The sequence below is a fragment of the Ruegeria sp. B10 genome, from assembly GCF_056539825.1.
The window spans coordinates 1-394097 of sequence record NZ_JBQFVP010000003.1 but is presented as its reverse complement, the minus strand read 5'-3'; the positions used below and the strand labels follow the sequence as shown (position 1 = coordinate 394097).

Annotated in this window: 384 protein-coding genes, 2 tRNA genes, 3 pseudogenes and 2 riboswitches; of the genes and pseudogenes, 226 read left to right on the top strand and 163 right to left on the bottom strand. The window is 58.4% G+C overall.

Features of this window, described 5'->3' with window-relative positions; translation table 11 throughout:
• The first annotated feature begins 261 nt into the window (after positions 1–261).
• Entirely contained in the window at positions 262–1203 is a 942-nt protein-coding gene (locus ACR0J4_RS06380; protein WP_170640670.1) for a lipid A-modifier LpxR family protein, read from the top strand.
• Between the two features lie 36 nt (positions 1204–1239).
• On the opposite strand, the gene rpe is transcribed toward ACR0J4_RS06380, so the two are convergent.
• Positions 1240–1929, bottom strand: coding sequence for a ribulose-phosphate 3-epimerase (gene rpe, locus ACR0J4_RS06375; RefSeq protein ID WP_170640668.1), 690 nt, complete (start codon positions 1927–1929; stop codon positions 1240–1242).
• 168 nt (positions 1930–2097) lie between these two features.
• On the opposite strand from rpe, the gene phnC reads away from it, so the two are divergent.
• From phnC to ACR0J4_RS06350, 5 genes are all read left to right on the top strand, one after another.
• On the top strand, positions 2098–2919 hold the full coding sequence (gene phnC / locus ACR0J4_RS06370) for a phosphonate ABC transporter ATP-binding protein (protein WP_170377510.1): 822 nt from the start codon (positions 2098–2100) through the stop codon (positions 2917–2919).
• A 69-nt stretch (positions 2920–2988) separates the two neighbouring features.
• On the top strand, positions 2989–3891 hold the full coding sequence (gene phnD / locus ACR0J4_RS06365) for a phosphonate ABC transporter substrate-binding protein (protein ID WP_170377512.1): 903 nt from the start codon (positions 2989–2991) through the stop codon (positions 3889–3891).
• 66 nt (positions 3892–3957) lie between these two features.
• Positions 3958–4839, top strand: coding sequence for a phosphonate ABC transporter, permease protein PhnE (phnE, locus tag ACR0J4_RS06360; RefSeq protein ID WP_170640666.1), 882 nt, complete (start codon positions 3958–3960; stop codon positions 4837–4839).
• Positions 4836–6194, top strand: coding sequence for a phosphonate ABC transporter, permease protein PhnE (gene phnE / locus ACR0J4_RS06355; protein ID WP_170640664.1), 1359 nt, complete (start codon positions 4836–4838; stop codon positions 6192–6194). Before phnE (ACR0J4_RS06360) ends, phnE (ACR0J4_RS06355) begins: the two co-directional genes overlap by 4 nt.
• 16 nt (positions 6195–6210) lie before the next feature.
• A complete protein-coding gene (locus ACR0J4_RS06350) occupies positions 6211–6825 on the top strand; it encodes an LbetaH domain-containing protein (protein WP_170640662.1) in 615 nt (204 codons plus the stop codon).
• A gap of 70 nt (positions 6826–6895) precedes the next feature.
• On the opposite strand, the gene phnF is transcribed toward ACR0J4_RS06350, so the two are convergent.
• Positions 6896–7606 (bottom strand): phosphonate metabolism transcriptional regulator PhnF, encoded by a 711-nt coding sequence (phnF, locus tag ACR0J4_RS06345; protein ID WP_170640660.1) that lies wholly within the window; start codon positions 7604–7606, stop codon positions 6896–6898.
• Positions 7607–7709: 103 nt separating this feature from the next.
• Between phnF and phnG the strand changes: the two genes are divergently transcribed.
• The 8 genes from phnG to phnN are packed head-to-tail and all read left to right on the top strand — an operon-like array spanning position 7710 to position 13306.
• Complete coding sequence (gene phnG, locus ACR0J4_RS06340; protein WP_480668333.1) at positions 7710–8168, top strand: phosphonate C-P lyase system protein PhnG; 459 nt, start codon at positions 7710–7712, stop codon at positions 8166–8168.
• Positions 8168–8743 carry a phosphonate C-P lyase system protein PhnH gene (gene phnH / locus ACR0J4_RS06335; RefSeq protein ID WP_170555784.1) on the top strand — a complete coding sequence of 192 codons (576 nt, stop codon included), beginning with the start codon at positions 8168–8170 and terminating at the stop codon, positions 8741–8743. Before phnG ends, phnH begins: the two co-directional genes overlap by 1 nt.
• 3 nt (positions 8744–8746) lie before the next feature.
• Positions 8747–9838: a carbon-phosphorus lyase complex subunit PhnI gene (locus tag ACR0J4_RS06330; RefSeq protein ID WP_170640658.1), complete on the top strand. Its 1092-nt coding sequence runs from the start codon at positions 8747–8749 to the stop codon at positions 9836–9838.
• Positions 9835–10431 carry an HAD family hydrolase gene (locus ACR0J4_RS06325; RefSeq protein ID WP_170640656.1) on the top strand — a complete coding sequence of 199 codons (597 nt, stop codon included), beginning with the start codon at positions 9835–9837 and terminating at the stop codon, positions 10429–10431. Before ACR0J4_RS06330 ends, ACR0J4_RS06325 begins: the two co-directional genes overlap by 4 nt.
• The gene (locus ACR0J4_RS06320; protein ID WP_170640654.1) at positions 10428–11288 is read left to right on the top strand and encodes an alpha-D-ribose 1-methylphosphonate 5-phosphate C-P-lyase PhnJ; all 861 of its coding nucleotides are present in this window, start codon (positions 10428–10430) and stop codon (positions 11286–11288) included. Before ACR0J4_RS06325 ends, ACR0J4_RS06320 begins: the two co-directional genes overlap by 4 nt.
• Positions 11285–12055, top strand: a complete 771-nt coding sequence (phnK, locus tag ACR0J4_RS06315; protein ID WP_170377532.1) for a phosphonate C-P lyase system protein PhnK — start codon at positions 11285–11287, stop codon at positions 12053–12055. Before ACR0J4_RS06320 ends, phnK begins: the two co-directional genes overlap by 4 nt.
• Positions 12056–12077: 22 nt before the next feature.
• Positions 12078–12761 carry a phosphonate C-P lyase system protein PhnL gene (gene phnL / locus ACR0J4_RS06310; RefSeq protein ID WP_170555779.1) on the top strand — a complete coding sequence of 228 codons (684 nt, stop codon included), beginning with the start codon at positions 12078–12080 and terminating at the stop codon, positions 12759–12761.
• A complete protein-coding gene (phnN, locus tag ACR0J4_RS06305; RefSeq protein ID WP_170555778.1) occupies positions 12758–13306 on the top strand; it encodes a phosphonate metabolism protein/1,5-bisphosphokinase (PRPP-forming) PhnN in 549 nt (182 codons plus the stop codon). Before phnL ends, phnN begins: the two co-directional genes overlap by 4 nt.
• Here phnN and ACR0J4_RS06300 read toward each other — a convergent pair.
• A complete protein-coding gene (locus ACR0J4_RS06300) occupies positions 13288–13971 on the bottom strand; it encodes a DUF1045 domain-containing protein (protein WP_170640651.1) in 684 nt (227 codons plus the stop codon). The genes phnN and ACR0J4_RS06300 overlap by 19 nt on opposite strands.
• 53 nt (positions 13972–14024) lie before the next feature.
• On the opposite strand from ACR0J4_RS06300, the gene ACR0J4_RS06295 reads away from it, so the two are divergent.
• Positions 14025–15167 carry an alpha-D-ribose 1-methylphosphonate 5-triphosphate diphosphatase gene (locus ACR0J4_RS06295; protein ID WP_170640649.1) on the top strand — a complete coding sequence of 381 codons (1143 nt, stop codon included), beginning with the start codon at positions 14025–14027 and terminating at the stop codon, positions 15165–15167.
• On the opposite strand, the gene ACR0J4_RS06290 is transcribed toward ACR0J4_RS06295, so the two are convergent.
• The 7 genes from ACR0J4_RS06290 to ACR0J4_RS06260 are packed head-to-tail and all read right to left on the bottom strand — an operon-like array spanning position 15168 to position 21662.
• Positions 15168–15644: a class I SAM-dependent methyltransferase gene (locus ACR0J4_RS06290; protein ID WP_170377542.1), complete on the bottom strand. Its 477-nt coding sequence runs from the start codon at positions 15642–15644 to the stop codon at positions 15168–15170.
• Positions 15641–16411, bottom strand: a complete 771-nt coding sequence (locus ACR0J4_RS06285) for a polysaccharide deacetylase family protein (protein WP_170640647.1) — start codon at positions 16409–16411, stop codon at positions 15641–15643. The genes ACR0J4_RS06290 and ACR0J4_RS06285 overlap by 4 nt, the downstream gene beginning before the upstream one ends.
• Positions 16408–17550 carry a glycosyltransferase gene (locus ACR0J4_RS06280; protein WP_170640645.1) on the bottom strand — a complete coding sequence of 381 codons (1143 nt, stop codon included), beginning with the start codon at positions 17548–17550 and terminating at the stop codon, positions 16408–16410. The genes ACR0J4_RS06285 and ACR0J4_RS06280 overlap by 4 nt, the downstream gene beginning before the upstream one ends.
• Positions 17547–18131 carry a histidine phosphatase family protein gene (locus ACR0J4_RS06275; protein WP_170640643.1) on the bottom strand — a complete coding sequence of 195 codons (585 nt, stop codon included), beginning with the start codon at positions 18129–18131 and terminating at the stop codon, positions 17547–17549. The genes ACR0J4_RS06280 and ACR0J4_RS06275 overlap by 4 nt, the downstream gene beginning before the upstream one ends.
• On the bottom strand, positions 18128–19204 hold the full coding sequence (locus tag ACR0J4_RS06270) for a glycosyltransferase family 4 protein (protein WP_170555772.1): 1077 nt from the start codon (positions 19202–19204) through the stop codon (positions 18128–18130). Before ACR0J4_RS06270 ends, ACR0J4_RS06275 begins: the two co-directional genes overlap by 4 nt.
• On the bottom strand, positions 19204–20451 hold the full coding sequence (locus ACR0J4_RS06265) for a glycosyltransferase (RefSeq protein WP_170640641.1): 1248 nt from the start codon (positions 20449–20451) through the stop codon (positions 19204–19206). The genes ACR0J4_RS06270 and ACR0J4_RS06265 overlap by 1 nt, the downstream gene beginning before the upstream one ends.
• Complete coding sequence (locus ACR0J4_RS06260) at positions 20448–21662, bottom strand: glycosyltransferase (protein WP_170555770.1); 1215 nt, start codon at positions 21660–21662, stop codon at positions 20448–20450. Before ACR0J4_RS06260 ends, ACR0J4_RS06265 begins: the two co-directional genes overlap by 4 nt.
• 273 nt (positions 21663–21935) lie before the next feature.
• Between ACR0J4_RS06260 and ACR0J4_RS06255 the strand changes: the two genes are divergently transcribed.
• Positions 21936–24293 carry a mechanosensitive ion channel family protein gene (locus ACR0J4_RS06255; RefSeq protein ID WP_170747298.1) on the top strand — a complete coding sequence of 786 codons (2358 nt, stop codon included), beginning with the start codon at positions 21936–21938 and terminating at the stop codon, positions 24291–24293.
• Positions 24294–24385: 92 nt separating this feature from the next.
• Here ACR0J4_RS06255 and ACR0J4_RS06250 read toward each other — a convergent pair whose 3' ends face one another.
• Genes ACR0J4_RS06250 through ACR0J4_RS06230 form a run of 5 tightly spaced genes read right to left on the bottom strand, consistent with a single transcriptional unit; the run spans position 24386 to position 31595 of the window.
• Positions 24386–25729: a CoA transferase gene (locus ACR0J4_RS06250; RefSeq protein WP_170640637.1), complete on the bottom strand. Its 1344-nt coding sequence runs from the start codon at positions 25727–25729 to the stop codon at positions 24386–24388.
• Positions 25726–26880: an ABC transporter permease gene (locus ACR0J4_RS06245; protein WP_170640635.1), complete on the bottom strand. Its 1155-nt coding sequence runs from the start codon at positions 26878–26880 to the stop codon at positions 25726–25728. The genes ACR0J4_RS06250 and ACR0J4_RS06245 overlap by 4 nt, the downstream gene beginning before the upstream one ends.
• Complete coding sequence (locus ACR0J4_RS06240) at positions 26877–27905, bottom strand: ABC transporter permease (protein WP_170377562.1); 1029 nt, start codon at positions 27903–27905, stop codon at positions 26877–26879. The genes ACR0J4_RS06245 and ACR0J4_RS06240 overlap by 4 nt, the downstream gene beginning before the upstream one ends.
• 14 nt (positions 27906–27919) lie before the next feature.
• A complete protein-coding gene (locus ACR0J4_RS06235; protein ID WP_170640633.1) occupies positions 27920–29830 on the bottom strand; it encodes an ABC transporter substrate-binding protein in 1911 nt (636 codons plus the stop codon).
• The gene (locus tag ACR0J4_RS06230) at positions 29823–31595 is read right to left on the bottom strand and encodes an ABC transporter ATP-binding protein (RefSeq protein WP_170640631.1); all 1773 of its coding nucleotides are present in this window, start codon (positions 31593–31595) and stop codon (positions 29823–29825) included. Before ACR0J4_RS06230 ends, ACR0J4_RS06235 begins: the two co-directional genes overlap by 8 nt.
• Before the next feature lie 231 nt (positions 31596–31826).
• On the opposite strand from ACR0J4_RS06230, the gene ACR0J4_RS06225 reads away from it, so the two are divergent.
• The 8 genes from ACR0J4_RS06225 to ACR0J4_RS06190 all read left to right on the top strand — a co-directional run bounded on the left by ACR0J4_RS06225 (position 31827) and on the right by ACR0J4_RS06190 (position 41007).
• Positions 31827–32324 carry a class I SAM-dependent methyltransferase gene (locus ACR0J4_RS06225; RefSeq protein WP_170640629.1) on the top strand — a complete coding sequence of 166 codons (498 nt, stop codon included), beginning with the start codon at positions 31827–31829 and terminating at the stop codon, positions 32322–32324.
• 53 nt (positions 32325–32377) lie between these two features.
• Positions 32378–33526, top strand: coding sequence for an acetate/propionate family kinase (locus ACR0J4_RS06220; RefSeq protein ID WP_170640627.1), 1149 nt, complete (start codon positions 32378–32380; stop codon positions 33524–33526).
• A 20-nt stretch (positions 33527–33546) separates the two neighbouring features.
• On the top strand, positions 33547–34176 hold the full coding sequence (locus ACR0J4_RS06215) for a glutathione S-transferase (RefSeq protein WP_170640625.1): 630 nt from the start codon (positions 33547–33549) through the stop codon (positions 34174–34176).
• A gap of 112 nt (positions 34177–34288) precedes the next feature.
• Positions 34289–36691: a GcvT family protein gene (locus ACR0J4_RS06210; protein WP_170640623.1), complete on the top strand. Its 2403-nt coding sequence runs from the start codon at positions 34289–34291 to the stop codon at positions 36689–36691.
• On the top strand, positions 36691–38244 hold the full coding sequence (locus tag ACR0J4_RS06205) for a trimethylamine methyltransferase family protein (RefSeq protein WP_170640621.1): 1554 nt from the start codon (positions 36691–36693) through the stop codon (positions 38242–38244). The genes ACR0J4_RS06210 and ACR0J4_RS06205 overlap by 1 nt, the downstream gene beginning before the upstream one ends.
• Positions 38245–38919: a TetR/AcrR family transcriptional regulator gene (locus tag ACR0J4_RS06200; protein WP_170640619.1), complete on the top strand. Its 675-nt coding sequence runs from the start codon at positions 38245–38247 to the stop codon at positions 38917–38919.
• A complete protein-coding gene (locus tag ACR0J4_RS06195) occupies positions 38916–40220 on the top strand; it encodes an FAD-dependent oxidoreductase (RefSeq protein WP_170555760.1) in 1305 nt (434 codons plus the stop codon). The genes ACR0J4_RS06200 and ACR0J4_RS06195 overlap by 4 nt, the downstream gene beginning before the upstream one ends.
• Positions 40221–40275: 55 nt before the next feature.
• Positions 40276–41007: a hypothetical protein gene (locus ACR0J4_RS06190; protein WP_170640617.1), complete on the top strand. Its 732-nt coding sequence runs from the start codon at positions 40276–40278 to the stop codon at positions 41005–41007.
• A gap of 4 nt (positions 41008–41011) precedes the next feature.
• On the opposite strand, the gene ACR0J4_RS06185 is transcribed toward ACR0J4_RS06190, so the two are convergent.
• Complete coding sequence (locus tag ACR0J4_RS06185; protein WP_170377584.1) at positions 41012–41401, bottom strand: DUF3307 domain-containing protein; 390 nt, start codon at positions 41399–41401, stop codon at positions 41012–41014.
• A gap of 216 nt (positions 41402–41617) precedes the next feature.
• Here ACR0J4_RS06185 and ACR0J4_RS06180 point away from each other — a divergent pair, with 216 nt between their 5' ends.
• Positions 41618–44614: an ABC transporter transmembrane domain-containing protein gene (locus ACR0J4_RS06180; protein ID WP_480668335.1), complete on the top strand. Its 2997-nt coding sequence runs from the start codon at positions 41618–41620 to the stop codon at positions 44612–44614.
• 34 nt (positions 44615–44648) lie between these two features.
• Here ACR0J4_RS06180 and ACR0J4_RS06175 read toward each other — a convergent pair whose 3' ends face one another.
• The 10 genes from ACR0J4_RS06175 to ACR0J4_RS06130 form a co-directional block, all read right to left on the bottom strand.
• Positions 44649–44936 (bottom strand): metalloregulator ArsR/SmtB family transcription factor, encoded by a 288-nt coding sequence (locus tag ACR0J4_RS06175; RefSeq protein WP_170472293.1) that lies wholly within the window; start codon positions 44934–44936, stop codon positions 44649–44651.
• A gap of 112 nt (positions 44937–45048) precedes the next feature.
• Positions 45049–46281: a mandelate racemase/muconate lactonizing enzyme family protein gene (locus ACR0J4_RS06170; RefSeq protein WP_170640613.1), complete on the bottom strand. Its 1233-nt coding sequence runs from the start codon at positions 46279–46281 to the stop codon at positions 45049–45051.
• 1 nt (position 46282) lies between these two features.
• Entirely contained in the window at positions 46283–46651 is a 369-nt protein-coding gene (locus ACR0J4_RS06165) for a hypothetical protein (RefSeq protein ID WP_170640611.1), read from the bottom strand.
• A gap of 4 nt (positions 46652–46655) precedes the next feature.
• The gene (locus ACR0J4_RS06160; RefSeq protein WP_170640609.1) at positions 46656–47747 is read right to left on the bottom strand and encodes a Zn-dependent alcohol dehydrogenase; all 1092 of its coding nucleotides are present in this window, start codon (positions 47745–47747) and stop codon (positions 46656–46658) included.
• A gap of 81 nt (positions 47748–47828) precedes the next feature.
• Positions 47829–49028 (bottom strand): TCR/Tet family MFS transporter, encoded by a 1200-nt coding sequence (locus ACR0J4_RS06155; protein ID WP_170747297.1) that lies wholly within the window; start codon positions 49026–49028, stop codon positions 47829–47831.
• 97 nt (positions 49029–49125) lie between these two features.
• Positions 49126–49839, bottom strand: coding sequence for an alpha/beta fold hydrolase (locus ACR0J4_RS06150; protein ID WP_170555753.1), 714 nt, complete (start codon positions 49837–49839; stop codon positions 49126–49128).
• Between the two features lie 11 nt (positions 49840–49850).
• The gene (gene pcaD / locus ACR0J4_RS06145; RefSeq protein ID WP_170640607.1) at positions 49851–50639 is read right to left on the bottom strand and encodes a 3-oxoadipate enol-lactonase; all 789 of its coding nucleotides are present in this window, start codon (positions 50637–50639) and stop codon (positions 49851–49853) included.
• Between the two features lie 55 nt (positions 50640–50694).
• Positions 50695–51669: a threonine/serine dehydratase family protein gene (locus ACR0J4_RS06140; RefSeq protein ID WP_170640605.1), complete on the bottom strand. Its 975-nt coding sequence runs from the start codon at positions 51667–51669 to the stop codon at positions 50695–50697.
• Positions 51666–52493 (bottom strand): alpha/beta fold hydrolase, encoded by an 828-nt coding sequence (locus tag ACR0J4_RS06135; protein ID WP_170640603.1) that lies wholly within the window; start codon positions 52491–52493, stop codon positions 51666–51668. Before ACR0J4_RS06135 ends, ACR0J4_RS06140 begins: the two co-directional genes overlap by 4 nt.
• Positions 52493–53179, bottom strand: a complete 687-nt coding sequence (locus tag ACR0J4_RS06130; RefSeq protein ID WP_170640601.1) for a haloacid dehalogenase type II — start codon at positions 53177–53179, stop codon at positions 52493–52495. Before ACR0J4_RS06130 ends, ACR0J4_RS06135 begins: the two co-directional genes overlap by 1 nt.
• Positions 53180–53785: 606 nt before the next feature.
• On the opposite strand from ACR0J4_RS06130, the gene ACR0J4_RS06125 reads away from it, so the two are divergent.
• From ACR0J4_RS06125 to ACR0J4_RS06115, 3 genes are read left to right on the top strand one after another with little or no spacing between them, the layout of a single operon-like run.
• Positions 53786–54124, top strand: a complete 339-nt coding sequence (locus ACR0J4_RS06125) for a hypothetical protein (protein ID WP_170640599.1) — start codon at positions 53786–53788, stop codon at positions 54122–54124.
• Positions 54117–55343, top strand: a complete 1227-nt coding sequence (locus ACR0J4_RS06120) for an HlyD family secretion protein (protein WP_170640597.1) — start codon at positions 54117–54119, stop codon at positions 55341–55343. Before ACR0J4_RS06125 ends, ACR0J4_RS06120 begins: the two co-directional genes overlap by 8 nt.
• 32 nt (positions 55344–55375) lie before the next feature.
• Entirely contained in the window at positions 55376–55702 is a 327-nt protein-coding gene (locus ACR0J4_RS06115; RefSeq protein ID WP_170639200.1) for a potassium channel family protein, read from the top strand.
• Between the two features lie 611 nt (positions 55703–56313).
• Here ACR0J4_RS06115 and ACR0J4_RS06110 read toward each other — a convergent pair.
• The 3 genes from ACR0J4_RS06110 to ACR0J4_RS06100 all read right to left on the bottom strand — a co-directional run bounded on the left by ACR0J4_RS06110 (position 56314) and on the right by ACR0J4_RS06100 (position 60023).
• The gene (locus tag ACR0J4_RS06110) at positions 56314–57798 is read right to left on the bottom strand and encodes a BCCT family transporter (RefSeq protein WP_170640595.1); all 1485 of its coding nucleotides are present in this window, start codon (positions 57796–57798) and stop codon (positions 56314–56316) included.
• A 192-nt stretch (positions 57799–57990) separates the two neighbouring features.
• Positions 57991–59358 (bottom strand): sensor histidine kinase, encoded by a 1368-nt coding sequence (locus ACR0J4_RS06105; protein WP_480668332.1) that lies wholly within the window; start codon positions 59356–59358, stop codon positions 57991–57993.
• Positions 59355–60023, bottom strand: coding sequence for a response regulator transcription factor (locus ACR0J4_RS06100; RefSeq protein ID WP_170640593.1), 669 nt, complete (start codon positions 60021–60023; stop codon positions 59355–59357). Before ACR0J4_RS06100 ends, ACR0J4_RS06105 begins: the two co-directional genes overlap by 4 nt.
• A gap of 139 nt (positions 60024–60162) precedes the next feature.
• Between ACR0J4_RS06100 and ACR0J4_RS06095 the strand changes: the two genes are divergently transcribed.
• The 5 genes from ACR0J4_RS06095 to ACR0J4_RS06075 all read left to right on the top strand — a co-directional run bounded on the left by ACR0J4_RS06095 (position 60163) and on the right by ACR0J4_RS06075 (position 65802).
• On the top strand, positions 60163–61251 hold the full coding sequence (locus ACR0J4_RS06095; RefSeq protein WP_170377047.1) for a tricarboxylate transporter: 1089 nt from the start codon (positions 60163–60165) through the stop codon (positions 61249–61251).
• A gap of 79 nt (positions 61252–61330) precedes the next feature.
• Entirely contained in the window at positions 61331–63361 is a 2031-nt protein-coding gene (locus ACR0J4_RS06090; RefSeq protein WP_170555742.1) for a tripartite tricarboxylate transporter permease, read from the top strand.
• 87 nt (positions 63362–63448) lie between these two features.
• Entirely contained in the window at positions 63449–64537 is a 1089-nt protein-coding gene (locus tag ACR0J4_RS06085) for a 4-oxalomesaconate tautomerase (RefSeq protein WP_170640591.1), read from the top strand.
• 51 nt (positions 64538–64588) lie between these two features.
• Complete coding sequence (locus ACR0J4_RS06080; protein WP_170560189.1) at positions 64589–64807, top strand: hypothetical protein; 219 nt, start codon at positions 64589–64591, stop codon at positions 64805–64807.
• A 14-nt stretch (positions 64808–64821) separates the two neighbouring features.
• Positions 64822–65802, top strand: a complete 981-nt coding sequence (locus tag ACR0J4_RS06075; protein WP_170640589.1) for a D-2-hydroxyacid dehydrogenase family protein — start codon at positions 64822–64824, stop codon at positions 65800–65802.
• On the opposite strand, the gene ACR0J4_RS06070 is transcribed toward ACR0J4_RS06075, so the two are convergent.
• A complete protein-coding gene (locus tag ACR0J4_RS06070) occupies positions 65771–66835 on the bottom strand; it encodes an AbrB family transcriptional regulator (RefSeq protein WP_170640587.1) in 1065 nt (354 codons plus the stop codon). The two genes, ACR0J4_RS06075 and ACR0J4_RS06070, sit on opposite strands and share 32 nt — an antisense overlap.
• A 78-nt stretch (positions 66836–66913) precedes the next feature.
• On the opposite strand from ACR0J4_RS06070, the gene ACR0J4_RS06065 reads away from it, so the two are divergent.
• Genes ACR0J4_RS06065 through tcuB form a run of 3 tightly spaced genes read left to right on the top strand, consistent with a single transcriptional unit; the run spans position 66914 to position 70069 of the window.
• The gene (locus ACR0J4_RS06065) at positions 66914–67594 is read left to right on the top strand and encodes a GntR family transcriptional regulator (protein WP_170640585.1); all 681 of its coding nucleotides are present in this window, start codon (positions 66914–66916) and stop codon (positions 67592–67594) included.
• Positions 67595–67605: 11 nt separating this feature from the next.
• Positions 67606–69000, top strand: coding sequence for an FAD-dependent tricarballylate dehydrogenase TcuA (tcuA, locus tag ACR0J4_RS06060; protein WP_170640583.1), 1395 nt, complete (start codon positions 67606–67608; stop codon positions 68998–69000).
• Entirely contained in the window at positions 68990–70069 is a 1080-nt protein-coding gene (gene tcuB / locus ACR0J4_RS06055; protein WP_170640581.1) for a tricarballylate utilization 4Fe-4S protein TcuB, read from the top strand. Before tcuA ends, tcuB begins: the two co-directional genes overlap by 11 nt.
• Positions 70070–70156: 87 nt before the next feature.
• Here tcuB and ACR0J4_RS06050 read toward each other — a convergent pair whose 3' ends face one another.
• The gene (locus tag ACR0J4_RS06050) at positions 70157–70390 is read right to left on the bottom strand and encodes a DUF6538 domain-containing protein (protein ID WP_170640579.1); all 234 of its coding nucleotides are present in this window, start codon (positions 70388–70390) and stop codon (positions 70157–70159) included.
• Positions 70391–70995: 605 nt separating this feature from the next.
• Between ACR0J4_RS06050 and ACR0J4_RS06045 the strand changes: the two genes are divergently transcribed.
• From ACR0J4_RS06045 to arcC, 6 genes are all read left to right on the top strand, one after another.
• Positions 70996–71394, top strand: coding sequence for a hypothetical protein (locus tag ACR0J4_RS06045; protein ID WP_170640577.1), 399 nt, complete (start codon positions 70996–70998; stop codon positions 71392–71394).
• A gap of 622 nt (positions 71395–72016) precedes the next feature.
• Positions 72017–73504, top strand: a complete 1488-nt coding sequence (locus ACR0J4_RS06040) for a YfcC family protein (RefSeq protein WP_170640575.1) — start codon at positions 72017–72019, stop codon at positions 73502–73504.
• 9 nt (positions 73505–73513) lie between these two features.
• Positions 73514–74893, top strand: a complete 1380-nt coding sequence (locus ACR0J4_RS06035; RefSeq protein ID WP_170555731.1) for an amino acid permease — start codon at positions 73514–73516, stop codon at positions 74891–74893.
• Positions 74890–76116: an arginine deiminase gene (locus ACR0J4_RS06030; protein ID WP_170640573.1), complete on the top strand. Its 1227-nt coding sequence runs from the start codon at positions 74890–74892 to the stop codon at positions 76114–76116. Before ACR0J4_RS06035 ends, ACR0J4_RS06030 begins: the two co-directional genes overlap by 4 nt.
• 55 nt (positions 76117–76171) lie before the next feature.
• Positions 76172–77170, top strand: coding sequence for an ornithine carbamoyltransferase (gene argF, locus ACR0J4_RS06025; protein WP_170640571.1), 999 nt, complete (start codon positions 76172–76174; stop codon positions 77168–77170).
• A 3-nt stretch (positions 77171–77173) separates the two neighbouring features.
• Positions 77174–78112 (top strand): carbamate kinase, encoded by a 939-nt coding sequence (arcC, locus tag ACR0J4_RS06020; protein WP_170640569.1) that lies wholly within the window; start codon positions 77174–77176, stop codon positions 78110–78112.
• Positions 78113–78358: 246 nt separating this feature from the next.
• On the opposite strand, the gene ACR0J4_RS06015 is transcribed toward arcC, so the two are convergent.
• Positions 78359–81130, bottom strand: coding sequence for a cation-translocating P-type ATPase (locus tag ACR0J4_RS06015; RefSeq protein ID WP_480668331.1), 2772 nt, complete (start codon positions 81128–81130; stop codon positions 78359–78361).
• A 67-nt stretch (positions 81131–81197) separates the two neighbouring features.
• On the opposite strand from ACR0J4_RS06015, the gene ACR0J4_RS06010 reads away from it, so the two are divergent.
• The 3 genes from ACR0J4_RS06010 to ACR0J4_RS06000 all read left to right on the top strand — a co-directional run bounded on the left by ACR0J4_RS06010 (position 81198) and on the right by ACR0J4_RS06000 (position 82574).
• Complete coding sequence (locus ACR0J4_RS06010; protein WP_170555727.1) at positions 81198–81458, top strand: hypothetical protein; 261 nt, start codon at positions 81198–81200, stop codon at positions 81456–81458.
• A 39-nt stretch (positions 81459–81497) separates the two neighbouring features.
• Positions 81498–81938 carry a hypothetical protein gene (locus tag ACR0J4_RS06005; RefSeq protein ID WP_170555726.1) on the top strand — a complete coding sequence of 147 codons (441 nt, stop codon included), beginning with the start codon at positions 81498–81500 and terminating at the stop codon, positions 81936–81938.
• A 228-nt stretch (positions 81939–82166) separates the two neighbouring features.
• Entirely contained in the window at positions 82167–82574 is a 408-nt protein-coding gene (locus ACR0J4_RS06000; RefSeq protein WP_170640567.1) for a (R)-mandelonitrile lyase, read from the top strand.
• Positions 82575–82766: 192 nt separating this feature from the next.
• Here the strand turns inward: ACR0J4_RS06000 and ACR0J4_RS05995 are convergent, their stop codons facing one another.
• Positions 82767–82979 (bottom strand): eukaryotic translation initiation factor eIF-2-beta/eIF-5 family protein, encoded by a 213-nt coding sequence (locus tag ACR0J4_RS05995; protein ID WP_170640565.1) that lies wholly within the window; start codon positions 82977–82979, stop codon positions 82767–82769.
• Positions 82980–83589: 610 nt separating this feature from the next.
• Between ACR0J4_RS05995 and ACR0J4_RS05990 the strand changes: the two genes are divergently transcribed.
• Positions 83590–85293 carry a SulP family inorganic anion transporter gene (locus ACR0J4_RS05990; protein ID WP_170640563.1) on the top strand — a complete coding sequence of 568 codons (1704 nt, stop codon included), beginning with the start codon at positions 83590–83592 and terminating at the stop codon, positions 85291–85293.
• Positions 85294–85523: 230 nt separating this feature from the next.
• Complete coding sequence (locus ACR0J4_RS05985; RefSeq protein ID WP_170640561.1) at positions 85524–86423, top strand: histone deacetylase family protein; 900 nt, start codon at positions 85524–85526, stop codon at positions 86421–86423.
• A gap of 122 nt (positions 86424–86545) precedes the next feature.
• Here ACR0J4_RS05985 and ACR0J4_RS05980 read toward each other — a convergent pair whose 3' ends face one another.
• Positions 86546–86938 (bottom strand): ectoine synthase, encoded by a 393-nt coding sequence (locus tag ACR0J4_RS05980; RefSeq protein ID WP_170555721.1) that lies wholly within the window; start codon positions 86936–86938, stop codon positions 86546–86548.
• A 15-nt stretch (positions 86939–86953) separates the two neighbouring features.
• Positions 86954–87703, bottom strand: coding sequence for an SDR family oxidoreductase (locus ACR0J4_RS05975; RefSeq protein WP_170555720.1), 750 nt, complete (start codon positions 87701–87703; stop codon positions 86954–86956).
• A gap of 121 nt (positions 87704–87824) precedes the next feature.
• Between ACR0J4_RS05975 and ACR0J4_RS05970 the strand changes: the two genes are divergently transcribed.
• The gene (locus tag ACR0J4_RS05970) at positions 87825–88700 is read left to right on the top strand and encodes a LysR substrate-binding domain-containing protein (RefSeq protein WP_480668330.1); all 876 of its coding nucleotides are present in this window, start codon (positions 87825–87827) and stop codon (positions 88698–88700) included.
• A gap of 405 nt (positions 88701–89105) precedes the next feature.
• On the opposite strand, the gene ACR0J4_RS05965 is transcribed toward ACR0J4_RS05970, so the two are convergent.
• The 7 genes and pseudogenes from ACR0J4_RS05965 to ACR0J4_RS05935 all read right to left on the bottom strand — a co-directional run bounded on the left by ACR0J4_RS05965 (position 89106) and on the right by ACR0J4_RS05935 (position 94894).
• Positions 89106–90155: an ATP-binding cassette domain-containing protein gene (locus ACR0J4_RS05965; protein WP_170640559.1), complete on the bottom strand. Its 1050-nt coding sequence runs from the start codon at positions 90153–90155 to the stop codon at positions 89106–89108.
• A 13-nt stretch (positions 90156–90168) separates the two neighbouring features.
• Positions 90169–91196, bottom strand: a pseudogene (locus ACR0J4_RS05960) (ABC transporter permease).
• A 66-nt stretch (positions 91197–91262) separates the two neighbouring features.
• Complete coding sequence (locus ACR0J4_RS05955; protein ID WP_170747295.1) at positions 91263–92228, bottom strand: ABC transporter substrate-binding protein; 966 nt, start codon at positions 92226–92228, stop codon at positions 91263–91265.
• 66 nt (positions 92229–92294) lie between these two features.
• Positions 92295–92891, bottom strand: a complete 597-nt coding sequence (locus tag ACR0J4_RS05950) for a Coenzyme F420 hydrogenase/dehydrogenase, beta subunit C-terminal domain (RefSeq protein WP_170640555.1) — start codon at positions 92889–92891, stop codon at positions 92295–92297.
• 277 nt (positions 92892–93168) lie between these two features.
• Positions 93169–93291: pseudogene (locus tag ACR0J4_RS05945) on the bottom strand (3'(2'),5'-bisphosphate nucleotidase CysQ); the annotation flags it as partial.
• Between the two features lie 126 nt (positions 93292–93417).
• Positions 93418–94173 carry a sulfotransferase-like domain-containing protein gene (locus ACR0J4_RS05940; protein ID WP_170640551.1) on the bottom strand — a complete coding sequence of 252 codons (756 nt, stop codon included), beginning with the start codon at positions 94171–94173 and terminating at the stop codon, positions 93418–93420.
• A 4-nt stretch (positions 94174–94177) separates the two neighbouring features.
• Positions 94178–94894 (bottom strand): hypothetical protein, encoded by a 717-nt coding sequence (locus tag ACR0J4_RS05935; RefSeq protein ID WP_480668329.1) that lies wholly within the window; start codon positions 94892–94894, stop codon positions 94178–94180.
• Positions 94895–95071: 177 nt separating this feature from the next.
• On the opposite strand from ACR0J4_RS05935, the gene ACR0J4_RS05930 reads away from it, so the two are divergent.
• Positions 95072–96013, top strand: coding sequence for a LysR family transcriptional regulator (locus tag ACR0J4_RS05930; RefSeq protein WP_170640547.1), 942 nt, complete (start codon positions 95072–95074; stop codon positions 96011–96013).
• A 294-nt stretch (positions 96014–96307) separates the two neighbouring features.
• Here the strand turns inward: ACR0J4_RS05930 and ACR0J4_RS05925 are convergent, their stop codons facing one another.
• From ACR0J4_RS05925 to ACR0J4_RS05910, 4 genes are all read right to left on the bottom strand, one after another.
• Positions 96308–97255 carry an ion transporter gene (locus ACR0J4_RS05925; RefSeq protein WP_170640545.1) on the bottom strand — a complete coding sequence of 316 codons (948 nt, stop codon included), beginning with the start codon at positions 97253–97255 and terminating at the stop codon, positions 96308–96310.
• Positions 97248–98438, bottom strand: coding sequence for a low temperature requirement protein A (locus tag ACR0J4_RS05920; protein WP_170555711.1), 1191 nt, complete (start codon positions 98436–98438; stop codon positions 97248–97250). Before ACR0J4_RS05920 ends, ACR0J4_RS05925 begins: the two co-directional genes overlap by 8 nt.
• 197 nt (positions 98439–98635) lie before the next feature.
• On the bottom strand, positions 98636–99355 hold the full coding sequence (locus ACR0J4_RS05915) for a glutathione S-transferase N-terminal domain-containing protein (RefSeq protein WP_170640543.1): 720 nt from the start codon (positions 99353–99355) through the stop codon (positions 98636–98638).
• The gene (locus tag ACR0J4_RS05910; protein WP_170640541.1) at positions 99342–99950 is read right to left on the bottom strand and encodes an NAD(P)H-dependent oxidoreductase; all 609 of its coding nucleotides are present in this window, start codon (positions 99948–99950) and stop codon (positions 99342–99344) included. The genes ACR0J4_RS05915 and ACR0J4_RS05910 overlap by 14 nt, the downstream gene beginning before the upstream one ends.
• 127 nt (positions 99951–100077) lie before the next feature.
• Between ACR0J4_RS05910 and ACR0J4_RS05905 the strand changes: the two genes are divergently transcribed.
• Both ACR0J4_RS05905 and ACR0J4_RS05900 read left to right on the top strand, forming a co-directional pair.
• A complete protein-coding gene (locus ACR0J4_RS05905; RefSeq protein WP_480668328.1) occupies positions 100078–100446 on the top strand; it encodes a winged helix-turn-helix transcriptional regulator in 369 nt (122 codons plus the stop codon).
• A 515-nt stretch (positions 100447–100961) separates the two neighbouring features.
• Positions 100962–101114, top strand: a pseudogene (locus ACR0J4_RS05900) (IS6 family transposase); the annotation flags it as partial.
• A gap of 83 nt (positions 101115–101197) precedes the next feature.
• On the opposite strand, the gene ACR0J4_RS05895 reads toward ACR0J4_RS05900, so the two are convergent.
• Genes ACR0J4_RS05895 through ACR0J4_RS05880 form a run of 4 tightly spaced genes read right to left on the bottom strand, consistent with a single transcriptional unit; the run spans position 101198 to position 105154 of the window.
• Entirely contained in the window at positions 101198–101968 is a 771-nt protein-coding gene (locus ACR0J4_RS05895; protein WP_480668327.1) for an SDR family NAD(P)-dependent oxidoreductase, read from the bottom strand.
• Positions 101965–102963 (bottom strand): SDR family oxidoreductase, encoded by a 999-nt coding sequence (locus tag ACR0J4_RS05890; protein ID WP_480668326.1) that lies wholly within the window; start codon positions 102961–102963, stop codon positions 101965–101967. Before ACR0J4_RS05890 ends, ACR0J4_RS05895 begins: the two co-directional genes overlap by 4 nt.
• A complete protein-coding gene (locus ACR0J4_RS05885; protein ID WP_170555706.1) occupies positions 102900–103802 on the bottom strand; it encodes a bile acid:sodium symporter family protein in 903 nt (300 codons plus the stop codon). The genes ACR0J4_RS05890 and ACR0J4_RS05885 overlap by 64 nt, the downstream gene beginning before the upstream one ends.
• Positions 103799–105154 (bottom strand): NAD(P)-binding domain-containing protein, encoded by a 1356-nt coding sequence (locus ACR0J4_RS05880; RefSeq protein ID WP_170640539.1) that lies wholly within the window; start codon positions 105152–105154, stop codon positions 103799–103801. Before ACR0J4_RS05880 ends, ACR0J4_RS05885 begins: the two co-directional genes overlap by 4 nt.
• 68 nt (positions 105155–105222) lie before the next feature.
• On the opposite strand from ACR0J4_RS05880, the gene ACR0J4_RS05875 reads away from it, so the two are divergent.
• Entirely contained in the window at positions 105223–105891 is a 669-nt protein-coding gene (locus ACR0J4_RS05875) for a TetR/AcrR family transcriptional regulator (RefSeq protein WP_170640537.1), read from the top strand.
• A gap of 314 nt (positions 105892–106205) precedes the next feature.
• Here the strand turns inward: ACR0J4_RS05875 and ACR0J4_RS05870 are convergent, their stop codons facing one another.
• Together ACR0J4_RS05870 and ACR0J4_RS05865 are read right to left on the bottom strand one after the other, a co-directional pair.
• A complete protein-coding gene (locus ACR0J4_RS05870) occupies positions 106206–107165 on the bottom strand; it encodes a glutaminase (protein ID WP_170640535.1) in 960 nt (319 codons plus the stop codon).
• Positions 107143–108582 carry an alanine/glycine:cation symporter family protein gene (locus ACR0J4_RS05865; protein ID WP_170640533.1) on the bottom strand — a complete coding sequence of 480 codons (1440 nt, stop codon included), beginning with the start codon at positions 108580–108582 and terminating at the stop codon, positions 107143–107145. The genes ACR0J4_RS05870 and ACR0J4_RS05865 overlap by 23 nt, the downstream gene beginning before the upstream one ends.
• A gap of 539 nt (positions 108583–109121) precedes the next feature.
• Here ACR0J4_RS05865 and ACR0J4_RS05860 point away from each other — a divergent pair.
• Together ACR0J4_RS05860 and ACR0J4_RS05855 are read left to right on the top strand one after the other, a co-directional pair.
• Complete coding sequence (locus ACR0J4_RS05860) at positions 109122–109415, top strand: hypothetical protein (RefSeq protein WP_170555701.1); 294 nt, start codon at positions 109122–109124, stop codon at positions 109413–109415.
• Between the two features lie 5 nt (positions 109416–109420).
• Positions 109421–109915: a GFA family protein gene (locus ACR0J4_RS05855; protein WP_480668325.1), complete on the top strand. Its 495-nt coding sequence runs from the start codon at positions 109421–109423 to the stop codon at positions 109913–109915.
• Positions 109916–110327: 412 nt separating this feature from the next.
• Here the strand turns inward: ACR0J4_RS05855 and ACR0J4_RS05850 are convergent, their stop codons facing one another.
• On the bottom strand, positions 110328–110789 hold the full coding sequence (locus ACR0J4_RS05850) for a hypothetical protein (protein ID WP_480668324.1): 462 nt from the start codon (positions 110787–110789) through the stop codon (positions 110328–110330).
• Here ACR0J4_RS05850 and ACR0J4_RS05845 point away from each other — a divergent pair.
• The gene (locus ACR0J4_RS05845; protein WP_480668336.1) at positions 110733–111122 is read left to right on the top strand and encodes a hypothetical protein; all 390 of its coding nucleotides are present in this window, start codon (positions 110733–110735) and stop codon (positions 111120–111122) included. The two genes, ACR0J4_RS05850 and ACR0J4_RS05845, sit on opposite strands and share 57 nt — an antisense overlap.
• On the opposite strand, the gene ACR0J4_RS05840 is transcribed toward ACR0J4_RS05845, so the two are convergent.
• The 4 genes from ACR0J4_RS05840 to ACR0J4_RS05825 form a co-directional block, all read right to left on the bottom strand.
• On the bottom strand, positions 111065–111610 hold the full coding sequence (locus tag ACR0J4_RS05840; RefSeq protein WP_480668323.1) for an adenylate/guanylate cyclase domain-containing protein: 546 nt from the start codon (positions 111608–111610) through the stop codon (positions 111065–111067). The two genes, ACR0J4_RS05845 and ACR0J4_RS05840, sit on opposite strands and share 58 nt — an antisense overlap.
• Positions 111611–111729: 119 nt before the next feature.
• Positions 111730–112023, bottom strand: a complete 294-nt coding sequence (locus ACR0J4_RS05835) for an Arm DNA-binding domain-containing protein (RefSeq protein WP_170555699.1) — start codon at positions 112021–112023, stop codon at positions 111730–111732.
• 155 nt (positions 112024–112178) lie between these two features.
• Positions 112179–112254: transfer RNA gene (locus ACR0J4_RS05830), tRNA-Ala, on the bottom strand.
• A gap of 139 nt (positions 112255–112393) precedes the next feature.
• Positions 112394–112720 (bottom strand): TIGR02300 family protein, encoded by a 327-nt coding sequence (locus ACR0J4_RS05825; protein ID WP_170640531.1) that lies wholly within the window; start codon positions 112718–112720, stop codon positions 112394–112396.
• 100 nt (positions 112721–112820) lie between these two features.
• On the opposite strand from ACR0J4_RS05825, the gene ACR0J4_RS05820 reads away from it, so the two are divergent.
• The 3 genes from ACR0J4_RS05820 to ACR0J4_RS05810 all read left to right on the top strand — a co-directional run bounded on the left by ACR0J4_RS05820 (position 112821) and on the right by ACR0J4_RS05810 (position 115536).
• Entirely contained in the window at positions 112821–113516 is a 696-nt protein-coding gene (locus ACR0J4_RS05820) for a YgjP family zinc-dependent metalloprotease (protein ID WP_170640529.1), read from the top strand.
• Positions 113517–113546: 30 nt separating this feature from the next.
• Entirely contained in the window at positions 113547–114194 is a 648-nt protein-coding gene (locus tag ACR0J4_RS05815) for a GntR family transcriptional regulator (protein ID WP_170377611.1), read from the top strand.
• 211 nt (positions 114195–114405) lie between these two features.
• A complete protein-coding gene (locus tag ACR0J4_RS05810; protein ID WP_170640527.1) occupies positions 114406–115536 on the top strand; it encodes a lytic murein transglycosylase in 1131 nt (376 codons plus the stop codon).
• 4 nt (positions 115537–115540) lie between these two features.
• Here the strand turns inward: ACR0J4_RS05810 and ACR0J4_RS05805 are convergent, their stop codons facing one another.
• Complete coding sequence (locus ACR0J4_RS05805) at positions 115541–116503, bottom strand: acetyl-CoA carboxylase carboxyltransferase subunit alpha (RefSeq protein WP_170639227.1); 963 nt, start codon at positions 116501–116503, stop codon at positions 115541–115543.
• 123 nt (positions 116504–116626) lie between these two features.
• Between ACR0J4_RS05805 and ACR0J4_RS05800 the strand changes: the two genes are divergently transcribed.
• A complete protein-coding gene (locus tag ACR0J4_RS05800) occupies positions 116627–117460 on the top strand; it encodes an AraC family transcriptional regulator (RefSeq protein ID WP_170640525.1) in 834 nt (277 codons plus the stop codon).
• On the opposite strand, the gene ACR0J4_RS05795 is transcribed toward ACR0J4_RS05800, so the two are convergent.
• On the bottom strand, positions 117461–118057 hold the full coding sequence (locus tag ACR0J4_RS05795; RefSeq protein WP_170640523.1) for a LysE family translocator: 597 nt from the start codon (positions 118055–118057) through the stop codon (positions 117461–117463).
• A 73-nt stretch (positions 118058–118130) separates the two neighbouring features.
• Between ACR0J4_RS05795 and ACR0J4_RS05790 the strand changes: the two genes are divergently transcribed.
• Positions 118131–118583, top strand: coding sequence for an Lrp/AsnC family transcriptional regulator (locus ACR0J4_RS05790; RefSeq protein ID WP_170640521.1), 453 nt, complete (start codon positions 118131–118133; stop codon positions 118581–118583).
• Between the two features lie 92 nt (positions 118584–118675).
• Entirely contained in the window at positions 118676–119245 is a 570-nt protein-coding gene (locus tag ACR0J4_RS05785) for a PA14 domain-containing protein (RefSeq protein WP_170555685.1), read from the top strand.
• Between the two features lie 42 nt (positions 119246–119287).
• Here ACR0J4_RS05785 and ACR0J4_RS05780 read toward each other — a convergent pair whose 3' ends face one another.
• A complete protein-coding gene (locus ACR0J4_RS05780; protein WP_170555683.1) occupies positions 119288–120250 on the bottom strand; it encodes an L-malyl-CoA/beta-methylmalyl-CoA lyase in 963 nt (320 codons plus the stop codon).
• Between the two features lie 296 nt (positions 120251–120546).
• Here ACR0J4_RS05780 and dgcN point away from each other — a divergent pair, with 296 nt between their 5' ends.
• The 3 genes from dgcN to ACR0J4_RS05765 all read left to right on the top strand — a co-directional run bounded on the left by dgcN (position 120547) and on the right by ACR0J4_RS05765 (position 123451).
• Positions 120547–121548 carry an N-acetyltransferase DgcN gene (gene dgcN, locus ACR0J4_RS05775; protein ID WP_170640517.1) on the top strand — a complete coding sequence of 334 codons (1002 nt, stop codon included), beginning with the start codon at positions 120547–120549 and terminating at the stop codon, positions 121546–121548.
• A gap of 66 nt (positions 121549–121614) precedes the next feature.
• Positions 121615–122580, top strand: a complete 966-nt coding sequence (dgcA, locus tag ACR0J4_RS05770; RefSeq protein ID WP_170640515.1) for an N-acetyl-D-Glu racemase DgcA — start codon at positions 121615–121617, stop codon at positions 122578–122580.
• Between the two features lie 10 nt (positions 122581–122590).
• A complete protein-coding gene (locus ACR0J4_RS05765) occupies positions 122591–123451 on the top strand; it encodes a D-amino-acid transaminase (protein WP_170555676.1) in 861 nt (286 codons plus the stop codon).
• A gap of 95 nt (positions 123452–123546) precedes the next feature.
• On the opposite strand, the gene ACR0J4_RS05760 is transcribed toward ACR0J4_RS05765, so the two are convergent.
• Both ACR0J4_RS05760 and ACR0J4_RS05755 read right to left on the bottom strand, forming a co-directional pair.
• Positions 123547–124845: a hypothetical protein gene (locus tag ACR0J4_RS05760; RefSeq protein WP_170639236.1), complete on the bottom strand. Its 1299-nt coding sequence runs from the start codon at positions 124843–124845 to the stop codon at positions 123547–123549.
• A 14-nt stretch (positions 124846–124859) separates the two neighbouring features.
• Entirely contained in the window at positions 124860–125342 is a 483-nt protein-coding gene (locus ACR0J4_RS05755) for a hypothetical protein (RefSeq protein ID WP_170555672.1), read from the bottom strand.
• A 438-nt stretch (positions 125343–125780) separates the two neighbouring features.
• Here ACR0J4_RS05755 and ACR0J4_RS05750 point away from each other — a divergent pair, with 438 nt between their 5' ends.
• From ACR0J4_RS05750 to rplQ, 9 genes are all read left to right on the top strand, one after another.
• Complete coding sequence (locus ACR0J4_RS05750; RefSeq protein WP_170472137.1) at positions 125781–125996, top strand: DUF1127 domain-containing protein; 216 nt, start codon at positions 125781–125783, stop codon at positions 125994–125996.
• A gap of 205 nt (positions 125997–126201) precedes the next feature.
• Positions 126202–126675: a 50S ribosomal protein L15 gene (rplO, locus tag ACR0J4_RS05745; protein ID WP_170377635.1), complete on the top strand. Its 474-nt coding sequence runs from the start codon at positions 126202–126204 to the stop codon at positions 126673–126675.
• A 109-nt stretch (positions 126676–126784) separates the two neighbouring features.
• A complete protein-coding gene (gene secY, locus ACR0J4_RS05740; RefSeq protein ID WP_170555668.1) occupies positions 126785–128149 on the top strand; it encodes a preprotein translocase subunit SecY in 1365 nt (454 codons plus the stop codon).
• Positions 128146–128790 carry an adenylate kinase gene (locus ACR0J4_RS05735; RefSeq protein ID WP_170377639.1) on the top strand — a complete coding sequence of 215 codons (645 nt, stop codon included), beginning with the start codon at positions 128146–128148 and terminating at the stop codon, positions 128788–128790. Before secY ends, ACR0J4_RS05735 begins: the two co-directional genes overlap by 4 nt.
• A gap of 79 nt (positions 128791–128869) precedes the next feature.
• Positions 128870–129886 (top strand): DUF1254 domain-containing protein, encoded by a 1017-nt coding sequence (locus ACR0J4_RS05730; RefSeq protein WP_480668322.1) that lies wholly within the window; start codon positions 128870–128872, stop codon positions 129884–129886.
• Between the two features lie 208 nt (positions 129887–130094).
• On the top strand, positions 130095–130463 hold the full coding sequence (rpsM, locus tag ACR0J4_RS05725; RefSeq protein WP_170377641.1) for a 30S ribosomal protein S13: 369 nt from the start codon (positions 130095–130097) through the stop codon (positions 130461–130463).
• Positions 130464–130478: 15 nt separating this feature from the next.
• A complete protein-coding gene (gene rpsK, locus ACR0J4_RS05720; protein WP_008757289.1) occupies positions 130479–130868 on the top strand; it encodes a 30S ribosomal protein S11 in 390 nt (129 codons plus the stop codon).
• A gap of 114 nt (positions 130869–130982) precedes the next feature.
• Positions 130983–131999 (top strand): DNA-directed RNA polymerase subunit alpha, encoded by a 1017-nt coding sequence (locus ACR0J4_RS05715; RefSeq protein WP_170377644.1) that lies wholly within the window; start codon positions 130983–130985, stop codon positions 131997–131999.
• A gap of 117 nt (positions 132000–132116) precedes the next feature.
• On the top strand, positions 132117–132536 hold the full coding sequence (rplQ, locus tag ACR0J4_RS05710) for a 50S ribosomal protein L17 (protein ID WP_170334079.1): 420 nt from the start codon (positions 132117–132119) through the stop codon (positions 132534–132536).
• Between the two features lie 103 nt (positions 132537–132639).
• Here the strand turns inward: rplQ and ACR0J4_RS05705 are convergent, their stop codons facing one another.
• Genes ACR0J4_RS05705 through ACR0J4_RS05685 form a run of 5 tightly spaced genes read right to left on the bottom strand, consistent with a single transcriptional unit; the run spans position 132640 to position 136047 of the window.
• A complete protein-coding gene (locus tag ACR0J4_RS05705; protein WP_170640513.1) occupies positions 132640–133290 on the bottom strand; it encodes an ABC transporter ATP-binding protein in 651 nt (216 codons plus the stop codon).
• On the bottom strand, positions 133287–134069 hold the full coding sequence (gene cbiQ, locus ACR0J4_RS05700) for a cobalt ECF transporter T component CbiQ (RefSeq protein ID WP_170640510.1): 783 nt from the start codon (positions 134067–134069) through the stop codon (positions 133287–133289). The genes ACR0J4_RS05705 and cbiQ overlap by 4 nt, the downstream gene beginning before the upstream one ends.
• On the bottom strand, positions 134069–134647 hold the full coding sequence (locus ACR0J4_RS05695) for a cobalt ABC transporter permease (RefSeq protein WP_170640509.1): 579 nt from the start codon (positions 134645–134647) through the stop codon (positions 134069–134071). Before ACR0J4_RS05695 ends, cbiQ begins: the two co-directional genes overlap by 1 nt.
• Entirely contained in the window at positions 134644–135255 is a 612-nt protein-coding gene (cbiM, locus tag ACR0J4_RS05690) for a cobalt transporter CbiM (RefSeq protein ID WP_170640507.1), read from the bottom strand. Before cbiM ends, ACR0J4_RS05695 begins: the two co-directional genes overlap by 4 nt.
• Before the next feature lie 6 nt (positions 135256–135261).
• Entirely contained in the window at positions 135262–136047 is a 786-nt protein-coding gene (locus ACR0J4_RS05685) for a DUF4198 domain-containing protein (RefSeq protein ID WP_480668320.1), read from the bottom strand.
• A 129-nt stretch (positions 136048–136176) separates the two neighbouring features.
• A riboswitch (cobalamin riboswitch) is annotated at positions 136177–136378 on the bottom strand.
• A 249-nt stretch (positions 136379–136627) separates the two neighbouring features.
• Here ACR0J4_RS05685 and ACR0J4_RS05680 point away from each other — a divergent pair.
• Positions 136628–137056 carry an FKBP-type peptidyl-prolyl cis-trans isomerase gene (locus ACR0J4_RS05680; protein WP_170377657.1) on the top strand — a complete coding sequence of 143 codons (429 nt, stop codon included), beginning with the start codon at positions 136628–136630 and terminating at the stop codon, positions 137054–137056.
• A 12-nt stretch (positions 137057–137068) separates the two neighbouring features.
• Here ACR0J4_RS05680 and ACR0J4_RS05675 read toward each other — a convergent pair whose 3' ends face one another.
• Genes ACR0J4_RS05675 through fabA form a run of 4 tightly spaced genes read right to left on the bottom strand, consistent with a single transcriptional unit; the run spans position 137069 to position 139891 of the window.
• A complete protein-coding gene (locus ACR0J4_RS05675; protein ID WP_170640503.1) occupies positions 137069–137248 on the bottom strand; it encodes a hypothetical protein in 180 nt (59 codons plus the stop codon).
• A 59-nt stretch (positions 137249–137307) separates the two neighbouring features.
• Positions 137308–138099, bottom strand: a complete 792-nt coding sequence (locus tag ACR0J4_RS05670) for an enoyl-ACP reductase FabI (RefSeq protein ID WP_170377661.1) — start codon at positions 138097–138099, stop codon at positions 137308–137310.
• A gap of 5 nt (positions 138100–138104) precedes the next feature.
• Positions 138105–139334 (bottom strand): beta-ketoacyl-ACP synthase I, encoded by a 1230-nt coding sequence (gene fabB / locus ACR0J4_RS05665; RefSeq protein ID WP_170640501.1) that lies wholly within the window; start codon positions 139332–139334, stop codon positions 138105–138107.
• Positions 139335–139381: 47 nt separating this feature from the next.
• Positions 139382–139891 carry a bifunctional 3-hydroxydecanoyl-ACP dehydratase/trans-2-decenoyl-ACP isomerase gene (gene fabA / locus ACR0J4_RS05660; RefSeq protein WP_170378117.1) on the bottom strand — a complete coding sequence of 170 codons (510 nt, stop codon included), beginning with the start codon at positions 139889–139891 and terminating at the stop codon, positions 139382–139384.
• 187 nt (positions 139892–140078) lie between these two features.
• Here fabA and irrA point away from each other — a divergent pair, with 187 nt between their 5' ends.
• Complete coding sequence (gene irrA / locus ACR0J4_RS05655; protein WP_170378119.1) at positions 140079–140504, top strand: iron response transcriptional regulator IrrA; 426 nt, start codon at positions 140079–140081, stop codon at positions 140502–140504.
• Here the strand turns inward: irrA and ACR0J4_RS05650 are convergent.
• Complete coding sequence (locus ACR0J4_RS05650) at positions 140473–141396, bottom strand: LysR family transcriptional regulator (protein WP_170640499.1); 924 nt, start codon at positions 141394–141396, stop codon at positions 140473–140475. The genes irrA and ACR0J4_RS05650 overlap by 32 nt on opposite strands.
• A gap of 84 nt (positions 141397–141480) precedes the next feature.
• Here ACR0J4_RS05650 and ACR0J4_RS05645 point away from each other — a divergent pair, with 84 nt between their 5' ends.
• On the top strand, positions 141481–142278 hold the full coding sequence (locus ACR0J4_RS05645; protein ID WP_170640497.1) for a phytanoyl-CoA dioxygenase family protein: 798 nt from the start codon (positions 141481–141483) through the stop codon (positions 142276–142278).
• A gap of 64 nt (positions 142279–142342) precedes the next feature.
• Here ACR0J4_RS05645 and ACR0J4_RS05640 read toward each other — a convergent pair whose 3' ends face one another.
• Positions 142343–143206, bottom strand: coding sequence for a hypothetical protein (locus ACR0J4_RS05640; protein WP_170640495.1), 864 nt, complete (start codon positions 143204–143206; stop codon positions 142343–142345).
• Between the two features lie 122 nt (positions 143207–143328).
• Between ACR0J4_RS05640 and miaB the strand changes: the two genes are divergently transcribed.
• From miaB to cmk, 11 genes are all read left to right on the top strand, one after another.
• The gene (miaB, locus tag ACR0J4_RS05635; RefSeq protein WP_170640493.1) at positions 143329–144651 is read left to right on the top strand and encodes a tRNA (N6-isopentenyl adenosine(37)-C2)-methylthiotransferase MiaB; all 1323 of its coding nucleotides are present in this window, start codon (positions 143329–143331) and stop codon (positions 144649–144651) included.
• 170 nt (positions 144652–144821) lie between these two features.
• Positions 144822–145574, top strand: a complete 753-nt coding sequence (locus ACR0J4_RS05630) for an outer membrane beta-barrel protein (protein ID WP_170640491.1) — start codon at positions 144822–144824, stop codon at positions 145572–145574.
• Between the two features lie 122 nt (positions 145575–145696).
• Positions 145697–146719 (top strand): PhoH family protein, encoded by a 1023-nt coding sequence (locus ACR0J4_RS05625; RefSeq protein ID WP_170555647.1) that lies wholly within the window; start codon positions 145697–145699, stop codon positions 146717–146719.
• A gap of 34 nt (positions 146720–146753) precedes the next feature.
• Positions 146754–147248 carry an rRNA maturation RNase YbeY gene (ybeY, locus tag ACR0J4_RS05620; protein WP_170555645.1) on the top strand — a complete coding sequence of 165 codons (495 nt, stop codon included), beginning with the start codon at positions 146754–146756 and terminating at the stop codon, positions 147246–147248.
• 36 nt (positions 147249–147284) lie between these two features.
• Positions 147285–148166, top strand: a complete 882-nt coding sequence (locus tag ACR0J4_RS05615; protein ID WP_170640489.1) for a hemolysin family protein — start codon at positions 147285–147287, stop codon at positions 148164–148166.
• Positions 148163–149668 (top strand): apolipoprotein N-acyltransferase, encoded by a 1506-nt coding sequence (gene lnt / locus ACR0J4_RS05610; protein ID WP_170640486.1) that lies wholly within the window; start codon positions 148163–148165, stop codon positions 149666–149668. The genes ACR0J4_RS05615 and lnt overlap by 4 nt, the downstream gene beginning before the upstream one ends.
• Before the next feature lie 41 nt (positions 149669–149709).
• Positions 149710–149758, top strand: a riboswitch (SAM-SAH riboswitch).
• 5 nt (positions 149759–149763) lie between these two features.
• Positions 149764–150945: a methionine adenosyltransferase gene (gene metK / locus ACR0J4_RS05605; protein ID WP_170555632.1), complete on the top strand. Its 1182-nt coding sequence runs from the start codon at positions 149764–149766 to the stop codon at positions 150943–150945.
• Between the two features lie 108 nt (positions 150946–151053).
• Positions 151054–151767 (top strand): tRNA (guanosine(46)-N7)-methyltransferase TrmB, encoded by a 714-nt coding sequence (gene trmB, locus ACR0J4_RS05600; protein WP_170640484.1) that lies wholly within the window; start codon positions 151054–151056, stop codon positions 151765–151767.
• A gap of 85 nt (positions 151768–151852) precedes the next feature.
• On the top strand, positions 151853–152926 hold the full coding sequence (locus ACR0J4_RS05595; RefSeq protein WP_170640481.1) for an amidohydrolase family protein: 1074 nt from the start codon (positions 151853–151855) through the stop codon (positions 152924–152926).
• Between the two features lie 85 nt (positions 152927–153011).
• Positions 153012–154358, top strand: a complete 1347-nt coding sequence (aroA, locus tag ACR0J4_RS05590; RefSeq protein WP_170555626.1) for a 3-phosphoshikimate 1-carboxyvinyltransferase — start codon at positions 153012–153014, stop codon at positions 154356–154358.
• Positions 154355–154969 (top strand): (d)CMP kinase, encoded by a 615-nt coding sequence (cmk, locus tag ACR0J4_RS05585; RefSeq protein ID WP_170555623.1) that lies wholly within the window; start codon positions 154355–154357, stop codon positions 154967–154969. The genes aroA and cmk overlap by 4 nt, the downstream gene beginning before the upstream one ends.
• A 23-nt stretch (positions 154970–154992) precedes the next feature.
• Here the strand turns inward: cmk and ACR0J4_RS05580 are convergent, their stop codons facing one another.
• On the bottom strand, positions 154993–155469 hold the full coding sequence (locus tag ACR0J4_RS05580; protein ID WP_170640479.1) for a YHS domain-containing (seleno)protein: 477 nt from the start codon (positions 155467–155469) through the stop codon (positions 154993–154995).
• 218 nt (positions 155470–155687) lie between these two features.
• Here ACR0J4_RS05580 and ACR0J4_RS05575 point away from each other — a divergent pair, with 218 nt between their 5' ends.
• The 8 genes from ACR0J4_RS05575 to trpB all read left to right on the top strand — a co-directional run bounded on the left by ACR0J4_RS05575 (position 155688) and on the right by trpB (position 163391).
• Complete coding sequence (locus tag ACR0J4_RS05575) at positions 155688–156224, top strand: hypothetical protein (RefSeq protein ID WP_170555619.1); 537 nt, start codon at positions 155688–155690, stop codon at positions 156222–156224.
• Positions 156225–156488: 264 nt separating this feature from the next.
• Positions 156489–158174 carry a tryptophan halogenase family protein gene (locus ACR0J4_RS05570; RefSeq protein ID WP_170640477.1) on the top strand — a complete coding sequence of 562 codons (1686 nt, stop codon included), beginning with the start codon at positions 156489–156491 and terminating at the stop codon, positions 158172–158174.
• Positions 158175–158452: 278 nt separating this feature from the next.
• Positions 158453–160129, top strand: coding sequence for a 30S ribosomal protein S1 (gene rpsA, locus ACR0J4_RS05565; protein WP_170377709.1), 1677 nt, complete (start codon positions 158453–158455; stop codon positions 160127–160129).
• Between the two features lie 269 nt (positions 160130–160398).
• The gene (gene ihfB, locus ACR0J4_RS05560) at positions 160399–160683 is read left to right on the top strand and encodes an integration host factor subunit beta (protein ID WP_008758048.1); all 285 of its coding nucleotides are present in this window, start codon (positions 160399–160401) and stop codon (positions 160681–160683) included.
• A gap of 7 nt (positions 160684–160690) precedes the next feature.
• A complete protein-coding gene (locus ACR0J4_RS05555) occupies positions 160691–161041 on the top strand; it encodes a lipopolysaccharide assembly protein LapA domain-containing protein (RefSeq protein WP_170378121.1) in 351 nt (116 codons plus the stop codon).
• Between the two features lie 9 nt (positions 161042–161050).
• Positions 161051–161692 (top strand): phosphoribosylanthranilate isomerase, encoded by a 642-nt coding sequence (locus ACR0J4_RS05550; RefSeq protein WP_170377711.1) that lies wholly within the window; start codon positions 161051–161053, stop codon positions 161690–161692.
• A gap of 47 nt (positions 161693–161739) precedes the next feature.
• Positions 161740–162075 carry a DUF3291 domain-containing protein gene (locus ACR0J4_RS05545; protein WP_170640475.1) on the top strand — a complete coding sequence of 112 codons (336 nt, stop codon included), beginning with the start codon at positions 161740–161742 and terminating at the stop codon, positions 162073–162075.
• 68 nt (positions 162076–162143) lie between these two features.
• Positions 162144–163391 (top strand): tryptophan synthase subunit beta, encoded by a 1248-nt coding sequence (trpB, locus tag ACR0J4_RS05540; protein WP_170640473.1) that lies wholly within the window; start codon positions 162144–162146, stop codon positions 163389–163391.
• Between the two features lie 49 nt (positions 163392–163440).
• Here trpB and hmuQ read toward each other — a convergent pair whose 3' ends face one another.
• The 8 genes from hmuQ to ACR0J4_RS05500 all read right to left on the bottom strand — a co-directional run bounded on the left by hmuQ (position 163441) and on the right by ACR0J4_RS05500 (position 169848).
• Positions 163441–163761 carry a heme-degrading protein HmuQ gene (gene hmuQ / locus ACR0J4_RS05535; RefSeq protein WP_170640471.1) on the bottom strand — a complete coding sequence of 107 codons (321 nt, stop codon included), beginning with the start codon at positions 163759–163761 and terminating at the stop codon, positions 163441–163443.
• A gap of 84 nt (positions 163762–163845) precedes the next feature.
• Complete coding sequence (locus ACR0J4_RS05530) at positions 163846–164223, bottom strand: DUF2237 domain-containing protein (RefSeq protein ID WP_170640469.1); 378 nt, start codon at positions 164221–164223, stop codon at positions 163846–163848.
• Between the two features lie 10 nt (positions 164224–164233).
• A complete protein-coding gene (locus ACR0J4_RS05525) occupies positions 164234–165397 on the bottom strand; it encodes a serine hydrolase domain-containing protein (RefSeq protein ID WP_170640467.1) in 1164 nt (387 codons plus the stop codon).
• 81 nt (positions 165398–165478) lie between these two features.
• Positions 165479–166162 (bottom strand): aminoacyl-tRNA hydrolase, encoded by a 684-nt coding sequence (pth, locus tag ACR0J4_RS05520; protein WP_170640465.1) that lies wholly within the window; start codon positions 166160–166162, stop codon positions 165479–165481.
• A gap of 137 nt (positions 166163–166299) precedes the next feature.
• Entirely contained in the window at positions 166300–166953 is a 654-nt protein-coding gene (locus ACR0J4_RS05515; protein WP_170377725.1) for a 50S ribosomal protein L25/general stress protein Ctc, read from the bottom strand.
• A gap of 235 nt (positions 166954–167188) precedes the next feature.
• Positions 167189–168355, bottom strand: a complete 1167-nt coding sequence (locus tag ACR0J4_RS05510) for an alpha-hydroxy acid oxidase (RefSeq protein ID WP_170640463.1) — start codon at positions 168353–168355, stop codon at positions 167189–167191.
• A gap of 133 nt (positions 168356–168488) precedes the next feature.
• Entirely contained in the window at positions 168489–169280 is a 792-nt protein-coding gene (trpA, locus tag ACR0J4_RS05505; protein WP_170640461.1) for a tryptophan synthase subunit alpha, read from the bottom strand.
• A 79-nt stretch (positions 169281–169359) separates the two neighbouring features.
• Entirely contained in the window at positions 169360–169848 is a 489-nt protein-coding gene (locus tag ACR0J4_RS05500) for an acyloxyacyl hydrolase (protein WP_170640459.1), read from the bottom strand.
• A gap of 199 nt (positions 169849–170047) precedes the next feature.
• Between ACR0J4_RS05500 and ychF the strand changes: the two genes are divergently transcribed.
• Complete coding sequence (gene ychF / locus ACR0J4_RS05495) at positions 170048–171145, top strand: redox-regulated ATPase YchF (RefSeq protein ID WP_170640457.1); 1098 nt, start codon at positions 170048–170050, stop codon at positions 171143–171145.
• A gap of 188 nt (positions 171146–171333) precedes the next feature.
• Here the strand turns inward: ychF and ACR0J4_RS05490 are convergent, their stop codons facing one another.
• Positions 171334–172275 carry a hypothetical protein gene (locus ACR0J4_RS05490; RefSeq protein ID WP_170640455.1) on the bottom strand — a complete coding sequence of 314 codons (942 nt, stop codon included), beginning with the start codon at positions 172273–172275 and terminating at the stop codon, positions 171334–171336.
• 495 nt (positions 172276–172770) lie between these two features.
• Positions 172771–174366, bottom strand: a complete 1596-nt coding sequence (locus ACR0J4_RS05485) for a GMC family oxidoreductase N-terminal domain-containing protein (protein WP_170747294.1) — start codon at positions 174364–174366, stop codon at positions 172771–172773.
• 108 nt (positions 174367–174474) lie between these two features.
• Between ACR0J4_RS05485 and ACR0J4_RS05480 the strand changes: the two genes are divergently transcribed.
• The 9 genes from ACR0J4_RS05480 (at position 174475) to ACR0J4_RS05440 (ending at position 186034) form a co-directional block, all read left to right on the top strand.
• The gene (locus ACR0J4_RS05480; protein ID WP_170380876.1) at positions 174475–175713 is read left to right on the top strand and encodes a TRAP transporter substrate-binding protein; all 1239 of its coding nucleotides are present in this window, start codon (positions 174475–174477) and stop codon (positions 175711–175713) included.
• A 69-nt stretch (positions 175714–175782) separates the two neighbouring features.
• Entirely contained in the window at positions 175783–176448 is a 666-nt protein-coding gene (locus ACR0J4_RS05475) for a TRAP transporter small permease subunit (RefSeq protein WP_170380874.1), read from the top strand.
• Entirely contained in the window at positions 176448–177806 is a 1359-nt protein-coding gene (locus tag ACR0J4_RS05470; RefSeq protein WP_170380872.1) for a TRAP transporter large permease, read from the top strand. Before ACR0J4_RS05475 ends, ACR0J4_RS05470 begins: the two co-directional genes overlap by 1 nt.
• A gap of 11 nt (positions 177807–177817) precedes the next feature.
• Positions 177818–178597, top strand: coding sequence for an IclR family transcriptional regulator (locus tag ACR0J4_RS05465; protein WP_170640451.1), 780 nt, complete (start codon positions 177818–177820; stop codon positions 178595–178597).
• A 535-nt stretch (positions 178598–179132) separates the two neighbouring features.
• Entirely contained in the window at positions 179133–180014 is an 882-nt protein-coding gene (locus ACR0J4_RS05460) for a LysR family transcriptional regulator (protein ID WP_170555585.1), read from the top strand.
• Positions 180015–180099: 85 nt separating this feature from the next.
• Positions 180100–181803, top strand: a complete 1704-nt coding sequence (locus ACR0J4_RS05455; protein ID WP_170640449.1) for an NAD(P)H-dependent oxidoreductase subunit E — start codon at positions 180100–180102, stop codon at positions 181801–181803.
• Positions 181804–181817: 14 nt separating this feature from the next.
• Positions 181818–184604 carry a formate dehydrogenase subunit alpha gene (gene fdhF, locus ACR0J4_RS05450; protein WP_170640447.1) on the top strand — a complete coding sequence of 929 codons (2787 nt, stop codon included), beginning with the start codon at positions 181818–181820 and terminating at the stop codon, positions 184602–184604.
• A 111-nt stretch (positions 184605–184715) separates the two neighbouring features.
• Positions 184716–185501 carry a cyclase family protein gene (locus ACR0J4_RS05445; protein WP_170640445.1) on the top strand — a complete coding sequence of 262 codons (786 nt, stop codon included), beginning with the start codon at positions 184716–184718 and terminating at the stop codon, positions 185499–185501.
• Entirely contained in the window at positions 185498–186034 is a 537-nt protein-coding gene (locus tag ACR0J4_RS05440; protein ID WP_480668319.1) for a thioesterase family protein, read from the top strand. Before ACR0J4_RS05445 ends, ACR0J4_RS05440 begins: the two co-directional genes overlap by 4 nt.
• A 5-nt stretch (positions 186035–186039) precedes the next feature.
• Here ACR0J4_RS05440 and ACR0J4_RS05435 read toward each other — a convergent pair whose 3' ends face one another.
• From ACR0J4_RS05435 to ACR0J4_RS05420, 4 genes are all read right to left on the bottom strand, one after another.
• Positions 186040–190119: a translocation/assembly module TamB domain-containing protein gene (locus tag ACR0J4_RS05435; protein ID WP_480668318.1), complete on the bottom strand. Its 4080-nt coding sequence runs from the start codon at positions 190117–190119 to the stop codon at positions 186040–186042.
• Positions 190116–191921, bottom strand: coding sequence for a BamA/TamA family outer membrane protein (locus ACR0J4_RS05430; protein ID WP_170640444.1), 1806 nt, complete (start codon positions 191919–191921; stop codon positions 190116–190118). The genes ACR0J4_RS05435 and ACR0J4_RS05430 overlap by 4 nt, the downstream gene beginning before the upstream one ends.
• Positions 191922–192174: 253 nt before the next feature.
• Complete coding sequence (locus ACR0J4_RS05425; protein WP_170640443.1) at positions 192175–193161, bottom strand: glyceraldehyde 3-phosphate dehydrogenase NAD-binding domain-containing protein; 987 nt, start codon at positions 193159–193161, stop codon at positions 192175–192177.
• 54 nt (positions 193162–193215) lie between these two features.
• Positions 193216–193539 carry a hypothetical protein gene (locus ACR0J4_RS05420; RefSeq protein WP_170554748.1) on the bottom strand — a complete coding sequence of 108 codons (324 nt, stop codon included), beginning with the start codon at positions 193537–193539 and terminating at the stop codon, positions 193216–193218.
• A 210-nt stretch (positions 193540–193749) separates the two neighbouring features.
• Here ACR0J4_RS05420 and ACR0J4_RS05415 point away from each other — a divergent pair, with 210 nt between their 5' ends.
• Complete coding sequence (locus ACR0J4_RS05415; RefSeq protein ID WP_170554746.1) at positions 193750–194100, top strand: hypothetical protein; 351 nt, start codon at positions 193750–193752, stop codon at positions 194098–194100.
• A gap of 6 nt (positions 194101–194106) precedes the next feature.
• Here ACR0J4_RS05415 and ACR0J4_RS05410 read toward each other — a convergent pair whose 3' ends face one another.
• Entirely contained in the window at positions 194107–195042 is a 936-nt protein-coding gene (locus ACR0J4_RS05410; RefSeq protein ID WP_170640442.1) for a 2-hydroxyacid dehydrogenase, read from the bottom strand.
• 126 nt (positions 195043–195168) lie between these two features.
• On the opposite strand from ACR0J4_RS05410, the gene ACR0J4_RS05405 reads away from it, so the two are divergent.
• From ACR0J4_RS05405 to ACR0J4_RS05390, 4 genes are all read left to right on the top strand, one after another.
• Positions 195169–196404, top strand: coding sequence for an acyl-CoA dehydrogenase family protein (locus ACR0J4_RS05405; protein ID WP_170640441.1), 1236 nt, complete (start codon positions 195169–195171; stop codon positions 196402–196404).
• A gap of 8 nt (positions 196405–196412) precedes the next feature.
• Positions 196413–197216, top strand: a complete 804-nt coding sequence (locus ACR0J4_RS05400) for a thioesterase family protein (protein WP_170640440.1) — start codon at positions 196413–196415, stop codon at positions 197214–197216.
• Positions 197217–197289: 73 nt separating this feature from the next.
• Positions 197290–197937, top strand: a complete 648-nt coding sequence (locus tag ACR0J4_RS05395; RefSeq protein ID WP_170640439.1) for a DUF1007 family protein — start codon at positions 197290–197292, stop codon at positions 197935–197937.
• Complete coding sequence (locus ACR0J4_RS05390; protein WP_170640438.1) at positions 197922–198884, top strand: HoxN/HupN/NixA family nickel/cobalt transporter; 963 nt, start codon at positions 197922–197924, stop codon at positions 198882–198884. The genes ACR0J4_RS05395 and ACR0J4_RS05390 overlap by 16 nt, the downstream gene beginning before the upstream one ends.
• Before the next feature lie 6 nt (positions 198885–198890).
• On the opposite strand, the gene truA is transcribed toward ACR0J4_RS05390, so the two are convergent.
• The gene (truA, locus tag ACR0J4_RS05385; RefSeq protein ID WP_170640436.1) at positions 198891–199655 is read right to left on the bottom strand and encodes a tRNA pseudouridine(38-40) synthase TruA; all 765 of its coding nucleotides are present in this window, start codon (positions 199653–199655) and stop codon (positions 198891–198893) included.
• A gap of 107 nt (positions 199656–199762) precedes the next feature.
• On the opposite strand from truA, the gene ACR0J4_RS05380 reads away from it, so the two are divergent.
• From ACR0J4_RS05380 to ACR0J4_RS05350, 7 genes are all read left to right on the top strand, one after another.
• The gene (locus tag ACR0J4_RS05380) at positions 199763–201178 is read left to right on the top strand and encodes a YcjX family GTP-binding protein (protein WP_170640434.1); all 1416 of its coding nucleotides are present in this window, start codon (positions 199763–199765) and stop codon (positions 201176–201178) included.
• Entirely contained in the window at positions 201175–201630 is a 456-nt protein-coding gene (locus ACR0J4_RS05375) for a GNAT family N-acetyltransferase (protein WP_170640432.1), read from the top strand. Before ACR0J4_RS05380 ends, ACR0J4_RS05375 begins: the two co-directional genes overlap by 4 nt.
• Positions 201623–202612 carry a YcjF family protein gene (locus tag ACR0J4_RS05370; protein WP_170640430.1) on the top strand — a complete coding sequence of 330 codons (990 nt, stop codon included), beginning with the start codon at positions 201623–201625 and terminating at the stop codon, positions 202610–202612. Before ACR0J4_RS05375 ends, ACR0J4_RS05370 begins: the two co-directional genes overlap by 8 nt.
• Before the next feature lie 59 nt (positions 202613–202671).
• Positions 202672–203382 (top strand): VIT1/CCC1 transporter family protein, encoded by a 711-nt coding sequence (locus ACR0J4_RS05365; RefSeq protein WP_170639288.1) that lies wholly within the window; start codon positions 202672–202674, stop codon positions 203380–203382.
• A gap of 216 nt (positions 203383–203598) precedes the next feature.
• The gene (gene ileS / locus ACR0J4_RS05360) at positions 203599–206583 is read left to right on the top strand and encodes an isoleucine--tRNA ligase (protein ID WP_170640428.1); all 2985 of its coding nucleotides are present in this window, start codon (positions 203599–203601) and stop codon (positions 206581–206583) included.
• A gap of 137 nt (positions 206584–206720) precedes the next feature.
• Positions 206721–207176 (top strand): methylated-DNA--[protein]-cysteine S-methyltransferase, encoded by a 456-nt coding sequence (locus ACR0J4_RS05355; protein WP_170554793.1) that lies wholly within the window; start codon positions 206721–206723, stop codon positions 207174–207176.
• A gap of 76 nt (positions 207177–207252) precedes the next feature.
• On the top strand, positions 207253–207720 hold the full coding sequence (locus ACR0J4_RS05350) for a hypothetical protein (protein ID WP_170640426.1): 468 nt from the start codon (positions 207253–207255) through the stop codon (positions 207718–207720).
• Here the strand turns inward: ACR0J4_RS05350 and ACR0J4_RS05345 are convergent.
• From ACR0J4_RS05345 to fsa, 4 genes are all read right to left on the bottom strand, one after another.
• Complete coding sequence (locus tag ACR0J4_RS05345) at positions 207705–208418, bottom strand: CDP-alcohol phosphatidyltransferase family protein (RefSeq protein ID WP_170462290.1); 714 nt, start codon at positions 208416–208418, stop codon at positions 207705–207707. The genes ACR0J4_RS05350 and ACR0J4_RS05345 overlap by 16 nt on opposite strands.
• A gap of 88 nt (positions 208419–208506) precedes the next feature.
• Positions 208507–209427 carry a tyrosine recombinase XerC gene (locus tag ACR0J4_RS05340; protein WP_170640424.1) on the bottom strand — a complete coding sequence of 307 codons (921 nt, stop codon included), beginning with the start codon at positions 209425–209427 and terminating at the stop codon, positions 208507–208509.
• Complete coding sequence (locus tag ACR0J4_RS05335; RefSeq protein WP_170640422.1) at positions 209424–210131, bottom strand: DUF484 family protein; 708 nt, start codon at positions 210129–210131, stop codon at positions 209424–209426. Before ACR0J4_RS05335 ends, ACR0J4_RS05340 begins: the two co-directional genes overlap by 4 nt.
• 198 nt (positions 210132–210329) lie before the next feature.
• Positions 210330–210983 (bottom strand): fructose-6-phosphate aldolase, encoded by a 654-nt coding sequence (gene fsa, locus ACR0J4_RS05330; protein WP_170354905.1) that lies wholly within the window; start codon positions 210981–210983, stop codon positions 210330–210332.
• Positions 210984–211071: 88 nt separating this feature from the next.
• On the opposite strand from fsa, the gene ACR0J4_RS05325 reads away from it, so the two are divergent.
• The 4 genes from ACR0J4_RS05325 to ACR0J4_RS05310 all read left to right on the top strand — a co-directional run bounded on the left by ACR0J4_RS05325 (position 211072) and on the right by ACR0J4_RS05310 (position 215972).
• Positions 211072–213267: a primosomal protein N' gene (locus ACR0J4_RS05325; RefSeq protein WP_170640420.1), complete on the top strand. Its 2196-nt coding sequence runs from the start codon at positions 211072–211074 to the stop codon at positions 213265–213267.
• An 80-nt stretch (positions 213268–213347) separates the two neighbouring features.
• On the top strand, positions 213348–214580 hold the full coding sequence (locus ACR0J4_RS05320) for an MFS transporter (RefSeq protein ID WP_170554719.1): 1233 nt from the start codon (positions 213348–213350) through the stop codon (positions 214578–214580).
• Between the two features lie 66 nt (positions 214581–214646).
• Entirely contained in the window at positions 214647–215519 is an 873-nt protein-coding gene (locus tag ACR0J4_RS05315; protein ID WP_170640418.1) for a 50S ribosomal protein L11 methyltransferase, read from the top strand.
• Between the two features lie 81 nt (positions 215520–215600).
• On the top strand, positions 215601–215972 hold the full coding sequence (locus ACR0J4_RS05310) for a hypothetical protein (RefSeq protein ID WP_480668317.1): 372 nt from the start codon (positions 215601–215603) through the stop codon (positions 215970–215972).
• A gap of 98 nt (positions 215973–216070) precedes the next feature.
• Here ACR0J4_RS05310 and ACR0J4_RS05305 read toward each other — a convergent pair whose 3' ends face one another.
• On the bottom strand, positions 216071–216286 hold the full coding sequence (locus tag ACR0J4_RS05305; RefSeq protein WP_170640416.1) for a DUF1127 domain-containing protein: 216 nt from the start codon (positions 216284–216286) through the stop codon (positions 216071–216073).
• A 332-nt stretch (positions 216287–216618) separates the two neighbouring features.
• Between ACR0J4_RS05305 and ruvC the strand changes: the two genes are divergently transcribed.
• The 18 genes from ruvC to ACR0J4_RS05215 all read left to right on the top strand — a co-directional run bounded on the left by ruvC (position 216619) and on the right by ACR0J4_RS05215 (position 233031).
• The gene (gene ruvC / locus ACR0J4_RS05300; protein ID WP_170640414.1) at positions 216619–217116 is read left to right on the top strand and encodes a crossover junction endodeoxyribonuclease RuvC; all 498 of its coding nucleotides are present in this window, start codon (positions 216619–216621) and stop codon (positions 217114–217116) included.
• Positions 217113–217790, top strand: a complete 678-nt coding sequence (gene ruvA / locus ACR0J4_RS05295) for a Holliday junction branch migration protein RuvA (RefSeq protein WP_170640412.1) — start codon at positions 217113–217115, stop codon at positions 217788–217790. Before ruvC ends, ruvA begins: the two co-directional genes overlap by 4 nt.
• Positions 217791–217794: 4 nt before the next feature.
• Positions 217795–218814 (top strand): Holliday junction branch migration DNA helicase RuvB, encoded by a 1020-nt coding sequence (gene ruvB / locus ACR0J4_RS05290; protein WP_170462271.1) that lies wholly within the window; start codon positions 217795–217797, stop codon positions 218812–218814.
• 63 nt (positions 218815–218877) lie between these two features.
• A complete protein-coding gene (locus tag ACR0J4_RS05285; RefSeq protein ID WP_170640410.1) occupies positions 218878–219501 on the top strand; it encodes a hypothetical protein in 624 nt (207 codons plus the stop codon).
• A complete protein-coding gene (gene ybgC, locus ACR0J4_RS05280) occupies positions 219498–219881 on the top strand; it encodes a tol-pal system-associated acyl-CoA thioesterase (RefSeq protein ID WP_170554706.1) in 384 nt (127 codons plus the stop codon). The genes ACR0J4_RS05285 and ybgC overlap by 4 nt, the downstream gene beginning before the upstream one ends.
• A gap of 107 nt (positions 219882–219988) precedes the next feature.
• Positions 219989–220684 (top strand): protein TolQ, encoded by a 696-nt coding sequence (gene tolQ / locus ACR0J4_RS05275; protein ID WP_170554704.1) that lies wholly within the window; start codon positions 219989–219991, stop codon positions 220682–220684.
• 2 nt (positions 220685–220686) lie between these two features.
• Positions 220687–221157, top strand: coding sequence for a protein TolR (gene tolR, locus ACR0J4_RS05270; RefSeq protein ID WP_170462265.1), 471 nt, complete (start codon positions 220687–220689; stop codon positions 221155–221157).
• Between the two features lie 15 nt (positions 221158–221172).
• On the top strand, positions 221173–222276 hold the full coding sequence (locus ACR0J4_RS05265) for an energy transducer TonB (protein WP_170640408.1): 1104 nt from the start codon (positions 221173–221175) through the stop codon (positions 222274–222276).
• The gene (gene tolB, locus ACR0J4_RS05260) at positions 222273–223592 is read left to right on the top strand and encodes a Tol-Pal system beta propeller repeat protein TolB (RefSeq protein WP_170640406.1); all 1320 of its coding nucleotides are present in this window, start codon (positions 222273–222275) and stop codon (positions 223590–223592) included. The genes ACR0J4_RS05265 and tolB overlap by 4 nt, the downstream gene beginning before the upstream one ends.
• A gap of 84 nt (positions 223593–223676) precedes the next feature.
• Positions 223677–224183, top strand: a complete 507-nt coding sequence (pal, locus tag ACR0J4_RS05255) for a peptidoglycan-associated lipoprotein Pal (RefSeq protein WP_170462258.1) — start codon at positions 223677–223679, stop codon at positions 224181–224183.
• 4 nt (positions 224184–224187) lie between these two features.
• Positions 224188–225012, top strand: a complete 825-nt coding sequence (gene ybgF / locus ACR0J4_RS05250; RefSeq protein WP_170640404.1) for a tol-pal system protein YbgF — start codon at positions 224188–224190, stop codon at positions 225010–225012.
• The gene (gene tilS / locus ACR0J4_RS05245; protein ID WP_480668316.1) at positions 225003–226262 is read left to right on the top strand and encodes a tRNA lysidine(34) synthetase TilS; all 1260 of its coding nucleotides are present in this window, start codon (positions 225003–225005) and stop codon (positions 226260–226262) included. The genes ybgF and tilS overlap by 10 nt, the downstream gene beginning before the upstream one ends.
• Before the next feature lie 76 nt (positions 226263–226338).
• The gene (ftsH, locus tag ACR0J4_RS05240; RefSeq protein WP_170377815.1) at positions 226339–228255 is read left to right on the top strand and encodes an ATP-dependent zinc metalloprotease FtsH; all 1917 of its coding nucleotides are present in this window, start codon (positions 226339–226341) and stop codon (positions 228253–228255) included.
• Positions 228256–228349: 94 nt separating this feature from the next.
• A complete protein-coding gene (locus ACR0J4_RS05235; protein WP_170640690.1) occupies positions 228350–228925 on the top strand; it encodes an MOSC domain-containing protein in 576 nt (191 codons plus the stop codon).
• Between the two features lie 165 nt (positions 228926–229090).
• Positions 229091–230767 (top strand): formate--tetrahydrofolate ligase, encoded by a 1677-nt coding sequence (locus ACR0J4_RS05230; protein ID WP_170471992.1) that lies wholly within the window; start codon positions 229091–229093, stop codon positions 230765–230767.
• Between the two features lie 60 nt (positions 230768–230827).
• Positions 230828–231133 carry a chorismate mutase gene (locus ACR0J4_RS05225; protein WP_170640400.1) on the top strand — a complete coding sequence of 102 codons (306 nt, stop codon included), beginning with the start codon at positions 230828–230830 and terminating at the stop codon, positions 231131–231133.
• A gap of 51 nt (positions 231134–231184) precedes the next feature.
• Positions 231185–232075 carry a bifunctional methylenetetrahydrofolate dehydrogenase/methenyltetrahydrofolate cyclohydrolase FolD gene (gene folD / locus ACR0J4_RS05220; RefSeq protein ID WP_170640398.1) on the top strand — a complete coding sequence of 297 codons (891 nt, stop codon included), beginning with the start codon at positions 231185–231187 and terminating at the stop codon, positions 232073–232075.
• A 203-nt stretch (positions 232076–232278) separates the two neighbouring features.
• The gene (locus tag ACR0J4_RS05215; RefSeq protein WP_170554686.1) at positions 232279–233031 is read left to right on the top strand and encodes a LytTR family DNA-binding domain-containing protein; all 753 of its coding nucleotides are present in this window, start codon (positions 232279–232281) and stop codon (positions 233029–233031) included.
• 24 nt (positions 233032–233055) lie between these two features.
• Here the strand turns inward: ACR0J4_RS05215 and pdeM are convergent, their stop codons facing one another.
• The 15 genes from pdeM to ACR0J4_RS05140 form a co-directional block, all read right to left on the bottom strand.
• Positions 233056–233718, bottom strand: coding sequence for a ligase-associated DNA damage response endonuclease PdeM (gene pdeM / locus ACR0J4_RS05210; RefSeq protein ID WP_170640395.1), 663 nt, complete (start codon positions 233716–233718; stop codon positions 233056–233058).
• Positions 233719–233759: 41 nt separating this feature from the next.
• Positions 233760–236171, bottom strand: a complete 2412-nt coding sequence (locus tag ACR0J4_RS05205) for a ligase-associated DNA damage response DEXH box helicase (protein WP_170640393.1) — start codon at positions 236169–236171, stop codon at positions 233760–233762.
• Positions 236172–236211: 40 nt separating this feature from the next.
• Complete coding sequence (locus ACR0J4_RS05200) at positions 236212–237519, bottom strand: ATPase (RefSeq protein WP_170640391.1); 1308 nt, start codon at positions 237517–237519, stop codon at positions 236212–236214.
• Positions 237520–237636: 117 nt separating this feature from the next.
• Positions 237637–238182: a prepilin peptidase gene (locus ACR0J4_RS05195; protein WP_170554680.1), complete on the bottom strand. Its 546-nt coding sequence runs from the start codon at positions 238180–238182 to the stop codon at positions 237637–237639.
• A 3-nt stretch (positions 238183–238185) separates the two neighbouring features.
• Positions 238186–239037 (bottom strand): tetratricopeptide repeat protein, encoded by an 852-nt coding sequence (locus tag ACR0J4_RS05190; RefSeq protein ID WP_170471977.1) that lies wholly within the window; start codon positions 239035–239037, stop codon positions 238186–238188.
• A 30-nt stretch (positions 239038–239067) separates the two neighbouring features.
• Positions 239068–239592 (bottom strand): tetratricopeptide repeat protein, encoded by a 525-nt coding sequence (locus tag ACR0J4_RS05185; RefSeq protein ID WP_170472275.1) that lies wholly within the window; start codon positions 239590–239592, stop codon positions 239068–239070.
• 67 nt (positions 239593–239659) lie between these two features.
• Complete coding sequence (locus ACR0J4_RS05180) at positions 239660–240634, bottom strand: type II secretion system F family protein (protein ID WP_170554677.1); 975 nt, start codon at positions 240632–240634, stop codon at positions 239660–239662.
• A gap of 10 nt (positions 240635–240644) precedes the next feature.
• Positions 240645–241613 carry a type II secretion system F family protein gene (locus tag ACR0J4_RS05175; RefSeq protein WP_170471973.1) on the bottom strand — a complete coding sequence of 323 codons (969 nt, stop codon included), beginning with the start codon at positions 241611–241613 and terminating at the stop codon, positions 240645–240647.
• 11 nt (positions 241614–241624) lie between these two features.
• Positions 241625–243055 (bottom strand): TadA family conjugal transfer-associated ATPase, encoded by a 1431-nt coding sequence (locus ACR0J4_RS05170; RefSeq protein ID WP_170471971.1) that lies wholly within the window; start codon positions 243053–243055, stop codon positions 241625–241627.
• A 24-nt stretch (positions 243056–243079) separates the two neighbouring features.
• On the bottom strand, positions 243080–244315 hold the full coding sequence (locus ACR0J4_RS05165; RefSeq protein ID WP_170471969.1) for a CpaE/TadZ family protein: 1236 nt from the start codon (positions 244313–244315) through the stop codon (positions 243080–243082).
• Positions 244316–244514: 199 nt separating this feature from the next.
• Positions 244515–245141, bottom strand: a complete 627-nt coding sequence (locus tag ACR0J4_RS05160) for an OmpA family protein (RefSeq protein WP_170471968.1) — start codon at positions 245139–245141, stop codon at positions 244515–244517.
• Positions 245142–245158: 17 nt separating this feature from the next.
• Positions 245159–246565 carry a type II and III secretion system protein family protein gene (locus ACR0J4_RS05155; protein WP_170471966.1) on the bottom strand — a complete coding sequence of 469 codons (1407 nt, stop codon included), beginning with the start codon at positions 246563–246565 and terminating at the stop codon, positions 245159–245161.
• Between the two features lie 193 nt (positions 246566–246758).
• Positions 246759–247667, bottom strand: a complete 909-nt coding sequence (gene cpaB / locus ACR0J4_RS05150) for a Flp pilus assembly protein CpaB (protein WP_170554675.1) — start codon at positions 247665–247667, stop codon at positions 246759–246761.
• Positions 247668–247903: 236 nt separating this feature from the next.
• A complete protein-coding gene (locus tag ACR0J4_RS05145) occupies positions 247904–248140 on the bottom strand; it encodes a hypothetical protein (protein ID WP_170554673.1) in 237 nt (78 codons plus the stop codon).
• 287 nt (positions 248141–248427) lie between these two features.
• On the bottom strand, positions 248428–248670 hold the full coding sequence (locus ACR0J4_RS05140) for a hypothetical protein (RefSeq protein ID WP_170471960.1): 243 nt from the start codon (positions 248668–248670) through the stop codon (positions 248428–248430).
• Between the two features lie 353 nt (positions 248671–249023).
• On the opposite strand from ACR0J4_RS05140, the gene ACR0J4_RS05135 reads away from it, so the two are divergent.
• Positions 249024–249893: a lytic transglycosylase domain-containing protein gene (locus ACR0J4_RS05135; protein WP_170554671.1), complete on the top strand. Its 870-nt coding sequence runs from the start codon at positions 249024–249026 to the stop codon at positions 249891–249893.
• A gap of 33 nt (positions 249894–249926) precedes the next feature.
• Here the strand turns inward: ACR0J4_RS05135 and ACR0J4_RS05130 are convergent, their stop codons facing one another.
• From ACR0J4_RS05130 to tldD, 5 genes are all read right to left on the bottom strand, one after another.
• On the bottom strand, positions 249927–250553 hold the full coding sequence (locus tag ACR0J4_RS05130) for a CoA transferase subunit B (protein WP_170554670.1): 627 nt from the start codon (positions 250551–250553) through the stop codon (positions 249927–249929).
• On the bottom strand, positions 250553–251257 hold the full coding sequence (locus ACR0J4_RS05125) for a CoA transferase subunit A (protein ID WP_170640390.1): 705 nt from the start codon (positions 251255–251257) through the stop codon (positions 250553–250555). The genes ACR0J4_RS05130 and ACR0J4_RS05125 overlap by 1 nt, the downstream gene beginning before the upstream one ends.
• A 101-nt stretch (positions 251258–251358) precedes the next feature.
• Positions 251359–254010: a type I DNA topoisomerase gene (gene topA / locus ACR0J4_RS05120; RefSeq protein ID WP_170554666.1), complete on the bottom strand. Its 2652-nt coding sequence runs from the start codon at positions 254008–254010 to the stop codon at positions 251359–251361.
• 180 nt (positions 254011–254190) lie between these two features.
• The gene (gene dprA, locus ACR0J4_RS05115) at positions 254191–255315 is read right to left on the bottom strand and encodes a DNA-processing protein DprA (protein ID WP_170640387.1); all 1125 of its coding nucleotides are present in this window, start codon (positions 255313–255315) and stop codon (positions 254191–254193) included.
• 239 nt (positions 255316–255554) lie between these two features.
• On the bottom strand, positions 255555–256976 hold the full coding sequence (gene tldD, locus ACR0J4_RS05110) for a metalloprotease TldD (protein WP_170640385.1): 1422 nt from the start codon (positions 256974–256976) through the stop codon (positions 255555–255557).
• Between the two features lie 176 nt (positions 256977–257152).
• Between tldD and coxB the strand changes: the two genes are divergently transcribed.
• From coxB to ACR0J4_RS05055, 11 genes are all read left to right on the top strand, one after another.
• On the top strand, positions 257153–258064 hold the full coding sequence (coxB, locus tag ACR0J4_RS05105; protein WP_170471948.1) for a cytochrome c oxidase subunit II: 912 nt from the start codon (positions 257153–257155) through the stop codon (positions 258062–258064).
• 81 nt (positions 258065–258145) lie between these two features.
• Positions 258146–259099 (top strand): heme o synthase, encoded by a 954-nt coding sequence (gene cyoE, locus ACR0J4_RS05100; RefSeq protein WP_170462199.1) that lies wholly within the window; start codon positions 258146–258148, stop codon positions 259097–259099.
• Entirely contained in the window at positions 259099–259260 is a 162-nt protein-coding gene (locus tag ACR0J4_RS05095; protein ID WP_170462197.1) for a hypothetical protein, read from the top strand. The genes cyoE and ACR0J4_RS05095 overlap by 1 nt, the downstream gene beginning before the upstream one ends.
• A complete protein-coding gene (locus ACR0J4_RS05090) occupies positions 259260–259835 on the top strand; it encodes a cytochrome c oxidase assembly protein (RefSeq protein ID WP_170640383.1) in 576 nt (191 codons plus the stop codon). Before ACR0J4_RS05095 ends, ACR0J4_RS05090 begins: the two co-directional genes overlap by 1 nt.
• A gap of 22 nt (positions 259836–259857) precedes the next feature.
• A complete protein-coding gene (locus tag ACR0J4_RS05085) occupies positions 259858–260673 on the top strand; it encodes a cytochrome c oxidase subunit 3 (protein WP_170377876.1) in 816 nt (271 codons plus the stop codon).
• Positions 260674–260827: 154 nt separating this feature from the next.
• Positions 260828–261505, top strand: coding sequence for an SURF1 family protein (locus ACR0J4_RS05080; RefSeq protein ID WP_170554656.1), 678 nt, complete (start codon positions 260828–260830; stop codon positions 261503–261505).
• The gene (thrC, locus tag ACR0J4_RS05075; protein WP_170640381.1) at positions 261502–262890 is read left to right on the top strand and encodes a threonine synthase; all 1389 of its coding nucleotides are present in this window, start codon (positions 261502–261504) and stop codon (positions 262888–262890) included. The genes ACR0J4_RS05080 and thrC overlap by 4 nt, the downstream gene beginning before the upstream one ends.
• Positions 262887–264149, top strand: a complete 1263-nt coding sequence (locus tag ACR0J4_RS05070; protein WP_170640378.1) for a M16 family metallopeptidase — start codon at positions 262887–262889, stop codon at positions 264147–264149. The genes thrC and ACR0J4_RS05070 overlap by 4 nt, the downstream gene beginning before the upstream one ends.
• Positions 264149–264733 carry a GNAT family N-acetyltransferase gene (locus tag ACR0J4_RS05065; protein WP_170640376.1) on the top strand — a complete coding sequence of 195 codons (585 nt, stop codon included), beginning with the start codon at positions 264149–264151 and terminating at the stop codon, positions 264731–264733. The genes ACR0J4_RS05070 and ACR0J4_RS05065 overlap by 1 nt, the downstream gene beginning before the upstream one ends.
• 102 nt (positions 264734–264835) lie before the next feature.
• Entirely contained in the window at positions 264836–265654 is an 819-nt protein-coding gene (locus ACR0J4_RS05060; protein WP_170554789.1) for an MBL fold metallo-hydrolase, read from the top strand.
• Positions 265655–265692: 38 nt separating this feature from the next.
• Positions 265693–267108 (top strand): FAD-binding oxidoreductase, encoded by a 1416-nt coding sequence (locus ACR0J4_RS05055; protein ID WP_170640374.1) that lies wholly within the window; start codon positions 265693–265695, stop codon positions 267106–267108.
• A 55-nt stretch (positions 267109–267163) separates the two neighbouring features.
• Here ACR0J4_RS05055 and ACR0J4_RS05050 read toward each other — a convergent pair whose 3' ends face one another.
• Complete coding sequence (locus tag ACR0J4_RS05050; protein WP_170640372.1) at positions 267164–267646, bottom strand: fasciclin domain-containing protein; 483 nt, start codon at positions 267644–267646, stop codon at positions 267164–267166.
• Positions 267647–267815: 169 nt separating this feature from the next.
• Positions 267816–268355: an adenine phosphoribosyltransferase gene (locus tag ACR0J4_RS05045; RefSeq protein WP_170477435.1), complete on the bottom strand. Its 540-nt coding sequence runs from the start codon at positions 268353–268355 to the stop codon at positions 267816–267818.
• 324 nt (positions 268356–268679) lie between these two features.
• On the opposite strand from ACR0J4_RS05045, the gene ACR0J4_RS05040 reads away from it, so the two are divergent.
• A complete protein-coding gene (locus tag ACR0J4_RS05040) occupies positions 268680–268853 on the top strand; it encodes a hypothetical protein (RefSeq protein ID WP_170640370.1) in 174 nt (57 codons plus the stop codon).
• On the opposite strand, the gene ACR0J4_RS05035 is transcribed toward ACR0J4_RS05040, so the two are convergent.
• Positions 268850–269479: a LysE family translocator gene (locus ACR0J4_RS05035; protein WP_170554643.1), complete on the bottom strand. Its 630-nt coding sequence runs from the start codon at positions 269477–269479 to the stop codon at positions 268850–268852. The genes ACR0J4_RS05040 and ACR0J4_RS05035 overlap by 4 nt on opposite strands.
• A 167-nt stretch (positions 269480–269646) precedes the next feature.
• Here ACR0J4_RS05035 and ACR0J4_RS05030 point away from each other — a divergent pair, with 167 nt between their 5' ends.
• On the top strand, positions 269647–270483 hold the full coding sequence (locus ACR0J4_RS05030; RefSeq protein WP_170554641.1) for an alpha/beta fold hydrolase: 837 nt from the start codon (positions 269647–269649) through the stop codon (positions 270481–270483).
• A gap of 2 nt (positions 270484–270485) precedes the next feature.
• On the opposite strand, the gene ACR0J4_RS05025 is transcribed toward ACR0J4_RS05030, so the two are convergent.
• Positions 270486–271358, bottom strand: a complete 873-nt coding sequence (locus tag ACR0J4_RS05025) for an S-methyl-5'-thioadenosine phosphorylase (RefSeq protein WP_170747292.1) — start codon at positions 271356–271358, stop codon at positions 270486–270488.
• 218 nt (positions 271359–271576) lie between these two features.
• Between ACR0J4_RS05025 and ACR0J4_RS05020 the strand changes: the two genes are divergently transcribed.
• Positions 271577–273211: a SulP family inorganic anion transporter gene (locus tag ACR0J4_RS05020; protein ID WP_170471921.1), complete on the top strand. Its 1635-nt coding sequence runs from the start codon at positions 271577–271579 to the stop codon at positions 273209–273211.
• A gap of 138 nt (positions 273212–273349) precedes the next feature.
• Here ACR0J4_RS05020 and ACR0J4_RS05015 read toward each other — a convergent pair whose 3' ends face one another.
• A complete protein-coding gene (locus tag ACR0J4_RS05015; RefSeq protein ID WP_170640366.1) occupies positions 273350–273955 on the bottom strand; it encodes a flavin reductase family protein in 606 nt (201 codons plus the stop codon).
• Between the two features lie 72 nt (positions 273956–274027).
• Here ACR0J4_RS05015 and ACR0J4_RS05010 point away from each other — a divergent pair, with 72 nt between their 5' ends.
• The 5 genes from ACR0J4_RS05010 (at position 274028) to ACR0J4_RS04990 (ending at position 277072) form a co-directional block, all read left to right on the top strand.
• On the top strand, positions 274028–274522 hold the full coding sequence (locus ACR0J4_RS05010) for a GNAT family N-acetyltransferase (RefSeq protein WP_170554635.1): 495 nt from the start codon (positions 274028–274030) through the stop codon (positions 274520–274522).
• A gap of 53 nt (positions 274523–274575) precedes the next feature.
• Complete coding sequence (locus ACR0J4_RS05005; protein ID WP_170554633.1) at positions 274576–275319, top strand: EcsC family protein; 744 nt, start codon at positions 274576–274578, stop codon at positions 275317–275319.
• Between the two features lie 121 nt (positions 275320–275440).
• Positions 275441–275902: an NUDIX hydrolase gene (locus ACR0J4_RS05000; RefSeq protein ID WP_170554631.1), complete on the top strand. Its 462-nt coding sequence runs from the start codon at positions 275441–275443 to the stop codon at positions 275900–275902.
• Positions 275903–275974: 72 nt separating this feature from the next.
• Positions 275975–276430 (top strand): DUF1178 family protein, encoded by a 456-nt coding sequence (locus ACR0J4_RS04995; RefSeq protein ID WP_170471911.1) that lies wholly within the window; start codon positions 275975–275977, stop codon positions 276428–276430.
• A 3-nt stretch (positions 276431–276433) separates the two neighbouring features.
• Positions 276434–277072, top strand: a complete 639-nt coding sequence (locus tag ACR0J4_RS04990; RefSeq protein ID WP_170640363.1) for an SDR family NAD(P)-dependent oxidoreductase — start codon at positions 276434–276436, stop codon at positions 277070–277072.
• On the opposite strand, the gene ACR0J4_RS04985 is transcribed toward ACR0J4_RS04990, so the two are convergent.
• Entirely contained in the window at positions 277066–277422 is a 357-nt protein-coding gene (locus tag ACR0J4_RS04985) for a hypothetical protein (protein WP_170640361.1), read from the bottom strand. The two genes, ACR0J4_RS04990 and ACR0J4_RS04985, sit on opposite strands and share 7 nt — an antisense overlap.
• A 165-nt stretch (positions 277423–277587) precedes the next feature.
• Between ACR0J4_RS04985 and ACR0J4_RS04980 the strand changes: the two genes are divergently transcribed.
• The 6 genes from ACR0J4_RS04980 (at position 277588) to ACR0J4_RS04955 (ending at position 286409) form a co-directional block, all read left to right on the top strand.
• On the top strand, positions 277588–278826 hold the full coding sequence (locus ACR0J4_RS04980) for an aspartate kinase (RefSeq protein WP_170377908.1): 1239 nt from the start codon (positions 277588–277590) through the stop codon (positions 278824–278826).
• Positions 278827–278872: 46 nt separating this feature from the next.
• Complete coding sequence (gene ptsP / locus ACR0J4_RS04975; RefSeq protein WP_170640359.1) at positions 278873–281116, top strand: phosphoenolpyruvate--protein phosphotransferase; 2244 nt, start codon at positions 278873–278875, stop codon at positions 281114–281116.
• Positions 281117–281277: 161 nt separating this feature from the next.
• Positions 281278–282723 (top strand): glucose-6-phosphate dehydrogenase, encoded by a 1446-nt coding sequence (zwf, locus tag ACR0J4_RS04970; RefSeq protein ID WP_170640357.1) that lies wholly within the window; start codon positions 281278–281280, stop codon positions 282721–282723.
• Positions 282724–282725: 2 nt separating this feature from the next.
• Positions 282726–284531: a phosphogluconate dehydratase gene (gene edd, locus ACR0J4_RS04965; protein WP_480668314.1), complete on the top strand. Its 1806-nt coding sequence runs from the start codon at positions 282726–282728 to the stop codon at positions 284529–284531.
• A gap of 3 nt (positions 284532–284534) precedes the next feature.
• Positions 284535–285167, top strand: coding sequence for a bifunctional 4-hydroxy-2-oxoglutarate aldolase/2-dehydro-3-deoxy-phosphogluconate aldolase (locus ACR0J4_RS04960; protein WP_170640355.1), 633 nt, complete (start codon positions 284535–284537; stop codon positions 285165–285167).
• A gap of 51 nt (positions 285168–285218) precedes the next feature.
• Entirely contained in the window at positions 285219–286409 is a 1191-nt protein-coding gene (locus ACR0J4_RS04955; protein WP_170640353.1) for an aminotransferase class V-fold PLP-dependent enzyme, read from the top strand.
• 81 nt (positions 286410–286490) lie between these two features.
• Here the strand turns inward: ACR0J4_RS04955 and ACR0J4_RS04950 are convergent, their stop codons facing one another.
• Positions 286491–287600, bottom strand: coding sequence for a pyridoxal phosphate-dependent aminotransferase (locus tag ACR0J4_RS04950; RefSeq protein ID WP_170640351.1), 1110 nt, complete (start codon positions 287598–287600; stop codon positions 286491–286493).
• A 125-nt stretch (positions 287601–287725) separates the two neighbouring features.
• On the opposite strand from ACR0J4_RS04950, the gene ACR0J4_RS04945 reads away from it, so the two are divergent.
• Complete coding sequence (locus ACR0J4_RS04945; RefSeq protein ID WP_170640350.1) at positions 287726–288508, top strand: crotonase/enoyl-CoA hydratase family protein; 783 nt, start codon at positions 287726–287728, stop codon at positions 288506–288508.
• On the opposite strand, the gene ACR0J4_RS04940 is transcribed toward ACR0J4_RS04945, so the two are convergent.
• The 3 genes from ACR0J4_RS04940 to ACR0J4_RS04930 all read right to left on the bottom strand — a co-directional run bounded on the left by ACR0J4_RS04940 (position 288509) and on the right by ACR0J4_RS04930 (position 293349).
• Entirely contained in the window at positions 288509–288841 is a 333-nt protein-coding gene (locus tag ACR0J4_RS04940) for a DnaJ family domain-containing protein (protein ID WP_170640347.1), read from the bottom strand. It lies immediately after the preceding gene.
• A gap of 39 nt (positions 288842–288880) precedes the next feature.
• The gene (locus ACR0J4_RS04935) at positions 288881–290044 is read right to left on the bottom strand and encodes a benzoate/H(+) symporter BenE family transporter (protein WP_480668313.1); all 1164 of its coding nucleotides are present in this window, start codon (positions 290042–290044) and stop codon (positions 288881–288883) included.
• A 143-nt stretch (positions 290045–290187) separates the two neighbouring features.
• Positions 290188–293349 carry a valine--tRNA ligase gene (locus ACR0J4_RS04930; protein ID WP_170640345.1) on the bottom strand — a complete coding sequence of 1054 codons (3162 nt, stop codon included), beginning with the start codon at positions 293347–293349 and terminating at the stop codon, positions 290188–290190.
• A gap of 589 nt (positions 293350–293938) precedes the next feature.
• On the opposite strand from ACR0J4_RS04930, the gene ACR0J4_RS04925 reads away from it, so the two are divergent.
• Positions 293939–295015, top strand: coding sequence for a T6SS phospholipase effector Tle1-like catalytic domain-containing protein (locus ACR0J4_RS04925; RefSeq protein ID WP_170554602.1), 1077 nt, complete (start codon positions 293939–293941; stop codon positions 295013–295015).
• A 1095-nt stretch (positions 295016–296110) separates the two neighbouring features.
• Here the strand turns inward: ACR0J4_RS04925 and ACR0J4_RS04920 are convergent.
• Positions 296111–296686: a GcrA family cell cycle regulator gene (locus tag ACR0J4_RS04920; protein WP_170640343.1), complete on the bottom strand. Its 576-nt coding sequence runs from the start codon at positions 296684–296686 to the stop codon at positions 296111–296113.
• 125 nt (positions 296687–296811) lie between these two features.
• On the opposite strand from ACR0J4_RS04920, the gene ACR0J4_RS04915 reads away from it, so the two are divergent.
• Entirely contained in the window at positions 296812–297615 is an 804-nt protein-coding gene (locus ACR0J4_RS04915; RefSeq protein ID WP_170640341.1) for an ABC transporter permease, read from the top strand.
• Here the strand turns inward: ACR0J4_RS04915 and ACR0J4_RS04910 are convergent.
• Entirely contained in the window at positions 297597–298487 is an 891-nt protein-coding gene (locus tag ACR0J4_RS04910; RefSeq protein WP_170640339.1) for a DMT family transporter, read from the bottom strand. The genes ACR0J4_RS04915 and ACR0J4_RS04910 overlap by 19 nt on opposite strands.
• Positions 298488–298789: 302 nt before the next feature.
• Between ACR0J4_RS04910 and ACR0J4_RS04905 the strand changes: the two genes are divergently transcribed.
• The gene (locus ACR0J4_RS04905; protein ID WP_170640337.1) at positions 298790–299977 is read left to right on the top strand and encodes an aspartate aminotransferase family protein; all 1188 of its coding nucleotides are present in this window, start codon (positions 298790–298792) and stop codon (positions 299975–299977) included.
• A gap of 68 nt (positions 299978–300045) precedes the next feature.
• A complete protein-coding gene (argF, locus tag ACR0J4_RS04900) occupies positions 300046–300972 on the top strand; it encodes an ornithine carbamoyltransferase (RefSeq protein ID WP_170640335.1) in 927 nt (308 codons plus the stop codon).
• Here argF (ACR0J4_RS04900) and ACR0J4_RS04895 read toward each other — a convergent pair.
• On the bottom strand, positions 300969–301565 hold the full coding sequence (locus tag ACR0J4_RS04895) for a ferric reductase-like transmembrane domain-containing protein (protein ID WP_480668334.1): 597 nt from the start codon (positions 301563–301565) through the stop codon (positions 300969–300971). The genes argF (ACR0J4_RS04900) and ACR0J4_RS04895 overlap by 4 nt on opposite strands.
• A gap of 8 nt (positions 301566–301573) precedes the next feature.
• On the bottom strand, positions 301574–302053 hold the full coding sequence (locus ACR0J4_RS04890; protein ID WP_170640331.1) for a peptidase associated/transthyretin-like domain-containing protein: 480 nt from the start codon (positions 302051–302053) through the stop codon (positions 301574–301576).
• 283 nt (positions 302054–302336) lie between these two features.
• Between ACR0J4_RS04890 and ACR0J4_RS04885 the strand changes: the two genes are divergently transcribed.
• Both ACR0J4_RS04885 and ACR0J4_RS04880 read left to right on the top strand, forming a co-directional pair.
• Complete coding sequence (locus ACR0J4_RS04885; protein ID WP_170640329.1) at positions 302337–303299, top strand: pirin family protein; 963 nt, start codon at positions 302337–302339, stop codon at positions 303297–303299.
• 74 nt (positions 303300–303373) lie between these two features.
• Positions 303374–304348 carry a 2-dehydropantoate 2-reductase gene (locus ACR0J4_RS04880; RefSeq protein WP_170640326.1) on the top strand — a complete coding sequence of 325 codons (975 nt, stop codon included), beginning with the start codon at positions 303374–303376 and terminating at the stop codon, positions 304346–304348.
• 62 nt (positions 304349–304410) lie between these two features.
• On the opposite strand, the gene ACR0J4_RS04875 is transcribed toward ACR0J4_RS04880, so the two are convergent.
• The 3 genes from ACR0J4_RS04875 to hrpB all read right to left on the bottom strand — a co-directional run bounded on the left by ACR0J4_RS04875 (position 304411) and on the right by hrpB (position 309042).
• Positions 304411–305889, bottom strand: a complete 1479-nt coding sequence (locus ACR0J4_RS04875) for an inorganic phosphate transporter (RefSeq protein WP_170640325.1) — start codon at positions 305887–305889, stop codon at positions 304411–304413.
• 81 nt (positions 305890–305970) lie between these two features.
• Positions 305971–306429: an NUDIX hydrolase gene (locus ACR0J4_RS04870; protein WP_170640323.1), complete on the bottom strand. Its 459-nt coding sequence runs from the start codon at positions 306427–306429 to the stop codon at positions 305971–305973.
• A gap of 162 nt (positions 306430–306591) precedes the next feature.
• Positions 306592–309042, bottom strand: coding sequence for an ATP-dependent helicase HrpB (hrpB, locus tag ACR0J4_RS04865; protein WP_170640321.1), 2451 nt, complete (start codon positions 309040–309042; stop codon positions 306592–306594).
• A 120-nt stretch (positions 309043–309162) separates the two neighbouring features.
• Between hrpB and meaB the strand changes: the two genes are divergently transcribed.
• From meaB to ACR0J4_RS04845, 4 genes are all read left to right on the top strand, one after another.
• Positions 309163–310134 carry a methylmalonyl Co-A mutase-associated GTPase MeaB gene (meaB, locus tag ACR0J4_RS04860; RefSeq protein ID WP_170640319.1) on the top strand — a complete coding sequence of 324 codons (972 nt, stop codon included), beginning with the start codon at positions 309163–309165 and terminating at the stop codon, positions 310132–310134.
• A gap of 221 nt (positions 310135–310355) precedes the next feature.
• On the top strand, positions 310356–310643 hold the full coding sequence (rpmB, locus tag ACR0J4_RS04855; protein ID WP_085794823.1) for a 50S ribosomal protein L28: 288 nt from the start codon (positions 310356–310358) through the stop codon (positions 310641–310643).
• A 397-nt stretch (positions 310644–311040) separates the two neighbouring features.
• Positions 311041–311391: a hypothetical protein gene (locus ACR0J4_RS04850; protein ID WP_170640317.1), complete on the top strand. Its 351-nt coding sequence runs from the start codon at positions 311041–311043 to the stop codon at positions 311389–311391.
• 45 nt (positions 311392–311436) lie between these two features.
• Positions 311437–311919 carry a copper chaperone PCu(A)C gene (locus ACR0J4_RS04845; protein WP_170640315.1) on the top strand — a complete coding sequence of 161 codons (483 nt, stop codon included), beginning with the start codon at positions 311437–311439 and terminating at the stop codon, positions 311917–311919.
• A gap of 97 nt (positions 311920–312016) precedes the next feature.
• On the opposite strand, the gene ACR0J4_RS04840 is transcribed toward ACR0J4_RS04845, so the two are convergent.
• Together ACR0J4_RS04840 and ACR0J4_RS04835 are read right to left on the bottom strand one after the other, a co-directional pair.
• Positions 312017–312625, bottom strand: coding sequence for a DUF308 domain-containing protein (locus ACR0J4_RS04840; protein ID WP_170554574.1), 609 nt, complete (start codon positions 312623–312625; stop codon positions 312017–312019).
• Between the two features lie 63 nt (positions 312626–312688).
• Positions 312689–313381 carry an NAD-dependent deacylase gene (locus ACR0J4_RS04835; RefSeq protein WP_170640686.1) on the bottom strand — a complete coding sequence of 231 codons (693 nt, stop codon included), beginning with the start codon at positions 313379–313381 and terminating at the stop codon, positions 312689–312691.
• A 28-nt stretch (positions 313382–313409) separates the two neighbouring features.
• Between ACR0J4_RS04835 and ACR0J4_RS04830 the strand changes: the two genes are divergently transcribed.
• Complete coding sequence (locus ACR0J4_RS04830) at positions 313410–313853, top strand: low molecular weight protein-tyrosine-phosphatase (RefSeq protein ID WP_170640313.1); 444 nt, start codon at positions 313410–313412, stop codon at positions 313851–313853.
• On the opposite strand, the gene ACR0J4_RS04825 is transcribed toward ACR0J4_RS04830, so the two are convergent.
• The 3 genes from ACR0J4_RS04825 to ACR0J4_RS04815 form a co-directional block, all read right to left on the bottom strand.
• Positions 313850–314803, bottom strand: coding sequence for a LysR family transcriptional regulator (locus tag ACR0J4_RS04825; RefSeq protein ID WP_170640311.1), 954 nt, complete (start codon positions 314801–314803; stop codon positions 313850–313852). The genes ACR0J4_RS04830 and ACR0J4_RS04825 overlap by 4 nt on opposite strands.
• Before the next feature lie 66 nt (positions 314804–314869).
• Positions 314870–315178 carry a hypothetical protein gene (locus ACR0J4_RS04820; protein ID WP_170554568.1) on the bottom strand — a complete coding sequence of 103 codons (309 nt, stop codon included), beginning with the start codon at positions 315176–315178 and terminating at the stop codon, positions 314870–314872.
• Positions 315179–315180: 2 nt separating this feature from the next.
• Positions 315181–316281 carry a Hint domain-containing protein gene (locus ACR0J4_RS04815; RefSeq protein ID WP_170640309.1) on the bottom strand — a complete coding sequence of 367 codons (1101 nt, stop codon included), beginning with the start codon at positions 316279–316281 and terminating at the stop codon, positions 315181–315183.
• Between the two features lie 162 nt (positions 316282–316443).
• Here ACR0J4_RS04815 and lepA point away from each other — a divergent pair, with 162 nt between their 5' ends.
• From lepA to ACR0J4_RS04795, 4 genes are all read left to right on the top strand, one after another.
• A complete protein-coding gene (lepA, locus tag ACR0J4_RS04810; protein ID WP_170640307.1) occupies positions 316444–318243 on the top strand; it encodes a translation elongation factor 4 in 1800 nt (599 codons plus the stop codon).
• Positions 318244–318283: 40 nt separating this feature from the next.
• Entirely contained in the window at positions 318284–319120 is an 837-nt protein-coding gene (locus tag ACR0J4_RS04805) for a DUF4747 family protein (RefSeq protein ID WP_170640305.1), read from the top strand.
• Positions 319104–319541 carry a hypothetical protein gene (locus ACR0J4_RS04800; protein ID WP_170640303.1) on the top strand — a complete coding sequence of 146 codons (438 nt, stop codon included), beginning with the start codon at positions 319104–319106 and terminating at the stop codon, positions 319539–319541. Before ACR0J4_RS04805 ends, ACR0J4_RS04800 begins: the two co-directional genes overlap by 17 nt.
• A gap of 484 nt (positions 319542–320025) precedes the next feature.
• The gene (locus ACR0J4_RS04795; protein ID WP_170377967.1) at positions 320026–320205 is read left to right on the top strand and encodes a CTP synthetase; all 180 of its coding nucleotides are present in this window, start codon (positions 320026–320028) and stop codon (positions 320203–320205) included.
• Between the two features lie 115 nt (positions 320206–320320).
• Here the strand turns inward: ACR0J4_RS04795 and ACR0J4_RS04790 are convergent, their stop codons facing one another.
• Positions 320321–321097 carry a Bax inhibitor-1/YccA family protein gene (locus tag ACR0J4_RS04790; protein ID WP_170377970.1) on the bottom strand — a complete coding sequence of 259 codons (777 nt, stop codon included), beginning with the start codon at positions 321095–321097 and terminating at the stop codon, positions 320321–320323.
• Positions 321098–321275: 178 nt separating this feature from the next.
• Positions 321276–321491 carry a YjiS-like domain-containing protein gene (locus ACR0J4_RS04785; RefSeq protein ID WP_170640300.1) on the bottom strand — a complete coding sequence of 72 codons (216 nt, stop codon included), beginning with the start codon at positions 321489–321491 and terminating at the stop codon, positions 321276–321278.
• A 123-nt stretch (positions 321492–321614) separates the two neighbouring features.
• Between ACR0J4_RS04785 and ACR0J4_RS04780 the strand changes: the two genes are divergently transcribed.
• Positions 321615–322496 (top strand): LysR family transcriptional regulator, encoded by an 882-nt coding sequence (locus tag ACR0J4_RS04780; RefSeq protein ID WP_170640298.1) that lies wholly within the window; start codon positions 321615–321617, stop codon positions 322494–322496.
• Here ACR0J4_RS04780 and ACR0J4_RS04775 read toward each other — a convergent pair.
• Positions 322493–323449: an NADPH:quinone oxidoreductase family protein gene (locus ACR0J4_RS04775; protein ID WP_170640296.1), complete on the bottom strand. Its 957-nt coding sequence runs from the start codon at positions 323447–323449 to the stop codon at positions 322493–322495. The genes ACR0J4_RS04780 and ACR0J4_RS04775 overlap by 4 nt on opposite strands.
• A gap of 326 nt (positions 323450–323775) precedes the next feature.
• On the opposite strand from ACR0J4_RS04775, the gene ACR0J4_RS04770 reads away from it, so the two are divergent.
• The 3 genes from ACR0J4_RS04770 (at position 323776) to ACR0J4_RS04760 (ending at position 326436) form a co-directional block, all read left to right on the top strand.
• Positions 323776–324147, top strand: coding sequence for a helix-turn-helix domain-containing protein (locus tag ACR0J4_RS04770; RefSeq protein ID WP_170377978.1), 372 nt, complete (start codon positions 323776–323778; stop codon positions 324145–324147).
• A 45-nt stretch (positions 324148–324192) separates the two neighbouring features.
• Positions 324193–324984 carry a histidinol-phosphatase gene (hisN, locus tag ACR0J4_RS04765; RefSeq protein WP_170554554.1) on the top strand — a complete coding sequence of 264 codons (792 nt, stop codon included), beginning with the start codon at positions 324193–324195 and terminating at the stop codon, positions 324982–324984.
• 114 nt (positions 324985–325098) lie between these two features.
• Complete coding sequence (locus ACR0J4_RS04760) at positions 325099–326436, top strand: 8-oxoguanine deaminase (RefSeq protein WP_170640294.1); 1338 nt, start codon at positions 325099–325101, stop codon at positions 326434–326436.
• Between the two features lie 61 nt (positions 326437–326497).
• Here the strand turns inward: ACR0J4_RS04760 and guaD are convergent, their stop codons facing one another.
• A complete protein-coding gene (guaD, locus tag ACR0J4_RS04755) occupies positions 326498–327787 on the bottom strand; it encodes a guanine deaminase (protein ID WP_170640292.1) in 1290 nt (429 codons plus the stop codon).
• Positions 327788–327930: 143 nt separating this feature from the next.
• On the opposite strand from guaD, the gene mgtE reads away from it, so the two are divergent.
• Together mgtE and ACR0J4_RS04745 are read left to right on the top strand one after the other, a co-directional pair.
• A complete protein-coding gene (mgtE, locus tag ACR0J4_RS04750) occupies positions 327931–329322 on the top strand; it encodes a magnesium transporter (RefSeq protein ID WP_170640290.1) in 1392 nt (463 codons plus the stop codon).
• Positions 329319–329876 (top strand): 5-formyltetrahydrofolate cyclo-ligase, encoded by a 558-nt coding sequence (locus ACR0J4_RS04745; protein WP_170640288.1) that lies wholly within the window; start codon positions 329319–329321, stop codon positions 329874–329876. The genes mgtE and ACR0J4_RS04745 overlap by 4 nt, the downstream gene beginning before the upstream one ends.
• 10 nt (positions 329877–329886) lie before the next feature.
• Here the strand turns inward: ACR0J4_RS04745 and ACR0J4_RS04740 are convergent, their stop codons facing one another.
• Complete coding sequence (locus ACR0J4_RS04740) at positions 329887–330120, bottom strand: putative hemolysin (RefSeq protein ID WP_170377990.1); 234 nt, start codon at positions 330118–330120, stop codon at positions 329887–329889.
• Positions 330121–330209: 89 nt separating this feature from the next.
• Here ACR0J4_RS04740 and ACR0J4_RS04735 point away from each other — a divergent pair, with 89 nt between their 5' ends.
• The 3 genes from ACR0J4_RS04735 to ACR0J4_RS04725 all read left to right on the top strand — a co-directional run bounded on the left by ACR0J4_RS04735 (position 330210) and on the right by ACR0J4_RS04725 (position 333711).
• On the top strand, positions 330210–331022 hold the full coding sequence (locus tag ACR0J4_RS04735) for a TIGR00282 family metallophosphoesterase (protein ID WP_170554544.1): 813 nt from the start codon (positions 330210–330212) through the stop codon (positions 331020–331022).
• A 77-nt stretch (positions 331023–331099) separates the two neighbouring features.
• On the top strand, positions 331100–332878 hold the full coding sequence (locus ACR0J4_RS04730) for an SLC13 family permease (RefSeq protein WP_170640286.1): 1779 nt from the start codon (positions 331100–331102) through the stop codon (positions 332876–332878).
• Positions 332879–332976: 98 nt separating this feature from the next.
• Complete coding sequence (locus ACR0J4_RS04725; RefSeq protein ID WP_170640284.1) at positions 332977–333711, top strand: YbaY family lipoprotein; 735 nt, start codon at positions 332977–332979, stop codon at positions 333709–333711.
• A gap of 4 nt (positions 333712–333715) precedes the next feature.
• On the opposite strand, the gene ACR0J4_RS04720 is transcribed toward ACR0J4_RS04725, so the two are convergent.
• The 4 genes from ACR0J4_RS04720 to ACR0J4_RS04705 all read right to left on the bottom strand — a co-directional run bounded on the left by ACR0J4_RS04720 (position 333716) and on the right by ACR0J4_RS04705 (position 338843).
• On the bottom strand, positions 333716–335377 hold the full coding sequence (locus ACR0J4_RS04720; RefSeq protein ID WP_170640282.1) for an FAD-binding dehydrogenase: 1662 nt from the start codon (positions 335375–335377) through the stop codon (positions 333716–333718).
• Between the two features lie 11 nt (positions 335378–335388).
• Positions 335389–336246 carry a bile acid:sodium symporter family protein gene (locus tag ACR0J4_RS04715; protein WP_170640280.1) on the bottom strand — a complete coding sequence of 286 codons (858 nt, stop codon included), beginning with the start codon at positions 336244–336246 and terminating at the stop codon, positions 335389–335391.
• 73 nt (positions 336247–336319) lie between these two features.
• A complete protein-coding gene (locus tag ACR0J4_RS04710) occupies positions 336320–337054 on the bottom strand; it encodes a glutamine amidotransferase (protein ID WP_170554534.1) in 735 nt (244 codons plus the stop codon).
• 16 nt (positions 337055–337070) lie between these two features.
• Positions 337071–338843, bottom strand: coding sequence for an SLC13 family permease (locus ACR0J4_RS04705; protein WP_170640279.1), 1773 nt, complete (start codon positions 338841–338843; stop codon positions 337071–337073).
• A gap of 110 nt (positions 338844–338953) precedes the next feature.
• Between ACR0J4_RS04705 and ACR0J4_RS04700 the strand changes: the two genes are divergently transcribed.
• Entirely contained in the window at positions 338954–339694 is a 741-nt protein-coding gene (locus tag ACR0J4_RS04700; RefSeq protein WP_170352472.1) for a YebC/PmpR family DNA-binding transcriptional regulator, read from the top strand.
• Positions 339695–339851: 157 nt separating this feature from the next.
• Entirely contained in the window at positions 339852–341132 is a 1281-nt protein-coding gene (locus tag ACR0J4_RS04695) for an MFS transporter (RefSeq protein WP_170640277.1), read from the top strand.
• Between the two features lie 17 nt (positions 341133–341149).
• Here the strand turns inward: ACR0J4_RS04695 and ACR0J4_RS04690 are convergent, their stop codons facing one another.
• Positions 341150–341839, bottom strand: a complete 690-nt coding sequence (locus ACR0J4_RS04690) for a nitroreductase family protein (RefSeq protein WP_170747291.1) — start codon at positions 341837–341839, stop codon at positions 341150–341152.
• 4 nt (positions 341840–341843) lie between these two features.
• Positions 341844–342761, bottom strand: coding sequence for a LysR family transcriptional regulator ArgP (locus ACR0J4_RS04685; protein WP_170640273.1), 918 nt, complete (start codon positions 342759–342761; stop codon positions 341844–341846).
• Positions 342762–342847: 86 nt separating this feature from the next.
• On the opposite strand from ACR0J4_RS04685, the gene ACR0J4_RS04680 reads away from it, so the two are divergent.
• The 6 genes from ACR0J4_RS04680 (at position 342848) to ACR0J4_RS04655 (ending at position 348621) form a co-directional block, all read left to right on the top strand.
• Positions 342848–343447, top strand: a complete 600-nt coding sequence (locus tag ACR0J4_RS04680; protein ID WP_170747290.1) for a LysE/ArgO family amino acid transporter — start codon at positions 342848–342850, stop codon at positions 343445–343447.
• Positions 343448–343487: 40 nt separating this feature from the next.
• Positions 343488–344396 (top strand): DMT family transporter, encoded by a 909-nt coding sequence (locus tag ACR0J4_RS04675; RefSeq protein ID WP_170640269.1) that lies wholly within the window; start codon positions 343488–343490, stop codon positions 344394–344396.
• Positions 344397–344483: 87 nt separating this feature from the next.
• Positions 344484–345056 (top strand): choline-binding transcriptional repressor BetI, encoded by a 573-nt coding sequence (gene betI / locus ACR0J4_RS04670; RefSeq protein ID WP_170462042.1) that lies wholly within the window; start codon positions 344484–344486, stop codon positions 345054–345056.
• A complete protein-coding gene (betC, locus tag ACR0J4_RS04665) occupies positions 345053–346561 on the top strand; it encodes a choline-sulfatase (RefSeq protein WP_170640267.1) in 1509 nt (502 codons plus the stop codon). The genes betI and betC overlap by 4 nt, the downstream gene beginning before the upstream one ends.
• Positions 346562–346643: 82 nt before the next feature.
• Positions 346644–348302, top strand: coding sequence for a choline dehydrogenase (gene betA / locus ACR0J4_RS04660; protein WP_170554519.1), 1659 nt, complete (start codon positions 346644–346646; stop codon positions 348300–348302).
• Positions 348303–348381: 79 nt separating this feature from the next.
• Entirely contained in the window at positions 348382–348621 is a 240-nt protein-coding gene (locus ACR0J4_RS04655; protein WP_170471799.1) for an HP1242/YdcH family protein, read from the top strand.
• Positions 348622–348678: 57 nt separating this feature from the next.
• Here the strand turns inward: ACR0J4_RS04655 and ACR0J4_RS04650 are convergent, their stop codons facing one another.
• Positions 348679–350079 carry a helix-turn-helix domain-containing protein gene (locus ACR0J4_RS04650; RefSeq protein WP_170378023.1) on the bottom strand — a complete coding sequence of 467 codons (1401 nt, stop codon included), beginning with the start codon at positions 350077–350079 and terminating at the stop codon, positions 348679–348681.
• 66 nt (positions 350080–350145) lie between these two features.
• On the bottom strand, positions 350146–351351 hold the full coding sequence (locus tag ACR0J4_RS04645; RefSeq protein ID WP_170554509.1) for a multidrug effflux MFS transporter: 1206 nt from the start codon (positions 351349–351351) through the stop codon (positions 350146–350148).
• Positions 351352–351532: 181 nt separating this feature from the next.
• On the opposite strand from ACR0J4_RS04645, the gene ACR0J4_RS04640 reads away from it, so the two are divergent.
• The 3 genes from ACR0J4_RS04640 to ACR0J4_RS04630 all read left to right on the top strand — a co-directional run bounded on the left by ACR0J4_RS04640 (position 351533) and on the right by ACR0J4_RS04630 (position 354137).
• Entirely contained in the window at positions 351533–353065 is a 1533-nt protein-coding gene (locus tag ACR0J4_RS04640; RefSeq protein WP_170471793.1) for an acyl-CoA carboxylase subunit beta, read from the top strand.
• Between the two features lie 213 nt (positions 353066–353278).
• Positions 353279–353656 (top strand): DUF6497 family protein, encoded by a 378-nt coding sequence (locus ACR0J4_RS04635; RefSeq protein WP_480668312.1) that lies wholly within the window; start codon positions 353279–353281, stop codon positions 353654–353656.
• 130 nt (positions 353657–353786) lie between these two features.
• Positions 353787–354137, top strand: a complete 351-nt coding sequence (locus ACR0J4_RS04630; protein WP_170640263.1) for a hypothetical protein — start codon at positions 353787–353789, stop codon at positions 354135–354137.
• Between the two features lie 81 nt (positions 354138–354218).
• On the opposite strand, the gene ACR0J4_RS04625 is transcribed toward ACR0J4_RS04630, so the two are convergent.
• Positions 354219–355391 (bottom strand): DcaP family trimeric outer membrane transporter, encoded by a 1173-nt coding sequence (locus ACR0J4_RS04625; RefSeq protein ID WP_170640261.1) that lies wholly within the window; start codon positions 355389–355391, stop codon positions 354219–354221.
• Positions 355392–356041: 650 nt separating this feature from the next.
• Here ACR0J4_RS04625 and ACR0J4_RS04620 point away from each other — a divergent pair.
• Complete coding sequence (locus tag ACR0J4_RS04620; RefSeq protein ID WP_170640259.1) at positions 356042–356245, top strand: hypothetical protein; 204 nt, start codon at positions 356042–356044, stop codon at positions 356243–356245.
• A 116-nt stretch (positions 356246–356361) separates the two neighbouring features.
• A complete protein-coding gene (locus ACR0J4_RS04615; protein ID WP_170640257.1) occupies positions 356362–358407 on the top strand; it encodes an acetyl-CoA carboxylase biotin carboxylase subunit in 2046 nt (681 codons plus the stop codon).
• 76 nt (positions 358408–358483) lie between these two features.
• Here ACR0J4_RS04615 and ACR0J4_RS04610 read toward each other — a convergent pair whose 3' ends face one another.
• Positions 358484–358930 carry a DUF4174 domain-containing protein gene (locus ACR0J4_RS04610; protein ID WP_170378042.1) on the bottom strand — a complete coding sequence of 149 codons (447 nt, stop codon included), beginning with the start codon at positions 358928–358930 and terminating at the stop codon, positions 358484–358486.
• A gap of 165 nt (positions 358931–359095) precedes the next feature.
• Here ACR0J4_RS04610 and scpA point away from each other — a divergent pair, with 165 nt between their 5' ends.
• The 6 genes from scpA (at position 359096) to ACR0J4_RS04580 (ending at position 364581) form a co-directional block, all read left to right on the top strand.
• A complete protein-coding gene (scpA, locus tag ACR0J4_RS04605; protein ID WP_170640255.1) occupies positions 359096–361222 on the top strand; it encodes a methylmalonyl-CoA mutase in 2127 nt (708 codons plus the stop codon).
• A 137-nt stretch (positions 361223–361359) separates the two neighbouring features.
• Entirely contained in the window at positions 361360–361962 is a 603-nt protein-coding gene (locus ACR0J4_RS04600) for a VOC family protein (protein WP_170640253.1), read from the top strand.
• On the top strand, positions 361959–362447 hold the full coding sequence (locus ACR0J4_RS04595) for a GNAT family N-acetyltransferase (protein WP_170640251.1): 489 nt from the start codon (positions 361959–361961) through the stop codon (positions 362445–362447). The genes ACR0J4_RS04600 and ACR0J4_RS04595 overlap by 4 nt, the downstream gene beginning before the upstream one ends.
• Positions 362448–362492: 45 nt before the next feature.
• Positions 362493–363173, top strand: coding sequence for a TerB family tellurite resistance protein (locus tag ACR0J4_RS04590; RefSeq protein WP_170640249.1), 681 nt, complete (start codon positions 362493–362495; stop codon positions 363171–363173).
• Between the two features lie 3 nt (positions 363174–363176).
• A complete protein-coding gene (locus ACR0J4_RS04585; protein WP_170640247.1) occupies positions 363177–364169 on the top strand; it encodes an endonuclease/exonuclease/phosphatase family protein in 993 nt (330 codons plus the stop codon).
• Between the two features lie 37 nt (positions 364170–364206).
• Entirely contained in the window at positions 364207–364581 is a 375-nt protein-coding gene (locus ACR0J4_RS04580; RefSeq protein ID WP_170554493.1) for a hypothetical protein, read from the top strand.
• A gap of 7 nt (positions 364582–364588) precedes the next feature.
• Here the strand turns inward: ACR0J4_RS04580 and ACR0J4_RS04575 are convergent, their stop codons facing one another.
• The 5 genes from ACR0J4_RS04575 to ACR0J4_RS04555 form a co-directional block, all read right to left on the bottom strand.
• On the bottom strand, positions 364589–366133 hold the full coding sequence (locus tag ACR0J4_RS04575; protein ID WP_170640245.1) for a Ppx/GppA family phosphatase: 1545 nt from the start codon (positions 366131–366133) through the stop codon (positions 364589–364591).
• Positions 366134–366182: 49 nt separating this feature from the next.
• Positions 366183–366872, bottom strand: coding sequence for a GTPase domain-containing protein (locus ACR0J4_RS04570; RefSeq protein ID WP_170640243.1), 690 nt, complete (start codon positions 366870–366872; stop codon positions 366183–366185).
• Positions 366873–367946 carry an AI-2E family transporter gene (locus ACR0J4_RS04565; protein ID WP_170378059.1) on the bottom strand — a complete coding sequence of 358 codons (1074 nt, stop codon included), beginning with the start codon at positions 367944–367946 and terminating at the stop codon, positions 366873–366875.
• An 89-nt stretch (positions 367947–368035) separates the two neighbouring features.
• Entirely contained in the window at positions 368036–369010 is a 975-nt protein-coding gene (locus ACR0J4_RS04560) for a 2OG-Fe(II) oxygenase family protein (RefSeq protein ID WP_170640241.1), read from the bottom strand.
• The gene (locus ACR0J4_RS04555) at positions 369010–370374 is read right to left on the bottom strand and encodes an FAD-dependent oxidoreductase (protein WP_170640239.1); all 1365 of its coding nucleotides are present in this window, start codon (positions 370372–370374) and stop codon (positions 369010–369012) included. The genes ACR0J4_RS04560 and ACR0J4_RS04555 overlap by 1 nt, the downstream gene beginning before the upstream one ends.
• Before the next feature lie 168 nt (positions 370375–370542).
• Between ACR0J4_RS04555 and proS the strand changes: the two genes are divergently transcribed.
• Together proS and ACR0J4_RS04545 are read left to right on the top strand one after the other, a co-directional pair.
• Positions 370543–371883, top strand: a complete 1341-nt coding sequence (gene proS / locus ACR0J4_RS04550; protein WP_170640237.1) for a proline--tRNA ligase — start codon at positions 370543–370545, stop codon at positions 371881–371883.
• On the top strand, positions 371867–372748 hold the full coding sequence (locus ACR0J4_RS04545) for a glycosyltransferase family 2 protein (protein WP_170640235.1): 882 nt from the start codon (positions 371867–371869) through the stop codon (positions 372746–372748). Before proS ends, ACR0J4_RS04545 begins: the two co-directional genes overlap by 17 nt.
• On the opposite strand, the gene ACR0J4_RS04540 is transcribed toward ACR0J4_RS04545, so the two are convergent.
• A complete protein-coding gene (locus ACR0J4_RS04540) occupies positions 372745–373101 on the bottom strand; it encodes a hypothetical protein (RefSeq protein WP_170378069.1) in 357 nt (118 codons plus the stop codon). The two genes, ACR0J4_RS04545 and ACR0J4_RS04540, sit on opposite strands and share 4 nt — an antisense overlap.
• 397 nt (positions 373102–373498) lie before the next feature.
• Here ACR0J4_RS04540 and ACR0J4_RS04535 point away from each other — a divergent pair, with 397 nt between their 5' ends.
• The 3 genes from ACR0J4_RS04535 to ACR0J4_RS04525 all read left to right on the top strand — a co-directional run bounded on the left by ACR0J4_RS04535 (position 373499) and on the right by ACR0J4_RS04525 (position 376472).
• The gene (locus ACR0J4_RS04535; RefSeq protein ID WP_170640233.1) at positions 373499–374419 is read left to right on the top strand and encodes a DUF6492 family protein; all 921 of its coding nucleotides are present in this window, start codon (positions 373499–373501) and stop codon (positions 374417–374419) included.
• A 78-nt stretch (positions 374420–374497) separates the two neighbouring features.
• On the top strand, positions 374498–375793 hold the full coding sequence (locus ACR0J4_RS04530) for a lipoprotein-releasing ABC transporter permease subunit (protein ID WP_170554475.1): 1296 nt from the start codon (positions 374498–374500) through the stop codon (positions 375791–375793).
• Positions 375786–376472 carry an ABC transporter ATP-binding protein gene (locus ACR0J4_RS04525; RefSeq protein ID WP_170554473.1) on the top strand — a complete coding sequence of 229 codons (687 nt, stop codon included), beginning with the start codon at positions 375786–375788 and terminating at the stop codon, positions 376470–376472. The genes ACR0J4_RS04530 and ACR0J4_RS04525 overlap by 8 nt, the downstream gene beginning before the upstream one ends.
• Here ACR0J4_RS04525 and ACR0J4_RS04520 read toward each other — a convergent pair.
• Positions 376456–376893 (bottom strand): DMT family transporter, encoded by a 438-nt coding sequence (locus tag ACR0J4_RS04520; protein WP_170461979.1) that lies wholly within the window; start codon positions 376891–376893, stop codon positions 376456–376458. The two genes, ACR0J4_RS04525 and ACR0J4_RS04520, sit on opposite strands and share 17 nt — an antisense overlap.
• Positions 376894–377036: 143 nt before the next feature.
• On the opposite strand from ACR0J4_RS04520, the gene ACR0J4_RS04515 reads away from it, so the two are divergent.
• Positions 377037–377396, top strand: coding sequence for a c-type cytochrome (locus ACR0J4_RS04515; protein ID WP_480668311.1), 360 nt, complete (start codon positions 377037–377039; stop codon positions 377394–377396).
• Positions 377397–377400: 4 nt separating this feature from the next.
• On the opposite strand, the gene ACR0J4_RS04510 is transcribed toward ACR0J4_RS04515, so the two are convergent.
• Positions 377401–378087: a hypothetical protein gene (locus ACR0J4_RS04510; RefSeq protein WP_170477161.1), complete on the bottom strand. Its 687-nt coding sequence runs from the start codon at positions 378085–378087 to the stop codon at positions 377401–377403.
• A 141-nt stretch (positions 378088–378228) separates the two neighbouring features.
• On the opposite strand from ACR0J4_RS04510, the gene ACR0J4_RS04505 reads away from it, so the two are divergent.
• From ACR0J4_RS04505 to ACR0J4_RS04485, 5 genes are all read left to right on the top strand, one after another.
• Complete coding sequence (locus tag ACR0J4_RS04505) at positions 378229–378894, top strand: NnrU family protein (protein ID WP_170640229.1); 666 nt, start codon at positions 378229–378231, stop codon at positions 378892–378894.
• Between the two features lie 70 nt (positions 378895–378964).
• Positions 378965–379486 (top strand): DUF2478 domain-containing protein, encoded by a 522-nt coding sequence (locus ACR0J4_RS04500; protein WP_170554465.1) that lies wholly within the window; start codon positions 378965–378967, stop codon positions 379484–379486.
• Between the two features lie 88 nt (positions 379487–379574).
• Entirely contained in the window at positions 379575–380822 is a 1248-nt protein-coding gene (locus ACR0J4_RS04495) for a D-arabinono-1,4-lactone oxidase (protein ID WP_170640227.1), read from the top strand.
• A complete protein-coding gene (locus ACR0J4_RS04490; RefSeq protein WP_170640225.1) occupies positions 380819–381937 on the top strand; it encodes an alanine racemase in 1119 nt (372 codons plus the stop codon). Before ACR0J4_RS04495 ends, ACR0J4_RS04490 begins: the two co-directional genes overlap by 4 nt.
• Positions 381938–382057: 120 nt before the next feature.
• Positions 382058–382143 (top strand) — tRNA-Leu (locus ACR0J4_RS04485).
• Positions 382144–382154: 11 nt separating this feature from the next.
• Here ACR0J4_RS04485 and ACR0J4_RS04480 read toward each other — a convergent pair.
• Together ACR0J4_RS04480 and ACR0J4_RS04475 are read right to left on the bottom strand one after the other, a co-directional pair.
• Entirely contained in the window at positions 382155–382670 is a 516-nt protein-coding gene (locus ACR0J4_RS04480) for a hypothetical protein (protein WP_170554459.1), read from the bottom strand.
• Entirely contained in the window at positions 382645–383397 is a 753-nt protein-coding gene (locus ACR0J4_RS04475; protein WP_170554457.1) for a response regulator transcription factor, read from the bottom strand. The genes ACR0J4_RS04480 and ACR0J4_RS04475 overlap by 26 nt, the downstream gene beginning before the upstream one ends.
• Positions 383398–383997: 600 nt before the next feature.
• Here ACR0J4_RS04475 and ACR0J4_RS04470 point away from each other — a divergent pair.
• The 5 genes from ACR0J4_RS04470 to ACR0J4_RS04450 all read left to right on the top strand — a co-directional run bounded on the left by ACR0J4_RS04470 (position 383998) and on the right by ACR0J4_RS04450 (position 392704).
• On the top strand, positions 383998–386580 hold the full coding sequence (locus tag ACR0J4_RS04470) for a hypothetical protein (protein ID WP_170640223.1): 2583 nt from the start codon (positions 383998–384000) through the stop codon (positions 386578–386580).
• A gap of 132 nt (positions 386581–386712) precedes the next feature.
• On the top strand, positions 386713–388644 hold the full coding sequence (locus tag ACR0J4_RS04465) for a type I secretion protein (protein WP_170554453.1): 1932 nt from the start codon (positions 386713–386715) through the stop codon (positions 388642–388644).
• 38 nt (positions 388645–388682) lie between these two features.
• Complete coding sequence (locus ACR0J4_RS04460) at positions 388683–390890, top strand: type I secretion system permease/ATPase (protein WP_170640221.1); 2208 nt, start codon at positions 388683–388685, stop codon at positions 390888–390890.
• Between the two features lie 11 nt (positions 390891–390901).
• On the top strand, positions 390902–392254 hold the full coding sequence (locus ACR0J4_RS04455; RefSeq protein ID WP_170378100.1) for an HlyD family type I secretion periplasmic adaptor subunit: 1353 nt from the start codon (positions 390902–390904) through the stop codon (positions 392252–392254).
• Positions 392255–392326: 72 nt separating this feature from the next.
• A complete protein-coding gene (locus ACR0J4_RS04450; protein WP_170640219.1) occupies positions 392327–392704 on the top strand; it encodes a rhodanese-like domain-containing protein in 378 nt (125 codons plus the stop codon).
• A gap of 9 nt (positions 392705–392713) precedes the next feature.
• Here ACR0J4_RS04450 and ACR0J4_RS04445 read toward each other — a convergent pair whose 3' ends face one another.
• Positions 392714–393472, bottom strand: a complete 759-nt coding sequence (locus ACR0J4_RS04445; protein ID WP_170639428.1) for an alpha/beta fold hydrolase — start codon at positions 393470–393472, stop codon at positions 392714–392716.
• Positions 393473–393561: 89 nt separating this feature from the next.
• Here ACR0J4_RS04445 and ACR0J4_RS04440 point away from each other — a divergent pair, with 89 nt between their 5' ends.
• Positions 393562–393936 carry a hypothetical protein gene (locus tag ACR0J4_RS04440; RefSeq protein ID WP_170640217.1) on the top strand — a complete coding sequence of 125 codons (375 nt, stop codon included), beginning with the start codon at positions 393562–393564 and terminating at the stop codon, positions 393934–393936.
• The last annotated feature ends 161 nt before the right edge of the window (positions 393937–394097 follow it).

Here is a 394097-nt window from a genome sequence, read left to right as displayed (position 1 = left end):
CGGCGCCGGCGTTGTGTCGAAAATCACTGAATAAGTCGCGCAAGCGAATGATCAGACGGAAAGGGCGTCCCTCGGGACGCCCTTTTTTTGTCGCAGCCTATGATCTGGAGGTTCTCAAGGCGTTTCTGATGTTGCTTTTTGGTCGCGGCTGATTGCGTTTGCGCACGAAAATATTGTTGAAATTTAAACCTTTGCTTACGGTTCTTGAAAAACGTATCGCGCCTGATGACCAGCAGGGCGTGAAGATGAAAGGGGACGGCAATGAAGATATTCTGGGCACTTGTCTTCATTTGTGTTCCGCAGTTTCTGCTCGCACAATCCTTGTCCCCCACGCCCCAACCATCAGAGCCATCAAAGCGAGAGTTGATCGGCTTCGGCTGGATGTTCACGGATGATCTGATTGGTGATGATCATGACCGTTGGCAGACATCGTCTCTGAACTTGTCGTGGATTCTGGCGCGGGGCTGGAGCGGGGAACTGCCAGAAACCTTTGGGGACGTGATCGAGATTCGGGCGTACACGCAGATGATATCTCCCGAGGACCTGGTTACGCCAAACCCGCAGGACAGACAGTATGCCGGGATCCTGTCGCTTGGTGCGTATACGCATTTTCAAAGACGTAGTGCGCAGTTCACTGTTGGCGCTGAATTGGTGGCCGTAGGGCCGCAAACGGGCGTGGACAGCCTGCAGACCGAATTTCACAAGCTGATCGGAAGCACGCCACCGTCGCGGGCGGTCCTGGATGAGCAGATTTCCAATGATTTTTATCCCACCGTTGTCGCGGAATTCGGGCGAGAGTGGGATTGGGGCCGAAACACGCGCCTCCGCCCATTTGCCTCTGTGCGGGCCGGAGACGAGACTCTCGCTCGCGTTGGAGTGGATGTGACCTTTGGACAAGTGGGACGGTCAGAGCTACTGATCCGCGACAAGATCACCGGGCAGCGCTATCGCTCCATGCGGACAGGGCCAAAGGGTGTCAGCGGTGTGTTCGGGTTTGATGCAGCCTATGTGGCCGACAGTGCATATATCCCGAATTCCGGGATAGTCAGCCTCAAGCACGAACGGTATCGCGCGCGGCTTGGTCTGAACTGGGAGGCCAAATACGGAACTCTGTTTTACGGCGCAACGTATCTTAGCGAAGAATTCAACCAACAACCTGAAGGGCAGGTTGTTGGATCATTGAGTTTCAAGATCTCGTTCTGACCTTTTGCGGCTGAGATACAGCGGCGGCCAATAGCATTACTTCAATGCAGATTCCGCAGCCGCCCGAACCGAAGCGATATTCGCACCATAGACGTCAGGTTGGTCAACTGACCCGCCCTTGAACACGGCCGATCCCGCGACCAGCACATCCGCGCCTGCTGCTGCGACCAGCGGGGCTGTGTTTGGGTCAACACCGCCGTCAATCTCGATATGCACTGGGCGGTCTCCGATCATCTCGCGGAGCTTGCGGACTTTGGTGGTCATGTCGATGAACTTTTGGCCTCCGAAGCCCGGGTTCACTGTCATGACGCAGACCAGATCGGTGAGGTCCAGCAGATGTTCGACCGCCTCGGCAGGGGTGCTAGGGTTCAAGGCAACACCGGCCTTCATGCCCGCGGCGCGGATGGCTTGCAGGGTGCGATGTGTATGCGGGCCTGCCTCGACATGGGCAGTCAGTATGTCGGCACCCGCATCGGCATAGGCCTGGATGTAGGGATCGACCGGCGTGATCATCAGATGCACATCCATCACTGTTTTCACATGGGGACGAAACGCTTTGACCGCCGGAGGACCGAAGGTCAGGTTTGGCACGAAATGGCCATCCATGACATCGACATGGACCCAATCGGCACCCTGGGCCTCGATGGCCTGAATTTCAGCTCCGAAATTGGCGAAATCGGCGGACAGGATCGACGGAGCGATCTTGATGGAACGGTCAAAGCTCATGGCGGGCCTCATGCAGGAAACTGGGTTGCGGGCGCGTATAGCCGGGAATGAGCCTGAAGGGTAGGCCCTATGGTACGGGCTGCGGTGTTTACAAAACTTTCACTGAACCGACACATATCCTTTGATTGCAATCCGTAGCTACCCGCCAACACGAATTGGGGGTGGCACGTGCTGCACATCAAAAAATTGACCAAACGCTTCGGCGAGAATGTCGCAGTGGATACCGCAACGCTGGACGTGGACAAGCCATGCATGATCGGCATCATCGGTCGATCGGGTGCGGGTAAATCGACGCTGTTGCGCATGATCAACCGTCTGACGGATGCCAGCGATGGCGAGATCCTGTTTCAAGGCCGCGACGTGACTCAGTTGAAGGGTCGTGAAAAGCGCGCCTGGCAGGCCGATTGTGCGATGATCTTCCAGCAGTTCAACCTCGTGCCCCGTCTGGACGTGGTGTCGAACGTGTTGCACGGGACGCTGAACCGCCACTCGACCCTGGCTACGATGTTCAATCTGTTCCCGATGGATGAGGTCCACCGCGCTATCGACATCCTCGATCGTCTGGGCATCGCGGAACATGCGCCCAAGAGGGCCGAGGCGCTTTCGGGTGGTCAGCAGCAGCGCGTGGCCATTGCCCGCGCCCTGATGCAGGACCCCAAGATCATTCTGGCCGATGAACCGATTGCCTCGCTGGACCCGATGAATGCTCAGGTGGTGATGCAGACCCTGCGCCGCATCCACGAAGAGGACGGCCGCACCGTCATTGCCAACCTGCACACGCTGGATACTGCGCGCCGCTATTGCGACCGCGTGGTGGGTATGCGCGACGGGCGTATCGTCTTTGACGGTCTGCCCGAACAACTGACCACAGGTGTCGCCCGCGAGATCTATGGCGCCGATGCCAGCTTCTCGGAAGAGGCAACCTCAACCGAGATCGAAACCCTCGACGCCACACAAAAGGCCCTGATGGAAGCCGAAGCGACCGTCTGAGCCACCCCTACCCCTTTCATCGCCCGGCCCGATGAGAGGTCGGGAACATCAAACTGGAGAGAGAGACAGATGAAAAAACTAGTTGCTGCCCTTGTTGCGACCACTGCCATGGCCGCGCCTGTAATGGCTCAGGAGATTTCCGAGCTGCGTATCGGTATTCTGGGCGGTGAGAACGCTCAGGACCGTCTGAACAACAACGAATGCCTGCGCGTCTACACCGAAGAGGCTCTGGGCGTTCCGGCCAAGCTGTTTGCCCCTGCCGACTATAACGGTGTGATCCAGGGTCTGCTGGGCGGCACCATTGACGTAGCCTGGCTGGGCGCGTCGGGTTACGCGAAAACCTACCTTTCCGACCCCGAAGCGGTTGAGCCGGTTCTGGTCAAGGTCAACACCGATGGCGGCTACGGCTATCACTCGATCGGTTTTGCCCGCAAAGACAGCGGCATCACCTCGTTGGAAGACATGAAAGGCAAGACCTTTGGCTTCGGCGATCCCAATTCGACCTCGGGCTACCTGATCCCGTCGATTGAAATCCCTGCCGCAACGGGCGCGACCATGGATTCGGGCGACTATTTCGGTGAAGTGAAGTTCACCGGCGGTCACGAGCAGACCATCGTTGCCGTGAACAACGGCGACGTTGATGGCGGTGTGACCTGGGCCGACGGTCTGGGCGAATGGGAAGACGGCTACCAGTCGGGTGCTCTGCGCCGCGCGGTGGACGCCGGTCTGATCGACATGAACGATCTGGTGCAGATCTGGAAATCCGAGCCGATCCCGGAAGGTCCGGTTGTTGTCCGCAAGGCGCTGCCTGCCGACGTCAAAGCCAAAGTGACCGAGCTTTGGGACACGCTTTCGGAAAAAGACCGCGATTGCTTCTACGGTGTGGCTGCGGGCGAAGCCAAAAGCTTTGATCCGATCACCCACGACGCCTACGAAATCATCATCGAAGCGCGCAAGCTGAAGTCCAACTAAACCTGTCTCTTCTATTCGCGGGGTCCGGTTAAATGCCGGACCCCGTTTTCCACTCAGGAGCATTCCATGACTGACCTTTCGGCAGGGTCCTATAGCGTCGATCAGATCCGCGACGACTATACCGCGATGACGCGGCGCAAACGGGTCTATGGTGGTATTCTCCTGATCCTGTTCGTCGCCCTGATGGCGGCGGGCTTCCGCACGGCTGATGAGCGCAATGCAGGCAGTTTCACAGATGGCTGGCATCGGATTCTGGACTACCCGTCCGAGGTTCTGTCCGAGGCGTGGGAAAAGATCGCCGAGATGCCGGCCAATCTGGTCGAATTCTTCCCGGCCCTGATCGAGACGATCAACATTGCCGCCGCCTCGACCCTGATCGGGACGATTGCGGGCACGTTTCTGGCCCTGATGGCGACGCGGGGCATGGCGCTTTGGCCCTCGTTGATACCGCTGTTCCGTCGGATCTCAGACATCTGCCGCGCGATCCCGGAAATCGTGATTGCTCTGGTTTTGATCTTCATTCTCGGTGGAGGGCCAGTGCCCGCGATGATCGCCATTGCCATCCACACGGCTGGCGCTTTGGGCAAGCTGTTCTCTGAGGTGAATGAAAACGCCTCTCTGAAACCGGTTGAGGGGTTGCAGTCCGTCGGGGCCAACTGGTCACAGCGCATGTATCTGGGCGTGATTCCTCAGGTTGGCCCGAACTATGTCAGCTACGCTTTGCTGCGGTTCGAAATCAACATCCGCGCCTCGGCCATCCTTGGTTTTGTCGGTGCCGGTGGCCTGGGCTACGAGCTGCGCAACGCCATGTCCTGGGGGCAAGGCCGCTACGATGAGGCTGCGGCCATCTTCATCCTTCTCTTCGTTACTATTGTGGTCGTTGATCAGATCTCGGGCTATCTGCGCGACCGCCTGACCCACGGGTCGGAAAAAGGAGCCTCGGTATGAGTACCTTTGCCACCGATTTGTCGATTGACGACCTGAAGGCCGAAGCGGACCGCCTGTTCAGCCGCAAGCGCATCGTGAATTTTGGGCTGCCGGGGCTGGTTGCCCTTTATCTGATCTACGTATTCTTCGCCTTCGACGTTCCGGGCCTGACCGAGCGGGCCAACTGGGAAAACGGCAAGACACTGGTGGCGGACAGCTACAGCTACAAGACCCATATCGAACGCGATAACCGCACTGGTGAGGTCTCTGCCGCGATTGAGGGTGAGCGCAAGGGAAGCTATCCCGACGGCACCGCGCCCGATTGGGTCGCGCTGGGTGAGACCACGGTGATTGATCTGGAAGACGGTCATGTGGTGCGTTTCGGCCCCGAGACGGTCGAATACGACATCCCCGGCTATGGCACCGTGCGCGCAACCCCCAGCCGGTCGACCGGTGTGCAGGCCGAACTTCCTGCCGGAGAGGTTCCGGACTGGATCAATGTCTCCAAGAACCGTCTGGCCATCAAAACCGATGCAGGCCGTCTTACTGTCACCCGCAACCGGTCCGAGGTGTTCCGCTACTTCACCGGGTGGGAGCTGTTCTGGTTCACGCTCGACAGCCCCTACTACGGCAAGTCCTTCCCCGAGCTTGTGAGCCTCGCAGCATCTGGTGAGGCAGGCGCGATCCTGAATGACTTCTGGACCAACAAGATGTGGCGGCACCAGGACGTGGCTTGGGCGATTTTCGAGACGATCCTGATGGCGTTCCTCGGCACGCTGGGCGCGGGTATGATTGCTCTGCCCTTGGCCTTCTTCGCGACGCGGAACTTCAACCCGCTGCGCTCGGTCCGCTTTGCAACGCGGCGCGTGTTTGACTTTGTACGAGGCGTGGATGCGTTGATCTGGACCGTGGTTCTGGCGCGTGCTTTTGGCCCGGGACCGCTGACAGGGGCCCTGGCCATTCTGGTGACCGATACCGGAACCTTCGGCAAGATCTTCTCCGAGGCGCTGGAGAATGTCGACAACAAGCAGATCGAAGGCGTCCAGTCGACCGGGGCCAATGCGCCGCAACGCTACCGCTTTGGGGTGATCCCGCAGATCACTCCGGTTCTGCTCAGCCAGCTTTTGTACTTCCTTGAATCCAACACACGAAGCGCGACGGTGATCGGGGCGATCACCGGAGGCGGGATTGGTCTGTTGCTGACGCAGGCGATCATCACACAGAAAGACTGGGAAGAGGTCGCCTACTACATCGTTCTTATTATTCTGATGGTGATGCTGATGGATTGGTTCTCGGGCTGGTTGCGCAAGCGGCTAATTCAGGGTGAAGCCGGCAAAAAGCGCAAGCCGCGCGGCGCGGCCAAGCTGCAGTCCTGAGCGGATGGGGAATACGATGACGCGCCTGCGCTCTGATCAGCCTTTCATCCATCCAGACTGTCAGATCTCGAACAGCAGCTTTGGCGCCTATGTCGAGATCGGCGCCGGGACGCGGGTCGCCAATTCGCGGTTCGGTGACTACTCCTATTGCGACCGAACCTGTGACATTGCCAATGCCGAGATCGGCAAATTCGCCAATATCGCCAGCTTCACCCGGATCGGCGCGACGGATCACCCGATGGAGAAAGCCTCGCTGCATCATTTCCTGTATCGCTCAGCGGATTATTGGGAGGATGCCGAGGACGATGCAGAGTGGTTTGCCCATCGCGCTGGGCGACAGGCGTCGATTGGCCATGACACTTGGATCGGCCATGCGGCGATCATCAAACCTGAGGTGACGATCGGGCACGGGGCGGTTGTAGCGTCCGGTGCGATCGTGACCAAGGATGTCGCCCCCTACACGATCGTTGCAGGGGTGACGGCGCAACAGATCCGACGGCGTTTTTCCGAGCAGGTGTCGGAGAGACTACTGGCTCTGGCCTGGTGGGATTGGAGCCATGACAGATTGCGCGACGTGCTGCCGGATTTCCGCGCATTGCACATTGAGGCGTTTCTGGAGAAATACGAGTAACCTTCCCGCGCCCGCATGTGCATCGGCTACGCCGATACTCATTGGCGGGCTTGGGCCCAGCGCCCCCTTGTCAGGTCTCGTCCAGCGTTAGGGTTACGCGCTCACCGGCGAAAACGGTTTTTCCATACTCGACCGGTTGCCCTTCTGTGGTCGCGTTGATCCCCAGAGAGTGCAGGATCGGTGCGCCTTCATTAAGGTTCAGGTGCAGCGCCTGCGTCGCTGTGGCAGCGCGGGCCGTTAGCCGTGTGGATGTCCGTATGAAATCCTCGATACCGCAGAGTTGAAGCGCCTTGGTGACGGATTGGGTTTCGGTCAGGTGGGTGAGAATGTCGGGCAGTCTGAGCGCCGGAAAGACGCTTTGAAACAGCGCAATGGGCTGACCATCCGCCAGAGACAAGCCGTCATAAACATGAACTGGATCGCCGGGCTGCAAAGCCAGTGCTTCGGCTTCGGCCTCATCCGCAGCGCGGGTGGTCAGAGACAGGATGCGCTTGCCCGGTATCTTGCCGCTGGCGGAAATGCTCTTGTGATATCGAACTCGTTTGCCAATCGGATAATCCGTTGGCCGCGCGGTGACAAAGACACCGGCCCCGCGGCGAGGCTGAACCAACCCTTGCTCTACCAGCTCGGCTAGCGCGCGCCGGACCGTATGGCGATTGACTCCGTGGGTTGCCGCCAGCTGCGCCTCGGTCGGCAGCCGGTCACCCGTGCCAAAGCGTCCCTCGGCGATATCTGAGGTCAAGCTGAGTGCGATGCTCTTCCAAATCGGTGTTTTGCTCATGTCATCAAAACTTCACGGTCTCATGGATTGCCTAACAGGCGGATGCAGGCTAATATTTGTCTAGTTGTATAGTTCTGATAGACAACCGCGACAAGGGCTTTCGATGACAGAACAGATGAAAAGCAACGGGATTACGCGTCAGGAGTGGATGGGCCTGCTGGCCCGAGCCCCCGAGGATGCGATGATGCTGCTTTGGGATAGGGTGGCGGATCGTCCATCGTTCAAATGGCTGCGCAGCCCCGAGATTGGCGGTGTGATGGTGCGCGGTCGTGCAGGCGCTATCGGCGCCCCATTCAACCTGGGTGAGATGACGGTCACGCGCTGCTCACTGGCGTTGGAGGACGGCACCGTGGGGCATGGTTACGTTCAGGGCCGCTCCAAGCCCAAGGCCGAGGCTGCCGCACTGATCGACGCGCTAATGCAGACCGACGCGGCAGATCATCTGACCGAACTGGTGATCACGCCGCTCAAGACCCAGATGCAGGATACACGCAAGGCGCGGGCGGCAAAAGCGGCGGCCACCAAGGTCGAGTTCTTCACGCTGGTCCGGGGAGAGGACTGATGAACGCACAATCGCACTTCTCAGGTGGGTTTCAGGACGCCCCGCGCGATGCCGCGCACGCGTTTCGCGCTGCGATGACCGTGATGGCGCGCCCGGGTGAGATCAGAACGCTGGTCGGGGCAGAACCTCCGGCACCGCTATCGGTCGCGGCAGGCACCCTGCTGCTGACGCTATGTGATGCGGATACAGGGGTTTACCTGGCGGGCGCGGCAGATACGCCAGACATGCGCCAATGGCTCGGGTTTCATACAGGTGCGCCGATAGTCGAGGCGTCGAAAGCGGATTTCGCCGTGGGCCGCTGGTCTGACCTGATGCCTCTGAGCGACTACCGGATCGGCACGTCCGAATATCCTGACCGCTCGGCCACTTTGATTGTTGAGAGTGATGCGCTCGCGCCGAACGGCGCGGTTCTGGGTGGGCCGGGAATCAAGACCACGACACGTCTGTCGCTACCGGATATCGCGGCACTGCAGGGCAACGCGATGCTCTACCCGTTGGGCTGTGACTTCTTCTTCACCTGCGGGGATCAGGTCGCAGCCTTGCCGCGCAGCACGCAGATCAAGGCCGAGGGGTAACCAATGTATGTAGCCGTCAAAGGTGGTGAAAAGGCCATCGAAAACGCCCATGCCTGGCTGGCCGAAGAGCGCCGGGGCGATACCGACATCGCCGATCTGGGCATCGCGCAAATCCGCGAACAGCTAAGTCTTGCCGTCAATCGGGTCATGGCCGAGGGGTCCCTGTACGACCCGGACCTCGCGGCGCTGGCGATCAAGCAGGCGCGCGGGGATCTGATCGAGGCGATCTTTCTGATCCGCGCCTATCGCACCACGCTGCCTCGGTTTGGCTATTCAAACCCGGTCAAGACTGGCGACATGGTCTGTGACCGTCGCGTCTCGGCCACGTTCAAGGACGCGCCGGGCGGGCAGGTTCTGGGGCCGACTTTCGACTACACCCATCGCCTGCTGGATTTCAAACTGGCCGCCGATGGTGAAATTGCCCCCGCGCCCGAAGGCGACGCCCGACAGGAACCGACACCGCATATCATCAGCTTCCTCAAGGGTGAGGACGTTATTCAGGACGAACCACTCAGCGAGGACGCACCGGGCGACCTGACGCGGGAGCCGATGGAGTTTCCCTCGAACCGCCCTCTGCGCTTGCAGGCTCTGACCCGCGGGGATGAGGGGTTCGTTCTCGGCATGGCCTATTCAACCCAACGCGGTTACGCCCGCAATCACGCTTTTGTCGGCGAATTGCGGATCGGCAAAGTAGCGGTCGAGATGGACATCCCCGAGCTAGGTTTCGCCATTGAGATCGGCGAGGTTGAGCTGACCGAATGTGAAACCGTTAACCAGTTCCAAGGCTCCAAGACCGAACCGCCTCAGTTCACCCGTGGCTATGGTCTGGTCTTTGGGCAGTCCGAGCGCAAAGCGATCTCGATGGCTCTGGTCGACCGGGCATTGCGTTGGAAAGAACTGGGTGAAGACAACCTGGGGGCCCCCGCGCAGGATGAGGAATTCGTCCTCAGCCATGCGGACAACATTCAGGCCACCGGGTTCCTCGAACACATCAAGCTGCCGCATTACGTGGATTTCCAATCGGAACTGGAACTCGTGCGCAAGCTGCGCCGCGAGGCGGAAGAACGCATAGCACCCAAGGAGGCTGCAGAATGAAAGCGGTGGTTTTTGATATCGGTGGCGTCCTTGTCGATTGGCAGCCGCATCTGGCCTGGGTCGAGGCGCTGGGGTCGGAAGACGCCGCCCATGCCTTCATCGAAAGGACAGATTTCCTGGCACGCAACGCGCGCGGCGACAATGGTGAGCGTTTCGCCGATATGGCGCAGGAGCTTTCTGACCCGCGCGATCAGGAGCTGTTCGCAGCCTATGTCGACCTCTACGCCCGCACGGTCGAAACACCGATCCACGGCACGTGGGACGTTCTGGACCGCCTGAAGACGCAAGGCACGCCGGTCCACGCCATCACCAATTGGTCGGCGGAAACATGGCCCGAGGGGCTGAAGGTTCAACCACGGCTGGGCGAGGTCTTTGGCACGCTGGTCGTGTCGGGCCAGGAGGGCGTGATGAAACCCGACGCGCGGATTTTCGAAATCCTCTGCGAACGTTCCGGCCACGCGCCCGAAGACTGCGTGTTCATCGACGACGGCCTGCACAATGTCAAAGGTGCACAGGCAGTGGGCATGGACGCCATTCACTTCACTTCGCCACAGGCTTTGGATGCCGCTTTGACTGAAAGAGGTTTGCTATGACCGAGTACAACTTCGCCTATCTGGATGAGCAGACCAAGCGGATGATCCGCCGGGCGATCCTCAAAGGGTTGGCGGTTCCGGGGTATCAGGTGCCCTTTGCCAGCCGCGAGATGCCGATGCCCTATGGCTGGGGGACCGGCGGTGTTCAGGTCTCGGCAGCAACGCTGACGCCTGACGATACGTTCAAGGTGATTGATCAGGGCGCAGATGACACGACCAACGCGGTGTCAATCCGCAAGTTTTTTGAAAACACGGCCGGTGTTGCGACCACGGAAGAGACTGAGAAAGCCACCGTCATCCAGACCCGCCACCGCATCCCCGAGGCAAAGCTGACGGAGGATCAGATCCTCGTCTATCAGGTTCCGATCCCTGAGCCTCTTCGTTTTCTCGAACCGCGCGAGACGGAAACGCGAAAGATGCACAGCCTGGAGGAATACGGGCTGATGCATGTGAAGCTTTACGAAGATATCAGCCAACACGGTGCGATTTCGACCTCATACGCTTATCCGGTCAAAGTGTCGGATCGCTATGTGATGGACCCGTCGCCGATTCCGAAATTCGACAACCCGAAGCTGGAGATGGACGCGATCCAACTATTCGGCGCGGGGCGAGAACAGCGAATCTACGCGGTGCCACCCCATACCAAGGTCGTCAGTCTCGATTTTGAGGACTACCCGTTTGAGGCCTCCAAAGCTGATCACCCCTGCGACCTGTGCGGGGCCGAGGACAGCTATCTGGACGAAGTCATCATGGATGATGCGGGCAATCGGATGTTCGTCTGCTCGGACACGGACTACTGCCGGTCGCGCCGTGAGGCGGGCCACCAAGGCCCTATGACCAGAGAGGACGCGGCATGACTCCGCTGTTGCAAGTTAAGGACATCGAAAAAAGCTACGGTGCCCGGATCGGATGTACGGATGTCAGTTTTGATCTCTATCCGGGTGAGGTGATGGGGATCGTTGGCGAAAGCGGGTCGGGCAAATCGACGTTGCTGAATTGTCTGGCAGGTCACCTAGAACCCGATGCGGGGCAGGTGATCTTTGACACCCGCGCAGACGGTCCGGTCGATACGGTCACCATGTCCGAGCCCGAGCGGCGGATGCTGAGCCGCACGGATTGGGCCTTTGTTCATCAGCACGCCCGCGATGGGCTGCGCATGTCGGTCAGTGCGGGCGGCAATATCGGCGAGCGCCTGATGGCCGTCGGCGATCGTCACTATGGCGACATCCGCGACAAGGCGATCGACTGGCTCGGTCGGGTCGAGATCAGCGAGGCTCGGGTCGATGATCGCCCCACTGCGTTCTCGGGCGGGATGCAGCAGCGCCTGCAGATCGCGCGCAATCTGGTGACGGGGCCTCGACTGGTGTTCATGGATGAACCGACCGGAGGGCTGGATGTTTCGGTTCAAGCGCGGCTTCTGGACCTGTTGCGCGGATTGGTGCGCGAGATGGGTTTGAGCGCGATTATCGTCACCCACGATCTGGCCGTTGTGCGCCTGTTGGCCGACCGGCTGATGGTGATGAAAGACGGCCATGTTGTGGAAACCGGCCTGACCGATCAGGTGCTGGACGATCCGCAGCACGCCTATACACAGCTGCTTGTGTCCAGCGTTCTGCAGGTTTGAATATTTGGGAAAAGATGAAGCGATGATTGAGCTTACAGACGTCAGCAAGAGCTTTACCCTGCACAATCAGGGCAGCGCGGTCATTCCGGTGATGGAGGGTGCCTCGCTGAAGGTGTCCCCCGGTGAATGCGTTGCCCTGACCGGCGCGTCGGGCGCGGGCAAATCCACCTTGATGCGGGTGATCTACGGAAACTACCTCGCGGCCTCAGGCGCGGTGCTGGTCGGCGGGTTGGACGTGGCCAAAGCCCAACCGCGTGAGATTCTGGCGCTGCGGCGTGAGACGCTGGGCTATGTCAGCCAGTTCCTGCGGGTCGTGCCTCGTGTCCCCACGCTTGAGGTCGTGGCCGAGCCGCTTTTGGCGCTGGGCTGTGACCGGCAAGCCGCTTTGGACAAGGCGGCGGGTCTGCTGGCGCGGTTGAACATTCCCGAACGGCTCTGGTCGCTTAGCCCGACCACGTTTTCGGGCGGTGAGCAGCAGCGCGTGAACATCGCGCGCGGTTTTGCGCATGACTACCCGGCGATGCTGCTGGACGAGCCGACGGCCAGCCTGGACGCGCAGAACCGGGAAACGGTTTTGTCGCTAATCGAAGAGGCCAAGGCCCGCGGCGCCGCAATTGTCGGGATTTTCCACGACGTCGAAGCGCGCGAGCGTGTGTGCGACCGCTCGGTCAATGTCTCGGAATTCACGCCCGGACAGGCGGCATGAGCCTTGCACCAGTCATAGCGGTTGTTGGCCCGTCAGGTGTGGGCAAGGACAGCGTCATGGCTGCGCTAGAGGCCCGCGCGTCAGGGGTTCAGCGCCTGCGTCGCGTGATCACGCGGCCCGAGGGGGAAGAGGGCGAGGATTTCGACCGGGTCTCGGTCGAAGTGTTTGAGCAGATGGTGCTGGATGGTGCCTTCTCGATGCACTGGCGGGCACATGGGCTGCACTACGGTGTGCCGGTGCAGATTGCGGAGCAGCGCACGCAGTGTCAGGCTGTTCTGGTCAATTTCTCCCGTGCGGTTCTGTTGCAAGCGCAGGAGGTGTTCGGGGACCTTATAGTGATTTCCTTGACCGCCGATGCGAAGGTTCTGGAACAACGCCTTGCGGCACGGGGGCGCGAAACCACAGAAGAACAGGCCAAGCGCCTTGGTCGGGCCAAAGCGCCGCTGCCCGATGGGTTGCGCCGGGTGATCGAGATCGACAACTCGGGCGCGTTGGACGATACGGTCAGCGCGATCCTTGCGCGGCTTCAGCCGGAAAGGGCGTAGCGATGGATCAGGTGAAAACGTCCATCCTCGGCTTCGCCCATCAGGGCCAGATCTTCGATCCGGAAGGGTGCGGGCAACTTCGGGGCCAGATGCGCGCCCAAAGCCGCTTCAACCTCCGCCAGCACGGGTTTTGCCAGTTTTCCGCTCAGCGTGATGTGGAACCGGAAGGCCTCCAGCACGTAAGGATAGCCCCACTGCACCAGATTGACGTCCTGCTCCAGGGTCAGTTTTGCCGCGCGGCGGCGGGCCAGTTCGGCCTCGGACGCAGGCGCGCGGAACCCGTCAAGCTCTTGCACACAGGCCGCGGCGAGGGCGTTCAGGGCATGGGTGTCTCCGACCGGGCGCAAGGCCAAAAACCGGCCCAGTCGCGCGACCTCCAACCCGTCCAGCGAGACCGGCGCATGGCGCACGGCCAGCGTAGCGCAGACGTCGTAGAGCGCCTCAACCGTCTGCCCATCCCGCAGCCGGAACGGAGGTTTCATCGTCGCGTGCAACCCGTATTTGCGAGGCACTTCGGTGACCGAGGCAACGTCGATGTCATCTACGGCGGGATGCGCCACCGGTGCCCCGGTCTCCATGTCCCAGCCCAGCCAGCTGGTTGCAAATTGCGTCCACTCTGCATCGGCAGGGGGGGCATAGTAGATCGCGTATCGCGTGAATGTCACATTGGCCTCCTATTGCGTGGCCCGTTCAATAGCTCAAACTGTGTGAAGCTCAGATGACAGAAGAAATGATCCTTGCCAATGCCACGCTCGTGTTGCCGGGCGAAACCGTCACAGGGAGTGTTCGGGTCGTGGGCGAAAGCATTGCGGATATCGACACAGGCGCTTCGGTCCCTGCGGGTGCGGTTGATTGTGAAGGCGACTATATCAGCCCGGGTCTGGTCGAGCTGCACACGGACAACCTCGAGCGTCACATCCAGCCGCGTCCCAAGGTCGACTGGCCCCACGCCGCCGCTATCCTTGCCCATGATGCGGAGCTCGCAAGCACCGGGATCACAACCGTGTTTGACGCGATGCGGATCGGATCCATCCCCTCAGGCTCGGCCCGGTATCTGAAATACGCGCGAGGCCTGTCGCAGGAACTTTGGGATCTGCGTGAACAGGATGCGTTGAAGATCAGTCACTTTCTGCATCTCCGGGCCGAGGTGTGTTCCGAAACTCTGGTCGAGGAGCTGGACGAGTTCGGCCCCGAGGACCGTGTTGGCCTTGTCTCGATCATGGATCACACGCCGGGTCAAAGACAGTTTCGCGATCTCTCGAAACTTGAGGCCTATATGAAGGGCAAATACGCCATGGACGATGATACGTTCATGCAACACGTGGCCCATCTGAAAGGGCTGCGCGACCGCAATGGTGAAAAGCATGAGGTCGAGACCGTCAAGGCCGCCAACCGCTTTGGTGCGGTTTTGGCCAGCCACGATGATACGACGGAAGAGCAGGTACAGGTGTCCGCAGGTCACGGCATTCGTCTGGCCGAGTTCCCGACTACGGTCGAAGCTGCTCGAGCCTGCCACACGCACGATATCAAAGTCATGATGGGGGCTCCGAACATCATCCGGGGTGGATCTCATTCGGGCAATGTCGCAGCGCAGGAGTTGGCCGAGCTGGGCCATCTGGACATCATCTCGTCTGACTACGTGCCCTCGGCGCTGCTGCTGTCGGCTGTGCGGCTCGGGCAGATGTGGGACGACATGGCGCGTGGGCTGAGGACTGTGACCCAGACCCCGGCACAGGCCGTGGGGCTAGACGACCGAGGCGTGTTGCGCACCGGCGCCCGCGCGGACCTGATCCGGTTCCGCATGCGGGCAGGTGTTCCCGCCCTGAATGCGGTCTGGTCGCGCGGGCGACGCGTCGCCTGATCAGGCCATGTAGAACAGGTAGCGGTCCGGAGCGATGGTTTCGGGCCCCTCGATCTGATCGAAACCGACCAGCGGCTGGCCCGAGATCAGCAACCCTCCGGGCTGCATCACCTGCGCGATCAGAGGGCTAAGCCGCGCCGCCTCGGCCACGTCATCCGCCTTGATCCCGCGGCCGAAATCGTAGTGCGCCATCGCCATCTTGTGCCCTGCGCTGGCAAGTTTTTGCAGCATAGGTTCGGCCTCGCCCTGCAGGAAATCCTGTTCCGGCGGAGTGCTGTCGGGGTGGCATTGCAGAACGCGATCCATCACCCAGATGCGGCGCTCGGGCAGGATTTCACGCAGGTGGTCATAGGTGCGCCCATTGCCGAGCCCCATGTCCAGCACATCGCCTTTCTGATCAGCGATCTTCGCAGCGGCCCAGTTCAGCCCGTCGCGTTGCGCGGTCAGGCGGCGCAGCATGGAATCCAGTCGGCTCATTCGGGGTCTCCGTTTCCGTGTCTGGGGGCGGTCCAGAGGGTCGCCGGCCCGTGCAGCAGGTGTTTCAGCAAAGCTTCGGTAAAGGCCCAGATGTCTTGATCATGAACCAGATGATGGGTCAATATGCCGAGCGGTTCACTGTTGTCGGCGCGCCCCTCCCGGCGGTCACGCAGCAACGCGGTGGTTTTCTGGATCAGCGATTCAGGATCCACTAAGCTCCGGCTGCCGCGCCAGTCGATCGGGTCGATATGGGTGTTCACCTGCTCCAACCGCGGCGCGGGCTGTGCCGATGTCCGAGGGGTCGCGGTCGAGAGGATTTCATACCCGAGATCGGGCAGATGTGCGGCAACCTCTGGCGCAATCCGGTTCCACGGGGGAACGAACATGGGCCGCAAACTATCCGGAAACAGAGACCGCAGGCGCGTCATACCGGCCTCGGCGTCCTGCAAGATCGCCTCCATGGGACGGTGCAGCCGGAATTCGGATTTCTTTTCTTCTGGCGGAGCGTGGTTTTCATGCGCCCAGCCGTGGACAACCGGTATCAGGTTCGGCCGTTGCGCCATGTAAGACGCCAGTTCGCTCGTTGCTTCACGCGGGATGATCGCCAGGTGAACCGAAATCCCAAGCCGTTCCGACAAGGCGGAGAGTTGGTTCAGCTGAGGGGTTGGGGCAATCGCATCGTCGTCCCGCCACCACAGCGGAAAAGACAGCCCTTGTTCGCGCCAAATGGCCAGTTCTTCGTCCAATATGTGCCAGTCTACCATCATCTGCGCGCGTCCCAGAGCCTCTGAGCGATCTCAACGCTGCGCTGCGCTCCGTCGAAGCCAAAGCCCTGCGTCGAACGGGGTACGTCAGAAATGACCCGCTCCAGGGCCTCGCAAAGGTGGGCCGCTTCAAGGTCTTTGCTAGGCAGAACCTCCATCGCCGAAAGCGCAGACAGGCTTTGCCCGCGCAGACTTTGTTCCACTTCATTCCCGTCATCAAACGGCACCATCACCGCCGGAGTCCCCGATTGTAACAGGTCCATCGCGGTGTTGTAGCCGCACATACTCACCGACGCTGCCGCATGGGGGAGCATTTGTCGAAAATCGGGGCGCACGGGTTCGATGACAACAGGTGCGCCTTCGGCCAGTTGGGACAGTTCAGAAATGCGCGCCTTGGCATCACGCCCACCCACCAACAGGCGCCAGCGCCTGTTGGGCATCTTTCGGGCGGCCTCGATGGCCGCGTGAAAGATCGGTTGGCCCACCGATCCACCGCCCGCGCTGACCAGAATCTCTCCCTCACCAACACCGTCCGTATGGGGCTGCGGTGCAACCGGCGCGACAAAGCCGGTATAGTGCAAACACCCGGCCAGCCGCTCCGAGACGGGCCAGCTGACACTCAGCGGTGTGATACGCTCATCCGCGTGAACCAGAACACCTTGATAAAACGCGTCAATAATCTCATCGGCCCGTTCGGCCTTGGAGGGTTTGGACGGCGGTGCCAGAATATCGCGGATTGAGCTGAGGATGACGGGGCTGTGCGGCAGTGCCCGCGCGGCAGTCAGAGCAGCCTCGAATTCACCAGCCAATACGCGGCGGCCAAAGGGGAAAAGTTCGGTGATCAGCACGTCCGGCTGGAACGCGCGGACGGCCTCAACCAACGCCACGGTCCGCTCGTTGCGATAGGTTTCATCAGCTTCTTTGCCGTCCTCACTCAACAGTCGGGTAAAGTTGGTCCCGTCCGAGCGCAGCGGCGGCAGGCCAAACAGCGTCAGGCCCGTGCTGTCAAGCTGAGGCGCTGGCATGCCACCAGACACCACCATCACTTCATGGCCTGCACCCAAAAAAGCGCGCCCCAGCGTCAAGGCTCGGCTTAGGTGCCCGGTTCCCAACAGGTGGGTGACGACAAGCATCACTTTCATGTCGTGGCCTCGCGCTTGATCAGGCGGGTCGGTTCCGCTTCAGGCGTCATTGTCTCCATGTCGATGACATAGAGCCTGTTGCGCTTGATTTTGAAAGAGGCGGGGCCTTCAAAATCCCATCCCCAGGCCCGCGCCAGAATGACCCGCATGATGCCGATGTGGCACACAGCAAGCGCGTCTTGCCGGAGTTCTGCCAGCCAAGGCGCGAGACGATCTGCAACCTCAGCCGGGCTTTCGCCATTTGGCGGGCGATAGTCCCAACCCCAATCCTCGATATGCCTGTAGCCGCTGGAAGAGTCTGCAATCAGGTCTACACCGCGCAAGCCTTCCCAATCGCCCCAATTCATCTCGATCAGCGCATCGCTGGTCATCGGGACGCGGCCCGAAACGATCTGCGCTGTCTCAAACGCGCGCTGCAACGGGCTGGCCCAGATCTGAGCATGCTCCCAAGAGGCGGGCAAGGCGTATCCAGACAGTTCAGCACGTGCCTCAGGGTCGAGCGCGATGTCGCTTCGCCCCTGAATGCGTCCGGCGCGGTTCCACGGCGTATGACCGTGTCGCAGCAAGGCCAATCTGGTCATGCGGAAACCTCCAGCATGGGGCGGATGGTCTGCCAGAACCGTCGCGTTGCACCGGGCATCATGTGGCGTTCGGCGACGTATCGGCGGGCCTCGATCCCCAAGCGTTGCCGCTCTTCGCCCATCTGCAACAGGGTCTGCATGCGTTGGGCCAGGCCTTGCGCCGCTTGTTCGACACTGGGGTAGTCCGAAGGCGAAAGCACGTCACGCACACCTGGGCGGTCTTGCGCGACCACAGGCAGGCCTGCGGCCTGAGCCTCAAGATAGATCATGCCGTAGGCTTCGTTGACGCCGGGCCAGACAAGAAACCCCGACCTCTGATAGAGGTGGCCCAGGCTCTCTTGGTCCAGTTGGCCAAGTAACGTGACCTTTTCACCGAACGGGGCCATGAGTGCTTCAACTTCGCCTCGGGCCGGTCCGTCGCCTGCGATCTGCAACTGCCAATCGCCAGTGAGATATGTCAGAGCTTCGGCCAGCAGCTGATACGAGGCCAGCTTGTCCCCGTGCCGCATCATGCCCACGGCCAGCATAGGACCCACGGCCGCAGCCTGAGGGGGCAAATCCGTGATCGGCACAAACGGCGGCAACTCGACCAGAGCCTGAGTGCCAAAACGGTCACGCTCCAACGTGATCAGGTCATTTGCGGTGTGGTAGAAAACCACCTTGGCCGCATCGCAGGCTTCATGGGCGGATTGCGCGAACCCGGCCCAAGGCCCCTTCAGGCGGCTGCTGGCCCGTGTACTTTCCATTTGAACATAGGGGATCCGTCGTGCCGCGCAGACCTGCGGGCCAATCAGGTCCGGGGCTTTGTAGTAGTTGTGGTAGGTCACCCAAAGCTGAGTGTCTTGCGGCAACTCGGCGATCAGGCGTTGCGTTTCTGCCTCGGCCGCCGCGCGCAAGGCGTGTTGTTTGGCGGTATCTCCGTGCTTGTCATAGATCCGCAGCTCGGAGACAAGGTCGACGTGATCCCCCTCGGCGGCAAGGGCGGTGATCAGGTTCCGCGCCATCTCGCGGTCGCCCGAAGGGGTCGGGCTATGTGGGGACTTCATGGGGGCGTAAAACGCCACGCGAGCCATTAGACCGTTTCCAGGCACAAAGCGTTCAGCCGCTCCGAAAGCCGCGCGATGCCGGGGTCCATCCGGAACTCGGCCAGCAAACGGTCATAGGCAGCCCGGGCCATTTTGGCGGTGGCTTCGGGATCGCTCGCCAGTGCCAGCATCGCTTTGGCTAGCGCAATTGGATCGTCTTCCGATAAGATGCCGTGTGTGCCTGAGGTGATGAACTCAGGAATCGCGGACACCGGCGTCGATAGGATCGGCAGGAGTTGCGAGGCGGCCTCCATCAACACATTCGGCAACCCGTCCCGATCGCCATCCTCGGCAATGCGGCTGGGGAGGACGAAGAGATCGGCAGCGCGCATGGCCTCGATCACTTCAGGCTGATCGCAGGCGCCTTTCCAACTGATCCGGTCGGCAATGCCGGCTGCCGTGACGCGATCGCGCAGTACGTCCCCCAAAGCGCCGCCGCCGATATGAGTCCAATGCCAGTCCAGCGTCTCGGGCAGCAAGGCCAATGCATCAATCAGCCGATCGAAGCCCTTTTTCTCGACCAGGCGCCCGACCGAGATCATGTGAAACGGCCCGTCCGCTGTTCGTAGTTTCCTGTCCGGCGGGCTTGGGAAACGTGCTAGGTCCAACCCGTGGTAAATCAGGTCAACGCGTGCGGGGTCATCCGCCAGCTCCCGCAAATGGGCGGCCCCTATAGCGGTGCAGGTGGCGCCAAAGGCAGCGCCATGGGTCGCCGCTTGCAGCTTTTCGCGCTTTTCCCACTCGGGCGAAGTCCAGATATCCTTGGCGTGGGCCGAAAAGCTCCACGGTACACCGCGCATGATGGCGGCATAGCGCGCCACCGATGAGGGCGTGTGCATGAAATGGGCATAGAGCGCCTGCGTCGAGCCCGGTAGCTCGGCAGCCAAAACGCAGGCCTGTCCGAAGCGGCGAATGCGATTATGGGTCGGGTCGCGGCGCAGATCCTGCCGCCACACGCGGTATGCCTCGACATAGCCCGGCAGGCGCTTGGCGATGGCCCGTGCGGCCCAGACGCGCTGCGGTTCCTGATAGAGGTATTCAGGCAGATAGTGCACCTGCCCCTTGAACCGGTCATGCAGGGGGTGGCGTTTGGTGTCGGTCGGGTGACGTAGGGACCAGATGTCAAACTGATGCCCGGTCTCCTGCAAGGCGACCAGTTCTTGCGCAATAAACGTCTCGGACAGGCGCGGCCATCCTTTGACCAGCACCGCGAGTTTCGGGTTTTGGGATGTCATCCGGTCGCTCGTTCCTGTTCCCGGTGCAGCAGCGCATCGACGCGGCCCGTTACATAGTCCAGCCCGTCCAGCAAGCCGTCGCTGATCGCCTGCGAGGGCAGGGGCTGGCGCGGCAATTCGCGGATGGCTCGGATCATGGCGTCGGTGGTCAAACCGTCGCGCTGTTCGTCCAGCATCCGGACAAGGCCAAGACTTTCAGCGCGCGAGGCGCGTATCCATTGTTCCAACCGAGGTGTCGTGCGCGGCACGATGACGGCGCGTTTGTCGAAAGATAGCACCTCACAAAACGTGTTGTAGCCACCCATGCAAACAACGCCCGCCGCTCCGGCAAAAAGCGTTTCGATCTGGGATTCGAACCCGACCGCCGTCACGCGCCCGTTCAGCGCGGCCACGCGGGTTTCAAACTCATCACGCGACTCACCGGACAGGAAGGGTCCATAGACCAGCACCGCGCGGGGCGACAGGGTCGGGTCCTGTTCATAGGCCGAGAGGACCAGATTGACCATCGCCTTGCCATCGCCGCCGCCACCGGGCGTGATCAGGATATAGGGTTGTTCCGGTGGCTCTCCGACCGGGCCGAGGTCGCGGCGCAGATAGCCGGTCCAATGCAGACGCGACCGGGCCGAGGCGCTGAGTGGCAGGCCCTCGGTCGGGTCGTAGATCGAATGCAACCCATAGACCCAGATTTCATGATAGAACCGCTCGGTCGCGGCGATTGCGTCCTTGCGGTCCCATTCAGCGGCCAGAACCTCAGGCTCGTCCAGAACATCGCGCAGGCCTAGAACTAGCTTGGTGTCGCAGGACTGTTCGAGGAATTCCAGCGTTGGCAGCAACTCCCCACGAAAACCGGTGGGCTCCTTGTCGACGATCAGGACGTCAGGATCGAATTGCTGAACGGCTGTCTTAATCAGGCTCGAGCGCAGCTCGGTCACCTCTTCAATGCCCATGCCAATCGTGCGGGCCGCGTAAGACCCGTCCGAGCGTTTGGTTACCCCCGGCAAGCGCACATGGTCGACGCGGCGGGGAAAGGTGAAACGCCCGGCCACAGGCGATCCGGTCAGGATCAGCGCGGATGCGCTTGGGTCGGCTTCGGTCATCGCTGCCGCCAGCGCACGCGAACGGCGCAAGTGGCCTAAACCAAAGGTATCGTGGCTGTAAAATAGCAGGCGCGGCGCGCGGTCCGGATTGTCTTGTTTTTTGCCTAGGCTCATAGGGTCGCCCGTCTTATTGGTCTGGGTACTACATCCGCGCGTATGCAAGCGATACCGTATATCCTTATGCTGCGCTTGCCAAAGGGGAAATCGCCCGCCTGCAAATGTGCCAAACATGGCGATTTGGCAACAGGATATTGACGATATGGGTTCAATTTGCACCAGTCATTGCAGTTTCGGTCAAAGGGCGAGAGCAGGCGGGCGGGAGGATTTGAACACGTCCAACAGGTTCTGTACGGTGTGCGCCAGTGAAGAAATTGGATGCAAGACCCTATGAAACCGAACTTTCTGGCCGTGACGCTTTTTGCATTTTGGGCTCTGTTGTTGGCGTTTCCAGTCAGTGTAGCGGCGCAGACCGCGCTGATACCGAGCTATGGCTCGGGCTCCGCAACTGAAGAGACTGCAACCAACGACAGTGATCTCGCCGACGCGATCCGCACCGCCAACGAGGCTGGTGCCAGCGTGATCGTAATAGACAGTTCTGGCAATCTGGTCTCAGCCGCAGGCGAGCAGCCCGAAGCGGAACCGGCTGAGGCTGACCCCATGGCTGAGGCCTCGCAACTGATGCGCACGCAGGCGCGGTTCACCAAGTTCCGTGAATCAGTTCAGTCACGCCTTGAGGCCCTGCCCTATTCGGTGTTCGAAGTGGAGTATATCCTGCGTCAGACCAGCCCGGATGGCCGTATTCAGACTTATGTCGAGGTTCTGGGCTGGAACATCCTTTTCCTGCTGCTAGGGCGGTGGCTCTCAACCGAGATCTACGGCAAACGGATCGCCAAGCGCTGGGTCGTGGCGCGGATCAAGGAGAACCCGCAGGGCTATCGCGAGAAGATGCCGTTTCTCGTGTACCGCTTCGTGATGGGGATCGGCGGCACGATCTTTGCCATGTTGATGGCATTGATCGTGGGCTATCTGTTCTTTGGCGAGGCCGAAGATATCTCGATCCAGTTTACCGTGACCGCGATCTTCACGGCCTTTTTCCTGTCCCGCACGATCTCGGACCTGTGGCGAATGGTGCTGTCACCTTACCTGAGCCAGTATCGCCTGCCGCCCTTCTCGGACCGCCACGCCAAGCGGCTGTATATCTGGGCATCGGCGGTGGCGACCTATGACGTTTCGGTCGTTCTGTTTTCGACCTGGGTGGCGGATTTCGGTCTGAACTACAACGTCTACGCCTTGGTCTACGGGTGCTTGACCCTGTTCGGGGCCTTCTTGAATATTCTGATGATCCTGTTCAATGCCGGGGCCATTTCAAATGCGATCCGGGGCGGGCGGGCACCGTCTCAAGTCTCGTGGATTCTGCGCTTCATCTCATTTGCTTGGGCTCCGGTGCTGATCCTGTACATCGTGTTCAGCTGGTCGAAGCTGGCCGTGGATCTGGTGCTTGAGAATGAAAACTCGGTCCCGATTGTTGCCAGCAGCTATGCGATCTTCATGTCGGTTGTCGTGGCATATGGCGCGATGAACTATCTGCTGGAGCGCTATTTCGATCGCAACCGCAAGATTGAACAGATCAACGCCGAGGCAGAGATCGAGGCAGAGGCACCCTCGCCCGAGGCGGTACAACGCAAACACGCCATTCTGACCTATGAGGATCTGGCCCGCCGGGTTGCTGGCATACTGGCCTTTGTCGTGGGCAGCTACGCGCTGGTGGTGATCTGGAACCCGGATGCCAGCTGGAGCGAGGATCTGCCGATCGGGCGCGCGCTGGACGTGATGGTTATCCTGTTCATCGGTTACATCCTGTTCAATTTTTTCCGCATCTGGATCGACAGCAAAATCGCCGAAGAGTCTGATGATGGCTCCGAGGCCGAGTTGGGCGATGAAGGCGGCGAAGGCGGTCAGAGCCGCTTGGCCACCTTGCTGCCTTTGTTCCGCGGGGCGATCCTGGCGGTCGTTGTCGTGACGATTGTGCTGATCGTACTGATGGAGCTGGGCATCAACGTCAGCCCTCTGTTCGCAGGTGCCGGTGTGGTTGGTCTGGCTGTCGGGTTCGGGTCGCAGACCTTGGTGCGCGACATCTTCTCGGGCGCCTTCTTCCTGTTGGATGATGCGTTCCGCAAAGGGGAATACATCGACATTGGGGATGTGAAGGGAACGGTCGAGAAAATCTCGGTCCGCTCGTTCCAACTGCGCCACCATCTGGGGGCGCTGAACACTATCCCTTTTGGGGAGATCAAGGTTCTGACCAACTATTCGCGTGACTGGGTGATCATGAAGCTGCCTCTGCGTGTGACTTATGACACGGATGTCGAGAAGGTACGGAAACTGATCAAGAAACTAGGTCAGGAGTTGCTGAGCGATCCGGTAATCGGCGACAACTTCATCCAGCCCTTGAAGTCGCAGGGCGTGATCGAGATGCAGGATTCGGCGATGATCATCCGGGTCAAATTCATGACCAAGCCGGGCGATCAGTGGTTGGTGCGCAAGAAGGTGTATCAAGATATTCGAGAGCTGTTCGCCCGCGAAGGCATCAAGTTTGCCCATCGTGAAGTGACCGTTCGTCTTGCCGATGGCAAAGAGGCCGAAGATCTGACCCCGAAACAGCGCGAGGCAGTGACTGGCGCGGTACAAGCGGCGATTGATGAGGACTATCTGGACGATATCGGACCGGGCGGTGACGACCGCTAAGACGGTTCTCCCGCCCCTTTGGGCTGCGTCTCTGACGAGACGCCTTCCAAAGCGTTGGGCCGGGCCGCGCGTGCCGCGCGGCGGTTGGAGCGTCAGGACCAGGTTGGCTCGGATGTGCCCAGTTGTGGGGCGGGCAGGTCCCACCTCATCACCGTCTGACCAATGGTCAGTGCGGGTTTTAGCCGGTGGCCAGGGCCCCATCCGGACTGTTCGGTTTCTTCGCCATAGTCGGATTGGTTGGCCGTGATCGCGTCTTGCCCTGTATCGGTTTTGCCAAGAATGGCTAACAACTCGGCGGTGCGCGCCAAAGACAGATGGGCGTGCATGATTGAATTTCCCGAGGCTGCCTCGGCCAGTGCAGAAAGAACTGCGGCTGCCATCAGGTATCCGGTCGCATGGTCCAGAGCCTGAACTGGCAGCGGGGTGGGTTTGTCGGCGTTGGCCCATTCCATCCCGGCATGGGCAATACCTGCGCTCATCTGAACCAGACTGTCGAACCCTCTGCGTGTGGCCCAAGGGCCTTGCCAGCCATAGGCGTCCAGAGTGACCTCGACCCGGTTGGGGGCCAGTTCGTCACGCTTTGTTTTGCTAAGCCCCAGAGCCTCAAGCGCGCCGGGGCGGTAGCCGTGGATGAATACCTCTGCCTGTGACAGCAGGTCTTGCAGGTGGGTCAGGCCCTCGGGCGACTTCAGGTCCAGATAGGCGCAGCGTTTGCCCAGCGAGATGTCGGGAATAACGCCCGGCTCATCCCAGCCCGGAGGGTCGATGCGCAGCACATCCGCGCCGAATCCGGCCAATGTGCGGGTTGAGACAGGACCCGCAAGAACGCGGGTCAGGTCTAGGACGCGCAAGCCAGCAAGCGGGCGTTCGGCTGTTGCAGCCGGACGGTCCCGTAGAGTGATCCGACGTGGATTCTGCCAACTGATCAGTGGATCACGGCTGATGGCGCGGCCTTGGGGATGGTCCAACCATTCGGCGCGGCTGCGCATGGCGGCTGCGACGCCGCCCTCGGCCACAACAGCGCTTTCAAGGTCAGCGATAGCCCAGCTACGCAGGGCCTGTGAAACCGCTTCCCGGTCGGCTTGTGTGCCCAGAATTTTCAAGGCGGCAGCGCGGTGGTGAGGCAAGTTGGTGTGCAGCCTGATCCAGCCGTCAGACGCGCGGTAGTCGCCTGCGATGGCGTCCCACAGGCTGGGCATCTCCCAGCCATCGGGCTTGAAGGAATAGCGATACCAGAGCGAAGCGAGGCGGTGATCCACCATGATCTCTGGAGCAGTCTGCGACAGGTTTGCGGCGGCCATGCATCTGGCCAGCTCCTGACCGACCGCTGCGAAGCTGGCGGTTGCGAGCTCGGAGACGGCGAAGGCGCTGGGCAAGGTTCCTTCGCCGGTGGTGCGATAGCTGTCAGCCGCCGGAAGAGCGGACAGCAGGCTCATTGCTGATAGGGGTCCAGACTGTCGCGCAACCCGTCTCCAAGGAAGTTGAAGGCCAGAACGACCACGATGATGGGCAGCATCGGAATGGCCGTCCAAGGGTAGATCTCGATCGAGGCGAGGTTCTGCGCGTCGTTCAGCATCACGCCCCAACTGACCGCAGGCGCACGCAGGCCGAGGCCGAGGAAGGAAAGCGCGGTTTCACCGAGGATCATCGCCGGGATCGACAGGGTGGCCGACGCGATCAGGTGTGACATGAAGTTCGGTAGCAGGTGCTTTCGGATCACCCGGCCCGAGCTTGCACCCATCATCTCAGCCGCGCGGACGTATTCTTCTTCCCTCAGGGAGAGGAATTTGGCGCGGACGGAGCGGGCGAGGCCGGGCCAGTCGAGAATGCCGAGGATGATCGAGATGATGAAGAAGACCGCGACGGGGCTCCAGTTCGAAGGCACGGCGGCGGACAAGGCGAGCCAGAGCGGCAGTTCGGGTAGAGACCGCAGGACTTCGATCACGCGGTTAATGGTCCAGTCGATACGACCGCCAAAATACCCGGCCATTGAGCCAAAGAGGATACCAAGGAAGAACGACACCGTGATGCCAATCAGGCCCACAGTCAGCGATAGCTGCGCGCCATAGAGAATGCGGCTGAAGATATCGCGGCCCAGTCGGTCCGAGCCCCATAGGAACAGCGTCGCGCCATCAGGGGCACAGAACAGATGCGTGTCAGAGGGGATGAACCCGGCCAAGCGATACTCGGACCCTTCACAGAAGAACTTGATTGGACGAGGATCCTCGGTGTCTGGAATGAACTTCCACTGGAAAGTCTCTAGATCTGCCTCTGCGGTGATGGGGTAGACATAAGGCCCGATGAACTCGCCCTCGTGGAACCAGTTGATCGACTGGGGCGGGGCATAGAGGTGCTCTCCGTTCCGGTCATTGGGGCCGTAGGGGGCGATGAAGCCTGCAAAGGGCAGCATCAGGTAGCACAACAGCAGGAAAACGCCCGAAATCAAGCCCAGCTTGTGCGTGCGGAACTTGCGCCAGACCAAAACCCAGTTCGGGGCGTCCAGATCGGCGCGCTCGAGCTGTTGGACCGAGGCCTGCGGGTCGAACGGTGCGTCGTCAACATAGCGATCATCGGGGCGTTGGGTCATGCGTCTCGCCCCTCATACCGAATGCGCGGGTCGAGCATGACCAGCAGGATGTCCGAGATCATGGTGCCGATCAGGGTCAGCAGGGCCACGAACATCAGGATGAATGCCGACAGGAACTGGTCCTGCGTTTTCAGCGCCGTCAGCAAGGTCGGGCCAATGGTTTGCAGGCCCAAAACGACCGATACCAGAACCGAGCCAGACACCATCGAGGGCAGCAGGTTCCCGATGTCGGCGACGAACGGGTTGAAGGCCACACGCAACGGATATTTCGTTAGCATCCGTGACGGGGCCATGCCTTTGGCCACGGCTGTCTCAACATATGGTTTGCCCAGCTCGTCCAGCATGTTCGCGCGCAGGCGCTGCATCATGGCCGACGCGCCCGAGGTGCCGATGACAAAGGTCGGCACGATCAGGTGGACAAGGATGGATTTCAACTTGTCCCAGCTCATCGGTTCGCCTTCGAATTTGGGGTCCATCAGGCCGCCGATGGGCAGGTTGAAATACTGATGCCCGTAGTAGAACAGGATCAGCGCCAGCAAAAAATTCGGCGTGGCCAAGCCAAGATAGCCGACAAACGCCGAGGTATAATCGATCCACGTGCGCGATCGCGCGGCGGCGATCACACCCAAGGGCAGGGCGACGGCGTAGACGAACAAGATCGCGGCAAGATTGACAACAACCGTCAGCCAAAGCGTATCGCCCACGATGTCAGAGACGGGTCGGTCGAACTCAAAGGACCAGCCGTAATTGCCTTGCAGGAGGCCTTCGAAACCGTGGGGGCCGGGCCAGAAGCCCATCCAGATCAGGTATTGCTCCCACATGGGGCGATCCAAGGCATACTCGGCCCGCAGAAACTCGGCCTTGGCAACACCGGCGGACTGGCCGGAGGCCTGAAGCTCGGCGATCTGATTGCTCAGATAGTCGCCGGGCGGCAGGTTGATGATGACGAATATCAGAACCGAGACCACCAACAGTGTCAGCAGCATCGTGAAGAAGCGATAGACCGCATAGCGCAGCATGATCATTTAGCTGCTCCTGCTCAGTCGACCAAAAAGAACTCATCAGGGCGATGGACGCCGAAATGCGCGCCGGGTTCCCATGCCCACATGGCCTGCTTGGGGACGTTGCGCAAACGGTTCGAGACGACAATGGGCTGCGGTGCGCCGTTCAGAATGCCGATGGCGTATAGCTGGTCGGCGTGGATATCCAGCATTTCGGTCCAGACGGCCGCGCGCTGTTCATCTGTGGCGGCGATTTCCCAGTCATGGGCTAAAGTCATCAGACGCTCAGCCTCGGGCATGTCGGGGGCCTCACCGACTTCGCCGCCGGTCTGATAATACTGCCCCCATTTTGGCCAGGCGAGAAACACTTGATCCGTTGGGGCCAGATAGGCGGGTGAGGTGTGGATTTGGGGCAGCCCGTCGTCCCAGCCGAACCATACCGAGGCCATGGTGTTGCCAGCAAAAACACGGTTGCGCAGGATGTCGCGATCCAGCGGGCGCATCACCAGATCGACGCCAATCTCGCGCCATGTGTCGGTGACGATCTGCAGGGCGTTCTCGACCTCCTGCCGCTCACCAGCGGTTTCGATGATTAACTCCATCGGGCGCCCATCGGGCAGCAGGCGAATGCCATATTTGTTGCGCTCAGTCAGCCCGGCCTCGTCCAGCAGGGCGTTCGCCAGATCGGGATCATACTGGGCCCAAGCTTGGGCGTTTTCCTCGCTGTAGAAGGGCGAGGCAGGCAGAACCGCCATCGCGCCCGGTTTTGCCAGTTTGAAATAGAGCGCCTGGTTGATCGTCTTGCGATCAATCCCCAAAGACAGGGCGCGGCGTACGCGCGCGTCTCGCATCACATCCCGCCAAACCTCATCCGCGTAGTTCAGGTTCGGATAGATCGCGATCTGTGAGGCCACACCGGTTTTCCAGAGCAATGTCTTGTAGTTGCCAACCGCTTCACCCTTTTTCAGGATCGAGGCATCTCGGAACGCCAGACCACGACCCTGCAGGTCGGTCTCACCCGCATTGGTCTTTGCGGCTACCAGCCCGGGGGCCACAATCTCCATCTCGACCACGTCGATATAGGGCAGTTGCACCCCTTTGGAGTCGATACGGTGGTAGTACGGATTGCGGACGAAGTTGTGGCGGATTTTCTTGCCCGAGCTTGCGTTCAGCCAAGGCTGAAGCGTGGGCAGCTTGTGGTTGTCGAACTTGTAGAGGTTGTCGAGTTTGTTGTGCAGGGCCGCCCAGCTTTTGACGCGGGCATCATCGACCTGCGCGGCCAGATCCTCAGGATCAACATAGTTTTCGTGATACTGTTTCAGAAAAGCCGACGGGCGGTAAATGAAGGGCGGGCGGGCCTGTGCCAGCGTTTGCAGGAAGTCCGGGTTCGGATCATCCCATTCGTAGATCACTGTCGTCTCATCCGGGAAAGAGACGGTCGGGGCCTTTCCCTCGACGATCAGAAAATCAGGTGGCCCAGAGGGGCTGAGCAATTCGTTGTTGGCGACATCTTCCCACCAGTACCGGAAATCTTCGGAGGTAAACGGCGAGCCGTCCGACCACTTATGCCCTTCGCGCAAATGCAGAGTGAACTTGCGGTTCCCGTCATTTTCGAACGAGGCCAAAATGTCGGGCACGATATTGTAGTTTCCGTCAAACCCAACCAACCGGGCGTAACCGTAGACGACCATCTGGCGGATATCCTTGGACCGGGTCACCATGGTCCGCATTGTGCCGCCGGGGGTGCCGAATTCACGCCCCTTCGCGGCCAGATCCACCACCAGAGGGTCTTTGGGTAGGCGTTCCGAAACCGGGGGCAGATCGCCCGCATTCACCTCAGCCGACCAAAAGCTACTCTCTTGCGGAACCGGCACATCGGCCAGTGCAGGCAGCGTCCAGCCAAAGGCCAGAGTGGCGGCCAGGATCAGAGGGCGAGTGGTCTTAAACATGGCAACGTACCTTATGGCCCGGTTCCAATTCCACCAGCGAAGGTATCACGGTGTCCGAGAAACGAAAGGCCTCATCCCAACTGTCCGGCGCGCCGGCACCCATAGAGACCATTTGCAGGTCAATCGGGCGGTTAATGTCGGGTTCTGGTTGAGCGGCAATCAACGCCTTTGTGTAAGGATGGCGCGGATTGTAGAAGAGTGTTTCGGGCGGGGCTTGTTCGACAATCAGCCCCCGACGCATAACGGCAACTTCGTCAGCGATACGGGCCACGACCGCAAGGTCGTGAGAGATGAAGAAATAGGACAGGTTCAGGCTGTCCTGTAGGTTTTCCAAGAGTGTCAGGATTTGTTCCTGAACCGACACATCCAGCGCCGAGGTCGGCTCGTCACAGACGATCAACTGCGGGTCCAGCATCATGGCGCGGGCGATGGACAGGCGCTGTCTCTGCCCACCGGAAAACGCATGCGGATAGCGTTTCAGCATATCCGAGTTCAGCCCCACGCGTTGCAGCATCTCGGCCGCTTTGTCGCGTTGTTCCGAGACGGAACCGATACGGTGTATTTCCAGCGGCTCGGTCATTGCATCCTGAATACGCATCCGTGGACTGAGTGAGCTGTAGGGGTCTTGAAACACCATCTGCGCCTTGCGTTGAAACGCGGTGCGTTGGGCGCGGGTCATATGGTGGACCGGGATGGGGTCTTCGCCTTGGGCGGTGCAGAACAGAACCTCTCCGCCAGGATCGGGCAGTTCGGCGCCAAGAGCAATCCGGGCGGCGGTGGTCTTGCCAGAGCCGCTTTCGCCGACAATCGCCAGTGTCTTGCCACGTGCAAGTTTCAGGTCGACGCTGCGACAGGCATGGATCTGTTTGTCTGCCTGCCAGCCCTTGCTGGAGCGCATCGTATAGGTCTTGGAGACCCCTTTCATATGCAGGATCAGGTCCTCGTCCGGCATCGGAATGCCTACGGCGTCCTGATCCGGAATGGCTGGGGCCGCATCGAACAACTGCTTAGTATAGGGATGCGCCGGCGCGGTCAGGATGGGGGCGGCGGGGCCTGCCTCCATCACGCGACCTTTGTGCATGACGACGACCTGCTCGGCCATATTCGCAACTACGCCCAGATCGTGCGTGACAAGGATCAGCGCCATCCCGGTTTCGCGCTGAAGTTCCTTGATCAGGCCCAAAACCTGAGCCTGCGTTGTCACATCCAGCGCAGTAGTAGGCTCGTCTGCAATCAGCAGCTCTGGCTTAGAGACCATCGCCATGGCGATCATAGCGCGCTGGCGCATACCACCCGACAGCTCGAACGGATAAGAGTCATAAGCCCGCTGAGGGTCTGGAAAGCCCACGCGTTCAAACTGGGTCAGGACTTCTTTACGGGCTTGCGCCTCGGACGCGCCGCGATGCAGCCAGAGGACCTCGCTGACCTGATTGCCGATCTTGTGCAGTGGCGACAAAGATCGCATCGGCTCCTGAAAGATCATCGAGACGCGGTTGCCGCGAATGCTGCGCATCTCCCGCTCGTTGATTTGCGTCAGGTCGGCCTGGCCCTTGGAATCATTCAGAATAATCGAGCCGCTGCGAATCTGCGCCACGCGGGGCAGGATGCGCAACACGGCCCGGCAGGAGATTGTTTTGCCCGAACCCGACTCACCCACCAATGCTAGTGTCTGTCCGGCCTCCACGTCGAAATTCACGTCTCGCACGACTGAATCCGACGTGCCGAAACCGATGCTGAGATCTCTGACAGACAACAACGCAGTCATTCGGGTTTTCCACCCGTTTGGCCGTAGATGAGCATCGGCTTTTTATTCTCCCCGTTTTTTGACTTACTGTCGCGCGGTTTCACCCGACTCGTCAAACCCGTTCTTAGGCTGAAATGTCGCGGGAATGTGAAACTTTCGCCTCTACAACTACACAAACAGTTGAGTTTTTGCCATCAAGTTCGTGACCAGCACCATTTAAGCTGGCGTTGAGTATCAAAGAGAGAATCCCCTGTGCCCGAAAACCAAAGCCGACTGGATCTGTTTATTGACCGTATGGTGTCGCAACGCGCCTGCCTCGATTTTGCAATCGAGCAGACAAAAGGCATGTCCGGGCCGGTGTTCGAACTGGGCCTGGGCAATGGTCGAACCTACCACCACATGATCCAGTACATCCAGAACCGCCCGGTTTTTGTGTTCGAACGCGCGGTGGCCTCACACCCCGACTCCACCCCGCCAGAGGATCGGGTGATTTTGGGCGATGTGCGGGACACTCTGCCAGCCTCGGTGGATCGGTTCGGCGCGACGGCCAGCCTGATCCATGCGGATTTGGGTGGGCACAATCGCGAAAAGAACGACGCCTTCGCGCGGTTTGTTTCGCCTTTGATTGAACCGCTTCTGGCACCGGGTGGCCTGATGGTTTCCAGTGATCGAATGTATTTCGATGCGTTGTCCGAGCTGCCCTTACCAGCGGGCGCAGTCGAGGGGCGCTGTTTTATCTACCGGCGGTGACGCGTTAGGCGCGTCCGGGTCCACGAAAAGGCTAAGAAAGCTGGAGGAACGCAATGCAGGCCATACTGACGCTGAACGCGGGAAGTTCGACCATCAAATTCGGAGTTTACCGCGCCGACGCTGAACCCGAATTGCTGTGGCACGGGCAGGTGGACAATCTGGGGCCGGTCGCCCAATTGCAAATCAACGGCGACGGGCTTCATGAGACACGCGAGATCGGGCCTGCTGACCACGTGGCCGGGGTCGCGGCGATCTTGCAGAACATCGAGCCTCTGCTTCAATCGGATCTGATTGTCGGTGTGGGCCACCGCATTGTCCACGGCGGACAGACCTTCGAAGGGCCCACGGTTCTGGATGATCACGTGCTGGCCCAACTTGAAACGCTCTCGTCACTGGCCCCGCTGCATCAGCCCCACAATCTGGCGGCCGTCCGCGCTGCGCGAACGGCCTTCCCGGGTGCTTTACAGATTGGGTGTTTTGACACCTCCTTTCATGTCGGCCATCCGTTTGTGAACGATGCCTTCGCCATCCCGCGCCGCTTTTATGAGAAAGGCGTTCGGCGCTATGGGTTCCACGGACTGTCCTACGACTACATTACCGGCAAGATGGCTGAGGAATTCCCGGATCTGGCCGCAGGCCGGGTGGTGATCGCGCATCTGGGCAACGGGGCCTCGATGTGCGCTGTGGCCAATGGAAGGAGTATCGGCTCAACCATGGGTTTTTCTGCTCTTGATGGGCTGCCTATGGGGACCCGTTGCGGTCAGCTTGATCCCGGCGTGTTGCTCTATCTGATGGAGCAAGGTCACTCTGCCGAGGCGATCACGCATATCCTCTACAAGAAAAGTGGCCTGCTAGGCCTCAGCGAGATCAGCCACGATATGCGCACATTGCTGGAAAGCGATGATCCCCGCGCGCGTGAGGCGATAGACTATTATGTCTTCCGGATCAGGCGGGAGCTGGGTGCGATGGCGGCTGTTTTGGGTGGCGTGGATGCGGTGGTGTTCTGCGGCGGCATTGGTGAGAACGCTGCGCCTATTCGCCAGAGCGTGCTGGATGGGATGGGATTTCTCAACATCCATCTGGACGCCGAGGCCAACGCCCAAAATGCGACGGTGATATCAGATGGCGGTATACCCGTGCTCGTGATCCCGACCGACGAAGAACGGGTGATCGCGCGGGCGGTCGCCAAGGCTTTGAGCTAAACACGACAGAGGGAAAACGGATGATCTTTTACGACTGTGCCACCGCTCCGAACCCGCGCCGCGCGCGTATGTTCATTGCCGAAAAAGGCTTGGAGATCGAAACCCGGCAGATATCGATCGCGGAGGGAGAGCAGTTGAGCGATGCGTTTCGCGCCGTTAACCCTCGGGCCACGATCCCTGTGCTGGTGACCGATGAAGGCACGGTTCTGACCGAGAACCTTGGGATTGCTGCGTATCTTGAGGCGCAGAGCCCGGAACCCCCATTGATGGGCAAGACGCCGGATGAAAAAGGCCGTGTTTTGATGTGGAACGCAATCGCCGAGCAGCAAGGCGGTATGCCTATCGCCGAAGCACTACGCAACGGCCATCCTGCTTTCAAGGATCGTCCTATTCCGGGACCAGAGAACTATCCGCAGATCCCCGAGCTTGCGCAACGGGGTCGCGACAGGGTGGGGGCGTTCTTCGATTTGCTCGAGGACCATTTGCAGGACAGCCCGTTTTTGGCGGGCGAGGACTTCACCCTCGCCGATATCAGCGGATTCGTCTTTGTCGATTTCGCTCGTGTGATCAAAATGCGTATCCCGGAAGCAAATACCGCGACCCAAGCCTGGTTTGACACGATCAAACCCCGAACAAGCGCCAGCCTCTAAAACGCGCCTGATCTGGCCGGAACCAGCTTGTGTTCGACACTGTACAGAAATGTCTAGACAGAAGTGAACAGTGCCTCTAGCGTTTCACCCGAGTCGTGCAGCGGAGGGCAGGATGAAATCTCAGTATCGCGTTGTGGTCATCGGGGGCGGTGTCGTTGGGGCCTCGGTCCTGTATCATCTGGCCAAGTTCGGCTGGTCGGATGTCGTCATGTTGGAGCGGCGGAGGCTGGCCTCTGGGTCATCCTGGCACGCGGCGGGCGGTATTCACGCCTTGAACGCGGATCCGAATATGGCGTCCTTGCAGGCCTATACTATCGACCTGCTCAGTGAGATCGAAAAGGAATCGGGCCAGAATATCGGCCTGCACATGACCGGTGGTCTCACGCTTGCTGGCACACCGGAACGCTGGGAATGGCTGCAGGCAAACTACCGCATCTTCCAATCCATCGGCATTGATGATTGCGAACTTCTGACCCCGGAAGAGGCGCAGAGGCGCTGCCCGATCATGTCCACTGATGGCGTGTTGGGCGCGATGTGGGCGGATCGCGAGGGCTATATTGACACGACCGGCACGGTGCAGGCCTACGCGACGGCGGCAAGGAAGCGTGGCGCGGAATACTATGAGGAAACCAAGGTTGAGAGCCTGACGCAGACTGCCGATGGGTGGCAGGTCGTGACCGACAAGGGCACAATCACTTGCGAGCATGTTGTGAACGCGGCGGGCCTTTGGGCGAAGCAAGTGGGACGGATGGCCGGAGTGGAGCTGCCGGTCTCACCGCTTAAACACCATTACCTGATCACTGACACAGTCCCCGAGGTTGCCGAGGCCGAGTTCGAGATGCCGATGACCGTCGACCTCGAAGGTTTCACCTACATGCGGCAGGATCAGAAGGGCGTTCTGGTCGGGATCTACGAGGTCGACCACGAGCACTGGGCCATGGACGGGGCGCCTTGGAACTATGGCGAGGAACTGTTTCAAGAGCAGCTTGACCGCATCGAGAACGAGCTGACGCTGGGTTTTGAGCGCTATCCTTCGATCCAGAATGTGGGCATCAAGACATGGGTCAATGGCGCGTTTACCTTCTCGCCCGACGGCAACCCTCTGGTCGGGCCAGTGCCGGGCAAGCGTGGCTATTGGTCGGCCTGTGCTGTGATGGCGGGCTTCCTGCAAGGTGGCGGTGTTGGCAAAACGCTGGCAGAATGGATGATCCATGGCGAGCCCGAGGCAGACGCATGGCCAATGGATGTCGCGCGCTACGGCGATTTTGCTCAGAACAAACGCTACATCCGCGAAACCACCGGTCAGTTTTATTCCCGCCGGTTTGTGATGACCTATCCAAACGAGCAACTGCCTGCTGGCCGCCCGCTGAAAATGGCCCCGGCGCATGACGCAATGACCGAAGCAGGTTGCAAATGGGGGGTCAGCTGGGACCTGGAAGTGCCACTCTATTTTGCGCCGAAAGGGTTCGAGGAAACACCAACTCTCAAACGGTCGAACGCCCATGACATCGTGGCGGAGGAATGCAAGACGCTCCGTGAAGGGGTTGGCCTGTTGGACATCTCGGGCTTTTCGCGGTTCGAGGTGACGGGTCCGAATGCGCAGGCCTGGCTGGACAAGGTCATGGCCTCGAAACTGCCGGGACCGGGGCGCGCCAAGCTGGCGCCAATGCTGGGTGAGACGGGGCGGCTCAAAGGCGACCTGACCGTGCTGAACTGGGGTGACGGAACATGGTGGATCATGGGCAGTTACTACCTTCGTGCGTGGCACATGCGCTGGTTCGACGACCACATGATGGAAGGCGTGACTGTCCGTGATCTGGGCGAGGAATACTGCGGCTTTGCCGTGGTCGGCCCGAAATCGCAGGCGGTGGTTGAGAAGCTGGCGGAACAGGATATCTCGGGCCTGAAATTCATGGGTTGTGGAGATTTCGATATCGGTCTGGTCCGCGCCCGCGTCGCCCGCATGTCGGTGACCGGTGAAAAGGGGTATGAGATCAACTGCCGTTACGGCGATCACATCAAACTGCGCCGGATGCTGTTGGACGCCGGGGCTGACGAAGGCATCCGCGAATGCGGGTTCAACGCCATGCTCTCAACCCGGTTGGAGAAGAGTTTCGGCATTTGGTCCGCTGAATTCACCCAAGCCTACACGCCGGGCATGACCGGAATGGATCGTTGGATCGACTGGGACAAGGATTTCGTCGGGAAAGACGCCGCCTTGGCCGAGCGTGATGGCAATGGCCCGGCGCAGCTTCAGGTGACGCTTGAGGTCGATGCCGTGGATGCCGACGCCAGCGGGTATGAGCCGATCTGGTCCAATGGCGAACGCGTCGGCTTTGTCACCTCGGGCGGCTACGGCCACTACACGGGCAAGTCTCTGGCGATGGCACTGATCAATCGTGACAAGGCCGAGCCGGGGACGGAACTGACCGTGCATGTGGTTGGTGTGGAACGGCCTGCGCGCGTGGTTCCGCCCTCTCCCTACGATCCGCAGGGCAAGGCGATGAGGGGCTGATGGTGATCTCGCAGACATCCGAGCGTGGTCGGCGACGGCGCGGGCGGGGTGCAGATGCCGCCCCACCGCCTTCGCGCGATGTGAACTACCGCCAGCTGCGTAACCCGTTCCCGCAGATGGAGGTTTTCCCCAAAGATCAGATCGCGGACATGCACGAAACGGCGCTGCGTGTGTTGCAGGAACTTGGGGTGAAAGTCCTGCTGCCCGAAGCCCGCCGCATCTTTGCCAAGGCAGGTGCGCGTGTGGATGAGGACACTCAAATGGTCTTTATCGGGCGTGATTTGGTTGAGGCCGCCGTGGCCTCGGCCCCCAAATCCATCGCGTGTCATGCCGGGGCGCGGGACCGCGATTTTACGCTGGAACTGGGTTCGCTTGTATTTCAACCGGGTGCAGGTGCGCCGAACGCAACCGATCTGGAACGGGGCAGGCGACCGGCGTCGGGTCAGGACTACATCGAGTTTCTGAAGCTGACGCATCACTTCAATGTCTTCCAGATGATTTCGCCTCAGGTCGAGCCACAGGATGTGCCGACCCATCTGCGCCACTATTTCACAACGCAGGCGCAGATGGAGTTGACGGACAAGTTCCCCTTCTTCTTCTCGCGCGGCACCCCTCAGGTGTTGGACAGCTTTGAGATGCTTTCTATCGCACGAGGGCTTTCAGATGATGAATTCCGAGGTGACGCGCATTGCTATACGATCATCAACACCAACAGCCCGCGCACGCTGGATATCCCGATGGCGCAAGGGCTAATCGACTTTGCGCGCCATGGTCAGATGTCGATCGTTACGCCGTTCACCCTAATGGGAGCGATGGCTCCGATCACGGTCGCGGGTGCCATCACGCTGTCCCATGCCGAGGCTCTGGCGGCTGTGACCCTAACGCAACTGACTAACCCTGGCGCGCCGGTCTGCTACGGAACCTTCACCAGCAACGTCGACATGAAATCCGGCGCTCCAGCCTTTGGGACGCCATCGCATTTCCAGGCGTCTTTGGCAGCGGGACAATTGGCGCGGTTCCTGGGCCTGCCATGGCGGTCGGCGGCCGGGTCGGCCTCGAACATCAACGACGTGCAGGCCGCAAATGAAAACCAGTTTGGCCTTTGGGGCTGTTTGATGGCCGGGGCGACGGTGATCATCCACTCGGCAGGCTGGCTCGAAGGCGGGCTGAGCGTGTCGTTTGAGAAAATGATCTGCGACGCCGAAGTGTTGAACATGGTAGCTGAACTGTGTGCCGGCGCGCAGGCCGGACAGGCCGAAATCGGCTTTGATACCGCCCTGAGTGAGGTTGACCCCAGCGGGCATTTCTTTGCCTCGTCCCAGACGATGGAGCGCTACAATACCGAATTCTACCAGCCTCATGTTCACGACTACGCCAATTTCGGCACCTGGACCGAGCGTGGATCTGTCGATGCCAATCAACGTGCAACAGGTGTTTGGAAAGGTATCCTGAATGATTTCAAACCGCCCGCTGGCGATAGCGATCGGCTCGGGGCCTTGCACGATTTCATCGCGAAGCGAACTGCCGAAGGCGGCGCTCCGCCGGAGAGTTGAATGAGCACCAAACCGATCCTGCACCGCGATGACCCCAAGGCCGAGCCTTTGGTCGGAAATATCAAAGTCACGCGGGATGACTGGCTGAATGTGGCGATGGACGTGCTGATCTCGGACGGGGTGGATCAGATCAAGGTCATGAACCTGGCCGAGCGCATGGCCGTGTCCCGCTCGTCTTTCTACTGGTACTTCAAATCGCGGCAGGAGCTTCTGGATGCGTTGCTGGCGCGGTGGCAGGCGACCAATACGGCGGCGTTGATCGCGCAGGCTGAGGCCGCGGCCGAGACAATTACCAGCGCGGTCTGCAACGTGCAGCGGTGCGTGGTGAACACGGATTTGTTCGACACGGCACTTGATTTTGCCATTCGGGACTGGGCTCGCAAATCGGGCAAGGTGCGCAATGCCCTGGATCAATCCGATGCACGACGCCTCAAGGCGCTGCACGCGATGTTTGCGCGTTTTGGCTATTCGGACATAGAGGCCGAAACCCGGGCGCGCGTCTTATACTACATGCAGATCGGGTATGATTTGGCGCAGCTGAATGAGCCAATGGAAACGCGCCTATCGCTTGTGCCTCACTACCTGCATGCTTTCACAGGGGTTCAGCCTCGGGCCGAGGAAATTGAAGAATTTCGCGCTTATTCCAAGCGCTTTTGGGAAGGAAAGACAGAATGAGCCAACCAGATGCAATCATAATCGGGACAGGCGTCATTGGCGCGGCCATCGCGTTCGAGATGGCCAAGGCCGGATGGAAAACCCTTTCGCTGGACCGCAATACGCAGGTCGGCCATGGCTCGACCGCGGGGTCCTGCGCGATCATCCGCATGCACTATTCGACGTTTGACGGCACGGCTTTCGCGTGGGAGGGCTACCATTATTGGCGCGATTGGGCCGCGTATCTGGGCCTGCCCGCAGATGCCAATCTGGCGCAGTTCCGCGAGACCGGTTGCCTGGTCATGAAAACAGACTCCAATGGGATGCTGGAAAAGCATATGCAAAACAGCGCGGATCTGGATTGCCCCTTCGAGGAATGGTCGCCAGAGACTGTCACGGAACGCTTGCCGGTCTATTCTCTGGACAGCTTCGCCCCTGCGCGCCGAATGGACGACCCGGAGTTCGGACAACCGAACGGGCGCAAGATGCAGGGCGGCGTGTTCTGGCCTCAGGCAGGCTATGTTACCGACCCGGCGCTTTCGGCGCAGAACCTGATGGATGCGGCAATCCAGAACGGGGCTGAGCTGCGCACTGGGGCCGAGGTTGTTGAAATCCTGATCGAGGATGGGCGCGTAGCTGGTGTCAAACTAGCCTCGGGCGAAGAAATTCGAGCCAAGGTTGTGGTAAACGTGGCCGGGCCGGGATCGGCCATTGTCAACGGTATGGCGGGCGTTCTAGACGACATGACCATCGAAACGCGCCCGCTGCGGCAGGAAGTGGTCCATGTCCCGGCGCCTGAGGGGTTCGATTTCGAAAACAACGGAACCATCGTCTCGGATAGTGACATCGCCTGTTACTGCCGCCCCGAGCATGGCAACCATATCCTTGTGGGGTCCGAGGATCCCGAATGCGATCCGCATCAATGGTGCGAGGATGACAAGACATATAACCGCGATTTCACCGACCAGTGGACGACGCAGGCGATGCGCTATGCGCAGCGGGTGCCGAGCCTTGGTATTCCGTCCAAAACACGGGGCGTGGTTGATCTTTATGATGCGTCGACCGATTGGATTCCGATATACGATAAATCCAGCTTGCCAGGGTTCTACATGGCCTGCGGCACCAGCGGGAACCAATACAAAAACGCGCCGATTGCGGGTAAGATGATGACGGCTCTGATCGACTATTGCGAGGGCGGCGCAGACCACGATGCTGAACCACTTCAATTCGAACTGCCTTACATCGAGCGCGTGATTGATGTCGGATTCTATTCGCGCAACCGCGCGATCAACGAAGAAAGCAGTTTTTCCGTTCTGGGGTAGTCAGCCCGACAATTGGCCCTAACATCACGTAGACGCGAAAAGGAGCGGATATGTGATGCCTCAGACGCCAAACAAAGTCCTGATCCTTGGCAGTGCGCCGTCAGCGGTAGCCGCCCGGGATTGGGACCGGAAACCGTTCACGCAAATCGTGGCCATCAACAACGCATGGCGCATTCGTCCAGATTGGGACATCCTGATCCACCCCGAAGATTTTCCGCCGGAAAACCGACCAACAGAGCTAACAAAAGACCAAAGGATCGTGACAGCCGAAGACTACGTGCCTCGGCAGAACGCCTATGGCGGTTTTGTCTATGCGGGAGGCACCATGGCGTTTACCGCAGGCTATTGGGCGCTGTCCGCCCTTGCTCCGTCGGTGATTGCCTATTTCGGCTGCGATATGGTCTATCCCGGGTCGGGGAAGACGCATTTCTACGGCAACGGAACCGCTGATCCGCTGCGTGCCGACATCTCATTGCGGTCGCTTGAGGCAAAGTCGGCCAGATTGGGCGTGTTCGCCGCGGCTCAGGGTTGTCGTATGGTGCGCTTGTCGGAGGGTGAAAGCAGGCTGCTCTATCCATCGCTTCGCGCGTCACGGATGGAAGACGTACCGATGCCGTCGACCGGTGGCGCGCATGACGCTTTGGTGGCCGAAGCGCGCCTTGGCTACTATGTGCCATCTGGGCGGTATTGGGAGTCCGAGCAGCAGTTTGATCCGGACGAACTGGATGCAGTGGACCGTCTTTGGATGTCCGCCTACCAGATCGCGCAAATGGACCGCGTTGCCTAAGACCTCAGACGGCGAAAGCGATCCAGGCCCAAACCATCGCAATATAGGTCAGACTGTGCATCAACTGGTCCAGCCCGGTTGCCCGCCAAAACGCGGCTTGATTGGGCTGTAGCTTTTTCTTGTCGGAATAGCTGGCCTTTGCGAAATCAATGTTGAAATGGATGATCCATTCCAGGGCCGATATGATCAGGATAAAGCTGATCGGTGCACCAAACAGCAAAAAAATAAGGGCCGAGCCCACAACATGCACCCCTGCATGTTGCGCGCGTCCCAAATGAAAATATTCTCCACGCCCGGTCAGCATCTTGGGCGTCTGTAGATAGAAGTCCGCGAACATATGTTTGATCTGCAACAAGCAGAGCAACAGCAACACGGCACCATAGCTTTCGGGCAAACGTATCCTCCCGATATCGTCCTAAAGGGAACTCTAGGCGCTAAAATGCGTGTAGGCAAATGAACTAGTTCACACATGCGCAAAGATTGGCACTTTGTCGGAAACTATTTGCCTAGCAAAGCAAGATTACTGTAAATTCAGACTGTTAATTTTCCGTGCATCGTTTCGAAACCGGATCATTGATCAAAAGCAGGGACAGGTTCCATAGAACGCACGATTTTCCGCTTCATCTGGAAATACTCCAAGCGCGACCAGTTGATCCTGCTGGCCGTGACCTCGACGTTGTTTCCGCTGCTCTATCTCACGCTTGAGCTGCCCAAGCGCATTATTAATGACGCGATTGGTGCCTCGAGCAGCGTGGTTCAGGTTTGGGGCTACAGCCTGCCGCAGACGAATTTCCTGATCATTCTGTGCTTTGCCTTTTTGGCGGCGGTGCTGGCGCATGGTCTGATGAAAATGCGCATCAACACCATGAAAGGTGTCCTGAGCGAGCGTATGCTGCGCCGCTTTCGCTATCAGTTGATCAGCCGCGCCCTGCGTTTTCCCCAGCCCTATTTCGAGCGGGTCAGCCAGGGTGAGATGGTCTCGATGATCACCGCCGAAAGCGAGCCGATGGGCGGGTTGATGGGGGATGCGATCAGCCAGCCAGTTCTGCAGGCGGGGCAGATGATCACCATCCTGTCGTTTCTGTTCCTGCAAAGCGTCTGGTTTGGTCTGGCTGCGGTGGCGCTGATCCCCGTTCAGGCCTGGTTGATTCCCAAGTTGCAGCGCCAGATCAACCTTCTCAACAAAAAGCGCATCCAGGAGGTGCGTATCCTTGCCGCTCAGATCGGCGAGAACGCGGCCGGGGCCTCGACCCTGCGCGCAAATGGGGGCTGGCGGTATCGTAGGGCCATGATCTCGGATCAGCTGGGGCGGCTCTTCGGTATCCGGTTCGAGATTTACCAGAAGAAGTTCTTTATGAAGTTCATAAACAACTTCATCTCACAGTTGACGCCGTTCATGTTTTATCTGGTGGGCGGTCTGCTGGTCCTGCAGGGCTCAGTCTCGCTGGGCGCGCTGGTGGCGGCGTTGGCGGCGTATAAGGACCTCAGCTCTCCCTGGAAGGAACTGCTGACCTACTACAACCAGACGCAGGACATGTCGTTGCGTTGGGATGTGGTGATCGAACGGTTTGCGCCGGCCGGAATGCAGGAAGAAGCGCTGTTTGAGGGTGAGCCAAAGACCCGTCCGCATCTTGATGGCGATATCGCACTGGATCGGGTGTCGGTGCGCGATATGGACGGCAACCAGATCCTGGACGATCTGAACCTGACCTTCCCGCATGGCAAAACGATCGGGATCGCCGCGCCTAGTGAAGAAGACCGCCGCGCTATTGCCGAGTTGCTGACCCGCGAAATCCTGCCAAGCGCTGGGCGTGTCCGTATTGGCGAGCAGAATCTGGCCGAGCTTCATCAGGGCGTCGTTGCCGCGCGGATCGGCTATGCGTCATCGAGACCGGTGATGTTTCAGGGATCGCTGGGCGACAATGTGATGATGCCGATGCGCTACAAGCCCCTGTCGGAGGGTGGCGACGATCCCGGATTTACTGAGACCTTGCGGGCAGGAAACAGCACCGACCCCTTCAAGGCCGAGTGGCTGGACCCGTCTCTGGCCGGGCTGGAAACGGCGGATGCCCTGCGGGATTGGTGGCTGCAATTGATTGACGGGATGGGGTCGGGCGCGGCCTTGTTTCAGCGCGGGGCCGAGCAGGTTTTCGACGCGGAACTTCATCCGGAACTGGCGCAGAAACTGGTCAAGCTGCGCCCGTCGGTGCAGCAGGCGGTGAAGCAGGCAGGGCTGGAACAGCAGGCGCTGATCTTCGACAAGTCCACCTATAACCCGGCCTTGCCCGTGGCCGAGAACTTGCTGTTTGCCACGCCCCGTGTGCCGGTCACGCAAGCTCTGTTGGCACAGCAGAGGGTCTTTCTGGGTCAATTGCGCGAGCTGGGGTTGGACGAGACTCTGATCGCGCTGACCCGTGATGTGATCGACATGCTGCGCCAGATCTTCGGTCTGGATGGAACGGATCACCCGCTGTTCCGCAAGCTAGGCCTTGAGGCGCAGACCTACGAGACGGCAGTCGAACTTGTCGAGCGCACCCGCAAGGAAGGCGCTGAGGGGCTGGACGACGAGCAGCTGGCCACCTTGTTGGCAGTGCCTCTGGTCGTCTCGGCTGAACAGATCGGCCCGGCCTTTTCGGATGAGTTAAAGGATCGTATTCTGGAGCTGCGCCACAGCCACTCGGATAAGCTCATGCGGCCGTTGATGGATGTGTTCGTGCCACTGAACCCCGAAGCCGTCGCGCCCGGCCTGACCGTGATGGAGAACGCGCTGTTCGGCAAGGTCAGTGAGATCGGCGGCGCGCGTTCAGACGAGGTGCGCAAGCTGATCGTTGATGTTCTGGCCGAACACGGCGCGCGTCCGTTGGTAGTCGAGCTGATCTATGACGTGCCGGTCGCGCTGGGCGGTCAGAACCTGCCCGCAGTCTTTGCCGAACCCCTGGCGTTCACCCGTGCGACGATCAAGAAGCCGGACATTCTGATTTTGGAAAACGCGCTGGCCAGCTATGACATGCAGACGCAGGTCGCGGTCTACAAAAACCTGCGCGCGCTGTTGCCCGAGACCACGGTCATCTATCTGAACGATCAATTCCAAAACCCCGATGTCTTCGACATGTATGTCGAGATACGGCAAGGTCGGGTTGTCACAGATGAAGGACCGGGGGACGTGGAAGAGGATAGTGCCGCCTCGGCCGACTTGGCCCGCAAGCTGCGCGCCCTAGAGCAGACGCCGCTGTTTTCCGGCCTTGATCGGCGACAGTTGCGCCTGCTGGCTTTTGGTGCGCGGTGGTTTGATGCCTCTGCCGGGCAGGTGATCTTCCTCAAAGATGACCAACCCACGGATGGTGCATACGTCGTCCTCGAAGGCGAAGCGGGGTTGTATCTGCCTAAAACGGGCACGCCGGATGAGCTGATCCTACGCGTCGGCCCCGGGGCATTGGTAGGAGAGCTGGGCCTGATCCGTAAGGAGCCCCGCGCGTTGAGCATGGTGGCCGAAACCGATCTTTCCTGCTTGCGCATCGGGGAAGAGGAATTCCTGGCCGTGGTCGAAAACGACGCGGCGACGGCGTTCAAGTTGCTGCAGGTGGTTGCGGGATATGTCTCGAACTAGAGCCGTTTCGGGATAAGCCTGAAACGCTCTACTGTCAGTCTTTCGGCTGGCAGAACAGTTGATAGAGCAACTCGATTACCTGTTTCGTGTTGCCATCCTCAAGCGAATAAAACACCGTTTTGCCCGCGCGCCGGGTCGAGACCAAACCATCCTCGCGCAGGCGGGCCAGCATCTGGCTGACGGCGGCCTGCCGGATTTGTAAAAGCGCCTCCAGCTCTCCCACCGACTTCTCACCGTCTCCGAGGTGGCACAGGATCATCAGGCGGCCCTCATGCGCCAGCGTTTTCAGAAACGCGGCGGCACGGGCTGCGTTGTCTTTCATTTCCGCCAATCCGTCTGATGCCGGGGCTTGAGTGGTGCTGTCTTTCAGTGTCACCGGTCAACCGTTCTTCAACTAGGTCTTCTGACATTATGCCCTAAGAAACGTTATAATGTCACCCCTCAGATGCGGGAGCCCCACCCTGAAAGGCGTTGCCATTGGCATAATCGCACGGTTCTTCCTGCATCTGAAGGTGAAGCCCGTCGCCTTTGTAAGGATGCGCGCGAGCCAGATTTTCGTCCACCTCAATCCCAAGTCCGGCGGTGGTTGGAGAGGTCACGAACCCTTCCTCAACCCGGATTGAGCCCTTGATCAACTGGTCATGGAATGGCGTTTCAATGGTTTCCAGTAGCAAAAGGTTCGGGATAGAGGCCGCCAGATGGATATTCGCAGCCCACTCTACCGGCCCGGCATAAAGATGCGGGGCCATCTGCGCGTTGAACACTTCGGCCATTGCGGCGACTTTCTTCATTTCCCAGATGCCACCTGCACGCCCCAAAGCCGGTTGCAAGATCTCGGCCGCGCCCGCGCGTAGAACCGCGCCAAATTCGGCTTTGGTGGTCATGCGCTCTCCGGTCGCAACTGGGATACGGACTTTGCGGGCGACGCGGGCCATGTCCTCGATATTGTCGGGCGGAGTGGGTTCTTCGAACCAAAGCGGCGAATATGGTTCTATCGCCTGACCCAGCCGAATGGCGCCGGCGGTGTTGAACTGGCCATGGGTGCCGAACAGCAAATCAGCCTTGTCGCCCACCGCCTCGCGGATCGCTTTGCAAAACGCAACGGACATAGAGATATCGGACATCGCAGGCATGTGCCCGCCCATGATCGTGTAGGGCCCGGCGGGGTCGAACTTGACGGCGGTATAGCCCCGACGGACCGCATCTGCCGCAGCCTCAGCCGCCTGTTCGGGCGAGGTCCAAAAGTCGGTCAGGTTGTGCTGGGGCAGGGGGTAGAGGTAGGTATAGGCGCGAATACGGTCATTCACTTTACCGCCCAGCAGCGCATAGACCGGGCGGTCGCGGTCTTTGCCCAGAATGTCCCAGCACGCGATCTCGAGCCCCGAGAACGCGCCCATGACAGTCAGGTCTGGGCGTTGCGTAAAGCCCGAGGAATAGGCGCGGCGGAACATCAACTCGATGTTTTCCGGAGTCTCGCCCTGCATGTGGCGGTCAAACACGTCGCGGATTATGTGGCTCATAGCGTCTGGTCCAACCGAGGAGGCGTAGCACTCGCCCCAGCCGGTGATGCCGGTATCCGTAGTCAGCTTGACCAAAATCCAATAGCGACCGCCCCATCCTGGGGCTGGCGGGGCCGTGACGATGATATCGAGGTCTTGCAGTTTCATCTTAGCCCTCTCGTGCTTGGTCAAAGGCAATGAGTTCGCGATCAATCTCGGCCACCACATCGGCGCTGCCAAAGAACGCCATGTCCGGGGCGTCGACGTCGTCCATGAAAGCCTGAATTTCGATCAGCGCTGGTTTGCCGTCGAAACTGCCCTCAATCTGCCAGCGGCTGCTTTGGTCCACGGGCAAATCCGACAGGTTCTCCGCGATCTGGGTGACCAGAGCTTCGGGCAGCCCAAAACGGGGATTGTTGGCGAGGCCTGTCAGGAAAGGCGGTACCTCAGCCAAATCGAAATTCATCGACGTTTCCGAAGTGGAAGGCGCAGGTTTCGCCGCCTCGGGTTTGAAGAGATCGGTCAGGAAACGCAGCATCGGCCTACCTGTCGAACAGGATCACGTTGCGCTTGGCGGATCCGGTCTTGGTATCGGCAATCGCCTCATTGATCTGATCCAGAGACCAGCGGCCCGAGACCAGTTCATCCAGCTTCAGCCGCCCCTGCTCATAGAGGTCGATCATCCAGGGGATGTCTCGCTGGATAACCACGTCGCCCATCTTTGACCCCACCAGACCCTGACCAAGCGCGGCGAGGATCACCGGCTCATAGCTGGCTTCGTCCCCGGAATGGGGCATGCCGATCATCACGGCTTTGCCGCCCAAACCCAGATAGCGTGGGGCCTGATCATAGGCGGGGATCGCACCTACAGTAATCAAAACCGCATCAGCGCCGCGCCCGCCCAGCGCTTTGTAGGCTGCTTTCCATGGTTCCTTCAGGCTGGCGAGGACGCCGTGGGTGGCACCGAACTCCTTCGCGATCTCAAGCTTTTCTTCGGTCATGTCGACAGCAACGATGCGGCGCGCGCCGGCAATCCGAGCGCCTTGGATGGCGTTAAGGCCCACTCCGCCCGCGCCGATCACCACCACATCCTGACCGGGGCGCAAACCTGCGGCGTTGACCGCTGCGCCGACCCCGGTGATCACACCACAGGACAACAGGCTTGCGAGGTCTTTGGGCAGGCTTTCTGGAATCCGAACGATCTGTCGGTGGCTGACGACGACTTTCTCGGCGAAGGCACCGCAGGCCATCGCCTGTTCCAAAGGTCCGCCGTCACCTGTGCGCAAAGGCCCTTTGACCGTGTCATAGGGGGTTTCGCAGATCGTAGGTTTGCCACCTGCACATGAAGGGCAGGAGCCGCAGGCCCGGATCAGTGTCACGACCACTGGATCTCCCAGTTTGAAATCCCCTGCGGCTTCGCCCACTGCGCTGACCACCCCGGCGGCCTCATGCCCATAGACCGCAGGCAGAAATCCGCCCCATGCACCATCGGCAAATGAGATGTCCGAATGGCAGATGGCCACCGCGTCCAGTGTAACCTCGACTTCGCCGGTGCCGGGGGCGGCCAGTTGCACCTCTTCTATGGTCAAAGGTTCCCCGAACGCCCGGCATACGGCGGCTTTGATGGTTTGCATGTCGTCCCTCGCTTCGTTTGGTTTACGGTGGCGCGGGAATTGGCATCTCGCAAGACGGAAACCGTCACGGGTATGTCGGTATTACGCCACGGCAGGCCTGGCGCGCAGAAACAGGACAAACCCGGCGGCCATGAGGATCAATGCCAAGAGGAACGGTGCTCCGGGCAGGTAGAGCGACGTGTCGGGCCGGATGAACCACGCAAACACGCTGGTCATCAACAGGGGCGAGATCACCATTGACAAGGCGTGCAGAGATGTCAGGACGCCCTGAAGTTCGCCCTGTTGCGAGTCCGGCGTCGCGCGCGAGGTCAGTGCCTGTAGGGCGGGCGTGATCACGGCGCCCAAGGCGGTGATCGGGATCAGCATCAGGGCGATGGTGCCATTGGTCAGGAAGGCCAATAGGGCGAAGCTGATGACCTCAAAACCCATGCCGCAGATGATGGTCATGCGTTCCCCAAGATGTCGCGTTGCGGGTCTGATAAATCCGCCCTGAACGGCGGCCATGCCAATGCCATAGACGCCGAGAGACAGCCCGATCATCTGCGGCGACCACCCGAAGCGCTCGGTCGTGAAATAGGACCAGATCGCGGGGTAGACGTATATTGACACCGAATAGAGGAAATAGACCCACAGTAGGGGGCGAACTCCGGGAAGGGCGGCGATGGCCTTTAGCGCGTTGATGGGGTTGGCGCGTCGCAAATTGAAGGCACGGCGAGTTTTGTCTGTGACCGTTTCGGGCATGACCATCAGCCCGAGGCCGAACGAGAGAGCGGACAGTGCTGCGGCCGCCCAGAAAGGCGCGCGCGTTCCGTATTCGGCAAGCAGGCCGCCCATTACGGGACCCAGAACAAATCCCATGCCAAAAGCCGCGCCGAGCAGGCCAAAATTGGCTGCTTTGTCTTCGGGTTTCGAGACATCTGCCATGAAGGCAGCCGCGGTCGCGTGGGTTGCGGCTGTGATCCCTCCTACAATACGACCGAGCAAAAGCAACCAGATGCTGCCTGCAATGGCCATGACCACATAGTCCAAAGCCATCACAAACAACGAGACCAGCAAGACACGCCGACGGCCATAGGCGTCTGACAGATTGCCAAGAATAGGCCCGAACACGAATTGCATGGCGGCAAAGGCGGTGCTGAGGACACCTCCCCAAAGGGCGGCGTCGGCAAGCGTTCCGCCCTGCACCTCGACGATCAGTTGCGGCATGATCGGCATCACAAGGCCGATACCCATCGCGTCAATCATGACGGTCAGAAGAACAAAGACAAATGGAAGGCGCATGAAACCCGGCTATATGACCCGGCGCTTACCCTAGAGGGGCCAGCAGGATGTGGGAAGGGCGCAAAGACACCAACCCGGATGACGCCTCGTCAGGCGGCTAAAGTTTATCCGACAGCTCATCCAGTATTTGGGCAAGTTGCCGCGGGTGCGAGAAGAACGGAGAGTGTGAGCTGTCGATATCCCGCCGAAGATGTGCTGGAATTCGCTCGCTCATATCTTTCTGATAGGCCGGAGGGATAGTGTGGTCTTCGGTGGTGCGGATATAGGCCTTTGGGACCTGGTCAAAGTGATCCCCTATTGAAAGCGGTGTGTCTTGCGGCTTGATGGCCTGCGGGCAGAGCCGGGCGAATGCATAGGGCAGGATCTCGGGCGTGCAATCATGATAGAACAGGTCCTGAACGCGGTCGGGATGCACGGTATAAGATAGCCCATCGGTGGATTTGTCGACCGCATCGCCAATGGTTTGCACCGGACCACGTCTTCGCATGTCGACCAGAGACAATCCGCCCTGCGGGACATAGGCGCAAAGATAGATCAACGCGCGCATGGCGTGCGGGTCGGCCTCGGCTGCGGCGCTGATCGGGTAGCCGCCCCAAGAATGCCCGACAAGGATCGCGTCTGGTGTTGAGGCCGCGAGCACGGCGTCTCGGCAGCTCTCCAGCGTGACATCGCAGATCGGCGTCGGGTCCGAGCCGTGGCTGGGCATGTCGATGGCACGAGCGATGTGGCCGAACGCTTCAAGCTCGGGTATCAGGTCGCGCCAGCACCAGGCGCCGTGACAGGATCCATGGACCAATAGAAATTCGGCCAAGGGACGCTCCTTCAGATGTGACCGATCTCGGTCAGGAATTGCCGCAACAGGGCAGCGTATTCAGCGGGTTTTTCGACGCAGGGCAGGTGGCCCACCCGGCGCATCAATTCGAACCGCGAGCCGGGGATCAGGTCCACCGTTTCGCGTACCAGATCAGGCGGTGTCGAGCCGTCTTCATTGCCTGCGATCCCAAGTGTGGGCAGGCGCAGGCCGCTGGTCGGCGTGTAGAAATCGGTGCCCGCAATGGCGGCACAACAGCCCAGATACCCTTCGGTCGGCTGGCCGACCATCATCTCGCGCCATGCGAGGTGTTGGTTGGCGGCCCGGAAATCACGCGAGAACCACCGCTCCATCGTCGCATCGGCCAGCGCCTCGATTCCGTCGTTGCGGACGGCCTCCATCCGCTCCTGCCAGATTTTCGGCATCCCGATCTTGGCAGCGGTGTTCGACAGTACCAGCGCGCGGACCTGATCCATCCGTTTCACCGCCAGCCCTTGGCCAATCATACCACCAATCGACAAGCCAACGAAGACACAATCCCGGATTTCGAGATGATCCAGCAGCGCCTCGGCATCTCGGATCAGCGCGCCCATGGCGTAAGGCGCAGGCGGGACCGAGGATTGGCCGTGCCCTCGCTTGTCATAGCGAATGATCCGCAGTCCGTCGGGCAGGTGTGTCAGCACATCGTCCCACAGGTGTAGATTGGTGCCCAGCGAGTTTGCAAACACGATGGGCGCACCGTCTGGCGCGCCATCAATCCGGTAGTTTAGCTGAACGCCACCCAGATCAACGATCGTCATGCTTTGGTTCCTTGCTCGGCCTTTGCGTGCAGATTGCACAAACCCGATATGGGTGTCAGGTCAGGAATTCCAACGCACGCGTAAAGACGCCGGGATCAACATTTCCGCCCGAAGCGACAACGATCACGTCATCCCCTTCGATCTGGTCTTTGCGGAAGAGGGCCGAGGCCAGGGACACCGCGCCGCCCGGCTCCAACACGATCTTGAGGCGCAAAAAGGCCAGCGCCATGGCGTGCAGCGCCTCGTCCTCGGTCACGGATAGGCCGGGGCCGCAGAGGCGGTTGAGGATTGGAAAGGTGATGTCACCCGGTTGCGGGGTAAGGATTGCGTCACAGATATTGCCTGCAGTTGCAGGATTGCCTTGGATCTGCCCCGCCTCCAGCGAGCGCTTGACGTCGTCGAACCCGTCTGGCTCGCACGGACGTGCGCACAGGCCAGGGGCGTGCGCCTCAAGCGCGAGCGCGATGCCCGACGTTAGACCGCCGCCGCCGCAACAGACCAGAACGTCGGCATTGCTCACGCCTGCGGCTTTGGCTTGGCGCGCGATCTCGAGCCCGGCAGTGCCTTGCCCTGCGATGACTTGGGGTTCGTCGTAGGGGCGGATCAGGGTCAGTCCGCGTTCTGAGGCAAGTGCATTGCCAATCTCTTCACGGCATTCCGTGGCTCGGTCGTACAGAACAACTTCACCGCCCAAGGCACGCGTGTTGTCGATCTTCAGCTGCGGCGCGTCCGAAGGCATGATGATGACCGAGGAGATTCCGTGCTTCGCCGCCGCCAAGGCCACCCCCTGCGCGTGATTGCCCGAGGAATAGGCGATCACACCGCGCTGTCTTTCCGCCTCGCTCAGCGCCGAGATGGCCGACCATGCGCCGCGGAATTTGAAGCTGCCGGTGTGTTGCAGGCATTCCGGTTTGACCCATACCCGGCGCCCGGCGATCTCGTCCAGAAAGGGTGAGGTCAGAAGGGGCGTCTCGCGGACATGCCCCTGCAGTCGATGGGCGGCGGCTTCGATCAGGTCTATTGTACTCATTCTTGGTCCAGAATCTTGCGGATAACGGTGAGGGATTGCGGCTCGTCCAGAAAGGGTACATGGCCGCGATCCGGGACTTCAGCCGTGATCAGGCCCGGGTGGCGGGTCTGCATCTGTTTCAGTGTTGCTTGGCTCAGGATGTCCGAGTTTGCGCCGCGCAGAACGCCCGTCGGAATGCCCTGTAGCGCCTCGAAGAAGGGCCATAAGTCTGGCACGTTGGCAGCTGCGGCCTGCTCCAATAAGGCCGTGCGCAGGGCCGGATCATAGCGCAAGGCCAGCCCCTCCGGCGTTTCCTGATACTGGTTCTCGGCCTGTACGCGCCAAATTTCCAACGGAACGCCGGGGAAATGCGGCTCCATCACTGCTTTCAGGACGGCGGCGGCCTCGTCAAAAGTCTTAGAGTTGGGTGCTACGCCCACGTAGTCCATGATCCGGACGATACCTGAGGGTTCAATCACCGGACCCACGTCATTGAGGATCACGCCCGCCAGCCGGTTGGGCTGCAGGGTCGCGAGCGTCATCGCAACCATACCGCCGCGCGACGTGCCCAAAACCACCACTCGGTCAAGGTCCAGATGGTCCAGCAGCTCGACGACATCCTGAGTTTCGCGCAGGACGTTGTAGTTCGCGTGGTTCGGATCATGATCCGACTGCCCGCGCCCCCGCGCATCCAATGTGATCAGGCGGGTATCGTCCATATGCGGTACGAGAAGCGAGAAATCACGCCCGTTGCGCGTCAACCCTGCCAAGCACAGAAGCGGAATTCCTGCGTCACTCTCCTCATAATGCAGCCGAATCCCGTCAGACGTCTTGAATTCAGCCATTATAGCCCGGCCAATTCGGGGATTGAGGTCAGGTCGGACAAAACATGCGCCGGTTTCCACGACAGCCGATCCATCGGTTCGCCCGCGCGATTGACCCATGCGGTGACAAAGCCGTAACCGCTGGCTCCGGCAGCGTCCCAACCGTTGGAACTGACGAACAGAACCTCATCGCGGGAACATCCGAACCGGCCCTGCACAAGATCGTAGACCTTGGCGTGGGGTTTGAAGATACCGACGCTTTCGACCGAAAGCACGTCGTCCAGCACATCACCAATACCGGCCGATTGCACCGCGCCATCCAACATGGGAGGCGACCCGTTCGACAGAATCGCGGTTTGCAGCCCGCCTTGTTTCAGCGTCTGCAGCATCTGGGGCACCTCGGGATAGGCGCGCAGCTCCCAGTAAAGATCCAGCAGCCGTTGGCGCAGCTTGGCGTCCCCGTGCAGCCCCGTCGCCTCGAGCGCCCAGTCCAGCCCGTCTTGCGTGACATCCCAGAAATCGCAATGAGCGTCTGCGACGGCGCGCAGCCATGTGTATTGCAATTGCTTCAGCCGCCAGTGATTGGCCAGATCCGGCCACGTATCGCGGAGCGCCTCAAAGCCCGGCTCGGCAGCGGCCTGACGTGCCGCAGCCGCCACATCGAACAATGTGCCATAGGCGTCAAAAACACAGGTCGTGATTGCCATCTGCTCTCTCCCCTTTTTCTGGCGCAAGGTGGCACAAGAGGGCGGTGCAGGAAAGAGCCAAGGTCCAACAACATTTTGTCAGGCGCGGGCTAGTTAGGCGTAGTGCCAGTAGCGGTTTGCGCTTTTGCTGAAGCGAGAGACCAGGCATTTCTTCTGGCCGTATCAATGCAAAAACACTTTTCACCTCCTGCTGCTCAAGAGAGTAAAGTTAATCCGACAATGATCTGAGATTTGGCGGAGCCTAGGGGAAACGCCGCCGAACGCCTAATTGACAGATAATAAACACTATTGAAGTGTGTCAGTTTGCGGTGTGTTTCACCTTAGTGTCACACGTCAATGTGCACGACCTCTTCCTCCAAGTTTTGCATATCAAAGAATGCAAACCTCCTTAATGCCTTGCTTGTTCTACTGATCCTACCGACTGCTTTTCTGTTCCGGAGTGTTGCGAACGATGAAAAGTTGTTGTGTGCGGGTCTGCTTTGCAACTACCTTTCCCACGCTGTATTGAGCCGATTTAAAGCCACTTCGCTACCTGCAGCGAGATTCGTCTTTTTGATTTCAATCAGTTATATTTGAATGTGATCACTTGAAGGCGGGGTGATACATATGAACAATTCTATTTCTGACGAGGCGATGGCAAGACTCCCATTTTGGGTAACACCTCCGGAGGAGACAGACGGTTTTCTGATCGTTGTTGGGTTGGTTCTAGTCATAGTGCTGCTAGGGTTTGGTGCACTGTACTTCACGGTGCAAGCCATTCCAGACCGCATGGCAGCAGGTGCTCATAAGGTGCAAATGCAGTTGGTCGGTGTGCTTGGGTTGATCTCTCTCTTCACCCTGAACAACGCTTTCTGGATCGCGGCTATTTTGATCGCTGCCGTGCCGTTGCATGAAATCTTTCCACTCAAGACCGAAGTAGACGTCTCGGAGAGCGACGATGCTTGAGTTGGTCTTCTCTGCACTGATCACAATCGTACCGGACTACCTTTATCGCCGCTACAAGCAGGGCAAGCGGTGGGGTCACGAAATAACCCTCTTCAATGTCTGGTATGAATTGCGGTGGGGTTTGACCGCCTGTGCAATATTGGCTGTGACGCTGATCACGGTGATCTTCTATTTCCACCCTTCAACGCGGAATGTCTCAGCTGCATTTCGCACAGTTACCATTCTGTCGGATCGCGTGGGGCGGGTCGCGGAAGTCTACGTTGCCAATAATGAGGACGTTATGGCTGGCGAGCCGATTTTCCGACTGGACACCACACGGCAGGAGGCAGCAGCAGAAACGGCTCAGCGACGTATCGAGGAGATTGAGGCGGCTTTAGGCCTGACCGCAACGGAAGTTGTGAGTGCCACCGCCAGGGTTGAGGCGACAGAAGCTGACCTTGCTCAGGCGACGAGTGATTTGGAGCGACGCCTGGAGCTTGCGGAGCGAAACAACACCGTTGTTAGTAAGCAGGAACTGGAACGGTTGCAAACCGCAGTGACCGGCGCAGAAAGTCAGCGCGCAGCCGCTATTGCCTCGTTAGACGGTTCCAAATTGCGCCAAACCACCCTTCTCCCTGCACAGCTTGAAACTGCGCGTGCGGTTTTGAGAGAGGCTGAGAACGAGATATCAAAATCCACCGTATTTGCCGAGGTGGATGGGACGGTAACGCAATTTCTCCTCAAGCCAGGTGATATCGTTAATCCAATACTACGCCCTGCAGGGATTTTGGTGCCTGAGGTTACGGGACAGGGGCGCTTTATCGCGGCTTTTGGTCAGATTTCTGCCAGCGTACTAAGGCCGGGTATGCTGGTGGAAATCACCTGCGCGTCTAAACCGTTGACCATAGTCCCGATGGTTGTGGATGACGTGCAAGGGGCGATTGCTGCGGGGCAGTTCCGACCGGGTGATGCGCTTCTGGATCAGCAGGATCGAGCGCGACCCGGTACAGTTACAGCGTTCCTAGCACCTATTTTTCCAGAGCATCTTGATAGCATCCCGCCCGGAAGTGCGTGCGTGGGCGTTGCGTATACGAGCCGAGCAAAGGAAATAGACGCTGGTGAGATCACGGGCCTGCCGGCCTTCGTTGCAAAAATTGTGGATGGTATGGGTATAGCAAATGCAATTGTCTTGCGTGCACAGGCCATTCTGCTTCCTGTTAAGACATTGGTATTCAACTAGGCCCCCAAATGGCAGTGAGGTAGAGGTTCGCTATGGGTTGCGACGCCAGCTACATTTGCACGTTTCTATCAGTTTTCCTTTGGGACCTGATCTACCTGTCACCGATACTCGTATTCTTGTTGGTTTTGGTGTGCGTGCTTGGGGTATCAATTGGCCGGATCGAAGGCTGGTCGACCGGGGTGAGCCTTTACCATGCCTTCATAAACGCAACTACGGTTGGCTACGGAGACATTAGGCCTGAGAAACCCACGAGCCGGGCTTTATCGGTTGTCAACGCATTTGTTGGGCTTATCTTTGCAGGCATTATCGTCGGTATAGGTGTACATGCCGTCGAGACTGCGATGGTCGCCGATTTATAGTTAGCTATCTCACTCTTTGGTGGCTGTGCTGTAGGTCTACTAGATGAGGGTTTGTTTTGTATTCAGTATGCGTCACAGCGGTGTTTCGAGCGGTCTAGACGCGACAGCAACGCCTGTGCTTGCTAACAAAATGAAATAGCCCTTTTGTGAACCTGTGCGCGTAGTTAGTGTATCGCACTTGCTGCATGAAGATGTTTAGTTTTTTAGCCGCTGCGAACGGCTGTCACTTTTCGGAAAAAAAACCTCTCTGTCATCCCAGTACCAATCATAGCGTGCAGTGTGCATTTATTGAGACAACAACACCGAACTAGAGCGGCAATAACTTATAGTGACTCGCTCTATGGTACAACTCTCTCTATCCAATACGACAGATACTGGCTCGGAGAGATTTGCCAAAATTTTGCGGTAAATTCGGCCAGCACGGCGGACATTGACGCGATATATAGCGAGTGAGCGTCCTAAGTCCAAAACACTCAGTTCCTCAGAGCACCGGCTCCAGACGAGAGTCGCTTCAAACACAAATTTCTAAACGCGATTAAGCGCGAGCCAGATCAAAAAACCAACGTACAAGAAAACAGATACGTTCAAAACCGTATCGACGATAGAACCTGTCATTCGGAGACCTCTTTTGAAAGCGACTTGAGGAGACAGATTACAAGTATTGGCACGATGAATACAAACGCAATTGCCGAGAGTGCGATAATAGATCTGACAAGTGAAACATCATTTACGAGGATCATGGCTAGACCCAAGGCGCCTAGAACTATCCCCCAGATGGTTCGAACGCTCGGCGAGGGGTTTTCGTCTCCGCCTGTTCCAATCATTGCAAGTGTGAAGCCTGCGCTCACGACGCTCGTTACAACAAAGAGGAAAGCGGCAGTTATCGTCGCTATCTGCGTGATAAACTTCAATGGAAACTGTTGCAGGAGAGCGAATGTCGTCGCATCAAGGCTCTTTTCGTTGACCTCAAGAAGATGACCACTTCCATCCAAAACATCAAAAAAACCTACACCGCCGAGCACTCCAAACCAGAAAATCGAAAAAAGAGTGGGCGCAATTATGACCCCGGCCAGAAACTCGCGTATTGTGCGCCCCCGCGAAATGCGTGCAATGAAAATGCCGACAAATGGAGACCATGCAAGCCACCAGATCATGTAATTAAGCGTCCAGTCTTGAAACCAGGTGGAAATGCTCTGATCGAAAAATTCTGTTGTCGAAAAACCGGCAGGTATGACGTTGTAAACATAACGTCCAAAACCCGAGACGATCGAATTCATCACAAAAGACGTGGGACCGGCGACAAGCAAAAAAACCAAAAGACTGATCGCAATCGCCATGGCCAAATTTGACAGTTTTGACATTCCTTCTCCTAGATCACGTCTCAGTGGAATAAGGAAAGCAACGCACATGGCGGCAAAAATAATTGCTGTCAGATAAGGAGAATTTGGAATTCCAAGAACTCCTGCCAGTCCTGTTTGAATTTGAAACACACCCATGGCCAACGAACCCGCTAGGCCAACGGCTATGGCGACGACAGATAAGAAATCGAACAACCAAGCCAATCCGCGGGTCCATGTTTTCTCGCCGTACACGTCCAGCAAAGGAGCGCTTAGCAGTAAAGAGCGCTCACGTCGAAACGCAAAATAGGCAACTATGAGTGCAACGACGCCATAGATGGCCCAGGCGTGGAACCCCCAGTTCAAATAGGTGACGAACATGGCGAGCCTTGCGGCTTCTGGATCGGAAGAAAAATCGCGTATTACCGAAAAGTGAGTAAGTGGCTCTGATACGCCAAAAAACAACAGGCCCACTCCCATACCAGCCGCGAAAAGCATTGCAATCCAAGCTGTAGTCGAAAACTCGGGCTCTGAACCTTCCGGTCCAATTCGGATAGAGCCGTACTTGGAAACTGCGAGATAAATTGCCAATAACAAAAGTGCGCTGGCTTCCAGCATAATGAACCAGCCTCGGCTTTCGAACTGGATTGTGACAATTCTTGAGGAGACAGAACCCAAGCCGTGCGGGTCGACAACACCCCATAATGCAATACAGCTGCTGACGAAGAGAGCCGAAATCAAAAGCGCATTAACTTTCATAAACTACCCAATCGAAGAAGAATGGCTTCGCTCAATCGTATCAGCGATTATCCAGCTCTAATAGCAGGAAACTTTTCTTTCCGGATTGGAACAGATAGCCGTTTTATCCCGCCTTACAGTCGTTCGATTCGTATAGACCAGCCAATTCCACTAGATGCCTGTTTTTGGGTTCCGAGCAGAACTAGAAACAGCTTACAGGGCTATGGGGAGCTTAAGCGTAATGCTTGCTCCTCTATCGACTTGGTTGATTTCGACTATTCCTCCATGCCTCTGCGCCACTGCCGAGACGATGGATAACCCTAGTCCGCTGCCCTCGGAATGTTCTAACTGAGAAAATCGATTGAATGCTGCTTCGCTTTGGTTTGGCGAAAGGCCAGCCCCGTCATCGGCCACCGTTAGCTCAACGTGTTTGCCTTCACACCGCAGCACAACTGAGATTTGGCTCAACTTTGTGCCACCGTGTTTGATTGCGTTGTCCAACAGGTTCTTTAGAGCTTCAATCAGAAAGATACGGTCGCCGAATACCGTGACCTTTGTCTCAGGCATTGTGACATCAAACTCGATACCTTTTGCGAGGATGTGAACGCCCATTTCCGCGCAGGCCTCTTCCACTACCGTACGGAAGTCAAGTTTATCCATTTGGTCTTGGTGCGTCGGCTGCCTGAGCCTCTCAAGTGACAACAGTTGCTCTGCCACCGTTGCTGAGTTTTTAGCCGCCGCAACAAGTTCTGAGATGCGTTTTTCTCGGTCGTCAGCTGTTTTCGCATCCTGCAGCGCTTCGGCCATTGACTGCACGGCCGCCGCCGGGTTTCTCAGCTGATGTGCTGCTTCGGATATAAACACTTGGTGGGCGTTGATACTATTTTCCACCTGTCCAAAAAGTCGGTTCAGGGTTCTGACAACACCTTGCACTTCGATTGGGACGGGGCGCTTGATCTCACTGAGGTCATCTGGTGAACGCAAGTCAATTGCGTCCTGCAAATCCAACAAGGGTCTAAGGCCACGCGCGACGCCAAACCATACCACAATGGCGAGGGTGGCCAGGAGAATTCCCATGAGAATTCCTGCGCGGATTGACAGTTCATTCGCGAAAGCGTTTCGATCCGCCATACGCTGCCAGACTGTAACTGTCGCATCTCCGACTAGATTTTCTATGGTCACTCGTTCCGTCATCTTGAGAACGCGAACTGGTTCTTGGCGGTAGAGCGCTTCGAAAAACTGCGGCTTGTACACCTCTTGATCAGAAGGGTTGGTGGCTGCCGGTGGGTAGGCATAGCCTGTCACATAGATGCCACCGGGTCCCGTTACGTGGTAAAAGATCTCTCCGCCCGACGCGTCACGGATCATGCTGCGTGTCGTTAGTGACAGCGCGTCACCCCCCGAAATCGCAACATCTCGCGAAATTGCGAGGCCAGCAGACAAGAGGCTGTCGTCGAACAATTCCTGAGCCGTTTTCTGCGCAATCATAAAACGCCAAAGACCAAGCAGAGCGGCAATCAGCACCAAGGGGGTTAGGATAAGAATGAAAAGCCTTAACCTGAGCGAGCCGTGATTGATCACTTCTGCACCTCAAGCAGATATCCCAGACCACGGGCTGTTTTAATTCTAATGCCCAGATCTTGAAGGCGTTTTCTCAGCCGAGATACATGGGGCTCAACGGCCGAGGCCTCGACATCGGCACCTACGCCGTAGACGTAATCTGTAAGTTGGCTTTTGGGAACAATCCTGCCCCTGCGCTCTAACAGGCATTCAAGCACCGCGATTTCCCGCCGCGGAATATCCATAACTTCGCCTTGCACGCTAACCTGACGGGCAGCGCGATCGAATTCCAGACCACCAACGCTCTCCTTTGCGCCGTAGTCGAGATCTTTGCGTCGAGAAAGCGCTCGGATGCGTGCTTCCAACTCGTCCATTTCGAACGGCTTAACCAGGTAATCATCGGCGCCCATATCCAACCCCGAAACCCGGTCGCTTGTTTCGGCACGTGCCGTCAGCAAGATCACTGGTACGCCGTCACCACGATTGCGAAGGGATTTTAGGATCTCCAATCCCGACTGTCCGGGCAAATTGATATCCAGCACAACCAAGTCGGCACCCTCTTGCGCAAGATACAAGTCAGCCTCGTCGCCATCCGTAAGCACTTCTGCCGCATGACCGCGGTCACGCAGACGATAAGCAATAGCGTTGGCGAGGGTCTCGTTGTCTTCGACGATGACGATCCGCATCGGTTCTCCTGCAAGTTTCGCGCAAGGTTGGCGCTCCATGATTGCCAGATGGGAGGGGGAATCAACCCCACAGTTCTATTTGCGATCACGGTGGCGCAGAGGGCGCTAGCGTGGTTGTCTGGTCAACAGGGAGGAACCAATGACCATTTCCAATTTCACCCGTCGCGCCGTCGTGGGGCTGATCGCCGCCGCCGGTATCGCCGCACCTGCCGCTGCCGAGGTCGATTTCTCGGGCAAGACCGTTGAATGGGTCATCCCGTTCTCGGAAACGGGCGGGTCTGCCAAATGGGCCAATTTCTTTGCGCCGCTTCTGTCCGAAGCACTCCCGGGTCAACCGACTGTTGTTGTGAAATTTATGCCGGGCGCCGGATCGACCAAGGGCGCAAACTGGTTTCAGGAGCAGAGCCATGATGATGGAACGCTGCTATTTGGCACCTCCGGGTCAACTCAATTCCCGTATCTGCTGAGCGATCCGCGCGTGCGATATGAATACAACGACTGGATTCCGGTTATGGCGTCGGGCACTGGTGGTGTTGCCTATCTGAACGCCGAGGATGGGGCAAAGTTTGATGGCTCTGCGAACGCGCTGAAAGATACCAACTTCATCTATGGTTCGCAGGGCGCGACACGTCTTGACCTCGTGCCGCTGCTGGCTTGGCAAATGCTGGGCATGAATGTCGAGCCTGTCTTTGGCATCAAAGGCCGTGGCGATGGTCGCCTGATGTTCGAGCGCGGCGAAGCCAACATCGATTATCAAACCTCGTCCGGCTACCTCGGTGGTTCGGCCCCGCTGGTCGAATCCGGTCAGGCTGTGCCGATGATGACCTGGGGTGCTCTGGATGCAGATGGCAATATCGTCCGTGACCCGACCTTCCCGGACATCCCGACATTCAAGGAAGTCTGTGAAGCCACTGATGGCTGTGAAACCAGCGGTGAGGCATGGGATGCTTGGAAAGCATTCTTTGTAGCCGGTTTCCCGGTTCAAAAGCTAGCCTTCCTTCCGGGTGATACACCTCAGGAAGTGGTCGACGCATACACCGCCGCATTCCAGGCTGTAACCGAGCGCGGCGACTTTGCCGAAATCTCGTCAAAGCGCGTCGGCAAGTACCCGGTGTTCGTAGGCGACGGCTCTAAGGCGGCGCTGCAAACCGCGACAAATGTCGACGACAACGCCAAAGCTTACGTTTTGAACTGGCTCAAAGAAGCCTATGGTGTCGAGTTGAACTAAACCCAGACACCACCGCGCGTGCCCCAATGTCGGGTGCGCGCTTTTCCAAACACAAGGCAATTTATGAAAGGCGGCCGCTATGGAGGTTTTCGCCACCGCTCTTCCTGCGCTCAATGACGCGTGGGGTTTGATCCTGCAACCTATAGTTCTGGGATATCTTATTCTCGGTGTCGTTATGGGACTGGCCGTAGGTGTTTTCCCCGGACTTGGCGGTATCGCTGGTCTGTCTTTGTTGCTGCCTTTCATGTTCGGCATGGACCCTATTCTTGGTTTGGCGCTGATGATCGGGATGGTTGCTGTTGTTCCGACCTCTGACACCTTTGCGTCGGTTCTTATGGGCATCCCCGGCAGCTCCGCCTCACAGGCGACGGTGCTGGATGGCTTCCCGATGGCGAAGAAGGGCGAGGCCGCGCGGGCATTGTCAGCAGCCTTTGCTTCATCACTGTTTGGCGGTTTGGTCGGCGCGACTTTTCTAACCATGTTCATCCTGATCGCGCGGCCGATCGTTCTGGCATTCGGCTTGCCCGAGATGCTGATGATCACCATTCTTGGCTTGTCGATGGTCGCCATTCTCGCCGGACGTATCCCGCTAAAAGGCGTTGCCGCCGCTGGGCTGGGCCTGATGGTCGGTACGATTGGTGAGGCGGACGCAGGTGGCTCACTCCGTATGGCCACTTATGACATTCCTTACCTGACCGATGGTCTGAAATTGGTCATCGTTGGCTTAGGTATCTTTGCAGTGCCGGAAATCGTCTCGCTGCTGCGTCAAGACCGATCCATTGCCAAGGGCGCTTCGCTAGGAGCTGGTTGGTTTGATGGCGTCAAGGACTGGGCCGCGAACATCTGGTTGTCGGTCCGCTGTTCGATCATTGGTGTAGTTGTCGGTGTCATTCCCGGCCTTGGTGGCTCGGTTGTAGACTGGATCGCTTATGGCCACTCGGTTCAATCGACCAAAGACAAAAGCAACTTCGGCAAGGGCGAAGTGCGTGGCGTCATCGGGCCTGAAAGCTCGAACAACGCCAAAGAGGGCGGGGGGCTGGTCCCGACGCTGCTGTTTGGCATCCCCGGTTCGGGTTCGATGGCGATCTTTATCGGCGCAGTTGCACTGTTGGGATCCGGCGATATCGAGGTTGGTCCGAGCATGCTCAAGGATAATCTCGACATCACCTATTCGATTGTCTGGTTGCTGGCTCTTGCCAACGTGGTGGGCACGATCCTGTGTATCGCTGCCTCGGGTGGCATCGCCAAACTAACGACGATCCGCTTCACCTATCTGGCGCCGTTTCTGTTCATGCTCATCAGCTTTGCGGCATTCCAATCCGGTCAGAATTTCGAAGACCTTCTGGCCCTGTTTGTCATCGGTCTGATCGGCATCTTCCTGCGCCGTTTCGACTGGTCACGCCCGGCCTTCCTGATTGGATTCGTGTTGTCCAACCCGGTTGAGAAGTTCACCAACCAGGCGTTCCAGATCGCCTCTTTCCGCTTCCGCAAAAGCTTTGGCGAAGGCATGGAGTACGTCTTCAGCCCGATCGTCATCGTCCTGATCGTGGTCACTGTGGTTTCTGTCATTCTAGGCATTCGTCAAGCCAAGATGATCATGGCCGAAGGTGAGGTTAAATCCGGCAGCAAGCGCGCGCCGCTAATCTTCCTGCTGGTGATCATGGCTTACCTGATCGTGGCGTTGATCAATGCCAACATGATCCCTGACTACAACATGACCGACAAGATCATCCCGCTGGTGATCGGCAGCGTGTCGCTGTTCTGCTGCATCATTCTTTTGATCCAGATGATGCGGCGACCCGAAGGGGATGCGATCTTTGCTGACAAGGAACTCGCTGGTGAGGATGCAAGCGCGCCGCATGGGCTTTGGTCAACGCTCGCGTGGTTTGCAGGTCTGATCGCGGCCACTTGGGTTGTGGGGTTCATCCTCGCCCTGATCGGGTTCCTGATCGCATTCTTCCGCATTCGCGCCGGGTCCAGTTGGCAGATGACGCTACTCCTGACGGCCTGCGGCATCGGTTTCATGTGCTTCATGGCTGGCGCTTTGAACCGGGATTTCCCGCCGGGCCTGCTGCAAGACATGGTGAACCTGCCATGGCCGCTCAAGTAGGCGCTCCATGTTTGTCTGGTCTGCCAATCTGGCGGCTGGGTAGCACAGAAATCAGAAATTTCAACGGTTTGTAAAGGAGGGTTCGCAATGACACAGACAGCAATCCCATATGTTTTCATGCGCGGCGGCACTTCCCGAGGGCCTTATTTTCGACGCTCTGATCTGCCTGAAGATAGGGATAAGTTGGCTGATGTTCTGGTCGCTGCCCTCGGGGCTGGGCAAGCGCTCAATATCGACGGGATCGGTGGTGGTAACGCAGTGACGACCAAGGTTGCGATGCTGTCTGCCAGCGAGGACGACTGGGCCGATATCGACTATTTCTTCGCGCAAGTTTCTGTGGATGAGAAGCTGGTCGATTTCAAACCCACCTGCGGAAACATCCTCTCAGGAGTTGGTCCAGCTGCGATCGAAATGGGATTGTTTCAGCCCAACGGCGATGAGACCGAAATCCGTATTCGCGCCGTCAATACAGGCGCCCGCGTCATTGCCAAAGTGCAGACCCCGGGCGGCGATTTGGTCTATGAGGGTGACGCGGAAATAGCCGGAGTTCCCGGCCATTCTGCACCGGTGCAACTGAGTTTTATGGGCGTTGTGGGCTCGGCAACAGGTGCATTTCTGCCCACGGGAAATTTGCGCGATACAGTGCAGGGGATCGAGCTGACTTGCATGGATGTCGCTATGCCGATGGCGATAGCCCGAGCAGAGGATTTCGGACTGACAGGATATGAAAGCGCCGAAGAGCTGGATGCCAACCGTTCTTTCTTTGATCAGATGGAGGCCGTGCGGATCGAAGCCGGGGAACGGATGGGTATGGGGGACGTATCGAAATCGGTGACTCCCAAATTCGGCCTGATGGCCCCCGCCGGAGAGGGTGGAACCCTTACGGTTCGGTATTTCATGCCATGGAAAACCCACCCAACTATGGCCGTTACGGGTGCGCAATGCATGGCGTCTTGCGCTTTGACGCCTGGAACCGTCGCTGACGGGTTGCTTGATCGCCCGGATTCAAGCCCGGCTGAAGTTGTGTTGGAACATGCTTCAGGCAAGATCGACGTGCTGGTGGACTTCTCAAACGACCAGGAGTTCAACGTCAATGCCGCCGGTCTGATGAGAACAGCGCGCAAATTGGCGGATGGGCATGTTTATGTACCGGAATCTGTGTGGAACGACAGTTGAAAAGGCGGCCTTTAAAAGGTATACTATGGTATACATTATGAGGGTGCCTCGATGGATGACTATTCTGAATGCCTCGATATCGCGCGTCAGGAACTCAGGCTTGCGCAGTCGGTTCTGCGGAGGGACATCGCGGACTACCCGACGCCGATTGCCGGATGTGATGAGCAATTCAACCATTTGCTGGATCAACGCGAACGCGTTCGCAACGCGTTAGAAGCGCTCGACACACGTCATTTTGTGCCGACGCCAAGAAAACTGAGCACCGAATAGGGTATTGAAAACCGATGAAAGTTCACATTCTGGATGATTGGTTTGATACACTGCAGGGCCTGCCCTGTTTTGAAAAGCTATCTCGCCATGACGTAAAGGTCTGGACAGACCATGTCGAAGATACCAGCGAATTGGCCGCACGCTTGCAGGAGGCTGAGGCACTGGTTTTGTTTCGCGAACGCACCAAGATCACCCGCGATTTGGTTGAAAAACTCCCAAACCTGAAATTGGTTAGTCAACGCAGCGTATACCCGCATGTCGATGTGTCGGCATGTTCGGATAGCGGAGTGCTGCTGTGTTCGAACATGCACGGCGGCACACCCTCCTATGCCGCAGCTGAACTGACATGGGCGCTGATCATGGCCGGGATGCGCGATTTGCCTGCGCAGATGGCCTCGGTCAAAGCTGGGCGTTGGCAGGCCGGAGTTGGCAAGACCCTGAGGGGGCGGCAGCTAGGGCTGTATGGATATGGCCGCATCGCCCGCGCCGTTGCTGGTTACGCCGAGGCATTCGGGATGAATGTGGTCTGGTGGTCTTCGGACGAAGGCCGGGCAAAGGCGCAGGCAGACGGCGTGCGGGTTGCCGCAAGCCGCGAAGCGTTCTTTGGTAACAGCGATGTTGTCTCGGTCCATGTTCGCCTGAAGCCAAACACACGCGGCATCATCACAGCGTCAGATTTCTCGCAGATGCAACCGCGAGCGTTGTTTGTGAACACCTCCCGGGCCGGGCTGATCGCTCCGGGTGCTTTGTTGGACGCCCTGAACGCCGGTCGCCCGGGCAAGGCCGCCATTGATGTCTTCGATACAGAGCCGCTCACCGACCCGAATGACCCTTTGCTATCGCACCCAAACCTGATTGCGACGCCGCATATCGGCTTTGTGACCGAGGACGAATTTGATCTGCAATTCGCAGATATTTTCGATCAGGTGAACGCCTATGCTGAAGGCGCTCCCATTCACATGATCAACCCCGAGGTTTGGACCAGCGCAGGATAAGATTGGCCGCTATCGGCGCGCCGATGATCACCAGCACGATCCTTGTCAGATGGTGCGTAATCACAAAGCCCAGATCCGCGCCCGAGACGATCGCCAATACTGTCATCTCTGCCTGTCCGCCGGGGGCAAAGGCCAAGAAAGCCTCGACCGGTTGGCCAAAGCCCAACGTGGTGACAACGGCGGTGAAAGCGGCGGCAAGGACGGCAAGGACGATGACATAGGCGAAGCCTGCTGCAACCACCCGGCGGAGTTCGACCCAAGTGACGCCCACGAACTTCACGCCTATCCCGCAACCGATAAAGAACTGCGCTGCAAGGATGGCCTCACGCGGTGGTCGGGTATGAATGAAATCCCCCAGAGATAGGGCTGCTGTCAGGATCATTGGGCCGAGAATAGATGCCCCGAACAGGCCGATCCGCTCACCGCCTTTCCAGCCTATAAGGGCGGCCAGCACCATCAACGCCAGTTCATGTATCGGGAGGTCACGTGCAGGCTCTCCGATCGGATTGGTGAGTTGGGCATCGTAAAAAACCGTTAGAAACAGCGGGGCCAGAGTAACGATAATCAGTACGCGCGTACCGTGGATCAGGGAAAGTGTACGCGGGTTGGCGCCTGCTTCGGCTCCAAAGATGATCATGTCCTGCAATCCGCCTGGCATGGCGGCGTAAAATGCGGTCGTGGTGTCAAACCCCCAGATCTTGCGAAAGAAGGGCACGCCCACCAGTGCGATCAGCAGGATGAAGAACGGGACCAGTGCAATAGACGCGGCCATTTTCGGCAGCTCGGCGAAAAGGGCAGGGGTAATCGAAGCCCCAACTGCAACGCCGAGTATGGTGCGCGCTGCAACCGAGACCTGACCAAAACCTTCCATAGGGGCATGCGCCAGGGCAGCGATCAGACACGCGCTCATCGGGCCGAAAAGAAAGGGCAGCGGCAGGTTCAACGACCAAAATACTCCGGTGCCCAGTAGTGCAATGACCAGTGTTACGGCCCGCTTTGTCAGGAGAGAAGGTGTTTTGTTTTGGGCGGGCAAGGCGCGGCTTCCGACAATATTGACTCGAGATGTATCCAAATGTATACAACTGGACGCAAGAAGACAAGAGAGCGTTCGATGACCATTCAAGACGACCCCTTACAGCCTGGTCCACAAGGCAATTCAGCGTATCAACGCCTGCTGGATGAGATTCGGGATGGCACACTTCTGCCCGGCGAACGCCTGCGGGAGATTGAGCTGTCGGAACGACTAGGCGTCAGCCGTACTCCCGTGCGCGAGGCTATCCGGCAGTTAGAGGCCGACGGGCTAGTCACTCATGTGCCCCGGCAGGGCGCAACCGTCCGCAGCCTTGGTTACACCGAAGTAATGGAACTTTATGAAATGCGCGCGGTTCTCGAGGGAACTGCCGCCCGTTTAGCTGCTCGTGCTGCGTCGGATGTCGAGTTAGACGAGCTGAGCGTTTTGAATGATCGCTTGGCTGAGGCTGGCACCGGTTCGGAAGCGGCTCGGATCAACCGGATTTTCCACGCCACACTTTTGGACGCAGCAAAGAACCGGTTTCTTGCCAAGTCTATGCTGTCTTTGCAAAAAGCGCTGTTGATCCTTGGGCCGTCGCAATTGCTGGACGGTGATCGGGCCGAGACAGCAGTGGCAGAGCATAAGCGCGTCATGGCTGTCTTAAAGGCCCGCGATGGCGCAGCGGCTGAAACAGAAATGCGTGCGCATATTCAGGCCGCACAACGGATGCGTATTCGGGCGTTGCAGGAACGCGACCGGACAACCGACGAAAATCAATAGGTAGACAGGTTATGGCCACCCAAAAGGAAGCTTATGATATCGCTGTGATCGGCGGGGGGAATGCTGCCCTCTGCGCCGCGATGACCGCTGCCGAGGCAGGCGCCCGTGTTCTGATCCTCGAGACGGCGCCAAAACCCTATCGTGGTGGAAACTCACGCCATACGCGCAATTTTCGTTGTATGCATGGCGCTCCTCTCGGCCCGCTGATCGAAGAATACACTGAAGATGAGTATCTTGAAGATCTGCTCAAGGTCACCGGCGGCAAAACCGACGAACATCTTGCTCGCCTCGCGATCCGAACCTCCGAGGAATGCCTGCCGTGGATGGAAGAACACGGGGTGCGGTTCCAACCCTCTCTGTCCGGGACATTGTCGCTGGCGCGGACCAACGCCTTCTTCATGGGGGGCGGGAAGTCTCTGGTAAACGCATATTACCGAACTGCTACTGGTTTGGGTGTCGATGTTCTGTACGAAGCTGCTGTCACGCATCTGGAGCTGAATGGTGATCGGATCGAGTGGGTCGACTACACCTATGAGGGCCAGTCTCATCGCATCACGCCCAAGGCGGTCATCGTTGCCTCGGGTGGGTTTCAGGCCGACACGGATTGGCTGACCCGTGCATGGGGTGAACCTGCCAAGAATTTCTTGATCCGGGGCACACCCTATAACCGTGGCGTGGTTCTGTCTGATTTGCTGGATCAGGGTGTGGACAGCGTCGGCGATCCGACCCAGTGCCACGCCGTCGCAATTGACGGGCGCGCGCCGAAGTTCGACGGCGGTATCGTCACCCGCCTGGACTGCGTGCCGTTTTCAATTGTCGTGAACAAGAATGCCGAGCGGTTTTATGACGAAGGCGAAGACGTATGGCCCAAGCGCTATGCGATCTGGGGGCGTCTTGTTGCGGCCCAGCCGGATCAAGTTGGCTATGTGATCATCGATGCGAAGTCGCTGAACCTGTTTATGCCCTCGGTCTTTCCACCGCTAAAGGCGGACACCTTGGAAGAACTGGCCGGAATGATGGATCTGCCTGCCGACAAGTTGAAAGCGACCGTTGCTGAATTCAACGAAGCATGCGGTGATACCAGTGGGTTTCATCCGACTGAGTTGGACGGGGTCACGACCTCCGGTCTGACGCCGCCCAAGACGAACTGGGCGCGTCCGATCACCGAGCCGCCCTTCTATGGCTACTCGCTGCGCACCGGCGTGACCTTCACCTATCTGGGTCTGAAGGTCGACGACACAGCGCAGTGCTCGACGTCCAGCGGCAAGATCAAAAACCTTTGGGCCGCTGGCGAAACCATGGCCGGGTCGATCTTGGGGCAAGGTTACTTGGCCGGGTTCGGCATGACTATCGGAACCGTTTTTGGACGCATCGCAGGACGTGAGGCCGCCGCTTATGCAAACTGAACTAATTCAAGAAGCCCGCCGTCAGGCCGAGATTTGCAATGCCTGCCGGTATTGCGAGGGCTACTGCTCAGTCTTTCCATCCCTGCATGCAGAACGCGCGTTTTCCGATGGAGACATCACGCAACTCGCCAACCTCTGCCACAACTGCAGAGGCTGCTACTATGCCTGTCAGTACACAGCTCCGCACGAGTTTGACCTGAACCTGCCGAAAGCTCTGGCCGAAGTGCGGCGGGACAGCTGGGAAAGCTTCGCCTGGCCGCAACCTCTGGCGCGCCGGTTTCACACTCACGGCGGGGCTATTGCCTTGGCTCTGGTGATTGGATTTGCCCTGTTGTTCTGGGCCATTCGCGCCATTGGATCAAGCGGAGGAGAGGGGTTCTATGCCGTCCTGTCCCACAACGCGATGGTCGCAATCTTTGCGCCGGCATTCTTGTTGCCGCTCTTTAGCGTGGCTATCAGCCTAAGGCGCTATTGGGCGGAAGTCGGTGGCAAACCCATCCAAATGTCTGATTTGATGGCCGCTTTCCAGCGCGCCGGCAAGATGCAGGATCTGGCTGCCGGGCATGGTGAGGGATGTAACTTTGAAGATGAAGATCGGTTCAGCCAGGGGCGCCGTCACATTCACCACGCTATCATGTACGGCTTCCTGCTGTGTTTTGCGTCGACCTCGGTGGCGACGGTTATGCACTACGGGTTCGGGTTGCACGCGCCCTACGGGTTCTGGTCCCTGCCAAAACTCTTCGGGGTTTCCGGAGGTATCCTGCTGACAGTGGGATGCGGAGCTATGGTTCTGCTCAAACAAAAATCTGATCGAGAGCTTGGCGACCGGTCTGCTTGGGGTGGTGACATCGGTTTCATACTGTTGCTCGGATTTGTCGGCCTGAGCGGGCTAGTCCTTTATGCCCTTGGTTCAACGTCTCTGATGCTTGCGTTGCTTGCCATCCACCTTGGATCGGTTCTGACGTTCTTCCTGCTAATGCCCTACACCAAGATGGCTCATGGCTTCTACCGGCTCGCGGCTTTGATCAGAGACGCGCAGCGGAAGAGAGAAATGTCAGTTGCTTCCTAGTAAACACCCAAGGCTAGGCGCGTTTCTTTATCTCCCTTCAGCTGGAAGTTGTAGTATACGGCCTTGATTTGTTGATCTGATCTGAGGTCAGTTCAACTCAAGCTTCCTGTCCTTGGGCTTTGAGCAAACATAGGTGGCGTCAAATTGTTGGTCGACCTCAATGGCAGCGAAACGGACCTTCCGAATAGCATAGGCGCGGTTCTTCGTCATCAAAGAGAACTTTTCTTCGGTTTTCGGGTAGGTCGCTGCGACGTCCGCAGTGACGGCTGCGCGGAGATAGTAGACGTCGCCATGGCGATAGAGTCGGGAGTGTCCAGGCATCTTCTCAAGCGTCCTCATTGTGACACCTCAACGTAACAGAATCGTTTTTAAACTCTTGTAAATTAAGGGGATAAACTCAAACCAACAGCATATGAAGATTTGGTGGAGCCTAGGGCCATCATACCCTCATTGAAAACGCTGCGTTTTCCGCCAGTTGGGACATCTCGCCCCCATAAAGAAACTCACGTATTACTGAATTCTTCTGATTTCAACTGCTGTCAATTGGGCCAATGAAACCAATTTGGCAATCCAAAACCTTGCTGTCGCGCGGTGCTATCACCTTCATCCAGACAACTTGGCCAACGTGCGTTCAACATTGAGGAATGGAAATTGAGAATTGAGTGGGGCATCCTAGTTGTATTGCATTTCTTGTAACTAAAGAATTGAGCGTTGAGCATCTGATGCCAGATGGCCTGGGAGGCATCCTCACTTCTTGATTTCTTTGTGGGATTGCAACAGCCGATTTGGTTTTTCACTCGAAGGAGCGGAACACCTCGCACTCGAACTCCGTAAACCACGGGTCAATCCCAAGACAGCGACAAGAACGCAAAGTTAAGCTATTATGTCAGTATTTTTGATGTAAATATGACGAGATTGCCGGTTCTATGACCCATGACGAGAAACAAGCTAAACGCGGCCCGGATGGCAAATTCCTGCCCGGGCACAAGCCGCGAAAGTCAACCGGTCGACCGCGGGCCGCAAATGGCATTAAAGTACGCGCAGCACAGCTTGCGGGCGAACGGCTTGAAGATATGCTCGGGCGCGCCACTGACGAAATTTCCGACGAGCTTGATATCGGCAATCCAACCGTAGCCCAATGGCTCGTTGATCGGGTTCGGCCTCCTACACGCTCTGACTTCGCTCAATTGGCTGACAGGAACAAATTGAGTTCAATTGAAGATATCCGCGTCGCTTCAGAGCGAACCACAACTGCAGCATCTTGGAGCGAAATCAGCTTGCAACAGGCAAGGCTTCTTCGGGATGCCCTGGGTCGTCACGCCTAGCTCAAAGGTCTTGAAGAACTGTCCGCACTCCGTGCGGAGGTCGAGGAAATGCGACGTGCGGATAGAACGACCGCCGCAATTGATAAGTCATTGCTACCAAAATGGGGCCGCCTGAGCGAGGAATAAAAATGAAGAGAGGGTCATGGACAGACATCGGAGGAATGGCTGAAACTCGCTCCCCCATTTCCGATAGGACCGCCATCAAGGCTGCACTTAAAGCCACAATCGAAGCGGCTGATAGGTTAGAGATATCAATCCAGCATTCTGAAAAGATAGGTGCGCGGCCTCCAAACCTGATGTCTGGTCGGCGTGAACTCTACGAGGCGAGACGACTACTGGCTTCGGGTATCGCGCACCTAGGAGAAATGCGTTCTTAGCAACACTTGTACGGGCTGAAGCAAAAAGACGCATTTCCCGCTTTGGTAAAATTATCCGCAAAATCTGTCGTTCAAGCAAGTCGCAGCGAATGACTGCACTGAGCCCATGGCAGACATTGTTCAATGTGTTCGACAACCCCACGTTTTACGAAAGTGACAAGTCGCCGCGTTAGTACTAAGTTGAGACATAAATATTCAAATATTTGACTGCCCAGTTTCTCAGCTTCACCCAGCGCGAGTTTCACATGTCTAAGTTTAAATTTCCTACCGCTTTTACCATTCTGTTCATACTGATTGCCGTCGTGGCCGCCCTTACATGGGTTATTCCGGCCGGTGAGTACGACCGTCAGATGAACGAAGCTCTGGGCAGCGAAGCGCCAGTCCCAGGCACCTATCACGAAGTCGAGCCGAACCCTCAGGGGCTTGCAGCGGTTATCCTTGCCCCGATTGCCGGAATGTACGATCCTGGTCTCCTTGGAAGTTCATCCAGCGCCGCAATTGATGTCGCTTTGTTTGTCCTGGTCATTGGTGGTTTCCTGATGGTTGTAACCAAGACAGGAGCTATCGACGCCGGTATCGGTTGGCTGCTGCACAGGTTGGCCGGGCGGGAAATCCTGATGATCCCAATCCTGATGATCGCCTTTGCCTTTGGCGGGACAAGCTATGGCATGGCCGAAGAATCCTTGGCGTTCTACGCTCTGATCATTCCGGTTTTTATTCGGGCAGGATACGACTCCTTGACCGGGGTCGCGGTGATCATGCTGGGCGCAGGCATTGGGACCCTGGGCTCAACCTTCAACGCATTTGCGACAGTTGTTGCCTCGCAAGGTGCGGGTATTCCGTTCACGAATGGGATCGTTCTAAGGTTCATTATTCTTGTCCTTTGTCTTGCTGCAGGCATCGCATTCGTCATGCGATACGCATCACGCGTGAAAGCCGACCCGTCATTGTCCGTGGTGGCAGATCAGGCCGAGGAAAACCGGGCGCATTTTCTAAAGGGTTCGGAAGGCTATGATACGTTCCCCGAAATGACCAAGACCCGTTCGATCATTCTGATTCTTTTCGGGATTACCTTCGCCATTATGATCTATGGTGTTGTCGCGCTGGGGTGGTGGATGGCGGAAATGTCCGGTCTCTTCCTGGTGATGTCCATCATCGTCTGGTGGGTCGGGAAAACGGATGAAGGGTCCAGAATGGACGAAGGGACCTTTGTGGAAACCTTCGTTGATGGCGCGCGCGATTTGCTGGGCGTTGCCCTGATCATTGGCGTCGCACGCGGTGTTGTCGTCATTATGGACGCGGGCAAGATCACCGACACTATCCTTGCAGGGGCAGAGGGGGTTGTCTCAGGACTGAGCGAGTTCGCCTTTATCAACGCGATGTTTGGCATTCAGATCTTGATGTCATTCCTGGTGCCGTCCTCGTCAGGGCTGGCCACGCTTTCGATGCCGATCATGGCGCCACTGGCAGACTTTGCAGGCGTCGGCCGTGACCTTGTGGTTACTGCGTATCAGTCTGCAAACGGATGGGTGAACCTGTTCAACCCGACATTTGCCGTCGTCATGGGAGGGCTAGCCATTGGTCGCGTGTCATATGACAGGTGGCTACGCTTTGTTTTCCCGCTGCTCGTAATTCTGGCGGTGATCATCTGCGCGGCACTTACCGTTGGGGCCATCACTGATCCGGGGATCGACAGGCCCACAACCGAGACTCCAGACACAACATCGAACTGAGCCGTCGCAATGACCGATCGCGCCGCCACAGACACAACATCGACATCCGGTGCCCTTGGGCTGACGGCCTGTATTGCCTTGGTCGTCGGAAACATGATCGGGTCGGGAGTGTTCCTTCTACCAGCGTCACTTGCACCGTTTGGGCCAATCGCAATCGGCGGGTGGATTCTGACTTCGGCAGGGGCGCTTGTTCTCGCGATCATATTCGGAAGGCTGTCACGCGTCGTTTCTAAACCCGGTGGTCCTTATGCCTATTCGCAGGAAGCATTCGGAGACTTTGCAGGTTTCATTATCGCCTGGGGGTACTGGATCGCACTTTGGACCGGGAACGCCGCAGTCGCTGTCGCGTTGGTGGGGTATCTAGGATTCCTGTTCCCTATTATCATCGAAGTGCCGATGTACGGCCTCTCGACTGCGTTGGTTGCAATCTGGACGCTCACCTTGGTTAACATCCGAGGGGTCGAAGGGGCTGGTTTGGTTCAGATCGTGACCACCGTGCTCAAGCTCGCTCCGCTGATATTGATTGGCACATTGGGTATCTTCTGGATCAACACCGAGAACTATGTTCCGGTCAATCAAAGCGGCACCACTGCGTTTACGGCGATTTCTGCCGCGGCTGCTCTGACGCTTTGGGCCTACCTGGGTCTTGAATCTGCGACGGTTCCCTCTGGCGATGTTATCGAGCCGGAAAAGACCATCCCGCGCGCTACCGTGATCGGCGTGATTATCGCCGCAAGCGTCTATATCTCGGTAACCGCCGTTTCGATGGGCGTCATTCCTGCCGAGCTGCTTGCTGTTTCCGCCGCACCTCTTGCAGCCGTCGGTGAGGTGATGTTTGGTCCCGTTGGTGGTGTCCTTGTTGCTGTGGGCGCGGTGATTTCGACCTTTGGTACTTTGAACGGCTTTACGCTGCTCAGTGGCCAGGTCCCTTACGGTGCCGCCTTGGATCGCGTCTTTCCTGCAGCCTTGGGCCAAAAATCCAAATTTGGAACGCCTGCTAATGCGTTAATCCTGTCGAACGCGTTGGCCTCGGTTTTGATTATCATGAACTATGCGCAAGGGCTGGTCGCCGCATTCAACTTTGTCATTTTGCTCGCCGTTGTAGCCAGCCTGTTGCCCTATGCCATCTGCTCAGTGGCCGAGATTATGATCCGGCTGAAAGGCGGGCAGGTCCTGCATGGCCCGGAACTGGCGAAGGTCATCGTACTGGGCGCGCTTGGGTTCATTTATTCGGTCTGGGCCTTCATCGGCTCAGGCGCTGAAACTGTTTTGGTTGGCTCGGTCCTGCTGCTTATGGGCGTGCCTATCCATGTCTGGGTCCGCTGGAGCCAGGCCAATGACGTTGAAGACATTCAAAAAACAGATAGTTCGAAAGGAGAGTTACAATGAAGCTCGGCGTTCATTCCGAGATCGGAAAGCTCAATAAGGTGATCGTCTCACGCCCCTCGCTGGCGCATGATCGACTGACACCGCGAAATTGCGAAGAGCTTCTTTTCGATGATGTCATCTGGGTCGAACAGGCTCGTAAGGATCACGCTGAATTCTGCTCGCTCATGCGGGAACGCGGGGTCGAGGTTTACGACATTCAGGACCTTCTGGCAGACGCTATCAGATCAGACCCCTCGGCGCGCGCTTTTCTTCTGGACCGCCTGATCACACCCAACATGGTCGGTCTGGGCTTTTCCGTAGAAATGCGAGCCTGGCTGGACGAGATGGATGCTAAGCTGCTTGCTCGGCATATGCTCGGCGGCATCGTCTTCGCAGACCTTCCCAAAGGCATGATTGATGAGCAGTTCGGCGATCTTGTTTCGCTGGGTGACTTCATTCTTCCGGCCATCCCTAACGCCCAGTTTCAACGAGACCCCTCCTGCTGGATTTTCGATGGTGTGACCACGAATCCAATGTTCTGGCCTGCTCGTAAGCCGGAAACCTTGATCATGCGAACTGTGTACCGGCACCACAAGATGTTCAAAGACGCCGAGTTTGAGTTCTGGTGGGGCGACAGCGACGACGATTTCGGTCTCGCATCGGTTGAGGGCGGAGATGTTCAGCCAGTTGGTAATGGAACGGTTTTCATCGGGATGGGTGAGCGTACGACCCGGCAGGCTGTCGCACAGGTCGCAGAAGCGCTGTTCAGCAAGGGCGGCGCCGAGCGTGTTGTCGCCTGTGCAATGCCCAAGAGCCGCGCGGCCATGCATCTGGATACGGTTTTTACATGCCTCGACCATGACAAGGTCACCGCATTTTCTGAAGTGGCGGATCAGATCACATGTATCTCGATCCGTCGGGGTGACCGGGGAGATTTGGATATCCACGTGGAAAAAGGGCACCTGTTCGACGTCTACAAGGAAGCCTTGGGGCTGAATTCACTCGAGGTGATTTCTACAGGTGGCAACGAATTCCAGGCCGAGCGCGAACAATGGGACGACGGTAATAACGTCGTCGCCCTCTCGCCAGGTGTTGTTGTCGGCTATGCGCGCAACACGTTCACGAACGGAAAGATGCGCGCAGCCGGTGTCGAGGTGATCGAAATCTCGGGTCAGGAACTTGGGCGCGGCCGTGGTGGCGGCCACTGTATGACCTGCCCGATCGACCGCGACCCCGCCTATTGAATTTACCATGGGCGCAGCCCCCTGCGCCCTCTGATTTTTGTTAGGGAGAGATAAAATGGCATTCAATCTCAAAGGCCGTAGCTATCTGAAAATTGCCGATTTCAGCCAGCGTGAAATGCTGTATCTGCTGGATCTGGCCCGCGACCTGAAGCGCGCGAAATACGCCCGCGCCGAGCAGCCGTCGCTGACCGGCAAGAACATCTGCCTGATCTTCGAAAAAACTTCGACACGCACCCGCTGCGCCTTTGAAGTGGCAGCATACGATCAGGGCGCGAACATCACCTATCTCGATCCGTCGGGCTCACAGATCGGGCACAAGGAGTCGATGAAAGACACCGCCCGAGTTCTGGGACGTATGTTCGACGGGATTGAATTCCGCGGTGCGGGTCAGGACATGGTCGAGACACTGTCAGACTATGCCGGCGTCCCGGTCTATAATGGCCTGACGGACGATTGGCATCCAACACAGATGCTGGCCGATATGCAGACCATGATTGAGCATGCCGATAAGCCCCGCAAGGACATTGTCTACGCCTATTCGGGTGATTGCCGATCAAACATGGGCAATTCGCTTTTGATGCTGGGCGCGATCATGGGCTGCGACGTTCGGATGATTTCTCCGAAGGAAACCCAGCCCCATGACGATGTGCGAGAATTGGCGATGGAGCGGGCCGAAAAAACGGGCGCACGTGTGACCATCACGGACGATACGTCTGCTGTCGAAGGCGCGGATTTCATTCATACCGACGTCTGGGTATCGATGGGTGAGCCAAAAGAGGTTTGGGCAGAGCGCATCAAACTGCTGAGCCCATATCAGGTAAACATGGATCTGATGAAGAAAACGGGCAACCCGAGCGTCAAGTTCATGCACTGTCTGCCAGCCTTCCACAATCTGGAGACTAAAGTTGGTCAGGACATTCACGAACAGTTCGGCATCACCGAAATGGAAGTGACCGAAGAAGTCTTCGAAAGCGATATGAACATTGCGTTCGAACAAGCAGAAAACCGGATGCACACCATCAAGGCGATCCTCGTCGCCACTCTGGGGAGCTGATCCATGGGACGCGTTGTTGTAGCACTCGGCGGCAACGCGCTTCTTAAACGGGGCGAGGAAATGACGGCGGACAATCAGCGCAAGAACGCGAAGATTGCCGCCGAAGCCCTCGCTCCGCTGTGCGAAGCGCATGAAACCGTCATCACCCACGGGAACGGTCCGCAGGTCGGAATGCTGGCCCTGCAAGAGATCATGTACACCGATGTCGAGGAATACCCACTGGACGTGCTCGTGGGCGAGACGATGGGGATGATCGGCTACATGATCGAGCAGGAGCTTGGCAACATCCTGCCCTTCGAGCATCACATCGCCACCCTGCTGACCATGATCGAGGTAGACCCGAGCGACCCGGCCTTTGACAATCCGACCAAGTTCATCGGGCAGGTTTATTCCGAAGCGGACGCCAAGAAAGAGGCGGCTGACAAGGGGTGGACGGTGAAACCGGATGGCGAGTACTGGCGGCGCGTGGTGCCCTCGCCACGCCCGAAACGTATCTTTCAGGTCGAACCGATCCGTTGGGTCCTGGAAAAGGGCGCGACTGTGATCGCTGCTGGCGGAGGTGGCATCCCGACGATGTACGAGGCAGGAGCTGAACGGAAACTGGTCGGGGTCGAAGCCGTCATCGACAAGGATTTCGCCTCGTGCCTTCTGGCGCAGAACCTTGGCGCAGATTTCTTTGTCATCGCTACAGATGCAGAAGCTGTGTTCCTGAACTGGGGAACGCCTGACCGAAAAGGCATTCGGTGCATCACGCCCGACGCGTTGGATGAATACGACTTCCCCGCTGGATCAATGGGTCCCAAGGTGCAGGCCGCTCAGGACTTTGTGCGATCCTCGGGCGGGCGCGCGATTATTTGCGCGCTCGCCGATGTTCCCGCCGCCGTTCTTGGCGAAAAAGGTACGACCGTATCGCTGGAGGCGGGGGAAACACAGTTTCACTAGGCTCGAAGAATAGGCCTTGTTCATTATGATGCTCTCTATGGGAAGCGCGGGAAGACGCTGCACGCTGCGCGTCAATAGATCGTGCGTATGGGCTATCAGGCCATAAAATTTAACTTCCTCTGAAATTCTTGTGGGCGGAATGCTGGCCAGGCACGATGCAGATCCACTGCCAACAAGTTGACACCGAATGGGTGCTTCAGGATGTCCATTCTAGCACCTTCAGTGCCTTTCTAAGCAAAGGTAGTGTCAGAGCCATTTCAGTCCGAACCTTTCCTTCAGCGCAGACAACAGAAGCGTGGGCAGTGCGGCGATGAAGAACACTCCGAGCAAATGCGACAGAGGCAGTGAAACTGTTCCAAGCACGAAATGTCCAGCGCCGGTATAAATGGCGAGAAGAGACAGCAATATGGAAATGCTCACCGCTCCAAGCAAGGTGCGGTTGCCGAGCGGCGACTTGCGGTAGAGCGTAGAGGTCGTTCGGGCGTCGAAAATATGCCAGATCTGGGCAAAGATCAGTGTCATGAACGCTGCTGTCTGGGCGTGTTCCAAGGAGGCGCCTCGTTCGAGAAACTCCTGGAAGACATAAAAGGTCAGCAGGCCGAGCAGCGTTCCCCGGATCAGGATCCGCTCTTTCATTCCGCCACCGAACAGATTATCGTCGCGCGGGCGCGGGCGCGGGCGCGGGCGCGGGCGCGGCGGGCGCGGTGGGCGCTGCATCAGGTCGGGTTCCGCTTTCTCGAAGCCGAGTGTCAGAGCCGGTAGCCCATCCGATACAAGATTCACCCAGAGGATCATCAGCGGTGTGATCGGCAGGAGCGGGTCTGCCCCCATCAGTAGGAAGGCGAATAGGATCGTTGAGACCTCGGCCACGTTGGCGGTGAGCGCCTGCCGAATGAATTTCAACAGATTGTCGAAGATGCGCCGGCCTTCGCGGACTGCCGTCACGATGGTGGAGAAATTGTCATCGAACAGCACGAGGGCAGCGCTGTCCTTGGCGACCTGCGTGCCGGTGATGCCCATGGCGACACCAATGTCCGCCGCTCGCAGAGCGGGCGCGTCGTTGACGCCATCCCCGGTCATTGCCGCCACCTCGCCATTCTCCTGCATGGCATTGACGATGCGCAGCTTGTGCTCCGGGGTCACCCGAGCAAAGACGGCCGCGTGCTGCACCATCTCTTTCAAATCCTGATCGCTCATCTGGTCGAGCTCGACCCCGGTATGAACCGTCTGCGCGTCGCTGGTGCGAATGCCGATCTGTTCCGCAATCGCTTGGGCGGTCACGGCGTGGTCGCCGGTGATCATCACCGTTCGGATGCCGGCCCCAGTTGCCTCCGAAACGGCGATGGGTACTTCGCTGCGCGGCGGATCCATGATGCCGTGAATGCCAAGCAATACGATCCGCTGTTCGGGATCGGCATGGTCCAGATCCTCTTCTGCCACCTCCCGATAAGCCACGGCGAGGGTCCGGAGCGCCTTCTCGCCGAAACTGTCGATCACCGCCTCGATCTCTTCCCGCAAGGCCGTGGAGATCTCAAGCGTTTCCTCGGCCATGCGGACATGGCTCGCCCTTGACAGGATCACATCAGGCGCCCCCTTGGCGCCGAGCACAGTGCGCCCATCCGGCAATCGAGCGAAGACAGACATCATCTTGCGCGTTGAATCGAAGGGGAATTGCCGAAGCGCCTCGACCCGCGCTTCTGTCAACTTCTCGCGGGAAATCCCGACCTTGGCCGCGGCCACGACCAGAGCGCCCTCAGTCGGGTTGCCCTGGATCGCCGGGCGCCCGTCAGCCTCGACCATACGCGCATCGTTGCAATAGGCGGAGGCGGCCAGCATCTGCCGAAGATCCGTTTCGGCCTCGATCTCGGCCACGCTACCGTCTTCGGAACGGAACTCGCCATGCGGATCGAACCCCTCGCCGGTCACTTCCCAGTCCTTGCCACCGGCCCAGTATTGCATCACCTGCATTTGGTTCTGCGTGAGCGTGCCGGTCTTGTCTGAACAGATCACCGAGGTCGCGCCGAGCGTTTCTACAGAGGAAAGCCGTCGCGCCAAGGCGTTGCTGGCAGCCATGTTTTGCGATCCCAGCGTCAGAACGATGGTGACTACTGTCGGCAGGCCCTCCGGGATCGCCGCGACCGACAGCGAGATTGCCGTGTTCAGCATCTCAGCCGCATCCATTCCATTGACCACGCCAATGCCGATCACAATGGCGACCACGATCAGGGCCGCCATGATCAGCACCTTGGAAAGGCCCTCGATCTTGAGTTGCAGCGGGGTCTTTGGCTCTTTCGCAGAGGACATGAGGGCAGCGATGTGACCGACCTCGGTCTCCATTCCGGTGCCCACGACAATGCCTTCACCAGCGCCGCCAGCGACCTGCGTGCTCATGAAGCCCATATTCAGACGATCGGCCAGAACGACGTCTTCGTCCTCGATCGGATCGGCATGTTTGTCGACCGGTTCGGATTCTCCCGTCAACGCGGCCTCGTCGACCTGCATCCGGCTGGCGGTGACAAAGCGAATGTCGGCGGCCAGAATGTCACCGGCTTTTACTCGCAGAATATCGCCCGGCACGAGATCCGCCGCCGGTACTTCGACGATCTCGCCGCCGCGGCGCACGAAGGCCTGCGGTGCAGACATCTCCCGCAGGGCTGCCAAAGACTGCTCGGCCTTGTATTCCTGCCAGAAGGAGATGAAGGCGTTGAAGACGGCGATCGCGAATATCGCAATCGCATCAACCCAATGCCCCGTATAGGCCGAAACAAGAGCACCTGCTATCAGGATGATCAGCAGCGGGCTTGCGAATTGCCGCAGGAGCATCTTCCAGGGCGGCACTGTTGCAGTCTCTTCCAAGCGGTTTGGACCGTGTGTTGAAAGCCGCTTGGCCACCTCGTCCGAATTCAATCCCGTCTCAGGGTTCACGCCGAGGTTATCAGCGACCGCTCTACCGTCCAACACCCAAGGTGCGTTCGCGTTACCAAGAACCGATGGGGTTGTCTGCGCGAAACCTGACATTCTCAACTCCGAATGAGCAAATGCGTGACCGGATAAGTCTTGGGGTGCCAGTGCCCATTCTCAGCCAATGAGCAAACTTGCGCAGTTCATTGACGGTTCTCCAATTTGTGATGCGCACGCCTTTATCCAGACACCAGCAGCGACGGAGCTTTGTCATCCGCAAAATCGAGAAAGGTCAGAAAAGCAGATATCCGCCATTGAATGGAATACGCCCAGCCTAGAGAAGCCTCAGTTAGCCGACATTCGGGCTCTTCCTGTCAAGGGCAGCAATGTCCCGTCAGCCGTCCAGCCCTGTTTTTTTGATGTTGGCTTTACCCACCACCGCTAAACTACGATAATGCTAAGGTCAGCCGCCTTCAAAACCATCATGCTTGCGCTTGTCATCGCGCTCGTCCTCATTGGACTTTGGATCACGGTTCAAAGACAAAGCCTTCCCTGGAACTGGGCAGAGCTTCAAAACTTCCGTGAGAAGGATATACCCATGCCGTTGGCGGCCGCTTTCCGGAATGATGTCCGGTTTGTGTGCATAAACACACCCTACTCTGACCCAACACAGCTACCGAAAGATAGCCCTTCGTCGCTGGTTGATCAGCTCGACCTCGCTTGGGTGGGGGAGAACGCCATTCGGTTCTCACTTTTCAATCCCGAAATGAGGCTTCTTCATGAATACGCCCAGCCTTTTGTTGCCGACAAATTTGTTTTTTCCAATACAGGATTACGCGGCTATTGTGGGCCAGCTGGTACCCTCAGGCTAAGAGTTCATGGCACGCCTGAGTGGTTATTAGTCGAACTGTTGTACCCTGAGTAACGGGCATCTGCTTCCGCGATTGGAAAAGCAGACTTTGGCAAAAGCCCAGCGAACGGCAGAAAAGTCCGCAACTCAGACGCAGGTCTTGTGCAATCCGCTGACCGGTTACAGTCGCAATCTGGGCATTCGACAATGGTGCCCAGATGGCCGCGCCGACCCGGCGTGCATCTGGGTTTGAAATTGGAACTCTGCTATGTCCCCAGGAGCAGCGCAACGAAGGAGCACATCATGAAAATTCACCGTGCGGGGGACCGGCCCTCTCAATTTCCCGGCAATAAGTATTTCACCGGTACAGTCCGCTTTGATCCCGTTGTTACAGGGAATGATCCCTCGCCGGTCAAGATCCTTACTGTGACTTTTGAGCCCGGAGCACGGACGGCGTGGCACACGCACCCCGCCGGTCAAACGCTGCATGTCTTGTCGGGCTCGGGCCTAGCTGGAGCTGAGGGGCAGTCAGTGCAGGTGTTGCGCCCTGGCGATACGGTGTGGTTTGCGCCAGGAGAGCGGCATTGGCACGGCGCGGCGCCAGACTGTGCGATGACCCATCTGGCTGTGCAGACGTCTGTCGAGGGCAAGACTGCTGATTGGATGGAGCATGTGTCAGACGAGGATTACAGCGCAGCGCGCGCAGAATAAAGCGCGTGGGCCCTGCCGAGCAAGTCGCTGCAGAGAAACCTAATCAGAACCCTTCCGGATTCTCTCTACGCCTATTTAAAGGGGGGTAACGGTTTTCTCGCCTTCGGACAAACGTGGCCCATGTTGCGACTCTGAGAGGCCCGCGCAGCAAGCTTTCAATTTTCCGAATATCTGGCCTCTTCAGCCACCCACCTACCCAGCGAAATCCCGTCGCTGCAGAACGTCTCTCGCCCGTGCCATTTTCTGCGCGTTGATCACGACCTCTTCCGCTCCGTTGCGCACCTCCTCACCGAGCAGAAATGGCTCCTCGTACCCACATGCATTGCAGGCAGCTTTCTCACCCGTAATCAACGTATCCGGCGATCCGCATTCAGGGCATCGTGCCTGGACATCATCGTTGAACATATACCGGCCTCTCCTTCATTTACCGATTGCCAGAACCGGGTCCGCCCGCCAGAATCGCTGATTGGCGCATCCGCTTGAACTCGTCTGGGGTGACGGTTCAGCTGCTGGCATCGATACCTTTTGGGATGCGCGCTCTCTTGTGTCCAATCGCGCGAACGCTGCCTCTTGTGATCTCTTAACAGGTCGACTCGTAGCCTGTCAGCCCGCTTGTGTTGATTTGGATGGCAGTCTGACCGTTCGCGTTAGTGACCAATGGAGCCTTGGGAGGTGGGTTGCACGCTGAAACCAGCAACGCGAACCCAATGTAAATCCATCTGTGCATACGAAATTCCCTTTTTTCTCTAAAATAGGCTGGCAGCCGTTCAGTCAAATCTGTCTGTTACCAGCTCCGAGCGCATAGGAGACACTTACAAAATATCATCGCATGACCGAATCGAGCCCACTTTCCCCAATGCTGCGCGATGCCCCAATTGCAGCAATGCGCATAAACCGGACGTTGCAAATTCGATGAAATCTGCAAAAAGTTCCATGCATTCGAAAAACGCCAGTGCTATCACGAGAAATAGCTTCTGCCGCCACGTGGGGGCTAACCCGAAAGTGCAACATTTGAATGTCTGACAAAACGTCCCATTCTTACGGATCTTCCCTTCCGGTTCTGCAGGGAGTTCTGCCTATTGTTCCGGCCAAGCTTCCGGCCGAAATCCTTGCCGGAGTGACCTTCGCGTGCCTCGCGATACCCGAGGTCATGGGCTATACGAAAATTGCAGGAACACCGGTCATTACCGGGCTCTATACGATTATGATTCCAATGACGCTTTTCGCGATATTCGGATCTTCACGCCACCTTGTTGTTGGCGCAGACTCGGCGACTGCTGCCATCACTGCATCAGCCTTGGCTGGCATGGCTGTAAGTGGTTCTTCTGAATACATGGCGCTTGCTTCGCTTTTGGCGCTGATGGCAGGTATTCTCTTGATCGCGGCCAGAGTCGTCGGTCTGGGGTTTCTGGCCGATTTCCTGTCAAGAACGGTTCTGGTCGGTTTTCTGACCGGAGTTGGTATTCAGGTCGCCTTGGGCGAGTTACCTGGGATTTTAGGCATTGAAACGAGCGGTCATGGCACGGTCCAGAAACTCTCAAGCGCTTATCAGAAAATCAGTCAGATCAGTTGGGCGACATTTTTGATTGCAACCGCAGTTTTGGTCATTGTGATCGGAGCAAAACGCCTGTCCCAAAAGGTGCCTGGGCCATTGATTGCTGTCATCGGGATCATCGGACTAAGTTGGTTTTTTGACTTCGAAAGAAACGGGATTGCCTTGCTTGGCCCCGTGCCGAGCGGTTTGCCTTCACTCTCTATCCCGCAGGTTGACTGGAACTGGACGACATTCAAGCAGCTGCTCCCTACAGCGCTGGCGATACTCGTCGTCATCCTGGCGCAGAGTGCTGCAACGTCTCGCGCCTATGCAGCGCGTTACGGGGAAAAGTTCAACGAAGATACCGATCTTGTCGGGCTTGGTATTGCCAATATTGGCGCGGCATTCAGCGCGACTTTTGTTGTCAATGGAAGCCCTACCAAGACCGAGATGGTTGCCGGTGCCGGAGGCCGAAGCCAGATAGCCCAATTGACTACGGCGCTAGTCGTGTTGTTTGTTCTCTTGTTCCTTACGCGGCCTCTTGCGTTCTTGCCTGAGGCTGTGCTGTCCGCCGTCGTATTCCTGATTGGTTTGAAGCTGATAGACTTGCGCGGATTGCGGGAAATCTTCGTCCAAGCGCCCACTGAGTTCGGGATCGCAATGGGCACGGCCGCCGTGGTTGTAGCCACCGGAGTCGAACAAGGCATCATTTTTGCGATGGTTTTTTCGCTGATCGATCATACGCGTAAAGGATACCGGCCCAAGAATTCCATCATCACTAAAATGCCAGACGGGGAATGGCTGGCACGACCACTCGACAAACCCGAGCAATTCGAACCTGGGCTCATTGTTTACCGCTTTTCACACGGGATGTACTATGCGAACGCGCAGCGATTTGCGAATGAGGTTGTCGATGTCATCGCCGCGATCGAAGAAAAGACCCACTGGTTCTGTATCGACGCTTCTGCAATTGACGACATCGATTACACTGCCGGGAGCGTTTTGAAATCAACCATTCAAACACTCCACGATCGTGACATTAAGGTCGTGTTTCTCTTTGCCGAACCATCGATAGAGGCAGAACTCGAACGCTATGGAATAGCCAACTTTGTCTCGAAGAAGTTCTTTTTTCGAACAGGCCACGAGATGATCGAGGCCTACGAAGTCGAAACATCGCATAGTTGAATGCATTCCAACTAACGCGAACTCTCCCCATCTAGCGACAACAAAACGTAGGATTGCGCGTCCACTACGAGTGAACCACAAAGCAGACATTCGCATTAGATATCAACTGTGGCTTTCCCTTACATTCACGCACCACTTGAAACGCAATGCTATCAGCGGCCGAAGTTGCAGACCAGTTAGGAGGTCGGCTATGCTTTGGCGAATTGCCTGAGTTTTTCTTCACCTAAGCCATGAGATTTTACTCTCCTCACAGATTTTCCCCTAGTCTGCCTTCCGGACATCGGTTTCCGAAGGGCAAGTACAAAATGCTTCACACGCTACTGCTGAAAGACGGTATTCTTCAGGAGGCACAGATCGCAAAATCTTTGCCAGCTAGCGATGAAGCGGTATTGCGTGCGCACGCCGCCGGTTTTGTCGCGCAGTTTGAAAACGGGGAACTGGAGGAAAAGGCCATGAAACGGATTGGCTTCCCGTGGAGCCGGGAACTTGTGAGGCGGGTTCGCGCCACGGCCGGTGGCGCAATTGCTGCTGCTGAGACCGCTCAGGAGTACGGTATCTCGGGACAGTTTGCTGGCGGCACTCACCATGCTCATCCTACGTTTGGATCTGGCTATTGCGTCTACAACGATCAGGCTGTCGCGGCGCTCCACCTGCTTGCGGCTGGCATGGTCGAAAGGGTCGCAATCATCGATCTTGATGTCCACCAGGGTGACGGTAGCGCCGCCATTTTCGCCGACAACCCATCGGTCTTCGTCTTTTCGATGCACGGGGAAAAGAATTTTCCGTTCCGCAAGTTTCCAGCGGATCTCGATGTTGCCCTGCCGGATGGCACCGGCGACAAGGACTACCTTCGCGCCTTAGCCGATCACTTGCCGGCTGTGTTTGAATTTCGTCCCGACCTCATTCTATACCAGGCAGGCGTTGATCCGCTGGCAGAAGACAAGCTAGGGCGGCTTGCGCTGACCCATGATGGCCTTATCCAACGCGATCAGGCGGTATTGAACGCCTGCAAAGGCCGGGGCATCCCGGTCTCGATGGCAATCGGCGGCGGCTATGCCGACCCCATTGAGGCGTCCGTCACGGCTTACGCCAATACCTACCAGGTCGCAAAGAAGCTTCACCGATTTTGATGACAGATCTGATCTCAGTGATTTGTCATTCTCACCGTGTTTAGATGGTCCTCAGAGAGCCTAAATTTCCAGAGGCTGCGCTCTTCTCGAACGGCCGGTTTGCGCAACATATATCACCGTGCTCATACAGATACAGTTGGAGCATAACTTCCGTCTTCGCGGTGTACTTCGCGCCCGCTGAGCGGTGGATTGAATACGCAGACAAGCCGAAGGTCAAACTCTGTTGCACGCACTAAATGTCGGTCGTGTTGATCCAAGGCATAGAGGGAAAATGGTTCAAGGAAATGCCAGGTTTCATCTTCAAACGCTCTGATCTGCCCCTTGCCCTCGATGCAGTAACACGCTTCCAAATGATGGGTATATTTCAGCTCCAGCACTGCGCCTTTTTTAATGATCGTATCAGTCAGCGAGAACCCCATCCCATCCGACGCGAGAAGCAGTCTTCTGCTATTCCAACCGGGCCCGGAAACGTCCCGATCTGTGCCAAGTATATCTTTGAGTTCCGTAACAATCATTTTAGCACCTCTTTGCTATCGTACCGCGCGGTTCATCCCGCCATCGGATAGAATGCTCTGACCGTTAATGTACCGGGCTCCATCGCTGGCAAGAAATACGCAGGCTTGCCCGATTTCTTCGAATGTTGCCGGCCGCTGAGCTGGGATTTCCCGACGGGCCTGTTCTGAAAGATTTACGTTTTCGCAGAACCCGGGCAGCAGGTTGTTCATGCGTATATTATGCCGTGCGTAGCGATCTCCATAAAGCTTTGAGAAACTGTGCAGAGCGCCACGCAGCATGCTCATGGGATAGGGCGCACGCGGCTCGATTGTGTTCATGGACGAAATGTTTACGAATGCGCCCCCGCCCTGTTCGATCAATATGGGCGTGACAATGCGGGCGATCTTGACGACGTTCAGTACGTACATATCCAGACTTTCGTGCCACAACGCGTCGCTGAGTTCCAAAAGCGGCCCGTCAAAGTCGGGATCAAACCCTACCGTCTTTATCGCTTCTGGCACCGCACCGCCGTGGCCCATATTGCTGACGATTGCATCGATCCTTCCATATTTGCTCATGGTGTCGTCGATCATCTTTCGGAGATCGTCGACATCTAAAACAGAGCCACGACGACCAATGCCCCCAAGCTCTTCCGCCAGTTCAACAGACCGGTTTGACGGGGACATCAGCGAAACTTTGTAGCCCGCGTTTGCCATTTCAATGGCGCAACCCCGGCCAATACCTTGTCCTGTGCCTGTCATCAGCGCGACTTTGGTATCGGGCATGGTATCCCCTTTCTTCAGATGTATAGTATGTGAGAATTATTGCTTTGATAGCAGTGTACCCTCTTGGAATTAGGTAATCCTATCGAGTTAATTGAACATTTCTGTTAGGTTTCCTCACATCATGGAGAACCTCAGACACCTTCGCGCCCTTCAGGCATTTGACGAGACCGCTACCCACTCCAGCCTGAGCAGAGCAGCGGATGTTTTGAACGTCACCCACGGGGCGATCAGTCGACAAATCAAGTTGCTGGAACTGCATCTTGGTGTGACGCTCTTTCACCGCCGACCAAATGGTGTTGAACTGACCGAGGCCGGGGAACGCCTGCATCAATCAACTCGCGGGGCGTTTTCGACATTGCAGCTGGGCGTGATGGAGGTGAAACGACTTCATCACCGCCAGTCGATTACAGTGTCTTTGTCCACATCGCTTGCGCTCAAGTGGTTTGTGCCGCTACTCAACTCGTTTCAACAAGAACATCCTGGTATTTCATTGTTGCTGGACACGAATGATGTATTTGCGGATTTCGATGTATCCGAAGTTGATGTCGCTTTGCGCTTTGGCGAACCCGGCTGGGACGGGCTATATCATGAGCAAGTCCGGCAAGAGGAACTGATTGTCGTGGCTGCGCCGTCTCTTGTTGATCAAACCCGGCTGCCAATGCGCGCCGAGGACGTGGCCAGTCTTCCACTTTTGCACGACGCCTTTAACGTCGGATGGGAAAGTTGGGCAACACAAGTTGGTTTGAGCCCTGATCGTATCAACGCGCAGAGCATCAAGTACGTCGACAGTGCTGTTTTGTTGGAGGCCGCGATTGACGGGCAAGGCGTGGCGTTGGCGAGACGTCTTTTGGCAGCTAGGGACTTGAAACTTGGTCGGTTGATCCGTCTGGATGAAACCCGTGTTCCATTGGATCGCGCACTCTACTTCGTCTGTCGTCCGGGTGATCAAGAACGAGTCACAGTAAGGATTTTCAAGAAATGGCTCATGTCGATTTAAGCTGTGTGCCTCAATCGAAGCTTCGAAAGAGCGGTCACTAGACCACGTTCTTCAGAAGTCGGCTTTGTCCGCGTCGCGGTCGTTTGCGCAGATTGCAGCGAACGGCGGCTACGAGTCCGATGCAGAAGTGACACAGCCCTGACCTTCGCAGCTGCGGCAACACCACGGTTGAAGCCGATAGCCGCAACGCAGCAGCAAAAGCTGCCGTTCGTCCCAACCGCAGCGAGTTTTTCGACACCGCCGCCCGACTTGCGGGCAAAGCGAGTTTCTACTGCGGCTGCATAAGTGGCTGTTCTTAGTTATTCGCGAAGCACTTATGACCTAACTTCCAGTACAAAGAGCGGTAGTAAACGCCCTAGAATTGGCGGTCTTTTAGAATGCCAATGGCTTTGTAGTAGACCGCGACTACATGACGGTCCTTTGTTCGACATGAGCTGGTACGAGGGCCTTGACGAGGTCTTTCATGTTGAGAACGCCGACCTGTTCACTGCCGCTCATGACCCGGTAGGTCTTGTAGGTGTCGCCGCCCGAGATCGAGATCAGGTGTTCGAGATTGTCATTTACATCCACATCCCCATCAAACTCGCCCTCATGGGTACCGTCCTTGTCCATAACTGAACGCACGCGCAGCACGCGGGCGCGGTTGATGTCGCTGACAAAGTCCTCGATGTAAGGGTCGTTCGGGTTCAGTAAGATATTTTGCGGCTCACCCTGTTGCACCACGTAGCCATCCTTGAGGATCACTAGGTGGTCGGCCAGTTTGAGCGCCTCGTCCAGGTCGTGGGTGATGAATATGATCGTCTTGTGTAGATCCTTTTGCAACTCAAGCAGCAAGTCTTGCATGTCGGTGCGGATCAGCGGATCGAGCGCAGAGAACGCCTCGTCCATCAGCATGATCTCGGAATCCGAGGCCAGCGCTCGGGCGATGCCCACCCGCTGCTGCATGCCACCGGACAACTGGTGCGGAAAATGATCCTCGTAGCCCGCAAGACCCACTCGGGCAAGCCATTTCCTGCCCGCTGCGACGATCTCGTCTTTACTGTTGCCACGAACCGCCAGAGCCATGCCCGCGTTCTCGGCCACGGTCTTGTGTGGCAGCAGTGCAAATTTCTGGAACACCATCGACATCGTGTTCAGCCGCATGTCGCGCAGCTTCAGAGTGTCATACTCCAACACGTTCTTGCCATTGACCCACACCTCTCCTGCCGTGGGTTCGATCAACCGGTTCAGGTGCCGGATCAGCGTCGATTTACCAGACCCCGAAAGACCCATTATCACCGTGATCTCACCCGCCTGCATGTTGACATTGATGTCTTGCAGGCCCAGCACATGGGCCTCTTTCTCAAGCAAGTCAGTCTTGCCCATGCCGTGCCGCACATGTTCCATCGCGCGATCGGGATGAGCGCCAAAGATTTTGTAGAGGTTGCGGATCGAGATTTTTGGTTCAGCGTTCATATCTCACCGCTTCTTAGTGTTTCTGCGCGGCAGAGACGCGCGCCAAAGCGGCTTTGGATACGCGGTCAAGCACAATGGCAAGCAGCACAATGCCCAGACCGGCGATCAAACCAACGCCCAATTCCAGATTTCGGATGCCGCGCAGCACCAGAACACCCAATCCGGGTGCAGAAACCAGCGAAGCGATCACAACCATTGCAAGGCTCATCATGATGGTCTGGTTGACACCTGCCATGATGTTGGGCAGCGCCAGCGGCAGCTCGACTCCCCACAGTTTCTGTCTCGGCGACATGCCAAAAGCATCGGCCGCTTCGACCACATCCTTGTCAACCAGCCGGATGCCCAGATCGGTCAGTCGGATCACCGGCACGATGGCATAAACGATGATGGCGATGCCATATAGCTTCGGCTCGGTGACGCTGAACAAGAAGATCAGCGGGATCAGATAAACGAAAGTCGGCAGCGTCTGCAAAAGGTCTAGCACCGGCAGGATCATGCGTTGGAAACTGTCGGATTTCGCCATGGCGATACCTATGGGCACACCTAAAAGGATACAGAGCCCGGTACAGACCAGAACAATGGAGAGCGTCTGCATTGCGGGCTCCAGATGGTCGATCAGGCCCAGGAAACAGAAGACAAAGATCACGAACCCGGTCACGATGGCAGAGCGCGACACATACCAAGTTAACACGAACAGCGCTGGCAGCATGATCCACCACGGCACCGCATCCACTGCAATCAGCGCCCACTCTAGCATCCAGGATAGCGGCTGCGTCAGCGGGTCCAGCACGAATTTCAGCGCGTCTTTGATCGCTAGGACCCGTCCTCGACCGCCGAGACAAAATCCCGCGATTGCGGGATGCTCGGGCAGGCCTCGTTCAGTGCATTCAGCGAGGGGAAAGGAAAGGCCGGGCCATTCTCGCCGTTTGTTGCGTTGGTCTGTGCCAACAGGTCCGCCATTGATAGATTGGCGCCGCTGCCTGATGCGTCACACCATTCCCGAAGTCCCAACGCATCGAACATGCGGTCATAAAAAGCCATGTAATCCCTTTCCCTGCCAACCCGGGCGACGAATTGGGACGCCCGGGCCTTTTTGCGAATTTTTTGTTATTTCAGTAGCGCCGACAGTTTCCCGCGAGCGTCATCGTTCAGCCATTCACTCCAAGTGTCCTGGAAGTTGGTCAGGAAATACACCGCAGCCACTTCGCCCGAGGCGTTGTTCTCTTCCTGCCAAGCCAACAGACCGTTCATGAATTCGTTTGTGAATTGGACGTTTTCCATAAGCGCCGTCTCGTCAGGATGCGACTCCGCAAAAGTGTTGGTCACAACCGTGGTCACGTCGCTCGAAGGGAAGGCCCCCAGCACTGGTTCGGCGCATTCTTCCTGGCTGTTACACTCGTGCGCTTCCGGCACGTGCGGGCCTACATCAACCTGCACCATCGGGTAGCGGCCCAGGATTGAGGTCGGCGCCCAGTAATAGCCGAACCACGGCTCTTTGGCGTCATAGGCCGAGGAGATAGAGGCCGCCAGCGTCTCGCCCGAGCCGTGGATGAAATCCTCGATCCCCGCATCCGCAAGACCAGCCGCCTTTGCCATGTTCGAGCTGACCCGCTGACAGGTCCAGCCTACCGGGCAATTATGGAACCGACCGCCCACCAAATCGGGATTGGCCAAAATGCCTTCGATCGTCGTCAATTCTGGATGCGCCTCGGCAAGATAAGTGGGAATCCACCGGGCCTCGATCCCGCCATCCGACAGCACCTTAGCCCGTTCGATGATGGCGCCGCTTTCGATCAAGCCAGGATAGGCAGGGGCACCGTTGGTCCACAGCTCGGTTAGAATGTCCGGCTCACCGGTTTCCGCAACCGATGCCAGCGCGGGCGTCGTCGCCGATGGGACAATCGTCGCGGAACAGCCGTAACCCTGTTCCAGCAGGAACTTGCTGACCTGCGTTACAATGATCGCAGAGCCCCAGTCCATCTCGGTAATTGAAATTTCGCCGCAATCTGCTTGCGCCGAACCGGCAACACCAAGCGCGACCGCAGCGCTGGCCGCGAGTAGTTTCATTTTCATTGTAGTCTCCCTAGTTGGTTATGCCTTGGGCACTTGCCGGCCCTTCAGGCGTAGTGTTCGTTGTTCTTAAGCGCGTGCAAATGCTCCCTGTTCTTGTTCCCGGTTCCGAATAGCCGAGTTCTCACGATTAAGCGCCTCCAGACGAAGTCCAAAAGTTTCTGGAACCAAGCGCCCGGCACAATGCAATCCATCAAAGCGGACGCGCATATTCCACTTTTTGACAACCTGGTGGGGTTGGGTGTTGTTCATGAATTCAAAATCGACCGGCTCGCCATCCTCAAGAAACCCGGCAGCAGTCGCAGCCTCCAGCAACTCGGCCCTACGCCGCCTATGTGTCGTGATCGAATTGGTGCCCGGGTCTGTGGCAGAGGCCTCTCGGTCTGGCGCAGAGTCCAGCCAAGTGTCTGCCGCCGCGATGTCGGCAACTTCACCGATGCCATCCGGACAGATCTTGCAGCGAGGTGGCAGCGACCAGCAACTTTTGTCTTCTCCCCAAATATCGAGATAGTGAAAATCCCGCCGCGTCCCATCCATCGTTTCAATCGTGGTGGGTCCCGGGCAACCGCGCCCGCGGTAGCGCAGAGAGGAAACTTGGTTCCGGTCAATCCCGTTGTCGAACAGGAAATGCGACATTGCTTGATCGGGCACAAACGAGATCAACATCAGCCTTGTCTGACATAGACTGAATGTTGGGCCTTAGCTCACGGTATTCATCCTTGATTATGCTCACCTTTTCAGTACCAAGGAGCGAAGCACAATGCCCGCACCCGATGCATAGCCCATCAGTTACAATCCATTCGAAGCACGCGTTGGTACCCGTTGCGGTAATATGTTCGAATTTTACCTACTGGTTAAGAATGGTCCAATTGCACCAAGTGATGAAGGCGCTATTTCGTTGGAAATCCTCCCGAAAAGCGATGCGGCCTTTACACGGATTGGTGACGCGGCCACCTACTGAAGCCAAGACCACGTGGCTTGCAATGGTGTCCCGTTCCAAGGTCGGATTATACTGGGGATTAACATCTGCCTCGCCAGCCGCCACCAGGCAAAATTTCAGCGAACTCAACCTGTAGCTGTTTCCGTCGAGGCATACCGTACATTGTGTTCAGGAAGCGGGCCACAGTGCGCTCCCCTAGCGGGGCGTCGAGCCACCGCTGTTTCGACCTGTTTGTTCTATTTTGCATTTTTCTCAGACAGTATTCGACACGCGGATGCGGTGTTTGTACAGATGATCATAGTGAGGCTTCATCCTGCGGTGCACTCGGCGCACGCGTTCTGGCGCGTCGGCGACTTCGATATACCTTCGTTTCTGGGGTTGCAGACCGGTAGACTGGGCTAGGTTCGCATGGAAAGACCCACCGTCCCACCAGCTATGCTCGGATGGGTCTCCCCCAGCTTTCCAGGTCAACGCGTCTTCGATGAAGGGGATACCGACAGAAGCACAGAACGCTGCGGTGACGTGTTTGGGGTCTTCAAGAAGGTCATCACTGTCGATAACCGGGGGTGACTTGCCGCCATTTAACGCAGTCAATAAGTCAAACAGCGCACGCTGCTCGGGAAAACCGACCTCAAGCTCATCAAAGTCCGGCCACTTGTTATACATTGAGGAAATCGTCTTGGCGGGGTCGCGGATCAGGAACGCATGGGTGAAATGCGACAGGAATTCTGGATCCCACATGTGGTTGATGTAGTGCGGGAAATCCTTGATGAAGACCGGACCTTTTTCGGCACGAACTTTGATGTCTTCCCACACGCTTTCCAAGGTCAGGCCGGGGGTCGTGACTTCACCCTCTTTGAAACGCGGCCACATCGGGTCTTCACCTTGGTACCAGGCCTCACCAAAAGGTTCATGAAGGCAATCCAGATCACCGCGCTGGCGCATCATCCATTCAAACGCGGTTGAGGTGGAGCGAGGAATCGCCCAAACAGCTAAAATCTTGTGCATCACTTCAGTCTTTCAGGGAGGAGAGTAGGCTGCCTTGCCGGGTTTCGGGGGCCAGGCCCAAGGTTTTGAAAATGCGCCAGTAGAGCGCGGTGTCATGGCCGATGACTGGCTTACCGAGGCGTTTTTCAAGTTCGACTTCGTAGTGAACCGGGCGACGGGCGATTCCGTCGGACGGGCGGCGGTAATTGCTCATCCCGTTGATCAGATAGGCATCGACATTGGGCGCTTTGTCAGCGGTATAGTCGAAGGACTTGTAAATTAGCTCTTCGTCAAAGCACCAAATGCAATCGTCAACTTCTTCCTGACTGTCGAACCACCCTTGGTCAAAAAAGTTTCCAGCCCAGACCACATCAAACCCGGCTTCTTTCAGAAAACCTACGGTGCCCTGATACCAGGTGTCTCTGTGGTAGCAGGCGTTGAGCGCAACCTTCTCGACATTCTGATCGCGCAGTGCCTCGACCATGGCATAGCCTGCCATATGGAACGGGGTCTCGTACTTGTCGCTCAGCATTTCGCAATGGTGACGGATGCCTTCGACACCCAGCCCGCTGGCATGTACCCAGTTCGAGCCAACTTGTCCACAGACGTCAGCGCCGTTATTGGCCATACATTCCATGTACTCTTCCAGCAGGCCAAAGTTCTTTTTACGCTGATCCAGGCGGTGGGCATAGTCCGGCACGTGCAGCATTCGGCCATGCACGCCAACGCTGCGCGGGGCCATGCGTAGGAAATCGGACGGGGCCGCATCAAAATCATGCGGAGGGCAGGTAAACCCCACTTGGTGGGGGAAAAGTTTCACTTTGGAGTCGGCCCATTTCCTGGGCTTAGAATAGTCTGTCACGGCTTGCCCAATCAGATTTAGATCACGAGTTCTGCTGGCGAGGATGGCTGTGAACGCATGCGTTTTCCATTGCTTTTATGTGCTCATAACCATATCAAGAATGATATAGTGGATCGTAGATACAATATCCCTTCTTTAAGCTCTCTTGTTGCATTCGAAGCGGTTGCTCGTCTAAGGGGTTTTGCACGCGCTGCCGAAGAGCTGAATACATCGCAGCCGGCAATCAGCCGCCATATCCGCAATCTGGAAATCCGGTATGGTGTCGCGCTCTTTCATCGCGATAAGAGCCCTGTGGCCCTTACCTCCAAGGGCAGCCAGTTCTACGCCGGTGTTGTTCAGGGCTTTAATGCTTTAGAAAATGCGATTGAAGATTTGAAACAGGTGGACAATCGGGTCACGCTGGTTTGTTCGCACTCAGTCTCGCACCTGTTGTTAATGCCCCGATACGGAAATCTTCGCAACGCCTTAGGAAATGAGGCCGAACTGCGGATCATGACAGCCGAATACAATCTGATTGAAGCGGCAGTGGATACTGGTGGCGATATTGTCTTCGAGTATTCTGAAACAGAGCCCGATACGGAACATGTCCTGGTATGTGAGGAACAGATAAAACCGGTTGGTACGCCTGAAATGGTCAGGAGTGCGTTAGACGCTTTGTCGGGAAAGTGTGAAGCACCGCCTCTTCTGCGGTTACAGAAAGAAAACTTCGGCTGGGTGGATTGGATAGATTGGTGGAGGGCACACCCAGAATACGCTGATTGGCCGATTTCAGAAGAATTCGACAGTTATGTCTATCTTTTGGAAGCCGCGGTTTTGGGTCAAGGTTTGGGTTTGGGCTGGCGAAGCTTTGTTGATCCGTATCTGGCGCGTGGCGATTTGGTAGAGATGCCAGTCGATTGGCATTCGACATCCACAAAGGTCTATGCCCGGCTAACACATTTTGGGCAAAAAAATCCTGCGGCAAGAAAATGTTTGTCTTTGCTGGCCAATCTTCAATGAGTGTGACCGCGAAACACGGCTTTTCTCCAGTGTAGACCATGTTTCCGACCCCGCTGACAATAGTATTCGTTTTCTTGGTTGCTGCTCTATCTGGCCGAGAAGACGGACAATAACGAGAATCTCGCTTTCTGGATTGCGGTGATCCCGAAAAACGCTCACGCGACGGTAGTTCAAGCCCGATGCAGCGTCCGTGGCTAGGAGCTCATCACGGACCTCGGAGGCAGCGCAGCATGCAGTGATAGAATTTTCCCGTCAACGCCGGGTTGTCGTTGTGACCGATCAGGGATCGTCACTTTATTTCGTTGGCTGACCGCAAGTGGGACAGTGATCAACCTGTGAAATCGTTTCGGCATGCACGCGGTTGCGGATATGATCCGCAGCGCGGCGCGAGAGACCCAATTGCTTTCGAACTGCGTCAATTTCTTTCTCATCGGCCTCGCAGATATCGCCGTCGACCAACGCCTTTCGAAATTCACGTTCCAGGCTGGCCCGTCGGCGGTGCAACTGGTCGTTTAGACCGCTTGCTATGATCCCTGCTGGCAATGCAGCCATTCCAATGCCAATCACTGTGATCGCAGCGCCGAAGATCTTACCGGCAACTGTCGCGGGCGTTACGTCGCCATAGCCGACGGTTGTCAATGTCGCCATCGCCCACCACATCGCCGCCGGGATTGAGCCAAAGGCTTCTGGTTGCGCCTCGTGCTCTGCTAGCCAAGCGCCACTTGCAGCAAAGATCAGCATCACCATCAGGATGAAGAAACCCGCAAAAAAGGCGCCCGCTTCTTCCTCGAACACCGCAAGCAGCATGCCGAGCGCGGGTGAGTACCTTGTGAGCTTGAGCAAGCGCAACATACGGAAGGTTCTTAGCAGCCGCAGGTCAACTGGAAAGAGTAGGTAAAGCAGCGCTGGGAGTATGGCCAATAGGTCGATTATAGCGATTGGAGAAACGGCCCAGGATGCGCGCGTTTTGTAGTTTGGGTTTTCTGTCGCAACCCACAGCCTCGCCGCGTACTCCACCACGAAAACGAACAATGAAAGGCTTTCGAACAGATTGAGTGCGACCCACCAGCGGTCATAGATTGAATCGACCGTTTCAAGGATAACAGCGGCCACGTTCAGAGTGATCAGAGCGATTAGAGCGAGTTCAAGTACCCAAGGGCCGGTCGCAGCACGGTCTGGGCGCTCGAGCCACCAGTACACTCTTTTTCTCAGGTAGTTTGCACCTGTCACAGCTTCAGTCATGGCGAAGCTTCGCTCTTGCGCGCATCAAGGGAATCGCGATTTGAGACAGCAAGGCCGTGCCCCAAATCAGATTGCCAACCAAGGAGGGGACATGCGGGACAATATAGAAACAGGCGATTGCCAAAACGATCCCAAACACCCGCACATCCCAACGCCCGAAATCTGAGGCCACACGGTGTTCAATGACGTTCTGAAGTACCCAAAGCATGGCGATGTAGCCTGCAAGGCCGAAACAGCCAATGGCAGCGTATTCTGTTGGGTAAGGCTCCCAAAACCCGACCTTAACCTCGGCCGCAAGGGCCACGCCGACCATGACGCCACACAACATCAAAACCAGATGAGCAAGCCACCAGATCACCAAGGTCGAAACCTTTTTGTCTTTAGGTTTGGCGTTGCCAACGAAGTCGAAATAGATCCAACACATCACGAACATCGAAACGCCGCCAATAACAAAGTTGACCAGCACGTCGGGTGAAACTTTGTAGATGCCTTTTTCAGACAGTGTGACGACCAGTTTGAAGAACCCTTCACCCAAAACGATCAGCGTCAACAAGGCAAACCGCTCTGCCATATGACCAAGGCGCGGGACGAACCGTTCAAAGCGCAGGACAGTGACGCCGGGGATCATGTACATCGCCTGCGTGGCAACCATCGCGGCAGCAAACGCCCAATAGGCAAGCGGTTTAGGCAGAAACGCCGTGATGGCAAAGATCACTGCAAAGGCCGAGAAGTTGCGGATCTGTGCCGCCGACATCGAAACGCCCGGGGAATTGGTTCGCTGAGCACGGAAATATAGCGCGGCGATCATGGCTCTGTTCGCGGCAAACCCCAACGCGAAGAAAACCCAGCCCTTGCCGTCGATGGCGGGGATGGCGGCGGCCATGAACATCACCGTACAGATCATCACGGCCATGATCAGGCGATGCCAGAAATCGGTGCTGACGTAGATCGAGTTGAAAATACTGAGCTCACCCCACGCGTACCAGAGCGTGATGAAGACACCGGCGAACACAAGAAACCCATTCAGATCGAGGTGGTGTGACAGGTAGTTCCCAAGAAGGAAGATCGTCACAACATGGATCAGGTCATAGAACAACTCGGCCCAGTGGACGTGGTCGTGAGTGTGGTCGAGGTCTTGATGATGTTGCGGCTTCCGCCACATGGGGTGGTTATGCAGTGCCATAAATTAGGGACCCTTCAAAATTCCAAGGTTGTAGTGGTCGGCGAGCGACCACCCCGATTGAGTGTTTTTCTATAGGATGAAGGTTGGCGTGGAGACCCTCGCCTTGCAACCCTGCAACGGTTGTTCAGCGAGGGCGCACTGGAATTTCCAGTCCGATCGTGTGGTGATCATGCCGGAAATGCCCGGCATTCACCGCTTCAGCTTCCTTTCACATCGCTCGAAAACCGCGCTGCGTTTTCCTTAGCAAAGGCGCTGGCATCTGCGTCGGCGTCCCAGAACTGAGGGTTGGCCTTGGGAATGGTCAACGCCCGCTGCACGGCGGGCCGGGCATCAATGCGGTCGAACCAGGCGTTCAGATGCGGCAGGTCCGATACATCCACCCGGGCCCAGACATAAGCACGCGCCCACGGGTACAGCATCATGTCGGCAATGGTGTATTCGTCCGCAGCGATCCATTCACGCCCGTCCAGACGTGTATTCATCACCTCCATCAAGCGGCGGCTTTCGTCTACGTATCTGCGGATTGAAAAGGGCTCTTCGTGGCCATTCGGCGCTGCAATGTGCTGGAAATACATTGCCTGTCCCATCATGGGGCCTACATGGCCGACTTGAAACAGAAGCCACTGCATCACCTCGGACCGTTTTACTGGTTCCGACGGCAGGAACTTTCCGTATTTTTCGGCCAGATGCCACAGGATTGCACCGGATTCGAAGATGGCGCGACCTTCCGAACGATCCTCGATTGTTGGGATCTTTCCGTTAGGGTTCAGCGCCAGAAAATCCGGCGCTTTTTGTTCCTGCTCGGAAAAGTTGATGTGTGTCAGGTCGTAGGGGACGCCTGCCTCCTCTAGAAAGATAACCGGCTTGTACCCGTTCATCGTTCCCGCAGTGAAAAGATGGATATCAGGCTGGGACATGTTCAACCTCGGTAAATGTGGTTTTCAGATGCGCGTCAAATCGAGCGAAATCGGCCTCGATTTCTGGGTTCTTCATAACATCAAATGCAGCAAAAGTCGGAAGGGGCTGCATGGCAAAGAACTTTGCGTTCAAGTGCATCGGTGCTAGTAGGTCGTCGACGCTGGCACCCGCAAAGAAAGGCTCGGACGCATCATCGAACGCTTCTTTCGGGGCGTTGAAGGTAACCGACAGCATGTATTTCTTGTCATTCAGCGTGCCGCCGGTGCCGTAGTTGGCTTTGGGTGAGGCAGTCGTTCGACCGTCGCCTGCGCACATGCGACCGTCCATGCCGGCCGTATAAACCTCATCCATGTATTTCTTGAAGATCCACGGAACACCCATCCAGTTCACCGGGAACTGCATGATGACTGTATCGGCCCAGAGGTGCGCCTCAACCTCAGCATTCGAGTCATAGCCGTCGGCGACGGTGGTCACGCGAACGTCGTGACCCATTGCCGTCAGCATGTCGCGCGCTCTCTCGGCGAGGCTGGCGTTCAACTGTCCGGGGGCGAATTCGTAGGGCTGAGTGCCGTTCACGATCAGGATTTTGCTCATGTCCATATCCTATTTGTGCAATCTCTGAACCCTTGACTTTCAGCGGGTTCAAATAGCATTTGAGAGTGTAGGTATGAGAAATCAACTAGTATACTTTTGGTAACCTGTTTGTCTGAGCTAAAGGACGATGATGCGGGCGCGAGTTAATGAGGATGCCAAAGGGCGCCGACATGTCTCAGAGGCGTGTCATGAGCCATGTGCAATCGAGCGCGGTATGCGGATCATTGGCGGAAAGTGGACAGGTTCGATCTTGTGGCATCTTAAGGATGGACCTGTGCGTTTCAACGATCTTTCGCGCATGATTGGCGGGGCCAGTAAGAAGATGATTGCCGAGCGGCTGCGCCAGCTAGAAGAGCAGGGCTTGGTTGCGAGGCAAGTAATGGATACCGCCCCTATTTCCGTTCAATATTCCATCACCGAGTTTGGTGGTACGGCGCTTGGATTTCTCGACGAATTGCGAAAGTGGAGCGAGGAGCTGCCTAACGGCTTAACGTGACGACTATAGTCTTTGTTCAATGATCTGAAAGCTAGAGTTTTTCTGACCGCGCACCGAATGAGGGTGTCACCAATCTGCGGATGAAGTGACAAGGTTACTTGGAATAGTAATCCAAGGCTTTGCTTTCCCGAAAAAAGTAGCGCGAACAAATTTCTGCCGATCGTTCAGTGCCGTTTGAACCGAAAAGTGACGTAACAGCTGTCCCGCAAGCAGCGAGTTTTATTGAACTAGGTTCTGGCATCCACAGCGAACGGCTGCTTTGGCGGCCGCACCGCGGCAGCGGCTTTGCCAAGTAAGCGGCGGCAATGACCAGTAGAAATGCATTGCGATTTCCGCTTTGTCCGCAACTCAGTCGTTTACGGAATTGAGCCGAATGACCGCACCGAGCCCATTTTGTGGGGTGCTGCAATGAGCCAGAATGACCACTTTTGGCATTTCTAAACGGTCATAGTTTTGTCTCGGGCTGGATTGGAAGCAGGAAGGTCGATAGTCGGTGGCACGAATGACATTGAGGAAAAGAATGCGGGATGCAGCGTTTTTGGCGTATGCAAAGATTACAGAAATTCGCCGCCATTCACTCCTCCTTCTACAACCACTTTAACCAGGAGCGGTCTCTCACCAGCCGAGGTGCCTTCAAGCTTACACGCGCTGCTGCTCTCGCCGATTGACGCGAACTTGCCCCGGCATGAAGGATAGCTCTACTGGCTTAGGTGAGACTAGTCCGAATTCGTCTGACAGCACCCTCCGAGAACTAACTCTTTCCAATTGTGCGCATCATTTGGCGTAAGAAGAGCATAGGAGCTAGCCGGTTCATGGCGTTCGATAGGGTTGCAACTCGACCAACGGGCACAAATGCTTTTCGGTTCCGAGACCCGCGGAGAATGATCTGGGCTGCGTCTTGTGGCGTCAAATAGTCAACACCGTCAGTTGCGGATCCCGGACGGGCGAAACCCTTAGTGTCTTTTTCGGTTTGCCCGATGTTCGTAGCAACAAAGGAAGGTGCAGCAATAGTAACGGACACCCCGTGACTGGTTTCCTCGGCTCTCAAAGACTTAAAAAACCCTTCCATTGCATGCTTGCTGGCGGCGTAAGCAGTTCTATGGAAAAGTGGCGCAAACCCCGCGACTGACGAGATCGCCAGATGCGTTCCCTTGGACTTTCTTAATGCAAAAAGGAAATGCCGAGCGCACTCAACTGCTGAAAAATAGTTTATCTCAAAAAGGTCGCGATGGGAGTTCATATCACTGTCGGCAAACGCCGAGATTTGTGTGACCCCTGCGTTGTAAACAACCATGTCAATTGAAGACCTGTCCTTCAAAATCTGAGCGCATACATCTGCACACTGCTTAGGTTTTGTTAGGTCACAAGCGTAGAGACTAAGATCTTCCTCATCCACCAAAGCGTCGAGGCGTGGGCCTGGAAGGTCAATAGTAACGGTATGCCACCCTTGTTCTCGCAATGCTTCAGATAAAGCTTGCCCCAGGCCGCCAGCACCACCAGTTATGACTGCAGTTTTTTTCACTTCGCGTGCTCCCACCAGTGCTCAAACGCTTCCGCACTTGAGTATTTGGGTTGATAGCCGAACTTCACCTTTAGTGCCGTGTTGTCCAGCACTGGCCGAAACTGCAGAAATCGAACTTGTTCAGGACCATAGCGAGAAAGCCCTACGGGTCGGGCCACGGCCAGTGCCATCTTGACCAACTTTGGCGGCAACCAGCGCACAGTCTTGCCCATGGCCTTGGCGATTTGGGAAACAGTAAGCGCACCGTCGCCAGAGACGTTGAAAATGCCCGCAGGCCCGTTTGTCGATGCGCGCAGCAGTATTTCTGCCAGGTCCTTGTCCCATATGAAGACAAAGGGGCTCTCAGAACCTTTCAGCCCAAGTAGGCGAGGCTTTTGGAACAGAGACGTTATCTGGTTCTCGATATGGTTCCCGAGAACCGTCCCAACCCTCAATACGACTTGCTCTAATTCCGGGGCTGTTTCTCTCGCGCCTGCCAACATCTCCTCGACCAGTCTTTTGTGCCAAGAATAGGCGAATTCCTGATTGCCGCGAATTGCGTCCGTTTCTCGCAATAGCGCTGGATTGTCGGCGTGATAGCCATAAGCCGCGCCAGAGGAAGTAACAACCAGTCGCTGTACTCCCGCGGAGATGGCTGCATCAAGAACTTTGCGCGTACCTTCAACATCGACTTGGTACTCAAAATCCCGCGTTGTGTCTGGCCCGGGGGTTACAATCGAAGCAAGATGCACGACCGTGTCGGGGCGTTCTGACATGATGACGTCGTGTGGGTCGCTACTGGTCACATCCATCTTGATGAACCGCGCGTTGGGCGGCAATTTTGCAGGTTCTCGGATATCCGTAGCTATCACGGTATAATTGTCCTTCTGCGCCAAGCGACTTAGTAACGCTGTTCCGACTGCACCTGCAGCGCCAGTGATGAGAAGGCGCTTCATACTGGAATCTCCCGCCTTGCGAAGAAGCCCGCAAGAACCAATCCAGAAATCGCGTGCCATATGCCCCACAAAGCAGCGGCAACAGCCATACCTCCCATCCCTCCGAAAAAGGCGAAGATCAGGATGAGCCCCAGCCCCGAATTTTGAATACCTGTTTCAATGGTAACTGAACGGCGATCTCGTTCGACCAGCCCAGCGATCGTCGCCGTTGTGTACCCGCCAAGGAATGCCAGCGCATTGTGGACAACTACGAGACCAATGACGGCTCCGGCGACCTGAAGAAAATTCGCCCAATTGGCAGCCAGCGCGAGCACAATGAAGGCAATAAAGATGGCCATTGAGAGCCATTGCATTGGGCGGCGGATGCGATCAGCTAATGGTTTTAACTGCGCGTTTACTAGCATCCCAAGGACCAAAGGTAAGATCAGCATGAAGCCGACCGTTATTGCGACGGCGACCGGGTCAATTTCAGTACGCTGCAAGATCTCGCGTGTCGGGCCATATAGGTTACCCCAAAACGCAATGTTTGCGGGTGTGACGACGATGGCTCCGACCGTCGCGAAAGCGGTCATTGAAACTGATAGCGCCACATTCCCTTTCGCCCGGTGGGTCATGAAATTTGATATGTTCCCACCAGGGCACGCAGCAACGAGGATAAGGCCCATCGCAACAGATGGCATTGGCCGCAGTGCGACGATCATAAGAAAAGTAAGCGCTGGAAGTACCAGAAACTGCGACACAAGACCGACAAGGAGGGGCTTGGGTGCACCTGCAATGCGCCGAAAGTCGTCCGTACGCAAATCCAACGCGATCGAGAACATGACGATCGCTAGGATGGCATTGAGAACTCTAAGATTTCCGGCATCAAAATTCAGAACGACCTGATCTATTCCGTTCATATTTCAGCCGCCTTGAGTGCAGCGATTTGGCCCGTTACCTCTCTCCGGTAGGTCGCTTTGTCCACGTAGTAGGCCATGCGCGGAAGGTCGATGTAGTTCATACCTCCTGTTGCTCTCTCATACCCTTCGGACTTGGTGGAGCGGATTGCCTGCGCCGCGGAGTTGCCTGACCGCAATCCGGAAATGTAGCGAGCGACCATTTCGGCCTGCTCATGACGTCCTTGCCAGCCCAGTCCCGATGCTTCGACCATGCCAAGAACAAACAGGTCATCTCGTTCTGGGTGCATGCAATTTAGGTAGAGGTGAGGCGCAGAACCCTTCCAATTCAGATGTTTCTTGTCGATGAAAGGGTAGTGCAATTTATACCCGGTCGCAGCCAGTATCATGTCATATTCAGCCGAGGTCCCATCGCGGAAATGAACGGTTTTGCCGTCCAAACGCTCGATATCCGGACGAACCTTCAGGTCGCCATGCCCCGCGTGAAACAGAATGAGGGAGTTGACCACTGGATGCGACTCGTAAAGAGCGTAGTCCGGCTTCGGAAACCCGTATTTCTGCGGATCACCGACAAACCACTTCAGGATCGCGCCATCGACTTTTCGCTTAAGCCACATGGGCAGGCGGATCTTACCCCCCATGGTGTCAGCAGGGACTCCGAAGACATATTTGGGAACAAAGTAGTACCCGCGGCGCATAGAGAGGTCGCAAGATACGCCATGGTGAATGGCATCGACCGCTATGTCGCAACCGGAGTTGCCCGCGCCAACAACCAGAACGCGCTTACCGGCAAATTGGGTGGGATAGCGGTACTCGGACGCATGGATGAGCTCACCTGTGAATTCACCCTGGAAATCCGGCATGTTAGGTTCCGACAGCGTACCGTTGGCAATCATTAACCCTGCAAAATTTTGGATATGATGGGTGCCGGTCTTGTCTCGCCAGGTTATTTCCCATCCGCCGCGTTCCAATGGTTCGGTCTTCAGAACTTCGGCTCCGAAATGAAAGTGCTGATACAGGTCAAACGCTTTTGCGAAGTCGTGGAAATAGGCCTTCATTTCGCGATGTGACGGATATTCTGCCGTATCCTCTAGCATCGGGAAATCGGTGAATTCCGTCATGCGCTTGGAAGAAATGAGATGGGCGGTCTCGTACATCGTGGACCGAGGTGCATCGATGTTCCACAGACCACCCACATCATCGGCCAGTTCAAATCCTTGAAATGAAACTCCCTGCTCGACAAGTGTCTTTGCCATTGCAAGGCCCATTGGCCCCGCGCCGATCAAAGCAAAACACTCTTCGGGGCGGGCCTTTGCCTCAACCAGCTGGCCCGCTCTCACCTGCGCCTGTTCCATTCGCGTCTCCTCCTGCGACAGTTTTTATCTTGAACGAACGTTATAAATAAGGCAAACTGGTTTTTGAGATGCCACAACATGCTGTAAAAGAAAGAAAAAGAGCTCCGTCGCAGCGATCCGTCGCCGCGAGAGAACGAATCTTCGACGCTGCAGAACAGGTTTTTGCCGAGAGGGGATTCGAGGGCGCTTCAATTCGAGATATCGCTGAACGCGCAGGGGTTCAGAAAGCCAACGTGAATTTTCACGGGGGTCCTAAAGAAGAGCTGTTCGAGCGCATAGTGGCGCGTCGAGCTTCCGAACTCTCTGAAGAGCGTCTCTCTAGAATTGAGTTGTTGGACGCACAGACGGACTGGAGTGTCTGTGATTTGTTGTCAGCCTTCATGCTGCCGCTCGTTTCGCGAGCCTTCAGCGGAGATCCTCAGTGGCTTGCTTATGCACGAATAGTGGCGATTGTCTCAGCTGATACACGGTGGCGAGATTTGGCCAAAACCCACTTTGATCCGGTGGCCATCCGGGTTGTAGAAAAGCTGTGCTCAAAACACCCTGAGGCTAGTCCAGAACGAGTCGCGGGTGCGTTGGTGTTTGCCGTGTCTTCAATGCTCGCCCTGTGTACGTCGCAGTGGCGAATTTTGGCCCTAAGCGGAAACATTGGCGAGGCGGATCGCGAGAGCATGACCTTGAACCTTTTGAGTTTCTGTGAGGCAGGCTTAATCGGCAGTTTGCAGAAAGCGGAGTGATTGACAGCAGCGCCTCGGTCTTGCCAGAAAATCTAGCTAAGGCCTTATAACCATTGGATAACAAATCGCGCGAGTTGATTGCCGAGGAGATACCCTTGGATCAGTCTTGTCATAAGAACTTGGTTTGAGGCGGGTAGGGGGCTTTCTAAGCTTCTATCCATGAAAAGATGATCGCCGCTCAAAGTGCTGTAAACCTATTCTCGGATCACTCGTCTGACAGCGCCGCCACCCATACCGGTCTGACTTAAGTTGTGTCCTCTGCCGGTCATTAAAGCGGAACTAAGAACACTTGAGCCCGGGTCCCACAATCCGGGTTAAACACTTGGTCCGAAGATGGACCACCCTGTGGCGCGGACCAGTTCTTGAAATGCGATTGTTGCCAAATGGGAATTGCCTTTTTGATCGAGCCCGGGGCTCCAGGCGACAACAGACGCGATACCAGGTACAATGCACAGGATTCCGCCGCCGACCCCGCTTTTCGCTGGAAGGCCAACACGGAAGGCAAATTCGCCCGAGGCATCGTAGGATCCACACATCATCATGAGCGCAGTAACTCTTCTTGCGCGTTGCGCTGACAATACTTTGGCGCCGGTGGCCGGGTTTTGCCCGGCTGCGGCAAGAAATCGACCTGCTAGTGCCAGCTGTTCGCAAGACATGGCGATGCTACACTGGCGAAAGTAGAGCAACAGAACCTCCTCTACCGGAGCCTTAAGGTTACCCTCCGCCTCCATAAAATGGGCAAGTGCACGATTTCTTGATCCGGTTCGGATCTCTGAGTCTGCAACCGACACATCAACCTCAACCGAGTTGTCCTCCGAAAGCCCTCGGCACAACGTCAAAAGGTCGTTGATTGCGTCATCAGCAGAACGGTTTTCGAGCAGAACGTCGGCCACTACGATCGCACCGGGGTTGATAAACGGGTTCCTTGGGATTCCACGCTCGTGTTCAAGCTGAACGATCGAATTGAACGGATCGCCGGAAGGTTCTCGGCCAACTCTTTGCCACAAGGTGGCGCCAACCTGTTGCAGCGCCAAAGTAAGCGAGAACACTTTTGAGATACTCTGGATTGAAAACAGCGTGTTCGCGTCTCCAGCAGATACGAGCGGACCGTTGATGGGTGCAATGGCAATACCGAATTGGTTCAGATCAACTGTGGCGAGTTCTGGAATATACTGCGCCACTTTCCCCCTATCGGACATGCCGGCAATGCGATCTGCGATATCGTCCAAGACTTCCTGAAGACTTTCGCTTTCAGTGGTTTTGAGTGTCGGCATGGATCTCCTCCGTCCAGACAGTGTGATCTACGCCCTTGCTAAGCTCGGGAAATTTGCTTGCGTCAAAGCGAGGTTCAAGATTCTGTCGGCGTTGCGAGAAATAATCCACCGTTAGTTTGTAGACGGTTCCAGACAGCAGCACTATCGCCACCAAATTGATGGTCGCCATTATTCCCATGGCCGCATCCGCGAAATTGAACACGGTGGCAACAGCTTGCACAGCGCCCCAGACAACCATTGCAAGGCAGGCCAAACGCAAGATGTAGATCGGCAGCTTGCCTTCCAATTTTAGGAACGTCATTGCGTTTTCGGCATATGAGTAGTTGCCAAGTATGGACGTGAAGCCAAAGAAGACGATAGCGATCGCGATAAAGTGGCGACCGATTTCGCCAAGATGGACCGCCGCCGCGTCTTGGGTCAGTCGCATACCGGTAGGTCCGTCAATTTCGACTGCGCCCGACAGAAGAATAAGCAGTGCAGTGGCCGTTGCGACCAAAATCGTATCCACAAAACACCCAAATGCCTGAACGAAACCTTGGCTGGAAGGGTGGTGGGGATCAGGTGTTGCAACCGCCGCAATATTTGGTGCTGAACCCATGCCCGCTTCGTTTGAGAAAAGTCCCCGTTTGATGCCGTTAAGCGCTGCCGCCATGACGCCTCCTGTCACGCCTCCGGCAGCTTCCTGAAGGCCAAATGCCCCGGCAACAATCGACCACAACATAGCGGGTACTTCGGAAATGTTCAGGACTACGACAATACAGGCAAGCAAGAGGTAGAGACCCGCCATGAGCGGTACAACGATCTCTGCAAACTTTGCGATGGTTCTTATGCCGCCGAATATGACTACCGCTGCGGCCGCGGCCAGCGCTATGCCAACCACCAATTTGTTTAAGCCGAACGCGCCCTCGAAAGCTTCAGCAATCGAGTTGGATTGGACGGCGACAAAAACCAAACCAAAGCTGACAATCAGGCAGATCGAGAAAATAACCCCCGCCCAAGGAGCATTCAAGGCGTTGGCCATGTAGAACGCGGGACCTCCTCTGAACCTTCCGTTTGAGGATGTGACTTTGTAGAGTTGTGCCAAAGTGCTTTCGGAATAGGCGGTGGCCATTCCAACCAATGCCACGATCCACATCCAAAAGATTGCGCCTGGACCTCCCAAGGTCAGAGCTACCGCTACGCCAGCAAGGTTTCCAGTGCCGACGCGCGAAGCCAGACTTACTGTCAGCGCTTGAAAAGGAGTAATACCTCTTTTGTCCGTGCTCTTCGCAGACGTCAGGACGCGCAACATTTCCCCAAAATGGAGAAACTGAAGCGCACCAAGACGAATTGTAAAAAAGATACCCGTCCCAAGAAGTCCGTAGATCAATACGTAATTCCAAAGAACCGTGTTTATGCCGTTAACCAATATTTCCAAAGCGCGCCTCTTGAGATTTCAAGCACTTCCAGGAAGCAAAAAAAGTCTGCCTGTTTTTTTATCATGCACGAAGATGCGATGTTTGTCAGGAATATGCTGCGAAGAGTCTCTAAAGGCTTGGCGCTCGCGTTATTGATGTTGTGCCACAAACACATGATGACATTCGAGTTGGATGGTGCGCATGGCAGAGTTTGTACCGTCGTGATTTGAATTGAATTGGTTGAAAGGTCCTGAGTGACAAGAAAATATCCTCTTCGCATCGCCGCACGGGAGCGGACATCTGCGCAGCCGCAGCGAACTGTCGCTTTGTCCGCATCTCGGAAGTCACCATGCTTGGAATTGAAGGTCTGGTTTGGGCTGGATGCGGGCCTATGCATTGATAGTGCGGATGGACGCAAAGTCCGCAAAGAGGTCATTCTCTGAATTCTGCTGAACAGCAGCATTGAGCCCAAAGCAGACACGCTCCTAACAAAGTGATATGGTCATAGAACCAGAGGCGCTCATACATTCAGGAACCGTACTTTACGGAGGTAGGACGAATGATAATGCGCATCTTTCAGGTCGTGACTCGGCCAGGCAAAGAGGAAGAGTTCTGCAAGTTCTTCCATGAAACAGCTATACCCTTGATGAGAGGTACTAAGGGCATCGTTCAAGTGTTTCCTGGTACCGCACGTGCTGACACACCACGAGAATTCAGTTTTGTCATGGTGTGGGAAAACCTAGAATCACTAAAGGCTTTTGTCGGCGAAAACTACCAGAGCCCGCATATCGATCCGGCTGAGGCCGAATTGGTCGAGTCGCGTTCTATCAAGCATTATGAGCTGGTCCAATAAGGGCCATGGCTAGAACGCTAGGAAACAACTCGGGGGAAATAGTGATCAAAGGGAAATGCGGCTGCGGAGCCGTAACGTATCAGATGACATCACAACCCATGTTCGTGCATTGCTGCCACTGTAGCGAATGTCAGCGACAAACCGGAGCAGCCTACGTCTTGAACGCCATCATTGAGGCTGATCGCGTGACGTGCAAAGGGCCAATCACCGAAAATGAGCTTTCCACTCCAAGCGGGAAAGGTCAGATTATTACGCGCTGTAGGGATTGCGGCGTCGCCGTTTTTAGCAGCTACATGATCCGCCTTGGAAAGCTAAGGTACGTGCGCGTTGGAACACTGGACAACCCGGATCAATGTCCTCCGGATGCACAGATTTTCACGAGCAGCAAACAGGCCTGGGTGCCACTCAGCGAGGAAATTCCTATCTTCGAGGAATTCTACAAATTCGATGAGGTGTGGCCGCAGAATTCGTTGGAACGTTTGGAGACTGCTCTATCCTGAGGTATCAGTCGTTGAAGCTGAATGGCGGCGTTGTCCGCACAGCGGTCATTGATGCACTACGCCACCAACGACTGCTTCGAGCTCAAAGCGGACACAATGGTATCAGTTTCCAAGAAAAATTGAGGTGCCGTAAATCAGCGTTACACTTACTCGTGCGAGCCGGCCAAACGCAGAGACGCGCAGTCTTTCTCCAATCGTTCTATATCAGAGAAAAGCTGAGTTTTCGCCCAATCCGATATGGAAAATTGAGGACGGTTTTTCATCACATTCCGTGCTTCATCGCGAGCGGCCTCAAGGTTCTCCGACTCTACATGGACGAGTACGAGGTCGAGGTGACCAAAGCCTTCTACCCTTTGACCATATCCGGTGACAGCTTCCTTGGCTTCCTCGTATTGACCGTCAAGTCAAAGAACTAACCCAGAACGCCTGCATACCAACCTGGATAGTGAGGGTTCAAGGTAGTGGCTTGCCGCGCCACGCGGATAGCTTCTTTTGCCTGTCCATTGAATGCAAATGTAATCGACAAACTTGCAGCCAAATCAGCATGGTTTGGATTTAGCTCCAGTGCTTCATTGAACTTCTCTATAGCCGACACAAGCTTGCCATCTATTGCATCCGCGAAACCTGCAATTGCGTAAGCCTCTGGGTTATATCTGTCTATTTCCAGAGCACGCCGAACGCATTCACGTGCCTCTGCCAGCTCAGCACTTCGGTCTGTTACAAAGCCGTGCCTTGCTTCGAAAGTACAAATGAACCCCAAATTACAATGTGGCGCAGAGCAGTTAGGATCAAGAGAAATTGCCTTTTGCGCAAACCGGTGAGCGTCGGCCTGTGCTTCCTTTGTTATTCTGCGCGAAGCCTCCACGGCTTGCAATTGAGCAGTTCAGGCATCCAGATTTTTAGCCCCCGAACCTCTGAAACGGGCCATCTCACCCACCAAGAGCTCGACTTGAAGCTCGGTTGCTATCCTGAGGGCAATTTCATCTTGAACTTCGAATACGTCTTCTATGAGGCGATCATACCGGTCTGCCCAAATGTGCATTCCGGACTTCGCATCGATTTGCTGAGCAGTAATCCGCACACGATTACCGTTTTGGCGAACACTTCCCTCGAGAACAAGATCGACGCCCTGTTCCAGTCCGACCTATTTCACGTCCACCGAGCGCCCTTTGTAGACGAAAGCAGAATTGCGCGCGACGACCAGTAAGTTCGGCAGTTTTGACAGAGTGGTGATGACCTCTTCGGTAATGCCATCGGCAAAAAATTCCTGATCGGGGTCAGAAAAAGACGGTCAAAGGGTAGGACACCGATCAGCAATGACTTCGAGTGAATAGCCGGCGTCAAGCGCGGTGGAGCGAAGCCAGGTGGCGACCATTGGAATACTTCGACTGGCGACGACGCGTTCTTAAACTGCCGTGCTCCAGCGCGGTGAAATTGCTCAGCGAGCCTCTCGCCAAGGCTGCGATAGACTACGTTGGAAATTAACACAGCCTCTTCGTTGGAAGCTTCTTGTAACCGAGCGGCAATATTGATGCCATCTCCGAAAATATCTTCTTCGTCGAATACGACATCTCCCAAATGAACACCTACTCGCAGCTTAAGTGAAGACTGAGCTGACACTTGGCTTTGTAGATCGAGGGCGCATCGCACAGCTTTCGAGACCGAGTTAAACTCGACTATCCATCCATCGCCCATCCTCTTTACGATATTGCCGCGATGATCACTAACCAATGGATCGAATAACTCTCGACGCAGGACACGGAGTTCGCTGAGAGTTTTGTTCTCATCCGCCCTTATCTGGCCCGAGTAGTTTACTACGTTGTCCGAAAGTACTGCGGAAAGTCTACGGTCTCCGCCACGTCGGGGGTGATTTTAGTGTCCAGCAAGTTCCTCTGCGCCTCGACGCGCTGGCGCGCGTCCTTGAGGCCGAAAGAGGTATAGGAGCCCAAGGTCATCTCACGCTGCTTACCATCGACCCTGTAGCGCCAGACCCATGTCTTGCCGCCTTTCGGGTGAACGATCAGCGTCAGGCCACCGCCATCTGCCAGCTTGATCTTTTTGTCGCCGGATTTCGCGGCCTTGGTTTGTTTGTCAGTCAGTTTGGTCATCTTGCATACTTTCTCACTGGCGAACCCCACACAGACCCCCACAATGGGACCTCTGGCAGAGCCCGAGTTTCCTTGGGGGTGAGAATGACTGGCACGTCAAAGGCCTTGTTTACAAAGCCGTGTGACTGCGAGTGAATTCGAACTGAGGAGAAAAATGGTGGAGCCTAGGGGAGTCGAACCCCTGACCTCTTGCATGCCATGCAAGCGCTCTCCCAACTGAGCTAAGGCCCCTTCCAGATACTACCGAAGCAGTGGGCGGACGTTTATGAGACAGCGCGCACGAGTGCAAGAGCAAATTTTGAAATCTGCGAAAAACTATGCGCCGTCTCGCGCAACGAAAAAGGGCGGCCAGTGGCCGCCCCGTTTCGGATCAGTTTTCGTCTTCCGACGACATGTCCTTGATGTCGTCAAGCGAAACATCATCATTGCTGTCGTCGTCATCATCCAGCAGATCGTCATCCAGATCGACGTCGACATTGTCGTCATCATCCAGAACCAGATCATCCTCGGATGCGTTTTCGCGCGCTTTCTTGGTTGCCGCATCTTCGGCATCGGCGGCGATCATCCGGCTCTTGCCAGTTTCAAGTTCCACGATCTCGCCCGTGTAGGGGCTGACGATCGGGTCTTTGTTCAGGTCATAAAACCGCTTACCGGTGGTCGGACAAACGCGCTTTACGCCCCATTCTTCCTTGGGCATGTCAAATCCCCTTGATATCAGGTGAGTCGTCTAAAAGATTCAGTTCACCTGCCACAGGCGGCGGGTGCTGTCAAAGCCTTTGCGCGGAAGAGGACGGGATATGGGGGAACACGCTTTGCCGGGCAGGCCGCCAGTGCCGCTGACGCTGCGCAAATCCACGCGGGCGCGGCGGATCAGTCTGCGGATTTCCCAATTGGACGGGCGGGTTACCCTGACTTATCCAAACGGCGTGCCCGAGGTCGAGGCGTTGAACTTCGCGCGCAGCAAGGAAGATTGGATCCGTCAGAATCTGGCGGATCAGCCCGAGCGGGAGGACGTGCGAGTCGGCGGCCTGATCCCAGTCGAAGGCATTGAGCGCCGAATCGTCCCGGCAACTGGTCGGCGTGTTCAGCTGGGCGCGGACACAGTGGCTGTCCCGGCAGGGGCTGAGGGGCGTCGATTGGCTCGTTTTCTCAAGGAACTTGCTCGGGATCGTCTGAGCGAGGCCTGTGATGACTACGCCGCCATTCTGGGCCGGTTCTACACGACCCTGTCTTTGCGGGACACGCGGTCGCGCTGGGGGTCGTGCAGTTCCCACGGCGGGTTGATGTTCTCGTGGCGCTTGATTCTGGCTCCGCCCGAAGTTCTGCACTATGTCGCTGCGCATGAGGTGGCGCATCTGGCGGAGATGAACCACTCGCCGGCTTTCTGGGCGCAGGTGGAGCGTATTTTTGGCCCGTACGAAACCCCGCGTCGCTGGCTCAGGGACAACGGAGCCGTGTTGCATCGCTTCCGATTTGACGGGCCAGCGAGTTGACGTCACCGAATTTTGTGATCACATGAGGCCATGATAACGACACGGCCCACAGACTCGAGCATCGCAACGCATGATCGGGTCTATCGCACCCTGAGATCGCGCATTCTGCACGGAGAGATTGCGCCGGGCGAGGCTTTGACCCTCAGGGGCATTGGCAAGGAATTCGGTGTCTCGATGACGCCTGCGCGCGAAGCGGTGCGCCGACTGGCGGCTGAGGGGGCTTTATTTTTGTCGTCATCGGGGCGCGTCTCGACGCCTGAACTGACAAATGACCGAATTGAAGAGCTGGCAGCCCTAAGGGCGCTGCTGGAGGTTGAACTCGCCAGCCGCGCTTTGCCTCGCGCGCATATGGCGCTGATCGACCGGTTGCAGAGTATAAATATGAATGTCGCCGAGATGGTGACCAAGCGTGATGCGGTGGGCTATATCCGGACAAACCTGGAATTTCATCGAACGCTTTACCTGCGTGCGCAGGCGCCTGCGATGCTGGCCATGGCGGAAACTGTTTGGCTGCAGCTTGGCCCGACCATGCGCGCGCTTTATGGTCGTTTGCGGCGAACAGAACCGCCCCACTACCATAAGCTGATCATTGCTGCGCTGAAGGCGGGGGACGAGCCTGGCCTGCGCCTTGCGGTCCGGTCGGATGTGACGCAGGGCTTGCGGTTGCTGGTCAGTTAGATCACTTTGCGTTGACTTGAATCGAAATACGCTGCCTCTCCCTACGGTCGAACGCGCATCTCGATGGTCTTGCCTCAGGTGAAACGCAAAACGCTTTAGGCGGCCAATTGCCGAACTGCCTTTTTGGCGGTCGCTCTGAACGGTCGTTCTGGTTTGCTGGCGCGGACTGCGCTACGCTAAGGCAAATCACAAACCAGAGCAGATTTCAGTCATGATCAATAGACGCAGTTTTTCACTCGGCCTCGGTGCGGCGTTTTTAGCGGCTTGCAGTGATGCGACCGCACCGGCACGCGCGCCTGCATCCCGAATGCAGCCTGTTTCCAATGCGGGCTATGATGCCTGGGTGGCGGGTTTCAAATCACGCGCTTCTTCGCAAGGTATCTCACAATCCACTTTGAACCGCGCGTTTCAGGGGGCAGGGTATCTGCCCGGCGTGATCGAACGGGACCGCAATCAGGTCGAGTTCAAACGCTCGCTTGAGGACTATCTGGCCATCGCCGCCTCGGATGAGCGGATCAGTACCGGCAAACAGATGCTGCAACGCCACAACGGTGTTCTGTCGCAGATTGAGGCGCAATACGGCGTCGACAAAGAGGTCGTCGTGGCCGTCTGGGGGTTGGAAAGCCGCTACGGCGCGCGGCGCGGTGATGTGCCGGTGATCTCGGCAACCTCGACGCTGGCCTATGACGGGCGGCGTGGCGCGTTTTTCGAAAAGCAATTGATCGCGGCCTTACAGATTATTCAGGCGGGCGACACATCGGCGGACAACATGACCGGCAGTTGGGCTGGCGCGATGGGGCATACGCAGTTCATTCCGACCTCGTATCTGGCTTATGCGGTCGATTTCACCGGCGATGGGCGGCGCGATATCTGGTCCGAGGATCCGTCGGACTCTCTGGCCTCAACCGCCGCCTATCTGTCGCGGGCTGGATGGGTGCGTGGTCAACCCTGGGGCGGAGAGGTCGGCACCGTTTCCGGCACGCCCGTCGCGGTCTTGCAGCCGCAGGTTCCCGGCCCAAAGATCGCCGTGTTCCGCAATTTCAACGTGATCAAACGCTATAACAACTCGGACAGCTACGCGATCGGCGTGGGCCATCTTTCCGACAGGATCGCCGGCGGCGCGCCGTTCAAGGCATCGTTCGGACCGGATGAAACAGGGCTCACACTGGAAGATCGCAAAGAGTTGCAACGCCGCCTGACTTCGGCCGGGTTCGATACAGAAGGCGCGGACGGCGTGATCGGCAAGAAATCCGAAGCCGCGATCAGCGGCTATCAGCGCGCAAACGGTCTGCCGGTCACCGGCAAGCCTTCGGTTGAGCTGTTGCGCCGGTTGGGCGGCTGACGGTTTACGCCGCCAGCCCTTTTGAACCGATATCCAGGAACTTCTGACGGCGGTCCTTGATCAGGGCCGCCGCGTCCTTGCCGTCCAGCTCTTTCAGCATGGCGGCGATCGCGGCGCGGACCGACTCAATTGCAGCCGGACGATCCCGATGGGCGCCGCCTTTGGGCTCGGTAATGATGCGGTCGCAGACGCCCAGCTTGTACAGGTCCTGCGCGGTCAGGCGAAGCGCCTCGGCGGCCTCGCGCATCTTCTCGGCATCTTTCCACAGGATCGAGGCGCAGCCTTCGGGTGAAATCACCGAATAGACCGAATGCTCCAGCATCGCGACGCGGTTAGCGGTGGCAAAGGCCACAGCCCCGCCAGAGCCACCTTCGCCGATGATGACCGAAACCAGAGGTACTCCGATTTTCAGGCACATCTCGGTCGACCGGGCAATCGCTTCGGACTGACCGCGCTCCTCTGCACCCTTGCCGGGGTAGGCCCCTGCGGTGTCGATCAGGGTCACGACCGGCAGACCAAACCGCCCAGCCATCTCCATCAGGCGGACGGCTTTGCGATAGCCTTCAGGGCGGGCCATGCCGAAGTTCCGTTCGATCCGCGATTTGGTATCAGAGCCTTTCTCATGCCCGATCACCATCACCGGCTGGTCGTTGAACCGGGCCAACCCGCCGATCACCGCCAGATCGTCGGCAAAGTTGCGATCCCCGGCGAGTGGAGTGAACTCGGTGAAAAGCTCTTTGACATAGTCCTGACAATGGGGCCGTTCGGGATGGCGGGCGACCTGACATTTCCGCCAAGGGGTCAGATCAGCATACAGCTCATCCAGCAGCTTGGCGGCCTTGGCGTCCAGAGCTGAGGCTTCTTCGGCCACATCCATCTCTTCATTTGCGCGGGCCAGGGCGCGCAGCTCTTCTGCTTTGCCTTCGATCTCGGCCAGCGGTTTTTCGAAATCCAGATACTGGGTCATGAAGCCTCTCAACGCGGAAGTTCCCTGCTATATGACGCGTGGTCGCTTGGGATGCAACTCAGCAAGATTTGTGAGAGCCGATTATGCGACCACGATTGGGCAGAGAGAAGGAAGGGATGCCAAATGGCAACCAGTTACGAGGACCGCATCCTGCGGGTGCTGACCTATATCCATGATCACCCTGATGGGGATCTGTCACTGGATGCGCTGGCTGATGTCGCCGCGATGTCGCGGTTCCACTGGCATCGCGTATTCCGCGCGTTGACAGGCGAGACCTGCGCCCAGGCGGTGCGTCGGATACGGCTTCACCGTGCTGCGGTCCAGCTGGTCCGGTCAGACAGCTCGGTTTCGCAGGTTGCGCATTCCGTTGGCTACCCCAACCCGAACTCTTTCATCCGGGCCTTTACCGAGGCCTATGGCAGCAGCCCTGCCGCTTTTCGCAAAGCCGGTCAGTTTCTGCCAGCCCATCCAAACTTCAAAACCGGAGGATATCCGATGCATCCCGTGACCACCCGAACCGAACCCGCCCGCCGTGTGATCGCCCTTCCGCACAAAGGCGCGTATTCTGAAATAGGCAAAAGTTTTGAAGCGTTCGGCGCACTGTGCGAATCTCGTCAGCTTTGGCCGCAGGTTGGCCCTGTGGTTGGTATTTACTTTGACAGCCCAGATGAGGTGCCAGAGGATCAGTTGCGCAGCTATGCGGGGGCCGAATTCCGTGGGGACGGCACCCCCGATGGGATGGAGGACGTGCAGATCGCCGGGGTAAAGACCGCGGTTTTAACCTACAAGGGGCCTTATTCAGGCTTGGAGGCCGCCTACCACAGTCTTTTCGGGAATTGGCTACCAGAGTCAGGGGAAGAGCCAGCAGATCAACCCTGCTACGAGATCTACCTCAACGACCCGCGCGACACTGCGCCCGAAGATCTGTTGACCGAGATCTGCCTGCCGCTGAAGTGATCAGCTCGGCCACAATACCGGATAGAGTGAGGCCACAAGCAGGGCTGCCATTGTCCAGTTGAACACCACCAACCGGCGCGGATTCGTCAGGAGCCGCGCCATTTGTTGCCCCAGAACCGTCCAGGTGCTGACCGAGGGCAAGTTGACCGCTCCGAACACAAGCGCGACGATGATGATGACGTTGAGAGTCTGCCCTGGCGCATAAGCCGTTGTCGCGGTCAGCGCCATCGCCCAGGCCTTTGGGTTGACCCATTGAAAGGCGGCGGCCTGTAGAAAGCTCATCGGCGTGCCTACGTCAGCGCCTTTCTCAGCCGGTGCGGCATGCGCGATCTTCCACGCCAGATACAACAGATACGCGACCGAGGCTGCCTTCAGCACCGTGTAGCTGACCGGGTATTGGTTGAACACCTGAACCAAACCTGCACCAACCAGCAGCACCATGAAGGTGAAGCCAAGCCCGATACCCAACATATGCGGAATCGTACGCCGAAAGCCGAAATTGGCGCCAGATGCCATCAGCATCAGGTTGTTCGGTCCCGGCGTAATGGACGAGACGAAGGCAAAGGCGATCAGGGCCAGAAGGATGTCGTAGGTCATGCGGGGGATATTTACCCCATATGGCGCAAATGAAATTGCGTTATTGTGCGTGAGTGATCTAGTTTAACAATTAATGACGAAAATGGATCGAATAAACCGCGAAATATTGCGTGAACTCTCAACGGATGGGCGCATCAGCAATCTTGAGCTTGCGGATCGTGTCGGGCTATCCCCGTCGGCCTGTTTGCGTCGCGTGCAAGAGTTGGAGAAGGCCGGAGTCATCACCGGTTACCGCGCTATTCTGGACCCGACCGCGCTTGGCAAGGGGTTTGTCGCCTATATCGGCGTTGGCCTGGGAGAGCATACAAAAGCCGCTCAGGAAGGGTTTGAACGGGCCTTGCAGCGCGCGCCCGAAGTGGTTGAATGCCACAATATCACCGGCACGATCGAATACCTTTTGCGCGTGGAATGCGCGGACCTTCCGTCGTACAAGGTTTTTCACACCGATGTGCTGGGAACCCTGCCCCATGTCACGTCGATCACGTCATATGTGGTCATGGGTTCGCCGAAGGATTTGCGGAGTTGATCGAAGGTTTACTTCTTATTGGACGGGAATTTGACTCTATTTCCGCAAAATGCTTCGGTGCGGCCTGACAGATATCATTTGGGGGAGGCGACATGTTTTCGCGACTAGCAATAATCTCAACCCTTGCGGTCCTCTCAGGCACGGCAAGCTTTGCGGCGGAAACTGCAGAGCTTGCTCCGGTCCAGACCGATGTGAAGCCGGGCTTGAACGTGGTCTATGCTGAAGCGCCGAAAAAGATCAAAAGCCTTGAGCAGGCACGGGAATTGATCGACACGATCGGTGTTGCCGCGGACCCGGTGCCCGCATTTGATTTTCGCGATACCGAAGACGGTGACCCGGTCATGACAGCATCGCAGCCTCACAATGTGGCGGCGGAAATCACCGGGCTGATCAGGATTGATGAACCCGGTACCTACCAGTTTGAGGTTTATTCAAACGATGGAGCGGAAACAAAGCTGGGTGGGCAAACAATTGGATACTTCGACGGGGTGCAGGGCTGCGAAGGCAACGGTGTAAACGAAGTCGAAATTCCCGAAGCGGGTTGGTACGAGCTTACCACTTTGTATTTCCAGAAGGGCGGAAGCTCTTGCCTGATGATGAAATGGGGCAAGGACGGTCAGGACCTCGAATGGGTCCCGAACGATATCTTCGGACATAACTGAACCAGAACAAGGCACCGTTTTGGTGCCTTGATCCGATTTGGCTTAGCCGTTCGCTGCGATCAGTTCGGATTGCGCTACAATAACCTCGGCCTGTTTGATCGACGCAATGTCTACCAGGCGGCCTTTGTAGACTGTTGCACCTTCGCCGTTGGCCTTGGCCTGTTCCATTGCAGCCAAGATTTCGCGGGCCTCGGATACGGCCTCGTCCGACGGGGTGAAGACCTGATTGGCCAGCGCGATCTGCTTGGGGTGGATCGCCCATTTGCCGACCATACCCAAAGTGGCCGAACGTTTGGCCTGTGCGATATAACCCTCATCGTCGCTGAAATCACCAAAGGGTCCATCGACCGGCAGAACGCCATGGGTGCGGCACGCGGCGACGATGGCCGCTTGCGCCCAATGCCACGGGTCTGACCAATGCTTCTCGCCTTCGCGCAGCATGTAGTAGTTCTCTTGCGTACCTCCGATTCCGGTGGTTTGCATGCCCATGGAAGCGGCGAAATCCGCAGCACCCAAGCTCATCGCCTGCATCCGGGGCGATGAGGCTGCAATTTCCTCGACATGGGCAATACCCGCAGCGGATTCGATGATAACTTCGAACGAGATCGGCTTGCTCCGACCCTTGGCGCGCTCAATTGCGGTGACCAGAGCGTCGACGGCGTAGACATCCGCCGCGCAGCCGACCTTGGGGATCATGATCTGGTCAAGGCGGTCTCCGGCCTGTTCCAGTAGGTCCACCACATCGCGGTACCAATAGGGCGTATCCAGCCCGTTGATCCGAACGGACATGTATTTGTTGCCCCAATTGACGGAGTTCAGCGCTTCGATGACATTGGCGCGGGCGACGTCCTTGTCAGAGGGTGCAACCGAATCCTCAAGATCCAGGTTGATCACATCCGCAGCAGAGGCCGCCATCTTCGGGAACAGCTTGGTGTTCGAGCCGGGGCCGAACAACTGGCAACGGTTTGGCCGCGCCGGAGCGGCGGGTTGGATGCGGAAACTCATCGGGACCTCGCAAGAGTAATGAAGTTACGTTTTGGTTCTCGTTCGGGATATTAAATTGCGCAATGCGGCGCAAGGGTCATTGTGCAGATGCGGCAATGCGAGCGCAGCATTTGTTGCGCAAGGTGCAGTTTGCGAGTGCTTGAAGATTGTTCAGTTTTAAAACTTCGAAGAATTTTGCGATTAGATGCAAAAATGCGCGAAAAAATCTTGGCGAGGGTGTCTACGTGGCGAAAATTCGCGAAACGCTCGTTCTCGTGGTTCTCTAGCTTTGCGCGGAATCAAAGGAGTGCGACGCAATGATCGAGACACCGTATCTGTTGTTTTTGGGCGATGCGCCCGACCAGTTGGCCGCCAAAGTTGCCATCGGCATCCGTGACTGGCGTCCGGAAAACGCTGTGGGCCAGTACCGCATGGAGGGCTGCAAGGCCGATCTGGGTATGACGGACATGACTTTGGCCGAGGCGAAAGAGGCCGGCGCGAAGACGTTGGTGATCGGTGTTGCCAACCGTGGCGGCGTGATCAGCGAGGCCTGGAAAACCGTTCTGATCGAGGCGTTGGAAATGGGCTATGACATCGCGTCGGGTCTGCACAACCTGTTGCGGGACGAAGGCGATCTGGTTGCGGCTGCTCAAACCCACGGCTGCACCCTGCACGATGTGCGTGTGCCGACCGTTGGCTACCCCATCGCAAACGGCAAGAAACGTAGCGGCAAGCGTTGCCTGGCTGTCGGCACCGATTGCTCGGCGGGCAAGATGTATACGGCGATGTCGATGGATGCCGAGATGCGCAAGCGCGGCATGAAATCCACCTTCCGCGCCACAGGCCAGACCGGTATTCTGATCACCGGCCAAGGTGTTCCGCTCGATGCGGTTGTTGCGGACTTCATGGCGGGTGCTGTCGAATACCTGACGCCCGACAATGATGACGATCACTGGGATCACATTGAGGGGCAGGGCTCGTTGTATCACGTGTCCTATTCGGGCGTCACGATGGCTCTGGTCCATGGCGGTCAGCCCGACGTGCTGATCCTGTGCCATGAACCCACCCGGACCCATATGCGCGGCCTGCCCGAGTATTCGCTGCCAACGCTGCAGCAGTTGCGCGACACCGCCCTGCCTCTGGCACGGGTTGGCAATCCTGCCTGCCAGGTTGCCGGCATCTCGGTCAACACTCAGCACCTGAGCGAAGACGAGGCCAAGGCCTATCTGGCCAAGGTCGAGGAAGAGATGGGCCTGCCCACCACTGACCCATACCGCTTTGGTGCCGGAAAACTGGTGGATGCTCTGTCCGCTCTGTGATCAAAGAAACCCGCCGGAGGATCGCCTCCGGCGGGCGTATTTTTGAAAAGATGAAGGAGCAGGCGCGTGCAGGTTGAGGTCTCTCGTGATGTGTTTCGGCTGGCGCAGGTGTTTACCATCTCGCGCGGGTCGCGGACCGAAGCAAAAGTTCTGACGGTTCGAGTCTCGGACGGAACTCATCAGGGCTGGGGCGAATGCGTGCCTTATGCGCGCTATGACGAAACGCTCGAGTCGGTCGAAGCTGAAATCGCGGCGCTGCCTGCCGAGTTCACGCGGCAATCGCTGATGGACCTGCTGCCCGCCGGGGCCGCGCGGAACGCCGTGGACTGCGCTCTTTGGGATTTGGAGTGCAAACGTGCGGGCAAGCGCGCTTGGGACTTGGCCGGTCTGCCGCTTCCGGGGCCTGAAATAACCGCCTATACCCTGTCTTTGGCGACGCCCGAGGCGATGCAAAAGCAGGCGGCAGAAAACGCGCACCGCCCGCTTTTGAAGATCAAACTGGGCACCCCGGACGACATGCCCCGGTTGGAGGCCGTGCGTGCAGGCGCGCCGACATCCAAGATCATCGTTGATGCCAACGAAGGTTGGTCGGCTGAGGTCTATGCGGATTTGGCACCTCATCTGGTGCGGCTGGGCGTAGAACTGGTCGAACAACCGCTGCCCGCAGGCCAGGATGACGCGCTGATTGGCATGGAACGTCCGGTGCCTGTCTGCGCAGACGAATCCTGCCATGACCGGACCAGCCTGCCCAAATTGAAGGGCAAGTATGATGTGGTGAACATCAAGCTCGACAAGACCGGCGGTCTGACCGAGGCCTTGCTGCTGCGCGAGGCGGCGTTGGCGGAGGGCTACAAAGTCATGGTCGGCTGCATGGTCGGCAGCTCTCTGGCCATGGCCCCTGCGACATTGCTGGCGCAGGGTGCGATGGTGACAGACCTTGACGGCCCGCTTCTGTTGGCCGAAGACCGCACCAACCCGCTTATTTTTGACGACGCCGGAGTGCATCCGCCAAGTGCGGAACTTTGGGGCTGAGGAGAGTGACATGACCCGCACCGTTTACGTGAATGGCGAATACCTGCCCGAAACCGAGGCCAAGGTATCCATCTTTGACCGTGGTTTCCTGATGGCAGATGCCGTCTATGAGGTGACAAGTGTTCTGGATGGCAAGCTGATCGACTTTGAAGGCCACGCGGTGCGCCTGAAACGTTCTTTGGACGAGCTGCAGATGGCTGAGCCTTGCACCAAGGATGAACTGCTGGAGATCCACCGCAAGCTGGTTGAGTTGAACGAGATTGACGAAGGTCTGGTCTATCTGCAGGTCTCACGCGGCAGCGATGGGGACCGAGATTTTGTGTTCCCCTCCGCCGAAACCAAGCCGACGCTGGTTCTGTTCACGCAGAACAAGCCGGGTCTGGCGGATAGCCCTGCGGCGCAAAAGGGCGCCAAGATTGTCTCGATCGAGGATATCCGCTGGGGTCGTCGGGACATCAAGACCACGCAATTGCTCTATCCCTCGATGGGCAAGATGATGGCCAAGGCTGCTGGCTGCGATGATGCCTGGATGATTGAGGATGGCTATGTCACCGAAGGCACCAGCAACAACGCCTATTTCGTAAAGAACGGTAAGATCGTCACCCGCCCGCTGTCGAATGAAATCCTGCACGGTATCACCCGCAAGGCCGTTCTGCGCATGGCTGCCGAGGCGCAGATGGAGGTCGAGGAACGCCTGTTCACTATCGACGAAGCGAAAGAGGCTGATGAGGCTTTCACCACCTCGGCCAGCGCCTTTGTCATGCCAGTGGTTGAGATTGATGGCGTGGCGCTGGGCGATGGCACCCCCGGCCCAATCGCCAAACGCTTGCGCGAGATTTATCTTGACGAAAGCCGCAAAGCGGCCATTTAAGCGCCAGATCAGCCTAGTTTGAAATGCTATGGAAGTAGCCATTTTGGTTGGCCGCAAAATAGGCCAACCAAACCGACCAAAACCTTAGCGTCGCTTTAGTTGTTGTTCAGGTTTCCGACCCGATCCACGATTTTTGCACAGTCTTTTCGGCTCTGACGCGCGCATGACGCATTCAGACGTGCGATGACATTCGCAATTGCAGACGGGTAGAGGATCGACGTCTCGGCAACGATCGCCTCGAACAGCGCCTGATACTGTCGGTGATTGTTCACGCTGTAGTAGAAGGCGCGCGGAAGATAGGCCCTTAGTTCATCCTGAAGTTCCTTGTCGCCTTCGAATTGATCGGGCAGTTCACGGCCAGCCAGAGGAAAGTCCTGAGGCTCTTCCCCCGGCGTCACATCGAAATGCAGATAGGCGTTTTCGACATAGCGCGGCAGTAGCTTGCCGAAGCTTGGGTTCTCACGGCGGCACGTGACCGTCTGGGCCAGACCACCGAATTTGTAGAACTCTTCATTAACCCATTCGGAATCCCGATACGCGATGACCGTGAAGTCCAACGACACAGGGCCGCTTGCGGATTCCGTGCCGGTCCCGATTTCAGCGGCCAAAGTGCCGACATATTCTGTACCTGCAGCATTCAGCGCGACGTCGCCCAAGCCAAAGACTTCGATCGCCTTTAGTGACCAGTTTGGACTGTTGGCCGCCCACTCGGATGGCTTGGCTTCATACTCTGCCTTGGGGGCCTTTATGTCGGGCAGGACACTGCGCACAAGGCCGCAGCCCGTCGAAACTTCGGAGGCGTAGCCGTCGTGAATGATTAGGCGGGGGTGAACGCGATCCTTGACCTGAGTAGTGTAGCCGCGTGCCTCCAACTGATCGAACCCTTCCCGCGTGTGCACGATACGCAGTTCCGACTGTGGATTAAACAGCACGAGCTTGTCATCGTCGGCTTCTTCAATCTGGAATGAGAACCCGATCCCAACTTCAGCCTCTGAGGTGCAAGCCAGATCTCGGCATCCGGTGTAGGAATGGTGGGTCACCACATCTGTAGTGTCACGGTCGCTAAAGGCACCGTTTGAAAGCTCACCCTCCAGCACCACGACACGGATCCCGTTGTGCGTTGTGCCTGTTAGATACCCGGACCGTCCCGGCGTAGGTTCAAGATTGTAGACGATTGTCATGCCGGGCAAGAAGGTGGCGACCCTGTTGGCCTCTTTCTCTGCGCCAGAGTAGCTCTTTTTGCCTCTGGGTTCATTGTTGCCGATATTGGACAGCGCGAATGTCCCGCCCACGACCCAGCGCCCTCCCTCCGGGATGCCGTTTGAGGTTGTTTGGGCAAAACCCGTTGAGACCGAGCAGGTTAGAGTGAGAGCATAGACTGTATTTTTAATCATAAAAAATCTCATTTCTATCGGAAATTCTGCGCTATTTCGTCTAATGAGGCGCCAAAAGTGGACGCGAATACATCCAGAGCGGCCTGATCAATGTCCTCGGGTTGCGCCCGCATCGTGTTGGTCAGGGTTTCTAGGCTCAGAAGGTTATCGAAATCTTGGTCTGGATAATGAATCCTAAGCTCGAGATAGATCGAATTGAGTTCGGTCAGGAGGGCCGAAAACTCGCTCTGACAGGTATCAACGTCGACACTGCGCAGGCTTCGTGCGCAGTCGGTGGACATGTAAGCCTTTGTGAACCGCGTGGTCAGCATGGTCAGCTGATCATTTCGAAACGTATTCAGCGCATCGCGTTTCGATGCCACTTCGATCCGGTTGTCCACCATGGCGATCAGAAATTGAGCGAAGAACACGATCACAAGGCCTGAAAGCAAGGCTTTGAAGGTGATCTCGACCAGGCTTTGAACAAGCGACTCTTTCTTTCCGGTCCAGAACGACATGTCCGACCCCTTTGCCAAGACAGGTTTTTGTCACGCAGCCAGTTATGCTGGGATTGACGATTGGGACTCAGGTTCAGCAGAGCTGATATCTTGGGTTGCAGGCTGACGCCGGGGCCGTTGATACAGCCGTTAATGCAATTGCAGTTACTAAAACCACTGCAAAACACGTGCAAAAATTCCACGTCATTTCACGCTCCATAACACATTAAACAATATGACAAAGTTATCGGAAATCGCTCGATTCGTCAATTTTGGCAGGTTTTGAGCGGTGTGTGGCGCGCTGATCGCCTCGCCGCCAAACCTGGATATGTCCGCCTTGCATAGCGGCTAGACCGTAACTGGCGTTGTTGGCCGCGCGACCTCTTCCTATCTGCTCGCTGTATCCAAAAGGAACACAAAATTTGCCGGGGAATACGCCTCGGTCTGAAAGGAAAGAAAATGGCACATACTGCAACACTCACCCCCTCGACCTTCAATTTCGGCGCACGCGTTTCCGCACTTATTGAACGCATCAAAGTCGCGCGGGCTCGGGCTGCCGAATACCAGCGGACCTACTCCGAACTGCAGCGGCTCAGCAATCGCGAGCTGGACGATATCGGAGTCCGTCGCTGCGATATCGCTGATATTGCGCACAAGCACGCGTACTGCGCCTGAACTCCCCCACCACTCACACGCGAAGAGGCGTCCTTTTGGGCGTCTCTTTTGCGTTTGGCGAGCTGCACATCCACGCGCCACTTGCAACGAGGGCCACAAAGCTGTAGAGCGCCCCGGTGGCATTGCGTCCACGAGAATCAAAACCAAGAAACGCCGTGTTTGGCCCATCACGCTTCGGGGTCACATCCGGCTTAGGAGAAGCGATATGAAACTGAACGAATTGCGCGATAACCCAGGCGCCGCACCGAAACGGACCCGCGTTGGCCGTGGTCCAGGCTCCGGTAAAGGTAAAATGGGTGGCCGTGGTATCAAAGGTCAGAAATCCCGTTCGGGTGTGGCCATCAACGGCTACGAAGGCGGCCAGATGCCGCTGTACCAGCGTCTTCCCAAGCGTGGCTTCAACAAGCCGAACCGCAAGGAATTCGCCGTTATCAACCTGGGCCTGATCCAGAAATTCGTCGACGCCGGTAAGCTGGACGCCAAAGCTGCGATCACCGAGGACGCTCTGGTTGCTTCGGGTCTGGTTCGTCGCAAGCTGGATGGTATCCGCGTTCTGGCCAAAGGCGAGGTTAGCGCCAAACTGAACCTAGAAGTGACAGGTGCTTCGAAAGCTGCCGTTGAGGCAGTTGAAAAAGCGGGCGGCTCACTGACGGTCACAAAAGCTGCTGCGGCAGAGTAAGCGCTTGTGAGCGGGCGAAGACCCGCTTACATAGAGCACTAAGTTTTCCCAGACGCCGCCCGAGCCGGAAAACGGTTCTGGGCGGTGTTTTCATAAGAGAGACCGATTTATGGTATCAGCAGCAGAACAAATGGCAGCCAACACAAGCTGGTCTGCCCTTGGCAAAGCCACCGATCTGCGCAACCGCATCCTGTTCACACTAGGTTTGTTGATCGTTTATCGCCTTGGCACCTTCATTCCGGTGCCGGGGATCGACGGACAAGCGCTGCGTGAATTCATGGAGCAAGCGGGGCAAGGCATCGGCGGCATGGTTTCGATGTTCACCGGCGGGGCGCTGGGTCGAATGGGTATCTTTGCCCTCGGCATCATGCCCTATATCTCGGCCTCGATCATCGTGCAGCTGCTGACATCCATGGTTCCCGCGCTTGAGCAACTCAAGAAAGAGGGCGAGCAGGGGCGCAAGAAGATCAACCAATACACTCGTTTCGGTACTGTGGCGCTGGCTACCGTTCAGGCCTATGGTCTGGCCGTTTCGTTGGAATCAGGTGATCTGGCGACTGATCCGGGCCTATTCTTCCGCATGTCGACCATGATCACTCTGGTCGGCGGTACCATGTTCCTGATGTGGCTGGGTGAGCAGATCACTGCGCGCGGCATTGGCAACGGCATCTCTCTGATCATCTTCGTCGGCATCATCGCCGAGGTTCCGGCCGCTCTGGCGCAGTTCTTTGCTTCGGGTCGTTCGGGCGCAATCAGCCCAGCCGTGATCGTCGGTGTGATCCTCATGGTCATCGTCGTGATCACCTTTGTGGTGTTTATGGAGCGGGCTCTGCGAAAGATCCACATTCAATACCCGCGCCGTCAGGCCGGTATGAAGGTTTACGAAGGCGGCTCCAGCCACCTGCCGGTCAAGGTCAACCCGTCGGGCGTTATCCCTGCGATCTTTGCAAGCTCGCTGCTGTTGCTACCGGTGACGATCTCGACCTTCTCGTCGGGTGCGGCCAACGGTCCGGTCATGTCGTGGCTGCTGGCGAACTTTGGCCCAGGACAGCCGCTCTATCTGCTGTTCTTCGCGTCGATGATCGTGTTCTTTGCGTATTTCTATACGTTCAACGTATCTTTCAAACCGGATGACGTTGCGGACAACCTGAAAAAGCAGAACGGTTTTGTGCCCGGCATCCGCCCCGGCAAGAAAACCGCCGAGTATCTGGAATACGTGGTCAACCGGGTTCTGGTTCTAGGCTCGGCCTACCTCGCGCTGGTCTGTTTGCTGCCCGAAATCGTTCGAAACCAGTTTGCCATCCCGTTCTACTTCGGCGGCACCTCGGTTTTGATTATCGTCTCTGTAACCATGGACACGATCCAACAGGTTCAGAGCCACCTGCTGGCGCACCAATATGAAGGGCTTATCGAAAAGTCCCAACTGCGCGGCAAAGGCAAGAAACGCGGCAGAAAGGGAGCTGCTCGTCGATGAATATCATTCTGCTTGGCCCCCCGGGTGCCGGTAAAGGTACCCAGGCGCGTCATCTGGTCGAAACACGCGGCATGGTGCAGTTAAGCACTGGTGACATGCTACGCGAGGCCAAGGATAGCGGCACCGAGATGGGCAACCGTGTGGCCGAGGTTATGGCCAAAGGGCAGCTTGTGACCGATGAGATCGTGATCGGCCTGATCCGTGAAAAGCTGGACGCAGGCGCAGAGGGCGGTTTCATCTTTGACGGCTTCCCGCGCACATTGGCACAGGCCGACGCGCTGGGTGAGTTGCTGGACAGCACCGGCAATAGCCTGGATGCCGTGATCGAGATGGAAGTCGACGACGCCGCTCTGGTCGAACGGATCACCGCGCGTTCGACATGTGGCGGCTGTGGCGAGGTCTACAACGACATCACCAAGCCGATTCCTGCGGACGGCAAATGCTCCAATTGCGGTAAGGAGAATGACTTCAAGCGCCGCGCGGATGACAATGAGGAAAGCCTCAAGACCCGCTTGATGGAGTACTACAAGAAAACCTCGCCGCTGATCGGTTACTACTATGCCAAGGGTCAACTGACCAAGATCAACGGTCTGGGCGAAATCGAAGAGGTTCAGGGCGCGATCGAAGCTGCCCTTAGGTAACATATCTTGACAATTGAATGCGTGCGTTTGACGAGGTATCACTTCGGCCAACGCGCGCATTTTTTGTTGGGAGATAGCAATGAGCCTATCGCTTAGAACGCTCGCGATGACATCCGCTCTGACTGTGGCAGCAATCGGCGCCTATGCAGATCCGACGCCAGTGACCATTGATAATTTTGTCCGAGCGGCGACCGATATCGAATTTCGGAAGTACCTGGCGCAGTCCGGCGGCGTCAACACGCTGTTTCATGTGCGCGAGCCTACACCGTTGGATATGCAACCGACGATCCGCATGAACCGGGATACTCTCTATAGCATGGCGGTGGTTGATATTTCGGACGGCGCTGTGCTGACCGTGCCGGAGACCGGGGATCGCTATGTCTCGGTTCAGGTTGTCAATCAGGATCACTACGTCAACGACGTGTTCCTTGGCGGTGGAACTTATGAGCTGACGGTCGAGCAGTTCGATACGCCCTACGTTGCGCTGTTGTTTCGGTACCTCGTCGACTCGGAGGACCCCGCAGACATAGCCGCAGTGACCGCATTGCAGGATGAGGTCACGCTGCAGGCCAATTCCGCGCGTCCCTTTGACGAAGCGCATTACGACAAGGATGCGTTTGCAGAGGTGTTGAGCGCCGCGTTGGAGCTTGCCCGTTTCTCGCCAGACAGCACTGGCACTTTCGGCTCGAAAGAGGCGGTTGACCCTGTGCGGCATCTGCTGGGAACAGCGTTCGGCTGGGGCGGTCTGCCAGAGGCGCAGGCCTTCTATCTGAACGTCGAACCGGGGCTGGAACTGGGGGCGTACAAGCTGGAAGTTCCCGCCGAGGTTCCGGTTGGCGCGTTTTGGTCGGTCAGCCTGTATAACGCGGCGGGGTTCTTTGAAGAGAATGATCTGGGTGTCTACGTGATCAACTCGGTGACGGGCGACAGCAATCCGGATGGATCGATGACGGTGCATTTCGGTGGTTGCGACGACGGCCGTATGAATTGCCTGCCGATTATGGAGGGCTGGAACTACACCGTGCGTCTGTACCAGCCCGCGCCCGAAGTGATTGACGGGACCTGGACCTTCCCTGAAATCGAGCTTGCGGAATGAATTCGGGATCAATATGCGATCTGCGCTTGACGCGCGGGTCGCGCGACACTAATTGACGCTATCTCGGAAGAGAATCGAATTGTGCGCGGGTATTCCGTTCACATGATCATATCATAAAATGCTGAGCCCTCTGGCGACACTGCCACGGTTAGGCGTTGTGAAAAAAGGTTCTGGAGTTACGGAACCGCAACGAAAAGGAAAGTGACACGTGGCACGTATTGCCGGCGTAAACATCCCGACTGCAAAGCGGGTACCAATCGCCCTCACATATATCACCGGAATCGGCAACACCTCGGCCAAAGCGATCTGCGAAGCCGTGGGCATTGAGGCGACCCGTCGCGTCAACGAACTGTCCGACGCCGAAGTTCTGAAAATCCGCGAATTCATCGACGAAAACTTCACCGTCGAAGGTGACCTGCGTCGCGAAGTTCAGATGAACGTCAAGCGCCTGATGGACCTGGGCTGCTACCGCGGTCTGCGTCACCGCCGCAACCTGCCGGTTCGCGGTCAGCGCACCCACACCAACGCTCGTACCCGCAAAGGCCCCGCAAAGGCCATCGCTGGTAAGAAGAAATAAGGGAGGGTCTGACTGATGGCACGTGATAAGACTCGCGTTAAGCGCAAAGAGCGTAAGAACATCGCATCGGGCGTTGCCCATGTGAACTCGACCTTCAACAATACCAAGATCCTGATCTCGGACGTACAGGGCAATGCCATTTCGTGGTCGTCTGCCGGTACTATGGGCTTCAAAGGGTCGCGGAAATCGACGCCCTACGCCGCTCAGATGGCTGCAGAAGATGCAGGCAAGAAGGCGCAGGAACATGGTGTCAAGACGCTGGAAGTCGAAGTTCAGGGCCCCGGTTCGGGTCGTGAATCGGCTCTGCGTGCACTGGCTGCCGTGGGCTTCAACATCACGTCGATCCGCGACGTGACTCCGATCGCTCACAACGGCTGCCGCCCGCCGAAGCGCCGCCGCGTCTAAGCGATTTTGAATTCAGCTGGGGCTGCGTTTTTGCGCGGCCCCAGCATTTCATTTTGAACCTCGGGCGTCTGCACCTTGTTGGTCATGGGGCGCGGACAGGAATGGAGGGATTACATGATCCACAAGAATTGGGCAGAATTGATCAAGCCGACCCAGCTGGACGGCAAGCCGGGCAACGACCCTGCGCGTCAGGCAACCCTGGTTGCTGAACCGTTGGAGCGTGGCTTTGGTCTGACACTGGGTAACGCGCTGCGCCGCGTTCTGATGAGCTCGCTGCAAGGTGCGGCCATCACCAGCGTTCAAATCGACAACGTCCTGCACGAGTTCTCCTCGGTCGCGGGCGTGCGTGAAGACGTCACCGACATCATCCTGAACCTCAAAGGCGTGTCGCTGCGCATGGAAGTCGAAGGCCCGAAGCGCCTGTCGATCAATGCCAAAGGCCCCGCAGTTGTCACCGCTGGTGACATCAGCGAAAGCGCTGGCATCGAGGTTCTGAACCGCGATCACGTCATCTGCCACCTGGACGATGGCGCCGACCTGTTCATGGAGCTGACCGTCAACACCGGCAAAGGCTACGTCTCGGCTGAGAAGAACAAGCCGGAAGATGCACCCATCGGCCTGATCCCGATCGATGCTATTTACTCGCCGGTCAAAAAGGTTGCCTATGACGTTCAGCCGACCCGTGAAGGTCAGGTTCTGGACTATGACAAGCTGACCCTGAAGATCGAAACCGACGGTTCGATCACGCCGGAAGACGCGCTGGCCTATGCTGCGCGCATCCTGCAGGATCAGCTGTCGATCTTCGTCAACTTCGACGAGCCGGAATCGGCTGGCCGCCAGGACGAAGACGATGGTCTGGAGTTCAACCCGCTGCTGCTGAAGAAAGTCGACGAGCTGGAGCTGTCGGTCCGTTCGGCAAACTGCCTGAAGAACGACAACATCGTTTACATCGGCGACCTGATCCAGAAGACCGAAGCCGAGATGCTGCGCACCCCGAACTTCGGCCGCAAGTCGCTGAACGAGATCAAAGAAGTGCTGTCCGGCATGGGTCTGCACCTCGGCATGGATGTCGAGGATTGGCCGCCCGACAACATCGAAGATCTGGCGAAGAAATTCGAAGACGCGTTCTAAGCGCGTCTTCACAAATGCCCGGGCTTCCGGGGACTGTATGGGCACTTCCGCCCCAAGGAGAGCCGGTGACACGCATCGCCGGCCAGACAAAGCAAAACGCAAGATAGGAACTGAAAAATGCGTCACGCACGTGGTTACCGCCGCCTGAACCGTACTCATGAGCACCGCAAGGCTCTGTTTGCCAACATGGCTGGCTCGCTCATTGAGCATGAGCAAATCAAAACAACTCTGCCCAAGGCAAAAGAACTGCGCCCGATCATCGAAAAGCTGGTCACTCTGGGCAAGCGCGGCGACCTGCACGCCCGTCGTCAGGCCGCAGCACAGCTGAAAGAAGACAAAGACGTCGCAAAGCTGTTCGAAGTTCTGGGCCCCCGCTATGCCGAGCGTCAGGGCGGTTATGTCCGCATCCTGAAAGCAGGCTTCCGCTATGGCGACATGGCTCCGATGGCGATTATCGAATTCGTTGATCGTGACGTCGACGCCAAAGGCGCAGCTGACAAAGCTCGCGTTGCAGCCGAAGAGGCCGCAGAAGAATAAGAAAGCCTATAGCTTTCAAAAAAGAACCCCGTGTCCTCGACGCGGGGTTTTTCTTTGCGCAGTTGCAAATTGCTTGCATCGGCGCGACCAAAAATAGGCTTTCTCACACGGCGACCAGCTTACCGTCTTGCAATTCCAGCCTGTCCGGAGCCAGCGCATCGCGAAATGCAGGAGAATGGCTGACCAGAAGGATAGCCTGAGGCAGAGATTGCAGGATTTCGAGCAACCGCGCCTCGTTCTTGGTGTCCAGCGCATTGGTCGGCTCATCCAGCAGCAGGGCCTGGGGCTCCATCGCCAGAACCGTTGCCAGCGTGATCAGACGCTTTTCGCCACCTGACAGTTTATGCGTGGTCCGTTCCTTCAGATGCATGAGGTCGAGATCACCGAGAACGCGTTCTACAATCTCCAAGGCCTCGTCGCGCGTCTTGCGGAGGTTCAACGGACCAAAGGCAATGTCCTCAGCCACAGTGGGGCAAAACAGTTGGTCGTCAGGGTCTTGAAAGACAAGCCCGATATGGCGGCGCACTTCATGGAAATCTGCCTCGGCCTGTCGTGGTTTGCCAAAAACGGACACTGTACCCGAGGAAGGTCGCTGCAGACCAAGTGTGATACGTAGAAGCGTGGACTTTCCAGACCCGTTCGGGCCGGTCAGAGACAGGCGTTGTCCGGCCTCCAGCTGCAGGTTTGCACCGTTCAGAACCGGTTCTTGCCCGTGATAGGCAAAGCAGATGTTGTCCAGCGCGATTAGGGTCATGCGAATTCCACTAGGATCAGGGCTAGACAGAGGGCTCCAAGCCCGGCAGCAAAGACAATATCACGTCGGTTGATGCTATAGTCTTGCAGCAACAGCATCTTGCCTGAAAACCCCCGGCATTTCATCGCGCCGAGGATGCGCTCGGACCGTTCGATTGCCCGGACTAGCATCATGCCGACCAGATAGCCAAAGCTGCGATAGGTGTGCCAGTTGGTGCCGGGACGGAAGCCTCGGACTTTCATAGCGGCGCGGAGGCGTTGGTATTCCTCATGCAAGACGTCGATGTATCTGATGGTGAACATCAGAAGGTGCACCAGTGTTTCCGGGCAGCGTAGCCGGTGCAGGGCGTGGCCCAGTGTGACAGGCTCCATTGTGCCGACCAGAACCATCACGGTCAGGATCACGGCGTTGGCGGTCAGCGCGATTTCCACGGCTTTCCAGAGCCCTTGCCAGCTGGCCGGAAATCCCCAGATGGTAAACATAGGGTCGCCAGGCATGGTGAACGGCAAGAGGACCAGCATGAAGATGATGAAACTGTCCATCATCGCCATCCGCTTGAGTGTCTTGCGCCAAGGCAGCCGGGATATCACCAGCAGAGACAGCGCGATCATCAGCGCCGCCGCAAGGGCGGGCAGGGAGGATAGGGAGACCACAACGACCGCAAACAAAACGGACATGACGACGCGGACGCGCGGATCAAGCGCGGTGATCAACCCCCGTTGACCGATCGTGCCAGCCTCGGCCAGTGTCCGCTCCTGTGGTTCCAGTACGTGTGCCATCAGCCTGCCAGTTTCCTCCGCGCCGCGAGGTAGAAGCCCAGCCCGAACAGGCCAAAGATGTAACCGATGCCGCCTAGAATGGTCTGTAGGTCGTTATGTTCACGATAGGCGGCGATTTCCCGGCGTAGAGGGCGTATTTCGTCGCGGACCGCTGCTGCGATGGCCTGACGCTCTTCTTCGCTGAGAGAGGCCATTGTGACGCCCTCCGAGGCGGGCGTAGGCGTGGGTGACGCTGCAGGCTTGTTCTGGATGGCGACGCCCATGATCTTGGCAACGTCATCGGCGGGCATGGTGACCTCGGCCACGTGACCGGCGCCGAGGTCGGCAAAGAAGGTATGGGCGACGGCTGTGGTGGGCGTGTAGATGAAGAACCCGTCTGCGTTGGTCGTGGCCCGGCCCAGCTCGACCCCGTTTGGATCGGTCACGACAACCTCGGTATCGGTCGCCATGGTGCCGTTGGAGAAGCCGATTTCCCCTTCGATCGCATCGCCGGATGCAAAAACACCGGCAATCACCTTATGGGCCAGCGCGGGTAGAGGGGCCGCGCATAGGGCCAGGATGAGGGCAAGCTGTCTCATGTGGCGGGCCTTGTCAGAAATAGTTCGGGTTTGACCTTTCGCGCCAGAAGGACTGCAAATCCGGTCAGGACGGCCTCGATGACCATCACAGGGATATGGGCAAAGAAGACCAGCCTGGCGGCGGGGAGGAATTCGTCCCCTGACAGGGCCAGTGAGATACCCACCATGACGGTCGTGGCTGCAATGGCAAAGGCGCCGCCAATGCCGCCCCAAATTGCGCCATGAACAGGCGAACCACGCCCGATCAAGGGGCGGAACAATAAACCAGCCAAAACGGCCGGAAAAGCGATGTTGAGCGTGTTGATCCCCAGTACCGTCAGCCCGCCGAAGCCGAAGAAAACGGCTTGCAGGAGCAGACCCACAAACAAGGACGGGAAGGCGGCCCAGCCGAGCAGAAGCCCGGCCAGACCGTTGAGGATCAGATGCACCGACGACGGCCCGATCGGCACGTGGATCAGAGAGGCCACGAAGAAACTGGCCGCTAGCACCCCTGCTGTGGGGATGCGGTCCAGATGCAGCGACCTGAGGCCCATTGCCACCCCACCAGCGGCGGCAATAGCGCCGCCGATGACGACCGGGTTAGACAGGGCTCCGTCGACGATGTGCATCGGGGGTTACTCCATGTCCCAGGCGCGGATCCAGATCACCGCGTCCTGGCTCAGCTCTTTGCCTTCATGTTCGGTTTCCGGACCAGCGCCCAGGGCGGCAAAACCCCAGTAACCAGCTTTCGGAACACCGAAGGAGAAATAGCCATTGGCGTCGGAAATGGCGACAACAGCACCTCCGGGCATCGGCGAAACGGTAGGCTCGGACGAAGCTTGGCTGTCAAAGCTGGGCTTGGCGGCCATGTATTCGATCTCGATCTCAGCGCCGGCAACCGGTTCGCCATTTGCCAGAACCTGACCGGTGAAGGTCGAGCCTGCGATGATGTTGTAGGGCTTGTTCAGAGGCACGATCTCGGTCGCCAGACCCGCGGGGTTCATCCAGTCGGTCGGCAGTTCGTTGCGGTTCAGGAACGCCTTCGTGATCTGTTGGATATAGATATCCTCGGCCTCTTCGTAATAGGGCTGAGGCACCGTGACCATCACGTAGTCGCCCGAACGCTTGACCGGAACAGATCCCTGAAAGGCCGCGCCTTCGTTTTCGGGGCTCGAAAACCGGATGGGCTCCAGCGTGTCCAGCAGGTCGGTCTTTTCGCCATTGTGGATCACGTAGAATTCCTGCGGCTTTTCCAGATCCATGACATGGCCGTTTTCTAACGGGTGCCAGAAGATCAGCTTGACCGGCACGTCGCCCGGCGCTTCGATCAGCGTGTCGGTGGTGTATTCCAGCAGAAAATGTGCGTGCGCCATCGCTGGAATCGCCAGCGCAGCCGCAGCCGTGCAAAATAGTTTCTTCACAAGGTCTTTCCTTCGTCCTTCGTGCCAACCCCGGCACGCTTTCTTTTTTGACATCGGGGAGAACGGGACCACGTACCCAAAATGAGGGTATCGGCCCAATGCACACCCCGGCATCGGTGACACACCCCTTCCGAGGGTGCATGTCCGGCAGGTCTCCTGACTTGCGGGTCAAAGCATGGGGCTGGCCTTCCCGGGTGGAACCCAGTGGCTTGTCAGCCCTGCTCTCCGCCTACAGTTGCGGGGGCAGTTGCGGCATTGGGTGGATTTGAATTCCCCGCACCGCATTCCCTTTTCTCCGGGCGAACCCGGAACCGGACATGAAGACGCTGATGACAGAGATTCCCATTACCGGTCAATCTCTATTTAAGACTGTAGCGATAACATCTTTTCGATAGGATCGGATGTTCCCGTTCCAACCGCTGGGTATTGAAGGCACGCGTGCAAGCGACGACCAGAGAATGCGCGCGTTTACAACGCAATCTGGACATCAGAATCAGATGGATGCATCCTGTGCGGCGTCAGACTCCGGCGTAGCGCGCTTGTGTTCGGCGCCCTATTCCCCACAAACCCCGGAGGCCCAATGTCTGAGATCAAACAAGGCGACACCGTTCGCATCCACTATACTGGCACGCTGCTGGACGAGACCGTGTTTGACAGCTCAGACGGGCGCGATCCGTTAGAGTTCGTTGTTGGTTCGGGCCAGATCATACCCGGCCTGGACAGTGCGATGCCAGGACTGGCGGTTGGTGACAAGAAGCGGGTCGAGATTGCCTGTGTCGACGCCTATGGCCCGATCAACCCGGCGATGCGGCAGGACATCCCGCGTGAGGGTATTCCGGATGATATCCCACTAGAGCCGGGAACCCAGTTGCAGATGCAAACCCCCGATGGTCAGGCGCTGCCGGTAACGGTTGTCGAGGCGAACGAGGCCACGGTGACGCTGGACGCCAATCACCCACTGGCCGGGCAGGACCTGATCTTCGATATTGAGGTTGTCTCGGTGAACTGAAGGCTTGAGGTCTTAGCCCCAAAGCCCGTCAAGCGCTGCACGGACCTGCGGTTGCGTGAAGAACACGAACAACACCAGCAATGTGGTCAGCGTCAAAAGCAGAACACGGGCGCGGGGGCTTAGGAACCCCGTCTTCCGTTTGGTCTGGGTGCCACGCGTATTGCTGGCAAGGATCTGGTCAGTTTTGCTCATGCCCATATCCCTGACGCCGAAAGATGGTCAAATCTTGGCGGCGTCTGGGAAAGATATGGTCACATGAAATCCGGCTGTGGCATTCCAAGCACGTGGAAACCGCCATCCACTCTGATGATCTCGCCCGAGGTGCAAGCCCCCGCATCCGAGGTCAGGTAAACCGCTGTGCCGCCAACGGCCTCTAGCGTAGCGTTCGAGCGCATCGGCGCATTCTGGTCGCAGAACTTGTAGGTCTTGCGCGCACCGCCAATTGCAGCCCCGGCCAGGGTCTTCATCGGACCGGGCGAAATCGCGTTCACGCGGATGCCCTCTGGGCCGAGATCGTTGGCCAGATACCGTGTTGCCGATTCCAGCGCGGCTTTGGCAACGCCCATGACGTTGTAATTCGGAACCACACGATTCGAGCCTTGGTAGGTCAGCGTCAGTAGTGAGCCGCCATTGTCCTTCATCAGCGGATAGGCGCGGCGGGCGACCTCGATGAATGAATAGGCCGACACATCCATCGAATGCTTGAAATTTGCGCGTGTGGTGTTCAGGAACCGGCCTGTCAGCTCGTTCTTGTCCGAATAGGCAATCGCATGAACAACAAAGTCGATGGTGGGCCAGCGTTCGCCCAACTCGCCAAAAGCGCGGTCCAGCGAGGCGTCATCGGTGACATCCGCGTCGACCATGAAATCGCTTCCCAAGCTTTCGGCCAATGGCTGCAGACGCTTCCCGAACGCGTCGCCCTGATAGGTGAAGGCCAGCTCAGCCCCGGCTTCATGCATCGCTTTCGAGATACCCCAGGCAATCGACCGGTCATTGGCGACACCCATGATAAGGCCGCGTTTCCCTTTTAGAACTTCCGACATCTCGTTCACCCGTTATACTTTGACAGGATCATGGATCCGTTTGTGCCGCCAAAGCCGAAGCTGTTGGTCATGACCGAATCCAAACCTGCATTTTCAACCACTTGAGTTGCAATTTCACCGGGCTGGATGCCTTCGGCTAGTGTGTCGACATTGATCGACGGTGTTATGAAATCATTGTCCAGCATGAGCAGGCAGAAGATCGCCTCCAGCGCGCCGGCCGCGCCTTGTGCGTGCCCGGTCATCGACTTGGTGGATGAGATCGGCGGCACGTTGCTTTCGCCGAAGATGCGACGCACGGCTTCAACTTCGCCCACATCTCCGACCGGGGTCGAGGTGCCGTGCGCGTTGATGTAACCAACCTTGCGGCCTTCGGGCAGAGTCGACAGAGCCAGACGCATCGCGCGCTCACCGCCTTCACCGGACGGGGCTACCATGTCATGGCCGTCCGAGGTCGCAGCATAGCCGGTCACCTCGGCGTAGATCTTGGCACCGCGAGCCAGCGCATGGTCCAGATCCTCAAGCACGACAATGCCGCCGCCACCCGAGATCACGAAGCCGTCGCGGTCCTGATCGAACGCGCGCGATGCTTTCTGCGGAGTGTCGTTATACTTCGACGACATCGCGCCCATCGCGTCGAACAGGCAAGACAGGGTCCAGTCCAGCTCTTCACCGCCGCCTGCGAACATCACGTCCTGCTTGCCCAGCATGATCTGTTCCGCCGCGTTGCCGATGCAATGCAGCGAGGTCGAGCAGGCTGAGGTAATCGAGTAGTTGATACCCTTGATCTTGTAGGCGGTGGCAAGGTTCGCAGAAATCGTGGAGCACATGCATTTCGGCACGGCAAAAGGCCCGATCCGCTTGGTCGCGCCGTTCTTCAGCACCGTCTGATGCGCGGTCAGCATCGCGCTGGTGGACGGCCCGCCGGATCCGGCAACCAGTCCGGTGCGCGGATTGACGACCTGTTCCTCGGTCAGCCCGGAATCGGCAATCGCCTGTCCCATCGCGATATGCGCATAGGCTGCACCCGGCCCCATGAAACGCAGGGTGCGTTTGTCCACGTGTTCCGACACGTCGATCTTAAGCGACCCGGCGATCTGGCTGCGAAAGCCATGTTCGACCATCTGCTCATTGGCCTCGATGCCGGATTTACCTGCTTTGAGCGAGGCGAGAACCTCTTCGGCATTGTTCCCGATTGAGGAGACGATCCCCAAACCGGTGACGACGACGCGACGCATATGCGTTCTCCTGTGTTCCGTTCCTGTTGGCGTAATGTCCGCTGGTGTCAGCTTTCGGACAGTGCAACCTTCATATCTTTGACTTGGTAAATTACTTCACCATCCGCTTCGACACGGCCATCCGCGACCCCCATGGTCAGACGGCGTGTTTGTACGGCTTTGGTAAAATCAACATAATAGGTCAGCATCTTACGGTCCGGGCGGACCATGCCGGTCAGTTTGACTTCGCCCACGCCCAGGGCGTATCCGCGCCCCTGCCAGCCGCGCCAGCCCAGGTTGAAGCCCGTCAGCTGCCACAGGCCATCCAGACCCAAGCAGCCCGGCATGATCGGGTTGCCGGGGAAGTGGCAGTCAAAGAACCAAAGATCAGGCGTGATGTCGAATTCCGCGACAACATGGCCTTTGCCATGGGCGCCTCCGTCACCTGAAACATCGGTGATCCGGTCCATCATCAGCATCGGAGGGGCAGGCAACTGCGCATTGCCGGGGCCAAAAAGTTCGCCTCGCGCGCATTTCAGCAGATCCTCTTTGTCAAAACTGCTTGGGAATTGGGCCATTCTTGCCGCCTCTTCTGCCTTGGGTCCGTTCATTACATTTGGCCTCACCTAGCACCCGTATGCAAGGTCCTGCAAGAGCAGTGGCCGGATGATGTTGCGACCTAGCGGTCTTTGCGAATGAATTTCATTTGAAATTGGCATCCCTGCGCCCCTATATATATAAGCAGCAAAAATGGGTATCGGATTCATGACACCTCAGAGCCGTAAGATAGCTACAGACTGGTTGGAGAGCGCCGGATTGCGCCCGACGCGACAGCGTGTTGCGCTGGCCGAGTTGCTTGTGGGCGATGGTCGTCACCGGCATGTCACAGCGGAAAGCCTGTTTGACTCGGCCAAGACCAAGGGCGACGCCGTGTCGCTTGCGACCGTCTACAATACGCTGCGAGCGTTCTGCGATGCGGGCGTGCTGCAAGAGATCACGGTGGATGGGTCGAAAAGCTATTTTGACACCAACACCCATGATCACCCGCATTTCTATTGGGAAGACGAAAGCCGGCTGAGTGACGCTCCGTCCGAAGAGTTGGTGATCCAGCGCCTCCCGCAGGCACCGGAAGGGGTCGAGATCGCCTCGGTCGACGTAGTTATCCGTCTTCGCAAGAAACCTCAGGTCTAGTTTCGGACAGCGCATCAAACAGGATACGTTCCGCTGAGGCCAATGTGGTTTCGACGGGGCCAGTTCCGTGGCGCGCCAAGACGACAGGTTCAGCAGCGCCCTTGTCCAAGACTGGCAGGCGGGTCAGCATTCGATTGTCGTAACTCATCGAATTGTTGGGGCTGGCGTAGCTGATTGCGATTCCTTCCCCATGAGCTGCTAGGCTGCGCTGAATCTCAAGCGTAGCGGCCCTATGGGCGACCGTTGGGTTCAGACCCTTGCGCCGAAACAGGTTAAGGACATGCTGCGCAGACAACCCTTCTTTTGACAGGATCAGGGGTTGCTGTTCCAGATCGGCCAAAGTCACACTGTGGTCTGTTGCAAGGGGGTGATCAGGTGGGGCCAAAGCGTGCGGGACACTGTCGAACAGCTCTTGCCGGGTAAACCCTGCATCCATGCCAAGGTCATACGTGATCGCGATATCTGTCTGACCGTTGATCAGACCGTCCAGCAAGCCCTCGAAACTATCCACCTGATAGGTGGTGGTCACATCGGGCAGGGCAGTTTGCAGACTGCGCAAGGCCGAGGCCAGATGAAACGGCGCCAGGTCAATGAAACAGCCCAACCGCAGGTGTGAAGACCCGTGCGGCGCATCTGTTGGACTTTCGATCTGCGCGGCAGAGTGCAACAGCTTTTCCGCCTTTTCGATGAAAAGGCGCCCCTGAGGGGTTGTGGTCATCGCCGCCCCTCGTCGACGCATGAACAGCGGATATCCCAGAAGCGACTCAACCCGCGTCAGCGCCGTCGATAGGGCAGGTTGCGACACGTTCAACGCATGGGCTGCGGCAGACAAGCTGCCTTGGCGACCGATGGCGCAGACATATTCGTATTGGCGCAGTGATATATATAACATCAGGTTAATTATTACTTCGAAAGATATGATTTGAACAGAAGGCTTTGTTGTCCTTTAAACGAGGGCAAGCACAAGGAGACCGACATGCCACACCCTCTTGCTTCTCAGGACATGATCGACACCTACCAGGAAGACGGGGTTGTCCTGATCAAAGGGCTTTTTGCCGATCACGTGGACGCGTTGCGCGACGGGGTTGCCGCCAATATGGCGGAACCGGGCCCCTATGCCTCGGACAACAAGAAAGAGGGTCAGACCGGGCTGTTCTTTGATGACTACTGCAACTGGACCCGTATTCCGCAGTTCCGCGAGGTGATCGAGACCTCTCCGGCGGCTGAGGTCGCAGCGGACCTAATGCAGTCGAAAACCGTGCAGATGTTCCACGACCATGTGCTGGTGAAGGAGCCGGGCACCTCAATGGCGACGCCCTGGCATCAGGACGGGCCATATTACTTTGTCGAAGGGCAGCAGACGATCAGCTTCTGGTCGCCTTTGGACCCGGTGAAGCAAGCCACACTGCGTTGTGTTGCGGGGTCACACAGGTGGGAGAAAGAGGTTCTGCCGACCCGCTGGGTCAGCGAAGAGGGGTTCTTTGCTGATGAAGGCCAATACATACCGGTCCCCGATCCGGATGCGGAAGGGATGAAAGTGGTCGAATTCGAAATGGAGCCCGGCGATGCGGTCGCGTTCAACTACCGTATCCTGCATGGGGCGCGGGGGAATCACTCGGACAGTCGTCGCCGGGCGTTTTCACTAAGGCTGGTCGGGGATGATGCGCGCTATGTCGAGCGCCCGGGCCGCACGTCGCCTCCGTTTCCGGGGCATGATATGGTCCCCGGTCAGCGTTTGCGGGAAGACTGGTTCCCGATGCTGCTGCAGCGATAGGGGGCTCTGCCCCCGCCGCCTGCGGCGCCTCCCCCGGGATATTTTCAGCCAGATGAAGAGCGGATCAGAACCACTGGCCGGGTTCGATCAATCCCAGATCGAGCAATTGGCGCGATGTCCATTCGAATGAGACGGAATTGTGCCAACGGAAGCTCGAGATGTCGAAGGCCGAACCTGCGTTGCTTTTCAGAGCTTTTGCAGCCCGGAATGAGCAGATCGCAGCCGTCAGGTTGTGGTGCCACGGACAGGCATAGGTGTTGTATTCGGCCTCGTTGAACGTGTGATCGGGCTGCAGGATCAGATCTTTGCGGGTCTTGAACAGCGCGATTCTGTCAATCCGGCGGCGTTCATAGGGGATGTGATCTTCGAACCGCCAGCGCAGGCCGCCGGACATGTCCAATTGGCGCTCGACCGGGCGGCCCGTGGGGTCGTGGCGGGTGTGGGCATAGTATCCCGTGCTGTCCAGCATGGCCTGATCGGGGGCTACACCGTTCGGGAACTGTGTCAGGTCGCCTGCGTAGAGGTCGATCACGTGGCACAACATTGCATTGCGGCGTTCCTCGGCGTGGAAGGCCAGCAATTCCCCTACGCTGCGTGTTTCGCAGAAAGGGTAAAACAGGTATTCGGCGTTGTAGCAGTAGTACATCCAGACGCTGGGTGCGGCTTTTGTGATGCGGTTGATCGCGTCGAACACCACAGTCCGGGGCGCGCATCTGTGCGTCACGCGATGTATCCGCGCGGACAGGTCCTCGCTGAGGGTGAATTCGGCGGGCATAAAGGCCACGACGGACTTGAAGCCGAGGCTTAGATGGTGGTGTAGCGTACTTTCGACCTCGGTCTCGTCTTCGGCGAAAATAAGTGCCACGGGGCCTTTTGACAGGGCGGATTGGCCTGAATTCAGAAGGCTGTCGAGGGATTCGTACTGCATCGCCGGTTTTCATTCGCGTCTTGCTGGAAAGTTTCGCCAAATTCGGGTAATTGCGCCGGCATTGCAAGCGGCGTTCGAAGCATATAGATGACGCCGATCCAGCGACTGCAAAGGCCCGATCCATGTCTGAACCCAAAAAGCTGTTTATAAAGACCTATGGCTGTCAGATGAATGTCTATGACAGCGAGCGTATGGCGGAGGCCTTGGGTGGGCAGGGATATGTCGAGACAAAGTCGCCGGACGATGCAGACATGATCCTGCTGAACACCTGCCATATCCGCGAAAAAGCCGCCGAAAAGGTCTATTCCGAGCTTGGCCGGTTCAAGGGATTGAAAGCGGAAAAGCCCGATCTCAAGATCGGGGTGGCGGGTTGTGTTGCGCAGGCCGAGGGTGAAGAGATCATGCGCCGTCAGCCTCTGGTCGATCTGGTGGTTGGACCACAAAGCTATCACCGTTTGCCGGAGATGGAGGCCAAGACCCGTGAAGGGGCCAAAGCTTTAGACACGGATTTCCCCGAAGAGGACAAGTTCGAAAAGCTCAAGAACCGTCCCAAGGCCAAACGCGGCCCGACGGCGTTTTTGACGGTACAGGAGGGTTGCGACAAGTTCTGCGCCTTCTGCGTTGTGCCCTATACCCGCGGGGCCGAGGTCAGCCGCCCGGCCGACCGCATCATTCGTGAAGCGCAGGATCTGGTCGAACGCGGCGTGCGCGAGATCACTCTGCTTGGTCAGAACGTCAACGCCTATCACGGTGCCGGTCCCAATGGCGACATGACGCTGGCCGGGCTGATCTGGGAGTTGAACAAGGTCGACGGGCTGGAGCGTATCCGTTTTACCACCTCGCATCCCAATGACATGGCAGATGATCTGATTGAGGCGCATGGCACTTGTGACAAGCTGATGCCTTACTTGCATTTGCCCGTGCAGGCGGGGTCGGATCGGATCCTCAAGCGGATGAACCGCAGCCACACGGCGGACAGCTATTTGCGCCTGGTCGACCGTATCCGCGCTACGCGTCCGGATATCGTGATGTCGGGGGATTTCATCGTCGGCTTCCCGGAAGAAACCGAAGAGGATTTCCAGGCGACTTTGGATTTGGTCGAGCAAGTCAAATACGGCTATGCCTACTCGTTCAAGTACTCGACCCGTCCGGGCACTCCGGCGGCGGAGCGCGCCCAGGTTGACCCGGCGGCGGCGGATGACCGCTTACAACGCTTGCAAGCCCTGATCACCAAGCATCAGCGCGAGATTCAAGATTCCATGGTCGGTCGCACTGTCGGCGTTCTGTTCGAGAAGCCCGGGCGGCTCGAAGGGCAAATGGTTGGAAAGTCAGACTATCTTCACTCAGTGCACGTGGTTGGGTCTGACCTGAACGTGGGAGATCTGCGGAAGGTGCGTATCGTGAAGTCTGGCGCAAACTCTTTGGCCGGGGAACTGTTGCAATAAGGTGGTTCTTTGCGGGCACGTCGTGCCAGTACGAATATATCTAAAATTTACCCTTGATTTATGAATTGGAACTATGTTCCGAGAGGAGCCAAGTTTTCTGATGGGCCTCGACCGCGTGTGGAAGGTTTGTTTTTGCCGATCACGAAAGTGGCGTCGATGGAGGGTATTGAGTGGTAGTTCTGAAGTGCAAAGGTCTGTGGTCTGTGTCGGTCGCAACTTTAGTGGCTTTTGGGGCCAGCGCGACTTGGGCGAGCGATCAAACGGGGGACATATCTGATCCCGAAGTGATCAGCGACAAGCGCTTCAGCGACGATGTCAGTGCCTTCTATCTCGGTGTGACGGCAGGGTATGGCGGTGGGGGCGATGATCGGTTCGGTCTGACCACGCCAACCGATACTTTCGCAATCGGCGATCAGGACATCAGCGGAACCTATGGCGGTGTGCGTGGCGGCTGGCGGGGTGTCCTGCCGGCTCGGGGCGGTCGTGACTATGTTTATGGATTTGAGCTGGGATATGATTTCGGATCGCTGGACGACAGTGTTTCCACTGTAGTCGGCTCTGAGACGGTTCAGGGTGGTTCAGAAGTCTCGGATATTGTCACCTTGCGGTTTCGGAATGGCCTAACCAACCGCAGCGGGCGAATCCTTTATTTCGTCAGTGTCGGTTACCTTTGGGGTGACGTAGAGACCACAAACAGTATTTCGTCCACCACTGGCACACAGTCATTTGAAACTTCGGATCGCCGCAACGGGTTCTCGCTCAGCATTGGTGCGGAACATTATCTGACGGAAAACTGGTCGATCACAGGTGAGTTTGAATATGTCCAGTTCGATTCCAAGGATATTGAATTCTCTTCGGGTTTTTCGACAAAATCCACACCGAACTATCGCGGTCTGAGGTTCGGTTTGAACTACAAGTTCTAAACCGGGGCAAAGCGCCCGATCGGCGCTTTTGTCATCGCCGAGCGAATTTTTGAAACTGTGGCTTGCACCTGGTCCGAGTTCTTGTCTACGCTCAAGGTGAAACGCCAAGACAGGAGAACGGATTGGCCATCGGTGCCCTTACCCCACCGCAAGATGAGATGCCCCAGCGCGAGGCATTTGTAGAATTCCCCGACAACCGCTTGTTGATTGATTTATGTGGCGAATATGACCGCAACCTGACCGAGATCGAACAGAAGCTCTCGGTCCAGATTGTGCGCCGCGGCAATCAGTTGGTGGTGATGGGTGAAGAGGATTCGCAGAAAAACGCCATTGAGGTTTTGCAGGCCCTTTACACCCGCCTGGAAGGCGGGCGCGATGTTGAAGCCGCTGATGTGGACCGAGAGTTGCGAATGGGTGGCTCGGAACACGGGACCGGTAGTCGAGACGGCGACCAGCTTGAGATGTTCAAGGGCGGTACCGTTGAGATCAAGACCCGCAAAAAGCTGGTCGAACCCCGCACGGATGCGCAAAAAGCCTATGTGCAGTCGCTTTTCCAGAATGAACTGGCCTTCGGAATCGGCCCGGCGGGTACCGGTAAAACCTATCTGGCCGTTGCCGTTGGCGTGTCGATGTTTATCGGCGGCCATGTGGACCGCATCATCCTCAGCCGTCCTGCGGTCGAGGCCGGGGAAAAGCTGGGCTATCTGCCCGGCGATATGAAGGACAAGGTCGATCCGTATATGCAGCCGCTTTATGACGCGCTGAATGACTTTTTGCCCGGCAAACAGCTCGCCAAACTGATCGAGGAAAAGCGAATCGAGATTGCCCCTCTGGCGTTCATGCGAGGGCGGACGTTGGCCAATGCTTTTGTGGTGCTGGATGAGGCGCAGAACGCGACGACCATGCAGATGAAGATGTTCCTGACCCGTCTGGGCGAGGGTAGCCGCATGGTCATCACGGGTGACCGGTCTCAGGTCGATTTGCCGCGTGGGGTTCAATCCGGGCTGGCGGATGCTGAACGCCTGCTGAAAACGATCCCGAATATCAGCTTCAACTACTTCACTTCAAAAGATGTGGTGCGGCATCCGCTTGTCGCCGCAATCATCGAAGCGTATGAGGCCGATTCAGGGCGCGAGACAGGATAACTCAAGGCCCGACATCAGGCTTTGAGGCGACAGCATGAACCTTGAACTCACCGTGGAAGATGACCGCTGGAAGGGGCTGGAGCCTCTGTGTTCGCGCGCGGTTGAAGCGGTCCTGCACCATTGCGGGCTGGATCCAGATTTGTGTGAGGTCAGCCTGCTGGCCTGCGATGATACCCGAATAGCCGATCTGAACGCGGAGTTCCGGGAAAAGCCGACACCGACGAACGTTCTGAGCTGGCCCGCCGAAGACCTCGCAGCGGAAGTTGCGGGTGAAACGCCCGAACTGCCAGAACCCGATTTTACCGGCGAAATCGCGCTAGGGGATATCGCGATCTCATACGACACCTGCGCGCAAGAAGCTGCTGAGGCGGGCAAATCCATGTCTGATCACGTGACTCATCTGATCGTTCACGGAACGTTGCATTTGCTGGGGTATGATCACATTCGTGACCCCGATGCGACCTTGATGGAAGGGATTGAGGTCAAGATACTTGGCAAACTGGGTATCAATGACCCATATAATAGATGAAGCGGGTTATTTCACCCGATCAATTGGAAGAGGACAATGGGCGATACAGACGGCAGTTCTAGGGCGGCGCAAAGCGCGCAGTCTGAGAATTTGGACATTGAAGAGAAAAGCGGTTTCTTTTCGCGGATTATGGATGCCATTTCGGGGGCCGAAGAGGAGCAAAGCGCTCCGGTCAACGGGCATGAAATAGCCGACAATCAACATCGCGGCATGGTTAACCTGCGTCGCAAGCGGGTTGAGGATGTCGCCATTCCGACCGTTGAAATCGTCTCGGTTCCCTCAACGATTTCCAAGGATGAGCTGGCGCAGGTCTTTCGCGAAAGCGGCCTGTCGCGGATACCCGTGTACGAAGGTACGCTGGATACGCCGCTGGGTTTTGTCCACCTCAAGGATTTTGCTCTAACCCATGGGTTCAATGGTGGCGGAGCCGAGTTCGACCTGACCTCGATGCTGCGCACGCTGTTGTTTGTGCCGCCCTCGATGCCGATCGGTGTTTTGCTGACCAAGATGCAGACTGAACGCCGTCACATGGCGTTGGTGATCGATGAATATGGCGGCGTTGACGGATTGTTGACCATCGAAGACCTGATTGAGCAGGTCGTCGGCGAAATCGCCGATGAGCATGATGCGCACGAAGATCAGCTTTGGCTGCAGGAAAAGCCGGGTTGCTACGTCGTTCAGGCCCGCGTTCCGCTTGAGGATTTCGAGGCCGAGATCGGACGTTCTCTGACCAGCCACGAGGATGTGGACGAGGAAGAGATCGAAACTCTGGGCGGTCTAGTCTTCATGCTGTCGGGTCGTGTTCCGGCGCGGGGTGAGGTTGTACTGCATCCCGAAGGCCCGGAGTTTGAGGTGATCGATGCCGACCCGCGCCGCATCAAGCGTCTGCGCGTCATGTTGCCGGACGTCGCTGCATGATCCCTGTCCGGGGTTGGCCATTCTGGCTTAGACTTGGTGCCGCAGCGGCCTTAGGGGCGCTGGGTGCTTATGGCTTGGCACCGTTTGGCTACTGGCCGCTGACTCTGATTGCGCTGATCCTGATCCCGGCGTTTTTTCTGGCCTGTGAAACCCGCGCCCGTGCCGCGTGGTTGGGCTGGGCCTTTGCCACCGGCTACTTCGCCCATGCGCTGAGTTGGATCATCGAGCCTTTCCAAGTGGACGCCGAGCGCCATGCGTGGATGGCTCCGTTTGCGCTGGTCTTCATGGCTGGCGGCTTGGCCTTGTTCTGGGCGGCGGCATTCTGGGCGGCGCGGCGGGTTGATGCTCCGGCTGTACGACAGGCTGTGTTGCTGGCACTGACATTGTCACTGGCCGAGTTTGGTCGCGGCTATCTTCTGACCGGCTTCCCTTGGGCCGGGGTTGCGCAGGTCTGGGTCGACACACCGTTTGCGCAACTTTTGTCTTTGGTTGGTCCGTATGGGCTGGCTGCGCTGACCTTCGCAGTGACGTTTCCGCTTGGGGCGGCGATGGTGCAACCTGTAGCTCTCCGCTCGCTTTTGGTTCCGTTCGTTGGGTTCGCCGGTGCCGCCGCTCTTGCCATGGTCTACGCCTCCAGCAGGCCGACCATAGAGTATGGTGAAAACACTGTCCGACTGATCCAGCCGAATGCGCCTCAGCATCAGAAATGGGATCCTGCATATGCGCCCCTTTTCTTCGCTCGGCAGATCGAATTCACCGCGGCAGAGCCACGTCCCGACCTGATCGTCTGGCCCGAGACTGCAATTCCGGCGTGGCTCAGCAGCGCCGATCCTTATCTTGAGGCCGCCACGGACGCGGCTCAGGGCGTTCCGGTTATTCTTGGCATTCAGCGAGGGGACGGCCCGCGCATCTACAACTCCATGATCTATCTCGATGAGAACGGGCAGCAGACGGGCCTTTATGACAAGCACCATCTGGCCCCGTTTGGCGAATATGTACCGTTCGGAAACCTGATGGCCCGGTTCGGTATTCACGGCATGGCCACAACGGCTGGTCATGGGTTCAGTTCTGGGCCAGGGCCTGCGGTGATGCAGGCGGGCAAGCTGGGTAAAGCCCTGCCGCTGATCTGTTACGAGGCCGTCTTTCCCCAAGACGTCAACGGCGCGCCGGAACGGGCCGATTTCATCTTGCAGATTACCAATGATGCATGGTTCGGAACCCGTTCCGGCCCTTACCAGCATCTTGCCCAGGCCCAGATGCGGGCGATTGAGCAGGGGCTGCCACTTATGCGGTCCGCCAACACCGGCATTTCGGGGATGATCGATCCTTTGGGTCGGATTACCGCATCGCTTCCTTTGGGGCAGGCGGGGTTCGTAGACGCTGATCTGCCGCTGCCTCTTGCGCCGACGGTTTATTCCCGCATGGGGGACCTGCCCGTGTTCGGGGTCTTTCTCTTGTTGGCCGTGTTGCTATGGCGCATGCCGCGGCCGCGCAGCGCCTAGTTTCCGATTGACGCCATTTCGCAAGGCGCGTATGCCCTTGGTGCCTGTCACAACGGCTTCCTGGCGTGGCAGAGGAACTTCAATGGAGCACATTTATGTCCCGACAGAACTACACTTTTACTTCGGAATCGGTTTCCGAAGGGCACCCGGATAAGGTCTGTGACCGGATTTCGGACGCCGTACTCGACGCATTTCTGAATGAAGAACCCGAAGCGCGCGTGGCGTGCGAAACCTTTGCTACGACCGATCGGGTCGTCATCGGTGGCGAAGTAGGTCTGTCTGATCAGGAAAAGCTGCACGACTATATGGGCCGCATCGACGAGATCGCGCGCGCCTGTATCAAGGATATTGGTTACGAGCAGGACAAGTTTCACCACGAAACAGTCGAAGTGACGAACCTGCTGCACGAACAGTCCGCTCATATCGCTCAAGGCGTTGATGCCTCGGGTGATAAGGATGAGGGTGCGGGCGATCAGGGCATAATGTTTGGCTATGCCACCACGGAAACCCCTGCGCTGATGCCGGCCCCGATCCAGTATTCGCACGCGATCCTCCGTCGTCTGGCTGAAGTGCGTAAAAACGGCAGCGAGCCTGCTTTGGGCCCGGACGCGAAATCGCAGCTGTCCGTTGTTTACCGCGATGGCAAGCCGGTTGGCGTCAGCTCGATCGTTCTGTCCACGCAGCATCTGGATGAAGCGCTGACCTCGGACGACATCCGTGCGATCGTCGAGCCCTACATCACCGAAACCCTGCCCGAAGGATGGCTGAGCGCTGATACCGAATGGCACGTGAACCCGACCGGTAAGTTCGTGATCGGAGGCCCAGACGGAGATGCGGGCCTGACCGGCCGCAAGATCATCGTCGACACCTATGGCGGCGCGGCCCCTCATGGCGGCGGGGCGTTCTCGGGCAAAGACCCAACCAAGGTGGACCGCTCGGCAGCTTATGCCGCGCGCTACCTGGCCAAGAACGTGGTCGCCGCCGGCATGGCAGAACGCTGCACCATCCAGCTGAGCTATGCGATTGGCGTCTCCAAACCGCTGTCGATCTACGCCGACACCCATGGAACCGGCCAGATCGCGGACGCCGTGATCGAAAAAGCTGTTGGTCAGGTCATGGATCTGACGCCGCGCGGCATTCGTGAGCATCTGCAACTGAACAAGCCGATCTATCAGCGCACCGCAGCTTACGGTCATTTCGGCCGTGAACCCGCTGCCGATGGCGGCTTCAGCTGGGAACGCACTGATCTCATCGACGCCCTAAAAGCGGCGGTCTGATCCAAGACAAAAGGGGCGCGTCTCGCAGGATGCGCCCTTTCTCTTTTTCGAGATGCTCCGAGGGTCAGCCCCTTGTCACAAGACGCGCGCCACAGTAAGGGCACCGCCATGAGCAACCAGACACCCCAACGCCCCCGCAGAAACTTCTATGGCCGCTTCAAGGGCAAAACCCTGAAGCAAAGCCAGAAGACGTATCTGAACGAAGACCTCGATGCCCTGTCCCCCGGTGCTGTCGATTGGGAGACGAACCCCGAACGCCACCCGCTGGACCTCGACGCGCTGTTTGGCGGCAAGGATGTCTGGCTTGAGGTTGGCTTTGGCGGTGGCGAACATCTGGTGCATCAGGCCGCGAACAACCCCGATATCGGTATCATCGGGGCCGAGCCATACATCAACGGCGTCGCTATGCTGCTTGGTAAGATCCGTCAGGCTGGGGTCGAAAACCTCTCGGTGCATCCCGGTGATGCGCGCGACCTGTTCGATGTGCTGCCAGAAGCCAGCATTTCACGCGCCTTCCTGCTCTACCCGGACCCGTGGCCCAAAACGCGTCACCATCGCCGCCGCTTTGTAACGCCAGAACATCTGAAGCCTCTGGCTCGTGTCCTGAAACCCGGCTCGATCTTCCGCGTGGCCACCGACATTCCCGACTACGTGCGCCAGACGCTTGAGGAAGTCCCCCGCGCTGGTTTCGAATGGTTGGCTGAACGCCCTGCCGATTGGCGCGAGCCTTGGGACGACTGGATCTCGACCCGCTATGAGCAAAAGGCCCTGCGGGAAGGGCGGACACCGCACTATCTGACATTCCGCCGGACAGACGCCTGATCCGTTTCAAATTTCTGTAATCCTGCACGCTATGCTAGGCTGTGCGCGTTACGCGTTTTCAGCATAGCTTATTTCAAGGATTACGATGTCTGATATTCGGATTACCAACTGCCACACGCATCTGTTTCACTCGCGCCATGTGCCCGAGGACTATCCCTATCCGGCGCTCAAACCGTTCAAGAAGATGCCATGGTTGATCAAGGCTCTGGCTTTTGGTGCCAGACTGATCGGCCAGCTCGGCGTCGCCGATAAACTGGATCGGCTTTATCGCTTTCAGCAGGAGACGGATGAAGGCAGCCAGCGTGAGATTCTGGATAACCTGCAGCGACATTACCCCAGCAATACCCGCTTTGTCGTTTTGCCGATGGATCTGTCGGCCTTTGGCTTCGGCGCGCCTGAGGTGCCCCTGCGCGACCAGCACGACGAACTGGCGCAGTTGGCCACTGACCCTGAGGTTGGCCCCTCGGTGATTCCCTTCGCAACGATCGACCCGCGGGCTGATCCCAATGCCACAGAGCTGTGGCGCGCCATTGACGATCTGAGGTTTCGGGGGGTCAAGCTCTATCCTCGTTTGGGATTTGCACCGAATGACCCGGCTCTGATGCAGCATGTCTATCCGCGGTTGCAGGATGAGAACCTGCCTGTGATGTCGCATTGTTCGCGTGGCGGGGTTCAGGGGCGGTATCTTTCCGACTATTGGGCCGACCGCTATACAGAGCCTGAGGCGTTTATTCCGGTGATGCGGGCCTTTCCTGACCTTCGGATCTGTCTGGCACATTTTGGTGGGCAGCGAGACTGGCATGCCTACGTCAATCCCGATCACAGCGACCCTTTGGACGATGCATTCAACCGGAATTGGCTGAGATCCATCCGCACGATGATCGGCAGCGGAGACAACGATGGCCTGTGGACGGATATCTCCTACACTCTTTTCCAATTCGAAGACTATGCGCCGTTCCTGCGTTTGTTCTTGATGGGCGAAGATAAAGAAAGCGAACGCCTGCGGTCGCGCGTTTTGTTCGGCTCAGACTACTACATAACCCGGCAACAGGCATTGTCGGAAAAGGCGGTCTGTATCCGGTTGCGCAACGTTCTGGGCGAAGAGATCTTTCGCCAAATCGCCGAGGAAAACCCGGCAAAATGGCTGGGAGAGAGCTGAGAGGCACCCATCCCCTCATTGCCGCTGGACCAACTGGTCCCAATTCGCTAATCGGCATGGACTGATAGCGAAAACAGGAGCCCCCATGTCCGGACACGGCACGCCCATCCCGATGACCTCGCATCCCTGCGGCCCGTTGAACGGAACGGCTGAGGTGCCCGGCGACAAGTCGATCTCGCATCGGTCGCTGATCCTTGGCGCGATGGCGGTTGGGGAAACCAAAATCTCGGGCCTGCTTGAGGGCGAGGATGTTCTGGACACGGCCAAGGCCATGCGCGCATTTGGGGCCGAGGTGACGGACCATGGCGGCGGTGAATGGACAGTGCATGGCGTGGGTGTAGGCGGCTTTGCCGAACCCGATCAGGTGATCGACTGCGGCAACTCGGGCACTGGCGTGCGGTTGATCATGGGCGCGATGGCAACCTCTCCGATTACGGCGACCTTTACGGGTGATGCCAGTCTGAACAAGCGCCCGATGGCGCGGGTTACCGATCCGCTTGCGCTGTTCGGCGCGCAGTCGGTTGGCCGTTCGGGCGGGCGCCTGCCGATGACCATCGTGGGCGCGGCGGATCCGACCCCGGTCCGCTACGAGGTTCCGGTTCCTTCGGCGCAGGTGAAATCAGCCGTTCTGCTGGCGGGGCTGAACGCCCCCGGCAAGACCATTGTTGTCGAGAAAGAAGCCACCCGTGACCACTCGGAACGGATGCTGGCCGGTTTCGGGGCCGAGATCACGGTTGAAGATACGGATGAGGGCCGCGTGATCACGCTGACCGGTCGACCCGAGCTGAAACCTCAGGTGATTGCCGTGCCGCGTGACCCGTCGAGCGCAGCTTTCCCGGTTTGCGCGGCGCTGATCACCCCCGGTTCGGACGTGCTGGTGCCGGGCATCGGTCTGAACCCGACCCGCGCAGGCCTCTTCACTACTCTGCGTGAGATGGGCGCGGACCTGACCTATGAAAACGAACGCGAAGAGGGCGGTGAGCCCGTTGCCGATCTGCGTGCCAAATACTCGCCCAACATGAAGGGGATCGAGGTCCCGGCCGAGCGAGCATCCTCGATGATCGACGAATACCCGGTTCTGTCTGTGGTGGCGGCAAATGCGACCGGTACTACGATGATGGGCGGCGTGAAAGAGCTGCGCGTCAAGGAAAGCGACCGGATCGACGCGATGGCGCGCGGGTTGCGGGCCAATGGCGTGACCGTGAATGAAGGCGACGATTGGTGGTCGGTCGAAGGGCTGGGCATCGGCAACGTCCCCGGTGGTGCTACCTGCGAGAGCTTTCTGGACCACCGGATCGCGATGTCCTTCATGGTGATGGGCATGGGCGCGAAAACACCGGTCTCGGTCGATGACGGCGGACCAATCGCGACCTCTTTCCCGATCTTCGAGCCGCTGATGGCCTCGCTTGGTGCTAAGGTCGAACGGACATGAGCTTTACCGTCGCCATTGATGGCCCAGCGGCGGCGGGCAAGGGGACGATCTCAAAAGGCGTCGCGGCGCATTTCGGGTTTGCGCATCTGGATACGGGGCTGCTGTATCGTGCGGTCGGGCGGCGCGTGTTGGATGGGGTCGAACCCGTCGCTGCGGCCCAAGCCCTGACCGCAGAGGAACTGGAGCAAGGCGATCTGCGTACGGCTGAGATCGCGCAGGCCGCCTCGAAGGTTGCTGTCATCCCTGAGGTACGGGCCGCGCTGGTCGATTTCCAACGTGCCTTTGCCCGGCGCGCGGGCGGGGCAGTACTGGATGGGCGCGATATCGGGACGGTGATCTGCCCCGAGGCTGAGGTAAAGCTGTTCGTCACCGCCAGCGCCGAGGTTCGGGCCGAACGCCGGTTTTTGGAACTTAGCGCCAAAGGGTCTTATGTAACGCGTGATCAGGTCCTGGCCGATGTGCGCGAACGGGACGCGCGCGATGCGGAGCGTAGCACCGCCCCCATGAAACCCGCCGAAGACGCCGTTCTGCTGGACACGTCCGAACTGAGCATCGACGACGCTTTGGAGAAGGCTGTCGAAATCATCACACAGAAAAGACCCGCAGCGTAACTGCGGGCCGTTGTTTTAGGGGATCAGAGTTCGCCGACGGCGATGCTCTTGATATTTGCCCACTGGTCGTCGGCGGTTTTGATAGTGCCAACCACGTCTTTCAGAAACGCGGCGCGGGTTTCTGCGTTCAGGAACAGGAACAATTTGCCGTCCGCGATCAGGTATTGATCCGGGTCACCGTCAAACTTCTTGCCGACCGAAACTCCGAATGAGCAGAAGCCGCCGTGCTGGGGTAGGTAGGCTGCTGGGTTAGCCTCAAAGGCCTCGCGGTTTTCGGCCGTGGTGAAGTAGTAGGACGCGCCATCATAGGTGGCTGAGTGGGTGGCAAAACCCTCTACCGGGTTGCCGCTGTTGACCAGCGCGACCAGATCCACCCCGTGCGCAGCAAGCGGCGCGCCAGCCGCCGAGATGCCTTTGGAGACGTTGATTTCATCCGCAGCAAAGGCCGGGGCTGACAGGGCAAGCGCAGCAACAAAAGCAGTGAAGACGAGCGATTTCATTTGGGTCATCCTTTCATTTTCAGATCCGGGCTGAGGTATCCCTCCGCCGATGTGACAAAATTAGGATAGGAGTTTTGTACGTGTAATCGCAGATAAGCCGCGAAACTATGCAGATCGTTCAAACATCTGGATTACACGCAAAAACACTTCACACAGCTTTGTTTGGCCAGTGACCCGGTTGCTTTCTAAGGTAAAGGGGCAACTATGGGAGCGGCCTCATGATCCGACTAGCTGTGATTTTGTTCCTCATCGCCGGCAGCGTGAGCGCGCAACAGGCCGAACCGCCCGTACCTGAGGGCGAACCTCCGATGACATATGAGCGGTTGGGCAGGATCCTCTTTGCGCTTGATCCGGAGACGCAGCCCAGCGGGCCAGGGTTCCAGATCACCATTGCGGATGTGCCGGTTCTGGTGATCACCGATGTAGTGGCCGATCGAATGCGCGCTATGGTGCCTATCAGCAGCACGGCAGATCTGACTGTGGAGGATCTGCAACGGATGATGCAGGCCAATTTCGACAGCACGCTGGACGCGCGCTATGCGATTGCCAACGGAACCCTTTGGGCCGTGTTCATCCATCCTCTGTCGCCGCTGAAAAAGGATCAGCTGATCTCGGGCCTGGCGCAGACGGTGAACATCGCAAACACCTATGGCACTCTTTATTCGGGCGGAGCGGCTGAGTTCGGAGGGGGTGACAGCGGCGATCTGCAGCGTGCGCTGATCGATGAGCTTTTGAAAAAGGGCGAGGAAATCTGAAATCGGAATGTGACTGCGTTTCAATTTGACAAACCTCGGCGTTGCCGGATTTTTTGGCGCTGTCAATTCGGGGCTAAAAGACTAAGTGAAACCTAGTAAGCCTCTGCTCAAGAAGGGTAAAATAGCCACATCGACAGGACCCTAGCCAGACGTAACAAAACTGTTATGCTCCCCTCACAAGCAATAAAGGGAAGGCCGCCGGAAACCTCCAAAGAAAGGGGGAAGTGGCCACAAAATTCCCTAAGCCAACAGGGACAGACAAACATGACCAAACGTTTGCGCAAAATCACCATCGTGGGTGGTGGGACCGCGGGCTGGATGACCGCGTTGATTTTGGAGATGGTGCTGTCGCGCACCTCCGCGCCCAAGGATCGCCCACGTATCTGCCTGATCGAAAGCCCCAATATCTCGACCGTTGGTGTGGGTGAGGCAACGGTTCCGAGAATGCCGGTCACGCTGAGGCAAGCGGGCATTTCCGAACGGGACTTTTTTCGCGAAACCAATGCCTCATTCAAGCTGGGCGTGAAGTTCTGCAATTGGAACAAGGACGCCAAGGGCAATCGCATCGACTATGTGAACCCGTTCGCCCATGGTCAGATGCTGGAGGGGTTGGAGACGGCCGAGTATTTCCTGCGTTTTGGCAACGGGGATCGGGATTTCACCCAGTCCATCTCGCCGCATGACGATCTGGGTCGGATGTGCAAGGGCGCTCGGCCCTTGGGGGCACCGGAATTCGAGCAGCGCTTTGGTTACGCGTATCACCTGGACGCCGTGAAGTTCGCGGGCATGCTGACCAAGGTCTGCACCAAGCGTGGTGTTGAGCACATTCAGGATGAGGTGCAATCGGTCGAGTTGGATGAGCAGGGCAATGTCAGTCACCTGATGCTCGAGCGCAAAGGCCGTCACGACATTGAAATGGTCATTGACTGCACAGGGTTCCGTGGTCTGATCATCAATCAGGCTCTGGGTGAACCCTTCATGGATTACTCGGACTATCTGCCGAATGACCGGGCCATGGCGTTGCAGATTGAACATCCGGATCCAGAGAAGATTGAAAGCCTGACCCGCTCAACTGCGCTTGGGGCAGGGTGGACATGGCGCGTGCCGCTCTTCAACCGAGTGGGCACGGGCTATGTGTTCTCATCCGCGCACCGGACGGACGATCAGGCGGCGGATGAATATCTTGAGTGGCTGGGCGACAGCGGCAAGGGTCTGACGCCGCGCGTAATCCCGATGCGCGTTGGGCGCGTGCGTAACGCGTGGGTCAAGAACTGCGTGGCGATCGGCCTTTCTGGCGGGTTCATCGAGCCGCTGGAAAGCACCGCGATCCACATGATCGACCATGCCGTGCGCTGGTTCGCCGAGCATCTGCCAACACAGGACATCGAACCAGCCTTGCGGAAGCGTTACAACCGGCAGATGGACAAGCTCTATAACGAGGTGTTGGAGTTCATCTGTCTGCACTACCGCCTTGGTAACCGCACCGATGATCAATACTGGATCGACGCGCGGACCGAAATGAAACTACCTGACCGGTTGGCCGAGAACCTTGAACTTTGGCAGCATCGCTTGCCGATGGAACATGACATTGAGTTCGTCTCATTGTTCGATCACCGCGTCTACCAGACGGTTCTGTTGGGCAAACAGGTCTATGATACGGGCTATGGCGAAGGCATCCGCGACCGTCTGCGTCCATTGAAGAAACCGATCTGGTTCCATTGGTGGAAGGGCGCGCGCATGCACCTCAACGAGATTCTGCAAACAATGCCGGATCACAAAACGCTTCTGCGCGATATTCGGGGTGAACTGAAGAAGCCAGCTTTTGGCAAGGCGGCTGCAGTGAAGCCCACTGTGGCCATGCCGGGCGCAAAGCCGGCTCCGGTTGTGGTTCAGAATATGCCGAACCTGGCCGAAATCCAAAGCGGTGCGAAGGACCTGCAGTTGTTCTAGGGCGCTTAGGCATGGGCAGAGTAATCTTCGACACCCGCTGCGGTGCCGTGATTTAGGCTTTGCCCTTGCGTATCTGGCTGAAACAGCCTATACGCGCGCTGTCTGAACAAGGGCGGTTAACGTCCGGATGACGTATCTGAGCAGGGCCGGGTTACCTCGGCCCTTTGTGTTTGTGTAGTCAGATGCGCACCGGGCCACGCCCTAAGACATCATGAAACAAGACCGGCGGAAACAACCGCTCGGCCAGCAAAAACGTATGTAAAGGAAAATGACGCCACATGGCTAACGCATCCATGGAGGAATTCGAAGCCCTCCTGAATGAAAGCTTCGAAATGGACACACCCGAAGAGGGTTCTGTTGTCAAAGGTAAGGTTCTGGCGATTGAAGCCGGCCAAGCCATCATCGACGTAGGCTACAAAATGGAAGGCCGCGTTGATCTGAAAGAATTCGCAAATCCCGGCGAAGCCCCTGAAATCGCTGTTGGTGACGAGGTCGAAGTATACCTGCGCGCCGCAGAAAACGCCCGTGGCGAAGCTGTCATCTCGCGTGAGATGGCCCGCCGTGAAGAGGCATGGGACCGTCTGGAAAAAGCATATGCCGACGACCAGCGCGTCGAAGGTGCAATCTTTGGTCGCGTCAAAGGTGGCTTCACCGTCGATCTGGGTGGTGCAGTTGCATTCCTGCCCGGCTCGCAGGTTGACGTTCGCCCCGTGCGCGATGCTGGCCCGCTGATGGGGCTGAAGCAGCCGTTCCAGATTCTGAAAATGGACCGCCGCCGTGGCAACATCGTTGTGTCGCGTCGCGCAATCCTGGAAGAATCGCGTGCCGAACAGCGTGCTGAAGTCATCGGCAACCTGTCCGAAGGGCAGACCGTCGAGGGTGTTGTCAAGAACATCACTGAATACGGTGCATTTGTTGACCTGGGCGGCGTTGACGGCCTGCTGCACGTTACCGACATGGCATGGCGCCGTGTGAACCACCCGTCCGAGATCCTGACGATCGGCGAAACCATCAAGGTTCAGGTCATCAAGATCAACAAAGAGACCCACCGCATCAGCTTGGGCATGAAGCAGCTGCAGGAAGATCCGTGGGATCTGGTCGCTGCCAAGTACCCGCTGGGCTCGGTCCATCAGGGTCGCGTCACCAACATCACCGACTACGGCGCGTTCGTCGAGCTGGAAGCCGGTGTCGAAGGTCTGGTACACGTGTCCGAGATGTCCTGGACCAAGAAAAACGTCCACCCCGGCAAGATTGTTTCGACCAGCCAGGAAGTCGACGTCATGGTTCTGGAAATCGACGGCGCCAAGCGTCGCGTGTCTCTGGGCCTGAAGCAGACTCAGCGCAACCCATGGGAAGTGTTTGCAGAAACACACCCCGAGGGCACCGAGGTCGAAGGCGAAGTCAAGAACATCACCGAATTCGGTCTGTTCATTGGCCTCGAAGGCGACATCGACGGCATGGTTCACCTGTCGGACCTGTCCTGGGACGAGCGCGGCGAGGATGCGATCCAGAACTACCGCAAAGGCGACATGGTTTCGGCCGTTGTCTCGGAAGTTGACGTCGAAAAAGAGCGTATCTCGCTGTCGATCAAAGCCCTGGGCGGTGACAAGTTCGCCGAAGCCGTGGGCGGCGTGAAGCGTGGCTCGGTCATCACCGTTGAAGTCACCGCGATCGAAGATGGCGGCATCGAGGTCGAGTACGAAGGCATGAAATCGTTCATCCGTCGTTCGGACCTGAGCCGTGACCGCGCCGAGCAGCGTCCTGAGCGCTTCAACACCGGCGACAAGGTCGACGTCCGTGTCACCAATGTCGACAGCAAGACCCGCCGTCTGGGCCTGTCGATCAAGGCACGCGAGATCGCCGAAGAGAAAGAGGCCGTGGAACAGTACGGTTCCTCCGACTCGGGCGCGTCGCTGGGCGATATCCTGGGTGCAGCGCTGAAATCCGGCGACTAAATCCAGTCTCTGACCCGATACAATTCAACGGCCCCGTACATGTGTGCGGCGCCGTTTTTGTTGCGAATCAACAAGTTCCCAAACTGGGCGCTAAAATGTACATACTATGTGCATGAACGGGATTTTGGGTGTTCAAGCTAAAAATCATGCGAGTTTGCCCGAAATAGCAGCTTCTACACACAGAGTTTACGTTCCCCCGAACCTGGTTTTTTTCTATACTGTCCAGAACACTAGAGATGGTAAACCGGTCGCCTGGGAGGGTAGCGCGCATGATCCGTTCTGAATTGATTCAAAAAATTGCTGACGAAAACCCGCATTTGTATCAACGCGATGTCGAGCGGATTGTGAATACAGTTTTCGAGGAAGTCACCGACGCAATGTCGCGTGGCGACCGGGTCGAGCTGCGCGGATTTGGCGCGTTCTCGGTAAAAAAGCGCGACGCGCGGGTGGGTCGCAATCCGCGCACCGGCGAAACTGTGCAGGTCGAAGAAAAATGCGTGCCGTTTTTCAAGACGGGTAAGTTGCTTAGGGACCGATTGAACGGTAAAGCCTGACCTTATGATGCGCTACATTCGATATGCTTTTCTGGGGGCACTGGGGATCATCTTGGTCTCGGTCTCCCTTGCCAACGTAGAATCCGTTGAACTCAAGCTGATGCCCGACCCTCTGGCCGAGCTGCTGGGTTTCAACCTGTCTACCTCGCTACCGCTGTTTCTGGTGGTGCTGGGCGGCGTTGTGGCCGGTCTGGTCATCGGGTTCCTGTGGGAATGGATGCGCGAGCATAAGCATCGTCGCGATGCGACCGTCAAAAAAGGCGAAGTGCGCAAGCTTGAGCGCGAGGTCAAGAAGCTCAAGAAGAAGCAGAATGAAGGCAAGGACGAGGTTCTCGCCATTCTGGATGAGGCAAGCTGAGCCAAAGCAATGCCTGATGTGTCTGTCAAAATCTGCGGTTTGACCGCCCCTGATCACGTGCGCGCTGCTGTTGATGCAGGCGCGCGGTATCTGGGGTTCAACTTCTTCGCCAAATCCCCCCGCTATGTCTCGCCGCAGCAGGCCGCCGAGTTGGCGACCCATGTGCCGGCGGGCGTGGCCAAGGTGGCGTTGGTGGTGAATGCCTCGGATGAGGTGCTGGACGACATCACGCAGAACGCTCCGTTCGATATCTTGCAACTGCACGGGGGCGAGTCGATTGAACGCGTGCAGCAGATCAAGGACCGGTATGGTTTGCCGGTGATGAAGGTGATCGGGGTGGCCGATGAGGCTGACCTTGCCACCATTGATGCGTTTAGTGACGTGGCGGATCAGCTGCTGATTGACGCCAAGCCGCCAAAGAATGCTGTTCTGCCCGGAGGCAACGGCTTGGCTTTTGACTGGCGTCTGCTGGCGGGGCGCAAATACTGGCGCAAGCCGTGGATGCTGGCCGGTGGCCTGACCCCTGACAATGTGGCCGAGGCGATCCGTATGACGGGCGCGCGTCAGGTTGATGTCGCATCCGGCGTCGAAAGCGCGCCGGGAGTTAAAGATGCCGCCCTAATGAAGGCATTTATCGACGCGACGCAGTGATCTGATCTCGTATTCGCGCCGTACCTCTCGACGGAGGGGTACAAAACATGCTGGCGGCAATAGGCGGCGTTTCTCTGAAACACTGGTACAACGCGCCAGAGTTTTTCTGGCGAGCAGGGCAGGCCTTGCGGCAAGCGCGGGGCGATCCGCTATGCCTGCATGCGGCGACTTTCCGTCAAGACGGTCTCTATTTCTCGCTCAGCGTCTGGCACGATATCGAGGCGATGCTGACCTTCGCCCAATCAGGCCCGCACCGTCGCCTGATGCAGGAGGCGAGCCGTTTGGCAGATGTGAACCAGTTCCACCATTTCCCTTGCATAGGGGTCCCAACGACTGAGCAAGCGCTTGAACTTTGGCGGCATCATACCCTGGCTGCTGAATGAGGCGTTTTGCCCATGGCAAAACCTGCCGCTACCTCCTATGAACAACGGATACGACGCGGGAGACTTCCATGGCCAACGATCTTTTCAATTCCTTCATGTCCGGCCCTGACGAACAGGGGCGTTTTGGCATTTTCGGCGGGCGTTTTGTCAGTGAGACGCTGATGCCGCTGATCCTGTCGCTGGAAGAGGAATATGACAAAGCCAAGGACGATCCGACGTTTTGGGCCGAGATGGACGACCTGTGGGCGAACTATGTCGGGCGCCCCTCGCCGCTTTATTACGCAGAACGGCTGACCCAGCATCTGGGTGGTGCCAAGATTTATCTGAAACGCGATGAGCTGAACCATACCGGTGCACACAAGATCAACAACGTGTTGGGCCAGATCATTCTGGCACGCCGTATGGGCAAGACCCGGATCATCGCGGAAACCGGGGCAGGGCAGCATGGTGTGGCCACGGCCACCGTCTGCGCCAAGTTCGGCCTGGAATGTATCGTCTATATGGGCGCGCATGACGTGCAGCGTCAGGCGCCGAACGTGTTCCGCATGCGTCTGCTGGGGGCTGAGGTGATTCCGGTGACTTCGGGCCGTGGAACGCTGAAGGACGCGATGAACGACGCGTTGCGCGACTGGGTGACCAATGTGCGCGACACGTTCTACTGCATCGGCACCGTGGCTGGTCCGCACCCGTACCCGGCTATGGTGCGCGACTTCCAGTCGATCATCGGTAAGGAAGCCAAAGAGCAGATGATGAAGGCCGAGGGCCGTCTGCCCGACACGATCATCGCTGCCATTGGCGGTGGCTCAAACGCGATGGGCTTGTTCTACCCGTTCCTCGACGACAAAGAGGTCAACATCGTCGGCGTCGAAGCGGGCGGCAAGGGCGTGAACGAGAAGATGGAGCATTGCGCTTCGCTGACCGGTGGTCGTCCGGGCGTGCTGCATGGCAACCGGACCTATCTGCTGCAGGACGATGACGGCCAGATATTGGAAGGCTATTCGATCTCGGCTGGTCTCGACTATCCGGGCATCGGGCCCGAGCATTCCTGGCTGAACGATATCGGTCGTGCGAACTATGTCGCCATCACTGACAAAGAGGCGCTTGAGGCTTTCCAACTGTGCTGTGCCACCGAAGGCATCATCCCGGCGCTGGAGCCCAGCCACGCGCTGGCCCATGTGATGAAGATCGCGCCTGATCTGCCCAAGGATCACCTGATCTGCATGAATATGTGCGGACGCGGTGACAAGGACGTGCAGACCGTCGCAAAATACCTGAACTTCGACATGTCGGACACCGAAGGCCGCACGGCGGACTAACATTCGGTCAAGCGGATGGAACCGGCCCCCGGAAAGGGCCGGTTTTTCTTTAGCCCTCTTGCAGGACGGTTTCGAACCCTTCGAACTGCGGTGGGCCCATAAGGGCGGTTTGGGTCTTGCTGTTGCCTGCATTCTTATGCGCGTCGCGGAACTGTTCCGACTTGGTCCAGGCTTCGAAATCTGCGCGGCTGTCCCAGATCACATGGCTGGAATACAGGCGATATCCGTCGCCTTCGGGCCCTTTGAGCAGGCGGAATTCCTGAAACCCTTTCAGCTCGTTCAGACGGCTCTGGCGTTCCTTCCAGACGTTTTCAAAATCGGCTTCACTGCCGGGCAGGACCTGGAAACGGTTCATTGCGATAAAGCTCATGGCTTTCCCCATTCTGTCGTGTTCCAGGCTGGCGAAACGAAATGTCGGCTGGCTTTTGGTATAGAGAGTATTCCCCGCCCGCCGTCAATTGGCGCGCGCTGCGTGTTGGCGCAGGATGTCCAGCGGCACGATCTCAAGTGCGCGCTGATGCGTGGCTTCAAGATGGACCTTGGGCGCACAGCCTTCGTCATGCGCCTGAAGGAAGCGACCGACGCAAAGACACCAGCTGTCCCCGGGGTTGAGGCCCGGAAAGTTGAACTCGGGTCGAGGGGTGCTAAGGTCGTTGCCAACGTATTTCGAATAAGCCAGAAACTCAGCCGTCATGACGGCGCAGACGGTGTGGCTGCCCTGATCCTCGATGCAGGTGTTGCAGGCCCCGTCGCGGAAGAACCCGGTCAAAGGGTCTTTCGAGCAATCGGCCAGAACCCCGCCGAGAACATTGATGCTGTCTTCTTTCTGCATGAGGCTCACCTTACAGGCTTTGCGCGATACTGCGGAACATTTCGACATTCTGTTCGTTGACGCCCTGATCACGGAATTTACGATCCGCACCGGTCGTCATGATCAGAACGCCACGAGGCTGGTCGAAATACATATATTGCCCATAGACCCCGCGGGCCAGAAATTCTCCTTCATGCGCACCAATGGGGATCCACCACTGATAGCCGTAGCCGATCTTTCCCGGCTCGGTCGGGGCGCTGGGCCAGGTCGATTCCTTGATCCATTCCGCGGGCACCAGTTGCTCGCCGTCATGCTCTCCGCCCTGCAGGATCACCTGGCCGAAGCGCGCAAAGTCGCGCGTGGTGAAATTCAGACCACCCAGCACAAAAGCCACGCCTGCCCCGTCGGTGACATAGTAACCGTCACGTTCCAGCCCCAGGGGCTGCACGATCTTCTCGGTCATCAGCTCCGTGACGCTGCGCCCGGTCGCCCCCCGGATCACCATGCCGATGACATGCGTGTCGATCGACACATACTGCCAGCTCTCCCCAGGTCCGATGAAGCTGTCCTCTAGCGCGATGGTGAAATCATCCAATTCGCCCCCGAGGGCCAAAACGCGACCCATCCTGTTGATGTCAGAGTTCGGGTCAAAATAGTCCTCGTCAAAGACCACCCCGCTGGCCATGTTCAGCACATTGCGGATCGAGGCGGTCTCATAGGCGCTGCCGGTCAGGTTGGGCGCGTATTTCACCACCGGATCATCAAGCGATGTGATCGCGCCTTCGTCTAGCAGAATCCCCAGAAGCGCCGAAAGATAGCTTTTGGCCACCGACCACGAGATGCGACGGTCGTCGGGACCTGTCCCCAGATAATATTCCTCGAACCGGATCTGGCCGTCCTGCATCACCAGAAGCGAGGTCACGGCGCGATCCTCGATCCAGTCATCGGTCCCTTCGGGCAGGTCAAAACCGGGGCCGTAAGGCAGCTCCCATGTTGGGCCGTTGCCTCGAGGCAGATTGGCGGTCAGGAAAGCCTCATCCATGTGAGAGAAATTCTGGACGATCTTCTCTTCGGAAAACAAAGAGTTCACGGCCAATAGACGTTGAATTTCTTCGCGTTTCCAGACGCCCACAACCACTGCGGCCAGGACCAGTGCCAGAATGATCCGCAACACCCATTTGAACAGAGCTTTCATGAAATGCCTCCCTCTTGGTTGACATAGGAGCGCGAGACGCCGCATTCCGCAATCAAGACCTTACGGCACCAAGGGCGCAGGCTATTTGAACTTGTCCAACAGCTTTTGCATGGCCGAGCGGTTGTCGTCTTCGGGAACAGGCTTTGCCTCGGGTTTTGGGGCCGATTTTTCGGGCTTTGACGAGGTGGAAGAGCGGGGTGGGGCGGTTCGCAAAGCCACCGCATTCATGAACTTGCCGCCGTCACCATCCGCAAGATGGCCCGCGCCATCTGCAACGCCGTGCAGTACGTCCTCCAGCCAGTCCCCATCGGCTTTGGCAAAGTCACCCAGAACATAGGGCGAGACCATCTCTTTCCGCCCGGGATGCCCGATGCCCAAACGCACCCGATCATAAGCCGGGCTTATATGCTCATGAATGGATCGCAGCCCGTTGTGCCCGGCATGACCGCCGCCCGCCTTGACCCGCACTTTGCCGGGCGCAAGGTCCAGCTCGTCATGAAAAACGGTCACGTCGGTTGAGTCGAGCTTGTAGAACCGCATCGCCTCGCCCACGGATTGACCCGAGCGATTCATGAAGGTCTGCGGCTTGATCAGAAGCACCTTTTCGTGCCCTAGACGCCCTTCGGCGATCTCGGCCTGAAACTTGGACTTCCAAGGGCCAAAACCATGATCATCGGCAATCCGGTCCAGCGCCATGAAGCCGATATTGTGCCGGTTGTGGGCATATTTCGATCCCGGGTTCCCCAATCCGACAAATAGCTTCATGCCACAATCCTCTTTCGCATGCCTTCAGCGCAGAGGGGTGATGGCATGAAATGGCATCCGTTTTCCAGTCCGATGGCAAAAGAAAACGGGGCCCGATGTTGGGCCCCGTTTCACAATCCGACAATTCGAATTCGGATTTATTCTTCAGCTTCTTCCTGGCCGACGACTTCTACTTCGTCCGCGGCCACTTCTTCGCCGTCTTCGTCGTCGCTGGTCGACAGACCGGTCGGTGCCGAAACGTTGGCGATCACAAAGTCACGGTCGATGGTCGGCTTGGTGCCTGCGGGCAGGTCAACCGACGAGATGGTGACAACGTCGTTGATCTCCATGCCTGTCAGATCAACGGTGATCTTCTCAGGAATGTCGCCAGCGGTGCACATCAGTTCGACTTCCGGGCGAACAACGGTCAGAACGCCGCCCTTCTTGATGCCGGGGGCCGCTTCTTCGTTGACGAATTCAACCGGGATGAACAGCGCGATCTTGGTGGTCCGACGCAGGCGCATCAGGTCCAGGTGGGTCGGCAGGTCTTTGACGACGTCACGCTGAACGTCACGGCAGATGACGCGTACGTCTTCGTGGCCTTCAACCTTCAGGTTCCACAGGGTCGACTTGAACCGGCCCGCTTTCAGGCGCTTGAACAGTTCGTTGAACGGGATCTTGATCGCCAGCGGATCTTTGTCGCCACCAAAAACAACGCCCGGAACCATGCCTTCGCGGCGGGTCTGACGAGCGGCGCCCTTGCCTGTCCCCGTCCGTTCCAGAGCTACGAGATCAGGAATCTCTCCAGCCATGATATATTCTCCAATGTTAGGGCGGGCATCCTCCAAGGCTGTATGCCCGCGTGAAGCCGCGTCCTTAGCTTGTTTCTTACGGTTTGGAAAGCGGTATTTTGCGAGGCTCTGCCTCGCGCTCCGAGGTATTTTCAAACAGAAGAAGATGCGAAGCGTCCGTTGCTTCTTCTGTTCAAAAATACTTCAGGGGCGTCGCGCCTTCAGAGGCGGCGGGGGCAGCGCCCCCTAGGCCGGTTCAGCTTTGCCAGCGCCCGCCGAAGTCTTCGGGCACAAGCAGGTTGTGACGGCCAAGATCTGCGACATTGCGCTCGCCGCACAGGGCCATTGTGGTATCAAACTCCTTCTGAATAACGTCCAAGGCGGTCGTCACGCCAGATTGACCCATCGCGCCTAGCCCATAGACGAAAGCGCGGCCGATATAGGTGCCCTTTGCCCCCAGTGCCAAAGCCTTTAGGACGTCCTGACCCGAGCGGATGCCGCTGTCCAGATGCACTTCGACATCGCCGCCGACAGCGTCCATGATCTCGGGCAGAATGCGGATTGAACTCAGCGCACCGTCTAGTTGGCGGCCTCCGTGATTCGACACTATGATGGCGTCCGCGCCGAGTTTGGCGGCCATCCTGGCATCTTCGGCGTCGAGTATGCCTTTCAGAATCACTTTGCCGCCCCATTGCTCCATCAGCTTTTCAACCTTTGCCCAGTCGAGGCTGGGGTCGAATTGCTCAGCCGTCCACGCGCCCAGTGAAGAGGCGTCAGAGATACCTTCGACATGACCGACGATGTTGCCGAACTCACGCCGTTTGGCTTGCAGCATTTCGATTCCCCATGACCATTTGGTCATCAGGTTGGCGATGGTTTTGGGTGTGAGTTTCGGTGGGGCGGAAAGGCCGTTCTTCAGGTCTTTGTGGCGTTGCCCCAGAATCTGCAGATCCAGCGTAATCACCAGTGCGGAGCACTTGGCATCCTTGGCCCGCTGGATCAGGCGGCTGACATAGTCTTCGTCCTTCATCGTGTAGAGTTGAAACCAAAACGGTTTGTTTGTGTATTCCGCCACATCTTCGATTGAGTTGATCGACATTGTGGAAAGAGTGAAAGGAACGCCGAATTCCTCGGCTGCTTTGGCTGCCTTCATTTCCCCGTCGGCGTGTTGCATTCCGGTCAAGCCGACAGGGGCAAGCGCAACGGGAAGCGCCACGTCCTCTCCAATCATCTGCGACGCGGTCGACCGGCCCGCCATATCCACGGCCACTCTTTGGCGCAGGCGGATTTTCTCGAAATCCGAACTGTTTTCGCGAAAGGTCTGCTCGGTCCAGCTGCCGCTTTCGGCGTAGTCATAGAACATGCGCGGCACACGGCGTTCGTAGATCCGGCGCAGGTCTTCAATCGTCGTAATCACGGGCATGTTCGGGAACCTTCCTTGAGTTGTCCCGAACTGTGTAACCGGCCAGAGGGCAGTTTCGCAACGCTATCTCGCAATCAAAAAACGCGGCTGTTCCAGGGCAGCCGCGTCTTAAAAGCAACCTGATCGTCGAGGCTTACGCAGAATGGGCACCATCCGCGAGGGACTTCACGAAATCCAGTACCTCGGACACTGGCTTGCCCGCGCCGATCTGGCTGACGATGGCCGACCCAACAACCGCCCCATCCGCGACTGAGGCGATGGCTTGCGATTTCTCTGGCGTGTTGATGCCAAAGCCAACGATGACCGGCAGGTCGGTGGCGGATTTGATCCGGGCGACTTCAGGGCCGACATTGGTGGCCTGCGCCTCCGCCGCTCCGGTGATTCCGGTGATCGAGACGTAGTAAACAAAGCCCGAGGTGTTCTGCAGCACGCGGGGCAGGCGTTTGTCGTCGGTGGTTGGTGTCGCGAGGCGGATGAAGTTCAGACCAGCGGCTTGTGCGGGCAGGCAAAGCTCCTCGTCTTCTTCGGGCGGCAGGTCGACGACGATCAGGCCGTCGACGCCCGCATCTTTGGCATCTTCTAGAAACGCGTCGACGCCACGGCTGTAGATCGGATTGTAATAGCCCATCAGAACAATCGGGGTCGCGTCATCGGTTTCCCGGAACGCGCGCGCTAGATCGAGCGTACGCTGCAGCGTCATACCGCCATCCAAGGCTCGCTGGCCTGCAAGCTGAATCGTCGGCCCGTCCGCCATCGGGTCGGTGAAGGGCAGGCCAAGCTCAATCACGTCCACGCCCGCAGCCGGCAATCCTTTGACGACCTCAAGCGAGGTCTCATAGTCTGGGTCGCCTGCCATCACATAGGCGACAAAGGCCTTTTTCCCCTCGGCTTTCAGAGCGGCAAACTTGGCGTCGATACGGGTCATGGCATGTCCTTGCAGTCAGGTTCGGACCTGATGTGCAGAAAGTTTTGCCGAAAATCAATCCCGCCGCGGCCGCAAACTCTCAGAACGCGAAGTGATAGCGGAAAAGCAGGGCGTTGACGCCCGGATTATCCTCTTGCGTGCTGGCGTTGGATTTGTGGGTGATGGCCATCGACACCTTGTTTCCATTGTCCAGTGTGTATCCCACCCCAAAAAGGCTGCGGATCTGAAAGCTACCGCCGAGATCGTTCAGCTCATCGGCCTCGGAAAAGTAGCCGGGCATGACGCTGCCTTCCAGAAACCAGCGATCGTTCAGAGAATAAAGACCAACCAGACCCACGCCGATATGGGTATCGCCCGCTTCGTCGATCGACAGGGCTGCGCCCCACCCAACGCTGAACCGGGTCGCCTGACGAAACGGGCGGTGCTGATATTCCAGCGCGATAAGCGCATGATCGTCCGAGTCGCTGTCCGAGAAATCTGCGAAACCAGCCCCTAGAATAATGGACTGGGCATGTGCCATGCCGGCGCATATGGCCAGAACAGCCGACAAAGCGAGGATTTTCTTCATAGGAACATTTCCGTTTGGTCTTCGATGTTCCTTTTCACGTGCTTATTCCAATGGCCTCTTTTCAATGCGCCCGCGAACACAACAGGGGAACAAATCCGTGAATCCAGCGTGAGGGTGAAGGGCGCCCATCACCCACATTGGCTTGCGCATTCACGCTGACCCGCCTAGAAGCAGCCGCGAAAAGCATCAGGAGACCGTCATGGGCTTTAAAATGGGAATCGTGGGTTTGCCGAATGTGGGCAAGTCGACCCTCTTCAACGCGCTGACCAAAACCGCAGCCGCCCAGGCCGCGAATTTCCCGTTCTGCACCATCGAACCCAATGTGGGCGACGTGGCCGTTCCTGATGACAGGTTGGACAAGTTGGCGGCGATCGCTGCCTCAAAACAAATCATCCCGACGCGGATGACCTTTGTGGATATCGCCGGTCTGGTGAAAGGGGCCTCGAAAGGTGAAGGGCTGGGCAACCAGTTTCTTGCCAATATCCGCGAGACCGACGCCATCGCCCATGTGCTGCGCTGTTTCGAAGACGGCGATGTGACCCATGTGGACGGCCGGGTCGATCCGGTGGCCGACGCTGACACGATCGAGACCGAACTGATGCTGGCTGATCTGGAAAGCATCGAAAAGCGCCGCGCCAATCTGGTGCGCAAGCTTAAGGGCAACGATAAAGAGGCGCAGCAACAGGACCGTCTGCTGTCTGAGGCGCAGGAGGTGCTGGAAAACGGCAAGCCCGCGCGTCTTGTTGAGGTCTCGGACGAAGACACCAAGGCCTGGAAGATGCTACAGCTTCTGACGACAAAGCCTGTGCTTTACGTCTGCAACGTGTCCGAGGAAGAAGCCGCCGAGGGCAACGAATACTCGTCCAAGGTAGCCCAAATGGCCGCCGCGCAGGGGAACGCGCACGTCATCATCAGCGCCAAGATCGAAGAAGAGATCAGCCTGCTGGAATTGGACGAGGCTGAGATGTTCCTAAGCGAAATGGGTCTGGAAGAACCCGGTCTCGACCGTTTGATCCGCGCCGGTTACGACCTGCTCAAGCTGGAAACCTATTTCACCGTCGGCCCGAAGGAGGCTCGCGCCTGGACCATCCGCACTGGCACCGCCGCGCCGCAGGCCGCAGGCGTCATCCATGGGGACTTCGAGAAAGGCTTTATTCGCGCTGAGACCATCGCCTATGACGACTACATCGCCGCCAATGGCGAGCAAGGTGCTAAAGAAGCAGGTAAGATGCGGGCTGAGGGCAAGGGCTACATCGTCAAGGATGGCGATGTGATGCACTTTTTGTTCAATACTTGAGCATCAACACCTTCACTATTCGAATGCTTTGGTGCCACTGGATGCGCACCCGAGCTATGACCACTTTGAGCCCAAAACGGACCTTCTGTGCCGCTTCCATCGCTGAAATCTATTGTACCGTAACACGCACCAGCACGAGACGATGTATCCATATACCCTAAGTCTGCGGGGTGGTCATTCCGGGACGTTTACCGATACGGAGTTACGTTAATCTTTGTGGCTGGGTTCAAATCATCGTTCGGGTCCGTAAAGATGCCTTCTGGAAAGGACACCGAGATGGGCCGATCTATCGTGTCCATGCACAGCATATGATTGTTGTCCCCGTCACCTAGGTTGGCGAGCGCGAGCGGCTTCACTTCACGACGGGTCCCATCGGGTGCCTCGACGGTGATAGTATAAAGATCGCGTTCTGCCTCACCTGGTTCGCTGCCATCCTTCAGCGTCACACCCCCTTCCCACGTTACACGGATCGCCTGAACGACGCCTTCCGTCGGGCAGAGGCTACCCCTTACGCGACGCGGGCCCAAAGTGCCGACAAGTGTCCAGTCCTCAACAACTTCGGCCAAAACAATCGATGGTCCATCTTCTAGTGTTATCACCGACGCACTCACTCCCTGAAAATCAAGCGTGCCGTCGATCGACTGCAAATGCCCGACAACGTCAACCCTAACCGGTGGGTCGCTTTCGGCGGGTCCCAATTGCCCTATCAAAAGAACCGTGCGCAACTCACCTGGGTCTGTCGCTGGGAGAACGGACGCGCAGTGCATCTTCCCCGACGCGCCTGACCGAGTTGTGACTTTAAAATCCCCGGCCTGCATAGTCGCGATGTCTATCTCAGTAGAAAAGATCACTGGCATTCCGGTGTTGCCCTCAGACCCCCTGCAAATCACATTTGAGACGCGTGGAAGTGCGTCAAGCCCGTGGAAGGCCGAGAGGAGTTTGGCGGATTGTCCGTTCACTTCTCTAGGCAGGCCAGCATCTGGCGTCGTATCAATGAGGTCGCGATTGGATATGTTGTCAGTCCACGACCCCGGTCCATACATAGTGAACCAAACAACTCCGGCGCTGATTGCCACCGTCACACCTAGCAAGCCGGCGATGATGGTCCGCTTCGAAATGCCCTTGATCACACAAGTTACCTCTGCAAGTTGTGGGTCGAGGATTCAACTCTTACCGTAAGCTTCATGTCCAAAGAAGAAGAGTCTGGTAAGAAACCACAAGCGTAGAGAAGCAAGCTCAATGGGTAGCGAGAATTTACTCGTCTAAGCTTCAGTTGGGCAGAACCATCGTCAATAGCGTCGACCGTATCTACACAACTGAACGGCCTGAAAATGGCAGCTTCGTCCGCGCTATTGATTTTCAATACAAGCCCGGCGAAGGGCAGGTTCGTGCCACCGAACGGAGTTGCCAAGTGTATCAATTATCCTGCCAAGTTGGCGAACTACTGGAACACCGAGACTCCGGGCGTGAATTTGCCTTTTCGGATCATGTTGACCAGTTCAATCCCATTAAAAGCGGATGCCGCAATGGTAAATAACTGGAGACCCAATGTTGGTTCTCTATTTCCAGAGAGAAGAGCAAACAGCCAAACCGAGGGATCAAACACCTTTCCCTCCATTCTTGTCTCACGCATCTGCCTGTATCAAATCACTAGCCTTCTCTCCGATCATGATGGCGGGCGCATTGGTGTTACCACTGACGATTTCCGGCATGATCGAGCAGTCGGCCACTCGTAAGTTGGCTATACCGTGCACTTTTAGTTTTGCATCTACGACCGATGCTTCGGTGCTTCCCATCGCGCAAGTTCCGGTTGGATGATAAATGGATGCGGTGTTTGATCTTACCCAGTCCAGCGTGCCTTCATAATCGTCGCAACTCAGCTGAGCCGTTGGCCGAAATTCCTCTGAAATCTTTGAGGCCAAAGGATTATGCTTGGCTATACTGCGGGCGATGTTCACTCCGTCAACAATGGTTCGGCAATCCCTTTCGGTGGACAGATAGTTCGGTATTATTTTGACATATTTAGATGGATCCGGGCCGTTCAAGCGTAGCTCCCCCCGGCTTTCAGGGCGCAGTTGGCAGACCGACATGGTAAAGGCTGAGAACGGATGAACACCCTCGCCAGGGCTGTCGGCGGACCAGGGCTGAACGTGGAATTGAATGTCGGGCGTCTCTACATCCTCGCGGGTTTTCATGAACCCGGTGGCAAGACTGGCGGCCATGGTCATAGGACCAGCACGGAACAGTGCGTATTTCAGGGCGATGCGCGCCTGATTGAACAGGCTGCGGACTTCATCATTCAGTGTCGGCTCATTGCATTTGAAAACGAGCCGGGCCTGCAAGTGGTCCTGTAGTCCTTTGCCGACACCTGGTAGGGCGTGCAGCGGTTCGATGCCGTTTTCTTTCAGGTGGTCCGGGTCTCCGATCCCTGAAAGCATCAGGATCTGCGGCGAGTTTATCGCTCCGCCGGACAAAATGATTTCACGCCGGACGGTCAGGGTTTTTTCTGCGCCAGAGCGATCCCGATACACGAGGCCGGTTGCTTTCTTTCCGTCCAGAACCACGCGCGTTACGAGCGCATTTGTAATGATGTTTAGGTTTTGTCGATCCCGAATGGGTTTCAGATAGGCAACGGCTGCACTGCACCGGCGGCCATTGCGGGTGGTTAGTTGGAAATAACCCACCCCCTCTTGTTCCGCGCCGTTGTAATCGGGGTTGAACGGATAGCCCGCCGCCTGCGCTGCGGCCACCCACGCGTCACAGATCGGGCGTTGAATACGCATGTTGGATACGGACAAGGGCCCACCAACGCCGTGGAATTCATCTTCACCTCGCTCCTGGTCTTCGCAGCGCTTGAAAAGGGGCAGGACATCGTCCCAGCCCCAGCCCTCATTGCCCATTTGCCGCCAGCGATCATAGTCCTCTTTCTGCCCACGAACGTAGAGCAAACCGTTCAATGAGGATGACCCGCCCAGTACCTTGCCGCGTGGCCAGTCGATGGATCGACCATTCAGACCAGGATCAGGTTCGGTGCGATAACACCAATCGACCGATGGGTTGTGCATGGTTTTGAAGTAGCCAACGGGGATGTGAATCCATGGGTTTGTATCGCGGCCACCTGCCTCTAGCAGTGCAACGGTCGTGTTAGGATTAGCGCTCAGCCGGTTGGCAATGACGCAGCCCGAAGACCCGGCGCCCACAACCGCATAATCCACTTCCATGACTGCCTCCTCCTCACGCCGTCGAAAAAACTCTATGCAAGATGCAAGAAATATACTAGCCTTTTTTGATACAAAACGTCTCAATAATTGCGATCAGGGAGGTAAGCAATGGAGATCGGTAAGAAACTAAGTGGTATTTCGCGGCGGGATTTCTTCCGTGTAGCTGGCCGTTACGGTATGAGTTCGACTCTGCTGGCAGCGGGTGGGTTTGGTGGAGCGATGAGCTTGGCCAACCTGGCGCAAGCGGCTGAATCCACGTACGAAAAACGGTTCTCAAAAGAGCCTAAGCACACGCTGAAGTTTGGCGCTTCAGGCTTCAACACTCGCAACCTTCTGATCGAACGCGCCGGGGCTATCGAGTTCGCGCGTGATCTGGAAGAACGCACAGATGGTGAGATTCGGATCGAGTTCATCGGCGACAATCAGATCTGCGGACAACTTAGCTGTGTTGAAAAAACCCAGCAGGGAATCGTTGATATCTACGCCGCTTCGACCCAGAACTCGGCTGGTGGCGCGCCCTATCTGAACGTGTTGGACTACGCCTATATGTTCCCGAGCCGCGCGGCGCAGTACCACTTCTTCTACAGCCCTGCGAGCCAGCGCATTCTCCGCGACCCCCTGGAGAAACGGCATGGGTTGAAGTTCCTGTTTACCCATTGCGAACTGCGCGGCCTGCAAATGGGCTCGACCTTTGCTGACAAGCCCACAGTAACCAAATTGGAAGAGTTGTTCGGCACCAAGAACCGTGTGACCGGCACGCAGTTGGGCCGGATTGCAATGCAGTTGCTGAACCTGAACCCGGTTCCGGTGGCTTGGGAAGAGACGTTGGACGCTCTAAAAACAGGTCTGATTGACGGGGCTGAAACTTGGGCCTCTGCTGTGGCTTACGCCAATATGGCGCCGGTGGTTTCGCAGTCGGTGAACCTGAAGTTCTTCTGTGGCACCGAGCACACCTCGATGTCCGCCAAGGTCTTCGATAGCCTCGGAGGCGAGTTGCAAGACGCAGTGATGGAGTCTTCCTACTTCACTCAGGCGTTGATCCAAGGTGCGAATGAGGCTGCATTGTTGAACACTGTTGGCTTCTCGGAGCCGCAGCTTCCCAACACGATCTTTGCCGAAAACGGTGTCCGCCCGGCCTTCTTGCCGGACGATCAGATCAAACTGGCCGAAGAGATGTGCGCTCCGAACTACAACCCTGAGCCTTGGGCGCAGTGGCGTGAACGCCTGAACAAATGGGCTGGTGGCATCGATACGTATCAGGAAATCTACGACATCGCGCGTGAAATTCCGGCCGATACCCTGCCGGAAAACGTCGAACCGCGCCGTTGGTGGATGGGCCAAGCCTGATAAGCTTATGTGAACCGGCCCTCAAACGGGCCGGTTCCAAAAGACACACCGACTGGGAGGACGGGGTACATGTCGTTATGGGCAGACATAGGCGCGATCTTCAGCGCCTTTCTCAGCCAGGATTCGTTCGAGATTCAATCCGCTCTGGAATCTGACGCTGCTTGGGTTCTGGGTGCAGTGGCCTCTGCAATTGGCGGACTTCTGGTCATGCTGGTCTATCGAAAGGTGCCCTTCATAGAACGCCATCTGGAACGATCAGTGATGGTTTATTCGTATCTTGCCATTGCACTGATCATCTTCTGGGGCGTGATCGACCGTTTCGTGTTTAACGATCAAGAGCCTTGGTCAACGACCATTCCACCCCTGCTTTTTATGGTTATGGCGTGGTTCGGGGCGTCTTACAACGTACGCCTTCGCACGCATCTGAGTTTCAGTGAATTCCGCACCGCAATGCCGAGGGCAGGGCAACTCACTTGCCTGATCCTTGATGCGGTTCTGTGGTTTATTTTCGCGGTGATCGTCATTGTCACCACAACCCGACTGGTCGCCCTGTCTGCGTCAAATTTCCAGATCGTACTGGGTACCGATAACGTCATGCAGTGGTGGTTCCTTCTGGCTGCACCGCTGTCTTTCTTCTTGATGGTCGGGCGGGTGTTTCAAAACCTCGCGGATGATCTGCACAATTGGAAAACAGGCGAGCCGCTCATCAAGCAGGCTGTGATCGGAGCAGACTAATGACAGATGGAACCATGGTCACACTGATCTCGCTTGGGGTCACTTTTCTCTTCATGCTGGGCGTGCCGGTTCTCCTGGTCATCGGCTACTGGGTCATCGGTTGTTCGTTTGTCCTCGGCTTGACGCTCGACAATATGGGTGCCGAGTTGCTGAACGTCTTCAACAAAGGTTTCGCCTTGCTGGCGATGCCGCTGTTCATTCTGACAGGAGACTTGATCAACAAATCCGGCATCGCGCGGCGGCTCAGCGATTTCGCCTATGCCTGTCTGGGTTGGATACGCGGCGGGCTGGCGATGGCCTCTCTAGGGGCATGCGGGTTGTTCGCCGCTATCTCGGGCTCGAACTCGGCCACGACCGCCACCATCGGGTCCATGTTGCACCCGGAGATGGTCAAGGGCGGCTATGATGAGCGGTTCAGCGCAGCCACTGCGGCGGCGGGGGGCACGGTGGGGATCATCATTCCGCCGTCGATTATTTTCATTGTCTATGGGTTCCTGATGAACCTGCCGATTTCGGAGCTGTTCGTCGCGGGTATTCTGCCCGGTGCGTTGATGGTCTTTGGCATGCAGTTTGCCTGCTGGATCATCTGTCGCATGAACGGCTGGGGCCACTTGATCCCGCTGCAACTGAACCGGGTGCTGAAAACCGCGTTCGGCGCATGGCTGGGTTTCTTCGCCATTGGGCTGGTTCTGTGGGGTATCTACACCGGTAAGTTCTCACCCACCGAAGCGGCGGGTGTGACCGTTGGCTTCTGTGTGATCGCCGGGTTGGTCAGCTATCCGATCAATCGGATCATGGGCGCACGGAACGATATTCCGCCGACCGAAAAAAGCTACGCCGAGATGTTCGTGGTCGAAGGCTTTACGATCCCCGAGATCCCGTCAATTGTGATCCGGTCAGCCCAGATCACAGGCATCCTTGCACCGCTAATCGCAATTTCTGTGGTGATGCAGCAAATCCTGTCGCTGCTGGGCGCGCAAGAAACCATTGGGAATTTTGTAACCTCAATGGGCGGCTACCACGCGGTTCTGTTCACCTCGATGGTGATCGTCTTCTTCTCGGGAATGGTGCTGGAAAGCTTGCCCGTGACGATCATCCTTGCGCCGATACTCGCACCAATTGCGGCCTCGGTTGGGATAGATCCGATCCATTTCTCGGTGATCTTCCTGGTGGGCGCATCTATCGGCTTCATCACTCCGCCCTACGGTTTGAACCTCTATGTGGCATCAGGCGTGACGGGTGTACCCTACTTCCGTCTCTTGCGATACACGGTGCCTTATCTGGTGGCTTTGCTGTCCGTATGGATATTGGTGTCGCTTGTGCCCGATCTGGCCTTGATCCTGCTGCCAAATAACTAGAATGTTGCGGGATGGCCGAGACGGAAACACAAGACAAAGAAACTCAGATCCCGACCAACCTGCGCCTTCTTCTCATCCTTGAGGAGGTGTCGCGGCGCGGGGTCGCCGTCAAACCATCGGACCTAATCGAGACATTGGGATTGGCCAAGCCCACAATCCACCGTCTGCTGCAAACCGCAGAGGCCGAGGGTTTCCTGCAACGAGATCTGGATGGCCGCTCATTTGGTCCTGGGCACCGGCTGCGATCGCTTTCGGTCAATACTATGTCTTCCGAACACCTGCGCACGGCACGTTTGGCGATCTTGCGCAGCGTCGCTGAAAAGGTTGGTGAGACTTGCAACTTAGCCATCCCAGACCGCGAAGGGATGATCTACCTCGACCGGGTTGAAACGAAATGGCCGCTACGCATCCAATTGCCAATCGGCACTCAGGTGCCCTTCCATTGCACAGCTAGCGGCAAGATGTACCTGTCTACTCTGCGTCAGAAGACGTTGGATGGGTTTCTCTCGGCAGGCAATTTACGACCTCAAACCGAACAATCCCTAACGAACCCCAAAGCACTACGCGAGGAAATCCGCGGAATCGCTGAAAACGGTTACGCGACAGATGATGAGGAATTCATGGCCGGAATGACGGCCATCGCTGTGCCCGTTCGTGATGGACAGGGTAGATTGGTAGGCACACTTTCAGTGCATGCTCCAACACAACGTCACGACGTCAACAGCCTATTGTCCTTTCTGAACATCCTGCAAAAAGGAGCAGGTGAGCTCTCCGAAATGTTAGCTAGCTGATTTCTGCTTTTCACTATGGTCAAAGCTCTCGCCAAATCAGAAAAAAATGATCTTTTCAAGTCGGCTCAAGAAATCAGTTATCCGAGTAGTATCATCCGCCGCGTCAAGGTCATTCGGATCGTACAAAAGGGTGGGGCTATCGCTAACTGATATTACCATTGCGGTTGACGCTCTCCCTCAGGTTTTGTGATCTCGGGGAAGTATTGGTTGCATCGGAAGCGGATGTCTGTGCATCGGGGAATGCTCGCTCATGAATCAGATGGCAAGCCGTCATAACCAGTGTCACGTCCCCATTTGCTTGGCACGGCAAGGACGAAGAGTTGGTCTCGAAATCCAAAAACGGTCGTTCAAGTACAAAGTGGGAAGGGCGGCAAAGTCCGTTTCTCTGACATTCAGTTACCATCTCGAGGAGTTTGCCTGCTAGTACTTTGCCTTGCATAGTCGCGCTACGCTGAGATTCCCGTCGGATTACGCGTTTCTGCGGATTGAAAACCCGCTAGTATTGTTTGTAGCCTGCCGTCCGAGAACCCCTTCCATGATCGAAATCCGAGACCTCCAACTCCTCAGTGCCCTCGCGCGGCATCGGCATTTTGCCAAAGCGGCTGAGGAATGCGGGATTTCCCAGCCCGCCTTCTCGATGCGCATTCGCAATCTTGAGGACCGGTTGGGCGTTTCGATTGTCCGGCGCGCCAATCGGTTTCAGGGTCTGACCGAAGAGGGTGAGATGATCGTCCTACGGGCGCGGCGCATTTTGGATGATGCCAAGGCATTGGAGCAGCAGGTGCAGGCCGCAAAGGGTGAGATCACTGGTACGTTGATGCTGGGTGTGATCCCGACCGCCATCGCGTTTACTGGACGGCTGACGAAACATTTGCGTAAGGCGCATCCGCGGATCGTGACCCGGATCGAGACCATGTCGGCCTCGGCCATTCAGCATCGGTTGGACGAAGGCAGCCTGGATGCGGGGGTCACCTATGGCGACAGCATCGGCACCGATTTGCGGCAGGTACAGCCTCTTTACGAGGAAACTTATGTCCTCCTGGCCCCTGCGCATATGGTCGAGGATACCGGCCCGATCCCTTGGGCCAAGGTCGCTGAATTCCCCCTCAGCTTGCTGGTGCCGCAAATGCAGAACCGGCGTATTCTGGATCGGATCTTTTTGGATCAGGGGCTGCACCCGGATGTGGTGGCCGAAACCAGCGGTTTTACCGCCTCGATGGTGATGGCGCGTGAAGGGTTGGCGGCCACTGTGGTTCCGCGTGTTCTGCTGCGATCTCTGGGTGATTTGAAGGGGACTAAAGTGCTGCCGCTGATCGACCCCGTAGTCAGTAAACCGATTTGTTTAGCGACCCTGACCCGAGATCCGGAATTGCCAACAGTCGAAGCCCTGAGGGCGGTTGTGACGTCTTTGCGGTGATAAGGTGTCGTTATCGTGCGATTGCATAAGACGATTTGACGATATCCTCCTCTGATGAGACACGGAGCCTCAATCGGAGGGCATCATGGCACCATTAGATACCAAGCCATCAGGCGCACCCAAGGGCGTTTGGAAGTCAGGTAAAGGCAAAGGGCGGCACACGCCCAAAGGCCGTCAGTTTACAGACGAGGCACAGGCGGAGATTGCGCGCCTGCTAGGGGATCGCCCCCGTCGCCGCGATCTGCTGATCGAATTTCTACATTTGATTCAGGATGCGCACGGCCATATCAGCGCCGACCACATCGCCGCCTTGGCGGTCGAGATGCGCATCGGTCAGGCCGAGATCTATGAAACCGCGACCTTCTATGCCCATTTCGATGTGGTGAAAGAGGACGAGACGCCGCCGCCTGCGTTGACGATCCGCGTCTGTGATTCCCTGTCCTGCGAGATGGCCGGTGCTCAGCAGCTGCAGAAGGCGCTGGAAGATGGCTTGGATCCGGCTGAGGTCCGCGTTGTCCGCGCGCCGTGCATGGGACGCTGTGACACCGCTCCGGTGCTTGAGATCGGTCACAACCATATCGACCACGCGACCCCCGAAAAGGTGCAGGCTGCAATTGCAGCGGGTGACACCCATGCGCATCTGCCTGACTACGAAACCTTCGCGGCCTATGAGGCCGAAGGCGGTTATGACAAGCTGAAAGAGCTGCGCGCCGGTGGCGATTGGGAAAAGGTGCAGGAAGACGTCCTGTCCTCGGGCCTGCGTGGCCTGGGCGGTGCGGGCTTCCCGTCGGGCAAGAAATGGGGCTTTGTTCGCATGAATGAAGGCCCGCGCTATCTGGCCGTGAACGGCGATGAGGGCGAGCCCGGCACATTCAAAGATCGCTACTATCTGGAACGCACGCCGCATGTCTTCCTGGAAGGTATGCTGATCGCCGCATGGGCCGTCGAGGCCGAGACCTGCTTCATCTACATGCGCGACGAATACCCCGCCGTGCTGGAAATCCTGCGTCGCGAGATTGCTGCGTTGGAGCAGGCAGGGATTGTCGAAGAAGGCTACATCGACCTGCGCCGGGGTGCAGGTGCCTACATCTGCGGTGAAGAATCCGCGATGATCGAGTCGATCGAAGGCAAGAAGGGCCTGCCCCGCCACCGTCCTCCGTTCGTGGCGCAGGTCGGTGTGTTCAACCGCCCGACCTTGGTTCACAACGTTGAGACGCTGTATTGGGTCTCGAAAATCTGCCGCGGAGGGCCGCAGATCCTGAGTTCGGTTGAAAAGAATGGCCGCAAGGGCCTGCGCAGCTACTCGATCTCGGGTCGTGTGGCGAAGCCGGGTGTATACCTCCTGCCCGCTGGCTCGACCATTTTGGATGTGATTGAAGCTGCCGGTGGCATGGCCGAAGGGCAGACGTTCAAAGCGTACCAGCCGGGCGGTCCATCCTCGGGCCTGCTGCCTGCGTCGATGGATGATATCCCGTTGGACTTCGACACGCTGCAACCGCATGGCACCTTCATCGGCTCGGCGGCCGTAGTGGTTCTGTCCGATCAGGACACCGCCCGCGATGCGGCGCTGAACATGCTGCGCTTCTTCGAAGATGAAAGCTGTGGCCAGTGTACGCCCTGCCGTGCCGGCTGCGAAAAGGCGGTGAAACTGATGCAAGCCGACAAGTGGGACACTGATCTGCTGGAAGATCTGTGTCAGGTCATGGGCGACGCCTCGATCTGCGGTCTGGGGCAGGCTGCTCCGAACCCGATCCGCCTTGTCATGAAACACTTCGCTGACGAAATCTGAGGGGAGACAGAGCCATGCTAGACGCAAGCCCAACCAAGACCGTCACCTTCAACCTGAACGGCGAAGATGTCACCGTGCCCGAGGGGTGGACCATCTGGGAAGCCGCCAAGGGCCAGGGGTTCACCATCCCGCACCTGTGCCACAAGCCGCAGCCGGGTTATCGCCCGGACGGCAACTGCCGCGCCTGTATGGTTGAGGTGGAAGGCGAGCGCACGCTGGTCGCCTCGTGCATCCGCCCTGCCGCAGACGGTATGGTCGTCAAGACCGACAGCGACCGGGCCGAGAAATCGCGCGCCATGGTCATGGAACTGCTGGTTGCCGATCAGCCCGAAGAAGCCCATGACACCTCCAGCCATTTCTGGGACATGGCCAAGCTGAACGGTGTCAGCGAGAGCCGTTTCCCGGCGAAAGAGGCTGAAAAGATCCCGCTGCTGGATGACAGCCACGTTGCGATGCGTGTCAATCTGGACGCCTGCATCAACTGTAACCTCTGCGTCCGAGCCTGCCGTGAAGTTCAGGTGAATGACGTGATCGGAATGGCCGGTCGCGGCCATACGGCTCAGGTTGTGTTCGACCAGAACGACCCGATGGGCGATTCAACTTGTGTGGCCTGTGGTGAGTGCGTTCAGGCCTGCCCCACCGGCGCGCTGATGCCTGCCACCGTGTTGGACGACCAACAAAAGGGTGACAGCAAGGACTACGACTCTGAGACCGAGAGCGTCTGCCCGTTCTGCGGCGTGGGCTGCAAGGTCTCGCTGAAGGTCAAGGACGGCAAGGTCAAATATGTCGAGGGCATCAACGGCCCCGCCAACGAAGGCCGTTTGTGTGTCAAAGGCCGGTTTGGTTTCGACTATATCCACCACCCGCACCGCCTGACCAAGCCGCTGATCCGTCGTGAGGATGCACCTGAAAAGGGTCTGAACGTCGATCCGGGCAATCTGGACACCCATTTCCGCGAAGCGACCTGGGAAGAGGCGATGGATCTGGCCGCCACCAAGCTGATGGCCCTGCGCGACGAAGACCCGCGCAGCGTTGCGGGCTTTGGCTCGGCCAAATGTACCAACGAAGAAGCGTATCTGTTCCAGAAGTTCATCCGTCAGGGCTTCCGCCACAACAACGTCGACCACTGCACCCGTCTGTGCCACGCCTCGTCGGTTGCGGCCCTGATCGAGAACGTGGGCTCGGGCGCTGTGACCGCGACCTTCAACGAGATCGAAAACGCGGACGTGGCGATCATCATCGGCTCGAACCCGATCGAGAACCACCCCGTTGCAGCGACCTACTTCAAGCAGTTCGCCAAACGCGGCGGCAAGCTGATCGTGATGGACCCGCGCGGCGTCGGTATGCGCAAGTTTGCCGATGAAATGCTGCAGTTCCGTCCGGGGGCTGATGTCTCGATGCTCAACGCGATTATGAACGTGATCGTCGAGGAAGAGCTCTATGACAGCCAGTATATCCACCGCTGGACCGAGAACTGGGAAGCTGAGAAAGAGCATCTGCGCCAGTTCACGCCCGAGGCAATGTCGCCCATATGTGGTATCGAGCCTGAGCAGCTGCGCCGCGTCGCGCGCACCTTTGCGCAGGCCAAGGCCGGTCTGATCTTCTGGGGTATGGGCGTCAGCCAGCACATTCACGGCACTGATAACTCTCGCTGCCTGATCTCGCTGGCCTTGATGACCGGCAATGTGGGCAAACCCGGCGCTGGTTTGCACCCGCTGCGGGGTCAGAACAACGTGCAGGGGGCCTCAGACGCCGGTCTGATCCCTATGTTCCTGCCGGACTATCAGTCGGTCATGGACGATGACATCCGCGCCAAGTTCAACAATGTGTGGAATGATGAGCGTGACTTCTCGAACGAGAAGGGCCTGACCGTCACCGAGATCATTGATCAGGCTTATGAGGGCAACATCAAGGGGATGTATATCCAGGGTGAAAACCCGGCCATGTCCGACCCCGATGTTGGTCACGCGCGCGACGCTCTGGCCAAGCTGGAGTTGATGATCGTGCAGGATATCTTCCTGACCGAAACTGCCAACTATGCCGATATCATCCTGCCTGCCTCGGCGCTCTATGAGAAGAACGGCACTGTGTCAAACACCAACCGTCAGGTGCAGCGTGTGCGGCCCGCCGTGACCCCTCCGGGTGAGGCGCGTGAGGATTGGAAGATCACCGTCGAGCTTGGGCAGCGGATCGGGCTGAACTGGGACTACACCGACGTGTCGCAGGTGTTCAACGAGATGAAGTTGACGATGAACTCGCTCAACAACATCACGTGGGAGCGTCTGGAGACCGAGACCATCACCTATCCGTCTCTGTCCGAGACAGACCCGGGTCAGGCGATCGTGTTCGGTGACGGCTTCCCACGTGCGGACGGCAAGGCCCGGTTTACCCCGGCCAGCGTCATCCCGCCGGATGAGGCCCCGGATGACGAATACCCGATGATCGCAACAACCGGTCGTCAGCTGGAGCATTGGCACACTGGGTCGATGACGCGTCGCGCCAAGGTTCTGGACGCGGTTGAGCCTGAGGCGAACTGCTCAATGAACCCGCGGACCCTGAAACTGATGGGGATTGAGCCGGGCGAGATGATCCGCCTGACCACCCGTCGCGGCTCGATCGAGATCATGGTTCGTGCCGACCGTGCGATTGCCGAAGATATGGTGTTCATCCCGTTTGCCTATGTCGAGGCGGCGGCGAACATCCTGACCAACTCGGCCATCGACCCCTATGGCAAGATCCCCGAGTTCAAGTTCTCGGCGATCCGGGTCGATAAGATCGAAGACGCCATCGCGGCAGAGTAAACTCCATTCCAGACGCTCGGAAAAGGCGGCCAATTGGGTCGCCTTTTTCGCGTCTTGACAGCGGCTTACACGCGGCCAACCCTGTCACCGTCATTCATGATGGAGTTGCCGATGCCCCGCCGTTTCGTCGATTTGTCCGTTCCGCTGGAAACCGGCATCGTATCGGACCCGCCGATCATGCTGCCTGAGATCGAGTACATGACCCATGACCAGACCGCGGAACAAGTCATGTCCTTCTTTCCCGGCCTGCAAAAGGATGACCTGCCGGGCGGCGAGGGCTGGGCCATCGAACGGTTACAAATCGCGACCCATAACGGGACCCATCTGGACGCGCCCTATCACCATCATTCGACGATGAACAAAGGCGAGCGGGCGATCACCATCGATGAGGTGCCGCTAGAGTGGTGCATGAATCCCGGCGTCAAACTGGATTTTCGCGACTTCGAGGATGGCTATGTGGTCACAGCAGCGGATGTCGAAGCTGAGCTGAAACGGATCGGTCATACGCTGAAACCGTTGGATATTGTAGTCGTCAACACCTCTGCCGGGACGCAATATGGCCAGCCCGACTATCTGATGAAGGGCTGCGGTATGGGGGGCGAAGCAACCCTTTATCTGACAGAACGCGGCGTACGCGTCACAGGCACGGATGCCTGGAGTTGGGACGCGCCCTTTCCGTTGACCGCTCAGGAATACGCTGAAACCAAGGATGCCTCGATCATCTGGGAGGGGCACCGCGCCTCGATGGAGATCGGTTATTGCCACATGGAGAAGCTAACCAATCTCGAAACTCTGCCCGCGACGGGGTTTGAGATTTCTTGTTTTCCCTTCAAGATCAAAGGCGCGTCAGCCGGGTTCATCCGCGCCGTCGCGATCTTTGAGGACCCCGAGGAGTGAAAATCACCAACATGTCGCAAGATACACAACCCCTTGGCGGCCATGATGGCCCGTATGATGCGCCGATCGAAATTCACGGCTTTGCCTTGCAGCCGGACTGGATCGACTACAACGGGCATATGAATGTCGGCTTTTATGGCGTGGCGTTCGACATCGCGTTCGAGCGTTTGCTGGTCGATCATCTGGGTCTGGGTGAGCCGCAGGTCGCCGCGATGGGGCAGGGGCCTTATGTGCTGCAGTCGCATATGCAGTTCCTGCGTGAGGTCACTCCAGACATGACGATCCACTTTCGGTTTCGCCTGTTGGATGCAGATCAGAAACGAGGGCATTATTTCGGGCAGATGGTTTCTATGCCGGATGAAACGGTGTGTGCCACGCAAGAGGTGCTGTTCATGAATGTCAGTCACGCGACGGGGCGATCTGCGCCTTATCCGGATTGGGCGGTCAGTCGGCTGGCGCGAATGGTCTCCGATCACAAGGCGCTTCCTCTGGAACCGGAAATCGGCCAGCCGATTGGTATTCGCCGAAAGTAGCCTGGTTAGTAGTCGCGCTCGAAAAACAGCCCGATCCCGGTTTCTCCGCGCCCGTCGACGGTGCCCCGGACAGTGAAGCTGTCCGTAACGTCCAGATTCAGGTTTACCTCGGTATCGCCGTCTGTGTTGACGGTGAAATCCGTGTACAGATTGTCCCCAAGATATGCTCCTGCGCCAAAGCGGCCCGCGCCGCCTTCGGTCGCACCGATATCCACCGTGTCAACACCGGTCGAGTCCCGCAGGCCCTTGGTCGCATCACCTCCGGCCCCGCTTAGTTGTGCCAGCGAGGCCGCCATCTGTGCGATGACAAAAGGTGAGAGTTCCGAGAACCGGTTGCCAAACAACAGCATGGCTAGCGCCTCTTCGGTCGGGCGTTCGGGGTCCGAGAAAACATTGACTTCGGGCGAATCCAGAGGTCCGGCGATCTCGATCGTTGCGGTCCCGTCTGATGTGCTGCTCGAAGATTCGAACTCGATATAGGGCGTCAGGTCCCCTTGCAGTGTGACGATCCCTTTGGTCAGAGTCAGCCTGCGTCCCAGAATATCCAGATTGCCGCGCAGCAGTTCGATCTGGCCCGAAGGGACAACGGATGTCGTGGTGCCACCGATTGAGATATTCCCACCCAGTTCCGCATTCACGCCGCGCCCCCTTACAAAAACGGCTTTGGGGGCCAGCAGACTGATATCCAGCGCAATGCGCGAGTTGCTTTTGCTTTGCTCTTCCGTGGCGATCAGTTGCGCCCGTTCGCGGGTGACATAGCCCAGACGGCTTTCGTTGATATGCTGTATTTCGGGGATCGGAGCTGCCCCGACGGCGCCTGATGCGGCAGCGAGGTTAATGTTGGTTTCGCCAAATGTGATCTGCCCCGCCAGGCTGCTATTCCCTGTCAAAGCGCCCGCCAACACGATCTGACCGTTCAGCGTGGTCTCGTAGAGCAGCTGGTCGGTCAGCACGAGGTTGTTCAATGTCGTCGTGATCTGAGCGTTGAACGGCGGGGTCAGGTCGACGGGTCCGCTGACGGTGAACCCTCCGCCAGCGCGCATGGCCCCGTTCATGGATATCGTGGCGCGGCCTTGGGCCAGATCGACCGACCCACCAATCCCAGTGATCGTTTGCCCTGCAGTCGGTATCGCAAAGGACGTGCCCGAGGTTGTGATCGTCCCCGACAAAGCCTCCAGCCCGGGTTGACCCTTGAGCGCCAGATTGTAACGGGCTGAGCCTTCAATCTTGTTAGGCGTGATGAATGCATTGGCGATACCCAGATTGATCCCACCTTGGGCAGTTACATCTGCCAGACCCGTACCCTCAACGAAAGTTCCGGACAGCTCGGTGCTGAGATCCGCGGGGCCTGTCGCGTTTGAGGAGATCGTCCAGACTCCATTGTCGCGTTTCGCAGTGCCTTCGGCCGTCACTGTGCCGGGGAAGTCCGGTACAAAGCGTTCGATCCGGTTGAACTTGGCGTCGTAGTCCAGATCTGCCGAGCCATCCGTCTCAACCGTTCCGACAACGTTTACATACGAGCTGTCAGGCCCTTGCAGGCGCGCGGTGCCTTCGAGCCCCGACTGAGTAGGCGCGACATTGCCATCCAGTTTCAAAGGACCGGACAACGTAGTGGAAAGGCGGCTGAGGTCATCCAGCATCGCCGAAAAGTTCAGCCCGCCTGATTCACGATCAAGCTGGCCCGAGGCATTTGCCGTCAGCGCCGTCCCGTTTAGCCGGAACGTGCGGATGTTCATACCGGCATCAGTGTTTTCGGCATCCACGTTCAGAGTCGTGCGACCCGAAACCAGCGCGTCCAACTGGTCGATCCCAGTGCGGATGTCATTGGCCTCGACCGTGCCCTGCACATCGAACAGCTTGCTGCCCATAGCGCCTTTGCCCTGCATATCGGCCTTCGCAGACCCGGCCAGATCCCGCCCCGCAAGGCCCGAGAACAGCGACAGGTCGGGCACGTTCGCCTTGGCTTGTCCGTCGACGGCCAGATCGCCGGTGGGATCTGTGATCGTCGCAGCGGCTTCGGCCGTCAGAGCGCGCCCGTTGATCGTGGCCTGACGAATCTCGATCTGCTCTTGCGATAGTGCACCATCGAACTCGATTGAGGTCTGACCAGCCAGAAGCGGGTCCAAATCATCCATCCCTGTCTTGATATCCCGCGCCGTCACGCTGGCCGTGCCGTCAAACTCCAGCGTCTGGACTGTGCCTTTGCCGTTCAGACTGGCCTGTACCGACCCACCCAGATCTCGCTTGGCGAGACCCGAGAAAACGGACAAATCGCGCGCGCTGACCGTTGCTTGCCCGTCAATGGACAGGTTCCCATCGGGTGTCGTCACGGTGCCTGCCGCCTGTGCCCGGGCGGCATCTGCGATCAACGTGAAGTCCCGGATTGTCACGCCGTCCGAGCCGCGTTTTGCATCCAGCGTGATCGTGGTCTCGCCCGTGATCACCGGATCGATGTCGTCTCGACCCGTGGAAAGATCGCTGCCTTTGACGGCGACTTTCCCGTCAAAACTGCGCTCCAGCGGAGAGCCGCTGCCTTCGACGGTGGCCGTGACCTCGCCGCCGAGGTCAAGCTTGGCCAGATCCGAGAACCGCGACAGGTCGGAGGCGTCAAGCTTCGCTGACCCGTCGATATTCAGGCCGCTGGTCAGTCCGCTGATCAGCGCGTCGAGATCAAGTGTGTAGTCAGCCCCGATCAACTCGAACCCGGATAGGTTCAGCGTTTGGTCGCTGCCATATTCGAATACGCCGTCCAGCGTGACCCGGTCGCCAATCGCGGTGTTCAGGGCGGGGTCGGACAGATCTAAGCCGTCAAGCGCGGCTTGCAGGTCACCATCCACGCTGAGGGCATCCCCCTGTTCCAAGCTTCCCTGCGCTGCAATCTGTGCGCGCCGCAGGCTGATCTGATCTGTGGTCAGCCCATTGGCTGTCAGGCTCAGGTCCCACAGGTTGCCGTTCTGCTGGTCGAACAGGGCTGAGATTTGCGCCGCCTCGATCGACGTCCCTCCGCCCGACACAGGTAAGACCACTTTGTCGCCCTCAGGCGGGGTGATGCGACCCTGCAGAGCGGCCAGTTGCAAGGTGCCGCCCGAGGCCAGTTCCAACTGGCCTTCCAGTTTCAGCGCCTGAGACGTGAATTCCAGATCGCTGATGTTCAGCGCGCCTTCTGGCTGGGTCTGGCCATCGACAAAAAGTCGCGTGTCGGTGCCAAAGAATACATCCATATCGCTGGCGACAAAGGGCGTCAGGTCACCGCCCAGATCGGCGGTGAACGCGATCCCATCCGCTGCACCGCTTTCGGCGGAACGCAGACGCACCTGACCCGACACACGCGGCTGGTTGTCACTGCTCAGACTGATATCTGCGGTGAAGTCTGTAACCGGGCCAGAGCCTTTGGCCGTCAAACCAATGGGAGGGCTGTCGGGGATTTTCAGCGCGGTTGAGATGAGGCCGCCGGAGGCTTCGACAACGCTCAGGTCCAGGTCAATCTGACTACTGGCGTTCTGGAAGCCGGCTTTGAGGGTGATTTCGTCTCCGGCGCGGTCCAGGCGGGTGATATCAAGGCTGGAATCCAATGTTCCATCGGCCAGCGACAGGTTGCCGGTGACGTTCAGGTCAGCGGCAACACCGATCAAGGGCTCGCCCAAGGCTAGTTCATCAATCCGAAGCTCTCCGATTTCGATGGCAACGGGCAGTTCGGGCAGCTGGAACGGTGTGGTCTCGGCCGAAGGGGGCGGGGCCTCCTCGGTCGTGGTGCCAGGGGCACGGGCGATGTCGATTTCCTGTGCGGTCAACGCGTTGACCGAGAACCGCCCCCGGATCAGCGCCAGACGGTTCCAGTCAAGCTCGGCATCCTTGATGGTCAGCCAGACGCCGTCATCATCGGCCACCGTGATCTCGGCAATGGTGGCGCGGGAGCTCAGCGCACCTTGCAGGCCTTTGACGGTGACGTTCTGGTCATCACCCGACAGAGTATCCTGTAGGAACCGCTCGATCATGCTGCCGCCTTCGTCCTCTTGGGCGTGCAGGGCTGGGGGCACACAGATCAGCGTGCCGATCAGCAGCGGATATGCGAGGTAGCGTTTCAAAATGCCTGTCCAATCCCGATATAGAATTGCAGCCCGTTGCCGGTATCGCCCTGAACTGGGTAGGCCAGATCAAAGCGTAGTGGTCCGAATCCCCCCAGATCATAGCGCACACCCAGACCGGCACCGGCGTGATTTTCGGCATCGCTGCCGATGAACGAAGATGTATCCACGGTACCGTAGTCGTAGAACCCGACCAGCGACAGGCTTTCGGTGATTTTACCGCGTACCTCGCCGGAAAAGCCCAGAAACGATTTGCCGCCTGCGATGCCGGTACCTACCGGAATACCGAGGCTTTCAAACGGTTGCCCGCGAACGGTTCCCGCACCGCCCGAGAAGAATAGGAAGTCCGGCGTTACCCCATCTGCTGATGGGCCAATGACAGACCCAATTTGAACGCGCCCGGCAAGGATCAGTTTTCCGCCAGTACCCAGACTGGTGTAGGCCCGTCCGTCTCCGAAGAGGCGAATGCCACTTTCGGTTCCGGAGAGCCCGGCGAAGGGAGTGGCCTGCGCGTCCAGATAAAACCCGCGTGTCGCGCTGATCTTGCTATCGCGCTCGTCCCATTCTGACCGAAAGGGGATTATGAAGTATCGGAATTTTCGCCCATCTCCGTAGGCGTCATCGGCATCGGACCACTGAAAACCGACAGACGCTTCGGCATAGAGCCTGTCTGAAAACGTGCGCCGCGCACCATAGGCCAATGAGGCGACGGTGACGTTGTAGTTTTCCGTGTTGCGTCGCTCTAGCAGAGCGTTCCAAAACGTGTTGTCGTCGGGTCCTAGTCGGTCGGGTTGGTCCAGTCTTAGACCGATCCGCCCGTCCAAATCCTCGGCCCCACCAATGTTGCGCAGGGCGGCTTCAAATCGTAGCCGCTCGGCCCGGCGAAAAACGTTACGGTGAGTCCATGTGGCCGTCACATCCAACCCATCGCGAGAGGCCAGTTCTACCCCGAAGGTCAGGCGACGTTTGGGCAGGTCTTCGAAGGTGGCATCGAAATCCAGCGTGCCATCGGGGTTGGGAGTTTCGCGCTCTGTGATTGAGACTACGCTGAAGGTACCGGTCCGGCGCAGGCGCGTGCCGACTTTCTGGATTTTGGCCGGAGAGTAAACCTCGCCACTTGGGAAGCCTGCGATATCTTCGATGGAGCGGTGTTTGACGTCAGTGTCGCCCTTGATGAACATTCTGCCAAAGGTCAGACGACGCCCCGGATCCAGATCAATCTGTGCGTCCAGTTGGGCCTGCGCATGGCGGGCGATGATGGTTTGGTTCGCAAGTTCGGCTTTTGCGTGACCGGCATCTCTCCACCCCTGCACCCCGGCCGAGGTTGCTTGTTGGATTGCCCCTGTAGTGGCCAGTTTGCCCGGCGCGAACTCTTCCGGCAGTACCGTGTCCGGGGCGACGGGCTGTACGATCGCTTTGCCGAACCGGAAGCTTGGGCCAGTTTCGACGGTGATCACGGCGCGATTGATTTGCGCTGGAACGCTCAGGGTGCTGAGGTCTGCCGCTTCTTTGCCGTCGAGTTTGATGCTGACCACGGGGCTGAAATAGCCTTCGTCGTACAGAATCTGAACAATGGTGCGATAATCGGACAGGGCGGCCGAGAGGATTTCCAGAGGTGTGTCCAAACCACGAGAGTCTGCGGTCGTGACGGACGAGGTTTCCTCGATGCGTTCTCTTAACTCTTTTGAGGCCCCTGGAGCGACGAGACTGGTTTCAAGGGCCATCAGGCCGGTTGGGGCCAAAGCTGTCATTGCGGCCAAAAGCCAACCCGTCAGACGGCGTTGCGGTCTGCTGCCCTGCATCAAATGGCTCCAACTGCCTCAACTCGAATACTATTCGACCGCGCTGTCGGATCGCGGTCGATTAAATTCATGTTAGAGCATTTGAGGCCGTTCAGGAAAAGGCTTTTGATGAGTGGCTAGTGAATAAGGTCCGCAGTTGTGTTGCGTCGGGGTCGACGGCTTGGGGCGGCTCCCGCCCGGTTTGGACGCATCATAGATGCACCCGAACCGGTTGGGCCGGGCAGCGCGCGGGGCGCGCTGCGGTTGCGGCGGATCAGGCGGCGGTCATCAGTCGGGCGACGTCCAGCATACGTGCAGAGAAACCCCATTCATTGTCATACCAGCCAAACACACGGACCTGGTTCGCGCCGACCATGCGAGTCTCTGGTCCGGCGATGACCAGCGACTCCGGCCGGGCGCGCAGATCGGAGGAGACCAACGGCATGTCGGTCCATCCGAGAACCGGCGACGCGCTGACCTGATCGCGCAAAGCCTTGTCGAAGGCCTCTGCGTCAAGGTCGCGGTCCAGTGTGACAATCAGATCGATGGCCGAAACGCTGGCCGTTGGCACCCGTACCGCTGCGCCTGAGATGCGCCCGGCCAAATGCGGCAGGACGACATCGATCAAGTGGATCGCGCTTGACGTCGTTGGGACCATCGAAAGCGCGCCTGCGCGCGAGCGGGCAAGATCGCCGCGTGGTGCATCCACCATCGGTTGGCTGTTAGTATAGCAGTGGATCGTCGTCATGTGGCCCGTGGTGATCCCGCCGATGTCATCCAGAACCCGGACCAGAGGCGCCAGCCCGTTGGTTGTGCAGGACGCGTTCGAGACGACATGAGCGCCGCCCAATTGATCCTCGTTTGCGCCAAGGACCACGGTCACCTCGGCGGCGGGAGAGGGGCCGGAGATCAGCACTTTGCCCGCCCCGGCAGCCAATCCACGCTGTGCAACGTCGGATGTCCGCGCGATGCCGGTGCAGTCCAGAAGGACATCCACGCCAGACAGGTCGATATTTGCAAGATCAGAGCTGTGGGTCATGGGGATGGACTGCCCATCCACGACCAGCGCGTTGTTTCCCTCAGAAACCTCTCCGGCATAGGGGCCGAAGGTGCTGTCGTATTTGAACAGGTAAGCACAGGTTGTCAGCGGTGCGATGTCGTTGATCAGCACCAGCTCGATATCCGAACCTTGCGGCAAGGCCAGAACCTGCCGCAGGATCGTGCGGCCAATACGGCCGAATCCATTGATCGCGAGTTTCATGCGCAAGCTATGGCAGGCGTCTCAGGCGACCTCAATGAAAGTATTGTACCAATTTCAGTTGCAGCTAACCTGCGAGAAAAACTGGCCCGAGATGTTCTGATACATGCTGGCCACGATGGGTCTGCAGCCAGTGGCCTGCTGAATTGCAGCAATGGCCTGCAGGGTCCGCAGGCGCGGTGGCGGGCCGAACGGGTTGAGGTTGTTGTTGTCCCGCGTGGCGCGATAGATCACCGGCTCTTCGGCGACTTGGGTCACCGCCCATGTGCGGCTGAGAACCACGACCGACTTGGTCTCTTCCTTGGCGACGGCGGGGGCGCTTGGCGCGACGGTCAAAGTGGCAGCCGCGGCGAGGGCCAGAAGGGGCAGGCGCAGGGTCATAATGCAAACTCCTACATTCAAATGAGAATTTCCCTGATTTCACCAGATTTAGGCGCTGCTGTGAACCCTTTCGGGTCAAATTCGCAGAACCTTTGCGCGTTTCAGGCGCTCAATTTGGATTTTCTGAAGGTGCAACCGCTCGGGGCTTGGCCCGGCCCGCGCTGGGGTATATCCTTGAGGACAAATTGATTTCAGTCATGTGAGGCACAGATGAAAGCCCGGATTTCTTTGGTTTTGGCAGCTGTAGTTCTGACGGTTGGGGCGGTTCAGGCTAAACCTCTGTCACGAATTATTGCGGAAATGGGCCTCAGCCCGCAGGATTTCGAAGTGCTCAGCGCCGCCTCGACCGCGTTGTTGACCAGCGGCGCTCCGGCCGTTGGGCAAGAGCGGGCATGGACCAATGACGCGACCGGTTCGAAAGGCACCGTGCGTATCGCTGCGGTACAGGGGAATTGTGTTTCGTTACAGCATTCCGTTGAACCGGGCGGAGATGAGCAGAACCGGCAGATTCGAACGCGCCGGTGCAAGGACGCCAGTGGGAACTGGTTGCTGACGCCCTGATTCGCTTCAATAGCCTCTGCCTCGGTCGATCTCGTGCAGCAGCAGCTGGCCTGAGGATAGCCGCTCGAAATTCCTGGCCACATCTGCAAGCGCATCCCCCAGATGCCAGCCCGAGACATGGGGCGTGATCGTCACGCAAGGATGCTGCCAAAGAGGGCTGTCCTGCGGTAAAGGCTCCTGAGAAGTGACATCAAGAACGGCGTGGCCGGGTGTGCCTGCGTCCAATGCAGCGATCAATGCGGTCTCGTCAATCAGATCGCCGCGCCCTGCGTTCAGTAGATGGCTTCCGGGCTTCATCGCGGCCAATATATCGACGCCAAACAGTCCGACGGTTTGCGGGGTCGAGGGTAAGATGGCGCAGACGTAGTCACACTGACCAAGCAGTTCAGGCAGGGCATCCTGACCTTGCAGGCAGGTCACGCCGTCAATTTGCTTTGGTGACCGGCTCCAACCCATGACCTGAAAGCCAAGGCCCTTCAGCATGAGGGCCGTGCGCGTGCCGATCGTGCCAAGACCCAGTACACCGACCTTTGTGTCTGACGTGATGCGCGGCGCTTTGGGGGACCATTCAGACTTGCGCTGGGCGGCTTCGTAGTCTCCCAAATGGCGCTGGGCGCGGAGGATATGGGCCAGAAACCACTCGGCGATTTCTTGCGCTGGGGCGTCCGGTCTCAGGCGAGCGACGCGGATATGATCGGGCAATTTGGGGTTGCCTACGATGGTTTCCACGCCAGCGCCCAGTTTCTGCACCAGTTTGAGGTTGGGCAGGCGCTCAATATGTGCATCCTGCAGCGTGCTGACCGCTACCATGGTGATTTCGGTTGGATCTCCGATCGTGTCCGGGGTGCGGACATCAGCGCCGGGCGACTGATGCAGGACCTCTTTGGCCAAATCCGCATCGCTGATCCAGTTGGACAGGCCGGTTTCGATCAAAAGTGCCATGGGTGCCTCATGTATTGGAAATAGATGGAGGTGACGTTCCGTCACGGAACTGGACAGGGTCCGGGCAGCTAAGCCATTCTTCAAGCGAAGGTAAAGCCCGAACCGATGGGCAACGGAGGAGCGTTCATGAACATGTCATTCGGTCTGCGCGAGGAAAACCGCGCCCTTTTGCAGCGCGTCGCAGATATGATCCGCGACGAGATCATGCCGCTGGAAGAGGAATATCAGGCCGAAATCGGCAAGGGTGACCGTTGGCAGTATACCGACCGTCAGGCGGAAATTCTTGAGGGGTTGAAAGCCAAGGCCAAAGCGGCCGGGCTTTGGAATTTTTGGCTGACCGACAGCGAAAAGGGCTTTGGTCTGACAACGGTCGAATACGCCTATTTCGCCGAAGAGATGGGCAAGACGCCTCTTGGGGCCGAGGTATTCAACTGCTCGGCCCCCGACACCGGAAACATGGAGGTGTTCGAGCGTTACGGCACCGAGAAGATGAAAGAGCAATGGCTGAAGCCTCTGCTCGAAGGGCGGATTCGCTCGGCCTATTTGATGACCGAGCCAGACGTGGCCTCATCTGACGCGACAAATGTGTCGATGTCCTGTGTGCGGGACGGGGATGACTATGTTCTCAATGGGGAGAAATGGTGGTCCTCGGGTGCGGGTGATCCGCGCTGCAAGGTTTACATCGTGATGGTCAAAACGGGTGGCGAGGATCAGCCGAAGCATCAGCGCCAGTCCATGATCGTGGTGCCAGCTGATACACCGGGGATCGAGATCCTGCGGCCCATGGAGGTCTATGGCCACGACGACGCCCCGCACGGGCATATGCACATCCGGTTCACCAATGTCCGCGTCCCGGCCGAAAACATCCTGCTGGGCGAAGGGCGCGGGTTCGAAATCGCGCAAGGTCGGTTGGGACCGGGTCGCATTCACCACTGCATGCGCGCCATCGGTCAGGCCGAAAGCGCGCTTGAGCAGATGTGCAAACGGTCGCTGCAGCGTGAGGCGTTCGGCAAGAAGCTGGCGCAGCTTGGGGCTAATTACGACATCATCGCCGAATGCCGGATGGAGATCGAAATGGCCCGTCTGCTATGCCTGAAAGCAGCTTGGTACATGGATCAGGGTGACGCGCGGGCGGCAGCGCCGTGGATCAGCCAGATCAAGGTGATTGCGCCTCAGGTCGCGTTGAAAGTCATTGACGAGGCGGTGCAGATGTTCGGAGCGCAAGGGATCAGTCAGGATACGCCGCTGGCCAATGCCTGGACCCATGTCCGCACGTTGCGCCTCGCCGATGGGCCGGACGCGGTGCATCGCCGTCAGGTCGCGCGTGCGGAGCTTAGGAAATACACTCAGGAAAAGGTCTGACGCCCCGTATGGCTACCTATGATTTCGAAGATCTCTCCTATTTTCATCAGCGAGGGGACGGGGCTTTTGTCGGCAATGATCCGGCGCGCGGTCCTTGGTCGGCGGAGCATTGTCACGCAGGGCCGGTGAGCGGCCTGATCGTGCGCGCGGCTGAAACCGAGGTCGGGCCCGAGAAGATGCTGACTCGCTTGACCGTCGATTTGCTGCGTCCTTTGCCCCTTGCTGGGTTGCGCGTGGCGGCTGAGACCACGCGCCATACCAGAACGCTCGCGACCACACGGGTGACGGTGCATGATCTGGACGACACCCTCTGTGCAACGGCAACTACGATGCATGTGGTGCGGCGGGATTTGGGCGAAGTGGCCAATGTCGAAACGCGGCCATTGCGCTTCGAAGATGCGGTCGAAGGCCCTTTCCCGATCGGAGAGCTGCGCCATGACTTCCCCGGTTTCGCGCACTATAGCGACATCAGATACGGGGCGGGGGACAGGCACGGCGTAGGACCGAAAACCGTGTGGATGCGGACCCCGAACTTGTTGGAGGGCGAGGTGCAATCCCCCATCCAATCGCTCTGTGCCTTGGGGGATTGCGGCAATGGAATCTCATGGAATGCCCCAACGGCTGAGATGGGGTTCATGAACACCGATCTGACCATCAACATCCACCGGGAGCCCACCTCGGACTGGCTGGCCTCGCAATCAATTTCACATTGGCAGCCCTCGGGAATCGGGATGTCGCAGTCGGTGCTGCATGACAGGCAGGGGCCTGTCGGAACGGCCCTACAAACGATTGTTCTGTTCCCGCCCAAGTGATCGGTCGGCCAGTTTCTGCATCGAGACCGGAAATCGCATTGCCGATGCGTACTTCGACGCCTATCTTGCCCTTATGCGATGGTTGTTCCCATTCCTGACCTGCTGCCTGCCGATCCCGGCCTTGGCCCACCCGCATGTCTTCATTGACACGGGGTTGGAGTTCATCGTGGACGAGGCCGGACAGCTGACTCATGTCCGCGTGACCTGGGCCTATGACGAGCTGTTCTCGCTGCTGCAACTGGAGGACATGAGGTTGGATCAGGATGGTGACGGCGCGCTGACCGATAGTGAGCAGCAGTTCCTGACCGGTTTTGATGCGCAATGGATGGAAGGCTATAACGGTGATCTGGTTGTGACCGCCAGCGGTGCCCCGGTTGCCTTGTCTGGCCCGTTGGAGCCGCATGCCACGACCGAAGATGGTCGCATCGTCACCACCCATCTGCGCGCTGTCGAAGGCGGATCTGTCCCGGCCGAAGCGATTTCGGCAAAAGCCTTCGATGAAACCTATTACACCGCCTACGACGTCACCCGTCCGGTCACCGTGTCCGGCCCGGCGACTTGTCTGCTCGAACGGATTGATCCGGATATCGACGGCCAATTGGCGCAGATGCAGGCCTTTCTCCTGACCCTGGATGCAGAATACGACCTTGAGGAAAACGATATCCCGCTTGTCGGCGAAAGCTTTGCGACCGAGATTTTGATTTCATGTCCAAATACCTGATTGTTCCCGTCGCTATCGCCTGTGGTCTGCTTTTGTGGTTCTGGGGCAGCGGCGGGTTTGACAGCCTAGCTGCTTGGGCGGCTGGCGAACAACGCGAATTCCAGAACCAGATCGCGCGTGCCCTTCGGGCGGCCCGCGCCGAACAACCTCAGGCGGTGGCAACACTGCTAACCGTTTGTTTCGCCTACGGGTTCTTTCATGCCATCGGCCCAGGGCACGGTAAGGTCCTGATCGGAGGCTACGGTCTGGGCCGTCAGGTCGCCTTCTGGCGCTTGTCGGCGATCAGCGTGCTGTCAAGCCTCGGGCAGGCCGTAACAGCAGTTGTTCTGGTCTATGCCGGGGTTCTGATATTCCAGTTGTCACGTGAGACACTGGTGGGCACGACAGAGCAGGTTATGGCGCCAATCAGCTATGCGGCCATCGCGGCCATTGGTTCGTGGCTGGTTTTTCGCGGGATGCGCAGTTTCGCGCGACGGTCCCGCAGCGATGCCGCGCATGGGCATTCTCACGACCATGAGCATCACCACGACCACCACCATGAGGAACACGAGCACCACCATCATCATCACCATGATGAGATCTGCTCGGATTGCGGCCATCGCCATGGCCCCAGCGCGGAAGAGGTCGCCAATGTCGGGTCACTGCGTGAGGCGCTCGTGCTGATCGCGGGCATCGCTGCGCGCCCCTGTACCGGGGCATTGTTCGTGCTGATCCTGACCTGGCAGATGGGAATCGCCATGGTCGGAATTGCCGGAGCTTTCGCGATGGCGCTGGGCACCGCGACTGTCACAACGCTGGTCGGTTGGACGTCCTTTGGCCTGCGGGGTGGGTTGCTTGCCTCGGCCTCGGCCACCCGATTTGCGTCGATACTGGCCCCGACCATCGAACTGGTGGCAGGGCTAGTGATTGTCGTGATTGCCAGCGGCCTGTTGTTGCGCGCGATTTAAAGCGATCTAGAAAACCGGATCAGGGTAACCGACCCGTGCCAGATACAGCCCTTGCGGCGGGCAAACCGGCCCGCAGGCGGCGCGATCTTCGGCCTCTAGCGCGTCGCGCACATCCTCGGGTGACCACGACCCCGCGCCAACACGTTCAAGCGTTCCCACAAAGCTGCGCACCTGATTGTGCAGGAATGACCGCGCCCGAACGTGAAAATGCACCTCGGGGCCGGAGAAACCCTGCACCTGCTCCACCCGCAACTCATCCAGAGTTTTCACCGGGTTGGCCGCCTGACAGATCGAGGATCGGAAAGTGGTGAAATCATGCCGCCCGATCAACATATCCGCACCCGCCTGCATGGCCTCGACATCCAGCTGATGATTGATCTGCCAAACCTGCCCTTTGTCATGGGTCGCAGGCGCGCGGCGCATCAGGATGCGGAACAGGTATTGACGTTCAACCGCCGTAAAGCGCGCGTGCCAGTCATCAGCGACCCGCGCAGCCTGAACAATCGCCACCGGCTGCGGCTTAAGGTGATAGTTCAACGCCTCGGACAGACGGAACGGATCCCACTCCTTGACCAGATCGCAATGCGCCACTTGCCCCAGCGCATGCACACCCGCATCGGTGCGCCCGGCGGCAGCAATGGTGTGATCACCCGGCTGGATGCGGGACAGGGCGTGCTCAATGGCCCCTTGCACCGAGGGCAGCTCTTTCTGGCGTTGCCATCCGGCAAACGGTTCCCCTTGGTATTCGACTTTCAAAGCATATCTGGGCATGGGCCGCTGGTAGCGCGCGACGCGCAAACGGGCAAGGGGGCGAAAGCGCTGGCATGTCCGGCAGCGGCTACCTATCTTGGGCGAAACGATTATTGCGGGGCGACAATTTGGTCATCTCATCCCTGGCAGACAGTCTTGTGCGCAGCGTCGAATCCATCGGCGACAGCGTGTCCGAGACGTTTTTCGAGCCGGTCATCCGTCTGGGCGTCACCGGTCTGGCGCGCTCCGGCAAGACGGTTTTCATCACGTCACTGGTGGCAAACCTGCTGGACCGGGGCCGCATGAGCGGCCTGGTCGCGCAGCAAGAGGGGCGCATCAGCGCGGCCTACCTGCAACCGCAACCGGACGACACGGTCCCTCGGTTCGACTACGAATCCCACCTCTCTGACCTGACTGGCCCACAACCGCACTGGCCCGAAAGCACCCGCGCGGTGTCCGAGCTGCGCCTGTCCTTCAAGGCGCGACCTGCCGGGTTGCTGGCAGGGCTTCAGGGACCGCGCACCGTACATCTGGACATCGTGGACTATCCCGGCGAGTGGCTTCTGGACCTTGCGTTGCTGGACAAATCCTATGCCGACTGGTCGCAGGAGGTGCTGTCGCGCATCGAAAACCGCCCCGAAGCGGCCGAGTTTCTGGCGCAGGCCCGTGGAGCCGATCTGACTGCGGAGCATGATGAGCCGACCGCACAGGCTCTGGCCGCTGCCTTCACGGCCTATCTGAACACCGCGCGGGACGCTGGTTTCTACGACTGCACGCCGGGTCGTTTTTTGTTGCCTGGCGATCTGGCAGGCTCTCCGGTTCTGACCTTTGCGCCTTTGCCAGTCTCCGACCCCTCGCGCCGCCGCACCCTGCAGCGCGAGATGGAGCGGCGCTACGAGGCTTATAAATCCCAAGTGGTGAAGCCCTTCTTCCGCGATCATTTCTCGCGCATCGACCGTCAGGTTGTGCTGGTCGATGCGTTGGGCGCAATCCACAAAGGCCCGCAAGCGGTCGAGGATATGCGCCGCGCCATGGGCGATATCCTCTCGGCCTTCCGTCCGGGGCGCAACGCGTGGCTCAGCCAGTTGTTGCTGGGCAAACGGGTTGAACGCATTCTGTTTGCGGCCACCAAAGCCGACCACCTGCACCACACACAACACCCCCGCCTGACCGCGATCATGGAGGCACTGACCCGTGAGGCGCGGGATCGGGCGAGCTTCGCTGGCGCTGAAACGGCGGCCCTGTCGCTGGCCTCTCTGCGCGCGACGACGGAAGAGATGCGCAGCCATAACGGAACCGAGCTGCCCTGCGTTCGGGGCACCTTGCTGGACAGTGGCAAACAAGCCGCCTTCTACCCCGGAGAGCTGCCGGATGATCCATCCCATCTGCTCGGCCCGGCCCGGAACGGGGCCGAGGCGTGGCTTGGCGATGACTATGGTTTCATGTCCTTCGCTCCGGCCCAGTTGACGCTGCGCGCGGGCGACGGTCCGCCGCATATCCGGCTGGACAGGGCCGCGCAGTTTCTGATCGGAGACCGGCTGTGACCGTTACCATCCGCCCCGCCCGCAGCACCGATGCCGGTGCAACCGGAGAGATCCTGCACGGGTTTTCGCGCGAGAATGACTGGATGCCCGATCTCCACAGCGGCGCCGAAACCATCGCATTTTGCGGCCGTATGATTGATCAAAGCTGGGTTACCGTTGCCGAGGTTTCGGACTCAGTGGTTGGATTTTTGGCCCTGAACGGAACGGATGTACATTCACTGTATTTAACGCCTGCTGCGCGCGGGCAGGGGATCGGCAAGCGGTTGCTCGATCATGCGAAGGCGCAGCACTCGCGGCTGACGCTGTTTGCATTTCAGGCCAACACCGGCGCGTGCAGGTTCTATGAACGCAACGGCTTTGCCGAGGTCGCCCGAAGCGACGGGGCGGACAACGATGAAAACCTGCCTGACATCAAATATGTCTGGCGTAGTGAAGGGGCAGCGAATGGCTAAAGGCCCGGTTCTGATCGATCTCGAAGCAGACGAACCCGCCGCTGACGTGGCCAAGGCCCCTCCGGTGCCCGATCTGGCGGTACCTCAAGGGCAGGCCATGCAAAGCGCGGCGCGATTTGCCGCCCGCAAACCCTCGGCCTTGGCGCGTTGGTTCTGGGGGTTGGCGCTGGCGGTACTCGGGGCTGCTATTTCGGTCGCCGCATGGGATTTCGCGACCTCGCTGATTGCACGCGCGCCCATTCTGGGCTGGGTTGTCACCGGTTTGATCGGAGCTTTGGTCCTTGTTGCGCTGATCATCGCCGTCCGGGAACTGGCTGCAATTGGCCGCCTGTCCCGCGTTGACGGATTGCGCCGCGCAGCGGATGAGGCCTTGGCGGATGCCGATCTGACCAAAGCGCGGGCGGTCACAACCCGCTTGATTGCATTCTACAAGGGCCGGGATGAGACCAAATGGGGCCGTGATCGGCTGTCCGAACGTATGTCAGAACAATTCGACGCCTCTGGCCTGCTGGCTTTGGCCGAGGATGAACTGCTGGCCCCCTTGGACGCCGCCGCCAGTCGCGAGGTTGAGGCAGCAGCCCGGCAGGTGGCCACGGTCACGGCCTTGGTGCCCCTGGCCCTTGCGGATGTGGTCACGGCCCTTGCGGCCTCGTTGCGAATGATCCGGCGGGTGGCCGAGATTTATGGTGGGCGGGCCGGGTTTCTGGGAAGCTGGCGCCTGACGCGCGCCGTTTTCGTGCATCTCGTGGCGACCGGTGCGGTGGCCGTCGGCGACGATCTGCTGGAGCCTGTTCTGGGTGGATCGGTCCTCAGTAAACTGTCGCGACGCTTTGGCGAAGGATTGGTGAACGGTGCCCTCAGCGCCCGAGTCGGAGTGGCCGCGATGGAGGTGTGTCGACCTTTGCCTTTCTCGGATCGTCACAAGCCGTCGGTCCGAACGATGATCAAAAGGGCGTTGCAGGGGCTGTTCAGTAAGACTTGATCTGACGCAAAGCGGTATGGCACGCCATTCGTCACAGTGAATGTGACAGAAAGCGAGCCATGACAGATCACGGTCACAGCCAGCAGGAAATCGAACAGAGAATTAGCGACCCGCCCGGGCGGGGCGTTTTGCGTGACATCGTGTACGGAGGCATCGACGGGTCGGTCACCACATTCGCGATCGTTGCTGGTGTTGCAGGTGCCGGGTTGTCCTCGTTCGTAATTGTCGCTCTGGGCTTGGCAAATGTGTTGGCCGACGGGTTTTCAATGGCAGTCGGCAACTATTCAGGCACCAAGGCCGAACTGGACAATATTAAACGCATTCGAGCCATCGAACAGCGTCATATCGCGCTCTACCCAGATGGCGAACGCGATGAGGTGCGCGAGATCCTTGCGCAGAAAGGTTTGTCCGGGCAGGTGCTGGAGGATGCGACAGAGGCTATCACCGCGGACCGCGAAAACTGGATCAACCTGATGATTGAGGGCGAATACGGGCTTGGCAGCGTCGATCCGCATCCCGTGAAGGCTGCGATGGCCACGTTTCTGGCCTTTCTGGTGGCCGGGATGGTTCCTTTACTGCCGTTTTTGCTGGCTCTGGACAACGCTTTCACTGTCTCTGTCTGTATGACCATGGGGGTGTTTTTCGCCATCGGAGCGCTGAAAAGCCGATGGTCGCTGACCCCGTGGTGGCGCTCGGGGCTTGAGACGTTTGCAATCGGTGGCGCGGCGGCCATGATTGCCTATTTCGTGGGGTCGTTGTTTCACCCTTAGCCCGATGATGTAGCGCCATTCGTCGCATGGGGCGGAGCCTCTGGACCATCTGGCATGGGCGGCTTATAAGCGCCCCCATGTATGACCGGATGGCCATCATTATTCGAATTATATCCCCGGCGCTCTGACCCTCTGAGACGCCGGGCAAAGGTGTTTGAGACTTCGCACCGACCGCTTCGATCCTAGTACGACCAGATCATCCAAAGGACGCCCCAAATGTGCGCCGACACGATCCAGACACCTGACTACAAAGACACGCTGAACCTGCCCAAGACTGAATTCCCCATGCGCGCCGGATTGCCCAAGCGCGAACCCGCATGGCTGGAGCGTTGGGAAAAGATCGGCGTCTACGACCGCCTGCGCGAGAAAGAAGGCCGTAAGCCTTTCACCCTGCATGACGGCCCACCCTACGCGAACGGTCACCTGCATATCGGCCACGCGCTGAACAAGACGATCAAGGACATGATCGTGCGATCGCATCAGATGATGGGTTTCGACGCGCGCTATGTGCCCGGTTGGGACTGCCACGGTCTGCCCATCGAGTGGAAGATCGAGGAACAGTACCGCAAGAAGGGCAAGAACAAGGACGAGGTGAACATCGTCGACTTCCGTCAGGAGTGCCGCAAGTTCGCAGAAGGCTGGATCGACATCCAGCGCGAAGAGTTCAAGCGCCTGGGTATCACTGGCAACTGGCCCGATCCGTACATCACGATGGACTATCATGCCGAGGCGGTGATCGCCGACGAGTTTATGAAGTTCCTGATGAACGGCACGCTCTATCAGGGTTCTAAGCCGGTTATGTGGTCGCCCATCGAAAAAACCGCTCTGGCCGAGGCCGAGGTTGAGTATCACGACAAGGAAAGCTTCACGATCTGGGTGAAGTTCAAGGTTGTCCCGCAAGCGGTTGCTGGCTTCACTTCCGAAATCTCCTCTGAAGCGCTTGCCGACAAAGCCGCAGAAGTTGCGATCTCTACCGACTTGGTTGGCGCGCAAGTGGTGATCTGGACCACGACCCCGTGGACCATGCCGTCGAACAAAGCCGTGGTGTATGGCAAGGACATCTCTTACGGCCTCTACGAAGTCACCGGCGCGCCCGAGGAATGCTGGGCCGCTGTGGGTGACAAGTTCCTGCTGGCCGACAATCTGGCCGCCGACGTACTGGGCCGCGCGCGTCTGAACGACGACCAGTGGTCCCGTGTGAGAGGGGTCTCCGCAGATGAGCTGGCAAAACTCAATCTCAAGCACCCGCTGGCCGGGGCCGAGGGCGGCAATGGCGAATGGGACGACATCCGCGACTTCCGCGCCGCTGAGTTCGTGACCGATACCGAAGGCACCGGCTTTGTCCACTGTGCGCCCTCGCACGGGATGGAGGAATTCGAGCTGTACCGCGATCTGGGCATGCTGGAACAGGTCATCACCTATAACGTGATGGACGATGGCTCGTTCCGCGCCGATCTGCCGTTCTTTGGCGGCAAGTATATCCTGTCCCGCAAAGGCGGCGAAGGTGATGCAAATAAGGCGGTCATCGACAAGCTGGTCGAGGTCGGCGGGCTGCTGGCGCGTAGCAAAATCAAGCACAGCTATCCGCATTCGTGGCGCTCGAAGGCTCCGATCATCTATCGTAACACGCCGCAGTGGTTTGCCTCGGTGGATCGTAAGCTGGAGGACGGCATGGGCGAGATGGGTGATACCATCCGCGAACGCGCCCTGAGATCGATTGATGAACTGGTGAAATGGACGCCGCAGACCGGTCGTAACCGCCTGTATTCCATGATCGAAGCGCGCCCGGATTGGGTTCTGTCACGTCAGCGCGCCTGGGGTGTACCGCTGACCTGCTTTACCAAGAAAGGCGCTCTGCCTACCGACTCGGATTACCTGCTGCGCAACGCAGACCTGAACGCGCGCATCAAGGCCGCGTTCGAGAAAGACGGCGCAGATATCTGGTACACTGACGGGTTCAAAGAGAAGATCCTTGACGGCATCGCCAATCCGGATGACTACGATCAGGTCTTCGACGTGTTGGACGTGTGGTTCGACTCTGGGTCCACCCATGCCTTCGTTCTGCGCGACCGTGAGGACGGCACCGAAGATGGCATCGCCGATGTCTACATGGAAGGCACCGACCAGCACCGCGGTTGGTTCCATTCGTCGATGCTGCAGGCCTGCGGCACCAAAGGCCGTGCGCCCTACCGCAACGTGGTGACCCATGGTTTCACGCTGGATGCCAAGGGCAACAAGATGTCCAAATCGCTGGGCAACACCATCGTGCCGGAGGAGGTCGTCAAGCAATATGGCGCCGATATCCTGCGTCTGTGGGTGGCTCAGACCGACTATACCGCCGACCAGCGGATCGGGCCGGAAATCCTGAAAGGCACCGCCGACAGCTATCGCCGTCTGCGCAACACGATGCGGTTCATGCTGGGATCATTGGCCGACTTCACCGAGGCCGACCGCGTCGCGCCCGAGGATATGCCGCGTCTGGAACGCTGGGTCCTCAGCCGTCTGGCCGATCTGGATGAGCAGGTCCGAAAAGGTTATGCAGAATTCGATTTCCAGGGCGTGTTCAGCGCGGTCTTCACCTTTGCCACGGTTGATTTGTCGTCCTTCTACTTCGACGTCCGCAAGGACGCGCTGTATTGCGATGGCGACAGCCTGCGCCGCCGCGCGGCCCGTACCGTGCTGGATATCCTGTTCCACCGTCTGACCACATGGTTGGCACCAGTTCTGGTCTTCACCATGGAAGAGGTTTGGTTGGAGCGGTTCCCCGGCGACGACAGCTCGGTCCATCTGGTGGATTTCCCGGAGACACCGGTGGATTGGCGTGATGCCGAGTTGGAAGAGGCCGTTGCTAAGGTCCGCCGTGTTCGCCGCGCCGTGACTGCCGCGCTAGAGGTTCAGCGTCAGGACAAGGTGATCGGATCCAGCCTTGAGGCGGCTCCGATCGTGCATGTCGAAGATCAGGAAACTGTTGCGCTGTTGGCGACTTTTGATGTGGACGATCTGTGCATCACCTCGGGCTTGACGATCTCCAAGAATCCGGCCCCGGCCGAAGCCTTCCGCGTGCCCGAGATTGAGGGCGTTGGTGTGGTTTTTGAGAAGGCGGAAGGCGACAAATGCCAGCGGTGCTGGAAGATTCTGCCCGACGTGGGACGGCATAGGCATGCAGGCGTCTGTGGACGCTGCGATGACGCGCTGAACTGAAGCACTTCTTGAGTGCGGTGAGCGGAGTCTTTTGCGAGGCTCTGCCTCGCGCTCCGAGGTATTTTTGAACAGAAGAAGAGGCGGGCGTGGCGCGTTATGGGTTGCGCTTTGCCTGCAAAGACTGGCAGCCTTCGGTCATGCCGATGATTGCAGTACAGACCCAGTTCGGGTGTCTTGGGGTTGAGGAACAGGACGGGGCGATTACGCGTCTTGTCTGGGACGGTGTGAGCGACGGGCCCGAGACGCCGTTGTTGCGTGAAGCGGCGGCGCAGCTGACGGCCTATGATGACGGGCGGCTTGAGCGGTTCGATCTGCCTTATCATGTTTTAGGGTCCGCGTTTCAGCGTCAGGTCTGTGATTTGATGTACGCGATTCCGCTCGGCGAAACCCGTACCTATGGGGATATCGCCAAGGAGCTGGGGCAGCCGCCTCAGCCTGTGGGGCAGGCCTGTGGGGCGAACCCGATCCCTGTCATCATACCGTGCCATCGTGTGCTGGCGGCCAATGGGTTGGGCGGGTTCTCGGGCGATGGTGGAGTTGAGACCAAAGTGGCCCTTTTGCTGCACGAAAAGGCGGCGGGTCTGTTGATCTGATCGGTGAAAACCTGTTGCATTCCAACGTCTCGAGCCTCACCTTGTTTCAAAAGGAGAGTTCGAAGGATCCCATTGAATGACCGAACAAGCAGAACGCGCCGCAGAAAAGAAAGCCATCGTTGACCGACTGATGTCGCTAGAGGCGCAGGAACTGGCCACGGCCCAGGCGCATTACGACGCCTTTTTGAAAGATGCCCAACTGGATGACCGAGAAGGGCATGACAAGGACGATATCGCCGCCTCGCGCGAGAATGCGGACCTTGCTGCGGCGTTCGACGCGCCGGTACACGCGCATCATGCCAAGATCGACGTGATCGAGAACACTAATTTCGGTATCACTGATACGGTTCAGCCCGGCGCGGTCATCAAGTTCAACAATCGCCGGTTTGTTGTCTGCGTCTCGACCACTCGGTTCGACGTGGACGGCAAGACCTATATGGGTATCTCAACCCAGAGCCCAATTTATCTCGCCATGATTGGCCTGCAGGCAGGCGATGTCTTCACCCATAACGGGACCGAGTTTGAGGTTCAGGACGTTTTGTAATCGGCGCTTTTGCGTTGCGGAATGATCTGCTGCGCAATGCCTGCGAAGACCAGATACAGGCTAGTCACAACTAGCCCCCAATGCGCCCAGCTTTCCGGGTGGAAATCTACCCAGGCCGCCCAACCGGCAAAGAAGGTCCAGGCCAGTGCCATGGGCAGGGTCACGCTGCGCCAGCGCTCGGTGCGGACGGGGTGAACGAATTTCAAGGGCAGGAACATGGCTATAGCCAAAAGGGTTACCAGAACGAGGCTGACCCAGAAGTTTGGCTCGAGTGCGAAGACCACGATGACAAACATGTTCCAGCATCCGGGAAAGCCGGAGAACGAGTTGTCTTTGGTCTTCATCCGCGTGTCGGCAAAGTACATGGCGCTGGCGAATGTGATGACGATGATCGCAAACCATCCTGTCCAGCCATCCATCAAGCCGGATTTAAACAGTGCATAGGCCGGTATGAACACATAGGTCAGGTAGTCGATGATGAGATCCAACAGGACACCATCAAACTCGGGCGCATTTTTCTTTACGTGATAATGGCGGGCCAAGGGGCCGTCGATGCCGTCGACGATGAAGGACACCACAAGCCACAGATACATCAGGCTCCATTTTTCATCCACGGCCGCCAGCATGGCGAGCATTGCGAAAACGGCTCCGGTTGCAGTGAAAAGATGAACGGCAAGCGCTTTGAATCTAAGTGTCATGCCCGTGTCATGAAGGATGTGAGAGGCAGATGCAAAGCAAAAAGACAGTTTGGTTGCAAGCACATTGAGGATGCTATGCTTTTGAACCTCAGGCCTTTGGGTGGGCGCGGTTATAGACCTCCATCAGGCGGGCGGTATCGACGGCCGTATAGGTCTGGGTGGTGGAGAGCGAGGCGTGGCCCAGAAGCTCTTGAATAGCGCGCAAGTCCCCACCGGCTGAGAGCAGATGCGTAGCGAAACTGTGCCGCATGGCGTGGGGTGTTGCGGTTGCAGGCAGGCCGAGCTGCATGCGGGCCTTCGACATGACCTCTTGGATCGCGCGGGGGTTCAGTGCTCCGCCCCGGACACCGCGAAACAGGGCTAGGCTGTCCGATTTCGGGTGCGGGCAGAGTCGGAGATAGTGGTCCACCGCTTCGCGCGCCGCAGGAAGGACCGGGACGATCCTTTCCTTGTTGCCTTTGCCTGTAATGCGCAGGGTTGCTGGCAGGGGGGCATCTGCGCCGGTCAGAGACAGCGCCTCGGAGATGCGCAGCCCGCAACCGTAGAGCAGCGTGACAACAGCCACGTCACGGGCCGAGACCCAGTCATTGCTGGATTGCAACTCAACCGTTTCAATCATGGCGCGAGCTGCGTCCTCGGCCAGAGGGCGGGGGAGCTTTTTGGTGAATTTCGGCGCGCGGGTTGATAGGACGGCTGTTGGTTCGAACCCTTCACGCTCGGCCAGCCAACGGTAGAAACTTTTGACGGCTGACAGCTTTCGGGCCAGAGAGCGCGCGCCCACACCGCTTTGGCGTTGATCGGCCATCCAAGCGCGCATGTCCGAGACAGAAATGCGTTCGAGCGCGGCGATGCCCTGGCGGTCCCCATGGTGGAGGGTCATGAACGACAGGAAATCAGTCACATCCCCGCGATAGGCGCTTTGGGTGTTCTGAGACCGCCCTGCCAGAGCGCCCAGGCTCTCCAACCAATGTTGGAGCGCATCTCGGCAGGCTGGCGAAATCAGGCTCACGACAGCCAGTGGCGCATCGAGCGTTCGAACACGCCAGCAAAGAACGACAATAGATCGGTTCCAAGTTGCGGCGTGAAATGCCTAGGGTCCGAGGCCCCCATGACAATCAGACCGGGCAGGCGACCGGTTCCAAGATCCAGCTTGAGGCAGGCCTCGGACCTGAGTTGAGCGGCAAGAGTTCCGAACACGCGCTGGTTTGGCTTCTGGATTTCGCGCAAGATGACATCGCGCGCGGGACCGCCACGATCATAGGTGAGGTATTGGTCGACAAAGCCCGGTTCGACAACCGTGAGCGTACCATCCAGCTTGTCGATTGCGGGATCGTTCATAAGGGCGGTGGTTTCAAGCACCAGTGTGATGCGCTGGACCCGCAGGATTTCGGCTACATCCTGGCCGAGGACGCGCAGGAAGTCTTCGAACTCAACCGGTTCCAGAAGACGCAGAATGGCGCGGTGGACCTGATTGGTCCCGGCCAGGTTTTCATAGGCTGCGGCTATGACGGACCGGTGCGTGTCTTCCAAGCGGTCCAGTCTGGCCTCAAGCCGTTGCATGGCGATGCCGCGTAGGTCGATGACGTTGTCGCCTCGGGCCTGTTCATTGGCGTCCACCAGTGCCTGCATCAGATCTTTGTCATCCAGCAAAGCATCAGGCTTGGCCAGAATCGCGGCTCTGAGGTTGTCCTCGAGTTTTGGGTTGCTGCTCATGTCCCGTCCGGTCGTTTTTTGTTTTGGCGGCTTATAGCACGGCCAACCGGAATTACCTTGGGAAAAATGCACGTCTGGGTGGATTTCGTTTTGCGCTGTGTCCGGAGTGCTCCCGCCTGTTTAGCGCTGATCTGAGATCAGCCCCGCACAGTTGGGCCGGGCGCGGTGCCTGTCGGCACCGCGCGGTCGTGCAAAGGGTCAGAGGATTTTCTGACCAGTTTTGGCCCAGTCTGCCAGGAAGGTTTCCAGACCTTTGTCGGTCAGCGGGTGGTCGGCCAGTTTCTTGATGACGGCAGGCGGTGCGGTGATCACGTCGGCACCAATGCGCGCGCTGTCGGTCACGTGGTTCACGGTGCGGATCGAGGCGGCGAGGATTTCGGTCTCGAACCCGTAGTTGTCGTAGATCTGGCGGATATCGGCGATCAGATCCATGCCGTCGAGGTTGATGTCGTCGAGACGGCCGATGAAGGGCGAGATGAAGGTTGCGCCCGCTTTGGCGGCCAAAAGCGCCTGATTGGCCGAGAAGCACAGGGTCACGTTGACCATCTGGCCTTCGTCAGACAGGGTTTTGCAGGTTTTCAGACCGGCCCATGTCAGTGGGACTTTGACCGCGATGTTCGGCGCGATCTGGGCCAGCTTGCGGCCTTCGGCGATCATGTCGTCGGCCTCGGTGGCGACAACTTCGGCGGACACGGGGCCGTCGACCAGATCACAGATCTCTTTGGTGACTTCAAGAATGTCGCGACCTGACTTCAGGATCAGCGAAGGGTTGGTGGTGACGCCGTCCACCATGCCTAGGTCGTTCAGTTCGGCAATGGCGTCGATCTCGGCAGTGTCTACGAAGAATTTCATGCGGGCAGTCCTTTGATGGGTTGGCCTTGGTCGCGGATGGCTTTACCTCAAAGAGACCCCTGCTGGAACCCCCTGCATAGGATATGCTGTGAGCGCTAACGGATTTTTCGACGAAGGAGAGCTGGTTGCGGTGTTGACCACGCAGCCTCTGGACCGGACGTTGGACTACAAAGCGCCCGAGGGCGGGTGCTTTCTGGGTGCGTTTGTCGAGGTGCCATTGGGGCCGCGCAAGGTGCTGGGCGTGGTTTGGGGGCCGGGGCAGGGCGGGTTCGATCTGGCCAAGGCGCGGTCCGTGATCCGGGTACTTGAAGTTGCACCCATGCGCGAAGAGATGCGGGTGTTTCTGGGGAAAGTGGCGGACTACACGCTGACACCGATGCCTGCGATGCTGCGCCTTGCAACCCGCGCGCCGGGCTTGGGGGATCCGCCCTCGATGCGTAAGGTCTACCGGTTGGGTGCATCTGAACCGGATCGGATGACCGATGCCCGCACCCGGGTGCTTGAGGTGTTGAAAGAATATGGCGGGCTGGCCTTTACCTTAAAGGAACTGGCCGAGCAGGCCGGGGTAACCACCTCTGTCGTCAAAGGGTTGGTGAAACTGGGCGCTGTTCGGGAAGAGGATAGTCCACGCGATTTGCCCTATCCTCATCTCGACCCCGAGTTGCCCGGCAAAGACCTGACCGAGGACCAGGCGACAGCCGTGGCGCGTCTGCAGGCGGGCCAGCGGACCGGCAACTATGGCACAACGCTGCTAAAAGGTGTGACGGGTTCGGGCAAAACTGAGGTCTATCTGGAGGCTGTCGCCGAAGCATTGCGCATGGGGCGACAGGCGCTGGTTCTGCTGCCCGAGATTGCGCTGACGGCCGAATTCCTGACCCGTGTCGAGGCCCGGTTCGGTGCCCGCCCAGCCGAGTGGCATTCAGGGGCCACGATGACCGAACGTCGCCGGGTTTGGCGGATGGTCGGGCAGGGCGATGCGCAACTTGTTGTGGGCGCGCGCTCGGCCCTTTTCCTGCCATTCCGTGATTTGGGTCTGGTTGTGGTCGATGAGGAACACGACACCTCATATAAACAGGAAGACGGCGTGCATTACAGCGCGCGGGACATGGCGGTTCTGCGCTCGGCCATTTGCGGCGGGCGGGTGATTCTGGCCAGCGCGACGCCCTCGTTGGAAAGCTGGGCCAATGCCGAGGCGGGCAAATATGAGCGGCTGGACCTGACCTCACGCTTCGGGGCGGCGGTTCTGCCCGAGATGAAGCCCATCGACATGCGCGCCGAGCAGATGCAGCCAGGGACGTGGATTTCTCCGTCCTTGCGGCAGGCGGTCCAGCAACGGATCGAAAAGGGTGAACAATCACTGCTGTTCATCAACCGCCGGGGCTATGCACCGGTTACTTTGTGCCGAGCCTGTGGGGAGCAGATCGCCTGCGATCACTGCGACGCGCGGATGGTGGAGCACCGGTTCCTCAAGCGCCTGATGTGCCATCAATGCGGCGAGACCAAGCCGATGCCCGAGGCATGCCCCTCTTGCGGGGTCGAAGGGAAACTGGCCCCGGTCGGGCCAGGGATCGAACGGCTGGCGGAAGAGGCCGAGGCGACGTTCCCCGAGGCCAAGATTGCGATGCTCAGTTCTGACCTGTTCGGCTCGGCCCGCGCGTTGAAGGCCAAGATCGAAGAAATTGCCAAAGGGGATGCAGATATCGTCATCGGCACGCAGCTGGTGGCGAAGGGGCATAACTTTCCCAAGCTGACGCTGGTGGGAGTTATTGATGCCGATCTCAGCCTACACGGCGCAGATTTGCGCGCGGCTGAGCGGACGTTTCAACTGATGCGACAGGTGGCCGGACGTGCGGGGCGCGCAGACAAGCCGGGGCAGGCGCTGCTACAGACGTTTCAGCCCGAGCATCCGGTCATCCGCGCCATTCTGTCGGGTGATGAGGAAGGCTTCTGGAAGGCCGAAGCTGCCGGTCGCCAAGCCGCTGGTGTGCCGCCTTATGGGCGCATGGCGGGGATCGTGCTGTCCGGGCCCGAGGTCGCTCCGGTCTTTGACATCGGTAACGCGATGGCGCGTAATGATGCGCCGTTGCGTGAGATTGGAGGTCAGGTCTTTGGTCCGGCCCCTGCGCCGATTGCCCGCATCCGGGGCAGGCATCGCGTACGCCTTTTGGTCAAGGCCCCCAAGGGCGCGCCCATTCAGGACGCCATCGCCCGCTGGATCGCGCCGCTGCGCCTGAAAGGGCATATCCGCCTGACCGTCGATATCGACCCGCAGAACTTTTACTGACCTCTGCACAGGCGCAGAGCGAATGTGCGCTGGGATCTCTCCTCTCGCCAAAGCGCAAAAATCGGCGTAGAGGGAGTCGCATGTTGAAACCCATGCCACTTTCCGAGGCGCAAAGCTTGCCGTTCTGGCGGCGCCCGATCACGTTGCTGTTCATGATGGCGCTGACCATGCCCATTGCGTTCAATGGGTGGAGCGCGCTGTTGAACAACTTCGTCATCGAAGTGGCGAATTTCGATGGCGCAGATATCGGCTTGCTGCACACGGTGCGAGAAATACCGGGTTTTCTGGCCGTAGGTGTGATCGCTGTGATCATCTTTGTACGGGAACAGGTGCTGGCCATGATCTCGCTGATGATGCTGGGTGTTGCGACGGCGGTGACTGCATGGTTCCCAAGCCTTGGTGGGCTGCTATTCGTAACGCTTTTTAGCTCGATCGGATTTCACTACTACGAGACGGTCAATCAGTCGCTGCAGTTGCAATGGCTGCCGAAGGACCGCGCGCCGCAGATTCTGGGATGGCTTGTGGCAATGGGCTCGGCGGCTACGGCAGTGATCTATGGGCTGATCGTCCTGACGTGGGACCGGTTCGACCTGTCCTATAACTTCGTCTTCATGATGGCGGGCGGTGCAACGGCGCTGCTGGCTCTGTTTTGTCTGCTAGCCTATCCGCAATTCGACGCGCCGACGCCGCAGACCAAAAAGCTGATCCTGCGCAAACGCTACTGGCTGTATTACGCGCTGCAATTCATGGCAGGCGCGCGCCGTCAGATCTTTGTGGTGTTCGCGGGCTTCATGATGGTCGAGAAATTCGGGTTCGAGGTCCACGAACTCACCAGCCTTTATCTGATCAACCTCGTGATCAACATGGCGGCAGCTCCGATGCTCGGCAAAGCGGTGTCCAAATTTGGCGAGCGCCGGACATTGATCTTCGAATATGCCGGGCTTGCCATTGTTTTCGCAGCCTATGGCGGCATCTACTGGTTTGGGTGGGGCGTGGTTCTGGCGGCGACACTCTATGTGATCGACCATGTGCTGTTCGCGTTGGCTTTGGCCTTGAAGACCTATTTCCAGAAAATCGCCGATCCCGCCGATATCGCACCGACGGCCGCTGTGGCGTTTACCATCAACCATATCGCGGCGGTGTTCCTTCCCGCGCTGCTTGGGTTGCTTTGGGTGGCCTCACCCGGCGCAGTGTTTGCGCTGGCGGCGGCGATGGCGATGATCTCGCTGGCCCTGTCTCTGTTGATCCCGCGCCATCCCGAGCCGGGAAATGAGACCATCCTGACCAAATACGCGCCGGCACCCGCCGAATAGGCGCAAGAGCTTGACCTTGGCGGGCCCACGCCCTAGGCGCTGTCCTGACCCAGACAGGAGGCCCCCATGCCCACATTCACCGCTCTTACCACGCTGACCGGCAAGAAACCCGCCGAAGGCCTTGGCGAAGCGATGGAGCGTCTGGATCCTGAACCCACTGGCGTTGGCGTTTTTGAAGTCGAAGATGGCTCGGGACTGTGGGAGGTTGGGGGGTATTTCACCGAAGCCCCCGATGAGACAGCGCTGGCCGTACTGGCCGCGGCCTTTGAGGCCAAGGCCTTTGTGGTGTCTGAGCTGCCCGAAACCGATTGGGTCGCCCATGTGCGCCGTGAACTTGCCCCTGTCGAGGCAGGTCGTTTCTTTGTCTATGGCAGCCACGATGCCGACAAGCTACCCGAAGGTCGGATCCCCCTGTTGATCGAGGCCGCAATGGCCTTTGGCACCGGGCACCACGGAACCACTCTGGGTTGCCTGAAGGCGCTGGATCAGTTGCTGGAAGAAGGGTTCTCGGCCAGCAAGGTCGCCGATATCGGGTGTGGGACTGCCGTGCTGGCCATGGCCGCCGCGCGTGTTTGGGAAGGGGACATCATCGCCAGTGATATTGATCAGGTTGCCGTTGATGTGGCCGAAGCGAACCTGAAGGCCAACGGCATGTCCGGCCAGGTTCACTGTGTCGAGGCCGCTGGCTTCGATCACCCGGACCTGAACGCGCACGCGCCCTATGATCTGATTTTCGCCAACATCCTGAAGGGTCCACTGGTCGCTCTGTCGCCGGAAATCTCGGCGAATCTGCGGGCTGAGGGCTATGCAATCCTGTCGGGAATCCTGAACGAACAGGCCGATGATGTGGTGAATGTTTATTCCCAGAATGGCTTCAATCTGCATCATCGAGGTGAGATTGGTGAATGGACGACGCTAATCTTAAGTAAACAGGGCTAAATCGGGGCCATTTACAGGAGTTTTCTAGAGTCGCGCCACGTTTTTGTCGCAATCTATGCTTACCGTTTTTTAATCATTTTGATGGGGGGCGGTTTTGTGGAGGCTGCCATGGCGGGAAAACAACTGGAATTTGATCAGCGCGTTCAGCGCCTGAACAAGAAGCACTCGAAGCTCAGCAAAGGCTATCGCGCAACGATGCGCAAAGATGGCTTGGTGGTGATGAAGCCGCAAAGGGTTCGCTCAGCGGTTCCGGCTAAAGTATTGGTGTTTACTCTGCTTGCGGTTTTTGCCTTCAAGGCGTTTCTTTTGTCCAGCCTCGGTCCCTCAGGATATCAATACCGCATCGACAGCCTGAAAGAAGGCACCCAAGTCGAACAGGCAGGCGCCTGGATCATGCAGATCGACCCGGTTTCACAGTTCCTCTCGGTTCAGCTCAACAAAGTTCTCTACTAAGCACCAGCTGAAACAGAAAACACCGCGGCCTTTCGGCTCGCGGTGTTTCTTTGCGCCCCTACAGGGAGGAGAAAGGGGCGTATAGCGAGGGGGTCGTCTTACCGGCGGCCTTCGGCGATGACGTCGATGTCGCCGCGGCACAGGCCGATATCATCCAGTTCGCGGTCGCTCAGACCGGTCAGCACGTTGCGTGTTACGCGGGCGTCATTCCAATCGACGGCGGCATTTGCAACCGATGTGAAAAATGCGCCGATACGGCCAACGAGGCCGAATGAGCCAGTGGTGGCGATGCGGGTCGAGTCCAGTGCAGCCATATCCTGTTTCCTTCTGGTTTGTGTGAACATTTGATCTTGCGATCTGAGCGGCATCTAGTGTCGAAGAATTGCCCGCGCAATAGCATTTTTTGCATGTGTCCTATGCAGTTTTTGCAACGCTTGCTGAATCTGTAAGCACCTTAAAAACATGATTAAAACGGGTTCATAAAAGTGTCGATTTCAGACTTTTCGAAGTCGCAAACCGTCCTTTGTGTCGCGCGCAGGATGGTGGTGTCGTTTTCAGACTTAGGGTCAATTCGCTTGGAAAGTGTTCACGCTTCGTGCTATCCGTTGAAAAAAGATCACAAAACCCGAGCGGGCTGAGGCGAAGCATGCGAATTCTGGGCATTGATCCGGGGCTTAGGACCCTAGGATGGGGCGTCATCGAATCAAATGGCAGCCGGTTGAGCCACGTTTCGAACGGTTTGTGCAAATCTGACGGGGATGATCTGGGCGAGCGGCTGCTGTCTCTGCACAATCAGATTGTCGAGGTCATCGCCGAATTTAGGCCCGACCAAGCTGCGATCGAGCAAACTTTCGTCAACAAAGACGGTGCCGGGACGCTCAAACTCGGTCAGGCGCGTGGCGTGGCCTTGCTAACGCTGGCGCAGGCCGGGCTGCCTGTGGGGGAATACGCTCCGAACCGGGTCAAGAAAACCGTCGTTGGCGTTGGGCATGCCGAGAAAGAGCAGGTCCTGCACATGGTCAAGCTGCAGCTGCCAGGGTGTTTGCCCAAGGGCGCGGATGCGGCGGATGCATTGGCGATCGCTATCTGTCATGCGTATTACGGCAAGACACAACAGCCGCGTGTGAAAGAGGTGAGGGCATGATCGGTAAACTGACAGGGCGTCTGGACTATCGCGCCGCAGACCACATCCTGATTGACGTGCGGGGCGTGGGCTACATCGTCTACTGCTCGGACAGGACCATGGCTGCCTTGCCGGGTGTGGGTGAGGCGGTCTCGATCTACACCGATATGGTCGTGCGTGAAGACTTGATGCAGCTTTACGGATTCCTCTCACTGATTGAGAAGGAATGGCATCGCCTACTGTGTTCGGTTCAGGGCGTTGGGGCCAAGGTCTCGCTGGCCATTCTCAGCGCGTTGGGGTCGGATGGTGTAAGCCGCGCAATTGCTCTGGGCGATTGGGGCGCGGTGAAGGCCGCGAAGGGTGTGGGCCCGAAGACTGCTCAACGCATCGTGCTGGACCTCAAGGACAAGGCGCCGGGCGTTATGGCGATGGGCGGCACCGTGACCGAGGCGATGGACGGCCCAGCGTTGGAAGTTGTTGAGACAGTCGAGCCGCAGCCAGTGCCGAAAAGGACCGCAAAGCCGGCTTCGGGATCGGCGGCGGCCTCGGCGGGGGCGTTGTCGGCCTTGTCGAATTTGGGATATGGCCCATCCGAGGCGGCCTCGGCCGTGGCGGAGGCGGCGGCCAATCTGCCCGACGCGGGTGAGGCTGAATTGATCCGCGCGGCGCTCAAGCTGCTGGCTCCGAAAGGGTGATTGAATGGTAGACGCCGATCCCACGCTGCGGCCTGACCCTCTGCCCGAAGACAATGACCGCGCCCTCCGTCCGCAGGGGCTGGACGAATTCATCGGTCAGGCCGAGGCGCGTGCAAACCTGCGCATCTTCATCCAATCCGCCAAGCAGCGCGGCGAGGCGATGGATCATACGCTGTTCCATGGTCCGCCGGGTTTGGGGAAAACCACGTTGGCGCAGATCATGGCGCGCGAGTTGGGCGTGAATTTCCGTATGACCTCTGGTCCGGTTCTGGCTAAGGCGGGCGACCTGGCCGCGATCCTGACCAATCTGGAAGCGCGCGATGTGTTGTTTATCGACGAAATCCATCGCTTGAACCCGGCGGTTGAGGAAGTTCTCTATCCTGCGATGGAGGATTTCGAACTCGATCTGGTCATTGGTGAAGGTCCAGCAGCGCGGACCGTTCGGATTGAATTGCAGCCGTTTACGTTGGTTGGAGCCACCACGCGGATGGGTCTGCTGACCACGCCGCTGCGCGACCGTTTTGGTATCCCGACCCGGTTGCAGTTCTACACAGTCGATGAGTTGCACGAGATCGTCACCCGCAACGCACGCAAACTTGGTGCGCCAGCAGACGACGACGGCGCGCGTGAAATTGCGCGCAGGTCGCGAGGGACGCCTCGGATCGCAGGCCGTTTGCTGCGGCGCGTGGTGGATTTTGCCATCGTCGAGGGTGACGGGCGGATTACGCGCGAATTGGCCGATGGGGCGCTGACTCGCTTGGGTGTGGATCATCTCGGGTTGGACGGCGCGGACCGTCGGTATCTGAAACTGGTCGCTGAGAACTATGGCGGTGGTCCGGTTGGGATTGAGACGATGTCGGCGGCCTTATCGGAAAGTCGCGACTCGCTTGAGGAAGTGATCGAGCCCTATTTGCTGCAGCAGGGACTGATCCAACGCACGCCGCGCGGGCGGATGTTGGCGCAGAAGGCGTGGACGCATTTGGGCATGGCGGCACCAAAAGGTCAGAGTGATCTGTTTGGTTGAAGGCATCACCCAGAAATTTTAAGCCTTCGGTGAGAGCATTGTTAAAATGATGAAAGGCTGGGCGTGACACCGGAAGAGATCGAGGCGCTGTTTAAGCGCGAGAGCGGAGAGTTCCTGTTTGCGCGGTGGGGTCGCCCCATCGTGCCGATCGTTTTCGGTGTCGAGGATGAGACGCTGGCTACCGTCAAGGGCGCGTTCGAGGCCGTGGTGACACTGGCCGGTCACAAGATGGCCGAAACGGACCCAGAGCTGGGCGCCAATTGCATGGTCTTTTTCTTCCGCGACTGGCTGGAATTGCTAGAGGTTCCGGATCTGGACCGCCTTATCCCCGATCTGGCACCTTTGGTTGAGCGTCTGGTGGCAGCGGATGCCAATCAGTACCGCATCTTCCGGTTCGAAGAAGATGGCGCGATCCGCGCAGCCTTTGTGTTCCTGCGTATGGACAAGGAGCTGTCTAAAGTCCCGGCCGAGACTCTGGCACTCAGTCAAGTGGTACAGACCATTCTGCTCTGGTCGGATAAGGCGTTCCGAAAACAATCGCCTCTGGCTGTGGCGGGTGAGGCGACGATCCTGCGCCCGGATATTGCAGGCCTGATCCGGGCCGCTTACGATCCGATCTTGCCGGGGGCTGCGCAAGATACCTCGCACGCGTTGCGCCTGTTTGCCCGGTTGGAGCCTCCGCAATGAAGCACATCTTTCCGGTTCGAGTTTACTATGAGGACACCGACATGGGCGGTGTTGTCTATCACGCGAACTACCTGCGCTACATCGAACGGGCGCGCTCGGACTGGGTGCGCCGTTTGGGCAATGACCAGAACGCCATGCGGGATGACGGGATCGTTTGGGTCGTACGGCGAGTCGAGGCGGACTACCTGTCGCCCGCCAAGTTTGATGACGAGTTGATTGTCGAAACAGAAGTAACCGAGATTTCCGGCGTGCGCCTGACCATGGCGCAACTGGTGAAACGGGGTGAGACCGATATTTTTCGTGCCTCGGTTACAGCGGTGTGCATCAACAAAGACGGCAAACCAATCCGCCTTCCGGCAGAGATTCGCGCATTGATGTAACATTTTCGCAGCCGGGGGTGGTTCTGTTGGCTTTTCAACCCCAACTGCGTTAGCGTTTGGCAAAACAAGGCCAAACAAACGGCCATCAGGCAAAAAAGAGCAGGTTCATGGAAGCTGAAACGCTGACGCTGGCGCAGGAGATCGATTTCTCCATGTGGGGGCTGTATGCCCGCGCGACCTTTATCGTAAAATTGGTGATGCTAATGCTGATCGCGGCGTCGATCTGGTCTTGGGGCATCATCATCCAGAAACTCATCAATTACCGTGCGGCCCGACGTGAAGCGCAGAAGTTTGATGAGAGCTTTTGGTCTGGGAACCCGCTGGATGAGCTGTTTGAGCAGATCGGCTCGCAGCCCGATGGCAGTTCCGAGAAGATATTTGCGGCGGGCATGATCGAATGGCGCAGGTCGCACCGAACGGATGGCGGTTTGATCGCCGGGGCGACGGCTCGTATCGACCGGTCCATGGATGTGGCCATCGCGAAGGAGGCGGAGACGCTGCAGAAAGGTCTGCCGATCCTGGCGACTGTCGGCTCAACCGCTCCGTTCATTGGTCTGTTCGGTACGGTCTGGGGCATCATGAACGCCTTTATCGAGATTGCCGAGCAGCAGAATACGAACCTCGCCGTTGTGGCCCCCGGCATTGCCGAGGCACTGCTGGCAACCGGTCTTGGCCTGCTGGCCGCGATCCCGGCGGTGATTTTCTACAACAAGCTTAGCGCGGATAGTGACCGGATTGTCGGAGGGTATGAGGCCTTTGCCGATGAGTTCGCCACCATCCTGTCGCGCCAGTTGGACAGCTAACCATGGGGGCAGCGGTTCAGCAAAGCTCGGGCGGGAACGGACGTAGGCGCGGACGCCGGCGCGGTCGCGCCCAGCCGATGGCTGAGATCAACGTCACGCCGTTTGTCGACGTCATGCTGGTGCTGTTGATCATCTTCATGGTCGCAGCGCCTTTGCTGACAGTTGGTGTGCCGGTTGATCTGCCCAAGACTGCCGCAAGCGCCTTGCCCGGCGATAGTGAGGAACCGCTGACCGTTACGCTGACCGCCGATGGTCGTATTCAGATCCAGACCACGGATATCGCGCGCGACGAACTGATTGGGCGGCTGCGCGCCATCGCGGCAGAGCGCAGCAGTGACCGTGTCTTCCTGCGGGCCGATGGGGCAATTCCCTATGCGCAAGTGATGCAGGTGATGGGCGCGCTGAATGCGGGCGGGTTTTCGAATGTGGGTCTGGTGACGGATACCGGCGGGCCGACGCTGGACGATGGGTAAAGGTGGGGTCGCGCGGTGGATACCGGCACCAAGATTTCAGCGATTGCGCATGTCAGCCTGATCGGTTGGGCGTTGTTCGGCGGCACCTTCCGGTCCGAGCCGCTGCCGACACAAGTGCAGGATGTTTCCGTGATTTCGGCTGAGCAATTCGCAGCGCTCACGGCGCAACGCGACGCGCCTGAGCTGCCGGAGTCTCCGGGTACTCTGGAACAACCCGACGCGCCGGAACCTGAGGTCAGCACCCCCGAGGTGACACCGGAAGAACAACCACGTCCTGAACCGGTGACGCCCGCAGAGCCGGAGCCCGAGATTGTCCCCGAAACGGTCGAGGTTCCGCCCGAGCCTGAGCTACCCGAAGAACCTCCGACATTGACGGAACCGGAAACGGCCGCCTTGCCGGTGCCGCCGGGACCTGAAGCGCAACCCAGCCCAGCCGAGCGTGTTGCCCCCGAGGCTATCGCGCCGCCTCCGCCCGAGGCAGAGCCGGATGAGGTGCAAACGCCCCCGGTTTCACTGGACGAAGGCGCTGAGACGCAACAAGAGCAACAGGATCAGACGGCCCCTGAAGAAGCCGCGCCCGAGATTGTGACCGAGGCCGAAGAGACCGACGAGCCAGCGCCTCTGACCTCTCCGCGCCCGCGTGTGCGGCCCAACCGTCCTGAACCCGCGCCTGAGGTTGCGGAAACTCCGGAACCGGCCCCGGAAACCCCAACGCCAACGCCTGCGCCGGACAATAGTGACGCCATCAATGACGCGTTGTCCGAAGCCTTGGCGGGTGGAACGGAACCCTCCGGCCCGCCGCTCACCAGCGGTGAAAAGGACGCGATGCGCGTTGCAGTGTCGCGGTGCTGGAATGTCGGATCACTGTCGACCGATGCGCTGAACGTGGTGGTGACGGTTGCGTTCTCGCTCAATCGAGATGGCACGATTATCAGCGAGAGCATTCGCTTGCTGAATAGCTCTGGCGGTGCTTCGGGTGCCGAAAATCAAGCCTATCAGGCGGCCCGACGCGCAATTTTGCGCTGTGGCGCGCGTGGATATGATCTGCCTGCTGACAAATACGATCACTGGCAGGATATTGAGATTACATTCAATCCCGAGAGGATGCGGATCAAATGATGAAACTTCTGACCAGCCTCTTTCTTGGGCTGACCTTGGTGTCAGCTCCGGTTTACGCTCAGAACAGCCCCCTGCGGTTGGAAATCGACGAAGGCATCATCGAGCCGATGCCCTTTGCGGTTCCCAACTTCGTACCCGACGGCCCGGCAGCGACGCAGTTCGCCAACGATATCTCGCGTGTCGTTGCGGCGGATCTGACCGGAACGGGGTTGTTCCGCGAAATCTCATCGGACGCGTTCATCAGCCGGGTCAGCAGCTTTGACGCGCCGGTCCAGTTTGCCGATTGGAAAGCGATCAACGCGCAGGCTTTGGTGACAGGGGCGGTGAATGTTTCGGGCAAGCGGCTGACGGTTCGGTTCCGGGTCTGGGATGTGTTTTCGGGGCAGGAGCTTGGGAACGGTCTGCAGTTGGCGGGCACCACGGATGGCTGGCGACGCATGGCGCACAAGGTTGCTGATCAGGTCTACAGCCGGATTACGGGCGAGGGCGCCTATTTCGATAGCCGCGTTGCTTTTGTGTCGGAAAGTGGCCCAAAGAACCAGCGCCTCAAGCGTCTAGCGATCATGGATTATGACGGGGCCAATGTTCAGTACATGACGGATAGCGCGGCCATCGTTCTGGCCCCGCGCTTTTCGCCGACTGGCGAGCAACTGCTCTATACCAGCTACGAAAGCGGCAGTCCGCGGATTTACATACTTGATGTCGGCCGTGTCCAGCGGCGCGAGCTGCAAACGCAGGACGGCACCATGAGCTTTTCTCCGCGCTTTTCGCCGGACGGGCAGTCGATTGTGTATTCGCTGATTCAGGGTGGCAATACCGATCTGTGGCGGATGGATCTGGCCTCGGGTCAGAGTACCCGCCTGACCAACACGCCTGCGATCGAAACCGCGCCCAGCTATTCGCCGGATGGTAGCCAGATTGTGTTTGAAAGCGACCGCTCGGGTACGCCGCAGCTTTATGTGATGGCGGCAAACGGGGGGGAAGCGACACGGATCAGCTTTGGTCAGGGGCGGTATGGTACGCCGGTCTGGTCGCCGCGTGGCGATCTGATTGCCTTCACCAAGCAGAACAAAGGCCGCTTCCACATCGGCGTGATGCGCACCGATGGCAGCGAGGAACGCCTGCTGACATCGTCCTTCCTAGACGAAGGCCCGACCTGGTCGCCAAACGGCCGCGTCATCATGTTCACCCGCGAAACACAGGGCGCAAGTGGTCGTGCGACGCTCTATTCCGTGGATATCTCGGGTCGGAACCTGCGCCCCGTGCGGACGCCGGATGGCGGCAGCGACCCGTCCTGGGGACCACTACAGAATTGATCGCCGCCATGGCGCGGCAAAGTTCACAAGAAACAGTCGCTGTGATAGACAGGCGGCAACAAACAAAACAACGAGGCACTTGAGATGAACGTATTGGGCAAAATCCTGGCCTTGGGCGCGCTGAGCGTGGTCGCGGCTTGTACCAACAATGATCCTTCGGCTTTGGGTGGCAGCGGCGCAGGTGGTAGCGGCTCGATCGTCGCGGGTTCTCCTAGTGATCCGCGCTCGCCCGCGTATTTCCAGCAGACGGTCGGGGATCGTGTTTTGTTCGCGGTCGATCAGTCCACTCTATCGCCGCAGGCGCAGACGGTTCTGCAAGGGCAGGCGGAATGGTTGCTGGCCAACCCGGATTACGTGGCAACCATCGAAGGTCACGCGGATGAGCAGGGCACGCGGGAGTACAACCTTGCGCTGGGCGCACGTCGGGCTAATGCGGCGCGCGAATACCTGATTTCGCGTGGCGTGGCGGGCAACCGTCTGACGACCGTCAGCTTTGGCAAGGAACGCCCGATCGAGATTTGCAGCACCGAGGACTGCTATTCCAAAAACCGCCGTGCGGTGACGGTGCTGACCGGTTCAACCTTGGGGTAAGACGATGAGAGTTGCAGGATGTGTTCTGGCCGCAGTTGTGGCAACAGCGGGCGTGGCGCAAGCACAGGATCAGCAGACCCTGGCGGATATCCGGCAGGAGCTGACGGTGCTTCATGTCGAGATACAGCGCCTTAAGCGTGAGTTTTCGACCACCGGCTCTCCCGCGCCGAACCTGTCCGGAAGCTCGATCCTTGAACGGGTCGATGCGATAGAGGCCGAGCTGCAGCGCCTGACCCGTCAGACCGAGCAACTGAACCAGCGTGTCCAGAACATCGTGACCGACGGCACCAACCGGATCGGTGATCTTGAGTTCCGTCTGGTTGAGCTGGAAGGCGGCGATCTATCGACACTGGGTGAGACCTCGACTTTGGGTGGTGAAGGGGAATCCACCGCTGCGGTAACACCCGCGCCGACGGAGCCGAACACGTCGGACCAGGGCGAGCTGGCCGTTGGCGAGCGAGCGGATTTCGACGATGCGTCGCAGGCGCTGGCCGATGGTGACTTCCAGACAGCTGCCACGATGTTCGCGCAATTTGACACCTCTTATCCCGGTAGCCCGCTTGCGCCCGAGGCGCATTTGAACCGTGGCAAAGCGCTCGAAGGGCTCGGGGATACGCGCGAGGCCGCACGTGCATTCCTCGCCAGCTTCACCGGAGATTCCGAAGGCGCTGTGGCCCCCGACGCTCTGTTTGAACTTGGCGCAGCTTTGGGCCGTTTGGGACAGACCGATCAAGCCTGTATCACCTTGTCCGAGGTTGGTGTTCGCTTCCCGTCCTCAGGGCAGGCCACCAGTGCTGTGCAGGAAATGGCCTCACTGGGGTGTTCTTGACCCTGCCACTCGACACACTGACATCTGACCTGCGCGCCCGGTTGCCTGAACGGTTGCCTGGGCGTCTGGGCATTGCGGTCTCGGGCGGAGGGGACTCGGTTGCCCTGATGCACCTCTTGCACCGTATTGCCCCTGACGAAGGGGTGGAACTATTCGCCGCCACGGTCGACCACGGTTTGCGCGCCGAGTCGGTGGATGAGGCCCGAACGGTTGCAAAGCAGGCGGCCGCGTTGGGTATCCCCCACGAAATTTTGCAGTGGCAGGGGTGGAATGGCTTAGGCAATCTGCAGGATCAGGCCCGGCAGGCGCGGTATGCCTTGCTGACCGAGTGGGCGAAGAGCAACAACATCAGCGCCATTGCATTGGGCCATACGGCGGATGATCAGGCCGAAACACTTCTTATGCGACTGGCCCGTTCGGCCGGTGTGACGGGACTGTCGGGTATGCCAAGCAGTCGAACCCACGATGGGATCGACCTGTTGCGCCCTATGCTGGGGATCACTCGAGACAGGCTGCGGGCCTATTTGACCGAGATCGGCGCGCAGTGGGTCGAGGACCCCTCGAATCAGGACACCCGCTTTGATCGGATCAAGGCGCGGCAAGCCGTGTCTGATCTAAAGCCGCTTGGTATTTCCGCCGAAACCCTGACGCGGGTCGCCGACAACCTCACACAAGCGCGTGAGGCGCTGGAACGCTATGCGCAGGACTCCGCCCAACGGGTTGCTACCGTCGATGCTGGGGCCGTTGTACTGGATCGTGAGAGCTTCGCCGCGCTGCCGTTAGAAATCCGCCGCAGGGTTCTGGTTGGCTCGGTTTCATGGATCGCGGGCCCTGGCTACCCGCCGCGCCAATCGACCGTGGATCATGCGTTGCAGGCCATTCTGAACGGAGATTCTGGTGCAATTGGGGGCTGTTTGCTGTTTTCTCAGGCAGAAAAACAGTGGATCTGCAGAGAATTCAACGCGGTTGACGGCCGGACCGCGAAAATCTCGGATACATGGGACGCGCGATGGGTGCTGTCCGGCCCCGATATTCCGGGCGCTGAGATTCGGGCACTTGGTGAAAACGGCTTGCAGATGTTGCCCGACTGGCGCGCCACCGGGCGTCCACGGCTTGCTTTGCAAGCGTCCCCAGCGGTTTGGAGGGGCGACATTCTTGAGGCCGCACCCCTGGCCGGATTCGCCAATGGCTGGCGCGCTGATCTGGCCCCTGATTGGCCTGAGTTTCACGCATCTTTTTTATCGCATTGAACCTCAGCCAATCCTCTCTATTTTAAGAAGCAACCCGGCAGGTCCTTGTCTGCCGAAATCTTTTAGGAGAATTTCCTTGGGCAACGCTCGTAATATCGCCTTCTGGGTCGTTCTGTTCCTGCTGATCCTTGCACTGTTCAACCTGTTCAGCGGACCGGGCGGGACACTTCAGGGCAATGAACGCACCTATTCCGACTTTGTCAGCGCCGTTCAAAGCGGTGAGGTCAAGAACGTCACGCTGGATGGTGAGCAAATTCGCTACACCACACAAAGCGGCGCGAATTACACCACGATCAAACCCGGTGATGCCGAGGTGACGAAGCTGCTGATCGACGAACAGATTCCGGTCGAAGCGGTCAAGCAGCAGCAATCGGGCTTCCAATCGTTCCTGATCACTCTGCTGCCCTTCCTGCTGCTGATCGGCGTTTGGGTCTACTTCATGAACCGGATGCAGGGCGGCGGCAAAGGTGGTGCGATGGGCTTTGGCAAGTCCAAGGCCAAAATGCTGACCGAAAAGCACGGCCGCGTGACCTTTGATGACGTGGCAGGAATCGACGAAGCCAAGGAAGAGCTGGAAGAGATCGTTGAATTCCTGCGCAACCCGCAGAAATTCAGCCGTCTGGGTGGCAAGATCCCGAAAGGTGCGTTGCTGGTTGGCCCTCCGGGGACTGGTAAAACGCTGCTGGCCCGCGCGATTGCGGGTGAGGCGGGCGTGCCGTTCTTCACCATCTCAGGCTCTGACTTCGTTGAAATGTTCGTGGGTGTCGGTGCGAGCCGTGTCCGCGACATGTTCGAACAGGCCAAGAAGAACGCGCCTTGTATCGTGTTTATCGACGAAATCGACGCCGTGGGTCGCCATCGTGGTGCCGGCTATGGCGGTGGTAACGATGAGCGTGAACAGACCCTCAACCAATTGCTGGTCGAGATGGACGGGTTTGAGGCCAACGAAGGTGTGATCATTCTGGCCGCGACCAACCGTAAAGACGTTCTGGACCCGGCTCTGCTACGTCCCGGCCGTTTCGACCGGAACGTTACTGTTGGGAACCCCGACATCAAAGGCCGTGAGAAGATCTTGGGCGTGCACGCGCGCAAGACGCCTCTGGGTCCTGATGTAGACCTGCGCATCATCGCGCGCGGTACTCCGGGCTTTTCGGGTGCCGATCTGGCGAACCTCGTGAACGAAGCCGCGCTGATGGCCGCGCGCGTAGGTCGTCGCTTTGTCACCATGGAAGACTTCGAGAACGCCAAGGACAAGGTGATGATGGGGGCTGAGCGCCGCTCGATGGTGCTGACACAGGATCAAAAGGAAAAGACCGCGTATCACGAGGCTGGCCATGCCGTTGTTGGTTTGGAACTGCCAATGTGCGACCCGGTTTACAAGGCAACGATCATTCCTCGTGGTGGCGCGCTGGGCATGGTAGTCTCGCTGCCTGAAATGGATCGTCTCAACTATCACCGTGATGAATGTGAGCAGAAGCTGGCCATGACCATGGCGGGCAAGGCGGCCGAAGTCATCAAATACGGTGAAGACCATGTCTCGAACGGCCCGGCGGGTGACATCATGCAGGCCAGCCAACTGGCGCGCGCCATGGTGATGCGCTGGGGTATGTCGGACAAGGTCGGCAATATCGACTACGCCGAAGCCCATGAAGGCTATTCGGGCAACACCGCTGGGTTCTCGGTCTCGGCCCATACCAAAGAGCTGATCGAGGAAGAGGTGAAGCGTCTGATCCAGCAGGGCTATGAGCGCGCGCACCAGATTCTGACAGACAAGAATGAGGAATGGGAGCGCCTGGCGCAAGGTTTGCTGGAATACGAGACCCTCACCGGCGACGAGATCAAGCGCGTCATGAATGGCGATGCACCGACCGAAGGCGATGACGAAGGCGACAGTCCGGATCAGGGCAGCGCGCCCAGCGTCACGGCCATTCCAAAGACCAAGCCCAAGAAGTCTCCGCCCGAAGGTGGGATGGAACCGGAGCCAACCGCATAGACACGAAAACCCGAGGTCCAAACCTCGGGTTTTTTCTTTTCATCCGCCAACTGCTCGTCATTATGCGGGCAAATGGATGAAGAAGGAAAACCCCATGCCGTTTCTGCGTGAAACCGAATACTCTGCCGAGGTCGTCTGGTTAGGGCGCGTCCCGGCCGGTCAGTCGCTGCGCGCTCAGCCCGTTGAGACGTTAGAGTTTGGCTTTGACGGGGTGCAGGGCGAACGGCACGAGGGGCTCAACCGTGCTTCATGCGTGCGTGTCAGCAATGTCTATCCGAAAGGAACCGAGATTCGGAATGTCCGACAGGTGTCGATTCTATCAGCCGAGGAACTGTCCGAGATTGCCGCCGCGATGGAGATGGACAAGCTTGATCCGTCATATCTGGGGGCCTCGATCGTGTTGAAGGGCATCCCTGATTTTTCTCATATCCCGCCGTCTTCGCGCCTGCGCGCCGAGGCGGGTTTGACGATCACAGCCGATATGGAAAACGCACCTTGTGTCCTGCCCGGACGTGAGATCGAAGCGGATCACAGCGGCTACGGTGCCGCCTTCAAACCGGCCGCGCAGGGGCGGCGAGGGGTCACTGGCTGGGTCGAACGGCCCGGAGCCCTGCAAATCGGTGATCGTCTGCAGCTGTTTGTTCCCGATCAGCCGCTCTGGCAGCCATAGCACTCATTCGTTTCCGATTGGAAACGCTTGAAATTGGGCGACGCCGTTTCGCGGCACGAATATGTCGGAATCCTTAGCCACTGCTTGGGTATGCAACTGTATGGGTTTGACAGCACCGACGCGCCGCGTCGGTTTTGCACGGCATTCAATCAGGGACCCTGCCCAATGAGCTACAAATCTGACATCGAAATCGCTCGCGAAGCGAACAAGAAGCCGATTCAGGAAATCGGCGCAAAGATCGGTATCGAATCTGCCGATCTGCTGCCTTACGGCCACGACAAAGCGAAGGTCAGCCAGGACTTCATCAACTCGGTCCAGGACCGCGAAGATGGCAAGCTGATCCTGGTCACCGCGATCAACCCGACCCCTGCGGGTGAAGGCAAGACCACCACCACCGTGGGTCTGGGCGATGGCCTGAACCGCATCGGCAAAAACGCGATGATCTGTATCCGTGAAGCTTCGCTTGGCCCGAACTTCGGCATGAAGGGCGGCGCTGCAGGTGGCGGTTACGCTCAGGTTGTTCCGATGGAAGAGATGAACCTGCACTTCACAGGTGACTTCCACGCGATCACTTCGGCGCACTCGCTGCTGTCGGCTATGATCGACAACCACATCTACTGGGGCAACGAAGCTGAGATCGACGTCCGCCGCGTTGCATGGCGTCGTGTGGTCGACATGAACGACCGTGCTCTGCGTCAGATCACGGCCTCGTTGGGTGGCGTGTCGAACGGCTTCCCGCGTGAAGCAGGCTTTGACATCACCGTTGCGTCCGAGGTTATGGCGATCCTGTGCCTTGCAAACGACCTGAAAGACCTGGAAAAGCGTCTGGGCGACATCATCGTGGCCTACCGCCGCGACAAGACCCCGGTTTACTGCCGCGACATCAAAGCAGAAGGCGCAATGACTGTTCTGCTGAAGGACGCAATGCAGCCGAATCTGGTGCAGACGCTGGAAAACAACCCGGCCTTCGTCCACGGCGGTCCGTTCGCGAATATCGCGCACGGCTGTAACTCGGTCATCGCGACCAAAACCGCTCTGAAAGTTGCTGACTATGTCGTGACCGAAGCGGGCTTTGGCGCCGACCTGGGTGCCGAGAAATTCATGAACATCAAGTGCCGCAAAGCCGGCATCGCACCGTCGGCCGTCGTTCTGGTTGCCACCGTGCGCGCGATGAAGATGAATGGCGGCGTTGCCAAGGCCGATCTGGGTGCCGAAAACGTCGACGCGGTTCAGTCTGGTTGTGCCAACCTGGGCCGCCACATCGAGAACGTGAAGTCCTTCGGTGTGCCGGTTGTTGTCGCCATCAACCACTTCGTAACCGACACCGACGCCGAAGTTGAAGCGGTAAAGAGCTACTGCGCCGATCACGGTGTTGAGGCGGTTCTGTCGCGTCACTGGGAGCTGGGCTCCGAAGGCTCAGCGCCTCTGGCCGAGAAAGTTGTCGAAATCGTTGAAGGTGGCACCGCGAACTTCGCGCCGATCTACCCCGACGACATGCCTCTGTTCGAGAAAGTCGAAACCATCGCCAAGCGCATCTACCGCGCGGACGAGGTTCTGGCAGACAACAAGATCCGCAACCAGCTGAAGGAATGGGAAGCAGCCGGATATGGCAACCTGCCGGTCTGCATGGCGAAAACCCAATACTCGTTCTCGACCGACCCGACCCTGCGTGGCGCACCCACCGGCCACTCGGTTCCGGTACGTGAAGTTCGTCTGTCCGCAGGTGCCGGCTTCATCGTGGTTGTCTGCGGTGAGATCATGACCATGCCGGGTCTGCCGCGCAAACCTGCCGCTGAGACAATCCGTCTCAACGAAGAAGGTCAGATTGAGGGCTTGTTCTAAGCCGATTTTTGAACCATCTCGTGGTCCGGGGATTACACCCCGGGCCATGAGGAGATCACGATGCCCACTCTGACCCCGCCGCAAGACTGTGAGACGATGCAGGACTTGCGCGTTCAGATCGACAAGCTGGACCGCCAACTGATCGAGATGTTGGTGACGCGCGCGGAATATATCGATCGCGCTTCGCAGTTGAAGCCAGGCGAAGGCCTTCCGGCCCGAATCCCGGACCGTGTCGAAGAGGTGGTGCAACGTGTGCGCGCAAGCTCGGATCAAATGGGGATGGACCCGGATCTGGCCGAAAAGCTCTGGCGCATTTTAATTGATTGGTCGATTGCCCGCGAAGAGCGCGTGATTGGCCCTGACTGAACACCCGGGCGCTTTGCGCCCAATCCGTTTTTGGAAAGAAGGGATCACAGGATGGTAGCCCAGGTTATCGACGGCAAAGCCTTTGCGGCCAAAGTGCGTGCGCAAGTGGCCGATAAGGTTGCAAAGCTGAAAGAAGAAAACGTCATCACGCCCGGTCTGGCTGTGGTTCTGGTGGGCGAAGACCCTGCAAGCCAGGTCTATGTGCGCTCAAAGGGTAAGCAGACCGTTGAGGTCGGCATGAACTCCTATGAGCACAAGCTGGACGCCGACACCTCGGAAGAGGACCTTCTGGCGCTGATCGACGAGCTGAACAACGATCCTGCGGTTCACGGTATTCTGGTGCAGCTGCCTCTGCCCAAGCATCTGAACGAAGACCTGGTGATCAACTCGATCGATCCGGCTAAAGACGTTGATGGCTTCCATATCTCGAATGTGGGCCTGCTGGGTACCGGTCAAAAGTCGATGGTTCCCTGCACCCCTCTGGGCTGCCTGATGATGCTGCGCGACTACCACGGCTCGCTGTCGGGTATGGATGCGGTTGTGATTGGCCGCTCGAACATCGTGGGCAAGCCGATGGCGCAACTGCTGCTGGGTGACAGCTGCACCGTTACCATCGCGCATTCTCGCACCAAGGACTTGCCGGAAGTCGTACGCCGCGCTGACATCGTTGTCGCCGCTGTAGGCCGCCCTGAGATGGTTCCGGGCGATTGGATCAAAGAAGGCGCGACCGTGATCGACGTGGGCATCAACCGCATCGAGCGTGACGGTAAGAACAAGCTGGTCGGTGACGTCGACTACGCCAGCGCGGCGGAGCGCGCGGGCGCGATCACTCCGGTTCCGGGTGGCGTGGGTCCGATGACCATCGCCTGCCTTCTGGCCAACACTCTGACCGCGTGCTGCCGCGCCAACGGCCTGCCAGAGCCCGAAGGCCTCACAGCCTGATCCACGACTTCGTCGGACCGCGCTTTGCGGTCCGAGTCTAACGTGACGCAGGCCGGGTCAGCGGCCTGCGCTCAAACCTATGCATGAATTGTGTTTTACAGGACCTCAATTCATGATATTCGTTATTTCCCAGTCAGTTGCCGAGTAAACATCGTGACCGTCCAAGATGTCCTGACTGGGTCTTGGGCCGTTGTTCTGTAAGTATGACGTTAAACATCGGGCTATTGCGTTCTCATTGTACCCCACAGAGGGTGGTGGCGGGCGTTGTGTTCCTGCCCTTACTTGCCTACGTATTCCCCCCATTTCTGGCCGCGGAGCTGTCTTTTTCCCTGCGTTTGCTGTTTTGGGCTGGTGTTATGGTGTTGGCATTGGCCGCCATTTGGGCCGCGCGGAATGTGATTGAACGACATCAAGTTTTGGAGCAGCTGCCCGTGCGCGATCTGGCATATGCGGTTGTGATTCTAACCATGTTCACTCCGACCCTTTGGCTTTTGGCATGGTTGTTGTTCACTTGGGGTGGTCATATGGCGCCTGAGATGGCGACTGTTGCCAGTTACGGGATATTGTTTGCAACAGGCCTGTTGCTGGTGCGGCGGGCCGAATGGCACGATGGCAAGGTCGAAGCCGAGCCTGAGCTAAAGCCTATGCCACGGCTTGCGCGCCGTTTGCCCGAGAGTTTTCAAGGCGAGTTCTACCGCCTGACCGTGCGAGACCACAATGTGGACGTCGTTACGTCTGAGGGGACCTTTACGATCCGCTCTCGCTTTACCGATGCCATAGACGAGATGGAGCCTGTTACGGGCCATTGCTCGCACCGGTCGCATTGGGTGTGCGATGAGGCTGTAGCGGGTGTTGAACGGTCCGAGGGCAAGATCTTCCTGCGTCTCGTCAATGGCGATCTTGTTCCGGTCAGCCGTAAGTACCGGCCGATGCTGGAAGAGGACGGCCTGATCTGAGGCGCTACACGACGTCCTTTCGTCTCAGCGAGGCATTGGGATCATCTGCGGTTTAGGGCCCGTTAGGATTGCCAATGCCTTCGGTCCCATCAGACCAGTCAAAACCTGATCCGAGCTGCGCAACCCGCCTGTGTAGGTGCCAAAGGCGGGCAGGATCAGACGATTTGAATCGAACAGAAAAGCCGGGCGTGTAATGCTGCGGCCACGCGCGCGCAGCGTGGCCTTTGGGTGATAGTGACCCGAAATCTCACCTTGTGCCCCGGACTGCGCGATATGGCGAAAGGTGAGCGTGTCGCAAGTCCACTCGGCCAGATGCGTACCGCCAAGCTCCACCGGGCCGGGGTCGTGATTGCCCTCGATCCAGAGCCAGCGGCGCCCGGCTTGCAGGGTGGCAATGCGCAGCCTCTCGGCGCTGGGCAGGGACAGGGAGGCGTCAAGATCATCAAAACTGTCACCCAGGCAGATCACGGTTGCGGCGCCCGTACGCTCCAGATCTTTGGCCAGCCTGTCCAATGTTTCCTGACTGTCATAGGGCGGCAGGATCGCACCACTGCGCCGGGCCATACGTTCGGACTTGCCGAGATGGAGGTCGGATACACATAGCAATTTCCGCTCAGGCCACCACAATGCGCCTGAGGGTAGGGCGCTCAGGCGCTGCCCGGCAAAGGAAAACTCAACCTTGTTCATGGAACGTTCTTCGCGCGTTTTGCGCGCCCGCGCAAGGTGGATCAGAGCGTATCCAGCCCGGCCGCCTGCAGCAATCGCGCACTTTCCTCCGCCAACAAACGTTCTTCGCCGGCCCCTTTTACCGGGACTTTTCCAACTTCTAGGAACAAAGGTGCGGCGAGAGGTGACACGCGGTCCAGCCGAACCAGATCAATCCGGTCGTCAATCCGTTCCATCATTGCCTCGATCCGGCCAAAATCGACGAGGCCGCGCATGGCTTCTTCACGGGTGATCTGCATCAAAAGGTGGTCGGGGTCGTATTTCAGCAGCGTATCGTAGAGGATATCTGACGAAAACGTGGCTTGCCGCCCGCTTTTGCGTTGCCCGCCTGTGTTGCGCTCGATCAGGCCCGCGATGGTGGCCGAGGCGCGAAAGGTGCGCTTCATGACGGCATTCCCAGCCAGCCATGTGTCCAACCCGTCGCGCAGCGCATCGATCCGAAACAGAGGTGTTGGATCGGTTACTGCGTCCAATCCCCAGATCAGGGTCGCGTAGTCGGTTGCAACAAAGCCAAGAGGGGCAAGGCTACTCTCCTCCATCCTTTTGGTGAGGAGCAGGCCCAAGGTTTGCTGCGCGTTGCGTCCAGCGAAGCCATAGACACAAATATGCTCGCGCCCGTCGCTGGGAAAGCTCTCGACCAGCAGGCGGTTGCGTTGGGGCAGGCGAGAAACATGCCTCTGAAGCTTCAACCAGTCGGCTGTGTGTTGCGGCAGTTGAGGCCAGTCGGTCTGCGCGAACATGCGCAGGATACGGTCGCTCAGCTGCGTTGAGGTGGCGAACTTGGTCCCCGCAAAAGTGGCGATTTTGGGCTTCTTGTCGGCACGGCGGCTGACTTCGACCACGAGCTCTCTCAGACCCTCGTAACGCACGATCTGACCACCGATCAGGAAGGTGTCGCCTGGGGTCAGAGTGGCTGCAAAGGCCTCCTCAACCTCGCCCAGTGGTTTACCGCCCCTGCTGCGTTTCAGGCGGACTTTCAGGGTATCGCTGTCCTGAATGGTGCCGAGGTTCATCCGAATGCGGGCCGCGGCGCGGGGGTCCCTTAGCTGCCACAAACCGTCGGCGCGTTGCTGTAACCTTTGCCATCGATCATAGGCCCGCAGGGCATACCCGCCGGTCGCGCAGAATTCGAGACAATCGTCAAACTCGGGTCGCGTCAATTGTGCAAACGGCCCGGCCGAGGTTATCTCGGTAAACAGTGCATCCGCATTGAACGGTCCCGCAGATGCCGCGATCAGGATATGTTGGCACAGCACGTCTCGGGGGCCTACGCCGCGGGGCTCTCCGTCCAGGTCATGGGCTTTTGCGGCCTCAAGGGCGGCCACGCATTCGACCACCTCAAACCTGTTGGCAGGTACCAGCAGGGCTTTGGACGGCGCGTTATAGCGGTGATTTGCCCGTCCGATACGCTGCACCAGCCGCTTGACGTTCTTGGGCGCGCCGATCTGGATCACCAGATCAACATCGCCCCAGTCGATGCCTAAATCGAGAGAGCCGGTGCAGACGATGGCGCGCAGGTCACCTCGGACCATGGCGGCCTCGACCCTTTCGCGTTGTTGGCGATCCAGACTGCCGTGATGGATTCCGATGGGCAGGCTGTTCTCGTTTGCAAGCCACAGATTGTGAAAGAAAATTTCGGCCTGGGCGCGGGTGTTGTGGAAAATCAGAGTCGTCTTGTGTTGGCGGATTTGGTCCAGCACTGCCGGGATCGCATAGGCCGCGCCTCCGCCCGACCATGGCGGCATCTCGGCAGTTTCCAGCATCGCGATGTTGGGATCAGGGCCGGGATCGGCTTGAATGATCTGACACGGATCGGGGTGACGGGCCAGAAAGCGGGCAATGGCCTGAGGGTCCTCGATCGTGGCCGACAAGCCCACACGGCGCATGTTTGGGCACAAAGTCTGAAGCCGCGCCAGCGCCAACATCAGTTGATCCCCGCGTTTGCTTTCAGCCAAAGCGTGGATTTCATCGACGATCACACGTTGCACCCCATCAAACATGCGCGGAGCGTCCTCATATGATGTCAGAAGCGCCAGACTCTCGGGCGTGGTAAGCAGGATATGCGGCGGGTCGGCGCGCTGGCGTTTTTTCTGCGTGGCTGAGGTATCGCCTGTGCGGTCCTCAATGCGGATGGGCAACCCGATCTCGTCCACGGGCGTGCGCAAGTTGCGTTTGATGTCCGCTGCAAGGGCCTTGAGGGGCGAGACGTATATAGTATGCAATCCGGCATGTGCACCGTCCGTCAACTCCGCCAATGAGGGCAGAAACCCTGCCATCGTTTTGCCGCCACCCGTGGGTGCAATCAGCAAAATGGCCGGATCTTGTGCCCGGTCGAACATGTCCTGCTGATGAGGGTGGATGGTCCAGCCCTTGGTGCTGAACCAAGTGCCGATCCGGGCGGGAATCTGCGTCATATGCGCAGACTACCCCTGTCATCCCGGAAATGGCACGGCGTTATTTGACGATCTTCTCGTCTTTGACGAACATGTTGGCCCAGGCACGGTCGATTAGGTCGGGGCTCATCTGATACGGAATGCCCTCGAACTCACAGATCGAGATCATCTGGTCGATCAGGAAGATCGGCTGGTAGTTCGCATAGATGTTGTCGATCGTCGGGTATTTCACCTTCAACAGATGAACCAGCGCGGCCTCATCCAGCGGCATACCGCGTTTGCGGGCGACCATTGCGAAGATCTTCAGGAAGTTCTCTTGGTTCGGGCCATCAATCTTGATCTTGAAGAAGATCCGGCGCAGGGCCGCTTGGTCGAAGATCTCATTCGGGTGGAAGTTGGTCGAGAAGATGACCAGCGTGTCGAAGGGAACCTCGAACTTTTCACCCGATTGCAGACCGAGGATATCCTTGTTCTCTTCCAGCGGAACAATCCAGCGGTTGACGAGGGCCTGAGGGGGTTCAGCCTGTCGTCCAAGGTCGTCCACGATGAAGATTCCACCGGTCGATTTCAGCTGCAGCGGGGCCTGATAAGTCCGCGCGGTGGGGTTGTAGACCAAGTCCAGCATGCTGAGCGACAGTTCACCACCGGTCACAACAGTTGGGCGCTCGCACTGAACATAGCGCGAATCGAACCTCTTGCGGCGACGCAGGCTGTTGGGGTCGTCAGGCTCCTGCTCAATCGCGGTATGTACGATCGGGTCATAAACGGTGATCACCTGACCGGCATATTCGATAGCGTAGGGGACATAGACATTGTCACCCAATGCATCCCGAATACCGTTCGAGATCGAGGACTTACCATTCCCAGGAGGGCCATACATTAGTATCGACCGGCCTGCGCTGACTGCGGGGCCGAGGTGATCCAGCAAGCTGTCGGGCAAAACCAGATGGCCCATCGCGTTGATCAGCTGATCTCGCGTGACCTGAATATTGCGGATCGACTGGCGTTTGACCTGCTCGCGATACACATCCAGTGGTACGGGCATCGCACCGAAATACTCCGACTGGCTTAGCGCGTCCAACGCACGGGCCTTGCCGGCGTCGGTCAGCTGATATCCCATTTCATTGCCACTATTGGCGTTCAGGGTGCCTGTGGCCTCAAGCAGTTTTTGGTCACGGGCAATGTCGATCAGTTCCTGCGTGACTGAGCCAGGCAGGCAAACGGCTTCGGCCACTTCGGTCACGGTGCTGGCATTCTTGCGAAAGATCGTCTTCAGCAAAATGTCTCGCATCATCACCAGCGGGAGCTGCATTTCACCCAGGCCCTTCGGGGCAGGGGGCGCCATAACTGCGGAGGTCTGCATATTCATAAGCGGGACTCGTCTGTTCTGATGTCACACCAAAAGCCCCAAAGCGGGCCAGTTGCGTGAAATCTGGCGCAGCTTTGTGGCGGGACCAAGGCAGCGACAAGGCGCGCAGATGATAGTTTACGATCCGAGAACAGTCCCAAGAATCAGATACATGGCAAGCGAACCGGACAGGGCCAGCCCCATCGGGAACTTTTTGCCTTTGTCCCAGCTATCCCAATGTGGGGCAATCGTGCGCAGCCTTGTGTGCTTGGCCAAACGGTGGGTCGCTACGGCCCCCAAAGTACATGCCATCAGAATAGCCATGAGCAGAACCACATCTGCGAACCAGATGAACGGAGCGGCTGCGGCCAGAAATTTGGCATCGCCCGCGCCCATCGCTCCGGCGGCGTTCAGGATGATACCGGCAAGCAGAACCACGAAGATATGCAGGAATTGCCAGACATAGATAGGCAATGCGATATCAAGAGGGCCGATCTGCCCTCCAATCAGCCCCGTCGACCACGGAGGCAGCACAAAAAGCCCAACGACGATATAGACCAGAACCAGCGCCGTGACGGCGTGGTTCTTAATCTTCATTTCACGCATATCCGTGAACGCGACGTAAAAGCAGATCGGCAGCACAAAGGGCAGAAACCATGCTGCCGCATAGGCCGGTATCGCCATGTGTCAGCTTTCCTCGAGCGCGCGAAGCGAGCGGACGGCTTCATCGAAATGTTGGGGATGGGTCGCAATCGCCTCGCGGAGGAGGTTCTTGCCGGTTGCCGTATCCCCTTGTTTCACTGCGGAAATTGCCATCGTGTTCAACAGCCGGGCGCGCTCAACCTGTGTCATGGGCACAACCGGCAGGCTGTAGTTCCCCTGCGCGGACCGGGCCAGAACCAGATTGTTCTTGGCTGTAAACAGGCTCTTGTCCTGGCGGACGGCCTCGGTGAACAGGCGCTCAGCCTCGGCATATTGTCCGCGCGTCAGCTTGGAATAGCCCCAGTTGTTCATCACCCCACCCGGGCGCGTGGTCAGGCCCACGGCCGTTTCATAGAAGTGATCGGCGCGTTTCCATTCCTTGCGGGAATCCGCGACGACGGCTTCAAGCCGGTAGCGCTTGAAAGACTCATGCGTCGGCGGGACCGAGTTCAAAACGGTGTGGGCTGTGTTCCAATCCCCATTGCGTACCAGCGCATCTGCGTATTCGACCCGGTCGGCCGCGTTGGCGCCGTTCATGGTCGTCACCCGTTTCCACGCGGCGGCCGCCTCGGTCGAGCGTTTGGCGCGACCCAACGAGATCGCAAGCCCGCGCTGCAGGTCGATCCGGTCGGGGTTTTTGGCGGCGGCATTGTGGAAATAGGTGACCGCCTCGTTGGGGTCGGCCGCGGTCAGAAGCACGTCGTTCAGGTTGGTTTCGTCAATGACGTTCACCTCCTGAAATGTACGTTCGACCTTTTCCTCTTCGGTTTCTTTTGCACAGGCGGACAGGATCAACCCAGTGACCACGAGTGACGGAATCAAGAATTGTTGGCGCATTTTTGCGTCCTTTTACTGCTCTTGCCTCGGTTACTGGATTTTGCGTAGCGAAAATTGCCCGTCGCCTAGCTGCTCCAGCGTATATTCTTGTTCTTGGTCAGTATTATTAACAGGATTTTCCATTTTTGCGATAGCTAAGCGAAGATTGTCGCGGATTGCGTCACTTTCGCCATTGTCCAACGCAAAAGCCCGTCGAAACACCTGCTCCGCTTCGGGGTATTGTCGGGTTTCCATCAGCAGAACACCCAAATTGTTCCAAGCGATGGGCCAGTCTGTGTCATCCTCGACCGCGCGGCGTAGAAGGGTCTCGGCCTGCCCCAAACGACGCAGCCCCAGATTTGCGGTCCCCAATGAGGTCAGAACCTGCGGCGTCATCCCTTGTTCCAGCGCGGCGCGGGTAAAGCTGTCGAGAGCAAGCTCGTATTCTCCGGCGGCCATCAGGCGGTTTCCTACGGTGATGTTGTCTTCGGCTTGTCCCGTCGGATCTATACCCGGCGCATCGAGGTCATCCGACAAGCTCCCTTCCGTGCAAGAGGCCACCATGGCGAAAACCATGATGGCCTGAAAACTTCGGCGAAGCCTAAGCAAGGCACAGCCTTTTTCTGGGAGCATCGAAGTTACATCATCCTCCGAAGTTCGAAATGACGCTTGCAGAAGGCCCCACCAGAATGATCAATAGAGGCGGTACCGTTAGGGTCATTGTGACCAGAGTCATCTTGGTAGGCAACTTGTTTGCGGCTTCTTCTGCACGCATCACACGTTTGTCACGCATTTCGGCAGCATAAACCCGCAGAGCCTCAGCAATAGAGGTACCAAACGTGGCTGATTGGATCATCACGGTCACAAACGCTCTCACATCCTGAACGCCGCAGCGCGTTCCGAAGTCACGCAAGACCGTATCCTTGTCCTTACCTGCTTTCATTTCATAGGCAACGACTTCGAATTCCTGCGCAATCTCCGGGTAAGAGCTTTTCATTTCCGACGCGACGCGCACGATCGCCTGGTCGAGGGACTGGCCGGCTTCGACGCAGACAAGCATCAAATCCAACGTGTCCGGAAAGGCAGATGTAATGGCTTCACGTCGCTCTTCAACGCGGCGAGTAATCCAGTATTTCGGTATGAAATACCCAATCCCGCCCGGAACCAGAACGCGGATCAACAATTGGGTTCCAGTGAACTCCTGATCGCCAGCAAATACCGTGACCCATACAACTCCGAGGAGGATACCCAAGATACCCAGAGCGAACTGTGCGAAGTGAAAGAACCGGACCGCGTCCTTGGATTGATACCCCGCTTGACGCATTGTTAGCTGAATGGCCGACAGCTCTTCTTCGCTTTTGGGCTCAAGGAAAGTCGCAAACTTTTCAAGCTGTTCGTTTCGACCGCTTTGACGCAGTTGATCCTTTTTGGATTTCTTTGGCGTTTTTGGTGCCGCGTTCGAACGTTGAAGTTTTTTTAGAGGATCTTCAGGCTGGTTCAGCATTAGCAGAACCGCCACTGCCACCAAAACCACGCCGAGAACACCGACCACGATCAGGGGGCCAAACTCTCCCAGCTGCTGCGTCAAAGTATCATTGATGGAGGCTAGAAATTCCATGACACAGACCTCAAACCTTAATGTTGGTGATCATTTTCATAACGATCAGGTTCAGTGTCAGCATGATGCCAACGATGAAACAGCATGGGATAAACCAGGGGTGGTCAAGAACTTCGTCATAGTAGTCTGGCGATTTTACCAAAATAAAGACCAGACAGAACAACGGGAATCCCGAAAGGAATTTGCCGGACCATTGCGCCTCCGCGGTGATTGCCTTGACGCGGCGGAACAGGCGGAAACGTGCACGTATCACCTGGGCCAATCCAGCCAGAATTTCGGCCAGGTTACCACCTGACTGCTGCTGGATGCCAACTGCGACCGCTAGAAAGCGCAAGTCTTGCATGTCCAGTCGCTCTGCCATGTCTTTGAGGGCCTCGCCCACGTCACGACCATAGGCGCACTCATCTGCGATTACACCAAATTCGGTTCCAAGGGGGTCCTGAACTTCGTTTGCAGCGATCTGAATTGAAGACACAAAAGGGTTACCGACGCGCAGTGAGCGGACCATAAGCTCGACTGCGTCAGGCAGTTGTTCTTCGATCATGCTCATGCGTTTTTTGGCTTTGCTACTGACCCACATGAAGACGCCACCAACACCGATGGCGATCGAAATAGCCGCGCGCAGCACAGTTTCAGTTGCCGTGCCAATACTCAAGCCAACAAAGGCAAAAGCCGAAACAAGACCCATGATCATGATCAGTTGTCTTGGCGTGAACGCGATGGCGGCCTTTTGGGCCTTGTCAGCAAGCAGCGAATACAGAGGGATGCTCTGCGTTTTCATATGCTGCTGCATTTCCTTGCGCAGCTGTTCCAGAACTTGCTCGCGGCCCGCGCCCTTGTCGAGCATGTCCAGACGACGGTTGACCCGGCTGTTCAGGCTGATGGATTTGCCGAACGCCACAAGATAGATGCCTTCCACCAGGGCAAGAACGCCCACGAAGATGGCGACATAGATGAGAGCCTCCATAGGCAATTGCATGTCGTAATCTCCTACATTGTGGTTGGGTCGTAGATGGACGAGGGCAGGTCAAAGCCCCACAGGCGGAAGCGCTCGGAATAGTGGCTGCGCACGCCGGTGGCGGTGAAGTGACCGATGATTTTGTTATCGGGTGTCAGGCCAACGCGTTGGAAACGAAAGATTTCTTGCATCGAAATCACATCGCCTTCCATCCCGGTGATTTCGGTGATCGAGGTCATGCGGCGCGAGCCATCCTGGAGACGGCTGGCCTGAACGATCAAGTTCACAGCGCTTGAGATCTGGCTGCGAACCGCCTTGATCGGCATTTCGATCCCCGCCATCGCGATCATGTTCTCGAGACGCGAGATACCATCCCTTGCCGAGTTTGCGTGGATTGTGGTCATTGAGCCGTCGTGGCCGGTGTTCATCGCCTGCAGCATGTCGATCACCTCGGCGCCACGAGTCTCACCCACGATGATGCGGTCGGGACGCATCCGCAGGGCGTTTTTCAGACAATCGCGGGGGCTGACCTCACCTTTTCCTTCAACGTTTGGCGGGCGGCTTTCCATCCGGCCGACGTGAGTCTGCTGAAGTTGAAGTTCCGCCGTATCCTCGATGGTCAAGATACGTTCAGCGTCGTCAATAAAGCTCGAAAGCGCGTTCAGAGTAGTCGTTTTACCGGAACCCGTACCGCCCGAGACGATGATATTCAGGCGTGTCGAAACGGCGGCTTGAAGATAGGCGGCCATTTCTTCGGTGAACGCGCCGAAATTGACCAGATCATCGATACCCAGCTTGTCTTTTTTGAACTTACGAATCGACACCAGCGAGCCGTCAACAGCGATCGGAGGGACCATCGCGTTGAAACGCGAGCCATCGGCCAAACGGGCGTCGACATAAGGGTTGGATTCGTCAACACGACGACCCACTGCGGACACGATCTTGTCGATAATCCGCATTAGGTGTTTTTCGTCTTTGAACGTGATATCGCTGATTTCAAGCTTACCCGCACGTTCGACAAAAATCTGTTGTGGGCCGTTCACTAGAATATCGTTGACCGTGTCGTCGCGAAGCAGGGCCTCAAGTGGGCCGAGGCCTGTGACCTCGTCGTAAAGTTCCTTGTTCAGCTGCGCGCGGTCGTCGCGGTTCAGCACGATGCTTTTGGCTTCCAGTACCTCGCTGGCAATCGCGCTGATCTCAGTGCGAAGCTCGGCCTCACCCGCGTTTTCAAGGGCGGCGAGGTTCAGGTTTTCCAGAAGCTCCCGGTGCAGCTCAATCTTGATCTCACTCAGGCGCTCTTTCCGTTTGCGGTCGCGGTCGGCGCTCGTGACTTCGCCAGCTTTCTTCTGAACGGGCTTGCGTGCAACTGCTGTTGCCGTTGGCGCTGCGGGGGCCGCTTCGGGCGCTTTGGCCGGAGTTTCGACCGGCTGCGCATCAGACGCTTTCTTATATCTGGAAAACATGGCGGCTCTTCCCTTAGGGTTGTATTATGCGGCCTCGGCGTCGTTGCTGCCGAGGCTGTGGAGCGACTTTGCAAGCTTGGCAATTTCGCGACGCAGCGGGTTTTTAGCGGCCGAACTGGCCAATGGCAGGCCATGATCGCCGCTTTGCATCACCGGCTTGCCCCCATCGGGCAATTGCAGGTCGATTGAAATTCCGAGACTTTCGCCCATACGTTTTATGCGCCCCTTGCCGTTTAGATCGGTGAACTTGGGGGCCCGATTTAGGGCGAAGCGCAATTTGTTGAACGGCAGCTCTTCGGCCTGCAAGGCGCGTTTCAAACGCAATGCGTTCTGAGCCGAGCGCATGTCCAGCTCGATCATGGCGAAATAAACATGAGCGGCCTGAAGAACGGTTTCTGACCACAAAACCAATGTCTTGGGCATGTCCACGATCACGTAGTCAAAATGCTTACGCGCCGTATCTATCACGCGCTGGATGTCTTCGGGTGTGATCAAATCCAACGGCACCATGTCGGATGGGGCCGTCAAAACCTGCATTTTTTCTTCATAGCTTTGAAGGGCTTGCGAGAAGACCTCATCATCCATTGACGCTGTGTCGGACAGCATCTCGAACACGGTTTCACGGCGTGGCAGGTCCAAATAGGTCGAAACCGTGCCGTATTGCAGATCCAGGTCGATCAGACAGACAGAAGGTGCGTCCTTGTCCGAGATTGTGGCTAGTTCCCAGGCCAGGTTCACAGCCAGTGTCGTGGAACCAACGCCGCCCGCCAGACCTTGTACAACGAACAGAGCGCCTTCTTTTGATTCGCCACTGGTCAGAGTGGCAGCGGCTGCTTGTGCTGCAACCACAGGATCGGGCTTGTTCATTCGCTCGATCGCTTCGTTCAGCTCGCCTTCGGGAAGCGGGTAAGGGACAAATTCATCCGCGCCTTTGCGTAAAAGCTGGTGTAGCGAGGCGGGGGTCACGTCCTCGGCAATAAGCACCACTTTGATCTTCTTGTCTTTTGCCTGGGTGATGATTTCGCCCATCAACGAGAGGTTGTCTTCATCTTCACCATCAATGGCCAGGGCAACGAATTCCAGTGTTTCTGCCTCAGGTTGGCTGAAAAACGCGAGAGCTTCGGCAAAGCCAAGATCGCCCCAACGCTCACCCAGAATTGTTTCCATGTCTTCGATCAGCAGATCGAAGTTTTGGACGTCCCGGCTGATCGTGCAGGCCAGAATTCCCGAGTCGTTGTCTTGCGGCGTCGCACTACTCATATACACAATCCTCGTAGAGAGGGCTTGGCATTTCATGCGAACGTGTACGCTCGGGTAGATTTGCTGTCGCCCCAATGCGGTCAATTTTGGCCGCAGGTCACCCTATTGTTCACAATGTCGCTTGGAAGTTGGGCGAGAATTTGGCGCAAAAGAACCAATTGTAGGGAAACGGGCGACGATGTCGCCCGTTCAGATGGGATTATCCACCGCCGCCGCCAGTTGCGTCGACTTGTTCGACTGTAGAACCGGAAGCTGCGCTTTCGACGTATTCGCGATAGATGACATCAGCATACTTGCCGTCCAGCGTTTGTGGTGCGCGATCCACAAAGCCCGAAACCTCGGTCACTGTCCGGCGATTCCGGCGATCGCGATTCGTTGTAGCAACCAATGGGCGCGTTTTGCCGAAAGAAACCACCGCCTCTAATCGAGACCGCGAGATTCCCTGTTGGGCAAAGAAGGACACAACAGCCTGTGCCCGACGCAAGCCAAGGCTCTTGTTATAGCTGGCTGAGCCCACTGCGTCCGTGTGGCCATACACACGGAACCGTGCTTCAGGGAATTGTTTGATCCAATCCGCCTGCTGCAACAGAATACGTTGGGCCGACGCATCGAGCTGTGAACTGTTGAAGGCAAAGTTCACTTGGCTGGGGACTTCAGCGGCGAACCGGCGGCTCAGAATCTGAGCGTATGTCAGCTCACCGTTCATGACCTGCGAATTGTTCAGCGTCGCGTTGCCAAAGGTTCCCGCATCAATTTCATACCCGGCTTCGCGTGTACATGCGGTAACTGCGACCGAAAGACCTAAGGTGAGTATCAACGTTTTCATTGGTCCTAACCTCCTCATCAATCCAGAATATAGCCGTAAGAACTGCCAAAATCTTGCTTGGCGACTTCCGATGCGCCACCTGCGCCTGCGCGCTCGGTCCGAGCAACGCGACCGTTGATAAACAGATCAAATTCACTGGGGGGTTTTACTCGATCTGTCGGCAAAGCAAGCGTTTCCCCACGGGTCGGTGAGACCAAGTGCGCGGTGATGATGATAACCAACTCACTTTGTTCTCGCTGGTACTGTGCGCTGCGGAACAGGGTGCCCAGAACAGGAACGTCGCCCAACCATGGCACCTGATTGCTCAGGTCCGTGAAGTCATCCTGAATCAGGCCTGCGATCGCAAAGCTTTCACCGTCGCGCAGCTCAATGGTTGTTGAGGTCTGGCGGGTAATGAAGCTTGGGACCGAATCGCCGTTGATCGTAAAGTCCGAAGACGTATCGATACTCGATACTGCAGTGCCAAGCTCCAAGTTGATAAGATCACCGTCGACCACGCGCGGAATGAAGTCGATCTCAACACCGAACGCGCGGTATTCGATTGCGACAACACCGTCATCTGCGGGCACAGGAATCGGGACCTCACCACCGGCGAGGAACGTTGCCTGCTGACCGGACAGAGCGGATAGGTTCGGTTCGGCGAGCGTACGCGCAAGACCTTTGGTTTCGAGTGCTTCAAGCAGTAGCCTAACTTGGGTAGAACCGGCGCCAAAACCGAACAGAATTGCGCCCGTATTTGCTTGCGCGATCGGAATGTTGTTGGCCAGCGCATTGTTCAACGCACCTTGCGTGTTTAGGGTGTTGAAACCGGCTGTGACGTCGCCGCCTCCAAAGCCAAGAGATGTCGACAGGTTCTTTGCGACCGAGCGGTTCATTTCGGCAAAGCGAACCTTCAGCATGACCTGCTGCACACCGCCGACCGACATCAGGTTCGAGACCCGGTCGGGGGCATAGCGTTCGGCTAGTTCCAATGCGCGGGCTAGTTTGGCCGCTCCTGAAACCGTGCCGGACAAGACGATGCCGTCGTTCGCAGTGCGCACTTCGATTTGTTCGTTTGGCAAGATCTGCCTCAGACGCTCTTTAAATTCAGTCACGTCAGGGGACACGCGTACGCGGACATTCGCCAAAAGCATACCGGCCCCATCGAACAGTGTAAGAGTAGTTAGGCCGGGTGCTCTGCCCAAGACATAGATCGTTCGCTCTGAAAGCGACGAGATGTCGGCAATGCCGGCATTCGCGATACTCAGTTCGGCAAACGGCTCTTCACTTTCAACAACAATCGCGCGGTTTACAGGTACTTCCAGCGTTTCCACTGTGCCCTTCTTCACCACGCGAAGAGTTTCGGCCCAAGCGGCATCGCCGACTGGGCTTACAACGAGCGACAACCCCAGCAGGGTTGCGCTGATCCAGGAACGTATTTTCATGTGACCTGCCTCTCCGATCACGCCTCGTTTTTATGGGTCTTATGCCCTATAGGCGAAACTCTGCGCGAAAACGGAATTTATTGCAATAATCAAGGGTTTCCGGAAGTTTCCTTATGTGGGCAATTGGCAACATAGGAATCAAATGAGCCGCGCAAATTGCGCGGCTCGGCAGGTGTAACGTCCTGAATAGGCGTCAGTTTGTACAGGCGATCACACTATCGGCAACTTCGCTGTTACCGCGACGAATGCGTGTCTTGCAAACTTGTTGCTCCACACGTTCAGGGACGGGGGCGGCTTCTTCCTCGACGACACCCAGCAACGCGCGTTGATCGATTTCAATGACTTCTGACGACACCGTTTCATCTTCAATCCCAACAAGCGCCAGGGTCAGTCTGCCCGTGTTTTGCGCTTGCGTAAGTACAGCAACCTGTTCACGTGTGACTGCAACGGTGATCGTTCGCGCGATGGTTGTTCCAGTCACATCCGTTCCTGCGATCTGGTCAACGGCGATAAGTTCGACCCGGGGCTGGATCAGGCGGGTGATCTCGCCATCCGCTTCGGCGGTTGTCCCGCGACGCGAACCGGTCCAGTACACGTCCACAAAATCTCCGGGGCGCAAGAAACCAGAAACGCCCGAAGCCACATCAACGCGAATGGCAAAAGCGCGCATACCTTTGTCCAGCTGAGACGTCAGACCCGCCCCTTCGCCGGGCTGAGTGATTTTGACCTCCATCAGCGCTTCGTCTTTTTCCATTGTGCGAAGAACGAAACGATCTTTGCTGCCTGACTCAGGGAAAAGAACCGCAAGGTCGGTAAAGCTGCCTTCCGGGATCGCGTTTTCTGGCCATTCAACGACGCGCACGTCGTCTTCTGCCAGGCGTTCTCCGTATTTCAGGGTTCGATTTGATACAATAACACCTACGGTTGGAATCACTTCGATCGCAGCGTTTTCTGCCGCGGCGGCCTCTAACGCGGCGGCTGCTGCTTGCCGTTCGCGTGCGAGTTCCTGTTGATAAGCAGAGATATAGTTCTGCGCCATGTAGACAGCACCACCGGCCAGAGCTAGTCCGACAATCAGGACAAGTCCGAATATCGCTCGCATACATACACCTCTTTCTGTGCTAGTTGGGCAATTTGCGCCCAACAAGAAGTTCTGAAACAGCGACCTGTTTAACGGGGAATTGTGTCGAAATCTGGGGCAAAAGCGTTTTTCGATGCAAAAACTTTTCTGTTCATCTGCGACGCTCGCGCACAAATCTCTGACGTCAAAGCAATCGCGCGCCGGACAGAAAACTCGTTGCAAACTGTCACAGGCGCACGATTTTTAGTTCAAAGATATCATTCGCCGTTTACAGTTCCGGCTGAAGTGATGCCGCCAGCGTTGTCATTGTCACCAGTGCTGACTGTCGCCGTTGACAAGGCTTGGTCCACGTTTCCACCGAAATTGTCCATTCCGGTTCTCATCACAAGTATGAGTGCAGAGCTGAGTCCGATGATCAAAGCAACCAAGACGACCCAATCAACCGTGATTGCGCCCTCTTCGCTTTTCGCAAAGCGGTTGTGAAACTGTTTCATGTGTCGTCCTTCCAAGAGCCTCTTCTACCCAAGCCATTGCCAGCCCAAGTGCAGATAATTCGATCTATACAGTTTTAGCTGACGTGGATGGCGGAAATTGGGCCAGAAAAAGGAGGTCATGCCAAATTGCCACTGCTTTCGCATTGGTCACGGAACAAAAACTCATTTTTGACGGTGACAAAAGCGCTTGTTAAAATAGTGCCTTGTAGACTTTGGGTGTATTTACCTCAAAAAGAAAAGCCGCACCAAGATCTTGGTGCGGCCTAGTAACTTAGCTGTAAGCCAAATTATTCGTCGGTACCGGTCGCAGAGCCTGCTGCGGTGATGCCGCCTGCGTTGGTGTTGTCGCCAGTCGAAACAGTAGCGGTGCTCAGCGCGGTGTCTACGTCGTCCGCCAGGCTGGTCGCGCCGCCTTCGATTTGCTGGTATGCAACGGCTGCCAGGCCGATGACTGCTGCGGTCAGAACAACCCAGTCAACTGTTACTGCGCCGTCTTCGTCTTTGCGGAAGTTCTTGATGAACTTGATCATGTTACGTCCCTCCTAAAGGATCTAAAAAAGTATTCTAAACCTCGGCGTCTTTCAGAGCTTCCTCTCTCAGTCCGCTCCCGATCGTCTCGGTATGCATCTATGTTTGCCTGTTGTGCGTGGCAGGAATTGGGCCAAACAGGGAAAAATTCGCCCGATGCTAAACTTTCTGGTCACTTTTTCTATAAGATATTGAAAGTAAATATAAAAAAACAAATTCGGTTGTTTGGGGTCGTCTTTTAGCGATGCAAATTTGCGGCAAATGAGGCGAAACTGCCCCAATTTGCTTGGTTTTTCTGGCTTTACGCGAAGATTCGAGGTTCAAATCAATCAAAACGAAAACATGAGGCAGGCAAATGAATCTCCGGGACGCAGTTACATGCGCCGGCGTATTGGCGTTTCTGGTATGCACGCCAGACACCGTGCGCTCGGATCAGGTCGAACCGCGTGGTGTCTATAAAAGGATCAAGGCGCCTCTGCCGGGTCAGCGGCCCAAGGTTAACATTCGGATTACCTCCGAAGAACATGCAGCCCGCCCCTCAGCGCCTAGTACTGGATCTGAGCTTGCGGTCCCTGAGGTCATCAAACGCGCCAAAGTGCCGCCGGCGGAGGACGCCCCCGTAGTCGCGACCAAAGCGCCGCCGAAAGGCGCCTATAAAGCCTTTTGGGAGAAGATCTCTCCCGAACTGGCACAAGCCGGACCAGGTAGGCTGGATTCGGCGATCAACGCCCTGGCCGCTACAAGCGTCTCGACACCCCGTTTGCAGACCCTGCAGGGCATCGTGAAAAATCAGGGCCGCGATATCCTACGCTCGACCATTGGCACCAATGTTTCGCCTGCACTGGTGCTGGCGGTTATCTCGGTGGAATCGGCTGGGCGGGCCGACGCGGTCAGCTCGGCCGGGGCGCAGGGATTGATGCAGCTGATGCCCGCAACAGCCGAGCGGTTTGGCGTGCAGGACAGCTTCCAGCCCTCACAGAATATCTCGGGTGGGGTCAAATATCTGGATTGGCTGATGGGTGAGTTCGACAATGACCCGATATTGGCGCTTGCCGGGTATAATGCCGGAGAGGGGGCCGTTCGCAAACACAGCGGTGTGCCTCCCTATGCAGAGACGCGGGACTACGTGCCCAAGGTGCTTGCGGCTTTTCAGGTCGCGCGTGCGCTCTGCGCAACGCCGCCGGTCTATGCCTCGGATGGGTGCGTATTCCAGACGCTGAACTAGGGCCTGCCTATATCAGCAGGCCCTGATCTTGGTCTAGTTGACGATGTTCGCCTCGGTTGCGGCACGGATCTCGTCTTCGGTGACGCCTTCAGCGATCTCGACGATCTTCAGGCCACCCTCAACCACATCCAGAACCCCGAGGTTGGTGATGATGCGATTCACCACCTTTTTCCCGGTCAGCGGAAGGGTGCATTTCTTCAGCAGCTTGGATTTGCCGTGTTTGTTGGTGTGGTCCATCACAACGATCACGCGGCCGACACCAGCCACGAGGTCCATCGCGCCGCCCATGCCTTTGACCAGAACGCCGGGAATCATCCAGTTGGCCAGGTCGCCTTCTTCATCCACTTCCATCGCGCCCAGTACCGCCGCAGCGATCTTGCCGCCCCGGATCATCGCGAACGAGGTCGCGCTGTCGAAATATGCGGTGCGCGACAGCTCAGTGATGGTTTGCTTACCCGCGTTGATCAGGTCGGGGTCTTCTTCGCCTTCGAACGGGAAGGGGCCCATACCCAGCATACCATTCTCGGATTGCAGGGTGATGTCCTTGTCGCCCACATAGTTTGCCACCAGCGTTGGAATGCCGATGCCGAGGTTCACATACATGCCGTCTTCAAGCTCTTGCGCCGCACGCGCGGCCATCTGGTTCCGATCCCAAGGCATTATGCTTCCTCCTTCTTACGGGTGGTGCGCTGTTCAATGCGCTTTTCGTGATCGCCCTGAATGATCCGATGCACATAGATGCCCGGCAGGTGGATCGCATCCGGGTCCATCGAACCGCGGGGGACAATCTCTTCGACTTCGGCGATGCAGATCTTGCCGCAGGTCGCGGCAGGCACGTTGAAGTTCCGCGCGGTCTTGCGGAAGATCAGGTTGCCGGTGTCATCGGCCTTCCAGGCTTTGACAATGGCCAGATCGGCAAAGATGCCTTCTTCCAGAATGTAGGTCTCGCCATTGAAGTCTTTGTGTTCCTTGCCCTCAGCGATCACGGTGCCCACGCCGGTTTTGGTGTAGAAACCGGGGATACCTGCGCCACCTGCGCGCATCCGTTCGGCCAGAGTGCCCTGCGGATTGAATTCCAGCTCAAGCTCTCCGGCCAGGTACTGACGCATGAATTCCGCGTTTTCGCCGACGTACGAGCTGATCATCTTCTTGACCTGCTTGGTTTGCAGCAGGATGCCGATACCGAAATCGTCGACGCCTGCGTTGTTCGACGCAAAGGTCAGGTCCTGAGCGCCCGAGTCTTTGATCGCCTCTAGCAGCAGTTCCGGGATGCCGCACAGGCCGAATCCGCCCGCCGCGATCATCATGCCATCCGACAGCACTCCGTCGAGCGCGTCAGAGGCATTGGCATAGATTTTCTTCATGGAAAACTCCCCCAATGACATGGTGATGGGCAGGTTGTGCCGCCGCGTCAGGGGGAAGTCAACGAATCCAAGGGGCTGGTGGTATTTCTACCTATCCAACCCTAGCTTGCCGTTTTCTTCGTTGTTTTCTTGGCGGTGGCCTTCTTTTTTGGGGCAGCCTTTTTCTTCGTTCCCTTCTTTGCGGCGCGTTCATTGACCAGTTCGATGGCCATTTCTTGCGTCACATCCTCGGGTTTGATGTCTTTGGGAATGGTGGCGTTGACCTTTTCCCACTTCACATACGGCCCATAGCGCCCATCAAGAACCTGCATGGCACCACCATCAGGGTGTTCGCCCAGCTCTTTGAGGGGGGCTGCCGCCGCGCGCCGACCACGTCCCGGATTGGTGCGTTTTTCTGCCAGCATCTCGACCGCGCGGTTCATGCCGATCTCGAACACGTCATTGGGGTCTTTGACATTGACGTAGACCGGTTTCGACTCTTCCGGCAGTTGGTGCATGATATACGGCCCGAACCGCCCGAAGTTCGAACTAATCATACCGCCTTCGGGATGTTCACCGATCTGGCGGGGCAGGGACAGCAGGGTCAGGGCCTTCTCAAGGTCCATGTCATCCTTGCTCCACCCACGGGGCAGAGAGGCGCGCGGGGGTTTCTTGTTCTCGGGCGTTGGCTCTCCGCGCTGGACATAGGGACCGAACCGGCCGGATTTCAGCCAGATCTCGTCGCCTGCGTCCTCACCGAGAAGACGTTCATCCCCTTCGGCCCCCTCGCCCGCGATGGGGCGAGTATAGGTGCATTCCGGATAGTTGCCGCAGCCCACGAACCCGCCGGTACGGGACGTTTTCAAGTGCAGTTGGCCCGTTCCACATTTCGGGCAAATGCGCGGGTCCGACCCGTCCTCACGAGGCGGATACAATTGCGGGGCCAGCGCTTCGTCGAGCTTGTCCAGCACTTCCGAGATGCGCAGCTCAGACGTTTCGCCAATCGCGGCCGAGAAATCGCGCCAGAATTTGCCAAGCAGATCCTTGTAGTCGCGATCGCCGGCGCTGACGTCGTCCAGCTCTTCTTCCAGATTCGCGGTGAACTCATAGCCCACGTATTGGCGGAAGAAGTTCAGCAGAAAGATCGTAACGATCCGGCCCTTTTCCTCGGGGATCAGGCGGTTCTTGTCCTTACGCACATATTCGCGGTCCTGAATCGTGGTCACGATTGAGGCATAAGTGGAAGGACGGCCGATCCCCAGTTCCTCCATCCGCTTGACGAGTGTGGCCTCAGTATAGCGCGGAGGCGGTTGGGTGTGGTGCTGCAACGCCAGAACGGCTTCGTTTTCGGACAGAATTGCTTCTTTCGCGGTTTTTGCGCCTTCTGTGACCTGAGCCTCACCTGTCGACTTTTCGAATTGGCCAATCAGAGAGTCCTTGGCAAACCGCGCCGGATCGCCCTGCATGATCTGAGGCAGGCGCTTTTCATCGTCATCAGCCACATCGTCGCGGCCTTCTTCGTAAACGCGCATGAAGCCGTCAAATAGCACTACCTGACCGGTCGCGCGCAGGCCGACCTGACCGTCGTCGCTGCCGATTTCAACGGTTGTGCGCTCCAGGCGCGCAGCAGCCATCTGGCAAGCAATCGTACGCTTCCAGATCAGATCATAAAGCTTGCGCTGATCTTCATCGGTCACCTTCAGCTCTTTTGCATCGCGCGCCATGTCCGTCGGGCGGATACATTCGTGCGCTTCCTGCGCGTTCTTGGCCTTATTCTTATAGATGCGCGGGCTGTCCGGCACATATTCGGCGCCAAAACGGTCCGAGATCGCATCGCGCGCGGCGGCAACCGCTTCGGGGGCCATGTCGATGCCGTCAGTTCGCATATAAGTGATGTAGCCCGCCTCATAGAGACGTTGCGCCACCTGCATCGCGTGCCGCGCACCCATACCGAACTTACGGCTGGCCTCCTGTTGCAGGGTTGAGGTCATGAAGGGCGCGCTGGGGTTGCGTGCCGCAGGTTTCGCCTCGACCGAGGTCACGCTTAGCGCGCGGCTGGTGATGGCCTGAACAGCCAGCTCCGCCTGTGTCGCGTCTTTCAGATCGTGCTTGTCCAGCTTTTTGCCGGCATAGGTGACCAGGCGCGCCTCGTAGGTCTGGCCGCGTGGCGTTTCGAACAGGGCCTTGACCGACCAGTATTCGACCGGCTTGAAAGCCTCGATCTCCATCTCGCGTTCGACGATCAGCCGCAGGCAGACAGATTGCACCCGGCCTGCCGATTTCGCGCCGGGCAATTTGCGCCACAAAACTGGCGACAGGTTGAAGCCCACCAGATAGTCCAGCGCACGGCGGGCCAAGTAGGCCTCAACCAGCGGCATGTCGACCTCACGCGGGTTTTGCATCGCCTGGGTGACGGCCTCTTTGGTGATCGCGTTGAAGGTCACGCGGCTGACTGGGGTATCTTTCTTGATCGAGCGCCGCTTGGTCAGCGCTTCCTGCAAGTGCCAACTGATCGCTTCCCCCTCGCGATCGGGGTCGGTTGCGAGGATCAGGGCATTGTCTTCTTTCAGCGCATCGGCAATTGCTTTGACGTGCTTCTTGCTGTCATTGCCGACCTCCCACTTCATCTCGAATTCGTGGTCGGTATCGACCGATCCGTCCTTGGGCGGCAGGTCCCGCACATGGCCATAGGAGGCCAGAACCGTGTAGTCGGGGCCGAGATATTTATTGATTGTTTTTGCTTTGGCCGGAGATTCTACAACAACTACGGGCATTTAAGGGGAAACCTCGCTCGACGAATAGGGCGCCTGTTATGGTCGTGCAAAATGTGTGGGGCAAGGCCGGAATGTCAATGCGTTCCTTTTGCAGTGTGAAAAAACCCAAGATTTCAGCGTCCTATAGGCCTTTGGGGCAGCCGAAGCCTTACAGGGGTGCCACGTGGCGGCACGCCCATTTCAGTTTGCTAGCGACAAAAGCCCACCGGGTTGGCGCTGGATTCGGCCCTCAAGTTCCAGATCTACCAAAGCGGGCCCAAGATCACCGGCCGAAGCCGCAATATCGCGCAGCAGTTGGTCCTCGGCGATGGGGGAAGGGCCGAGTCGTTCCAGGATTTGATCGTGCAGCGCCACAGCGGGTGTGGGTGTTGGCGGAGCAGGGGGCTTACTGCGTGTTTGGAAGATGTCTTCTCCCTTGGGCAGGGCTTCGATCACATCTTCTGCAGACCGGACCAAGGTCGCTCCGTCCCGAATCAACAAATTGCATCCAGAGGCCCGTGCATCGAACGGATGACCGGGTACGGCGAGAACCTCGCGCCCCTGATCCAGCGCGTCCTTTGCAGTGATCAGGCTGCCTGACTTAGCCGCGGCCTCAACCACCACGACCGCTTGCGCCAATCCTGAAATGATCCGGTTGCGGCGCGGAAAGTGGCGGGCTTGTGGTGTCATCCCCATAGGTTGCTCCGACAGACGCAGGCCGGCCTCACCGATCTTATGCGCCAGCTCTGTGTTCTCGGCCGGGTAGATAACATCGACCCCTCCGGCCATCACGGCGATTGTGCCGGTGTCCAGCGACGCCAGATGGGCCGAAGTGTCGATCCCTCGGGCAAGACCGGAGACAATGACATGGCCGAGATCCCCGAGTTCTTTCGCCAGACCGCGGGCCATACGCGCGCCGAGCGAGGAGCAATTGCGCGCGCCCACCATTGCGATTGCGGGTCTCTGTAGCATCGCAAGATCGCCAACCGCCCATAGAAGCGGGGGCGCGTCAGATACATCCTGGAAAGCTTTTGGAAAATCAGCGGACCCAATGCACACAAGCCGCGCTTTGGCGGCTTGTGCGGCCTTGAGTTCCGCCTCAATCACGCCGGGAGGGCAGATTTCATACCCGTTTATTCCGGCAGCGCGTGCTATTTCAGGCAGCGCGGTCAGCGCGTTCTCCGCTGAGCCATGTTCGCTTAGCAGCCGACGAAACGTCGCCGGACCAACCTTGCGTGAGCGCAATAGGCGGAGCCACGAAAACCGATCCTCTTCCGTGGTGGGTGGGAGTGGGGGGTGATTGGAAGAATGCTGATCTTCGGTCATCCGATGCTCCGCCTAATTGCAGAACTGGTTTACGGGTGTCGGGGTTAACAGCCTGTAAATCGTCGAAAATTAGATGCAATTTTCCTGATGAAATCTTTAGGTGACGTTTCTAAATTATTGAATAATAATGATAAAAAATTCTCCCGGATGCGGAGATCGAAATTCCAATTGACCTCCACCCCTCTGGCGAAAAGGCGCAGCGTTAACCCTGCGCCTTTCTTAACTCAGGTGATTCCGACTCAGGCGGCGGAGCCTCCAACGGTCAGTCCGTCCATCAGAACCGTTGGCTGGCCGACGCCTACCGGCACCCATTGACCATCCTTGCCGCAAGTTCCCATTCCCGGATCCAGCGCCATGTCGTTGCCCAACCCACGGATGCGGTTCAGCGCAGAGGGTCCATCCCCGATCAGCGTCGCGCCTTTGACCGGAGCGCCGATCTTGCCGTTTTCGACCCGGTAGGCCTCGGTACAGGAAAAGACGAATTTGCCGTTGGTGATGTCGACCTGACCGCCACCGAAACCCACGGCCCAGATCCCGTCCTTGATATCAGCAACCAGAGCGGCCGGGTCGGAATCGCCGCCCAGCATCACCGTATTGGTCATGCGCGGCATCGGTTTTTGCGCGTAGCTCTGGCGCCGTCCATTGCCGGTAGGCGCGACGCCCATCAGGCGCGCGTTCTGGCGGTCTTGCATGTACCCAGTCAGGATACCGTCCTCGATCAGCACAGTCCGAGAGCTTGGCGTTCCCTCGTCATCCACTGTGATCGAGCCGCGCCGATCAGCAATCGTGCCATCATCCACTACGGTCACGCCCTTGGAGGCAATCTGCTGCCCCATCAGACCTGCAAAGGCCGAGCTGCCCTTGCGATTGAAATCCCCTTCCAGCCCGTGCCCGATGGCTTCGTGCAGCAGGATACCGGGCCAGCCGGGGCCTAAGGCGACTTCCATCACTCCGGCCGGGGCGGGGACAGCTTCGAGGTTGACCAGTGCGATCCGCAGGGCCTCACGCGCCTTGCTCTGCCAGTCGGCAGGGTCGATCAGCCCACTCAGCCCTACACGGCCACCGCCACCAGCCGAGCCGCTTTCACGGCGGCCATTCTGCTCGACAATGACTGAGACATTTACCCGGGTCATCGGGCGCACGTCGCGCACCAGCACGCCGTCGGGGCGCAGGATCTCGACCTCTTGCACCGCGGCGGCGATCGTGGCGCTGACTTGCACGACGCGGGGGTCCAGATCGCGAGCGAATGCGTCGATCTCTCGCAAAGTCTCAACTTTGACCGGGAAGCTGGCGGTTTCGATGGGATCTTCATCGGTATAGAGGCGTTTGTTTGTTGCCATAGGGGCCACGGCCAAGGTGCCCCCTCCGTCGCCAACGGCCAGCCGAGCTGTCTCGGACGCGCGCTTCAATGCGGGAATCGAAACATCCGTCGAATGTGCGTAGCCTGCGACTTCGCCCTGAACGGCGCGCAGCCCGAATCCTTCTGAGGCATCGTAGGATGCGGTCTTCAATCGACCATCGTCAAAGATCAAAGACTCGGATTTCCGCCGTTCGACAAACAGTTCTCCGTCCTCGGCCCCGGCGGTCGCCGATTGTAAAATGGAGAGCGCTTCATCATGCGGAAGAGCGCTTTCAAACGGGCGAAACGGGGCCTGAGTCATGGGTTGTAACCTTTCCGGTTTGATCCAGATCAAAAATAGCGTCTGTTTGACGCAAGCATTTTGCTTTATCTACCCGCAGGAATATGGTTTTTAACGCGGCCAAAGACAACGGGTGTGGTTTCACCGATTCATACCTTTTCGCCAGAGACGCAAAGATCAAACGATCAGGACAAGACATGAAGAATGCTTTGATGCTTTCCGGGCTTGCTACGGCCCTCTCCAGCCTTCCCGCCATGGCTCAGGAGCTTGAGATAATTGGCAAGCCGGTTGACGGTGGAATGGGCTTTCAACCCGCAGCGACCAGCCTTGCAGACGGGATTCACAGGCTGGACGCGATGATTCTGGTGATCATCACCGTTATCTGCCTGTTTGTTGCGGCCCTGCTGGTTTACTGCATCGTTCGCTACAATCAGCGCGCCAACCCGACACCGGCGCGGTTCTCGCACTATACCCCGGTTGAGATCGCCTGGACTTTGGGCCCGATCCTGATTCTGGTGTTCATTGGTGCCTTCTCTCTGCCGGTTCTGTTCAAGCAGCAGGAAATTCCCGAAGGTGACGTTGTCATCAAGGTGGTCGGCAACCAGTGGTACTGGACTTACGAATATGTTGATCACGATTTCGCGTTCGACAGCTACCTGCTTGGCCACCCGGCTACGCTGGATGAGGGTGCACGCCCCGCAGATGCGGACGTAACCCCCTTCGTTCTGGATGACGCCATGCGCGCCAAACTGGCTGATGCGGGCTATAGCGACGACGAATGGCTGCTGGCCACCGATACCGCCGTTGTGGTTCCGGTCGGCAAGGTCATCGTGATGCAGGTTACTGCATCTGACGTGATCCATTCGTGGACGATCCCGTCCTTCGGTGTGAAGCAGGACGGCGTTCCCGGTCGTCTGGCCGAGCTGTGGTTCGAAGCTGACAAAGAGGGCGTCTATTTCGGCCAGTGTTCCGAGCTTTGCGGCAAGGACCACGCGTATATGCCGATCACCGTAAAAGTGGTCAGCGAAGAGGCCTACGAACAGTGGCTGAATGGCGCGATCGAAGAATATGCGGGCACGCCGCAGAACTTCCAGGTGGCCTCGAACTGAGCGTAGACTGGGCGTTCGCGCCTTAGAATACTCGTTAGCTGCGCGCTAAACCGCGCAGCTTTCGCCCCAAAAGGACCCGAGATGACCGACGCAAGCATCAATGCCAGCACATCGACCGCCAAGGCATACGCGGATGAGGCCAGCTTTGGCGATTATTTCGCCCTGCTGAAGCCGCGTGTGATGTCTCTGGTCGTGTTTACGGCTCTGGTCGGTTTGCTGGCCGCTCCGGTGTCGGTGCATCCTTTCGTGGGCTTCTGCGCGATCCTGTTCATCGCCATCGGTGGCGGCGCGTCAGGCGCGCTGAACATGTGGTGGGATGCGGATATCGACCGGGTGATGAAGCGGACCAAAGGCCGCCCGATTCCCGCTGGTAAGGTACAGGAAGGCGAGGCGCTGTCGCTGGGTTTGGCGCTGTCCGGCCTGTCGGTTATCATGCTGGGCCTTGCGACCAATTGGTTCGCCGGCGCGTTTCTGGGTTTCACCATTTTCTTCTACGTTGTGGTCTACACGATGTGGCTGAAGCGCTCGACGCCGCAGAACATCGTGATTGGCGGCGCGGCAGGTGCGTTCCCTCCGGTGATCGGCTGGGTTGCCGCAACCGGGTCAATGACGCTTGAGCCGTGGCTGATGTTTGCCTTGACCTTCATGTGGACGCCTCCGCATTTTTGGGCATTGGCGCTGTTCATGCGCTCGGACTATGACGATGCGGGCGTGCCCATGTTGACCGTGACCCATGGTCGTCGCGCGACCCGTAAGCATATTCTCGTTTACACCGGCCTTCTGGCTGTTCTTGCCGTTGGCACCGCTTTCTCAGACATCGGTGGGCCTATTTATCTGGCAGTTGCCCTGGTGCTGAACGCCCTGTTCCTGCGCGGCGCATGGCAGATCTCGCGCCGTACCGAAGACGACGCGGAAGCGGACAATTTCAAGGTCGAGCGGAGTTTCTTCAAGCTGTCTCTGCTGTACCTGTTCCTGCATTTTGGCGCGATTCTGGTTGAGGCGCTGCTGAAACCCTACGGCTTGGGAGGGTGGTGATGAGCCTGCGCAAAAGCCATGAAATTCACCAACGTCGTTTCAGCCGAAACCTAGGTGTTGGCCTGACACTTGCGGCCTTCATCGTGATCATCTTCGGCCTCACAATCGTCAAGGTCTCGGGCACCAGCCTGGGGCAACCCGTGCAGGAGGTGCAAAACTGATGGCTCTGTCCGGTCCTCAGAAAACTGTTGTGCAAACCGTGGGTGTGGTTGTCCTGATGGGCAGCCTCGCCTGGGCGGCTGTGCCGTTTTACGACTGGTTCTGCCGTGTCACAGGATTCGGAGGCACCACCGGCGTCGCCGAAGCCGCGCCTGATGATATCCTCGACCTCAAAGTGACGGTCCGTTTCGACGCATCCAAAGCCAAGGACATGGCGTGGGAGTTCAAGCCCGTCGAACGCGAGATGGAGGTTCGCATCGGTGAAACCGGGCTGGCCTTTTACGAGGCCTACAACCCGACCGATCGCCCGATTGCCGGACAGGCGTCCTACAACGTCGCGCCGTACTCGGCAGGTGGGTATTTCCAGAAGATTGCCTGTTTCTGCTTTGAAGAGCAGGTTCTGCAACCCGGTGAGCGGGTCGAGATGCCGGTCAGCTTCTTTGTTGATCCGGAAATGGTCGAAGACCTCGAAGCGAAATATGTGCATACGATTACTCTGTCGTATACATTCTACGAAATTGACCTGCCCGAGGGCTATGCCGCCCTTGAAACGCAGGAAGACACAAACACGAACTAACGCCTTTAGGTGAGGGACGCTGATGGCACACGCAAAAAACCATGATTATCACATTCTGGCCCCGTCGATCTGGCCGCTGATCGGCGCTGTCGGTGGCTTTGTGATGTTGTTCGGAGCCGTCCTTTGGATGCACGGTGTGACACCGTGGCTATTCTGGGCCGGTCTCGTTGCCGTGCTGTACACCATGTTCGCCTGGTGGTCCGAAGTCGTTGTGGAAAGCCGTCAGGGCGACCACACGCCAGTTGTGCGTATCGGTCTGCGCTATGGCTTCATCCTGTTTGTGATGTCCGAGGTGATGTTCTTCTTCGCCTGGTTCTGGTCGTTTTTCAAACATCGCATGTACCCGATGTACGACTATGCGGGCACCGAATACATCCAGCCGGATATCCACGCGGTTGATCCGTTCCACCTGCCGCTGATCAACACCCTGGTCCTTCTGCTGTCGGGCTGTGCGATCACCTGGGCGCACCACGCTCTGGTACATGACAATGACCGCAAGGCGCTGATCAATGGTCTGGCGATCGGTATTGTGCTGGGTATCCTGTTTACTGCACTTCAGGCGTTTGAATATTACGAACTGCTGGCTCATGAGGACTGGCAGTTTGGCGGTGACCAGTTCTACTCGAACTTCTTCATGGCAACCGGTTTCCACGGCTTCCATGTGGTCATCGGCACGATCTTCCTGACGGTCTGCCTGATCCGTGCGCTGAAAGGGGACTTCACCCCCGAGAAGCACGTCGGTTTCGAGGCCGCAGCCTGGTACTGGCACTTCGTTGACGTGGTCTGGCTGTTCCTGTTCTTCGCAGTCTACATCTGGGGACAGGCGCCGCTGTTCTAAGCGACACTAGTTTTGAACTGCAAAAGCCGCTCTTCGGGGCGGCTTTTTCGCATTTTCGAGGGCAAGATTGCGCCCCATACAATTGCGTGGTTGCATTCTCGTGCCTGCCCCCCTTAACAAGACGCCGGTTCCTGCAACGAGCGATAGTCCTTCCATGCGCCGCACTCTATTTCTGCTGATCTTCAGTCTCGCCGGTTTGGGCGTATTGCTGTGGCTTGGTACGTGGCAGGTCCAGCGTCTGGCGTGGAAACAAGAGATCCTGTCCGAGATTGACAGCCGCATCGCCGCCGAACCAGTTCCGCTGCCGCAACAGGTGTCAGAGGATGAAGACAAATATCTGCCTGTGACGATCTCCGGTGATATGGAGCCTGGCGAGATCCACGTTCTGGTCTCAGTCAAGCAGGTCGGTGCCGGGTATCGCATCATCCAGTCATTCAGTACCCAGGATCGCACCATTCTGGTGGACCGCGGTTTTGTGCCAACCACGGCCAAGCAGACTGATCGTTTGACCGGCCCGATGGAGGTGACAGGCAACCTGCATTGGCCCGATGAGATCGACAGCTATACGCCTGAGGCCGATATCGACAGCAACATCTGGTTCGCCCGCGACGTGCCCAATCTGGCTGCCGCTCTGGGGGCTGAGCCGATTCTGCTGATCGCCCGGTCTCAGACCGATCCGGGCGTGACGCCGCTGCCGGTCGACACGGCCGGAATTCCCAATGATCACATGCAATATGCAATCACATGGTTTGGACTGGCCCTCGTCTGGGCCGCGATGACCGGATACTTCCTGTGGCGCAATCGCGCCCCTTCTGAGAGTGACTCGCAATGAAATACATCTCGACCCGTGGCCAAGCGCCGGAACTGAGCTTTGAAGAGGCGATGCTGACTGGACTGGCCCGTGACGGTGGCTTGTACCTACCCGCCGAAATCCCAACGCTCAGCCATGATGAGATCGCCGCCATGGCCGGTCTGTCCTACGAAGAGATCGCGTTTCGCGTGATGTGGCCCTATGTCAGCGGCTCCTTCGCAGAGGATGAGTTCAGACAGATCATCGCCCGCGCCTATGAAGGCTTCGGCCACGACGCCCGAGCGCCGCTCAAACAACTGAACGAGAACCACTTCCTGCTGGAACTGTTCCACGGGCCCACTCTGGCCTTCAAGGATTTTGCCATGCAGTTGATTGGTCAGTTGTTCCAGGTGGCCCTGAAACGCCGCAACGACCGTGTGACCATCGTTGGCGCGACCAGTGGCGATACCGGCTCGGCCGCGATTGAGGCGTTCCGGGGGCTGGATGCGGTGGATGTTTTCATCCTCTATCCGCATGGGCGGGTGTCTGAGGTGCAGCGCCGCCAGATGACGACGCCAGCGGATAGCAATGTCTATGCGCTCGCCGTGGATGGCGATTTTGACGACTGTCAGGCCGCGCTGAAGGACATGTTCAACGATTTCGATTTCCGGGATGAGGTCAAACTGGCGGGCGTGAACTCGATCAACTTTGCCCGCGTTCTTGCGCAGATCGTGTACTACTTCTCGGCCGCTGTCAGCCTTGGCGCGCCGCATCGCAAGGTCAGCTTCACCGTGCCGACCGGCAATTTCGGCGACATCTTCGCAGGCTATCTGGCCAAACGCATGGGTTTGCCCATCGACCGGCTGGTCGTAGCGACGAACCAGAACGACATCCTGCATCGTTGCCTGTCGGGTGAGGGGTATTTCAAGGGCGAGACCATCCCCTCGATCAGCCCGTCGATGGATATTCAGGTCAGCTCAAACTTTGAACGCGCCCTGTACTATGCCTATGGCGAGGATGGAAGTGCAGTCGCTAAGTTGATGGATGAGCTGAAATCCGGCGGCTTCAACGTCAGCCAAGGCGCGATGGAGGCCCTGCGCGAGAGCTTTGATTCGGGCCGCGTGTCCGAGGATGAGACGCTTGAAACGATCAAACACACTCTGGCCCACAGTGCCGAGCTGGTCTGTCCGCATTCGGCCATCGGCATCAAAGTGGCTGAGGACCACCGTGCAGCAGATGTGCCGATGATCACTCTGGCCACCGCGCACCCGGCGAAATTCCCGGCAGCGGTCGAGAAGGCGAGCGGGGAACATCCGCCTCTTCCATCCCGCATGTCTGATCTGTATGAACGTCCGGAACGGGTGACGCGGATTGCCAATGATCTGGGTGCCCTCGAGGATCATATCAGAAGGCATATCGCTGAGTGACAGTCAGACAAGACCAGCTGAAGAACGGCTTTCGTATCGTCAGTGAACATATGCCGGGGCTGCAATCGGCAGCCATCGGCATCTGGGTAACCGCCGGCGGGCGGCATGAGCGGATCGAGCAGAACGGGATAGCGCATTTCCTTGAGCATATGGCGTTCAAGGGAACCGAGCGGCGTTCTTCGCTGCAAATCGCCGAGGCGATCGAGGATGTAGGTGGCTATATCAACGCTTATACCTCGCGCGAGGTGACGGCCTACTACGCCCGTGTTTTGAAGGATGACGTGGCGCTGGCGATGGACGTGATCGGTGACATCGTTTTGAACCCGGTTTTTGATCCACGTGAGATCGAGGTTGAACGCGGCGTGATCCTGCAAGAGATCGGGCAGGCCTATGACACGCCCGACGATGTGATTTTCGACTGGTTGCAGGAGCAAAGCTATCACGACCAGCCGCTGGGTCGCACCATACTCGGCCCGTCTGAACGGGTGAGTTCCTTCTCGCGAGAGGATCTTTCTGGCTTCGTGGCCGAGCATTATGGCCCCGAACAAATGATCCTGTCTGCGGCGGGTGCTGTCGACCATGACGCGCTGATGAAAATGGCCGAAGAGATGTTTGGCCATCTACAGCCGCGCAAAGGTCTGATCCCCGAGACCGCTCGGTTCACCGGTGGTGAAGCCCGGCAGGTGAAAGATCTGGAGCAGGCGCATTTTGCTCTGGCTCTGGAAAGCCCCGGCTATCGCGATGATGGAATCTATACGGCCCAGATCTATTCGACGGCTTTGGGCGGCGGCATGTCTTCGCGCCTGTTCCAGGAAGTGCGCGAGTCGCGCGGGCTCTGCTACACGATCTTTGCACAGACCGGGGCCTATGCGGATACCGGCACGACCACGATCTACGCGGGGACATCTGCCGATCAGGTCGCAGAGCTTGCAACCATCACGATAGACGAGATGAAGCGCGCTGCCGAAGACATGAGCGAAGAAGAGGTCGCTCGTGCCCGTGCGCAGATGAAAGCCGGGATGCTGATGGGTCTGGAAAGCCCCTCGAACCGGGCCGAGCGTCTGGCGCGTCTGGTGCAAATCTGGGGGCGGGTGCCTTCGTTGGAAGATACCGTCGCCAAGATTGATGCCGTCAGTACCGAGGATGTCCGGGCCTTCGCTGAACGTATGGCCGTTCAGGCCCCGGCGGCCTTGGCGCTCTATGGTCCGGTCTCAGACGCGCCGTCCTTGGCAGAACTGCAGGAGAGGCGTGCGGCGTGATGCTGTTGGGCAGGCGCAAGCTGAGACTTGAAACCGCGCGGCTCAGGCTGCGCCCGCCTGTGCATTCCGACTTCAACGAATGGGCCGCTCTGCGTCGCGCCTCAGAGGAGTACCTTACCCCCTGGGAACCGATCTGGGCGAAGGACCATTTAAGCCGCAAGTCTTTCACCAACCGGGTCTATTGGGCACAGCGCTCGGTCGCCAGTGGCACCGCGATACCGTTGTTTCTGTTCCGCCGTTCAGACGACGTGCTGGTGGGGGCGATCACGCTGGATAACATCCGCAGCGGTCCTGCGCAGGCTGGAACCCTAGGCTATTGGACCGGGCAGAGCTTTGCGCGCAACGGCTATATGCGCGAGGCCATCGGAGCGGTCGTTCACCACGCCTTCACCCGTTTGGACCTGAGCCGGATTGAGGCCGCGTGCTTACCCGAAAACAAGCCCTCACGCGGGTTGTTGGAAAGCTCGGGTTTCAAATACGAGGGCGTGGCGCAGTCCTATCTGCAGATCAATGGACGATGGCGGACGCATGTTCTTTACGCCAGCTTGCGGTCGGACCGGCGGGGCAGGACGGACGCAGGTTAGGGGGCTCTGCCCCCGTCGCGGCAAGCCGCGCCTCCCCCGGGATATCTTTGGCCAGATGAACAAGGGGCATGACTCAGCGGTGGGATGCGCTACACTCCTCCTATGCGTTGGATTGTGGTTGTATTGATATTTCTCTCGGGTGCGGCTGCGGCGCAGGAGCGGCGGCCAAGCCATTGTATTGCCATCGCCGACGCAGCACCTGGGATTGAATATCTGCACAAAGCCGCTTGGCAGGATCCGGTGCCGGAGTTTTCGGTGCGGATCAGCTATGTCGCGCATGCCTCCTTTCTGATCCAGACTGCGGGTGGGTTGAACGCGGTCACGGATTTCACCGGGTTCATCGGCAGCGCTGATCTGATCCCCGATGTCGTGACGATGAACCACGCGCACAGCACCCATTGGACGGCGCATCCCGACCCAGCCATTCCACACGTGCTGCCGGGGTGGGGTGAGTTCGGGCAGGGGATCGACCATCATCTGGATCTGGGCGAGATGCTGGTGCGCAATGTCTCGACCGATATCCGGTCGTCCTATGGTGGGGTCGAGGAGAAGGGGAACTCGATTTTCGTGTTCGAGGTCGAAGGGCTGTGCATCGGTCATTTGGGGCATTTGCATCACGTGCCTTCGGATGAACAATTTGCCGCACTGGGGCGGTTGGATGTTGTGATGGCAGCCGTCGATGGCGGGACAACCATGCCTCTGCCCGAGATGATCTCGGTCCTCAAGCGGCTTAAAAGCTCGGTGATTATTCCCATGCATTGGTTCTCGGGGTTCTCGCTGGATCGCTTTCTCGTCGATATTCGCAATGACTTCCCGGTCGTGCGCGAAGGTGTGTCTGAGCTGACTGTCTCGCTGCGCAGCTTGCCGGATCGGCCCACAGTCGTCGTGCTAGAGCCGCAATATCTGATCGATCTGGAATAGGGCTTGCCGGTCGCGCGCATGTTGGGCAAGGAAGGCGAATGGATTTGAACCCCGCAGATGCCAAGCTTGCTGACGCCATTCGCGCTGAATTGGGCGATGATGTGTTGCGTCCGGTTTCTGAACGTTACCTGGAAGAGCCGCGCAACCGGTTTGCGGGCGAAATTGGGTTGTTGGCCTTGCCGCGCAACGTGCAGGACGTGGCGGCGCTGGTACGGCTTGCCTCGGGTGCGCGCGTGCCGGTTGTGCCCTATGGCGGCGGCACGGGCTTGGTAGGTGGGCAGATCATGACCTCCGGTCCAGCACCTTTGTTGATCTCACTGGAGCGTATGACCGCCATTCGCGCGGTTTATCCAACTGAAAACGTGCTGATTGCCGAGGCTGGGGCTGTTCTTGAGGACGTGCAGGCCGCGGCAGAGGCGGCGGACAGGCTGTTTCCCCTGTCTCTGGCCGCGCAGGGATCGTGTCGGATCGGGGGCAACCTCGCGACCAACGCCGGGGGCGTCAACGTGCTGCGATATGGTAATGCACGTGATCTGTGTCTGGGGCTAGAGGCGGTGTTGCCCAGCGGTGAAATTTGGCATGGCCTGAGCCGGTTGAGAAAAGACAACACGGGCTATGATTTACGAAATCTACTGATCGGGTCCGAGGGGACGCTTGGGATCATCACCGCCGCCTCCCTTAAGCTGTTTCCACGTCCGGCTGAGGTAGGAACAGCGATGTTTCAAGTTGCCTCGCCCGAGGCCGCGATCGACCTGCTGGCCCTTGCGCGCGATTTGGTGGGCGAGACGGTCAGTTCGTTTGAACTGATCCACCGGCAAGGGTTGGATTTCCTGACCGAGGTGCTGCCCGATGTGCGCCAGCCATTCGATACGCCGCCCGAATGGAGCGTGCTTATCGAGCTTGGATTGGCGGCCGGGCAGACCGCGTCTGAGCGTTTGGAGGCGATTTTCGCTGCTGCGGAGCCTCGGGGCCTTGTCCAAGATGGCGTGATTGCCCAGAGCGAGGCGCAGCGCCGCGCGCTGTGGGCTGTTCGTGAGCGTATCCCTGAGGCCAACCGCCTGATCGGGTCCGTCTCGAGCCATGATATATCGGTCCCGATCTCGACTATCCCCGAATTCATTCGGCAAGGTGCCGAGGTGATCGGCGCCCTGGGCCCGTTCCGTATCAACTGTTTTGGGCATTTGGGCGATGGCAACCTTCACTACAACGTCTTCCCGCCAAAGGGTCAGAGCCGCGATGCCTTTGATGGCCACCGCAAAGCGGTGAAGAGCGCGGTTCACGATCTTGTTCACGCGTTTGACGGCTCGGTCAGCGCGGAACACGGGGTAGGGCGGTTGAAGGTCGAGGACCTAGAGCGCTATGGCGATCCCGTCAAACTTCAGGCGATGCGAGGGATCAAGGCTGCGTTGGACCCAAAAGGGATCATGAATCCCGGAGCGATCCTGAAGGCGTAGACACGGCCCGGACGATGGACGCCCCGGACCGTGTCTGCTTGCTTTACGACTTGCTTTACGATGCGGGCAGAATGACCTTGTCGATCACGTGGATTACGCCGTTCGATGTCTCGATATCGGCTTGAACGACGTTGGCGTCATTCACCATCACGCCCGAATCCAGATCAATCGTGATATCGCCGCCCTGTACCGTGGCCGCGGTCATGTCATCGGACAGATCGCCCGACATCACTTTGCCCGGCACCACATGGTAGGTCAGCACGGCGACCAACTGGTCTTTGTTTTCGGGCTTCAGCAGGTCGGCCACTGTGCCTTCAGGCAGAGCTGCGAACGCTTCATCCGTAGGGGCGAACACGGTGAAGGGACCTTCGCCTTTCAGAGTGTCTACAAGTTCGGCGGCCTGAACGGCGGCGACGAGGGTTTCGAAGCTACCGGCTGAGACGGCGGTATCGACGATGTCTTTGCTATGACCGTCTGCCATTGCGGATGTGCCCAACAGGATCGTTGCGACGCTAGCGACTGCGAGTTTGCGGAACATTTTGTGGTCTCCCAAATTAGAAATGCTTCAAGCAGCATCAACGGGGATACGGTGCGCGACGCGTTCGGATCACGCCATCTGCGCAAAGAATTGCCTTGAACAGCCGTGAAACAGCGCTAAGCCGACGCTGTTTCAAATTTCAATACAATAATATGTGAGTTTTTTCGGCTCACAGACCTTCGAATTCACAAAGTACATGCACATCCATGCCCATATCCTCAAGCACTTTGCGGCCGCCCAGCTCAGGAAGATCCACAATAAACGCGCAAGAGATGATCTCCCCCCCCAGCCGCTCGATCAGTTTGATGCCAGCACCAGCGGTGCCGCCGGTTGCCAGCAGATCATCGACGACCAAAACCTTCTCGCCTGCTTGGATGGCGTCATCATGGATCTCGACGATCGCCTCGCCATATTCCAACTTGTAGTCTTGGCTGATCGTGGTGCCGGGCAGCTTGCCCTTTTTGCGGATGGGAACAAAGCCGACGCTCAACTGGTGTGCAATAGCGCCGCCCAGAATAAAACCGCGCGCTTCAAGCCCGACGACCTTATCGATCCGCTCGCCCGCATAGGGGTGCAGCATCTGGTCGATGGCCATGCGAAACCCACGCGGATCGGCAAACAGGGTGGTGACGTCCCGAAACATGATCCCTTCATGAGGGAAATCGACGATGGTTCGGATGTAATCCTTGACCGAGTTGTTTCTGGACATGAGGCACCCTTTTGGCATCAGAACACGCGGGGGTGTTTGGCCCATTGGGGTCAACCTTGCAAGGATAGAATGCCGCCTGCGCCTATCTACGACGGTTCGGGACGGCCTTTGATAGCCCGTAATACCGGTACAGCGTGGCGGGCAGCCACGACAGGTGAGGTTTGCGCCAATTGCGCTGGTCTCGCAAAAGAAATGCTTGAGCCGCATGAAGGTTCATTGCCAAAATCCTTTTTTTGTTGTTAGGTGCCCGATATCTACATCCTATATGCTATGTATATACATTGCATCGCGGAAAGAATCAAGTGGTTTGCGGGATTAAGGCGCGTGGCGAAGAAAGACGGTAAGGGTTCTACCAAGAAAAACAGTCAGTTGGTGTTGCGTCTGGACAAGGACGAACGTGATGCCTTTGTCGAATTGTGCAAAGAGCTGGACACGTCAGCTGCACGCGAAATCCGCCGCTTTATCCGCGGGTTCATGAAAGAACACGCAGACAATTAGGCGGGTCGCCGCAGAACAGCCGTCGCAACGCCCATACCGATCAGAGCCAGACCTCCGAACCGGGTCATTGCGTTGATCACGCCAGCGCGCCCGATCATGAGCCGCAGTCGATCAGCCAAAAGCGCATAAGCGAGAGCGTTCAGCCAAGCAAGACCCACGAAGGTCGCGATCAGGATCGCGAATTGAGGGCCCAGGGGTTCGGCCGGGCGCAGGAACTGCGGGACGAAGGCGATGAAAAAGGCGATCGATTTCGGGTTCAAGGCGGTAACCGCCGCCGCATGCCCAAAAACCCCGCGCGCGGTGACGTCTCGCCCTGTTTCAACCGGGTTCAACCCGCCGGATGGCGCGCTGCGCAACAGTTTGATGCCCAGCCAGATCAGGTAGGCGGCCCCGATCCATTTCAACACGGAAAACAACGTCGCGGATGCTAGAACTAATGCGCCCAGCCCCAACAGAGACGCTGTCATCGCAACAAGATCACCAACGGCAACCCCGGTGGCCGAGGCAACCGCCACGCTGCGCCCTTTTGAAAGCGCATAGCTGAGAACCAACAGCACGGTCGGTCCGGGGATCAGCAGCAACGCGGTCGATGCGGCCACGAAAGCCAGCCAGAGTTCTAAAGACATGGTCCATCCTGTTCCTGTTCGCCTCGCAGCAAGCCCTCACACGGGGCAGGCGTCAAGCGGTTTCAGCCTCGCCCAGTAATTCTAAAGGCCGGATTAAGCCTGATACATCTCTCTTGAATCCCGCGCATCGATGCCCAGACTGATAAGACGGATGAACGGAGGCCCCGATGGAGCAGACTCAGAAAATGACGCACGACCAGACAGCGCGGCTGAGAAAAGGCGCGTTTGTCCTGATTGCGGTGATCGCGGCGCTCTATGTGTTGGCCGTGGTTTATATGTATGTGAATCAGCGCGATCTGCTGTTCAAACCATCCGGCGCGTTGCCTGAGCCCAGCTCGGTCGGTTTGGCGGATGTCGAGGTCCTGTCGCTGCCCATGCCGGATGGCACCGACCTGGCGGTCTGGTCCGCGCCTGCAGTGGCTGAGGGTGCGCCGACCGTTCTGTTTTTCCATGGGCAAAGCGGCAATCTTGGGGACCGCGCCGACCGGCTGCGCGAAATCCTGAACAGCGGCTTTGGTCTGCTCGCGCCCAGTTATCGAGGGTTCCCCGGCAGCGATGGCACTCCGTCCGAGGCCGCTTTCGTCGCTGACGGTCTGGCCCTCTATGACCAACTAAGCGCGCAGGGCCAACCCGTTGTGCTCCACGGTCAGAGCCTTGGAACCGGCGTCGCAGCGGCTGTTGCCGCGCAGCGCCCCGACGCGGAGCTACTGGTTTTGGAGGCACCGTTTACCGCAACCGTTGATGTCGCGGCCGAGCGCTACCCGTGGTTACCTGTCTCACTTCTCATGCAGGACAAGTTCGCCACACGCGACATTATCGGCCAGATCGAGGTGCCGACGCTAATCTTCCACGGCACCGAGGACATCGTGGTCCCGCCACATCACGGAACAGCGCTTGCCGAAGGAAGCGAAGCGGAATTGTTCATTATCGAGGGCGGCACCCACAATGATCTCTGGTCGCATGGCTTGTGGCAGACCGTACAGGACAATCTGCCCCCACTGTAAGACTACAGAACCCGGCCCGCCACCGCGTCCAGCTTTGCCAGCACGGTCAGGTCGCGATCTTCCGGGGCCGTCAGGATCGCGTGGTCCAAGGCCCTGTCACAACCATGCGGGCAGGGCGTGCGGACCGGGCCCAACAAGGCCGGTAGTCCTTTTACCAAAGCTCGACCCTTTTCTGCATTCACGGTGAGGGTTGCAATGATCGAGGTCACGTCGACCTCGCCATGATCAGGGTGCCAGCTGTCATAGTCAGTCACCATCGCGATCGAGGCATAGCAAAGCTCAGCTTCGCGGGCGAGATTCGCTTCTGGCATATTTGTCATGCCGATCACATCGCAACCCCATTGTTCGCGGTACATCTTGGACTCGGCCAGGGTCGAAAACTGCGGCCCCTCCATCGCCAGATAGGTGCCGCCGTGATGCACGGTGATGCCGGCGGCTATTCCGGCCTCTTCGCAGGCATTCGACAAGCGCGGGCAGGTCGGATGCGCCACGCTGACATGGGCGACGCAGCCGGTTCCGAAGAAGCTTTTCTCACGTGCAAAGGTCCGGTCGATGAACTGATCCACGATCACGAAATCTCCCGGCGCCATATGCTCGCGGAACGATCCGCAAGCGGAGACTGAGATCACATCCGTCACCCCCAGCCGCTTCAGAGCGTCGATATTGGCGCGATAGGGGACTTCGGTCGGTGAATGGATGTGTCCACGCCCATGGCGCGGCAGGAACACCATGTCGACCCCGTCCAATGAGCCAGTCAGAACCTCATCGGAGGGCGCGCCCCACGGCGTATCGACCCGGACCCACTCCGCATTTTCCAGCCCGTCGATGTCGTAAATGCCTGATCCGCCGATAACGCCGATTTTTGTTTGGGTCACGTTGGGTCTCCGCTGCTCGATTCATGCGGGCAAACTCTGCGGGTCACAGGCGAAATTGGCAAGTGGTCTCAGCCATTTGCACCGTTTCGTCGCGAGTTGTGCTGTAAAGCTATGCGATTGACGCATATCAGGGTCCCGCTGGGCGCGGTATCTCTTGGGGGTTTTGACAGGTAAAAGGCCCCCTTTCGCGCGAACATAAAGACCCACAGGACCACCCCATGCCCCGAGCCATGCTGGCAAGCTTTGCCAACCGTATAGCCAAGCCCGATCTCCGTTGGGTGCCAGATGAAGGCCTGACCGTGTCGCGCCTGCGGATTGAGCTGCTGTCGGGTCTGACCGTTGCTCTGGCTCTGGTGCCCGAGGCCGTGGCCTTTGCCTTTGTCGCGGGCGTGCATCCTCTGGTTGGTCTTTACGCGGCCTTCATGGTCGGCCTGATCACCGCGCTGATCGGAGGCCGCCCGGGTATGATTTCTGGCGCGACTGGTGCGCTGGCGGTCGTGATGGTGGCGTTGGTCGCGCAGCACGGGGTCGAGTACTTGTTCGCAACCGTGGTTTTGATGGGCATTCTGCAGGTGATTGCCGGCGCGATGCATTGGGGGCGTTTCATTCGCCTTGTGCCGCATCCGGTGATGTTGGGGTTTGTGAACGGTTTGGCGATTGTGATCTTTCTGGCGCAGATGGGCCAGTTTAAGGTCCCCGGAACCATGGAAAACACCGGCCACGGGATGAGCGGGGGCGAGTGGCTCTCGGGCATGCAGCTTTATACCATGTTGGGTCTTGTCGCTCTGACCATGGCGGTGATCTGGGTCATGCCACGGATCACGCGTATCATTCCGGCCCCGCTGGCCGGTATTCTGGTGGTTGCCGCGCTCGTGATCGGCTTTGGTCTGGATGTGCCGCGCGTCGGTGATCTGGCCTCGATCGAGGGCGGTTTGCCTGCCTTCCACATCCCGATGGTGCCGTTGAATTTTGAAACGCTTGAGATCATCTTGCCCTACGCGGTCATTCTGGCCGCCATCGGCCTGATTGAATCCCTGCTGACTCTGAACCTTGTGGGTGAGATCACGAACAAGCGTGGCGGAGCCTCGCAGGAATGCATCGCGCAGGGTGTCGCAAACGTCGCCACCGGCTTCTTCGGAGGCATGGGTGGCTGCGCCATGATCGGCCAGTCGATGATCAACGTGAAATCTGGAGGCCGCACCCGGATCGCAGGTATCGCGGCTGCTCTGTTCCTTCTGATCTTCATTTTGTTCGCCTCGCCGCTGATCGAGCAAATCCCGCTGGCTGCGCTGGTTGGCGTAATGTTCATGGTGGTGATCGGGACCTTCGCCTGGAACTCATTCAAGATCATGCGCAAGGTGCCTTTGATGGACGCCTTCGTGATTGTTCTGGTGACTGTCGTTACGGTGATGGAAGACCTTGCGGTTGCGGTTGTCGTTGGCGTGATTGTTTCGGCCCTGGCCTATGCATGGAATAACGCCAAGCGTATTCATGCTGTCACCCGCGATTCTGAGACGGAAAAGGGCGCGAAAGTCTATGAAATTCAGGGGCCGTTGTTCTTTGGCTCGTCGGACGGATTTGTTGAGCTGTTCGACGTTCCGAACGATCCTGACGTGGTCATCGTGGATTTCGCCGAAAGCCGCGTTGTCGATCAATCCGCACTTCAGGCCATCGAAAACGTTGCTGCAAAATACGAGGCTGCGGGCAAGCGTGTGATGCTGCGCCATCTTAGCCACGACTGCCACAAGCTGCTGAACAAAGCGGGCCACTTGATGGTCGATAGCGACGATGACCCCGATTACGGCTTGGCCGTGGACTACTCGGTCCGTACCGGCATCCTGGGCGGCCACTGAGTCATTTGCGAGGCTCTGCCTCGCGCTCCGAGGTATTTTTAGCCAGATGAATGAAGGATCCCCTGCTTCATCTGGCTGGAAATATCCCGGGGGAGTCGCCCGCAGGGCGGCGGGGGCAGCGCCCCCTAAGGGCAGGCCTCAATCATCAGGCCTGTTCAGTGAAAACAACTCGGTGACAACGGCATAGTCTCGATAGCCAAGCCGCGCCAAAGGCTGGAAGGTTGTCACGTCGAATTTGCCATCCTTCAGGCAATCGTCACGCAGATGAACACCCGTAACTTCGCCAAAGACAACGCGGTTCGCCTCACCGGGTAGGGTTGTGATCTCGGTCAGCTTGCATTCCAGCGCAGCGGGCGCATCTGCAACGCGTGAGCAAGCGATGGTTTCGCACTCGACCGCTGTCAGGCCTGCATGGGCAAATTCGTCGGTATCTTTTGGCAGTCCGGCTGAACTCGCATTCATCGCATCCCGGTGGGCAAAGGCTACAATGTTCACGCAGAATAAGCCCGTTGCCTCGATATTGGCGATGCTGTCTTTGCCGCCGTCCTGATCGTGCTTTGTTCCGGTTGTGGCAAACATCACCTGTGGCGGGGTGTAGGCGACCCCGTTGAAGAATGAGTAAGGCGCCAGGTTGTTGATCCCATTTGCGTCACGCGATGAAATCCATCCGATGGGGCGCGGGGTGATGATGGCGTTGAACGGGTTGTGCGGCAGGCCGTGGCCGTCTTCGGGGCGATAGAACATATGGTCTCCAAGCGTTTGCCCAAGGCGTAACGAAGTGCTAGGGCGATTGCCAGCTAGGAAAAGAGGGCAGGCGTGCAGCACTTCGCGATCAGGCCGGAAGAGCCGCAGGATTGGTGGGAGGTCGAAGCTCTCTATGATCTGTGCTTTGCGCCGGGGCGCGAGGCGCTTTCCTCCTACCGTTTGCGCGATGATGTACCTCCGGTGGCCGGTTTGTCTTTGGTTGCGCGCGATGGGCAGGGAATTCTGGCCGGAGCGATCCGGTTCTGGCCTGTTCATGTCGGTGATCATGACGCCTTGCTGTTGGGTCCTGTTGCAGTTCACCCCACGCATCAGGGCGAGGGACTTGGCGGCTACCTCATCCATTCCGGCGTCGAAACGGGGCGGGAAAAGGGTTGGGACCGGGTCATGCTGGTCGGCGACGCGCCGTATTACGCCCGTTTTGGTTTCACGCCATTGAGGGGGGTTGAGATGCCCCCGCCAACCAACCCAGAGCGTGTTTTGGGCATGGCTCTGAGCCCCGGAAAGTGGGACAATATCGCCGGAGCCGTAACCCGCTGGACGCGCTGAGCTATTGAAACACCGCGCCGAAATACCGATCTTTCAAGGAACGGAGGGTTCGGATGCAGGATGTTATACTGATCGACAGTGTCGACGCGGACGCGGAATTGGATCGCTTGGCGAAACACTACCGCTCGGCCGGTGGGGTGGGTGTCAAACTGCTCAACGCTTTGGGCGGGTCCGCGGAGTCGTTGCTGGAACAACTGCCCGAACCCCTGCGCGACGGCTTGACCGGAGCGACCGAACAAGCCCTTTGGATGGCGATGCAGGCGGCACAAGGATCGCGGCAGGTCGTACCGGATCAGGCCCCTTGGGTGAACACTGCGGTGACAACGGCAATGGGCGCTGCGGGCGGAATAGGTGGCCTTTCTACCGCTTTGGTCGAGCTGCCAGCGACCACGGCTATGCTGTTGCGCTCAATCCAGGGGGCGGCAGCGCGCGAAGGCTTTGATCCAGCTGAAGAAAACGTGAAATTCGACTGTGTTCGGGTGTTGGCGGCTGCGGGTCCCTTGTCACACGATGACGGAGCGGAGCTAGGGTTCTTTTCCGTGCGTCTGACGCTGACAGGCCCCGCGATGAAGAAACTGATTGCAGCGGTGGCTCCGAAGCTCTCGGTTGTGTTGGGTCAGAAATTGGCAGCGCAATCCGTACCAGTTCTGGGGGCGCTTGCGGGGGGTGGGACGAATTACATCTACACCCGATACTACCAGCAGATCGCCCATGTTCACTTTGGTTTGCGCCGGTTGGCGATGGACGCGGATATCTCGCACGATGTTCTAGTTCGCAGGCTCAGCGCGCGTATGTAGCGGTTAAATTTGGTCGCTGTCGCATCATGTGGTATACTAAGTTTAACAGACCGCGATACAAAAGCTTAACGGAAGACGCGGTATACAGGCACTGATCTGATGCGAAAGTGAGTGCGGCGCGATGAAAGTTTCTCGGGCGTCCAGTCTAGACCTCAATATGGGGCAGGTGCCGGTCCTGCCTCAGGCAGCTGCATTGTGCTATCGGCTGTCGCGGGGTCATCCTGAGGTTCTTTTGATCACCTCCCGCAAGGCGCAGCGCTGGATCATCCCGAAGGGTTGGTTGATTGATGGGTTAAGCGCCTCGGAAACCGCGGCTCAGGAGGCTTGGGAAGAGGCGGGTGTGGTTGGCACATGTGTGCCGTTCAAGCTTGGCCAGTTCTCGATGGCCAAAACCTGCGCCAAGCGTGGACCGGTTCTGTGCGCGGTGGAAGTCTACCCGCTGCATGTGGATCAGGTTCAGAGTCGTTTTCCTGAGACAGGGCAACGGAAACGCAAATGGTGTACGCTTCAAAAGGCCGCATCGAAAGTCAACTCGCCCGATCTTGCCGATATTTTGCGCAAATTTGCGCCCCGAATACACTAAACTTAATATTGAGAGACTTGATATTGGAGTTTCGGTCGGTATCTATTCGCCAACCGACATTTTGGAAGGACCATGATTCAGTACGCGTTGAAGTGCAGTAAGGGCCATAGTTTCGACAGCTGGTTCCAATCTGCCGAAGCCTACGACAAGCTGGCAGCCTCGGGCATGGTGACATGCGCGGTATGTGGATGTGCGCATGTTGAAAAGGCGATCATGACTCCGCGTGTCCGGCCTGCGCGGGATGCCCAGAAGACGGCGCAAATGCCAAAACCGTCGTCGGATGATATCAACGTGACCAGCACCCCTACTGAAGTTGAACGTGTCTTGGCCGAACTGCGCCGCAAGGTCGAAGAAAACTCGGACTATGTGGGCCATGACTTCGCCTCGGAGGCGCGCAAGATGCATCTGGGCGAGGCACCCGAGCGCTCGATCTATGGCGAAGTGAAACCGGATGAGGCGAAATCCCTGATCGAAGACGGGGTGCCGGTTGCGCCACTGCCCTTTATTCCCAGCAGAAAGACAAACTGACCTATGCATATCGTGATTACCGGAGCCAATCGGGGAATTGGATGGGCTCTGGCGGAGCGATATCGCTCGCAGGGTCATGGCGTCACGGGAACTGCGCGTGATGGCAGCGCCGAGGTTCAGTTGGACGTAGCCGATCCGGCGCATCAAGCGGCCATGGCTGACCAGCTAAAAGGGCAGCCCGTCGACCTATTGATTTGCAATGCAGGCGTTTATTTGGACAAAGGTCACAGCATTGATGACTACCCCGCCGAGATGTGGGCGCAGAGTTTTGCGGCCAATGTAACTGGCGTTTTCCTGACTGTGCAGTCATTGCTGCCCAATCTGCGCGCGGCTGGCGGACGGATTGCGATCATGTCGTCTCAGATGGCCTCGCACACCCGCGCGCCGGGCGGCAGCTACATCTACCGCGCCTCCAAGGCGGCGGCGTTGAATTTGGGGCGTAATCTGGCGGCCGACTTAAAGGCGGATGGGATTGCAGTGGGCATTTATCACCCCGGTTGGGTGAAGACCGACATGGGTGGCTCAGCGGCTGACATCCATGTGGATCAGGCAGTCGCCGGCCTGATGGAGCGTTTCGATGCGCTGTCGCTGGACAACACAGGTTGTTTTGAAACCTATGATGGCAAACCCCACGCTTACTGAGTGCTCAGCGCGGCCTTGGGCAGTTCATAGACCTCACCGGGTTCGATGAAGATCACCATGATATCGCCCCGAACTTCATGGTTGATCGGTGAGGGCGAGCTGCTGGAATCCGGAATGCCATCGGTGAAGTAAATTCTGCGAACATCACCGCCGGGCAACATTACGGCCAATGTTGCGGTGCCATCATCGCGGCGGCGCAGTTCGGCATTGCAGCTTTGCAGCGGATCTCCGGCTCTGCCGGCGCAGGGAACCGTACCCAGCGCGTTCTGTCCATCGGTGCCAGCCACGCTGGCCTGCTGGGACAGGGCTGGGGATGCGATCACGGCAAGGACGGTTGCGAAACGAAGCATGAATAACCTCTTGGAATTGCTTTAGCGCTAGGCTGACATTGCGTTTTCGGAAAGTAAAGCGGCCCCTTGACGCAATATCTGTTATGCAGCGCCCCTTGCTCTTGGTGTCCCCCTCGCATATGAGGCTCGGGACTTTAAATCCAAGGCGCGGAGACACTTGCCCCCATGCCCGTACTCGTGATGAAATTCGGTGGCACATCGGTTGCCAATCTTGACCGCATCCGCCGCGCGGCGAAACGCATCGGCGTTGAGGTGGCAAAGGGCTATGACGTCATTGTCATCGTCTCGGCAATGTCCGGCAAAACCAACGAATTGGTGGGGTGGGTGAACGAGACCTCGCCGCTGTTCGACGCCCGCGAGTATGATGCTGTGGTGTCGTCTGGCGAAAACGTCACTGCGGGTCTGATGGCGCTGACGTTGCAGGAGATGGAAATTCCGGCGCGCAGCTGGCAGGGCTGGCAAGTGCCGCTGCTGACCAATGGAGCGCATTCCTCGGCCCGGATCGAGGAAATTCCGACCGATAACCTGAACCAGAAGTTCGGCGAAGGCATGAGAGTGGCCGTGGTTGCCGGTTTCCAGGGTATCAGCCCCGAAGGCCGGATCACGACGCTGGGCCGTGGCGGCTCGGACACGACCGCCGTGGCCTTTGCTGCCGCGTTCGAGGCTGAGCGCTGCGACATCTACACGGATGTCGATGGCGTTTACACGACCGACCCGCGTATCTGCGAAAAGGCGCGCAAGCTGGACCGGATCTCGTTCGAGGAAATGCTCGAACTGGCGTCGTTGGGCGCGAAAGTGTTGCAAACCCGCTCGGTCGAGCTGGCGATGCGCTATAAGGTGAAACTGCGCGTTCTTTCAAGTTTCGAAGAACAATCCGACGAGGCCGGTACACTGGTCTGCGACGAGGAGGATATCATGGAATCCAATGTTGTGGCCGGTGTGGCCTATTCCCGCGACGAAGCCAAGATGACCGTCGTTTCCGTGGCCGACCGCCCCGGCATCGCCTCGATCATCTTCACCGCGCTCAGCGATGAGGGCGTGAATGTGGATATGATCGTCCAGAACATCTCGGACGAAGGGCGTACCGACATGACCTTCTCCTGCCCGACCGATCAGGTCGCGCGGGCCGAAAAGGCGCTGCTGGCGATCAAGGATGCGGGTGAGTTGAACTATGCCGAGCTGGTGGCCGACGAAGACGTCTGCAAGGTTTCGGTGGTGGGCATCGGCATGCGATCGCAATCGGGTGTTGCGGCCAAGATGTTCAAGGTTCTCTCGGATGAGGGGATCAACATCAAGGTCATTACAACCTCTGAGATCAAAATTTCCGTCCTCGTCGACAGGAAATACATGGAACTTGCTGTTCAGGCACTGCATGATGCCTTTGAACTGGACAAGGCGGCCTAAGCTGATCAGCCAAAGGTTTCGCCTGACGCACTAATTGGGTTGGGCCATGGCGGACGGTACGGAAACAGAATCCCGCAAGCTGCTGGTTCGGCTGCGTGAGGAAATGGCGAGCGAGGCGGCCGGTCAGGAGCGTCTCGACCGCATCACGCAGCTGATTGCCGATAGCATTCGTTGCGAGGTCTGCTCGATCTACCTGTTCCGTGACGAAGAAACCCTTGAGCTTTGCGCGACCGAGGGCCTATCGCCCGAAGCCGTCCACCAGACACGGATGCGTCTGGGCGAAGGTCTCGTGGGCCGGGTGGCCAAATCCGGCAAGGTTGTGAACACGGCGGATGCGCCCGCGGCCAAAGGCTTCCGGTTCATGCCGGAAACGGGCGAGGAGCGCTTTTCCTCATTCCTCGGGGTGCCGGTACAGCGGCTCGGTCAGAAACTGGGCGTTCTGGTGGTGCAGTCCCGTGACGCGCGTGAATTCTCCGCCGATGAGATCTATGCGCTGGAAGTGGTGGCGATGGTTCTGGCTGAGATGGCCGAACTGGGTGCCTTTGTCGGTGAAGGCGCGGCCCTGTCTCCCTTGCACCAGCAATCTGTGCAATTGACCGGCGGTCCGGCGCAGGAAGGGTCTGCCGAAGGGCATGTCTGGCTGCACGAGCCGCGCGTTGTCGTGACCAACCCGATTGCCGAAGACCCGCACCGCGAAAGCGAGCGGTTGAATGAGGCGGTCGAGGAGCTGCGTGTCGGCGTCGACAAGATGCTCGAAATCTCGCAGAACGGCGACAAAGAGCAGCTGAAAGTCCTGGAAGCCTACCGCATGTTCGCCAATTCCAAGGGCTGGATGCGGCGGATGGAGGAAGACATCGCCCTCGGTCTCAGCGCCGAGGCCGCGGTCGAGAAAGAGCAATCACAGGCACGTGCCCGTATGGGGCAGGTGACCGATCCCTATTTGCGGGAACGGCTGGCGGATTTGGATGACCTCAGCAATCGCTTGCTGCGCATCCTTACGGGGCAGGGCAAGACCGACAGCGCCGATCTGCCGCCCGATCCGATCCTGATCGCCCGCAATATCGGCCCCGGAGACCTGCTGGAATATGGGCGGTCCCTGAAGGGGATCGTGCTTGAAGAAGGCTCGGTTGGCAGCCATGCCACGATTGTTGCTCGCGCGCTGGCGATCCCTTTGGTCGTACACGTTGGGCGGATCACGACCGAGGCTTTGAACGGCGACCACATCCTTGTTGATGGGGACAACGGCGTTGTCCATCTGCGCCCTGAAGACTCTGTGGTCAGCGCATTTCGCGACAAGATCGCGATGCAGGCCAAAGCACAGGAGCGCTATGCTTCGATCCGGGAAACGCCAACCGTTACGCAGGATGGCGCGCGGATCATCATGGCGATGAATGCGGGCCTGATGGCCGATCTTCCCTCGCTCGGGAACTCGGGCGCGGAAGGGGTTGGTTTGTTCCGGACCGAGCTGCAATTCCTAATCCGTAACCAGATGCCGAAACGGTCTGAGCTGGTGACCCAATACCAGCGGGTTCTGGACGCGGCCGGAGAAAAACGCGTAGTGTTCCGGACCCTCGATATCGGATCGGATAAGGTTCTTCCCTATATGAAGCACGTGGCGGAACCGAACCCGGCGCTGGGCTGGCGTGCGATCCGCGTGGGCCTGGACAAGCGCGGCGTGATGCGGATGCAGCTGCAGGCCCTGTTGCGCGCCGCCAATGGCCGCCCACTGACCATCATGTTCCCCTTCGTTGCGCAGGCCGAGGAGTTCCGCGAGGCCCGTTGGGAGGTCAACAAAACCATCGAGCGTGAAAAGCGTCTTGGCCATATCCTGCCGGAAACGCTCGAAGTGGGGGCGATGCTGGAAACGCCGTCGCTGGCGTTCTCACCGCAAAAGTTCTTTGACGAGGTGGATTTCATCTCGATCGGGGGCAACGACCTGAAACAGTTCTTCTTTGCCGCCGACCGCGAAAACGAACTGGTGCGCCGCCGATATGACACGTTGAACGTCAGTTTCCTCAGCTTCATTGAGCGGATCGTGGAACGCTGCAGTATCTCGGATACACCGCTGAGTTTCTGTGGCGAAGATGCCGGTCGCCCGGTTGAGGCACTGTGTCTTGCGGCGATGGGTATCCGCACCTTGTCAATGCGTCCGGCTTCGATCGGACCGGTCAAAAGCCTTTTGCTGAGATCGAACCTGCAGGAAGTCCGCAAGATCATCGCGGATGCGCGTCATCGTGGTGAGCAATCCGTGCGCCCGGCGGTAATGGAGTGGTTGCGGTCGCAATCGTGACCCATCAGTCGGCCTATTGGGGATTCCGGGCTTGATTTTTATTTCAAGGTTCCGTATCCAACCGTGGAAATGTTAGCGATAACATTCAGGGCCGCACCAGCGACCCTTATCGCGACTGAGGTTCTGTTTCTTGGGGCAGGAAGCATAAAAGGAAGCTGATCATGGTTTCACGCGTCATCCCGGTAGACCCGTTCGACCTCGTGCTTTTTGGCGCGACGGGCGATCTGGCGCAGCGCAAGATCTTGCCGGGGCTGTATCATCGGTTTGAAATGGGCCAGATGCCGGAGGATGCGCGGATCATTGGGACTGCCCGCTCCGACATGGACAGTGACGGGTTTCGGGACCAGTTGCGCGCGTCGATGGAAAAATTCGCTCCGAGTTACGACAAGGAAACACTGGATCGCTTCCTGACCCATGTTGACTATGTGCCGGTGGATGCGCTGGGCAATGCGGGCTGGGCCGATCTGGCCAAAGCCTTGCGCCCGGATGTGGTGCGGGCTTTCTATCTGTCGGTCGGACCGAGCCTGTTCTCAGGCATTGCGCAGCGTCTGAACGATCACGGGCTTGCCACGCCTGATAGCCGGATCGTGGTGGAAAAGCCCTTCGGTCATGATCTGGCCTCGGCCAAGGCGCTAAACGAGGGGCTACGCGCCTGTTTCGAAGAGCATCAAATCTACCGGATCGACCACTATCTGGGTAAGGAAACCGTGCAGAACCTGATGGCGCTGCGCTTTGCCAATTCCCTGTTCGAGCCGCTGTGGAACGCGACCCATGTCGATCACGTGCAAATCACCGTGGCCGAGACTGTCGGGGTCGAAGGGCGCGGTGCTTACTATGACCAATCCGGCGCGATGCGGGATATGATCCAGAACCATCTGGTGCAGCTTCTCTGTCTGACCGCGATGGAGCCGCCTTCGAAATTCGCGCCTAACGCGGTACGAGATGAAAAGGTTAAGGTGATCGAAGCGCTAGAGCCAGTCGAGCCGAAGGATATCGCGCGTGGTCAGTATCGCACAGACAAGGGCGGCGATGGTTACCTCGATCATGTCGGAGATCCCGCCAGCCGCACCGAAAGTTTCATAGCTTTGAAGGCTCATATCGGTAACTGGCGCTGGGCGGGCGTGCCGTTCTACCTGCGCACCGGCAAACGCCTGAGGGCGCGCGAGTCCGAAATTGCAGTGTTTTTCCGCGACCCACCGCATACGATTTTCCCCAACGTCGGGCCTCTGCACGGCAATGTTCTGGTGATCCGCCTGCAGCCGGACGAAGGCATCACTCTGCGCACTACGATCAAGGAACCGGGGCAGGGCGGGTTCCGTCTGTCCGACGTCGCGCTCGACATGAGCTTTGCCGATGCGCTGGGCGATGGTGCCCAATCGCCCGACGCCTATGAACGCCTCATCATGGATGTGATCCGCGGCGATCAAACCCTGTTCATGCGCGGCGATGAGGCCGAGGCCGCCTGGGCCTGGGTTGATCCCATCATTCGCGGCTGGGAAGAGCGTGGCGACAAGCCCGCAAAATACGATCAGGGCAGTTCAGGGCCCGAAGAAGCATTGATGCTGATGCATCGCGATGGACGCCGCTGGCGTCAGATCGGAGGGTAATCATGGTCAATACAGTTATTTCGGACGTCACTAAACGCATCATCGAACGCAGCGCCGACCTGCGCGGCCCGCATCTTGAGCGGATGGAACAGGCCAAATCCAAAGGCCCCGCCCGTGCGCATCTGTCCTGCAGCGGTCAGGCGCATGCCTATGCCGGTGCGGGTGAGGATCAGAACTCGATGGCGACCGGGACGGCTGGCAACCTTGGTATCGTCACCGCCTATAATGACATGCTATCGGCCCACCAACCGTTCGAGCGCTATCCCGAACTGATCCGCCAAGCGATCCGCGCGGCAGGTGGCACGGCACAGGTCGCAGGCGGGGTTCCCGCCATGTGCGACGGCGTAACCCAAGGCGAGGCGGGGATGGAGCTGTCGCTGTTCTCGCGCGATGTGATCGCGCTGGCGACGGGCGTGGCTCTCAGCCACAACACCTATGACGCGGCGGTGTTTCTTGGGGTCTGCGACAAGATCGTGCCCGGCCTGATCATCGGCGCGCAGGCCTTTGGCCATCTGCCGGCCGTCTTCCTGCCCGCAGGACCCATGACCAGCGGTCTACCGAATGACGAAAAAGCCAAGGTGCGCCAGCAATTCGCTGCCGGAGAGGTTGGTCGCGACGCCCTGATGAAGGCTGAAATGGCAGCTTATCACGGCCCCGGCACCTGCACTTTCTATGGCACCGCCAACACCAACCAGATGCTGATGGAGTTCATGGGCCTGCACCTGCCGGGCTCAAGTTTCGTCAATCCCAACACGCCTCTACGCGATGCCCTGACCGAGGAGGGCGCGCGCCGCGCCCTGTCTCTCAGCGCGTTGGGCAATCACTACACACCAGTTTGTCAGATCCTCGATGAACGCGCCTTCGTCAATGGTATCGTTGGCCTGATGGCCACGGGCGGTTCGACCAACCTGCTGATCCACCTGATCGCCATGGCGCGCGCAGGCGGTATCGTTCTGGATTGGGAGGATTTTTCCGACATCTCCGCAGTGGTCCCTCTGGTCGCGCGGGTCTATCCCAACGGTCTGGCCGATGTGAACCACTTCCACGCCGCTGGAGGCTTGGGCTTTACCATAAGCACCCTGTTGGACGATGGGTTGTTGCACCCCGACACACTAACCGTCGCGGGGCAGGGGCTTCACAACTACACCAAAGAACCCAAGCTGAAAGATGGCGAGTTGGTCTGGGAAGACGGCGCTGGTCACAGCCTGAATGAAAAGATTGTGCGCCCGGCCAAGGACCCGTTCCAGCCTACCGGTGGCCTTTCGCGCCTGACCGGAAATCTGGGCACGGGCGTCATGAAGGTCTCGGCCGTGGCACCCGAACATCAGGTGGTCGAAGCGCCCGTCCGTGTGTTCCACGACCAGAACGATGTCAAAGCCGCCTTCAAGGCCGGGGAGTTCACTGATGACGTCATCGTCGTTGTTCGGTTCCAGGGTCCGAAGGCCAACGGTATGCCCGAGCTGCACTCGCTGACGCCGATACTGTCGATCCTTCAGGGCAGGGGCCAAAAGGTCGCTCTGGTCACCGATGGCCGCATGTCTGGTGCGTCGGGCAAGGTTCCCGCCGCCATCCATGTCTGCCCCGAGGCGCTGGACGGTGGTGCCATCGGCTATCTGCAAGACGGTGATCTGCTGCGCGTCGATGCGGTCAAGGGTGAGCTTGAAATCCTCACACCCGGCGTCCTTGACCGCAGCCCAGCGACCGCTGATCTGTCTGCAAACCAGCACGGCGTCGGCCGCGACCTCTTCGGCGCGTTCCGCCAGAATGTCGGGTCCGCCGACACAGGTGCCAGTATTTTCGGAGTTTGACCCATGAACAAAACCCAACGTACTCGCGAGATCTGCGCGATGGCCCCCATAGTTCCGGTGTTGGTCGTGGACGACGCCGCCCACGCTCGGCCTTTGGCCAAGGCGCTGGTCGCAGGCGGTCTTCCCGCGCTCGAAGTCACCCTGCGCACCCCTGCCGCGCTGGACGTGATCCGCGCCATGGCCGCTGTGTCAGGAGGCGTCGTGGGCGCAGGCACGCTGGTCACTCCCGAAGACGTCCGCGCCGCCAAAGAGGCTGGCGCGCAGTTCGGCGTCTCGCCCGGCGCGACCGATGCCCTGATCGCCGCCTGCGAAGCCGAAGGCCTGCCCCTTCTACCTGGCGCGGCCACTGCGACTGAAGCGATGGCCCTGCTGGAAAAGGGCTATGACATGCTGAAATTTTTCCCCGCCGAGGCCTCGGGCGGCGCACCGGCCCTGAAAGCCATAGGGGCGCCCCTGCCTCAGATCACTTTCTGCCCCACGGGAGGCGTATCGCCCTCGAATGCCCGCGACTACCTTTCGTTGTCCAACGTGGTCTGCGCCGGTGGCAGCTGGGTCGCGCCAAAGCAGATGGTTCAAGAGGGCGACTGGTCCGGGATCGAAGCGCTTGCGCGTGAGGCGACCCACCTGACGGATTGACGCCGCAAGGCGAAACGCTAGGGTAGGCCTCAAGTTAAGCAGGTTACCCTCATGAAAAACCAAACCTCCCTCGTGCATGGGCGCGAGTATCTGGCCATTCCCGGCCCTTCGGTGATGCCCGACGCGGTGCTGCAGGCTATGCACCGCCCGTCTCCCAACATCTACGATGGCGCGTTGATCGAGATGATGCCCGCGCTGACGCAGGACCTCAAGCGCGTGGCTGGTACCAAGCACGACGTCGCCATTTATATCGCCAACGGCCACGGCACGTGGGAGGCCGCGCTGTCGAATGTGATCGCCTCCGGAGAAACCGTTCTGGCCCCAGCCTCGGGTCGTTTCACCCATGGCTGGGCCGAGATGGCTGAGGGGATCGGTGCCAAGGTCGACCTGATAGACTTCGGCTTGTCTTCACCCTGGAATCTCGACCGCATCGCCGAGGCGTTGAACGCCGATAAAGAGCACAAAATCAAGGCCGTGCTTGCCGTCCACGTGGATACCTCCACCTCGATCCGAAATGACATTCCAGCCTTGCGCGCTTTGCTTGATAACTTGAACCACCCCGCACTCCTGATGGCCGACTGTATCGCCTCGATGGGATGCGATAGGTTCGAGATGGACGCTTGGGGAGTCGATGTCACCGTGACAGCCTGCCAAAAGGGCCTTATGACCCCGGCGGGCACCGGCTTTGTCTTCTTCAACGACAAAGCGCAGGCGAAACGCGCCGCAATGCCCCGCGTTTCGCAATATTGGGATTGGCAACCGCGCGCCAACCCCGAGCTGTTCTATCAGTATTTCAATGGCACCGCGCCCACCCATCACCTCTACGGGCTGCGCGCCGCGCTGGACCTGATCCACGGTGAGGGTCTCGAAAACGTCTGGTCCCGCCATGAGCGCCTCGCCAAAGCCATCTGGGCCGCCTGCGATGTCTGGGCGCAAGGCGGAGCGCTTCATTTCAACGTCGCCGACCCAACCCATCGCAGCCATGCGGTCACCGCCCTACGCCTGACCGAGGGGCGCGGCACGCCGCTGCGCAACTACACCGAAAATCAGGTTGGCCTGACACTGGGTATCGGCTTGGGGATGGAGGACTGGGACGGTTGCTTCCGCCTCGGCCATATGGGGCACGTCAATGCGCAGATGGTCATGGCGATGCTGGGCGGCATCGAAACCGCCATGGCGGCACTTGATATCCACCGCGGCCAAGGCGCGCTGGAAGCCGCCGCCGCCACATTGGCCACATAGCGCCGATCCGCCTCCTCATCTGGCTGAAAATATCCTCGGGGGGAATCGCGCCTTGGCGCGATTGGGGGGCAGACGGCCCCCCTATACCGCCCGAGCTTGCGCCAAGGCCAATGGCAGGGCCGCTTCAAAAGCCGCCATCTCTGCCTCTCCACCACAACTCACCCGGATACAGCGGTTCTGCGGGGCCTCAAATGGCATCCGCACAAACACACCCTGTTCGACCAGCGAGTCCAGAACAGCCTTCGCAAACACCCCGTCACGCCCGCAGTCAATCGCAACGAAATTCGTGGCCGAAGGCAACGGGATCAAACCGTTGGCCTGCGCAATACGCCCGATACGATCCCGCGCCTCAGTGATCCGGGCCTGCACCTCTGACAGCCAAGCGCCATCGTCAAGTGCCGCCAGTGCTCCAGCTTGTGCAGCCCGGTTCATACCGAAATGGTTGCGTACCTTGTTGAACGCCGCAATCAATTCGGGGGCACCGATGGCATAGCCGACCCGCGCGCCTGCCATTCCATACACTTTCGAAAACGTCCGCATCCGGATCACGCGCGGATCATTGGCGGCAACAGGCGCAGCAGTGCCGTCCGGCGCACATTCGACATAGGCCTCGTCCAGAACCAGCAGGCATCCTGAGGGCAGAGCCTCCATCGCGGCCACGATATCGGCGCCCGAATGCCAACTTCCCATCGGGTTGTCGGGGTTTGCCAGATAGACCAGCTTGGCATTAACCTCTGCGGCCTTGGCAAACAAAGCTGCGGGGTCTTCGTGATCGTCGCGATAGGGAACCTTGTGCAACTCACCTCCGAAACCCGCCACATGGTAGTTGAATGTGGGATAGGCCCCGTCTGAAGTCACCACCGTGTCACCCGGCCCGATTAACAGCCGCACCAGATAGCCCAATAGCCCGTCAATGCCTTCGCCCACCACGATATTCTCGGGGGCAACACCGTGATGTGCGGCCAAAGCATTGCGCAGATCGTGATTCTCGGGGTCGCCGTACATCCAAATCTCACCGGCAGCCCGTTGCATCGCTTCGATGGCGCGAGGCGAGGGGCCAAACACGCTTTCATTCGCGCCAAGCCGTGCCTTGAAGGGGGCACCGCGCTGACGCTCCTGCGTTTCCGGCCCCACAAACGGGACGGTTGCGGGCAGGGATTGGGCGAGCGATGTGTAGCGAGGTTTGGTCATAGGCGCAGATAAGCCCACCGTGCGGGTTGCTGCAAGCCCGAGCCTCAGCATGCCTCAACGTCGCGGTGGAACTGCACGCACATTCGGGGCAGTCTTGTAAAGACTGCAAATCAAGGAGGTCCGGAATGGCGCGCGTATCTGTCGAGTACAAGGATCACATCGCTCATGTCACGCTCACGCGCGGCGACAAGATGAATGCTCTGGACGAGGCGATGATCAAGGCGCTGCTGGCCGCTGGGCAAGAGGTCGCGGCCTCAGACGCCCGCGCTGTTGTCCTATCTGGTGAGGGCAAAAGCTTCTGTGCCGGTCTCGACATGGCGAGTTTTGCGAAGATGGCCCATTTGGACCCGACCGAATGGCTGATGACCCGCAGCCATGAAGACGCCAACGAGATGCAGGAACTGGCCCTGATCTGGCGGCGCATCCCCGTTCCTGTCATCTGCGCGATCCAAGGCGCGGCCTATGGGGGCGGCCTGCAGATTGCCCTAGGCGCGGATATCCGCATCGCCCACCCCGAGGCGAAGCTGGCGGTGATGGAAATGAAATGGGGTATCATTCCCGATATGGGGGGCATGGTTCTGCTTCCGAAACTGGTCCGCTCAGACGTTTTGCGGCTGCTGACCTATACCGCGCGTCCCATTGGGGCTGCACAGGCGGCCGAGTGGGGCTTGGTCACCAGGCTGTCCGACGATCCGCAGACCGAAGCACTGGCCTTGGCTGAAAACATCGCCTCACAAAGCCCCTCGGCCATCCGTGCCGCTAAGCGGCTCATAGACTTTGCCGAAACCAATCCGCGCGCCGATGTGTTGCTGGCCGAGTCTTCGGAACAGGTAGATCTGATTGGAAAACCCGACCAGATGGAGGTCGTTATGGCGCAGATGCAAGGCCGAAAGCCCGAGTTCAAGTGATCACCGCATAAAGGCGCGCCGCGCGTCTCGGGCCATGTTGTAGCGCATCTCGAGATCGGCGATCTTTGACATCGTGGCTTTGCGGGCCTCGGGATCGGTCAATCCGGCATACTGTTTACGGGCCTCGTCCAACTGTTTTTTGATGTCGAACTCCTCGGGCAGTACCCCGGCTTGCGCCATGATCCGATGGCCGGCCGCAATGGCGGGATCGCTTTGCGCTTCGCCTGAGCGATCGGGCAGAGGCGCACCTTCGCCCTCAAGACCCTGCAATTGACCTTCGGCCTGAGCCTTCTTGATCTGGCGTTCTACCAATTTTCCAAGCGATCCGAACATGGGTGCAGGATAGCTTTTTCAGGCGCGGGGAGAAAGGGATCATCGCAGTTTGGTGGTCAAGATGTAGGCGACGCCCCCAGCCATCAAGCCCCAGACCGCAGCGCCCAGACCGAACACCGTGATCCCTGAGGCCGTGATGGCGAAGGTCAGGATTGCGGCTTCGCGCTCGGCGGGTATTTCGAGTGCTGCGAAGGTGGCGTTGGCCATCACTCCGATCAAGGCCACGCCGGTCAGCGTGCCCATAAGTAGCGGGTCGGCATGGGCGGCAAAGCCTGTGATCGCCACGGCGAAGATACCGAAGACGCAGTAGAACACACCTGCCATAATTGCTGACCAATAGCGCAAACTACGGTCTGGGTGGCTGTCTTCGTTCGAACACATCGCGGCGGTGATGGCCGCCAGACAGGTGGCAGGGGCTCCAAATGGGGCCGACAACATGCTTGCCCCTCCGACGGAGGAAAACAGCTTGCCAGGTGCGGGTGTGTAGCCAAAGCTGCGCATCACGGCGATGCCGGGGATGTTTTGGGTTGCCATTGTGACGACGAATAGCGGCAGGCCGATGCCGATCGCTGACGCAAACGAGAATGAGGGCATCGTCCAGACCGGCGCGGCCAGATAGGCCTCGGGCCGGACGGATGCACCTTCGGCGCTGAACACAACCACCAGCGCTGCGGCGACTACGGCTGCGGGAACAGCAAACAGCCGGTTGAGACGTCCGGCGATGAACCATGTCAGGATCACGGGCAGGGCCTGCCAGGGTAGCTCAACAGCTGCTTTGAACGGGACAATGCACAGTGGCAACAGCACTCCGCCGAGCATCGCCTGCGCTAGAGTGGTCGGGATCGCAGCGGCCAGACGCCCCAAGGGTTTCCAAAGTCCGGCCAGAATCGTCAAGGCTCCGGCGCAGAGGAAGGCTCCGATTGCGCCTGAGAAGCCTGCGGCCGGGGTAACCGAAACCGCCAGCAACGCCGCTCCGGGGGTAGACCAGGCCACGCTGATGGGTTGCCGGTAGCGCAGGCTGAGAACAATCGCGGCCAGCCCCATGGCAATCGCAGCACTCATCAGGCCCGAGGCAGCTTGGGCAGCTGATGCGCCCATTGCAGCCAGCCCTTGCAGCACGATGGGAAACGAGCTGAAGAACCCGACAATGGCGACTACCAGTCCGGTTGAGACGGTCTGCATCGGAGGGAAAGGTCGTGCCATAGGGGCCTCGGAGAGTTGTTGCTCCGAAGTGCTAACAAGCGCAGGCTGGCGCGAACAAGGGGAAAGCTCTGAGGGCAAAGAAAAACCTCACCACCGGCTCGGGTGGTGAGGTCTGGATTTCCGTATTTGGAACGAGAAGAAGGTCAGGCGAGTTCGGCCAGACGAGCGAGGGCTTCGTTCAGCTTGGCCTCTTCTTCTTCGCGAGCAGCAAGGTTGGCTTTGGCTTCCTCAACCACCTCTTCCGGGGCCGAGGCCACGAATTTGGGGTTGTTCAGACGTCCCCGCAGACCGCCGAGTTCCTTTGCCAGTTTGCCTTTGGCTTTCTCCAACCGTTCCTTTTCCGCGCCGACGTCGATGATGTCCGCCAGAGGCAGGCCGAAGCTCGCGCCCGGAGCGGCAATCGAGATGGTGCCTTTTGGCAGCTCGTCAGCCTTGGTCAGACTATCGATCCGCGCCAGACGTTTGATCAGTGCTTCGTTACGGTCCCATGCGGCTTGGCCGTGATTGTCGATCTCGGTTACCAACATCGGCACGTAGAGGCCCGCCGGAACCCGCATCTGCGCACGGGCCGAGCGAGTATTTTCGATCACCGAGATCACCCAGTTCATCTCACGATCCGCGTCGGCGTCGATCAGGTCGGCGGCGGCGTAAGTCGGCCAGTCGGCGTGGACGACCATCTTGGCGCGGGTGCCGGTCAGAGCCCAAAGCTCTTCGGTGATGAAGGGCATGATCGGGTGCAGCAGGACCATGCACTGATCCAGAACCCAGCGCATGGTGGCGCGGGTCTCGGCCTGTGCCTCGGTATCGTCGCCTTGCAGTAGCGGTTTCGACAGCTCCACATACCAATCGCAGACTTTGCCCCAGACAAAGGCATAAAGCCCATTGGCGGCATCGTTGAAGCGATAGCTTTCTAGCGCAGCGTCGACCTCTTCCCGCACGCGGGCGGTTTCGCCGATGATCCAGCGGTTCACGGCCGCCGTGGGCTTCAGGTCGGCCACATCCAGTTGTGGGACGGCGTCGGTGAAGACCTCGTTCATCTCAGCAAAGCGGACGGCGTTCCACAGCTTGGTGCCGAAGTTCCGGTAGCCGGTGATGCGTTCGCGGGAAAGTTTCAGCACGCCGCCAATCGCCGCCATCGAGGCGTTGGTAAAGCGCAGCGCGTCGGCGCCGAATTCGTCCACGATCTCCAGCGGGTCAATGACGTTGCCGGTGGTCTTTGACATCTTCTTGCCCTTCTCGTCGCGGACGAGCTGGTGTAGATAGACGGTGTGGAACGGGATCTGATCGACCACGGCCAGTTGCATCATCATCATCCGGGCGACCCAGAAGAACAGGATGTCGAAACCGGTAACCAGAACGTCCGTCGGGAAATAGCGTTCCAGTTCCTCGGTCTGTTCGGGCCAGCCTAGCGTACCGATGGGCCAGAGGCCGGAGGAGAACCATGTGTCGAGCACATCCGGGTCGCGCCAAACCGGATAGACCAGCTTGGTCGGGTCTTGTTCGACCGCGTATTGAGCAAGGCTTTCGGCGAACTGATGAATCGCTTCCTGCTTGTCGGCGACTTCGACAACCGTCGCGTGGCTCAGCGGGCTGGGGATGTTTGCGTTGTCGTCGAGGAATTTCTCGGTGACGGCTTCAAGGCTAGCAGCGCATTCCATGACATTGCCACGATGCAACATGCCTCCTTCGTTCAGCAAACGGCCCAATTCGACCAGATCAAGGTCGCCGTCGTTTTCGTCGTCCTTGAAGTTCTCAGCCGAGAGATCGAGGCCATACCAAACCGGAATCTGATGCCCCCACCAAAGCTGACGCGAGATGCACCAGGGTTCGATGTTTTCCAGCCAGTGGTAATAGGTTTTCTCGCCCGATTCGGGGATGATCTTGACTGTACCGTCCTTGACCGCATCCAGCGCGGGGCCGACGACTTTGGCCGCGTCGACGAACCATTGGTCGGTGAACATCGGCTCAATGACCACTTTTGAGCGGTCGCCGAAGGGCTGCATGATTGGTTTGCTTTCGACCAGAGGGACCAGCTTGTCCGCGCCCTCATGATCGGGCTTCAGTGCAGTTGAACCCAGACGCGGATCGTCCGCACGGGTCATAACGGCCAGACCGTCGGCGGTGATTTCCTCGACGACCTTCGCACGCGCTTCGAACCGGTCGAGGCCACGCAGGTGGTCGGGGATTAAGTTGATCGCGTCGATCTCGTTCTCGGTGAACGCGCGCCCACGCGCGTATTCCTGCGCCTTGTCGGCCTCTTCGGCGTAAGGCGCACCATCGGCCCGCATCGCGCCTTTGGTGTCCATCAAGCGGTACATCGGGATGCCGCCGCGCTTGGCGACTATGTTGTCGTTGAAGTCATGCGCACCGGTGATTTTCACCGCGCCTGAGCCGAAATCGGGGTCGGGATACTCATCAGTGATGATCGGAATCTGACGGCGATGCTCTTTCGGACCAACCGGGATTTCGCAAAGCTTGCCGACAATGGGCGCATAGCGCTCGTCCGAGGGGTGAACCGCAACCGCGCCGTCGCCCAGCATGGTTTCGGGGCGGGTCGTGGCGATCGAGATATAGTCGCGCTCTTCCTCAAGCACGATATTCCCGTCCTCGTCCTTCTCGACATAGGTGTAGGTCTCGCCACCGGCCAGCGGGTATTTAAAGTGCCACATGTGCCCAGCGACTTCGATATTCTCGACTTCGAGGTCCGAGATCGCGGTCTCAAAATGCGGATCCCAGTTGACCAGCCGCTTGCCGCGATAGATCAGACCCTTTTCGTACATGTCGACGAAGACCTTGATCACAGCGTCATGGAAATTGGCCGAGTTCTCATGGCCCGTGCGCGGATCGCCCGCCGCCCCGGCCATCGTAAAGGCGTTGCGCGACCAGTCGCAGGAGGAGCCGAGACGCTTCAACTGCTCGATGATCGTGCCGCCGTATTCACCTTTCCATTCCCAGACCTTCTCAAGGAATTTCTCGCGGCCCAGCTCGCGCCGTCCCGGTTGCTGCGTGGCGGCCAGCATCTTTTCCACCTGCATCTGCGTCGCAATACCCGCGTGGTCCTGACCCGGTTGCCAGAGCGTGTCGAACCCGCGCATGCGGTGCCAGCGGATCAGGATGTCCTGCAGCGTGTTGTTGAACGCGTGGCCCACGTGCAAAGCACCTGTCACGTTGGGCGGCGGGATCATGATGGTAAAGCTCTCGTCACGCGATTTGTTCGCGCCTGCCTCGAAGGCTCCGGCCTGTTCCCAGGCCTCGTAGATGCGGGCCTCGGCCTCGGCCGCGTTGAATGTCTTTTCCATCGCCATGGGGTGCGTCCTGCGTCATCAATCTTGGGTTAGTGCGTGCAATAGCGAAAGGATGGCAAAAGGGGAAGGCTTTGCACTCAAATCCACAAGGCATTCGGTCCGCCTTAACCGTGAACCAGGCCACAGACGGCCACTGGGTTGTTCAGCTACACTTGTAGCGTGCAGTCACGAGACGATGCGACCCGACAAGATGCGGCTTCACTGCTCGTTTCGTGATTTGTCGTCAGTCGGTTTCGGGAATTTTGCAATGCGTTTGAGCTTTCGTAATATATTCAGACATATGGTGGCTGTATCCATGAGGTCACGCATGCCGCACGCCTTAGTCATGATGATGCCCAAATGCCCGCTTAGTCTTGCAGCTATGCTTCAACGTCTCACGGTTTCGTTGGATCTCTTGTCCGGAATGCGGATGATACCCATCCTTGAGTATACCTCGCCTCTACCAGCGCGCAGGCAAGTTATGGACCGGCGGTTGAACAGAGGCGGGATATGGGCGCATAGGCCTCAGTTGCCGATGCACCTTGAAGGTCAGGGAGGCGCAATGCTGAGACGCGCGCGCGCCCTCGCAGAGTACAGGAGTGGCTGAGATATGATTCTGTCACGGTTAAGCAGAAAGGTTCTTGGATGGCTCGGGCGGCCCTTACGCTCAGAGCATTCCGCCGAAGCGCTGCACCGTGAGCCGATCAGCCATGTTGTCATTCTGGACGGAACAATGTCGACGCTGGAGCCTGGCTTCGAAACCCATGCCGGGCAGACGTTTCGCCTGTGTCAGGAAATGGGGCCTCAGGTTTCCGTGTTTTATGAGGCTGGCGTGCAGTGGGAAAGCTGGAAGTCTTCGCTCGATGTGATGATGGGGCGGGGGATCAATCGGCAGATCCGTCGGGCCTATGGCTATCTGGCCTCGCGCTACAAACCCGGAGACCGGATTTACTTTATAGGGTATTCCCGTGGGGCCTACGGTGTTCGCAGCCTTGCGGGTGTGATCGACATGATCGGCTTGTTGAAGGCGGAACACGCGACCGAGCGGAACATCAAGCAGGCCTACCGCCACTATGAATGCAACCCGAGTGGCACGGCGGCCCGCGATTTCCGCCGCAAATTCTGCCATGAGGATGTGGCAATTGAGATGGTCGGGGTGTGGGACACGGTCAAAGCGCTTGGTCTGCGCCTACCGCTGCTATGGCGTTGGGCCGAGGAAAAGCACGCCTTCCACAATCATCAGCTGGGCCGCGCAATCCGCCACGGATATCACGCGATGGCCCTGAATGAGACCCGCGAGGTCTATGAGCCTGTCCTTTGGAAATGCACGCCCGAGTTCAAAGGCCATGTCGAACAGGTTTGGTTTCGGGGCACCCATGGCGATGTGGGTGGTCAGTTGAACGGCTACGAAGAGGCGCGCGCCCTCAGCAACATCTCTCTCATCTGGATGCTGGACAAGGCCGAGCGGCACGGGCTGCCGCTGCCGGAGGGATGGCGCGTTCGTTTTCCTACCAATGCTCAGGGGGCTTCGGTTGGGACGTGGCGCGGGTGGGGCAAGATTTTTCTTCTGCGCAAAAGACGGATAGTGGGCAAGGACCAGTCCGAACACCTGCACGCCTCGGTCGCGCCCGAAGATGTGCCGGGCTGGCAACCTGAACCGGATCTACCATCCCATCCGGCGCAGTAAGACGCCGATCATGTGCCCTCGGCTCCAAGATCACTGACACTTCAATGTCAGGTTCGAACCCTTTCTTGCTAATGGCAAACTGCACGAAGGTTCGGTGTTCGACTCGGAAAGTAGACATGATGAGACTAACCTAGGTTTGCCCAAGGTTTGTAGAACAAGACTTTCCGATCGTTTTGGCGATAAACATCACTTCGTCGTTCAGGTTGGACGCGGATGGCAGGGAATAGAGAAGCTGTCGTTACCCTACGCTACAAATATGGTACGAAGTTAGACAGACAAGAGTTATGGAGCAAGCAAGGTGTTTGCAGGATCGATCTTGGGTTTCGTCTTTTCGATCTGCGCATTTTGTGAAATCGGGTACGGCCATCTTGTGGCGGAAGTTGAAAGAACACAGTCAACGTCGTTTCCAGATGACGTCATAATTTCTCAATTCTCTACTTCGAACGGCTACAAGCCCCAGGTGCCCAATTTATCCGGGAAATGGTATGCGACCCTTCGATGTAGTTTTGGGTCTGGTCGTTATATCTACTATTTTGAGCAAACTCGAAACGGCAGGCTTTCCGGTAAATCACGGGGTGTGAGCTTCGGCGTTAAAGACATAACGGGTTTTTTGGTAACCGGAAGCTTTTCCGCCACAAGTTTCGAGTTTTTTGAGCAAGTCAGCGAAGGTTATTTCATTGAGGTGTCAGGTTCGACCCGGTTGGCGGGAGGGTACATTTTCGCCACCTACAAGAACACGAGGACTGACAATGAATGTAGTTTGCGAATGAAGAAGATGAGAGATCAAAGACTCGTAGAACACTGATGCATGCGTACAATAGCTGTGTAATTCTGGCTGCGATCAGCCGACCTCTGCACGCTGGGCCTGTTAAATCAAGGCAACTATTTACACCGCCGCAACGAACAGCAACTTCGTCTGCGCATCCGACGCCCCGATCTAAAACACCCTTGCAGATAGCTGCGAGGGTGTTTTTCTCGTAAGTGTTCGTTGCGCCTTGAGTTGTTTTGACTTAGCAACACATCTGATAAAAGGCTCGGAGAAACCCCGTACCCTTCCCACATTCCAGAATAGAAATACGGTTCTGGCGTTCCAAATCACCGACGGCGTTCGCGGCGCGAGCTCATGGGTTGGAAGGCCACGCCGACATGCGCCTCGCAGTAGGGCTTGCCCGCTTCAACCGGCAGGCCGCAGAACCAGAAATCCTCGGTCGCGGGGTCGCCGACGGGCCATTTGCAGGTCTTTTCGGTCAGCTCCATCAGCGTCAGCTTTTTGGCTTTCTTCTCAACCTCGTTGACCTTGGCCAGCGCCTCGGGGCTGATCTCATTCGCCGAAGGCTGCGGCGGCAGAGGTTGACCCGCCGGGATAATCTGACGACGGGCGGGAACCGCGGGCTTCGTCTCCGCTGCCGGGGCAGGGGCCGGACGCGCGGGTTCGGTCTTGGGGGCGGGCTTTGGTTTCGCCTCGGCCTTGGGGGCGGGTGCCGGTTTTTCTTTTGGCTCAGCCTTGGCGGGCGTTGCTCCGGTTGCGCGGTTGGACAGGCCCAGACGGTGGACCTTGCCGATCACCGCGTTGCGGGTCACGCCGCCCAGTTCCTTGGCGATCTGGCTGGCCGACTGGCCCTCGCCCCACATTTTCTTCAGCAGTTCTACGCGCTCGTCAGTCCAGGACATCGGTTGCCTTTCAAAAGCGGAAAGCGGCCCCGGATTCGGGCCGCCTTGGGAATTCGTCTCAGCGCCCTATTCTAATCACTGCGGGCCGAGTTACAAGCGGTCTTCGAATCAGTTAAGAGGCTCTCATGCAGAATCTTATGGATCAGGACGCGCGCCGGTTTGGCGCGTTCAATTGGATGGGCCTCTACACGCTGGCCAAACGCGAAACCCTGCGCTTTATGGCGGTGTGGACCCAGACCTTGCTGGCCCCGCTGGTGACGGCTGGATTGTTTCTGTTGATTTTCACTATTGCCATCGGTCCAAGCCGGCCTGACGTTATGGGTGTTCCGTTCCTGATCTTTCTGGCGCCTGGTATCATGATGATGACGGTGATCCAGAATGCTTTCGCCAATACCTCGTCTTCGATGGTGATCTCGAAAGTGCAGGGGAACATTGTGGATACCCTGATGCCGCCGCTGTCCCCTCTGGAGATCTTACTGGGCTATCTTGCAGGCGGCATCGCGCGCGGCGTTCTGATCGCCTGTGTCGTGGCCCTCGCGTTTCTGGTGTTTCTATCGATTGCGCCGCAGAACCTGTTCATCACCCTGATATTCGTCATCTTGGGCGGTGCTTTCATGGGCGCCTTGGGCCTATTCGCCGGTATTTTTGCCAATAAATTCGACCAGATGGCCGCGATCACCAACTTCATCGTCACGCCTTTGGCCTTCCTGTCGGGGACCTTCTACTCGGTCGAGGCGCTGCCACCTGTGCTGAACAAGCTCAGCCACTTGAACCCGGTTTTCTATCTGATCGATGGTCTGCGCTATGGGATGATCGGAGTGTCCGACAGCTCACCTTGGCTTGGGATGGCAGTGTGCACCGGGGCGACGCTGATCGTTGGTGCGGTGACCTGGCAGATGTTGCGGACGGGCTATCGGCTCAAAGCCTGACGGTGCAGGGTCTCGCGCCAGACCAAAATCAGCGCACCTGTCAGGATGATGGATGAGCCGATGATGCTGATCCGATCCGGGATCACGTTAAAGATCACAAAGTCGTAGAACGCCGCGAAGATCAATGTGGCATAGCTGATGGGCGCAACGAACGAGGCATCGGCGCGGGCCATTCCGTTGACGAAACAGGCCTGTGCGCAGGCCATCAACCACCCGATTCCGGCCAAAGCTGCCCATTGTGCAGGGGTCGGCGCATGCCATACTGCAATCACCGCGACTGAGGCGATGGTCAGGCCCAATCCGTTATTCACCAACAGAATCTGGATCGGAATCTCGCGGCCTGAGAGCTTTTTGATGAAAATCAACTCCATCCCGATCACCGCGGCCGCCGTCAGGGCCAACAGGGCGGCTGGTTGGAAACTGGCAGGAGTCGGGCGTAAGAGAATCAGTGCCCCGGTCAAAGCCACCGCTGCGGCCAGCCAACGCCAAGGGCCGACACCTTCTTTCAGCAGCGGGATGGCGAGAACCATCGCAAAAACCGGGTTCAAGAAGGAAATCGCCGTGGCGTCCGCGATCGGGATATAGGCGACGGATGCAAACATCAGCGTGATCCCCAGCCATCCGAAACTGGTGCGGCCGATATGCAGCCCCCAATGAGGGCGCCTCAGCGCCGGGCGCAGAACAGCTGTGGCGGTCACGATCACCACAAAAGCAAACAGAAACCGCCCGTGGCTGATCTGCATCGGATGCAGGGCAGGGCCAAGCGTGTCTGTCCCCAACGCTTTGGCCAGCAATGTTGTCCCTGCCAGCAGGGCGCTGGCGGCAAAGATCAACAGGGCCGCAAGGGGCGGATTCTGAGGTGTAGGCGTCATGGCCAAGCGGTGCGCCACAGGAATTGAAATAGCAAGCGTGAAATGGCGGCTTCTCATCTCACTATGAAAATTCTGGGCTTTCCAATTATTGGTCTTCCCAGACAGATCGAACCTCGCTATACGAGCCGCCATGATCAATACCGCACATATCCTGCGCCTCCGACGCCGACGCCTGACCGCGTAACCGGCCCGTTTGATCTATTTGCGCTGACCAAATTCGCGCATTCTCCACCAAATTAGTTGACGAACATGGCCCCGGTGTATCACTCACAGGGCTTAAGCTATCTTAAAAGGATGATCCGATGATCCCGTCCGTTCTGCCGACCTATAACCGTGCGCCCCTGACTTTCGTGAAGGGCGAAGGCGCCTGGCTGACCGAGGCGGATGGCCGACGTTTTCTGGACCTCGGGGCGGGCATCGCGGTGAACGCGCTGGGCCACGCGCATCCGGCGCTTGTGAAAGCGCTGACCGAGCAGGCGCACGCGCTGTGGCATGTCTCGAACTTGTATAACATCCCGCAACAGCAGGCGCTGGCCGACAAGCTGGTTGAACATACCTTTGCCGATACGGTGTTCTTCACCAACTCGGGCACCGAGTCCTGCGAACTGGCTGTGAAAATGGCCCGCAAGTATTTCTATGACAAAGGCCAGCCCGAGAAGGTCGAGATAATCACCTTCGATGGCTCCTTCCACGGCCGCTCCTCGGCTGGTATCGCTGCCGCCGGGTCGGAGAAGATGACCAAAGGCTTCGGCCCCTTGCTGCCCGGCTTCGTGCATCTCACGTTCGGAGATCTCGATGGCGTCACAAACGCGATTTCCGAAAAAACAGCGGCAATCATGATCGAGCCGGTTCAAGGCGAAGGCGGCATCCGCCCCGTTCCCGACGCCGAGCTCAAAGCCCTGCGCCGGATCTGTGATGAAAACGGCCTCCTGCTGGTTCTGGACGAGGTCCAGTGTGGCGTGGGCCGGACCGGTAAGCTCTTTGCCCATGAATGGGCGTGTATCACGCCGGATATCATGATGGTCGCCAAAGGCATCGGCGGAGGCTTCCCTTTGGGCGCGGTGCTGGCCACGGAAGACGCCGCCAGCGGCATGACCGCAGGCACTCATGGATCGACCTACGGAGGAAACCCGCTAGGTTGCGCAGTTGGCTGTACCGTGATCGACCAGGTCGCCACGCCTGCCTTCCTCGAAGGTGTCAACCGCAAGGCAGGCCTGTTGCGCCAGAAACTCGAAGGCTTGGTGGCCGACCACCCCGAGGTTTTCGATGAGGTGCGGGGAACCGGCCTGATGCTGGGCCTGAAATGCAAAGCGACAAATATCGACGTCGTCAACGCAGGCTATGACAACGAGGTCATCACGGTTCCCGCCGCCGACAACGTCATTCGCCTGCTGCCGCCACTGACCCTGACCGAGGACGATATCGCCCAGGCGATGATCCGCCTCGACAAGGCCGCAACGCAAATCGAAGCCAATTTGGCCACCGCCTGATCCTTCTTCTGTTCACAAATACCTCGGGGGCACCGCCCCCGACCGTTGATAGCCAAGAGCAAAACGATATGAACCATTTCCTTGATATCCACAAAACCGGCGCAGCAGACCTGCGCAACATGATTGATCAAGCGGGCGCGATGAAACAGGCCCGCCTTGGACGGCCAAAAGCCGCGCTGGATGATGAACAGCCGCTCAAAGACCATATGGTTGCGCTGATCTTCGAAAAACCCTCGACCCGGACGCGCGTGTCCTTTGATGTCGGTGTACGTCAAATGGGCGGCCAGACGATGGTTCTGTCTGGCAAGGACATGCAACTTGGCCATGGCGAAACCATCGCCGACACGGCCCGTGTCCTGTCACGCTATGTGGACATGATCATGATCCGCACCTTTGACGAGACCGTCTTGACCGAGATGGCCGAATACTCGGATGTGCCTGTAATCAACGGCCTGACCGACCGCACCCATCCCTGCCAGATCATGGCCGATATCCTGACCTTTGAAGAACATCGCGGCCCAATTACGGGCAAAAAAGTGGTCTGGACCGGCGACGGCAACAACGTTTGCGCCTCGTTCCTTCATGCGGCAGGGCAGTTTGGGTTTGACCTGACCTTCACCGGCCCGGCACAGTTCGACCCCGAGGAAGAATTCATGGGGTTTGCCCGTCAGAAAGGCTCCCAAATCGTTGTCGAGAGGGATCCCTACAAGGCCGTTGAGGGCGCAGATCTTGTGGTTGCCGACACCTGGGTCTCGATGCATGACAGCCAATCCGCGAAAGAGCGTCGCCACAACATGCTGCGCCCGTATCAGGTCAATACAGAGCTGATGTCGCATGCCAAGCCGGATGCACTGTTTATGCACTGCTTGCCTGCTCACCGCGAGGAAGAGGCGACCTCCGAGGTGATGGACGGCCCGAACTCGGTCATCTTTGATGAGGCCGAGAACCGCCTTCATGCCCAGAAAGCAGTGATGCGGTGGTGTCTGGGCGTCTAAGCCCGCCTCCTCACGTCCCAAACATGCAGTTTGGCGAGCGCCCGCACGCTCGCCAATAGCACCAAAACGCAGAGGGCGGTCTTGGTCATGATCTCCATCGTGCCCTCAATCAGCATGGCATGCACGACGCTTCCGACGATCGTCACAGAAGCCAGGGTCGTATGCGTTAGCCGCCAGACACGAAACCGCAAGGCCATGCGCTGTCGGTAGATACCCAAAAACGCTGTGAAAAAAGCCGCCCACATCGCGATCACTCCCCACGCGGAAAAAGGGGTCGCCGAAACGAAGAGCAACGCATCCACCACATCCGGAGGGCTGGTAATCCAAAGGCCGCCAACATGGATGATGATCGCCCCGAACAACGCAATCCCAACCCACCTATGCGCGTGACGGCTGGTCATCGGGGTAATCCCCGGCAAGAACCTTGCCGCCAGTAGAGGTTGCAGCAATAGCAACCCAAGGCTCAGAACCCCGGCAAACCCTGCTAGGATGTAGATGGGGTCACGCCAAGCGAGATAAGGGCTGGTTGCAGTCGCGATCAACGGAACAAGCAGCGCCGCCCCAATCCCCAGCCAAATCAGAGCGCTGCGGATCACGTGGCTCAGGCAGGTTGCAGCACGAAATGTGCGGCTAGGGTTTTGTCCTTCGCGCTGGACATCACAGGCCGCAGGAACACCGTCTGGAACTCACCGCTGTCATAGGCCAGATGCCCATGCGGTTGCCCGAAGGCAGGCACGATCTGCGGCATCTCCAGCCGAAACTCACCATTGGCGTCGGTCAAGGTAGCTCCGTGACTGTGAAGATCGCGCTCGTGCCCTTCGGTCGTGTGCGCCCAGATCTGGATACGTTGACCGGGCAGGGGCGCTCCGTCTCCGGCGCGTCGCACGGAGCCTGTCATCCAGAACCCTCCGCCACCGATCCTGTCGACGACCGGCGCGCCGGGGCGATAATTGTTGGACCCACCGCGCATAGACTGGGTCGCAGCAAGCCCGCTGGCATGCGCTCCGCCCGATAGACCTGTCGCGAGGGTGCCAATGCCGGCAACAATTAAAGACCGGCGGTTTATTTGAAGGCGCGTCATGGAAACTCTCCTGTCATGTGGCCCACATTCTACCCCGACCTGACAGGCCGGGTTCGCCTATTCCAAAATATAGCACGCTTGTTTGGAAAACCGAGCGCGCGCGGTCAAAGCGTGGACGATTTAATGTTCACGGCTATGTGAGGGTGCATGGCCCACCGAGCTTTACCGAACCAGACGCCGCACCAAATGTGTGCGCAGGTGCGCGATACATGTCGCGAACTCTGCGCTACAGTGCATTCAGGAACGTTAGAAAGAGAGCCCGTCCGACCAAAGGAGATCAGGCATGAGCTGGAACCCGACTCACACCCCCGACTGCGTTACCGAAAACCCGGCGCTTGAGACGTTGATCATCCCGCGTGCCCGCGATCTGGGCGGGTTCGAAGTGCGCCGGGCGCTGCCATCGGTCGAACGCCAACTGGTCGGGCCGTTCATCTTCTTCGATCAGATGGGTCCTGCCGAGTTCATCACCGAAGGCGGTATTGATGTTCGCCCGCATCCTCATATCGGGCTGGGGACGGTGACCTATCTGTATCAGGGCGAGTTCGAACATCGGGACAGTCTGGGTACGCACCAAATGATCTATCCCGGTGAGGTCAACTGGATGGTCGCCGGTCGCGGCGTGACCCACTCTGAACGCACAAGTGCCGAGACGCGCGCCCGCGAAAACAAGCTATTCGGGATCCAGACCTGGATCGCCTTGCCCGAAGCGCATGAGGACATGGCCCCGGATTTCGAGCATCACAAACAGGGCGCGTTGCCCCATATCCAGGATAAAGGGGTCAGCGCCCGCCTGATCCTCGGCTCGGCCTATGGTGAGACAAGCCCGGTCACCATGCTTTCGGAGACCTTCTATCTGGACGTCCAACTGGACCCCGGTGCTTCCTTCCCGCTGCCGGATGACCATGAGGATCGGGGCGTCTATGTCACCGAAGGCTCGGTCGAGATTGCGGGCGACAAATTCGAGGCAGGGCGCATGATGGTTTTCCGTCCGGGCGACAAGCTCTCGGTCACGGCCGGGCCGATGGGCGCGCGGCTTATGTTGCTCGGCGGCGCGACCCTCAACGAAGAGCGCTATATCTGGTGGAATTTCGTATCCTCGTCGAAGGAAAAGATCGAACACGCAACACGCGAATGGAAGAACGCGGACTGGGCGAACGGAGCTTTCCACCTACCGCCCGGCGATGATCAGGAGTTCATTCCAATCTCGCCGGAACTGGAGCGCACCAAACCCAGACTGGCCCGCTGAACGCCACGTTACCCCGCTCTGGGCTTGCCCCGACACGCCAACCCGGTGATCCTTCCCGCAACGGAGGGATCGCCATGAAGATCGTCATTGCAGGAGCGGGCAGTATCGGTTGCTATTGCGGCGCGTTGCTGGCTGATGCCGGGCATACGGTCACTCTGCTCGGCCGCGCCCGCGTATTGGACCCGATCCGAGAGAAGGGGCTGACGGTCACCGATTTCTCGGGTCTCAGCCTCACAGTTCCGGCGACGTCGCTGATGCTCAGCACAGATCCCACTTGTCTGGCCAAAGCCGATCTGATCATCGTCACTGTGAAATCTGGCGCGACCGAAGACATGGCGGCGCTGATCGCTTCGCACGCTTCGCAGTCGGCTCTGGTCTTTTCGTGGCAAAACGGGATGGAGAACGCCCGAACCCTGCGCTCCAACTTGCCCGACCACGATGTCCGCGCGGGGATGGTGCCTTTCAACGTGGTTCCAACCGGCCCGGCTACCTATCATCGCGCCACGTCCGGAGATATCGTCATCCAGGCGGGCGCTGGATCCTTGGCCGAACAGCTGACCAGCGCTCAGTTTCCAATCACCGAGAGCGACCAGATCGAGGCCGTTCAATGGGGCAAGCTTGTCATCAATCTCAACAACGCGCTGAATGCACTATCGGGCCTCACTCTGGTTGAACAATTGACGGACCGCAATTGGCGTCGCCTTATGGCCGATCAGATGGTCGAGGCGCTTTCAGTTCTTAAAGCCGCCGGTCACCCGGTTGCCTCGACCACGCCGCTGCCTGCATGGATGACGCCGCATATCCTGCGCCTGCCGACACCTCTGTTCAAGCGCATCGCCTCTAAAATGCTGACCATCGACCCCAGCGCGCGAACCTCGATGGCCTATGACCTCAGCGCTGGTCGCCCTACGGAAATCGACAGTCTGCAAGGTGAAATTATCCGTCTAGGCGTGTCCCTGAACAGACCAACCCCAATCAACAGCCGGGTCGCCGAATTGATCCGTGCAACCACAACAGAACCCATGCGGCCTGCCCAGATCAGGCCCTGATCCGCTCTTCATCGGGCTAAAAATATCCCGGAGCGCGAGGCAGAACCTCGCAAGTCCCCAGCTTATCCAAATGCAGTCAGCATCCAGAAAATCACAGCGGACAACACAGCCGCTGCCGGAACGGTCACCACCCAAGCAGCCACGATCGTCATGAAATGCGACCGGCGAACCAGCTTGCGCCGCTGATGCTCTTCCCGCGCCAGGCGCTGCTCGGGAGGGCGTTGGCGGTTGGAGTGTGCCCAGCGTCGGTCGGAATGCCATTCGCGGTAGAATCCCACGCCAAAGACGGCGCCCACAGTGATATGGGTCGAACTGACTGGCAGGCCCAACCAGCTGGCTAGGATCACAGTGATGGCGGCAGACAAAGCAACGCAGAAGGCGCGCATCGGGTTCAACTTGGTGATCTGACTGCCCACCATTCGGATCAGTTTCGGCCCGAACAGGAACAGACCAAAGGAAATCCCGAATGCTCCGATCACCATGACCCATGTGGGAATGGTGACTTTGGCGGCGAAATCTCCGAACTCGGCTGCGTGTACGATAGCGGCCAGAGGGCCGACCGCATTCGCCACGTCATTGGCCCCATGCGCAAAACTGAGGAAGGTCGCAGAAATCACCAGAGGCAACCCGAACAGAGTTTTCAGCGACCGCGTGCGGTTCTCCAGCCCTATCGAGCGGCGGCGCACCCACGGCACCGTCACGGCCCATGCCAGCAGACCAGCGCCGAGACCGATCAGAACGGCAGTGTTCAGATCAATCGCAACGATTTTCTTCAGCCCCTTCACCGCCAGATAGGTGGCGAACGCACCGGCCATCAGCCCCACGAGGATCGGCACCCAGCGCTGTGCGGCTGCAATCTTGTCGTCTTGATACTGGATTTTGGCCTTGATCAGCGCCAGAAACACAGCCGCAATCACGCCGCCCAGAACCGGAGAGATCACCCAGCTGGCCGCGATGGCCCCCATGGTGCCCCAACTGACCGCGCTCAGCCCTGCCGCGGCGACGCCAGCACCCATGACTCCGCCTACGACAGAATGTGTGGTCGAAACAGGCGCGCCCAGCCAAGTCGCAAGATTGACCCACATGGCCGAGGAGATCAGCGCCGCCATCATCGCCCATATGAACACGTTGCTGTTCTGGACCGAGGCCGGATCAATGATCCCCTTGGAGATGGTCGAGACCACATCACCGCCCGCCAGCAACGCGCCTGCGCTTTCGGCAATGGCCGCGATGGCAATCGCGCCCCCCATGGTCAGGGCATTTGCACCAACGGCCGGGCCCATGTTGTTGGCAACGTCGTTGGCGCCGATATTGATTGCCATATAGGCCCCGAACGCAGCCGCTGCGGCGACGATCACGCCACCATCCGCCTGTCCGAACAGAACCGCCGCCGTCAGCCCGGCCAGTGCCATAAAGGCCAGGGCGACGCCCGGCGCCAGCAAGGGGCGGGCGACATGTGCATTCGCCGTCTCGACCCGCGAGATGCGATGCAGGTCGCTGTCCAGCGCCTTCCAGCGCGGTTTGGAGTTCGTGTTCGACATGGGTGTGACAAGGTCCAAAAAGAGTGACGCCGGTCCCTACAGGTTTCGCGACCTGAGGGCAACCATGACGCCACTTGACCTTTACAGATGCCTTAGCAGGGCCTTGAGTTCAGGCTCATCCACACGTTCAGCGGCAATCTTCGGCGTCACCCAGCTCCGCTGGCGCTGATCTGCTTCGGGGAAGTCATCCAGCAGTTTCGTCACGCGCAGATGGTAGACGCTGGTCAACACCGCCTCGACTGAGCCGTCTTTGAGGACCTTGTCATAGGTGAAGTGACCCACCGGCTCTTTTTTGGCTTTGGCCTCGCGAACGCCAGCCTCTTCCCAAGCCTCTTGCAGGGCAGTTCCGGCGCCGTCCAACCCGTCGATCGGCCAGCCTTTGGGAATGATCCAGCGCCCGGTGTCGCGGCTGGTCACCAAAAGTACCTCGTGGCCTGATTTGGTCTGACGCGTACAGAGGGCGGCCACCTGCACGCGCTTAGGTCGCTGTATCATAGGTCGTCCGACCTCATCCCAGATTCTCTGCAACTGCGCTTTCATTGTTCTGCCGCTCGGAAAACATTTTACCTCAATGCATGTTCAGATAGTCGTCGGAATTGATGAATGCAACGTAACCTCGGAAAAACGGATTTTCTTAGGGGTTTGGCGGTAATTTTGTCGCAATTTGGGGGGAATTCGGCAAAATCCGGCACTGGTGATGCCTCAGCCGGGCCTTCGTTTGGCCCGCAACGTCGGATCGGCCTGCGTTGGATCTTCGGGCCAAGGGTGTTTGGGGTATTGCGCGCGCATGTCCTTGCGTACATCCGCGTAAGAGCCAGCCCAGAACCCTGGTAGGTCGCGGGTGATCTGGATCGGGCGTTGTGCGGGAGACAGTAGGGTGATCTTAAGCGGTGTGCCTCCGACCACCGGATGGCGCGTGACACCGAATAGCTCTTGCAGACGCACCGAGATTTCGGGCGCATCGCCGCCATAGTCGATGGGAACCTTGCGGCCTAGTGGGGTGACGAAGGATCCCGGCGCACGGCGGTCCAGCTCTTGCGTCTGCGCCCAGTCCAGACGGGCCCGCAGCGCGGGCAGTAGGTCAAAGCGCTTCCAGTCCTCTGCACTGCGCACGCCCGAGAGCATGGGAAGCAGCCAGTCTTCCACCGTGTCGATCAGCCCTTGGTCCGAGAAGTCGGGCAGGTTGACCCCATCGGCGCGCACAAGCTCAACACGCGCGGCCAGCCGGGCGGCTGCGCCCTCCAACCGCAGCCCCAGATCGCGCGCACCGTCCACCATGGCACGGGCGATCGCGTCCTCGGGAACGTCTTTCCAAATCCGGTCCTCTAACGTGATTGCGCCGAGGCGTTCTTGCCGCCGTGCAACGACCCGTCGGTCGCGTTTTGACCAGACGCAGCTGGTCTCCCATCCGATCTGATCTGCAAACAGCGCGCGAATTTCACTTTCGCTGATCTGCACAGCCATGCGCGCCTTCGCCTCGCGCGGATTGCCGTCTGTATCTATGATCACCAAATAGGGCGCACCAGCCAGCGTGTCTCCATTTTCCAGCACAACGCCCTTGCCACCGGACAGCACGTAGCGCGGTGCCTCACCCTTGCGCCTTTGGCCAATGCGGTCGGGATAGGCCAGCGCGGCCACGGAGGCGGGGCTGAGATTTTCAGCCTCAGATCCGGCCTGCGCTCGCAGCCGTTTGGCCTCAGCCTTCACCCGGTTCAACACGCCCATATTGACTTGCCAGACCCGGTTGCGCTGAAACGCACGGGCGTCGCGCAGTGCCTCAAGCCGCAAGGACAGGTCAACCGGAGCGCCCTTCAGCGGATCACGTTCCGCCATCAGCGCGGCCAGAGGGGCGGCCTGTACCCCCGCCGTAACCAGCATATGACCCAAGCGGGGATGTAGGGGCAGGGCAGCCAGCGCTCGCCCATGATCCGTAATCCGCACCTTGCCATCCAGCGCGCCCAGTAGGGTCAACAGCGCCTGCGCCTCAGCCAAAGCGCCCTCGGGCGGTGCTGTCAGAAATGCCAGATCACCGGCGTCGGCCCCCCATAGCGCCAGTTCCAGCGCAAGCCCGGTCAGGTCGGCGGCCTCGATCTCGGCAGGCGGGTATGCGGCCAATGCGCCCTCTTCGCCCTTCGACCACAGCCGATAGCACAGCCCGTCTGAAACCCGGCCCGCCCGGCCGGCGCGCTGGGTCGCTTCAGCCCGTGTCACCCGTTCCGTCACCAGCCGCGACATGCCCGAGCCGGGATCGAACCGCGCCCGCCGGGCCTGTCCCATATCAACCACGACGCGTATATCGGGGATCGTCAGCGAGGTTTCGGCAATCGAGGTTGCCAGCACCACCTTCCGCCCGCTCTCAACCGGCGCAATGGCCGCGCGCTGGGCGGCAAAGGGCATGGCCCCAAAGAGAGGGCGCACAACGCAATCCTGTGGCAGTCGCCCGGACAGTGCGCTTTCTGCGCGGCGGATCTCACCCTCGCCCGGGAGGAACACGAGGATACCGCCACCGATGGCGCGGCTGTCCCGCTCGGCCTTTACGACGAGATCAATCAATGCATCCAACCGCCGGGCCTGCGCACCCAGTGGTTTCTCCAACCATCGCGTTTCAACCGGATAGCTGCGGCCTTCCGAGGTCACCAGCGGCGCCTCCATCAACCTCCCAACAGGGTCTGCATCCAGCGTTGCTGACATGGCCAGAAGGATCAGATCATCGCGCAGGGCTCCGGTTACCTCAAGACACAGGGCCAGCCCCAGATCGGCGTTCAGAGAGCGTTCGTGGAACTCATCGAAAATCACCGCACCGACCCCGGGCAGGTCCGGCTCAGATTGCAGCATGCGGGTCAGGATGCCTTCGGTGATCACCTCGATCCGGGTGGATTTCGACACTTTGGCATCGCCCCGGACGCGGTATCCGACCGTTTGCCCGGCGCGTTCGCCCAGCGTCTCGGCCATCCGTTCGGCTGCGGCGCGGGCAGCCAGCCGCCGGGGCTCCAACATCACAATCCGACCGGCGCATAGTCCGGCCTCTAGCATCGCCAGAGGCACCCGCGTCGTCTTGCCCGCACCCGGCGGGGCCTGCAGCACGGCACGGCCATGGGTTCTCAGGGCCTCCAGTAAGTCCGGAAGGGCGTCATTTATCGGCAAACGGCTCATGCGGCCTTATCGCCAAAGCGGGACCCGACGTCCAGAAGCAGCGCAGTTAATCCCGCTGAGCCTCTGGACAAACCCCGCGTCGCACATTCATCTAGGGCGGATTCTAAAGGGACCGGACGGATGGACATAGCTGACTTGGGCGACAGGATATTGCAGGGTGAGCGTCGGGCCTTGGCGCGTGCGATTACCTTGGTCGAAAGCCAGCGCGAAGATCACCGGGCGCAAGCGACTGAGTTGCTTTCCCATTTAGCGCAGTCCGGGCGGCAATCCCTGCGGATCGGCCTGTCAGGAACGCCGGGTGTCGGCAAGTCTACATTTATCGAAAGCTTTGGTATGATGCTGATCGGGCAGGGGCTGCGCGTTGCGGTTCTGGCTGTTGATCCAAGTTCGGCCCGCTCGGGTGGGTCCATTCTAGGTGACAAAACCCGGATGGAGCGTCTGAGCCGCGAGAAAAACGCCTTTATCCGGCCATCTCCCAGCCAAAGCCACCTGGGCGGTGTCGCCCGCCGAACCCGCGAGGCCATCGCCTTGTGCGAGGCAGCGGGCTACGATGTCGTCTTGATCGAAACCGTGGGCGTCGGCCAGTCCGAAACCGTGGTTTCGGAGCTGTCGGACCTGTTCCTACTGCTGCTGGCCCCGGCAGGCGGGGATGAGTTGCAAGGCGTGAAGCGCGGTATTATGGAGATGGCCGACATCATCCTGATCAACAAGGCCGACGGAGACCTGAAGGCAACCGCAACCCGCACTTGCGCCGATTACGCCGGTGCCCTGCGCCTGTTGCGCAAGCGGCCGCAAGATCCTGAAGGTTTCCCGAAGGCCATGTCGGTTTCAGCGGTTGAGGAACATGGATTGGACAAAGCATGGGCGGAAATCCAGAGCTTGACCGATTGGCGGCGCGAAGCAGGGCACTGGCAATCCAACCGCGCCGCACAAGCCCGTTATTGGTTCGATCAGGAGGTGCGGCATTCGCTGCTTGCACGCCTCGAAACGGCGCAGGCCAAGGCGCAGATGGCACAGCTTGACGCCGAAGTGTCCCAAGGCCGCCTCAGCCCTGCCGCCGCGGCCGAGAAAATGCTGGCGAGTCTGGTCTGATGGTGCTTTCACCTTATCCAAAATACGCGCGTCGCAGGTGTGGCTCGGGGGCCGTTTCCCTAGCAAACGGTTTTGGAAAAGAATCCGTCCGCCGTGTCTTGACCCTTCTAGCGATTCCCACTACACGCATCCAACCAGTTTTCGGGCGCGACTTCGGGTTGTGCCCCTTGTGATTTGGCCGCAGGCGTTTTGCCGGGCCTCCAGAAACAAAGGAAGAAACCATGTCGCGCCGTTGCGAACTGACCGGAAAAGGCCCGATGACTGGCAACAATGTCAGCCACGCCAAAAACAGAACTCGTCGTCGTTTTCTGCCGAACCTGAACGACGTCACCTTGCAGTCCGAGACCCTGGGTCGCGGTGTTAAGCTGCGCATCTCGGCGGCTGCTCTGCGCTCGGTCGACCACCGTGGTGGTCTGGACGCGTTCCTGGCGAAAGCCAAGGACGAAGAGCTGTCGGCAAACGCTCTGAAAGTGAAAAAGGAAATTGCCAAGGCACAAGCCGCGGCCTAAGTCCTTACACTTATTAGAATTTCAAAGCCTCGAACCTAGGTGGTTCGGGGCTTTTTTGTTTGGAAATGATTAGTGAGAACTGTGAAGATTTAGGAAACAAAATCCTCTTGAGTGATCTTGTTCACAGACCGGGTCGCCCTATTTTTGCCATTATTGGTTTATCAACAACGAGTGTTGTCCAATGTCATTTAAGAGTTTTTATTTCTTTCTTTTGCTTAGTAAGCTGGCAAGTAAGACAATTTCCGCATGTTCCCGGATGCAGCGCCGGGTGAACCGGTCTCATACCAGCCTCACAAAGGGAACAGTTAAGCGGCGCGGCCTGGAATACTGAAGCGATTTCGGGCGCGACGGTTTGGCGCTTGAAGCCCGTTAGCTCAGCGGCCTATATCGAGGCCGAATGAAACGTTTCGTGCCTCGAATCCTGCCTGTTGTGATGTGCCTGTTGGTTGTTCTGACAGGGCAGGGATTGGCTGTTTCGCGCGGAGTTGACCGCGCCGTCGGCCAGATGGTGCTGTGTACGGGCGCCGGACCCGTTGTCGTCTATATGGATGAGGACGGGCAGCCGACAGCGCCTCCGCACTATTGTCCTGACTATGCTTTAGCTCTGCTGGGGGCGGTTTACCCGCATCCTTCGGTCGTGCCGGATGCGCCGCTGATGAGCGGTGTTCAGCCGCTCAACCGCGATGAAAACCTGATAGCGCTGCCGTTGCCACAGAAACCGGCGCGGGCCCCTCCGGCGACGGTTTGATTTCCTTACGATACAAATCAGACCAAAAGAAATAGGAGAGGCGCGATGTCCCTCAAATCCACTCTGTTCGCAACACTGGCCGGTTGCGTATTGGCCGTTCCAGCCCTTGCCGCCGATATCATCGTTGTAGACGACGCATATGCGAGGTCGTCTGGTAAGGCTGCCAAGGCGGGCGCGGCCTTTATGGTGATACAGAATACCAGTGATACCGATGATCGCCTGATCAGCGCGACTTCGGACGTATCGGCCCGAGTAGAGCTGCACACCCATATGATCGACGATGCAGGCGTGGCCAAGATGGTGCATGTCGAGGAAGGTTTTGTGATTCCAGCGGGTGAGAGCTTTGCGCTTAAGCGCGGGGGTGCCCATGTGATGTTCATGGGTCTGAAGGACCCGTTTGAACAAGGCGAGATGCTGCCGGTTAAGCTGGTTTTTGAAAATGCAGGTGAGGTCGTGATTGAGATTCCGGTTGATCTGGAACGTCAGGACAAACATGGCCATGATATTAACGGGTCGCATTCGAACTAGGTGAACGCCTGTCTTCGGGCCGCGTTGCGGCCGTCATCCATGAGTAAGGCCGGGCACAGAGCCCGGCCTTTTGCGTCCTACGGCTAGTATCGGCGCTTTAGCGATTGATGGTTTTCATGCCGACCCGGTCGCTGGCGTTGTGCAGACGGGTGGCCAGCCAGAACATCACGGCTGCAATCGCAAGTGCTGAAAAGGCGATGGCCCAACCAAGTGCGATCAATGCAACGGCTGGCCATATCATCAACACCAGGCCGATGATCAAAGCTGCAATCCCTGACCCGCGCATCGAGCCGCGTTGAGGGTCGCGCTCATTCATTTGTTGCGAAGCGGCCAACGAGCCGATGCCGATGATCAATGCCCAGGCACCTAGCAGGAAGAAGGCCAGCTTGACGGTGCCTTCGGGCCATATCAGCAGAACGAGGCCGATCAGAACAGCGCCGATGGCCGCCCCGCCCAACAGCCCGCGACGACCAACCCCCAACAGAGTCAACCCGCCGTCGATGATCAACAGTGCCCCAACCAGCCGTAGCAACAGCGCGATGCTGCCGGAAGGCCAGAACAGCGCGGCGATGCCAACCGCACCCGCCAGTACCCCACGTATCAGGAACGTCCACCACAGGCTTGAGAGTTGCGCGCTCAGCCTGTCACGCTCTGTCAAGCTGTCACCGTCCAGAATCTCGCCGGTTTGTGGGTTTTGGTCGGTCATTTTACTGCCTCTTGAAAAAACCTTGTTGAAATAGAGCGGGGTCGTCCCGCTATATCGTTCGTACTAGGTTTGGATCTGTAGTAAGCGATCAACCCATTTTGGCACAGTTTCGGACGCTTTGCCCAGAAGATGTTCGTCGAAACCTCCGCCCGTCGGCTCCAGATTGATCTCAATCGTTCGCGCCCCAACCGCTTGAGCTTCGTGGACAAAAGCTGCCGCCGGATAGACCTGGCCTGATGTGCCGATCGCAGCGAAGATCGTGGCGGAGGCGAGGTGATCGAAAATGTCATCCATATGATAGGGCATTTCCCCAAACCAGACCACGTCAGGGCGTGCGGTGGGGGCGTTGCAGGCCGTGCAGGGCTCGCCCACCTCCATCTCAGGCGGTGCTGTCCAGCGGTGGCCACAGGATGCGCAGAGCGCGCTGGACAGTTTCCCGTGCATGTGGATCACGTCCTGCGCGCCGCCGGCCTCGTGCAGCCCGTCTACATTCTGCGTGACGATCACAACCTCGCCCGGAAAGTCTCGTTGCAGCCGGGCCAGCGCCTTATGCGCCGGGTTGGGTTCCACCTTGGCGGCCTGCACGCGGCGGGTGTTGTAGAACCCCTGAACCAAGGCAGGATCACGGGCGAAACCCTCGGGCGTTGCCACATCCTCGATCCGGTGTTGCGCCCATAGGCCGCCCTCATCGCGAAAGGTGCTGAGGCCGCTTTCGGCGGAAATCCCGGCCCCGGTCAGAATGACGATCTTTTCCATATGCCCCTCACGCGTTACAGATTGGCCCATGACACATCGTATCCTCTTTGTTTGCCTGGGCAATATCTGTCGGTCTCCTGCGGCCGAGGGTGTATTTCGCGCCCGTGCGCCCCATCACGCAACCGACAGCGCCGGGACGGCAGGCTGGCATATCGGCAAGCAGCCTTATGGCCCGATGCAATCCGCGGCAAAAGCACGGGATATCAAGCTGGACGATCTGCGGGCCCGGCAATTCGTCGTTGAGGATTTCGAGCGGTTCGACCTGATTATTGGGATGGACGCGGAGAACATCGCGAATATCGAAGCCCTGCGCCCATTCGGCAATCAGACACCGGTGCGTCTATTGACTGATTTCGCGCCTCAGACCGGCGCTGATCACGTACCCGATCCCTACTACACGCGGGATTTTGACGGCGCACTGGATCTGATCGAAACCGCAGTTGAAGGGCTTGCCACGCATCTTGAGGGCTAGCTGTCCATCACCTTCAACTGTCCGCTGAGCCAGGGCAGCTTGGCTGTGGCCGGGTCGATCATCTGGCTTTGCATCAGCCGTCGCATCATGCCCGAGACTTCTTGCGGGACCTGATCGGACCAGTCGGTGCGGGTGAACAACGAAATCGTGCGTGAAAACGCTCCAAGGGGGCAGGGATGGGCCTGCAGGTCCTCGTGGAACCGGGCCGCGCGCATATATCCCAGCGGTGTAGTGATCGCCCAGCCCAAGCCCCGCGCCACCATCGCCATCAGGGCCAGGTGTGAGCCGATCTCGAACCGCTCTTCGAACTCTATCTGTTGTCGGGCGATATGGGCCTCGATCTGTCGGCTGATCAGCTGCTCGCGCGCATATCGCAGGAAAGGCAGTTTCTCGATGGCCTCGGTTCCATTGCTGACGCTGCTCGGCGCGACTAGAATGAAGGGGTCCTGCACCAAGGGGTACTCGACCACACCCTCCAGTACCTCGCCGCTATGGGCCGAGACGGCCATATGCAGGCGCTGTGCCTCAAGTTCGGAAAACAGGTCAAGGCTGGGCAGGGTGATCAGCTTGAATTTCGAGCGCGTCAGGCTGTCGGCCAGAAGGGTCGCAAGCCGCGGTGTCAGGTCGTTGTCGAAATCGTCGATTAAGCCGATGGACAGCGTAGTGAGATGGCCAAGATCCATCACAGTCAGCTCGCTCTGGGCCATCTGCAGCTCGGACAGAACCGCCTGCGCGCGGGTGAGAAAGCTGCGCCCGGCCTGCGTCAGCCGCATCGGCCTGCGCCCGTGGTCCACCAGATCGGTGCCGATGGCCTTTTCCAGATTGCGCAATTGCTGAGAAACCGAGGGCTGGCTGAGCCCCGTGATCTCGGCCGCTTGCGCCACCGATCCTGTCCGGGCCAGCGCCTCGAACACCTCAAGGCCCCGCAGGGTCAGCCCTTTCATCACCATAAGATACACCTTTCGCTGCGCCTTTTCTGGGGCGCAGCGGGCATCAGGTCAAGGTTTCAGAAGGGCCTAGCTGCAGATCGCCTGCGCCATCTGGCCAAAGTTCTGATACCGGTCCCACAGCGCGTCATCGCGTGCAGTCTGAGACATCTTCAATTGTTGCGCCTGATGGGGGTCTGTGAACCATTTCGAGACGGTTTTCTGATCACTGCGCGTCAACGCCTGATCTGCCACGCGCTGGATACAAGAACACCGTGCCCGCGTCGCCGCCTGACGATCCGACGCCAAACACGCCCGCTTGATCTGCGATGCGTCCACAACCGGAGCCACGGCCGTCAGCGACGCCGCACAAAATGCGATTAGGAGGAACTGTTTCATGCTCATGCCTCGTTTTTGCCTGCTTGGAGGGATCTTGCGCCCCTCTCAATCTGCGCGGGAGTATGAATCAAACGGGGCTTGGGATCAATACGTAGGACTTCACAAAGCAAGACCGTGGCTTCACGACGTCTTAGTGGCATTCGCGCGATCTGCATCGGCCCGGCAGTTGGGGGGGTGATATTCTGAAAAAACAAAGCGTCTGGCTCTGAGTCCCGAGGTGCTTTCGCAACAAACATACTTTCTGACTCAACCCCGTTGGCCTTTAGGATGCTATGTCGATCAAGCAAGATATGATGATAACTAACGGCGCGTGCATCGGAGAAGTGGGCAAGGCCAACATCAACAAGGCTGATTGCAGGAACATACACGTCCGGCGCCCCAAACATTAGCTCAGCCGCAGGATGCGTGATCAGAAGCCGATGTTGCTGTGAAACGCTGAGCGCAATTGGATTTTGCAATGGGCCGGGGGGGATTTCGACAGCTCTAAAACTGCCGCTCGCGATGACATCTTGCGATCCGACCCAGGTGATCGGCAGGTACCCGTCGTCTTTTGTCCAGACCAAGTCGCCCACCTGAAGCTTCTCAATCGGGATATCACCCTCTGGGGTCTTTATGAGTGTTCCGCGGCAATAGCAGATGGGGCTCACATATTCTGAGGAATCAAAGCTCGGACCCTCTTGCGTGCTGACGACGGTCAGTGGGATACCTGACGGAGGAAACTCGCCCGGGCCGCCGATGAATGCTATCCCTTCAACTGTACCAAAGGCGGGGGAGGAGTTATTCACATTGAAGGCAACAGCCTGGTAGGTATTGGTTCCATCCGTCAGGGTAATTCCATATTCGGCCTCAACCCGCGTACCACTGGAAAACAGGGTCCCATCAATTGTTTGGTCTCCGTCCAAGCGCTGATTGCCATCATTGTCTGCAAAGCTCGTGTCTGAACCTGCGTCCGTGATGAAGACTTCTGTAACAGCTAGAGTGTCGAACGTAATTGTTTCACCAATCAGATGGATGCCGGTACCCTGGGTGAGGCCGTCCAGCCCTTGCGCGACCGAAATCGTTAGCTGGCTTTCGCCTAAAACGAAGATAGAGTAATCGGCCACCTGATAACTGCTTTCTGGTTCTTATTCGGCTCAGTCGCTTTAAGCATTCTACCCATTGGCTAGAATCCGGTAAATGCTACTGCTCAGAAAGCTGCGAGAATGGCCTTTTTTGCAACGCTTCAGCGCTTGACGAGACCACAAACTCCGGACATATCCCAATCCATGACAGACCTCGCTCATATCCGCAATTTCTCCATCGTCGCCCATATCGACCATGGCAAATCCACCCTTGCTGACCGGCTCATCCAAGAGACCGGAACGGTCAAGGATCGCGACATGAAGGAACAGCTGCTCGACAGCATGGATATTGAGCGCGAGCGGGGCATCACCATCAAAGCCAACACGGTTCGCATCGACTATACCGCCGACAATGGCGAGGCATATGTGCTGAACCTGATCGACACCCCCGGCCACGTGGACTTCGCCTATGAGGTCAGCCGGTCCATGCGCGCGGTCGAGGGCTCGCTGCTGGTCGTGGACTCGACCCAAGGGGTCGAAGCGCAGACGCTGGCGAACGTGTACCAAGCCATCGACGCCGACCACGAAATCGTGCCGGTGCTGAACAAGATCGACCTGCCCGCGTCCGATTGTGATCGCGTGGCCGAACAGATCGAGGATGTGATCGGCATCGACGCGACCGACGCTATTCAGGTCAGCGCCAAGACGGGGCAGGGCATCCATGAGACACTTGAGGCTATCGTCCAGCAGCTGCCCGCACCGCAGGGCAATCTGGACGCGCCGCTCAAGGCGATGCTGGTGGATTCGTGGTACGACGCCTATCTCGGTGTCATCGTTCTGGTCCGCATCATGGACGGCACGCTGAAAAAGGGCATGAGGGTCAAGTTCATGTCGAACGGCACTCTCCATCATGTCGACCGCGTCGGCGTCTTCCGGCCCGAGATGGAGATGGTGGACTCGCTTGGCCCCGGTGAGATCGGCTTTCTGACGGCCTCGATCAAACAAGTCCGCGACACCCGCGTTGGTGACACCATCACCAATGACCGCAACGGGACTGAGGACGCGCTCGACGGCTTCAAACCCGCGCAGCCGGTGGTGTTCTGTGGCCTCTTCCCCGTAGATAGCTCCGAATTCGAAGACCTGCGCGACGCGATCGACAAACTGGCCCTGAACGACGCCAGTTTCAGCTTTGAAATGGAAACCTCGGCCGCGCTGGGCTTTGGCTTCCGCTGCGGCTTCCTCGGTCTGCTGCACCTTGAGGTGATCCGCGACCGTATCGAACGCGAATATGATATCGAGCTGATCACCACCGCGCCGTCGGTGATCTATCACGTCTACATGAAAGACGGTGAGATGATCGAGCTGCACAACCCCGCCGACATGCCCGACCCCTCCAAGGTTGACCATATCGAGGAACCGCGCATTAAGGCGACCATTCTGGTGCCCGACGAATACCTCGGCGACGTGCTGAAACTCTGCCAGGACCGTCGCGGTATCCAGCTGGACCTGACCTATGCAGGCACCCGCGCCATGGTCGTCTATGACCTGCCGCTGAACGAGGTGGTCTTCGACTTCTACGACCGCCTGAAATCGGTGACCAAGGGCTATGCCTCGTTCGACTACCAGATGACCGGCTATACCGAAGATAATCTGGTCAAGATGTCGGTGCTGGTGAATGATGAGCCCGTTGACGCGCTGTCGACCATGGTTCACCGCGACCGGGCCGAGATGCGGGGCCGTGCAATGTGCGAAAAGCTCAAGGACCTGATCCCGCGCCACATGTTCAAAATCCCGATCCAGGCCGCCATCGGAGGCAAGGTCATCGCCCGCGAGACCCTCTCGGCCCTGCGCAAGGACGTGACCGCGAAATGCTACGGAGGCGACGCCACGCGGAAACGCAAACTGCTGGACAAGCAGAAGGCGGGTAAGAAGAAGATGCGTCAGTTCGGGAAAGTTGATATACCTCAGGAGGCTTTCATCTCTGCGTTGAAAATGGATAACTGATGAGCTAGCCATCACTTGGAATAAAATCTAGGTGATTCAAATGGCTAACGCTCGGCAAATGAAATTTTCAGTACTTAATGTCGTCGCCCAACCGCACCCCCCGGGTATCTACAGAAGAATTTTTGAGAAAGCTGCGGGCAACGGGGTGAGATTCTGGGGGGACGAATTTGCCGCCCTATCCCCGATAAGTGAAACAAGAGATGGCGTGTTTTCCGGTCGCCTCGCAATTTGGACGCAGGTAGACAAAAACTCCGATGTCATCAGGATCGACAGTTTCGAACAATTGTCTCTGCGCGAAAGTGAGGTAAGTGTACCCAATAACATTGGGTTAAACAGCAAAGTCTTCGTTTTCGCGTTCAATGAAAAGCGACATCATATGTATATTGAGATGCAAAATGATGAGCGAAAACATCTTTCTCCAAAGCGAGCAGAAAGACCTGTCTATAGGATTTTGGCCCAACTGGACTTCACTGATGTGGAAGACATTAAAGTGCACATGGTTCCTGAACAGGATTCAGTTGAGAAGGTACTCCAAATACCGGGCATTAAAAGAGTTGAGATGCGAATCCATCGCCCCAACCCAGATGACCTAGATGACGAAGCCAACAGAATTTTGGACGAACTACAAGAGCAGGGTCTCCAAAGAACGGATATCAGTCTCACAAAAGCGCCGGGTGTCAAGACCATCGCTCTTAACGCTAAAAACACTGTTTTGGCTAAAGTCGCGGCACTAAACGGCTATATAAAAGCATTTGGGCGATCTGCAGACGGAACAGCGATTGACGCTTCCACCAAAGATCATCCACAGATAGTCTCGACTGAACCTGATCCTGAGAAGACCGCCAGTGCACAAGTGAGATATGTCGCAAGAGACTGACGAAGAAAGTCTGAACTACTTCCAAGTTTATTGGCGGTTATATGGTGGCTGGGAAGCTATCATATACTCAAGATATTTCTGGTTTTCGGTCGGTTTTTCCGCTGTTTCCTTCCCGCTTTGGTCCGCAGAAAAGGACAATGAACGACTTTGGACTTCGGCTGCAGTCGAGATTATCCCGAGCCTTATGGCATTTTCGCTTGGCGCGATGGCTATTTTGCTAGCATTCTCCAATCAAAAGTTCATGGAGAAGGTCCAGGAGCGTGGTCGCGCAAAGTCTCTCTATATGAAAGCTTCGGCAAGTTTCTTCCACTTTATTTTGATACAAACCACTTCCCTTTTCTGCGTGCTACTTAGTCAAGCGTACACATTTAACTTGGTATCCGCTGTCGGTTTCTTTTGTATGGTTTATGAAACTGCGTAGCGGTATCGACCGCATGAATTCTCTTACGGATGGCCCAAATTTTTAACGTTTTGGGAGCGTTAGATAAACCGAAGTAACTTCTCCTTCAAAGGCGATGTTACTTAGCTTCAATCAACCCACCCACCCGGCGGCACCGCCGGGCCGCGCCGACCCGCCCCCATGGGGCGGCGCGTTTGCGCCACCCCTCGGGCCGGCGCTGCCCTCGTCTATGTTGATCAACGGTTGCAAGTGCTTTTGCGCCACGGGGTTCCGCTCTTTCGCGGATGAGTTCGCACGCTGGATAAATTCTGGGGCGCCACTCATCCACTCGGGTCGGTCGCGGTTCTTCCCCCCTCCATTCCGCCGCTCCGAACGGTTCCTCGAACTAATACACGCGGGCCGTTGCAAGTGATCTGTGACCTCTAGACCTCTGACCCAGATCAAGGACCAAATTCGATCAATGCGCTAGTGTTTACGCATAGTTGAATACTTGAATGAGGTCGCAATGCTCCCCCTGATGTTGATCGTTCATATCTTCCTTGGCTCTACCCTCGCAGGCACAGCGGTTATTGCTGTTCTGGTGATGGGATACACCGCAGTCCTCCCAATCGTGCTGGCGGCGGCGGTGGGGTTTGTGGCGGCCTTTCCGGCCTCGTATCTGGTCGCGCGCAAGCTGGAGGGGTGACGCTCGGCCATCGCCTGCGAGTTGCAGGGGCCGTCACGTATAGTCCGGAAACAAAAAAAACCTGCCAAGATCGGATCCTGGCAGGTTTGAATGGTTTCTGCAGTGGGGGAGAGGTTTACTCTCGGTTCCCCAGCAGTTGCAGCAGGAACATGAACATGTTGATGAAGTCCAGGTACAGGCTCAGCGCGCCCATGATGGCGGCTTTGCCCAGCCACTCCTGATCACCGGCATGTGCCATCTGCAGGTAGGTGTTCTTGATCTGCTGCGTGTCATAGGCGGTCAGGCCGGCGAAGATCAGAACGCCGATGACCGAGATCGCAAAGGCCATGGCCGACGAGGCCAGGAAGATGTTGACCACCATCGCGACGATCAGGCCGATAACGCCCATGATCAGGAAGGTGCCCATACCCGACAGGTCTTTTTTGGTCGTGTAGCCGTAGAGCGACAGACCCGCGAAGGCGATCGAGGTGATCAGGAAGACCTGAATGATCGACTGACCGGTAAAGGCGATGAAGATCCAGCTGATCGACAGGCCCATTACGGCGGCGAACGAGTAGAAAACCAACTGCGCAGCCGCGGCCGACATGCGGTTGATCATGGCGCTGAAGCCGAACACAAAGGCCAGCGGTGCGAACATGATCACCCATTTCAGTGGCGAGACATAGATCGAATGACCTAGCGCGGTCAGGTAGGTGTTCGCGTTCAGCTGCGCAACGGCCGCCGACGGATCGGTGGTGATCGACAGACCCGAGATCGCCCAGGCTGCGAGGAAGGTGATGAACATACCCACGGACATCGTGCCGTAGACTTTGTTCATATGGGCGCGAAGGCCCTCATCAATCTCGGCGGCGCGTGCGCCTGCGGCCGTCCGAATCGTATCGAATTGTGCCATTTTCAAAGGTCTCCCTAAACGTATCTGCGTGCGGCCCGTAAGTATGGGCCGCTTTCCTGCTGAATATCGGCAACTGCAGGCTGTGTTTCAAGAGTTTCTGCGGTATTTCCGCCTAAAATACGCAACAAAAACGGCGACCTGCTGCCGCAGATCGCCTATCTCTGAAAAAACATGAGTCTTAAAGGCAGCTTTTCCAGAACTGCGGGGCATCCCAGATGGGACGGCGGGCCTCGGCGTCGGCCTGGGCACGGGTGATGCCGATGTCGTTCAGGGCGCGGGCATCCAGCCGAGCCAGTTGTTGGCGTTGACGTCGTAGGGACAGGACGGACTGTATACGCGCAAACAGGGATTGTTTGTGTTGGGGGCAGGGTCGGTTCAGGGCGATCGAGTTCATGGTCTATCCTTTCGTTTTTCAGATGGTTTGAATTGGTCTCATCAACATCCTTGATTTATATGGCGAGTTAGGGCACATTTTAAAAACGAATATTTTTGATTGGATGCATAAGGATTCGTGAACATGAGAAATCTGGACATCACCACATTGCGATCCTTTGTGGCTGTGGCCGATCAGGGTGGCGTTACCCGGGCGGCGGGGTTTCTGCATCTGACGCAATCAGCCGTCTCCATGCAGTTGAAACGCCTGGAAGAGCTTTTGGATCTGGAGCTTCTAGATCGCAGCGGGCGTACCATAGCGCTGACCGCCTCAGGTGAGCAGTTGCTTGCCTATGCCCGTCGGATGATTGCTTTGAATGATGAGGTGATCTCGAAACTCACGGATCAGGCCTTTGAAGGTGAGGTGGTTCTGGGTGTCCCTCATGACATTGTCTACCCGGCGATTCCGCGTGTTCTTCAGCGGTTCAACGCCGATTTCCCACGTGTGCGCGTGCAGTTGATCTCGTCCTATTCGTTGCAACTTAAGGATATGTTCAAACGCGGGGAATGTGACCTGATCCTGACGACCGAGCCTTCGTCATCCGACGGCTCTGAGACCATTGCTGAGCTGCCTCTACGCTGGATCGGGGCACCGGGTGGGTCGGCTTGGCGCAAGAATCCGTTGCCGATTGCGCTGGGGCGGCGCTGCATGTTCCGCCCACAGGTTATCGCGGCGCTGGATGCGGCGGGTATACCGTGGGAGCTTTCGGTCGAAACCGAGAATGACCGCACCATCGAAGCCACCGTCAGCGCTGATCTGGCGGTTCACGCGATGCTGGACGGCACCGAGGCCGCACACCTTGAACAGATCGACTCGGGTGGTGTTTTACCCGAGCTGCCCGCGCATATGATCAACCTCTACGGAGGAGAGCCGGGGCGCGATGCAGTCATCGAAGCATTGGCGCAACTGGTGCGGCAGAATTTCCGCATGCTGGGCAGCACCCCTTTGCGGGCCGTGGTGGGCTAGGGCGTAATCACGATCTTGCCGGTGGACTTGCGCTCTTTCAACAGGCGCAGGCCGTGTTCGACCTCGCTCAACGGCAGGGTGTGGCTGATATGAGGGGTGATCTTCCCTTCGGCATGCCACTGGAACAAGGTTTGAAAACTGTTGCGCACGATATCGGGGCGGAACCTGAGGTAGCCGCCGATATAGAAGCCGATTACCGTCAGGTTCTTGACCAACAGGTGGTTGGCCGGGATTTGAGGGACTTCGCCACCAGCAAAGCCGATTGGCAGCAGACGACCTTCGGGGTTGGTGGCGCGGAAGGCGGCTTTGAATACGTCGCCCCCAATCGCGTCATAGACCACATCAGCGCCTCCTAATTCTTTGACGCGGGCGCGAAGGTCTTCTGAGGCGTCGATCAAGTGATCTGCCCCGGCGGCTTGGGCAACCGCCAGCTTTTCTGCGTCGCGCGCTTGGGCGATGACGGTTGCCCCCATCAGTTTGCCGATCTCCACCGCGGTTAGCCCGACGCCACCGGCAGCTCCGGTCACGAGCAGGGTCTCACCTGGTTGCAAACGGGCGCGATGGTCCAGGGCTATGTGACTGGTCCCGTAGGCGATCTGAATGGCGGCAGCCTCTTCAAAACTGGTCTCATCCGGCATGGGGATGGCCCGATCCGCGTCGAACACGCCGTACTCAGCCAACCCGTCCTGGCCCGAGTACACGGCGACACGGTCTCCAACCTTCAAACCTAAGACTTCTGGCCCCAATTCTTCGACAACGCCGGCGATTTCCATGCCTAAAGTGAACGGAGGGTTAGGCGTATCCTGATACGTGCCCTTCTGCATCAGCAAATCAGCGAAATTCAGGCCGCATGCTTTAATGGCGATTCTGACCTGTCCCTCGGCAGGTGTCGGCGTGGGTACTTCGACAATTCGCGCGTCGGCGCCTTTGGATTCAATGCGATATGCAAGCATGATGGTCCATCTCGGTTTTCAGGGAATAGGTCGCAGTAAGAGCGAAATTGTCAATGCGTTCAGCTGATTGAGCGCGCTAACGAAGACAGTTTGGTCAGGCCGCGCCGCCAAAATCCCAGAGATACACAACCATAAACCAATGTACAGAGATTCCAATTCAACCAACTTGAAAAAAAAGTCAAAAGCGGCAATATTGGACGGCAGTGCTGTATCGGGGGATCGCACATGTCTGGTTGGGGGATGCTTATGGGGACTTCTCTAACTTCTGTTTATGTGAACGGCGCGAAGTCCCGCAACAGATGTGTGTGTAGTAGAGGAGAATACCAATGACTCATCACGTCGATGTCCATGTGGGCAAGCGTGTCCGACATCGCCGCTGGCTGATTGGCATGACCCAACAGCAGTTGGCGCAGCAAGTTGGTATCAAGTTTCAGCAAATCCAGAAATACGAAACCGGGGCGAACAGAATCAGTGCCTCCCGTCTGTGGGACATTGCCGATGCGCTGGACGTACCGGTCAGCTTTTTCTTTGAAGGTCTTGAAGAAGGCCAAAAAGAGAAATCCGACAAGAGCGCGCTTCCTGCTGACCTGATGGGGGACAAGGAAGCGTTGGATCTGGTGCGCTCTTACTACGCGATTCCGGAAAACCAGCGTCGCCGCTTGTTTGAACTGGCACGCGTTCTCAGCGACGTTGCCTGATCTCCACGGCTTGACACCGGCCTGTGTTCGCAGCACCTGTGCTGCATGAGCCAGACCGACCTGACCGACCTTGAAGTTGCCGAAGAAATGGCTGACGCGGCGCGCGCAGTCATTCTTCCGTATTTCAGACAGACCAATCTCGAAACCGACAACAAGCTGGCAGGCGGCTACGACCCCGTAACTGTGGCTGACCGCGCGGCGGAACAAGCTATGCGGGCGGTTCTGGCACAGCGTCGGCCAGAAGATGGCATTCTTGGTGAAGAATTCGGGCAGGTTGAGGGGTCTTCGGGTCGGACCTGGGTGCTTGATCCGATCGACGGCACCCGAGGGTTCGTCAGCGGTACACCGACCTGGGGCGTGCTGATCGCTCTGTCCACTCAAGATGGTCCGATCATGGGCGTTGTGGATCAGCCCTATATCGGTGAACGGTTTGTAGGCGGTGCGGGCATTGCGCAACTGACTGGGCCTATGGGCACAAATCCGTTGAAAACGCGTGACACACAGGTTTTGGAGCAGGCAACCCTGTTCACGACCTTCCCTGAGGTTGGCACGTCCGAGGATCGTGCAGGTTTTCAAGCCGTAGCTGAGCAAGTTCAGCTGACTCGCTATGGCATGGACTGCTATGCCTACGCCCTGCTTTCTGCCGGTCAGGCAGATCTGGTGATCGAGGCCGGGTTGAACGCCTATGACATTCAGGCGCCAATTGCAGTGATTGAAGCCGCAGGCGGTATCGTCACGGATTGGCAGGGTGGTCCGGCTCACAATGGCGGAAGGGCATTGGCAGCCGCCAACGCTGAAATTCACGCCGCGGCGTTGGAAATCCTGCGTAACTATTGAATTTCATTGCCGCAATGGTCGCGCGTGAGTAAGCTGGACTGAGCCGGTTCTTGCGCCCGTTTTCCGCTGGCTGATGCACTCCTTGCTTGAGACGGGCAGAAGCAGGAGCGTGAAATGCCCGAAATACTGATCAAAGACGCCGACACCATCCTGACAATGGATGATGATCGCCAAGAGCTGCACGGCGCGGATATCCTGATCCGGGGCGGCCAGGTTGCCGAAATCGGCCAGGGTTTAACGACAACCGGAGAGGTCCACGATGCCTCGGGCTGCGTCATAACACCCGGGTTGGTGAATACGCATCATCACCTCTACCAAACGCTGACACGGGCGGTTCCGGGCGGGCAGGACGCTTTGCTGTTCGGCTGGCTGCAGACGCTCTACCCGATCTGGGCGCGGTTCGGACCGGATGAGGTGTTCACTTCGGCGCAGATCGGTCTGGCCGAACTTGCCTTGTCGGGCTGCACACTCAGTTCCGATCACCTGTATCTCTATCCGAATGGGGCTAGGCTTGAGGACACGATTGCCGCCGCCTCGGAATTAGGGATGCGCTTTCATCCCACGCGCGGCGCGATGAGTATCGGCGAAAGTGACGGAGGCCTGCCACCCGACAGTCTGGTCGAGCGTGAACAGGACATTCTCAACGACATGATCCGCGTGGTGGATACGTTTCACGATCCTACCGAGGGGTCGATGTGTCGGGTAGGCCTTGCACCGTGTTCGCCCTTTTCCGTCAGCCGCGACCTGATGCGAGACGCAGCACTGCTGGCGCGCGACAAGGGGGTGATGCTGCATACCCATCTGGCCGAGAATGACGAAGATATCGCCTATTCCGAAGCTCAATTCGGCTGTCGTCCCGGTCAATATGCCGAGGAGCTGGGCTGGACCGGAGCAGATGTCTGGCATGCCCATTGCGTGAAACTGGATGGGGTCGAGATCGACCTGTTCGCAAGGACGGGAACCGGAGTGGCCCATTGCCCCTGCTCGAACTGTCGCCTCGGGTCTGGCATAGCGCCAGTAAGAACCATGAGGGATCAGGGCGTGAAGGTGGGGCTGGGCGCGGACGGGTCGGCCAGCAATGACAACGGGAACCTGATGCTTGAGGCGCGGCAAGCTATGTTGCTGCAACGCGTGGTGAATGGCGCAGACGCCATGTCCGCCCGCGAAGCGCTTGAGATCGCGACACGGGGTGGCGCCGACGTGCTTGGACGGCCAGATTGCGGGCGGCTGATGCCGGGTAAACGGGCCGATATTGCCGTCTGGGATACCCGCACAAGCCTCGAAAGCGCAGGCAGCTGGGACCCGGCGGCCTTGCTTCTGGCGGGGCCAATGCAGGTCAAACATCTGTTCGTCGAAGGCCGCCAGATCGTGCGCGGCGGACAGATCACGACGATTGACCTGCCGCGCGTCATCGAGACCCAAAACCGTCTGGCCCGCGCGCTTGCCCAATAGCGGGATCGCCATTCATCTAGTTAAAAAATATCCCGGCCGGAGGCATGTGCTGAATTCGCATTCAAGGGGCGACCTGCGCCCCTCCGATCCAAACATCGGCAATAGCGCGGTCGTCTCCCATCATGATTGTGGGGAACACGGCCTCCCACAGATCCTCCGCATGGGCCTCACGCTGGGCGATAGCCGGGGTCGAGGCGAGGTCGATCACCACCAAATCGGCCTCCATCCCCGGGGCAACATTCCCGATGCAGTCGTCCATCCGCAGCGTTCGCGCCGACCCGACTGTACCCAGCCACAGCAATTGCGCCGGATGCAGGGGGCGGCCGCGCAGCTGGCCGATCTCATAAGCCGCGGCCATGGTCCGCAGCATCGAAAAGCTGGACCCTCCGCCGGTATCGGTGGCCAGACCAACGCGGTGGCCATCTCGGATCAACCCATTCATGTCGAACAGGCCCGACCCGATGAAGGTGTTCGAGGTCGGGCAATGCACCAAGCCGGCGTCCACCTCGCGCAGCCGATCCCGCTCACGATCTTCCAAATGGATGACATGACCATAGAGGCCATTCTGTCCCAGCAGGCCGAACTTTTCATAAGTATCCAGATAGTCGCGTGCGTCCGGGAACAGAGACCGGACCCACTCGATCTCATCGGTTTGCTCGCTCAGATGGGTTTGCATCAGACAATGCGGATGCTCCGCCCAAAGCGCGCCCAAAGCCTCAAGCTGTTCGGGTGTAGAGGTGGGCGAGAACCGCGGCGTGATCGCATAAGACAGACGATCCACGCGGTGCCATTTCTCCAGCAGAGCCTGAGACTGATCATAGGCCGTTTGCGCCGTATCCTGCAGCCCTTCTGGCGCGTTGCGGTCCATACAGGTCTTGCCTGCAACAACCCTTTGACCGCGCTGTAGGGCTGCCGAAAAAAAGGCGTCAACGCTCTCTGGATGGATTGTGCAGAAACTGCACATGGTCGTTGTTCCATGTGCGGTCGTCAGGTCGAGGTAACGGTTTGCGATCTCGGTGGCGTAGTCGATATCGCCGAACTTCATCTCTTCGGGGAAGGTATAGGTGTTCAGCCAGTCGATCAGCCGCTTGCCCCAGCTCGCGATCATGGCGGTCTGAGGGAAATGCACATGCGGGTCGACAAACCCGGCCATGATCAGATGAGAGCCGTAGTCCGTAATCTCGGCATCCGGATGCGCGGCGCGTAGGCTATCCAGCGCGCCGACTGCCCGCACACGCCCATCCTCGATCACGACCGCTTCGTCGAGTTTGGTGCAATCCGTTGGCTCTCCATCAAAAGGGGAGCCGTCGAAACTCAGAACGCGCCCTTTCAAAAGCGTCTTTTGCGCCATTCGCCTTGTTCCTTAGCTGTTTGAGCCCGGTCATCAGCATATGCGTGCGAAACTTGAGGGTAAATCGGCGCATTGTCATTGTTTTCCGGTAGCTGCTTCTTCTAATTAGGGGCCAATAGCATGATCAAGAACGGGAGCAGCACATGACCACAGGCATTGATGATCCCGTAACCGACTCCGCTGACGAAGACGTTTACGCGCTGGACCGCCGTACCGTTGCAGCGATCCTGTTTGCCGTGGACGTGGATGATCGCGACAAGCTGGTCGAGTTGATGGAGCCGCTGCACGCAGCCGATATCGCGGACCTTCTGGAACAGATCAATCCCTACGACCGTGCGCGCCTGATCCGTCTCTATGACAAAGAGTTCGATGGCGACATCCTGTCGGAACTGGATGAGGCCGTCCGGGAAGAGGTCATTGGTGTCCTGAAACCCGACGTTCTGGCCGAAGCGGTTCGGGACATGGACAGCGATGATGTCGTTGACCTGCTGGAAGATCTGGAAGAGCCGCAACAGGAGACGATCCTGGACGCGCTTGAGGATTCCGAGCGGGTCGCGGCAGAGCAGGCGCTCTCGTATCCCGAAAACTCGGCCGGTCGTTTGATGCAGCGCGAGGTCGTCATGGCGCCCGAGCATTGGACGGTGGGGCAGGCCATTGATTTCATGCGCGCCAATGATGACCTGCCGGAACAGTTCTATCATGTCGTGCTGGTTGATCCGCGCCTGAAGCCCGTGGCGCAGATCACCTTGGGCAAGCTGATGGCGACGCGGCGCGAAGTGCCGCTGCGGGACCTGGCAGAAGAGGAATTCCACATCATCCCCGTCGATCAGGACGAAGAGGATGTGGCCTATGCCTTCAACCAGTATCACCTGATCTCGGCCCCCGTGGTCGATGCCGATGGCCGTTTGGTCGGTGTCATCACCATCGATGACGCCATGGTGGTTCTGGACGAAGAACATGAGGAAGACATTCTGCGTCTGGCGGGTGTAAGCGACGAAAGCTCGATTTCGGACAGTGTCGCCGCAACAAGCCGTCGGCGTTTGCCGTGGCTTGCGGTGAACCTGTGTACGGCAATCTGTGCGTCGCTGGTGATTTCGCAATTCGAGGCTGCGATTGATCAGCTGGTGGCGTTGGCGATCCTGATGCCGATTGTCGCCTCGATGGGTGGCAATGCGGGAACGCAATCGCTGACTGTTGCGGTTCGGGCGTTGGCCACGCGCGACCTGACCGCCTCGAACGTCATGCGTGTCATACGGCGAGAGCTGTTGGTCGGCATGCTGAACGGCCTGTGCTTTGCGATCGTTCTGGGCACGGTGGGGATGCTTTGGTTCGATTCACCGCTGCTTGGGGTCGTGATCGGGTCTGCTTTGGTCGTGAACATGATCATCGCGGGCTTTGCAGGTACGGTAGTACCGGTCTTGCTGGACCGAATGGGCATTGACCCGGCGCTGGCATCGGGGACGTTTGTGACAACCACAACGGATGTCATGGGCTTCTTCATCTTCTTGGGACTTGCCAGCGTGGTGCTTCTGTGACCGATCTGACTGAAATCAAAGCGATGGCGCGCAAGGCCGCGTTTGCCCGTCGCAAAGCGGCGTTTGATGCCTCTTTGCCGGGCGCTGCGGGCCGTTTGTCCGAGATACTGGCAGGCCACCGAGGCGTGCCCATGTCGGGCTACATGCCAATCCGGACAGAGATCGACCCGCTGCCTGCAATGGCTGAAGCTACAGCCTACGGCCCCGTTGGTGTGCCAGTGATTCAGGCCGCAGGGCAGCCGCTGAAATTTTCACGCTGGACACCCGAAGGTGCGTTGAAGGATGGGCCGTTCGGGGCGAGAGTGCCCGAGATCGATGATTACTTCGACCCCGAAATCCTGATCGTTCCTCTGGTGGCTTTTGACGCCAAAGGCGGCCGTCTGGGCTATGGCGGCGGCTTCTACGACCGCACCTTGGAAGGGCTACGAGCCAAACGCCCAACCCTGGCGATCGGCTTTGCGTTCGATGCGCAAGAGGCCGAAGGACTGCCGCTGGAAGCCACCGATCAGCCGCTGGATATGGTAATCACGGAAAGCCGGATTCTGACGTTCTAAGGCTGCCTCGTTAGATCGAGTGGTTTTCGCGGAAGTATTCCCAAGCGTCTACCTCGCGGCCGCTGGCCAATATGCAAACGCCGGTTTGCCCGTCGGCACCGTCGCGGATTTCATATTTGCCGCCGCTTTCCACGCAGAACGTGGCCGCAGGGTTGGCAATCTGGGTGTTGGAATCGCTCGTTCCCGCCTGGTCACAAGCGGCTAGCGCAGTGAGGCCAAGGGCAGACAATAAGATACGCGACATCAAGTTTCTCCGATCTAAAGGGCTTTGACGGTTTATTACGGCAGCATAACCACTTGTGCTTCGCGTTGACCAGACTTACGACCGATGGGATGAGGATACTTTTTCTGGGTGACGTAATGGGCCGCGCGGGACGCACGGCCATCCAACAGCATCTGCCGCGTCTGCGCGACGAATGGCGTTTGGATTTTGTTGTGGTCAATGGCGAGAACGCCTCGAACGGGATGGGGCTGTCCGGGGATCATGCCAAACTGCTGCTCGATGCGGGCGCGGATTGCGTAACGCTGGGCGACCACGCCTTCGACCAGAAAGACATGCTGCAACATATCGAGAAAGAGTCGCGTATCGTGCGCCCGGTGAACTTTGCCAAGGGCGCGCCGGGGCGGGGTCATCGCCTGTTCAACGCACCCGGAGGGCGCAAGGTTCTGGTGGTTCAGGTTCTGGGTCAAGTCTTCATGAAGCGGCCATTTGATGATCCGTTCTCGGCGGTCGAGCCGATCCTGAAGTCCCACCCGCGCGGCGGACAGGCCGATGCCATCATCGTGGATATGCATTGCGAGGCGACATCCGAGAAAATGGCGATGGGCCACTATTGCGACAAGCGCGCCAGCCTTGTGGTGGGCACGCATACGCACGTGCCGACGGCGGATTCGCAGATTCTGCCCGGCGGTACCGCTTATCTGACGGATGCGGGGATGTGCGGTGACTATGACTCGGTCATTGGTATGGACAAGGTTGAGCCGATGCGGCGGTTCATCACCGGTATGCCCAAGGCGCGCTTTTCTCCGGCCAATGGCGAAGCAACCCTCAGCGGAGTGTTCGTCGAGACCAATGATCAGGATGGCAGCGCAAAATCAGTGCGCATGGTCCGCGTGGGCGGTCGGTTGGAACAGGCCGGGCCGTAAATACTTGCCCTGACCCGCGCAATGCTGGAAACTGGAAGTCAGGCGCTTGGGCCTAGGGTTCGGACTGAAAACCACGAATGCAATTCCTCTCACTGACAGACACGGGCAGCGCGATACTGGCGCTTTTGGTGGTCGCGGGCATGTTCTTGATGTTCCTGCGCGAGGTCTACCCGACCGAGGTCGTGGCCATTGGTGGCGTCGCGGTGATGCTGGTGACGGGCATTCTGCCGTACCAAAGCGCGCTGGCCGTGCTATCGAACCCCGCGCCTTGGACGATTGCCGCGATGTTCATCATCATGGGGGCATTGGTGCGGACCGGAGCGCTGGATGCGTTCACCTCAACGGCCCAAAAGCAGGCGCAGGTGAACCCGCGCATAGCGATTGCCTTGCTGATGGGGTTTGTAGTGGTGGCGTCCGCGGTGGTGTCGAACACTCCGGTGGTTGTCGTAATGATCCCGGTCTTTGTCCAGATCGCCCGCACGCTGAACGTACCCGCCTCGAAGCTACTGATCCCTCTCAGCTACGCGGCTATTCTGGGCGGTACGCTGACCCTGATCGGGACCTCGACAAACCTGCTGGTGGATGGCGTGGCCCGGGCACAGGGCATGCAGGCATTCACGATTTTCGAAGTCACGCCGCTGGGTATCGTGCTGGTGATCTATGGCATGGTCTATTTGCGCTTCATCGCGCCGCGCCTGTTGCCGGAACGGGACAGCATGGCCTCGATGCTGAGCGACCGGTCCAAGATGAAATTCTTCACCGAGGCGGTCATTCCCCCGGAAAGTAACCTGATAGGGCGCGAGGTCACCGGCGTGCAGCTGTTCAAGCGACCTGGTGTGCGCCTGATCGACGTACTGCGCGGCGACGACTCTTTGCGGCGCAACCTCAAAGGGGTGACGCTGAATGTCGGCGACCGGGTGGTTCTGCGCACCGAAATGACCGAGCTTTTGAGTCTGCAGAGCAACAAGGAGCTCAAGAGGGTTGATCAGCTTTCGGCTGTCGAGACCAAAACGGTCGAGGTTCTGATCACTCCGGGCTGTCGGATGGTAGGTCGAGCGCTGGGTACGATGCGTCTGCGCCGTCGTTATGGTGTCTATGTGCTGGCGGTGCATCGGCGGAACCAGAATATCGGTTTGCAGCTCGATGAACTTGTCGTGCGGGTGGGGGATACTCTGCTGCTCGAAGGGTCTCCGGCTGATATCCAGAAGCTGGCCGCCGATATGGACATGGTCGATGTCACCCAACCCTCGGCGCGGGCCTTCCGCCGAAGCCATGCGCCAATTGCGATTGGTTCTCTGATCGGGATCGTGGTTCTTGCGGCTCTCGGCGTTGCACCGATCTTGCTGCTGTCCATCCTAGCCGTCGCTGCAGTCCTTCTGACGCGCTGCATCGACGCGGATGAAGCGTTTTCCTTTGTCGAGGGTCGCCTGCTGGCGCTGATCTTTGCCATGCTGGCCATCGGGGCCGCTTTGGACGCCTCGGGTGCGGTGTCCCTGATTGTCGAAGCGGTCGCGCCGTCACTGAGTGTTTTACCTCCGTTCCTGATCATCTGGGCGGTGTACCTGCTGACCTCGGTTCTGACCGAGCTGGTTTCAAACAACGCGGTCGCCGTAGTTGTCACGCCGATTGCAATTGGTCTGGCGCAAGCCGTTGGGATGGACCCGCGTCCACTTGTGGTTGCTGTCATGGTTGCGGCTTCGGCTTCTTTCGCGACGCCGATCGGGTATCAGACCAACATGATGGTATATGGCCCCGGCGGCTATAGGTTCACGGATTTCATGAAAGTGGGTATTCCGCTGAACCTGACCGTTGGGCTGTTGGCATCACTTCTCATTCCGCTGTTCTGGCCGCTGTAAGATCGGCACTGACCCGCCGTCATTTTGCGGTGCCTCTTGCAAATCTTGGCCGATACACAAAGCTTTATGAATGTATTTTGCGACAAGAGGATTGGACCATGCCTGCAAAAGGAACCGCAATTGCCGCGATCGCCTGCGCGATGATGGCGAGCACTGGCTTTGCCGGAACAGTCGAAGGCTCGGCCAGCTATCGCGAAAGGATCGCCGTTCCGCCCGATGCAACCCTGTTTGTTGAGCTGCAGGATGTTTCGCTTGCTGATGCGCCAGCCGTAACGCTTGCGGCGCAACGCTACACTCTGTCAGCCGTTCCCGCGCCCTTCAAGCTGAGCTATGACGACGCTCTGATCAAGGACGGGCACCGGTACTCTGTAAGGGCGACAATTACTCAGGGGCAAAAGCTGCTTTTCACGACGGACACGGCCTATCCGGTAATTTCTGATGAGGCGGGCAATTCCGTCGATCTGATGCTCGTGCAAGTTCAGGCGCAGGGGGCGACAATGCTGGAGAATTCGGACTGGATCGCCGCATCGCTAAACGGTGAGCCCATCGAAACGGAAAGACGACCGGAGCTGATCTTTGGCCAAGGCGGCGCGTTCTCGGGCACCGGCGGGTGCAATCGGTTCACTGGTCAGGCCGAGATATCAGGCAACCGCATCGAGTTTCCTGACAATATGGCGGCCACCCTTATGGCTTGCCCGCCACCTTTGGATGAGATCGAACGCGCCTTCCTAAAAACAATGCAGAGCGTCACAACCTTCGCTGTCCAGGGGAGCGCGTTGGCCCTTCTGGATGAGGCGGGCGAACCCGTCATCAAACTGGTACGGAAGCAGTGACGCGTCAGGCCACAGCGCGGGATCGCCCTGCGTTGCGGCCTGAGAAGATGCAGCCGCCGAGGAAGGTGCCTTCAAGCGCGTTGTACCCATGATAGCCCCCGCCGCCGAAACCGGCGACTTCACCGGCAGCAAACAGGCCGGGCACCACTTGCCCGTCCGCTCCGATCATCTGACTGTCCAGATTGGTCTGCAGCCCGCCAAGCGTCTTGCGGGTGAGCACGTGCAGCTTGACCGCAATCAACGGGCCGTTTGAGGGATCGAGGAACTTGTGCGGCTTGGCCGTCCGTATCAGCTTGTCACCGCGATAGTTGCGCGCCGCCAGAATCGCCATCATCTGAGCGTCTTTCGAGAACGGATTGTCGACTTGAGAATCGCGCGCCTCGATCTGCGCCCTCAGATGGGTCTCATCAATCAGACCTCCGCCCAACTGGTTCATCCCACTGACCAGCTCGGTCAGAGTGTTCGCGACGATGAAATCCTCGCCCTTTTCCTTGAAAGCCTCAACAGGGGCTGTGGCTTTGCTGCCCGACAGAATGCGCTGGCGGATCACCTCTTTCCAACTGCCCGAGGTGAAATCGGGGTTCTGTTCTGACCCCGACAGAGCGAATTCCTTTTTGATGATCTTCTGGGTCAGAACGAACCAGCTATACTCGTATCCTGTTTTCAGAATTTCGCGTAGCGTCCCCAGCGTGTCGAACCCCGGCAGGCAGGGCGGTTGCAGCCGATTACCCTTGGCATCGAACCACATCGAGCTTGGACCGGGCAAAATGCGAATCCCGTGCGAGGGCCAGATCGGATCCCAGTTTCGCACGCCTTCGGTGTAGTGCCACATGCGGTCTCCATTGATCACATGTCCGCCCGCCTTTTCGCTGATCGGGATCATACGTCCGTCCACGTGAAACGGGACGCCTGCAACCATGTCTTGCGGAGGCTCGCCCAGACGGTCGCGGGGCCAGTTCTTGCGGACCATCTCAAAATTCCCACCGATCCCGCCCGAGGTGACGATGACCGAAGGGGCGTAATATTCGAACTCGCCCAGCTCTTCGCGGTTGGTTTTGGCGCCGCGCTGGGCTGTATCCTCGGCCAAAACTTCGCCCGAGACACCTTTGGCGCAGCCGTTTTGCATGATGATGTGGCTGACCTGATGGCGGAACTTCAGCTGGACCAGCCCGGCACTGACATGTTCTTTCACGCGGCGGATGAAATGCTCCAGCACGCCGGGGCCGGTGCCCCAGGTGATATGAAACCGTGGAACCGAGTTGCCATGCCCGTCCGCGTAGGAGCCTCCACGTTCGGCCCAACCGACCACCGGAAACCAGCGCAGACCCATGTCATGTAGCCAAGGGCGCATTTCCCCTGCGGCGAACTCGACATAGGCCTCGGCCCATTTCCGGGGCCACAGATCGTCGTCGCGATCAAATTGCGCGCTGCCCATCCAGTCGCGTAGGGCCAGGTCGTGGCTGTCTTTGATGCCCATCCGGCGCTGCTCGGGCGTGTCGACCATGAACAGGCCGCCGAGGCTCCAGAACGCTTGTCCACCCAGAAAGCTCTCGGGTTCCTGATCCACAACGATCACTGTTTTACCTCGGTCGCCCAGCTCGGCCGCAGCCGCCAGCCCGGCCAATCCGCCTCCGACAACGATCGCATCTGCCGTGTTATTGGCCATGTCAGGTCCTTTCAGCGGTTGCGAAACCAAAGGAGGAAGGGGAACACAACGACATACATAGTGACGCCATAAACTGCCGAAGGCAAAGCCAGAGTGCTGAACCCGGTCTCGGTTCCCGTGATCAACGCCGCCAAGGTCAGCCCAAGGGTTGAGTTCTGGATACCGGTGTCAATCGAGATACTTTTGCACTCGGCCCAGGACAGGTTCGCGGCGCGCGAGACACCCAGACCGATCAGAAGCAGGGCGATATTCAGAGACACCAGCCCGGTGCCCATGATGCCAAGGTTCTCAATGAAGAGCTGCCAATTCCCGGCCACGGCGGCGATGACGATCAGCAGGAACAGAGCGCCCGCCAGTTTGGACAACCCGCCCTCGATACGGTTTGCAAACCCCGTTGCAAACCTGCGAACCGTGATGCCGATGGCGACGGGTAGGGTCGTGATCAGGAACATGGCAATCGCCAGCCCGGTGATCGACACTTTGGGCGCGTCCTCGCCCATGAAATGCGCGATGGTCCAGGCGGCCAGGATCGGCACAGTCAGGATCGACAGGATACTGATCACCGCCGTCAGGCTGACCGAAAGCGCCACATCGCCCTTGGCAAATTTCGTCAGGATGTTGCTGGTTACACCACCCGGACAAAAACTGAGCAGCATGAAACCGACGGCAATCTCCGGCGGCAGACTTAGCAGTTTGACGGTTGCAAACGCGGCGATTGGCAGTAGCACGACCTGACACAGCGCACCGATTGCAAACGGGTATTTTCGGGTCAGGACACGCCGGAAATCGGCGATCTCAAGCCCGATACCCAAAGACAACATGATGATGGCCAGCGAAACAGGCAGGCCGACATTGATTAGAAAATCCAAGAACAACTCCTCCCAAAGTCGTTTCAATGCAGACTAAGCGAGGGGGAAACCGTCAGGCAACCGCGTCGTTAGGTCATCTATAACGTTCTACAAACCGGCGCAGGATTTCGCCCGGCTGTGTGACGTCGGCGGCGTTGCAGATATTGATCAGGCGCTGGGCGTCCTCAGGAGGGAAATAGCCGTGGTGCTTATAGATGTTGATGCGCTGCTCAAAGTCTTTGGCGTCGGCTTCCGGATGGAATTGAGTCGCATAGACGTTCTGCCCCCAGCGGATCATCTGAAACGGGCAGGGGTCTGAGGCGACAAGATGCACGCATCCATCCGGCAGGGTCTGGACGGCCTCTTTGTGGCCCACAAACGCGTCGAACTTGGGCGTAAGGCCCGCAGTCAACGGATCAGCGGCGCCGTCCTCTGTCAGACGGCATGCCGAAGGGCCAACCGGTTCACCGAACTTGGCCTTGCTGACGTCGCCACCCAGATGCGCGGCCAGAACGCCTAACCCGTAGCAGCAGCCCATAAAGGGGTGATCCTGTGCCGTGATCTGAGGCATCAGCCCCATGACCGCGTTTTCGATCTTTGTGTCCAACTCGGATTTCGTTGCTGGATCGTCGCTGACGCAACCCGGACCTCCGCCGACGATGACACCCGCGTAGTCGGTGACATTCAAGCCTTTGGGCAGGTCTTCGCAATCCAGCCGGATGCGGTGGGTTTGTTCGGGCGTCAGGCCGGTTTTGTCGAGGATCGAGGCATATTCGGCATCCGATGCATCAGCTTCGGGGCGCAATTGTAGGATCAGAAAGCGTTTCATAGTGGGGCTTTACCTGTCAAAGCGGCCAGAAGACAAGGATCGCGGGGATCGAAACAGCGACGATCAGGATCTCAAGCGGCAGACCCATGCGCCAATAGTCACCGAACCGATAGCCTCCGGGCCCCAGAACCAGCGTGTTGTTCTTGTGCCCGATCGGCGTGAGGAACGCGGCCGAGGCGGCAACGGCCACCGTCATCAGGAACGGATCGGGAGAGACCTCGAGCGTGCGGGCCATCTGGATGCCCACGGGGGCGGCGACAATGGCCGTGGCCGTGTTGTTCAGTACGTCCGACAGCGTCATCGTCACAACCATCAGAACGGTGAGGATGGCCCAGGCGGGCAGGCCATTTGTCAGCTGGATCAGGGCATTGGCGATCAATTCGGTGCCGCCTGAGGTCTCCAGCGCGCTGCCCAAAGGGATCATCGAGCCGAGCAGCACCACAACAGGCCATTCGATGTGATTATAGATGTCACTGATCGGCATGATTTTGGTCATAATGTAGGCCACGACAACAAATCCCAGCGCGATGGGCAGGTAGATCAACCCGATGCTGGCCGCCAGAACCGCAGCGGCGAAGAGGCCGATGGCGAGCCACGCCTTTTCGTTCGCCGTCACGTTCAGCCCCCGCTGCGCCAGTGGCAGACAGCCCAGCCATTCTGTCACGTCGGCACCCCTGTCCCGGGGGCAGAGCAGAAGCAAGATGTCGCCGGCCTCGACCTCGGTCTTGCGGACCTGTTCAGTGATGCGGCGACCCTGGCGCGAGATGCCCATCAGAACCGTACTTTGCCGCCACGCCAGACCCAACCCTTGCGCGGTTCGACCGGTGATGCGCGCGCTTTCCGTGGCGACAACTTCGATCACCTCAAGCCCGTCGCCTTCCGCGGTCAGCATCTCTTGCCGACGGGTGTCCGAGAAATCCAGCTTAAGCGCCGCGCGGAACTCATCCAGCGCTTCGGGCCGCGCTTCCAGTACCAGCGCGTCGCCCTCTTTCAGAGTGGCGTGGGCAGATCGGCCATAGCGCCGTTTGCCGTCGCGGATAAGTCCAATGATTGCCACGTCGGACTTTTCGGCATCCTCGTACAGCTCGCTAACACGCTTGCCGATATGAGGCGAATCGGGGGGTAGGGTGAGTTCGGCGATGTATTCCGCCAGCGCCTCGGTTGCTTCTTCCTGCGCGCCTCGGTTCGGGATCAGCCGCCAGCCGATCAGCGAGACGAAAGCTAATCCGGCGATGGCTGCAATCCCGCCAACCGGGGCGAAGTCGAACATCTTGAACGGCTCGCCCAAGGTCTCGGCTCGGATCGATGCGATGATGATATTGGGCGGTGTCCCGATCAGGGTCGCCATGCCACCCAGTATCGTCGCAAAACTGAGCGGCATGAGCGTCAGCCCCACAGCGCGCCCCACCTTGCGCGCGGTCTGTATGTCGACCGGCATCAGAAGAGCCAACGCGGCCACGTTGTTCATGAAGGCTGACAGAACCGCGCCGATCCCGCCCATCAGTGCGATATGGGCGCCAAGACCGCGCGAGGCATCTACGAGGGTGCGTGTGATCAGGAACACGGCCCCTGACCGAACAAGCCCGGCCGAGACCACCAGCACTAGGGCAACGATAATCGTTGCGGGGTGCCCGAACCCGGCAAAGGCATTGTCGACTGGTACAACGCCCAGCGTGACCCCGATCATCAGGGCGGTGAATGCCACAAGGTCATACCGGAAACGTCCCCACAGGAGCATTCCAAAGACTGTAATGAAAAGCGCAAACAGAATGATTTGATCGGTCGTCATGCGGCCACCTTACCCTCAGATGGGCGTCTCGCAAGCCGCTCTCTTGATCCTTTGCCCCGCAAACGTCTATATGAGCGCCGAATACGCTAACATGATGACGAGGACGCACCATGGCAGGCCACTCCAAATGGGCCAATATCCAGCACCGCAAGGGACGTCAGGACGCCGCACGGTCCAAACTGTTTTCCAAACTGTCGAAAGAGATCACCGTTGCCGCCAAGATGGGCGATCCCGATCCCGACAAGAACCCGCGCCTGCGTCTGGCGGTGAAAGAGGCCAAGTCGAACTCGGTCCCCAAGGACGTGATCGACCGCGCGATCAAGAAATCGGTTGCCGGTGAAGGCGACGAATACGAAGAAATCCGGTACGAGGGTTACGGCCCCAACGGCGTTGCCGTGATCGTTGAGACGATGACCGACAACCGCAACCGCACCGCCTCGACCGTGCGCTCGACCTTTTCCAAGAACGGCGGCAATCTGGGCGAGACCGGATCAGTTGGCTTCATGTTCGACCGCAAGGGTGAGGTTGTCTATCAGGCGGACGCAGGCGATGCGGACACCATTTTCGAAGCCGCAATTGAAGCCGGGGCCGAGGATGTCGAAAGCTCGGAAGACGGTCACATTATCTGGTGCGCCGATACCGATCTGAACGATGTATCGAACGCGCTGGAAGAGGCGTTAGGCGAATCCGAATCCACCAAGCTGGTCTGGAAACCCACCACGACCACTGAGCTGGGTCTGGAAGACATGCAGAAGCTGATGAAGCTGGTCGATGCGCTGGAAGATGACGATGACGTTCAGCGCGTGACAACCAACTTTGAAGCGACCGATGAGGTCATGGCGCAGCTCTGATCCCACCAGACATCTGGTACCTTGAAGCCCGGCCTGTTTGGTCGGGCTTTTGTTTTTTCAGCCTCCGAAGTGTTGCTTGGCTGATCAGGCTCAAGCGATTACTCTTTGAAATGTAGACGAGAAAACAAAAAGGCTGGCTTTGATGCCAGAGTGATACATGGCGCGTGACCCGTCAGATCTGGCAAAACGCAATGTCCCGGTCCTGGCCGGGCAGAGCATTCTGTCTCAGGTCGCGTGGACCTTAGGCAGCCCGTCGGTGGTTTTGCCGTTTCTGGCGGTTTCGTTCGAGTTGCCGATGTTCATCGCGGGGGCATTGGTCTCGGTTCGCATGGTTGGCAGCATGATCGCGGATTTCTTTCTGGCGAGTTCGATTGCCGCGCGGCCCGAGAAGAAACGCGGGATCGCGATGACCGAAATTGCAATCGGAACCTGCCTTTTGGTCGCCATGGGGGTAGCCGCCACAGGCATCGTGCCGCTGATCGCTATTGCCTTCATCGCAGTCTTTTTCCTGATCGGGCTTATCGATGAGGTGCAGAACCTCATGTTAACCGATCTACTGGGCGATCATGTGCATTCGAAATCCCGAATGATGATGCAGTATTTGCAATTGGGGGCCGGTGGGCTCGGCGCCATAGGATTGGCACTTTTGTTGCATGAGTTGACCAAGGACAATCCGCCGTTTTCGCGCCACTCAGCCGTCATCGCTGTCTCCGCCACGTTCTTTTTACTGTCTGCCCTGTCGATCCTCGCGATGTTTGAGATCCGCAAAGCCAACAGTTCAGCAGCCAATGAAGCGAAACACTTGGGCCTGTCTTTGAAAGCCAATATCAAGTCCATTTTCAGCATGTTCGAACATGCTTGGTTTCGCCGCTACCTGGTCATGCGCATGCCGCTTGTCGTGGTGTCCTTGTCGGTGCCGTTCTTTGCCCTGATCGCGGCCGAGACGCATCACAGCTCGGCCAAGGGGCTGACCGCGATGATTGTGTCTTCGGCGTCTGGCTATCTTGTCTCGGCCCCGCTTTGGCAGCTGTTAAACATGAAATCCCATCGTACCGTCATGGTCGCAGGGACTTTGATGGTGGCGATCACGGGGATCGTCCTCTTGGCGTTTCACTATTTGGGCATCGACCACGAAGTTCACTTGCACGCAATTGCCCTGTTCATCGCAACGGTTGCCGTCACGGGGATCAGCAGCGCGCGCAAGCTCTACTTTCTTGACGTCGCCCCGAAAGAGCAGCGGGTTCAGGCCTCTGCCGCGATCAAAAGCATCGCACGCCTGACCGCTGTTGCCATGTCAGCCGCTTTGGCAGCGGTCGCGCATATGCATGAGGTTTCGCTGGCGGTTGCGTTCATTGTGCTGTGCAGTCTGGTCGCAACCGCTGCCTGTTACATGGTCGTCTTGCCCAAGCCAGCGACACCTGACTTGCAGGGCGGCTGAAGTCACCAGAGGCCCAATCAGAAGAACGACGAAATCTCGTCCAGAGGTTTCTTCATCTTGGCAACGGAGGGGACAGTCGCGGCCTCTGACGGGTGGCCAACAGCGATGATCATCGTCGGCTTTTCCGACGCCGGGCGCCCCAGCGCGTCATTCAGGAACTTCATCGGATTCGGCGTGTGCGTCAGTGTCGAAAGCCCGGAGTGATGCAGGGCAGCCAACAGAAAGCCCGTTGCGATGTTGACGCTCTCCGGGACGTAGTAGTTTTTATACCGCGTGCCATCCTCGAACTCACCCCAGCGTTGGGCGAAAACCACGATAAGCCAGGGGGCAATGGTCAGGTGTTCTTTGACCGCGTTGGTCCCGATGGGTTCAAGCGCTTTGATCCACTCATCCCCTGCGCCGCCGGCATAGAAGCGGCGTTCTTCTTCCTCAGCCTCTTCCCGGATGCGCCGCTTCAAAGCTGGGTCCGCGATGGCGGCAAAATGCCATGGCTGATGGTTGGCCCCGGATGGCGCGGTGCCTGCGGTCCGCAAGCAGGTCAGAACTACTTCGCGATCAACGGGGCGGTCGATGAAATCTCGAACGGTATGGCGCTGGCGCATCTTGTCGTAGAATGCCTGGGCGGCTTGCTGCATCTCGGCATCGCTCATCTCGCACCGGTCGGGCAGAGGGATCGGATCATAGCTGAGCGCATCGCGTGAGAACATCGTCTTACTCCGGATTTTTGCCCTTTATCTGGTGGTCGGCATCCGGGATCAAGGCCTTTGCAGCGGCCTGCTTTACGGCTTTGGTCAAGGGGGTCAGGGCCGAGGCCAACACGCGACCAACCTGCCAATTGAGGGGTACGTCCAAAGGTGCGTTGGGTGCGACTTCACATAGTCTGCCGTCCTGCAAAGCGTCGCGCACCAGGGGTTCGGGGTTCATGCCCCAGCCCAATCCGGCAACAGCGGCGTCGACAAACCCGTGGGAGGACGGGACGAAATGCGAAGGCGGCGACAGTCGCTGCCCGGTTTGGGCCGATATCCAGACCCGCTGAAGGCTGTCCTTGCGGTTGAATACAAGGCAGGGCGCTTGGGCCAGCGACCGCGCGGTCAATCCCTCGCTGAACCAGTGCGTGGTGAACTCCGGGCTTGCCGTCGCGAGATACCGCATCGCGCCAAGGGCATGGGTATCACATCCGGTGACCGGTTGCCCTCCCACGGTGATTGCGGCGCTAACCTCGCCCCGGCGCAGCCAGTCTGCCGAATGCTCCTGATCGTCGATCACCAGATCGAACAACAGGTCCGGCACCTGCGTCATCACATCGATGAACCACGCAGCAAGAACATCTGCCGGAAGGGCGATGCGCACCCGTGCCGGACCGGGGCCGCTCCCCAAGGTCAATTCGCGTGCAAGTTGGGACTCCAGCAGTCCGATATCCTCAGCATGTTTGGCAATCCGCAGCCCGGCAGGCGTGGCGGTGCAGGGGGAGCCGCGATTGATCAGGCTGGTGCCGATGCGATCCTCCAACGCTTTGATCCGCTGGGATATCGCCGAGGGCGTGACGGACAGCTCAGAGGCCGCCGCGTCAAAGCTCCCGTGCCGCAGAATCGCGGCCAGCGCGTTCAGATGATGCGGATCGATCAGCATTAGTCAGACTTAATCCTGTTCAGTATCTTTAATTTGATAGACCGAGGCGAAGTCGCTAGTCAAACCTTCAAACGACAGGAGGTTTCATGTCTGCGCCCCTCATCGCTGGTTTTGTTCTTAGCTTCAGTCTGATTCTGGCCATTGGTGCGCAGAACGCGTTCATCCTCAGGCAAGGTCTGCGGCGCGAGCATGTGTTTATCCTGTGCCTGACCTGCGCTGTATCTGATGCGATCCTGATTACCGCCGGGATTGCAGGATTTGGCACGCTAGCACAGGCCGCGCCGTGGTTCGAGACGGTGATGCGCTTTGGCGGCGCCGCGTTCTTGACGTGGTACGGATTGCGCAGCCTGTGGTCAGCTTGGCAGGGCGGCGCGGTGATGGAACTGGGCGAAAGCCAACGCACAAGCCTGCGATCCGCGATGCTGACGGTGCTGGCCTTCACCTGGCTGAACCCGCATGTCTATCTGGATACCGTGGTACTAATCGGCTCGATCTCGGCCCAGTATGACGACCGGTTCAGATTTGCCATTGGGGCCGTGACCTCAAGCTTTGTTTTCTTCTTCACGCTGGGCTACGGGGCCAGGATATTATCGCCGTTTTTCGCACGCCCACGCGCTTGGCAGGTGTTGGACGCGCTGATTGGGATTGTGATGCTGGGAATTGCGTGGAAGTTACTTGTCATGTGAAGGGTTGTTCTGCCGGTGAATTCGGTGTTCAACCGGGAACATGACAACAGCTTCCGCCCCTTCGCGCCCCGTTGTGGGGATGTTTTGGATGTTCGCCGCGGGTCTGGCCTTTTTGGTGATGACGGCGCTGGTGAAATCGCTAGGCTCGACCATGGACCCGATTCAGGCCGCGTTTTTGCGCTACGTCCTTGGGTTGGTATTTCTGCTGCCTGCTCTGCGGTCGATACTGGCAACGCGGTTGAGCAAGCGCGATCTCTCACTATTCGGGCTAAGAGGGGTCATTCACGGGGTGGCGGTCATGCTGTGGTTTTACGCGATGACTCGCATTCCTTTGGCCGAGGTGACGGCCATGAACTACATGACCCCGGTCTATGTCACACTTGGCGCGGCCCTGTTTCTGGGTGAGAAGCTGGCCTTTCGCCGATTGGCCGCCATTCTGGTCGCCCTGATTGGCGTGCTGATCATTCTGCGCCCCGGATTTCGCGAGGTCTCCGGCGGGCATCTCGCCATGCTGGGAACGGCGTTGACGCTGGGCGGGTCTTACCTACTGGCCAAACTGTTGGTGCGGGATATCCCGCCCTCGGTCGTGGTGGCCCATCTTTCGATCTGGGTGACATTGGCATTGATCCCCTTTGCAATCGCTGTCTGGTCGCCGCCTACTCTCAGGGACATCGGGGTGCTGTTTCTAGTCGCAAGCTTTGCAACGGCAGGGCACTACTTTATGACATTGGCTCTGCAGGCCGCCCCGGTTGCGGTCACACAACCAGTCACCTTCCTGCAGCTAATCTGGGCGACGATTGTCGGTGCCTTGGTGTTCCACGAAAGCGTTGACATCTGGGTCGTGGCTGGCGGTACGTTGATACTGACCGCCGTCAGCTTTATTTCCTGGCGCGAAGCGATGCTGAACAAACGCGATGTGACACCATCGGCTTTTGCACCCAAAGCATGAAAACATCCGTCCGAAAACGAGATTGATTGACGAGTCAATAAAAAGCGCCTAGCGTCGTCGGGAAATCCTGTTGCCCAGGGGGACGCGATGCCAAAAGTTGGAATGGAGCCAATACGCCGTGATGCGATCGTACGTGCGACGATTGCCGAATTGGGCGTGCAGAAATCTCTGGATGTGACCGTCAGCCAGATCGCCAAACGCGCAGGCATGTCCAGCGCGCTGGCGCACCATTATTTCGGCGGCAAGGATCAGATCTTTCTGGCCGCCATGCGGCAAATCCTGACGGATTTCGGCAAGGAAGCCCGGACCGAGCTGGCCGCCGCAGCCCCGGACCAACGGGCGCAAGCCATCATCCGTGCCTGTTTTGCCCATTCATGTTTCACCCCGGACGTGATTGCGGCCTGGATGACATTCTATGTCCTTGCGCAAACCAATGATGATGCTCTGCGGCTGTGGAAGGTTTATCAGGCGCGCATCCGCTCGAACCTGATCCATGCGTTGCGCCCGCAAATTGCCGAACCGGTCAACGCGGCCGAGACCATGATTGCCTTGATCGACGGGCTATATATCCACTCGGCGCTGAGCGCCCCGGAAGAGCCTCAGCTGGCTGCCAATCACGCTTTGCGCGTCCTGAATACTCTGCTCGAGGGCGAAAAATGACAAAACCAAACATTCTGATCCTGATGGTGGATCAGCTGAACGGCACCTTGTTTCCAGATGGTCCGGCCGACTGGTTGCACGCGCCGAACCTGAAGAAACTGGCCGAACGCTCGACTCGTTTTGCCAATACTTACACGGCCTCACCGCTTTGCGCGCCGGGACGGGCGAGCTTCATGTCGGGTCAGTTGCCTTCACGCACAGGGGTTTATGACAACGCGGCCGAGTTTGGCAGTGACATTCCGACCTATGCTCACCACCTGCGGCGCGCAGGATATTATACCTGCCTTTCGGGCAAGATGCATTTTGTTGGTCCCGACCAACTGCACGGGTTCGAAGACCGCCTGACCACCGATATCTACCCCGCTGACTTTGGCTGGACTCCGGATTACCGCAAACCGGGTGAGCGGATCGACTGGTGGTATCACAACATGGGTTCCGTCACCGGTGCGGGTGTGGCGGAAATCTCGAACCAGATGGAGTATGACGACGAGGTCGCCTATCACGCAAAGGCCAAGCTCTATGATCTCGCGCGCGGAAATGACGACCGTCCCTGGGCTATGACCGTGAGCTTTACGCACCCTCACGACCCCTATGTTGCGCGTCGCAAGTACTGGGATCTCTATGAGGATTGCGAGCATCTGCTACCCGAGATCTCTGATCTTGGCTATGACAATCAGGACCCGCATTCCAAGCGTATTTTCGACGCCAACGACTGGCGCAGCTTCGACATCACCGAAGAAGATATCCGCAAGTCGCGCCGCGCGTATTTCGCCAATATCTCATACCTGGATGACAAGATCGGTGAGATCATCGAAGTGCTGGAGACGACACGCCAAGAGGCGATCATCATGTTTGTCTCGGACCATGGCGACATGCTGGGCGAACGCGGGTTGTGGTTCAAGATGACGTTCTTTGAGGGCTCATCGCGCGTGCCGCTGATGATCTCGGCGCCGGATTTGCCTGCGGGCCTTATCGAAACGCCTGTGTCGACCATCGACGTGACCCCGACGCTGGGCGCTCTGGCCGGTGTTGATATGGCCGAGATTGCCCCATGGACGGATGGCGAGGACCTCGTGCCTCTGGCCAAAGGGCAGGAGCGGACAGCCCCCGTGGCGATGGAATACGCGGCTGAGGCCTCTTATGCGCCGCTGGTCTCGTTGCGCTATGGCAAGTGGAAATACAATCGTTGCGCGCTGGACCCCGATCAGCTGTTTGATCTTGAGGCCGACCCGCATGAACAGAACAACCTCGCCGATGACCCCGCGCATGCCGGAACCTTGCAAACGTTGCGTGCGAAGTCCGAGGCGCGCTGGGACCTGGACCGGTTTGATGCGGATGTCCGCGCCAGTCAAGCGCGCCGCTGGGTTGTCTACGAGGCGTTGCGGCAGGGTGGGTACTACCCGTGGGACTACCAGCCGCTGCAAAAGGCATCCGAGCGCTACATGCGCAACCACATGGACCTGAATATTGTCGAGGAAAGCCAGCGGTTCCCGCGCGGCGAGTGACCTCTTCTTCTTTTTGAAAATACGCCCGCCGGAGGCAGAGCAGGTTTCGAAACCTCTCACGGCGGATCTATGGAGACGTGAAATGGAAGCAGATTTTGTCATTGTGGGTGCTGGCTCTGCCGGCTGTGCGATGGCCTATCGCCTGAGCGAGGCTGGGGCCTCGGTTCTGGTGATCGAACACGGGGGCACGGACGCGGGGCCTTTCATTCAAATGCCCGCGGCGCTGAGCTATCCGATGAATATGTCGCTTTATGACTGGGGATTCAGCTCGGAACCCGAACCCAACATGAACAACCGCCGGATGGCCTGTCCGCGCGGCAAGGTGATCGGTGGGTCTTCCTCGATCAATGGGATGGTCTATGTGCGCGGCCACGCGCGGGATTTTGATACTTGGGCCGATATGGGTGCGGATGGGTGGTCCTATGCGGATGTGCTGCCTTACTACAAACGCATGGAAAACTGGCATGATGGCGGCCATGGCGGTGACTCGGAATGGCGAGGCAAGGATGGTCCGCTACATGTGTCACGCGGTCCGCGCAAAAACCCGTTGTTCCAAGCCTTCGTCGACGCCGGTCAGCAAGCTGGCTATGAAGTCACGGGCGACTACAACGGCGAGAAGCAGGAAGGTTTCGGCCCGATGGAACAGACCGTCTGGAAAGGACGGCGCTGGTCGGCGGCAAATGCGTATCTGCGACCTGCTTTGAAACGTCCCAACTGCGACCTCGTCAAGGGTTTAGCATCGCGCGTTGTGATGGAAGAGGGTCGCGCAGTTGGTGTCGAACTGGTGCGTGGCGGCAAGAAAGAGGTCATTCGTGCCCGGCGTGAGGTTATTCTGGCGGCCTCATCGATCAACTCGCCCAAACTGCTGATGCTCTCGGGGATCGGGTCGGCGTCGCATCTGGCTGAGCATGGCATCGACGTGATCGCTGATCGCCCCGGCGTGGGTGCGAACCTGCAGGACCATCTAGAGCTGTATATCCAGCAAGCCTCGCTGCAGCCGATCACACTGTACAAGCACTGGAACCTGTTTAGCAAAGGTCTGATTGGCGCGCAGTGGCTGTTCACCAAAACCGGTCTTGGAGCGTCGAACCAGTTCGAGAGCGCGGCCTTCATCCGGTCGAACCCGGGGGTGGAATACCCCGACATCCAGTACCACTTCCTGCCGATTGCAGTGCGCTATGACGGTCAGGCCGCGGCAGAAGGGCATGGGTTCCAGGCGCATGTGGGGCCAATGCGGTCTCCGTCGCGTGGGGCTGTGACTTTGCGGTCGAACAAGGCTGAAGACGCGCCGGTGATCCGGTTCAACTACATGAGCCACGAAAAAGACTGGGAAGACTTCCGCAAATGCATCCGCCTCACCCGTGAGATCTTTGGTCAGGACGCCTTCAAACCTTATGCGGGGAAAGAGATCCAGCCCGGCGCCTCGGTGCAGACGGATGAGGAACTGAATGCCTTCATCGCAGAGCATGCCGAGAGCGCCTATCACCCCTGTGGCACCTGTCGGATGGGGCGCGCGGATGACAAGAACGCCGTGGTCGACCCCGAAGGCCGTGTTATCGGCGTGGATGGTTTGCGTGTGGCCGACAGCTCGATCTTCCCGCAGATCACCAATGGCAACCTCAACGCGCCGTCGATCATGGTGGGTGAGAAGATGTCGGATCACTTGCTGGGCAAGGATGCGCTGCCGAAGGCCAATGACCGCCCGTGGATTCACCCGCAATGGGAGGTGGCGCAGCGCTGATTTGATCCGCGTCAAAGTGGGGTGGGGCGACATCCGATAAACCTGAATCGCAACGACATTTATTCAGGAGCGAACAGGAATGTCCCACACCCCGCATGAACTGGCCGAAGAGTTTCCGGACAAGGTTGAGGTGATGAGCCAGCTCAAGCAGACGGACGCTCATTTTGCGCGGCTGGCTGAAGAGTATCACGAAATCAACCGCCGCGTTCACCGAGCCGAAACCAATATCGAGCCGGTGGAAGAACTGGCCGAGGGCGAGATGCGAAAGAAACGCGCCGCGCTTAAGGATGAGATCTGGGCGATCGTGTCCAAGGCTTAAGCCCAACAGCGGGGGCTCTGCCACCGCACCCCCGGGATATTTTTGGCCAGATGAAGATCAAGTGACCTCATAGGGCAGTGTGCCTCGGGTATGAGTGTCGATGGCCAAGCGCCGTTCCAGTGGCGGAACCGAGCGTTGATGACAGTTGGCGCGCTCGCAGATGCGGCAGGAAATGCCGATCGGTTCGTAGGCGCTGGCGTTGTTGATATCCAGATTGTCTGCATAGACCAAGGCTTCGGCGTGGCGGGTTTCGCAGCCTAGTGCGATGGCATAGCGGCGCACCGGCGCACCGAATGAGCCACCGGGTTTTGAGACATCCCTTGCCAGTGAAATGTAGCGGACACCGTCCGGTGTTTCCGCCAGTTGCCTTAGGAAATGCCCCGGTGTTTCGAACGCGCGGTGGACGTTCCACAACGGGCAGGCACCGCCAAAACGGGCAAATTGCAGCCGCGTAGCCGAGTGGCGCTTGGTAATCGTTCCGGCTTGGTCCACGCGGACGAAGAAGAACGGGATGCCTTTTGCGCCGGGCCGCTGCAACGTGGACAGGCGGTGCGCGACCTGCTCGATTGAGGCGCCAAAGCGGTTGCTCAGCATTTCCAGATCATGACGATCCTCTTGCGCGGCGGCCAGAAACGCGCTGTAGGGCATCAGGGACGCGCCGGCGAAGTAGTTGGCAAGGCCGATTTTGGCGATGGCGCGGGCCTCTTCACTCTGGAACTTGGCGAAATCGAGCGTCGCCTCTAACAGCTTGTCCTGACTGATCAGGGCAACCTGAAGCAGCAGCTGAAAGACCTGCGTTTGCGGTGCAGCACGTGAGGATAGGCGCAGGGTTCTGCTTTCCTTGTCGTAGCTGCGCAACGGGTTGATGTCTGAGAATATCACTTGAATGCCGCGTTCTTCCAGGCTTTGCAAAGCGGCTTGACGGATGCCGCCCGGGCCGTCGGCGCGTTTCGCGAACAGTTCGGCGGCGCGGTCAACTGCGTCGATATAGTTATCGCAATAGTGGAAGAAGTCGCGAACTTCCTCCCATGGGCTGGCTTGGGTGCGGGAGTCTTCGCGGCCTAGCGCTTCGTCTAGTGAGGCGAGGCGTTCGTGGGTTTGGCGATAGCTTCGGTGCAGCTCGATAAAAGCACGGGCAAGGGCAGGGGCATTTGATGCGGTCAGGCGCAGATCAGCCAAAGGGGGGATGTCGTCGGCAAAGACCGGATCAGCCAGCGCCTCGCGCATATCCGAGACCAGCCGCTCGCTGTCGCCCGTACTCAGCTCGGTCACGTCCATGCCGAATTCCTGCGCCAAAGCCAAAACAACCGTGGTCGAGATCGGCCGGTTGTTGTTCTCCATCTGGTTCAGGTAGGGCAGGGAAACACCCAGTTTTGTGGCAAATTCCTTCTGGGTCAGTGTTAGGCGCGTGCGCATTTCGCGCAATTTAGCGCCAGCATAGAGTTTTTGGGTGGCCATGGGCGTGCCTTTGCAAATTTTCTATTTTGGCACGTTAACTTTGCAAACCCCCGGGGGCAAGGCGGCTTAGAGGCCCAATTGTCGTTCGCGCCAAATAACTGAAGCAATGGCGGCGATAGCAAGGATCGCCGTGACCAACATAAGCCAGAGCAGGGGCATTGCGCCTGTTTCAACGGTTAGCAGGGCTCCTGCCAATGCGCTCAGGCCTGCTCCTCCGCCCAGCATGATTGCGCCGCTGAGGCCTGAGGCGGTGGCGGCCAGATGTGGTCGCACAGAAAGGGCGCCAGATGTTGCGTTTGGGATCGTCATGCCATTGCCCAATCCGACGAACGTCATGAAGCCGAAAAAGCTGAGCGCTGTTCCGAAGCCTGTCAGGAACAATGCGGCAGAAAGGGCGACGCCGGCGGCGTTCAGCCAGGTACCCCAAAGCACCATGCGGTTGATGCCGAACCTGACCGAATACCGCCCGCTGAAGAAGTTCCCCAAAAAATAGCCCAAGGCAGGTGCGCCGAAATAGATCCCGACTTCGGCCGCGCTCATGCCAAAGACTTCGGTTCCGATGAAGGGCGCTCCGCCCAGATAGGCAAAGAACGCGCCCGATGAGCAGGCCGAGGAGAGCGAATAGCCCCAGAACCGGGGGGACATCAGCAGCTCGGGGTATTCGCGAAATTGCTGCAGCAGGGTTTTGCCGCTTTTGGCTGAGGTTTCCCCGAAATCGAGATAAGTCAAGGCAAGGGTCAAGGCGCCCAAAGCGAAAGGCAGCCAGAAATTGGCTTTCCAGCCAAAGCTCTCTTCCAGAAACCCGCCTATGGCCGGGCCAATCATCGGGACTACGGCCATTCCCATGGTGACGTAACCGATCATCGAGGCCGCCTGATCCTGATCATACATGTCCCGAACCGCGGCCCGACTGAGGACCATCCCGACCACCACGACCGCCTGACACATGCGGAAAAGTAGGAACACCTCGGCCGTCGGTGCGTAGATGCAGCCGAGTGTCGCCAGTAGAAAGAGTGCGAGTCCCCAAAGCAAAACCGGGCGTCGTCCCGCTTTGTCTGCGATTGGCCCGATGATGATCTGCAGGACCGCGTTTACCAGCAGGTAAAGGGCGATCGACAGTTGCATGACCTTGTAATGCGTGTCGAAATGCAGGGCCATGTTCGGCAAGCTAGGCAGGAATAGATTCATGCTCAGCGCCGATAGTCCCGAGAGAAGAACCAAAGTGCCGATTGTGGGTGGTGTGCGATAAGTCGACGACGTTCTGAACTGCATGGTTCGCTTGTATAGCTGTTGAGTAGGCAAAGGCCAGACGCTTGATGCAACTGGCAAAAATTCGCAAATTTACAGTTTGAGCAAACGAGATTTTCAAAACTTTGCAAATTTGCCGAAAAAAACTTTGGCTGAAGGGTTGCTCACTGTAGGGTCCGGTCAGATTTCACAGGGGACTATCGCCATGAAAGACATCCTTTCCGAGCTTGAAGAACGCCGCAACGCGGCCCGTCTGGGTGGTGGGCAAAAACGGATCGACGCGCAGCATGGGCGGGGCAAGCTGACCGCGCGCGAACGGATCGAGCTGCTGCTGGACGAAGGCAGTTTTGAAGAATTTGACATGTTTGTCAGCCACCGTTGCACCGAATTCGGGATGGAAAAACAAAAGCCTGCCGGGGATGGTGTGGTCACCGGCTGGGGCACGATCAATGGCCGTATGGTCTATGTGTTCAGCCAGGATTTCACTGTGTTTGGTGGCTCTCTGTCCGAGACCCATGCGCAGAAGATCTGCAAGATCATGGATATGGCCGTTCAGAACGGCGCGCCGATCATTGGCATCAACGACTCGGGTGGTGCGCGAATCCAGGAAGGCGTTGCCTCGCTTGCAGGCTATGCCGAAGTGTTCCAGCGCAACATTACCGCATCGGGCGTGGTTCCTCAGATCAGCGTTATCATGGGCCCTTGTGCGGGTGGCGCGGTGTACAGCCCGGCGATGACGGACTTTATCTTCATGGTGAAGGACTCGTCTTACATGTTCGTCACCGGTCCCGACGTGGTGAAGACCGTCACGAATGAGGTCGTCACAGCTGAGGAACTGGGTGGAGCTTCTACGCACACCAAGAAGTCCTCGGTCGCGGATGGGGCGTTTGAAAACGATGTCGAAGCTTTGGCCGAGGTGCGCCGACTGGTCGACTTCCTGCCGCTCAACAACCAGGAAAAACCTCCGGTTCGGCCTTTCTTTGACGATCCCAACCGTGTCGAAACCTCATTGGATACTCTGGTGCCGGACAATCCGAACACACCGTATGACATGAAGGAACTGATCACGAAAATCGCGGACGAAGGCGATTTTTACGAGATTCAGGAAGACTTCGCCAAGAACATCGTCACTGGCTTCATCCGCCTGGAAGGGCAAACCGTCGGTGTCGTGGCCAACCAGCCCATGGTCCTGGCCGGATGTCTGGATATCGACAGCTCACGCAAGGCGGCGCGGTTCGTACGCTTCTGCGACTGTTTCGAGATCCCGATTCTGACGCTGGTGGATGTGCCCGGCTTCTTGCCCGGAACGCAGCAGGAATATAGCGGTGTGATCAAGCATGGTGCCAAGTTGCTTTATGCATACGGTGAAGCGACTGTGCCGAAAGTGACGGTTATCACCCGTAAGGCCTATGGTGGTGCTTATGTTGTGATGGCATCGAAGCACCTGCGTGGTGATTTCAACTATGCGTGGCCCACCGCCGAGATCGCGGTGATGGGTGCGAAAGGCGCGACCGAGATCATCCATCGCGCTGACCTCGGCGACGCTGAGAAGACCGCGCAGCATGTCTCCGACTATGAAGACCGTTTCGCCAACCCGTTTGTGGCGGCTGAACGCGGATTTGTGGATGAGGTGATCATGCCGCAATCAACGCGCCGTCGTGTCTCACGGGCTTTTGCCAGCCTGCGCGGCAAGCAGTTGAAAAACCCGTGGAAAAAGCACGACAACATCCCTCTCTGAGCGTGCGGGGTGGGGCGACCCACCCAAATCCGCCGAAAATTGCGGTACTCCTCCGCAATTTGCCCGAAATCAAGGCAGAATTGACAACGAGCGAAAAATCGTCGAATGATCCGGTCCATCAGACATAGAACCGCGCGGGCACATAGCACTGCGCGCGCGATCCCGGAAGGAGGAGCCTGCCATTGGCGGGTCCGGGGTCGCGCCTTGGGTCTGATGTTTAGTATCCTGTCTCTGCCAAGCATTTCAGTGGCCGAAACCTCTCTGCCCGTGCCTTCAGGCCAACCCATGCATCTGAGCGACGTTCTGTTGGACAACAACCCGGGAGAGCTGTGGGTGCGGTTCCGGTTCATCGCCCCAAAGATCGGCGCGACGGTGGGGCGGATCGGGTACGACGTAGCCTCAAACGACATGGAGCATCTGTGCCAGACGCTGGCGGTTGCCTATGTCGCCCAGCATGATTTGGACCCGGCCCTGGTGGTGATTTCACTGTCCGACCGCCCAATCCAATTCGGCGATGCCGCCCCCGATGCAACTCAGTTTTTCGAAGCCTACCGGCTGGAGAAGTCCCGGTGTATCTGGGAGGGGCTCTGACCATGATCTGTCGTCATGAATTCAGGGTGCTTCAGACAACGGATGCGGCTTTGGAGGTGCGCGCTATGACTTTTACCCCTTACGGGTGCGAAATCTTATTCCCGATGACAGCAGTCAACGAGGTGCCAGGATGCTGAAGCATCGGGGTTTTCCGGGCCGTCTGCCAGGGACGGATTTTCAATTCACTATCCGCCGTGCCAACCCTAAGGGCGTGACGCCGATCACCCGGCGTGAGCGGTTCCGCGACCGCAAACCTGCGGACCGTCGCGCAGATGCCGCCTTTATGGAGGCGCTTTGGCAGAACTTCGGGGATCAGCCCTTTGAACGCGGCAATCTGGATGCAGGGCGGCTGAGCTGGCTGTTTGAGCGTGAGGTCGTGCCAGCCGAAGATCCTTTCGACCCGGCTAACTATGATGCGTTGTTGGTCATCGATCTGGACGCGGCACGTGCGTCTTTTCCCGAAGTTTTCGGAGCAGGCTGAGCGGTGATCCACCCTGTGCCTCATATCCTTGCCCGCATGGGTAAAACCCTGCCCGAAGACGGGCAGGGTGGGTATGTGGCGTCAGAAGTTCAGCTGCGCGGCGACCTGAACGCGGCTGCCGTCGAAGGTGTCACCGGTCGTGGCATCGTTGCGCTCCCCATAGATGTACTCGGCGCTCAGCGTCAGGCTGTCGGTCGCCTGATAGAAGGCGTTGACGTGGATTGTCTCCAACTCGGTGAAGTTGAGGGATCCGCTGCCGTCCGAGAAGCTGTTGGTCGCCAGATCATAGTCCTCCTTACCGTAGGCGATGCCGACATTCCATTTCGCACCCAGATCCTGACGGAGCTCAATCGTGTAGCCGTCGACGTCGTTGGCCTGGCCGTTGACGATGGCGTTGCCAAGGCCGATCAGGTAGGGGCCGATCGCTTGACCAGTCACGTAGTTGACTTGGAACAGACCGCCCTCCCATGGGCGAACCGATCCCGAAAGAGTCACGCCCCACTGGTCCACTTCGGTGGCACCATCGCTGGTTTCGGCTTGACCGTAGAGGCCCGAGATACGCGCGACGTAAGTACCGTCGTTGTATTCAGCTGCCGCGGTCAAAACCGGGTCGTTCGAGTTCGAGCCGCTGACGTTTTCCTCAAGCGAAACGCTGAACTCAGTGTTCGTGCCGAAGCTGTTGGTATAGCGGATTTGCGGCTGACGGGCGAAGGCGATGCCAACCGGGCCGTTGAATTCAACCGACGTAGGGTAGGTGTCCAGCGGCTGGAAGTTTGTCCAGTACTGACCGATCAGCCAATTGTCACCAATGGTGATGTTGGCATGACGCAGACGCAGTTCGGCCGTGCCGTTGGACGCGAACAGGTCCAACTCCAACTGACCGCCAATATCACCAAGCGCGCTGGGCGTGCTGGTGCGCAGGCCGATGCGCGATTGGCGTACGGTGCTGCCGAAGGTGCCGCTGGTTGCGGTCGAAGGCTCGCCAATGACGTTCACAAACGCGGTGTCGCCCTGGTCGAAGTCGAAATCATAAAAGAAGTCGGCCTTGATGTAGCCGTAAAGGTCCAGGCTGGTGTTCCCAAGGCGGAAATCGCCATTGGCGGGACCGGCGCTGGAGGCCTCGAGGGCTTCGACCCGGGCGCGCAGAGCATCAAGCTCGGCCTGGGTTTGAGCGTCCTGAGCAAAGGCAAGCGTGCTGGTCACACTAAACGCAGTGGCAGCAAGCAGGATTGCCTTTTTTCTCTTTGTAAACATGTGGGTGTTTCCTTGTTTGCGAGTGTGCATGGCCAAAGTTCCACGCGCCCAGCGATCAGGGAAATCACGAAAGAGGGACTGAAAACGCGTTTTTACTCAAGTATTTGTGCTGAAAATAAGGTCGTGATTCACGGCATGGTGAACAGATCGGTTAACCCACAGCATATGCGCAAAAATAATCTGCGAACGAGAGTGATCGCCCGTGATATTGCGGGTGCAGAAATCAGGCCAGCGGCAGTGGAATGTAACGAAACTGTGACGGCTTGGGCGGGGTCGACGCAGCAAAATCGCACAACTCTGGTCGGCATGAATTTGCGCGGAGTTTCGCCTGTTGGGCAGATTCTGGCCGGAATCTTAGGTGGAAACAATAACTTGTTTGCAGACAAGATTGTGCAGTGCATTTTGATCCAGCCGTGCGACACTACTTTGCCTGCGTCGCACATGCACCTACTATTCCGTACCCCTTCCTTGCGCGGGCAGGCTTGTGTTCCCCACATCGTCCTGTCCGCGTTTTTCTTTGCACAAAAAACTGGCCTGAATGGGCATAAACCTGCGCAAAACGCTGAGTTTACCTCGTTGTTATTGAATAACGGTGCTGAGTTCCTGCATCTGCCTCTAAGAGCAATACAAAAAACCACGAGGCAGACATCATGCGTATTTCAAAAGTGTTCCTTGCACTGGCAACCTTTGCGGGCCTCTCGGCCTGCGGCGATACTCTCGGCGAACAGGCCATCCTGGGCGGCGGCGCGGGCGCTGTCGGGGCAGCCGTTCTCAGTGCCGATCCGTTGGTCGGTGCGGCCGTCGGGGCCGCAGGCAACGTGCTGTACTGTAAGACGCAGAACACCTGTAACTAACGCGAATTTTCGGGGCGCAAGCCGCCCCGTCCGTCGTCACGCATTGCGCCGACGTGGGGATGCCCTCCCTGCGGCGGCTTTTTGCGTTTCCAGAACACCAAGCCAAAGGACGTTCCATGTTCAATAAGATCCTGATCGCCAACCGGGGCGAGATCGCCTGCCGGGTTATGAAGACCGCCCGTAAAATGGGTATCGGCACCGTTGCCATCTATTCGGACGCGGACAAGAACGCACTGCACGTGTCGATGGCGGATGAGGCTGTCCATATCGGCCCGCCGCCTGCCAACCAGTCGTATATCGTGATCGACAAGGTCATGGACGCCATCCGCCAGAGCGGCGCGCAGGCTGTCCACCCCGGATATGGCTTTCTGTCGGAGAACGCCAAATTCGCCGAGGCGCTGGATGCTGAAGGCGTGGCATTCGTCGGCCCCCCGGTCGGTGCGATTGAAAGCATGGGGGACAAGATCACCTCGAAAAAGATCGCTCAGGAGGCCGGTGTTTCTACGGTACCCGGCTATATGGGCCTGATCGAAGACGCCGACGAAGCGGTCAAAATCTCGAACGACATCGGCTATCCGGTGATGATTAAGGCCAGCGCCGGCGGCGGCGGTAAAGGCATGCGGATCGCCTGGAATGACGAAGAGGCCCGCGAGGGGTTTCAGTCCTCGAAGAACGAGGCCGCGAACTCGTTCGGTGACGACCGGATCTTTATCGAGAAATTCGTGACCCAACCGCGTCACATCGAAATTCAGGTTCTGTGCGACAGCCATGGAAACGGCATCTATCTGGGTGAACGCGAATGCTCGATCCAGCGCCGGAACCAGAAAGTCGTGGAAGAGGCCCCGTCGCCCTTCCTGGATCCTGAGACCCGCAAGGCCATGGGCGAACAGGCCGTCGCGCTGGCCAAGGCCGTGGGCTATTCCAGCGCGGGTACGGTGGAATTCATCGTCGATGGCGAAAAGAACTTCTACTTCCTTGAGATGAACACCCGTCTTCAGGTGGAACACCCGGTGACGGAACTGATCACCGGTGTCGATCTGGTGGAGCAGATGATCCGCGTGGCGAATGGCGAAAAGCTGACCATCACGCAGGATGACGTGACGCTGACGGGCTGGGCGATCGAGAACCGCCTCTATGCAGAAGATCCATATCGCAACTTCCTGCCGTCAATCGGCCGTTTGACCCGCTATCGCCCGCCGCAGGAAACCGCTGCCGGTCCGCTGCTGGTCAATGGCAAATGGCAAGGCGACGCGCCCGAGGGTGAGGCTGCCGTGCGCAATGATACCGGCGTCTATGAGGGCGGCGAAATCAGCATGTATTACGACCCGATGATCGCCAAGCTTTGCACATGGGCCCCAACCCGCGAAGCCGCGATTGAGGCGATGCGCGTGGCGCTGGACAGTTTCGAGGTTGAAGGGATTGGCCACAACCTGCCGTTCCTGTCGGCGGTGATGGATCACCCGAAATTCGTCAGCGGTGACATGACCACCGCCTTTATCGCCGAAGAATACCCGGACGGGTTCGAAGGTGTGACATTGCCCGAAGGCGACCTGCGCCGGATCGCGGCCTCATGCGCGGCGATGCACCGGGTGGGTGAGATTCGCCGGACGCGAGTTTCGGGACGGATGGACAACCACGAACGCAAGGTCGGCAAGCGCTGGGTCGTTTCGCTGGAGGGTCATGATTTTGCCGTTCAGGTCAACGCCGACAAAGAAGGCGCGACCGTCAAGTTCGAGGACGGCTCGACCGTCCGCGTCGCATCTGACTGGACACCGGGCGACCAGCTGGCGGTGCTGGATGTGGATGGAATCCCTCTGGTTCTGAAAGTTGGCAAGGTTTCGGGCGGGTTCCGCATTCGCAACCGGGGTGCCGATCTGAAGGTCCATGTGCGCCGCCCGCGTCAGGCCGAGCTGGCCAAACTGATGCCAGAAAAACTGCCGCCGGATACGTCGAAAATGCTGCTCTGCCCGATGCCGGGTCTGGTTGTGAAGATCGACGTGGAAGTCGGTCAGGAGGTCCAGGAAGGTCAGGCGCTGTGCACAATCGAGGCGATGAAGATGGAAAACATCCTGCGCGCCGAGAAGAAGGGCACCGTTGCCAAAATCAACGCAGGCCCAGGCGACAGCCTTGCCGTGGACGAAGTGATCATCGAGTTCGAATAATCATGACCGCGCTTTTGGCATATCCTCAGGTCTCACCGGCGTTCTGCGCCGGTGGTCTGAGGCGTGGCAAAAGCGTTCAGCCGCCTTCGCGCCGTTCGCGGATTTCGCGTTCGCGCAGGGGGGTTTTGTCGATCGAGCGGCCGATCTCGCGCACGCTCCACGGGGACGGTTTGCGCAGTTTGACCACGCCGTCCTTGTCGACAAAGACCATCTGGAACCCGCGCGGGCGCAGCTTGGACCGGATCGCGGATCGTGCGGACGGATCCGTATCCGTCAGCACCACGACATCCCGATCCCGCATCGCGTCCTCGCCTTCCAGCAACATGTCGATCTGCTGCTGGAACCGGGGATCGGCGGGAGTATCGGCGAAGACGACAATGGGCCGGTGGGTCCACATGAAATCGCTCAACTCACTGTCGCCGACAGGGCGAACATATTCATCATCAGCAGGTGCTGTTCCGTCGGCGGCCATGGCAGCCAGCGGGATAAGTGCCGAGAAAACAAGGGCAAGCGTTTTGTTCATGGGGCCTCCTGTCCCGTTGAATATAGCCTCTGCGCGCGCGAATGCGACCGGCGATTTGCACAAGACGCTCAATTTGTCGCGCGTGGGCCATGCCCGGCATCTGCTGAACCACGATACGCACGGATTGCAGGCTGCTGCAGGCCGAACTGACGAGAGGACACCTCGATGACCGATAAGAATGACTGGCGCGCGCTGGCCGAGAAAGAACTGCGCGGACGGCCACTGGACGATCTGACCAAGGAAACGCTGGAAGGCATCAGCGTCAAACCGCTTTATACGCAGGACGACACCGCCGATTTGCCGCATATGGGCACTCTGCCGGGGTTTGGCCCGTTCACGCGCGGTGTGAAGGCGACGATGTATGCCGGGCGGCCTTGGACCATCCGCCAATATGCCGGTTTCTCGACCGCCGAGGAATCGAACGCTTTCTACCGGCGCAATCTGGCTGCAGGTCAGCAGGGTGTCTCAGTCGCCTTCGATTTGGCGACGCACCGCGGTTATGACAGTGACCACCCGCGCGTTGTCGGCGATGTCGGTAAGGCCGGTGTGGCCATCGACTCGGTCGAGGATATGAAGATTCTGTTCGACGGTATCCCGCTCGATAAGGTCTCGGTCTCGATGACCATGAACGGCGCGGTCATCCCGGTTCTGGCCAGCTTCATCGTTGCGGGCGAAGAGCAGGGGCACGACAAATCGGTCCTGTCCGGCACCATTCAGAATGACATTCTGAAAGAGTTCATGGTGCGCAACACCTACATCTACCCGCCTGAGCCGTCGATGAAGATCATCTCGGACATTATCGAGTACACGTCGAACGAGATGCCCAAGTTCAACTCGATCTCGATTTCGGGCTATCACATGCAAGAGGCCGGAGCGAACCTTGTGCAGGAGCTGGCCTATACCATCGCAGACGGGCGCGAATATGTGCGGGCTGCTCTGGATGCGGGCATGGATGTGGACAAGTTCGCAGGTCGTTTGTCGTTCTTCTTTGCCATCGGTATGAACTTCTTCATGGAGATTGCGAAACTGCGCGCCGCGCGGACTCTGTGGCACCGCGTGATGACCGAGTTCGGGGCAAAATCCGAACGCTCCAAGATGCTGCGGACACACTGCCAGACCTCGGGTGTCTCGCTGCAGGAGCAGGACCCTTTTAACAATGTGATCCGCACCGCGTATGAAGCGATGAGCGCGGTTCTGGGCGGCACCCAGTCGCTGCACACCAACGCGCTGGACGAGGCGATTGCGCTGCCCACCGATTTCTCGGCCCGCATTGCGCGGAACACGCAGTTGGTCTTGCAGGAAGAGACCGGCGTGACTGATGTGGTCGATCCGCTGGCGGGCTCTTACTACGTGGAAAGCCTGACCAACGATCTGATCGAGAAAGCTTGGGCCCTGATGGAAGAGGTCGAGGAAATGGGCGGTATGACCAAAGCCGTCGCCTCGGGCATGCCCAAATTGCGGATTGAGGAAAGCGCCGCGCGTCGTCAGGCGATGATCGACCGCGGGGATGAGGTGATTGTTGGCGTCAATAAATACCGTAAGGAACAGGAGGACCCGATCGACATTCTGGACGTCGACAACGTGGCTGTGCGCGAATCTCAGGTCGCGCGGCTGGAAGAGATCCGCGCCACCCGCGATGAGGCCGCCTGTCAGGCCGCGTTGGACGCGCTGACCAAGGCCGCACAAGAAGGCGGAAACCTGCTGGCTGCTGCGGTCGAGGCCGCCCGCGCCCGCGCATCGGTAGGAGAGATCAGTATGGCAATGGAGAAAGAGTTCGGCCGCCACCGCGCCGAAGTGAAGACTCTGGCGGGCGTTTATGGCGCGGCCTACGAGGGTGACGAGGGCTTTGCCGCCATCCAGAAATCCATCGAAGACTTTGCCGAGGTCGAGGGGCGGCGCCCCCGTCTGTTGGTGGTCAAGATGGGGCAGGATGGTCATGACCGGGGCGCCAAAGTGATCGCGACGGCCTTTGCCGATATCGGGTTTGACGTGGACGTTGGCCCTCTGTTCCAGACCCCGGCCGAGGCCGCGCAGGACGCCGTGGACAATGACGTGCATGTGGTGGGTATCTCGTCTCAGGCGGCAGGCCACAAGACGCTGGCACCGCAACTTGTTGAGGAACTCAAGAAAGCCGGGGCTGAGGACATCATCGTAATTTGCGGTGGGGTGATCCCGCAGCAGGATTATCAGTTCCTGTATGATAACGGGGTCAAGGCGATCTTTGGGCCGGGGACGAATATTCCCGATGCTGCGCAGGACATCTTGCGCCTGATCCGCGACGCGCGGGACTGAGGAGGGGCAGGGGGCTGTCTGCCCCCTCTTTGCCTGACGGCAAATTCACCCCCGAAGGTATTGTCAAACAGAAGAAGGGCGCGGGTTTGGCTTGCGCCCTTTTGTTGTGTGCTTAGGGTGTCATCGTGGAGGGCGCGATGGAGTTGGATCATATTGCGGTGGCGGGTGCCACGTTGGAAGAGGCCACGGCGCATGTGGAAGATGCGCTGGGTGTAAGTCTTCAGGCCGGTGGCAAACATGAGGCATTTGGCACGCATAATCGGTTGCTTGGCCTGAAGGACGGGCTGTATCTGGAGGCGATTGCCATCGATCCGGATGCGCCCCGGCCCGACAGGACGCGGTGGTTCGATCTGGACCGGTTCGAGGGAGCGCCACGTCTGACAAACTGGATTTGCCGCGTACCCGATATTGAGGCCTCACTTTCCGTATTTCCCGATGGTGTCGGGACGCCGATTGATTTGGCCCGAGGGGCTTTGCGGTGGCGGATGGCGGTTCCGCCAAATGGGCGTTTGCCTTTTGACAACTTGTTTCCGGCGCTGATCCAGTGGCAGGGGGATCTTCACCCCGCGCGTATGTTGGGGGATCATGGGTGTCGCCTGAAACGTCTGGTTGTCTATCACCCGGATGCGCTGCGCTTGGCAGAGCAGCTGGGTCCGCTTGATCCGGTTGTTTTTGACACGGGACCAGCGTCTATGCAGGCCGAGATCGAAACGCCTCATGGGGTACGTATTTTGCGATGAGGGTCCGTCAGGCCCAACCAGCGGATGCGGCAGTGATTGCTTTGATCACCAACGCGATTATTCGCGACACTTTGGTGACCTTCACTACCGATGAACGCAGCGCCGAGTCGATTGCCGATGATATCCGGGCGCGCGGCGCGGCGTTTCTTGTGGCTGAGGATCAGGGGCAGGTCATTGGCTTTGCAACCTATGTCCCATTCCGATCCGGGCCGGGCTATACCAAGTGCCGTGAGCATTCGATCCAATTGGCAGACGATGCGCGGGGCCGTGGCGTCGGGCGCGCCCTTATGGAGCAGTTGCAGCAGGTGGCCCGCAGCGAAGGGGTGCATGTTCTGGTCGCCGGGATCTCGTCGGCCAATCCGGGGGCGATCGCCTTTCATTCAGCGCTGGGGTTTTCTGAGGTGGGGCGCATGCCCGAGGTTGGGCACAAATGGGGTCAGTATCTGGACCTTGTGCTGATGCAGAAAATTCTTTCGCCCGAATGATCTATCGCACCTGACAGTTCTGCAATGGGACGCTAGTGTACGCCCATGTCGATCTGGACCCGCATATCCGATGCGCTGAGCGCCCTTGCCCAAGGTGAGAGCCTGACCGCTGTTTTCGAAAAGCTGCGCTCGCCGCCCGAACGCTCGGTCGCGTTTACAATCGCCGTGATTGCGCTTGGGGCCAAGATGGCCAAGGCCGATGGACAGGTGACGCGGGATGAGGTGACGGCCTTCCGCGACGTGTTCCAGATTGCGCGCGAGGATGAGGAGGGCGCGGCCCGTGTCTTCAACATGGCCCGCACCGATGTGGCAGGCTATCAGGACTATGCCCGGAAGATCGCGCGGATGTTTTCGGAGGACAGCACCACCCTGTGCGATCTTATGGAGGGGCTGTTCCATATCGCCATGGCCGACGGGTTCTATCACCCGAACGAAAATGAATTTCTGGAAGAGGTCAGCCGCATTTTCGGACAGACGGATGCTCAGTTTCTGGCCCTGCGTGCGCGGTTCGTGCCAGATGCGCCAAACGACCCGTATGTGGTGCTGGGCGTCTCGCGCGAAATGTCTATTGCTGAGATCAGGAAGGTCTGGCGCAAGCTGGTGCGCGAAACCCATCCCGACGCGATGATGTCGCGTGGTGTGCCGGAAGAGGCGATTCGCCTGGCCGAGAAGAAGATGATCGACATCAACCGTGCCTGGGACGAGATCAACGGCGCGACGGTTTAGGCGATGCGTCTGGCGACCTACAATATCGAATGGTTTGCCAACCTGTTTGATCGCAATGACAGACTGATCGTCGATGACAGCTGGTCCGGTCGTCATGACGTGACCAAAGCCCAGCAGGTCGAGGCGATCGCCAAGGTTCTCACCGCGATTGACGCGGATGCGGTTCTTGTCGTCGAAGCGCCGAATACGGGCAAGCGGCAGAACACGGTACGCGCCTTGCAAGCGTTTGCCGAGGTTTTTGAACTCCGCACCTCGCAGGCGATCATGGGATTCCCCAATAATACGCATCAGGAACTGGCGCTTCTCTACGACCCGGAGATTCTGTCGGTGCGCCATGATCCAAGGGCGGCAGATGACGCCCCGCGCTTTGACACGGAGTTTCGCATAGATCTGGACGTGGATGCGACTCAAGATATTGTACAGTTTTCCAAGCCGCCTATGGAGCTGTCGGTCCAGACCAAAGCGGGGTTTGAGTTTCGCCTGATCGGCGCGCATCTGAAATCCAAGGCACCGCATGGGGCGGAGTCACGGGATGAGGCGATCCGTATCTCGATCGCCAACCGCCGCAAGCAGTTGGCTCAGGCGATCTGGTTGTCCCGTCGGGTCGCGCATCACTTGGCTGAGGATGATCCACTGATCCTGTTGGGCGACTTAAATGACGGCCCCGGTCTGGATGAGTTCGAACATCTGTTCGGGCGCTCCTCGGTCGAGATTCTATTGCAGGCGGGTCTCTATGATCCCCATGCGGCTACGGCATATGGGCCGCGTCCCGGATCGGTGCCCGCGACCGCGCGGTTTGCGCGACCCGAGAACGGCACGTTCCTTGAAGCGTTGCTGGACTACATCATGATCAGCGAGGATTTGCAGTCCAGGCGGCCCGTGTGGCGCATCTGGCATCCGTTTCGGGATGCGGCCTGCTGGGCCAAACCTGACCTGCGAGAGGCCCTTTTGACCGCGTCGGATCACTTTCCGGTCACGCTGGATTTTGAGCTGTGACCTTTCAACCTGGCGCGGAAAGGCTTACATTCAGCATATGAAACATGTTCTGATGATCGGCGCGATGGCAGCCGCTTTTGCGCTGCCTGCAACGGCCGAGGAAGAGGATGCCCCAACGCTGATGGAGCAGGGGGCAGAGTTGTTTTTCGAGGGCCTGCGCCGCGAGATGGAGCCGGCTTTGGATGAGTTGCTTGGCCTAGCAGATCAATTTGGCCCCGCGATGCGATCCTTCATGCAGGAGATGGGACCAGCGCTGGCTGAGCTTGCCGCCGAGGTAAAGGATTGGAGCGTCTACGAGATGCCCGAAATCCTGCCCAATGGCGACATCATCATCCGCAAGAAACAGACCGAAGATGCGCCTGAAACACCCGAAGCTTTGCCAGAGGCCCCGGACGGCGCCACGGACATCTAGGGGCAGCTCAGCCCTTGATGACCACACGCACTTCGGATTTCAGAGCATTTGCAAGTGAATTCAAGCGGGACTCGGCCACTTCGTTGAACAGGGGCCGTACGGATTCGGGCAGCACCAGATCAAGCTCACGCTTTTTGGGATAGAAGCGCAGCTTGCCCACATGTGCGTCGCTGTCCATGCACAACATAGCGCCGAACCGCATAGCCTTGCCCAGAATCTCGGCCTGTTTTTGGTCCTTTTCATCCAGCAGCTCGTAGAGCGGCGCAAATCGGTTGCCTTCGCGTTTGTTGCGATAGCGATGTTGCAGCGCAAGGCCGATGAAAACGCGTTCGGAGTGTTTCAGCCCCCCGAGATTGGCGCGGGTGACATAGTCGAAACAGACTTCGGCGCGGTAGTCGGGATGCGCGCGCCAACTGACGTCGTGCAAAAGGCAGGCGGCCTTGATCAGACGGACCTGCGTCGCAGGCGCAGATTTGAACAGAGGCATCACAAAATCGAACAGCGTGCGGCCCATGCCGGGCAGGCGGGCGTCTTTCGCCTCTGAAAAACGACTGGCCTCAATGAGGGGATCGCGGTCACGCTGTTCCTGCGACATCTGTTCGTACAGCAGCCCTTCGCGGATACCATAGCTTGAGATCGCGATATCCTTGGGTTTGAAGGTACGGATCAGCCGTGCAAGTACATCCATCGCATAAGGGATCAGCGCCATTCGAGAACTTGAGACCCCAGCCTGACTGCGTAGTTTGTCATGATCGTTCGCGTCGATGAACTTGATCGTTTCGCGCACTTGTTTAGTGGTCATGCGGTATTCGTGCAGGACGTTCAGAGGATAGCCCCGCCGCAGCATGTCCAGCCGTGCAAAAGCTCGCCAGCTGCCTCCGACCAGAAAAAGCCGGTCGCGCTGCTGGCCCATCTGGCTGTGCAGTTCTTCCATGGTGGATTTGATATGGGCCTTGCGCGCACGACGCCCGCCCTTGATATCGCGCAGCTTCAGCGGACCAAGGGCCGAGGTCACGCGGCGGCCAACATCGCCACCTCCGATCTCGGCCAATTCCATGGACGAGCCGCCTATGTCGCAGATCAAACCGTAGGCACCGGGCCAGCCCAGCATAACGCCCTGGGCCGACAGTCGCGCCTCTTCCTGACCGTCGATCACAGCGACATGCAGCCCGGTTTTTGCTTTCACGTCCTGACAGAATTCAGGCCCGTCTTTCGCCTCACGCACGGCGGCGGTGGCTACGACATGCAGCCCCGGCAGGCCGAGATCCTCTGCGATCCGCTGAAAGCGCTGCAGGGCGGCCATCGCCCTCTCACGCCCTCGGGGATTCAGGTGGCCGGTCTCGGACAGTCCCGCGCCCAGCTCGCACATGACCTTTTCGTTGTAGAAATAGGCAGGTGACCGCGCCGCGCCATCAAAGACCACCATCCGGACCGAGTTCGACCCGACATCGACCACGCCCACCCGTGACAGCGCCCTTGTGCCGGGGTCGTCGAACAGAGGTCTTCCGAAAGGCCCCCAATCAGGAATGTCGGTTTCGACGGTCTGGTCCATGTCTTACCCAGAAATTTCGCTGTCAGAATGCGCAATTGGCGCGCTTGGGTCAATCATTCGTATCGCCTTCGTTCGGGTCCATTTTCAGGACGCGGATCGCCAAAGCACGCGTGATATCCCGTTTCTCGGACAGCGCGAAATCGTCCAGCTGTGCGACCACATCGGCGGCGGTCTCAAAGCGTCGATCCATGTGCTTGACCAGATAGGCAATCACCTCGGGGCCGGGGTTCAGCTGCCGGTCTACAAACAGTTTTGCAAGCACCGCGCAGAGCAGCGCGTCATCCGGTGGATCGAGCGCGACGTGATGCGCGCCCTCGACCCGGCTTTGCAGATCCGCCAGCGGCAATTGCCAGAATTTCGGCGCCAGACGACCCGTCATCAGCAGGGCGTGGCCCTCGGCCAGAACGAGGTTGTGCAGGTGAAACAGCATTTTCTGCTGCTCGATATCACCTGCGATCATCGGAACGTCTTCAACCGCAATCGGGCTGCGCGCCAGATCGGGCACGTCCTCGTACCGAAGTGCCTCGGCTTTGATTATGCGCCCGCCGGTTTCAGCCGCCCAGACATGGGCCAGGTGGGTCTTACCTGCTCCTGCCGGGCCACTCAGCACCAGTTTGTTGCCGGGCCATGAGGTGGCCGAAATCATCGCAACCGCAAGCGCGTTCGCCGGGGAGACAAAGAAGTCCTCACGCCCCAGCGCGGTTTTGGCGGGCAAATCGAAGCTCAATTGTCGGGCCATTTACGCGTTGTCCTGATCCTGGCTTTCGAGGCCGGTATAAAGGCGGCTATCCAGATAAACCGACGTGCCGAACCGAGCCAGCACACCCAAAGCTGCGGCAACCGGAACGGCGACCAGCATCCCGACAAAGCCGAAAAGTGCACCAAAGACCGACAAGGCCAACAACAGCCAGACCGGATGCAATCCGACCGAGTCGCCGACCAGTTTGGGCGTCAGGAAGTTGCCCTCGGTCACTTGTCCCAGTGCAAAGATACCTGCGACCAGCCCGATGTGCGCCCAATCCCCCCAGAACTGGAACAACGCCAGGCCGATAGCCAACGTGCCGCCGATCAGCGCGCCCAGATAGGGGATGAAAGTCACCAGCCCAGCAATGAAGCCGACGATCAAGCCAAATTGCAGCCCGACCAGCATCAGGGCGACCGCATAGTAAGTGCCAAGGATAAGACAGACAGTGCCCATGCCCCGCACGAAAGAGGCCAGCACATTGTCAATCTCACCCGCGAGACGTTTGATCGTGGGGGCGTGGTCGCGGGGCAGCAGCTCTCCGATCCGGGCGACCATACGGTCCCAATCCAGCAGCAGGTAGACCGAGACGACAGGCACGATGACAAGCAGCACCACCACGTTGATTGCCGAGCCAAGCGAGGCCACAACGGATTCCAGCACATCCCCAGTCTTGGATTTCAGCGTTTCACCCAGCCCGACAAGGAACTGGTGCGAGCTGGATTCGCGGTCTAGAATCGACGGGAATTGCTTCTCGATGAAGGCGCGCAGCTCCTGGAACAGGCTGGGCACTATGTCGACCAGGTCGATCAACTGCGTGACCAGAGCTGGCACAACCATCAGAATCGCAAGCACAAATCCAAGGACGCCGACCACGGTGATGATCCCGGTGGCAGCCATCCGCGACAGCCCCAGCTTTTCCAACCGATCGGCGACAGGGTCGAGGAAATAAGCAATTGCGCCGCCGATCACGAAGGGCAGAAGCACATCGCCCAAGGCCCACAGGATCACGACAAAGACAACCGTGGCGATGCCCCAGTATCTCAGCTGATCCTTAACCGGCAAAGCCATGGCGCATCCCTTTGTTGCACAGCGTTGCCATGTTCTTGGCCCATGACGCGCGGCGATGCAAGCGGTTCATGGGCCTTGGTTTCTGCGGGTCAGTCGGTCAGCGTGCCCAGTTCCGGAGTATCTCTTGTCGCGGTCTCGTCCGGCCAGTTGGTGCGCCAGATTTCGGCGGACCAATGGCCACAATGCACGGCAGGGCGATCAAAGCCGGGCAGGGCGGGTAGCAGAGGCTCAACAACCACATCATGGCGCGGAACGGCGAAATAGGGGAATGAATAGCGCTCGCGCCCTGATCGGTTGACGACACGGTGCGGTGTGGATTTCAGTCGGCCGCCCGACCAGAGTTCCAGCATGTCGCCGATATTGACAACAAAGCCACCGGGCGGGCAGTCGGGTGTGATCCAGTCTCCGGTGCGGGTTTGCACCTCGAGCCCTCCGACGGGATCGGGGGCGATGATGGTCAGCGCGTCCGTGTCCTTGTGCGGATGAATGCCATAGCCGCCCTCATCTGGCGCCTGCGGAGGGTAGTGGAGCAGGGTCATGTTGGTCATCGGGTCGCGGAACGCGTCGCGCAATTGGCGCTCCGACAAACCAAGTCCGGTTTCGAGCGCTGCGAGCAGAAGGTCTGCCACGTCATCCAGCATCGACCAGTAGGTCAAGATGACATCGCGCGACCCCGGCACTTCGACTGGCCAGATGTTTGGGCCATACAGCCCGCAATCTTCACGGATTGCAGCATCAGCGTCGACTTCGTGATGCAGCTTGTAGCCTTCGTATTGGTCGGCTTTGCCCGAGCCGTCATTTGGCGTGAAGAACCCCATCGGGATAAACCCGCGATAGTTTTCGCGGGTGATGGCTTGTTGCCATTTAGAGGCCTCTTCGACTGCAAAGATCGCGCGCGCCGTGTTGCGCACCTCATCGACGGTTGCCTGCGGAATGCCAGTGCCTGTGATGGACAGAAAACCGATCTCAGTACAGGCTTCCATGATCTGCTGCACGGTTTGGTCCCAGTCAGGATGCGCGGCGTCGTGCAGAGGGCTGAGGTCGATTGTCGGAATGTAGTCCATCAGTGAATCCTGACGCCTTGCCGGTCCAGTTCAGCGTGGACCGGTGCCAGGTTCATGCTGTGCAGCTCCTGATTGCTTTTCAGTGACAAGGCTGCCGCGATGCCGGCCCCTTGCCCCATGACCGCGCAGCACGCCATGTTGCGCGTGGCCGCATGGGCCACCTTGTCGGCCCCGTGCGAACGTCCGGCAACCAAAAGTCCCTTGATCCCTTTGGGCAGCATCGAGCGATAGGGTACCTGCATATAGCGGCCGGTGGTCGGCAGGATCAGGATGCCGTAGCCGTCGATGAACTCGGGATAAATACCAATCGTATCCTCAAACCGGCCCTGATGGCGCGCGTCATCTTCGGTCATGTTGTAGACCGCGTCGATCTTGCGCGTGTCGCGGATGCCGATGGTCATCCCGAAATTCCGAAGCCGAGCGTTTTCACATCCCGGCATGAAGCGACGCAGCGCCTCGATGGCGAGCATGGATTGACGCCGGCCTTCGATCTCACCCTTTGTGAGGCTGTCGGGGTCGGTGCCGTCGATTTCCGCCAGATGGATGAGGTTCATATAGGTCAGCTCACCCGTGTCGTGCATCGCACCCCATGTGCCCGCGATCGTGTTCAGATGAGGCGGGATCAGCCCCTCATCAATCGCCTGCTGGAAAGGCTTGTGAACGAAGGGAGAGAACATGTCGTCCTCTTTGCCCGAGGTTTCGATGTTCCATTCGCCACCGCCACCCCAGTCTTTATAGGTCTGCGGGTCGGCTTTGACGCCTTCCATAAAGGCGCGTTTGTCTACACCGGCGAGATGGAACATGACCGAGGCGGCCATCATATCCTCTCTCGCGGTTTTGTGTGTGGGGGCACCGGCGCGATGGGCGACATCTGCGTCGCCGGTCGCGTCGATCACGACCTTGGCCAGAACCGCCTCGCGCCCGGCTTTGGATTCGGTGATGATGCCGGTGATCCGGTCACCCTCTATGATGGGGGCGACGAACTGACGGTGCAGCATCGGATGCACACCCGCTTCTTCGACCAACTTGTCGGCCACCAGCTTGAACCCTTCGCTGTCCAGCTCATAGCTGAGCGACTGGCTTTCCGGCACTGCGGCGCCCATGTCTTTGGCTCGGGTCTCGAACTCCATGCCGATACCACCAGCCTCGACCGTTTGTTCGTGGCGATACCAGGCGAATCCTTCGACCCCCACGGCGGTGATATTTCCACCCATGCAGCCGAAACGATCGACCAGCGACACTTCGGCCCCGGCGCGCGCGGCGGCCAAGGCGGCGGCTAGCCCTGCGGGGCCGGAGCCGACGACCAGAACATCTGTCTGGTGAACAACAGGGATTTGACGGGCGGGTTCCGAGATTGTCTGCATCGGGGCCTCATGATTTTACATTTCCGTCACACTTTAGGTTCCTGATTGGCGGGTCAATAAAAAATGCGACGGACCTGAGGTCGCAAAATCGCCAATGGCCGATTGCCCCCGGCGGGGGTTTGGCATAATCACCTTGAAAAGCTCAAATCCACCTTTGAAGGTCACCCAATGCGCCTTAGCCGTTACTTTCTGCCCGTTCTCAAGGAAAACCCCTCCGAGGCCCAGATCGTCAGCCACCGGCTGATGCTGCGCGCCGGGATGATCAAGCAGGCTGCTGCCGGGATCTATTCCTGGCTGCCGCTGGGCTTCAAGGTCCTGCGCAAGCTGGAAAACATTGTGCATGAGGAACAGGCGCGGGCAGGCCATATCGCGATCCAGATGCCAATCCTGCAATCGGCGGACCTGTGGCGCGAGTCCGGCCGCTATGATGACTACGGCCAAGAGATGTTGCGGATGCATGACCGCCATGGTCGCGACATGCTGTATACGCCGACGGCTGAGGAGCTGGTGACCGACATCTTCCGTGGCCATGTCAGCAGCTACAAGGACCTGCCGCTGACCCTCTATCAAATCCAGTGGAAATTCCGCGATGAAATCCGCCCGCGTTTCGGCGTGATGCGGGGGCGCGAATTCTACATGAAGGATGGCTACAATTTCGACCTGACCAAGGAAGACGCGCTGCACGCATATAACCGCCATCTGGTGAGCTACCTGCGCACTTACGAACGCATGGGCCTGCAGGCGATCCCGATGCGTGCGGATTCTGGCCCGATTGGTGGCGATGACACCCACGAATTCCTCGTACTGGCCGAAACCGGCGAGTCCGAGGTCTTCTATGACAGCGCGGTCACCGACCTGACCTTCGGCGACCGTCAGATCGATTACGATGACCGCGCGCAATGTCAGGCGATCTTGGAGGAGTTCACCTCAAAATACGCGCGCACGGACGAAACCCACGATGAGGCGCTGTTCAACCAGATCCCTGAAGAGCGCCGCCGCGTGGCGCGCGGGATCGAAGTGGGTCAGATCTTCTATTTCGGCACCAAGTACTCCGAGGCCATGGGCGCGACTGTTCAAGGCCCCGATGGCAAGCCGGTTCCGGTTCACATGGGCAGCCATGGTATCGGCGTCAGCCGCCTGATCGGCGCGATCATCGAGGCCAGCCATGACGACAAAGGCATTATCTGGCCCGAGGGCGTGACGCCGTTCCATTGCGGCATCGTCAATCTGAAACAGGGTGATGAAGAGGCGGATGCTGCTTGTGACAAGCTCTATGGTGCTCTGACCGCTCTGGGTCTTGAGCCGCTCTATGACGACCGCAACGAGCGGGCAGGGGGCAAGTTCGCCACCATGGACCTGATCGGCTTGCCATGGCGTATCACCGTCGGGCCGCGCGGCCTAAAAAACGGTGTGGTCGAGCTGACCTGCCGCCGCACAGGTGAAAGCGAAGAGCTGAGCCCCGAAGCCGCCGTCACCAAAATTGCCGGGATTTATGAGCAGATCGCCTGATCCGCTCATCTCGGTCATCACTGCGACCTACAACCTGCTGTCACAAGGGCGGCAGGACAGTTTCAAAGGCGTTGTTGATTGCATGCAGCGCCAGAATTGCGCGCGGGCTGAGCATATCATTCAAGACGGTGCCTCAAACGACGGCACCGTCGCTCTGTTGCACGAGTTGACCGAAGGGATGCCGCGCACGAGTGTGATCAGTGAACCGGATGGCGGTTTGTATGACGCGATGAACAAGGGCGCGCAGGCGGCAAAGGGTGAATACCTTTTGTTCCTGAACTCAGACGACTCGCTTGCCTCGGATGATATTCTCAACCAAGCCGCAGATCGGCTGGAGGCGACCAAGCCTGACTTCCTATATGGCTCAACGCTGCGCCGCTATGAGGATGGAGGTGAGACGATGGAAAAGCGGATGTCGCTGAAAGCCATCCTGCAGCGCATGCCGTTCTGCCATAACTCGGTCTTCATTCGTAGTGATGTGTTTCTGGCGCTGGGCGGGCACGATAGCCAGTTCCGTATTGCTGCCGACTATGACCTGATGCTGCGCCTGATTGGCTCGGGCTATCAGGGTGAGCGTATGGATGAGCCGATCTCACTGTTCTGGGATCGTGGCGCGACCAGTGATCAGGGCGCGACCGGCAAGGATTACGCTCGGGTCTGGATGAACTACTACACGGGATTCAAATCCGCGAAAGCCCTCAGTCTGGATGATTTCGCCGGGTTCTATCGACGTGGACACATGCCGGCCCGTCTGATCTGGGAGCTGTTACGGCGACCCGACACACCCGAGCCGATCAAGATCGCCGCGCGCCACAGTCTGGCAAAAACCCTGCGCCGGTCCGTTCAATTCTGGCGCAGTTTTTAGGCCCGTACGACCGGCCGCGCAGTCAGAATGTCGCCGTCTGCGTCGTTCCCGCGGGCCACAACGATCGGACGCCCCATGCGACGTACCAGCTCCCGAAGCTCAAAGCCCAGAAACCGGATCCCGCAGATGCGTGCGCCGGTGTCGCGGTCGGTTACGCAAAGACGCCCTTCGCGAAAGGCAAGGCGATAGCCTTTGTCCCTCAGGACCTCGGCCAAATTGTTCCAGCTAACTGCGCTTGCAAAGATCGGGCGGATCGCCGCACGAAGCAGTGCCGCAGTTTCACAATCCAAATCTGATGAAGGTTTGTGGGCCAAAATCGGGCCCGTCCCAAGTGTTGTATTTTGAATATTCATGAGCGACCCCCGCTCTTTCAAATGTGTTCCCCCAAAGTCAGGGTGACAAAGTTTCTGATATTAAGCAAAAAGCGAAATAAAATTGCTCAATTGTTGTGGCATTTTGAGTTCAGTGCCTCACGCAATGCCGATATTGACTTCATAGCTGAAACAATAGCGGCCTGTCTGTGAAGGTCGTCACAACCTCTGGTGTAACCAATTGGCGGGCAAGACTACTTTTACCCTGCCAAAGGACCGGTAAGTGATTCGTTTCGATCTGGAGGCAGTGCAATTTGACCTCGGCAGATTTGCTGATAGACGAGGGCACGCCCCAGAGAAAGGCCGCAGGTTCGTGCTGATTTTCGCCACTATTGTCTATTCCAAGGATTATCCGCTGCTCAGGCTTCAGGCGATGTCTATGGCCAGGTTTGTTGCGCCGGATCAGGTGGCCTCGATCCATGTTATTCTGAACGATATAGATGAGGCCGGGCTAGCAGCGAAGATCGAACCGATCCTGCAGTACTATGGCCCGCTGCGTCCTAAAGTGCGGATTCTGAAGGGCGAAGAGGTGTTGCTGGGCGAGGGGCACACTGCCAAGCGGCCGCTGAATGATCGGATCTTGATCGAAAACCGTTATCGCCTTCCGCTGATCCGCAAAGGCGGATGGAGGGGCAACAATGGCTACCGCATGCAACAGGTACTGAAACTGGGCGCGGCGCGGGTGGCAGATGCCGAGAACATCGTCATTCTCGATACCAAGAACCTGTTCCTGCGGTCGTTCGAAGAAGGCGAGTTCTTCTCACCCCAAGGACCAGCACGTATTCAGTTCATGCCAGTTCAAAGCGACTATCACCACAATTGGTTGCTCCAGAGCCTTGAAGCTTTGGGTGTTGAACAAACGCTGACGGACGACCTGCGTACCACGACGTTTTCAACGCCCTTTCCGGTACGCCGGACGCTGATCCTTTCGCTGCTTGATGAGATCAATACACGCTTCGGCTCGGTTCAGGCGCTTTTCGCGTCTAAACGGCGGCCATCGGAGTTCATGTTGATGAACGCGTTCTGTCTGAAGTCACGTGATGGCTATGCGCCCTGGTTCGAACCCGCTGACCCTGCGCATATTGGGATGTGGCCAACTTATTCCACGGATGAACTGGCTAAGCTGGTCGCGCGGCTGCAGAACGACAGATCGCTGACCCTCGGGCTGCACAACAGGGCGGTTGCAAACTTGCCAGAGGATTTGCGCGGGCAAGTCTATGCGGCCCTTGAAACGCGTGGCATATGCGATCGCCAGGTGACGGAAGAGGTTCTGCAGCAAACTTCCGCGCTTTCGAGCTGACCCATAAGGACAAGCGGCTTGACCCGCGGGCGAAATGCCGAAAGGGTCGCGCCAAACCAGAAAAACCCCGGAGCAGGCATGGCCAAAACACCCCCGCCTTTCGCCCCTTTTGAATGGAAGATCGCCTGGCGCTACCTACGTGCGCGTCGGGCCGAGGGTGGCGTCAGCGTGATGACCTGGATCTCGCTGATCGGGATCACGCTGGCTGTTTTTGCCCTGATTGCGACCCTCGCGGTACGTTCGGGGTTCCGGGCTGAATTCGTTGGCACCATTCTGGGGGCCAACGCACATGTGACGGTCTATTCCTCGGGTGAGATCGACGCGCAGGGGCGGGTTGATCGGACCATTGCAGATTTTGAGGAGCGCACTGCGCGTCTGGCGCAGGTGCCCGGCGTTGAGAGGGTCGCGCCCTTGGTCAAAGGGCAGGTGCTGATCACCAATCGCGACCGCAGCAGTGGGGTTCAGGTCTTCGGGATGCGACCGGACGATCTGCTTGATTTGCCGGGTATTGCGGAAAGCGAGGAAGCGGTTGGCGATCTGTCCCAGTTCCAGACAGGCGAGGACGTCATCGCCATCGGATCAGGCGTAGCACGCAGCATTGGTGCCACCGTTGGCGACACCGTCAAGCTGACCTCACCCAACGGTGTCAAAACCGCCTTTGGAACCTCACCAAGGGTAAACGCCTACCGCGTGGTCTATGTGTTCTCGGCCGGGCGTTACGATATCGACCGCACGCGGGTCTATATGCCGTTCTCGCAGGCGCAGAGTTTCTTCAATCGTGAGGGCGTCGCCGACGAGATCGAGGTCATGGTCGAGCGCCCCGAAAACCTCAATCCGATCCTGATCCCCATCCTTGAAGCCGCAGGCGAGCGCAGCCAAATCTGGACGTGGCAGGACGCCTCGGGCGGGTTCTTGCGCGCGTTGGAGGTCGAGGACAACGTGATGTTCATCATCCTGTCGATCCTTGTCCTCATTGCGGCGATGAACATCGTCTCCGGCCTGATTATGCTGGTCAAAAACAAGGGCCGGGACATCGGTATCCTGCGCACTATCGGTCTCAGCGAGGGCTCGGTCCTGCGGGTGTTTTTCATCTGCGGCGCGTTCACGGGCATCATCGGCACGGTCATGGGCGTGATACTGGGCTGCCTCTTCGCGCTCTACATCGACCCGATTTTCTCGTTTGTGAACTACGCCATGGGCGGCGGTGTCTGGGATCCATCCATTCGTGGGATCTACGCGTTGCCCGCCGAGCTTAACGTCAGTGACGTTCTCAAGGCGATTGGCCTGTCTCTGGGCCTGTCTTTCTTTGTCACCTATTTCCCCGCCCGCCGCGCCGCGCGGCTGAACCCGGTTGAGGCGCTGCGCTATGAATGATGTGAGCTTGCGGCTGAACGGCCTGACGAAAACCTACCTGAAGGGAACCCCCGGTGAGGTGCAGGTTTTGCGCGGGATTGATCTGGAGTTGCAGGCAGGGGAGGCCGTCGCGCTTGTTGCGCCATCGGGTGCGGGCAAGTCGACCCTTTTGCATATCGCCGGGCTGCTGGACACGCCGGACAGCGGTAACGTTGAGATTGCGGGTCAGGATCTTGCAGGAAAAGGCGACCGTACGCGCACGGCTGTGCGGCGTCAGGATGTCGGGTTCGTCTACCAGTTCCACCACCTGCTGCCCGAGTTCACAGCGCTCGAGAACATCACTCTGCCACAACTCGCCAACGGTGTGTCCGAGCGCGACGCGCAGGGCAGGGCGATGTCCCTGTTGGACCGCGTCGGTGTCGCCCAACGCGCCGATCACCGACCGGCGGCACTGTCCGGGGGTGAACAGCAACGGGTCGCGTTCTGTCGCGCTCTGGCCAACGCGCCGCGCGTTTTGCTGGCGGATGAGCCGACGGGCAACCTTGATCCGGATACATCGGATCAGGTGTTCGAGGCCCTGATGACCTTGGTGCGCGACCAGGGCCTGTCTGCTCTGATCGCCACGCACAATCTGGACCTAGCCGCGCGGATGGATCGGATCGTCCGGCTGGAAGGCGGGACGCTCAAGCCAGTTGAGTGATCGCCACTCCAATCGCCATCACCGCAATACCACCTGCGCGCATCAGGGTGAGCGGTGTGACCTGCGCGCCGAACAAGCCGAAATGGTCGATGGCGGCCGTGCTGATCAATTGTCCCAATAGGACAAAGAACACGGCATTGCCGACGCCGAAATGCGGCGCGACATGGGTGATCGACAGGACGTAGAAAGCAATCAGAACGCCCGCCAGCAACAGGTGCTTCGGGGCCTGTGCCACTTTTGACAGCGCCTCAAAACCGGGAAAGACCACCATCACCAGCGCGGAAGACCCGAAGGCGATGGCAAACAGGATCACAGCCGCTGTGGTTGGCGAGCCGATAAGCTTGCCGAGCGCCGCGTTCAAAGCGGCCAGGATGGGGACTCCGATTCCGGCGGCCAACATGATGGCTGCGTATTGTGTCATGGCCCGAACCCTCTTTACCCGTATTCGTTGATCTGGATCATTGCGCCAAGCCGCGCAGTGGGCAAGCCTGTTGGCAGCAATTGTGGTAGGAGGATGCGATGATCACAAAGCTTTGTTTTGCAACGGCGTCAGCTCTGATTGCCATGTCTGTCCCCCTGTGGGCGCAGGATGCAGAGAAAGGCGCTGAGCTTTACCAGCACTATTGCGCCACCTGCCATGGGATTGATGCGACCGGCCATGGGCCGATGGCGGGTGTGCTTGTCATTCAGCCGACCAACCTGAAGACATTGGCAAAGGCGGACGGAGTTTTCCCTACGGCCCGCGTGGTGGGGCGGATTGACGGGCGTGATCCGTTGGTGAGCCATGGCAGTCCGATGCCAGTTTATGGCCCGTATTTCGAAGGGCAGGACACGGCGATCAAAACGCCCGATGGGCAGCCGATCCTCACCAGCCAGCCCATCGTGGATCTGGTGGAGTATCTAAAAACCCTGCAGGGCAGCTAAACGCTCAGCTGCAGATGCCTTCGATCTTTGCCTCGCTCCACGGGATTGCGATGTCCCGCTCACGGCCGGTCTGTGGCAGCGGGGACAGATCGAAGTGCTCCCCCAGCATATCGTGCAACCTTTTGGTGCGCTGCGCCTGAGGGTCCAGTGCACGACAGCAGACATATTCCTCGACAATCGCGCCCTGCTGTTCAAACCCGTAGGACAGGAAATCGGGCGAGGTTTCCAGATCGAACAGATACGGATCCTTGCGCCCGCCATGTTCTGCTGCGGCCCGCAGCGGGTGATAGCCTGTGGTCTCGCGATTCTGCCATTGCCAGATATGGGTCAGTTCGTGCGCCAGCAGCATGGCGGCGATCAGGTTCATCTCTTCGGGGTAGTCGGACATATAGTCCTCAAGATACCAATCGCGCGCGAAATAGACTTTGTTGAACAGGGCAACGGCGGCCGGTTTTCCGGTGACTACCCCAGCCTCGACAGGGGGCAGGATGCGTTCCCGGCAGGCCTCACGCGGGCGCGCTTCTCGGAAATAGGTGACTGGCACGACGGGGGCCCCTTTTACCAGCCGGACGCTATCCAGATCCAAGGTCGTGCCTTGCACCGCGCTTGCAAAACCGCGTTCCTGCTCGGTCAGAGGACGCCCGCAGGAAGACAGAAGCAAAAGGAGCATAAACAGAATGCGCAAGGCCATGAATTCAACCCTAGTGCGTCACTTGCGTTGCGCAAGACGATTTCACGTAGACGTGGCCGGGCCGCCGCCGGTACTTGATCCAGCACAAGACCAAATCTGCACGATACCTTTACACGGGTCGAAAGATCTATCGGAGAGTCCATGTCCAGTTGGGTGCCATTCATATCAGCTTTGACTGCGTTTTTCTTAAGCCACGCCATTCCCGCGCGGGCTCCGGTGCGGGCCAGATTGATGACGGTTCTGGGGCACAAGGGGTATCTGCTGGCGTATTCCCTATTGTCCGTCATCGTCCTTGCATGGCTGATCGTGGCCGCAGCGAACGCGCCCTATGTCGAGGTGATCCCTCCGTGGCCGGTGCTGCGCTGGGTGCCATTGGTCGTGATGCCGGTGGTGTGCTGGCTCGCGGTGGCCGGACTGACCATCAGTAACCCGTTTTCCTTTGGTGGGCTGGGAAAGGCGGGTTTTGATCCGGACCGCCCCGGTATTCTGCGCACCACCCGTCATCCGCTTCTGGCGGCGCTGATGCTGTGGGCCGGGGCGCATCTTCTGGCGAATGGCAGTTTGTCTCATGTGATCCTGTTTGGCCTGTTCGCTGGTTTTGCCGCGCTGGGCATGACGTTGATCGACCGCCGGACGGCCCGGTCATTAGGCAAGGACTGGCCTCGCCTGTCGCGCAATACCGCACGGTTTTCGCTACGCGCGCCCTTACCTTGGCCGCCCATGCGCGTTTGGCTTGCTTCGCTTGCCGTCTTTACCGTTCTGATCGCCTTGCACGGTGCTGTGATCGGCGTCTCGCCACTTCCCTGACGCAAGGAGTGGTCGACCCGCATATCTCGTGCTATCTGATATGCCGAAGTCTGACTTGTGAGGTCCAAAAATGCATCTGGCCTATGTTACCACCACTGATCGCGGCGCGACCGACCGCTTGTTAAGCGCCGTGGCCGCGCACCTGCTGGCGCGTGGTGCCAAACTGGCGGGGGTCGTGCAGACCAACACGGAATGCACCGATAGCAGCAAATGCGATATGGATGTGCAGGTACTACCCGATGGTGAGACCATCCGTATCTCGCAATCCTTAGGCGAGCATGCGCGCGGCTGCCGTCTGGACCCTGCGGCGCTGGAGCAGGCTGTGGGACAGGTCATGGCCACGCTTGCCGATGATCCGCAGTTGATGATCATCAACAAGTTCGGCAAGCACGAGGCCGACGGGCGCGGTTTCCGCCCGGTCATCGCCGAGGCGCTGGCACAGAACATTCCTGTTCTGCTGGGCGTGAACGGGTTGAATGATGAGAAGTTTCAGGCCTTCACGGGCGGCGCGGCAGAACAGCTGTCTCCGGATCTTGAGGCGATTGTCGGCTGGTTCGAAAAGGTCTCAGCCCAGCGGGCGGATGCCGCCTGAGAGCAGCCTCACGTAGCGTAATGCGCTGATATCCTGACTTGTTTGGCCGTACCTTCGCTGCAATCCTCGTTCAGGGAGGATGATAGGCATGTGGACAAACTGGGCCAGGAACGAAACCGCCACCGCTCCGATTGTGCGCCCTTTGGGGTTGGAGCAACTCCGGGCGACGGTTGCGGAACCTGAAAACCTGCGGGTTGTTGGGGCAGGGCATTCCTTTACCCCAATCGTAGGCGGCGCCGAGCGGATATTGGATCTGTCGGAGTTGCATTTGCCTACAGTTGGACCGGTCGAAGATGGGCAGGTCTGGGTCAACGCAAATGCGCGTTTGCGTGATCTTTCGCCCGCTTTGGCCGAGCAGGGTGTGGCGTTTCGCAATCTGGGCGACATCAACACGCAGTCGCTGGCTGGGGCCGCGTCCACGGCTACTCACGGCACCGGACGCACTTTACCCTGCCTCGCAGCCGAGATTACCGATGCCAAGTTCATCGGTGCGACCGGTGATATTCTAACCACCGCGCAAATCCCGTTGGAGATGGCGCAGGTGACGCTGGGCTTACTGGGTATTCTGACCGAGGCGCGGATCAATGTCGTGCCGAAATACAATCTGCGCCGTCAGGTCTCGCTGACCGATCTGCCGGATGTCTTGGCCAACATGCATCAGAATTGGGCCGAAAACCGGAATTTTGAGTTCTTCTATATTCCCTTCACCGGCAAAGCGGTCGAGCTGCGCCACGCCGTTACCGACGCGCCCGAAAGCAAAGCTCCACGCGATTTGGATATGCTGGCGGTCAAGGTACTGAAGCTCGCCCGAAACGCGGGGCGCTTCAGCCCCGGCCTGCGCAAGCTGTTGCTGACCCTGCTTACGCTGGCCCAATCGGATGAGGACTACGTAGGCGAAAGCTGGCGGGTGCTGTGCAGCGACAGACATATTCGGTTCAAGGAGATGGAGTATCATCTACCCGCCGATATCGCTGGTGATGTGTTGGCCGAGGTTTTTCTCCTTCTGGAGCGTGACCACAAGGACATCTATTTTCCGATCGAAGTGCGCCAGACAGCAGGTGACACAGCCTGCCTGTCACCGTTTCAGGGCGGCCCGCGGATCTCGATCGCACTGCACACGGATGCGGGTGAAGATCACAGCTGCTATTTCAACGCGCTAGAGCCGCTGTTTCTTGAGGCTGGAGGGCGCCCGCATTGGGGTAAGATGCACAGCCTTTCATACAAGGACTTGTCCGGCCTGTACCCGGATTTCGATCGCTTCTGCGGCCTGCGTGAGGAATTGGACCCACAGGGCAAATTCATGACGCCTGCCTTGAGCCGGTTATTCCGGCCATGAGTGATCCCTACCTTACCCGGTTGTCCGAGACTTTGCGCAAGTACGGGGTCGACCAGCCTGTCGTCGCAGTAGACCTGGATCGTGTTGAGGCAAATTGCCGGGCAGCACAGGCGGCAGCTGACCCCGGACTGGACCGGCGCTTGGTCGCAAAATCCCTGCCTTGCCTGCCGTTGCTGGATCATATCCGTGGGCTGATCCCCAGTTCAGGCCTGATGAGCTTTTCCGAACCGATGCTGTCGGCGCTGTTGCCAGCGGAGCAAAAGACAGACCATCTGATCGGAAAACCGCTACCCGTCACCTCTGCCGCGCGTGTGTTGCAGTCTTGCCCGGACGCCTCAGATCGGGTGCAATGGCTGATCGACACCCCAGAACGCCTGCGTGAGTATCTGACCTTGGCTGAAACAAGCCAACCGGCCCTGCGTTTGTCGCTTGAGGTGGATATTGGTCTGCATCGCGGGGGGCTGAAGGTAGATCAGGTTGCCGAACTCGCGCAGGTGATCTCAGCGCATCCAAACGCTCGTTTAAGCGGGCTCATGGGGTATGAGGCGCATTTGGCGAAGCTGCCCGGTGTCCTCAAGTCGCGGGCAACGAAGGCCAGCGCCAAAGCGTTTGAACATGCCGCGGCTGCACTGCCTGAAGGCGCGGGGTATTGCCTAAACACCGGCGGCAGCCTGACATTTCAGAGCTACCGCGCACCCGGGCCAGCCACCGAGGTTGCGTTTGGATCGGTCCTCGTAAAGCCATCCGATTTCGACCACGCGACCACTACTGGCTTTCAACCGGCCGCATTTCTGGCCAGCCCTGTCCTCAAGACCATGCCGTCAAACCCTTTGCCCGGATTGGAATTCCTGCCCCGGCGCAAAACCCATATCGCGATCTTCGGAGGGCATTTCCTTGGCCAACCCGTACACCCCGGCGGGTTCACCTATTCCTCGGTCTTCGGGCGGTCGAGCAATCAGGAGGTTTGGACTGGCCGCTCTAGCCATGCCGTCAAACCCGGTGACATCGCGTTGATCCGCCCAAGCCAGAGCGAGGCTGTTCTGAACCTGTTCGGAACGGTTTTAGCGGTGCGAGAAGGGCAGGTGATCGCACAATGGCCCTGCTTGCCCAAATGACCCCAAGGGCACAGCGGTACTTACGCGGTTTTTCAGCCGTTTTTCACCGCGAAGCGCATTGAATTCGCAAAGCTATGGGCGTAGGTCTCAACGCGTGCCGACCTCGTGTCGACACAGTTTGCCCGCGTGGTGGAATGGTAGACACAAGAGACTTAAAATCTCTGGGCCGGAAGGCCGTGCCGGTTCGAGTCCGGCCGCGGGTACCACACACAGCTCCTTAGACCGGATAGTCGAGCCTTGTAATCAGCTGCCAGATATCTCGGTTCAGGGTGGACAGATCTTCGACAACCTGTTCGATCTCGCGCAGGGCCTCACCATCCAGAGTATCCGTGCGACCCATTTTGATGTCTGTTTTCCGGTCCGCAATGCGCATCAGAATGGTCTTAGGGTTGCCGCTTTCGGGATCAAAGGAATAGATGCAGTGATTGAACCGGTTGCGGATGCCGGACAGTTTTCCAAGCCGTTTGGTGTGCTCCAGGATCGGGTCCCGAATACCCTCGGGGCGGCCATCCATTTTCGCGAGCCGCTCAACCAGATCAATCCGGGCACGGGTCGTGTTCAGGGTCAGAAAGATAATAACGGCAGAGTCTTTGCTGGTTCCAGCCAGACCGGCAATCAGGTGGATTAACAGGCTTTCGGTGTTGGTCCACATATAGTTTAACCGCCCCACCAACAGAATAAGCCGGTCAAACCGTTCTTCCACGAGATCAGCCAACACGTGGGCTTTGCGCATCAAACGGCGCAACCTCGAAATAGAAATGAGCAGCCGCAGTGCGGTTGCTGACCCCGATCTTGCCGACCACGTTATGCATATGCAACTTGACGGTATGTTCCGTGATCCCCAACCCGGCGGCGATGACTTTGTTGCTCTGACCTTGAGACACCAACCTGAGGACCTCTTTTTCCCGTTTTGTCAGCCTGTCGAAGAGTTCAACCTGCTGTGAGTCGGCGGGCTTGGGCGTTACAGATGATGCTGGGGCCTTGCAGGGGTTCGCTTGGGGGCCAGCGACACAATCCGCGAGGAAGCTGGGCAGGTGCAGCTGCTCATGCATCAGCAGCCTCAGGATCGACCGCCACACATCAGGGGCGACGTTCATAGGCAGAAAGCCGATCTCGCCGTACCGACTGCGATCCCAGCGTTCAAACAGATGCCGTGCTGCGGCGTCCTTGCGATAAGAAAACGCGAGGCATCCAAACGGAACCTGTGCCGCGTATTTACTTGGCCGTTCCAGCAGATCCTCCAGCATGACCTGATCTACGACGAGAACGCGGCTATCCTTTGCTTTGGTAGATGTTAGGTCGTCCAGTGAATCGAAACGAGATGCACGAACGTCAAACTCGTTCTGGACGCTTCTGAGGGTTTGATTGGAGAGAAAAAGCTCTCGACCAATGAAGTGAATTGAAAGGTCTTCGGTCTTGATATTCTGGTAGGCGTAGTCACGCTCAGACGAGTCAATCATTACTGTCCCCCCACTAAAAACCGAACTGCAATTCGCAGTTTTTCACACAAGTAATTCGGGCAGTTCGAAAGCCGAAATAGTCTTAAAAATATAGACTTATTGTAGATGAAATGTAGGGGGTCAGCAACCGGATATTCGGATTTGATACTTGGTCCTAGAACCATTGATTAGGGTTGTGTTCCGGTGATTTCGGGTAAGTAGAGGGAATTCAACGGCTTCTTTCGTCTAAGCCCAATTGGTAGGGTTTTAGGTCGGATTTTTTAGCGAAAACTCCGACCACTCCCGCAATATCCCCGGATTTCAACAGGCTAGACGTTCTAGAGCTTTTCGATAGCTTGGCAGCTTTGTCAAAGGCTGCGACGCTTCCTCTACTTCAGATTGCGAAGGTTTTTCCTTTAACGCCCGCTTTTCGCGCATTTTCGCGAATCTCTTTTCAGCGGGGACGTCGGCTTAGCCGGGAAAGGAGGTGCAGAAAGCTCGGAACCAACAGACCGCAGGGTTATGCGTTCAGGCATACCGTGCGGATTTTTGTTTCAACCGCACGAGTAACCACCTTTGAGATGAATGGTGGTCAGGTGCGCCAATAGAGTGGAAAGCAATATGTCTGACCGTAGAATTCTATCCCCAGTCACAACCGTCGAAGAAATTGATGTTGAAGACATGGACCCGGTCGTTGAAGACCCGGGTGTTGAAGATCCTGAATTGGATATGGCTGAAAACGCCCAACAGCAGCAACAGCAACAACAACAGTCTGTCGACAACACAAACGGCGGTGACGACAGCAACACCAATGGTGGCAACGACAGTAACACCAATGGCGGAAACGACAGCAACACGAACGGTGGTAATGACAGCAACACCAATGGTGGTAACGACAGCAATACCGTTCGCGACAATGGCAACAGCACCAATGACAATGTGAACCGGGTCGATATCGACTTTGGTGAAGGCGAGTGGATTCCGCGCGACGACGACAAGGTTGACGTGGACATCGGCGACGATGCCTCGACCGGTGACGTGATCACGGCCGGAGACGACGTGAACTATGATCCCGGTGACGATCTGAATCTGGATATTTCGTTGAACGGCGAAGGCAATGACATGGCCTCGTTCAACAACCAGTATGCCAGCCTGACGGACAATGACACGCTGAACGGTGCGACCGTGTCCAACTCCGGTACCTTCGAACAGAATGGTGATGCCAATGGCGGCACCGCGACTGCAGAAGAGGGTATCGACACATCGTCCGATGGTGGAGCGTCTGGCAGCGGTGGCACCAGCCATGGCGGTGATGCGTGGGGTGATACCCATGGCAGCACTTCGATGGCCCTCGGTGGCCACTCCGGAGATGCGAACGGCGCGGCAACCGGTGGAGCGGGCGCAAGCTCGGGCGAAGCGAATAACGGCAGCATCGGTCTAGGCCTGTCAGGGGCGCAGTCGGATGGTGACGGTACTGGCGCCGCTGGCGGCAACGCCAATAGCACCTCGAACGCGACGAACTCCGGAACGTCCAGTGCAAGCAGCTCTGGCGATGGTGGAGAAGGCGGCGCGGCTGGATCTCTGGGTCTTGGTGTTGGTCTTGGTCTGTCCGGGTCGAACGCGAGCGGCAATGCGGATGGCGGCGACAATACCTCCGATTCGATGGGAACTGGCCTTGGTCTGGCGGGCACTGATGCGTCTGCACAAGGCTCGAACGCTGGCGACGGCAATGCACAATCCAGCGGTAGTGCCGACAACACAAGCTCTGGCAGCAACCAGGCCAACGGCGCGACCGCTGGCAGCAACAATGCTGCTGGGATCGCGGGTGCTGGCGCTATGGGGGCCAATGACGCAGATGGCGGCAATGGTCCGGGCGGTAGCGGCTCCGGTGGTACTGGGACTGGTGGTAATGGGCCGGGTGGTGACGGGACCGGCGGTAACGGACCGGGCGGATCCGGCACTGGTGGTGACGGACCGGGTGGTTCGGGCACCGGTGGTAACGGACCAGGCGGCACAGGTTCCGGCGGTAATGGTCCGGGTGGTGCTGGCCCAGGTGGCACAGGCTCTGGCGGAGCCTCTGGAACAGCCGAGGGCGCACTTTCTGCGCTGAACCAGCAGAATCTTGGTCTTGGTCTGAATCTGGCCGATCCTGATCCGACAACGGGCGGTGGCGGCACAGCCGGAGATGCAACTGGAACCGGTGGCGCCGGATCTGGCGGAGCAGGCTCTGGCGGCAATGGCCCCGGTGGCGCAGGCTCTGGCGGCAACGGTCCGGGCGGCACAGGTGCCGGCGGCAATGGTCCTGGCGGTGCGGGTTCGGGCGGCAATGGTCCGGGCGGTGCAGGCACTGGTGGCACAGGCATGGGCGGGAATGGTCCCGGCGGTGCAGGTGCTGGTGGTGCAGGCGGTGGCCGCGTTGACACAAGTTCGGACGCGCAAGGCGTTGGCGACCAGTCTGCGACAGGTCCTGACATCTCGCAAAGCCCGGGTGATGTGACCGGTGCGACCAACAACCTGCAAACTCCGGATGGATCGGGCGGCGCCGGTGGCAGCAATGCGACAGATGGCACGGCCGAAGCAACCGGAACTGGTGAATCGACTGCCGAAGGTACTGGCGGCGCAGGTGGCATGACCTCGCCGACATCGAGCTCGGCCGGTAGTGGCGCTGGATCTGCGGATGCGACCAACACAGCTGGCGATGGTGGTGACAACGAGGTGTTTGCAGAAGCTGACACCGATGGAACCGCTGACAGTCTGGCCGAAGCGATTGCCGGATATGGCGGTGCAGGGTCGGCTGACAATGATGCGACCTCAACCGGTACCGGCAGCGCGACAGGTTCGGCCATGTCCGGTGATGGCGGCTATGGTGGAGCGGCCACAGCGGCTGGCGGCACCAGCGGCGCGGTCATGGGAAGCTCGACCGGCGGCATGACAAACGGTGCAACCAATACCGGTGGCGAGGCCTCGGGCGCCAATTCTGGCGCAGGTGGTGCAGGCGGAAACGCCGGTACCTGGGGCTCTGACAACGGTGGCGATGGCATCGTGAACGGCGAATCCTATGCCTCGGCTGCGGCTGTTGTGGATACGGCGGCGTTCAACCAGTCGATCGTCATGGGCGCAAACGTCCTTGGTAACTCGGTCGATACGACCATGGTGGGCGGCTCGATGACGTCATCCTACGCCAGCGACGATACCGAGGTCTAAGACCCGTTTCGGGCTCTGCCATTTTCAGAGCCCGAGCTTTTTTCAAAACCGCCGGGGGCGCGCCACGTGGCCCCGGCTTAGCAAACCCAAAGCGGAAATTTTCGGCCGTAGCGGGTGACAAGGAACCTTAATATGTCCCTCGACAGTATTACTGAAACGATTGCACATTTTGTTGGAACTTTTGAGTTGACAATCGAACAAGGACGATTGAGAGACCAGTATGAAGAGTTCACCGCGCTGCGGCGGAAAGTCGAACTTGAAGATCTGTCAGACCCCACAAGAATTGAGGTCAAGGCCACGTTGAAGGCCGATCCGGGTAACTATGCCCCGATCCCTTTCAAATTCAACACACCTCCGGCCGAGCTGCCGCCACCACCCCCGGCAAACGGCCCGAACTATGAGACAAACATTTTCCTCGATCCACCAGAGGGTCCTTCTGAGGCGGTACGCGAGGCGGCATTGGGTCCGTCGGAAGCACCGCCTTTGATGCTGTTCCAGTTTCAGAACGAACTGATTGGGTCAGCAGTTACCTACACGTTCCAGACACTGTTCCTGCGCGACAATGACGTCGTCGGAGAAGGGGAGTTCCGCGATGTCGACGCCCTGATCAGTGCAGGGCAGGACATGCTTGAGGCCGCGCTGACATTCCATGCGGTCGCAGCGCCCTCATTTGCGTTGGCCGATTATGCGTCGCTTGAACTGCTCTCCGAGATTGCCGAGCAGATTGTGAATCCGATGAACTCCGACATCGAAGGTGTCACGGTTCACCAGTTCCACGGCGAAGACGCCGTTGGTGTGATCGTAAACGGCGAAAAGGTTGAAGAGGCTTTGGAATGGGACGACCTGCTTCCGGCCTATCACCAACCAGATGAGGAAGCCGAAACGCCGGATATGCTTCCCGCAGAATGGGACCGCTCGGATGATGAAGAATTTGCTGACGGACATATGGTCATCGCGGGCGGCAACCTTGCGGTCAACGAAGTGGCGGCAACGATTGCCTGGATTGATGCGCCCTATATAGCCGTGGGCGGAAAGGCGATGGATCTGACTGTGATCAGCCAGGTCGCTGTGATTTCCGACTGGGACCAGATCGAACAAGGCGGGAGCAGCGGAACCAAGGTGGTGCAGTCAGCCTCGGTCGGCGTTGAGGCGAAAGCCGCCTATTGGCTGAACCAGGCTGAGGGAGCCGAAGGGCAACCCGCCTTTGCCTCGGTCGATTGGATCAGTGGCGATCTGGTCGTTGCGAATTTCATCAAGCAAGAGATCGATGCCACGGATATCGACCACATACAGGCCGAAATCTCGGCCAGCACGACGCTTTATGCGATGGGCGACAATCAGATGGTCAACGTTACCGAGATTGTCCAGCTGGGCAGCTACTATGATGTGATCATGATCGGCGGCAACATGATATCCGTCGATATGCTGTTCCAGACCAACGTGTTAGTGGATGACGATATCGTATCGGGCGGCTCGATCTCAGCGCAGGGCGACGAAAACCTTGTCATGAACGAGGCCTCGGTGTCGAAAACGGGCGAGGACAGCCACAAGGTGCTGCACCAGGATATGGCCAATGCCATGGCGCTGGGCGAAGCAGACATGGACGCGCTTGAAGACGCATTGCTTAACGATCCCATGTTCGCTGGGATGGAGCAGATACGTGCCCTGAAAATTGAGGGCGATCTGCTACAGGTCAACATCATGGAACAGGTTACCATGCTGCTGGATCAGGACGAGGTGCACGTGTCTGGGCCCAAGGCGGCCGAGACGGAAATCATCGCGGGCAGCAATGCCCTGTTGAATGCGGCAAATGTTGCCAAGGCTGGGATCGACTCGGTGGTGATGGCGGCTGAGGAAACCTATTCCGATCTGCTCCTGCATCAGGCCAGCCTGTATGATGTGCCGGATCAGGAGGGCGTCTCTGAGCTGACAAATGATGCCATCGCCGTGTTGATGGAAGAGGCCAATAGCGAGCTGGCCAAGATCCACGAAACCGTCGCCAAACAAACAGCCCCGACCGAGATGGCGGGCGCTGACGACGGCCTGCAGTCCATGCTGGCCTGATTTCCTGTAATAATAGCGAGTGACCGGAAGGTTAGTTTATGTCGATTGTGTTTTCGTCGCGCCGCTCCATCTGTTCCAGCCCTTTGGATCGAAATGGCGGCGTTGCCGTGTCCGAGGCGCCGCGTACCGAAAAGGGATCGAATACGCCGCAAGAACCCAAAGATTCAACCCTGCTTCTGCTGCATGATGCGCTGCGCGTCGATACGCCAGACGCGTCGCGGGGCGAGGAGCAAATGGCAGCTAAGTCTTGTACTGCAGAACCAAAGAACACTCACCGCGCCGATTCTCCCCTTCGGCGCGAACAGCCGCAACCTTCGCAAGATACGACCTCTGAAGGTGGCGGCGCTGGGGTGGCCGAAGCCGAGGCCTCTGATCCTGTTGACACCAACATACCCAAAGCGCGTAAGACCCCCTCTGCGCGCACAGATGGTGGGGATCGCATAGGCACTACGATTGAGGCCAAGGCAAACGAGCCGTTGCCGCCGACCAAATCTGGCGGTGGTGCCGGCAATGGGCCACCCCACACCTTTCACAAGCGAACCCCGCCCGAGGATTTCCGGCGCACGTTGCGGGTCTCGATGCGCGCGATCTACCGCAATCTGGTGTTCGTTCTGGTGCTGACCTGCGCCACCAATATTCTGATCCTCGCCATTCCTATCTACCTGTTTCAGATCAGCGACCGAGTCCTGACCAGCCGATCATTGGATACGCTGATCATGCTGACCACGATCGTTGCCGGAGCGGTGATTTTTCAGGCGGCCTTTGATGCGGTCCGTCGGTTCATGCTGATGCGCACGGCGGTCGAAGTGGCCGCGCGGCTGGGCGCCCCTGTGCTGAGTGCTGCGGCCCATGCCTCATTGCACGGCAACGGTCGCGAGTATCAGACCCTTGGGGATCTGCAGCAGGTGCGCGGGTTTTTGGTCTCGGGCACGCTGATCTCATTTCTGGATGTGCCTTTTGCGCCGCTTTTCATTCTGATGATCTTTCTGGTGCATCCGCAGCTTGGCATGATCGTTGTCGTAACGGCCCTGCTGTTGATGACGATTGCCCTGATCAACCAGAAAACGACCGCGAAACCGTTTGCCGAAGCGAACAAAGCCCAATCCATGGCGAACCAGCATCTGGATTCGATGTCGCGCAACAGCCAGATCATCAACGCGCTGGCGATGATCCCCGAGGCCGTTCGGATCTGGGGCCGCGACACTGCGCAATCTCTGACATGGCAGGTGCGTGCGCAGGATCGCAACGTGATCTTCGCCGCTATTTCGCGCGCGGTACGCCTGCTGACTCAGATCGCCATCCTGGGGTGGGGGGCGTTTCTGGCTCTGCAGGGTGAGATCACCGGTGGCATGGTCATCGCAGCCTCGATTATCGCCGGGCGTGCCTTTGCGCCCATCGAAGGCTCGATTGAAGGGTGGAACGGCTTTCTTCTTACCCGCGGGGCGTATGGGCGGATCAACGCGCTCCTGTCCAATTCCGCGCTTCAGTTCGAAAAACTGCGCTTGCCGCGTCCCGAAGGTCGGCTGGATGTTGAACGCCTACTTTACGTTCCTGGAGGGACCAAACGCGTGGTTCTGAACGGGATCACATTCGCACTTAATCCCGGTGAAACGCTGGCGATCATCGGCAATTCCGGCGCGGGCAAGACGACGCTGGGCAAGACGCTTGTGGGTTCGATCCTGCCGACCTCGGGCAGTGTGCGGCTGGACCTGATGGACATCCGCAACTGGGACCCGCGCCAGTTTGGTGAAAGCATCGGCTACCTGCCGCAGGACGTGCAGCTGTTCCCCGGCACCATCAAGGACAATATCGGCCGGATGCGAGAGGACGCGACCGATGAACAAATCCACGACGCTGCCGTTCTGGCCGATGTCCACAACATGATCGCAACCTTGCCGCAGGGGTATGAAACCGTTGTCGCTGCGGACGGATCGCCCCTGTCGGGTGGGCAGAAACAGCGTATTGCGCTGGCGCGCGCCTTCTTTGGCAACCCGCGTCTGGTGGTGTTGGATGAGCCGAACTCGAACCTCGACGTGGCGGGGGATCAAGCGCTGGCGCGGGCGATAGCGCAGGCCAAGGACAGCAAGATCACCGTCGTTGTGATTACGCAAAAGCCAACGCTTCTGAATGTGGTGGACAAGATCATGCTGCTGACCGACGGGCGCGTCGCCTTGTTCGGCCAGCGTGAACAGGTGCTGCAGCAACTGAATGCGCCACGCAAACAACCCGGCATTGAAGGCCAGTAGGGAGACTGATCATGAACGATATCGTACCCGTCAATACGTCTCCGTCCGAGCCGACCGTCTGGTATTCCGAAGTCCCGCGCTCGATCAACCGTCTGATCGTGGTAGGGTTTGTGATGCTTGTTGTATGCTTCGGTGGCTTCGGCGTCTGGGCCTTCAGCGCGCCACTGGCGGCAGCCGTCATCGCGCAGGGCAGCTTTGTTGCCACCGGTCGAAACAAGATCGTCCAGCACCTTGAGGGTGGGATTATCGAGGATATCAAAGTCTCGGAAGGTGAGGCCGTGCAGGCCGGTCAGGTACTGATGACGCTGGACCAGACATCGGCCGAAGCCAATGAGAGAGAGCTGTTTATCCGCAAAATCCGCCTGCAAGCCATGACCGAGCGGTTGCTTGCGGAATATGGCGAGCGCGAAAAGCTCAACTTCTCCCCCGACCTGATCGAGGCGTCAAATGATGTTGAGGTGATGACGATCCTCGATGGCCAACGGCTCAGCTTTGATGTCTCGCGCAAAACGCTGCTGAACGATGTCGCACTTCTGGCGCGTAACATGGAGGCCCTTAGAATCCGCGCCAGCGGGTTTGAGGCTCAGTTGAAGAGCATGCAGAGACGCTCGGAAATCCTGCAAGAAGAGTTCGAGACAAAGGAAGCCTTGTTCGAAAAAGGGTTGGTGCGCAAAGGCGATCTCAACACGATCCGCCGCGTTCAGGCCGAGGCCGATGGCCAGCAGGCGCGCCTGCAGGCCGAAGCTGCCGAGATCAACCAGATGCTGTTGAAATACGAAGAGCAGATCTCCCGCACCCGTTCAGCCTATCGCGAGGCCGCGCTGGATGAGTTGGGTGTGATCGAAGCCGACCTTGAAAGTGTGCGTGAGAAATCCCGACAGGCCCGTAGCGTTCTGGCCCGCGCGGTCGTGCGCGCGCCCGTCACCGGGACCGTTGTGCGCCTGCACTACCACACACCCGGCGGCGTGATCGAAACCGGCGAGCCTATCGCCGAAATCCTGCCTGCAGACGCCCCTCTGATTATCGAGGCGCAGATACCCCGCACCGAGATTGACAGCGTCGTTACCGGCCAGGACGCGACGGTGCGCCTGATCGCGCTCAATCAGCGCACAACCCCGGTTCTGAGCGGTCAGGTCTTCTATGTCTCAGCCGACGCGCTGGTCGAGGATTCTCAAGGCGTCCCGCAAGAGGTCTATCTGGCGCGCATCTCACTGACACCCGAGGAATTGAAACGCGTCCGGGGGTTCGTGCCCACTCCGGGTATGCCGGCCGAGATCATGATCCAGACCGAAGAACGCACTTTTGCCGCCTATATCGCCAAACCTGTCTCAGACAGCATGTCTCGGGCATTTCGCGAGCAATAGGGCGATTTGGCTACACCAACCCGTCGTCGCATGCTAACCCTTGCATGTGTAGGCAATTAGGGGGCGGTGCAAATGCCACTAACAGTCAAGGATATGATGGAAGCGGCTAATGCCGTAGTCCCGCGTATCGGTGTGGATCAGGCCAACGCGCTGATCGGGGACGGCGCGTTGCTGCTTGATGTCCGTGACGTGGTCGAGCTTCAGCAGTCGGGTCGTGCAACCGGCGCGCATCACATCCCGCGCGGCATGCTTGAGTTCCGCGCCGATGACACGCTGAAATCCCATGATCCCGAGCTGCAAAAGGACCGGGCCACTATCCTCTATTGCGCCGCCGGAGGGCGCGCGGCGCTGGCAGGGAAGCTCCTCAAGGATATGGGCTATGACGAGGTCTACAACCTTGGCGGCCTGGCAGATTGGGTCAATGGCGGCGGCGAGACTGTGTCCGCCTAAAGGCGCAGGTTATGCGTTCAGGAAAGCCCTGACGGCGGCCTCAAATTCACGGGGCTTTTCGGCGTGCAGCCAATGCCCGGCCCCCGGGATTTTGGCAAAACGCGCGGCGGGAAACAGAGTTTTGATCTTGTCGCGGTGTTCGGGCAGAACATAGTCGGAATTGGCCCCGGCCAGAAACAGCGCCGGGCCATCCCAATGGGCGTCTATTTCGGGGAACCCCATGATCTTGGGCATCTCGGACGCCAGAGCATCAAGGTTCAAAAGCCAGCGTTTCCCCTCGATATCCAGTGATTGGGTAAAGAAGCTCTGTAAAGCTTGATCAACCCCTTGTTCTGCCAGCTGTTCCGCCGCGTCGGACCGGCGCGTGACCCGCGAGAAATCGACCGCGCGCATCGCTTCGATGAACTGGATCTGGCTATGGCCGTAGGTCACCGGCGCAATATCGGCGACCACCAGTTTGCGGACCAGACCTCCATGCTGCAAAGCCAGCATCATGGCGGCCTTGCCACCCATCGAATGCCCCACCACATCGGCTGATCCACCAAGGCTCTCGATCACTTCCACCAGATCGGACGCCAGATCAGGATAGTCGTGTTGGTCGCTCCACAGGCTCTGCGAGTGGTTGCGCATGTCGACAGCAATCACCTGCCGCTCGTCGGAAAGACGCCGCGCGATAACGTTCCAGTTGCGGGCCGAGCCATAAAGCCCGTGCGCAATCAACAGGGGAGGGGTGTCCGTCGGGTCGCCATGGATGATCGTATTCAGCATAGTCTTGTGATACGCGCGACTGCATCGAACAACCAGCCCCATTGTCGCCCCAGTGCAGGGCGGTTAAGTTGTCCTGTCAGGAGGCGCAGATGACGCAGGAAACAGATATCCAGACCCAGATCGCGCGGACCATTCAGTTGCTGCGCAAGAAACTGGGGGTCAAGGACAAGACGCTGATCGCCTCGGTGCGCCGCGCCAAGCGACGTTTGCCGCGCAATGTTTACAAGCAGGCCATGGTGTTGGCGCAAGCCGAACCGATGGCAGAACATCCGAAACTGCGTCTGGTTCTGGACGGGCCGAAGCTTGAGAAAGCCTCGGATGAGGTGCAGAGCCATCTGAATGCCATCAATTTGGCGGACCGTCGATTGGGATGGTTTCTTAGTTTTCTTGGGTCGGTCGTGTTGGGCCTGATCGCTTTAGCGGCAGTTACGATGATTGTGCTGCGCTGGCGCGGGTTCATCTGACTCAAACTTTATTGCAACGAAAAACGGCGCCGTGGGTGGCGCCGTTTTCTTTTTGTGTACCCGAGAAGAATTACAGGTTCGGATAGATAGGGAAGCGTGCGCAGAGGTCGGCGACTTCTGCTTTGACCTTGGCCTCGACCTCGGCATTGCCGTCTTCGCCA

Bases quoted from the DNA above. Each gene is read 5' to 3' on its own strand.
- ACR0J4_RS06380 (WP_170640670.1), top strand. From the start codon at position 262: ATGAAGATATTCTGGGCACTTGTCTTCATTTGTGTTCCGCAGTTTCTG.
- rpe (WP_170640668.1), bottom strand. From the start codon at position 1,929: ATGAGCTTTGACCGTTCCATCAAGATCGCTCCGTCGATCCTGTCCGCC.
- phnD (WP_170377512.1), top strand. From the start codon at position 2,989: ATGAAAAAACTAGTTGCTGCCCTTGTTGCGACCACTGCCATGGCCGCG.
- phnE (WP_170640666.1), top strand. From the start codon at position 3,958: ATGACTGACCTTTCGGCAGGGTCCTATAGCGTCGATCAGATCCGCGAC.
- phnE (WP_170640664.1), top strand. From the start codon at position 4,836: ATGAGTACCTTTGCCACCGATTTGTCGATTGACGACCTGAAGGCCGAA.
- ACR0J4_RS06350 (WP_170640662.1), top strand. From the start codon at position 6,211: ATGACGCGCCTGCGCTCTGATCAGCCTTTCATCCATCCAGACTGTCAG.
- phnF (WP_170640660.1), bottom strand. From the start codon at position 7,606: ATGAGCAAAACACCGATTTGGAAGAGCATCGCACTCAGCTTGACCTCA.
- phnG (WP_480668333.1), top strand. From the start codon at position 7,710: ATGACAGAACAGATGAAAAGCAACGGGATTACGCGTCAGGAGTGGATG.
- phnH (WP_170555784.1), top strand. From the start codon at position 8,168: ATGAACGCACAATCGCACTTCTCAGGTGGGTTTCAGGACGCCCCGCGC.
- ACR0J4_RS06330 (WP_170640658.1), top strand. From the start codon at position 8,747: ATGTATGTAGCCGTCAAAGGTGGTGAAAAGGCCATCGAAAACGCCCAT.
- ACR0J4_RS06325 (WP_170640656.1), top strand. From the start codon at position 9,835: ATGAAAGCGGTGGTTTTTGATATCGGTGGCGTCCTTGTCGATTGGCAG.
- ACR0J4_RS06320 (WP_170640654.1), top strand. From the start codon at position 10,428: ATGACCGAGTACAACTTCGCCTATCTGGATGAGCAGACCAAGCGGATG.
- phnK (WP_170377532.1), top strand. From the start codon at position 11,285: ATGACTCCGCTGTTGCAAGTTAAGGACATCGAAAAAAGCTACGGTGCC.
- phnL (WP_170555779.1), top strand. From the start codon at position 12,078: ATGATTGAGCTTACAGACGTCAGCAAGAGCTTTACCCTGCACAATCAG.
- phnN (WP_170555778.1), top strand. From the start codon at position 12,758: ATGAGCCTTGCACCAGTCATAGCGGTTGTTGGCCCGTCAGGTGTGGGC.
- ACR0J4_RS06295 (WP_170640649.1), top strand. From the start codon at position 14,025: ATGACAGAAGAAATGATCCTTGCCAATGCCACGCTCGTGTTGCCGGGC.
- ACR0J4_RS06290 (WP_170377542.1), bottom strand. From the start codon at position 15,644: ATGAGCCGACTGGATTCCATGCTGCGCCGCCTGACCGCGCAACGCGAC.
- ACR0J4_RS06285 (WP_170640647.1), bottom strand. From the start codon at position 16,411: ATGATGGTAGACTGGCACATATTGGACGAAGAACTGGCCATTTGGCGC.
- ACR0J4_RS06280 (WP_170640645.1), bottom strand. From the start codon at position 17,550: ATGAAAGTGATGCTTGTCGTCACCCACCTGTTGGGAACCGGGCACCTA.
- ACR0J4_RS06275 (WP_170640643.1), bottom strand. From the start codon at position 18,131: ATGACCAGATTGGCCTTGCTGCGACACGGTCATACGCCGTGGAACCGC.
- ACR0J4_RS06270 (WP_170555772.1), bottom strand. From the start codon at position 19,204: ATGGCTCGCGTGGCGTTTTACGCCCCCATGAAGTCCCCACATAGCCCG.
- ACR0J4_RS06265 (WP_170640641.1), bottom strand. From the start codon at position 20,451: ATGACATCCCAAAACCCGAAACTCGCGGTGCTGGTCAAAGGATGGCCG.
- ACR0J4_RS06260 (WP_170555770.1), bottom strand. From the start codon at position 21,662: ATGAGCCTAGGCAAAAAACAAGACAATCCGGACCGCGCGCCGCGCCTG.
- ACR0J4_RS06255 (WP_170747298.1), top strand. From the start codon at position 21,936: ATGAAACCGAACTTTCTGGCCGTGACGCTTTTTGCATTTTGGGCTCTG.
- ACR0J4_RS06250 (WP_170640637.1), bottom strand. From the start codon at position 25,729: ATGAGCCTGCTGTCCGCTCTTCCGGCGGCTGACAGCTATCGCACCACC.
- ACR0J4_RS06245 (WP_170640635.1), bottom strand. From the start codon at position 26,880: ATGACCCAACGCCCCGATGATCGCTATGTTGACGACGCACCGTTCGAC.
- ACR0J4_RS06240 (WP_170377562.1), bottom strand. From the start codon at position 27,905: ATGATCATGCTGCGCTATGCGGTCTATCGCTTCTTCACGATGCTGCTG.
- ACR0J4_RS06235 (WP_170640633.1), bottom strand. From the start codon at position 29,830: ATGTTTAAGACCACTCGCCCTCTGATCCTGGCCGCCACTCTGGCCTTT.
- ACR0J4_RS06230 (WP_170640631.1), bottom strand. From the start codon at position 31,595: ATGACTGCGTTGTTGTCTGTCAGAGATCTCAGCATCGGTTTCGGCACG.
- ACR0J4_RS06220 (WP_170640627.1), top strand. From the start codon at position 32,378: ATGCAGGCCATACTGACGCTGAACGCGGGAAGTTCGACCATCAAATTC.
- ACR0J4_RS06215 (WP_170640625.1), top strand. From the start codon at position 33,547: ATGATCTTTTACGACTGTGCCACCGCTCCGAACCCGCGCCGCGCGCGT.
- ACR0J4_RS06210 (WP_170640623.1), top strand. From the start codon at position 34,289: ATGAAATCTCAGTATCGCGTTGTGGTCATCGGGGGCGGTGTCGTTGGG.
- ACR0J4_RS06205 (WP_170640621.1), top strand. From the start codon at position 36,691: ATGGTGATCTCGCAGACATCCGAGCGTGGTCGGCGACGGCGCGGGCGG.
- ACR0J4_RS06200 (WP_170640619.1), top strand. From the start codon at position 38,245: ATGAGCACCAAACCGATCCTGCACCGCGATGACCCCAAGGCCGAGCCT.
- ACR0J4_RS06195 (WP_170555760.1), top strand. From the start codon at position 38,916: ATGAGCCAACCAGATGCAATCATAATCGGGACAGGCGTCATTGGCGCG.
- ACR0J4_RS06190 (WP_170640617.1), top strand. From the start codon at position 40,276: ATGCCTCAGACGCCAAACAAAGTCCTGATCCTTGGCAGTGCGCCGTCA.
- ACR0J4_RS06175 (WP_170472293.1), bottom strand. From the start codon at position 44,936: ATGAAAGACAACGCAGCCCGTGCCGCCGCGTTTCTGAAAACGCTGGCG.
- ACR0J4_RS06170 (WP_170640613.1), bottom strand. From the start codon at position 46,281: ATGAAACTGCAAGACCTCGATATCATCGTCACGGCCCCGCCAGCCCCA.
- ACR0J4_RS06165 (WP_170640611.1), bottom strand. From the start codon at position 46,651: ATGCTGCGTTTCCTGACCGATCTCTTCAAACCCGAGGCGGCGAAACCT.
- ACR0J4_RS06160 (WP_170640609.1), bottom strand. From the start codon at position 47,747: ATGCAAACCATCAAAGCCGCCGTATGCCGGGCGTTCGGGGAACCTTTG.
- ACR0J4_RS06155 (WP_170747297.1), bottom strand. From the start codon at position 49,028: ATGCGCCTTCCATTTGTCTTTGTTCTTCTGACCGTCATGATTGACGCG.
- pcaD (WP_170640607.1), bottom strand. From the start codon at position 50,639: ATGACGATCGTTGATCTGGGTGGCGTTCAGCTAAACTACCGGATTGAT.
- ACR0J4_RS06140 (WP_170640605.1), bottom strand. From the start codon at position 51,669: ATGAGTACAATAGACCTGATCGAAGCCGCCGCCCATCGACTGCAGGGG.
- ACR0J4_RS06135 (WP_170640603.1), bottom strand. From the start codon at position 52,493: ATGGCTGAATTCAAGACGTCTGACGGGATTCGGCTGCATTATGAGGAG.
- ACR0J4_RS06130 (WP_170640601.1), bottom strand. From the start codon at position 53,179: ATGGCAATCACGACCTGTGTTTTTGACGCCTATGGCACATTGTTCGAT.
- ACR0J4_RS06125 (WP_170640599.1), top strand. From the start codon at position 53,786: ATGAACAATTCTATTTCTGACGAGGCGATGGCAAGACTCCCATTTTGG.
- ACR0J4_RS06120 (WP_170640597.1), top strand. From the start codon at position 54,117: ATGCTTGAGTTGGTCTTCTCTGCACTGATCACAATCGTACCGGACTAC.
- ACR0J4_RS06115 (WP_170639200.1), top strand. From the start codon at position 55,376: ATGGGTTGCGACGCCAGCTACATTTGCACGTTTCTATCAGTTTTCCTT.
- ACR0J4_RS06110 (WP_170640595.1), bottom strand. From the start codon at position 57,798: ATGAAAGTTAATGCGCTTTTGATTTCGGCTCTCTTCGTCAGCAGCTGT.
- ACR0J4_RS06100 (WP_170640593.1), bottom strand. From the start codon at position 60,023: ATGCGGATCGTCATCGTCGAAGACAACGAGACCCTCGCCAACGCTATT.
- ACR0J4_RS06095 (WP_170377047.1), top strand. From the start codon at position 60,163: ATGACCATTTCCAATTTCACCCGTCGCGCCGTCGTGGGGCTGATCGCC.
- ACR0J4_RS06090 (WP_170555742.1), top strand. From the start codon at position 61,331: ATGGAGGTTTTCGCCACCGCTCTTCCTGCGCTCAATGACGCGTGGGGT.
- ACR0J4_RS06085 (WP_170640591.1), top strand. From the start codon at position 63,449: ATGACACAGACAGCAATCCCATATGTTTTCATGCGCGGCGGCACTTCC.
- ACR0J4_RS06080 (WP_170560189.1), top strand. From the start codon at position 64,589: ATGGATGACTATTCTGAATGCCTCGATATCGCGCGTCAGGAACTCAGG.
- ACR0J4_RS06075 (WP_170640589.1), top strand. From the start codon at position 64,822: ATGAAAGTTCACATTCTGGATGATTGGTTTGATACACTGCAGGGCCTG.
- ACR0J4_RS06065 (WP_170640585.1), top strand. From the start codon at position 66,914: ATGACCATTCAAGACGACCCCTTACAGCCTGGTCCACAAGGCAATTCA.
- tcuA (WP_170640583.1), top strand. From the start codon at position 67,606: ATGGCCACCCAAAAGGAAGCTTATGATATCGCTGTGATCGGCGGGGGG.
- tcuB (WP_170640581.1), top strand. From the start codon at position 68,990: ATGCAAACTGAACTAATTCAAGAAGCCCGCCGTCAGGCCGAGATTTGC.
- ACR0J4_RS06050 (WP_170640579.1), bottom strand. From the start codon at position 70,390: ATGCCTGGACACTCCCGACTCTATCGCCATGGCGACGTCTACTATCTC.
- ACR0J4_RS06045 (WP_170640577.1), top strand. From the start codon at position 70,996: ATGACCCATGACGAGAAACAAGCTAAACGCGGCCCGGATGGCAAATTC.
- ACR0J4_RS06040 (WP_170640575.1), top strand. From the start codon at position 72,017: ATGTCTAAGTTTAAATTTCCTACCGCTTTTACCATTCTGTTCATACTG.
- ACR0J4_RS06035 (WP_170555731.1), top strand. From the start codon at position 73,514: ATGACCGATCGCGCCGCCACAGACACAACATCGACATCCGGTGCCCTT.
- ACR0J4_RS06030 (WP_170640573.1), top strand. From the start codon at position 74,890: ATGAAGCTCGGCGTTCATTCCGAGATCGGAAAGCTCAATAAGGTGATC.
- argF (WP_170640571.1), top strand. From the start codon at position 76,172: ATGGCATTCAATCTCAAAGGCCGTAGCTATCTGAAAATTGCCGATTTC.
- arcC (WP_170640569.1), top strand. From the start codon at position 77,174: ATGGGACGCGTTGTTGTAGCACTCGGCGGCAACGCGCTTCTTAAACGG.
- ACR0J4_RS06015 (WP_480668331.1), bottom strand. From the start codon at position 81,130: ATGTCAGGTTTCGCGCAGACAACCCCATCGGTTCTTGGTAACGCGAAC.
- ACR0J4_RS06010 (WP_170555727.1), top strand. From the start codon at position 81,198: ATGAGCAAACTTGCGCAGTTCATTGACGGTTCTCCAATTTGTGATGCG.
- ACR0J4_RS06005 (WP_170555726.1), top strand. From the start codon at position 81,498: ATGCTTGCGCTTGTCATCGCGCTCGTCCTCATTGGACTTTGGATCACG.
- ACR0J4_RS06000 (WP_170640567.1), top strand. From the start codon at position 82,167: ATGAAAATTCACCGTGCGGGGGACCGGCCCTCTCAATTTCCCGGCAAT.
- ACR0J4_RS05995 (WP_170640565.1), bottom strand. From the start codon at position 82,979: ATGTTCAACGATGATGTCCAGGCACGATGCCCTGAATGCGGATCGCCG.
- ACR0J4_RS05990 (WP_170640563.1), top strand. From the start codon at position 83,590: ATGTCTGACAAAACGTCCCATTCTTACGGATCTTCCCTTCCGGTTCTG.
- ACR0J4_RS05985 (WP_170640561.1), top strand. From the start codon at position 85,524: ATGAGATTTTACTCTCCTCACAGATTTTCCCCTAGTCTGCCTTCCGGA.
- ACR0J4_RS05980 (WP_170555721.1), bottom strand. From the start codon at position 86,938: ATGATTGTTACGGAACTCAAAGATATACTTGGCACAGATCGGGACGTT.
- ACR0J4_RS05975 (WP_170555720.1), bottom strand. From the start codon at position 87,703: ATGCCCGATACCAAAGTCGCGCTGATGACAGGCACAGGACAAGGTATT.
- ACR0J4_RS05970 (WP_480668330.1), top strand. From the start codon at position 87,825: ATGGAGAACCTCAGACACCTTCGCGCCCTTCAGGCATTTGACGAGACC.
- ACR0J4_RS05965 (WP_170640559.1), bottom strand. From the start codon at position 90,155: ATGAACGCTGAACCAAAAATCTCGATCCGCAACCTCTACAAAATCTTT.
- ACR0J4_RS05955 (WP_170747295.1), bottom strand. From the start codon at position 92,228: ATGAAAATGAAACTACTCGCGGCCAGCGCTGCGGTCGCGCTTGGTGTT.
- ACR0J4_RS05950 (WP_170640555.1), bottom strand. From the start codon at position 92,891: ATGTTGATCTCGTTTGTGCCCGATCAAGCAATGTCGCATTTCCTGTTC.
- ACR0J4_RS05940 (WP_170640551.1), bottom strand. From the start codon at position 94,173: ATGCACAAGATTTTAGCTGTTTGGGCGATTCCTCGCTCCACCTCAACC.
- ACR0J4_RS05935 (WP_480668329.1), bottom strand. From the start codon at position 94,894: ATGGCCCCGCGCAGCGTTGGCGTGCATGGCCGAATGCTGCACGTGCCG.
- ACR0J4_RS05930 (WP_170640547.1), top strand. From the start codon at position 95,072: ATGCGTTTTCCATTGCTTTTATGTGCTCATAACCATATCAAGAATGAT.
- ACR0J4_RS05925 (WP_170640545.1), bottom strand. From the start codon at position 97,255: ATGACTGAAGCTGTGACAGGTGCAAACTACCTGAGAAAAAGAGTGTAC.
- ACR0J4_RS05920 (WP_170555711.1), bottom strand. From the start codon at position 98,438: ATGGCACTGCATAACCACCCCATGTGGCGGAAGCCGCAACATCATCAA.
- ACR0J4_RS05915 (WP_170640543.1), bottom strand. From the start codon at position 99,355: ATGTCCCAGCCTGATATCCATCTTTTCACTGCGGGAACGATGAACGGG.
- ACR0J4_RS05910 (WP_170640541.1), bottom strand. From the start codon at position 99,950: ATGAGCAAAATCCTGATCGTGAACGGCACTCAGCCCTACGAATTCGCC.
- ACR0J4_RS05905 (WP_480668328.1), top strand. From the start codon at position 100,078: ATGATGCGGGCGCGAGTTAATGAGGATGCCAAAGGGCGCCGACATGTC.
- ACR0J4_RS05890 (WP_480668326.1), bottom strand. From the start codon at position 102,963: ATGGCACGCGATTTCTGGATTGGTTCTTGCGGGCTTCTTCGCAAGGCG.
- ACR0J4_RS05885 (WP_170555706.1), bottom strand. From the start codon at position 103,802: ATGAACGGAATAGATCAGGTCGTTCTGAATTTTGATGCCGGAAATCTT.
- ACR0J4_RS05880 (WP_170640539.1), bottom strand. From the start codon at position 105,154: ATGGAACAGGCGCAGGTGAGAGCGGGCCAGCTGGTTGAGGCAAAGGCC.
- ACR0J4_RS05875 (WP_170640537.1), top strand. From the start codon at position 105,223: ATGCCACAACATGCTGTAAAAGAAAGAAAAAGAGCTCCGTCGCAGCGA.
- ACR0J4_RS05870 (WP_170640535.1), bottom strand. From the start codon at position 107,165: ATGCCGACACTCAAAACCACTGAAAGCGAAAGTCTTCAGGAAGTCTTG.
- ACR0J4_RS05860 (WP_170555701.1), top strand. From the start codon at position 109,122: ATGATAATGCGCATCTTTCAGGTCGTGACTCGGCCAGGCAAAGAGGAA.
- ACR0J4_RS05855 (WP_480668325.1), top strand. From the start codon at position 109,421: ATGGCTAGAACGCTAGGAAACAACTCGGGGGAAATAGTGATCAAAGGG.
- ACR0J4_RS05840 (WP_480668323.1), bottom strand. From the start codon at position 111,610: ATGGGCGATGGATGGATAGTCGAGTTTAACTCGGTCTCGAAAGCTGTG.
- ACR0J4_RS05835 (WP_170555699.1), bottom strand. From the start codon at position 112,023: ATGACCAAACTGACTGACAAACAAACCAAGGCCGCGAAATCCGGCGAC.
- ACR0J4_RS05825 (WP_170640531.1), bottom strand. From the start codon at position 112,720: ATGCCCAAGGAAGAATGGGGCGTAAAGCGCGTTTGTCCGACCACCGGT.
- ACR0J4_RS05820 (WP_170640529.1), top strand. From the start codon at position 112,821: ATGGGGGAACACGCTTTGCCGGGCAGGCCGCCAGTGCCGCTGACGCTG.
- ACR0J4_RS05815 (WP_170377611.1), top strand. From the start codon at position 113,547: ATGATAACGACACGGCCCACAGACTCGAGCATCGCAACGCATGATCGG.
- ACR0J4_RS05810 (WP_170640527.1), top strand. From the start codon at position 114,406: ATGATCAATAGACGCAGTTTTTCACTCGGCCTCGGTGCGGCGTTTTTA.
- ACR0J4_RS05805 (WP_170639227.1), bottom strand. From the start codon at position 116,503: ATGACCCAGTATCTGGATTTCGAAAAACCGCTGGCCGAGATCGAAGGC.
- ACR0J4_RS05800 (WP_170640525.1), top strand. From the start codon at position 116,627: ATGGCAACCAGTTACGAGGACCGCATCCTGCGGGTGCTGACCTATATC.
- ACR0J4_RS05795 (WP_170640523.1), bottom strand. From the start codon at position 118,057: ATGACCTACGACATCCTTCTGGCCCTGATCGCCTTTGCCTTCGTCTCG.
- ACR0J4_RS05790 (WP_170640521.1), top strand. From the start codon at position 118,131: ATGACGAAAATGGATCGAATAAACCGCGAAATATTGCGTGAACTCTCA.
- ACR0J4_RS05785 (WP_170555685.1), top strand. From the start codon at position 118,676: ATGTTTTCGCGACTAGCAATAATCTCAACCCTTGCGGTCCTCTCAGGC.
- ACR0J4_RS05780 (WP_170555683.1), bottom strand. From the start codon at position 120,250: ATGAGTTTCCGCATCCAACCCGCCGCTCCGGCGCGGCCAAACCGTTGC.
- dgcN (WP_170640517.1), top strand. From the start codon at position 120,547: ATGATCGAGACACCGTATCTGTTGTTTTTGGGCGATGCGCCCGACCAG.
- ACR0J4_RS05765 (WP_170555676.1), top strand. From the start codon at position 122,591: ATGACCCGCACCGTTTACGTGAATGGCGAATACCTGCCCGAAACCGAG.
- ACR0J4_RS05760 (WP_170639236.1), bottom strand. From the start codon at position 124,845: ATGATTAAAAATACAGTCTATGCTCTCACTCTAACCTGCTCGGTCTCA.
- ACR0J4_RS05755 (WP_170555672.1), bottom strand. From the start codon at position 125,342: ATGTCGTTCTGGACCGGAAAGAAAGAGTCGCTTGTTCAAAGCCTGGTC.
- ACR0J4_RS05750 (WP_170472137.1), top strand. From the start codon at position 125,781: ATGGCACATACTGCAACACTCACCCCCTCGACCTTCAATTTCGGCGCA.
- rplO (WP_170377635.1), top strand. From the start codon at position 126,202: ATGAAACTGAACGAATTGCGCGATAACCCAGGCGCCGCACCGAAACGG.
- secY (WP_170555668.1), top strand. From the start codon at position 126,785: ATGGTATCAGCAGCAGAACAAATGGCAGCCAACACAAGCTGGTCTGCC.
- ACR0J4_RS05735 (WP_170377639.1), top strand. From the start codon at position 128,146: ATGAATATCATTCTGCTTGGCCCCCCGGGTGCCGGTAAAGGTACCCAG.
- ACR0J4_RS05730 (WP_480668322.1), top strand. From the start codon at position 128,870: ATGAGCCTATCGCTTAGAACGCTCGCGATGACATCCGCTCTGACTGTG.
- rpsK (WP_008757289.1), top strand. From the start codon at position 130,479: ATGGCACGTGATAAGACTCGCGTTAAGCGCAAAGAGCGTAAGAACATC.
- ACR0J4_RS05715 (WP_170377644.1), top strand. From the start codon at position 130,983: ATGATCCACAAGAATTGGGCAGAATTGATCAAGCCGACCCAGCTGGAC.
- rplQ (WP_170334079.1), top strand. From the start codon at position 132,117: ATGCGTCACGCACGTGGTTACCGCCGCCTGAACCGTACTCATGAGCAC.
- ACR0J4_RS05705 (WP_170640513.1), bottom strand. From the start codon at position 133,290: ATGACCCTAATCGCGCTGGACAACATCTGCTTTGCCTATCACGGGCAA.
- cbiQ (WP_170640510.1), bottom strand. From the start codon at position 134,069: ATGGCACACGTACTGGAACCACAGGAGCGGACACTGGCCGAGGCTGGC.
- ACR0J4_RS05695 (WP_170640509.1), bottom strand. From the start codon at position 134,647: ATGAGACAGCTTGCCCTCATCCTGGCCCTATGCGCGGCCCCTCTACCC.
- cbiM (WP_170640507.1), bottom strand. From the start codon at position 135,255: ATGCACATCGTCGACGGAGCCCTGTCTAACCCGGTCGTCATCGGCGGC.
- ACR0J4_RS05680 (WP_170377657.1), top strand. From the start codon at position 136,628: ATGTCTGAGATCAAACAAGGCGACACCGTTCGCATCCACTATACTGGC.
- ACR0J4_RS05675 (WP_170640503.1), bottom strand. From the start codon at position 137,248: ATGAGCAAAACTGACCAGATCCTTGCCAGCAATACGCGTGGCACCCAG.
- ACR0J4_RS05670 (WP_170377661.1), bottom strand. From the start codon at position 138,099: ATGTCGGAAGTTCTAAAAGGGAAACGCGGCCTTATCATGGGTGTCGCC.
- fabB (WP_170640501.1), bottom strand. From the start codon at position 139,334: ATGCGTCGCGTCGTCGTCACCGGTTTGGGGATCGTCTCCTCAATCGGG.
- fabA (WP_170378117.1), bottom strand. From the start codon at position 139,891: ATGGCCCAATTCCCAAGCAGTTTTGACAAAGAGGATCTGCTGAAATGC.
- irrA (WP_170378119.1), top strand. From the start codon at position 140,079: ATGACACCTCAGAGCCGTAAGATAGCTACAGACTGGTTGGAGAGCGCC.
- ACR0J4_RS05650 (WP_170640499.1), bottom strand. From the start codon at position 141,396: ATGTTATATATATCACTGCGCCAATACGAATATGTCTGCGCCATCGGT.
- ACR0J4_RS05645 (WP_170640497.1), top strand. From the start codon at position 141,481: ATGCCACACCCTCTTGCTTCTCAGGACATGATCGACACCTACCAGGAA.
- ACR0J4_RS05640 (WP_170640495.1), bottom strand. From the start codon at position 143,206: ATGCAGTACGAATCCCTCGACAGCCTTCTGAATTCAGGCCAATCCGCC.
- miaB (WP_170640493.1), top strand. From the start codon at position 143,329: ATGTCTGAACCCAAAAAGCTGTTTATAAAGACCTATGGCTGTCAGATG.
- ybeY (WP_170555645.1), top strand. From the start codon at position 146,754: ATGAACCTTGAACTCACCGTGGAAGATGACCGCTGGAAGGGGCTGGAG.
- ACR0J4_RS05615 (WP_170640489.1), top strand. From the start codon at position 147,285: ATGGGCGATACAGACGGCAGTTCTAGGGCGGCGCAAAGCGCGCAGTCT.
- lnt (WP_170640486.1), top strand. From the start codon at position 148,163: ATGATCCCTGTCCGGGGTTGGCCATTCTGGCTTAGACTTGGTGCCGCA.
- metK (WP_170555632.1), top strand. From the start codon at position 149,764: ATGTCCCGACAGAACTACACTTTTACTTCGGAATCGGTTTCCGAAGGG.
- trmB (WP_170640484.1), top strand. From the start codon at position 151,054: ATGAGCAACCAGACACCCCAACGCCCCCGCAGAAACTTCTATGGCCGC.
- ACR0J4_RS05595 (WP_170640481.1), top strand. From the start codon at position 151,853: ATGTCTGATATTCGGATTACCAACTGCCACACGCATCTGTTTCACTCG.
- aroA (WP_170555626.1), top strand. From the start codon at position 153,012: ATGTCCGGACACGGCACGCCCATCCCGATGACCTCGCATCCCTGCGGC.
- cmk (WP_170555623.1), top strand. From the start codon at position 154,355: ATGAGCTTTACCGTCGCCATTGATGGCCCAGCGGCGGCGGGCAAGGGG.
- ACR0J4_RS05580 (WP_170640479.1), bottom strand. From the start codon at position 155,469: ATGAAATCGCTCGTCTTCACTGCTTTTGTTGCTGCGCTTGCCCTGTCA.
- ACR0J4_RS05575 (WP_170555619.1), top strand. From the start codon at position 155,688: ATGATCCGACTAGCTGTGATTTTGTTCCTCATCGCCGGCAGCGTGAGC.
- ACR0J4_RS05570 (WP_170640477.1), top strand. From the start codon at position 156,489: ATGACCAAACGTTTGCGCAAAATCACCATCGTGGGTGGTGGGACCGCG.
- rpsA (WP_170377709.1), top strand. From the start codon at position 158,453: ATGGCTAACGCATCCATGGAGGAATTCGAAGCCCTCCTGAATGAAAGC.
- ihfB (WP_008758048.1), top strand. From the start codon at position 160,399: ATGATCCGTTCTGAATTGATTCAAAAAATTGCTGACGAAAACCCGCAT.
- ACR0J4_RS05555 (WP_170378121.1), top strand. From the start codon at position 160,691: ATGCGCTACATTCGATATGCTTTTCTGGGGGCACTGGGGATCATCTTG.
- ACR0J4_RS05550 (WP_170377711.1), top strand. From the start codon at position 161,051: ATGCCTGATGTGTCTGTCAAAATCTGCGGTTTGACCGCCCCTGATCAC.
- ACR0J4_RS05545 (WP_170640475.1), top strand. From the start codon at position 161,740: ATGCTGGCGGCAATAGGCGGCGTTTCTCTGAAACACTGGTACAACGCG.
- trpB (WP_170640473.1), top strand. From the start codon at position 162,144: ATGGCCAACGATCTTTTCAATTCCTTCATGTCCGGCCCTGACGAACAG.
- hmuQ (WP_170640471.1), bottom strand. From the start codon at position 163,761: ATGAGCTTTATCGCAATGAACCGTTTCCAGGTCCTGCCCGGCAGTGAA.
- ACR0J4_RS05530 (WP_170640469.1), bottom strand. From the start codon at position 164,223: ATGCAGAAAGAAGACAGCATCAATGTTCTCGGCGGGGTTCTGGCCGAT.
- ACR0J4_RS05525 (WP_170640467.1), bottom strand. From the start codon at position 165,397: ATGAAAGCTCTGTTCAAATGGGTGTTGCGGATCATTCTGGCACTGGTC.
- pth (WP_170640465.1), bottom strand. From the start codon at position 166,162: ATGAAGCTATTTGTCGGATTGGGGAACCCGGGATCGAAATATGCCCAC.
- ACR0J4_RS05515 (WP_170377725.1), bottom strand. From the start codon at position 166,953: ATGGCTGGAGAGATTCCTGATCTCGTAGCTCTGGAACGGACGGGGACA.
- ACR0J4_RS05510 (WP_170640463.1), bottom strand. From the start codon at position 168,355: ATGCCCGTGATTACGACGATTGAAGACCTGCGCCGGATCTACGAACGC.
- trpA (WP_170640461.1), bottom strand. From the start codon at position 169,280: ATGACCCGTATCGACGCCAAGTTTGCCGCTCTGAAAGCCGAGGGGAAA.
- ACR0J4_RS05500 (WP_170640459.1), bottom strand. From the start codon at position 169,848: ATGAAGAAAATCCTCGCTTTGTCGGCTGTTCTGGCCATATGCGCCGGC.
- ychF (WP_170640457.1), top strand. From the start codon at position 170,048: ATGGGCTTTAAAATGGGAATCGTGGGTTTGCCGAATGTGGGCAAGTCG.
- ACR0J4_RS05485 (WP_170747294.1), bottom strand. From the start codon at position 174,366: ATGGAAGTGGATTATGCGGTTGTGGGCGCCGGGTCTTCGGGCTGCGTC.
- ACR0J4_RS05480 (WP_170380876.1), top strand. From the start codon at position 174,475: ATGGAGATCGGTAAGAAACTAAGTGGTATTTCGCGGCGGGATTTCTTC.
- ACR0J4_RS05475 (WP_170380874.1), top strand. From the start codon at position 175,783: ATGTCGTTATGGGCAGACATAGGCGCGATCTTCAGCGCCTTTCTCAGC.
- ACR0J4_RS05470 (WP_170380872.1), top strand. From the start codon at position 176,448: ATGACAGATGGAACCATGGTCACACTGATCTCGCTTGGGGTCACTTTT.
- ACR0J4_RS05465 (WP_170640451.1), top strand. From the start codon at position 177,818: ATGGCCGAGACGGAAACACAAGACAAAGAAACTCAGATCCCGACCAAC.
- ACR0J4_RS05460 (WP_170555585.1), top strand. From the start codon at position 179,133: ATGATCGAAATCCGAGACCTCCAACTCCTCAGTGCCCTCGCGCGGCAT.
- ACR0J4_RS05455 (WP_170640449.1), top strand. From the start codon at position 180,100: ATGGCACCATTAGATACCAAGCCATCAGGCGCACCCAAGGGCGTTTGG.
- fdhF (WP_170640447.1), top strand. From the start codon at position 181,818: ATGCTAGACGCAAGCCCAACCAAGACCGTCACCTTCAACCTGAACGGC.
- ACR0J4_RS05445 (WP_170640445.1), top strand. From the start codon at position 184,716: ATGCCCCGCCGTTTCGTCGATTTGTCCGTTCCGCTGGAAACCGGCATC.
- ACR0J4_RS05430 (WP_170640444.1), bottom strand. From the start codon at position 191,921: ATGCAGGGCAGCAGACCGCAACGCCGTCTGACGGGTTGGCTTTTGGCC.
- ACR0J4_RS05425 (WP_170640443.1), bottom strand. From the start codon at position 193,161: ATGAAACTCGCGATCAATGGATTCGGCCGTATTGGCCGCACGATCCTG.
- ACR0J4_RS05420 (WP_170554748.1), bottom strand. From the start codon at position 193,539: ATGACCCTGCGCCTGCCCCTTCTGGCCCTCGCCGCGGCTGCCACTTTG.
- ACR0J4_RS05415 (WP_170554746.1), top strand. From the start codon at position 193,750: ATGAAAGCCCGGATTTCTTTGGTTTTGGCAGCTGTAGTTCTGACGGTT.
- ACR0J4_RS05410 (WP_170640442.1), bottom strand. From the start codon at position 195,042: ATGGCACTTTTGATCGAAACCGGCCTGTCCAACTGGATCAGCGATGCG.
- ACR0J4_RS05405 (WP_170640441.1), top strand. From the start codon at position 195,169: ATGAACATGTCATTCGGTCTGCGCGAGGAAAACCGCGCCCTTTTGCAG.
- ACR0J4_RS05400 (WP_170640440.1), top strand. From the start codon at position 196,413: ATGGCTACCTATGATTTCGAAGATCTCTCCTATTTTCATCAGCGAGGG.
- ACR0J4_RS05395 (WP_170640439.1), top strand. From the start codon at position 197,290: ATGCGATGGTTGTTCCCATTCCTGACCTGCTGCCTGCCGATCCCGGCC.
- ACR0J4_RS05390 (WP_170640438.1), top strand. From the start codon at position 197,922: ATGTCCAAATACCTGATTGTTCCCGTCGCTATCGCCTGTGGTCTGCTT.
- truA (WP_170640436.1), bottom strand. From the start codon at position 199,655: ATGCCCAGATATGCTTTGAAAGTCGAATACCAAGGGGAACCGTTTGCC.
- ACR0J4_RS05370 (WP_170640430.1), top strand. From the start codon at position 201,623: ATGGCTAAAGGCCCGGTTCTGATCGATCTCGAAGCAGACGAACCCGCC.
- ACR0J4_RS05365 (WP_170639288.1), top strand. From the start codon at position 202,672: ATGACAGATCACGGTCACAGCCAGCAGGAAATCGAACAGAGAATTAGC.
- ileS (WP_170640428.1), top strand. From the start codon at position 203,599: ATGTGCGCCGACACGATCCAGACACCTGACTACAAAGACACGCTGAAC.
- ACR0J4_RS05355 (WP_170554793.1), top strand. From the start codon at position 206,721: ATGCCGATGATTGCAGTACAGACCCAGTTCGGGTGTCTTGGGGTTGAG.
- ACR0J4_RS05350 (WP_170640426.1), top strand. From the start codon at position 207,253: ATGACCGAACAAGCAGAACGCGCCGCAGAAAAGAAAGCCATCGTTGAC.
- ACR0J4_RS05345 (WP_170462290.1), bottom strand. From the start codon at position 208,418: ATGACACTTAGATTCAAAGCGCTTGCCGTTCATCTTTTCACTGCAACC.
- ACR0J4_RS05335 (WP_170640422.1), bottom strand. From the start codon at position 210,131: ATGAGCAGCAACCCAAAACTCGAGGACAACCTCAGAGCCGCGATTCTG.
- fsa (WP_170354905.1), bottom strand. From the start codon at position 210,983: ATGAAATTCTTCGTAGACACTGCCGAGATCGACGCCATTGCCGAACTG.
- ACR0J4_RS05320 (WP_170554719.1), top strand. From the start codon at position 213,348: ATGTTGAAACCCATGCCACTTTCCGAGGCGCAAAGCTTGCCGTTCTGG.
- ACR0J4_RS05315 (WP_170640418.1), top strand. From the start codon at position 214,647: ATGCCCACATTCACCGCTCTTACCACGCTGACCGGCAAGAAACCCGCC.
- ACR0J4_RS05310 (WP_480668317.1), top strand. From the start codon at position 215,601: ATGGGGGGCGGTTTTGTGGAGGCTGCCATGGCGGGAAAACAACTGGAA.
- ACR0J4_RS05305 (WP_170640416.1), bottom strand. From the start codon at position 216,286: ATGGCTGCACTGGACTCGACCCGCATCGCCACCACTGGCTCATTCGGC.
- ruvC (WP_170640414.1), top strand. From the start codon at position 216,619: ATGCGAATTCTGGGCATTGATCCGGGGCTTAGGACCCTAGGATGGGGC.
- ruvA (WP_170640412.1), top strand. From the start codon at position 217,113: ATGATCGGTAAACTGACAGGGCGTCTGGACTATCGCGCCGCAGACCAC.
- ruvB (WP_170462271.1), top strand. From the start codon at position 217,795: ATGGTAGACGCCGATCCCACGCTGCGGCCTGACCCTCTGCCCGAAGAC.
- ybgC (WP_170554706.1), top strand. From the start codon at position 219,498: ATGAAGCACATCTTTCCGGTTCGAGTTTACTATGAGGACACCGACATG.
- tolQ (WP_170554704.1), top strand. From the start codon at position 219,989: ATGGAAGCTGAAACGCTGACGCTGGCGCAGGAGATCGATTTCTCCATG.
- tolR (WP_170462265.1), top strand. From the start codon at position 220,687: ATGGGGGCAGCGGTTCAGCAAAGCTCGGGCGGGAACGGACGTAGGCGC.
- tolB (WP_170640406.1), top strand. From the start codon at position 222,273: ATGATGAAACTTCTGACCAGCCTCTTTCTTGGGCTGACCTTGGTGTCA.
- pal (WP_170462258.1), top strand. From the start codon at position 223,677: ATGAACGTATTGGGCAAAATCCTGGCCTTGGGCGCGCTGAGCGTGGTC.
- ybgF (WP_170640404.1), top strand. From the start codon at position 224,188: ATGAGAGTTGCAGGATGTGTTCTGGCCGCAGTTGTGGCAACAGCGGGC.
- ACR0J4_RS05235 (WP_170640690.1), top strand. From the start codon at position 228,350: ATGCCGTTTCTGCGTGAAACCGAATACTCTGCCGAGGTCGTCTGGTTA.
- ACR0J4_RS05230 (WP_170471992.1), top strand. From the start codon at position 229,091: ATGAGCTACAAATCTGACATCGAAATCGCTCGCGAAGCGAACAAGAAG.
- ACR0J4_RS05225 (WP_170640400.1), top strand. From the start codon at position 230,828: ATGCCCACTCTGACCCCGCCGCAAGACTGTGAGACGATGCAGGACTTG.
- folD (WP_170640398.1), top strand. From the start codon at position 231,185: ATGGTAGCCCAGGTTATCGACGGCAAAGCCTTTGCGGCCAAAGTGCGT.
- ACR0J4_RS05215 (WP_170554686.1), top strand. From the start codon at position 232,279: ATGACGTTAAACATCGGGCTATTGCGTTCTCATTGTACCCCACAGAGG.
- pdeM (WP_170640395.1), bottom strand. From the start codon at position 233,718: ATGAACAAGGTTGAGTTTTCCTTTGCCGGGCAGCGCCTGAGCGCCCTA.
- ACR0J4_RS05205 (WP_170640393.1), bottom strand. From the start codon at position 236,171: ATGACGCAGATTCCCGCCCGGATCGGCACTTGGTTCAGCACCAAGGGC.
- ACR0J4_RS05200 (WP_170640391.1), bottom strand. From the start codon at position 237,519: ATGAATATGCAGACCTCCGCAGTTATGGCGCCCCCTGCCCCGAAGGGC.
- ACR0J4_RS05195 (WP_170554680.1), bottom strand. From the start codon at position 238,182: ATGGCGATACCGGCCTATGCGGCAGCATGGTTTCTGCCCTTTGTGCTG.
- ACR0J4_RS05190 (WP_170471977.1), bottom strand. From the start codon at position 239,037: ATGCGCCAACAATTCTTGATTCCGTCACTCGTGGTCACTGGGTTGATC.
- ACR0J4_RS05185 (WP_170472275.1), bottom strand. From the start codon at position 239,592: ATGGTTTTCGCCATGGTGGCCTCTTGCACGGAAGGGAGCTTGTCGGAT.
- ACR0J4_RS05180 (WP_170554677.1), bottom strand. From the start codon at position 240,634: ATGGAATTTCTAGCCTCCATCAATGATACTTTGACGCAGCAGCTGGGA.
- ACR0J4_RS05175 (WP_170471973.1), bottom strand. From the start codon at position 241,613: ATGCAATTGCCTATGGAGGCTCTCATCTATGTCGCCATCTTCGTGGGC.
- ACR0J4_RS05170 (WP_170471971.1), bottom strand. From the start codon at position 243,055: ATGTTTTCCAGATATAAGAAAGCGTCTGATGCGCAGCCGGTCGAAACT.
- ACR0J4_RS05165 (WP_170471969.1), bottom strand. From the start codon at position 244,315: ATGAGTAGTGCGACGCCGCAAGACAACGACTCGGGAATTCTGGCCTGC.
- ACR0J4_RS05160 (WP_170471968.1), bottom strand. From the start codon at position 245,141: ATGAAAACGTTGATACTCACCTTAGGTCTTTCGGTCGCAGTTACCGCA.
- ACR0J4_RS05155 (WP_170471966.1), bottom strand. From the start codon at position 246,565: ATGAAAATACGTTCCTGGATCAGCGCAACCCTGCTGGGGTTGTCGCTC.
- cpaB (WP_170554675.1), bottom strand. From the start codon at position 247,667: ATGCGAGCGATATTCGGACTTGTCCTGATTGTCGGACTAGCTCTGGCC.
- ACR0J4_RS05145 (WP_170554673.1), bottom strand. From the start codon at position 248,140: ATGAAACAGTTTCACAACCGCTTTGCGAAAAGCGAAGAGGGCGCAATC.
- ACR0J4_RS05140 (WP_170471960.1), bottom strand. From the start codon at position 248,670: ATGATCAAGTTCATCAAGAACTTCCGCAAAGACGAAGACGGCGCAGTA.
- ACR0J4_RS05135 (WP_170554671.1), top strand. From the start codon at position 249,024: ATGAATCTCCGGGACGCAGTTACATGCGCCGGCGTATTGGCGTTTCTG.
- ACR0J4_RS05130 (WP_170554670.1), bottom strand. From the start codon at position 250,553: ATGCCTTGGGATCGGAACCAGATGGCCGCGCGTGCGGCGCAAGAGCTT.
- ACR0J4_RS05125 (WP_170640390.1), bottom strand. From the start codon at position 251,257: ATGAAGAAAATCTATGCCAATGCCTCTGACGCGCTCGACGGAGTGCTG.
- topA (WP_170554666.1), bottom strand. From the start codon at position 254,010: ATGCCCGTAGTTGTTGTAGAATCTCCGGCCAAAGCAAAAACAATCAAT.
- dprA (WP_170640387.1), bottom strand. From the start codon at position 255,315: ATGACCGAAGATCAGCATTCTTCCAATCACCCCCCACTCCCACCCACC.
- tldD (WP_170640385.1), bottom strand. From the start codon at position 256,976: ATGACTCAGGCCCCGTTTCGCCCGTTTGAAAGCGCTCTTCCGCATGAT.
- coxB (WP_170471948.1), top strand. From the start codon at position 257,153: ATGAAGAATGCTTTGATGCTTTCCGGGCTTGCTACGGCCCTCTCCAGC.
- cyoE (WP_170462199.1), top strand. From the start codon at position 258,146: ATGACCGACGCAAGCATCAATGCCAGCACATCGACCGCCAAGGCATAC.
- ACR0J4_RS05095 (WP_170462197.1), top strand. From the start codon at position 259,099: ATGAGCCTGCGCAAAAGCCATGAAATTCACCAACGTCGTTTCAGCCGA.
- ACR0J4_RS05090 (WP_170640383.1), top strand. From the start codon at position 259,260: ATGGCTCTGTCCGGTCCTCAGAAAACTGTTGTGCAAACCGTGGGTGTG.
- ACR0J4_RS05085 (WP_170377876.1), top strand. From the start codon at position 259,858: ATGGCACACGCAAAAAACCATGATTATCACATTCTGGCCCCGTCGATC.
- ACR0J4_RS05080 (WP_170554656.1), top strand. From the start codon at position 260,828: ATGCGCCGCACTCTATTTCTGCTGATCTTCAGTCTCGCCGGTTTGGGC.
- thrC (WP_170640381.1), top strand. From the start codon at position 261,502: ATGAAATACATCTCGACCCGTGGCCAAGCGCCGGAACTGAGCTTTGAA.
- ACR0J4_RS05065 (WP_170640376.1), top strand. From the start codon at position 264,149: ATGCTGTTGGGCAGGCGCAAGCTGAGACTTGAAACCGCGCGGCTCAGG.
- ACR0J4_RS05060 (WP_170554789.1), top strand. From the start codon at position 264,836: ATGCGTTGGATTGTGGTTGTATTGATATTTCTCTCGGGTGCGGCTGCG.
- ACR0J4_RS05055 (WP_170640374.1), top strand. From the start codon at position 265,693: ATGGATTTGAACCCCGCAGATGCCAAGCTTGCTGACGCCATTCGCGCT.
- ACR0J4_RS05050 (WP_170640372.1), bottom strand. From the start codon at position 267,646: ATGTTCCGCAAACTCGCAGTCGCTAGCGTCGCAACGATCCTGTTGGGC.
- ACR0J4_RS05045 (WP_170477435.1), bottom strand. From the start codon at position 268,355: ATGTCCAGAAACAACTCGGTCAAGGATTACATCCGAACCATCGTCGAT.
- ACR0J4_RS05035 (WP_170554643.1), bottom strand. From the start codon at position 269,479: ATGTCTTTAGAACTCTGGCTGGCTTTCGTGGCCGCATCGACCGCGTTG.
- ACR0J4_RS05030 (WP_170554641.1), top strand. From the start codon at position 269,647: ATGGAGCAGACTCAGAAAATGACGCACGACCAGACAGCGCGGCTGAGA.
- ACR0J4_RS05020 (WP_170471921.1), top strand. From the start codon at position 271,577: ATGCCCCGAGCCATGCTGGCAAGCTTTGCCAACCGTATAGCCAAGCCC.
- ACR0J4_RS05015 (WP_170640366.1), bottom strand. From the start codon at position 273,955: ATGTTCTATCGCCCCGAAGACGGCCACGGCCTGCCGCACAACCCGTTC.
- ACR0J4_RS05005 (WP_170554633.1), top strand. From the start codon at position 274,576: ATGCAGGATGTTATACTGATCGACAGTGTCGACGCGGACGCGGAATTG.
- ACR0J4_RS05000 (WP_170554631.1), top strand. From the start codon at position 275,441: ATGAAAGTTTCTCGGGCGTCCAGTCTAGACCTCAATATGGGGCAGGTG.
- ACR0J4_RS04995 (WP_170471911.1), top strand. From the start codon at position 275,975: ATGATTCAGTACGCGTTGAAGTGCAGTAAGGGCCATAGTTTCGACAGC.
- ACR0J4_RS04990 (WP_170640363.1), top strand. From the start codon at position 276,434: ATGCATATCGTGATTACCGGAGCCAATCGGGGAATTGGATGGGCTCTG.
- ACR0J4_RS04985 (WP_170640361.1), bottom strand. From the start codon at position 277,422: ATGCTTCGTTTCGCAACCGTCCTTGCCGTGATCGCATCCCCAGCCCTG.
- ACR0J4_RS04980 (WP_170377908.1), top strand. From the start codon at position 277,588: ATGCCCGTACTCGTGATGAAATTCGGTGGCACATCGGTTGCCAATCTT.
- ptsP (WP_170640359.1), top strand. From the start codon at position 278,873: ATGGCGGACGGTACGGAAACAGAATCCCGCAAGCTGCTGGTTCGGCTG.
- zwf (WP_170640357.1), top strand. From the start codon at position 281,278: ATGGTTTCACGCGTCATCCCGGTAGACCCGTTCGACCTCGTGCTTTTT.
- edd (WP_480668314.1), top strand. From the start codon at position 282,726: ATGGTCAATACAGTTATTTCGGACGTCACTAAACGCATCATCGAACGC.
- ACR0J4_RS04960 (WP_170640355.1), top strand. From the start codon at position 284,535: ATGAACAAAACCCAACGTACTCGCGAGATCTGCGCGATGGCCCCCATA.
- ACR0J4_RS04955 (WP_170640353.1), top strand. From the start codon at position 285,219: ATGAAAAACCAAACCTCCCTCGTGCATGGGCGCGAGTATCTGGCCATT.
- ACR0J4_RS04950 (WP_170640351.1), bottom strand. From the start codon at position 287,600: ATGACCAAACCTCGCTACACATCGCTCGCCCAATCCCTGCCCGCAACC.
- ACR0J4_RS04945 (WP_170640350.1), top strand. From the start codon at position 287,726: ATGGCGCGCGTATCTGTCGAGTACAAGGATCACATCGCTCATGTCACG.
- ACR0J4_RS04940 (WP_170640347.1), bottom strand. From the start codon at position 288,841: ATGTTCGGATCGCTTGGAAAATTGGTAGAACGCCAGATCAAGAAGGCT.
- ACR0J4_RS04935 (WP_480668313.1), bottom strand. From the start codon at position 290,044: ATGGCACGACCTTTCCCTCCGATGCAGACCGTCTCAACCGGACTGGTA.
- ACR0J4_RS04930 (WP_170640345.1), bottom strand. From the start codon at position 293,349: ATGGCGATGGAAAAGACATTCAACGCGGCCGAGGCCGAGGCCCGCATC.
- ACR0J4_RS04925 (WP_170554602.1), top strand. From the start codon at position 293,939: ATGATTCTGTCACGGTTAAGCAGAAAGGTTCTTGGATGGCTCGGGCGG.
- ACR0J4_RS04920 (WP_170640343.1), bottom strand. From the start codon at position 296,686: ATGTCCTGGACTGACGAGCGCGTAGAACTGCTGAAGAAAATGTGGGGC.
- ACR0J4_RS04915 (WP_170640341.1), top strand. From the start codon at position 296,812: ATGCAGAATCTTATGGATCAGGACGCGCGCCGGTTTGGCGCGTTCAAT.
- ACR0J4_RS04910 (WP_170640339.1), bottom strand. From the start codon at position 298,487: ATGACGCCTACACCTCAGAATCCGCCCCTTGCGGCCCTGTTGATCTTT.
- ACR0J4_RS04905 (WP_170640337.1), top strand. From the start codon at position 298,790: ATGATCCCGTCCGTTCTGCCGACCTATAACCGTGCGCCCCTGACTTTC.
- argF (WP_170640335.1), top strand. From the start codon at position 300,046: ATGAACCATTTCCTTGATATCCACAAAACCGGCGCAGCAGACCTGCGC.
- ACR0J4_RS04890 (WP_170640331.1), bottom strand. From the start codon at position 302,053: ATGACGCGCCTTCAAATAAACCGCCGGTCTTTAATTGTTGCCGGCATT.
- ACR0J4_RS04885 (WP_170640329.1), top strand. From the start codon at position 302,337: ATGAGCTGGAACCCGACTCACACCCCCGACTGCGTTACCGAAAACCCG.
- ACR0J4_RS04880 (WP_170640326.1), top strand. From the start codon at position 303,374: ATGAAGATCGTCATTGCAGGAGCGGGCAGTATCGGTTGCTATTGCGGC.
- ACR0J4_RS04875 (WP_170640325.1), bottom strand. From the start codon at position 305,889: ATGTCGAACACGAACTCCAAACCGCGCTGGAAGGCGCTGGACAGCGAC.
- ACR0J4_RS04870 (WP_170640323.1), bottom strand. From the start codon at position 306,429: ATGAAAGCGCAGTTGCAGAGAATCTGGGATGAGGTCGGACGACCTATG.
- hrpB (WP_170640321.1), bottom strand. From the start codon at position 309,042: ATGAGCCGTTTGCCGATAAATGACGCCCTTCCGGACTTACTGGAGGCC.
- meaB (WP_170640319.1), top strand. From the start codon at position 309,163: ATGGACATAGCTGACTTGGGCGACAGGATATTGCAGGGTGAGCGTCGG.
- rpmB (WP_085794823.1), top strand. From the start codon at position 310,356: ATGTCGCGCCGTTGCGAACTGACCGGAAAAGGCCCGATGACTGGCAAC.
- ACR0J4_RS04850 (WP_170640317.1), top strand. From the start codon at position 311,041: ATGAAACGTTTCGTGCCTCGAATCCTGCCTGTTGTGATGTGCCTGTTG.
- ACR0J4_RS04845 (WP_170640315.1), top strand. From the start codon at position 311,437: ATGTCCCTCAAATCCACTCTGTTCGCAACACTGGCCGGTTGCGTATTG.
- ACR0J4_RS04840 (WP_170554574.1), bottom strand. From the start codon at position 312,625: ATGACCGACCAAAACCCACAAACCGGCGAGATTCTGGACGGTGACAGC.
- ACR0J4_RS04835 (WP_170640686.1), bottom strand. From the start codon at position 313,381: ATGGAAAAGATCGTCATTCTGACCGGGGCCGGGATTTCCGCCGAAAGC.
- ACR0J4_RS04830 (WP_170640313.1), top strand. From the start codon at position 313,410: ATGACACATCGTATCCTCTTTGTTTGCCTGGGCAATATCTGTCGGTCT.
- ACR0J4_RS04825 (WP_170640311.1), bottom strand. From the start codon at position 314,803: ATGGTGATGAAAGGGCTGACCCTGCGGGGCCTTGAGGTGTTCGAGGCG.
- ACR0J4_RS04820 (WP_170554568.1), bottom strand. From the start codon at position 315,178: ATGAAACAGTTCCTCCTAATCGCATTTTGTGCGGCGTCGCTGACGGCC.
- lepA (WP_170640307.1), top strand. From the start codon at position 316,444: ATGACAGACCTCGCTCATATCCGCAATTTCTCCATCGTCGCCCATATC.
- ACR0J4_RS04805 (WP_170640305.1), top strand. From the start codon at position 318,284: ATGGCTAACGCTCGGCAAATGAAATTTTCAGTACTTAATGTCGTCGCC.
- ACR0J4_RS04800 (WP_170640303.1), top strand. From the start codon at position 319,104: ATGTCGCAAGAGACTGACGAAGAAAGTCTGAACTACTTCCAAGTTTAT.
- ACR0J4_RS04795 (WP_170377967.1), top strand. From the start codon at position 320,026: ATGCTCCCCCTGATGTTGATCGTTCATATCTTCCTTGGCTCTACCCTC.
- ACR0J4_RS04790 (WP_170377970.1), bottom strand. From the start codon at position 321,097: ATGGCACAATTCGATACGATTCGGACGGCCGCAGGCGCACGCGCCGCC.
- ACR0J4_RS04785 (WP_170640300.1), bottom strand. From the start codon at position 321,491: ATGAACTCGATCGCCCTGAACCGACCCTGCCCCCAACACAAACAATCC.
- ACR0J4_RS04780 (WP_170640298.1), top strand. From the start codon at position 321,615: ATGAGAAATCTGGACATCACCACATTGCGATCCTTTGTGGCTGTGGCC.
- ACR0J4_RS04775 (WP_170640296.1), bottom strand. From the start codon at position 323,449: ATGCTTGCATATCGCATTGAATCCAAAGGCGCCGACGCGCGAATTGTC.
- ACR0J4_RS04770 (WP_170377978.1), top strand. From the start codon at position 323,776: ATGACTCATCACGTCGATGTCCATGTGGGCAAGCGTGTCCGACATCGC.
- hisN (WP_170554554.1), top strand. From the start codon at position 324,193: ATGAGCCAGACCGACCTGACCGACCTTGAAGTTGCCGAAGAAATGGCT.
- ACR0J4_RS04760 (WP_170640294.1), top strand. From the start codon at position 325,099: ATGCCCGAAATACTGATCAAAGACGCCGACACCATCCTGACAATGGAT.
- guaD (WP_170640292.1), bottom strand. From the start codon at position 327,787: ATGGCGCAAAAGACGCTTTTGAAAGGGCGCGTTCTGAGTTTCGACGGC.
- mgtE (WP_170640290.1), top strand. From the start codon at position 327,931: ATGACCACAGGCATTGATGATCCCGTAACCGACTCCGCTGACGAAGAC.
- ACR0J4_RS04740 (WP_170377990.1), bottom strand. From the start codon at position 330,120: ATGTCGCGTATCTTATTGTCTGCCCTTGGCCTCACTGCGCTAGCCGCT.
- ACR0J4_RS04735 (WP_170554544.1), top strand. From the start codon at position 330,210: ATGAGGATACTTTTTCTGGGTGACGTAATGGGCCGCGCGGGACGCACG.
- ACR0J4_RS04730 (WP_170640286.1), top strand. From the start codon at position 331,100: ATGCAATTCCTCTCACTGACAGACACGGGCAGCGCGATACTGGCGCTT.
- ACR0J4_RS04725 (WP_170640284.1), top strand. From the start codon at position 332,977: ATGCCTGCAAAAGGAACCGCAATTGCCGCGATCGCCTGCGCGATGATG.
- ACR0J4_RS04720 (WP_170640282.1), bottom strand. From the start codon at position 335,377: ATGGCCAATAACACGGCAGATGCGATCGTTGTCGGAGGCGGATTGGCC.
- ACR0J4_RS04710 (WP_170554534.1), bottom strand. From the start codon at position 337,054: ATGAAACGCTTTCTGATCCTACAATTGCGCCCCGAAGCTGATGCATCG.
- ACR0J4_RS04705 (WP_170640279.1), bottom strand. From the start codon at position 338,843: ATGACGACCGATCAAATCATTCTGTTTGCGCTTTTCATTACAGTCTTT.
- ACR0J4_RS04700 (WP_170352472.1), top strand. From the start codon at position 338,954: ATGGCAGGCCACTCCAAATGGGCCAATATCCAGCACCGCAAGGGACGT.
- ACR0J4_RS04695 (WP_170640277.1), top strand. From the start codon at position 339,852: ATGGCGCGTGACCCGTCAGATCTGGCAAAACGCAATGTCCCGGTCCTG.
- ACR0J4_RS04690 (WP_170747291.1), bottom strand. From the start codon at position 341,839: ATGTTCTCACGCGATGCGCTCAGCTATGATCCGATCCCTCTGCCCGAC.
- ACR0J4_RS04685 (WP_170640273.1), bottom strand. From the start codon at position 342,761: ATGCTGATCGATCCGCATCATCTGAACGCGCTGGCCGCGATTCTGCGG.
- ACR0J4_RS04680 (WP_170747290.1), top strand. From the start codon at position 342,848: ATGTCTGCGCCCCTCATCGCTGGTTTTGTTCTTAGCTTCAGTCTGATT.
- ACR0J4_RS04675 (WP_170640269.1), top strand. From the start codon at position 343,488: ATGACAACAGCTTCCGCCCCTTCGCGCCCCGTTGTGGGGATGTTTTGG.
- betI (WP_170462042.1), top strand. From the start codon at position 344,484: ATGCCAAAAGTTGGAATGGAGCCAATACGCCGTGATGCGATCGTACGT.
- betC (WP_170640267.1), top strand. From the start codon at position 345,053: ATGACAAAACCAAACATTCTGATCCTGATGGTGGATCAGCTGAACGGC.
- betA (WP_170554519.1), top strand. From the start codon at position 346,644: ATGGAAGCAGATTTTGTCATTGTGGGTGCTGGCTCTGCCGGCTGTGCG.
- ACR0J4_RS04655 (WP_170471799.1), top strand. From the start codon at position 348,382: ATGTCCCACACCCCGCATGAACTGGCCGAAGAGTTTCCGGACAAGGTT.
- ACR0J4_RS04650 (WP_170378023.1), bottom strand. From the start codon at position 350,079: ATGGCCACCCAAAAACTCTATGCTGGCGCTAAATTGCGCGAAATGCGC.
- ACR0J4_RS04645 (WP_170554509.1), bottom strand. From the start codon at position 351,351: ATGCAGTTCAGAACGTCGTCGACTTATCGCACACCACCCACAATCGGC.
- ACR0J4_RS04640 (WP_170471793.1), top strand. From the start codon at position 351,533: ATGAAAGACATCCTTTCCGAGCTTGAAGAACGCCGCAACGCGGCCCGT.
- ACR0J4_RS04635 (WP_480668312.1), top strand. From the start codon at position 353,279: ATGTTTAGTATCCTGTCTCTGCCAAGCATTTCAGTGGCCGAAACCTCT.
- ACR0J4_RS04630 (WP_170640263.1), top strand. From the start codon at position 353,787: ATGCTGAAGCATCGGGGTTTTCCGGGCCGTCTGCCAGGGACGGATTTT.
- ACR0J4_RS04625 (WP_170640261.1), bottom strand. From the start codon at position 355,391: ATGTTTACAAAGAGAAAAAAGGCAATCCTGCTTGCTGCCACTGCGTTT.
- ACR0J4_RS04620 (WP_170640259.1), top strand. From the start codon at position 356,042: ATGCGTATTTCAAAAGTGTTCCTTGCACTGGCAACCTTTGCGGGCCTC.
- ACR0J4_RS04615 (WP_170640257.1), top strand. From the start codon at position 356,362: ATGTTCAATAAGATCCTGATCGCCAACCGGGGCGAGATCGCCTGCCGG.
- ACR0J4_RS04610 (WP_170378042.1), bottom strand. From the start codon at position 358,930: ATGAACAAAACGCTTGCCCTTGTTTTCTCGGCACTTATCCCGCTGGCT.
- scpA (WP_170640255.1), top strand. From the start codon at position 359,096: ATGACCGATAAGAATGACTGGCGCGCGCTGGCCGAGAAAGAACTGCGC.
- ACR0J4_RS04600 (WP_170640253.1), top strand. From the start codon at position 361,360: ATGGAGTTGGATCATATTGCGGTGGCGGGTGCCACGTTGGAAGAGGCC.
- ACR0J4_RS04595 (WP_170640251.1), top strand. From the start codon at position 361,959: ATGAGGGTCCGTCAGGCCCAACCAGCGGATGCGGCAGTGATTGCTTTG.
- ACR0J4_RS04590 (WP_170640249.1), top strand. From the start codon at position 362,493: ATGTCGATCTGGACCCGCATATCCGATGCGCTGAGCGCCCTTGCCCAA.
- ACR0J4_RS04585 (WP_170640247.1), top strand. From the start codon at position 363,177: ATGCGTCTGGCGACCTACAATATCGAATGGTTTGCCAACCTGTTTGAT.
- ACR0J4_RS04580 (WP_170554493.1), top strand. From the start codon at position 364,207: ATGAAACATGTTCTGATGATCGGCGCGATGGCAGCCGCTTTTGCGCTG.
- ACR0J4_RS04575 (WP_170640245.1), bottom strand. From the start codon at position 366,133: ATGGACCAGACCGTCGAAACCGACATTCCTGATTGGGGGCCTTTCGGA.
- ACR0J4_RS04570 (WP_170640243.1), bottom strand. From the start codon at position 366,872: ATGGCCCGACAATTGAGCTTCGATTTGCCCGCCAAAACCGCGCTGGGG.
- ACR0J4_RS04565 (WP_170378059.1), bottom strand. From the start codon at position 367,946: ATGGCTTTGCCGGTTAAGGATCAGCTGAGATACTGGGGCATCGCCACG.
- ACR0J4_RS04560 (WP_170640241.1), bottom strand. From the start codon at position 369,010: ATGGACTACATTCCGACAATCGACCTCAGCCCTCTGCACGACGCCGCG.
- ACR0J4_RS04555 (WP_170640239.1), bottom strand. From the start codon at position 370,374: ATGCAGACAATCTCGGAACCCGCCCGTCAAATCCCTGTTGTTCACCAG.
- proS (WP_170640237.1), top strand. From the start codon at position 370,543: ATGCGCCTTAGCCGTTACTTTCTGCCCGTTCTCAAGGAAAACCCCTCC.
- ACR0J4_RS04545 (WP_170640235.1), top strand. From the start codon at position 371,867: ATGAGCAGATCGCCTGATCCGCTCATCTCGGTCATCACTGCGACCTAC.
- ACR0J4_RS04540 (WP_170378069.1), bottom strand. From the start codon at position 373,101: ATGAATATTCAAAATACAACACTTGGGACGGGCCCGATTTTGGCCCAC.
- ACR0J4_RS04535 (WP_170640233.1), top strand. From the start codon at position 373,499: ATGGCCAGGTTTGTTGCGCCGGATCAGGTGGCCTCGATCCATGTTATT.
- ACR0J4_RS04530 (WP_170554475.1), top strand. From the start codon at position 374,498: ATGGCCAAAACACCCCCGCCTTTCGCCCCTTTTGAATGGAAGATCGCC.
- ACR0J4_RS04525 (WP_170554473.1), top strand. From the start codon at position 375,786: ATGAATGATGTGAGCTTGCGGCTGAACGGCCTGACGAAAACCTACCTG.
- ACR0J4_RS04520 (WP_170461979.1), bottom strand. From the start codon at position 376,893: ATGACACAATACGCAGCCATCATGTTGGCCGCCGGAATCGGAGTCCCC.
- ACR0J4_RS04515 (WP_480668311.1), top strand. From the start codon at position 377,037: ATGTCTGTCCCCCTGTGGGCGCAGGATGCAGAGAAAGGCGCTGAGCTT.
- ACR0J4_RS04510 (WP_170477161.1), bottom strand. From the start codon at position 378,087: ATGGCCTTGCGCATTCTGTTTATGCTCCTTTTGCTTCTGTCTTCCTGC.
- ACR0J4_RS04505 (WP_170640229.1), top strand. From the start codon at position 378,229: ATGTCCAGTTGGGTGCCATTCATATCAGCTTTGACTGCGTTTTTCTTA.
- ACR0J4_RS04500 (WP_170554465.1), top strand. From the start codon at position 378,965: ATGCATCTGGCCTATGTTACCACCACTGATCGCGGCGCGACCGACCGC.
- ACR0J4_RS04495 (WP_170640227.1), top strand. From the start codon at position 379,575: ATGTGGACAAACTGGGCCAGGAACGAAACCGCCACCGCTCCGATTGTG.
- ACR0J4_RS04490 (WP_170640225.1), top strand. From the start codon at position 380,819: ATGAGTGATCCCTACCTTACCCGGTTGTCCGAGACTTTGCGCAAGTAC.
- ACR0J4_RS04480 (WP_170554459.1), bottom strand. From the start codon at position 382,670: ATGCGCAAAGCCCACGTGTTGGCTGATCTCGTGGAAGAACGGTTTGAC.
- ACR0J4_RS04475 (WP_170554457.1), bottom strand. From the start codon at position 383,397: ATGATTGACTCGTCTGAGCGTGACTACGCCTACCAGAATATCAAGACC.
- ACR0J4_RS04470 (WP_170640223.1), top strand. From the start codon at position 383,998: ATGTCTGACCGTAGAATTCTATCCCCAGTCACAACCGTCGAAGAAATT.
- ACR0J4_RS04465 (WP_170554453.1), top strand. From the start codon at position 386,713: ATGTCCCTCGACAGTATTACTGAAACGATTGCACATTTTGTTGGAACT.
- ACR0J4_RS04460 (WP_170640221.1), top strand. From the start codon at position 388,683: ATGTCGATTGTGTTTTCGTCGCGCCGCTCCATCTGTTCCAGCCCTTTG.
- ACR0J4_RS04455 (WP_170378100.1), top strand. From the start codon at position 390,902: ATGAACGATATCGTACCCGTCAATACGTCTCCGTCCGAGCCGACCGTC.
- ACR0J4_RS04450 (WP_170640219.1), top strand. From the start codon at position 392,327: ATGCCACTAACAGTCAAGGATATGATGGAAGCGGCTAATGCCGTAGTC.
- ACR0J4_RS04445 (WP_170639428.1), bottom strand. From the start codon at position 393,472: ATGCTGAATACGATCATCCATGGCGACCCGACGGACACCCCTCCCCTG.
- ACR0J4_RS04440 (WP_170640217.1), top strand. From the start codon at position 393,562: ATGACGCAGGAAACAGATATCCAGACCCAGATCGCGCGGACCATTCAG.